This window comes from Isoptericola dokdonensis DS-3 (assembly GCF_001636295.1).
Classification (GTDB): domain Bacteria; phylum Actinomycetota; class Actinomycetes; order Actinomycetales; family Cellulomonadaceae; genus Isoptericola; species Isoptericola dokdonensis.
Genome location: NZ_CP014209.1, coordinates 228081 through 678023 on the forward strand (window position 1 = coordinate 228081; position 449943 = coordinate 678023).

Consider the following 449943-nt stretch of genomic DNA (forward strand, 5'->3'; position numbering starts at 1 on the left):
GAAGCCGTCGAGACGGGTCGAGACGACGGCGAACTCGTGGGTACGCGCGCCGTCGTCGTCGATGAAGGCGCGGAACCCGTCGAAGTACATGATGGGCGTGAGCGGCGCAGTCGCGCATCGACGCTTCGACCAGGCGCTGACGTTCCCCGCCGTGTCTCGGGCACGGACACGGAGACATATCTGGTCGCCGCCGTACACCATCGGCCTCATGCTCCGCGCGTCTGCCGAACGCCAGGTCCTGCCGACGGTCGCCCACGGTGACAAAGGCCCGAACTCTGCGGTCGTCCTCATCTGGACCTGGTACCCGGTGACCTGCCCGGCGTCGCGGGACGCTGCCCACGTGACCCGGGGATACCAGGCGTACAGGCCGGAGAAGTCGGTCGGCTTGGGATCGAGCCAGCGGTCGACGGCGACACGCGGCGCCGTGGGCGGCATGGTGTCCCGCGCCTGGGCCGGCGCCGCGACGACGCCGGACAGTGCGACCACGACCCCGAGCAGGGCAGCAGCGAGACGACGTCGGGCGGAGGTGACTGGCGTCGTCACAGTGACTCCCGGGGTGGCGGTGGGGGACGAAGCGGACGATACCGGCATCGGCTCCCCGCTGTCACCGGTGAGCTGCCGACGTGTCCGTCGCGCTACGACCGTGTGACCGTTCGGGGTCGGTGCGGCGGACGCGACGACAGCGGCGGGCGCGGTGAGTAGGGTCACGAGAGTGACCGACACACCGCTGATCAGCAGCCCTGAGCACTCCGTCGAGGGCTTCGTCCGGGAGTTCCTGCGCGAGCTCAACTTCACCCAGGGCACGGTCCTGGAACGCGCGAGCACGAACGACACCTACCTGGCCCTGGCCCGCACGGTGCGGCACTACCTGATGGCGCGCTGGATGGAGACGACGACGGCGCACTACCGCCGCCAGCCGAAGGCGGTCGCGTACCTGTCGGCGGAGTTCCTGCTGGGCCGGCAGCTCGACAACGCGCTGCTGGCGGCGGACCTGGAGGAGATCGCGGCGGAGGCGTTGGCGTCCCTCGGTCTCGACCTCGACGTGCTGCGCCAGGCGGAGGTGGAGCCAGGTCTGGGCAACGGCGGCCTGGGGCGCCTGGCGGCGTGCTTCATCGACTCGCTCGCCACGATGTCGGTGCCGGCGATCGGGTACGGCATCCGGTACGAGTACGGCATCTTCCGGCAGACGTTCGTCGACGGCCGGCAGTTCGAGGAGCCGGACCACTGGCTGGACAACGGTTCGCCGTGGGAGTTCGCGCACCCGGAGCACGAGGTGACCGTCTCGTTCGGCGGGCACACCGAGAAGTACACCGAGGGCGAGGGGGAGGACGCCGTCGAGCGCTCCCGCTGGGTGCCGGGCTGGCAGGTGCTGGGTGTGCCCTACAACTACATGGTGCCGGGCTACCGCAACGGTCGCGTGAACACGCTGCGCCTGTGGAGCGCGCGGGCGACGCATGCGTTCGACCTGAAGATCTTCAACTACGGCGACTACGCGGAGGCGGTCCGGGCGCAGACGTTCGCCGAGAACATCACCAAGGTGCTGTACCCGGAGGACTCGACGCCGCAGGGCAAGGAGCTGCGCCTGCAGCAGCAGTACTTCTTCGTGGCGTGCTCGCTGCGCGACTTCATCGACCAGCTCCTGCCCGAGGGCTTCGACCTGCACCGCCTGCACGAGCGGATCTGCTTCCAGCTCAACGACACCCACCCCGTCATCGCGGTGCCGGAGCTGATGCGCATCCTCGTGGACGATCACGGGTTCGCGTGGGACGAGGCGTGGGAGGTCACGCGCCGCTGCTTCGCGTACACGTGCCACACGCTGCTGCCGGAGGCGCTGGAGGTGTGGCCGGTCGAGCTGCTGGGGCGGCTCCTGCCGCGTCACCTGGAGATCATCTACCGCATCAACGACGAGTTCCTCGACGAGGTGCGCGAGACCTTCGGCGACGACGAGCTGCTGGTGCGCCGCATGTCGATCATCGCCGAGCACCCGTTCCGGGCCGTGCGGATGGCGCATCTCGCCACCGTCGCGGCGACCAAGGTCAACGGCGTCGCCGAGCTGCACTCGCAGCTCCTGCGCGACAAGGTGCTCGCCGACTTCGCGAACCTGTGGCCCGACAAGTTCACCAACGTCACCAACGGGGTGACGCCGCGCCGGTTCGTGCGGCTCGCCAACCCGGGCCTGTCCGCGCTCGTCACCGAGGCCATCGGCGACGGCTGGGTGACGGACCTCGACCGGCTGCGCGAGCTGGAGCCCTTCGCCGACGACCCGGAGTTCCGCCGCCGCTTCCGGGAGGTCAAGTCCGCGAACAAGCAGCGCCTCGTCGAGCTGCTGGAGCGCCGCGACGGCATCACGGTCCCCACGGACACGATGCTCGACGTCATGGTCAAGCGGCTGCACGAGTACAAGCGGCAGACGTTGAAGATCCTGCACGTGATCTCGCTCTACGACCGGATCGTGTCCGGGGAGCTCGACGTCGACCAGGTCGTGCCGCGCACCATCGTGTTCGGCGCGAAGGCCGCCCCCGGCTACGTCATGGCGAAGGAGATCATCGCGCTGATCAACCACGTGGGCACGGTGGTCAACGCCCACCCGGTGGCGTCGCGGGTACTGCACGTCGCGTTCCCGGCGAACTACGACGTCACCGTGGCGGAGACCCTCGTCCCGGCCGCCGACCTGTCGGAGCAGATCTCGCTGGCAGGCAAGGAGGCGTCGGGCACCGGCAACATGAAGTTCGCGCTCAACGGGGCCCTCACGATCGGCACGGACGACGGCGCGAACGTGGAGATCCGCCAGCTCGTCGGCGACGACCACTTCTTCCTGTTCGGCCTGACCGAGCCGGAGGCCGCCGCGATCGCGGAGACCGGCTACCGGCCGTCCGCGTACTACGAGGAGAACCCGACGTTGCGGCGCGCGCTGGACCTCGTCGCCAAGGGCGAGTTCTCCGGCGGCGACCGGTCGGTCTTCGAGCCGGTCGTGTCGAACCTGCTCGGCGAGGACCGCTTCATGGTGCTGGCGGACTTCCAGTCCTACCTGGACGCCCAGGACCGGGTGGAGGCGTACTACCGCGACCCGGAGGCGTGGAGCCGGTCCGCGGTGCTCAACGTCGCACGGTCCGGGTTCTTCTCGTCGGACCGTTCGATGCGCGACTACCTGGACCGCATCTGGCACGCGGAGCCGCTGGGGGACTGAGGGGCGCGGCTAGACTCGCCCCGACATGCGCGACGAACCTGCAGTGCGAGTCGTCACCGACTCGACGGCCTGCCTCCCCGACCCTGCCGACCTCGTCGAGGTCGGCGTCCTCGACGGCCTCGACGCGGGGCCGCTCGTGGTGCCCCTGCACGTCGTCACGTCCGACGGCGAGCGGTGCGAGGGCGTCGACATCACGCCGGAGGACGTCGCGGACCGCATCTCCCGCGGCGAGCGGCTGACGACGTCGCAGCCCGCCACCGAGGAGTTCACGCGGGCCTTCCGGGGCCTGGTGGCCGCCGGTGCACGATCGGTGGTCTCGGTGCACCTGTCCAGCGCGCTGTCGGGCACCGTGGACTCCGCGGCGCGCGCCGGTCAGCGCGCGATGCTGCCGGTGCGGGTCGTCGACTCCCGCAGCGCCGCGATGGCGCTCGGCTTCGCCGCGCTGGAGGCGTCCCGGTGCGCCGCCGCGGGCTGCGACGCCGACCACGTGGCGCGCCGCGCCCAGGAGGTCGCGGACTCGGCGGGCGCCTGGTTCCTCGTGGACTCCCTGGACCATCTGCGGCGTGGTGGGCGGCTCTCGGCCCCGGCGGCCGCGCTCGGTACGGCGCTCGGGGTGCGACCCATCCTCGGTCTGGTCGACGGGAGGGTCGACCTCGTGCAGCGGGTGCGCACCCGCAAGGCCGCCGTGGCACGCCTGGTCGACCTGGCGGTCGAACGGGCGGCTCAGGCGTCGCGTCCCGCGCTCGCCGTGCACCACCTGGGAGCGCCGGAACGTGCGCAGGAGGTCGCCGCCGAGCTGGCCGAGCGGGTCGGCGCGCGGCCCGTCGTGTCCCCGGTGAGCGCCGTGCTCGGCGCGCACGTGGGACCGGGGGCGCTCGCCGTCGTCGTGGTGGATCGCGGGGCGCACGTGCACGACCTGGAGCCCGGCGGCCCCTGGTGATGCCGGCCGCGGCCCGTCCACAGCGCTGAGCGGTCCACAGAAGGGCCCGGCGGCAGCGCGCACGGTGGCCGGTCTTCCCTAGCGTCGCGGGGGTGACCACCTCCTCGCCGCCGCCGGCGGACGACCCCGTCGCGACGCGGGTCGACGCCCTGCGCGCCGCCCTCGCCGGCGACGCCGCACCTGCGCCCGCCCACCCCGGTCCTCTCGCGGACCGCCGGACCCCGACCGCCGCCGAACCCGCAGCGGACGAGCTCGCCGAGCGACTGCGCCGCCGGCGCTCGGCCGCGCACGTCGCCGCCACGTACAGCGCCGCCCACGGTCATCCGCTCGGCGCGCACGACGCCGTCGGGCGGCGCTGGGCGCTCGACGCCCGCACCGCCGTCGCCGCGGCGTGCGCGCTGCTCCTCGTCGCCGTCGTCGCCGTGGGGCTCGCGCTGTGGTCGCAGGGATCGGGCGACCTCGTCGATCTCGCGGCGCACGACGAGGCCGTCTCCGTCCAGGTCGACGCCGGCGCTGCGGCCGTCGGTCCCGAGCCCGGCGCGGTCGCGTCCGCGACCCCCGGGGCGTCGCCGTTCGTCCCGCCGACCGACGTCGCGCCGGCACCGGCCGGGTCGCCGTCGCCCGCCGTCGACGCGCAGGGCCCCCAGGTGGTGGTGCACGTCGTCGGGAAGGTCGTCGCACCGGGCCTCGTCACCCTCCCAGCCGGTGCGCGCGTGGCCGACGCCCTCGACGCGGCGGGCGGCGCGACCAAGGGCGCCGACCTCACCCGGCTCAACCTCGCCCGCACGGTGGTCGACGGCGAGCAGGTGCACGTGCCCGCACCGGGCGAGACGCCCGCCCCTGTCGACGCCGGGGCAGGCTCGGCGCCGTCTGCCGGGGGGCCGGCGCCCGACCCGACCCCGGGTGCACCGGTGCCGCTCAACACCGCGGACCTCACCACGCTCGACACGCTCCCCGGTGTCGGCCCCGTCCTGGCCGAGCGGATCGTGGCCTGGCGGGACGCGAACGGCCCGTTCACCAGCGTCGACGAGCTCACCGAGGTCTCCGGCATCGGGCCGTCGGTGCTCGAGGGGCTGCGCGACCTCGTCGTGGTGTGACCGGCGACCTGCGCCTCGTCCCGGTGGCGCTCACCGTCTGGGTGGTCGCCTGGTGGCTGACCGGGTCGCGCCCGCTCGCCGGTGTCGTCCTGCTCCTGGCCGGCGGGGTGATGGCCGGGTGCGTGCTCGCGGTTCGTGGCGCCGGCCCCGTTCTCGCGCACCTCCTGCTGGCGTGCGCGGGGCTCGTCGCCCTCGCGGGGTCGTTCCAGGTGCAGGCCGACGCGCGCGGGGCGCTGCCCGGTCTCGCCGTCGAGGAGGCGCAGGCCACGCTGCACGGCACCGTCGTCTCGGCCGCCCGCCCGGCCCGGTTCGGTGACGGCTCCACGTGGGAGATCGGCGTCGACCACGTCACCGCCCGCGGCGCGACGACCACCGCCCGGGGTCACGTCGTCGTCACCGCTCCCGGCGACCCGCCGCGGGTCGGCGCGGCCGTGGTCGTCCGCGCCCGGCTCGCGCCACCCGGCCTCGGCGAAGGGACCGTCGCCGAGGCCACGGCCACCAAGGCGGTGGTCGAACGCGCCGCACCCCACCCGGCGCTGCGCGTCACCGACCGGATGCGCACGGCGCTCCTGGAGGTCACCGACCCGCTGACGCCGCAGGCCCGCGGTCTCGTGCCCGGCGTGGCGTTCGGGGACACCACCCGCGTGCCGGACGAGCTCGACGACGCGATGCGCGTCACCGGCCTGACCCACGCCACGGCGGTGTCGGGCAGCCACTTCACGATCGTGCTCGCCGTCGTCACCGCCCTGCTCGTCGTGGCCGGGGTGCCCCGGGGCTGGCGGGTCGTCGCCCTTGTCGTCGCCGCGGGCGGGTTCGTGCTGCTCGTCGGACCCGAGCCGTCGGTGCTGCGGGCGGTGTGGACGTGCGCCGCCGGGCTCCTGGGCCTCGCCCTCGGTCGCCCCGGCCAGGGCCTGCCGGCCCTGGCAGCCGCCTCGACCGTGCTGCTCGTCGTGGACCCGTGGCTCGCCCGCTCGTTCGGCTTCGCGCTGTCCTGCGCCGCGACCGCCGGCATCGTGCTGCTCGCCGGACCGCTCGCCCGCCGCCTCGCCCCCTGGTGCGGTCGGGCGCTCGCCTTCGCCGTCGCCGTGCCGTGGGCCGCGCAGGCCGCCTGCGGCCCGGTCCTGGTTCTGCTGGACCCCGCGGTCGCGCTCGTCGCGGTCCCCGCCAACGTGGTCGCCGCCCCCGCGCTCGTCCCAGCCACCGTTCTTGCCCTGGCCGCCACGCTGCTCGCGCCCTGGGCGCCCGGCGTCGCCGGGCCCCTCGCATGGCTCGCCGGACTGCCCACGGGCTGGCTCGCCGGGGTCGCGACCGTCGGCGCGGCGGTGCCCGGCCACCAGGTCCCGTGGTGGTCCGGGCCGGTCGGGGCGGTGGTCCTCGCCGTGGTCACGCTGCTCGTGCTGGTCCTCGTGCTGCGGTGGGAGCCGCCGGACGACCCGGCTCGGCCGGACGTCGTCGGGCTCCTGCGCAGGATCGCCCGAGCTCGCCGTCCGGCGCCGGGCGTCGCGGTCCCGGTGGCGGCCCGTGCGGTGCGGTCCGGGCGGTCGGCACGTGGCCGGGGAGGCCGGGGCGTGCCGGTCCTGGCCGGGGTGCTGGTGGCAGGCGGCGCACTGGTCGTCGCGGTGCTCGTCGTGGTCCCGCGGGTCGGCGGAGGTGCGGGCTCGCCGCCGGACTGGCAGGTCGTGGCGTGCGACGTCGGTCAGGGCGACGCGCTGGTGCTGCGCAGCGGCCCGGCGTCGGCGGTGCTCGTGGACGTCGGTCCGCCCGGCGACGCCGCGGCGCGCTGCCTGACGCGGCTCGGCGTCCGGCGTGTGGACCTGCTCGTGCTGAGCCACTTCCACACCGACCACGTCGGCGGGCTGGAGCAGGTGCTCGCCGCCGTCCCGGTCGAGCGCGCCCTGGTGTCCGCCCTCGCCGAACCTGAGGCTCCCGCCGCCCGCGCCCGTGCGGCGCTCACCGCCGCGGGGGTGGACGTGGCGGTGGGCGCGCCGGACCAGCAGGGGTCCGCGGGGGACGTGACCTGGCAGGTGCTCGGCGCCACGGGCGCCGGGGTGGGCGCCAACGACGCGAGCGTCGCGCTCGCCGTGCGCACGGCGTCCGGGCTCGACGTGGTCACCCTCGGTGATCTGGAGGAGCCCGGCCAGCGGGCGCTCGCCGAGCGGCTGCGCGGGCGCGGGTTCCCCACCGACCCGGTCGAGGTGGTGAAGATGGCCCACCACGGGTCGGCCTCCCAGGACACGGGGCTCGCGGCGCTGCTGTCGCCCGCCGTCGTGCTGGTCACCGTCGGGGAGAACGACTACGGCCACCCCACCGACTCCGCCCTCGACCTCTACGCGGGCACGGGAGCGCGGGTGGTCCGCACCGACGAGTGCGGCACCGCGGCGCTGGTCGTGCGGGAGGCCCGGCTGGCGGTGTCGTGCGGGGCGGGTCCGTGACGGTCGACGGCCCCGCCGGGCTCAGCCGACGAGCAGGCGGTGCAGCGTCGCGAACCGCTGGTCCCACGTCCAGGAGTCCCGGACCCAGCCGGGACCCGCCGCGGCGGCGCGTGCCCGCAGCTCCGGGTCGGCGAGCAGCGCCACCAGCCGGGCGGCCACGTCGGTGGGGTCGGTGCCGTCGACCACGTACCCCGTGACGCCGTCGTCCACGGCGTCGGGCGCGCCGCCGGAGTCCCCGACGATCACGGGAAGCCCGGCGGCCTGCGCCTCGAGGTACACGATGCCGAGCCCCTCCACCTCCAGCCCGCCGCGGCGGCTGCGCGACGGCATGGCGAAGACGTCGGCCGCGGCGTAGAAGGCGGGCATGGCGGCGTGCGGGTGCCCGCCGGCGAGGACGACGTGGTCGTCGACGCCGTGCTCGGTGACGAGCCGGCGCAGCCGGGCGGCGTCGGGGCCGTCGCCCACGATCAGGAGGCGGGCGTCGGGCACGGACGCCAGGACGGCGGGCAGCGCCCGGACCAGGACGTCCTGCCCCTTGCGCTCGACGAGCCGGGCGGCGCAGAGCACCACCGGGGCGTCGGGCGGGATGCCGTAGCGCGCCCGGACCGCCCGCCCGCCGGCCGGGTCGGTGTCGGCGAAGGTCTCGGGGTCGACGCCGGGGGACAGGCGGACGGCCCGTGCCGCGGCCTCGGGCCCGACGGCGCCGGCGAGTACGCCCACGGTGCGGTCCGACAGGTACGTCAGGTGGTCCACGGACCGTCCGATCCGGCGCAGCGCGGCGCGGGTGCCCGGCACCCGGGCCCACCACAGCTCGTGCCCGTGCGTGGTGGCGACCATCCGCCGCACGCCGGTGCGGCTGCGCAGGGCGGGTGCCATCAGCCCGAGCGGGGCGGCGGCGCCGAACCACACCGACTCGCAGCCGTGCTCGGTGACGAGCCGCACGACGTCGCGGGTCCGTGCCGGGGTGGGCAGCAGCATCCGCGTGCGGGCGCGCACCACCGGGTACGGCAGGCCGCGGTCGTGCTCGGCCTGACCCGGCGTGGACGAGGTGTAGACGACGACGTCGTCGGGGTCGAAGCGGGACGTCATCGCGTGGACGAACGTCTCGATGCCGCCCTGTCGGGGCGGGAAGTCGTTGGTGACGACGAGGGTCCGGGGCACCGCGCCAGGCTACCCGGCCGCCCGGGACCACCGACCGCCGCGGGTGCCAGGGCGCGGAGCAGGGCGGCGTCGGCGGCGGTGGTGCGGACCGGGGCGGAGGCAGGAGGGGGTGACGGCGCGCGGGCTGCCCGCTACCGTGGGAGGCGACCAGACCGTGGAAGCGCTCTCAACGAGGAGTCGGCGTGAAGACCAGACTGGACCTGTGGCGCGTGCTCGCCGCCACCGTGACGACGTCCGCCGTCGTCCTGGCCGGGGCGGCCGTCCCGGTGACCGCTCAGGCCGACGAGCCACCGAACCTCGTGGCGAACGGCGCCTTCGAGCCCGGCGTCCACGACCAGTGGTGGGGGATCACCGACGCGGACGTCACCGACGGCGAGCTCTGCCTCGACGTCCCCGCGGTGGAACGGTTCGGCAACTTCGTGGCGCTGGGGCTGACGGCGGGGGAGTCGTACCTGTTCGGCTTCACCGCCCACGGCGAGCCCGGCACGGACGGCCTCGAGGCTCGCGTGCAGTCGGACGGAGCCGCGGGGCCGGAGGTCTTCGACGTCCGCGAGACGTTCGCCGTCGAGCCGGAACCGCAGGACTACGAGTGGGGCTTCACCGCCTCCGGGGACGCGCAGCGCGTCCAGTTCGAGCTCGCCGGGGCCCAGCCCGCGGGCGGGCTGTGCCTCACCGACGTCCACGTCACCCCGCTGGCGCACCTGGCTCAGAACCCGACCTTCGACGGTCTGGAGCCGTGGTGGACCACGGCGAACCTCGCGCTCGCGGAGACCGGCGGCCGGATGTGCGGCACCGTGCCCGCGGGCGGGAACCAGTGGGACGTCATCCTCGGGCAGAGCGGGATCGCGCTGGAGCCGGGCAGCAGCTACACGGTCACCCTCACGGCGTCGGCCCCGCCGGGAACGACCGGGCGCATCCTGGTGCCGCGGCCCGGCGCCGACTGGCCACCCCTGTTCTCCGCGGACGTCGCCCTCGACGGCACGTTCACGCAGACCTTCGAGGTGGACGCCGCGGCGGACACCCAGCTCCAGCTCCAGGTCGGCGGCAACGCCGCGGAGCTCGAGCTGTGCCTGGACCTGTTCTCCCTGACCACCGGAGGGACGGTGCCGGAGTTCGAGCACGAGACCGGCCCCCGGGTGCGGGTCAACCAGGTCGGCTACCTGCCGGACGGCCCGAAGCGGGCGACCGTCGTCACGGACGCGACCGAGCCGCTGCCCTGGGAGCTGCACGACGCGACGGGCGCCGTCGTCGCGACCGGCACGACCGAGCCCGCCGGCACCGACGCCTCCGCCGGGCTCGACGTGCACACGGTCGACCTCGGTGACGTCGCCGCGACCGGCGAGGGCTTCCGGCTCGTCGCGGACGGCGAGGAGTCGTACCCGTTCGCGATCTCGGCCACGGTGTACGACACGCTGCGGACCGACGCGCTGGGCATCTACTACACGCAGCGCTCCGGCACCGAGATCGTCCCGGTCGTCGTCGACGGGGTGGAGGAGAAGGCGGAGCACGCACGCCCCGCCGGGCACGTCGACGCGCCGGGCGACGGCGTCAACCAGGGCGACGTCGACCTGCCGTGCCTGCCGCCCACGGGCGCCGTGGACGCGAACGGTGCGCCGCAGCTCGGCGCCGACGACCACTACGGCGTCGACGGCTGGGCGTGCCCGGACGGCTACGTGCGCGACGTCTCGGGCGGGTGGTACGACGCCGGCGACCACGGCAAGTACGTCGTCAACGCCGGCATCTCGGTCTACCAGCTGCTGTCCGCCTACGAGCGCAGCCTGCACGCCGGGACGGTCGAGTCCGGTGCTCTCGGTGACGGCACGCTCGTGATCCCCGAGCGGGGCAACGACGTGCCCGACGTGCTCGACGAGGTCCGGCACGAGCTCGAGTTCATGCTCGCCATGCAGGTGCCCCGCGGCACGACGATGACGATCGACGGGGAGTCGTTCGACGCCGGCGGGCTGGTGCACCACAAGGTCCACGACATCGCCTGGACCGGGCTGAACCTGCTGCCGTCCGAGGACCCGCAGCCGCGCTACCTGCACCGTCCGTCCACGGCGGCGACGCTCAACCTGGCCGCCGCCGCCGCGCAGGGCGCCCGGCTGTACGAGCCCTACGACGCCGGCTTCGCGGACGACCTGCGCCGGGCGGCGAAGCGCGCGTGGGTCGCCGCGGCGGCGCACCCCGAGATCTACGCACCGAACACCAACGTCATCGACCCCAACCCGGGCGGCGGGCCGTACGACGACACCGACGTCACGGACGAGCGGTACTGGGCGGCGGCGCAGCTCTACCTCACCACCGGCGGGCAGCGGTACGCCGACGCCGTCCTGGGCTCGCCGCTGCACGTCGGCGGCGCCCGCGAGGACGTGTGGAAGCCGACCGGCTTCGACTGGGGCTGGACGGCCCCGGCGGCGCGGCTCGACCTCGCCACGGTGCCGAGCACGCTGCCCGGCCGGGCCGACGTCGTCGCGTCGGTCGTGGCGGCCGCCGACGGCTACGTCGCGATCCAGCAGAGCCAGCCGTTCGGCCTGCCCTACGCCCCCGAGGGCGGGTACGCGTGGGGCTCCACCCATCAGGTGCTCAACAACGCCGTCGTGGTGGCCACCGCCTACGACCTCACGGGCGACCAGGCCTACCGGGACGCCGCGCTGGAGGCGGCCGACTACGTGCTGGGCCGCAACGCGATCAACAACTCCTACGTCAAGGGGTACGGCACGTACTTCTCGCAGAGGATGCACAACCGCTGGATGGCGTCCGCCGACCGCCTGCCCCCGCACCCCGACGGGATGCTGTCCGGCGGGCCGAACTCCGCGCTGGACGACCCGGTGTCCCGGGCCGCCCTCGAGGGGTGCGCCCCGCAGACCTGCTACATCGACCACGTCGACGCGTGGTCGACCAACGAGATGACCATCAACTGGAACTCGGCGCTGGCCTGGTACGCGTCGTGGGCGGACGACATGGCCTCGGTCGCCCCGGACGCGTGGGAGCCGCCGACGCCGACCTGCGAGGTCGGGTACACCGTCCACGGCACGTGGCCGGGCGGGTTCGTCAGCCAGCTCTGGGTGACGAACCTCGGTCCGGGCGCCCGTGACGGGTGGGAGCTCGGCTGGCGGTTCGACGGCGACCAGCGCGTCGTCGGGCTGTGGGGCGGGGAAGCCGTCCAGGACGGCGCCGCCGTCACGGTGACGAACGAGCCCTGGAACGCCCGGCTCGCCGACCCGGGCGCGCGGGGCGGCTCGACGGTGACGCTCGGGTTCGTCGGGGCCGCCCGCACCGGGACCGACCACGTGCCGGACGCGTTCACGCTCGACGGGATGTGGTGCGCCACGGCCTGAGCGGCTGCCGGGGCGGCCGACCGTGTCGGCCGCCTCTGGCAGGCTAGGGGCGTGCCCGCCTCCACCTCCCGCCGCCGCGGTGCGGCCCCGTCGAACGCCCGCTCGTGGGACGACCCGCAGCTCGCCCCCGTCGTGCTGGTGCGGGGGCCCGAGCCGCTGCTCGCCGAGCGGGCCGTCGACGGCGTGCTCGGGCTCGCCCGCGAGGCGCAGCCCGAGGTCGAGAAGGTCGAGCTGGAGGGCGCGACCTACGGCGCCGGCCAGCTCACCGTGGCCGCCAGCCCGTCGCTGTTCGGGGAGGCGAAGGTCGTCGTGGTGCGCGGGGCGGAGGCCTGCACCGACGACCTCGTCGCCGACGTCGTGGCGTACGTCGCGTCGCCCGACCCGGACAGCACGGTCGTGGTCGTGCACGGCGGCGGCAACCGCGGCAAGCGGATGCTGGACGCGATCACCGCGTCGGGCGCGCCCGAGCTGCGCTGCGAGGCGATCACCAAGGACGCCGACAAGGTCGCGTTCGTCAGCGGCGAGTTCCGGCAGGCCCGTCGCCGTGCGGACGCCGCCGCGGTGCGCGCCCTGGTGGACGCGCTCGGCAACGACCTGCGCGAGCTGGCCGCGGCGTGCGCCCAGCTCGTCGCGGACACGACCGGCACGATCGGCGAGGCGACGGTGGACCGCTACTACGGTGGCCGGGTCGAGGCGACGGGCTTCAAGGTCGCCGACGCCGCCGTCGCGGGGGACGCCGGAGCGGCGGTCGCGCTGCTGCGGCACGCGCTCGCCACCGGGGCCGACCCGGTGCCGGTGGTCGCGGCGCTCGCCCTGCGCCTGCGCACCCTCGCCCGCGTCGCGGCGATCCGTGGCGGCTCGACGACGGCCCGCGAGCTCGGCCTGCAGGACTGGCAGGTCCGCATCGCCAACAAGGACCTCGCCCGCTGGACCCCCGAGGGTCTCGCGACGGCGATCAGCGCGGTCGCGCGGGCCGACGCCGAGGTCAAGGGCGGCGGACGGGACCCGGTGTTCGCCGTCGAGCGCGCCGTCCTGACCATCGCCCGTTCCCGCCGCACCTGACCGCCGGCCGGCACGGCACCGGCGCGAGTCAGCGCTGGCCGCGCCGAGTCAGCGCTGGTCGCGCCGGGTCTGGTCGCGCCGAGTCGGCGCATGCGTCTGTGGGGACGCGAAGGCCCCCGCACCGTGGTGGGTGCGGGGGCCTTGATCGGTGGCCCGAGGGCCGACCGGAAGACTCAGAGAGCCTCGACCGACTTGGCGATGGCCGACTTGCGGTTCGCAGCCTGGTTGGCGTGGATGACGCCCTTCGAGACGGCCTTGTCGAGCTTGCGCGTCGCGGTCTTGAGGGCGGCCTGGGCGGCCTCCTTGTCGCCGGCGGCGACGGCCTCACGGACCTTGCGGACGTGCGTCTTCAGCTCGGACTTGACGGACTTGTTGCGCAGGCGCGCCTTCTCGTTCGTCTTGATGCGCTTGATCTGGGACTTGATGTTGGCCACTGGTCAACTTCCTTGATGTGTTCGCCTGCCGGCGAGCGGATAGGTCGTAGAGGGCGGCCACAGCTCCGGGACTGGGGTGGGGAACCCGTGGAGAGGAACCGTGGCTGTGCCCGCCGACCTGGGCGGACACGCGATCAACCAGACTACCAGCCGTGCGGGGCCCCGGGAACCCGTCGTGGGGTGTGGCACGCGTCGCACCTCGGGCTTCCGACGGGGGTCGACGCCGTGCCGCAGGTGCCCGCCGCCGTAGCATCGAGCGGTGACCACCGCACGCTACGCCGCCCTCCTCCTGCCGTCCGCCAACCGGGTGTACGCCGAGGCCTCGCACGAGCTGCTCGCCGCCGAGCTGGAGATCCTCGCCGACGCCGTCCGCCCGGGCCTGCTGCGCGACCTCGGGACAGACCGCCTCGGTGGCGTGCAGTACGTGACGTTCGTCGCGGACGACCTCGGCGACCGGGACGTGCGCCGGCTCGCGAACGCCTCGTCCCTGTACGCGCTGTTCCGGCTGGAGGACGGTGCGCTGCACCCGGTGCTCGCCCCCCGGCTGGACCGCCTCGACGACGACCTGGTGACCATCCAGAAGTACGCCGGCAAGACGAACGAGCAGTTCACCCGCCTCCTGCTCAACGTGACGGTCGCGGCCTCCGCGTCGGCGGGAGAGATGCTCGACCGCCCGCTGCGGGTGCTGGACCCGGTGTGCGGGCGCGGCTCCACCCTCAACCAGGCGCTGCTGTACGGCTGGCACGCGTCGGGGATCGACGTCGACACCCAGGACATGGAGGCGTACGCGACGTTCGTGCGCACGTACCTGCAGCGCAAGCGGCTCAAGCACACGGTGGCGTTCGGGCCGGTGCGCCGGGACCGCAAGGTGGTGGCCAAGCGCCTGGAGGCGACGATCGGCATGACGCGCGAGGAGTTCAAGGCGGGCGACGTGCGCGAGCTCGACGTCGTCGCGGCGGACACCCGTCGCGTCGGGGAGTTCTTCCGGCCGGGCTCGTTCGACGTGGTCGTCGGCGACCTGCCCTACGGGGTCCAGCACGGCAGCCGTGTCGCGAAGGGCGAGCTGCAGCGCGGCCCGCTGGAGCTGCTCACCTCGGCCGTGCCGGCGTGGAAGGCCATGCTGCGCCCGGGGGGTGCGATGGGCCTGGCCTGGAACACGCACGTCGCGCCGCGCGCGGAGGCGGTCGAGGTGCTCGCCGGGCACGGGCTGGAGGTCGTCGACGCCGACCCGTACCTGCGCCTGCGTCACCGCGTCGACCAGTCGATCGACCGCGACGTGCTGGTGGCCCGACGCCCCGCGAAGGGCGCGTCCGCCCGCTGAACCGACGCCGTCGTGCCGACGACGTGGTCGACCCGCTGGCCGGTGCGGCCCGGCGACGGACCTCAGTGCCCGTGCCGGTGCATCCCGCCGACGACGGCGTCGAACGTCGTCCGCGGCAGCACCGCGCCCTCGCGGCGAACCTTCGCCGCGTCGACGCGCACCACCCGGTCGAGGCGGACCTCGCTGGGGCGCCCCTGGGAGTCCCAGCGCCCGCTGCCGACGTCCATCCAGTGCCGGCCCCAGCGGGCCTCCTGGGCGGCGTCGCGGTCGTGGTCCTTGCTGGTGAGCTGCAGGGCGAGCAGCCAGGGGCCGTCGCGCCCGACGAGGAGCACCGGGCGGTCCTTGCCGCGGCTGAAGTCCTCCTCGAACGGCACCCAGGTCCACACGACCTCGCCGGGGTCGGGTGAGCCGTCGAGGTGCGGGGCGTACTCGGCCGCGACGACGCCGTCGTAGTCCCCCGGGTAGCCCTCGGCGGGCGCCCCCGGGCGGGGGGCGGACGGGCGGGGCGGCGCCCCGGCCCGCCGGGTCCGGGCGCCGCTCGGGCGCAGGGCGCCCACGAGGCGTCGCAGCAGGTCGGTCCAGGTCGAGGTGGCCACGGGCCCAGCCTTCCACGTCCGGGGCGGTGCCGGGGAACGTCCCGGCACGGGTCCACGACACGGGGACGAAACACGGTCGGAACGCGCCGGGGCCCTGGGGCGCCTACCGTGCGGTCATGGCGGACCTCTTCGACGACTACCCCCTCGGTGCGGCGTTCGACGAGCTGCTCGACCGCGACCGCTCCGTGCGGACCCGCTACCGGGGCGTCCACGACACGCTGACGTCCCTGTCGGCCCAGGAGGTGACCGCCCGCGCCGAGGCGCTGGCCCGCGCCTACGTGGCCCAGGGCATCACGTTCGACGTGGCGGGCGAGGAACGCCCGTTCCCGCTCGACGTCGTGCCGCGGGTGGTCTCCCCGGACGAGTGGGACGACATCGGCCGCGGGGTCGCGCAGCGCGTCCGGGCGCTGGAGGCGTTCCTCGCGGACGTGTACGGGCCGCAGGAGGCGGTGCGCGACGGCGTCGTGCCGCGCCGCCTGGTCCTGTCCAGCTCGGAGTTCCAGCGCGAGGCGCACGGGATCGTCCCGCCCAACGGGGTGCGCTGCCACGTGGCGGGCATCGACCTGGTGCGCGACGAGGCCGGGGAGTTCCGTGTCCTGGAGGACAACGTGCGGGTGCCGTCCGGGGTGAGCTACGTGCTCGCGAACCGGCAGTCGATGGTCCGCACGTTCCCCGAGCTGTTCTCCCGGCTGCGGGTGCGCAGCGTCATCGACTACCCGCGGCGTCTGCACGCGGCCCTGGCGGCGGCGGCCCCCGACGGCGTGCCCGACCCGACCGTCGTCGTGCTCACGCCCGGCGTCTTCAACTCCGCCTACTACGAGCACGCGCTGCTGGCCCGCCTCATGGGCGTCGAGCTCGTCGAGGGCCGCGACCTGTACTGCCAGGCGGGGCGCGTCTACATGCGCACCACCAGCGGGCCGCGCCGCGTGGACGTCATCTACCGCCGCGTGGACGACGTCTTCCTCGACCCGCTGCGGTTCCGGCCGGACTCGGTCCTCGGCGTGCCGGGCCTGGTCGACTGCGCCCGCCGCGGCACCGTGTCCCTCGCGAACGCCATCGGCAACGGGGTCGCCGACGACAAGCTCGTCTACACCTACATGCCCGACCTCATTCGGTACTACCTCGGGGAGGAGCCGGTGCTGAAGAACGTCGACACCTGGCGCCTGGAGGAGCCGGGGGCGCTCGCGGAGGTGATGGACCGCCTCGCCGAGCTCGTCGTCAAGCCGGTGGACGGCTCGGGCGGCAAGGGGATCGTGGTGGGTCCGGACGCGACGCCGGCCGAGCTCGACCGGCTCCGCTCGCGCCTGGTCGCGGACCCGCGCGGCTGGGTCGCGCAGCCCGTGGTCCAGCTCTCCACCGTCCCGACGTACACGGACGGCGCGTTCCGGCCTCGGCACGTGGACCTGCGTCCCTTCGCGGTGAACGACGGCCACGACGTGTGGGTGCTGCCCGGCGGGCTGACCCGGGTCGCGCTGGGCGAGGGGCAGCTCGTGGTGAACAGCTCCCAGGGCGGCGGGTCGAAGGACACCTGGGTGCTCACCGACCGGCGGGCGCCGTCGGCGGCGCACCCGGCGCAGGGTCCCGCCGGTGCCGCCTCGGCGGACTCGGGCGGGGAGGTCGCGGGGGTGCCCATCGCGACGAACCCCGCGGACCTGGCGGGCCGCGAGCAACAACAGCAGCAGCAACAGCAACAGCAGCAGCACGAGACCGAGGAGGTGCCCGCATGCTGAGCCGCATCGCCGAGTCGCTGTTCTGGATCGGACGGTACGTGGAGCGGGCGGACGACACCGCCCGGATCCTCGACGTCCACGTCCAGATGCTGTCGGAGGAGCCGTGGGCGGAGGAGTCGGCGGCCTGCCGCACCCTGCTCGCGATCATGGACCACCCGGCCACGCCGGAGGACGGCCCGGTGGGGCGGGAGACGCTGCTGCGGCTGCTCGCCCACGACCGGGCGAACCCGTCGGCCATCGCGGGCGCCCTGGTGGCGGCGCGGGAGAACGCGCGCCGGGCGCGCGAGATCGTCTCGACCGAGCTGTGGGAGACCCTCAACACGACGCGCAACGACGTGTCGAAGATCGGCCGGTCCCGCCGGCCGCACGAGTTCTTCGCGTGGGTGCGCGAGCGCGCCGCCGTCGTGGCGGGCCTCATGGAGTCCGCGACCCCGCACGACGCGACCTGGCACTTCATGGTGCTCGGCCAGTCGATCGAACGGGCCGACATGACGGCCCGGCTGCTGACGACGCAGGCCCGCCTGGGCTCGGCCGGGCCGGGCTGGACGAGCGTGCTGCGCTCGTGCGGCGCCCACGAGGCGTACCTGCGGGCGCACCGCGGACGCACCTCCGACGACGACGCGGCGGGCTTCCTCGTCCTGGACCGGCTGTTCCCGCGGTCCATCGTGTACGCGCTCGGCTCGGCGGACCGTGCGCTGCGGGCGCTGGAGCCGGTGGAGTCCCGCCGCGAGGTGAGCGACGAGGCGGTGCGCGAGCTCGGCGTCGTCCGCTCCCGCCTGGAGTTCGCCCGCCGGTCGGACACGATCGAGGACCTGCCGGCCGTCATGGAGCAGGTGCAGCAGGCGTGCTCGCGGGCGAGCGTCGCGGTGCGCGACCGGTACTTCCCGTCGACGGTGTCGACGGCCTGGGTGGGGGAGGCGCTGTGAGCCTGGTCAGGGTGGTGCACCGGACGGCGTTCACGTACGGGTCGCCGGTGACGGCGTCGTACAACGAGGCGCGGATGCGTCCCGTGCAGGACGACCGCCAGCAGGTGCGGTCGGCGCGGCTGACGGTGGCCCCGCACACGTGGACGGACACGTACCGCGACTACTGGGGCACGCCGGTGACGATCTTCGAGGTGCTGGAGCCGCACGAGCACCTGGAGATCGTCGCGGAGTCCACGGTCGAGGTGACCGGCTCGCCCGGCGCACCGCAGGACGCCCCGGACTGGGAGGCGCTGGGCGGCGGCCCCGTGCTGGACGCGTACCCGGCGTTCCTGGCGACCACGCCGACGACGGTCGTGCCCGACGACGTCGCGGCGCTCGCGCTCGACGTGGCGAGCGGTCTCGGGCCGGCCGAGGCGGCCGAGGCGATCTGCGGGGAGGTGCGCGACCGGCTGGACTACGTGCCGGGCGTGACCACGGTGCACAGCCCGGCGTCGGACGCGTGGACCTCCGGCCAGGGGGTGTGCCAGGACATGGCCCACCTGGCGATCGGGGCGCTGCGCTCGGTCGGCATCCCGGCCCGCTACGTCTCGGGCTACCTGCACCCGCGCGCCGACGCCGCGGTGGGGGAGACCGTGGTGGGGGAGTCGCACGCCTGGCTGGAGTGGTGGGTGGGCCGCTGGGTCGCCTACGACCCGACGAACCGCCGGTTCGCCGGGGGTGACCACGTGGTGGTCGGCCGCGGGCGGGAGTACGGGGACGTGCCGCCCCTCAAGGGTGTGTACGCGGGGCCGGGCGCCAGCGACCTGGAGGTCGCCGTCGAGATGACGCGGCTCGCCTGAGGGGCGCGCCCCTCACCGGCCCTCGAAGCGGGGGGCCCGGCGCTCCAGGAACGCCGAGACGGCCTCGCGATGGTCCGCGGTACGGCCGAGGGCGTCCTGCTCGACGGCCTCCGCGGCGAGCGTCTCCGCCAGGGTGCGGGTGGGGGCCGCGGCGACGAGCCGCTTGGAGGCGGCCTGGGCGAGCGGGGGACCGGCGGCGAGCCGTGCGGCCAGCGAGGCGGCACGGGCGGCGACGTCGTCCGCCGGGACGACGGTGCCGGCCACGCCCCACCCGACGGCGTCGGTGGCGGTGAAGGTGTCGCCGAGCAGCACCAGCTCCCGGGCCCGCGCCGCACCCACCGCCCAGGTGAGGGTCGCCGAGAGCCCCGAGTCGAAAGTGAGCCCGACGCCGCCGAACGCGCACCCGAGGACGGCGTCGTCGGCGAGCACCCGCAGGTCGCACGCGAGCGCGATCCCCAGCCCGGCGCCGACGCACGCCCCGTGCACGGCGGCGTGCGGAGCGGTCCCCCGGCCGAGGCATCGATCTGTACGACGGTCGCGTCGTCGATCTCGGCCGGTCCCACGTCGACACTCACTGGCCCGTAGCCGGCTTGGGGCAGCCGGGCGCGTTAGGGTCCGCCAGATGCTCCCCACAGCCGCGGCACGCGTTGTCGGCGTCGTAGGTAGGCCCGTCGTCGTCGGGCGCGATGACGAGGGTGAAGGTGTTGGCCAGCGGGTCCTCTTCGTCAGCGATGCCGTGCCAGGCCAGCACCGCGGCGTAGTCAACTCCGGTCAGGACGGCCAGCGCGTGCGCGTAGCCGATTCACCGGCCCGTCTCGACGACGAAGTGGTCGGCGGCGGCAGGGTGCCGGGTCGCCGCGAACGCATGCTCGTAGGCGGCCACCAGCGTGGTCACGTCGTCGAGATCCTTACGGGTCAGGCGCTCGCGGTTGAGGTGCTCGCCGAACGGGAAGCCGCGACCGGGGTGGTTCGCGGCCTCGAGCTCGTCCGCGGTGGGCGCGGCCTCGACGAGGAACATGGCCGGGCGGTCGTTGCGGTCGACTCCCTTGTGGGCGGCGACCGGGAGCCACCAGGCCTCGACGTAGCGGTCGCAAGCCTCGCCTGCCGGCTCAGGGGGTCGAGACTCGAGGGCAGTGGCGACCGCCTCGGCAGCGTCTATCTCGCTGTGCGCGATGACGTCGAAGACGACCGGGATCACGGAGTCGCGCATCGGGCTCAGGCCTCCTTGACGAGCATGTGGTGCGCGAGGCCGCATGCGGACCCGCCCGTCGTGGGACAGGAGTTCCTCGACTTGCTGGATGAAGGGGATGGGCACGCAGCGGCCCGCAGGTTGGTCTGGGTCCAGTCCTGCGGGATGAAGCAGGTCTGGTGGTGGGTCCATCCGCCCCCGTGCCAGCGCAGGATGCTGGTCTGGTGCATGCCGGTGTGGTCGGCGCGCTCGGCGTCGCCGAAGTCGGCGAGGTCCAGGCTGATCTCTCCGGCGCGCGGGTCGCGAGCGTAGATCGTCTCGGTGGTCGTGCTGAGCACGCGGCACCACCCTTCACGGCCGGGCAGGCGGAACTGGTCGTCCGGAGGCAGGTCGGCGAGGTGCGTGCGTTCGAGCGTGGAAGTGGTCATGGTGCTGTCCTCCGAAGGACGGGCAGGTGGTCAGGCTGCCGCTGTGGTTGGTGGTTTGACGCTACTGCTCGCCGCCGACGCCAGCGTGGCCCCTCGACTACCTCCACAGGACCACATGCCGCCCGTCCCTGCGTCTGCTTCCGGACGCGGGTCCCACTAGCAGCCATGGCCGGCGCCGGTGAGGATGGGACGCATGTACCCGTTCCTGATCCTCCAGATTCAGCAGCTTTCGGAGTGCAGCCGATGACCTCCGCGGGCGCCGACGCACCGACGCCCGAGGAGCTCGCGGCCCACATCTCGGTCCAGTTCGACAGGTGGGGCCGACGCGTGGTTGCGCCGGCCTCTTGCGAGATCACGCCAGGCAGCGATCTCGCTCGCGACGGATCGCGGAAACTGCCTGGTGGCCGCGTGCTGGGCAAAGTGGTCTGGCGAGCACTAGCCACCGCGGGCGAACACGCAGCGGCCGCGGGCCATCTCCTGCGCGCCTACGACAACGCCGTCTTCGCCAAGCCCAACCTGACATGGGCGCGAACCACTCTGGTCGGCGCGGCGAAGGCGCTCTATGTTCTGGACCCGGACGACGCTGACGAACGTCGGGTACGTGCACTACGCCTGTTGCGCGCCGAGAGTGCAGACGTACACCGGCTGATCAAGGTCTGGCAGGGCGAAGGAGCTCTCGATCAGGAACTGTCGAAGGCCGCGGACGAACTGCAGCAGGACAGCGAAGCGGCCCTGGTCTCAATGCAGCAGAAGCCGGGGAGCCAAATCTCCGAATCGGCCCTCCTTGAAGCGGTTGCCCACCACCTCGACGGAGGACCGGCAAACCCGCTGGCTCGCGTCCAAGAACTGTGGAACACGACCTCGGGTATCGCGCACGCACGCACCTGGGCATGGGACACCGGCCTGGAGGACAGCACAGGAGCCGAGCAGGTTGTACGCATCTGGATCCTGCCGATAGACCTGATGTACAGCGCTTGGGAGCTCTGGAACCAGAGGCGGGGCAAGGGCTAGGTGAGCAGCGGAACCGACCTGGTGCAGGGCATCCGCGAGCGCGGATCGGGTCCAGGAGCGGCAACTCACGAACCTGATCAGGCCGATGTGGCATTGAGTTGTCCCGCACCGAGATGGGACTATCGGCGGCATGAGGAACGAACCCACCAGCGGGTACGAGGATCCGGCGCTCAACTACAGGGTCACCTGGAAGGTCGTGGACAGCGGCGGTGTCGTGGAGGAGCGGATCTTCACGAGCCGCGATCAGGGGTGGGACTTCTACCAGGACATGAAGAGGTCGCCGAACGCGTATGGCCCGACCTGGGAGCACATTCCCGCTCAGTAAACAGGCACGAGTTTCATGGCCGCTTCCAGCTCGGGGTCCAGGTACGTGAGCCTCCTGCCGCTCGACCAGCGTCCAGCGTCTCGTTCCTACCGCGGGGTGCGATCCCGTCTGGGGGTGCTTTTCGTCAACCGCACGCCGACAACGACCGGCCCCCGTCTGCCTAGATGTACTCACGCATGCGGGGCAGCGCTACAGCCAGTTCCTCGAAAAGTGCGGGCCATCCGCGCCGCAGCCAGGTGAGGCGTCCCTCGGTGAGGCGGTTCCCGTCGAGCATGGCTGAGACCCGCATGAAGTGCTCCGGCGCCCCGAGCTCGCGCAGCTTGATGTAGACGGGGTTGACGGGCAGAGCGTGGCGGGAGATGTAGCCCCAGATCTCGGCCGTGCTCCAGTCCCACACCGGGCCGTAGGCGACGGTGCCGTCGATCCGGGCGATGCGGCCACCGTGGCGCGCCCGCGCGATTCGCCCTTCGCACAGGGGCGAGCAGTGGCACCGCTGGGCGCGCAGCGCGTTGGCGTAGGCCGCGGCTCGGCCGCGTGACTCCTCGGCCCGAACCCCCCACAGTTCGCCGGGCCCGTGGGCTCTTGTGCGCGATCGCCACCGGTTCGGTGATGAGCACCTGGTGCAGGTCGACCGCGGTCCGGCGTGAGGACGGCGCATGGTGGTCCCAGGCGCCGCTGGCGGAAATGGCCTCCAGTGTGGTCATCTGGGCCGGGATCGTGTGCAGGTTCAGGTCCCAGTCGTCCGCGAGCGCCGCGAGGTAGGTGTAGGTCTCGACGGAGGGGGACCACGAGCGCCTGGGCGGGCTGGAGCGGGTCGTTCTGGAGGAGGTCGGCGGTCTGGGTGCGGGTGAGTTCGTTCAGCGTGGCCGGCGTGCGGGTCACCAGGTGCGGTGCTGATCGCAGGTGTGGGGTGGAGTAGGTCCAGGTGCATCCCGCGCACAGTCCTGGCCCGTTGGGGTCGGCCCATTCGTCGAACGCGGTGAAGGTCTTGGACACGACCGTGCGGGTCGGGGTGAGGGTGTCCTCTGTCCCGCCCCCACCACCGGCCGGTGGCCCCGCCGGTGGTGGGGGCGCCGTCGCCGGTCCAGGCAGCGGTGAGCACGTTCACGGGTCCTCGCACAGGTCAGTGGTCTGCGTCTACACCTTCAGAAGGTGCGGCAGCGCACGGCCCTGTGACACGGCTCCTGAGACTTCCGGGCTCGGTCCAGCGGGTGCAGGGCTTGCTTGGCGGGCCGTGTGACTCCGAGGTGCGGAACATGATCCTGCTCGCCGCGATGGGCGTTTTCACCCCTTCTACGGTCCGGGGCAGGTTTGTCCGCTTCGTAGGCTTCCTGGGTGGCTCAGAACAGTTCCGCCGGTACCGGTTGCCTCACGCTGCTAGGAGTACTCACTGCCTGCGTGATCGCGTCCTACGTGGCGATCACCACCCCCGACTCGTTCGAGATACCCACCGTCGTGGGCATGACGTACGACGAGGCCGATGCAGCGATCGCGGCCGCCTACCCCCAGTACTGGGGCAACCCTTCCGAGGGAGCGATCCATGACATGTCCCCATTCGACCGCTCGGAGCACGACGGCGAGGACTGGGTGATCTACTCGCAGTTTCCCAACGCCGGAGAAATGCTCAGCGAACCGCAGGACTACGACAGCTTCGTCGACTACTACGTCCTGCCGCGGGCCGAGTTGGAGTGGTTCGAGGAGAACCCCACCATGCCTGTGGTCAAGAGGGGCCCCTACGCCAAGACGCTCAAGAAGACCTTCGGGCCCGTGCAAGGACTAACCGTGGCGTACTGGAAGAAGGGCAAGGCAGGCAGGGGGGGCACCGAGAAGTGGGCCTACGTCTTCCGCGATGGGACATTGGACTGGACTGCGGAGAGACCGGCCGGCGAGACGGCTTCCGAGCGCCAGGCACGCTTGACGACCAAGGGCAGCGCCAACGTCGAGCCGGACCTCGAAAAGACGATCGTGACGGGCCGCACGATCCCCGCGGCGGGCGAGCCACTCCGACCGGGTCAGTTGATCCTCATCGAGGCGGCCGTCATCCCTCCGAAGCCCGAACCCGAACCTGCCGATGACGCGTCCAGCAGCGGAGGAGGTACCGAGGGTGGCTCTGCGGGCGGCTCGGTGAGTGTCGGAGGCGGTGGCGGTGGCGGCGGTGGCGTGGACTTCGGCAAGCCTCGATTCTGCTCGCGCACGTGGTGGTGTTGAGACTGGTATTCCTCCACACCGCGAGCTTCATCAACGGGCTGCGACGCAGGGCCTGGCGGCAACCACCAAGGCCGGAGCCGACTACTCAGTAGACGCGACCGAGTCGCACATCCCGTTCTCGTCGGCTGCAGTCAGCACCTCGATCACGTACTCGGTCATCGCTACGGAGACCACGTCACCCGCGTCGGCCCCCTCGCTGTTACCCGCCAGCTCCCCCAGCAGGGCAGCGCAGTCACCGTCCAGCGCCGAGCCGACGATGAAGGCGTCGTACCCCTCGGGAAGATCATCCCCTTCGGGGATTTCCTCGAGGAAGGCAGCCTCCTGCTCTGTGCCCGGCGTCGCCTCCACCCACACGTTGTCGTCGTCCAGGGGCCGGGTCGACTCTGTGTCCTCGCCAGCGGGCTCAGAGCCCGCCGGGGATGCGGGCTCAGAGGGCTGCTCCGGCTCAGGGGACGCCGTCGTCGGCATGGAGCTAGAAGGCGGCGCCGCAGACACCGACACGTGGTCCGTCGTGGACGCTGGATCCTGCGCCTCTCCGACGTCGGAGCAGCCCGTCGACGCGACCAACACGAGTGCGGCGAGCACAGCCTTTCGTCTCATGATCTTTCCCCTTCTGGCCGGACCAGGTCGGCAGAAGTACAGCACGCGCAGGACCAGCCACCTAACTCAAGGGGAGGGTGAATCGCGCTGGGGTTCGTTCCTATGCGTTCCCTTGGCCAGCACTCGCTGGCCAAGGGAACGCATAGGAACGAACCCCAGCGCGATTCAGAGTGCGACAGCGCCCTCGTGTCGGACCCCACACCTTCACCACCTTCGACACCCATGCCTTCACCGGAGCCGGAGCCCTTCACCGTTGAGGGCACCTACACAGGCAAGGTCACCGTCACCGAGGACTGGTCGAACGAGGACACCGCCACCGAGGACTGGTCGAACGAGGACACCGCCACCAGACTCGGACAGACCTTCGAGGTCCGCGTCGAAGTCCCAGCGTCCTGCGTGCCGGTGCCCGAGGGCAGCTGTGAGGTCAAGTACTCCGACCTGTACGAACGCAGTGACTGGGAGCTCGACAGCAGTGAGTTCACCTGGGCGCAGGACGGCGACCGGTGGGTGCTGACCTCCCGCGGCAAGGTCACCGACGAATGCTTGGGTGGAGGGACAACTGAATCAAGCGACGACATCACTTTCACGTTCAAGCGCGATGAGCGAGCCGCGAAGTCCGTCCGAATCTCCTACGTCTGGAACACGACCGACAATCCAAGCAACCAGTGCGCCGCTGGCTTCCACACCGACGGCAGGCTCACGCGCAGGTAGCCTCTCGCGCTCCAGGAGGCCAGCGACCACGCAACTAGCGTGTGCACCATTGACCGGCCGACGACGACGCCCGCAGAGATCGCGCGGCTCCTCCCGGCAGGAGAAGCATCAGATCGCGCTTGGCTCCGGCGGTCAGGCCTGAAGCCCGTGGATGGGCGTTGGCTCGTCGAGGCATCCGTGGCAGCCCAGATAGTCGACCGCTTCACTGTCCGCACGGCGGCGGCACCGGTGAGCTGCGCCGCCCCGGGCTGCTCCAGGATCGGCGGCGGACGACTCGGCTTGTGCCGGATGCACATGAAGCGCTGGCGACGCCAAGACAGCCTCGAGGTTCGCGACGGCGCCGAGCACCAGCGAGCGAAGACGCACTGCCCACACGGTCACGAGTACACCGCGGCGAACACATATGTCTTCGCCGATGGCCGATGGCCGACGCCGCTGCCGCATGTGCAGGCTCGCTTCAGCGCGCACCGACTGACGGGCCCGAGCGAGATCTCGACGCGGCGGGTCAGCGTCGGCCATCGCGACCCAGAGTGGGCAGCCCTCCGCGGACGGTACGGACCGAGCGGTTCGGGGCTCGCTGGGTGTCGCGGTCGGCCGTGTCCGCGGCGATCAGGCCTCGCTGCTGGGTCCTCTGCGCCACCACAGCCATGACGCCGTCGGCGACATCAGGTTCGGCCGCTTGGCAGCCGACGCAGATCCGCCACCTAACACCGGCACCAAGCTTGCGGATCGCGGACGTGGTCCGATGCCGCACAGCCTGCGTCACCTCCTGCCCGCAGGCTGTCGGGCCCTGCTCGCCGGTGATGTGCAGCCACGCCCCACTCAAGACCCAGCGCACACCGCTGTCTGGCAACGTCATGCGATCCATCATGGCCGGGAAACCCACTGGCCGCCGTCCGCGAGCGCCTCGCGCTCAGGAGCCCAGGGTGATGCCACGTTCGGTGAAGAAGGGTCCGGGGTCGATTGCCTGACCGTCGCGCTGGACCTCGAAGTGGAGGTGGCAGCCGGTCGAGGTGCCTGCGTCGGCCGGGTCGATGCTGCGGTCGCCACCGACTGAGGCGATCTGCTGTCCGCCGGTGACGGTGTCGCCGACGCTGACCTGGAAGGTGCCGGACAGCACGTGCGCATCGCGGGTCACGATGCCCCCGCCGTGGTCGACCACCGGCTGAGGCATCGTCGTCAGGGTGCGCACGATCGCGTTGTAGTGCCGCTCCACGGTCCGCTGCCGGTCCCACGTGCCGTCGGCCAGCCCGGCGGCGTGCTCCCGCAGGTCCTGCCCGACGCAGAACGCCGGCCCGGACCCGGTCAGCACGACGGCGCGGACCTCCGGGTCGCGCGCCACGTCCTCCAGGGCGTCCAGGAGCGCCTCCTTGTGCGCCAGGTCGAGGGCGTTGCGGTGCTCGGGGCGGTCCAGGACGACGGTCGCGACGGCGCCGTCGCGGTCGACGCGGCAGAGTGCGGGCACGGTGTGACTCCCTCGGCATGGCTCGGCGTGGCGGCGCCGCCCAGTGAAGCAGGACGCATCCACGGTGTCGAGAGCTCGGTGTCGAGAGCGCCGCCACCGGGTGCGGACGCCGCGGAAGGAGGGCTCAGGGGACGATCGGCTCGGCGAGCGCCGCGTCCAGCGCGTCCGGGTCGCCCGTGACGGTGGCGCCGGCCTCCTCGGGGCTCAGCCGCCGCCACAGGAGCAGGTCCAGCTCGCGGGCGGGGGCGTGCACGGTCGTGGCGGGCACGCCCGGCTCCGTGTCGTCGTGGGCCCCGAGCATCCAGACCCGCCCGACGTCGGTCGCGTGCAGCGCGACGGTGCGGTCCAGCGGCGCCATGCGGTCGAGCCGCACCTGGCGGGGCTGGAACATCGTGACGACCTCGTCGACGCCGTCGGCCCAGACCTCGGCGTCGACGCCCACGGGGTCCTGGGCGCCGACGGCCACCCCGGAGCCGTGGCCGGCGGCGCGCAGGTCGTGCAGGTGCACCAGCGTCTCGTGGAGCTGCCGTCGCCACCAGAACGTCGCGGGCCCGCGCCCGGTCAGCGTCCAGGCGTCGGCGTCGGGCCCGAGGGCCACCAGCGTCCCGTGCAGCTCGGCGGCCTGCGCGGTGTAGAACGGCACGAGGTCGAACGGGCCGCGGCCGAGCGGCGTCTCCCGCTCGCGGCGGGCCTGACCGGCGGCCCAGTGATGGATGCGCCCGAGGTGCTCGACGAGGTTCCGGACCCGCCAGCGCCCGCACGCCGGGACCCGGGCAGCGGGGTCCGCGGTCCGCGTCCCCGCCGCGAACGCTTCCTGGAGGGCCGCCAGCAGGGCGAGGTGGTCGAGGTCCGGGCCGCCGTCGGTGCGCAGGCCGGTCGCCGGGTCGACGGCGGGGGCGGTGGTCATGGCCCCAACGTAGCCACGGTGCTCCCGGAGCGGCAGGGCGTCGTCGGCCACCGACCGTCGAGGTCCTGCCACCGGGGAGGGGCGCCCTGGCGGCATGGGAGAATGGCCGGGCCCACCCGCCATCCCCACCACGACGGAGCGAGACGCGTTGCCCATCCCCGGACCCGCGCTCAGCGCGCGCATCCAGCCGAACGCCACGGCACCCGAGCTGATCCGCAACTTCTGCATCATCGCGCACATCGACCACGGCAAGTCCACGCTGGCCGACCGCATGCTCCAGCTCACCGGTGTGGTGCAGGCCCGGGACGCCCGCGCGCAGTACCTCGACCGCATGGACATCGAGCGCGAGCGCGGCATCACGATCAAGTCGCAGGCCGTCCGCATGCCGTGGGCGGTCCAGGACGACGCGGCGGGTGACGGCAGCCTGACGCCGTACGCGCTCAACATGATCGACACCCCGGGCCACGTCGACTTCACCTACGAGGTCTCCCGCTCGCTCGCCGCGTGCGAGGGCGCCGTGCTGCTGGTCGACGCTGCGCAGGGCATCGAGGCCCAGACCCTCGCGAACCTGTACCTGGCGATGGAGGGCGACCTGGAGATCATCCCGGTCCTCAACAAGATCGACCTCCCGGCGGCGCAGCCGGAGAAGTACGCCGAGGAGCTGGCGAACCTCGTCGGTGGCGACCCCGCCGACGTGCTGCGCGTCTCCGGCAAGACGGGCGAGGGCGTCGAGGTGCTCATCGACCGCATCGTGCGTGACGTCCCGGCGCCCGTCGGTGACCCGGACGCGCCGGCCCGCGCGATGATCTTCGACTCCGTCTACGACACCTACCGCGGCGTCGTGACGTACGTGCGCGCCGTCGACGGCAACCTGAGCCCGCGCGAGCGGATCCAGATGATGTCGACGAAGGCGACCCACGAGCTCCTGGAGATCGGCGTGATCTCCCCGGAGCCGCACAAGACGAACGGCCTGGGCGTCGGCGAGGTGGGCTACCTCATCACGGGCGTGAAGGACGTGCGCCAGTCGAAGGTCGGCGACACCGTGACGTCGGCCCACAAGCCCGCGACCCAGGCGCTCGGCGGCTACGACGACCCGCGCCCGATGGTGTTCTCGGGCCTGTACCCGATCGACGGGTCGGACTACCCGGTGCTGCGGGACGCGCTCGACAAGCTCAAGCTCAACGACGCGGCGCTCAACTACGAGCCGGAGACGTCGGTGGCGCTCGGGTTCGGGTTCCGCGTCGGCTTCCTCGGGCTGCTGCACCTGGAGATCGTGCGCGAGCGCCTGGAGCGTGAGTTCGACCTCGACCTCATCTCCACCGCGCCGAACGTCGTCTACGACGTGACGCTGGAGGACGGCACGGACGTCAAGGTGACGAACCCGTCCGAGTTCCCGGGCGGCAAGATCAAGGAGGTCCGCGAGCCGGTCGTCAAGGCCACGATCCTCACCCCCAGCGAGTTCGTGGGCACCGTGATGGGTCTGTGCACGGACCGCCGCGGCACGATGCACGGCATGGACTACCTGTCGGAGGACCGGGTCGAGCTGCGGTACACGCTGCCGCTCGCGGAGATCGTGTTCGACTTCTTCGACCAGCTCAAGTCCCGCACGCGCGGGTACGCCTCGCTCGACTACGAGCCCCAGGGTGACCAGTCGGCCAACCTCGTCAAGGTCGACATCCTGCTGCAGGGCGACCAGGTGGACGCGTTCAGCGCCATCGTGCACAAGGACGCCGCGTACGACTACGGCGTGCGGATGACGGCCAAGCTCAAGGAGCTCATCCCGCGCCAGCAGTTCGAGGTGCCGATCCAGGCCGCCGTCGGCGCCCGCGTGATCGCCCGCGAGACGGTGCGCGCGATGCGCAAGGACGTCCTGGCCAAGTGCTACGGCGGCGACATCTCCCGCAAGCGCAAGCTGCTCGAGAAGCAGAAGGAGGGCAAGAAGCGCATGAAGAACATCGGGTCGGTCGAGGTGCCGAAGGAGGCGTTCATCAGCGCGCTGTCCTCCGACGAGTCCGGTGGCGCCGGCAAGGACAAGGACAAGAAGAAGTAGCGTGCCCGCACTGCCCGAGGGCGAGGCCGTCCCCGCCGACGGCTCGCTGCCCCCGTCCGTCGCCGGCCCCCGGCCGTTGAACCGCGCGCGCAGCAGCGGGTTCGGCGTGTACGTGCACGTCCCGTTCTGCACGGTGCGCTGCGGCTACTGCGACTTCAACACGTACACCGCGTCCGAGCTCGGCGGCGGGGCGTCGCAGGTGGAGTACGCCTCCACGGCGCTGCGCGAGGTCGGTCTCGCGCAGCGGGTCCTCGCGGACGCCGGGCTGGGCGACCGCCCCGTGTCGACGGTGTTCTTCGGCGGCGGCACCCCGACGATGCTGCCCGCCGCCGACCTCGCACGGATCCTGGTCGGGGTGCGCGACGCGTGGGGGCTCGCCCCCGGCGCCGAGGTCACCACGGAGGCCAACCCCGACTCGGTGACGCCGGAGTCGCTGGCCGTGCTCGCCGAGGCCGGGTTCACGCGGGTGTCGTTCGGCATGCAGTCGGCGGTGCCGCACGTGCTGGCCACCCTGGAGCGCACCCACGACCCGGCGCGCATCCCCGACGTCGTGCGCTGGGCGCGCGAGGCCGGCCTCGACGTCTCCCTCGACCTCATCTACGGCACGCCGGGGGAGTCGCTGGACGACTGGCGCGCCTCGGTCGAGACGGCGCTCGCCACGGGCGTGGACCATGTCTCGGCGTACGCGCTCGTCGTCGAGCCGGGCACGAAGATGTTCGCCCAGGTGCGCCGCGGGCAGGTCGCCCTGCCCGACGAGGACGACCAGGCCGCCAAGTACGAGCTCGCCGACGACCTGCTCACCGCCGCCGGGCTCGGCTGGTACGAGGTCTCGAACTGGGCGCGCGGGCCCGAGCACGCGTGCCGCCACAACCTCGCCTACTGGCGCGGCGACGACTGGTGGGGCATCGGGCCGGGCGCCCACTCCTACGTCGGCGCCGCCGACGGCGGGTCGCAGGACGGCGAGGCCGCCGTGGCCGGGGTGCGCTGGTGGAACGTCAAGCACCCGCGGCGCTACGCCGCGCTGCTGGAGGACGACCGGTCACCGGGTGCGGGGCGCGAGCTGCTGACGACGAGCGAGGCGCACCTCGAGCGCGTGATGCTCGGGGTGCGCCTCGCCGAGGGCCTCGACCTGGACGTCCTGGACGCCGCCGGCCGGCGTGCGGTGGCCGGTCAGGTCGCGCGCGGCCTGCTCGACGGCGCCGCGGCGATCCACGGCCGGGCCGTGCTCACGCGCCGCGGACGCCTGCTCGCCGACGCCGTCGTCCGCGACCTGACGGCCTGAGCCCGGCGCCCCCGTGGTGGGGGCACCGGGCCCGGGCCGTGGGTGCGGTCAGCGGATGAAGCGGATCGTCAGCGGGTAGCGGTACCACTCCTGCCGCGAGCACGCGACGGCCGCCAGGATGGCGAACACGATCGAGCACACCCAGACGGCGAAGAACGTGAAGAACCCGATCACGACGAACATCAGGACGAAGCTGACGACGTAGCCGATCGCCAGGGTGATCTGGAAGTTCAGCGCCTCCTTGCCCTGGTCGTCGAGGTAGCGGCTGCGCTCGCGGTACACGAGCCAGATGATCAGCGGCACCAGGAAGCTGAGGAACACCCCGCCGAGGTGCGCGAAGATCGCCCACGTGCGCTCCTCGGACGGGCTCACCGTCGCGGGGCCGTAGCCGTACGGGGGCTGGCCGCCGGGCTGCTGGCCGTACGGCGGCTGCGGCTGGCCGTAGCCCTGCGGGCCGGGCTGCGCGTACGGGTCCGGCTGGGCGCCGGGGGCCGGCTGGGTGTACGGGTCCGGCTGGGCGCCGGGGGCCGGCTGGGCGTACGGGTCCGGCTGCTCGCCGGCCGGCCGCGGGTCCTCGGGCTCCGGGGTGCCGGGAGTCTGCTGGGACATGGCTGCTCCTTCGTCGGGCGGACGGCGGTCAGTGGACCAGCCGCAGGGTGAACGGGTAGCGGTAGAGCTCGTGCCGGTTGACGGCGACGGCCGCGAGGATCGCCAGGACGAGCGCGGCGATCCACACGACGGCCAGCAGCACCGAGCCGACGGCGGCGAAGAGCCAGCCGATCAGCGGGATGTCGCCGAGGACGTTGCGCAGCACCAGGCCCACGGCGGACGCGACGAGGACGCCGATCTGGAAGTTCAGCGCCTCCTTCGCCTGGTCGGCCACGTAGGCGCTGCGGTCGCGCAGCGCGATCCAGATCACCAGGGGTGCGAGCACGCCGAGCAGCCCGACGCTGAGGGCGGCGACGATCAGCGGGCCGACGTGGGCGAAGATCGCCCACATGCGCTCGTCGGAGCGGGACAGCGGCCGGGGCGCGGGCGCCGGGGCCGGGGAGCTCTGCGTCATGTCCTCATCCTGACAGAGCAGGAGGTTGTCCGGAATGTCGGCCCGCAGGCCGGGCTCCGGTGGCGGACCTCGGCGCGCCGTCCGAGAGTGGTGACGCAGGCCCACGACCAGGAGGAACGATGAGCCAGAACACGCCGACCCCGCCGCCGGAGCCGACCGACCCGTCCGGTCAGGGGCAGCCGCCGCGACAGCCGGCGCCCTCCGAGCCTCCCGCGCAGCCGTACCGGGAGCCGAGCGGCGTCTACCAGCAGCCCGGCGAGCCGCACCAGCAGCAGCCGTCGTACGAGACCTACCAGCAGCCGGTGGGCGAGCGGCCGGTCGGCGACCAGCCGATCTACGCCGCCGCGGCGAGCTCGGCCGCCGACGTGGCGCGCAACGACACCAAGGGCTTCTTCGGCGCGCTCTTCGACTACTCGTTCATGACCTACGTGACGCCGAAGGTCGTCAAGATCGTCTACATCATCGCGACGGTCCTCATCGCGCTCGGCTGGCTGATCGCGCTGGTCGCCGCGTTCAACTACAGCGTCTGGTCCGGGATCCTGTTCCTGCTGTTCGGCTGGATCCTGGCGCTGGTCTACCTGGCGCTCGTGCGCATCACCCTGGAGTTCTACCAGGCGATCGTCTCGGTCTCGGAGAAGGTCAACCGCTACGCGCAGCGTGACGGGATGGTCTGACGCGCCTCAGGCCGTCACGAAGTCGATGAGCTCCTCGACCCGGCCCAGCAGGGCCGGGTCGAGGTCGCGGTAGTCGCGCACCGTCCCCAGGATCCGCTGCCAGGCCCGGCCGACGTCCTGGGTGGAGGCCGCGGGCCAGCCGAGCTCGCGCAGGATGCCGCGCTTCCACTCGGTGCCGCGCTCGATCGTCGGCCACGCCGTCAGGCCCACCCGGGCGGGCTTCACCGCCTGCCACACGTCGACGTAGGGGTGCCCGAGCACCAGCACGGTGCCGGACGCGACGGTGCGCAGGGCGTCGTCGGCGATCCGTCGCTCCTTCGACCCGGGCACCAGGTGGTCGACGAGCACGCCGACGCGGCGGTCGGGCGTCGGCGCGAACTCGGCGAGGGCCTCGGCCAGGTGGTCGACGCCGTCGAGCATCTCCACGACGACCCCCTCGACGCGCAGGTCGTCGCCCCACACCTTCTCGACGAGCTCAGCGTCGTGCTTGCCCTCCACCCAGATGCGCGAGCCGCGGGCCACGCGGGCGCGGGCGCCGTGCACGGCCACCGACCCGGAGGCGGTGCGCGTCGGTGCGGCGGGCGCTCGGGACGTCACGGGGGCGGTGAGCTCGACCGGCTTCCCCTCGACCCAGAACCCGGGGCCGAGCGGGAACGAGCGGGTACGGCCGCGCCGGTCCTCCAGCACCACCAGGTGCACGCCCCCGGACTTCTCGACCCGGACGACGGCGCCCACCCAGCCGGTCTGCACCTCCTCGACGACGAGGCCCTGCTCCGCAGCACGCGGCTGCGAGGTGGGGCGCGCCCGGTGGTGCGCCGACCCGGACGGGCCAGGGCCGGGCGCGGAGGACAGGACGTCGGAGCCGTAGCGGTCGTGCACGGCCGCGAGCCTACGGAGCGGACGGCGGCCCGTGCGCGACCGACACACCCTCCGACGACGGCGACCCGGCGGACCCCGTCGTGCGGGCGAGGACGGCGGCCTCGGTGCGGCTGGTCACGCCGAGCTTGCGCAGGATCGCCGAGACGTGCACCGACGCCGTCTTGCGGGAGATGAAGAGGCGCTCGGCCACCTGGCCGTTCGTCAGGCCCTGCGCGACGAGGTCGAGCACCTGGACCTCCCGTTCGGTGAGGCTCGCCAGGCCCTCGGCCGGTGCGGCGCTCGGCCGGGCCCGCCGGGCGAGGAGCCCGGCGTCGTCGAGCAGGGCGGTCGCCCGGGTCGTCACGAGCCCGGCCCCGATCTCCTCGCCCGCCTCGACGGCGGCGGTCAGCAGCCCCCGCGCGGCCGACCTGTCGTCGGCGTCGAGGTGCGCCTCACCGTCCCGCAGCAGGGCGTACGGGCGCAGGTGGGCCGGCGCACCGTCCACCACGTCGAGCGCCGCGACCGCCGACCACGGCGCGTCACCCAGCTCGGCGGCGAACACCGTCGCCCAGACGCCGCGGGTGGGCCACGACACGGCCGCGAGCGCCGCCCGGTACGGGGCGTCGTCGACCGGCCTGCCTTGGGCGCGGGCCTGCGCCACCGCGCGCGCGGCGACCACCAGCACCGTCAGGGCGTAGGCGCCGGTCAACCGGCCGGGGTCGAGCGCGGGGGAGACCAGGTCCAGGGCCTCGTCGACGTCGCCCCGCTCGAGGGCCAGCTCGGCCAGGGTCGCGCGCACCCGCGCCCGGACCTGCATCTCGATGCGGTCGTGCCGCAGCCACTGCGCCCGGTACCGGCGGCCCATCGACTGGGCCCGCTCGCCGTCGCCGCGCCACAGCGTGAGCCACGTCCACCGCTCGGTGAGGTAGACGGCGAACTGGCTGGGAGCCACGAGCGGCACGGACCGTTCGTACCAGGCGGCTGCCTCGTCCCAGCGACCGAGCCCGATGAGGGCCTCGGCCACGTTGCCCTCGAGCATCGCGAGGCTGCCCCAGCCCGCGCCGCGGGCCCGCGCGAGGTCCGCCCCCGCGGATGCGAGGGCCCGTGCCCGTTCGAACTCGCCGAGCTTGACGTGCTGGTCGGACATGTTGGTGTGGAAGCGGCTGATCGCGTCCCAGTCGTCGCCCGCCAGCCGCCGCGACGCGGCGAGGTCGTCGACGCCGGCGAGGTCTCCGGCGTCGACACGGGCCACCCCGCGGGTGTTGAGCAGCACCGCCTCCAGCGCGCGGTCGCCGGTACCCCGGGCGGCGTCCAGCCCGCGGTCGGCGGCGTCGACCGCGACGGCGTGGTCGCCGTCGAGCATCGCGGTGCGGGCCTTGAGCCGCAGCAGGGGCCCCAGCGTGCCGAGGTCGTCCGGCGGTGCGGTCGCGAGGGCCTCGTCGAGCAGGGCGCGGCCCGCGTCGTCGCCGGTGCGCAGCGTGTGCACGGCCACCTGCCCGAGGGTGCTGGCCCGCCCGGCGGGGTCGTCGGCGGGCCACTCGGCGAGGGCCTGGCGCGTCAGGGCGAGGGCGCGGTCCAGCAGGCTCGCGGAGTGCTGCGCCTCGGCCACCGCGAGGAGGAGGTCGTGGTGGGTCGTCCCGGTGAGCCGCTCGGCATCGGGCACGAGGTCCCACATCTCGAGGGCGCGCTCGCCGAGCGCGACCGCCGTCGACGACGCGGCGTCGTGCCCCGCGGCCGCCTGGGCGGCCACGGCGGCCGCCAGCGCGCGGTCGGGCAGGTGGGCGTGCCACCAGTGGTCGGCGATCTCGGCGAGCCGGGGCACGGTCGCGGGCAGCCCCGCCAGCGCCTCGGCGTACGCGGTGTGCAGCCGCCGCCGCTCGGACGGCAGCAGCTCCTCGGCGACCGCCTCCTGCAGCAGGGCGTGCCGGAACCGGTAGCCGTCGGCCTCGGCGACGAGCACGACGGCGTCCACGGCCTCCCGCACGGCGGGCTCCGCGGTGGCGAGCGCGTCCTCGCCGAGCACGGCGGCGAGCAGGTCCAGCGACGCGCGCTGACCTGCCGCGGCGACGGTGCGGCACAGCGCCTGCGCCTCGGGCGACAGCTGGGAGTAGCGCACCAGCAGGACGTCGCGCAAGGACAGCGGCAGGTCGTCGCCGAGGCAGCAGGCGAGCTCCTCCACGTAGAACGGGACCCCGCCGGAGCGCTCGACGAGCTCGGCCAGGGCGACCCCGTCCGCACCGCCCCGCGGGTCGACGGCCCGGGCCAGCGCCGCGACCTCGTCCGCGCCCAGCGGGCCGACCTCCAGCCGGGCGGCGAGCCGGGCCCGGTCGAGCTCCGCGAGCGTCGTGCGCAGCGGGTGCCGCCGTCCGACGTCGTCGCTGCGGAACGTCGCGACGACGGCCAGCGCCGAGGTGCGGGCCGCGCGCGCCAGCCGGACCAGGGTCGAGCGGGTCGCGTCGTCCGACCAGTGCAGGTCCTCCAGCACGACGACGACCGGCCGCCCGGAGGCCACCGTGGACAGCAGGTCGGCCAGCACCTCCGGGCCGCGACCGCTCGCGACGCCCGGCCGCTGGGCGACGAGCCCCGGCACGATCGCGCCGAGGGCGTCCGCCGCCGGGCCCGCGGCCGCCAGGACGTCGTCGGCGCCGAGGGCGTCGACGAGGTCCCGCACGACGCCCTCCAGGCCGGCGTAGGGGACGGGACCGGAACCGGAGTCGGCGCACTGCCCACGGGCGACCAGGACGTCGCCGTCGAGGCTCGCGAGGACCTCCGCGACGAGCCGCGTCTTGCCGATCCCGGCCTCGCCGGACACGACGACCGTGCCGCCGGCGCCGCCGCGGGCGTCGTCCACCACACGGCGCAGCGTGGCGAGCTCGGCGTCACGGCCGACGAGCGGTGCAGGGTCCGGTGCCATGCGGACATCGTGCCAGGCGGCGCCCGCCCCGGACCCACCGGGACGGGCGTCGTCGGCCGCCACGCGGCCCGGTGCGTCGGTGACGGTCACGCGGTGCGGTGCGTCGCGCCGGGACGCAGCGCGTCGAGCAGACGGGACCACCGGGCCCGCGCGCCCGCGAGCACCGGCACGGCCGGGCGGTCGGCGGCGAGGCGCTCGCGGGCGCGGCGCACCTGCTCGGCGCGGGCGACCAGCTCGGCCTCGCGCAGGCGGTGGTCGGTCAGGTGCTCCCAGTGGTCCATGTCAGGCTCCTCGGCCGGTGCGGCGGCGGGCCGGTCGGTCCGTCGAGATCCAGGTTCGCGCCGTGAGGTAGGCGACCGGATCGGGCAGGTCACCGGTTCTGCGGCGCGGGTCCGGGCCTCGGTGGCGCCTGAGGTACCTCAGGTCGCCGGGGCGTCCTCCGCGGCCGTGCTCGGGACGCGTAGGATGGCACTCAGCAACGGAGAGTGCTAAGACGGCACGGGGTGCGACGACGGGAGGGACGTCCGGTGAGCGAGGAACGCAGGCTCGAGGTGCTGCGCGCCATCGTCGAGGACTACGTCACGACGCGGGAGCCCGTGGGCTCGCGCATGCTCACCGAGCGGCACCGGCTCGGCGTCTCGCCCGCCACCATCCGCAACGACATGGCGGCGCTGGAGGAGGCGGGCTACATCGCCCAGCCCCACACGTCCGCCGGCCGGGTCCCCACGGACGCCGGCTACCGGTTGTTCGTCGACCGGCTCGCCGAGGTGCGGCCCCTCAACGTGCCGCAGAAGCGCGCCATCGAGACCTTCCTGTCCGAGGCGGTCGACCTCGACGACGTGCTGTCCCGGGCCGGGCGGCTCATCGCCCAGCTCACCGGCCAGGTCGCGGTCGTGCAGTACCCGTCGCTGCGGCGCTCGGGTCTGCGCCACCTGGAGCTCGTGCCGGTCGCCGTGGGCCGCATCCTCGTCGTCGTCATCACCGACACGGGGCGCGTCGAGCAGCGGTTCTGCGAGCTGCCCGTCGGCCCCGACGGGGCGGAGGTCGGCCCGGGTCTCGACGAGGCCGGGCTGGGCGAGCTGCGGGCGCGGTTCAACGCGGCGGCCGCGGGCAAGCGGCTCGCCGACCTGCCGGCCGCGTTCGACGCGCTCGTGCGGGCCACCGGGCCGGAGCTCGGCGGGGTCGCGCGCGCCGTCGCCGACCTCGTCGTCGACACCCTCGACACCGAGACCGAGGAGCGCGTCGTGCTCGCCGGCACCGCGAACCTCGCCCGCTCCGGGACGACCTTCGAGCTCGGGCTGCGGCCCGTGCTGGAGGCCCTGGAGGAGCAGGTGGTGCTGCTGGGCCTGCTCACCGAGATGACCGGCGACGGCGTCGAGGTCCGCATCGGGCACGAGAACCGCCTCGACGGGCTGGCCGAGGCCAGCGTCGTCGCCACCGGGTACGGCAGCGAGGGCGACACCATCGCCACGCTCGGCTCCATCGGCCCGACCCGGATGGACTACCCCGCCACGATGGCCTCGGTGCGGGCCGTGGCCCGCTATCTCTCCCGCGTCCTGCCGGGCTGACCCCGGCGTCCCCTGACCACACCTCGCACGTCACCGAAGAGAGACCTGTGACCGACTACTACGAGATCCTCGGCGTCGAGCGCGACGCCACGCCCGAGCAGATCAAGAAGGCCTACCGCCGGCTCGCCCGCGAGCTGCACCCGGACGTCGCGGGTGCCGAGGGCGAGGAGAAGTTCAAGGACGTCGCCCGGGCCTACGAGGTCCTGTCCCACCGCGAGAAGCGCGAGCAGTACGACATGGGCGTCGACCCGACGGCGCCCGGCGGCGGCGCGGGCGGCGGCTTCGGCCAGGGCTTCGGCTTCCAGGACATCTTCGAGACGTTCTTCGGCGGCGGCGGCCAGGCGGCCGGGCCGGTGCCGCGCGCCCGCCGCGGCCAGGACGCCCTCGTCCGCCTGGACATCGACCTGGTCGAGGCGACGTTCGGCGCCAAGCGCGAGCTCCAGGTCGACACCGCCGTCGTGTGCGGCACCTGCGGCGGCAAGGGCTGCCGGCCCGGCACCGACCTGCAGACCTGCGTGGCCTGCCACGGCCGCGGCAACGTCCAGCGGGTCGCGCGGTCGTTCCTCGGCCAGGTCATGACGACGGCGCCCTGCGACGTCTGCAAGGGCTTCGGCACGATCATCCCCGAGCCGTGCGCCGAGTGCTCCGGCGACGGGCGCGTGCGCTCGCGCCGCACCCTGACGGTCAACGTCCCCGCGGGCGTCGACACGGGCACCCGGATCAAGCTGACCTCGCAGGGCGAGGTCGGTCCCGGCGGCGGCCCCGCCGGCGACCTGTACGTCGAGATCCGCGAGAAGCCGCACGAGGTGTTCGTCCGGCGCGGCGACGACCTGCACTGCACGCTGCCCGTGCCGATGACGGCCGCCGCGCTCGGCACCGTGCTCGAGCTCGACACCCTCGACGGCGCCCAGGAGATCGACCTGCGGCCCGGCACCCAGCCCGGCCAGGTCGTCACGCTCAAGGGGCTCGGCGTCGGGCACCTGCACGGCAACGGCCGCGGCGACCTCAACGTGCACGTCGAGGTCCAGGTCCCGACGGCCCTCGACGACGAGCAGGTCGAGGTGCTGCGCAACCTCGCCCGCCTGCGCGGCGAGGAGCGGCCCGAGCCGCGGCTCGCCGCCGCCCACCCGGGCGTGTTCTCCCGGCTGCGGGACAAGTTCAGCGGCCGCTGACGTGAGCGCACCGGTGTTCCTCGCCGACGACGGCACCACCTCCGGTGTCGTCGTCGGCGACGTCTACACCCTCGGTGGCCCCGAGGGTCGGCACGCGAGCGTCGTCCAGCGGCGCGAGCCGGGCGAACGGGTCGACGTCGTCGACGGGGCCGGCACCCGCCTGTGCGGGATCGTCGCCGCGACCGGGCCGGGCGAGCTGCGGCTGCAGGTCGCCGAGGTCGTCGTCGAGCCCGCGCCCGACGTCGTGCTGACCCTCGTCCAGGCGCTCGCCAAGGGCGACCGCGACCACCAGGCGGTCGAGGCCGCCGTCGAGGTCGGGATCGACGCCGTCGTGCCGTGGCAGGCGGACCGATCGGTCGTCGTCTGGCGGGGGCCGCGGGCCGAGAAGGCGCGGTCGCGGTGGGACGCGCTCGTGCGCGCCGCCGTCAAGCAGTCCCGACGCGCCTGGCTGCCGCCCGTCGCCGAGCACCTCACGACGACCCGCCTCGCCGCGCGCACCGCCGACGTCGTCGCCGCGGGTGGCGCCGTCGTCGTCCTGCACGAGGAGGCCACGACGCCGCTCGCCGACGTGGTGCTGCCCGCCCCCGCGGCGCCCGGCGCCCCCGCACCCGAGCTGCTCGTGGTGGTGGGGCCCGAGGGCGGGATCTCCGCCACCGAGCTCGAAGCGCTCGTCGCGGCCGGGGCGGTGGCCGCCCGGCTCGGGCCGCACGTGCTGCGCACCTCCAGCGCCGGGCCCGTGGCCGCGGCGATCCTGTGCGACCGGCTCGGCCGGTGGCGGTAGCGTGGAGCGCATGAGCGACAACGGCAACTCCGACTGCCTGTTCTGCCGGATCGTCGCGGGCGACCTGCCCGCCGACGTGGTGGCGACCACCGACCGCGTCGTCGCGTTCCGGGACATCGACCCGCAGGCGCCCGTGCACGTCCTCGTGGTGCCGCGCGAGCACCACGGCGACGTCTCCGTGCTCGCCGCTGCCGACCCTGCCCTGCTGGCCGAGGTGGTCGAGGTCGCCGACACGGTCGCGCACGACCTCGCGGACGGCCAGTACCGGTTCATCTTCAACTCCGGCCCCCGCGCGGGCCAGAGCGTCTTCCACGTGCACGGCCACGTCCTGGCCGGCACCCAGCTGGGATGGAGCCCTGCCTGAGCATGTCGTCGTACCCCGCCGCCTCCGACCGGCCGCTGGGCCTGCGCCCCACGGAGCACCAGGCCGAGCATCGCGTCGTCGTCCCGACGCACGTCCCCATGGTGGCGCTGCTGGGCAGCCGTGACGCCGTGCTGCGCGCGGTCGAGGACGGGTTCCCCGGGGTGGACGTCCACGCCCGCGGCAACGAGATCGCCGTGCGCGGCCCGGCCGGCGACGTGGCCGTCGTCTCGCAGCTCCTCGACGAGCTCGTCCAGGTCGTCGAGTCCGGCACGGCGCTGACGCCCGAGGTGGTGTCCCGTTCCGTCGCGATGCTCACCGCCGCGACCGCCCAGCGCCCCGCCGAGGTGCTGACCCACCACATCCTGTCGAGCCGCGGGCGCACCATCCGGCCCAAGACGGTCGGGCAGAAGCACTACGTCGAGGCCATCGACGCGAACACCATCACGTTCGGCATCGGCCCCGCCGGCACGGGCAAGACCTACCTCGCGATGGCGAAGGCCGTGCAGGCGCTCCAGGCCAAGCGCGTCAACCGCATCGTGCTCACGCGTCCGGCGGTCGAGGCGGGGGAGAAGCTGGGCTTCCTGCCCGGCTCGCTGTCCGACAAGATCGACCCCTACCTGCGGCCCCTGTACGACGCGCTGCACGACATGCTCGACCCCGACGCCATCCCGCGGCTCATCGAGTCCGGCACGATCGAGGTCGCCCCGCTGGCGTACATGCGCGGCCGCACCCTCAACTCGTCCTTCATCATCCTCGACGAGGCGCAGAACACCTCCGCCGAGCAGATGAAGATGTTCCTCACCCGGCTCGGCTTCGGCTCGACCATGGTCATCACCGGCGACGCCACCCAGGTCGACCTGCCCGGCGGCACCGCCTCCGGCCTCCAGGTCGTCGAGGACATCCTCACCGGTGTCGACGACGTCGAGTTCTGCCGCCTGACCAGCACCGACGTCGTGCGCCACCGGCTGGTCAGCGACATCGTGGACGCGTACGCCCGCTGGGACTCCGCCCAGCCGGCCGACGACCGACGCCGGGGGACCCGGCACGACCGTGGAGGACACCGGTGAGCGTCGAGGTCAACAACGAGTCGGGGTACGAGGTCGACGAGGCCGAGTTCTCCGCCCTCGCCCGCCACGCGCTCGACGCGCTGCACGTCCACCCCGCCAGCGAGCTGTCGATCGTGTTCGTCGACACCGCGACGATGACGGACCTGCACGTGCGGTGGATGGACGAGCCCGGTCCCACGGACGTCATGTCGTTCCCCATGGACGAGCTGCGCCCCGGCCGCGAGGGCGACCGGACCCCGCCCGGCACGCTCGGCGACATCGTGCTCTGCCCCGAGGTGGCGGTCACCCAGGCCCAGGCCGCCGGGCACTCCACCGCCGAGGAGCTCCTGCTGCTCACGACGCACGGCATCCTGCACCTGCTCGGCTACGACCACGCCGACCCCGACGAGGAGCGCGAGATGTTCGCCCTCCAGCGGCGCCTGCTGCTCACCTTCCTGGCCGGGCGGTGACCCGTGCAGGCTCCTGACGCAGCGCTGTGGGCGCTGCTGGTGGTCGCGCTCGTCGTCTCCGCCCTGCTGAGCGCCGGCGAGGCCGCGGTGACCCGCGTGACCCGCATGTCCCTCGCCGTCGCCCTCGAGGACGGCCCCGACGGCACCCCCGTGCCCGACGCCCGCCGGCGGCGGATCCGGCAGGCGCAGGCGCTGGCCGCGGACCCGCGCGCAGCCGGGTCGTTCGCGCTCGTGCGCGTCCTGGCCGAGACCCTCGCCGTGGCGGCCGTCGCGCTGCTGCTCGCGCACTGGTTCGGCGGCTGGTGGGAGACGCTGCTCGCCGTCGCCGTGGTCGGCCTCGTCGCGGGCGTCCTGCTGGTCCGGCTGAGCCCGCGCACCTGGGCGTACCACCGGCCGACCCGCGCGCTCGTCGCGCTCGCCGGCCCGCTGACCGCCGTGCACCGGGCCGTCGCCTGGGTGCCGCGCCGCAACCTCGCCGACTCCGGCGCGCCCGAGGGTGACGAGCTGCGCGACATGGCCGACCGGGTCCGGGAGAACGAGGCCATCGAGGCCACCGAGCGCGAGCTGCTGCGCTCCGCCCTCGAGCTGGGCGGCACGCTCGCCCGCGAGGTCATGGTGCCCCGCACCGACATGGTCTCGACGTCCGCCACCACGCCCCTGCACAAGGCGATGCGGCTGTTCCTGCGCTCCGGGTTCTCCCGGGTGCCGGTCGTGGGCCGCACCGTCGACGACCTCGTCGGCGTCGCCTACCTCAAGGACGTCGCCCGGCGGCTCGACCACGACCCGTCGGCCGCCGACCTGCCCGTCGCGGAGATCACCCGCGAGGCCATGTTCGTGCCCGAGTCGAAGCCCGCCGACGACCTGCTCCGCGAGATGCAGACGCGCCGGTCCCACATCGCCGTCGTCGTCGACGAGTACGGCGGCGTCGCGGGCCTGGTGACGGTCGAGGACATCATCGAGGAGCTCGTCGGCGAGCTCACCGACGAGCACGACGTCGCGCCCGAGCCGGAGCCCGAGGACCTCGGCGACGGCGTGTGGCGGGTGCCCGCCCGCCTCCCCGTCGACGAGCTCGGCGAGCTGTTCGACCTGCGGCTCGACGACGACGACGTGGACACCGCGGGCGGACTGCTCGCCAAGGCGCTCGGCAAGGTGCCGCTCGCCGGCTCGACGGCCGACGTCGGGCCCCTGCGGCTGGAGGCGGAGCACGTCGAGGGCCGGCGCAAGCAGCTCGCGAGCCTGCTCGTCCACCGCACCGTACGCTCAGGAGCGGACGAGGACCTCGTGCCGCACGACCAGAAGGACGACGCATGACCCACGACGACACCCCGCACCGGTCCGGTTTCGCCTGCCTGGTGGGCCGGCCGAACGTCGGCAAGTCCACCCTGACCAACGCGCTGGTCGGGGACAAGGTGGCCATCATGTCCGCCCGCCCGCAGACCACCCGGCACACGATCCGCGGCATCGTGCACCGCGAGGACGCCCAGCTCGTCCTGGTGGACACCCCGGGCCTGCACCGCCCGCGCACCCTCCTGGGCGAGCGCCTCAACGCGCTCGTCGCGGACACCCTCAGCGAGGTCGACGTCGTCGCGTTCTGCCTGCCCGCCGACCAGAAGATCGGCCCCGGCGACAAGTACATCGCCACCCAGCTGGCACCCCTCATGGAGGGTCGCCGGGCGGTGCCCGTGGTCGCCGTCGTGACGAAGTCCGACCTCGTGGACCGGGGCACGCTGGCCGAGCACCTCATCGCCGTCGACCAGCTCGCGCAGTCGATGGACCGCGACTGGTCCGCCATCGTCCCGGTCTCCGCCAAGGGTGGCTTCCAGGTCGCCGAGCTGACGGACGTCCTGGTGGCGCACCTGCCCGAGGGGCCCGACATGTACCCCGACGGGGAGCTCACCGACGAGCCCGAGGAGACGATGATCGCCGAGCTCGTGCGCGAGGCCGCCCTCGAGGGCGTCCGTGACGAGCTCCCGCACTCCCTGGCCGTCGTCGTCGACGAGATCGTCGAGCGGGAGGGTACGGGCGACCCGGACAAGGGCCGTCCGCCGCTGCTCGACGTCCGCGTGCACCTGTTCGTGGAACGCGAGAGCCAGAAGGGCATCATCATCGGCAAGGGCGGCGCCCGGCTGCGCGAGGTCGGCTCGGTCGCCCGCGAGGGCATAGAGAAGCTGCTCGGCACGCGCATCTACCTCGACCTGCACGTCAAGGTCGCCAAGGACTGGCAGCGCGACCCCAAGCAGCTCCAGCGCCTGGGGTTCTGACCGGAGTAGCATCCGACGAGTGGTGCTCCGGACCTTCGCCACCAGCGTCGCCCTGCTGGTCGGCCTCGCCGTGGTGGGCTCCGTGGCCGGGCCCCAGTGGGATCCCCGCCCCGTGAGCGACCACCTCGTGCCCGCGACCGCCGACACGACCGTCCAGGTCAGCGCCGACGGGCGGGCCGTGCCCGACGTCGGCGCCGTGGGGGACCACGCGGTGCGCACCACCCGGGTCACGATCGCCCTCGACGGGGCCACCGTCGACGGGGTGCTGCGCCGTCCCCTCGACTCCGACGGCGACGTGCTGGCCGACCGTCCCGGCGTGGTGTTCGTCCACGGCGCCGGGACCGGCAGCTCGGCGGAGGCGTTCGTCGACACCGCCGACCTGCTCGCGAGCGCCGGGGTCGTGACGCTCGTCCCCGACAAGCGGCTGGACACGTACTCCACCCGCGAGCGGGACTACGAGCACATGGCGCTCGACTACCAGCGGTCGGTCGACCTGCTGCGCACCGTCGAGGGCGTCGACCCGGGACGGGTCGGGGTGTACGGCGAGTCCGAGGGCACGTGGATCGCGCCCGTCATGCAGGTGGACGACCCCGCGATCGCCTTCACCGTGCTCGTCTCGGCGCCGATCGTGCCGCCGCGGGAGCAGGCCGCGTACGCCGTCGACAGCTACCTGCGCAACACCCAGGTCCCCGACCAGCTCTTCCGGGCGATCCCGCGGGCGGTCGGCATGCAGTTCCCCGGCGGAGGGTTCGGCTACGCCGACTTCGACGTGCGGCCCTGGCTCGAGCGGCAGAGCGCCCCCGTGCTCGTCGTCTACGGCACCGCCGACCCGTCCATGCCCGTCGAGCAGGGCGCCCGGATCGTGCTGTCCGACACCGCCGTCAGCCCCGAGCCTGCCCCCGTGACCGTCCGCTACTACGGCGGTGCGAACCACGGCATCCGGCTCGCCCCCGCCGACCATCCCGGCAACGACCCCGAGCACCCGTCGCCCCTGCACCCCGACTTCCCGCGGGACCTGGCCGCCTGGGTCCAGGGGCTGCCCGCGACGGGCACCGCCGAGCCCACGGTCGCGGGGGCCACCCCGGACCAGCTCTACCTCGCCGCCCCGGTGCCCCGGCCCGGATGGTGGGGCAACGGTGACGTCGTCGTGGTGGCGGTGGTCGGCGGCGCGGCGCTCGTCCTCGGTGGGCTCACGCTGCTCGGCGCGGTCTCGGGGTGGCGCGCCCTCGGTCGGCGGCGGGACCGCCCGGCGCCGGCGCCGGCCGCCCCCGGGATCGCCGCACCGCTCGGCGTGCTCGGCCTGGCGTCCGTCGCCACGACCGTCGTGCTCGCCGTGTACCTCATGCTCGTGGCCCGCCTCGCCCTCGACTACGAGAAGAACGCGCTCGTCGTGCAGGGAGGCTGGGTCACCGTCCGGGTGCTCGGGCTCGTCGCCGTCGTGGCGGGTTCCGTGCTGCTCCTGCGGGCCGCGCGCGTGCGCGCCGAACGGCGCGCAGGCCGCGACTCGGCCGTGGCCCGCGGTGGCGTCGCTCACGTCGGTGTGTGGGCCGTCGGGCTCGGATCGGCGTCCCTGCTGGTCACCCTCGCGTACTGGGGCGTGTTCCAGCTCGGCATCTGAGCGCTCCTCGGAGCGGTGACCTGACGTCGCGTCCGTCATCGGGTAGAAACGTTCCCGGTCGGTCCCGGCCACGGTCGTCGACACCGAGGAGTCACCGCACATGTCCGAGGTTGCTGCCGCCGAGCGACGCTCACCCTTCGACGGGGTGCCCGCGAGCGAGGTCGTGCGCGACGTCGTCGCGGCCGTCGCCCTGCTCGTGGCGCTCCCGCTGCCGTGGGACGTGCTGCGCCGCGGCAGCGACCTGCTGTGGGTCGTCCTGGCCACCCTGCTCGCCCTCGTCGTCGTGGCCGCGCCCTACGCGCGCCGGGCGGGGGTGCTCACCGGCGGCTGGCTCCGCCTCGCCGAGCCGTCCACCCGGCGCTGGGGGCTCGCCCCGTACGCGCTCGTCACCGTGCTGTACCTCGTCCTCGACGTCGTCCGCAGCGAACCGGGCGCCGGTGCCGTCGGTCCGGGCCTGGCGCTCGGCCTCGCCGGTGTCACGCTCGCGGCCGCGTTCCCTGGGACGCGTCCCGTCGTGGTCGTCGCCGGGGTCGTCGCCGTGGGAGCCGTGCTCACCCCCGTGCTGGGCCTCGTCGACGGCGCGCCCTGGACCTCCACCCTGGGCTCGGTGCTCGGAGCCGCCTTCGTGCTCGGTGTGCTGTGGCTGACGGTGCGTCGCTTCGTGCGCGGCGACGACGCCTCCGGGACCGTGCTCGTGGGCCTCGGCCTGGTGGTCGCCCTCGAGCTCGCCGTGCTCGGCGGCGCCCTGGAGCACCGCTGGCTCGAGTCCGTGCACGGCAACCGGTTCGGGCTGTTCCTCCTGCCCGTGATCGCGGCCGCCGCGCTGCCCGAGATGCTCGAACGAGCGCGCCGGCACGACGGCGAGCCGCAGTCCGAGACGGCCGCCCGCTGGGTGCGGGTCGCCGTGCAGGCGCTCGAGATCATGATCGTCTCCGCCGGGTTCGTGGGGCTGGTCGCCCTCGTCCAGCTCGTCGGCGGGGCGTCGGCCGGCAACCTCGTCCAGCTCGTGCTGCGTCTCGTCGTCGGCGTCCTCGTCGCGCTGGTCGCGTTCCTCGCGCGGCGGGCGCTGCTGCGCGACCCGCGGGCGGGTCACGCCACGGCCGTGGGTGCCGCGTGCGTCGTGGTGGTGCTCGGAGTCGTCATCATCGTCGCGCGCGCCGGGGTCGGGACGGCGTCCCGCGTCGAGGAGCTGCTGCTGGCCCTCGGGCTGCCCGCCCTGGTGCTGGCGGCGCTGCTCGTCCCGCGGGCCGTGCGCGAGCTCGTCGCCGCCGGGTCCGCCGCGTCGGCGACCTCCGCCCCGCAGGGCTACCCGGTGCAGGGTGAGCCGGTGCCGGGCGAGCCCGCCGCGTGGCAGTCCGCCGCGACCGGCGCCACCGCCGTCGTCGAGCCGTCGGCCACCTCGCCCGACCGGACGACGTCCGGCGGGTACGGCGACGATCACGACGTGTCCGGCCGTGAGCACCGTGCGTCGGCCACCTCCGTGCCCGTCCAGGAAGTGTCCGCGCCGGGCCGCCAGGCTCCGGTCCAGCAGGCCCCGGTCCAGCAGGAGCAGGCGCAGCAGCCGGAGGCGGAGCACGCCTCCGCGGCGGCGCAGCCGTCCCGCTGGCGGGGGACGTGGGCGGCGGGCACCGACGCCACGCAGCAGCTCTCTCCCGTGACGGACGAGGCCGCCCGGACGCAGGTGCAGGGCATGGCCCCCGTGCGCGGCACGCAGCCCGTGGCCCGGCCCGACGCCACCCAGGTGCTGGCGCCCGTCGTCGACGAGCCCGGCGCCCGCTGGACCGCCGGGCACGCCCTGGACCCCGCCACCCCGTTGGAGGACCTGGCCGCCATCGTCCAGGAGGCCCCGCACCTGCGCCCGCACGTCGCGGCGAACCCGTCGACCTACCCGGCGCTGCTCGACTGGCTCGGCGCGCTGGGCGACCCCGCCGTCGACGCGGCCCTGCGCTCGCGCCGCTGACTCGCGCCGGACAGCGCTGACTCGCGCCCGACAGCGCTGACTCGCGCCCGACAGCGCTGACTCGCGCCGGGGAGTGCTGACTCGCGCCCGACAGCGCTGACTCGCGCCCGACAGCGCTGACTCGCGCCCGACAGCGCTGACTCGCGCCCGACAGCGCTGACTCGCGCCCGACAGCGCTGACTCGCGCCGGGGAGTGCTGACTCGCGCCCGACAGTGCTGACTCGCGCCCGACAGCGCTGACTCGCGAGTCAGCGCTGTCGCGCGCGAGTCAGCGCGGGCCCCGGACGGCACGGTGACCCGGCTCACCGACGGTGTACGGTGTGAGGGTGCAGCGCGTGGTGAGCCTCCTCCTTCCGTGCCGCGGCGGGGCCTGATCGAGGCCGGTTCCCTCGCCGCGGTGGATCTGGTGTGCCGGCCCTCGCCGACCTCCCTCGAAGGAACCCCCTGATGCAGAGCTCCCACGACACCCACGCCACCACCGGTATCGCCGCCCACAACCCGCAGCGGCCCTCCGGGATGCCCTACCACCGCTACGTGCCGTTCCACGAGCAGATCAAGGTCGACCTGCCGGACCGCACGTGGCCCGACCGCCGCATCGAGAAGGCGCCCCGCTGGTGCGCGGTCGACCTGCGCGACGGCAACCAGGCCCTCATCGAGCCGATGGACGCCGAGCGCAAGCTGCGGATGTTCGAGCTGCTCGTGCAGATGGGCTACAAGGAGATCGAGGTCGGCTTCCCGTCGGCGTCGCAGACGGACTTCGACTTCGTCCGCATGCTCATCGACTCCGGCCGCATCCCGGACGACGTCGTCATCCAGGTGCTGACGCAGTGCCGCGACCACCTCATCGAGCGCACCTACGACGCCATCCGGGGCGCCAAGCAGGCGATCGTGCACATCTACAACTCGACGTCGGTCCTCCAGCGGGAGGTCGTGTTCCGGTCCGACATGGACGGGATCGTCGACATCGCCCTGCAGGGCGCGCGGCTGTGCCGCAAGCTCGAGGAGACGGTCCCGGGGACGACGGTGTACTACGAGTACTCGCCGGAGTCGTACACGGGCACCGAGCTGGAGTTCGCGGCCCGCATCTGCAACGAGGTCCTCGACGTCCTGGAGCCGACGGCGGAGCGTCCCGTCATCGTCAACCTGCCGGCCACGGTGGAGATGGCGACGCCGAACGTGTACGCCGACTCGATCGAGTGGATGAGCCGGAACCTCAGGTACCGCGAGCACGTCGTGCTGTCCCTGCACCCCCACAACGACCGCGGCACCGCCGTGGCCGCCGCGGAGCTGGGCTACCAGGCGGGCGCGGACCGCATCGAGGGCTGCCTGTTCGGCAACGGCGAGCGCACCGGCAACGTGGACCTGGTGACGCTCGGCATGAACCTGTTCGGTCAGGGCATCGACCCGCAGATCGACTTCACGGCCGGCGGCGGCATCGACGCGATCCGGCGCACGGTGGAGTACTGCAACCAGATCCCGGTGCACGAGCGGCACCCGTACGCCGGCGACCTGGTGTTCACGGCGTTCTCCGGCTCCCACCAGGACGCCATCAAGAAGGGCTTCGAGCACATGGCCTCCCGGGCGGCGGCCGACGGCAAGCCCGTCGACGACCTCACCTGGGGCGTGCCGTACCTGCCGATCGACCCGAAGGACCTGGGCCGGTCGTACGAGGCCGTGATCCGCGTCAACAGCCAGTCCGGCAAGGGTGGGGTGGCCTACCTGCTCAAGACGGAGCACAGCCTGGACCTGCCGCGCCGGCTGCAGATCGAGTTCTCCGGCGTCGTGCAGCGGTACACCGACGCCGAGGGCAGCGAGGTCACCGGCGGGGACATCTGGCGGATGTTCACCGACGAGTACCTGCCGGTCGAGGACGGCGGCGGCACCGACGGCCTGGAGGCGTGGGGCCGGCTCAAGCTGCGCGAGATCCGCACCCGCGCGGTCGAGGACGGCGCGACGACGCTGGAGGTCGACGTCGTCGACCAGGGCGAGCGGCAGACGCTCGCCGGCTCGGGCAACGGCCCGCTGGCGGCGTTCGTCGCGGCGATCGCGACCGTCGGCGTCGACGTCAAGGTGCTGGACTACACGGAGCACGCGATGAGCGCGGGCGGCGACGCGACCGCCGCCGCGTACGTGGAGTGCGCGGTGGGCGACGACGTCCTGTGGGGCGTCGGCGTCGACCCGTCGATCACCACGGCGTCGCTCAAGGCGATCGTGTCCGCGGTGAACCGCGCCGAGCGCGCCTGACCACCGGCCACCTGACACCCGGCCCCTGCGGCCGAGCATGCGAGGAGCGCCCGTCAGCGAGACCGGACGGGCGCTCGTCGCATGCTCGGCCGCCCTCAGGGCATGCTCGACGACGACGACGGCAGCCGTCGCTGTCGGTCCGGGCTGAGAGAATGGCCGGGTGCCCCTGTACCGAGACGACGCGATCGTGCTGCGCACCCACAAGCTGGGCGAGGCGGACCGCATCATCACGCTCCTGACCCGGGAGCACGGCAAGGTCCGCGCGGTGGGACGGGGCGTGCGGCGCACGTCGTCACGGTTCGGCGCCCGGCTGGAGCCGTTCATGATGGTCGACGTGCAGCTCCACGCCGGGCGCAACCTGGACTCGGTGACGCAGGTCGAGACGGTGGGCGCGTTCGCCCGGCAGATCAGCGAGGACTACGGCCTGTACACGGCCGGCGCGGCGATGCTCGAGGCCGCGGACCGGCTCGTGGCGGCCGAGCGCGAGCCCGCGGTGCAGCAGTACTGGCTGCTCGTCGGCGCGCTGCGTGCGCTGTCCGAGCGGGCGCACGCGCCAGGCCTGGTGCTGGACTCTTACCTGCTGCGCGCGCTCGCCGTGGCGGGCTGGGCGGCGTCCTTCACCGACTGTGCCCGCTGCGGCGCACCGGGACCGCACCGGTCCTTCGCCGTCGCGCAGGGCGGCGCCGTCTGCTCCCGGTGCCGTCCGCCCGGCGCCGCCGCCCCTGCCGCCGAGACGTTCGAGCTCCTGGCCGCCCTGCTGGCGGGCGACTGGGACGTCGCCGACGCCGCGGAGCCGCGCCACCGCACCGAGGCGTCGGGCCTCGTGGCCGCCTATTCGCAGTTCTACCTGGAGCGCACGCTGCGCTCCCTGCGCATGATCGAGAGAGAGGCCTGATGCCCCGCGAGCCCCGGCAGTACGCCGAGCCCTACCCGCACCCGTCCGGTGCGACGCCCCCGGCGATCCCGCTGGAGTTCGTGCCCAACCACGTGGCGGTCGTCATGGACGGCAACGGCCGGTGGGCCAACGCCCGCGGGCTGTCGCGCATCGAGGGCCACAAGCAGGGCGAGAAGTCGCTGCTCGACGTCGTCGCGGGCGCCGTGCAGATCGGCGTCAAGCACGTGTCGGCGTACGCGTTCAGCACGGAGAACTGGAAGCGGTCGCCCGAGGAGGTGCGCTTCCTGATGAACTTCAACCGGGACGTCATCCGGCGCCGCCGCGACGAGATGTCCTCGTGGGGCGTACGCATCCGCTGGGCGGGGCGCCGGCCGAAGCTGTGGGGCTCGGTGATCAACGAGCTCCAGGTCGCGGAGGAGATGACGAAGGAGAACGATCGCTGCACGTTGACGATGTGCGTGAACTACGGCGGGCGCGCCGAGATCGCGGACGCCGCGGCCGCCATCGCCCGGGACGCCGTCGCGGGGAAGGTCAACCCGGCGCGCGTCAGCGAGAAGACGATCCAGAAGTACCTCGACGAGCCGGACCTGCCCGACGTCGACCTGTTCCTGCGGTCCTCCGGCGAGCAGCGCACCAGCAACTTCATGATCTGGCAGGCCGCGTACGCGGAGCTGGTGTTCCTGCCGGAGCCGTGGCCCGACGTCGACCGGCGGCACCTGTGGCGCGCGGTCGAGGAGTTCGCGCGCCGGGACCGGCGCTACGGCGGAGCGGTGGACGTGCCGACGGCTTGAGCCGTCCGAGGAGCGGGACCCGGCGCGCGATCGCGTTCACGCGCCCCAGGGGGCGCTCCACTTCGGGAAGGAGACGATCACGCGCCGGGTCCCGCCCCTCGGCCCGGTGAAGGCAGGGCCCGGCACACGACGGTGTGCCGGGCCCTGCTTCAAGGGGTCGCGAGGAGGCTCAGTCCTCGCCGTAGAGCGCGGCGAGCTGGTCGACGATGGCGGGGACGCCGTCGGTCCAGTCGTAGGACAGCGCGGTGGGCGGCGAGACGGACGAGACCGCGACGGGCTCGACGACCTTGACGATGTTGCCGGCGGCCACGGCGGGGATGGCCTGGAGCTCGGCCTTGGTGTCGAACGCCTCGGCCTCCTCCGGGGTGTAGATGTACGCCAGGAGGAAGTCGGCCTCGAGCTTGTCGAGCTCCTCGTAGGACAGCGTGTAGTAGAAGCCGCCGTCGGAGGTGTCGAGCTCCTCGACCGACGGGGCCGAGACGATGCCGAGGCCCTCGAGGATCGACACGCGCGGGTCGGCCGGGGTGTACACGTAGACGAGGCCCTCGGTGGGCGAGTCGACGATGGTCGCGTAGGTCTTGCCCTCGAACTCGGGGTGCTCGGCGGCGAGGTCGGCGAAGTAGGTGTCGATGTCGGCGAGGACCTGCTCACCGGCGGCGGAGCGGCCCAGAGCCTGCGCGGAGATCGAGACGATGTCGTCCCACGGCGTCGTCCAGGGCGTCTCCGGGTACGCGACGACGGGGGCGATGTCGCTGAGGACGTCGTACTGCTCCTGCGTGATGCCGGAGTAGGGGGCGAGGATGAGGTCGGGGTCGGCCTCGACGAACTCCTCGTAGGGGACCGAGGCGCCGCTCTCGGCGTCGGTGAAGATGGCCGGGGTCTCGGCGCCCAGCTCGGTGTAGCCCTCCTCGACCCAGGGGAGCAGGGTCTGCGGGCCGACGGTCCAGACCTGCTCGGCGACACCGACCGGGGCGACGCCGACGGCGAGCGCGGCCTCGGTGGAGCCCCAGCCCCAGGTGGCGACGCGCTGCGGCTCCGACTCGATCACGGTCTCGCCGTACGCGTGGGTGATGGTGATCGGGAACTCGTCGGTGGCGCCCTCGGCGGCGGGGGCCTCGGAGGCCGCGGTGTCCGCGGTCTCGGGCTCGCTCTCGGAGGCGCAGGCGGTCAGGGTCAGCGCGCCGACGGCGGCGAGCCCGACGGCGGCGGCAAGGGTGCGGCGGATGCGCAAGGGGACTCCTCGGTGTGCCCGCGCGGACGCGGGGTGGTTCACGATGAGGAAAGCCTAACCTCAGTTGCTGGCGCCGGGAACGGGCGTCTCACGCCCGTTCCCGGATCGTGACGTGATCTCAGTCACCCGACGGCTCGGTGGAGCCCGTCGGCGCGAGCGATCCGTCGGGGCGGTGGTGGCGGCCCACCGGCACGATCATCGGCGTTCCCGCGACCGGGTCCGGCACCACACGGGCGTCCAGCCCGAAGGCGTCCAGCACCGTCGCCTCGTCCAGCACGTCACCCGGCGCACCCTGCGCCACGACCTTCCCCGCGCTCATCACGACCAGGTGGTCGGCGTACCGCGCGGCGAGGTTCAGCTCGTGCAGCACCATGACCACGGTCGTGCCGCGCTCCCGGTTGAGGTCGTGCAGCAGGTCCAGCAGCTCGACCTGGTGCGTGACGTCGAGGTAGGTGGTGGGCTCGTCCAGCAGGACGACGTCCGTCTCCTGGGCGAGCACCATCGCGATCCACACCCGCTGGCGCTGCCCGCCGGACAGCTCGTCGACGGGGCGGTCGGCGAGGTCCGCGACGCCCGTCGCCTCCAGCGACCGCATCACCACCGCGTCGTCGTCGCTGCTGTGCCGGCCGAACCACCCCTGGTGCGGGTACCGGCCGCGGCCCACGAGCTCGGCCACGCGGACGCCGTCCGGCGCGACGGACGACTGGGGGAGCACGCCGACCAGCCGGGCGAGCTCCTTGCGGGCCATGCGGGTGACGTCCTGGTCGCCGAGCGTGACCCGGCCCGCGTCCAGCGGGTGCAGGCGAGCGAGCCCGCGCAGCAGCGTGGACTTGCCGCAGGCGTTCGGCCCGACGATCGCGGTGATCCGCCCGGCCGGCAGCTCGAGGTCGAGCCCGTCGATGACGCGGCGGCCGTCGTAGCCGATGCTGACGCCGTGCGCGGCCAGCGGGCCCGTGCGGGGCTCGCGGACCCGGGGCGCGGCGGGGTGCACGGTGTCGATCATGAGCGGGACCTCCGGTCGTGGGTGGCGAGCAGCCACAGCAGGTACGGGGCGCCGACGAGCCCGGTGACGATGCCCGTGGGCGCGCTGACGCCGAACAGCCCGTGCTGGGCCACCAGGTCGGACCCGAGCACCAGGGCGGCGCCCGTCGCCACGGCGACGGTGAGGGCGGGGCCGCCGTCGTCGAGCAGGCGCCGGGCGATGGCGGGCGCGACGAGCGCGACGAACGCGAGCGGCCCGACGACGGACGTCGCGACGGCGACGATCGCCACCGCCAGCGCCAGGGTCACGACGCGCGCCCGGTCGGCCCGCACGCCGAGGCCGGTCGCGTGGTCGTCGCCGAGGGCGAGCGGCGACTGCCAGCGGGCGACCAGCACGACGGCCAGGGCGAGGACGGCGAACCCGCCGCCGAGCACCCACAGCTCGGTGTCGCGGACGTCGGCGACGCTGCCGACGGTCCACACGAGGGCCGAGGCGGCGTCGCGCTGGTCGACCGACGCGAGCTCCCAGGCGAGGACCGACGACGCGAGGTAGGAGAACCCGACGCCGACCAGGACGAACCGGATGGCGTGCAGCCCGGACCGCCAGGCGAAGAACCAGATGAGCAGCGCGACGGTGGTCGCGCCGACGAACGCCCCGGCCGCGACGGCCAGGCCGGACAGGCCGAAGCCGAGCATCAGGGTGACGGCGCCGACCGACGCGCCGCCGGAGATGCCGAGGATGTCGGGGCTGGCCAGCAGGTTGCGCAGGGTGGACTGGAAGAGCCCGCCGGCGAGGGCGAACGCCGCCCCGGCGAGCAGCGCGGCGAGGATCCGCGGCAGGCGCAGGCGCTGGACGACGAACAGGTCGCCCTCGTCGCCGACGCCGAACAGCGCGGCGACGGCCTTGCCGGGCGACAGCGACGCGGGGCCGACCACGAGCGCGAGCGTGGCCAGGGCGAAGATCACCACGGCCAGCGTGGCCAGGACGACGACGAGCCGGCGGCGACGACGGGTCCGCAGGTCCCGGACGCCGTCGGCCCCGGAGCGGGTCGCGGGGGAGAGCGCGGCGGTCACAGGCCGGCCACCTTCCGGCCGCGGGCGACGGCGACGAGGACGGGGGCGCCGATCGCGGCGGCGACGATGCCGGCCTCGAGCTCGGCGTCGGGCAGCACGAGCCGGCCGATGACGTCGGAGCCGAGCAGCATGACGGGCCCGAGCAGGGCGCTCAGGGCGAGCACCCAGCGGTAGTCGGTGCCGACGAGCCGGCGGGCGGCGTGGGGCACGGCGAGCCCGACGAGCGCGATCGGCCCGGCGAGCGACGTGGCGGCGCCGGCGAGCAGGACGACGACCAGGCCGGAGGCCGCGCGGGTGAGGCCGACGTTCTGCCCGAGGCCGCGGGCGACGTCGTCGCCGAGGGCGAGCATGTTGAGGCGGTGGGCGAGCGCGGCCGCGATGACGACGCCGACCACCACGAAGGGCAGGACCACCAGCAGCGTGTCCAGGCCGCGGCCGGTGAGGGAGCCCACGGCCCAGAAGCGGTACAGGTTGAACGCGGCGGGGTCGCGCAGCAGCACCAGGGTGATGAGGGGCGTGATGAGCGCGGTGACGGTCGCGCCGACCAGCGCGAGCTTGACCGGCTGCCCGCCGCCGACGGCGAACACGAGCGCGGCGGTGGCGGCGGCGCCGAGGAACGCGAACCACACGAACTGCGACGGCTGGCTCAGCCCGAGCAGCCACACCGCGCACACGACGGCGAACGACGCGCCGGAGTTGAGGCCGAGCAGGCCGGGGTCGGCGATGGGGTTGCGGGTGACGCCCTGGATGACGGCGCCGCCGACGCCGAGCGCGAGCCCGGCGACGAGGCCGACGAGGGCGCGCGGGACGCGCTGGTCGAGCACGACGTCGTGGTCGACGTTCCCCGCGACGGGGGCCGTGAGCGCGTCCCAGACCACGGCGGGGGAGATGTCGCGGACGCCGAGGGCGAGGCTGGCGACCACGACGACGCCGAGCCCGAGCAGGCTCAGCGTGAGGGTGAGCAGCCGGCGGCGGGTCCTGCGGGCCACCTGGCCGCTCGCGTCGGTCGTCACGCGGGCCGCGGAGGGCGTTGCGTGAGGTGAGGCGAGCATTGCCTAAGTCTGGCACACGCCGTGGAGCGGTCCGTCCGCGCTCCGGGTGGCGGACGTCAGGCGGTCTCGACCTCGGCGGGGGTGCGGGCGCGACGGCGGCGCAGCCACCACCACCCGCCGGCGACGACGAGCGCGGCGGCGCCCAAGAGCGCCACGGGGTGCAGGAGGAACAGCCAGATCGCCGCGTACAGCGCGGCGGCGCCGACGGTCGTCCAGACGGCCGCCCACAGCAGGCAGCCGACGACGAGGGCGACGAGGTAGCGGCCGAACGGCATGCGCAGGTACCCCGCGCAGAGGTTCACCACCGTCTGCACGCCCACCGTGAGGAAGGACAGTGTCACGGCCGGCGGTCCCCACCGGTGGAGGCGGTCGATGACGACGACGGCGCGCGGGCTCGCCAGGAACGTCGCCAGCCGGGTGCCGCCGAGCCCGCGGGCGACACCCCGGCCCAGCCAGTAGGTGGCCTGGGCGCGGGCCATGACGATGCAGAACGCGACGAGGTAGACCGCCCAGAACGGGAACCCGTCGAGCGTGAACACGCCGTGCCGCTCGGCGTCGTCCGCCGCGGCGGCCAGGAGGGGAGCGCTCGTCACGACCCCATCATGCCAGGCAAGCCTGGCCTCACCTCACCGCGCCTGCTGCGCCGCCCGGCAGTCGGCGCAGGTGCCCCACAGCTCGACCGTGTGCTCGATGTCGGCGAAGCCGTGGCTCGCGGCGACGCTCGCCGCCCACGACTCCACGGTGGGCCCGTCGATCTCGACCGCGCGGCCGCAGGAGCGGCACACGAGGTGGTGGTGGTGCTCGGTGCGGGCGCACCGGCGGTACAGGGCCTCGCCGTCGTCGGCCCGCAGCACGTCCACGTCCCCGCCGTCGGCCAGGGCCTGGAGCGTGCGGTAGACGGTGGCGAGCCCGACGGCGTCGCCGCGGTTGCGCAGCTGCTCGTGGAGCTGCTGCGCGCTGCGGAACTCGTCGGATCCCTCGAGGACCTCGGCGACGGCGGCACGCTGCTTCGTCATGCGCAGCTGGGTCATCGGACGCAGTCTCCTTCGGTGGCCGGGTCGGCGGTGGCGACCTCGACGTCGTCGGGGATGTCCGGGTGCGGGTCGCCCGCGGGCCGACGACGGTCGAGCAGCGGGTGCAAGCCTGCCACGACCGCGTACACCGCGATGGCGAGGACCACGATGAGGGCGCCGGGGGAGACCGGGTACCAGTAGGTGATGCTCAGGCCGGTGACGCACACGGTGACGCCGATGATCGACGCGACCGTCATGGTGCGGCGGAACGAGTGCGTGAGGAGCTGGCCGATCGCGACGGGCACGATCATCAGCGCGGAGACGAGCAGCAGCCCGACCACGCGCATCGCGACGGTCACCGTCAGCGCGGCGAGGATCGCGACGGCCATGTTCAGCGCCCACACGGGCAGGCCGGACGAGATCGCGAACTCCTCGTCGTGGCTGACGGAGAACAGCGCGGCGCGCAGCCCGACCCCGACGAGCAGGATGAGGACCGACAGCACGACGGTGAGCACGAGGTCGGTGGTGGTCACGGTCGAGATGGACCCGAACAGGTACGCCATGAGGCTGCCGGACGAGCCGCCCGCGATGCCGATGATGAGCACGCCGCCCGCGATGCCGCCGTAGAACATGATCGCCAGCGCCAGGTCGCCCGAGGTGCGGCCGCGGCGGCGCACCACCTCGATGAGCACCGATCCGACGACGGACGCGACGATCGCCCCGGGGATGGCGAGGGCGTCGACGGGGACGAGCCCCATCGTCGAGCCGACCAGCCAGCCGAGGGCCACGCCCGTGAGCGCGACGTGCCCGATGCCGTCGCCCAGCAGGGCGAGGCGGCGCTGCACGAGGTAGGTGCCGACGACGGGGGCGCAGGCGCCGACCAGCAGTGCCGCCAGCAGGGCCCGCTGCATGAGCGGGTCGGTGAGCATGTAGCCGATCTCGCTCACGGCCGGGCCTCCTCGTCGGTGTCGAGCGGGCCGCCGAGGCCGACGCGCGTGCCGGAGCGCAGGGGCAGCTCCGAGGTGTGGGGGTGGACGTGGTCGTGCGTCGCGTCGTCGTGGGACGCGTGCGGACGGGGCGGGGCGCCGTCGTGCACCACCTTGCCGTGCCGCAGCACGACGGCGCGGGTGATGAGGTCCGCCAGCTCGCCGAGCTCGTGCAGGACCACCAGGACGGTGAGGCCGTCGCCGACGAGCCGCGTCATGGTGGCGGCGAACGCCTCCTGGCTGGGGCGGTCGACGCCGGCGACGGGCTCGTCGAGGACGAGCAGCTCGGGGCCGCGGACGAGCGCGCGGGCGATGAGGACGCGCTGCTGCTGGCCGCCGGAGAGCCTGCTGGTGGGTTCGTCGGCGCGCTCGGCGAGGCCGACCTGGTCGAGCGCGTCGGCGGCCAGGCCGCGCCACCCGCGCGGCAGGCGCAGGCGGCGGCCGTGCAGCAGCCCGGACGCGACGACCTCGCGCGCCGTCGACGGCACGCCCGCCGCGGCGGTCACCCGCTGCGGCACATAGCCCACCCGGCCCCAGGGCACGGCGTTGCCGACCCGGTGGCCGAGCAGGTCGACCGTGCCGGCGCTGGGGGGCAGCACCCCGACGACGGTGCGCACCAACGTGGACTTGCCGGAGCCGTTCGCGCCCAGCAGCGCGACGACCTCGCCGGCGTCGACCCGCAGGTCGATGCCGCGCAGCACGTGGCTGGCCCCGAGGTGCACGTGCACGCCGCGGACGTCCACGGCGGGGGAGCCGGTGCGGGTGTCGGCGGGGACCGTCATGCGTCGCAGCCCAGGCCGGTGACGAGCGAGTCGAGGTTGTCGTCCATGACGGCAACGTAGTCCGCCCCGGCGTCGGCGGCCTCCGTGGAGAGCCCCTCCAGCGGGTCGAGGACGGCGGTGGCCACGCCGAGGTCGGACGCGAGGGTCTCGGCGACCTTCGGGCTCGTGAGGGTCTCGGTGAAGATGGTCTGCACGTCGTTCGCCTCGACGACGTCGCCGATCTCGCGCAGGCGCGCCGGGGACGGCTCGGCCTCGGGGTCGATCGCCGCGATGCCGATCTGGACGAGGTCGTAGCGCTCGGCGAGGTAGCCGAAAGCGGTGTGGCTCGTCACGAGGGTCTGGCCGGCGCACGGCTCCAGCGCGGTCGCGTAGCGCGCGTCGAGGTCGTCGAGCGTCGCGGTGAGGGCCTCGGCGTTGGCCGCGTAGGTGGCGGCGTTGCCGGGGTCGACGGCGGACAGCTCGTCGGCCACCGCGTCCGCGACGGGCTCCAGCAGGGTCGGGTCGAGCCAGAAGTGCGGGTCGAGGGCGCCGTGGTCGTGGCCGTCCTCCTCGTCCGCGTGCTCGGCGTGCTCCTCGGCGGTCTCGCCCTCGTGCTCGTCGTCCATGTGCTCGACGGTGCCGGGGCTCGCCTCGAGCTCGACGACGTCGGCGGCATCCACGACGTGCTCAGGCTGTCGGGCGTCCACGGCCTCGTCGACGGCGGCCTGGAAGCCGGACTGGTAGACGACGAGGTCGGCGTCGCCGACGGCGCGCACCTGGGCGGGGGCGAGCTCCAGGTCGTGGGGCTCGGCGGACGGGGGCGTGAGGTTGTCGACGCTCACCAGGTCGCCGCCCACCTGCTCGGCCACGTACTGCAGGGGGTAGAAGGACGCCAGCACCTGCAGCGTGCCGTCGTCGGACCCGGTGCCCTCGCCGTCGGTGGAGCAGGCGGTGAGCGCGACCGCGGGCAGGGCGAGCGCGGCGGTGGCGGCGAGGGCGCGACGAAGGGTAGGCATGAGAACCATTCTCAGGCAGTTCGAGAATGAATGTCAAAGCCGCACGGGGCGACCCTCGTCACGCTACGCGGCGACCGCGGTCGTCGCAGCGCCGCCGTGGCCGGTCCGCGGGGCCGCGTCGTCCGTCGCGGCGGCCGGTAGGCTGGCTGGCGGTGCCCGTCGGGCGCCGAACCATCGTGAACAAGCCCCGCCGGAGCCACCGGCTGGGGCCGACACCCAGGAGTGATCCGTGGCTGCACCGTCCCCCTCCGCCCAGCTCGACGCCGTCGTCTCCCTCGCCAAGCGCCGGGGATTCGTCTTCCAGTCCGGCGAGATCTACGGCGGGACGCGCTCCGCGTGGGACTACGGCCCCCTCGGTGTCGAGCTCAAGGAGAACATCAAGAAGCAGTGGTGGAAGGCCATGACGCGACGTCCCGACGTCGTCGGCCTCGACTCGTCGGTCATCCTGCCGACGCCGGTGTGGAAGGCGTCCGGCCACCTCGGCGCGTTCACCGACCCGCTGACGGAGTGCCTGAGCTGCCACAAGCGGTTCCGCGAGGACCAGATGATCGAGGAGTTCGCCGAGCGCAAGGGCCGTGAGCCCGAGGGCGGACTCGCCGAGATCGCCTGCCCGAGCTGCGGCACCCGCGGCCAGTGGACCGAGCCCCGCGACTTCAACATGATGCTGTCGACCTACCTCGGCCCGGTCGAGGACGAGTCCGGCCGCCACTACCTGCGCCCCGAGACGGCGCAGGGCATCTTCGTGAACTTCGCGAACGTCGCCTCGGTCTCGCGGCAGAAGCCGCCCTTCGGCATCGCGCAGATCGGCAAGTCGTTCCGCAACGAGATCACGCCGGGCAACTTCATCTTCCGCACGCGCGAGTTCGAGCAGATGGAGATGGAGTTCTTCGTCGAGCCGGGCACGGACGCCGAGTGGCACCAGTACTGGATCGACACCCGCATGGCCTGGTACACGGGCCTCGGCATCGCCCCGGAGAACCTGCGCCTCTACGAGCACCCCGAGGACAAGCTCTCGCACTACTCCACCCGCACCGTCGACATCGAGTACCGCTTCGGGTTCACCGGCTCGGAGTGGGGCGAGCTCGAGGGCATCGCGAACCGCACCGACTTCGACCTGTCGACGCACGCGGAGCACTCCGGCAAGGACCTGATGTACCGCGACCCGGTGACGAACGAGAAGTACTTCCCGTACGTCATCGAGCCCGCCGCCGGCCTCACCCGCTCGCTCATGGCGTTCCTCGTCGAGGCCTACGCCGAGGACGAGGCGCCCAACACCAAGGGCGGCGTCGACAAGCGGACCGTGCTGCGCCTCGACAAGCGCCTCGCGCCCGTCAAGGCCGCGGTGCTGCCGCTGTCCAAGAGCGCCGAGCTGATGCCGACCGCCGAGAAGCTCGCCACCGAGCTGCGCGAGCACTGGAACGTCGACCACGACATCACCCAGGCCATCGGCAAGCGGTACCGCCGTCAGGACGAGATCGGCACGCCGTACTGCGTGACGGTGGACTTCGACACGCTCGAGGACCAGGCCGTGACCATCCGGGACCGCGACACCATGGCCCAGGAGCGCGTCGCGCTCGACCAGGTCGCCGGCTACCTCGGCCAGCGACTGCTGGGCTGCTGAGCCACCGCCCGGCACTGCCGGGCACACGAACGGGGGCCGTCCACCAGGACGGCCCCCGTTTCGTGCTGCCGACGCCACCGATGGCGTCGTGCGCGTCAGGTCAGTTCTTGGCCCGCCGCAGCAGCCCCAGCACGAGGCTGACGACCAGGACGATCACACCGATCCAGAGCAGGAACTGCCCGATCTCGGTCGCGACCCCCAGGATCACGAGCACGACGCCGATGATGATGAGAATGAGCCACAGAGGCACAAGGATCTCCTTCGTCCGTCCCGACAGGTCTTGCCGGGCTTGTCACGACACTTCCACGATGCGCCGGTGTGCGCATCTTGAACCTTTGGCGCCGGATGTCGCCGCTGGTCAGCCGACCTTGCGGTTCCCGCGGTTGACCAGCACCAGCACGACGCCGACCACCATCGCGATCACCCCGGCCCAGATGAAGATCTGACCGAGGCCGATCAGGCCGAGGATCAGCGAGACGAGCCCGGCGATGATGAGAACCAGCCACAGAGCCATGAGGTGTGTCCTTTCGTCGTGGTTTGCACACGTTGCCACCGTCCGCGGTCACCGGCATCCCGGGCGGCCGGATCGTGACGCGTCCCACGGGGACGGACGCGGCGCCGATGGGACAATGGACCGGTGAGTGCTGTGCTTCCCCCGCTGCAGATCGGCCCCCTGACGGTCGCCACGCCCGTCGTGCTGGCGCCGATGGCCGGCGTGACCAACCGTGCGTTCCGCACCCTGTGCCGCGAGGCCGGACGGTCCACCGGCTTCGACCCGGGCCTGTACGTCGCCGAGATGGTGACGTCCCGTGCGCTCGTGGAGCGCAACACCGAGGCGCTGCGCATCGTCACGTTCGGGCCCGACGAGACGCCGCGCTCGGCGCAGGTGTACGGCGTGGACCCGGCGACGGTGGGCGCCGCGGTGAAGATCATCGCCGGTGAGGACAGTGCCGACCACGTCGACCTCAACTTCGGCTGCCCGGTGCCCAAGGTGACCCGCAAGGGCGGCGGCGCCGCCCTGCCGTGGAAGAAGCAGCTCTTCACCGACATCGTGCGCGCCGCCGTCACCGCGGCCGAGCCGTACGGCGTCCCGGTGACCGTGAAGATGCGCAAGGGAATCGACGACGACCACCTCACCTACCTCGAGGCCGGCCGCACCGCCGAGTCCCTCGGCGCGGCCGCGGTCGCGCTGCACGCCCGCACCGCCGCGCAGCACTACTCCGGCACCGCCGACTGGACCGCGATCGCGCGGCTCAAGGAGGAGGTCCGCACCGTGCCGGTGCTCGGCAACGGCGACATCTGGGCGGCCGAGGACGCCGTGCGCATGGTCCGCGAGACCGGCGCCGACGGCGTCGTCGTGGGCCGCGGCTGCCAGGGACGCCCCTGGCTGTTCGCCGACCTCGCCGCCGCGTTCAACGGCTCCGACGTCCGCGTCCGCCCCGGCCTGCGCGACGTCGCCGACGCGATCTACCGGCACGGCGAGCTCATGATCGAGTACTACGACGGCGACGAGTTCAAGGGCGTGCGCGACCTGCGCAAGCACATGGCCTGGTACCTCAAGGGGTACGCCGTCGGCGGCGACGCCCGCCGGGCGCTCGCGATGGTGTCGTCGCTCGCCGAGCTGCGCGAGCACCTCGACGCCCTCGACCTCACCCTCGGCTACCCGGGCGACGACGCCGAGGGCCCGCGCGGGCGTGCGGGGTCCGCCAAGACCCCGCACCTGCCGTACGGCTGGCTGGACTCGCGCGACCTCGACGCCGAGTTCGAGGCGAAGCTGCGCGAGGCCGAGCTGTCCGTCTCCGGCGGCTGAGCCCGGCGGCGGGCCTCAGGTCAGCAGGGTCTCCCCGACGAACCCGCCCTCGGCGCAGCCCGGCGGCACCGCGAACACCGACGACCCGACCGGCGTCGTCCACTCGTTGAGCAGGTCGAGGTCCGCCAGGCGCTGCTGCAGGGGCGTGAACTGCCGGTCGACGTCGGCCTGGAACGACACGAAGATCAGCCCGGAGTCCGACACCTCGGCACCCGTGGGGGCGTCGTCGTAGCTGTACGCACGCCGGAAGATCCGCTGCGTCGGGTCGTCCCCGCGGGCGCGGCGCACGTGGGAGAACTCGGCGATGACGGGGAACCCGAGGGACGTCGTCGCCTCGAAGTCGGGTTCGTCGTGCTCCCGGCTGCCGGTCAGCGGCGCCCCGTTGCTCAGGTAGCGCCCCACCGACTGCTCGCGCCCGGACCGGTCGAGCTCGTCCCAGGTGTCCAGGTGCATGGCGATGCGGCGCAGCACCACGCTCGTGCCGCCGGCGAGCCACCCGTCGGTGCTCCACACGACCTGGTCGAAGTCGGTGGTGCCCGGCTCGGGGTTGACGGTGCCGTCGACCTGCCCGAACAGGTTGCGCATCGTGGTGCCGGGGCGTTCGGTGCCGTAGGCGCGCCGGAAACCCTGCTGCACCCACCGCACGGTGGTGAAGCTGCGGGTGTCCTTGAGCAGCATGCGGGTCGCGTGCGCGACGGTGAGCGGGTCGTCCGCGGCGACCTGGACCAGCAGGTCGCCGTCGCTGAGCTCCGGCAGCAGCCGGTCGATCGTGAACTCCGGCAGCGGTCTGAGCCAGCCCGGGGCGACGCCGCTCGCCCGGGCCACGAACCGGGGGCCGAACGCGAACGTCACGGTGAGCCGGGCGGGGGAGACGGCGAGCTCCGGCTCGGAGTCCGCCAGCGCGGGCTCGCCCCGGGTGAGGCGCGCGGCGTCGTCGGACACGATCCGCATCAGCCGGCGCAGCGCGTCCCGGTCGACGTCGTCGCGCAGGTCGAGGCCGAGGAACGTGGCGTGCGCCTGCGCGGGCGTCGCGATGCCCGCCTGGTGCACGCCGTGGAACGGGACCGTCCCGGTGCCGTGCGGGGGCGCGGGCGTCACGACGGGGTCGGGCTGCCGGAGGGCCTTGTCGGCGCCGATCGCCGCGGCGGCGCCGACGCCGGCGACAGCCCCTCCGAGGAGGAACTGCCGCCGGGTCGAACCCGCCCGGCCGGTGCGCGTGCTCCGGTCGGGGGACGCCATCAGGCGTCCTCGTCCACCGTGTGCTCGTGGTCGTGCTCGGTGCCGTCCATGTCCATGTCCATGTCCATGTCGGAGTCGTCGCCGGAGTAGCTCTCGTTGGCGCCCGAGTAGTCCTTGACCGGTGCGGTGATCTCCGCGGTGGAGTCGTCCGAGAACGTCAGCGTGACCGTGACCTCCTCGCCCGCCTCCAGCGGGTCGGTCAGGTCCATGAGCATGAGGTGGTTGCCGCCGGGCTCCAGGGACAGGGTCTCGCCAGGGCCGACGACGAACCCGCCGTCGATCTCCTGCATCGTCATCGCGCCGGTCCCGTCGTCGACGGTCTCGTGCAGCTCGACCATCCCGGCGGCCTCGCTGGTCGCGGAGACGATCGTGACGTCGTCGCCGCCGTCGTTGGTGATCTCGCCGAACGCGGCGGACATGCCCTCGTCGGCGGCCTTGACCCACGGGTCGGTGACGGTGACGGACTCCGCGGCGTTCGACCCGGAGGTCGCCGAACCGGCGGTGCCCGCGGCGGGCTCGTCCGCCGCGGCGCAGCCGGTGAGCGCGAGCGCGCTGAGGGACAGCAGGACGAGGGCGGTCGTGGTGCGGTGGTGACGGAGGAACATGTCAGTGCCTTTCGGGGGAGTCCGACGGCGCGGCGTCCGCGGCGTCCGCGGGCGTGACGTCGTCGCCGGCCACGGTGTCGCGGCGGCGGGAACGGGTGAGGAGGAACAGGACGGCGAGCGCGAGCAGCGCGCCGCCGGCGCCGACGAGCAGGACCCGCGTGGGTCCGTCGTCGGAGGAAGAGGCCGCAGCCTCGCCCTGAGCCGTGCTGCCCTGGGCCGGGCCGCCCTGCTCGGCGTCGACCGGCGCGGCGCCCTCGGCCGGCCCGGCGGCGTCCGGCGGCGTGCCGCGTTCCAGCGGGGTGCCGTCACCGACGACGAACCCGACCACGCCGGAGATCGGGTGGCCGTCCGCGGAGACGACGCGCCAGCGGACCTCGTAGCCGGCGTCCGGCATCTCCGCGTCGAGGGGGACCTGCACCTGGGTGCCGTCGAGGACGGGTTCGGCGGCGGCCCAGTCGTGGCCGTCCGCGTCGGCGACGATCACCGTCGCCCCGAGGTCGAGGAGGTCGTCGGAGTAGGTGAGCGTGATCTGGTCGGGGGCGGACTCCAGGACGGAGCCCGCCGCGGGGTCGCTGCTGATCAGCTGGTCGTGGGCGGACGCCGGGGCGGCCGTCGCGAGGAGCGCGACGACGCCGGTGACGATGCCGCCCGCGACCACGCGGGTGCGGGACATGGAAGGGCCTCTCCGGTGCCCGGGTGGGCACCAGCACGGGTGGGCTCGCGCACCGCATGCCGGGGGACGGCGTGCGGCGGCGCGCGGGTCGGCGACGCCGGACCCGCGAGGACTCAGACCGTGAGGACAGGGGGGCCGCGTCGCCGCAGCAGGGAGAGCTCGGGGCCGTGCCGGGCGGGCCGGTGGCCGGCGGCCACGACGGCGGGGCGCACGGGACGCGGGGCGCCGACGGGCACGAGGTCGCGTCGCGGCAGCAGCCAGGACACGACCAGCCCGGCGAGGTGGCGCAGGTGGTGCAGCAGCGCCTCGCCGTGGAAGAGCAGCGCGGCGGTCGCCGCCGCGGCGGCGGCGTGCCACACCCACATCGTGGTGTCGCCCTGGAGGGCGGCGACGTTGGCGTCCGTCGACGCGGGCACGGGTGGGAGCTGGGCGTGGTGGGCGTGCGCGCCGCCGGTGCGCACGGCGCCGGTGGGGGTGCCGAGGACGAACAGGGTGTGGAAGGCGACCTGGCCGGCCGCGACGGACACGACGGCGCGCCAGCGGGCGGGTCGCCCGCCGACGAGCGTGCCCACCCAGAGGGACACCACCCACGGCGCGAGGACGCCGAGCAGGCCCGGGACGGCGCCGCCGCCCGCGACGTGCGAGGCGAGCGCGACACCCGTGGCGACGGTCGCGGCGACGCCGCCGCGCAGCACGCGGGCGGATCGGGGGCGACCGGTCGGGGACGACATCGCGTCCGATCCTAGGTCACCCCGGGGGCGGCACCCGGCCGGGCGGGGCGGGCTCGGGCGGAGGTGAGACCGGCGGCACACCCGCCAGGGGTGCGCCGCCGATCGCGGGGGAGCGGACAGGTCAGGCGCGCAGCCAGACGGTCGTGTCGGCGGGCAGCGTCGTGTCGACCGGGCCGGAGGCGAGCAGCACCTCGTGGCCGGCCGGCAGCTCGACGGGCGTGCTGCCGAGGTTGGCCAGCACGACGACGTCGCGGTTGCGCAGCGCGACGACGTCGGCGGCGTCCGCGTGGTCGGCGAGCCACGTCAGGCCGCCGTGCCCGAGGCCCTCGGCGCGACGGGTGTCGAGCGCCGCCCGGTACAGCTCGAACGTCGACGTCGGGTCGCCGTACTGGACGTCCGCGGCGTAGCGGCCGTAGGAGTCGGGCTGCGGGAGCCAGGTGGCGCCGGTGGGCCCGAACCCGTAGCCGGGGGCGTCGGCCTGCCAGGGCAGCGGCACGCGGCAGCCGTCGCGGCCGGCCTCCGCGCCGTCGGTGCGGAAGTGGCCGGGGTCCTGGCGGACCTCGTTCGGCAGGGTGGTGTGCTCGGGCAGGCCGAGCTCCTCGCCCTGGTAGAGGTACGCGGAGCCGGGCAGCCCGAGCATGAGCAGCGACGCGGCGCGGGCACGCCGCAGGCCGAGCTCCTCGTCGGGCTGCGGGTCGGTCGCGAACACGCCGTTGGGGCGCACGCCCGCGTCGGGCAGGCCGAGGCGGGTCGCGTGGCGCACGACGTCGTGGTTGGACAGCACCCAGGTGGTGGGCGCGCCGACCTCGTCGTTGGCCCGGTACGACGCCGCGACGACCCGGCGCAGCGCGGCGGCGTCCCAGCCGGTGGTGAGGAACGAGAAGTTGAACGCCTGGTGCATCTCGTCGGGGCGCACGTAGCGGGCGAGGCGCGACAGCGGCTCGACCCACGCCTCGGCCACGAGGCAGCGGTCGCCCTCGTACGCGGCGAGCACCCGGTGCCAGTCGCGGTAGATCTCGTGGACGCCGTCCTGGTCGAACATCGGACCCTGGTTGCCGGCGCCGGTGGAGCCGTCCTCGGGCGCGCCCGGGTCGGTCGCCTGCGCGTCGTCGCCGTCGCTGGAGCCCTCGACCATGGCGACGTGGCCGTCCCAGTCGGGCAGGCCGTCGGCCTTGATCATGCCGTGGGCGACGTCGACGCGGAAGCCGTCGACGCCCCGGTCGAGCCAGAACCGCAGGACGTCCTCGAACTCGGAGCGCACCTCCGGCTGCGTCCAGTCGAGGTCCGGCTGGGAGGAGTCGAACAGGTGCAGGTACCACTGGGGGCTGGGCTCGTCGTAGGCGTCGCCCGCGGCCGTGCTGGACGCCGCGAGGCGCGTCCACGCCGGGCCGCCGAAGATCGACTGCCAGTTGTTCGGGGGCTCGTCGCCGGCGGGGCCGCGGCCGTCGCGGAAGACGTACCGGGCACGCTCGGGGGACCCGGGGGCCGCGGCGAGCGCCTCCTGGAACCAGGCGTGCTGGTCGGAGGTGTGGTTGGGCACGAGGTCGACGATGACGCGCATGCCGCGGTCGTGGGCGCCCGCGAGCATCGTGTCGAAGTCCGCGAGCGTGCCGAACAGCGGGTCGACGTCGCGGTAGTCGGCGACGTCGTAGCCGGCGTCCTTCTGCGGGGAGCGGTAGAACGGCGAGAGCCAGACGGCGTCGACGCCGAGGTTCTTCAGGTGGTCGAGCTTCGACGTGATGCCGGGGATGTCACCGATGCCGTCGCCGTCGCCGTCCGCGAAGGAGCGGGGGTAGACCTGGTAGATGACGGCGTCGCGCCACCACTCGCGGGCGGCGTCGGACCCGACGTGCACGGTCGCGCCGAGCGGCAGCGCGGTCGTCGGGGTGGTCGGCTCGGTGGTGGCCATGGTGGTCCTCACGGTCGGGACGGAAACGGGTCAGCGCTGCAAGCGTACTGAAACTTCTTGCAAACTGTGAGCGCCCTCGATCGGGGCTCGTTCCAGGCTGCGCGTGGCCGACCGACCGCGCAAGGGCTCAGCGGCGCACGGGTCCCGTGGAGCCGCGAACCACGAGCTCGGGGGAGAAGAGCAGCTCCGTGCGCGGAGCGCGGTCGCCCGAGATCTCCGTGAGCAGGGCGCTGACGGCGGCGTGCGCCATCGCCTCGACCGGCTGGCGCACGGTCGTCAGCGGGGGCTCGGTGAACGCGATGAGCGGGGCGTCGTCGTAGCCGACGACCGAGACGTCGCCGGGCACCGACAGGCCGCGGGCCCGGGCGGCGCGCACGGCCCCCAGCGCCATGATGTCCGACCCGCACACGACCGCCGTGTGCCCGCCGTCGAACAGCTCGCCGGCGGCGACCTGACCGCCCTCGAGCGTGTACAGGGTGCTGAGGACGTGCCGCTGTGCGGCCGCCTCGTCGGCGGCCAGGCCGTGCCGCACCAGGGCGGCGGTGAACGCGTGCACCTTGCGCCGGGCGGGCACGTACCGCTCCGGCCCGATGGCCAGGCCGATCCGCGTGTGCCCCAGCGTGACCAGGTGCTGGACCGACACGTCGACGGCCTCGGCGTCGTCCGGCGAGACGAACGGGGCGTCGATGCCCGGGGCGTGGCCGTTGACCAGGACGATCGGCACGCCCTGGCTGCGCAGCAGCTCGTAGCGGCCGTGCTTGGCGCGGGTGTCGGCGTGCAGGCCGGAGATGAAGATGATCCCGGCCACGGAGTGGTCGACGAGGGTCGAGACGTACTCGTCCTCCGTGGTGCCGCCGGGCGCCTGCGTGCACAGCAGCGGCGTGTAGCCGCGCTGCGCGAGGACGGACTCGACCGCCTGGGCGAACGCGGGGAAGACGGGGTTGGTGAGCTCCGGCACGACGAGCCCCACGAGCCCCGCCGACCGGCCGCGCAGCGACGAGGGCCGCTCGTAGCCGAGGACGTCGAGGGCGGCGAGGACGGACTGGCGCGTCGAGCTCGCCACGCCGGGCTTGCCGTTGAGCACGCGCGAGACCGTCGCGGTGGAGACGCCGGCCTGCTCGGCCAGGTCGCTCAGTCGGGTGCGCACGCGGTCGATGGTAGGGGACAACCAGGTCACCGGCCTGTGACTGTTCCCAGTCGAGACGCGTTTCGGCAGTCTGTTGCCGAAACGTTATTGCAAGATCTTGCAAGAACCGTCGACAGGGATCTAGATTCACGCTCAGCCGGGCCCCGGCGTCCACGCCACCGGGCCATCATCGACATGCTGGGAGAACCCCGATGCGACGGAGCATCCTGCTCGCCTCCGCCCTCGTCACGACCCTCGCGCTGAGCGCGTGCGGTTCGTCCGAGGAGCCCGCCGCGCCGGCCGAGGAGCCGACCGACGCCGCCACCACCGGGGCCGCGGGCTCCGGCGAGCCCCTCACCGTGTGGGTGGACGAGACCCGCCAGGCCGCCGTCGAGGCCGCCGCCGAGGACTTCACCGCCGAGACCGGCACCGAGGTCGAGCTCGTGCTGAAGAACTTCGAGGACATCCGCACCGACTTCATCGCCCAGGTCCCCACCGGCGAGGGCCCCGACATCACCGTCGGCGCGCACGACTGGCTCGGCGAGCTCATCACCAACGGCGTCGTCGCCCCGGTCGAGCTCGGCGACAAGGCCGCCGAGTTCGAGGAGGTCGCCGTCCAGGCGTTCACCGCCGACGGCCAGGTCTACGGCCTGCCCTACGCCATCGAGAACATCGCGCTCATCCGCAACACCGAGCTCGCCCCGACGCCGCCCGCCACCTGGGACGAGCTCCTGGAGATGAGCAAGGACGTCGACGTCAAGTACCCGGTCCTCGTGCAGACCGGCACCGAGGGCGACCCGTACACGTACTACCCGTTCCAGACCTCGTTCGGCGCCCCGGTGTTCGAGCAGAACGCCGACGGCTCCTACTCGCCCGAGCTCGCCATGGGCGGCGAGAACGGCGAGGCGTACGCGCAGTGGCTCGCCGAGCAGGGCGACAACGGCACCCTGAGCACCGACATCACCTACGACATCGCCGTCGAGGCCTTCGCCAAGGGGCAGTCGCCGTTCATCGTCGGCGGTCCGTGGATGATCGAGCAGTTCGCCGACCTCGACCTCGCGATCAACCCGGTCCCGACCGCGGGCGACCAGCCCGCCCAGCCGTTCGTCGGCGTCCAGGGCTTCTACGTCAGCGCCCAGAGCGACAACGCGCTCGTCGCGAACGACTTCCTCGTCAACTTCATGGCCACGACCGAGGCGCAGACCGCCCTCTTCGAGGCCGGCGGCCGCCCGCCGGCGCTGACCGCCGCCGCCGACGCCGCGTCGACCGACCCGATCGTCGCCGGCTTCCGCGCCGTCGGCGCCGAGGCCGTCCCGATGCCGTCCATCCCCGAGATGGGTTCCGTGTGGGCCTTCTGGGGCGTGACCGAGGCCAACATCCTCACCGGCAAGGTCGACCCGGCCGAGGGCTGGCAGAAGATGATCGCCGACATCGAAGGCGCCCTCGGCTCCTGACGTCCAGACCTCTCACGACGGGCCGTGGCACGCGCCACGGCCCGTCGTGCGACCCGGAAGGCCCCACGATGAGCGACCCGAACCCCGGCGCGCGCAGCGCCACCGTCGAACGCCCCGGCCCCGCCGACGCCGTCCCGCCCGGCGGCGAGCGCGGGACCGCGCGACGGCCCCGCCCCGACGAGTCCCACGCCCGCCGCTACGGCGCGGGGTTCCTCGTCAAGCTCGCCCTCATGGCCGTCGTCGACGCGTTCGGCGTCTACGTCGTGTGGTCGGCGTGGGTCGCCGAGTCCTGGGTGATCCTCGGCGCGATGGTCGCCATGCTCGCGGTGGCGAACTGGGTGTACTTCTCGCGGCGCACGGTTCCGCTGAAGTACGTCCTGCCCGGGCTGGTGTTCCTGTTCACCTTCCAGGTCTTCACGATCGCCTACACCGGGTGGGTCGCCTTCACGAACTACGGCGACGGGCACAACTCCACCAAGGACGACGCCGTGGCGGCGCTGCTCGTGCAGAACGAGCGACGCGTCGAGGGCTCGCCGTCCCTGCCGCTGACCGTCGTCGCGGACGGCGACGAGCTCGGTTTCGCCGTCGTGCAGCCCGACGGCACGACCGCCGTCGGTGGCGCCGACGACCCGCTCGCCCCGGTCGACGCCACGGTCGCCGACGGCCAGGTCACGACCGTCGACGGCTGGCAGGTGCTGGACCGCCAGCAGGTCCTGGAGCGCCAGGACGAGGTGACGAACCTGCGCGTGCCCGTCTCCGACGACGAGGCCGACGGCTCCGTGCGCACCACCGACGCCCGCACCGGCTACGTGTACACCTCGGCGCTCGTCTACGACGAGGCCGCCGACACGATGACCGACACCACCACCGGCACGGTCTACACGCCGAACGACTCCGGCCAGTTCGAGGCAGCCGACGGCTCCACCCTGGCCGTGGGCTGGCGCGTCTTCGTCGGGCTCGACAACTTCACGCTCGCGTTCTCCGACTCGCGGTACGCCGGACCGTTCCTCCAGGTCGTGCTGTGGACGTTCGTGTTCGCGATCGCGTCGGTCGGCACGACGTTCCTGCTGGGCATGTTCCTCGCGTCCGTGATGAACGTGCCGATCCGGGGCCGCCGCGTCTACCGGACCCTGCTGATCCTGCCGTACGCCATCCCGGGGTTCGTCGCGCCGCTGCTGTGGTCCGGCCTGCTCAACCGCAGCTTCGGGTTCGTCAACCAGGTGCTGCTCGGCGGGGCCGCGATCCCGTGGCTCACCGACCCCTGGCTGGCCAAGTTCTCGCTCATCGCCGTGAACCTGTGGCTCGGGTTCCCGTACATGTTCCTCATCTGCACCGGCGCCCTGCAGTCGCTGCCGAGCGACGTCATGGAGGCCGCGAAGATCGACGGCGCGAGCCGGTGGCGCACCTGGCGGTCGGTGACGCTGCCCCTGCTGCTCGTCTCCACGACGCCGCTGCTCATCTCCAGCTTCGCGTTCAACTTCAACAACTTCGCCCTGGTGTACATGCTCACCGGCGGCGGGCCCCGCTTCGAGGACGCCTCCGTGCCGCTCGGGCACACCGACATCCTCATCACGATGGTCTACTCGGTCGCCGGCCTGGACGGGAACGCCCCGAAGAACTTCGGCCTGGCCAGCGCCCTGTCCATCGTCATCTTCCTGATCATCGCGACGATCAGCGCGGTCGCCTTCCGGCGGACCCGCGCGCTCGAGGAGATCAACTGACATGACCGCCACCACGCTCCCCGCCGCCACCCGGCCGGCCGTCCCGGCCCGCCGCCGGTCCGCGCGCCGCTGGTTCGCCGAGGTCGGCTGGCGCCACGTCGTCGGCGTCGTGTTCGTCGTCTACGCCGTCTTCCCGATCGTCTACGTGCTGTCCGCCTCGCTCAGCGAGTCGGGCACCCTCACCGGCTCCAACCAGCTCTTCGACTCCGTCAGCACCGCGAACTACGCGGCGCTCGCCGACACCCGGTTCTGGGAGTGGATGGGCAACTCCGTCAAGGTGGCGGTGGTCACCGCGATCGGGACGGTGCTCATGGGCGCGGCCGCCGCGTACGCGTTCAGCCGGTTCCGCTTCACGGGCCGCCGCGTCGGCCTCACCACCCTGCTGGTGCTGCAGATGTTCCCGCAGATGCTCGCGTTCGTCGCGATCTTCCTGCTGCTCATCAGCCTCGGCCAGGTGGTCCCGGCACTCGGCCTGAACTCCCACGTGGCGCTGGTCTGCGTCTACCTGGGCGGCGCGCTCGGGGTGAACACGTTCCTCATGTACGGGTTCTTCAACACGATCCCGCGCGAGCTGGACGAGGCCGCGAAGATCGACGGCGCCACGCACGCGCAGACGTACTGGACGATCATCCTGCGGCTCGTGACGCCGATCCTGGCGGTCGTGGCGCTGCTGTCGATCATCTCGACCTTCGGCGAGTTCGTCATCGCGCGCGTGCTGCTCCAGTCGGAGGCGAACTGGACGCTCGCCGTCGGCCTGTACTCCTGGGTGTCCAGCCTGCTCGAGGCGAACTGGGGCCTGTTCGCGGCCGGCGCGGTGATCTCCACCGTCCCGGTGCTCGCCCTGTTCCTGTTCCTGCAGAAGTACATCGTGGGCGGCCTGACCGCGGGTTCGGTCAAGGGCTGAGAACTGGTGGGGCCCGCCTGTGGCGGGGCTCACACCGTGGCCCTAGCCTGGGCGCATGACCGAGACGCGCAGCTACACCCCTGACCTGGGGCGGCTCACCGACGCCGCCGACGACTCGTTCTCCGTGCGCCGCGCGTACGGCGAACCGTACGAGCACCAAGGCCAGCTCGTGATCCCCGTCGCCAAGGTGTGGGGCGGCATGGGGACGGGGTCCGGCGGCGCCGGTGCGACCGGTTCCGGCGCGGGCTCCGGCACGGGCACGGGCAGCGGCAAGGGCACCGGGCAGATCGGTGGCTGGTCGCGCTCGTTCCGGCTGGGCTCGCCGGCCGAGAACACCGAGGGCGGCCCCGAGGACCACGGCGACGCGTCCGGCGACGCCCAGGGCGAGATCCGGGGCGAGACCCACGGCGACGGCTCGGGCGAGGGCAACGGCGGTGGCGGCGGCTACGGTCTGCAGGTCAAGCCGCTCGGCGTCTACGTCATCTCCGCCGAGGGCACGAGCTGGCAGCCCGTGCTCGACCTCAACAAGGCGATCGTCGGCGCACAGGTCGTCGGCATCGCGTTCGCGCTCGCCCTCGGGTGGGCAGTCGGGCGCCGTCGTCGCTGACCTCCGGCGGCGGCGTGCCCGCCGACCGGAAGGACAGCATGACCTCGCACCTGCTCGACCAGCCGCACCACGACGGCTCCGCGCTCCACGTCCCGCCGGGCACTCCCGCCCTCGGTGACACCGTGCCCGTCCGCGTCCGGGTGCCCCGGGCGGCGGGCGTCACCGGCGTCTGGCTGCGCACGGTGCGCGACGGCGAGCCGCGTCTGGTGGCGGCCCGCCCGGACGGCGGCACGGACGAGGAGACCTCGTACGTCGCCGAGGTCGACGTGCACAACCCCGTCACGCCGTACCGGTTCCTCCTCGACGGACCGGGTGGCTACCGCTGGCTCGACGGGCGTGGCGTGCACGCGCGGGAGGTGCCCGACGCCGGGAGCTTCCGCCTCACCACGCACGCCCCGGCGCCCGCCTGGCTGGGCGACGGGCTGGTCTACCAGGTGTTCCCCGACCGGTTCGCCCGCTCGGGCGCCGCGATCTCCCGGCCCGCGCCGGACTGGGCCGTGCCCGCCTCCTGGGACGACGAGCCCGCGGGCGACGGCCCGCTCGCCGGCACCCAGCTCTTCGGCGGCGACCTCGACGGGATCGTCGAGCACCTCGACCACCTCGAGGCCCTCGGGGTCGGCACCCTGTACCTGACGCCCGTGTTCCCCGGACGCTCGAACCACCGCTACGACGCCTCCACCTTCGCCGCCGTCGACCCGCTGCTCGGCGGCGACGCCGCGTACGCGCGGCTGGCGGACGCCGTGCACGCGCGGGGCATGCGGCTGATGGGCGACATCACCACCAACCACACCGGTGCCGGGCACGAGTGGTTCACCCGGGCCCTGGCCGACCCCGCCGCGCCGGAGCGGGACCTGTTCGTGTGGGCCGAGCCCGGCGGCGCCGACGTCGCGACCACCCCGGCCGGCGAGGGGTACGCGTCCTGGCTGGGGTTCGGCTCGCTCCCCAAGCTGGACTGGGGCTCGGACGAGACCTGGCACCGCATGGTCACCGGGCCCGACGCCCCGATCGGTCGCTACCTGCGCGCGCCGTACCACCTGGACGGCTGGCGCGTCGACGTCGCGAACATGACCGGCCGGTGGGGGAGCGACGACCGCACCCACGACGTCGCCCGTGCCCTGCGTGCGGCGATCGGCCGCGAGAACCCCGAGGCCGCGCTCGTCGCCGAGCACTTCCACGACGCCACCGCCGACCTCCTGGCGGGCGGCTGGCACGCCAACATGAACTACACGGGCTTCACGCGGCCGGTGTGGTCGTGGCTCGCGCTCGACGGGTCCCCGGTCGCCGCGCACGGGCTGCCCGTCGCGGGGGTGCGCCGCCCCGGCGGCTCGATGGTCGCCGCCATGCGCGACTTCGACGCCGGCGTGCCCTGGTCGGTGACGGCCCGGCAGTGGAACATGCTCGGCTCGCACGACACCCCGCGGCTGCGCACCGTCGTCGGGCCCGACGCCGTCGAGCTCGCGGTCACGCTGCTGCTCACCTACCCGGGCACGCCCGTGGTGTTCGCGGGCGACGAGGTCGGCGCGACCGGCGACAACGGCGAGCACGCCCGCACCACCATGGCGTGGGACCAGGCCGCGCACGGCGGACCGCGCTGGGACGCCGCCACCCTGGAGGTGTACCGGCGGCTGGCGGCGGTGCGGCGCGGGTCGTCGGCGCTGCGCGACGGCGGGATGCGCTGGGCCGTCGTCGAGGACGACGCCGTGGTGTTCCTGCGCGAGTCGCCCGCCGAGCGGGTGCTGGTGGTCGTGGCGCGCGGGCCGTGGTCCGGGGTGACCCTGCCGGGCCGGCTGCTCGCGCCGGGTGCCGAGCCCGAGCCGCTGTACGGCGAGGTGCCGGTCTCGGCCGGGCCGCAGGGCCTGCGGGTCTCCGGCGACGGCCCCGGGGTCGCCGTCGTGCGCCTCGCCTGACGCTGCTGTCTGCCGGTCAGGCCTGACGGACCGTCGCGGTCGCGCACCGGCCGTGCAGGAGGCACCGTGGGCAGGGACGACCGGAAGGAGGCCACGGTGGAAGGCATCGAGGTGCTGGAGGACCTGTACGCGCGGATCGGACCGACGGTCCGCCGTGCCGTCGACGGGCTCTCCCCGGAGGCGCTCACGGCCCGGCTCGATCCCGAGGCGAACACCATCGGCTGGCTCGCCTGGCACGTCGGCCGGGGGCAGGACCTGCAGGTGTCCGCCGCGCTCGGCCGCGAGCAGGTCTGGACCGCCGGCCGGTGGGACGAGAAGTTCGACCTCCCGTTCGGCCCGCAGGACTCCGGGTTCGGCCACACGCCGGACGACGTCGCCCAGGTGCGGTCGTCGGCCGGGCTCCTGCTCGGCTACGTCCAGGACGTGCAGAACGAGACCCTCGACGTCCTGACCGGCCTGACCGACGCCGACCTGGACACCGTCGTCGACCGGTCCTGGGACCCGCCTGTGACGCTCGGGGCCCGGCTGGTCTCCGTCGCCGTCGACGCCCTCGAGCACGCCGCGCAGATCGCGTTCCTGCGCGGGGTGCTGGAGCGCACGGGTCGCGCGTAGCGACGCCGGCCCGCGGCGGTCCGTCGTGCGTCCCACCGCGCCGCCCCTGTGGGAGCATCGTCGTGTGGCCACCGAGCAGATCGCCGTCCTCTCCGACGTCCACGGCAACCTCGGCGCCCTCGACGCCGTCCTCGCGGACGTCGCGGCACGCGGCATCACGCGCGTGATCAACCTCGGCGACGACGCGGGCAAGGGTCCCCGGGGCAGCGCCGTCGTCGACCGGCTGCGCGAGGTGTGCGAGGTCGACGTGCGCGGCAACTGGGACGACTTCCTGCCGCAGATCGCCGACGACGGGCCGCCGGAGATGGTGTGGTGGCGCGACGAGCTGCGCGCCGACCAGCTCGCGTGGCTCCGGAGCAAGCCGCTGTGCCACGACCTCGTGCTCTCGGGGCGCCGCATCCGCCTGTTCCACGCGTCGGCCGCGAGCGTGCACCGCAAGGTGCACTTCCACCACACGCCCGAGGAGTTCGCTGCGATGTTCGCCGCGACCGACCTCACCGGACCTGGCCCGACGCCCGACCTGGTCGGGTACGGCGACGTCCACGACGCCTACGTGGAGACCCACCGCTCCCGCACCCTGTTCAACACGGGCAGCGTCGGCAACCCGCTCGACGAGCCGACGCCCGTCTACACGATCCTCGAGGGCGTCCCGGACGCGACCGACCCGGCGCCCTTCGGTCTCACGCACGTGCGCGTGCCCTACGACGTCGAGGCCGAGCTCGACGTCGCCCGCACGCTCGGCATGCCGAGGTACGAGGAGTGGGCGGGCGAGCTGCGCACCGGCGTGTACCGGTACTCCCCGGACGCGAACCAGGCCGAACCCGTCGGCTGACCTCTGCGACGGCACGTCGGACGCCGCGGCTAGGCTTCGCCCGTGCAGACGTTCTCGCAGGACGCGTTCGACCCCACCGTGGTCCCCGCCGGCCCGCGCCCGGCCCACGGCGAGCGGGGCACGCCGTCCTACGGCGACCACGACGTCGAGCGCTGGCACGTCGAGTCGCCCAAGTCGAAGGACCGCACCCCGTTCGAGCGGGACCGCGCCCGCGTCGTCCACTCGTCGGGCCTGCGGCGCCTCGGCGCCAAGACGCAGGTGCTCACACCCGGCAGCGACGACTTCGTGCGCACCCGCCTGACGCACTCCCTGGAGGTCGCGCAGGTCGGCCGCGAGATGGGGCGCGCGCTCGGCTGCGACCCCGACCTCGTCGACACCGCCTGCCTCACCCACGACATCGGCCACCCCCCGTTCGGCCACAACGGCGAACGGGCGCTCGCCGAGCTCGCCGCCGACGTCGGCGGCTTCGAGGGCAACGCGCAGACCCTGCGGCTCCTCACCCGGCTCGAACCGAAGATCGTCGCCGACGACGGCGCGCCCCGCGGCCTCAACCTCACGCGCGCCTCCCTCGACGCGAGCGTCAAGTACCCCTGGCGGCTCGGCGCGGGACCGGCTCGACCCGACGGCCGCCCCACGCACAAGTTCGGCGTCTACCCCGACGACGCCGCGGTGTTCGCCTGGCTGCGCGAGGGCGCCCCCGCCGGCGGCGTGCGCTGCATGGAGGCGCAGGTCATGGACCTCGCCGACGACATCAGCTACTCCGTGCACGACGTCGAGGACGCCGTCGTCGGCAGCCGCCTCGACCTGCGCGTGCTCGACGACGCCGACGAGCGTCGGCGTGTCGTCGAGCACGTGCGCGCCTGGTACGGCGACTGGCACGACCCCGACGCCCTCGACGCCGCCCTGTGCCGCCTGCGGGACACCGGCTACCTCGTCACCGAGTTCGACGGGTCCCGGCGGGCGCTCGCGGCCCTCAAGGACGCCACCAGCCAGCTCATCGGCCGGTTCAGCGGTGCGGCGCAGCGTGCGACCCGGGACCGCTACGGGGACGGCCCGCTGACGCGCTACGCGGCGCGCCTGGTCGTGCCGGACGAGACCGCCGACGAGATCCTCGCGCTCAAGGGCGTCGCGGTGGCGTACGTCATGGCGCCGCGCGAGGCGGAGCCGGTGTACACGGCGCAGCGGGAGATCGTCGCGGAGCTGGTCGAGGTGCTGACCGACCGCGCGCCCGTCGCGCTGGAGCCCCAGTTCGCGGCCGACTGGCGCGAGGCGGCGGACGACGCCGCCCGGCTGCGGGTCGTCGTCGACCAGGTGGCGTCCCTCACGGACGTGTCGGCGACACAGCTGCACGCACGCCTGGTGCGGGGCGAGGGCTGACGCCGGGGCCGCGCCGCGGGCCTAGACTGCGCACGTGGCTGGGCTGATCAAGCGGGAGGACGTGGAGGCGGTCCGTGAACGTGCCCGGATCGACGAGGTCGTCGGGGCGCACGTCACGCTGAAGCCCGCCGGGGTCGGTTCGCTCAAGGGGCTGTGCCCCTTCCACGACGAGCGCAGCCCGTCGTTCCACGTCCGCCCCGGGGTGGGCCGCTGGCACTGCTTCGGCTGCGGCGAGGGCGGCGACGTCATCTCGTTCGTGCAGAAGATCGACGGCATGGGCTTCACGGACGCCGTCGAGCACCTCGCCGCCCAGGCCGGCATCCAGCTCCGCTACGAGGACGCCCGCACGGGCGCGGCGGCGCAGCGCGGGCCGCGGGAGGAGCCGGGCCGCCGGCAGCGGCTCATGGAGGCGCACCGGGTCGCCGCCGAGTTCTACGCCGAGCAGCTGTTCGGGCCGGACGCCCAGGCGGCCCGCGCGTTCCTCGCCGAGCGCAGCTTCGAGCGCGCGGACGCCGAGACGTTCGGCGTCGGGTTCGCGCCCACCGGCTGGGACGCCCTCATGCGCCACCTGCAGGGGCGCGGGTTCACCCAGCCCGAGCTGATCGCGTCCGGGCTGGTGAGCCAGGGGCAGCGCGGCGTCTACGACCGCTTCCGCGGGCGCCTCGTGTGGCCGATCCGCGACGTGACAGGTGCCGTCATCGGGTTCGGTGCCCGGCGCCTCTTCGAGTCCGACCAGGGCCCGAAGTACCTCAACACCCCCGAGACCACCCTGTACAAGAAGGCGCAGGTGCTCTACGGGATCGACCTCGCCAAGCGCGCCATCGCGCAGTCGAAGCGGGTCGTCATCGTCGAGGGGTACACCGACGTCATGGCGGCGCACCTGTCGGGCGTCGACGTCGCCGTGGCCACGTGCGGCACGGCGTTCGGCGGCGACCACGCGAAGGTCGTCCGCCGCCTCCTGGGGGACACCACCGCCGGGGGCGGGCTCCAGCTCGCGTCCGGGGCGTCGCTCGGCGGCGAGGTCATCTTCACGTTCGACGGCGACGCCGCCGGGCAGAAGGCCGCCATCCGCGCGTTCGGCGAGGACCAGCGCTTCCACGCGCAGACGTTCGTCGCGGTCGAGCCGAGCGGCATGGACCCGTGCGACCTGCGCATGGCGCGCGGCCCCGAGGCCGTACGCGCGCTCGTGGACGGCCGGGTGCCGCTGTTCGAGTTCGTCATCCGCACCACCCTGCGCGAGTTCGACCTGGACACCGTCGAGGGGCGGGTCGGGGCGCTGCGCTCGGCGGCACCGCTCGTCGCGGGCATCCGGGACCGCTCGATGCAGCTCGGGTACAGCCGCAACCTCGCCCGGTGGATCGGCCTGGACCCCGAGGAGGTGCGGCGCGAGGTCGGGCGGTCGGCGAAGCGCGGCACCCCGGCGCGCCGCGTCGACGACCGGCCCGCCGCGCCCGACGCCGCGGCGCCGTCGTCCGGGCCCGTGCTCGCCGCGCCGGACCCGTCCGACCCGGTCGCGCGGATCGAGCGGCTCGCGCTCGTCGTCGTCCTGCAGTACCCGCAGCACGTCCCCGCCACGTTCGACGACCTCGACGCGGACGCCTTCGCCACGCCCGCGTGGCGTGCCGTGCACGCCGCCGTCCGGGCCGCCGGGGGAGTGACCGCCGGCGCCGGGCTCGGCGGGGGACGCTGGGTCGAGGCCGTGGTCACCGAGGCGGGGGACGCCGTCGCGCCGTTGGTCACCGAGCTGGCCGTCGCTCCCGTGCCCGAGGACCGCGAGTCCGCCATCGCGGCCTACGTCGTCGACGTGGTGCGCAAGGTCGCCGACCTCGGCCTCACCCGTCGCATCGCCGACGCCAAGAGCCGCGTGCAGCGTCTCGACCCGGCCGCGGACCCCGACGGCTACCAGGACGCGTTCACCCGGCTCCTGGCCATCGAGGCAGAACGGCGTCGCCTGCGCGAGAGCGTCTGACGGGGTTCGCCGGCCGGGCCGGTTCCGGTCGCGCACGGGGTCTTCCCTGGACACGATGGGGTCACGTCCCATCGAAGGAGTTGCGATGCCCACCGGCAAGAAGCTGCCCACCTACACGGTCCCGACCCTCACCACCGAGGACGGCGCGAAGGTCGCCGCCATCCTCCAGGACCGGCTCAACGCGCTCACCGATCTGCACCTCACGCTCAAGCACGTGCACTGGAACGTGGTCGGTGTCCACTTCATCGCCGTCCACGAGATGCTGGACCCGCAGGTCGACGCCGTGCGGCTCATGGCGGACGACGTCGCCGAGCGCATCGCCACCCTCGGCGGTGAGCCGATCGGCACGCCGGGTGCGCTGGTCGCGTCCCGCACCTGGGAGGACTACAGCCTCGGCCGCGCGACGACCATCGAGCACCTGGGTGCCCTCGACGAGGTCTACCAGGGGGTCATCACCGACCACCGGCAGGCCGCCGAGGCCACGGCCGAGCTCGACGACGTCACCAACGACCTGCTCATCGGCAACCTGCGCGAGCTGGAGCAGTTCCACTGGTTCGTCCGCGCCCACCTGGAGTCGTCGTCCGGCGAGCTCTCCACCGCCGGTGCCACGACGGAGGTCGACGCCGCCCGCGCGGCAGGGAAGTCCGACCAGGGCTGACCCTCTGCCGGCCGAACGACGAAGGCCCGGCGACTCTGTCGAGTCGCCGGGCCTTCATGCTGGGCTCCCGCGGTTGGACTTGAACCAACGACCGTCCGATTAACAGTCGGATGCTCTGCCAGCTGAGCTACGCGGGATCGTTTCGCTGCGCTTTGCGCCGCGAACCGGAGATAACAGTACCAGGTCTACCGGGGTAGTCCGCACGCCTCCCGGAGGCGTGCTTCGGTGGCGTCCACCACGTCGGTCACGGTGCGATCGGCCAGGTCCACGCCCTGCCCGGCGACCGCCTGGGAGAAGAGCGAGCCGTCCCGGTCGCGGCGCACGGCGACTTTCACGGTGCCCGTGGGGACGGTCACGGTGTCGGCCAGGACGACGGAGCGCAGGACCCGTTCGTGGACGACGGCGGGCAGGTTCGTGGCGGTCGCGTCCACGAGGGGCAGGCCGAGCGTCGGGGCGGCATCGACCCACTCGACGGCGATCGTCGAGCGGTGCGGGTCGAACGCCGCCTTGTCGACGTCGCACCACGGGCGGCGCAGGACGACGTCGGCCGCGGGCAGGGCGGTGACGACGACGAGATCGGCGGTGGTGGCCACGGCCCACCGTCCGTCGGCGAGCTCGGCTCCGGCGAGGACCTTCTCCGGGCCGGTGACGGGCACGGCGGCGCGGACGGCGCGGGGGGTGCGACGGGCGGGCATGGGGCCACCGTACCGGCGGTGCGGGGGCCGGGATGCGCAACGTGTTGCCCAGGGATAGCGTCGAGGGGTAGTCGACTCCAGGAGGCATCAGATGAGCATCGGTGACAAGGCCAAGCACGCCGCCGAGGAGGCCGCCGGCAAGGTGAAGGAGGCCACCGGCAAGGCGACCGACAACGAGCGCCTCGAGGCCGAGGGCCAGGCGGACCAGTCGAAGGCGAACATCAAGCAGGCGGGCGACGACGTCCGCGACGCGTTCAAGAAGTAGGGCGCGCAGCACCGACCCTGACGAGGGCGGCACCCGTGGGGTGCCGCCCTCGTCGTGCGCCCGGGCGTGCTGGTCGCGGGGCCGCACCGCCTGCCGGTGACGGCGGGCTCAGTGGCGGCGGTGGTCGACGAACGTCGGGCGCGGTGACCGGCGCGGTACCGCGCCCCACAGCCCGCCGACCTCCAGGAGCCGCACCACCCGGTAGCGGTGCGGGCGGTAGGGCGCGAGCGTGGCGACCATCTCGTCGTCGTCGAAGGGCCGTCCCGCGAGGACCAGCCCGACGACGCGCGCCAGGTGGAAGTCACCGACGGACAGCGCGTCGGCGTCGCCGAGGGCGCGCTGCCCGGTCTCGGCCGCCGTCCAGGCGCCCACCCCGCGCAGCGACCGCATGCGCTCGGCAGCCTCCTGCGGGGCGAGAGCCGCGAGCCGTTCCAGGCTCGACCCCACCTCGGCGCACCGTGTCACGGTGCGGGCCCGGCCCGGGTCGATACCGGCCCGGTGCCACTCCCACACCGGGATCGTGGCCCACCGCCGCGCCGACGGCACCACCGTCATCGGCACCGGCGTGGGGCCGGGCGCCGGCGTGCCGAACCGGTGCACCAGGTGCCGCCACCCGGCCTGCGCCTGCACCCCGATGACGCGCTGCTCGAGGACCGCGGGCACGAGCGCCTCCAGCACCCGCCCGCTGCGCGGCACGCGGACCGCCGGGTGGCGGCGGTGCAGGTCGGCGAGCAGCGGGAGGTCCGGGGTGAACCCTGCCGGGTCGTCCCGCGCTCCGCACAGGTCCGGCGCGAGGTCCGCGGCGGCCCGTGCGCCCTCGCCCCACGCGCGGCACGTCAGCGTCCCGTCGTCGCCGGGGGAGAGCAGCATCGTCGCGGGGCCGTCGTCCGTGAGCGTCGTCCGCCACACGCTGCGGCCGGTCACCTGGTGCGTCGGGTCGGCGCGGCCCCGACGCAGCGGCGCGAGGGTCGTCACGACGTCGGTCGGGTGGTCCGGCCGCCAGGTGCGCACAACGTCGGCGTCGTGCGGGACCGGTGGCTGCGCCATCCCACCAGGCTACGCAGGCTCGTCCTGCACCGGGCAGGATGGGAACCATGTCGGTCATCACGATCCAGCGCCTCGAGAACGGGGCGGTCGCCGTGGCGGTCGTCGTCGCCACGATCGCCGCCGACCAGCCGTGGTGGGCGCTGCTCGCGGCGTTCCTGCTCTTCGACCTCTCGGCGCTGGGCTACCTGCGCGGGCCGCGGGCCGGGGCGCTCGCCTACAACGCCGTGCACAGCTACACCGGCCCGGCGGTCGCCCTGGCGGCCTACGCCGCCCTGCTCCTGGCGGGCCACGACGTCGGCTGGCCGGCGCTGCTCGCCGCGTGCTGGGCGTTCCACGTCGCCGTCGACCGCGCGCTCGGGTACGGGCTCAAGCTGGAGGACTTCACGCACACCCACCTGGGGCGGATCGGGCGCGACCGGGGCGTCGCGGACGCCGGCGGCGCCATACCCGAGCGTTGACGGCTCGGACTGTGGCCGTGCGGGTGCGCCGCGCGTCGCCGTGGTGCCCCGTGCAGGACTTGAACCCGCGACCGAGAGATTATGAGTCTCCTGCTCTGACCAGCTGAGCTAACGGGGCGCGGCGGCGAGCCTACCGGAACGGCCGGCGTGCGCAGCGTCACGGCCGCGATGACCTGCCGGTCCGCAGGTCAGGGTCGCGTCGTGGAAGAATGCCGGGCATGGCGATGCGAGAGATCCGGGTGGTTCCCGACCCCGTCCTGCGGACGGCCTGCGACGAGATCACCACCATCGACGACAAGGTCAAGGGCCTGGTCGAGGACCTGCTGGAGACCGTCGACGCCGACGGCCGGGCCGGGCTCGCCGCCAACCAGATCGGTGTGAACCTGCGCGCGTTCTCCTGGAACGTCGACGACGAGATCGGCTACGTGCTGAACCCGCGGATCGTGGACCTGTCGGAAGAGACGCAGGACGGCGACGAGGGCTGCCTGTCGGTGCCGGGTCTGTTCTACCCGACGGTGCGTGCCTGGTACGCCCGGGTGGAGGGCATCGACCTCGACGGCAAGCCGGTGGTGGTCGAGGGCACGGACCTCCTGGCGCGGTGCCTGCAGCACGAGTGCGACCACCTGGACGGCAAGCTCTACCTCGACCGGTTGGAGCGCACCGTGCGCAAGAAGGCGATGCGGGAGCTGCGCGAGCGCCTCTGAGGAGCCTCAAATGTCCGAATCACTGTCGCGCGTGTCGGTGCCGTGGTGAAAGATGTGACGCAGGACGCAAGACGACACGCCGCTGCGACGTGCTGACCAGGAACTTCGTGGAGCTCGAGGACGTAGGGGAAGACGGACCTCGACACCCAGGGAGGACAACATGGCCGGTGCCATCACACGCGGTGTGCTCTTCGTGCACTCCGCTCCGCGCGCGCTGTGCCCCCACCTCGAGTGGGCGGCAGCAGGTGTGCTGGGCGGAGACGTCGCGCTGGACTGGACACCCCAACCGGCGGCGAGAGGGCTCTATCGTGCCGAGCACTCGTGGCAGGGTGCGCAGGGCACGGGGGCGCGCCTCGCCTCGGCGCTGCGCGGGTGGGACCACCTGCGCTACGAGGTGACCGAGGAGGCGAGCCACGGCGCCGACGGCGCCCGCTGGTCGCACACGCCGGACCTCGGCATCTTCCACGCCATGACGGACGTCCACGGGAACGTCGTCGTGCCCGAGGACCGCGTGCGCGCGGCCATGGAGCAGGCGCACGAGCCGCGCGCCCTGCGGGACGCGATGGACCTGGCGCTCGGCACGGCCTGGGACGACGAGCTGGAACCCTTCCGGTACGCCGGGGCGGGTGCGCCGGTGCGCTGGCTGCACCGCGTCGGGTAGCCCGCACCGTCCACCCTGGGGTACGACGACGGCGCCCCACCGGCCGCGAGAGATCGCGGGCGGTGGGGCGCCGTCGTGCGTGCGTCAGGCGTTGGTGACGACGAGGGCCACGTTGTGCCCGCCGAAACCGAACGAGTTGTTGATCGCCGCGATGTCGCCGTCGGGGAGCTGCGCGGGGGTGTCGCGCACGAGCGGCACCTGGAGCTCCGGGTCCGGCTGGGCGACGTTGATCGTCGGGGGAGCGAGCCGCTCGTGCACCGCCTTGACGGCGAACAGCGTCTCCAGGGCGCCGGCGCCGCCGAGCAGGTGGCCCGTCATCGACTTGGTCGCCGACAGCCGCACGTGGTCGGTCTCCGAGCCCAGGACGGTACGGATCGAGCGCGTCTCGGTGAGGTCGCCGACCTTCGTCGAGGTGGCGTGCGCGTTGATGTGGACCACGTCGCGGCCCTCGACGCCGGCGTCGGCGAGCGCGCGCCGCATCGCGGCGACCTGTCCCTTGCCGTCGGGGTCGGGGGACGTGATGTGGTAGGCGTCGGACGACAGCCCGACACCGGACAGCTTGGCGTACACGCGGGCGCCGCGGGCCGCGGCGTGCTCGGCGGACTCCAGCACCAGCACGGCGGCACCCTCACCGATGACGAAGCCGTCGCGGTCGACGTCGTACGGGCGCGACGCGCCGGCCGGGTCGTCGTTGCGCAGGGAGAGCGTGCGCGAGGCGCAGAACGCGGCGATCGGCATCGGGTGGATCGTCGCCTCGGTACCGCCGCACACGACGACGTCGGCGCGACCGTTGCGGATCATGTCGATGCCGTAGCCGATGGCCTCCGCGCCCGACGCGCAGGCGCTCACCAGGGAGTGCGCGCCGGCCTGGGCGCCGAACTCCAGCGAGACGTACGCGACCGGCGAGTTCGGCATGAGCATGGGGACGGTCATGGGCAGCACGCGGCGGGCGCCCCGCTCGCGCAGCACGTCCCAGCCGTCCAGGGTGGTCCAGATACCGCCGATGCCGGAGGACACGACGGCACCGAGCCGCTCGCCGTCGACCTCGGGGGCGCCGGCGTCCTGCCAGGCCTCCCGGGCGGCGATCATCGCGTACTGGGCCGACGGGTCCATCCGCTTGATCTCCGGGCGCGGGAGCACCTCCGACGGGTCGACCTTGATCGTCGCCGCGAAGGTCACGGGGATCTCGTACTTCTCCGACCAGTCGTTGTCCATCGTGCGCGCGCCGGACTGGCCGGCGAGCGCGGCCGCCCACGTCGAGGGGGCGTCCCCGGCGAGCGGGGTGGTGGCTCCGAGGCCGGTGACGACGACGTCGCGGGAGGCGGTCATGGTGGTGCTCCTGGTGACTGGGACGGACGGCGGGCGGCCCGGGACGGACCGGTGGGGCGGGGGCGGCCGGTGTCGCACCGGACCGCCCCCGCGCCGGGGGCCGGTCAGGCCTGGGCGCCCTCGATGAAGGAGACGGCGTCGCCGACGGTGGTGAGGTTCTTGACCTCGTCGTCCGGGATGCGGACGCCGAACTTGTCCTCGGCGTGGGTGACGATCGTCATCATCGACAGCGAGTCGATGTCGAGGTCGTCGGTGAAGGACTTCTCCGACGCGACGGCGTCGGTGGGCAGGCCGGTCTCCTCGGCGACGATCTCGGCGAGGCCCTCGAGGATCTCGGATGCGGTGTAAGCCATGGGGTTGCTCTCTCCTTGAACTGGGTGCCGGGCGTCCGGCACCGGGTCGTGGTGGCAGTGCGATTCTCGCGCACCACCGGGTTCGGACTCTACGGGGCCTTCGTCACGGCAGGACGACCACCTGGGCCGCGTAGACGAGACCGGCGCCGAAGCCGATCTGCAGGGCCAGGTCCCCGGACGACACCCGGCCCTCGGCGAGCAGCCGGTGCGCCGCGAGGGGGATGGACGCGGCCGACGTGTTGCCCGTCTCGGCGATGTCGCGGGCGACGACGACCGACTCGGGCAGGCGGAGCTGCTTGATCATCTGGTCGATGATGCGCATGTTCGCCTGGTGGGGGACGAACGCCTGGATGTCGTCGGGCTCGACGCCCGCCTCCGCCATCGCCTTCGCGGCGATCGGCGCCATCTGGAAGCTCGCCCACTTGAAGACCGTCTGGCCGTCCTGGCGCATGGTGGCGAACCCGGCGTCCGGGGAGTCGCGCAGGTCGGTCCACGGGTGCGTCTGGCGGATCGCCTGCGCGCGGGAACCGTCCGAGCCCCACACGGTGGGGCCGATGCCGGGGGTGTCCGACGGCCCGACGATCGCGGCGCCCGCGCCGTCCCCGAGGAGGAACGAGATGGTGCGGTCGGTCGGGTCGACGAAGTCGCTGAGCTTCTCCGCGCCGACGACGAGCACGTGCCGGGCCGCGCCCGACCGCACGAGGGCGTCCGCCTGGGCGATGCCGTAGGAGTACCCGGCGCACGCGGCGGAGACGTCGTAGGCGGCCGCGGGGGTGGCGCCCAGACGGTCGGCGAGCACGGCGGCGCCGGACGGCGTCTGGTGGAACCAGGTGATGGTCGACAGGATGACGGCGTCGACGTCGGCCCCGGTCAGCCCGGCGGCGTCCATCGCCCGGCGCGCCGCGGCCTCCGCGAGGTCGATGACGTCGACGTCCGCCGACGCGCGACGCCGGGTGACGATCCCGGTCCGCTGCCGGATCCACTCGTCGGACGAGTCGATCGGTCCGGCGACGTCGTCGTTCGTGACGGTCGCCGTGCCGCGCTCGGCCCCGAGCGCGAGGATCCGGGAGTGCCGGACCGGCTCGGCCTGGCGCAGCGCCTTGCGCGTGGTCACGCGGTGCCCTCGGCGGCGGTGGCGCCGGCGGCCACGGAGTGCCGGGCGATCAGGTCACGGGCGGCCTCGACGTCGTCGGGCGACTTCACGGCGACCAGCTCGACGCCCTTGAGGGAGCGCTTGGCGAGGCCCGCGAGCACGCCGCCGGGGGCGAGCTCGAGGATCGCGGTGACACCGAGGTCGGCCAGCGACGCCTGGCACAGGTCCCAGCGCACGGGTGCGGTGACCTGGGCGGTGAGGCGGGCGAGCACGTCGGTGGAGCGGCCGTGGCCGTGCGCGCCCTCGCCGAGCGTGGCGTAGGCGGCGCCGTCGGCGTTGCTCAGCAGCGGCAGCCGCGGGTCGGTGGCGAGCCAGGTGGTCGCGACCTTCTCGAACGCCGTGCGGGCGGCGTCCATGTAGGGCGTGTGGAACGCGCCGGCGACCTGCAGGGGGATGACGCGGGCGCGCGTCGGCGGCTGCTCGGCGAGGGCCGCGAGCGCCTCGGGCGATCCGGCCGCGACGACCTGGCCGCCGCCGTTGACGTTCGCGGGGAACAGGCCCGCCGCCTCGATCGCGGCGAGCACCTCGTCCGGGTCGCCCCCGACGACGGCGCTCATGCCGGACGGCGTCGCGGCGGCGGCGTCCGCCATGGCCCGCGCGCGGTGCGACACGAGGCCCACGGCCCCGGCGTCGTCCAGGGCCCCGGCGACGGCTGCCGCGGCGAGCTCGCCGACGGAGTGCCCGGCGGTGACGTCGACGACGTCGGTCGTCGCCCGCCCGTCGAGGATCGTGCGCAGTGCGAGCAGCGAGGCCGACACGATGAGCGGCTGGGCGACCGCGGTGTCGCGGATCGTCTCGGCGTCGGACGTGGTGCCGTGCTGGACGAGGTCCGTCCCGGCCGCGGCCGAGAAGGAGTCGAGCAGGTCGGAGGTGCCGGGCAGCTCGAGCCAAGGCGCGAGCATCCCGGGGGTCTGAGAGCCCTGTCCAGGGCAGACGACGGCGAGCACGAGTCCACGGTGCCACCTGGCTCCGACGCCGGACCGTCGCGACGCGCACCAACCTCGACCAGGCCGATTGTGGGAATCCTCAATCGGGGGGCCGTGCGGGGGCGCGTCGCGGCGGGAGCGTCAGCCGTCGGTGCCGAGCTGGCCCAGGGCGAGCGCCACCTGCAGCACGAACGACTCGCGGGCGTCGAGCGGGTCCCACCCGGTGATCTCGGAGACCTTGCGCAGCCGGTACCGCACGGTGTTGGGGTGCACGTACAGCCGACGCGCCGCCGCCTCCAGGGAGCGGCCGGTGCCCAGGTAGGCCGACAACGTCTCCAGCACGGACCCGGTGGCCTCCTGCAGCGGCCGGTAGGCCTGCGCGACGAGGGTGCGCCGGGCCGTGACGTCCCCGGTGAGCACCCGTTCGGGCAGCAGGTCGTCGGCGAGGACGGGCCGCGGGGCCTGCGGCCAGGCGGGTGCGGCGGCGAGCCCGGCGAGGGCCGACCGGGCCGACGCCGTCGCCTCGCCCATCGACGGCACCACGCCGCCGAACACCACGGGGCCGGGGCCGAACCGCCCGACCAGGGCGGTCGCCGCCGCGACGAGGTCGCCCTCGCCGCCCAGGACGAGGACCAGCCGGTCGCCGTGGATCCCCACCAGCGTGTCACCGGCGGCGCGGCGGGCGGCCCGGCGCAGCTCGGCGGTCGCGACGTCGTCCAGGCTGTCGGTCGTCTCGCCCACCACGACCAGCACCTGCCCCCGCCCGCTCCAGCCGAGCGCGGAGATGCGCGAGCGCAGGGCGTCGTCGGTGTCGCCGCGCACGATCGCGTCGACGACGAGCGCCTCCAGGCGCGCGTCCCACGCGCCGCGCACCTCGGCGGCCCGCGCGTAGACCTCGGCCGCGGAGAACGCGACCTCGCGGGAGTAGCGCAGCACCGACTCGCGCAGCTCGCGCTCGAATCCCGGCGCGGCGATCTGGTCGGAGTTCGACTCGACGACGTCGACCATGAGGCGCACGAGCTGCAGGGTGTGCTGCAGGGAGATGGAGCGGGTGAGCTCCGGCGGGGCGGCCGCGAACATCTCGCCGACGCCGTGGGGCGTCTGGGTCGGGTCGGCGAACCAGGTCGCGAACGAGGTGATGCCCGACTGGGCGACCAGCGCGACGTAGGACCGGTCCTCGGCGGGCAGCTGCCGGTACCAGTGGACCTCCTCGTCGAGGCGGCGCATCGCCGCGGCGGTGAGCAGGCCCAGCCCGTCGCGGACGCGACGGACGTTCTCGTCACGCGAGACGGTGGAGGAGGACATGGTCTGAGGATAGGGCCTGGGTTGTGGGGAACGCACAAAGCGGTGGGCGTGCGTCGCGGTCGGGCGGTTCGCCCGCCCGGGCGTCACCCGCAGGGGATAGGGTCGGGTGCATGGCCCTGATGCCCCGTCTGCGTCAGCTTCTGCGACGCCCGCGCTCCTCGTCCAGGATCGGCGTGCGGCGCCCGACGGGGAACCGACGCCGAGGAGATGCTGTGCACGAGGACGCGCTGCGGGCGATGCTGCACGACGACCCGAACGACCGTCGTGCGTTCGCCGCGCTCGCCGAGCTGGTCCGCCGCCGGGCGGCCGATCCCACCAGCCCCGACGACCCGCTCGCGGCGCTGCCCGAGGAGGAGCGCGTCGAGGCCGCCGACCTGGCCGTCTGGTCGCTCGCCGAGGAGCTGGCCGGCCACCCCCGGGCGTGGCGTCCCCTGCTGGAGCTCGGGCGGCTGTCCGTCGCCGACGACCCCGAGGGCGCGATGCGCCGCTTCACCACCGCGGCCGAGCGGGACCCGTCCGGGCAGGCCCTCGCCGAGGGGCTCGAGGTGCTGCGGGACGCCGGGCTGCCTGTCGAGGCGCTCGGGCTCGGCATCGGGCACTGGCGGGTGCGCGAGCACGACGTCGAGGTGGGCCGCCAGCTCGTCCTCGCCGCCGTCGAGGCCGACCGACTCGACGAGGCCCGACGGCACCTCGCCGCGCTCGAGTCGCACGGCGACGCCACCGCCGTCGCCGCGGTGCGGTCCGAGCTGGTGGCCGCCATCGACGCCGCCGAGGTGGCGGGCTCCACCGCCTGACCGCGGTCCCGCGCAGGACGCCGCGAGGCGGAGCGCCAGGGACGACGAGGCCCGGTCACCCCGCGGGGTGACCGGGCCTCGTGCTACCGGTGGCAGGTCGTCAGCTGTCGCCGCCGGCGACGCCGGACGTGCCGGCGTTGACGTCGGTCAGGCGGTACTTCTCGACGGCCTGCGCCACGACCTCGCGGGGCACCTCGCCACGGCGGGCGAGCTGCTGGAGCGTCTTGACGACCATCGACGGACCGTCGATGAGGAAGTACCGGCGAGCGGCGGCGCGGGTGTCGGAGAACCCGAAGCCGTCGGCGCCGAGCACCGCGTAGTCGCCGGGCACCCAGGCGCGGATCTGGTCCGGCACGAGGTGGTCGTAGTCGCTGGTGGCGACGAACGGACCCTGCGCGCCGGACAGCTTCTGCGTCACGTACGGCACGCGCGGCTCGGCGGCCGGGTCGACGAGGGCGTCCTTCTCGGCGGCGAGCGCGTCACGACGCAGCTCGTTCCAGGAGGTCACCGACCACACGTCGGCGGAGACGCCCCAGTCCTCGCGGAGCAGCTCCTGCGCCTCGAGGGCCCAGGGCAGGCCGACGCCCGAGGCGAGCAGCTGGGCCTTGGGGCCCTCGCCGTCGTCGGTCGCGACGCGGTGGATGCCGCGCAGGATGCCCTCGACGTCGACGTCCTCCGGCTCGGCCGGCTGGACCATCGGCTCGTTGTACACCGTGAGGTAGTACATGACGTCCTGCGGGCGGCCCTTGGCGTCGACGCCGTCCGTGCCCTCGCCGTACATGCGCTCGATGCCGTCACGCATGATGTGGCGGATCTCGTAGCCGTACGCCGGGTCGTACTGGACCATCGCCGTGTTGGTGCCGGCGATGAGCGGCGAGTGGCCGTCGGCGTGCTGCAGGCCCTCACCCGTGAGGGTGGTGCGACCCGCGGTGGCGCCGATGATGAAGCCGCGCGCCATCTGGTCGCCCGCGGCCCAGAACTGGTCGCCGGTGCGCTGGAAGCCGAACATCGAGTAGAAGATGTAGACCGGCACCATGTGCTCGCCGTGCGTCGCGTACGACGTGCCGACCGACTGGAACGCGGCCGCGGAACCGGCCTCGTTGATGCCGGTGTGCATGATTTGCCCGGACTCGGACTCCTTGTAGCTCAGCATGAGCTCGCGGTCCACGGCCAGGTAGTTCTGGCCGTTGGTGTTGAAGATCTTCGCGCTCGGGAAGATCGAGTCCAGACCGAACGTGCGGGCCTCGTCGGGGATGATCGGCACGATGCGCCGGCCGAACTCCTTGTCCTTGATGAGGTCCTTGAGCAGGCGCACGAACGCCATGGTCGTGGCGACCTGCTGGGTGCCCGACCCCTTCTTGAGCAGCTCGTACGTCTTGGCCGGCGGCAGCGTGAGCGCCTTCGGCGCGCTGCGGCGCTCCGGCACGAACCCGCCGAGGTGACGACGACGCTCCAGCATGTACTGGATCGTCTCGTCCTCCATGCCCGGGTGGAAGTACGGGGGCAGGTACGGGTCGGCGTCGATCTGCTCGTCCGTCAGCGGGATCCGCAGGTTGTCGCGCAGCGCCTTGAGGTCCTCGTTCTTGACCTTCTTCATCTGGTGCGTGGCGTTGCGGCCCGCGAAGCTCGAGCCGAGGGCGTAGCCCTTGACCGTCTGCGCCAGGATGACCGTCGGCTGGCCCGTGTGGGCGCGCGCGGCGGCGTACGCGGCGTAGATCTTGCGGTAGTCGTGACCGCCGCGCTTCATGTTCCAGATGTCGTCGTCGGTCATGTTCTGCACGAGCGCCTTGGTCCGGGGGTCCCGGCCGAAGAAGTGCTCGCGGATGAACGCGCCGGACTCCGCGCGGTAGGTCTGGTAGTCGCCGTCGGGCGTGGAGTTCATCAGGTTGACCAGGGCGCGGTCCTTGTCCGCGTTGAGCAGGGCGTCCCACTCGCGGCCCCAGACGACCTTGATGACGTTCCAGCCGGCGCCGCGGAACTGCGCCTCCAGCTCCTGCATGATCTTGCCGTTGCCGCGGACGGGGCCGTCGAGGCGCTGCAGGTTGCAGTTGACGACGAACGTCAGGTTGTCGAGGCCCTGGTGCGCGGCGTGCTGCAGCATGCCGCGCGACTCCGGCTCGTCCATCTCGCCGTCGCCGAGGAACGCCCAGACGTCCTGCTGGCTGGTGTCCTTGATGCCGCGGTTGTGCAGGTACTTGTTGGTCCACGCCTGGTAGATCGCCGACGCCGGGCCGAGACCCATCGAGACGGTCGGGAACTCCCAGAAGTCCTGCAGCAGGCGCGGGTGCGGGTAGGACGGCAGGCCGCCGGCCGTGTGGGACTTCTCCTGGCGGAAGCCGTCGAGGCGGTCGCTGGAGAGCCGGCCCTCGAGGAAGCCGCGGGCGTACTGGCCGGGGGAGGAGTGCCCCTGGAAGTAGACCTGGTCGCCGCCGCCCGGGTGGTCCTTGCCGCGGAAGAAGTGGTTGAGGCCGACCTCGGTCAGCGTCGCCACGGACGCGTAGGAGGAGATGTGCCCGCCGACCGACACCTCGGGGCGCTGGGCGCGCGTCACCATGACGGCGGCGTTCCAGCGGATCCACGAGCGGTAGCGGCGCTCCACGGCCTCGTCGCCGGGGAAGTACGGCTCCTCGTGCACACCGATGGTGTTCACGTAGGGCGTCGCCACCGACGTCGGGATCTGGACGTTGCGCTCACGGGCGCGGCGCATCAGGTTGAGCATGACGTACCGGGCACGGGGTCCGCCCTTGTCGTCGATGAGCCCGTCGAAGGACTCCACCCACTCCGAGGTCTCGGAAGGGTCGATGTCCGGCACAGCGCTGAGCAGACCGTCGATCAGCGGTCCCGTCTCGTTGGAAGCCACCAGCAACCTCTCTCTTCTGCGGGCTGCCGCCAGGTGTGGCGGCCGCTCGTGCAAGGCGTCCCCGTACGCGGAGGCCGCGTCGTCGGGGTCGCGACGGCGCGGTCCACCCACGGGTGGTCATCAGTCATTGTGTCGCGACTTTGCCCGGGGGAACACCAGCAGGGAGTCAAGAATCCGTGATCTACGTCATGCCTGCACCTCGTCGGCCCGGCGTGTCCGCCGTCCTCGCCGGACTGGGCGGGCATCTGCGGCTCGAGTGCACTACGTTGGCGCTCGAGGCGCGCCAGACGTCGTGCCCATCGTCGACGGAAGGAAAGAGCACACCCGTGGGACAGCAGGCGGACACCCAGGCGGCACGCTTCGGGTTCACCACCGGTCAGGTCGTGCAGGAGTTCGGGTGGGACGACGACGTCGACGAGCCCCTGCGCGCTGCGCTGGAGGCCGCGCTCGGCGGTGAGCTCGTCGACGAGGACTACGACGACGTCACGGACGCCGTCCTGGTCTGGTGGCGCGACGACGACGGCGACCTCACGGACATGCTCGTCGACGCACAGACGGCGCTCGAGGACGGCGGGAAGGTCTGGCTGCTCACGCGCAAGCCCGGCCGGGACGGCCACGTCGGCCACGACGAGATCCAGGAGGCGGCGACCACCGCGGGCCTGCACGCCACCAGCACCTTCGCCGCCGGCGACGACTGGTCAGCGACGCGGCTCGCGAACCGTGGGCGCTGAGCGGCTGACCCCGCCGGTCGCCGGCGACCCGGCACCCGACTTCACCCTCCCGGACACGCACGGGACACCCACCCAGCTCGCCGACCTGCGCGGCGAGCCCGTCCTGGTGGTGTTCTACCCGTTCGCGTTCTCCGGCATCTGCACCGGCGAGCTGTGCGAGCTGCGGGACAACATCGAGGACTTCGAGTCCGCGGGCGTCCGGCTCCTCGCCGTCTCGACCGACCCCGTGTTCGCCCTCAAGGCGTGGCAGGAGGTCGAGGGCTTCGGCTTCGTCCTCCTCAGCGACTTCTGGCCGCACGGGGCCGCCGCGCGCGCCTTCGGCGTCTTCGACGACAGATCCGGGCACGCGCTGCGCGGGTCGTTCCTCGTCGACGCCGACGGCATCGTCCGCTGGTCCGTCGTGCACCCGCGCGGGCAGCGCCGCGAGCTCGACGGGTATCTCCGGGCGCTCACCGAGATCTGAGCGGCGCCGCCCGCCGACGTCGTCGTCCGGCGGGCGGGCCCGCGGGCGAGCACCACCCGCGCGACCGGTATCCTTGCCTGCGCTGCCAGGGCCTGTAGCTCAGCTGGTTAGAGCGCCACGCTTACACCGTGGATGTCGGGGGTTCGAATCCCTCCGGGCCCACCACCAGGTTTCCCTCCGTTCTGCCCGTGCCTCCCCGTCGTCGGGGGCGGTCCGTCGTCAGATCGCCGAGATGCCGTCGCCGACCATCTTGGCGCCGAGGACCAGCAGCAGCACGGCCATGATCACCGCATTGTTCTGGACCATCCAGCCCTTGAGGTCGTCGAGCACCGCGCCGGCACGCTCACCGGCGGCGAGCTGGACGCCGACGGGCACCGCGACACCGATGCTGGCGACGAGCGCGAAGACGATCGATGCCACCACCTGCTCCGTCGTGTCGGACGACGCGCTCGCGATCGCCGCACCACCCGACACCACGAGCAGCAGGTTCTTCGGGTTCACGGCGCTGAGGAGGACAGCGAGCCCGAACGCCCGGACGGGGGTGAAGGCGTCGATCGCCTGCATCCACTGCGGCGTCTCCGGCTCCGCTCCCGCCCGGGGGCGGCCGCGCCACTGCTTGACCGCCAGCAGCACGAGCAGGACGCCGAGGACGATCTTCACCCACGCCGCCCACGCCGGCGGCCCGCCGTCGTCGGTCGACGCGGAGCCGACCAGCACCGCGACGAGGAGCGCCACGACCGTGATCGACAGGAACCAGCCGAGCAGGAAGGCGGTCGCGTTCACCGTGGCGCGCCGGCTCACCAGCATGAGGACGACCGCGACGATCGGCAACGGGCTGATCAGCACGCCGACGGCGACGGGCAGGGACTGGCCTATGGCTGAACCCATCGGGGCTCCTTCGTTCGGTGCGCTGGGAGCGGTCGGTCCGAACGTAGCCGCGACGGGTCCTGGCGGCGCGCCGGCACCGATGGTGACCGGTGCGGGGCGGGGGTAGAACGGGGGCATGGAGAGCGTGCGGGTGTACCTGCTCGACGACCACGAGCTGGTGCGCCGCGGCCTGCGGGGGCTCCTGGACGCCGAGGAGGACCTCGAGGTGGTGGGGGAGTCGGGCTCGGCGGTCGAGGCGGTGCAGGACATCCGTCGCACCCGGCCCGTCGTCGCTCTGCTCGACGTGCGGCTGCAGGACGGCTCGGGGATCGAGGTCTGCCGGGAGCTGCACTCGTCGATGCCGGAGCTGCGGGCGTTGATGCTCACCTCGTACGACGACGACGAGGCCCTGTTCGCCGCGATCATGGCGGGGGCGTCCGGGTACCTGCTGAAGCTGATCACGGGACCGGAGGTGGTCGTGGCGGTGCGGCGCGTCGCGTCGGGCCAGTCGATGATCGACCCGGCCCTGACGTCGCGCGTGCTCGAACGGCTCCGGGCGGGGCCCGCGGTGGAACCGGCGCTGGCGGGCCTGAGCGAGCAGGAGCACAGGGTCCTCATGCTGATCGCCGAGGGGCTGACGAACCGGCAGATCGGCTCGCAGATGTTCCTGTCGGAGAAGACGGTGAAGAACTACGTGTCGAACATCCTGACGAAGCTGGGCCTGGAGTCGAGGACGCAGGCGGCGGTCATGGCGACGCGGCTCCTCGGTGCGACGGACGACGGGTCCGGGTTCCGGCACGACGGGCGGGGCGGGCGCTAGCCCTCCCTCGGGGGCTCGGTCCCGCCGCCGGGCAGGGGGACCCGCCAGACGATCTCGCTGCCGTGCGGGTCGCGTGAGCTGATCGTGAGGGCCCCGCCGAGCTCGGCGGCGCGCTCGGCGAGGTTGAGCAGCCCGCTGCGCGCCGCTGCCGGGTCGAACCCGACGCCGTCGTCGGCGACCGTGCAGGTCAGCTCGTCCACGGTGGCGACGACCTCGACCTGGACGCCGGTGGCGGCGGCGTGCCGCGCGGCGTTCGAGAGGGCCTCGCGCAGCACGGCGACGACGTGGTGGTGCAGCGCCGGGTCGACGAGGATGTCGACGGGGCCGTCGATCCGCAGCGCCGGGGACCGGTCCAGCACATGGGTGTACTCCGCGACGAGCGCCTGGACCTTGGCCCGCAGGGAGTGCTGCTGCCGGTCGGACGGGCGGAGGTGGACGACCGCCCGGCGGACCTCGCGGATCGTGTCGTCGAGGTCCTTCGCCATCGTATGCAGGAGCTCCTGGACGTCCGGCGGTGCTCGCCGCTCCGCCGCGGTGAGCTGGAGGCCCAGGGCGAACAGCCGCTGGGTGACACCGTCGTGCAGGTCGCGCGCGATGCGGTTGCGCTCGGCGAGCACGGCGATCTCCTGCTGCATGGCCCGGGTGTGTCGCCGTTCGAGGAGGAGGGACGCCTGACCGGCGAAACTCGCGACGAGGTCGGAGTCCTCGGCGAGGTGCTCCGCGTAGGCCCGCCGCCGGAGCACGATGACGAGCGCGCCGCGGGTGAGCGTGTCGATCGACAGCCGGGTCATGACGGCGCCGCCCGCGCCCGGGAGGTCGGCCCACCGGGTCTCGCTGCTGGCCATCGCGAGCAGGACGGCGGGACGGAGGTCGGCCAGAGTGCGTTCGGGGTCGCGTCCGAGGTCGCCGACGGCCGTGCGGACCGTGAACGTCCCGGGGGCGTCCGGTCCGGGCGCGATCGCCATGGCGGTGAGCCCGCCGGACGCGCGCAGGCACTCCCGCAGGACGACGTCGAGGGCGTCGTCCGTGCTCGCCGCGCGCAGGACGGCCGTGGGGATGGCGGCCGTGGCCTCGAGCCAGAGTGCTCGTCGCTCGGCGGACAGCAGGAGGCGGGCGTGGTCGATGGCGAGGCCGGCGACGCCGGCCAGGGCCGTGACGGCGTCCTCGTCCGCGGCGGTGAACGCCCGCCCCGTCGTCTTGTCGGTGAGGTACAGGTTGCCGAAGACCCGGCCCCGCACCCGGACCGGGACGCCGAGGAACGTGGTCATCGGCGGGTGCCCGGGCGGGAAGCCCGCTGCCGAGGCATGGGTCGTGAGGTCCTCGAGGCGCAGCGCCTCCTGGTGGACGATCAGGTGGCCGAGCAGGCCGCGCCCGGTCGGCAGGTGCCCGATGCGCGCCCGGCCCTCGTCGTCGATGCCCTCGGTGACGAACTCGACGAGGTGCCGGCGGGAGCCGCCGATGACGCCGAGCGCGCCGTAGCGGGCCCCGGACAGGTCGCACGCGGCGCGCACGACGCCGACCAGCAGGTCGCGCAGGTCGACGTCGGACGTCAAACCGTGGACCGCGTGCAGGATGGCGTCCTGCACCTCGGCCGAGGTCCTCTCCACCCGGGGAGCGTAAGCCGGGGGGTGCTGCCCGGCACCTCCGGGCGGTGCCTCTCACACCAGGACGGGCCAGCGTCGCACCAGGGACGTCTGCTGCCACCAGGCGCCCAGACCGAACGTGCGTCCGGCGTCGCCCAGGGCGAGGGCGACGAGCACCAGCGCGTAGACGAGGTGATCGTCCATGAACGGGTTGTTCGCCGGCGGCAGCACCGCCGTCCACATGAGGACGAGCATCAGCGCGCCGGCCGCGGCGGCGATCCGCATCCCGATGCCGAGCAGCAGGGCCAGCCCGATGCCGAGCAGCCCGATCATGAAGACCCAGTCGAGCCAGACCTGGCCTGCCAGGCCCTGGTAGAAGTCGGCGAACGGCCCGGTGGTCGCGTTCCCGAGGAACCCGGCGGTGGGCTGGCCGCCCTCGAGCCATGCTCCCTCGGGCGGCGTTGCGTACCCGAGGCCGAAGAGCTTGTCGAGGAAGGCCCACAGGAAGACCCAGCCGAGGCTGATCCTGATGACCGCGCCGACGTAGCGCAGCGCGCGGCGGGCCCCGGGGGAGGTCCCGGTGGGGGTTCCGACGGCGGCCCCCGCGGGGGTGGTGGGTGCGGTCGGCGGAGCCTCGTGGCGGCTCTGGTAGGTGCTCATGGTGACGTTCCTCCTGGTGGTGGGCCGCCGACGGGTGCGGCGACGTCGGACGGGTCGAGGGCAGTTCCGGCGGCGATGGTCCGTGCCGCCTCGCGGCGCTCGAGAGACGTGTCGGTCGAGGAGCGAGGTGGCACGACCTCGACCGGGCAGTGCGTGTGCTGGAGGACGGTGCGGGTCACGCTGCCGAGGACGGCCGGGACCGGCCGGGAGCCCCGGGCCCCGTGCCCGTGGCGGCCCATGACCAGCAGGTCGGCGCCGGAGGAGCGCCGGACCAGCGTGTCGGCGACGTCGGCGTACTCCACCTGGCACTCGACCGGCACGCCGGGGTGCTCCCGTGCGGCCTCGGCGACGAGGCGGTCGATGATGCCGTGCGCCTGGGTGCCCCACTGCTCCTGGACGGACCACTCGTCGACGAGGTAGCTGTAGAACGGGTGCAGGCGCCAGCAGTGCACCACCTCGAGCCGGGCCGACCGTTGCTCGGCGGCGACGAACGCGCGGGCGAGGACGTCGGCGGAGCAGGGCGAACCGTCGACGGCGGCGACGACTCGGAGCGCGGCGTCCTGCGGGGTCCGGTCCGGGGGCACGCTCACCACGGGGCAGGTCGCACGGGCGACGACGCCGAAGGTGGTGCTGCCGGTGAACATCCGCCCGATGAGCGAGGTGGGGCGGTGCCCGAGCACGACGAGCCGGGCTCGTGCGCCGGCGGCGGCGAGCGCCTCGACCGCGGGGCCGAGCGCTTCCTGCAGCCGGACGGCGACCCTGCCGTCGGAGAGCTGTTCCACGACGTCGCGTGCTTCGGCGAGCAGCTGGCGCCCGACGTCGGCCAGCGGTTCGGCACTGATCAGGGGCAGCATCGGGCCGACCGGGACGGTCTCGTGGATCGCGTTCACCAGCAGCAGCGAGCAGCTCTCCCGCTCCGCCTGCCGCACGGCGTAGGCCAGCGCACGGGACGCCTCCGGCGACCCGTCGATCCCGACGACGATCGGACGCTCCGAGGTGGTGGCCATGAGGTCCTCCGGTCCTGGCACGATCGGGCCTACGTCGTGGCCCGGAGGTTCTCGGCCGCCTGCGCGATCGCCGCGCCCCACTCCCGGGCACGGTCCAGCTCGCCGGGCAGGAGCGGGCCCTCGACGTCCGCGACGTAGAACGACTCGGGGTGGCCCACGGCGTGGTGGCCGCTGCGGTGCAGGGCACGTGCGGCCGCGCGGGCGGCGGAGCCGGGCAGGTGCTGCACCGTCGTCACCCGGGTGTCGAACGTGGCGTAGAGCCGGCCGTCGGGGTCGGTCGGCAGGTGCGCGATCCAGTAGAGCCGGCCGTCGGGGTCGGTCGGCAGGTGCGCGATCCAGTCGCGGACGCCCGGGACGTCGTGGGGCGTGGCGCCGCGCCGTCCTTGCGCCTCTCGCCGCGTGCTCGCCCGGCTCATGCCGAACGCATGGGTGGGGCCGCCCACGACGACGAGGGACTCGTCGACCGGCGCCTCGGACGCCGGATCGGTGACCGGCACGACCCGCACGGGCATGTGCTGGGCGACGCCGTCGGCCACCGCCCTGGCGACGGACGCGGTGTTGCCGAAGCTCGACTCGTACACGACGAGAGCGGTCACGGTGATCACGGTCCTTCCTGGCCACGGAGAGGGGCGGGGTTGCTCCTCCCAGGACATCGCCTCGCGGGCGCTCGCCGACAGGGGCACGCGACCCGACGTGGAGGGTCCAAGGTCCCGGGCCCGCCGATCAGCTCCGGAGGACCTCGCCGAAGCGCTCGAGCACGAGCGGGGCGTGCTGCGGGACGCCGGTCAACGGCACGACCTCGACCGGGGCGGCGGCGTGGCCGAGCACCGCCCGTGCGGTGGCGCCGAGGCGGCTCGGGTGCCCGAGGCTGCGCCGACGCCGTGCGACGAGGACGACGTCCGCGCTCGCCGACGCGTCGACGAGCACCTGCGCCGGCCGACCGTGCACCACCGCGACCTCGACCGTCACGTCGGGGAAGCCGGCGCTCCAGTCGGCCACCGTCGACTCGAGCAGCCGCGTGGCGGCGACCACCCAGTCGCCGGTCCGCTCGGGGTCGAGGTCCGCGTAGGGGTCGCGAACCGTCCACGCGTGCAGGACCTGCAGGGTGGCGTGCCGGGCCGCCGCGAGGGGGAACGCGTACGACAGGACCTCTCCGGAGCGGGGCTCGACGCCGACGACGACGCGCCCGTGCTCCGTCGCCTGCCAGTCGCTCCCGACCGCGGCCACCGGCACGGGGGCCCGCGCCGCCACGGCGGCCGTGGTGGTGCCGACGTAGACACGGTCCGCACCGTGCCGGGTCTCGCGACCGAGCACCAGCAGGCTGCCCGTGGCGGCCGTGCCGGCGAGCTCCTCCACGCGCCGGCCCTGCCGCAGCACACCCTCGACCGTGAGGTCCGGCGCGAGGGTCCGGATCCGGGTTACCGCCTCGTCGGCGACCCTGCGGGCGACCTCGGTCAGGGCGTCCCCGCGGAAGTCCAGGTAGGGCATGGAGCCCCCGACGGGCAGGGCGGTGGGCGCGACGTGGACCACGCTCAGGCCCGTCCCGCGTCGTCGTGCCTCGAGGACCGCGTACCGGACGGCGCCGTCGCTGCGGTCGGTCCCGTCGACGGCGACGACGACGGGTGCCGGGCGTTCCACGGCCCTCACGACCCCGCTCCGGCGTGCGGGGGCGGCGAGGGTGCCTCCACGGCAGGGCCGGTGATGGCGACGACGACGCGGGTGCGCCAGGTCGCGGGGTCCGGGTCGGACTCCGGGCCGGCCTCGTAGAGCTCCCACGACTCGCCGAGCGGGCGCAGGTGGTGCTCGGCGATCCACGAGTCCACGCGGGCGCGGGTCGCCCCGAGGCCGTCGTACGGACCGGTGTGGATCACCTCGGCCACGCGCACCGCCGGGAGCCTCGCGGCGACCACCACCCCGGCTCGCGGCTCGCTCCCGGCCCCGTGGGGGACCGGCGGGAGGGTGACGTCGTCGTCGACGGGGAACCCGACCTCGACGTCGAGCTCGTCGCCCGTCCGGTCGCGGTAGCGCCCGAAGGGAGGGCCCGCCGGTCGGACGCCGAGCTGGTCCAGGAGCTCCGTGACCCGGGGCAGGAGCGTCGCGAACACGTCGCCGAGCTCGTCCGTGCGGGCGACCCGCCGCACGCCGACGGTGGCCTGTGCGGGATGGTCGATCAGCCTGATCTCGTGCTCGTCCACCGTGCTGTCCTCTCCGCGTGAGCGTCGCCCGCCGTGTCCGGACCTCTGCGTCGGCCCTCGTCCGGGGACGTGACCTCCACGCTGCCCGGGCGGCGACCGGGACGACAGGGCCGTTGGTCGCGTGCCGGCGGGACCTGTGCCCGATCAGCTCCGGTCCGGAAGGTCCTCGCCGTCGTGGACCACCAGCACGGTGCTCGCCGCTCGCCGCACCACCTCGCTGCTCACCGAGCCGAGGAGCATGCCACGGAAGGCGCCCATGCCGCGGGAGCCGACGACGACGAGGTCGTCCGGACCCGAACGGGCCAGCAGCGCCTGCGCCGGTTCGTCGTCGACGAGCTCGAGGCGGACCTCCAGCCCGGGGTTCTCCTCCCGCAGCGTCGCGGCGGTCCGCTGCGCGGCCCGGTGCGTGGGGTCGTCCGCGTCCGCCGTCTCGATCGCGGGGACGACGAAGGTCACGTTCGGAGCCCGCAGCGGTGGCCGGGCGTGCAGCACGACGAGCGGTGCGCTCCTCCAGGTAGCCTCCCGGGCGGCGGCGTCCGCCGCGGCGAGGGACGTGGGAGAGCCGTCCACCCCGACCACGACCGACCTGGCCGACGCCTGGCGGACCACCGCCACGGGGCAGAGGCTGTGGGCCGCGAGGTGGGCGGCCACCCGTCCGGTGCGCGTCCGTCCGGCCTGGCCCTGCGCGCCGACGACGAGCAGCTGCGCGTCCCTGCTCAGGGCGCGCAGCGTGGGGACCTCCTGCCCCTCGAGAGCGCGCGTCGTGACGACGATCCCGGGGCTCCGCGCGGTCGCCTGGTCGAGCGTCTCGTCGAGGTACTCGCTGACCTCGGTGCGCAGGGGGGTCTCCGCGACGACGAGGTACCAGCCCCACCCGGAGCGGTCCAGGGGAACCTGGTACGTGCGGGCGAGCACGGCCTCCGCCGCGCGGTGCTCCGCCTCGTCCAGCCCCCAGTGCAGCGTCTGCGTGCTGTGCGGCGAGCCGTCGAGCGCGATGACCACGGGACCGTCGTGACGCATGGCAACCTCCTGGCGGACCGAAGCTCCTCGGTGCTCCCAGCATGGGCAGGGGCCGCGCGTCCGGGACAGGGGCCTTCGTCCCGTCCTGCGGTGGAACAAGGTCGGTGGACCCGGAGCTAGACCACGGCCCTCAGCTGCGGGTAGACGGCTTCGAGGGGCGCCGCGAGGGCGGCCTTTGCCTGGACGGACGCCTCGTCGGCGAGGACCTCGTGCTCGCCGGCCTCGGTGGCGTCCAGCACCCGGGTGACGAGGACGGCGGGGTCGAGCTTCGGGTCGGTGGTGCCGGCCGCCATGGGTGTGTCGACCCAGCCGACGTGCACGCCGACGACCTGGACGCCGGCGGGCCGGAGCTCGAGCCGCAGGGAGTTGGTCGCCGACCACAGGGCGGCCTTGGTGGCCGAGTAGATCCCGGCGACGGCGTACCACGCGAGGGCGGAGTGCATGTCGATGATCGCCGTGCCGCCGCCCCGGGCGGACAGGATCGGGGCATAGGCGCGGGCGAGGAAGAGCGGCCCGAGGAAGTTCGTCTCGACGTTGGCGCGGATCTCCTCGTCGGTGTGCGTGAGGATTCCGGGGCCGGCCGCGGTCGCGCTGGCATTGTTGATCAGCACGGTCACGTCGGGTGCGGCCTCGACGGCTGCGCGGACGGAGGCCGGGTCGGTGACGTCCAGCGCGAGCGGCACGATGCGGTCGTCGTCCCAGGCGTGGGGCCTGCGGGCCGTGGCGTAGACCTTGGCGGCGCCGCGGGCGAGTGCTTCGTGGACGAAGTGGGTTCCGATGCCGCCGTTCGCGCCGGTGACGAGGACGACGGATCCGTGCAGGGAGGTCATGGGGTTCCTGTTCTTCGAGATCGGTGGGCGTCGGGCGAGGGGAGCCGGTGTGCGCGACCGGTAGCCTCGTGCAGGCGTGGGGGATCGGCGGCGTGCGAGCCCACGCTGTAGTGACTACACTCAGAACTGAGGCAGGTCAACGTTTATTCCAGGAGGAGACCGATGGCGGTGGCGTCCCAGCCCCTCGGGCGACGCGAGCGGAACAAGCAGGCCAAGCTCGAGCGCATCACCGCGGCGGCCGGCGAGCTGTTCGCCCAGCACGGCGTGGACGATGTCACGACGCAGCAGATCGCCGACGCGGCGGACATCGGCACCGGCACGCTGTTCCTGTACGCGAGGACCAAGGGCGAGCTGCTCCTGCTGGTGCAGAACGCCCACTACGCCGCCGCGCTCGAGCGGGGGCAGGCCGATGCCGCCGCCGCGACGACCGCACTGGACGGGGTGATGGCGCTGGTGGCGCCGATCGCGGAGTGCAACCGCGTCCAGGTGGACAACGGCCGCACCTACCTGCGGGAGATGGTCTTCGGTGACCCGGGAGAGCCCCATCACGCTGAGGCGCTGTCCATCGTCGCGCAGACCGAGGAGGCCGTCGCCGACGTCCTGACGACGCGCGCCCAGGTGCCCGCCGTGGAGGCGGCCACCCTGGCCCGGGTGGTCTCCGCCGTCCTGCTCCTGGAGCTCGGGGCGAGCGTGAACGCGGCCTCGAGCCTCCCGGACCTGCTGGCGAGCATCCGGACCCAGGTCGCCGCGATCCTTCCCCGCTGACAGTCGTCGCGTCCGCCCGGGCCTGCGGGAGCCGCCGGCTAGGGCGCGAGGAACTCGGCGACGACGGGGGCGAACTGCCGCCAGTGCTGGAAGAGGGCCCCGTGCCCGGAGTTCGGGTAGATGATCAGCTCCGAGCCTCTGATCCGCTGGTGCAGGTCGGTGGACAGGATCGAGGGGACCATACGGTCGTCGTCGCCGTTGGCGATCAGGGTGGGCTGGGTGACGACGGACAGGTCCGACGGCGCGGAGCGGCCGTAGCGCTGGATGGCCTTGAGCTGGGTCCGGAACGCCGAGGCGCTGATGGGCCGGTCCCGATCGACGGCGCGTTCCTGGAGGCGCGCGACGAACTCCTTGCCGGCCTTCCTGCCGGCCGCGTCCCGGTGGAAGAACAGGAACTCCTTCGGGTCCGAGCGGGCGACGACGGAGCGCAGGATGTCCCGGTAGGTCACGCCGACGACCTTGTCCATGTCCTTGCCGCCGCGGGGCCCCGTCCCGGTCAGGACGAGCCTGCGGACCAGGTCGGGGTGCGCGACGACCAGGTCCTGGGCGATCATCCCGCCCAGGGAGAACGACAGGACGTCGATCGTGTCGAACCCGAGAGCGGTGATGAAGGTGTAGGCGTCGTCCGCGGCCTCCTCGATGGTGCGGGGGACCTGGCCGGAGGACGCGCCGACGCCGCGCTGGTCGAACGTGATGACGTGGCGTGACGCCGCGACCGCGTCCACGAGGCGCGGGTCCCAGTTGTCCAAGGTCCCGGCCAGGTGCACGAAGAGCACGACCGGGGGCCCGCCCCGCGGACCGAGCTCACGGTAGGCGAACGTGGTGCCGCCCGCGGTGACGGTCTTCGTGGGTGCCTCGGCGTACGAGGTGACGACGGGTTCGTCGGTGGTGCTCATGATGACTCCTTCGGTGGCTCGTCGTGGTCCGTCGGTGGGGGGTCAGGGGCCGGTGACCACGACCTTGCCGCGCAGGCCGCCCGCCGCCAGGGCGTCGAGCGCCTGCGGGGTCTGCTCGAACGGGAAGGTCGTCGCCACCACCGGGCGCAGGGTGCCGTCGTCGACGAGCGCGGCGATCTGCCGCAGCTGTTCGCCGCTGGCGTGCATCCACAGGAACTCGTACGAGACCCCGAGCTTCTTCGCCTGCCGGCGGACCTTCCGGCTGAGCGCGGCGACCGCCACCCGCACGAGCGGGTTCAGGCCCTGGCTCTTCGCGAAGGCCGGGTCGGGAGGCCCCGCGATCCCGATCGCCTTCCCGCCGGTCCTGAGGATCCGCAGCGACCGGGCGAGGTTCTCCCCGCCGAGGGAGTCCAGGACCACGTCGTAGCCGGACAGCTCCTGCTCGAAGTCCTGGGTGCGGTGGTCGATGACGAGGTCCGCGCCGAGCTCCCGCACGAAGTCGGCGTTCTTCGCGGAGGCGGTGGTCGCGACGTGGGCGCCGAGGTGCTTGGCGAGCTGGATCGCGATCGACCCGACACCGCCCGAACCTGCATGGACGAGAACGTTCTGGCCCGGTCGGACGTCGCCGAAGTCCACCAGTGCCTGCCAGGCGGTCAGCGCGACCAGCGGCAGGGAGGCGGCCTCGACCAGGTCGATCGACTCCGGCGCGAGCGCGAGGTCGGACTCGTCGACGGCGATCCGCTCGGCGAACGTCCCGATCCGGTGGTCCCGGGGGCGGGCGAACACCCGGTCGCCGGGCGAGAAGTCCCGGACGTCCGCGCCGACGGCGACGACCGTCCCGGCGACGTCGTGACCCAGGACCAGCGGGGTGCGGTAGGGCAGGATCGACTTGAAGGCGCCCTCCCGGATCCGTTCGTCCAGCTGGTTCACGCCGGCCGCCGCGACGCGCACGACCACGTCGTGGTCGCCCGCGGCGGGTTCCGGCACCTCCGCCTCGTGGACGGGCTGCTTGTACTCGTCGACCAGGAAGGCTCGCACGGTCTCTGTCTCCTCGGGGTCTGTCGGGGTGGTGGTCTGCGGTGCAGGAAGCGGCGGGCTCGGCCCGGCGAGAACCGTGCGATCGACGAGGTCCGGCCCCCTCGCCCGCCGCCTCGGAGCGCGCCGTCCTTGAGCCGAGTCTACTCAAGTTTGAGGCGACTCAGTAAATATGTCAAGGGATGCCGAGCTGTTGTGATCCTCGCCGCGACCGCCGCTCTCGGTGTGCGTCGACGCCTGCCGGTGGCGAGGATGCGGAGCATGGCCGACTCGTCCTCCTCGCACCTCGTCCGGGGGCTCACCGCCGTGCAACGCGTGTGGGCGCGGCACCCGCGCTGGTCGATCGCGCTCAAGGGTTCGATCGCCGCGGCGCTGGCGTGGGTGGTCGGGGTGATCGCGCCCGAGCCGTTCTCGGAATACCCCTACTACGCGCCGCTGGGCGCGGTGATCGCCACGATGAGCACGGTCGCGCGGTCGGTGCGCGAGTCGGTGCAGGCGGTCGGTGCGCTGCTCCTCGGCGCGGTCATCGCGTGGACCGCCGACCTGGTCATCGAGCCCGGGGCGCCAGGGATCGCCCTGGTCGTGGGGGTCGCGCTGCTGTGCGCGGGCTGGCGCGGGTTCGGGGAGATGGGCTCGTGGGTGGTCAACTCCGCGCTGTTCGTCCTCATCCTCGGCAACGCCGACGCCCTGGAGTACGCCGGCGTGTACGGCGGGCTGATCACGGTGGGCGCGGCGATCGGGGTCGGCGTCAACCTGCTCTACCCGCCCCTGCCGCTGACGCCGTCGGAGTTCGCCCTCGACCACCTGCGGGACGTCCTGGTCGAACAGCTGGAGACGGTCGCGGACGGCCTGGAGAACGAGACGACGCTGGACGTCGAGGCGTGGGAGGCGCAGCGCCGCAACCTGGGCCCGACGATCGTGCGGGTCCGCGACGCCGTCGCCGCGGTCCGGGAGGAGACCCGCGCGAACCTCCGGGTGATGCGGCACCGCGGCCAGGCCCGGTCCCAGCTGCGACGGGCGGAGGCCCTGGAGTCGGTGTCGGACGTCGTCGACGTCGTCGTGCGACTCCTCGTGGAGTGGGAGGGGCGCTCGCAGGACGAGGTCGCCCTGGGGTCACGGCTGCGGCCCGCGTTCGCCCTGGCCCTGCGCCGTTTCGGTGCCGCGCTCCGGTCCGCCGGGCCGGACGGCGCCGACGCAGACGCAGCGGCGGCGCTGACGGAGGCGCTCGACGAGGCGAGCGAGGAGCTGCGTGAGGCGCGGCGGGGGACCGACCACGACTACCTGGTCGCCGGGGCGCTGCTGGTGACCCTGCGTCGCGGTGCGAGCACGCTCACCGGGCCCTGAGCCGGTCCGCCGCCGGTCGCCTCAGCGCGCGGTGGCGGCGTCGTCGGGGCTGCCGACGGTACCGGCGAGCTGCGCGAGCAGGGCGGAGGCGTCGAGCCGTCCCTGCCGCTGCGCCGCGTGCGCGTACCGGAGCACGCGCAGGGCCAGCTCCCGCACGGCCACGTTGGCGTGGTTCGAGTGCTGGCGCAGCAGCGCGAAGGCCTCGTCGTCGTCGAGGTCCAGCACGAGGGCGAGCACGGCCTTGGCCTGCTCGATGTCGCGACGGCTGCGCGCCGCGGCCTCGATCTCGACGTCGGCGCGGCGGGCGGCGTGGCGGGCGACCGGTCCCGTGAGGTCGGCGACGGTCCCGTGGACCTCCGGCCCGTGCTCCCCGCTGCGGGGCTCGCCGACCATGCACACGAGCCGCTCGGCGCCGCGGGCGTCGACGATCCGGTGCAGCGAGCCGAACGGCTCGAGGCCGGAGCCGGCGATGCCGCCGAGCTGGTCCCGCACCCGGTCACGGTCCTGCGGGTGCTTGTGGGCGAGCACGAGCTCGGTGGTGGGTACCACCTCGCCGGGCTCGAACCCGTGGATGCGGTAGGTCTCGTCGGACCACCACCAGCGCTGCGTCGCGACGTCGACCCGGTACGCGCCGGTCGCCGCGACGTCACCGCGCACGAGCGCGCGTCCGAGCAGAGAGATCTCCGGGGTTGTCGTCATCGGTCCTCCTCACCGATGCCGTGGCGGCCGCTTCTTGACCGTCTCCACGACAGGTGTCCCCTCCCGGGACGGCCGACGCGGGGTGTCGTCGTCCTGGAGACGAGCCGGACGCGGAGGTGCCGGCCGATCGGGGGCTGGTGACTGGGCTCCCGTCCGATCAGGATCGCACATCCCTGTGACGCCTTCATCACGGTGGCCGAGTGGACCGCCCCGGGCTACCGTCGGAGTGAGGTCAAGGCGCGGCTTCGCCCGACGTTCACCCCACCAGGAGGACACCGATGACCGACCAAGCGTTCCCGGCCCAGCAGCAGCAGCCCCCGGGCCTGACCGGAGCGATGGACCCCGTCCCCGACCACGGCGAGACGAGCTACCGCGGCAGCGGCCGGCTCGACGGCCTGGGCGCGCTGATCACGGGCGGGGACTCCGGGATCGGGCGGGCGGTGGCGATCGCGTTCGCCCGCGAGGGTGCTGACGTCGCGATCGGCTACCTGCCCGAGGAGCAGGAGGACGCCGAGGAGACCGCCCGCTGGGTCACGAAGACCGGCCGGACGGCGGTGCTGCTGCCCGGTGACCTGACGGAGGAGCGCACCGCCCGTGCCCTGCCCGAGCGTGCCGCCGAGGCGCTCGGCGGCCTCGACGTCCTGGTCAACAACGCCGGTTTCCAGATGGCGCGACGCGACGCGTTCGAGGACGTCACGACCGACGAGATCGACCGTGTCATGCGCACGAACCTGTACGCCCTGTTCTGGGTGACCCAGTCGGCGCTGCGCCACCTGGGGGAGGGGTCGAGCATCGTCAACAACTCCTCGATCCAGGCGTACCAGCCGTCGACGGCGCTGCTGGACTACGCCTCGACGAAGGCCGCGATCAACAACCTGACGGTCAACCTCGCGGCCGAGCTCGGTCCGCGTGGGATCCGCGTGAACGCGGTGGCGCCCGGGCCCATCTGGACGCCGCTGCAGCCGGCCACCCAGCCCGAGGAGAAGATCGAGAAGTTCGGGCAGGACACGCCTCTGGGGCGGGCGGGCCAGCCTGCCGAGGTCGCGCCCGCCTTCGTCTTCCTCGCCTCGCCGTCGGACGCCGGGTACGTGTCCGGCACCGTGCTGGGCGTGACCGGCGGCAAGCCCGTCTTCTGACGGACCCTCGACCTGCCGCCGACGGCGGGGTCCGGCCCGCGCTCAGCCGGCCAGGCCCCGCCGCGCCTGCTCCCGTGGCGCCAGGTCGTCGCGCAGGTGCCGGGCGTAGCCGCCGGGGGTGCGCCCGACCAGCCGCGCCGAGGTGAGCACCTCGCCCGCGGCGTCGGCCACGACGTGCGCGCCGACGCCGCGGGCGGCCTCGACCAGCGCGACGTCCTCGTGCTCCGGCAGGGCGGCGAACCCGCCGGCGGCGAGATAGAAGGACAGCCGGATGCCGAGGTTGGCGCCGTGCACGTGCCCGTTCGCGACCCCCGGGGCGTGGGAGGCGCGCCAGGCCGTGGCGCGATCGGGCGACAGGTCGTCCAGCCGGGGGCGCACCGTGCCCACGACCACGTCGGCGCCGGCCTCCGCCAACGTCACCTGGCGCGTCAGCCAGCCCACGGGGACCGTGGAGTCCGCGTCGGTGCAGGAGAGCCACGTCCGCGCGGCCGGCACGCCCCGCGGTGCCACGTCGGCGCCGGCCCGGCGCGCGGCGCCGACACCCACGCCCCCGGTGACGACCGTGCGGAAGCCCGCGGCGCGGGCGATCGACGCGCTGGCGTCCGTGCAGCCGTCGAGCACCACGACGACCTCGACAGCCAGGTCGCCGCGCAGTCCGCGCAGGTGACCCACGGCGCGGTGCAGCGCCCCCAGGCAGCCCGGCAGCAGGTCCTCCTCGTCGCGCACGGGCACCACGACCAGCACGGACCGCAGCCGGGCGCCGGTCACCGCAGGCCTTCCGCCGTGGCGACGGAGACGGCGGGACGCCGGGCCAGGACCTCCAGGAGGAAGTCCTCCTCGGCGTGCCGCACCTGGACCGCCAGGTCGGGGTGGGACCGCAGGACGTCGTGCACCCGGTCGCCGCCCGACGGGTACGCCGGGACCTCGTGGCGCCAGTGGCACGCGACCACGACGCCGTCGGGGGCCAGGGACCCGAGCACGCGCGACAGCGTCCGGTCGAGGTCCTCGGGACCGTAGTAGTACAGGACCTCCGACAGCACGACGAGGTCGAAGGTGCCGTCCGGCCACTGGTCGGGGGTGTCGAGGCGCAGGAGCTCGACGCCGTCGCCGAGCCGGTCCCGGGCCGCCGCGAGGGGCGCGTCCGCGATGTCGACGCCGGTGACCCGGTCGCAGCGGGCGGTGAGCTCCCGGGTGAGCACCCCGGTGGAGCAGCCCAGCTCCAGCGCGTGCCGGAAGCGCTCGCGGGGCAGGCTCGCGAGCAGCACGGCACGCTTGCGCTCCTCGTACCAGCGGGACTCGAAGCCCCACGGGTCGTCGCGGCCGGCGTAGAAGCGGTCGAAGTAGTCCCGCCCGAGCGACGTGCGGGCCCCGCTCGGCGCCGGGCCCGCGCCCGGCCCGTCGGCCGCCTCGACGAAGACCTCGACCGGACGGTCCGCCCGTCGGAGCATCTCGGGGCCCACGACGGCGACGTCCTCGACGTCGGGGAGCACCTGGCTCGCGTGGGTGCGCACGGCGGCCGACTTGGCGGCGGACTCCGCGGCGGTCAGGGGCAGCCCGCGCAGGTCCGCCCACGGCACGTCCGGGGCGTCCGGGTCGCCCCAGTGCCACCACCAGATCGGGTACTCCAGGAGCCTCGCCCCGTGCCGACGGGCCACCTGCGCCGCGACCTCGCCCGCGACCCGGTGGTCGCGGTGCCCGTCCCCGCGCCACGGCGCACAGACGACCACCCGTGGCCCGCCGGTCACGACGAGCAGCTCGTCGAGCGGACCGGCGAGGTCCTCGCGGTGCTCACGCAGCCCGCCGTCCGGCAGCCCGAGCAGGACGAGCCGCAGGTGGGGAGCGAGCACGGCGACGGCCTCGGCGACCTCACGGCGCCGCTCGGCGCGCAGCTGGTCCGCATCGCGTCCCGGGTGGGACGCCTCGCCGTCAGTCGCGACCAGCACGGTGACCGGCACGCCGCGCGCGGCGAGCCGGTGGACGAGGCCGCCCGCGCCGAGGGACTCGTCGTCGGGGTGCGCCGCCACGACGAACAGCGCGTCGACGTCGTCGACGTCCAGCGGTGCGGGCCGGTCCAGGATGCCGGCGGCGACCCAGGCGTCCTCCGGCGTTCCCGGCTCGCGGTGGTCGAACGTCACCACGGCAGCTCCCCGGCGGCGCGGAGGTCGCGGCCCAGGGCGGCCGCGTCCCGCTCCGCGTGGTGCTGGCGCACGTACACGCCGAGGTCGGCGACCCGGCGCGCGAACGGCTCGTCCGCCGTCAACGGGCCCGGGCCGAGGGCGTGCGCGCACCGCCGCTGCACCTCCTCGACGGCGTCCGCGACGACGGTCCGCACCCGGCGGGCCAGCACGGCGGACGGCGCGCCGTCGATCCCCGCGTCGACCGCGTCGGCCGCCGCGGCGAGAGACGTCCGCGCGGCGGTGAGGGCGACGTCGACCGCGCCGAGGTGGGCCAGCGCCAGCGGGTCCGGCTCCCGTCGGCCGAGCGCTTCCCACAGCGTGCGCGCCAGCCCGACGGCCCCGCCCCACCAGCAGGCCGCGACCCCGATGCCGCCCCAGGCGAAGCCCGGCCGGTGCAGGTACCACCCGGCGGGTCCGACCGGCACGGCCCGGGCGGCCTCGAACGTCACCGGTGCGCTGACCACCTGGGCCAGGCCGCGCGACACCCAGGGCCCGGTGGCGGGGCGGACACCGTCACCGCGCAGGTGCACGGCGAAGAGTCGGCGCTCGCGGTCACCGACCCAGGCGGTGACCAGCGCGTGGGAGAGCGAGCCCGCCAGCGAGCACCACGGCTTCGTGCCGGACAGGACCCAGCCGCCGTCGTGCTCGCGGGCCTCGAGCCGGGCACCTGGCCCCTCGGCGGCATAGACGCCCCAGGTGCTCCCCGACCCCGCCCGCACGGGGCCGAGATCGACCGGACCCGGCGCCTGGGCGAGCACGGCGAGGGCGTCCAGGTGCGGTTCCAGGATGCGCGCCACCCCGACGTCGGCCGCCGCGACCGACGCGAGCGCCGACCACAGGGCGGTCGTCGAACCCGTCCCGGGCTGGGGGAGCTCTGCCGACGCGTCCACCGTCCACGCCAGGACGGCGTCCACGTCGTCGGGGCGGGACACCGCGTCGGCGAGGCGGGCGGCGTCGACGCGGACGGGGTCGTCCGGGCGGAGCAGGGCGGGAGCCGGCGTCGCCGGCCCGGGGTCGCTCAAGGCAGAGACCTCCGCGGGTGCAGGAAGGGCCCACCTCTGGACCGGGCACCAGGATGCTCGGTCGCCCCCGGCCCGCGCAAGTGAGCGGGCCCCGGGCCCCGCCCGGATGCATGCCGTCGCGCTCCGTGCCGATGATGGAGCACGACCCCGGCGGGCGACCGCCACCACGGAGAGGAGCACAGACATGCCGCGACGAGACCCCGGCCCCAGCGTCAAGGACGACGAGCTGTACGAGAAGCTCCGCGACGAGGGCAACAGCAAGGAGAAGTCCGCGCGGATCGCCAACGCGGCCGCCGCCCGCGGGCGTGACGCCGTCGGGTCCCAGGGCGGGAAGTCCGGGTCCTACGACGACTGGACGGTCGCCGACCTGCGCAGGCGTGCCGCCGAGCTCGGCATCGAGGGCCGGTCCGGCATGCGCAAGGCGGGGCTGATCGACGCCCTGCGCTCGCACTGACGCCGGCGCCGCGCACCGGGTTCAGGGACCTGGGCGCCACTCGTGCGCGAGGACCGCCCACAGCTGCTGGTCGTAGCGGTCGCCCTGGAAGGACCACGCCTCGCGGCGGACGCCCTCGAGCGTCATCCCGAGCCGACGTGCGACGGCGGCGCTGCGCTCGTTGTCGGCGCGGCACTGCCACTCGGCCCGGTGCAGCCCACGGGTGACGAGGGCCCAGTCGAGCAGGACGGTGCACGCTCGCGTGACGAGGCCATGGCCCTGCGCGGCAGGCTCCGTCCAGCAGCCGACCTCGCAGGTGCCGGCGGCGGCGTCGAACGTCGTGAACAGGACACCGCCCACCAGGACGTCGTCGCGCCAGATGCCGAACAGGCCCCCGGCGTCGCGTGCGCGGCGGTCCGCGTACCGCGTGAGCGTGGCACGCGCCCCGTCGACGTCGTCGGTGACGAACGTCGGACCCACCCATGGTCGGATGTGCTCGCGGGCCCGGTCCATGTGGTCGGCGAGCTCGTCGGCGTGCCACACCTCGAGCGGGGCCAGGCGCGCGCCGTGGGACAGCGGTCGCGAGAACATCGGTCCTCCTCGTCGGTCGACCTGGAGCAGTGCGGACGGACGGCAGGGCTCAGGGCGCGGGGCTCGGGTCCCCGACGGCAGCGTCGCCCGACGGGGCCGGCGCAGGATCGCTCGGCGCGGCCTCGGTGGGCTCCGGTTCCGGCTCGGTCGTCTCGGTCTCGGTGGGTTCCGGCTCCGGTTCGGGTTCGGTGGTCTCGGTCTCGGTGGGTTCCGGCTCGGGTGTCGGGTCCGGGTCCTCGGTCTGCGTCGCGGTGGGTTCCGGTGCGGACGAGGGCTCCTGCGACGGCGTGGGCGTCGCGCTCGGCGTGGGGCTGGCCGACGGTGTGCGGGACGGGGTCGGGGTCGGCGTGGGCCGGGACTCCGGCTCGTCGGGCTGGACCGGGGCCGAGGTCGGGGTCGGTGACGACGACCGGCTCGGTGACGGGGACGGGCTGGACGAGACCGCGGGGGCGGGCGCCTCGGTGGCGTCGTCGCGCGGCCAGAGCGCGAAGGCGAGCCCGCCGACGACCAGCAGCCCGAGGACCACGAGCAGGGCGATGCCCCACGGCCGGGCGAAGAAGCCGCGCCGGTCCTCGTCCTCGGGCGCCCCCGGGTCCTCGCCCGGGTCCGCCCCGGCCTCGTCGGGGAGGTCCGCGACGACGGGGCCGAGCTGTCGTGTCCGTCCCATCTCGGCCTGGTCGTCCACCAGTGCTGCGGTCGCGGCGGCGGCCGCCGCGCCGACACCGACGACGGCGGTCCGGTCGGGGTCGTCGACCTGGTCCAGGGCCTGGGTGGCGTCTCCGGCCGTCTGCACGGCGGCCGGGAGCCAGCTCGCCCCGAGCAGCCCGGCCAGAGAGGACCCCATCGCGTCGGCCGAGGCGAAACGCCGGACCGGGTTCTTCGCCATCGCCCGGGCCACGAACCGGTCCACGGCGACCGGGACCGCGGCGCGACGCGCGGACGGTGCCGGGACGGGCGCCTCGACGTGCGCCCGCAGGACGTCGGCCGGCGTCGGGCGCACGTACGGCGCGTGGCCGGTCAAGGCGAAGTAGGCCAGTGCGCCGACCGAGTAGAGGTCGCTGCGCGCGTCCAGCGGCCTGCCCTGTGCCTGCTCGGGCGACATGTACGCCGCCGAGCCGTTCACCTGCTCGCCGTCGCCGTCGCCACCGGCCGGTGCGGTCAGCCCGAGGTCGAGCAGCCCGACCGACCACGTGCCGTCGTCGCGGCGGTCCACGACGACGTTGCGCGGCCCGACGTCGCGGTGCACCAGCCCGGCGGCGTGCACCGCGGTCAGCGCCTCCAGGAGGCCGGCCACCACGGCGAGCGCATCCGGCCACGGCAGCCCGTCACCGGCGGCGACCTCGGACAGCAGCGTGCCGGGCAGCCGCCGCGTGACGATCCACGGGACGGTGGCGCCCGCGACCTCGTCCTCTCCCGAGTCGAGGACCTTCGACACCCCCGGGTGGTCCAGCTGCTCGGACGCGGCGACCTCCCGTGCCAGGGACGCGCGCGCGTGGTCGTCGTCGATCAGGTGCGGGTGGAGGACCTTCACCAGCAGGGGAGGCTCGACCACCGGGGGCTCGTCGGTGGCCTCCGGGGCCTCGTCCGTCCCCGGGCGCTGGAGACGCGTGGTCTCGTAGACGGTGTAGGTGCCACCGGTGCCGACGATCTCGCCGAGCACGTACGTGCCGCCGAGCACCACGTGCCCGCCCGGCTCCTCGGCTCCGGCCGGCGTGAGGTCGCTCACCACCGCCGACCCCCCGCGTCGGGCGGAGTGGCTCCGGACGGTGTCGGGGGCGCGGCGAACTCGGTCATTTCAGTCATGGGTGATGACAGGATAGGTGGTGCGGGCACGAGCCGCAGCCCGGTCCGGGCGGCATGCACAGAGCCCTCACCGGACGTGACGACGACCCGTCCACCTCGTCGCTCGCGACCGCCCTCGTGTCCCTCGGACGCGGGCCGGCCCCGGCCCCGCGGGTGCGGGGCCGGGGCCGACGGGCGGGTGCCGCGGGTGCTGCGGGCTGGTCAGGCGCGACGACGGCGCAGGACCAGGACGCTCGCGCCGGCGGCGACGAGCAGCACGGCGCCCAGGGCGAGCCACGTCGTCGAGGAGCCGGTGGTGGCGAGCTCGGCGACCGTGGACGGCGCCGCGTCCGCGTCCGCGGCAGGCGTGTCCGACGTCACGGCGGCGACGACCTGGGACCGGGTGTCGTCGTCGGTGGCGGTGCCCTCGTCGGTCGTGACCGGGTCGAGGGTCTCGACGCCGTCGGTCACCTGCGGCCCGGCGCCGGCGGGGTAGGAGATCTCGACCGCGAGCTCGGGGTTGACCACGAGCGTCGCGGTGATGTCGCCGAGGGTCCACGCGAGACCGCCGTCGGTGCGCGTCCAGGTGCCGTCGGTGTACGCCCAGCCGGGGAACGCCGTCGGGGTGCCGTCCTCGGCGACCTCGGCGCCCGGCCAGAGCACGCTGCCCGCGAGGTGGCCGTCGACGAGCTCGCCCAGCTCGATCTCGTGGGTGTGCGTGCCGTCGGACATCACGAGGCGCGCCGTGTTGCCGGTGGAGGTGCCCGCGGGGTCGGTCAGGCGCACGTCGAACGTGATCCACGGGACGCCGTCGACGCTGGTCGTGCCGACGGTCGAACCGTCGAGCGAGGGCTGGACGTCGTCGCCGCCGTCCGTGTCGCCGCCGTCGGTGTCCTCCCCGCCGTCCGTGCCGTCGCCCGGCTCGGTCGTCGCCGGCTCGGTGACCACGATGTCGACGTTCGCGCCGCCCCAGTTGCCGGCGAGGTCGAACGCGCCGGCACGGACGGTGTAGGTGCCCGCCGGGAGGTCCGCCGGGATGCTCCACGAGCCGGTCCAGGAGGACTCGCCGAGCGCGGTGGTCGCCGACGTCGAGCCGATGGGGCCGTAGAACGCGCCGTCCTTGTACAGGTTGGCGGCGACGCGACGCAGCGCGGTGCCGTCGGTCGCGGTGAGGACGACGTCGCCGACCTCCGCGGCCGAGGTGGACGAACCGGCGGTGGGCGCCGTGATCTCGACGACGGGGCGGGCGTTGTCGAGCACGAACTCGACGGTCGTGGTGTTGCCCAGGGCGTCGCGCACGACGAGGACGTTGTCGCCCTCGACGGCGCCGAAGGTGCCGGGCTTGACGCCGTTGAGGTCGGACCAGACGTCGTTCGTGAGGTCCTTCTCGACGCCGTTGAGGGTGAGGCCGTCGACCTTCGAGGGGTCGTGCAGCTTGAAGCTCACCGAGCGGTAGTGGCCGTCGCCGCCCATGGTGTCGTCCTTGGTGGACACCTCGGGGCCGGTGGTGTCCACGACGAACTCCATCCCGGTGGTGTTGCCGAGGGCGTCGAACGCGACCAGCGTGTTGTCGCCCTCGACGGCACCGAAGACGCCCGGCGCGATCCCGTTGACGTCGGACCAGACGTTGTTCGTGAGGTCCTTGACGACGCCGTTGATCTCGACCTTGTCGACCTTGGACGAGTCCTGCAGCTTGACGCTCAGCGATCGGTAGCGGCCGTCGCCGCCCTGCGACTCCGGCTTGACCGTGATCTTCGGACCGTTCGTGTCGAGGACGAACTCCAGCGTGGTGGTGTTGCCCAGGGCGTCGCGCACGACGAGGACGTTGTCGCCCTCGACGGCGCCGAAGGTGCCGGGCTCGACGCCGTTGAGGTCGGACCAGACGTTGTTCGTGAGGTCCTTCTCGACGCCGTTGAGGGTGAGGCCGTCGACCTTCGAACCGTCGTGCAGCTTGAAGCTCACCGAGCGGTAGCGGCCGTCGGCGCCCTGCGACCCGGGCTTGACCGTGACCTCGGGACCGGTGGTGTCGAGCACCAGCTCCAGCGTGGCCGAGTTCCCGAGGGCGTCGAACGCGACGAGCGTGTTCGCGCCCTCGACCGCGCCGAAGGTGCCGGGCTCGATGCCGTTGACGTCGGACCACTCGTTGTTCGTGAGGTCCTTGGCGACGCCGTTGATCTCGACCCTGTCGACCTTGGCGCCGTCGTGCAGCTTGACGCTCGCCGAGCGGTAGCGGCCGTCGGCGCCGTCCGACCCGGGCTTGACCGTGATCGTCGGGCCGGTGGTGTCGAGGGTGAACGACAGCGTGCTGGTGTTGCCGAGGGCGTCGAACGCGACGAGCGTGTTCGCGCCCTCGACCGCGCCGAAGGTGCCGGGCTTGATGCCGTTGACGTCGGAGTAGGTGCTGTTCGTGAGGTCCTTGGCGACGCCGTTGATCTCGACCTTGTCGACCTTGGCGCCGTCGTGCAGCTTGACGCTCAGCGAGCGGTAGCGGCCGTCGGCGCCGTCCGACCCGGGCTTGACGGTGACCGTGGGGCCGGTGGTGTCGGCGGCGGGGGTGTCGGCCACCGCCGGCGCGGCGACGACCATGCCCAGCGCGACGAGGGCGGTGGAGAGGAGGGAGGCGAGCGGTGCGCGTGCTGACGGGGGAGTCATGCGGGAGTTGTCTCCGTGACTGGTGCTGGCGCGCCCCTCGGCTCAGGGACGCCGGACGGCGACCGATGAGAATTCATCGATCTCGCGCCACGGGGGTACCGCGGCGCGCTGACGCTATCCAGCCGTCCCCGGCGCCCTCAAGGATGAAAAGAGACCCCCGCGTGACCTCCCGCGGCACACAGTGGACAGCGTTGTCCGGGACCCGCGGAATCCCGCGGGTCCGACCTTGTGACCGTGTCGTGACATAGCGGACGATTTCACCCGCACCGCCTCCGGTCAGCGGACCTCGCGCAGCAGTCGGGCGAGGTCCTTGCGATGCCGGCGCAGGTCGAAGGTCCAGTCGGACTTGTACGCCTCCCGCGACCAGCCGCCCGGCGGGTGCGCGATCTCGGGCTCGTTCCAGAAGTAGTCGACCTGCACGTCCAGGGGCAGCGAGATGAGCACCTCGTTCCGCGCCGTGTAGGCCTCCTGGCCCAGCACGACCAGGTGCTCCAGGCGTTCGGCGAACAACGTGTTGAACAGCGCCGACCCCGCGAAGCCGGCCACCACCCGCGCCGCCGAGAAGATCTCCGCCTGCCGGCTCAGCGAGTGCTGCTCGGGATAGATCACGTGGAAGCCGGCGTCGGCGAAGTGCCGCTCGACCTCCGGCCGGTTGAGGCACCGGCGGTTCCCGAACGTGTCCGGCCGGGAGACGAAGACCTTGTCCCAGGTGGGACCCGGGTCGGCGGGCAGTCCCGCGCGGATCCGCCGCCACGTCTCGCGGATCTGCGGGTGCACGTAGTGGGGACGGGAGTTGTGGAACATCGGCGTCGCCGCGTACAGGGACTCGACGTACACCGGATGGTCGATCCAGGTGATGTCGTGCTCGGCGATCCCGAACGCCGTGAGGAGCATGCGCTCCAGGCGGGGGTCGCGCTCGTTCGCGTGGCGGATGCGGAAGATCGCCCGGAGGTCGGGGTCGTCGGCCTTCGCGGCGTCCCACCCCCACAACCTCGAGATCACCTCCGTCATGAGATGGCCGAAGTGGCCGGAGTTCTCCGCGTCGAGCAGGTAGTACGACCCGGGCAGCTCCTCCGTGGGCATCACGTGCTGCGGGATCCGCGCGAAGTCCTTGTTGACGTCCACCACGCGCGGGTTGACGAGATCGGCCGCGAGGTGGTGCCGGAACGAGTCCGGCAGGATCTCGTGGCGCGTGAACGCCAGGCTGTTGCTGACCAGCCCGACCTGCCCCCGGTAGCTGCGCAGGTGCAGCGGCGGCACCTCGACCGTCGTGGCGAGCCCGGCCAGCTCCCGCGACGCGCCGTGCGACACCAGCCGGGTGCCCGAGGCGAATGTCTGGGCGGGCAGGGTGCGCAGCCGGCGGACCACGAGGTCCCGGTCGCGGGTGCCGAGCATGCGGTCCGCCCACCGGTCGGACAGCTTGAGGTAGTGCCGGCCGCGCTTGACCAGGCGGATCTCGTCACGCGTCACGTCGACGGCGCTCACCGCCTCGGCGAGCTCCCGGTCCCGCTTCGACGCGTCGTCCGGCACTCCCCGGACGAGGGCGGCGGCCAGCCGACGCAGCCTGACCTCCAGGGGGTTCCCCGGTCGGTACGCCGTCAACGCCCAGCGCGGCACGACGTACGTGCCACCCGGGTGCAGGTGGAAGAACAGGTCCGCGAGCATCGCGTCGTGTCGCGACGCGGGCGCCGACCGCGCGTTGACGATCACGTCCACCGGCCCCCAGAGCTTGAGGTACCACTGGGCGTTCGACTCCTTGCCGAAGGGCAGGAACCGTTCGTGCAGACCGTCGAGCCCCCACTCGGCGTGCGGTTCGGGCGCGACGACGAACAGCTCCGACCCTCGGTACGGCTCCAGCAGCGCCCGCAGCATGGCGGGCGGCACGGCGTCGGCCAGCACCACGACACGCCGCACGCCCGCCGGTCGCTCCGTCGCGGGGACCCCCTCGGGGTCGGCGGTCGCGCGGATGACGCTCGGGGTGTCCCCGGCGTCGGGCGCGCTCGCGGTCGTGCCCGCGGCGTCGGTCTCCTGGGCCTCCGGCAGCCCGGCGCCCTCCTGCGTGTCCTGCTCGTCCTGCACTCGCGATCCCTCCGTCCGGTGGCACCCCGACGCCGCGTCGCCGTCCTGGTGACCCGGCGGCGGCCCTGCGGACGACCATAGGGCCACCGGGTCCCTCCTGCCGGGACGCGCAGGCGATGCCCGCATGTCGGACCCGGCGGCGATGATGGGCGGGTGCACGCCGTCCTGTCTCCCGGCCCCGGCGGTGAACCCGAGCTGACGCGGCCCGCCGCGGCCCTGACCGGCGTCGCCCCGGCCCGTTCCGTCTCCCTCGGGCCGGACCTCCCCGCCGCCGTCGCCGGCGTGGAGGCCGCCGAGCACCCCCGCTGGACCTGGGACGACACGAACACCTGGTACCCCGGGCTCCTGGTCGCCGGCGTCCGGGTGCGGCGGGCGCACGACCTGCGCCTGGCGCACCGCATCCTGCGCGCCTCCACGCTCAGCGCCGGCTCGGCGCTCGCGACCGCCCCGCCCGGGCCATGGGACGCCGCGCCCGTCCCGGTCGACCCGGGCGTGCCGCTGGGGACGCTGCGCCGTCCGCAGGCCGAGTCGCTCTTCGACGACGACCCGGTGCCCGGCGCCGTCCCGGTGCCAGCTGCGGCGGGGCTGCCCGACCCGGTGGCGGAGCTCGCCGCCCAGCAGACGGCCGTCGAGGGTGCCGCCGCGCCGGGGCGTCTGCGCCTGCTGCTGGCCGCCGAGTCCGCGGGCGCCCTGGTCGCGGCCGAGATGCGGCACGCCGGGCTGCCGTGGCGAGCGGACCTCCATGACCAGATCCTCACCGGCATCCTCGGACCGCGGCCGCCCGAGGGGGCCCGCCCCGCCCGGCTCGAGGAGCTCGTCGGGCAGGTCCGGGCGGCGCTCGACGCGCCGCCCACCCTCAACCCGGACTCCCACCCCGACCTGCTGCGCGCCATGGAGTACGCCGGGGTCGGCGCCCGCAGCCTGCGCAAGGGGGAGCTCGAACGGCTCGACCATCCCGTCGTCGCGCCGCTGCTGGAGTACAAGAACCTGTACCGGCTCTGGACGGCGAACGGCTGGCACTGGCTCGACCGCTGGGTCTCGAACGGCCGGTTCCGCACCGACTACGTGGTGGGCGGCGTCGTCACCGGGCGCTGGTCGTCGACCGGCGGCGGGGCGCTCCAGCTCCCCAAGGCGGTGCGGCGCGCCGCGCAGGCCGACCCGGGGTGGGTGCTCGTCGTCGCCGACGCCGCCCAGCTCGAACCGCGGGTCCTCACCGCGATGGCGCGCGACGAGGCGATGGCCGCCGCCGGGCAGGACGGCGACCTCTACGCCGGCATCGTCGCCAGCGGCGCCGTGGAGAGCCGCGAGCACGCGAAGGTCGGCATGCTCGGTGCGATGTACGGCGGGACGACGGGCGTCAGCGGCGTGGTGCTGCCGCGCCTGACCCGCGCGTTCCCGCGGGCGATGGGCCTCGTGGAGGACGCCGCGCTCACGGGGGAGCGCGGCGGCGTCGTCACGACGTGGCTCGGCCGCAGCTCGCCGCCGCCCGGCCGGGCGTGGGAGGCCGCGCAGTCGGGCGCGCTGGACGACGGTGCGGAACAGGACGCCGCGACGGCCGCCCGGTCGTCCGCCCGGTCCTGGGGCCGGTTCACGCGGAACTTCGTCGTGCAGGGCACCGCCGCGGAGTGGGCGCTGTGCTGGCTCGCGTCGATCCGCCGACGGTTGTGGGAGCTCGGCACGAGCCCGACGACGGGGCTCGGCCCGGCGCCCTTCGCCGACCGCCCGCACCTGGCGTTCTTCCTCCACGACGAGGTCGTGGTGCACGCCCCGGCGCACCTCGCCGACGACGTCGCCCGGGTCGTGCGGGAGGCCGCCGACGAGGCGGGGCGCCTGCTGTTCGGCGACTTCCCGGTCGTGTTCCCGCTGACGGTCGCCACGGTCGACTCGTACGCCGACGCCAAGTGACGTCATCGCCCCGGTGGGTAGGGTCGGGCGCATGAGCACCCCCACCCTGGCCGACGTCGTCGCCGTCCTGGAGGACCTGTACCCGCCGTCGACCGCCGAGGGCTGGGACGCCGTCGGGCTGGTCGCGGGCGACCCGCGTCGCGAGGTGCGCAAGGTGCTGCTCGCCGTCGACCCGGTCGCGGCCGTGGTGGACGAGGCGCTCGACTGGGGCGCCGACCTCGTCGTCACGCACCACCCGCTGTTCCTCAAGGGCGTGCACTCGGTGGCCGCGACCACCTTCAAGGGGTCGGTGGTGCACCGGCTGCTCACCGCGGGCTGCGGGCTGTACGTCGCGCACACCAACGCGGACTCCGCACCCCGCGGGGTCGCGGACGCGCTCGCGGACCTCGTGGGCCTGGTGGACCGCGCGCCGCTCGTGGCACGCGCCGACGACGTCGAGCGGGGCATCGGGCGCGTGGGCCGGCTGGAGGCGCCGACCACGCTGGGGGCGTTCGCCCGTCACGTCGCCGGTGTGCTCCCCGCCACGGCGCAGGGGGTGCGCGTCGCCGGTGACCTCGACGCGCCGGTGGCGACGGCGGCGGTCGTGGGTGGCTCCGGGGACTCGCTGTTCGACGCGGTGCGCGCCGCCGAAGTCGACGTGTACGTCACCGCCGACCTGCGGCACCACCCGGCGTCCGAGCTGCGCGAGCGCGCCGGGTTCGAGGCGGGCGACCCGGAGGAGGCCACGGCGGCGACGCCGTTCCTCGTGGACGTGGCCCACTTCGCCTCGGAGTGGCCGTGGCTCGCGTACGCGGCCGCGGATCTCACGAGCAGGCTGCCAGGCGGTACGGTGACCACCAGGGTGAGCACCCTGGTGACCGACCCGTGGACAGCCCGGATCGGCGCCGGTGACCGCTGAGCCCACCCGCCCGCACGTCGAGAGGACCCACCATGGCCACCGCCCCCGCTGAGGACCAGCGCCGACTCCTCGACGTGCAGGCGCTCGACACGCGGCTGCAGCAGCTCGCGCACCAGAAGCGCACCCACCCGACGCTCGCCACGATCGCCGAGCTGGAGTCGCGCCTGGCCGACCTGCACGGGTCGCTCGTGGACTCCCGCACCGCGGTGGCGGACCTCGAGCGCGAGGTGAGGAAGGCGGAGGCCGACGTCGAGCAGGTGCGGGCACGGGCGACCCGCGACCAGCAGCGCCTCGACGGCGGGTCGCTGTCGGCGAAGGACGCGCAGGCGGTCGTCAGCGAGCTCGAGTCGCTGGCACGGCGCCAGGGCGTGCTGGAGGACGCCGAGATCGAGGTCATGGAGCGGCTCGAGGCCCACCAGAAGTCCCTCGCGGAGGTCGAGTCCGCGCACGCCGAGCTCGTCGCCGCCAAGGACGCCGCCACCGCCGAGCGGGACGCCGCGTTCGCGGAGGTCAACGCTGCGGGCCGCCAGGTGCAGACCGAGCGCGCCGAGGCCGTCGCCGGCCTCGACACCGCGCTCGTGGCCCTCTACGACAAGCTCCGCAACCAGCTCGGTGGGCTCGGCGCCGCCGCGCTGCGCGGCAACCGCTGCGAGGGCTGCCGTCTCGAGCTCAACCCGGGCGACCTCGCCGCCGCGAAGAACGCCGGCCCGGAGCAGGTCGTGCGCTGCGAGGAGTGCGGGCGCATCCTCGTCCGCGGCGCCGACGACGCCTGATGCCCGCCCCCGCGTCGGGGGCGCTGGCCCGCTACGACGGCGCGGTCCCCGCGACCGTCGTCCTCGTGCGGCACGGCGTGACCCCGTTGACCGAGGCGGGCGCGCTGTCCGGCGGGGACGTCGTCGGGCCGCCGCTCACCACGCTCGGCCGTCGGCAGGCCGCGCAGGCCGCCGACGCCGTGTTCCGCGTCGGCAAGGACCGCTGGACGGACCTGCCGCGCGCCGACGCCGTCGTGTCCTCACCCATGACCCGCGCGCAGGAGACAGGCGCCGCGATCGGCCGCCGGATCGGCGCACACGTGCGCACCGACGACCGCCTCGCCGAGGTGCGGTTCGGCGCGTGGGAGGGCCTGACGCCCGTCGAGGTGGCGGAGCGGTGGCCCGGAGACCTGTCCCGCTGGGTGCGCGAGGGCACCTTCGCGCCGCCCGGCGGCGAGTCCTACGCCACCCTCGGCGAGCGGGTGCGGCCCGCCCTCGACGACGTCGCCGCCGCGCGCCCCACCGGCACCAGCGTGGTCGTGGCCCACGCCGCCGTCATCCGCGCCCTCGTCGGCGGGACCCTCGGTGCACCGCCGACGTCCTGGGGCCGCCTGCGCATCCCGCCGTGCTCCCTGTCGATCCTGCGGCTGTGGCCGGACGGCGAGCGTGAGGTCAGCGTCGTCGGGTTCCCGACCGACGCCTGACCCGCTCGGCAGGGCGGCGAGTCAGCGTCGCCGCGGGGCGTCTCGCCAGTTGAGCGCGAGGCCGTCCTCGACGGCCGACCACGGAGTCCATCCTTCGTCGTCGAGCAGTCGCCGGGCCATCCTCCGCGCCGAGAGCAGGTCGCCGAGCTCGTCGGGCGACATCGACCAGGTCGGCCGGATGCCACGGGTGAACTGGGACTTGCGGAGCCCTGCGTCCCGGAGGATCCGGAACGCCTCGGCAGGCCGCCGGGCGCGCACCGCGATCTCGGCACTCCAGCCCGAGGCGCGCGAGTCCTCCACCTCGAACACGAAGACCTGGTCCACGGCCGCATCGTCCCACGACATCCCGGCTCCGTGCGGCGGGCGAGGGCGACGACGTCAGGTCGGTGGGGGAGTGCGGTCAGGCGATGACGATCTCCAGCGTGCGGGGGCCGGTGCGGGTGGTGGCGTCGTGCAGGGTCGCCTCGACCATGCGGTAGCTGAGCCCGGTGCCCACTTCCGTGCCGATGACCTGGCCGTCGAGCTCCCGGGCGGCGGCCAGCAGGGTCTCGGCGGACGTCGGCGCCGCACCGGCCCGGCGCAGCAGGTGCCCGGTGAGGACGCCGCGGGTGTGCTTCGCGTTGTGCGAGACCACCGTGCGCTTCCCGTCGTGCTCGCGCACGACGCGCACGGCGACCCAGTCCGTGGCGTCGGGGCCCGTGGTGCGCGGCTTCCACGCGGCGGCGTACGCGGCCGAGCGGCAGTCGACGACGACGTCGCCCGCGGCCCGCGCGTCGAGGACGGCGGCGAGGTCGTCGCGCCAGGCCGTGCCGAGCTTGCCGATGCCCGGCAGGTCGACGCCCATCGACAGCCGGTAGGCGGGGATGCGGTCGCCCGGCGCGACGACGCCCCACAGGCCGGAGAACACCAGCACCGACGACGCAGCACGCGCCGCGGCGGTGCCGGTCAGGTCGCCCAGGCCCGCGGCCGCGTAGAGGACGCCGGTGTAGACGTCGGTGGCGGGCGCCGCCGCGGCGGTGCGCAGCGCCGTGTTGCGGGCGACCTCGTCGGCCAGCCCGGCACCCACCTTGAGGACGTCCGTCGCGTCGGGACGCGCGCTCACCTCGGCGAGGGCGTTCAGCACCTTCTCCCGCCGGGGCGTCAGCGACGGCGCCGTCAGCGCCGTGAGGTCCACCGGCGCCGCGCCGTCCGGAGCGGGGGTCTTGCCCTCGGAGGGCGGTAGGCAGATCAGCACCCGGCCACCCTAGGTGAGCAGCGGTGCTCCGGCGGGGCCGGTCCCGCGTGCGATCGCTCACGTGGGTCGCGCCGCGCCAGGCCGCCGGGCTCCCGGGACACGGCACGAGGCCGGGAGTAGGTTGCGGACGTGGTCCAGGTGAAGGTCTACGGCAACCGGTCGGTGTGGGGTCCGCGACGGACGGAGGTGTCCGACGCGCTGCACGGCGCGCTCGTGGGGGCGTGGCAGATCCCCGCCGACAAGCGGTTCCACCGCTTCTGCCTGCTCGACGACGGCGACCTCGTCGCGCCCCGCTCGGAGGCCTACCTCGTGGTCGAGATCGTCTGCTTCGCCGGCCGCAGCGTCGAGGCGAAGCGGGCGCTGGTCCGCGCGATGTTCGACGACGTCGCCCCCGCGCTGGGGCTGACGAGCGACGACCTGGAGCTCGTGGTGCTGGAGAGCCCGCGCGAGAACTGGGGGATCCGCGGCCTCGCGGGTGACGAGCTGGCTCTCGGGTACCGCGTCGACGTGTGAACGGCCGCCGCCCGACCGGCGTCCGCCGACCGGGCAGGGCTCACCAGCGGGTATCCTTGCCGGGCGGACGAGTCGGTCGGACGGTCGCGTCATCGCTTCGGCGGTGCCGAGGAACGTCCGGGCTCCGCAGGGCGAGGTGGTGGCTAACGGCCACCCGGGGTGACCCGCGGGACAGTGCCACAGAGAACAGACCGCCCGCACGCCTGGCGTGCGGGTAAGGGTGAAACGGTGGTGTAAGAGACCACCAGCGCGGCCGGTGACGGTCGTGGCTTGGTAAACCCCACCTGGAGCAAGGTCAGACAGACTGTGATCGAGGGCGGCCCGCCCGATTCTCTCCGGAGAAGCGCAGTCGGGTAGACCGCTGGAGCCCTGCGGCAACGCAGGGCCTAGATGGATGACCGTCACCCGTGCCGGGGCAACCGGGCACGGGGACAGAACCCGGCGTACAGACCGACTCGTCCGCATCACACGGACCGACCTGTAGTTTTACAGGGCGGTAGGGGAGCCAGCCCGCAAGAGTCTCTGCAAAGGGCTCCGTGCCTGCGGACGGACTCGTGGATCTTCACGCCACGTGGGCCCAGGCGCGGACCGCGGCGCGGATCGCCTCCGACTCGTTCGCCAGGCCTTCCTGCTTCGCGCGCTCCCTCAGTGCGGTCAGGGTCTGCTCGTCGAAGCGGACCGTGACGGGCTTGCCAGGGCCGTCGCCGGCGGCGGGGCGGCCACGGCGGCGCTTGCGCAGCGCGGGCAGGTCGTACCCGGCCTCGGCGAAAACGCGGCCCACGTGACCCCACGCCGCAGTGGCGCCGTCGTCCCGGTGCGCGGCAGGCGGTGCGAAGGCGCTGTCCACGGCGTGTCGGGTCCGGTCGTCGTCGTTCGGCCGTGGGTGGGATCCGGTGTCGCGCGTTTCGCGTGGAGCGTTCCGCGCAGGCCCGCAAGGTCGCCGCTGCACCCGCATGCCGCCAGCTCAGCGCGAAGCGTAGCGCTCGTCAGTCCCACGGCGTCAGGTCGTTGTGCACGTCGTCGATGCAGCCGGACTGCAGCAGCTCGTCGAGGTGCTCGTCGCTCCAGGGGCCGTAGGTCTTCCAGTTGCCTGGCACGCCCCGCAGGTCCATCACTCGCAGCGCGATCCCGCCTTCCTTCAAGGTCAGGTTCGACGCTGTGGAGTCGATGTCCGCGATGTGCTTGAAGTGGACTGCGACGGGTCGGGAACCTTCGCTCTCAAGCCCGGAAAGAAATGTGTAGCCGTGCGACCAGTGGATGATCCGCGTGATCGGCAGACCTCGGTCCAGGACTTCGACGCTGGTGACGACGACGTCATCCGGGTCCAGAGGCGGTGGAGGCTGCTTTCGGAAGAAGATTCGCACCGACCCCTCCGGTCTGACATGGCCGCTGCGGCACGACCCGTCCGGCGTTCTCTGTCGTCGCACTGCGGCCACGACTCAGAGCGAACCACGGTCGCGCCTAGGTCGACCACGCACCGCGAGGGGCGCCAGGGCGAGCGCGAGGTCAAGGTCCTCGTCGGCGCCCGGATCGAGGGTGACCGTGACGGCGCGACGGCGTCCCTCGGGCTGCCCACGGTGCACATCCTGCCGTAGCGTTCCGCACATGGCCGCGCTGGAGTTCCGCCCCGCGAACGAGGTGCCCTTCGACGACGTGCAGACGGTGCTGGGATCGTCCCAGGCGGGCCGGTGCCAGTGTCAGCGTCAGGTGCTGGGGGACCGGTCGTGGTGGGACATGCCGGTGGGGGAGCGGCGGATGCGGCTGGCGGAGCAGTCGTGCGCGGGCGACCCGGCGGCGCCGACGACGAGCGGACTGGTCGCCTACGACGACGGCGAGCCGGCGGGGTGGGTGGCGGTGGCGCCGCGCCCGACGTACCGCCGCTACTACGGTCGCAGCCCGGTGGTGTGGCGGGGGCGCCACGAGGACCGGGACGACGACGGCGTGTGGGTGGCGGCGTGCTTCGTGGTGCGGGCGGGGCACCGCGGCGGGGGGCTGATGTACGAGCTGGCGGCCGCGGCCGTGGATTTCGCCCGGTCCCGTGGTGCGACGGCGCTGGAGGGCTACCCGATCGTCGCGGCGGACGGCGGGGAGGTCGTGTGGGACGAGGCGAGCGTGGGGACCCCGCAGGTCTTCGCCGCGGCAGGACTGACGCAGGTGTCGGCGCCGACGTCGCGGCGCCGGGTCGTGCGCATCGACTTCGACGAGGTTTCGCCTCCGTGACGAGGGTGAAAATTCGGTCAAGAAAGTCCATACGACGGTTTACCCGAGGCTGTTCCGGGAGTACGGTGGCCGCATCGTGACGACGAGGTCACGGGTCAGGAGACGCCGGTGTCGCACCGCGGCACGCAGGGGGCGTGGACTGCGAGGACGAAGGTGGGATCGTGACACTCACCAGTGAGGTCAGGGCCGGCGGCATCCTGCTCGCGCAGGAGCCGACGGTGAGCAGGGTGACCCTGTGGGGCGAGATCGACAGCGCCCTGCGGAACCAGGCGTCGGCGGCGCTCGCCGGCGCTTTCCAGCGGGACCTGCCCGTGGTCGTGGACGTCGCGCGCGTGACGTTCATCGACTCGGCGGGGATCGCGTTCCTCGTGCAGCTCTGCCGCATCGGGCGTGACGAAGGACTCCAGGTGTCGGTCCACGGACCGTCGCCCCAGGTCCGCGACGTGCTGCGGACGCTGCACCTCGACGCGCTCGTCGCGGGCTGAACGCACGACGCCCCCGCCCGGCACGGGCGGGGGCGTCGTGACGTCCGGACGGATCAGTGCGGACGCGCCGCCAGGGACGCCGCCCCGACGATGCCCGCCTTGTTGCGCAGGGTGGCGGGGATGATCTCGGCGCGCAGGTCCAGCAGCGGCAGGAACTTCTCGTGGTGCTTGCTCACGCCGCCGCCGACGACGATCAGCTCGGGCGAGAGCAGCATCTCGACCGTCTCGAAGTACCGCTGCAGACGCTTCGCCCACTTCTCCCACGACAGGTCCTCGCGGCCGCGCGCCGACTCCGCCGCCTTCGACTCGGCGTCGTGCCCGTCGATCTCCAGGTGGCCGAGCTCCGTGTTCGGGACCAGCACGCCGTCCACCAGCAGGGCGGAACCGATGCCCGTGCCGAGGGTCACGACGAGCACGACGCCGTCGTGCCCGGCCGCGGCGCCGTACCGCTGCTCGCCCACCCCCGCGGCGTCGGCGTCGTTGACCGCCACGACGTCGCGGCCCGTCGTCTCGTGCAGCAGCGCGGGCAGGTCGACCCCCTGCCACGACTTGTGCAGGTTGGCGATGAACCGGATGACGCCGTGGTCGAGCGGTGCGGGGAACGCGACGCCGATCGGTGAGTCCGGCGGCAGGTCGAACCCCTCGACGAGCTCGCCGATGACCTCGGCCACGGCGTCGGGCGTCGACTTGTGCGGCGTGGGGATCCGGCGTCGGTCCGCGGTGAACTCGCCCGTGGCCAGGTCGACCGGCGCACCCTTGATGCCGGACCCGCCGATGTCGATGCCGAAGGCCACCTGATTGCTGCTCTGCTCAGCCATGACACCCATCCTGCGGCATGCTCGGGGCATGAGCGAGGAGAACAGCACGACCCAGTACTGGTTCAACACCAAGACCGGTCAGGTGGAGACCTCCGGCGAGAAGTCGTCGTGGACGCACCTCATGGGCCCGTACCCGACGCGCGAGGAGGCCGCCCAGGCCCTCGACACGGCGTCGCGCCGCACCGAGGACTGGGAGACCGAGGACGAGGAGTGGCGCCGGGGCTGACCGCCCCGGCGCGACGGTCACTGCGCGAAGGTGTGGTCCGCCGTCGGGAAGGCGCCGGAGCGGACGTCGGCCACGTACTCCTGCGCGGCCTCGCGCAGGAGGCGGCCGACCTCGGCGAACCGGCGCGCGAACCGCGGGGACCAGTCGGTCATCCCGGCCATGTCGGTCCACACCAGCACCTGCCCGTCGACCTCCGGCCCGGCACCGATCCCGATGGTCGGGACGGCGAGGAACTCGGTGATCCGTGCGGACACCTCGCGCGGCACCATCTCCAGCACGACGGCGCACGCCCCCGCCTCCTGGACGGCGAGCGCGTCCTGGCTGAGCTCCTCGGCGGCCTCGTCGCCACGGCCCTGCACCCGCGGGCCGCCGAGGGCGTTCTCCGACTGCGGGGTGTACCCGAGGTGTCCGACGACGGGGATGCCGGCGTCGGTGATGGCGCGGATCTGCGCCGCCGAACGGCGACCGCCCTCGAGCTTGACCGCGGACGCCCCGGTCTCCTTCATGACCCGCACGGCGGAGGCGAGCGCCTGCGCGGGGCCCTCCTCGTACGTGCCGAAGGGCAGGTCGACGACGACGAAGGACCGCGGGGCCGCGGACGCCACGGCCCGGCCGGCCCGCAGCATGTCGTCCAGCGTGACGGGGAGCGTGGTGGCGTGGCCGAGCATCGTGTTGCCGATGGAGTCGCCGACCAGCAGCGTGTCGACGCCGGCGGCGTCGAACAGGGCTGCCGTGACCGCGTCGTAGGCGGTGAGCATGGTGATCTTCTCGCCGCGCTCCTTGGCCTGGCGCAGGTGGTGCACCCGGACACGCTTCGCGCCGGGGGCGATGCCGCCCGCGACGGAGGGGTCCGGCGTGACGGACCTCACACCGGCGGTCGGCTCTGACGGGGGGGAGGGGTTGTGGCCCGAAGCTGCCATGGTCGCTAGCGTAGGCGACAGTCGTCGGGGGCCGTGTCCCCGGGCGGTTCGACGTCGCCGTCGTGGCGCGTCACCCACGATCCACACGTATCGGGCAGGATGGGCACATGGACAGGCAGCAGGAGTTCGTGCTCCGCACGGTCGAGGAGCGCGACATCCGCTTCATCCGACTCTGGTTCACCGACGTGCTCGGTGTGCTCAAGTCGGTCGCGGTGGCGCCCGCCGAGCTCGAGCAGGCGTTCGTCGAGGGCATCGGGTTCGACGGGAGCTCCATCGAGGGGCTGACCCGCGTCTACGAGGCGGACATGATCGCCAAGCCCGACCCGACGACCTTCCAGGTCCTGCCGTGGCGCGGGGAGCGGCACGGCACGGGCCGCATGTTCTGCGACATCCTCACCCCGGACGGCTCGCCGTCCCTGGCGGACTCCCGCAACGTGCTCAAGCGCACGCTCGCCAAGGCGAGCGACAAGGGGTTCACCTTCTACACGCACCCCGAGGTCGAGTTCTACCTGTTCAACCAGGTCTCGTCGCCGGACGCCCCGCTCGTCCCGGTCGACACCGGCGGCTACTTCGACCACCTGGCCCGCGGCAGCACGCACGACTTCCGCCGCGCGGCGATCACGATGCTGGAGTCGATGGGCATCTCGGTGGAGTTCTCGCACCACGAGGCGGGCCCCGGCCAGAACGAGATCGACCTGCGCTACGCCGACGCCCTCGCCACCGCCGACAACCTCATGACGTTCCGCACGGTCGTCAAGGAGGTCGCCCTCGAGCAGGGGGTGTTCGCGTCGTTCATGCCGAAGCCGCTGGCGAACCAGCCGGGGTCGGGCATGCACACGCACATGTCGCTCTTCGAGGGTGATCGCAACGCGTTCCACGAGCCGGGCGCCCAGTTCGAGCTGTCGAAGACGGCCCGCCAGTTCATCGCCGGCCTGCTGGTCCACGCGGGCGAGATCACCGCGGTGACGAACCAGCACGTCAACTCGTACAAGCGGCTGTGGGGCGGCGCCGAGGCGCCGAGCTACATCTGCTGGGGCCACAACAACCGCTCCGCGCTGGTGCGCGTGCCCATGTACAAGCCGGGCAAGGGCAACTCCTCGCGCGTCGAGTACCGCGCCCTGGACTCCGCCGCCAACCCGTACCTCGCGTTCGCGGTGCTGCTCGCCGCGGGCATGAAGGGCATCGAGGAGGGCTACGAGCTCCCCGAGGCCACCGAGGACGACGTCTGGGAGCTCACCGACGCCGAGCGTCGCGCGCTGGGCATCTCCCCGCTGCCGGAGTCGCTGGACGAGGCGATCGAGCTCATGGAGTCCTCCGAGCTGGTGGCCGAGACCCTCGGCGAGCACGTCTTCGACTACGTGCTGCGCAACAAGCGCAACGAGTGGGCGGCCTACCGCTCGCAGGTCACGCCCTACGAGCTGCAGACGTCGCTGCAGTTCCTGTGATCCGAACGGGGGCGGCGTCGCGGTGAGCTCGACCACCTCCGGTCGGGGTCGCCGCGAGACCCCGACCCGCAGGCTGCTGCGGGCAGGGTTCGCGGACCTCACCCGGTCCGCGGGTCTCTGGGAGGACCCTGCCCTGCGAGCGCTGGTCGGCGAGGACGACGACGTCCTCCTCGCCGAGCTCGCCGGCACCGCCGACCCGGACCTCGCGCTGCTGCAGATCGTGCGGCTGGCGGGCGTCGACGACGCCCAGGACCGACTCCAGGCCCTGCGCCGGGCGGACGCCGCCGGCGCCCGTGCCCGCCTGCTCGCCGTGCTCGGCGCCTCCAGCGCGCTCGGCGACGAGGTGATCCGGCGACCCGAGCTGCTCGACGTCCTCGCCGACGGCGACCGCGGCATCGGCGTCGACCCCACCACGGTGCGTGCCGAGCTCCTGCGCGCGGTGGGTGCCGACCCCGACGTGCGCCTGCCCGTCGCGGCCGACCCGCCCGCCGGCCCGGAGGCTGCGCCCGCCTGGCCGGACGCCGCGGCCCGCACGGGCACGGACGCCCTGCGCCGGGCCTACCGGTCGCGGCTGCTGCGCATTGCCGCGACCGACCTCACGGCGCCCGACCCCCTGGCCGTGCTCCCCGGCGTCGCGGCCGCGTTGGCCGACCTGGCCGCGGCGGCCCTGGACGCGGCGCTGGCGGTGGCCCGGTCGCATCTCGAGGGCCACGGTGCCGAGGTCCGCCTCGCCGTGCTGGGCATGGGCAAGACCGGCGGCCGCGAGCTCAACTACGTCTCCGACGTCGACGTCGTCTACGTGTGCGAGCCGGACGTCGCCGACGGGGAGCCCGTGGTGGACGAGCCCACCGCGATGCGGATCGGCACCCAGCTCGCCTCGCGCCTGCAGAAGGTGTGCGGGGGGACCTCGATGGAACCCGCGCTGTGGGAGGTCGACGCCGCGCTGCGCCCCGAGGGCAAGCAGGGGCCGCTCGTGCGGACGCTCGCCAGCCACGTCGCGTACTACGAGCGCTGGGCGGCGACCTGGGAGTTCCAGGCGCTGCTCAAGGCGAGGCCCGTCGCGGGCGACATCGCGCTGGGGGAGGCGTACCGGGAGGCGACCGCTCCCTTCGTGTGGTCGGCGGTCAACCGCGACCACTTCGTCGAGGACTCCCAGGCCATGCGCCGCCGGGTCGAGGACCACGTGCCGACCGCCGAGGCCGACCGGCAGATCAAGCTCGGCAAGGGCGGCCTGCGGGACGTCGAGTTCACCGTCCAGCTCCTGCAGCTCGTGCACGGCCGCACCGACGACGGCATCCACCAGGCCAACACCCTGGATGCGCTGGGCGCCCTCGCGCAGGAGGGCTTCGTCGGCCGCGAGCACGCCGTCCGCATGGGTGACTGCTACCGGTTCCTGCGCTCCCTGGAGCACCGTGTGCAGCTCTACCGGCTGCGCCGCACCCACCTTCTGCCCTCCGGCGAGGACGAGCTGCGCCGCCTGGCCCGCTCGCTCGGCATGGCGGCGGCCGGCGCCGACGGCCTCCTCAAGCGCTGGCGGGCCACGCGCCGCGAGGTGCGGTCCCTGCACGAGGCCGTCTTCTACCGGCCGCTGCTGCCCGCGTGGGCGCAGCTGTCGGACGACGAGATCTCGCTCGACGCGAGTGCCGCGCGCGCCCGGTTCGCCGCCATCGGCTACCGCGACCCCGACGGCGCGATGCGGCACGTCGTCGCGCTCACCGAGGGCACCTCCCGGCGGGCGGCGCTCCAGCGTCAGCTCCTGCCGGTCATGCTCGGCTGGTTCGCCGAGGGTGCGGACCCGGACGGCGGCCTGCTCGCGTTCCGCAAGCTCTCCGACGAGCTGGGCACCACCCCCTGGTACCTGCGCCTGCTGCGGGACTCGGGCAACGCGGCCTACCACCTGGCCCAGCTGCTCGCGTCGTCGCGCTACCTGTCGGACGCGCTCGCCCGGTCGCCGGAGTCCGTGCAGTGGCTGGCCGACACCTCGCGGCTGGAGCCGCGCGGCCCGGAGCGGCTCGCCGCCGAGGCCGACGCGATCCTCACCCGCGCCGACGAGGCCGGCCCGGCCGCCACCAGCCTGCGGGCGCTGCGCCGCCGCGAGCTCGCCCGCACCGGCGCGGGGGAGGCGCTCGGCGTCCTCGACCCGGTCACCGCCCAGGCGGCGATCTCCGACGCCGCGGACGTCGTGCTCGTCGGAGGGCTGCGCGTCGCCGAGCACGCGGCCCGCCGCGAGCTGGGCCTCGACCCCGACCCGGCGGCGGACCCGACGCGCATGCTGGTGATCGCGATGGGCCGTCTCGGCGGGCAGGAGATGGGCTACGGCTCCGACGCCGACGTCATGTTCGCCCACCAGCCCCGCCCCGGGGCCGACGGCCGGCTCGCCCAGGACTTCGCCGTCGCCGCCGCGCGCAGCATGCAGAAGCTGCTCTCCGCCGTCGGCCCGGAACCGAACCTCCCGGTCGACGCGGACCTGCGGCCCGAGGGGCGCCAGGGCGTCCTCGTGCGCACCCTCGACTCCTACGCCGAGTACTACGAGCGGTGGGCCAGCGTCTGGGAGCAGCAGGCGCTGCTGCGCGCCCGTCCCGTCGCGGGCGTCATCGGGGGCGGCGAGGACCTCGCCCGTCGCTTCGACGCGATGGTCGACCCGCTGCGCTACCCCGCCGGCGGCCTCCCGGAGGCCGACCTGCGCGAGGTGCGCCGTATCAAGGCGCGCGTGGAGTCCGAACGCCTCCCGCGCGGTGTCGACCCGACCCGGCACCTCAAGCTCGGTCGTGGCGGGGTGTCCGACGTCGAGTGGGCCGTGCAGCTCCTCCAGCTCCAGCACGCCCACGAGGTCGAGGGACTGCGCACCACCCGCACGGTCGCGGCGCTCGACGCCGCCGTGGACGCCGGGCTCGTCGACGACACCGACGCCACCTACCTGCGCACGGCGTGGCTGCTCGCGTCCCGGCTGCGCTCGGCGCTCGTGCTGTGGTCCGGCAAGACGGGCGGCCCGCGCGCCGACGTCCTGCCCGCCGACGCCCGCTCGCTGCCCGCGCTCGCGCGGCTGCTCGGGGACGTCGGCAGCGGCGTCGAGCTCGAGGACCTCTACCTGCGCACCTCGCGCCGCGCGCGCACCGTCGTCGAACGGCTCGTGTACGGCGAGGAGTAGGCCTCGACCAGGCCACGGACCGCGTCCCGACGGGCCGTCGGATGCGGCAGGATGAGCACATGCGAACCTGCGGATCCTGCTGCGTGCGGATGCCCCTCCACGATCCGGCCCGGACCGCGGCGGTGACCGCGTGAGCGCCGGTCTGCTCGGTCTCCTCGACGACGTCGCGGCGATCGCGAAGCTCGCGGCCGCGTCGCTGGACGACGTGGGCGCTGCGGCGGCCAAGGCGACCGCGAAGGCTGCGGGCGTCGTCGTCGACGACACCGCCGTCACCCCGCAGTACGTGCACGGCGTCGCGGCGAACCGCGAGATCCCGATCATCAAGAAGATCGCGGTCGGCTCGATCCGCAACAAGGTCTTCATCATCCTGCCGGTCGCGCTGATCCTCAGCCAGTGGGCGCCGTGGCTGCTCACGCCGATCCTCATGGTCGGCGGCACGTACCTCGCGTTCGAGGGCGCCGAGAAGATCTGGGGCCGCCTCCGCGGCCACACCGACCACCAGAAGCCCGCCGCGGTCGAGGGCCCCGACGCGGAGAAGAAGCTCGTCGCCGGGGCCGTGCGCACGGACCTCATCCTCTCGGCCGAGATCATGGTCATCGCCCTCAACGAGGTCGCCGAGGAGCCGTTCTTCTCCCGGCTGGCGATCCTCCTCGTCGTCGCGCTGGCCATCACCGTCATCGTCTACGGCGTCGTCGCGCTCATCGTGAAGATGGACGACGCCGGCCTCGCGCTCGCCGGACGGCCCTCCGCGACGAGCCAGCGGCTCGGACGCGCCCTCGTGGCCGGCATGCCGAAGGTCATGTCCGTCATCTCGGTGGTGGGCACCGTCGCCATGCTGTGGGTCGGCGGCCACATCCTGCTGGTCGGCGTCGACGAGCTGGGCTGGCACGGCCTGTACGACCTCGTCCACCACGGCGAGGAGGCGATCGCCGCCGCCGTGCCCGGCATCGGCGGGTTCCTCGCCTGGTGCTTCAACACGCTGTGCTCCGCGATCGTCGGCCTCGTCGTCGGTGCCGTCGTCGTGGCGATCATGCACGTCCTGCCGTTCGGCAAGGGCCACGGGGAGCACGAGAGCACCGGCCACGCCGGGCACGAGGACACGCACGACGGCACGGACGCGGGCCCCGTAGCGGCCCCGGACACCGACGTACCGCCGCGCGGCTAGCCTGCGCCCGGCGCAAGGCCGGCTCGGGCCCGAGGTGATGGTGGGCCCGCCACCTTCGGTACGGCGACGCGCGGCGAGGACGTCATGCGGCCGGACCGGGCAGCACGATCCAGCCCTCCCGCGACGCGAGGTCACGCAGCCCCTCGGGCGAGGGCTCGCAACGCCCCTGTCGGGCGTAGCCGGCGATGACGGCGCACAGCACGGCGTCGAGGGCGTCGTCCGAGTCCCGGCACGCCTGCGCGAAGTCCGCGAGGTCCAGGCGGGGGAACGTATCGGTCACCTTGTTCACCAGCTCGTCGCGCACGCGTCGGGCTTCCGGGTCCTGGCCCTTGTAGCCGCGGTGCGGCAGCTCCCAGATCTTCAGGGCGGCTGCGGGGTAGACCTCGATCACCGGTCCACGTCCCGACCGGTCGACGACGGTCCCGGACCGGGTGAGCATCGCCAGGATCACCGCGCAGCGCATCGCGACCGATCCGATCCGGTCGGCGGAGACGGTGAGCGGCCGCACGCCTGTCCGCTCCCAGACGTCCAGGTCGGTGGCCCGGTAGGTCAGCGGGCGTCGGTCCGGCGGGATCTGCAGGTCGTGGCCGCCGTCGCGGCGCGCGGCGACGAAGTCGACGAACGCGTCGGGCCAGCCGAGCGGGCAGTCGATCCCGGTCGTCCCGGCCGCGCGGACGACCTCGCACAGCGCGGCGTCGTCGTGGTGCCCGACGGCGCACTCCACCACGGTGGCGGCGTCGCCGTCCCAGGCGATCGTCGCCACCCCGGTCTTGCGCGGGTTCGCCGACAGGTCGATCCCTGCGGTGAGCGCGTCAACGGTGTCAGAGATGGCCACCACGGTAGGCAGAAGTCCCGCCACCCGCACCGCAGGCAGGCGCGACGAAGGCCCCGGAACCCGTGGAGGGTTCCGGGGCCTTCGCCGACCTCACGGTCGAGCGCTACGCCGGGGACGTCGCTGTCGAGCGCGACATCGAGGTGGAACTCAGATGTCGTAGAACAGCGCGGACTAGGCACGTTTCCGCAGTTCAACGACGTTGTCGGTGGCTGCCTGTGTACCGCTGGTGTATCGCGAGCGGCGGGCGAGTGCTTCGTCTACGACGTCGAGCGCCCTGTCGTTCGCGCCGCGAAGCGCATGCCCGTAGATGCGAAGCGTGAACTCCGCGGAAGCGTGTCCGAGGTTGGTTTCGCCGTAGGGCACGCACAGGACGTCGACGGCGCGGACGACGGGCGGTGTGTTCGCGCCGGTGGCGGGCGGCCGTTCCACGGTGACGGTCATGATCCTTCGCCTTTCTCGGGATGACGAGTCGGTGGTCCCCTGGTCCGGAGAGAGTTAGGCGACGTCGGTCGTCGCCGCGTTCACCAACTCGACCTACGCCGTCGATGTCCCCGGCCATCGTGGCGAACTCTTCGCGCACGGCGCGTTCGCCGGGCTCGTCGAGGCTGGACCCGCGCACTGGGCCCGCGTGCGCCTCACGGACTCGCACGTCAGCGGAGAACAGCGCCGACCCGTCGCCCGAGCAACATTCTTCACGGAGACCACAGCAGGGCTGTTCGGCACGTTCCGATTCTTCAACACGCCCGAAGGCCGCTCCGCATTCGAGAACACCAAGGAAGGAACGTACAGCGGCGTATCAATCGGATTCTTCGCGGACCAGTCCCGCACCATCACGGGCAGCATTCGGGAAGTCATCCACGCCGACCTCGCGCACGTGTCGCTCGTCGACGTCCCCGCGTACGACGGCGCCGTCATCATCGGCCTGAGCGAGAACGGCAACAACGTACCCCTCACGCCGACCCCGCGTATGGTGCTGCCCGTCCGTCGCACCGCCTCCGCCGCCGCACCGGGCAGCCGCCGACAGAGAGACGCCAAGCTCCGCGCGTTTCTCGACGCGCGACGCACTCCCTGGGCCAAGACCGGAACCTACGCCGAAGACGCCGAAGAGCGCTTCCGCGAATGGTGGGAAGCGCGGAAGCAGCGAGAGTTGGACGAGGCCATCGAAGCGATACGCGCACGAGCCGCCGAGGGGCCGTGGCCATACCGGCCGCGACGTTAGACGCGTCGGAAGGCGTGCTCATCCTCTCAAAACACGAAGTCACCCGGAATGTAGCGCTTGATGTCTATTGGCGGCAGGTCTGCCTGAAGAACGTACTGCGACACGAGAATGTGGAACATTAAAAGCGAGTGGTTGGTTGGGTAGCCACACAAGAACGAGTCTGGCGTCGGCAGGGTATTTATGTTGCCCGAGGGAACCTCGTTTAGGACGATCCCCTTATCGAGGATGCACGTGAGGTCGATTCGCAGATGCGTCGGCAAATTTGCATGTGCACTGTTGAGCGCATCGGCCACCGTCTCCATGCTCGGGCCTTCAAATGCAAATACAAAGTACATGACGGGCAGTCGTGGCCAGGTGGCTCCATAGGCGCTCACCTCGCGGACGATTACCGGATTCTCCTGAATGAAGTATGCGTCACGGTTCATCTGCTTAAGAACTCGCGCGCTCTCGGCGATCGATGGAATGTCAGCGGCCTTAAGGTGCATCTTGGACTCAACGGCCGCGATGACGCCTTCCACAGGGATAAGCCTCGCGCCGCTCTCTCGGTCTGAATAGAGAACCGGTGTCCGGTGAGCATCGTAGAGGATTACGTCCAATTGCTTGCTCTTGGCGCCGCGCGAGTCCATGACCTGTCCCCGGGCGACGCCGATGGAGTCCGGGTAGTACGACTTGAAGAACTCGCGTAACGCGGCCTCGGCCGACTCGCCCTTTGTGAGCGAGTGGCTGAACGCTGCTCTGCTTGCGCGGATGCTCGCAGTCAGGTCATCGGCAGCCGCTGCCATCGTCTCGGCAAGAGTCGTCATGTTAGGAGGGTAGTGGCACCCACCCACGAGTACGCTTCCCGCCATGGAGCTTCGCGAATGGCTGCCCCTTGTGATCTCCGGGGTGCTCGGCCTGGCAGGCATCATCGCCGGACTCTGGGGCACCCTGGCGACCCTGCGCGCCCAACGACAGCGCGACGATCGAGCAGCAATGGAACGAACCGAACAGGCGGATCGAGACGCCCAAGCCGCACGACTTGCGCACTTGCTCGACGAGCGCCGCAGCGCATACGCCGACCTCATCGCCGCGAGCATGGAGATGGCCGACCTCATTCACCAACGCATGAGGGTCGCACATCCGAGCGTCGACTACGAAGAGACCGACTACAGCCGCTCACCCGTCAAGCGCACACGCGACGGCATCGCGCTCGTGCAACTCCTTGCCCCGCCCGACGTCGGCGCTGAGGTGCGGAAGGCACTCGCTCCGCTCATGCTCGGTGATATCGATTCGCTCAACTACGCGCGCACAGGACAGGACAGCGGCGGGGTCTGGCGCTCGATCCACGACGCAGACGAGGCGGTGGGAGACATCATTAGAGTCCTCAACGCCGATCTGGTCCCATCACACGCAAAGTGACTTCTTCGCAGAACTCTCGATGAACCACGCGAGCCGTCGGAGAATTCGCGTCAACTTTTTGGTTGAGCGCGTCGACTGCTAGAGCCAACTGCTGCCCGTTTGTGTCCCAGGGCAACGGTCGACCCCTCCGAAAGATGCGAAATCCCGCGATCCGCGCCGATGTGATCGCGGGATTCTGAAAAATCTGGCCGACTCCTCTGCAGGGGTGCGCTGGCGTGTCAGCGGGCGCTGGGAGACTGGTTCCATGGAAAAGACCGTCTCGTCGGAGTTCATACGTCGCTGGTGGCGCGCCCTGCTGGAGAACGCCGCTGACCTTGTTGACGACGCAGACGCCTTGCGTGAGCGTGGTTCGTACGCGCGTGCTCCGTCGTTGACGATCCTCGCGCGCGAGGAGATCGCGAAGGCATCGTGGGTCTACGGGGCTTCCGAGGACGCGTGGACGGACACCAAACCAACGGTCACCCTGACTGGGGACCTCGCGGACGCGAGGAAGCTCCGTATGCACGGTCCGAAGATCGCGGAGTCGTTGCTTATGAGCATTGGTGCGCATGGTTCTGGGACGTCGCGCAGCCTGTCGATGTCGACGGCCTGCCGGTCGACCCGGAGGCAGTCATCGAGGCGCTGACATCTCTGTATTGCCATGTCTCTCCGCGAACGCGAGCGATGAACGACGAGAAGATGAGCGGTTTCTACGTCGATGCGGACTACGAGGCCGAGGACGTGCACGGTCCCGCCGACGCGGGCGACGACGGGTTGGTGGACCTCATCGTCGACACCGCGCGCATTGCGGAGATGCTCCTCGTCCGGGATCACTCACGCATGAAGTTTGCTGATCCTGCGGTGCCTTATGACGGAACGCACGGGTTGCAGGTCCGGTTCCTGGACTACTCGGGCGCGTTCGCCGATGAGGGCGACGACGAATAGGTGCGCCCGGGACGTGCCGTGAGCGTCCCCTGGCGCGTCGGGAGGGTCGGTCTGCTGTCGTGTCGCGGGGCGGCCGTTGGGACGCTCTGCGGCGCGGTCCGGACGTTCGTAGACGCTCGTCCACGCCGCGTCGGGCAGTGTGAGCGTGTGCGCGTCGTCCCGGGTTCAAGCCTCCGACGCGTTCGGCAGGATGCCCTCGCCGTCCTCACTGTGTACCCGTTGCGTACCGGGACGACAGAAACGGCCCCCCACCGCTGGCAAACGTTGAGAGACGTTCACGCAGGTGAGAGGCCGTTTCCGCGGCATCGTCCGAGGTCAGTTAGACCCCGGGCTTAGATGTCGTAGTAGAGCTCGAACTCGTGGGGGTGCGGACGCAGACGCACGGGGTCGATCTCGTTGGTGCGCTTGTAGTCGATCCAGGTGGTGATGAGGTCCTCGGTGAAGACGTCGCCCTGGGTCAGGTACTCGTGGTCGGCCTCGAGGGTGTCGAGGGTCTCGCCGAGCGAGCTGGGCACCTGGGCGATCTGCGCGTGCTCCTCGGGGGGCAGCTCGTACAGGTCCTTGTCGACCGGCGCCGGGGGCTCGATGCGGTTCTTGATGCCGTCGATGCCGGCGAGCAGCTGCGCGGAGAAGGCGAGGTACGGGTTCGCCGACGGATCGGGCACGCGGAACTCGACGCGCTTGGCCTTCGGGGAGGAACCGGTGACCGGGATGCGGATGCACGCGGAGCGGTTGCGGGCCGAGTAGACCAGGTTGACCGGGGCCTCGTAGCCGGGGACCAGGCGGTGGTAGGAGTTCACCGACGGGTTGGTGAACGCCAGCAGCGACGGGGCGTGCTTGAGCAGACCGCCGATGTACCAGCGGGCGATGTCCGAGAGGCCGCCGTAGCCCTTCTCGTCGTAGAACAGCGGCTCGCCGTTCAGCCACAGCGACTGGTGGGAGTGCATGCCCGAGCCGTTGTCACCGAAGATCGGCTTCGGCATGAACGTGACCGACTTGCCGGCGTTGAAGCCGACGTTCTTGATGACGTACTTGAACTTCATCAGGTCGTCGGCCGCGTGCAGCAGCGTGTTGAAGCGGTAGTTGATCTCCTGCTGGCCGGCGGTGCCCACCTCGTGGTGCGCGCGCTCGACGCTCAGGCCGACCTCGCCGAGGGTGGCGACCATGTCGTCGCGCAGGTCCGCGAAGCGGTCCGACGGGGAGGTGGGGAAGTAGCCGCCCTTGTAGCGCGTCTTGTACGCCTTGTTGCCGCCCTCCTCCTCACGACCGGTGTTCCACGCCGCCTCGACCGAGTCGATCGAGTAGAACGAGGAGTGGGAGTTGGTCTCGAAGCGCGCCTCGTCGAAGACGTAGAACTCCGCCTCGGGGGCGAAGAACGCGGTGTCCGCGATGCCGGTGGAGGCGAGGTAGGCCTCGGCCTTGGCGGCGATGTTGCGCGGGTCGCGGGAGTACGGCTCGTCCGTGAACGGGTCCACGATCGAGAAGTTGATGACGAGCGTCTTGCGCTTGCGGAACGGGTCGATGAAGGCGGTCTTGACGTCCGGGACCAGCTTCATGTCCGACTCGTGGATCGCCTGGAAGCCACGGATCGAGGAGCCGTCGAACATGAGGCCCTCCGTGAAGGAGTCCTCCGAGAACTGGTCGACGGGGATGTTGAAGTGCTGCATGACGCCCGGCAGGTCGATGAACCGGACGTCGATGAACTCCACCCCTTCGTTGCGGGTGAAGGCGATTGCCTCCTCGGCATTGGTGAACATGCATGCGCTCCTTGATGGGACGGGGCCACGTGGCTCGGCGACCATGACGCTAGGACCGTACCGTTACCCCCGCGTGGCCCGGAAGTTTCGTCCACGTTACGTAGCGCCCGATCGGGCCGCGTACCCTGGGGACATGGCCACGCGCAGAGATTTCGGGTCCTGGCTGAGCGGCCCGAACGTCCCGACAGGTGAGACGCGAGACCGTGACGGTCTCGGTCTGCCGGCCTCCGGGCCCGGGTCGCGGGCCGGCCTGGGACGTCGTGTCGTCGCCCTCTGCGTCGACTGGGCGGCCGCCAGCGCCATCAGCTACGCCTTCTTCGACTACGGCTCGCTGGCCACGCTGGGCGTCTTCGCCGCCATGAACTTCGTGCTCGTCGCGACGGTCGGCGCGACCCTCGGGCACGCGCTGCTGCGCCTGCAGGTCCGTCGCCTCGGCGTGAGGGGCCCGCACATCGTCGGGTTCGGTCGCGGAGCCCTGCGCGCCGCGCTGGTGTGCCTCGTCATCCCCGCCGTCGTGTGGGACGCCGACGGCCGCGGGCTCCACGACAAGGCGGCCGGGACCGTCATCGTGCGTCGATGACCGTCCCGGCCGCTCTGTCGTGATTCCCGCGGCCGTGCTGCGAGGACTCAGCGCCCGCGCATCCCCTTGCGGTCGGGGCGCGCCCTGAGCGGGTCGACGCCCTTCGGCACCGGCAGACGGACGCCGCCGAGGGCCTTGAGCCGCTTGCCGACCTCGCCGGCCTCGGCCCGGGTGAGCTGCTTCTTCATCTTCTGGACCTGCCGGGCGACCTTGGGCAGCGGCACCTGACCGGCCTCGCCGCCGACCTGGATGGTCGTGACGGGGACGTTCTGGATCACGCGCGTGGTGCGGCGCCGCTCGTCGTCGAGCATCCGCTGCACGCGGTGCGCCGGACCCTCGGAGACGAGGACGACGCCCGCGCGGCCGACGCCGCGGAACACGAGGTCCTGCTGGCGGTTCACCGCGACCGGCTCGTCGTCGAACGTCCAGCCGCCGCGGACCGTGCCGAGGGCGGCACGGACGGCGCCCGGCTGCCCCTCGATCTGGGTGTACGCGGCCCGCTCGGCGCGCCGGGTCAGGATGAACATCGCGGCGAGCAGCGCGAACGGCAGGCCGACGACGGCGGCGTAGATCGGGTGACCGGTGAGGAAGCCGATGAGCAGCGCGACCGCGAGCACGCCGCAGAACACCGCGAGCATCACCCAGGTGACGAGCGGGTCCTGCCGCTTCGTCATCTTGTAGGCGGACCACACCTGGTGGTACCAGCGCTGCTTCTTGGGCTTCTTCTGCTTCGGGGTGGACGCCGGCTCGCCGGCGTCGGACTTGGTGCGGGCCATGGTGCCTGATTCTACTGGGCGCGAGGAGCGACGAGGCTCGCCGCCTCCTGGCGCGAGGTGGTCGGTTCGGTGAGGTGCGCCAGGGCGGCCGGGACCGCCTCGCCGCGCTTGGTCATGGCCTGGCCCCACAGACGGCCGGCCCGGTACGACGACCGCACCAGCGGCCCCGCCATGACGCCGAGGAATCCGGTGGACTCCGCGAACTCGCTGAGCTCGACGAACTCCTCGGGGCGCACCCACCGCTCGACGGGGTGGTGGCGCAGGGAGGGGCGCAGGTACTGGGTGATGGTGATGAGGTCGCAGCCCGCGTCGTGCAGGTCCACGAGGGCCTGCTTGACCTCGTCGATGGTCTCGCCCATGCCGAGGATGAGGTTCGACTTGGTGACGAGCCCGGCCTCGCGGGCGCGGGTGAGCACGGCGAGGGAGCGGTCGTAGCGGAACGCGGGCCGGATCTGCTTGAAGATGCGCGGCACGGTCTCGACGTTGTGCGCCATGACCTCGGGCCGCGACTCGTTGACCTGGTCGAGCAGCTCGGGGATGGCGTTGAAGTCGGGGATGAGCAGCTCGACGCCGGTGCCCGGGTTGAGGGCGTGGATCTGGCGGACCGTCTCGGCGTAGAGCCAGGCGCCGCCGTCGGGCAGGTCGTCGCGGGCGACGCCGGTGACGGTCGAGTACTTCAGGCCCATCTGCTGGACGGACTCGGCGACGCGGCGGGGCTCGTCGGCGTCGAAGTCGGCGGGCTTGCCGGTGTCGATCTGGCAGAAGTCGCAGCGGCGGGTGCACTGGTCGCCACCGATGAGGAACGTCGCCTCCCGGTCCTCCCAGCACTCGAAGATGTTCGGACAGCCGGCCTCTTCGCACACGGTGTGCAGGGCTCCGCCCTTGACGAGGCTCTTCAGCTCCCGGTACTCGGGTCCCATGACCGCCCGGGTCTTGATCCACTCGGGCTTCTTCTCGATCGGGGTGGCGGCGTTGCGGGCCTCGACGCGCAGCATGCGCCTGCCCTCGGGTGCGATCGTCACGGCTCTCTCCGTCGTCGAGCGGGTGGTCGCCGGGCAGGTCGAGCGACCCGGCCGGACCCGGTCAGCCTACGTGAGCGGGCTCACCCTCGGGTCGGGGTTCCCGGTCGGTGGACGTGACGTCGGCAACACCGGGGGGTGTCGGTGGCCCGACGGTGGCCCGGTGCGCCGGGGGAGCGGTGCAGGGGGCCAGGGCCGCCCGCAGGTCGTCGACCAGGTCGTCGGCGACGTCCGCGGGCGTGACCGTGCGGCCGAGCTCCGCGCTGAGGGAGGTGACGTCGGCGTCGGTGATGCCGCAGGGGACGATGTGCCCGAACCGGCCGAGGTCGACGGCGCAGTTGAGGGCCAGGCCGTGCATGGTGACGCCCTTGGCGACACGGACGCCGACGGCGCACACCTTGCGCTCGAGCCGTGCTGCGCGCCCCGTGGCGGGGTCGCCGGGGTCGGCGGCGAGCCACACGCCGCTGCGGCCGTCGACCCGGGTCGTGGCGACCCCGAGGCGGGCGCAGGTCGCCATGACGGCCTCCTCCAGCGCACGGACGTACGCGACGACGTCGACGGGCTCCGCGAGGCGGACGATCGGGTACACGACCTGCTGGCCCGGTCCGTGCCAGGTGATCTTGCCGCCGCGGTCGACGTCGACGACGGGCGTGCCGTCGTCGGGCCGCTCGTCGCGGCGGGTGCGGCGCCCGGCGGTGTAGACGTCGGGGTGCTCGACGAGCAGGAGTGTGTCGTCGGCCGCGCCGGTGCGGACGGCCTCGTGCACCTCGCGCTGCAGCGCCCACGCCTCGTGGTAGTCGGTGAGCCCGGGCAGCCTGCGCACGTCCATCGCGTCAGCGTAGCGCCCGGTGCGGCCGGCGCCGTCGTGCGACCGGCCCGTCGTCGTGCTCGGGCGGCGTGCTCAGGCGTCGCGCCCGGACGTCGCGCCGTCGTCCTCGGGGCCGGGCTGCTCGCGGCCGGCCCGGACCATCGCGACGAGCAGCGTGCGCAGCTGCGCGGCCTGGGCGTCGTCCAGGCCGCGGGAGGTGAGGTCCTCGGCCGGCCGGTAGCGGCCGGCGGCGGCGGCGGCGCGGCGTCCGGCATCGGTGAGGTTGACGGCGCGGCGTCGCCGGTCACGCGGGTCGTCGTCGCGCGTCACGTAGGCAGACCGCTCCAGCCGCACGACGATCCGGCTCATGGTCTGCTCGGTGACGCCGTTGAGGTCGGCGAGCTCGCGCTGGGTGCGGGGCCCGGCGAGCAGGTGCAGGAGCACGGGGAACCCGGCGTGGTTCAGCTCCCACCCGGCGAGGTGGGCGTTCCACTCGCGCTCGATCCGGCGCGCGACGGTGAAGAGGAGCCTGCCCGTGGGCCACTGGGCAGGGTCCTCGCTCGTGGGCGCGGGCTCGGCGTCGCCGGGCCAGCGTGCGGGTTCGGTCACTTGCGTGGGTTCCTCCGTTCGTCCATGATACTCAGCATGCTGAGTAATAGGTGGACGGGTGTCGTCCGTGGTCTCGTCATTCTGGCAGCGATCGGGGTGTGGCTCGCGGTCGGCGCGTTCGGCGGCCAGGCGCAGGGCAACCTGAGCAGCGTCCAGACGAACGAGGCCTCCGCCTTCCTGCCCGAGAGCGCCGAGTCCACCCGGGCGGCCGAGCTCGCCGCCGAGTTCACCGACTCCGAGACCCTGCCCGCGCTCGTCGTCGTCGAGGGCGCCGACGGCGGCACCCTCACCGAGGACCAGCTCGCTGCCGTCGGCACCTACGCCGAGGCCGTCCCCGACGCCCCCCTCGAGGGCACCTCCGGGGACGAGCCCGCCACCGTCGGCGAGGTCAGCGTGGCCGACCCCGTCGTCGTCCCGTCCGAGGACGGCGAGGCCGCCCTCGTCGTCGTCTCCCTCGACGCCGACCTCGCCGGCGAGGACGTCGGCGCCGAGGAGTCCAGCGTCGCCGGGCTGTCCATCCAGGCCCTGCGCGACCTCGCCGCCGCCCCGGCCTCCGACGGCGGGCTCGCCGGCACCGACCTCGACGCCTGGGTCACCGGACCCGCCGGGTTCGTCGCCGACCTCACCAACGCGTTCGGCGCCATCGACACCGTCCTGCTCCTGGTCGCGCTCGGCGCCGTCCTCGTCATCCTCGGGCTCGTCTACCGCTCTCCCGCGCTGCCCGTCCTGGTGATCGTCAACGCCGTCCTGGCGCTCTGCCTCGCCGGGCTCGCCGTCTACCACCTCGCGGCGAGCGGCACCCTCACCCTCAACGGCCAGTCGCAGGGCATCCTGTCGATCCTCGTCGTCGGGGCGTCCGTCGACTACGCGCTGCTGATCGTCGCGCGCTACCGCGAGGAGCTGACGACCGTCGAGTCGCCCTGGACAGCCATGCGCCGTGCCGTCAAGGCGTCCTGGGAGCCGATCGCCGCCAGCGCCGGGACCGTCGTCGCCGGCCTGCTGTGCCTGCTGCTCTCCGACCTGTCGTCCAACCGCTCGCTCGGCCCCGTCGCCGCCATCGGCATCGTCGCGGCGTTCCTGGCCGCGTTCACCCTCCTGCCGGCCCTGCTGCTCATCGGCGGGCGCCGCGCCCGCTGGGTGTTCTGGCCCCGCGTGCCGCACGCCGCCACCGCCGACGTCTCCCAGGACGCCGTCGCGCCGTCGCCCACCGCCGACGCCGACGACAGCGTGGACGTCGCCGGGCACGGCGTCTGGTCCCGGGTCGCGTCCTTCGTCGGCCGCCACGACCGGGCGACGTGGATCGTCACCGCCGTGCTCCTCGCCGTCGCCGCGGCCTTCGTGCCCACGCTCGACGCCGACGGCACCGGCGACTCCGAGGTGTTCCTCACCCAGGTCGACTCCGTCGACGGCGAGGAGGTGCTCACCGCGCACTTCGAGGGCGTCTCCGCCCAGCCGGTGATCGTCGTCGCCCCGGCCGACGACCTCGACGCGGTCCTCGAGGCGGCCGAGACCACCGACGGCGTCTCCGCCGCCACGACCGTCACCGACCAGCCCGCCGCGGCCCCCGGCGCCCGGGCGCAGGGCGACCCCCTGGTGATCGACGACCAGGTCCGCGTCGACGTCACCACCGAGGCGCCGTCCGACAGCCAGGCCGCCGTGGAGACCGTCGAGGCGCTGCGCACCTCCGTGCACGACGTCTCGCCCGAGGCGCTCGTCGGCGGTGCGGCGGCCGAACGTCTGGACACCCAGCTCGCCGGGCAGCGGGACCTGCGGGTCATCGTGCCCGTCGTCCTCGCCGTCATCCTCGTCATCCTCGTGCTCCTGCTGCGGTCGGTGCTCGCCGCGGTGCTGCTCATGGCCGCCAACGTGCTGTCCTTCGGTGCCGCGCTGGGCGTCGCGGCCATCCTCTTCAACCACGTCTTCCAGTTCCCCGGTGCCGACCCGGCCGTCCCGCTCTACGCGTTCTGCTTCCTCGTGGCGCTCGGCGTCGACTACTCGATCTTCCTCATGACACGCGTCCGGGAGGAGTCGCTCGTCCACGGCACCCGGGCGGGCGTGCTCCGCGGCCTCGCGGTCACCGGGTCGGTCATCACGTCGGCCGGCGTCGTCCTGGCCGCCACGTTCGCCGCCCTGGGCGTCATCCCGCTGCTGTTCCTCGCCCAGCTCGCGTTCATCGTCGCCTTCGGGGTGCTCGTGGACACCCTCGTCGTGCGCAGCCTGCTCGTCCCGGCGCTGGTCCACGACATCGGGGACCGTGTGTGGTGGCCGTCGCGCCTCGCCCGCGGCGCCGCCCGGCACCGCGACACCGCCGCGTCCTGAGGGGCCGCCTGCCCCGCCGTCGGGCACCATGGAGCCCATGGCGCAGCAGACGGCGAACGAGACGACCTCCGAGCAGGACGGGCCGGCGGCGCCGGCCCGTCCGCCGAGGATCGCGATCATCGGGTACGGCGGCGCCGGGCGGGAGATCCACGCCCGGCTCGCCGCCGAGGCAGGCCTCCCCGTCACGGCCGTCGTCACCCGGGACCCCGGCCGGCGGGCGCAGGCCGCCGGGGACTGGCCGGGGGCCCGGCTGCTCCCCGACCTCGACGCGCTGCTCGCCGCGCGGACGACCTACGACCTCGTCGTCGTGGCCAGCCCGACGGCGCTGCACGCCGAGCAGGCCGCCGCGCTCGCCCGCGCCGGCGTGCCCTTCGTGCTCGACAAGCCCATCGGCGTCGACGCGCACGAGGCGCGGGCGGTCGTCGCGGAGGCGGCCGCGACCGGGACCCCGTTCACCGTCTTCCAGAACCGGCGCTGGGACCCGGAGCAGCTCACGCTGACCGCGCTGCTGGAGCGGGGGACCCTCGGTGACGTGCACACGTTCGAGCGCCGCTGGGAGCGGTGGCGCCCCGTGCCGCGCAAGCGGTGGAAGGAGAACGACCGGGCCGGTGGTGGGCTCCTGCTCGACCTCGGTCCGCACCTCGTGGACTCCGCGACCCGGCTCTTCGGGCCGGTGACCGACGTGTGGGCGCAGACCCGCGCGCTGACCACGCCCACCGAGGACGACGTGTTCCTCGTCCTCACCCATGCCGCCGGCGGCGGGGTGGCGGCCTCGCCCCACGCCGTCGTGTCACGGCTGTGGGCCGGATCGGTGGTCGGGGCGCCCGGCCCCCGCACCCGCGTGCTGGGGACCGGCGGCGCGTACCTCGTCACGACGTTCGAGCAGGACGCGTCCCCGCTGGAGGTCTTCGACGACGCCGCGCCGGCCGGCAGCCTCGGCTGGCTGACCCGGGGCCGCGACCGTGAGCCCGTGCCCGCCGCGCCCGGCGGGCACGCCGACTTCTACCGCGCGCTGGGCCCCTGGCTCGCGGGGGACGCCCCCGCGCCCGTCGACCCGGCCGACGCGGTCCGCACCGCCGAGGTGCTCGACGCCGCCCGGGTCTCGGCCCGCGACGGACGCCGCGTCGACCTCTGAGCCGAGCCGCCCCGCTGGGGCCGCCCCGGTCGTCCGGCGCCTGTGGACGACCGCTGCGGCCGGCCCGCCCGACGGTGTTCGATGTTCCCGTGCGCACCGACGTCGTCCTCACCGTCCCCGCCGACGCCGCCGCCCGCGAGGCGCTCCTCGACCGGCTGGCGCGGCTCGCCGCGACCGAGCACGACGGCCTCGACCCCGTCGGTGCCGCGCGGACCGGCCCGTCCGGGACGCTGCACGTCGCGCGTGGCGGCGGGGTGGCGACCGACATGGCCACCGTGCTGTCGGTGCGCGGCCGCTGCTCGGCCGCGGAGTCGTCCGGCGTCCTCGTGGCGCTCGCCGGGGCGCTGGCGGCCCTGCACGACGCCGGACTCGTCCACGGCCCGCTCGCGGCGGGTGACGTCGTCGTGGACCTCGGCGGCCGGCCCCGCCTGCGGCCCCGTCCTGAACCCCCGGCCGGCGCGTGGGAGGAGGCCGACGACGTGCACGCCCTGGCCGGACTGGTCGCGTCGCTCACCGTCGACGGCGACGGGGACGACGTGGTCGCGCTGCGCGCCGCGCTCGCCCCGGCGCTGGCGGCGGATCCGCGCGTGCGCCCGGAGGCGGGCACGCTCGCCGCCCGCGCGCACGACGCCGTGGCGTCCGAACCCGTGCACCTGCCCGAACCCGCCACCCTCGCCGCGGCCGCCCTCGGCCGGACTGCCGGACGGTCGACCCGGCAGGTCGCCGCTCCCGGACGGGTGCGGCACCGGCGCGCCCGTCGCGCCGGGCGGAATCCCGTCGTCGGCCGTACCGCCCGCCGCCGGGCCGGTCCCGCGGTGCGACGCCCCGTGGCACGTGGTCGGGTGCTGGTGGGAGCGGCCGGGGTGGCGCTCGTCGTCGGGCTGCTCGTCGCCGGAGGCCTGCACCTCGTCGGGCCCGCGGGCGCCCCGGCCACGGCGCAGGCCGGTTCGCCGCTGCCCGAGTCCGGGCTGCCGACGGACGACGCCTGGCTGCGCGACCCGGCGGACCCGGCGGGGGCCGCCGAGGCGCTCACCGCGCGCCGCGTCGCGCTGCTCGCCGGGGAGGGCAGCGTCACGGGACTCGCGGTGGCCGGCTCGCCCGCCGCGGCGGAAGCCGCAGAGCTCGTCGCCGGCACCGGTGGTGTCGAGGTCGTCGGCCCCGCGGTGACCGTGCACGACGCCCGGGTCGAGTCGGGCCCGCGCGGCGGAGCCGCCGTCGTGGCGGTGGACTACGTGGTCGAGGCGCACGTGCAGCGCGCCGCCGACGGCACCACCACGCAGGTGCCCGCCGGGTCGCCGCGTACCGCCGTCCTGCACCTGCGGTGGACCGACGCCGGGTGGCGGGTCAGCGACGTCGGCGGATGAGACGCCGCAGGGCGGGCACCCGGCCACCGACGGTCGACCGACCGTGGTGACGAGGTGCCCGCCCTGCGGGCGTGCCGGACCTGTCAGAGACCGAGCTCGGCCTCGAACGCGCCCTCCTCGATGCGGTTCTTCACCGCGGCGAGGAAGCGGGCGGCGTCGGCGCCGTCGACCAGACGGTGGTCGTACGACAGGAAGAGGTACGCCATCTGGCGGATCGCGATGGTCTCCTCGCCGTCCGGACCGGTGACCACGACGGGCTTCTTCGTGATCGTGCCGGTGCCGAGGATGGCGACCTGGCCCACCGGGACGATCGGGGTGTCGATGAGCGCCCCGCCCGAGCCGGTGTTCGTGATCGTGAAGGTGGCGCCGCTGAGGTCGTCCGGACCGACCTTGTTGTCCCGGGTGCGGGACGCGAGGTCGCCGATCTGGCGGGCGATGCCGGCCAGGTTGAGGTCACCGGCGTTCTTGATGACCGGCACGATCAGGCCACGCTCGGTGTCGACCGCGAGGCCGATGTTCTCCGAGGAGTGGTACGTGATCTCGCCCTTGGCGGTGTCGATCGAGGCGTTGACCTTCGGGAACGCCTTGAGCGCCTCGACGGCGGCCAGCGTGTAGAACGGCAGGAACGTGAGGTTCGCGCCCTCGCGCGCCTTGAAGTCCGCCTTGGCCCGAGTACGGAGCTTGGCGACCTTCGTGACGTCGACCTCGACCACCGTGGTGAGCTGGGCCTGGGTCTGCATCGCCTCGAGCATGCGCTCGGCGACGACCTTGCGCAGACGCGACATCTTCTCGGTCGTCCCGCGCAGCGGGGAGACCTCGGGGACCGACGGCTTCTTCGGGGCCGGGGCCGCCGGAGCGGCCGCGGCGGGAGCCGGAGCGGCCGCCTTCTCGGCCGCGGCGAGCACGTCCTCCTTGCGGACGCGGCCGCCGACGCCGGTGCCCTGGAGGGTCGAGACGTCGACGCCCTTCTCCGCGGCGAGCTTGCGCACGAGCGGGGTCAGGTACGAACCGCGACCGCCCTGGGCGGACGCGGCGGGCGCGGGCTCGGCCTTCTTCTCCGGTGCGGGGGCCGGGGAGGCGGGCTGCTCCTGCGGCTTCGGCGCCGCGGGAGCCGGCGAGGCGGGAGCCTCGGCGGGCTTCTCCTCGGCCTTCTCCTGCGGGGCGGGGGCCTCGGCGGGCTTCTCCTCGGCCTTGGCCGGGGCGGCGCCCGAGCCGACGACCGCCAGGACGGCGCCGACCTCGACGGTCTCGTCCTCGGCGGCACGGATCTCGAGGAGGGTGCCGGCCACGGGGGACGGGACCTCGGTGTCGACCTTGTCGGTCGAGACCTCCAGGAGCGGCTCGTCGACGGCGATCTCGTCACCGACCTCCTTGAGCCAGCGGGTGACGGTGCCCTCGGTGACCGACTCGCCGAGCGCCGGCAGGGTCACCTCGGTGCCCTCACCGCCACCGGACGGTGCGGGGGAGGCGGCGGGCTCCTCGGACTTCTGCTGGGCGGGCTCCTCGGCCGGCGCGGCAGGCTCCTCGGCGGGCGCGGAGGCCTCGGCCTCGGCGGAGCCCTGGGCGTCACCGGCGTCGTCGGACCCTGCGCCGGAGCCGTCACCGATGACGGCGAGGACGGCGCCGACCTCGACGGTCTCGTCCTCCTCGGCCAGGATCTGCTCGAGCACACCGGCGACGGGCGACGGGATCTCCGTGTCGACCTTGTCGGTGGAGACCTCGAGCAAGGGCTCGTCGACCTCGACGGTGTCACCGACGGACTTGAGCCAGCGGGTGACGGTGCCCTCGGTGACGGACTCGCCGAGTGCGGGCAGCTGCACGTTCTCAGACATGACCTGTGGGGTCTCCTTCGATCAGTGGGTCAGGCGACGTGCCGGACGGGGCCGGTCGGACGACCGGCCGTGTCCACGTGGGTTGCCGCTTTCCTGGGTCACTCCGAGTCATCTTGTCACTACCTGGTGCTGCACCCCAATCGAGGTCGCCCCTCCAGAATTGTGATGCTCGGTACACCCTGCCCGGTTCGGGGGACTTTCGGCACGCGCTTGCCCGTCGCCGTCAGAACGTCGGTGACCGCGCTCACCGCCGGGAGGCGGCGGTAGTCTCTCGACATGTCCCTGAGGTCAGCCCTGGACCGACTGCTCGGCCGCACCGCCCCGTCGTCGTCGGCGCCCGTCGCCACGGGTGGGGGAAGGAGCGCCGCCGTCGCCCACCTGCAGGAGTTCGTGTCCTCGCGCGTAGGTGTCGAGGCCTACGTGGAGCCCCCCAACGCGCAGACCCCGGCCACCGTGCTGCTGGTCGCCACCACGGGGGAGTGGACCCGCCGTCGCGTCCCGGACGAGCAGACCGGCTTCGAGGTGGCCCGCTCCCTCGGCATCCCCGTCTACAACGTCCGCTTCACCGGCTACCCGCAGCGCATGCGCGACTGGAACACCGCGCAGCGCGCCGAGCAGAAGAAGCGCGCCACCCGCCGCTGACCGGCCCGGCCGCGGTGCCGGCCGACGTCGACGGCTCCCTGCACGGACCGACAGCCGATGTGCGAGGCCCTGCAGCACGGCTCGACCCGACATCGTCGCGTCCGCAGGTGCAGGGCGAACGGACGACGACAGGGTGAGGCCCGGTCTGCGCCACGCGCGACGTGGTGCAGACCGGGCCTCACCCGGAACGGGACCGGCGAGGGTCAGACCCCCGCGCGGCTCTCGAGGAACCCGAGCATGGTGCGGACGCCGGTGCCGGTGCCGCCGGCGGGCGTGTAGCCGTGGGCGCCCTTCTCGTTGAACGCCGGGCCGGCGATGTCGAGGTGGGCCCACGGGGTCTCGCCGACGAACTCGCGCAGGAAGAGGCCGGCGGCGAGCATGCCGCCCCAGCGCTCACCGACGTTGGCGATGTCGGCGACCTTCGACTTGAGGCCCTCGGCGATCTCGCCGGGCAGCGGCATGGGCCAGAACTGCTCGCCGACGGTGTCGGCGGCGGCCTTGACCTCGTCGCGCACGTCGTCGGTGCCCATGACCGCCGAGACGCGGCGGCCGAGGGCGACCATCTGCGCGCCGGTGAGGGTGGCGATGTCGAGGACGACGTCGTGACCGTCCTCGACGGCGGAGACGAGGCCGTCGGCCATGACGAGGCGGCCCTCGGCGTCGGTGTTGAGGATCTCGACGGTCTTGCCGCCGCGGATGGCGACGACGTCGCCGGGGCGCTGCGCGTTGCCGCCGGGCATGTTCTCGGCGAGGCAGAGGTAACCGGTGACGGCGACGGGCAGGCCGAGGCGTGCGGCGGCGACGACGGTGTGCAGGACGGCGGCGGCGCCGGCCATGTCGGACTTCATGGTGTCCATGCCGGCGGCGGGCTTGATGGAGATGCCGCCGGTGTCGAAGGTGATGCCCTTGCCGACGAGCGCGACCTTGGTGGTGGCCTTGGCGGGGGTGTAGGCGACCTTGACGAGGCGGGGGCCGCGGGCGGAGCCCTGGCCGACGCCGGTGAGGCCGCCGTAGCCGCCGGCGGCGAGCTGCTTGTCGTCGAGGACGGTGACCTTGACGCCCTTGGCACCGGTCTCCTTGACGGCGGCCTTGGCGGCGTCGGCGAAGGAGGCGGGGTAGAGGTCGTTGGGGGCGGCGTTGACCAGGTCGCGGGTGCCGTGGACGGCGGCGGCGAGGATCTCGGCGCGCGCGACGGCGGCCTTGGCGGCGCTCGTGCGGGCGAAGCCGGTGGCGACCTGGAGGGTCGCGACGGGCGCCTGCTTGGCGGCGGCCTTCGCGTCCCGGTAGGTCGTGTAGGCGTACGCGCCGTACAGGGCGCCCTCGACGACGGCGCCGAGCTCGGTCTCGTCGACGGCGGGCAACGCGAGCACGGCGGAGGTGGATCCGGCGAGGGAGCGCACGGCCGCGCCGGCGGACTCGCGCAGGGCCTCGCGGTCGAACGTGCCGTCGGCGTCGCGCTCGCCGAGACCGACGAGCACGAGGACGTCGGCGGCGACGTCGGGGCCGGCGGGGAGGGTGCGGACCTCCTGGCGGGCGCCGGTGACGCCGAGCCGGGGGGCGAGGGTCTCGATCTGCTCCACCAGGGTGGCGGGGAGCTGGTCGGCGACGACGGCGACGCCGTCGGACGTGAGGCACGTCCCGACGACGAGGGCGTCGGCGGCGATGCGGGCGGGGTTCTTCGCGGTCAGGGTGAGGTCAGCCACGGTGCCCAGGCTAACGCGACCGGACGGGTCGGGTCGTCGCAGGGCACGGGTAGTCTGCGGACGTGGTCCTTCCCCTCTACGTGCTCGCCCTGGTGCTGTGCGCGGCACTGGCCGGCTGGGCGGCGTGGTTCGTCGTGCGTGACCGTGCGGTGGTGCTGCGCCAGCTGTTCGGTGCGGCCGCCGTCGAGGCCGTCCTGGTCGTGCAGGCGGTCGTGGCGGGCGTGCTGCAGGCGGGGGGTCACGAGGTCGACGGTCCGCTGTTCTGGGGCTACCTGCTGACCGCCGCCCTGCTGCTGCCGATCGCGGCGGCGTGGGCGTTCGCGGAGCGGACCCGCTGGTCGTCGGTGGTGCTGCTGGTCGCGTCCCTGACGGTCGCGTTCCTCCAGTGGCGGCTCTGGATCATCTGGGAGGGTGGCGCGTGACCGAGGGTGCGAGGTCGACGGGGCAGGGCTTCGGCCGGCTGCTCGTCACGGTGTACGGGGTGCTGGCCTTCGCGGCGCTGGGCCGGTCGGTGTACCAGGTGATCTTCCAGCTCGACGAGGCGCCGCTGGCCTACCTGCTGTCCGCGTTCGCCGCCGCCGTGTACGTGGTGGCCACGCTCGCGCTGGCGCTCGGCGCCCGTCCCGCGTGGCGGCGCACCGCATGGGTCGCCGTGGTGGTCGAGGCGGTGGGTGTGCTCGTCGTCGGGACGCTCTCGTTCTGGCACGCCGAGCTGTTCCCCGAGGCGACCGTGTGGTCGCACCTGGGCCAGGGCTACGGTTATGTGCCGCTCGTCCTGCCCTTCGTGGGGCTGTGGTGGCTCTGGCACACTCGGCCACGGCACCGTGCCCGACCCGACACGTCCCGATCCGCGGAGGACCGATGACCCCGTACTCCCTGTTGTTCGACGCCGTGTTCAAGGGCATGGACCCGGAACGGGCGCACGAGCTGGCGTTCCGCGCGATCGAGGTCGCCGGGAAGGTCCCGGTGGTGCGGGACGTCGTCCAGGGCGCGCTCGCCCCGTACCTGGGGCGCGGGGTCGGCGGTCCGGGCAGCGTGGAGGTCCTGGGCCGCACGGTCCCGGCGCCCTTCGGCCTGGCGGGCGGGTTCGACAAGAACGCCCGGGCGGTGCGCGGCCTGACGATGCTCGGCTTCGGGTTCGTCGAGGTCGGCACGGTGACGCCGCGGCCGCAGCCGGGCAACGAGGCGCCCCGCATGTGGCGCGAGCTGGACCTGCGTGGTGTGCGCAACCGCATGGGCTTCAACAACGACGGCGCCGCGGAGATGGCGGAGCGGCTGCGCGCCCTGCGCCGCACCGCTGCCGGCCGGGCCGCCGTCGTCGGGGTCAACATCGGCAAGAACAAGACGACGTCGGCCGCGGACGCGGCGGCCGACTACGCGGCGTGCGCGCGGCTGCTCGCGCCGCACGCGGACTACCTGGTGGTCAACGTGTCGTCGCCGAACACCCCCGGCCTGCGGGACCTGCAGACGACCGCCGAGCTGCGCCCGATCCTCGCCGCCGCCCGCGAGGCGGCCGACGCCGCGACCGCGGCGGCGGGGGTGCGCCGCACCCCGCTGCTGGTCAAGATCGCCCCCGACCTGGCGGACGCCGACGTGGACGCCGTGGCGGACCTCGCGCTCGACCTGGGTCTGGACGGTGTCGTCGCCGTGAACACGACCATCGGTCACGACCGGGGGCCCGGTGGGCTCTCGGGCCCGATGCTGCTGCCGCGCGGGCTGGAGGTCGTCGCGCGGCTGCGCGAGCGGCTCGGCCCGGACCCGGTCGTCATCGGTGTCGGGGGCGTGCGCGCGGCCGACGACGTGCGCGCCTACCTGCGGGCGGGGGCGGACCTCGTCCAGGGCTACACGTCGTTCGTCTACGAGGGCCCGATGTGGCCGTCGCGCATCAACCGTGCGCTGACCCGGTCGGCCGGGTCGATCAGCGCGGGGAGCATCGCGTGATCCGGCCTCGCTGGGAGTGGGCGCTGGAGGGCGAGGACGGTGCGCGGCTGGACGCCTCGCTGAGCCCGGTGTTCAGCACGCAGTTCGACGCCGAGCAGTGGCTGGGGGAGCACTGGCGCGGCCTCGCGGCGGCGGGGGCGGTGCAGGCCCGGCTGCTGAGCGAGGGGCAGCAGGTCACGCCGTCGGTGTCGTTCCGCACCCCCTGACGGCCTGCTCGCACCCGGCCGGGACCGTCAGCCGGTCACGCGCCGCCAGGCGCGCGCGAGCCGTTCGACGCCGTCGGTGAGCGCGGCCGGCGACCGGGTGTAGGTGAGGCGCACGTGGTCGGTGGCCGACCCGTCGGGCGTGAACCGGGGACCGGGGGACACCTGGACGCCCTCGGCGACGCCGGCGGCGGCGAGCTGCTGGGCGACGGGACGCCCGAGGTCCACCCACAGGCACAGCCCGCCCGCCGGGCGCGGGACGTCCCACGTCGGGAACGTGTCGCGGACCTGCTCGACGAGGAGGTCGCGCTGCGCCCGGACCGCGGCCCGCCGCCCGGGCAGGATCTGGTCCTCGCGGTCGAGGAGCTCGGCGACGGCGAGCTGCTCGAGCACGGGTGTGGCGATGTCGAGCACCTGGCGGGCGGCGCCGAGCCGGTGCACGAGCTGGCGGTCGGCACGGACCCAGCCGACGCGCAGCCCACCCCAGAACGACTTGGACGCCGACCCGACGCTGACGAGCCGCGGGTCCGTCCCCGGTCCGGCGAGCGGAGGCAGCTCGGCGTCGTCGTCGAGCCCGAGGTCGGTGAGGGTCTCGTCGCCGACGACGGTGACGTCGAGTCGGGCGGCGAGGTCGGCGACGGCGCGGCGCCGCTCGGGGTCGAGGGACGTGCCGGTGGGGTTGTGGTGGTCGGGCACGACGTAGACGTACCGGGCCCCGGTCGTGCGGACCGCCGACTCGAGCGCCTCGACGTCGCCGGGCGGGACGCCGACGACGCGTGCGCCCGCGCGGTGCAGGACCTCGATGCCGTGGAAGTAGGTCGGTGACTCCACGACGGCGGTGGTGCCGCGCCGGACGAGCGTGGACGCGAGCACGGCGAGTGCCTGCTGGGCGCCGGTGGTGACGAGCACCTGGTCGGCGTCGGTCGGCACGCCGCGTGCCGTGTACCGACGGGCGACGGCCTCGCGCAGCGGGTCGAGGCCGAGGTGGGCGTAGCCGCCGGTCGCGAGGTAGGCGGGCAGCGCCTCGAGCGCGCGGGCGTACGCGTCGTGCAGGGCGTCGACGGCGCCGGGCGTGGCCTGGGCGAGGTCGACGGCGTGCTCGTCGGCGAGGTCGGGGACGGGGGCGTCGCCGGCGGCGGGCCGGCCGGCGGCGGGTCGGCCACCGCGGGGGAGCACGGCGACGGTGCCCGAGCCGACGTGGCTCGCGGCGAAGCCGAGCTCGCGCAGGCGTGCGTAGGCGGCGGACGTGGTGGTGCGGGAGACCTTGAGCACGGCGGCGAGGTCGCGCTCGCTGGGCAGCCGGGTCAGGGCGGGCAGCGAACCTGCCAGGACGGCAGCCCGCAGCGCGTCGGCGAGGGCGACGTAGGCCGGGCCGCCGGCGCGCCAGGCGCCGAGCAGCCGGGCGGTCGCGGGGGCGGACAGGTGCCGGACGGCGCTCGTGCGGGCCGGGGTGGTGGTCGTCACCGGTCCACTCTCCCACGATTGGCTATGGATGACGATGCCAATGGGTCGGAGGATGGCGGCATGACGACGACCGACCTGCCCCCGACGACGTTCCCGGCCCTGCCCGTCCCCGCCCTGGGCGCCACGCGCCGCGGGGTCCAGCTCGTCCTCGGGCTGCTCGCCTTCACCGCGTCCATGGCGATGCTGCTCCACGCCGGGCAGGGCGCCATGCCCTGGGACGTGCTGCACCAGGGTCTGGCCCGCGCCACCGGGTGGTCGCTCGGTGTGGTCGTCGGCGTCGTCTCCGCACTCGTGCTGGCCGCCTGGGTCCCGCTGCGGCAGCGGCCTGGTATCGGCACCGTGGCGAACGTGGTCGTCATCTCCCTGACGATCGAGCCGCTCCTGCGCCTCCTGGAGACCCTCGTGCCGCGACCCGGCGCGGTCGGCGCCGTCGCGCTGGCGCTCGGGGCGATCGTGCTCAACGGCGTCGCCACCGCCGCGTACGTCGGCGTGCACCTCGGCCCCGGCCCCCGCGACGGGCTGCTCACCGGCCTCACCGCGCGCACCGGCTGGTCGGTGCGCGCCACCAAGACCGGTATCGAGGTCGCCGTGGTGGCCGCCGGCTGGCTGCTCGGCGGCACGCTCGGCTGGGCGACGGTGGCGTTCGCCCTCGGCGTCGGGCCGGTGGTCCAGGTCGCGACCCGGTGGCGGTTCCTCGTGCCGACCGGGTCGCTGACCGCGACCGCGGGGCCGACCCGTCGCGTCCGACGTCCCGCTGCCGCCCGTCCGGCGTCGTCGACCGCCCGCCCGGCGTCGTCGACGGCGGGACCGGCAGGTCCCGCGCCGGCAAGCGGGTCCGCCCCCGAGGACCGGGTCCCGCGCCGCGCCCGCGAGATCGCCCGGGCGCTGGACGTCGTGCGTGCCGAGCACGGAGCCCGCTGAGTCGACCGGGGACGACGACGGCCCGGCCGCCGCACAGGGCGGTGGCCGGGCCGTCGTGGACCGTGCGTCAGGCGACGCGGGTCTTCGGCATGCCCTCGAGGGTCTTGCCCGGGTCGCGCTCGACGACGTCACCCAGCACGTCGTCGATCGTCGCGAGGAGCTCGGCCGGGATGGTCACGCCGGACGCCTTGACGTTCTCCGCGACCTGCTCCGGGCGGGACGCGCCGACCAGGGCGGCGGCGACGTTGTCGTTCTGGAGCACCCACGCGACGGCGAGCTGCGCCATGGACAGGTCGAGCTCGTCGGCGACCGGCTTGAGCCGCTGCACCCGCTCGAGGACCTCGTCGCGCATGAAGCGCTCGATCATCTGGGCGCCACCCTTGGCGTCGGTGGCGCGCGAGCCCGCGGGCAGCTCCTTGCCCGGCACGTACTTGCCGGACAGCACGCCCTGCGCCATGGGGGACCAGACGATCTGGGACAGGCCCAGCTCGCGGGAGGTCGGGACGACCTCGTCCTCGATGACCCGCCACAGCATCGAGTACTGCGGCTGGGAGCTGATGAGCTGGAAGCCGAGGTCCTTGGCCAGCTCCGCACCCGCGCGGATCTGGTCGGCCGTCCACTCGCTGACGCCGATGTAGAGCGCCTTGCCCTGGCGGACGATGTCGGCGAACGCCTGCATCGTCTCCTCCAGCGGCGTCTCCACGTCGTAGCGGTGCGCCTGGTAGAGGTCGACGTAGTCGGTGCCGAGGCGCTGCAGCGACCCGTTGATCGACTCCATGACGTGCTTGCGGGACAGGCCCGTGTCGTTGGGGCCCTTCGGGCCGGTCGGCCAGTAGACCTTCGTGAAGATCTCCAGCGACTCGCGGCGCTGGCCCTTCAGCGCGTCGCCGAGGACCTGCTCCGCGGCGGTGTTGGCGTAGACGTCCGCCGTGTCGAACGTGGTGATGCCGGCGTCGAGGGCGGCGCGCACGCACTGCGCGGCGACGTCGTTCTCGACCTGGGACCCGTGGGTGAGCCAGTTGCCGTAGGTGATCTCCGAGATCTTGAGACCGCTGTTGCCGAGGTAACGGTAGTTGACCATGCCGTCACCCTATGACGGCCCGGGGCGTGCCTCCGCCCGGGCGGAGGACTCACTCGGGCCAGACGCCGTGCTTCTTGTGCATCGGCTTCGGCAGGCGCGAGCGGCGGATCTGGAACGCGCGCATGACGGCGTACATCATCGTGCCGCGCGGGACGTCGAAGGTCTTGGTGCCGTCCGCGCCGACCGTTCCGAACTTGTCGCGCAGGCGACGCTTGAGGCGCTGCCACATGATCGTCGCGTCGAGGATCGTCACGATGACGACGGCGTACAGCGCGACGAGCACCAGGGCGCTCAGCGTCGGGTTCTGCATGACGAGGATGTTCGCGAAGATGAAGACGAACGCGACGGGCAGGAAGAACTCCCCGAGGTTCCAGCGGGCGTCCACGTGGTCGCGCACGTACCGGCGTACCGGGCCCTTGTCGCGGGCGGGCAGGTGGCGCTCGTCGCCGGTCTGCATCGCGATGTACTCGCGGTTGCGCTCCTCGCGCATCTTCTCCCGCGAGGCCTTGCGGGCGGCCTTGCGGTCGTTCGGCACGAGGGGACGCTTGTTGCGCGCCTCGGCCTCGCTCCGCTTCGGGGTGGGGCGGCCCTTGGCCGCGGGCCGGCCCCCGGCCTCGATGTCGGCCGCGGCCGTCACGGGGTCGACGGCGTTGTCGGGCGTGCTGGAGGACGACGCCTCGGCGATGTCGCGCTTGCGGGAGAACACCCCACCAGGGTAGTCGAGCGCGCGGGCGCCCGGGAACGCCGGGTTAGCGTGGGGGCGTGAACCACACCGACCCGGACGTGTCCGCCCTGCGGGACCACGTCGACGCGCTGTTCCCCGCCGTCCAGGCCGACCTCGAGGCGCTCGTGCGCATCCCGAGCGTCTCGGCCGCGGCCTTCGACCAGGCGCACGTCGCGGCGAGCGCCGAGGCCGTCGCCGAGCTCCTGCGCGGAGCGGGCCTGCCCGAGGTCCAGGTCCTGCGCTCGCCGCGACCCGACGGCACGCCGGGCGCCCCCGCCGTCGTCGCCCGCCGCCCTGCCCCTGCCGGCGCCCCGACCGTGCTGCTGTACGCCCACCACGACGTCCAGCCGCCGGGCGACGCCGCCACGTGGGACACCGACCCGTTCGAGCCGACGCAGCGCGGCGAGCGGCTGTTCGGGCGCGGCGCGGCGGACGACAAGGCCGGCGTCATGGCGCACGTGGGCGCGCTGCGCACCCTGGCCGCGGCCGGAGACGAGCTCGGCGTGGGCGTCACCGTGTTCGTCGAGGGCGAGGAGGAGTCCGGCTCGCCGAGCTTCGCCCGCTTCCTGGCGGACCACCACGAGCTGCTCGCGGCGGACGTCATCGTCGTCGCGGACTCCACGAACTGGAAGGTCGGCGTCCCGGCGCTGACGACGTCGCTGCGCGGCCTGGTCGACGGTGTCGTCACGGTGGAGGCGCTCGGCCACGCCGTGCACTCCGGCATGTTCGGAGGCGCGCTGCTCGACGCGAACACGCTGCTCGCGCGGCTGGTCGCGACGCTGCACGACGAGGTCGGCAACGTCGCGATCGAGGGTCTGGTCACGGGGTCCGAGCCGGAGGTCGACTACGCCGAGGCCGACTTCCGCGCCGACTCGTCCGTCCTGGACGGCGTCCGCCTCGCGGGCGAGGGCACGATCGCGGGGCGGCTGTGGTCCAAGCCCGCGCTGGCCGTCATCGGGATCGACGCGACCAGCGTGGCGCACGCGTCCAACACGATCGCGCCGTCCGCTTCCGCGAAGCTGTCGCTGCGCATCCCGCCGGGCCAGGACCCGCAGGCGGCCGACGACGCGCTGGCCGCCCACCTCGAGGCGCACGCCCCGTTCGGCGCCCGGGTGACGTGGACCCCGCACGAGCACGGCAAGCCGTTCGGCGCGCCGGCCGACTCCGCGGCGATGCAGGCGGCGCGGGCCGCGTTCGCCGCCGCGTGGGGCACCGACCCGGTGGACATCGGGGTGGGCGGCTCGATCCCGTTCATCGCCGACCTGCTGGAGGCCTACCCGGACGCCGCCGTGCTCGTCACCGGTGTCGAGGACCCGGACTCGCGCGCCCACGGCGCGAACGAGTCCGTCCACCTGGGCGAGCTGCGCAAGGTCGTGCTGGCCGAGGCGCTGCTGCTGCGCGAGATCGCCCGCACCGGGGTCCGTCCCGCGTGAGCGACGCCCCGGATCCGGCCGACGGGTTCGCCGCAGCGGTCGCGGGGGCACACATGGTGCCGCTGCTGCCGTGCGCCGACGTCGACGAGATGGCGGAGTTCTGGACGGCGCTCGGGCTGGAGCGCACGTACCGCCAGCTCCGCCCGAACCCGTACGTCGCGCTGTCCGTCGGCGGGGTCGACCTGCACTACTACGGAATGCCCACGTGGGACCCGGAGGCGAGCCACTCCACGTGCGCGGTGGTCGTCGCCGACACCGGCCCCGTGCACGCGCGGTTCACCCAAGGGCTGCGCGCGCTCTACGGCTCCGTCCCGGTCAGCGGGACGCCGCGCATCACGCGGCCCCGTCGCCGGGCGAACAACGGCGCCCTGAGCGGGTTCAGCCTGGTCGACCCGGCCGGCAACTGGGTGCGGTTCAGCCGTGCCCCGGACGCCCCGGTCGTCGGCGGGCCGGGCGACAGCACGACGTGGACGTCCGACGGCGGTGGCTCGCTGGCCCGGGCGGTCGAGAACGCCGTCGTCGTGGCGGACTCCCACGGGGACGTCGCCCAGGCGCGCAAGGTCCTGGGTGGTGCGGTCCGGCGGGCGACGACCGGGACCGCCTCCGTGGACGAGGGGCCGGGGGTGCTGGCGACGGCGTTGGCCTACCTGGTCGAGCTGCACGTGCGGCTGGGCGACGACGCCGCGGCCCGGACGGCGCTCGACGACCTGCGGAGGCTCGCCGGGACGTCGGGCGCCGACGACGACGTCGTGGCGTCGGCGCTCGCCGAGGCGACGGAGGTCGTCGGCGAGGCCTGAGACGTGCGCGACCTGCGGACCGCCGGTCCGCAGGTCGCGCGGCGCTCAGGGTCCGGGGCGGACGGTCTGCTCGCGGTGCGCGACGTCGACGGCTCGCGCCCACGCGGCGACGTCGTCCGGCAGGGCGGGGCTCGGGGGTGCCTCGCCGTCGACGAGCGCCTCGACGACGGCGGCGGGTGCGACGCGCGAGTCGTCCTTGGCGAGGAACCGTCCGGCGACCCAGCCGCGGGCGCGGAACGAGTCCCCGACGGAGAACACCTGCTCGAGGTACACGACGCGCTCGTCCCAGCCGAGCAGGCGGGTCGAGAGGGTGACCTTCTCGAAGAGCTGCAGGGACCGCTTGTACGACATGGTCGACGCCGCGACCACGGGGTACCAGCCCTTGGCCTTGAGCCGGGGCAGGCCGCCGAGGTCGCCGAGCAGGTTCGACCGGGCCACGTCCATCATCTGCAGGTAGGACCCGTTGTTGACGTGGACGTACAGGTCGAGGTCGCCCGGGTGGACGCGCAGCACGGTCGTGGACGTGTCGAACGGCCCGAAGCCCGGCAGCGGCTTGCGGGGGAGCAGGGTCGCCTTGACGAGGTGCAGCATCCGGGTCATGACGTGACGTTATATCAGCGACGCCCGGTATCAGATAACTTCCGGCTCGGTCAGACCGGCGGGACGGGGTCGTACTGGAGCGCGCGCCGTACCGCCCGCGCCACCTCCGGGGACTCCAGCCGCGCCACCAGGTGCAGGGCCATGTCGATCCCGGCCGACACGCCCGCCGAGGTCACCACGTCGCCGTCGTCGACGAACCGGGCCTCGGTGTCCACCACGACGCTCGGGTCGATCCGCGCCAGGTCGTCGTAGTGGTCGTGGTGGGTCGTCGCCGGCCGCCCGGACAGCAGGCCCGCGGCGGCGAGCACCAGGGCGCCCGTGCAGACGCTCGCGACCACCGGCGTCTGCACCCGCACCTGCCGCAACCACTCCAGGTGGTCGGGGTCCGCCATGAGCGTGCGCGTGCCCCAGCCACCCGGGTACACCAGCAGGTGCAGCGGCCCCACGTCGTCCGCGGAGCGGGCCGGCACCAGCCGCATGCCCTTGGCGAGCCGCACCCCCTCGCCGTCCCGGGAGAACGTGCTGACGTGCGGCTTGACCTCGGAGTGCTCCTGCCACTCGGCGAGCACCTGGAACGGGCCCACGACGTCGAGCTCCTCGGCCTCGTCGAACACGAGGACGCCGATGTGGAGCCCGCCGTCGGTGCTCATCGTCCTGCTCCCGTCAGATCCCCGGCAGCGCCAGCATCTGGTCCAGGGCCACGCGGGCCCAGTGGGCGTCGTCGGCGTCCACGACGATCCGGTTCACCACACGACCCTCGACCAGCGACTCCATCGCCCACACCAGGTGCGGCAGGTCGATGCGGTTCATCGTCGAGCAGAAGCACACGGTCGAGTCGAGGTAGTGCACCTGCTTGTCCGGGTGGGCCCGCGCGACGCGGCGCACCAGGTTGAGCTCGGTGCCGATCGCCCACGACGAACCCGGCTCGGCCGCCTCCAGCGCCTTGATGATGTACTCCGTCGAGCCCACCATGTCGGCGGCGGTGACGACCTCGTGCTTGCACTCCGGGTGCACCAGCACGTTCACGCCGGGCACCTTCGCCCGGACGTCGTCGACGTTGCGCTGCGAGAACCGGCCGTGCACCGAGCAGTGGCCACGCCACAGGATCATGCGCGCGTCGCGCAGCTCCTGGGCGGTCAGCCCGCCGCCCGGCTTGCGGGGGTCGAACACGACGCAGTCGTCCAGGCTCATCCCGAGCTGGAGCACGGCGGTGTTGCGGCCGAGGTGCTGGTCCGGCATGAACAGCACCTTGCCCGTGCCGTCCACCCCGCCGACCTTGTCGAACGCCCAGCGCAGCGCCACCTGGGCGTTGGACGACGTGCAGACCGTGCCGCCGTGGCGGCCGGTGAACGCCTTGATCGCCGCCGTCGAGTTCATGTAGGTGACCGGGACGGTGTCGCCGGCGATCCCGGCGTCCTCCAGGACGGCCCACGCCTCCTCGACCTGGCCGATCTCCGCCATGTCCGCCATCGAGCAGCCCGCCGCCATGTCCGGCAGCACGACCTGCTGGGCGTCCGTGGTGAGGATGTCGGCCGACTCCGCCATGAAGTGCACGCCGCAGAAGATGACGAACTCCGCCTCGGGGCGGGCCGCGGCCCGCTGCGCCAGCTTGAACGAGTCGCCCGTGACGTCCGCGAAGTCGATGACCTCGTCGCGCTGGTAGTGGTGGCCGAGGACGAACGCCCGGTCGCCGAGCGCCGCGCGGGCGGCCCGCGCGCGCTCCACGAGGTCGGGGTCGGACGCCGCGGGCAGCGCGCCCGTGCACTCGACCCCGCGCTCCGAGGCGAGGTCGCGGCCCTGGCCGAGCAGCAGCAGCGGGGACGCGGCCGGCTCGACGAACGTCGAGGTCTCGTTCAGGAGAGTGCTCACGACGACATCTTCCCACGGTGTCCGCATGTGCCACGATCACGGGATGCACGTGCTGCTGGTGACCGCCGAGAGCGACGCCCCCCGACCGCCCGCGGGCGGGCGCACCGACGCCTCCGGGGCGCTCGCGGACGTGTGGCGGGACGCGGCGCCGCACTGCGTCGTCGAGCGGCTGGAGCTGCCGGCGTCCGCTGCTCCGGAGCGCACGGCCGCGCCCGTGCCCGGGGCCGCGGCGGAGCGCCCTGCCGTCCTCGTCCCGATGACGAAGCTCGGGCTGCGCAGCGTGGCGTCGGCGCCCGCCGCGCCGCACCTCGCCCGGCTCGCCGACCGCGTCGGAGCCGCGGACCTCGTCGTCGTGCACGTCGACGTCCTCGACACGGCCGCGCTCCACGCCGGGCCGGTGGCCGACTCCGCCGCAGCCGCTGCGGCGCACGCCGTGCCCGTCGTGGTCCTCACCGGCGCCGACCTGACCTCGCGACGCGCCGTCGCCGCCGCGGGCGTCGCGGGCGTCCACGACGTCGGCGCCCCGTGGGACGCCGGCCGTCTCGCCCGGGTCGCCCAGACCTGGTGCCCGCCACGTCGCCCGGTGTGACGTGGGTCGCCGACGCCGGGGAACCTGGGCGTAGGATCGGGAACAGCAGCACGCCTGAGCCTGTTGGAGGAAGCATGACCGACACGACCGAGATCGCCACGCACGGAGTCGACCTCTCCGAGATCGCCGCGGACAAGGTCCGCAGCCTCCTGGAGCAGGAAGGCCGCGACGACCTTCGCCTGCGCGTCGCCGTGCAGCCCGGCGGCTGCTCCGGCCTCATCTACCAGCTCTACTTCGACGAGCGCCTGCTCGACGGCGACGCCCTGCGCGACTACGACGGCGTCGAGGTCGTCGTGGACCGCATGAGCGTCCCCTACCTCGAGGGCGCGAAGATCGACTTCGCCGACACCATCGAGAAGCAGGGCTTCACGATCGACAACCCGAACGCCGGCGAGTCCTGCGCCTGCGGCGGTTCGTTCGCCTGACCCGGCCGGCCGGGCTACCCGGCCGCACCCGGTGGACGCCGCCGGATCCCCCTCACCCGGGGGATCCGGCGGCGTTCGTCGTCCCCGGGCCGGGACGCCCGCCGAGGAGCACCGTGAGTCGCCACCAGCGCTCGCCGTCCGTCGGCTCGACCAGCTCCTCGCCGGTCGACGCATGACCCCGCATGCGGGCCCAGGCCGGGACGTCGTGCCGGGCGGCGGGATCGGTCGCCAGGACCGACACCTCCGTCCCGGCGGGCAGCTCCCGCGCGACCGCGGCGAGCCGCACCACCGGCAGCGGGCAACGCAGCCCGCGGGCGTCGACCTCGGGCCCGCCGCTCACAGGTCCCCCGCCCCCAGCATGTCGCGGACCCGGCCGACCGCGTCCGGCAGGACCGCCAGGAAGCGGTCCACGTCGTCGGACGTCGTCGACCGGTCGAGGGCGATGCGCACGTTGCCGTGCGTCAGCACCCCCATCGCGGCCAGGACGTGCGAGGGCTCCAGCGTGGCCGCCGTGCAGGCCGAGCCCGAACCGACCGCGAAGCCTGCCTTGTCGAGCTCGCCCACCAGGGCCTCGCCGTCGACGTAGAGGAACGAGAACGTGACGACGTGGGGGAGCCGGTCGTCCGGGTCACCCACCACCTCGACGTCCGGGATCGTCGCGACCGACGCCCGGACGCGGTCGACCAGCGCCCGGCGTCGTGCGTCCTGCGCGACCCGGTCGGCCTCCACCGCCTGGAGCGCCACGGCGGCCGCGAACGCCAGGGGCACGCTCACCCCGCCCGGCGCCCACGGGTCGGGATCCTCGGGGCCGTCGGAGGCGGTGCGGGTGCGGTGGCGCACCGCGAGCACCCCCACGCCGGCCGGGCCGCCCCAGTCCGCCGGGTCCGCCGCGAGCAGGTCCCACGCCTGCGGGACGGGCAGATGGCCCACGCTCGCGCCGGCGTCGACGAGCAGCGGCACGTCCCGCTCCCGCGCCGCGGCGTGCACGACGTCGAGCGGCTGGACAGTGCCCACCTCACCGTTGGCGTGCTGGAGGGCCGCCAGGGCGACACCGGGGGCGCCGAGGGCCATGGCGAAGGCGTCGCCGTCGACCCGCCCGACGCCGTCGACCGGCACCAGCACCCTGCGGCCGTCGTGGCGGTCGGCCGCGTGCGCCGCGGCGTGCAGGGTCGCGGCGCGCTCCGTCGCGCCGACCACCACGTCGCGGCCGCGCCGTCGTCGTGCCCGGGCGACCTGCGCGACCGCCCCGTGCAGCGACGCCGTGTGCGACGGCGTGAACCGGACCTCGGGCGTGCGTGCGCCCAGCACGGCGGCCACGGCCTCCCGCGCGCCCTCCAGCAACGCAGCGGCGCGGCGGCCCTCGGCGTGCAGCCTTCGGGGGTCCGCCCAGCCGTCGGCGAGGGACTGCGCGAGCGCCTCGCGGGCGAGCGGGTGCCACGGGGCGCCGCCGCCGTTGTCGAGGTGCGTCCGGGGCGGGGGAGGGCTGGTGGGATGTGTCACACGGGCCTCGGTCTCGATGCTGTCGGGGAGCGGGAGCGTCCCGCCATCATGCCCCGGGGACGACCGATCCGGCGTGCCGATCTGACACCCGCCCGAGGCATGTCGTCAACGGGCTCGGATGGCGACAGAGGCGCTGGTCGCCGTCACGTAGGACTCGGGTGCTTCTGGCGTCGAACCCGTGAAGGTCGCGCTAGGCTGCTCCCATCGAGGACGAATGTCTACCCGTGCGCCCTGCTCCTGGGGCCGTCGGTCGGACGAGACGTGAAAGGCCCCCCTTGCACTCGAAGAGAACCCCCCGCAACCGGCGATCGCTGGCGCTGCGCGCGACGGCGCTCGCCGTCGTCGTCGCGGGTCTCGCCACCGGTTGCGCCAGCGACGCCGCCTCGCGCGGCTACCTCCCCGGCTACGAGGACGGCGAGGTGACCAACCAGACGGGACGCATCACCGACCTCTGGGTCGGCTCCTGGGTCGCCGCCCTCCTGGTCGGCATCGTCACCTGGGGCCTGATGCTCTGGTGCGTCGCGGCCTACCGCAAGCGTCGCGACGACCACCGCCTGCCCGTGCAGACGCGCTACCACATGCCGCTCGAGATCATGTACACGATCGTCCCGCTGCTGATGGTCCTCGTGCTGTTCTTCTACACGAACCGTGACATGACGGCGATCCTCGACACCGCCGAGGAGCCCGACGTCAGCATCCAGGTCATCGGTAAGCAGTGGAGCTGGGACTTCAACTACCTCGACGACGACGTGTACGAGACCGGCCAGCAGCTGCTGGAGCCGGGCTCCGAGACCGCCGAGGACGCCGTCGACGGCGCCGTGGGCACCTCCGACAAGCTCCCCACCCTCTACCTGCCGGTGGGGGAGCGGGTCGAGTTCACCGTCGACTCCCGCGACGTCATCCACTCGTTCTGGATCCCCGCGTTCCTGTTCAAGATGGACATGATCCCGGGCAAGACGAACACGTTCCAGGTCGTCCCCGAGCGGGAGGGCACCTACGCCGGCAAGTGCGCCGAGCTCTGCGGCGAGTTCCACTCCGGCATGCTCTTCAACGTCCAGGTCGTCGACCGCGCCACCTACGACGCGAAGATGGACGAGCTGCGCGACAAGGGCCAGACCGGCGAGCTCGGGCTCGACCTCAACCGCCAGCAGCACCCCGGTTCGGGTGCCGCGCACGACGAGACCGTGGAGGTCGAGGGCTGATGGCCGCCACCGAAACCGCGCACGGCGCGGACCTGATCCCGGGGCTGCGTCCGCAGCGCCAGACGCTGGGCCGCACGGTGATCAAGTGGATCACCTCCACCGACCACAAGACCATCGGGTACATGTACCTGATCACGTCGTTCTTCTGGTTCGCCGTGGGAGGCATCCTCGCCCTGCTGATCCGTGCCGAGCTGTTCGAGCCCGGCATCCAGATCGTGCAGAGCAAGGAGCAGTACAACCAGCTCTTCACGATGCACGGCACGATCATGCTGCTGCTGTTCGCGACGCCGCTGTTCGCGGGCTTCGCGAACGTGATCATGCCGCTGCAGATCGGTGCACCGGACGTCGCCTTCCCGCGACTCAACATGTTCGCGTACTGGCTCTTCCTCTTCGGTGGTCTCATCGCCGCAGCGGGCTTCTTCACCCCGCAGGGAGCCGCCTCGTTCGGCTGGTTCGCCTACGCGCCACTGTCGAACACGACCTTCAGTCCAGGGTTGGGTGGAGATCTCTGGGTGTTCGGCCTAGCCCTCGCCGGCTTCGGCACGATCCTCGGCGCGGTCAACTTCATCACCACCATCATCTGCATGCGCGCGCCCGGCATGACGATGTTCCGCATGCCGATCTTCACCTGGAACACGCTGGTCACCAGCCTCCTCGTGCTGATGGCGTTCCCGCCGCTGGCCTCCGCGCTGTTCGCCCTCGGTGCCGACCGCCGCTTCGGCGCGCAGGTCTTCAACCCGGACAACGGCGGCGCCGTCCTGTGGCAGCACCTGTTCTGGTTCTTCGGCCACCCCGAGGTCTACATCATCGCGCTGCCGTTCTTCGGCATCGTGTCGGAGATCTTCCCGGTCTTCAGCCGCAAGCCGATCTTCGGCTACAAGGGCCTCATCTACGCGACGATCGCCATCGCGGCCCTGTCCGTGACGGTGTGGGCCCACCACATGTACGTCACCGGCGCCGTCATGCTGCCGTTCTTCGCCTTCATGACGATGCTCATCGCGGTGCCGACCGGAGTGAAGTTCTTCAACTGGATCGGCACGATGTGGCGCGGCAAGCTCACGTTCGAGACGCCGATGCTCTGGTCGATCGGGTTCCTGGTCACGTTCCTCTTCGGTGGCCTCACCGGCATCATCCTGTCCAGCCCTGCGCTCGACTTCCACCTGTCCGACTCGTACTTCGTCGTGGCGCACTTCCACTACGTCGTGTTCGGCACCGTGGTCTTCGCGATGTTCGCCGGCTTCTACTTCTGGTGGCCCAAGTTCACGGGTCGCATGCTCAACGAGCGCCTCGGCAAGATCCACTTCTGGATCCTGTTCATCGGCTTCCACATGACGTTCCTGGTCCAGCACTGGCTCGGCGTCGAGGGCATGGCCCGCCGCTACGCCGACTACATGCCGGACGAGGGCTTCACCTGGGAGAACCAGCTCTCCACCGTCGGTGCGTTCATCCTCGCCGCGTCCACCCTGCCGTTCCTCTGGAACGTCTACACGACCTGGCGCAACGCGCCCAAGGTCGAGGTGGACGACCCGTGGGGCTACGGCCGCTCCCTCGAGTGGGCGACCTCCTGCCCGCCGCCGCGGCACAACTTCACGTCGCTGCCGCGCATCCGCAGCGAGTCCCCGGCGTTCGACCTGCACCACCCCGAGGTCGCCGCGATGGAGAACCACGACAACCGTCAGGGCCTTTCCGAGCAGATCTACGGTGGCCCGGACCGCAACGGTCACCGGGAGTACGTGGAGGAGCTGGCGGAGCAGCAGGACCACCCGGACAGGCAGCAGTCGACCACCACGGTGATCGACGCCGAGCGTCCCGAGGACGAGGAGACGAACAAGTGAAGATCGAGATCCGCCTCTTCGTCTGGCTCGCACCCTTCTTCGTCGTGGTCGGCGTCGTCTACGGCTTCCTCACGGACTTCGCGGAGCCCGTCGGCTACCTGGGCATCCCGCTCGTCGGCGCCCTCATGGCGATGATCGGTGCCTACCTGGTCGTCCAGGCCAAGCACACCGACGCTCGTCCCGAGGACGACGAGGAGGGCGAGATCGAGCAGGGCGCCGGCGACCAGGGCGTCTACGCCCCCTGGTCGTGGTGGCCCCTGGTGCTCGGCTCCGCCGCCGCCATCGCCTTCCTCGGACTGGCCGTCGGCTGGTGGGTCTTCTACATCAGCCTCATCGTCGGCGTGATCGGCCTCGTCGGCTGGGTCTTCGAGTTCAGCCGCGGGCAGCACGCCCACTGAGCTCTCTCGCCTCCAGGGCCCCGTCGCACTCTCCGGTGCGGCGGGGCCTTCGCCGTCCCGGGCACTGCGATCCCGGTGGTGGCGGCCGCGAGCCAGCGCAGGTTCCCGCGAGTCAGCGCGGGCTTTGCCGAGTCAGCGTGGATTGCCGCGAGTCAGCGCTCGTGGGCGCGAGTCAGCGCACACTCTCGGGTCCGGACGTCGGGGGATGCCGCGCGTCGTCGCGTTCACGCGCCCCAGGGGGCGCTCCACTCCGGGATTGACGACGACGCGCGGCATCCCCCGACGTCCTTCCACCTCACGTTCCGCGTCGGGAGCTTCGGGCGAGCGCTGACTCGCGCCGACGAGCGCTGACTCGCGTCCACGAGCGCTGACTCGCGTCCACGAGCGCTGACTCGCGTCCACGAGCGCTGACTCGCACCGGGAGCACGAAGGCCCGTCCTCCCGCGTACGGCGGGTGGACGGGCCTCCGGTGGTGTCAGGCGGAAGGCCGCTCGACGATCAGGCGGGGACGATCAGACCGGCGGTCTGGGTGCGCGCACGCTCGAGACGGGCGGCGACGTCCTGCCAGTTGGCGATGTTCCAGAACGCCTTGACGTAGTCGGCCTTGACGTTCAGGTAGTCCAGGTAGAACGCGTGCTCCCACATGTCCAGCATGAGGATCGGCGTGATGCCGACCGGCACGTTGGCCTGCTGGTCGAAGAGCTGGAAGATCGCGAGGCGCCCGCCGATCGAGTCCCAGCCGAGCACGGACCATCCCGAACCCTGGATGCCGGTGGCGACGGCCGTGAACTGCGCCTGGAAGGCGGCGAAGGAACCGAACTGGTCCTTGATCGCCTCGGCCAGCTCGCCCTCGGGCTCGCCGCCGCCCTCGGGGGAGAGGTTGTTCCAGAACACGGTGTGGTTGACGTGGCCGCCGAGGTTGAACGCGAGGTTCTTCTCGTGCAGGTTGACGGCGGCGAGGTCCCCCGACTCGCGTGCCTCCGCCAGCTTGTCCAGGGCCGTGTTGGCACCGGTGACGTAGGCGGCGTGGTGCTTGTCGTGGTGCAGCTCCATGATCTTGCCGCTGATGTGCGGCTCCAGGGCGCTGTAGTCGTAGGGCAGGTCGGGGAGCGTGTAGACAGCCATGCTCAGGTACCTTCCAGTTCAGGCCGCGCACGCGGACGGGCGCGGCGTCAGTTCGTCGAACCGTGGGTGGCGGGGTCGCTCCGCCGCCTCGGTCAGGGTAGACGAGGACCCGCGCGCCACGCCCTCCGAGAAGGAGGGTGCGGCTCGCGGGTCCTGGTCCGGCCCGTCAGGAGTCTCAGCGCTCCCGATCGACGTTCTCGGCCCCCGTGGTGACCTCCGCGGGGGAGTTCTCGTGGGCGATCTCGTCGTGCTCGCCGTGCGAGTGCGCGGCAGCCAGCTCGGCGGGAGTCACCGGCTCGACGCGGTCCTCGTAGAAGAACCGGGAGAGCCTCTGCCATGCCTTGTCGCTGCGGTACCCGCGGCGCTTCACACCACGGGCGTCCGTCGCGGGCTCGATCGCGAGCGGCTCGTAGGCGTCGTAGTTGACGCGCAGCCAGCGCTCCTGCTCGTCCAGCGGACGGTGGACCTCGATGTACTCGCCGTTGGCGAAGCGCACGATGCGGCCCGTCTCGTGCCCGTGCAGCACCAGCTCGCGGTCCTTGCGCTGCAGACCGAGGCAGATGCGCTTCGTGATCCAGAACCCGATGACGGGTCCGACGAAGAACATCACCCGGAAGACCCAGGTGATCTCGTTGATGGAGAGCCCGAAGTGGGTCGCGATGAGGTCGTTCGAGCCGGCCAGCGCCAGGATGATGAACGCGGTGAGGAACGCGACGCCGAGGCCGGTGCGGACGGGCACGTTGCGCGGTCGGTCCAGGACGTGGTGCTCGCGGCGGTCGCCGGTCACCTTGGCCTCGACGAACGGGTACGCGAGGAGGAACGTGAACAGCAGGCCGGGGATCACGACCGCGGGGATGAGCACGTTCAGCGACAGGGTGTAGCCGAAGAGCACCCACTCCGTGCCGTAGCCCGGCATGAGGCGCAGCGACCCCTCGAGGAACAGCATGTACCAGTCGGGCTGTGCGCCCGCGCCGACGGGCGACGGGTCGTAGGGGCCGTAGTTCCACACGTTGTTGATCGCCATCGTGGCGCCCATCAGGGCGAGGATGCCGAAGACGATGAAGAAGTTGCCGCCCATCTTGGCCACGTAGACCGGGAACAGCGGGTAGCCGACGACGTTCTTGTCGGTGCGCCCGCCACCCGGGTACTGCGTGTGCTTGTGCAGCACCATGAGGAACAGGTGCAGGCCGATCAGCGCGAGCAGCAGTGCCGGCACGAGCAGGATGTGGACGGTGAACAGGCGCGGGATGATGTGCTCGCCCGGGAACTCGCCGCCGAACACGAAGTACGACATGTACGAGCCGATGACCGGGATCGACTTGATGACGCCGTCCGTGATGCGCAGGCCGTTGCCCGACAGCACGTCGTCCGGCAGGGAGTAGCCGGAGAAGCCGGCGGCCAGGCCGAGGATCATCAGGACGACGCCCACGAGCCAGTTGATCTCGCGCGGCTTGCGGAACGCGCCGGTGAAGAACACGCGCATCATGTGCACGACGATCGAGGCCATGAAGATCAGGGCCGCCCAGTGGTGGATCTGCCGCATGAGCAGACCGCCGCGCACCTCGAACGAGAGGTCGAGGGTGGAGGCGAAGGCGACCGACATGAGCTGCCCCTGCATGGACTCCGGGCCCGCCCCGTGGTACTCGATGAGCGCCATGGAGGGATCGAAGAACATGGTGAGGAAGACGCCGGACAGCAGCAGGACGACGAAGGAGAACAGCGCCATCTCGCCGAGCATGAAGGACCAGTGGTCCGGGAAGACCTTGCGCGCGAACTCCTTGACGGCGACGCCGATGCTCGTGCGCTGGTCGAGGTAGTCGGCAGCCTTGCCGACGGGGGTGGTGGGCGCGTCCACGGACGCGCTGGTCTCGGTGCTCACTTCAGACGCTCCCAGAAGCTCGGTCCGACGGGCTCGGAGAAGTCGTCCTGCGCGATCAGGTACCCGCCGTCGTCGACGGCGATGGGCAGCTGCGGCAGGGCTCGGTTCGCCGGGCCGAAGACGACCTTGGCGCCGTCGGCCATGTCGAAGGTCGACTGGTGGCACGGGCACAGCAGGTGGTGCGTCTGCTGCTCGTAGAGAGCCACCGGGCACCCGACGTGGGTGCAGATCTTCGAGTAGGCGACGATGCCGTCGTAGGACCAGGTCTCGCCCGCGGGCGACTGGTCGGAACGGATGTCCGCCGGGTTGAGGCGCACCAGGAGGACGACGGCCTTCGCCTTCTCGGTGATCCACTCGTGCGAGGCCATGTACTCCTCGGTGGCCTCGGGGATGACGTGCGCGACGGAACCGACGGTGAGGTCGGACGCCTTGATCGGACGACCGGAGGGGTCGTACGCGAGGCGGGTGCCGCGCTTCCAGATGGTGTGCTTGAACTTCGCGACGTCCCAGTCGCCACCGACGCTGGAGATCAGCGGCACGGCGAACGTCAGGGGGAAGAGGGCGAGCGCGGACACGGCGGCGCCCTTGAGCACGCCGCGACGGCCGATGCCGGAGTCCTCGACGCCGTCGGTGAGGTGCTGGACGGCGACCTCGCGGACCTCGGTCGAGCTGCGCAGCTCGTGGCGCTCGTCGACGTGCTCGTGGTCGCTCATCAGGGACTTGGCCCAGTGGATGGCGGCGAAGCCGATGCCGAGCAGGGAGATCGCCATCGTGACGCCGAGCAGCACCGTGGAGAGGCGTGTGCCTTCCGTGGTGCCGTCGGGGCGCACCGCGAAGTACGCGACGAGGGACGCGATCGCGCCGACGCAGGACAGGGCGAAGAGCAGCACGATGATGCGCTCGTTGCGCTTGTTCGCCGCCGGGTCGGTGTCGGTCAGGCGGAGCTTGTGCTCGGGGACGCCGGGGTCCGCGAAGCGCTCGGTGCTGGTCGTCGTCGAGGACGCCGTGACGTCCTGGCCGACGGAGGGGTTCTGGTTCTCGCTCACGAGGACTTGGCTCCGATCCACACGGCAGCACCGATCATCAGGCCCAGGCCGACGACCCAGGCCCACAGGCCCTCGCTGACGGGGCCGAGGGAGCCGAGCGTGAGGCCGCCGGCAGATCCCTCGTGCTGCTCGAAGATGTAGGCGATGATGTCGCGCTTCTCTTCGGGGGTGATGTTGGCGTCGTTGAAGACCGGCATGGACTGGGGGCCGGTCAGCATGGCCTGGTAGATGTTGCGCTCCGAGACGTCGAGCAGCGGGGGCGCCCACTTGCCCTCGGAGAGCGCGCCACCGGCGCCGACGGCGTTGTGGCACATGGCGCAGTTCGTGCGGAACAGCAGCGCTCCGTTGGAGGAGTCGCCGGCGCTGGCGTCGACCTGCTCGTCCGTCGGGATGGCCGGTCCGGGGCCGAGTGAGGCGACGTAGGCCGCGAGCTGGGCGGTCTGCTCCTCGTTCATCTGGCGAGGCTTCTCGGCCGCCTGGGGGCCGTTGAGCTGCATCGGCATGCGGCCGGTGGACACCTGGAAGTCCACGGACGCCGCACCCACGCCCACGAGCGAGGGCGCCTCGGCGGTGCCTTCGGCGTTCGGGCCGTGGCACGTGGCGCAGTTGGCCTGGAAGAGCCGCTCGCCCTCCTCCACGTCGGTCGCTGTGCTGGCGGTGTCGGCGCTGGCCGGAGTCGGTGCCAGGGTGGCGTACACACCACCCATGAGCAGCAGCGCCAGCAGCATCAGCACGACCGGGGCGGCCCGGTGGTGCCGGCGGGCGGCGAGTGCCTTCACGAAAATGTCCTCGTCTCGCAGGTGGTTGGTGCAGGGGCTGTGCCGGCGACGTCGCCGGTCGGGGGGATCACTTCAGGACGTAGATGACCAGGAACAGGAAGATCCAGACGACGTCGACGAAGTGCCAGTAGTAGGAGACCACGAGCCCGGTGGTGACCTCGTGATGGGTGAACCGCTTGGCGCGGAAGGAGCGGCCGAGCAGGAACAGGAAGGCGATGAGGCCGCCGATGACGTGGAGGCCGTGGAAGCCGGTCGCCAGGTAGAAGACGGAGCCGTAGGCGCTGGACGAGATCGTCAGGCCGTGCTCGACGAGCTCCGCGTACTCGAAGATCTGGCCCGCGACGAAGACGGCGCCCATGAGGTAGGTGAGCGTCATCCACTCGTTCATGCCCCAGAGGCGCAGGTTCAGCAGCGAGCCCGTGCGCGTGGGCTGGAACCGCTCGGCGGCGAACACGCCGGCCTGGCAGGTCACCGAGGACAGCACGAGGATCGTGGTGTTGATCAGCGGGAACGTGAAGCTGACCATGTCGGCCTGGGCCGCCCACTCGTCCTCCGGCATCACGGAGCGGACCGTGAAGTACATGGCGAAGAGGCCCGCGAAGAACATGAGCTCGCTCGCGAGCCAGACGATCGTCCCGACCGAGACGGGGTTCGGTCGGTTGACTGTCACGTGCTGGTGGGCGTGGGGGGCAGCAGCCGTTGCGGTCGACACATCAGCCATTATGGCGGACGTGGGGCGGCTTCGAGGACTCGGAGGGGGCGGATCGTGGAGATCGGCCTCACGGAATCTGCAGAATCACGGCGTCGAGGGCCGTCTTCATGACGGAACTCGCCGGAGTGCCAGGAAAAGACCACGTCCCGGTGCTGACCGAGGTGACGGTGCTGTGCCACGATGCCATGAAACGACGGCGAAGGGATGCTCGATGACGACCGGCCCGCGAGTCCTGCTGTACAGCGACGACAGCACCGTGCGAGACCACGTGCGGCTCGCCGTCGGGCCACGTCTGGGGGTGGGGCAGCCCGACCTCGTGTGGACGGAGGTGGCCACCGCCGCAGCCGTCGTCGAGGCGGCGCACTCGCGCCGGTTCGACCTGCTCGTCCTGGACGGCGAGGCCGACAAGGCGGGCGGCATGGGCGTCTGCCGCCAGCTCAAGAACGAGGTCTACCAGTGCCCTCCCGTGCTGGTGCTGACGGCCCGGCCCGACGACGCGTGGCTCGCCTCGTGGTCGCTCGCCGACGCCGTCGTGCCGCGCCCGCTGGACCCGTTGGCCGTGCAGCGCGCGGTCGCCCAGACCCTGACGCAGCCCGTCTGACGCCGACCGGCGAGACCGGGGGGTGCCGGGCCCCCCGCGTGGGCTACCGTGCGACGCGGACCATCCGGTCCCGGCCGTGCTCGTCCCCGACCGGTCGACCCCGACCCGCCCAGTGAGGACCGTCGTGCCCGACATCGATCCCGCCTCGACCACCTGGCCCGGCCTGCTCACCGCGCTGGTGGCCGGGGACGACCTCTCCGCCGCACAGACGTCCTGGGCGATGGACCAGGTCATGGCGGGGGAGGTGCCGCCCGCCCGCCTGGCCGGCTTCCTCGTCGCGCTGCGCGCGAAGGGCGAGACGGCGGCCGAGCTGACGGGCCTCGCGGAGGCGATGCTCGCCCACGCGATCCGCATCGAGGTGCCCGGCCCGATCGTCGACCTCGTCGGGACGGGCGGCGACCGGCACCACACCGTGAACATCTCGACGATGGCGGCGGTCGTCGTGGCGGGCGCGGGCCTGCGCGTGGTCAAGCACGGCAACCGGGCGGCGTCGTCCTCCTCCGGCTCGGCCGACGTCCTGGAGGCCCTGGGCGTGCGGCTCGACCAGCCGGCGGCGCGCGTGGCGGAGATCGCGCAGGAGGCGGGCATCACGTTCTGCTTCGCGGGCATGTTCCACCCGTCGATGCGGCACGCCGCGACGGCCCGCGGCGAGCTGGGGATCGCGACCGCCTTCAACTTCCTGGGTCCGCTGACGAACCCTGCGCAGCCCGGCGCCACGGCCGTGGGGTGCGCCGACGCCAGGATGGCGCCGCTCATGGCGGGCGTGCTCGCCGCCCGCGGGACGCGGGCGCTGGTGTTCCGCGGCGACGACGGCCTCGACGAGCTGGCGGCGACCGGCGCCGCCACGGTCTGGGAGGTCCGTGACGGCGAGGTGGCCGAGCAGCGGCTCGTGGCGACGGAGCTGGGCCTGCGGCCGGTCACGCTCGACGAGCTGCGCGGCGCGGACGCGGCGTACAACGCCGCCGTGGCACGGGAGGTCCTGACGGGTGGCGGCGCGGCGGCCGTGCGGGAGACCGTGCTGCTGAACGCCGCTGCGGCGCTGGTGGCCGACGGCACCCTGCCGGGCACCGGAGAGGGTTCCCTCGCCGACCGGCTGACGGCCGGTCTCGGTCACGCGGCGCGCAGCGTCGACGACGGCGCGGCCTCGACCGTGCTGGAGCGCTGGGTCGCCGCCACGGGACGGTGACCCGTCCAGGGGCTGGTCAGTCCGACAGGCCGAGCGCGAACGCCTGCTCGAGGTCGACCTTCGAGTAGGCGCGGAACGCGATGAGGGTCTCGGTGCGCAGCACGCCGGGAACCTTGCTGATGCCGTCGGCGATGACGTCGGCGAGGGCGTCGTGCTCACGCACCCGGACCATCGCGACGAGGTCGGCCTTCCCGGTCACCGAGTAGACCTCGCTGACGCCGGCCAGGTCGGTGACCTGCGTGGCGACCTCGGGGATCCGGTCGGGCGCGGTGTCGATGAGAACGATCGCGGTCAGCATGGGTCCATGCTATCGACGTCGTCGGTCGCCAGCGCCACGGCGGCGGCGACGTCGTCGAGGTCCGCGTGCGACGCGGCCGCGCGCACGGGGCAGGTCCACGGGTCGCTGACGGCGACCAGACGGACGTCAGGGGTGTCGAGCCAGCGCAGGAGCAGGTCGGCCTCCTCCGGGTGGCTCGCCGGGGCTGGTGCCGCCGGGGCCTCGACGACCTCGGCCGTGGCGCGCAGCGCCTCCACCAGCGGCCACGGGTCCTCGCCCGGCCCACTGACCCCGGTCGCGGCGAGCCGGGCGTGCCGCACCACGACGACCTCCCACCCGCCGGTCGCGGTGGGCCGGGCCGCGACGAGCTCGCGGCAGCGGCTGAGCGGGTCGAGCCGCTGCGCCCGGTCGGCGCCTCGCACGAAGGCCCGCAGCCGTGCGGTGACCTGCCCGGCCTCCTCGTAGCGTTCCTGCGCGGCCAGACGGCCGACCCGGTCGGCCAGCGCCCGGACCACGGGCCCGGGATCGCCGGTGAGCACGTCGGCCGCGGCGGCGGACACGTCCGCGTACCCGACGTCGGGGCCGGTCGTGGCGGTGCAGGGGGCGGAGCAGCGGTCGAGGCCGGCGAGCGCGCAGGGGCTGCGCCGTTCCCTGGCGACGAGCGGCAGCCGCTGCGTGCACTGGCGCAGGGGCAGGGCGTCGTGCAGGGCCGCGACGGCGTCCTGGGCGGTGCGGCGGGACGTGAACGGGCCGATGTGGGGGACGTCGCCGACGACGTCCCCCACGACCGACAACCGGGGGTACGGCTCGTCGGTGAGCCGCACCCACGTCTGTCGCTCGGGGTGCTTGGAGCGCCGGTTGTACCGCGGTGCGTGCTCGGCGATGAGGCGGAGCTCGCGCACCTGCGCCTCGAGGGGGGTCGCGCACACGACCGGGGTGACGGCGTGCGCGATGCGCACCATCTCGGTGATGCGGCGGCGCTTCTCGGCCGCGGTGAAGTACGACCGCACGCGCTGGTGGATGTTCGTGGAGGTCCCGACGTACAGCACCTCGTCGTCGGGGCCGCGGAACAGGTAGACGCCGGGGGAGCGGGGCAGGCCGTCGGCGAGGGTCGCCTTGCGCCGGACGTCGGCGGGCACCGGGTCGGCCGCGGTGGCGAGGTCCTCGAGGTGGGTGACGCCGAGCGGCGCGAGGCGCTCCAGCAGCCCGTGGAGCACGTCGACCGTGGCGCGCGCGTCGGCCAGGGCGCGGTGCTCGGGCGACGTGCGGGCGTGGAACAGGGTCGCCAGGGTGCTCAGCTTGTGGTTGCGCGCCTCGTCCCGCGTGACGACCCGGCGGGCGAGCGGCAGGGTGTCGACGACGGTGAAGCCGGGCCACGGGTGGTCCAGGGCGGCGCAGGCGCTGCGCAGGAACCCGATGTCGAACGGCGCGTTGTGGGCGACGAGCACGGCGCCGTGCGCGAACTCGAGGAAGCTCGGCAGCACGAGCTCGATGCCGGGCGCGGTGGCGACCATCGCGGTGGTGATGCCGGTCAGCCGTGCGACGAACGCGGGGACGGGACGCCCCGGGTCGACGAGCGACTGGAACTCGCCCAGGACCTCGCCGCCACGGACCTTGACGGCGCCGATCTCGGTGATGCCGGAGTCGTCGGCGCGGCTTCCCGTGGTCTCCAGGTCGACGACGACGAAGGTGACGTCCCGCAGCGGCGTGCCCAGGTCGGCGAACGAGAGCTGGACCCCGGCGCCGACGTCCGGGAGGGTGCTGCTGGACATGGCCGGGACGGTAGCCGGGGCCACCGACACCGTCCCGGCCCGTCGGGTCAGTCCTTGCTGCGGGTGTCGCGGTAGAGCTCGTCGATCTCGGTGGCGAAGTCCGCGACGAAGACGTGGCGGCGCACGCTCTGCTTCGGCGTCAGGTAGCCGTTCTCGACGGTGAGGTCGCCCGGCAGGACGCTGAACTTGCGGATCGACTCCGCCTTGGAGACGGCCTCGTTGGCGCGGGTGACCGCGGAGTCGAGCGCGGCGAGCACGTCCGCGTCGTCCTTGGCCTGCGCGGGCGTCATCTCCGGCTTGCCGTGCATCTTCAGCCAGCCCGGCAGGCCCTCGGCGTCGAGGGTGATGAGCGCACCGATGAACGGGCGGTTGTCGCCGACGACGACGCACTGGCTGACCAGGGCGTGGGCGCGGATGCGGTCCTCGAGCATCGCCGGGGCGACGTTCTTGCCGCCGGCGGTCACGATGATCTCCTTCTTGCGGCCGGTGATCGCCAGGAAGCCGTCGTCGTCGATCGTGCCGAGGTCGCCGGTGCGGAACCAGCCGTCGTCGAACGACTCGGCCGTCGCCTCGGCGTTGTTGTGGTAGCCGCGGAAGACCTGGATGCCCTTCAGCTGGATCTCGCCGTCCGCGGCGAGGCGGGCGCTGCAGCCGGGCAGCTGGAGGCCGACGGAGCCGATGCGGTTCGCGCCGGGGCGGTTCACGCTCGTCGGGGCGGTGGACTCGGTGAGGCCGTAGCCCTCGAGCACGGTCAGACCGATGCCGCGGAAGAAGTGGCCGAGGCGCTCGCCCAGCGGGCCGCCGCCTGAGACTGCGTATCGCGCCTGGCCGCCGAGCGCGGCGAGGAGCTTGCCGTAGACGAGGCGACCGGCCACCGCGTGCTGCACGTTCAGCCAGAACGACGGACCGCCGGTGTCCTGCGCGCGCGACCATGCGATCGCCGTCGCGGTGGCCCAGTGGAAGATCTTCAGCTTGCCGCCGGCCGCCGCCTTCTGCTCGGCCGAGTTGTAGACCTTCTCGAAGACGCGCGGCACCGCGAGGATGTAGGTCGGGCGGAACGCGCCCAGACCCTCGGTCACCGTCTTGAGGTTGTCCCAGTGCCCGAGCACGGTGCCGCCCGAGATCGCGAGGACCTCGATGAACCGCGCGAAGACGTGGGCCAGCGGGAGGAACAGCAGCGTGCGGCCGCCCGCGGAGAACACCTCGGGGACGGCGACGACGGCGTTCGCGGCCAGGGACGCGAAGTTGCCGTGCGTGAGCTGGGCGCCCTTGGGGCGGCCGGTCGTGCCCGACGTGTAGATGATGGTGGCGACGTCGTCGAGGCCGGCGAGCGCGCGACGCCGCGCGATCTCGGCGTCGTCGACGTCGGCACCCGCGGCGACGAGCCGGTCGACGGCGCCGTCCTCGATGGACAGCACCTCGCCCAGCGTGGGCGCGGCGGGGCGGGCCTTCTCGACCAGCTCGGCGAGCTCTGAGGTCTCGGCGACCAGCAGGCGCACGCCGGCGTCCGTGACGATCCACTCCACCTGCTCGGCGGAGCTCGTCTCGTAGACCGGGACCGGCACGGCGCCGGCGGCCCACACCGCGAAGTCCAGCAGCGTCCACTCGTACCGGGTGCGGGACATGATGCCGACCGGGTCGCCGGGCTCGACGCCGAGCGCGACCAGGCCCTTGGCCACGGCGACGACCTCGGCGTCGAAGGCGCCCGCGGAGAGGGCCTCCCAGCGCCCGTCGACGACACGCTCGATCACCGTCCCGGCGGGGTCCTGGGCGACACGCGTCGCGAGGACGTCGTTGAGGTTCGACGTGGCGGGGAGTTCCACGAGGGGGGGAACGGTGATCTCGTCCATGCTGGCTCCAGTGGCAGGGTCCGTGGGTGGGCGTCACGATACCGGGTCGCAGGGGTGCCGCGGCACCCTCCCGGGCGTCGTGCGCCGGCCGGTCGGCGGGCGGACACGTTCGTGCAGGGCACCGCGAGGTCGGTAGGGTGTAGTGGGCGCGCGAGCCGCGCCCTTCCCCCGCGCCGGCCGGCCCTCGCCGCCCGACGCCCCGAGAGCGATCGTGAGGTTGAGGCATGCACGCCATCGGAGTCGACATCGGCGGCACGAAGATCGCCGTCGGCGTCGTGGACGAGTCCGGTCGCATCCTGGCCAAGGTCCGTCGTGAGACCACGGCGGACGACGTCGCGAGCATCGACCGGGCCATCGCCGACGCGTGCAACGAGCTCACCCAGGAGCACCAGGTGGGGGCCATCGGGCTCGCCGCCGCGGGCTTCGTCTCGCCGGACCGCACGTCCGTCCAGTTCGCGCCCAACATCGCCTGGCGCGAGTACCCGTTGGCCGAACGTGTCGCGAAGCTCGTCGAGGTCGACGTCCCCGTCGTCGTCGAGAACGACGCCAACGCGGCCGGCTGGGCCGAGTTCCGCTTCGGCGCGGGCCGGGCGGCCACCGACATGATCATGCTGACCGTGGGCACGGGGCTGGGCGGCGCCGTCGTCGTCGACCGTGAGCTGGTGCGCGGCAAGTGGGGCGTCGCGGCGGAGGTCGGCCACATGCGGGTCGTGCCGGGCGGCCACTACTGCGGGTGCGGGCACGAGGGGTGCTGGGAGCAGTACGCCTCGGGCAGCGCGCTGGTGCGCGACGCCCGCCAGGCTGCCATCGCGCAGCCGGCACGCGCCCGACACCTGCTCGAGCTCGCCGGCGGCGACGCCGAGTCGATCGCCGGGCCCCACGTCACCGAGGCGGCCCAGGCGGGCGACCCGCTCGCCCTCGAGCTCCTCGCGACGCTCGGCCGCTGGATCGGCGAGGGCGCCGCGTCGGTGGCGGCCCTGCTGGATCCCGAGCTGTTCGTCATCGGCGGCGGCGTCGGCGCCGCCGGGGACCTCCTGCTGCTTCCCGTGCGCAAGGCCTACCAGGCGCAGCTCTCCGCCCTGGGCCACCGCCCGGAGGCCCAGATCGAGCTCGCCGAGCACGGCAACGAGGCGGGCATCGTCGGCGCGGCGGACCTGGCCCGCCGCTGACCCCCGGCCGCGGCGTGCGACGTCACACGACGGCGCCGGGGTCGGTGTCGTCGGGGTCGCGACGGTGGGGCATCCGCCACACCAGCACCCCGACGCCCGCCAGGAACAGCAGCCCGGCGGTGGGCGTCAGCCACCCGGGCAGCACGAGTCCCGGCGCGAACGCGCCGACGACCACGCGGAGCACCACGAGCAGCGGGACGGCCACCACGACCGTCCACGCGAGCGTCGTCAGCGGCTCCCGGTCGGTGATCGGCCCGGGGTCCGGCGGGACGAAGTGCGACTCCTCGGCCTCGAGGGCCTCGGCCCCGGGGGTCGTGGGCCAGTCGCGCGGTCCGGCGGCCACGGTGGCGGGCGGGGCCGCGTCGGTGCTCGGGTCGGGTGCCGGCGGGTCCTCCGCCTCGGTGCCGGTGTCGGCGTCCGCGGCGGGCCCGGCGTCGCGCCGGGGGTCCTCCAGGTCGCCGAGACGTGCGACGATGTCGGACCAGCGGGCGTCGACGTCCGCGTCCGGCAGGTCGTCCGGGTCCGCGCCGCGGTCGATGGGGGCCATGGGACCACTCTATTGTCGTGGACGTCGCGAGGAGGACGGTTGTTCTACTGGGTCATGAGGCACGTGCTGGCCGGGCCGCTGCTGCGCCTGGTGTTCCGGCCGTGGACCAAGGGGCTGGAGAACGTGCCCGCCGAGGGCGGGGCGATCCTGGCCAGCAACCACCTGGCCGTCATCGACTCGTTCGTGCTGCCGATCGTGCTGGACCGCCAGGTGAAGTTCCTCGGCAAGTCCGACTACTTCACGGGCCGGGGCCTGCGCGGCCGCCTCGTCGCGGGGTTCATGCGCGGGGTGGGGACGATCCCCGTCGACCGGTCGGGCGGCAAGGCCAGCGAGGCCGCGCTCCACACGGGGCTGCGGGTCCTCGCCGAGGGCGACCTGTTCGGCATCTACCCGGAGGGCACGCGCAGCCCGGACGGGCGGCTCTACCGTGGCAAGACGGGGGTGGCGCGGCTCGCCCTGGAGTCGGGCGCCCCGGTGGTCCCGGTGGCGATGATCGGCACCGACGTCGCGCAGCCGCTCGGCCGGGCGATCCCGAAGCCGATGCCGATCGGCGTGGTCCTGGGCGAGCCGCTCGACTTCAGCCGCTACCGCGGCATGGAGAACGACCGGTTCGTGCTGCGTGCCGTCGCGGACGAGATCATCTACGCGATCCGCCGCCTCAGCGAGCAGGAGTACGTCGACGTGTACGCGGCGACCATGAAGGCGCGGATCGCGGCCGGGAACGCCGCGAAGGAGACGGCCGCCGGCACGGCCCCGGGTACCGCCGGCGCGCAGGACGCTCCGGACGCCCCGGGGGAGCAGGGCACCACGCCGTCCGCCTGATCCCCTCCCGGCACGGGCAGGCCGCGCCGTCGCGGACGGCGACCCGCCCGGTGGCCGCGCGGTGGACGGCGGCGCCGGCGCCCGCCCGGTGAACCTAGGATGGGAGGGCTGTTCGTCCCCCACCGAGAGGTAGTACCCGTCATGTCGGTTCGTCGTGTGGCACTCCTGACCGCCGGCGGCTTCGCGCCCTGCCTGTCCTCCGCCGTCGGCGGCCTCATCGAGCGGTACACGGAGCTCGACCCGTCGATCGAGATCATCGCGTACCAGTACGGCTACCACGGCCTGCTCACCGGCACGAAGATCGTCATCGACGCCGAGGGCCGCGCGCAGGCCGGCATCCTGCACCGCTTCGGTGGCTCGCCGATCGGCAACTCGCGCGTCAAGCTGACGAACGCCGCCGACTGCGTCAAGCGAGGTCTCGTGGCCGAGGGCCAGGACCCGCTGCACGTGGCCGCCGAGCAGCTCAAGGCCGACGGCGTCGACGTCCTGCACACCATCGGCGGCGACGACACCAACACCACCGCCGCCGACCTGGCCGCGTTCCTGCACGAGAACGGCTACGAGCTGACCGTCGTGGGCCTGCCCAAGACGATCGACAACGACGTCGTGCCGATCCGTCAGTCGCTGGGCGCCTGGACCGCGGCCGAGGAGGCCGCCGGGTTCGCGGCGAACGTCATCGGCGAGCACCGCTCGGGCCCGCGCATGCTCATCGTGCACGAGGTCATGGGCCGGCACTGCGGCTGGCTCACCGCCGCCGCGGCCAAGGAGTACCGCAAGTGGCTCGACGCGCAGGAGTGGGCGCCCGCCCTGGGCCTGACGCGCGAGCGCTGGGACGTGCACGCGGTGTTCCTGCCGGAGCTGGCGCTCGACATCGACGCCGAGGCGGAGCGCCTCAAGGCCGTCATGGACGACCAGGGCAACGTCAACATCTTCCTGTCGGAGGGTGCGGGCATGCACGAGATCGTCGCGCAGCTCGAGGCGGCGGGCGAGGAGGTCCAGCGCGACCCGTTCGGTCACGTCAAGCTCGACACGATCAACCCGGGCCAGTGGTTCGCGCAGCAGTTCGCGGAGAAGCTGGGCGCCGAGAAGGTCATGGTCCAGAAGTCCGGCTACTACTCGCGCGCCGCCGCCGCGAACGCCGAGGACCTGCGTCTCATCAAGTCGATGACGGATCTCGCGGTCGACTGCGCCCTGCGCGGCGAGCCGGGCGTCATCGGCCACGACGAGGAGGACGGCGACCGGCTCAAGGCGATCGCGTTCCCACGCATCGCCGGCGGCAAGGCGTTCGACGTGCACACCGAGTGGTTCGGCGAGCTCCTGGCCGGCATCGGTCAGCCGCTCGTCCCCGCCGCGCCGGTCGCGCACTGAGGGCCGGGCACCATGAGCAGCGCCGTCGACGCCGTCGCACCGGGCACGGACCCGGACGGGCTGGACCGGTTCCGCGACCTCGTCGCGCTCCAGCAGCCGACCTGGCCGGACGCGGACGCCCTCGCGGCGGTCGCCGCCCGGCTGTCGGTCGCGGCGCCGCTCGTGGTGCCCGCCGAGGCGGACACCCTCACCGAACGCCTCGCCGCGGCCGGCCGCGGCGAGGCGTTCCTCCTGCAGGGCGGTGACTGCGCCGAGACGTTCGCGGACGCGAACGCCACGCGCATCCGCAACAAGGTCCGCACGATCCTGCAGATGGCGGTCGTCCTCACGCACGGCGCGAGCACGCCCGTGGTGAAGATGGGCCGGTTGGCCGGGCAGTACGCGAAGCCCCGGTCGTCGGACCTCGAGACACGCGACGGCGTGACACTGCCGTGCTACCGGGGCGACATGGTCAACGGCCACGCGTTCACCCCGGAGTCGCGCATCCCCGACCCGCAGCGGCTGGAGCAGGCGTACCGGATCTCCGCGGCGACCGCCAACGTGGTGCGCGCGTTCACCCGGGGCGGGTACGCCGACCTGCGTCGCGTGCACGAGTGGAACCGCGGGTTCATGCAGAACCCGTCGTACGCGCGCTACGAGCGCACCGCCACGGAGATCGACCGGGCGATCCGGTTCATGGACGCGTGCGGCGCGGACTTCGACGCGCTGCGCACCGTCGAGTTCTTCCTCAGCCACGAGGCGCTGATCCTCGACTACGAGCGAGCGCTGACGCGCGTCGACCCGCGGACCGGCCGTCACTACGACACGAGCGCGCACTTCCTGTGGATCGGCGAGCGCACCCGGCACCTCGACGGCGCGCACGTCGAGTTCCTGTCGCGGGTGGCCAACCCGATCGGCGTCAAGCTCGGCCCGACGACGACCGCGGACGACGCGCTCGCCCTCGCGCATCGGCTGAACCCCGACAACACGCCCGGTCGGCTGACGTTCATCACCCGTATGGGCGCCTCGAAGGTGCGCGACGTCCTGCCCGAGGTGGTCGCGAAGGTCACGGCCGCGGGGGTGTCCGTCACGTGGGTGACGGACCCGATGCACGGCAACACGATCACGTCCGACAGCGGCTTCAAGACACGACGGTTCACCGACGTGCTCGACGAGGTCACCGGGTTCTTCGAGGTGCACCGCGACCTCGGCACGGTGCCGGGCGGCCTGCACATGGAGCTGACGGGCGACGACGTCACCGAGGTGCTCGGGGGCAGCGAGGAGATCTCGGACGAGGGGCTCGCGCTGCGCTACGAGACGCTGGTGGACCCGCGGCTGAACCACCAGCAGTCCCTGGAGACGGCCTTCCAGGTGGCCGAGATGCTCACGCGGCGGTGATCGTCACCAGACCGTGAGGGTCACGGTGCTCCCCTCGGGGGCCTTGCCGGTCTGGTCCTGGAACCGCACCGTGTCGAGCAGGCCGCCGAGGTAGCGGTTCACGTCAACCTCGAACCCCGCGTCCGCGAGGGCGTCGGAGGCCTCCTGCTCGGACATCCCGACGACGTCGGGCACCTTCACCTCGCGCGGCCCCGCGGACAGGGTGAGCGTGACGGTGTCGGTGCGCCGGGCGTCGCTGCCCTGCTCGGGGTCCTGCGCCAGGACGTGGCCCTCGGCGACCTCCGTGGAGTGCTCCGGGTCGGCGTGGTCGACGCGCAGCCCGGCGGCGGCGAGGTCCTGCTCGGCGTCCTGCGCCGACCGGCCGACCACCTGGGGCACCTGCACCGGCGCGGGACCCTGGGAGACGGTGAGGCGCACCTCGGTGTCGTGCGGCTCGCGCGCCCCCTCCTCGACGGACACCTCGAGCACCTCGCCCTCGGGCGCCTCGTCGTCGTACGCTCCGCCGGAGGGGCCGACCGTGAAACCGGCGTCCTCCAGGGCGGCCTCGGCGTCGCGCTGCGCGGACCCGACCAGACCGGTCGGGACGGTGAGCATCTCGACCCCCAGGGAGACCACGAGGGTGACGGCGCCGTCGCGACGCACGGGCTCGCCGGCACCGGGTTCGGTGCTCACGACGTCACCCTCGGCGACCTCGTCGTCGAACGCCTCCGTGGTGCGGCCTGCCAGGCCGGCGGCGTCGAGGGCCGCCTGCGCGTCCTCGGCCTCCGCGCCGACGAGGCCGGCGGGCACGTCGGTCCACGCCCCGGGCCCGTCGGCGAACCACCACCAGCCGCCGACGCCGCCTCCGGCGAGGAGCACCGCCACGCACAGCCAGGCGACCGCGGCGCGTCGGCGTCGGCGGGGACGGCGCACCGGGACGTCGTGGGGCATCGCCGTGGTCGGTGCGGTGACGACGTGCTCGGTGACGTGCCCGGTCGGGACCACGTCGGCGAAGAACGCCGCGGGGATCTCATCGACGTCGTCCGCGGAGCCGGCGCCGACCGCGGGTCCCGGCGGCGACGTGGTGGCGTCGTCGGCGGCGGCCTCGTCCACCGGTGAGAGCGCCGAGCCTGCGGTCGTCGTGCCCGGCACGACCGGGTCGGCGGTGCGGTCGAGGACGTCGTCGGGCAGACCGGTCCGCAGCGCGCGCAGCGCGGCCAGCGCCACCCCGGCGTGGGCGGGCCGGCGAGCCGGGTCGCGGGCGGTGAACGACGCGAGCAGGGCGTCGACCTCCGCCGGCAGCCACGGCACCCGCTCCGACGGTGGCGGCAGGTCCTCGTGGACGTGCCGGAAGGCGACCTGCACCGGCGTCTCGCCGGGGTAGGGGAGCGCTCCGGTGAGCATCTCGTGCAGCAGCACACCGACGGCGTAGACGTCGGTCGCCGGGGTGCACCCGCCCGAGGTGATCACCTCGGGCGCGAGATAGGCGACGGTCCCGAGGATCGTCCCGGTGGCGGTGGACGTCACCTCGGTGACGGCCCGCGCCAGCCCGAAGTCCGCGACCTTGACGCGGTCCTCGTCGTCGACGAGCACGTTCTCCGGCTTGACGTCGCGGTGCACGAGCCCGACCCGGTGGGCGGCGGCGAGCGCGGCCAGCACCTGCGCGGCGACGTCCAGCGCCCGGTCGGCGCGCAGCGGGCCCTCGCGCAGCTCGGCACGCAGGTTGTGGCCCGGGACGTACTCCATCGTCAGGTAGCTCGTGTCGCCGTCGACGCCCTGGTCGAACACCGCGACGACCCCGGGGTGCGACAGCCGCGCCGACGCCCTCGCCTCGCGCCGGAACCGGGAGACGAAGCTCGCGCCGTCCACGCCCTCGGCGAGGTGCGGGTGCATGATCTTCACCGCGACCTCGCGGCCGAGGCGGCGGTCCCGGGCCCGGTAGACCGTGGCCATGCCACCGCGGGCCACGCGCGCGACGATCTCGTACCGCCCGTCGACCAGGCGGCCGAGCTGAGGATCAGTCGTCGTGGTGGCCACGGGGCGAGTCTATTTCGCCGACCCGGCGCCGGCCCGCAGGCCGGGCCGACTAGGCTGGCGGGGTGAACGACACGAACGAGCCCACCCTGGACGACCTCGTCGGCGACTGGTCGACCCTGCCGGACGTCGCGGAGGCCCTGGACCTCGAGATCCGCCGCGTGCGCGGTCTCGTCGCCGACCGCCACCTCGTGGGTGTCAAGCGGGGCGAGCGCACCACGTTCCAGGTCCCGACCGCCTTCCTCGTCACCACCGACGAGGGCACCCGGGTGCTGGAGACGCTGCGCGGCACCGCGACCGTCCTGCAGGACGCCGGGTTCGACGACGCGGAGGCGCTGCGCTGGCTCTTCACCGAGCAGGAGTCGCTCGGCACCACCCCGATCGCCGCGATGCGCGCAGGGCGCCGCGCCGAGGTGCGCCGCCTCGCCCAGGCGCTCGCCTGAGCGTCGCGCACCGCGTCCCGCGGCGAGACACCCCGCGGGTCAGGAGCGGCGGTCCACCGCCGCGCGGGCCAGCGCCACCAGCACCGTGCGTCCCTCGGTGGTGAGCTCGGCCGCCGACAGGGCGTCGAGGGCCTCGGCGGTGAGCTCCTCGACGAGCCGCTCGACCCCGTCCAGGGCCCCCGAGCCGACGACGAGGGCGCGCAGCGCGGCGACGTCCTCGGCCGTGAGGTCGGGATCGCCGAGGCGTGCGGTGAGCTCTGCGCGGTCGGCGTCGCCGCTGCCGGCCAGCGTGCGGGCCACGAGCACGGTGTGCTTGCCCTCGCGCAGGTCGTCGCCCGCAGGCTTGCCGGTGACGGCGGGGTCGCCGAACACGCCCAGGACGTCGTCGCGGAGCTGGAACGCCTCGCCGAGCGGCAGGCCGACGGCGCCCATCGCCTTGACGGCGTCGTCACCGGCCCCGGCGAGGACCGCGCCCAGCACCAGCGGCCGCTCCACCGAGTAGCGGGCGGACTTGGCCCGCAGCACGGTGCGGGCCCGCGCCTCGTCCGTGGCGGGGTCGGTGCCCCAGGGCTCGGCCTGGACCAGCACGTCGAGGTACTGGCCGACGACGACCTCGCTCGTCATCGCGTCGAACAGCTCGCGGGCCCGGCGCGCGACCTCCGGCGGCAGGGCGTCCAGCGCGGCCGCCGACTCGCGGTGCGCGGCGACGAGGCACAGGTCGCCCAGCAGGATCGCCGCGGCGACCCCGAAGCGGCCGGCGTCGCCGGACCACCCGCGCTCGACGTGCCGGGCCTCGAAGACGCGGTGCGCGGTGGGCAGGCCCCGGCGCGTGTCGGAGGCGTCCATGACGTCGTCGTGCAGCAGCGCGGCCGCCTGGAACAGCTCCAGCGCCGCGCCCATGCGCACGACCGCGTCCCGCTGCGGGCCGGACGCCGCCCCGCCGTGCGCCCGGAACGACCAGTAGCAGAACGCGGCGCGCAGCCGCTTGCCGCCCGCCAGGAGCGCGCCGACCTGCTCGGTCAGGGCCGTGGTGCCGGGCCCCGTGGTGGCGACCTCGGCGGCGAGGCGGTCCAGGTGGGCGGCGAGGGCGGCGTCGACGTCGTGACGGAGGTTCTCCTGGTCGACCAGGGGAGCGGCAGGCATGCCGACAGCCTAGGTGCTGGGCACGAGGCGGAGCACGCCGCCACGTCCGTCCGGATCTTGACCGGTCAGCCCTCCGCCGGCGCCACCGTGCCCGAGACCGTGACGAGACGACGCTCCCCGTCGTCCAGGACCCCGACGTGCACGGACTCGACGACCGGGGTCTTCTTCCTCCCGGTGGTCCGGGTGAACACGGCCTGTGCGGCCAGCTCCGAGGTGCCCACCTCCTCGGCCCGGGCGAAGCCGGCGGTCTCGAGCCGCTGCGCGTACTGGCGGACGACCTTGCGGGCGCCGAGCGACGTGGCCAGGTTGAGCGAGACGTCGACGAGCCCGTCCCGGGGCGCGGCCGAGCTCGCCAGGACCGTGGCGTCCTCCGGGCCGGCGAGCAGGTCCACCGGGAAGCCGGGTGCGTAGTCGCCGACCGTGCTGGCGACGTCGAACGTCGGCAGGGCGGTCGGGCCGGCCGACGTGACCGGGGCGGGGGCGCCGGCCTGCGGCGGAGGAGCGGCAGGCTGGCAGCCGACGAGCGCCGGCGTCAGGACGACGAGCACGGCGGCCGCGAGCGCCGGCGAGCGAGGTCGGGACGGGGGCACGCGACCACCGTAGCGTCCCGCCGTCCACAGGTCCGCGCCCTGCACAGATGTGGCGGAGCCGGTGCCGACGAGGGTGTCGACCACGTTGGGATCGGCTCATGACTTCGCTCCCTGACACCGCGGAACCGCCCCTGACGCTGCGCTCGCCGCAGGACCTCCTCGCAGCCGTCCCGTACCAGCTCGGGTTCCGCCCGGCCGAGTCCGTCGTCCTGGCCTGCGTGGCCGGGCGCCGCCTCGTCCTGGTCGCCCGGGTCGGGCTGGACGACCTCGGCACGCCCTCCGCCCACGACGGCCTGGCCGGGCTGCGGCGCGCCGTGCGGCACGCCGACCCCGACTGGTGCGCCCTGATCGTGTACACCGACCACGATCCCGCCGACGTCGAGGACCGGGCCGAGCTGGTGCGCGACGTCCTCGACCCCGCCACCCGGGTCGAGGAGTGGCACGTGTCCTCGACGAGGTTCCGCGGGCTCGGGTGCACCGACGCGGGCTGCTGCCCGCGCGACGGGCACCCCGTCGAGGCCCTGGACTCCGGCGTCGTGGGCGCGGCGCAGGTCCTCGCCGGACGGACGGTCGCCGCGTCGGCGCGCGCCGCCTTCGAGATCCGCCCCGCCGACCGCGCCGTCCGCGACCTCGCGGCCCGGGCCGCCCGGCGCAGCGAGCATGCCGGCCGGACCGACGACACGCGCACGACGTGGCGACGCGAGGCGTTGGCGACCTGGCGTCAGGCGCTGCGGTGCGTCCCGCCCGCACCCGACGGGGACGGGGCGGACGCCGTCGGCCCCGCGCTGGCGGGCCGGGTCGCCGCGGCGCTCGCGGACCGGCAGGTGCGCGACGCGGCGCTGCTCACCCTGGTGCCGGGGCACGACGCGTCGGCCCGGTCGACCCTGGAGTGCGCCGACCCCGTCGGGGTGGAGGAGGCGACCGCCCGCGCCATGGCGGCCGTCACCGACCCCGCGGTCGCGGTCCGGCCCGACGCCGCGACGGCAGCCCGGGCCCGGGCGGTGCTGGAGCGGACGGTGGCGTGCGCGCCGCGGCGGCTCCAGGCGGCTCCGCTGACGCTCCTGGCGTTCCTGGCGTGGTGGGAGGGCGACGGCGCGCGGGCGTCCCACCGGGTCGCGGACGCGCTGGACCGTGACCCCGGATACCGGTTGGCCCGGCTGGTCGAGGGCGTCGTCGGGACGGGCCTGCCGCCGGGGTGGGTGCGCCGCCGCGGGGCCGCACCGGCGCAGCCCCCGGACCGGCAGGTCGGGTAGCGTGCCACCATGGCGATCGTCGTGGGACATCTCAGCACCGCCGAGGGCTCCGAAGCGCTGGGGGCCGCCGTCGCGGAGGCCCGTCGGCGCGGGACGGAGCTCGTCCTGGTCACGGGCTCGCCGGACGGCGCCTCATCGGAGCTCGACGCCCTGGCCGAGCGGCTGGCCGGCGCCGGTGTGGCCCACCGGGTCGTGCCCGGCACCGGTGACCTCGCGGACGATCTCGTCCGCACCGCGGCGGAGTCCGGTGCGGAGCTCATCGTCATCGGTCTGCGGCGTCGCAGCCCCGTCGGCAAGCTCATCCTGGGGTCGGGCGCGCAGCGGATCCTGCTCGACGCGCCGTGCCCCGTCCTGGCGGTCAAGCCCTGAGACGGTCGCGCCACGCCGATCACCACGGCGTCACCACGACGTGCCGCCGGTGCGGGCGTGCCCGGAATAGCGGGCAGAGGTGGGGCGTTGTGCCTGCTGTCCATCGCGCACCGCGACGACTGCGTCCGGGATCACGGCGTCGTCGCCGCCCCTCCTGAGGCTGCACCCCGGTGCCGCCGGTACAATATAGGTGTCCGCCCGAGCCGGAGAGTGACCGAGAGATCAGGTCCCCGGCCCCGACGGTGGTTCACCGTCCCCCCTCGATTGCCGAAAGGTCGGTTTGTGGCGTCCACTGCGCAGAACCCCCCGCTGCCCCGAGAGTTCGAACATGCGGCCCTCCAGGAGCTCCTGGCTCGCGGCGCCGCCGCAGGTCGCGTCGACGCCGAGAGTTTCCGCTCCGCCTGCGAGGCCGCGGCGGTCGGCGACCCGAAGCGCCTGAAGGCGGTGCTGCGGGCGTTCGCGACGGCCGGCGTGGAGATCGGGCTGCCGACGGCCACCAAGGTCGCCGCGGCGACGTCCGGCGGGGCCACCAAGACCCAGGCCCGGGCGAAGGCCCCCACCGCGAAGGCCGCCACCACGCGCGCCGCGGGCTCGACCGACGCGTCGGAGCCGGCGGAGGAGGGGGACGAGGCCGCCGCCGCGTCCGCCGCCCCGAAGAAGGCCGCGACACGCGCCCCGGCGAAGAAGGCCCCGGCCAAGAAGGCCGCCGGCACCACGACCCGTTCGAAGGCGGCCGCGAAGGCTGCGCCGGTGGCGGACGAGGAGCCGCAGGACGAGGACCTCGAGGTCGACGCGGACGACACCGGGTCGGACGAGCCCGACGGCGACCAGACGACCGGGGGCACCAAGACCTCGGCGCGCGTCGCCCGCGAGAAGCGCGAGGAGGACCGTGGCGGGTTCGTCGTGTCCGACTCGGACGACGACGACCAGCCCGCCCAGCAGGTCGTGACGGCCGGCGCCACCGCCGACCCCGTCAAGGACTACCTCAAGCAGATCGGCAAGGTCGCCCTGCTCAACGCCGAGCAGGAGGTCGACCTCGCCAAGCGCATCGAGGCCGGTCTGTTCGCCGAGGAGCGCCTCGCGCAGGACTACAAGGACTTCGACCGGTCCAAGGCCAGCGCGGACGAGCGTCGTGACTGGCGCGACCTGCAGTGGATCGCCCACGACGGCAAGCGGGCGAAGAACCACCTGCTCGAGGCGAACCTGCGACTCGTCGTGTCCCTGGCCAAGCGGTACACCGGCCGCGGCATGCTGTTCCTGGACCTCATCCAGGAGGGCAACCTCGGTCTGATCCGTGCGGTCGAGAAGTTCGACTACACCAAGGGCTACAAGTTCTCGACGTACGCCACCTGGTGGATCCGGCAGGCGATCACCCGCGCGATGGCCGACCAGGCCCGCACCATCCGCATCCCGGTGCACATGGTCGAGGTCATCAACAAGCTGGCCCGCGTGCAGCGCCAGATGCTCCAGGACCTGGGCCGCGAGCCCACCCCGGAGGAGCTCGCCAAGGAGCTGGACATGACGCCCGAGAAGGTCGTCGAGGTCCAGAAGTACGGCCGCGAGCCGATCTCGCTGCACACGCCGCTCGGTGAGGACGGCGACAGCGAGTTCGGTGACCTCATCGAGGACTCCGAGGCCGTCGTGCCGTCCGACGCGGTGTCGTTCACGCTGCTCCAGGAGCAGCTGCACCAGGTGCTGGACACCCTGTCCGAGCGTGAGGCCGGCGTGGTCTCGATGCGCTTCGGTCTGCAGGACGGCCAGCCCAAGACGCTCGACGAGATCGGCAAGGTCTACGGGGTGACGCGCGAGCGCATCCGGCAGATCGAGTCCAAGACGATGTCGAAGCTGCGCCACCCGTCGCGCTCGCAGGTCCTGCGCGACTACCTCGACTGACCCGCGCCTCGCGCGCGCAGGTCGCCACGAGAGCCCCGCACCGGAGGAACGGTGCGGGGCTCTCGTGCGTGCGGGTCGCGGGGGGCCTCGTCAGCCGACGCGGTCCGAGACGACGGCCCAGCGGGACGTCGGGTCGAGCACGCCGTGCGGGTCGAGCCGGCGACGCAGCGTGACGAGCCGGTCATAGGCGGCCGGGCCGAACGCCGTGCGGACCTGACGGGCGGAGGCGGCGTCCCGCGGCCCGGCGAAGTTCAGCAGGGATCCGCCCGTGCTCCACGGGGCCAGGGCGTCGACGACGCGCTGCAGGTGCTCGGCGGCGTCCGGCGGACCGGCGGGCCAGCCGAGAGCCCCCACGAACAGCGTGTACGCCGCGTCCCGGCCGGCCACGGCGCTCGGCACCGCGGGCGGGCGCGCGACCGCGCCGCCGAGCAGCCGGAGCTCGGCCAGGACGACGGGGGAGTCCGCGGGCGTCGCGGCGAGGAACGCGTCGACGGCCTCCGCCGGCAGCTCGCGCAGGGCGACGCCACGGTCGAGCAGCGGCATCGGGTCCTCGGGGTCCGCGTGCACGGCCCCCAGGGCGGAGTACGGCAGGTCGCCCACCGTGTCGAGGACGGGCGCCGCGGTCGTGCGCAGCGCGTCGACCAGCGGGTCGGGCGCGTCGAGGTCGCCGTGCCGGACGTAGCGGACCGCGACGACCGCCCGGCCGCGCAGCGGCGCCGGCAGGTCGGGCAGCGGCGGCAGGTTGAGCCGCACCACCGACGTGGACACGGCGTCGGGCAGGTCCGTGACGAGCTCGCGCCAGCGGTGCACCACGGCGGGGGCGTCGCCGACGTCGAACCACAGCGCCCCGGCCCGTACGACGGCGGCGGGGATCAGGTCGAAGGTCATCGCGGTGACGACGCCGTACGCGCCGCCGGCGCCGCGCAGCGCCCAGAACAGGTCGGTGTGCCGGGTCGGGGTGGCCGTCACGAGGTCCCCGGACGGGGTGACCACGTCGATCGACCGGACGTGGTCCGCGGCGAAGCCGAAGGTGCGGGCCGACGGGCCGAGCCCGCCGCCGAGCGTGTAACCGACGACGCCGACCTGCGGGGACGAGCCGCACAGCCCGCCGAGCCCGTGGGGCGCGGCGGCGTCGAGCACCGCCTGCCAGCGGACACCGGCTCCGACGGTGGCCGTACGGCTCAGCGGGTCGACCTCCAGCCGGGCGAGGCCCGAGGTGTCGAGCAGGACGTCGGCGGGGCCGGTGGCCGCGGCGCTGTGGCCGGTCGAGCGGACGCCCACGCCCAGTCCGTGCGCCACCGCGGCACGGACCGTCAGGGCGACGTCACCCGGGGTGGCGGCCCGGACGACGAACGCGGGACGGTGGTCGAGCGCGAGGTTGTAGCCGGGCAGGGCCTCCTCGTAGCCGTCGTCGTCGGGCCGCAGGACGGTGCCGCTGATCGTGCGGGCGAGCGCGGCGGCCGCGTCGGTGGCGGCGGCGAGATGCTCCGACGTGGGGACGTCGAGCGCGGTCGTGGGACCGGTGGTACGGGACATCGGTGCTCCCTCGGTTCGATGGTGCCGCCAGGAGGGAGGGCACGCCGGGCGCTCCGTGACATCGGTGCCGGCGGAGGTACCGCGACCTGCGGTGATGTGGCAGTGTGTCCGCGTGATCCTCGCCACGGTCAACGGTCGTCAGCGGTCGGCTGTTCCTCTGCTCGCCGCCCTCGTCGCGGGCGTCCTCGCACTGTCCCTCCTCGGGGCGCCGCCGGCGCAGGCGGCGACGTGGCGCCTCCAGGAGTCCGGCGGCGGGACGATCACGGCCTCGTCGTCGAAGACGCTGAAGGTCCGCTACCTCAAGGGCGGCAAGCCGGTGCGTGGCGCCAAGGTCACCCTGCAGCGCAAGAAGGGCTCGTCGTGGGTGAAGGTGCGCACCGTGCGCACCGGCAAGAAGGGCGGCGCCTCGGTCAAGGTCTCGCCGTCCGCCACGACCACCTACCGGTTCCGCACCGGCAAGGCGCGCAGCGGCACGGAGAAGATCCGGGTCGTCCCGGCCCGGTTCGCGATCACCGGGTCCGGGTCCGGGCACGGGGTCGGGCTGTCCCAGTGGGGGGCCTACCAGCAGTCACGCCAGGGCCGCACGGCCGCGCAGATCCTCGCGTACTACTACCCGGGCACGTCCGTGTCGGAGGCGAACGACCCGCGCACCACCCTGGACGTGCAGGTGCTCGGCCCTCCCGCGGACCGGCGGACCTCCACGGCCCTGGCCGTCGGGTCGGGGGCGTGGCGGCTGAAGGACGCGCAGGGCAAGGTCGTCGCGTCGGGCGGGTCGGCGCGGCAGGTCAGCGTCCGGACGACGTCGACCGGCGTGGCCGCCACGGTCACCGAGGGCGGCCGGAAGAAGGCCTCGGTGGGCTCGCGGTCGCGGCTGACCTTCGAGTGGACCGGCACCCGCCTCCACTCCCCGGCCGGGACGAGGGCCGTGGCACGGGTCTCCGGGGCGCAGGGCACCTACCGGCACGGCTCCCTGGAGGTGACGAAGCGTTCCGGGCGCGTGAACGTCGTCAACCGGGTCGTCATCAACACCGAGTACCTCTACGGGATCGACGAGATGCCGTCCGGGTGGGGGGCGAGCAGCAACCGCGGCGCCGCCGCGCTCCAGGCCCAGGCCGTCGTGGCCCGCAACTACGCGATCGTCGAGAAGGTCCGCGGCCTCAAGCCCGCGTGCGGCTGCCACGTCTACGACGACACCCGCTCGCAGCACTACGTCGGCTGGCGCAAGCAGGGCGGGAGCTGGGGCGGTGCCTGGGTGGCCGCCGTCGACGCGACCGTCCACGACGGCACCGTGACCGTGCTGCGGGACGCCGCCGGCGGGTTCGCCGAGACGCCGTACTTCGCGTCCACGGGTGCGGCGGGCGGCCGGCGGGGCACCGCGACGAACGCCGAGGCCTTCGGCACCAAGGCACTGCCGTACCTGCGGCACGTCCCGGACGGCTACGCGGCGAAGGCCCCCGGCAACCCGTACCTGCGCTGGACCGACTCGATCACCCAGGCGAAGGCCCGCTCGATCTTCGGGCTGTCGGCGGTGCGGTCGGTCGCGGTGACCTCCCGCTGGTCCGGCGGGCAGGTCCGGACGCTGACGGCGACCTCCGCCACCGGCAAGAAGGTCTCGCGCACGCGGTCGGCGGAGGGCTGGCGCACCACCCTCGGCCTGACCGGGGGCTGGGTGTCGTCGTTCGCGGGTCGCTCGCGCTGACGGTCGCGGTCCCGCGTCGCCGGGGTGCCACGGCCGTCGCGGGGTGCCGCCGCCCGGGCGGCCGCCGGCCCGGACGCACGCGAGCCCCGCACCTCGGGAGGTGCGGGGCTCGCGGGACGGCGGGCGGCGCGCAGGCCGCGCCGTGTCAGTCGGACTCGGGTCGGGCGGAGCCGTGCTGGCTGTGCAGCCGGTCGGTCTCGTCCTGGACGTGGAGGGCGACGCTCCGGTAGGCGTCGGCGTGGGCACGAGCGTGGTGGCCGCAGAAGAGGAGCTCTCCGACGGGAAGCACCACGCGGACGTAGGCCTGCGCCCCGCAGCGGTCGCAGCGGTCTGCGGCGGTCAGCGGCTCGGTCGTGGGTTCGGTCGTCGTGGTCACACCTCCATCAAACCATCCGGGCCCCGGATTGTTCCCCTCGACGGCCCCTGGTTCGCTCCGGGCGATCAGCCGCGCGCCCACCAGCGGAGCGCCTGCGCGGTGGTGTCGGCCGCCTCGACTACCCTCGAGCGCGTGACAGCCACGTCTGAGTCCGGGTACACCGCACGCCACCTGTCCGTCCTCGAGGGGCTCGAGGCGGTGCGCAAGCGCCCCGGCATGTACATCGGGTCGACCGACTCCCGTGGCCTCATGCACTGCCTGTGGGAGATCATCGACAACTCGGTCGACGAGGCCCTCGGCGGGCACGCGACGGACATCAGGGTGGTGCTGCACGCCGACTCCTCGGTGACCGTCGAGGACGACGGCCGCGGCATCCCCGTCGACGCCGAGCCCAAGACGGGCCTGTCGGGCGTCGAGGTCGTGTTCACCAAGCTGCACGCGGGCGGCAAGTTCGGCGGCGGCTCGTACACGGCGTCGGGCGGCCTGCACGGCGTCGGCGCGTCGGTCGTCAACGCCCTGTCGTCACGCCTCGACGTCGAGGTCGACCGGTCCGGCAAGACGTACCGGATGACGTTCCACCGGGGCGAGCCGGGCACGTTCGCCGACCCGGCGTCCGGGCCCACCCCGGACACGGGGTTCACCCCCTTCGTGGACCACAGCGAGCTGACGGTCGTCGGCAAGGTGGCCCGCGGCCGCACCGGCACGCGCGTGCGGTACTGGGCGGACCGGCAGATCTTCCCGAAGTCGGCCGTCTTCGCCTACGACGAGCTCGTCACCCGTGCCCGCCAGACGACGTTCCTCGTGCCGGGGCTGCGCATCACGGTGCGCGACGAGCGCGGGGTGCCCGGCACCCCGGGGGAGTCCGGTCCGCACGAGGAGGTCTTCCAGCACGACGGCGGCGCGGTCGATTTCGTGGAGTTCCTCGCCCCGGACACGCCGGTGACCTCGACCTGGCGGCTCCAGGGCTCGGGCCGATTCACCGAGACCGTGCCCGTGCTGGACGCCAAGGGCCACATGTCCCCGCAGGACGTCGAGCGGGAGTGCGAGGTCGACGTGGCGCTGCGCTGGGGCGCCGGCTACGAGACCGAGCTGCGCACCTTCGTCAACATCATCGCCACCCCCAAGGGAGGGTCGCACCGCACCGGGTTCGAGCAGGGGCTGCTCAAGATCGTCCGCAAGCAGGTGGAGGCCAACGCCCGCCGGCTCAAGGTGTCCGCGAAGGACTCCGCCGAACGGATCGAGAAGGACGACGTGCTGGCGGGGCTCACCGCCGTCGTCACGGTGCGCCTCGCCGAGCCGCAGTTCGAGGGCCAGACGAAGGAGGTGCTGGGCACCGCCCCGGTGCGCGCGATCGTGGCGCGGGTGGTGGAGTCCGAGCTCGGGGCCCTGCTGACCTCGACCAAGCGGGACGAGAAGGCCCAGTCGGCGCTGCTGCTGGAGAAGGTCGTCGCCGAGATGCGGGCGCGGGTCACCGCGCGCAAGCAGAAGGAGATCTCCCGCCGCAAGAACGCGCTGGAGTCGTCGTCGCTGCCGGCGAAGCTCGCGGACTGCCGCAGCGACGACGTGACCCGTTCCGAGCTGTTCATCGTCGAGGGCGACTCGGCGCTCGGCACCGCGAAGCTGGCGCGGTCCAGCGACTTCCAGGCGCTGCTGCCGATCCGCGGCAAGATCCTCAACGTCCAGAAGGCGTCGATCAGCGACATGCTGCGCAACGTGGAGTGCGCGGCGATCATCCAGGTGCTCGGCGCGGGCTCGGGCCGGTCGTTCGAGCTGGAGGCGGCCCGCTACGGCAAGGTCGTGCTGATGACGGACGCCGACGTCGACGGCGCGCACATCCGCACCCTGCTGCTCACGCTGTTCTACCGGTACATGCGACCCATGCTGGAGGAGGGTCGCGTGTATGCGGCCGTGCCGCCGCTGCACCGTATCGAGGTGCTGGGCTCGGGCCGGCGCAAGAACGAGTACGTCTACACGTACTCCGAGGCGGAGCTGAACGCGACGCTGAAGAAGCTCGACCGGGCCGGACGCCGCTACAAGGACGACATCCAGCGGTACAAGGGCCTGGGCGAGATGGACGCCGACCAGCTCGCGGAGACCACGATGGACCCGCGCCACCGCACCCTGCGTCGCGTGACGGTCGAGGGCGCGGAGGCCGCCGAGCGGGTCTTCGAGCTGCTCATGGGCTCCGACGTCGCGCCCCGCAAGGAGTTCATCGTCGCGGGCGCGGGTGCGCTGGACCGTTCCCAGATCGACGCCTGACGGGCACGCCGGGCGACCTGTCCGGATCGCGGCCACCGGCGCGCCGCACGCCGTGGTCCGGATAGGGTGGACGACCGTGACGATCTCCACGCGCCCGTACCCCGCCCGCCTCCTGGCCGCCGCCACCGCGGGCCTGCTCTCCGTCGGTCTCCTGGCCGGCTGCTCGTCCGACGACGCGGCGACCCCGGCGGCGAGCGGCTCGCCCGCAGTGAGCGCCGAGGCGACCGAGGCGGCGCAGGAGGTCACCGAGCTCTCCTACGCGGGCGAGACCGGCAGCACGGCGCTCGACCTGCTGCTCGTCCACGACCCCGACGCCGAGGTGTCCGGCGAGGGCGAGATGGCCTACGTGACCGGGATCAAGGGCCGCACGGCCGAGGACGGCCAGGAGTTCTGGGCGCTCTACGTCGACGGCGAGATGGCTCAGGTCGGCGCCGGCGCCCTCGAGACCGAGGACGGGCAGCAGATCCAGTGGAAGCTCGAGAAGATCGAGTCGTGAGCACCTCGACCACTCCCGACCTGACCCCGGCCGACCTGCGGGAGCGCTGGTGGCGCCCCGCCGTCGCCGTGCTCCTCGTCGTGGCCGCCGTCGTGTGGCGGATCGTCAAGGACGACCTCGGCGCCCCGCCGAACCTGGAGCTCTCCACAGCGGCCGCGTTCGCGGCAGCCGCCCTGCTGCGGCACCGCGCCGCGATGCTGGCCCCTCTGGTCGTCGTCATGGTCAGCGACGTCGTGCTGTCGAACTCGGCGATCCTCGTGTTCACGTGGACGGCCTGGGCCGTGATCGGCGTCGCCTCCTGGTGGACCCGCCGCGCCGCCGGGGGAGCGCGGTTCGTCGTCGCCCTCGGGTTCGGCGTCGGCAGCACGCTGTGGTTCTACCTCTGGACGAACCTCGGCGTCTGGCTGCAGGGCCGTGGCACGTTCTACCCGGCGGGTCTCGACGGCCTCGCCGCGAGCTACGTCGCAGGCCTGCCGTTCCTGCGGCCCATGCTGCTCGGCAACCTCGTCCTGCTGCCCGTCGCGGCCGGCGTCGTGGCGCTCGTCGAACGGCTGGAGCGCGCACACTCCCTCGGGACGGCGTCCGGCCGGGCCTGACACCTGGCGAGAAGCGGCGGCGTGCTCCGCACCGGGGCGCGCCGCCGCCGTCCGGTACCAGGAGTGTCAGCGCTGCGGGGTGAGCTCGCGGGCCCGGGCCTGCGCGACCACGCTCAGCTCCGCGGCCTTGAACGCGTGCTCCTGCGTCATCGCGGTCTCGGTGCGCTCCAGGCAGTCGAGGATCAGCCGCCCGAAGTAGGGGAACCCGACCTGGCCGTTCGCCCTGAGGTGGTGCTCGCCGTCGCCGTCGACGAGGAAGACGTGCCCGCCGCCTTCGCCCGTGGCGACGTCCACGTACTTGCGCAGCTCGACGTACCCGTCGGTGCCGAGGATGATCGTGCGGCCGTCACCCCACGTGCTCAGACCGTCCGGCGTGAACCAGTCGACCCGGCAGTAGCCGGTGGCGCCGTTGTCCATGACGATGCCGGCCTCGCCGAAGTCGTCCAGCCCCGGGTGCCGGGGGTGGTGGTAGTTCGCGATCGCGGAGTGGCTGACCTCGGCGTCCCGGGCCCCCGCGTAGTGCAGCATCTGGTCGAAGTTGTGGCTGCCGATGTCGCACAGGATCCCGCCGTACCGCTCCTTGTCGAAGAACCAGTCCGGGCGGCCGGTGCCCAGCCGGTGCGGGCCGAGCCCGATGACCTGCAGCACCCGCCCGATCGCACCGCGCTCCACGAGCTGCTCGGCCAGCACCGCGGCCTCCACGTGGATCCGCTCGGAGTAGTAGACCGCGTACTTGCGTCCCGTGCGGGCGGTCGCCTTCCGGGCCGCGGCGAGCTGGTCGAGGGTCGTCAGCGGCGCCTTGTCCGTGAAGTAGTCCTTGCCCGCCTCCATGACCCGCAGCCCGAGCGCGCACCGCTCGGAGGTCACCGCGGCCGCGGCCACCAGCCGGACCTCCGGGTCGTCGAGGATCTCCGCCTCGCTGCGCGCCACCCGCACGTCCGGGAACCTCCGGCGCATCGCCTCGACCTTCGCCGGGTCCGGGTCGTGCACCCACCGGAGCGTCCCGCCCGCGCCCGCGAGGCCCTCGCACATCCCGTACACGTGCCCGTGGTCGAGGTGCGTCGCCGCGAACACGAACTCGCCCGGCGCCACGACGGGCGCCGGCACCGGGTCCGGCGCGTACAGCGCGCCGCTCGCCCCGCTCACGAGCGCACCCCGACCGCGATCTCGCCCGGCAGGGAGTCCACTGACGCGGACTTGGCGAAGAAGTGCGGCGCCCGCCCCACCAGCGTCCCCCGCCGGTAGTACGGGTCGTCCGGAGCCAACGGCAGGTCCACCGTGCGGCGCTCGATCCCCGCCGCGTAGATCGCGGTGACGATCTCGACGGCACGGCGGCCGTCCGCACCGTCGACCGCGGGACGGCGGCGCTCGCGGACGGCGTCGAGCACGTCGTCGATCTGCCCGGCATGGCCGGTGTGAGCCAGCGGGACGTGCGCGGCGGCGACCGCCTCGATCGCGGCCTCCCGCTCGGCGTCGCGGTCGCGGGCGGGGAACCCGTTGGGGTCGGCGAGGTCGGCGGTGACCTTCCACGGCTGGGACACCCGTGCGTGGCGGCCCTGGACGACGATCGCCTGCTCCTCGCCGTGGTGCACGACCGAGGCGGTGACCTCGGCGAGCGCCCGGTCGTACTGCAGCACGGACACCGACAGGTCCTCGACCTCGGCGTTCTCGTGGGCCGCGTTGGTGAGCACCGACGTCACGGCCCGGGGTGCGCCGAGCAGCCAGAGCGTGAGGTCGAGGTGGTGGATCGCGTGGTTGAGCGTGCAGCCGCCGCCCTCGGACTCCCACGTGCCGCGCCACCACAGGTCGTAGTAGGCGGTGCCGCGCCACCACGACGAGCTCACCTGTGCGTGCGAGACGGGACCGGCCAGCCCCGAGTCGAGCACCTCCTTGAGGGTCGCGGTGTCGTCGCGGAACCGGTTCTGCGCGACGACGGACAGCACCCGGCCGTGCTCCTCGGCCGCGGCGATCATCGCGTCGCACTCCTGCAGCGACGGCGCCATCGGCTTCTCGACGAGGACGTCGACCCCGGCCTCCAGGGCGGTGATCGTCAGGCCGGCGTGCGTGGACGGGGGAGTGGCGACGCTGACGAGGTCGAGTCGCTCGGCGGCGAGCATCGCGCCGGCGTCGGTGTACACGCGGGCACCGTCGAGGCCGAGCTCGGCGCGCAGCGCCTCGGCGCGGCCGGGGGCGGGGTCGCAGAGGGCGACCACCTCGCACCGCTCGGCGAAGCGCCGGTACCCCTCGACGTGGGCACGGGCGATCCCGCCGGTGCCGATGATCCCGATGGCGAGCATGCGTGTGTCCTCCTGGACGTCGTCGTCGTGTGACATGATACGTATCATGCCGAATCCGCCGACGAGCCGCGACGTCGCCCGCCTCGCCGGCGTGTCCCAGGCCACCGTGTCGTACGCGCTCACCGGGCGCGGCACGATCTCGGCGGCGACCAGGGCGCGCGTGCTCCAGGTCGCCGAGTCCGTCGGCTACCGGCCCAACCTCGCCGCCCGCTCCATGCGCACCCGGCGCACCGGCCGTCTCGCCGTCGTCTCCGGACCGACGCTCGACCACCAGCTCCGTGTGCTGGCCGGGGCCGGTGAGGTCGCGACCGCCGCCGGGTACGCCGTGGAGACGCGCACCGTCGACGGCGACGTCGAGGAGCGCACCGCGCGCGTGCGCGAGCTCGCCGCCGCGGGCCAGCACGAGGGTGTCCTCACCCTCGTGCCCGTGCTGGCGGACGTGCTCACCGACCTCGGTGCGGCGGTCGCGGACCGCGCGGGGGAGTCGGTCGTGGTGGCCGAGGCGACCTTCGACGAGCACATGCGCTCCGCCGGCGACCTCGCCGACGCGGGACCCGTCGCGGTGTTCGTCGAGACGCTGCTCGCGGCCGGTCACCGCCGGTTCCTGCACGTCGCCGGCCCCGACCAGTACGTCTCCGCCCGTGCCCGCCGCGACGCCTACCTCGCCGCGATCGACCGGGCCGCGGCCGACCCCGCGACGGCCGACGTCGTCTCGCTCGGCGTCGTCGGTGGCACGTGGTCGCCCGAGGACGCCCGCCTCGCCGTGCAGGCCCTGCCCGACGACGCCCCGCCGCTGGCCGTCGTCGCCGCCAACGACCTGCTCGCCGCCGGGGTGCTGCGCGGGGCCGCCGAACGTGGCTGGTCCGCGCCCGGGGACGTCGTCGTCACCGGCTGGGACGCGGCCGCGATGGGCGCCTATCTCACGCCGTCGCTGACCACCGTCGACGTCGACTTCACCGAGGCTGGTCGGCGAGCGATGCGCCGGCTCGTGGCCGCCGTCCGGGGAGAGCCGGCGCCGCGGCAGGACGCGGCCGTGCAGCGCATCGTGTGGCGCGAGTCCACCGGGCCCCTGACCGTCGCCTGACCCTCGCGACCCTCAGGTGAGCGCGCGGGCCACCATCGCGAGGCCGAGCAGGCCGACGATCGCGTGGCCCACCAGCGTCGTCACCCGCCGCGTGCGGGGGGTGGCGCGACCTCGGACGGTCGCGCCGACGGCCACGAGCACGAGCTGCCAGGACATGGAGGCCACGCCCACCCCGGTGACGTACGCCGCCGCCGTGGCGGGCGACGCCGTGGGCGCGACGGCGACGGCGAGCGCCGCGAAGTAGACGAGCGTCGCGGGGTTGGCCGCGGTCAGCCCGACGAACAGCGCGAAGCGTCCCCACCCGGAGGAGAGCGGCGGTGCGTCGGCGTCGACCGTGCCGTCGCCGGAGCGGCCGTCGCCGGAGCGACCGGGGACGGGCGCGGTCCGCCGTGGCGCCGTCGCCCGGACCCACCCCACGACGGCGATGCCGACGAGAGCGCACCCGCCCACGACGGCGGGCCACGGGTCGTGGTCCGCGACCACCGACGCGGCCGCGGCACCGGCCGACAGGGCCACGGCGCAGTACGTGACGTCCACCGCGCCGACGGCCACCGCGGCGGGCCAGCCGCGAGCGAGGCCGCGGGTCATGCCCTCGGCGAGCAGCAGTGCCGCGACCGCGCCGAGCGGCAGGGCGACGCCCCACCCCGCGAGGAGCCCGCCGCCGAGTGCCGTGACGATGTCCATGGGGCGAAGCCTTCACCCGGGACACCGGGCCGGCGGAGAGATCCGCTGCCCGGCGCTCTAGGATCGCCGTGTGGACACGATCGACGACGAGATCCTCGGCATCCTGCAGGAGGAGGCGCGGATCTCCTTCAGCGACCTCGGACGCCGGGTGGGCCTCAGCGCCAACGCGGCGACCGCGCGTGTGCGCCGCCTGGAGCGTGACGGCGTCATCGTCGCCTACCGCGCGGTCCTCGCGGGCGACGAACCGTCCACGGGCCCACGGCCCGGGCTGGAGGGCTTCGTCGACGTCCGGCTGCGCGAGGAGACCGACTCCGACGCCTTCCTGGCCTGGGCACGCCGGGAGCCGCTCATCGAGGACGCGGCACACGTCACCGGGCCGTACGACTACCTCCTGCGGGTGCGTGTACGGGACACCGCGGAGCTCGACCGGCTCCTGCGGCGACTCAAGAGCGGCGCGGGCGTCGCCCAGACCCAGACCCGCCTCGCCCTGCGCTGAGTCCTGTCCGCTTCGTCGCGGCAGGGCGGCAGTGTCTAGCATGTCCGGCATGCCCGCTGCCCCGATTCCTGGCCTGTCGTTCACCGCGATCGACGTCGAGACCGCCAACCCGCAGCGGGCCTCGGTCTGCTCGATCGGTGTCGCCAAGGTGCGCGACGGCGTCGTCGTCGACACCCTCGAGACGCTCGTCCAGCCCCCGCCCGGCCACGAGGAGTTCGCCTACCGCAACGTCCAGGTCCACGGGATCACCGCGCGGGACGTCGTCGGCGCGCCGACCTGGGACGTCGTCCAGCCGAAGATCGCCGAGCTCGCGGGCGGCGACGTCCTGGTCGCGCACAACGCCTCGTTCGACCGGTCCGTCGTCACCCGGGCGAACGAAGCCCACGGGATCGTCACGCCGCGGACGCGGTGGCTGTGCACCCGCGATGCGGCCAAGGCGTTCCTCACGCTCGCCGCCTACCGCCTGCCCGTGGTGTCCGCGGCCCTGGGCATCCCCGCTCACGACCACCACGACGCCGGGGCCGACGCCCGCCAGTGCGCGCTGGTGCTGATCGAGCTCAGCCGTCGGCTCGGGCCGGACGGTCCGATGCAGGTCGGGCAGCACGTCCGGGTCTGGTAGCGCTCGGCGGCCGAAGCGCCCCGCCCTCTCCGGGCGGCGTCCCCCTCGTGCGGCGGGTGTCGTAGGCCCAGATCGCGATCTCGACGCGGTTGCGGGCGCCGAGCTTGGTCATCAGCGAGGCGACGTGCGACTTGACCGTGCTCAGGCCGACGAAGAGCTCGCCGGCGATCTCGGCGTTGGTCCGACCCCGCGCGACCAGCGCCAGCACCTCCTCCTCGCGCGCGGGGAGGTGATCGGTGGGCTGGACCGGGACCGCCGGTGCCTGCTCGGCGAAGGTCGCCAGCAGCCGGCGGGTGACTTCGGGAGCGATCAGGGCGTCCCCGCGGGCGGCCGCGTGGACGGCCTGCACGAGGAGCTCCGGCCCGGCGTCCTTGAGCAGGAAGCCGCGAGCGCCGGCGCGCAGGGCACCGAGGACGTACTCGTCGAGGTCGAAGGTGGTGATCACGACGACCGCCATCGGGTCCGGCACCTGCGGCCCGGCCAGGCGTCGTGTCACCTCGACGCCGTCGAGCCCGGGCATCCGGATGTCGACGAGGACGACGTCGGGACGCAGTCTGGTCGCCAGGTCGAGCGCGGCGAGCCCGTCCGCCGCCTCTCCCACGACCTCGAGGTCGGGTTGCGCGCCGAGGATCATCACCAGGCCGGTCCGGACCAGGTCCTGGTCGTCGGCGACCACCACGCGGATGCTCACGGCAGGACCTCCACCGGCAGCACGGCCTCGACGACCCAGCCGCCCCTGGGCCCCGGTCCCGCCGAGAACGATCCACCGAGGAGGCGGGCGCGTTCGGCCATGCCCAGCAGGCCGAACCCGGGCTCCGGGGCCGGGTCCGGCTCGGTCCGTCCGTCGTCGGCGACACGGAGCCTGACGGTGTCGCTCTCGCGGCGTACGTCGATCCCGACACGGGTCGCGCCCCGGGCGTGCCGGAGGGCGTTGGTCAGCGACTCCTGCGCGAGCCGGTAGAGCGCGGCGTCCACGGGTCCTGCCAGCCGGGCAGAGGAAAGGTCGAGCGAGACCTCGACGACGGGCGTCGCGTCGGCGCGCGCCAGAGCAGGCAGGTCCGCGACACCCCGCCGTGGTGAGTAGGTGACGGCGTCCCCTTCACGCAGCACGCGCACCATGGATCTCATCTCCGCCAGGGTCCGCGACGCCTCGGACTCGATCACTGCCAGGACGTCGGCAGCCTTCTCCGGCTGGGTGCCGGCGACCACGCCACCGGCCTGCGCCTGCACCGCGATGGCCGAGACGTGGTGGGCCACGGTGTCGTGCAGCTCGCGCGCCAGCGCCACCCGCTCCTGGTTGCGGATCTCGCGCTGCCGACGGTGCCAGAGGTCCGCGCGGTAGCGGAACACCACCGCGAGGGCGACGATCAACAGCACGAGGACGGTCCCCCCGAAGACGTCGGCCCAGCCCGTGGAGGAGGCGTACATCCCCAGCGTGACGACGACCGCCACGCACGCCGTCCCCAGGACGACCTCCCGTCCCGAGCCCCACCGCACCAGGGAGTAGAGCAGGATCAGGACGGCCAGCATGGCGTCGAGGCCGAGTTCCCCGGTGTGCGCGGTCAGCTGGAGGACCGACAGCAGCCCGGCGACGCCCCACCCGACCAGGGCGGCGACCAGGGGGTGGCTCCGCCGCCACAGCAGGGCGGGCAGCATCGCCACGGCGAGCACGGTCACCGCGGGTCGCCACGCCAGGTCCGGCCGGAGGACGCTCTCGGCCACAGCGGCGACCGCGAGCACCCCCACCAGCAGCCAGTCGAGGCGGCCGACGGGTGGCGCGTCAGCAGGCCGCGGCTCGTGCCACAGGGAGCGCCCGACGGTGTTCACCGCTCCAGCCTAGAGAGCGGCGCGCCGCGGCGTACCCGCCGAAAGGACGAGAAGCAGGTCGTTCCCTCGGCCGGGCGAGCTCCGGCCTCCGGGCCGATGCGCCCGCCGCCCGGGACCGGCGACCGTGGACGCACCGATCCGCACCAGAGCAACGGAGCACATGATGAGAACGCACCGACCCGCCACGCTGGAGGACCAGCCGGTCCCGGTCCGCGCCAAGCTCGCCGCCGCGTGGGCCAGCCTGATGTTCCTCTACGCCTACGTGGACATCCTCAACTTCTTCACGCCGGGCGTCGTCGAGGAGATCCTCGACGACAGGGTCTTCGAGTTCGACCTCTCCCAGACCTTCTCGACCAGTGCGCTCACCCTCATGACCGTCCCGATCCTCATGGTCGTGCTGTCCACGACGCTGCCCGCCCGGGCGAACCGCATCGCGAACCTCGTCGTGGCCCTGCTCTACGTCCCCGTCACGGCGTTCAACGTGGTGGGCGAGTCCTGGCTGTACTTCTACGGCCTCGGCGTCCTCGTGGAGCTGGTCCTTCTCGGACTCGTCGTGCGGTGGGCCTGGACCTGGCCGCGCACCGCACCGGCGGCGGCCAGCCCGGAGCATGCGACCGTTCGCACCCCGCAGGAGGCGTGAAACCACACCGCCCAGGAATCACACGGAAGAACTTCGCTTCTAGGTAGAGCCCTGGGGTCTGCATCAGCGAACTCTTGACGGGGAATGGCGGCAGACGTTGGCCGACTTCCAGTATTGAGGAACTGAGTGGCCCGGTCCGGCCGGATACGGCCAACACCGGGTCACTCCAGGATGCCAGCAGTGCCGCATGTACGAAGGTCAGATGTCGCCTGTCCGTGGTGCATTCCTTCTATCTTCGGGCCCTTCCGCTGAGGATTCTGCGCAGCCTCGCCGGGTCCGAAAGAAGGTCAACTATGTAGAGCCAGCCGAGGAGTCCTACGTCGTGGTGGACATCTCCGGTGTGAGCACCCAGCAGGGCAGCTCCGTCGTCGCTGTGCGCGTGACCTCCGGAGAAGCCGTGTGTTGAGTTGCGTAGCAAGTACATGTACTTAGCGGCCGCGGCTCTTGGCTGAAGTGCAGGTCTGCCCGGGCCGACCGGAATCGTTCCGTCCGCGTTATGAAGATAGAACCCGGCTGCAACGTCCTCGAGCGCTGCGACCGCTCGACGGGCTGCCGGCAGCAAAATCTCTGCTGCGGGTGCCGGAATGATCGCTTCGAGCCGCTCGAGGATCTTGCGAGCGTGATCTGGAGACAGCATCAACGAGGTGTTGTATCCAAGGAGGCCCTCGAGTGCGTCGATCGCGTTGAACATGGCCGCACGACGGCCGAACACGTCTCCATCCGCCATCTGACTAGAGCCGACGCGGCGAAAGACCTGTTCGACCGTAAGCGTCGTCTGGAACGCGAGGTCGACGTCGAACGCCGTACCCTTGTCGGCGAACGTAACAGGGTCGGTGACGACTCCGAACAGCTGGTTCAAGGCGCCGGCCCACCAGTGCACGGCAGCTTCGGGTGCGGACGGATCCACAAATTCGACGACGTCGACAGGCTCAGATCGCCCGGGGATATGGAGGGTATCGAGCAATCCGGACGGCGCCTGGCTGGCCCCAGAAACTGCTCTGCCGAACGAGCACAAGAGCGTCCCGTTGATGCGCAGAACCGGAAACGCCCATACGTGTGGTGTCAGCGCGGCCAGCAATGGCAACAGGTAGGCGTCGAGGATCATCACGCCGGTAGTGAGGCTGTTGCCGGCACCGAAGACCAGATTGCCGTCGGCGGAGTGTTTCTTGAGTTCGGAGGTGTCGCCACCACGAAGGCGAGCGTCGGCGAACACCCGAAGGAGGACGGCCTGGAGCTTTACCCGGTGAAGCAGGGTTGGTGACCGGCGAACAGCTAAGATGCTCGCCCCGGGAAAGGCGAGTTCGTTTGTGTCTTCCATGGTGGCCATGAGCAGCGCTCTGTGAATTTCTCTGGCCTGGTCAACAAGGTGCGTACCCGGGATGAACATCGCCGCACGCTTGGCCCATTCGACAACGTCAACTAGAGGGTTGCCCGTATTCGCCGCCGCCCACTGGGGGTGTTCCCTGACCCTGTCGTATATTCGGCCCTCGATCGATGGATCGTCGAAGGTGCTGAGCCAGGCAGCGCTTCCCATAGATCGGCCTGTCGCGGACAGGACGGGTCCGGACTCGACCAAGGCGGGAGTTCGGCGGTAGTAACTCTCCTCCGTCTGGACCTCGGCATCGCCGCTGTCGTTGCGATCCGACATGCGAAATCCGGCGTCGGCGAGAAACCCAGGGATGTTGCTACCCCAGATCCAGTCCGGCAGGTGCAGGCGGACACGGCTTGGCCGATCGCGCTCTGGTGATCGGCGTACGTTGTGCGACACATGCACATCTTCCGCGCGGTCCCAGGGAGAACTCGTCCGGCACGCCGAAGCCGTGGGACCAAGCTCGTGTTGCAGGCGCGGTGCAGGACGGGGGCCACCCGAGGCTCACACGGAGAAGTACTTCGCCTCGGGGTGGTGCAGCACGAACGCGTCGGTGGACTGCTCGGGATGGAGCTGGAGCTCGTCGGACAGGGTGACGCCGACGCGTTCGGGGCGCAGCAGCTCGACGACCTTGCGACGGTCCTCCATGTCGGGGCAGGCGGGGTAGCCGAGGGAGAACCGGGCGCCGCGGTAGTCGAGCTTGAACATGCCCTCGACGTCGGTGGGATCCTCGCCGGCGAAGCCGAGCTCGTCGCGCACGCGGGAGTGCCAGAACTCGGCGAGCGCCTCGGTGAGCTGGACGGACAGGCCGTGCAGCTCCATGTACTCGCGGTAGGCGTTGGCCTCGAACAGCTTGGCGGTGTACGCCGACACGGTGTCGCCGACGGTGGCGAGCTGGATGGGCAGCACGTCGTACCGGCCGGTCTCCTCCACGGACGAGCGGGGGCGGACGAAGTCGGCGAGGCACAGGTGCCGGTCGCGGCGCTGGCGCGGGAAGGTGAAGCGCAGACGCTCGGTGCCGGGCTGGCCGCCGGAGCCGCCGTCGGGCGCGGTGACGCCGGCCAGGCCGGGGCCGTGGTGCGCGACGACGAGGTCGTCGCCCTCGGACCAGACGGGGAAGTACCCGTAGATGACGGTGGGGTCCATGATCTGGTCGGTGCGGATCCGGTCCAGCCACGCGGCGAGGCGGGGGCGGCCCTCGGTCTCGACGAGCTCCTCGTACGACTGGCCGTCGTCGCCGCGTCCGGGCTTGAGGCCCCACTGGCCCATGAACGTGGCCCGCTCGTCGAGGTACGCGGCGTAGTCGGCGAGCTGGATGCCCTTGACGACGCGGGTGCCCCAGAACGGGGGAGTGGGCACCGGGTTGTCCGCGGCGACGTCGGACCGCGCGGGCAGGTCCTCGGCGGGCGTCTCGGTGACGGTGACGACGCCGTGGCGACGCTTGCGCAGCGCGGGCAGGCCGACGGACTCGGGATCGGCGCCGCGGGCGATGGCGACCAGCGGCTCCATGAGGCGCAGGCCCTCGAACGCGTCGCGGGCGTAGCGGACGGTGCCGGGGAACTCGGAGGCGAGGTCGTCCTCGACGAACGTGCGGGTCAGGGCGGCGCCGCCCAGCAGCACGGGCCAGCGCTGGTCGTACCCGCGCGAGGCGAGCTCGGCGAGGTTCTCCCGCATGACGACGGTCGACTTCACGAGCAGGCCGGACATGCCGATGACGTCGGCGTCGTGCTCCTCGGCGGCCTCGATCATCGCGGCCACCGGCTGCTTGATGCCGATGTTGACCACGGTGTAGCCGTTGTTGGTGAGGATGATGTCGACGAGGTTCTTGCCGATGTCGTGCACGTCGCCGCGCACGGTGGCGAGCACGATCGTGCCCTTGCTCTGCTCCTCGGCGCCCTCGGCCTTCTCCATGTGCGGTTCCAGCAGCGCCACGGCCGCCTTCATCACCTCGGCGGACTGCAGCACGAACGGCAGCTGCATCTGCCCCGAGCCGAACAGCTCGCCGACGACCTTCATCCCGCCCAGCAGGTGGGTGTTGACGATGTCGAGCGCCTTCATGCCGTCGCCGAGGGCGGTGTCGAGGTCGTCCTCCAGGCCCTTGCGGGCGCCGTCGACGATGCGTCGCTCGAGGCGCTCGCCCACGGGGAGCGCCGCGAGCTCCGCGGCGCGCTGGTCGCGCAGCGCCGCGGAGTCGACGCCGGAGAACGTCTCCAGCAGGTGCGACAGGGGGTCGTGGACGAGGTTGCCCTCGTCGTCGTACCGGCGGCGGTCCCACACGAGGTCCTCGGCCGCCTCCCACTGCTCGTCGGGGATGGCGGTGCGCGGCAGGATCTTCGCGGCGTGCACGATGGCGGAGTCGAGCCCCGCCTGGACGCACTCGTGCAGGAACACCGAGTTGAGGACGGTGCGGGCGGCCGGGTTGAGGCCGAACGACACGTTGGAGACGCCGAGCGTGGTGTGCACGCCGGGGTAGCGGCGCGTGATCTCGCGGATCGCCTCGATCGTCTCGATGGCGTCGCGGCGGGTCTCCTCCTGACCGGTCGCGATGGGGAACGTCAGGGCGTCGACGATGATGTCGTCCACCCGCATGCCCCAGTCGCCGGTGAGCTGGTCGATGAGCCGCGACGCGATCGCGACCTTCGTCTCCGTGGTGCGGGCCTGGCCCTCCTCGTCGATGGTCAGCGCCACCACGGCCGCGCCGTGCTCGCGGACCAACGGCATGATGCGCGCGTACCGGGAGCCCGGGCCGTCGCCGTCCTCGAAGTTCACGGAGTTGACGACGGCGCGCCCGCCCACGAGCTCGAGCCCGGCGCGCAGCACCTCCGGCTCGGTGGAGTCGATGACCAGCGGGAGGGTCGACGCCGACGCGAGCCGGGAGACGACCTCACGGACGTCCGCCACGCCGTCGCGACCCACGTAGTCGACGCAGACGTCGAGCAGGTGGGCGCCGTCGCGGGTCTGCGCGCGGGCGATGTCGACGACGTCGTCCCAGCGCTCCTCGATCATCGCCTCGCGGAACGCCTTGGAGCCGTTGGCGTTGGTGCGCTCGCCGATCGCCAGGTAGGAGGCGTCCTGCGACAGGTCCGTGTGCGAGTAGAGCGACGCGACGCCGTTCTCCCGCTCGGGGCGCCGCTCGGGCAGCGCGCGTCCGCGGACCGCCTCGACCACGCGGGCCAGGTGCTCCGGCGTCGTGCCGCAGCAGCCGCCGACCAGGCCCAGGCCGAACTCGCCGACGAACTGCTCGTGCGCCGCCGCGAGCTCCGCCGGGGTCAACGGGTAGACCGCGCCGTGCGGGCCGAGCTCCGGCAGGCCGGCGTTCGGCATGCAGGTCACGGGGATCTCGGCGTGCCGAGCCAGGTGGCGCAGGTGCTCGCTCATCTGGTCCGGGCCCGTCGCGCAGTTCAGGCCGATCGCGTCCACGCCGATCGCCTGCAGCGTCGTCAGTGCCGCCCCGATCTCCGAGCCCATGAGCATCGTGCCCGTGGTCTCCACCGTCACCGACACGATGACCGGCACGGACCGCCCCGCGCCGCCGTCGGCGACGGCACGCATCGCGTCGTGGCAGCCCGTGACGGCAGCCTTCGCCTGGAGCAGGTCCTGGCTGGTCTCGACGAGCAGCGCGTCCGCGCCGCCCTCCAGCAGGCCGATCGCCTGCTCGGCGAACGTGCGCCGCAGGTGGTCGTAGGTGGTGTGCCCGAGGCTCGGCAGCTTGGTGCCCGGCCCCATCGAGCCCAGCACCCAGCGCGGGTGGTCCGGCGTCGCGAACGCGTCGGCACGCTCGCGGGCCAGGGCGGCGCCCGCCCGGGCGAGCTCTCGGATGCGGTCGTCGATGCCGTAGTCCGACAGGTTCGACCAGTTCGCCCCGAACGTGTTCGTCTCGATCGCGTCGACGCCCACCTCGAGGTAGGCGTCGTGCACGGAGGCGATGATGTCCGGCCGGGTGACGTTGAGGACCTCGTTGCAGCCCTCGTGCCCCTCGAAGTCGTCCAGCGACGGGTCGGCCGCCTGGATCATCGTGCCCATCGCGCCGTCGGCGACGACGACGCGGGTGCGCAACGCCTCCCGCAGGGCGGTGGAACGGGCATCGGCAGCGGCGAGGTCGAGCGAGACGGTCACCACCACAGGGTAGTCGCGGACCCGCTATTTCCCGTGCGAGCGCCGACCGGTGAGACGTAGCCTCGCACCATGCCCAGCCTCGACACGTCCACGCCGCTCGCGCCGATCGTGCAGCGCGCCGACGCCCCCGCGTCCCTGCCGGAGATCACCGCCGGGGGGCTGACCTGGCGGCCGGCCACCCGGGCCGACGCCCCCGCGCTGCTCGAGCTGCGCAACACCATCGCCGAGGCCGACGCGGAGCCGTACCGCGAGGTGCTCGCGGAGATCACCGAGATGTTCGACGCGCCGTGGCGGCGCTTCGACACCGACTCCCTGCTCGGCCACGACGCCGATGGCGCGCTGGTCGCGTACGCGCAGGTCGAGTCGATGCCGGGCGACACGCGCACCGTGCGCGTCGTGCTGTTCGGCGGCGTCCACCCCGCCCGTCGCGGCGAGGGCATCGGGCGCGAGCTGTTCGCCTGGCAGGTCGCCCGTGGTCGTCAGGTGCTGGCCGCCTCCGGCAAGGACCTGCCCGCCCGGATCGCCGCCTACGCCGAGGACGACGGCCCCGCCGCGAAGGCCCGGATGTTCGACCACGCCGGCTTCACGCCACGCCGCTTCTACTCCGAGCTGCGCCGCGACCTGCGCGAGACCGCCGAGCCCCTGCCCGACATCCGCCTCGACGGGCTGCGGCTCGTGCCGTTCTCCGCCGAGCTCGACGAGGCGACCCGGCTCGCCCACAACGACGCGTTCCGCGACCACTGGGGCAGCGAGCCGCAGACGCCCGAGCAGTGGACGCACGGCCGCACCGGGTTCGCCCCGCAGTGGGGCGCGCTCGTCGTCGACCCGGCCCCGGACGTCGACGCCCTGCTCGCCGACCCCGACACCGACGCCGCCACCGCCGACGCGCTGCGCGCCGGGCAGCCGCTGGTCGTGGCGTACGCGCTCAACGAGCGCTACGACGAGGACTTCGCCGTGCGCGGCTATTCGTTCGGGTACACGGCGATCCTGGGGACGCGCCGCGCGTACCGCGGACGGCGGGGCGCCCCGGCGGCCCTCGTCGCGGGGATGCGGGCGATGCAGGGCGACGGCATGGAGTTCGCCTGCCTGGACGTCGACACGGAGAACCCCACCGGCGCGACCGGCCTCTACGCCGGCCTCGGGTTCACGAAGACCCACGGCTCGCGGATGCTGAGCATCGAGCTGTGACCGCTACGCTGCGCGCGTGACCGACGTCGTCCACGCCCGCCGGGCGCTCCCCGGCCGTCCCGCGCTCCTGGCCGCCGCGCTGTTCGGTGTGCTCGCCGCGGTCCATCTGGGCGCTCAGCTCGCGGGGCAGGACGTGCTCGCCGGGCGCACCCAGTGGTTCCTCATGCCGGCGCTCGCCGCCGTGCTGTGGTGCGCGACGACGGCCCCCCGCCCGCGCCTGGTCCGCCTCGTGCTCGTCGCGCTGGGGTTCTCGTGGGTGGGGGACACGCTGCCCGACCTGTTCGACGGCGATGCCGCGTTCCTCGCGATGGTCGGCGGGTTCCTCGTCGCGCAGGTCGTCTACGCGGTCGCGTTCAGGCCGTACCACCGCGCGTCGGTGCTGCACCGGCCGCCCGTGCTCGCGCTGTACGTCGTCGCGGCGGTCGCCCTGGTCGGGCTCTGCCTGCCCGGGGCGCCCGGCGTGCTGGCCGTCGCGGTCGTCGGGTACGCGCTGTGCCTGGGCACGATGGCGGTCCTCGCGACCGGGGTGCACCGCCTCGCCGCGATCGGCGGGGCGGTGTTCCTCGTGTCCGACGCGATGATCGCGCTGGGCGCGTTCACGGACTGGTTCGCCCCGCCCGCCGCCGGGTTCTGGGTGATGCTCACCTACCTCGCCGGGCAGACGTTGCTCGTGGCCGGGGTGCTCGCGGTCGCGGCCCCTGGCGGTCAGGACAGCCGGCGCAGCAGCCAGGCGTCCGGCTCGTCGAGCCCGTCGAACCCGGCCTTGCGGTAGAGGTCGTGGCCCTCGGGTGACGCCTTGAGCAGCACCCGCCGCAGGCCGAGCGCCTCCAGGTCCGCCATGAGCCCGTCGACCAGCAGCGTGCCCAGTCCCTGCCGGCGGTGCTCCGGGTGCACGACGACGTCGGCGATCCAGGCGAACGTCGCGCCGTCCGTCACGGCTCGGGCGTACGCGACCTGCGTGCCGCCGGCGTAGACCCCGTAGTTCCGCGAGCCGGCGACCGCGGCGTCCTGCACCGCGCGGGACCGGCCCAGCGCCCAGTACTGGGTCGACAGGATCTCGTGCACCCAGGCGGTGTTCAGCCGGGCCGGGTCCGCGGAGAACTCGTACGTCGTCACACCGGTGATCCAACCACCGGGCGGCGGCCGACGGCGGGCGTGCCCACGAGACCTGGACGTGTCGGTGGTCACACCTAGGGTCGAGGGATGAACCTCATCCTCGTTCCCGGTTTCTGGCTGGACGCGTCCGCCTGGGACGCCGTCACCCCGACCCTCGTCGCGGCCGGGCACACCGTGCACCCGCTCACCCTGCCGGGCCTGGCGTCGGTCGACGACGACCGTGCGGGCATCACCCTGGCCGACCACGTCGCCGCCGTGGTCGGGGCGGTCGACGCTCTGCCCGCCGACGCCGAGGTGGTGCTCGTCGGGCACTCGGCCGGCGGTGGCCTGGTCTACGCGGCGTCGGACGCCCGACCCGGCCGCATCACCCGCATGGTGTACGTCGACTCGGGTCCGCTCGGGGACGGGCAGGCGCTGGACGCCGACCTTCCCCCCGAGGTCGTCGACCACGTCCTGCCGGACTGGGGCGAGATCGAGGACGAGTCGCTCGTCGACCTCACCGACGAGCTGCGGGCCGAGTTCCGCGACCGTGCCGTGCCGCAGCCGGGAGGCACCGTCCGCGACGCGTACCGGCTGAGCGACGACCTGTCCCGCCGGGACGTCCCGACCACGGTGATCGCGTCCGAGATGCCCGCTGCCGTGCTCCGCGACCTCATGGACCAGGGGCACCCGTTCGTGGCGGAGCTGGCCAAGCACACCGACTACGAGATCGTCGACCTGCCCACCGGGCACTGGCCGATGTTCACGCGCCCGGAGGACCTGGGCGAGGCGATCGTCGCGGCGCTCGCCCGCTGACACGACGACGCCGGGGCCGCTGCGCCTCGCAGGGACCCCGGCGCCGTCGTCCCGCCCGGCCGGGTCAGCCGATCGCCGCCACCGGGCCCGGCAGGGGCACGCCGGAGCCGTCGCGGCGCAGGTTGTCCTCCGGCAGCTCGACCGGCTGGCCGCCGGACCCGACGGCCCGCGCCGGACCCTCGCCCACCCAGCCGAGGACGAGGGCGTCCTCGCCCTTGAGGAACCGGTGCGCGCGCACGCCGCCGGTGCCGCGCCCCTTGCCGGGGTACAGCTCGTACGGGGTGACCTTCACCGACCCACCGCCGGTCCCCGGCAGGGCGCCGGCGGCCCCGGCCAGGGTCACCACGGTGTGCAGGTCGCGCGTGGCGGCCCGCGCGACGCCGAAGAACACGACCTGCTGACCCGCGGCGAGCCGGATGCCCGCCATGCCCGCGGCGGCGCGACCCTGCGGGCGCACGGCCGAGGCGTCGAAGTGCAGCAGGCTCGCGTCGGAGGCGAGGAACACGAGCTCGTCGTCCTCGCCCGCCGGCGCCGCGCCCACCACGACGTCACCGTCCTTGAGGGCCACGACGTCCCACACCTCGCCGTTGCGCGGGGCGTCCCCGGCGGACACCCGCTTCACGACGCCCTGCCGGGTGCCGAGCGCGAGCGTCGGGGCGTCCTCGGCCAGCGACACCACGGCCACCGGCTCCTCGCCGGGTTCGAGCGACACCATCTCGCGCACCGGCACGCCGCCGGACAGGGACGGCGGGCCGTCCGTGGCGGGCAGCGCGGGCAGCTCCAGGACGGACAGCTTGTGCAGCCGTCCCGCCGAGGTGACCAGACCCACCTCGGCGCGGGTGGACGTGCCGACGTCGCCCAGCAGGGCGTCGTGCGCGTGCCGGCGACCCGACCGCTCGACCGGCGCGCCGGCGTCCTCCCCGGAGGTGCGCGCCAGCAGGCCCGTCGCGGACAGCAGGACGCGGGTGGGGGAGTCCTTGATCTCCAGGTCGATGGCGGGGGCGTTGCGGCCCCGCGCCGGGACCGACGCCTGGGACGAGGCCGTCCCGCCCGCCGAGTCCAGCAGCACGGTGCGCCGCGGCGTGCCGTACGTCGCCGCGACGTCGGCCATCTCGTCGGACACCACGCCGCGCAGGCGTGCCTCGTCCGCCAGGATCGCCTCCAACGCCGCGATCTCCGCCTCCAGCTCGGACTTCTCGGACTCCAGCTCGATGCGCGAGAACTTCGTCAGGCGGCGCAGCTGGAGGTCGAGGATGTACGTGGCCTGCGGCTCGGACAGGTCGAACACGGACCGCAGGCGCTCGCGGGCCGCCCCGGCGTCGTCGGACGTCCGGATGACCTGGATGACCTCGTCGATGTCGAGGATCGCGACGAGCAGACCCTCGACGAGGTGCAGGCGGTCCTTGCGCTTGCCCAGCCGGTACGTCGAGCGGCGCCGCACCACGTCGATGCGGTGATCCACCCACACGCGCAGCAGCTCGAGCAGGCCGAGCGTGCGCGGCTGGCCCTCGACGAGCGCGACGTTGTTGATGCCGAACGAGTCCTCGAGCGGCGTGGCGCGGTAGAGCTGCTCCAGCACCGCGTCCGGGTCGAAGCCCGTCTTGACCTCGACCACGACGCGCAGCCCGTGCGCCCGGTCCGTGAGGTCCTGGACGTTGACCACGCCCTGGATCTTCTTCGCCTTGACGCCGTCGGCGATCTTCTCGATGACCTTCTCCGGGCCGACCGTGTACGGCAGCTCGGTGACGACGATCCCCTTGCGGCGCGCGGTGACGTTCTCGATCCGCGCGGTGGCGCGGGTGCGGAACGAGCCGCGGCCGGTGCGGTAGGCGTCGCGGACGCCTTCGAGGCCGACGATCTTGCCCCCGCTGGGCAGGTCCGGCCCTGGCACGAACCGCATGACGTCCTCGAGGGTGGCGTCCGGGTGGTCCAGCAGGTGCCGGGCGGCGGCGACGACCTCGACCAGGTTGTGGGGCGGCATGTTCGTGGCCATGCCCACCGCGATGCCGGACGCCCCGTTGACGAGCAGGTTCGGGATGGCCGCGGGCAGCACCTCGGGCTGGGTGAGCTTGTTGTCGTAGTTCGGCACGAACTCCACGACGTCCTCGTCGAGCCCGGCCGTCATCGCGGTCGACGGCGCCGCGAGGCGTGCCTCGGTGTACCGGGGCGCGGCGGGGCCGTCGTCGAGCGAGCCGAAGTTGCCGTGCCCGTCCACCAGCGGCAGGCGCAGCGAGAAGCTCTGCGCGAGCCGGACCAGCGCGTCGTAGATCGCGGCGTCGCCGTGCGGGTGCAGCTTGCCCATCACCTCACCGACGACGCGGGAGGACTTCACGTACGGCCGCTCGGGGCGCAGCCCCATGTCGGCCATCATGTACAGGATCCGGCGCTGGACCGGCTTGAGGCCGTCCCGGGCGTCGGGGAGCGCACGCGAGTAGATGACGGAGTACGCGTACTCGAGGAACGACGTCTCCATCTCCTGCGCGACGTCGATGTCGACGATCTTCTCGTCGAACGGCTCGTCGCTGGTCGGTGCGGGCTTCGTGCGCGCCATGCGGTGCGGCTCCTGGTGCTCGGTCGTCGTGACGGGTCGCCCGGCGGCGCGAGCCGTACGGGCGTTCGAGGGCAGCGTAGCGCCACGGGCCGACGCGGCCGCGCAGGCCTGCCGAGCGGGCTCGGACGACCGGCGACCGGTCCGCCGGCGCGGCGGCGACGCCGTCGGGCAGCACGGCGCGCCGCTCCCGCACGGCCGGGCCGGCGCCTGCGGTCCGGGTGCGCGTCGGGCGCACCGGATAGCCTGCTGCGATGGACGCCGTCAGACCCGACTACCCGGTCGAGTGGGAGGCCGACGTCGTGCTGCGCGACGGCAGCACGATGCACGTGCGACCCATCCGCCCCGACGACGCCGACGCGCTCCAGCGCTTCCACACCGGGCAGTCGGAACGGTCCACCTACTTCCGGTTCTTCGCGCCCCTCCCGCGCCTGACCGAGCGCGAGCTGCGGCGGCTGGTCGACGTCGACCACACCGCCCGGGTCGCGCTGGTGGCGGTCCGGCCCGGTGCTGCCGACGACGGCACCGAGCGGGAGGACATCCTGGGCGTCGCGCGGTTCGACACCATCACCGACGGCGAGGCGGAGGTCGCGTTCAACATCGCGGACTCCCTGCAGGGCAAGGGGCTGGCGTCGGTGCTGCTGGAGCACGTGGCCGCGGCGGCACGCGAGCGGGGCCTGCGCCGCTTCACCGCCGAGGTGCTGCCGCAGAACTCCGCCATGCTGGGCGTCTTCCGGGACGCCGGCTACGAGATCTCCCAGCACCTCGACGACGGCGTCGTGTCCGTCGGCATCGACCTCGACCCCACCGAGCGGTCGCGCGCCGTGATGGCCGACCGGGAGCACCGCGCGGACGCGCGCTCCGTGGCGGGCCTGCTCGCCGCCCGTCGCGTCCTGCTCGTGGCGCCCGGCGACGTCGACACCCCGGAGGCGCTGCTGGCCCGTCGCGTCCTGGACGCCGCCGCGGACGACCCGGGCGACACCGCGCTCGTCGTCCTCGACCCGCCGGGTCCGGTGCCCCCCGGGGTGGCGCTCGCGGACGGCTGGGACGACGTCGGGGACGTCGACCTCGCGCTGCTCGCGGTACCCGCCGCCGACGCGCTGGCCGCGGTGCGCCGCATCGCCACCACGGGGGCCCGCGGGGTCGTCGTCCTCGCGGCCGGCTTCGCCGAGACGGGGGAGGAGGGCCGCGACCGGCTGCGCGAGCTGGTGCGCACCGCGCACGCGGCGGGCCTGCGCGTGGTCGGCCCGGCCTCCTACGGGATGCTCACCACGACGTCCGGCGCCGCGCTGCGGGCCTCGCTGGCGCTGCAGGCACCGCCCCGCGGCGTCGTCGGCCTCTTCTGCCAGTCCGCCGCCGCCGCGGTCACGCTGACCGCGACGCTCGAGCGCCGCGGGCTGGGCGTGTCCGCCCTCGTCTCGGCCGGTCACCGCGCCGACGTCTCCGGCAACGACCTCATGCAGTTCTGGCAGGACGACGACGCCACCGAGGTCGTGTGCCTGTACCTGGAGTCCATCGGCAACCCGCGCAAGTTCTCCCGCCTCGCCCGGCGGCTGTCGGCCGTCAAGCCGGTGGTCGTGGCGACGGCCGGCCGGTCGGGGCAGGTCGTGCCCCCCGGGCACGCGGTGCGCGCCACCCGGGCGCCGCGGCGCCTGCTCGACGAGCTGTTGCGCCAGTCGGGCGTCATCCAGGCGGACAACACCCACCAGCTCATGGACGTCGCGCAGGTGCTCGCCCACCAGCCGATGCCGGGCGGGAACCGGGTCGGCATCCTCGCGTCGTCCGCCGCGCTGGCGGCGCTGGTCGCCGAGGCGGCCGCGTCCGCGGGGCTCGTCGTGGCGGCGTCCAGCGACTACCTGCCCGCGCACGCTCGCGAGGAGGACGTCGCGCGGGCCGTGGACGCCCTGTACGCCCCCGGGGCGTGCGACGTCGTCGTGGCCGTCGACGTCCCCGTGGTCCAGCCCCGCACCGGAGCGATCGCGCGCGCCGTCGCGGAGGCGTCGGCGCGGACCGGACGCACCACCGTCGCGTCGATGCTGGGGCTGCACGGCATGCCGGACGAGCTGGCCGCCCCCGGTCCGGACGGCGGGCTCGTGCGCGTCCCGGCGTTCTCGACGCCGGAGGACGCCGTCGTCGCGCTCGGCAAGGTGGTCGAGCACGCGCGCTCCCGGGCGGAGGACCGCGGGCACTACGTCGCGCCCGACGGCATCGACACCCGCGGGGCGCGCCGGCTGGTCGAGGGGTGGCTGGCCGGTGGGCCCGCGCACGACCTGTCGGAGGACGACGCGGCGGCGCTGCTGGACTGCTACGGCATCCGGCTGTGGCGGGCGCGCCGGGTCCGGACGGCCGACGAGGCCGTCGCCGCCGCCGACGAGCTCGGCTGGCCCGTCGCCCTGAAGAGCGCCTCGGCGGCGCTGCGGCACCGCACCGACCTCGGCGGCGTGCTGCTGGACGTCGCCGACCCGGCCGACCTGCGCGCCGACATGGCGAGGATCTGCGCCGTCGCGCGCGACGTCCTCGGCGAGACCGACCCGACGTTCGAGGTGCAGGCCATGGCCCCCAAGGGCGTGGCCTGCGTCGTGCGGTCCGCGGAGGACCCCCTGTTCGGGCCCATGGTGTCGTTCGGCCTGGCGGGCGACGCCGTCGACCTGCTCGACGACGTCGCCCACGGGATCCCGCCGCTGACCGACGTCGACGTCGCCGCCATGGTCTCGACCGTGCGGGCCGCGCCGCGGCTCTACGGCTACGGCGGCGCCCCGCCCGTCGACGTCGACGCCCTGGAGGACGTGCTCGCCCGCGTCTCCGTCATGGCCGACGACCTGCCCGAGCTCGCCGCGTTCGAGCTGTACCCCGTCGTGGTGGGCGCCGCCGGGGCGTCGGTCCTGCACGCCTCGGGACGGTTGCGTCCCGCCGGACGGCGTGCCGACGCGCTCCGTCGGGCCCTGCCCGGGTGACGCGCGTCCACAGGTGGCGCACGCCATGGCCACGGACCGCCGGACAGTGGGAGAATGCCCGGGTGCCTCCCGCGACCACCCGCAAGAACCTGCGTGACGAGCTCGACGCCCACATCTACCGGGCCGGCTACTACCCGGACCTCGTGACCGACGTCGTCGACGTCGCCCTCGCCGACGAGACGGTCCTCGCGCACCTCGTGCAGTCGGAGACGACGTTCGACAGCCAGGTCCGCCGTCACCTCACCGTCCTCGCGCTGACCCCGACCCGGCTCGTCACCGCCCACGTGGACGACCACGAGGGCGACGCCGCGAACCCGTCGTCCGCGGCCGCCACCACCGAGGCCGTGCCGCTCGCCGAGATCCGGTCCGTGGCGCTCACCCACGTGGTCGCCGAGCCCGCCGAGCACCGCCCCGGCGACAGCGCCGCCGAGCTCACCCTCGCGATCGGCTGGGGCGCGGTCTCCCGCATCGACCTCGAGCCCGCGCAGTGCCCCGACCCGGCCTGCGACGCCGACCACGGCTTCACCGGGCAGATGACGCCCGACGACGTCGTGGTCCGGGTCAGCAGCGCCGCCGAGGGCCGGGACGCCGTGCAGCGCGCGATGGCGTTCGCCCGCGAGCTGTCCGCCGCCACCGGGACGGGCGGGCGCGCCGCCCGATGAACGCGATCGTCCTGCCGGACGACCTCACGGCGCCGTCCTACGGCACCGGCTCGCTGGCCGCCGTCCTGCCCGCCGTCGCCGGGAGCCTCGGCCTCGACGTCACCACGGCGACCGGGCTGGGATCCCGGGCCGCCCAGGCCGCCCTCGGGCTGCCCGCGGCGCGACGCGTCGTCGTCGCCCTCGTCGACGGTCTCGGCATGCACAACCTCGCCGAGCGCGGCGGCCACGCCCCGTTCCTGCGGGGGCTGCTCCGCGACGGCCGCACCCTGACCACCAGCGCGCCGTCCACCACGGCCGCCGCGCTGGCGACGTTCGGCACCGGCACCTCGCCCGGCCTGACGGGCCTGCTCGGCTACACCCAGCGCAACCCCGCCACCGGGGGCCTCGCCACCCTCGTGTCCTGGACGGAGCAGTCCGACCCCTACCGGCCGGGCCCCAAGATGTCCGGGCCGTTCGTGGACCCGCTCGACCTCCAGCGCGAGCCCACCGTCCTGGAGCAGGTCGGCGCCGCGCTGTCCGTGGTCGCGCCCGGTCGGGCGAAGTTCGCCGCGTCCGGCATGACGCGGGCCGCGCTGCGGGGCCCGCGGCACGTCGCCGCCGAGCGGGCCGCGGACGCCGTCGACGCCACCGTGCGCGCGCTGCGCGACGAGGGGCTGGTGTACCTGTACCTCGGCGACGTCGACAAGACCGGTCACCGCGACGGCCCCGAGTCCTGGCAGTGGGGGCACGCGCTGGAGGAGGTCGACGGCGAGCTGCGCCGCCTCGTCCGCACCGTGCCGCGCGGCACGCTCGTCGTCGTCACCGCGGACCACGGGATGGTGGCCGCCGACCACGCGCACCAGCACGACGTCGCCGTCCGCCCCGAGCTCGACCGGGACGTCGCGCTCCTGGGGGGCGAGCCGCGCTTCGGCCACGTCTACGCGACCCCCGGCGCCGACGTCGACGCGCTCGCCGCCCGGTGGGCCGAGGCCCTCGGCGACGACGCCCTCGTCGTCACCGGCGCCGCCGCCGTGGCGGCCGGCTGGTTCGGGCCCGTCGCCGACCGCGTCCGCGGAAGCATCGGCGACGTGATCGCCGTCGCCCGCGGTCGCGCCACCGTCGTCGACTCGCGGATCCACCCGGCTCCGGCCCGGCAGATGCCCGGCGTGCACGGGTCGCTCACCCCCACCGAGATGCACGTCCCGCTGCTCGTCGCGGCCTGAGGAGGACCATTCATGGCCGAGCTCGTCTTCTTCTCCGGGACCATGGACTCCGGCAAGTCCACCCTGGCCCTGCAGACCGACCACAACCACCGGGCGCGCGGCCGGCGCGGGATCATCTTCACCCGCGACGACCGGGCGGGTGCCGCCCGGCTGTCGTCGCGGCTCGGGCTGGAGGTGGACGCCCGCGAGGTCGGTGACGACACCGACTTCTGGACCGTCATCGAGGCGGAGCGTCGCCGCGGGCAGGTCGTGGACTACCTCGTGTGCGACGAGGCGCAGTTCTACTCCCCGGAGCAGGTGGAGCAGCTCGCCCGGCTCGTCGACGAGACCGAGATCGACGTGTTCGCGTTCGGGATCACCGCGGACTTCCGCACCCGTCTCTTCCCGGGGTCGGCGCGGCTCGTGGAGCTCGCCGACCGCATCGAGGTGCTCCAGGTGCAGTCCCTGTGCTGGTGCGGGGCCCGGGCCACGCACAACGCGCGCACCGTCGACGGCGTCATGGTGGTCGAGGGTGACCAGGTGGTCGTCGGGGACGTGGCCAGCGGGGCCGGGCAGGTCGCGTACGAGGTGCTGTGCCGCCGCCACCACATGCGGCGGATGACGGCGGACGCCGCCCGCCACCGGGCGCCGGTCACCGGAACCCTGCTCGACGTGCCCTGACCGGCCGGGCGCCGGTCAGGACGAGGGACGGGCCCCGCCGAAGACGATCTCGTCCCACGACGGCACCTGCGGGCGGCCCTTGCGCCCGCCGCGCCGTGCCGCCGGCTTGGCGCCCTGCGGCGGTGCGGGCGGGGCGGGCACCTCGCCGACCACCGTGCGGGGGGCTTCGACCGGTGGCCGCTCGGTCGCCGCGTCACGGGTGTCCGGGCCGTCGTCCGGGCCGGGGAACCGCTCGTCGTCCCGGTCACCGGTCGGGCGGCCGTCCGCCGACCCGCCGCCGGCGGGACCCGGCTCCGGCTCGGGCTCCGCGTCGGGCTCGCCCGCGTCGCCGGCGCCCACGGGCACCGGCTCCGGGCTGCCCGCACGACCTGCGTCGCGCCGGGCGCCGAGGTCGACGATCCGCGCCGGGGCGGGCTCGGCGGCCTCGGGTCCCGGGACGGCGGGGCCCGAGGCCGCGTCGTCCGGGCGGCCCGGGCGGCTGCGCGCCGGGCGCTGGCCGCGGCGGTCTGCCAGGTCGTCCAGGAGGCGGTCGGTGGCGTCGTCCGGCGCCACGGGCCGGCGCGCGGCCGGACGTCCGGCGGGCACGCCGAGGATCTCGGGGGAGAGCGGGTCGTCCGGCTGGCCCAGCCAGCGGGCCTCGTCGTCGACGGCCTGGACGCTCCGACCGCGCGGGTCGAAGGCCCACGTGGCGGTCCGTTCGCGGTCGCCCGCGACGAACCGCACCTCGACCTGCCACGGCGCCGTGCCGTCGCGCCGGGCGGTCCACGTCGCGTCGTCGTCCGCGACGCCGCGCGCCACGAGGCGGCGGTCCGCGAGCTCGCCGAGCGTCGTGGCCGACTCGGGGTCCACGCGGTGCCCGCGGACCTGACCGACCACGTGGTCCCGCTCGGTCAGGACCGGCCACTCGTAGCGGCGCACGTGCTCCAGCGGCAGACCCGACTCCGCGGACAGCTCCTCGGCGGTGGCGCCCGCCCGCAGCCGGGCCTGCACCTCACGGGGGCGCAGCGTCGCCTCGGACTGGGCGCGCAACGCCTCCGTGCGCGGCCGGTCGCGCCGGACCGCGGCCCGCAGGGCCTCCGTGATCGCCAGGGTGTGCTCGACGCCGCCGGGGCCGCGCAGGACCAGGCGTTCGGCGTCCTCGTGCAACGTCACGAGCTCCAGCTCGGCCATGGTTCCTCCTCAGCAGCCCGCCCGCGCGGCGGGCCCGCTCGTTCGAGGGTGCCACCGACCCCGCGCACCCGGACGCAGGCGCGTCGGTGTGCCGCGGAATCCCGCCGGGGCGCGTCCCGGGGCAGGATGACCCCATGGAGACCCTGGCCGTCGGCGTGACCGCGCTGGAGCTCGTCGCGGTGTTCGTCGCGGCCCTGTCCGGCGGCCTCGCCGCGGTGCGCAAGAAGTTCGACATGTTCGGCGTCCTCGTGCTCGCCTGGGTCTGCGGCCTCGGCGGGGGCATCCTGCGCGACGTCCTCATCGGGGACACCCCGCCCGTCGGCATCTCGAGCTGGACGCTGGTGGCCGCCGCCGTCGGCGCCGGCCTCGTCACGTGCGTGCTGCACCCCGGGCTGGCCCGCCTGCGCCGCAGCGTGATCGTGCTCGACGCCGCCGCCCTGGGCCTGTTCGTGGTGCAGGGCACCACCAAGTCCCTCGAGCTGGGGGCCGGACCGTTGCCGTCCGCCGTGGTCGGGGTGCTGACCGGGGTCGGTGGGGGCGTGCTGCGCGACATGCTGGTGGGGGAGGTGCCGATGATCTTCGCCGACCGCCAGCTCTACGCCAGCCCGGCGATCCTCGGTGCGGGGACGGTGGCCGCCCTGTGGTCGGCCGACCTGTGGTCGTGGTGGATGGGCATCGTCGTGGCGGTCCTCGTCCTCGGGTTCCGGCTCGTGTCGCTGTGGCGGGGCTGGCTCTTCCCGCACGTCGGCGTGGGATGGACGGGCCGGTGGGGGCGCGAGTCCGGCAGTATGGACACGTGAGCCACGCCGAGACCGTCCCGTCCGAGCCCGACGTCACCGCGCTGCGCGAGCTGGCCCGTCACCTGGCCCTGGAGGCGGGTGCGCTGGTGCGCGGCGGGCGACCCGACCGGGTCGAGGTCGCCGGCACCAAGTCGAGCGACGTCGACCCCGTGACCGCGATGGACCGCGCGTCGGAGGACCTGCTGCGGCGCCGGCTCGCCGTGCAGCGCCCCGAGGACGCCGTGCTCGGGGAGGAGGGCGGGGGCACCCCTGGCACGAGCGGGCTGACCTGGGTGCTCGACCCGATCGACGGCACCGTGAACTACCTGTACGGCGTCAGCTCGTGGGCCGTGTCCGTCGCCGTCGTCGCCGGGGAGCCCGACCCGGCCTCCTGGACGGTGCTCGCCGGGGCCGTCCACTCGGTCGTCGACGGCGTGACCTGGTCCGCCGGCCGCGGGCAGGGTGCCGACCGGGACGGCACGGCGATCCAGGTGCGCCGGGCCGCGTCCCTCGCCACCTGCCTCGTCGGCACCGGCTTCGGCTACGCGGCCGAGCGCCGCGAGCAGCAGGCGAGGGTCCTCGTCGAGGTGCTGCCCCGCGTGCGGGACGTCCGCCGCCTGGGGTCCGCCGCCATCGACCTGTGCCTCGTCGGCGACGGTTCGCTGGACCTGTACTACGAGCGCGGGCTCAACCCGTGGGACATGGCGGCGGGCGGCCTCGTGGCCGCGGAGGCCGGTGCCCGCGTGAGCGGGCTGCACGGCGCCCCCGCGACGGTCGACATGACCGTGGCGGGCACGCCGGAGCGGCAGGCGGAGCTCGTCGCGCTGCTGGAGTCGACCGGGGCGGACGCCGCCGTTCGTTGACCCCGGCACGCACGTGTCCGCACCGCGGAACGGGCGCCGTCGACACGCTCCGTGACCTAGTGTCTGCGCAGGTCAGACCATATGTGACCGGCACGACACCCCGTCGTGTCGCGAGCCCGGCGTCGATGGTGCAGAATCCGGTGGCCGAACGGGAACAAAACTCGTCCGCCGAGCATTATCAGCGCGTACCGATCCAGAGAACACGGAGCGTGACACCAGACATGGCCACCGACTACGACGCACCCCGCAAGAACGACGAGGACAACGAGCAGGACTCCATCCAGGAGCTCCAGGCCCGCCGTTCCGACAAGTCGTCGGGGGTCGTCGACGAGGACGAGACCGAAGCCGCGGAAGGCTTCGAGCTCCCCGGCGCCGACCTCTCCGGCGAAGAGCTGGCGGTCCGCGTCCTGCCCCGTCAGGCGGACGAGTTCACGTGCTCGAGCTGTTTCCTCGTGCACCACCGCAGCCAGCTGGCCTACGAGAAGCAGGGCCAGATGGTCTGCACCGAGTGCGCGGCCTGACCGCCTCGCACCCACCGACCCGACTCCCAGGCCGTCACGTCCCCGACGTGACGGCCTTCGTCGTCCCCGGAGGGGCTCCGGCGCCCGTCAGCGCCCGGCACCCGCGGCCGAGAGGGCCTCGGCCAGCTCGTCGGGACGCCGCGTGGACACCAGCCAGTAGGGGGCGGGGTCGAGCGGGTCGCGCAGCTCGACCCGCAGACCCGTCCGGGCCCACGTCCGCAGGCAGACGTAGGCGCGCGCGTCGAGGTCCGGCCCGAGCGCGAGCCGCATCTCCTCCGCGCTGAAGATCGGGGTCACCGTGCCCAGCAGCGCGACGGGGACCCGGGCCGGCCCGGCACGCAGGAGCCCGTCGTCGACCTCGACCAGCGGGGACGTGGCGATCAGGACGGCGACGGTCGCGGCGGCCACGAGCACACCGACCCCCGGCGCCATGAGCGGCTGCAGCGGGAGCACGACGACGGCGGCGATCACCCCGAGGCCGAGGGCGACCAACCAGGCTCCGGGACCGGGCAGGAGACGCTCGCGGAAGGCAGGGGCGGAGGGCTCGTGGGCGTGCCCCGGTCGGGCGGACACGTCGTTCATGGGCCCATCATCGCAGGCCCGGGAGGTCGGCTAGGCTGCCCGGGTGCCTCATGACCCGAGCCGCCCCGTGACCGACCCGAGCACGGTGGACGTGCTGGTGACCCTGCTCGACGACGGCGTCCCCGCACCGTCGTACGCCCACCCGGGCGACGCGGGCGCCGATCTCGTCACCACCGTCGACGTCGAGCTCGCCCCGGGCGAGCGGTCCCTCGTGCCGACGGGGATCGCGATCGCGCTGCCGGAGGGCTACGCGGCGTTCGTGCACCCCCGCTCCGGCCTCGCGGCCAAGCACGGCGTGACCGTCGTCAACGCGCCGGGCACGATCGACGCGGGCTACCGCGGCGAGGTGAAGGTGATCCTCGCCAACACCGACCCCCGCGAGACGGTGCGGCTGCAGCGGGGCGACCGCGTCGCCCAGCTCGTGGTGCAGAAGGTCGAGCACGCCCGGTTCCTCGTGGCCCGGAACCTGCCCGGCTCGCACCGCGGCGAGGGCGGGTTCGGTTCCAGCGGAGGGTTCGGTACCGCCTGACCTGCGGCGTCATCGACCGCCGGTCGTGGCGGTCTACGCTGGGAGGAGCACGGCGCAACGCCGTGCCGACCGACGAGACAAGGAGATCCCTGGTGGGTCTGTTCCGGCGCAAGGCGTCGACGCAAGCCGAGTCCGCGCTCGAGGGCGAGAGCACCCCGGCCGGCACCGAGACGGAGGCGTCGACCGGCACGACCGACGCCACGCAGCGCGGGCCGTTCGACTCCGCGCAGGTCTCGGTCATGGGTCCGCGGGTGGACCTGGGTGCGATCTGGCTGCCCGTGCTGCCCGGTCTCCAGCTGCGCATGGAGGTCGACAAGAAGTCGCAGAAGGTCACCGGCGTCGCCGCGTCGCTCCAGGGTTCCGTGCTGCAGGTGCAGGCGTTCGCCGCGCCGCGCACCGAGGGCATCTGGGACGAGGTGCGCGAGGAGATCGCCGCGTCCCTGACCAAGCAGGGCGGCACCGTCGACGACGTGCCCGGCGTCTTCGGGCGCGAGCTCATCGCGCGGGTCCCCGCCACCGCCGCCGACGGCTCGACCGGCGTCCGTCCGGCCCGGTTCGTCGGCGTCGACGGTCCGCGCTGGTTCCTGCGGGGCGTCCTGTCCGGCCGGGCCGCCGTCGACCCGGAGGCCGCCAAGCCCCTGGAGTCGGTGTTCGCGAACGTGGTGGTCGTCCGTGACGGCAACCCGCGCCCGCCGCGCGACCTGCTCTCCCTGACCCTGCCGGAGCAGGCCCGCAAGGACGGCGCCGCCCAGGCACCGGCCGGCCCGGGCGACACCGGCGACGAGGCCCCGGCGTTCGACCCGCTCAAGCGCGGGCCCGAGATCACCGAGATCCGCTGACGGCCATGTCCCTGCGCACCCTGGTCCGGGCCGCCCTGGCCTCCACCGACGACGTCGCCGCCGACGACGAGCGGCACGCCGCCGCGAAGGTCGTCGGCTGCACCCCCCTGTCCGACGCCGTGCCTCGCTGCCGCGTCGCGGTGTCGGGCGTGCTGCGCTCCGTCGTCCTGCGCCCCCGCGGCGGCGTCCCCACCGTCGAGGCCGAGCTGTTCGACGGCACCGGTTCGGTCGACCTGGTGTGGCTCGGCCGGCGCGAGCTCGCCGGGATCGAGCCCGGCCGCAGGCTGCGGGTCGAGGGCGTGGTGGCGGAGCGCGACGGTCGTCGCACCCTGTTCAACCCGCGCTACGAGCTGCGCGCGTGGGCCGGCGAGTGAGTGGGCTCCCGAGCGGTCCGGTGACCGGCCCCGACGACGCGACCGGTGCGCGCCGCGACGGTGCGTCGGGCCGCGGCATGCGGGCGCTCGCCGGTGACGAGTTCTCCTTCGCCTCCGCCGTCGGCGGCGTGCGGGGCGTCGTCGAGGCGGTCCTGCCCGGCATGGTGTTCGTCGTGGTGTTCGTCGTCACGCAGGACCTCACCTGGTCGCTCGTGTCGTCCTGCGCCGCCGCGCTCGTGGCGGTGCTCGTGCGGCTCGTCCAGCGCACCCCGGTCACGCAGGCGGCCGGCGGGATCCTCGGCATCGCCGTGGGCGTGTTCTGGGCGTGGCGCACGGGTGAGGCCGAGGACTTCTACGCCGTCGGGCTCTGGACGAACGCCGCCTACCTGCTCGCGTTCGTCGTGTCCATCGCGGTGCGCTGGCCGCTGGTGGGGCTCGTCGTGGAGGGGATCCGCGGCGGGTTCGCGGACCCCGAGAAGCGCGCCGCGGCCGGCGCGAACGACGCCGGGACGTCGGACGTCCCCGACGACGCGACGGCGGAGCAGCCGAGCCCCTGGGCCCCGCTGACCGCGTGGCGTCAGGACCCGGCGCTGGTGCGCCGCTACACGCTGGCGAGCTGGTTTTGGGTCGGGCTGTTCGCCGTCCGGCTCGCGGTGAAGGTTCCCCTCTACCTCGCCGGGGACGTCGGCTGGCTCGGTACCGCGCACCTCGTGCTCGGCGTGCCGCTGTGGGGACTCGTGCTGTGGCTCACCTGGGTCGTCGTGCGCGGTGCGCACCGGCCGGTGACCGCGCGGGCCTGAGGACCCGCAGGCCCGAGGCGGCACGGGCCTGACGGCACCACCTCGGGCCCGGCGTCTCAGCCCAGCTCCGGGCCCTCGACCACCAGCTGCGTCACGGCGTCGGTGTCCGCGTCGCGGCCGGTGACCAACATCAGCTCGTCGCCCGGCTCGAGGGCGTCGTCGCCCGTCGGCGCGAACGGCTGCGTCCCGCGCACCACGCACGCGAGCACGGTGTCGGCCGGCCAGCGCACGTCGCTGACCCGCAGCCCCACCAGCGGCGACTCCGGCGGCAGCGTGACCTCGAAGATGTCGGCGCCCGACTGGTGGAACGTGAAGATGCGGACCAGGTCGCCGACCGCCACGGCCTCCTCGACCATCGCCGTCATGATGCGCGGCGTCGAGACCGCCACGTCCACGCCCCACGACTCGTCGAACATCCACTCGTTGCGCGGGTTGTTCACGCGCGCGACGGTGCGGGGGACCGCGAACTCCGTCTTGGCGAGCAGCGAGAACACGAGGTTGACCTTGTCGTCGCCCGTGGCGCCCACCACGACGTCCGCCGACCCGACGTCCGCGCCCTCCAGCGACGTCGTCTCGCACGCGTCGGCCAGCAGCCAGTCCGCGTCCGGCACCTGGGACACGCGCATCGCCGTCGGGTTCTTGTCGACGAGGACGACCTCGTGGTCGTTGGCCAGCAGCTCGGCGGCGATCGAGCGCCCGACGGACCCGGCGCCCGCGATGACGACGCGCATCAGAACTGCTCCTCGTGCTCGGGACCGGGGGCGTGGGTGAGCAGCCGCTCGACCCGGGGGGCGTCGTCACGGTGCATGAGCACGTGCAGCACGTCGTTCTCCTGGAGCAGCGTGTCGGGGCCGACGATCGTGCCCTCGGCATAACGGGTCAGGAACGCCACGCGGGCACCCGTGGTCGCCTCGATGCGGCGCACCGACAACCCCAACCAGCCCGGGTGGTAGTCGACCTCGGCGAGGCGCACCGCGCCCGACGGGTCGCGGTACTCGTCCGTGGCGCCCAGCGGCAGCATGCGGCGCAGCACCTGGTCCGCCGTCCAGCGGACGGTCGCGACCGTCGGGATGCCGAGCCGCTGGAACACCTCCGCCCGGTGCGGGTCGTAGATGCGGGCCACGACGTGCTCCACGCCGAACGTCTCGCGGGCCACCCGCGCGGCCAGGACGTTGGAGTTGTCGCCGTCGGACACGGCCGCGAAGCCGTACGTGTCCTCGATGCCGGCCTGCTTGAGGGTGTCCCGGTCGAATCCGACACCCGTCACGCGGTGCCCGCTGAAACCGGCGGGCAGCCGTCGGAACGCGTCCGGGTTCTGGTCGATCACCGCGACGGAATGACCGTTCGACTCGATCGTCTGGGCGAGCGTGGAACCCACGCGGCCGCAGCCCATGATCACGAAGTGCACAGCGGAAACGCTATACCCAGGGGTCGGTGGCCGCCGACCCCTGCGTCCTCCCGCCCACCGACCCGCGCCGAACCCCCCGCGCGGGCATAGCATGTGTCGCTGTGTCGGACATCGCGGATGCAGCCAAACGCCTGCTCGTCGGTCGACCGCTGCGCAGCGACTCCTCCCGGGGGGTGGTCCTGCCCAAGCGGGCGGCCCTGCCCGTCTTCGCCTCGGACGCGCTGTCGTCGATGGCGTACGCCCCGGACGAGATCCTGCTCATGCTCGCCCTCGCCGGTGTGGCCGCCACGGCGTTCGCGCCGTGGGTGGGTCTGGCGGTCGTCGTCGTGCTGCTCGTCGTGGTCGCGTCGTACCGGCAGATCGTGCGCGCCTACCCCTCGGGCGGCGGCGACTACGAGGTCGCGACCACCAACCTCGGCCCGACCGCGGGCACCGGCGTCGCCTCCGCCCTGCTGCTCGACTACGTCCTCACCGTCGCCGTGTCGCTGTCGGCGGGCGCCCAGTACCTCGCGGTCGTGGTCCCGCAGGTGCGCGGTTACGAGCCGTGGGTGGCCGTGGTGCTCATCGTCGCCCTCACGGTGGTCAACCTGCGCGGCGTCCGGGAGGCCGCCTGGGTGTTCGTCGTCGTCATCTACTGCTTCATGGCGGCCGTCGGCGTGCTCGCCGTCGCCGGGGCGGTCCAGCACCTGACCGGATCGCTGGCGCAGGCGCCGAGCGCCGCCCTCGACATCGTGCCCGCCGCGGGCCTCGAGCAGGGCCTCGTCGGGGTCGCCGGGGCGTTCCTCGTGGCCCGTGCGTTCGCGTCCGGCGCGGTCGCGCTGACGGGCGTCGAGTCCGTCACGACCGCCGTCCCGTCGTTCCGCCGCCCCCGCCGCCGCAACGCCGCCGTCACCCTCGCGCTGCTCGGCGCGATCTCCGCGGTCATGCTCCTGACGATCCTGTTCCTCGCGGGCGCCACCGGCATCAAGTTCGTCGAGGACCCCGCCACCCAGCTCACCCGCGACGGCGTCCCCGTCGGCGACGGCTACCAGCAGCACCCGGTGCTCGCCCAGCTCGCCGAGACCGTGTTCGGCGGGGCCGGGATCATCGCGTTCGTCATCACCGGCGTCACCGCGCTCGTGCTGCTGCTCGCCGCCAACACCGCGTTCCACGGCTTCCCCGTGCTCGGGTCCCGGCTCGCCAAGGACGGCTACCTGCCCCGCCAGCTCCACACCCGCGGCGACCGCATGGCGTTCTCCAACGGCATCGTCACCCTCGCCGTCGCCGCCGCCGTCCTCGTCCTCGCGTTCGGCGCCGAGGTCACCGCCCTCATCCAGCTCTACATCGTCGGCGTGTTCGTCTCCTTCACGCTGTCCCAGCTCGGCATGCTGCGGCACTGGAGCCGCGGCCTGCGCAAGGAGCCCGACCCGAAGGCCCGGCGGCAGATGCGCTGGTCCCGCGTCGTCAACGGTATCGGCTTCGCGCTCACCGCCGCCGTGCTGCTCATCGTCCTCGTCACGAAGTTCACGCACGGCGCCTGGATCACGCTGGTCGCGATGGGACTGCTGTTCCTCGTCATGCGCGGCATCCACCGCCACTACGACCGCGTGCGCGCCGAGCTCGCCCTCGACGACGTCGCCGGCGCCCGCGCCCTGCCCAGCCGCGTGCACGCCGTCGTCCTGGTGTCCCGCGTGCACAAGCCCACCCTGCGGGCCCTGGCCTACGCGCGGGCCTCGCGCCCCTCCACCCTGGAGGCCGTCACCGTCGGCGTCGACCCCGACGAGATCCGTGACCTGCGCGAACGGTGGGAGGCGCTGGACCTGCCCGTCCCGCTGCGCGTCCTGGACTCGCCCTACCGGGAGATCACCCGGCCCGTGCTCCAGTACGTGCGCTCCCTGCGCCGCGAGTCGCCGCGCGACCTCGTGGTGGTGTACATCCCCGAGTACGTCGTGGGGCGCTGGTGGGAGCACCTGCTGCACAACCAGTCCGCCCTGCGTCTCAAGGGCCGGCTGCTCTTCACGCCCGGCGTCGTGGTCGCCTCCGTGCCGTGGCAGCTGTCCTCGGCGGGCGTCGCCGCGCCCGAGGCCGACCGCCCCGGCGAGAACGCGCCCCGCGGCGGGTGACAATGGGGGCGTGCCCCGTCCCCGTCGCTCCGCGCCCCGCCCCCGTCCCGTCGACCCGAACGTCGGCAGCGAGCTCGAGCTCGTCGTCGGCCCCGTCGCCCACGGCGGGCACTGCGTCGCCCGCCACGACGGCCGTGTCGTCTTCGTCCGCCACACCCTGCCCGGCGAGCGCGTCCGCGCCCGCGTGACCGAGGGCGGGTCGCGCTACTGGCGTGCCGACGCCGTCGAGGTGCTCGAGGCGTCCCCCGACCGTGTCGAGGCCGCCTGGCCGCAGGCCGGCCCGGGGGGTGCCGGCGGCGGCGAGCTCTCCCACGTCGCCCTGCCAGCCCAGCGCCGCTGGAAGGCGGACGTCCTCACCGAGCAGCTCGCCCGCCTCGCCCGCCTCGACCTGCCGGTCACGGTCGAGGCCGTCGACGGCGACGACGCACGCGGGGGACTGGCCTACCGCACCCGCGTCGACCTCGTCGCCGACGACGCAGGCCGGGCCGGCATGCGCGCCTTCCGCTCCCACGACGTCGTCCCCCTGGACGGCATGCCGCTCGCCACCGAGGACGTCGCGGCGCTCGCGGCCGCCGAGGACGTGTGGACCCGCAAGTGGCGCCCCGGCCAGCGGATCGAGCTCGTCGCGCCCGCCGCGGGCGGACGTCCGCTGATGCTGGTCGACGGCGTGCCGTGGCACCGCGGGCGCCCGGACGACCGCCCGACCGCCCGGCGCGCGGTCGCCGAGGAGGTGACGCTCGGCGGGGACGTGCACCGGTACCGGGTCGCGGCCGACGGGTTCTGGCAGGTCCACCGCGGCGCTCCGGCGCTGCTCGCCGGGGCCGTGCTGGCGGGCGTCGGGGACGTCACCGGCGCGACCGTGCTCGACCTCTACTCCGGCGCCGGCCTGTACACCGTGCCGCTCGCCCACGCGGTGGGGGCGTCCGGGCGGGTCGTCGGCGTGGAGGGCGACACCCGCGCCGTCCAGGACGCACGCCGCAACGTCCACGACCTGGCGCAGGTCGAGCTCCACCTCGGCGCCGTGGACCGGGTGCTCGCCGACGCCGACGCCGTCGCTGCGGCCGACGTGGTCGTGCTCGACCCGCCCCGCGCCGGTGCGGGGCGGACCGTCGTCGACGCCGTCGCGGCCCGCGCGCCGCAGCGCGTCGTCTACGTCGCCTGCGACCCGGCGGCCCTCGCCCGGGACATCGGCCTGTTCGGCGAGCACGGTTACGCGCTGTCCTCGTTGCGCGCGCTCGACCTGTTCCCGCACACCCACCACGTCGAGGCCGTGGCCGTCCTGGAGCGCTGACGCCCGCCCGGCCCTGCGCTACTGTCGCCGCATGGACGGCGCGCGAGGTGGTGCGGGGCAGGACGGGACCCGGCGCTGGCTGCCGCGTCGGTTGGTCGTCGTGGCGCTCGTGCTGCTGGTGGGCCTGGTCGTGGCGCTGCTCGTGCGCGACCGCGCGGGCGCCGACGCGCCGGTCCCGGTCGTCACCACCTACCAGGGCCTGCCCGCGGGTGTCGATGCCGGGACGGAGGGGCCGACGGGGACCGATCCGGGCTGGATCGTCGGCGACGACGGGCGCCTGGCCGTGTGGGCCGCGGGCAGCTCGACGTGCCCGTGGCTGCCGGTGGGGCTCACGGCCGACGGCGACGCGGTCACCGTGACGCTCGCGGTCGAGGACGCCACGGCCTGCACCATGGACCTGGTGTTCACCACGTCGCTCGTGGCGCTGCCGGACGGCGTCGACCCGGACGCCGCCACGGTGGAGATCGTGCTCGACCGGTAGCCGGGCGCTCAGCGGGCGACGCGGCCCGCCGTCGACGCGAAGCCGAGCCACGTGTGGCGGTTGCGCCACCAGCACCAGCCGATCTTCGCGGCCCCGCGTCGCTCGGTCCCGTCACGCCCCGTGCCGCCGGAGATCCACAGCGCGGGGGTGCGTGCGTCGAACGTCCCGTCCGCGCGGCGCAGTCGGGACCCGATGGTCATGAAGCACCGGTTCGGCTCCAGCACGCCGGGCGCCTGGAGCACCCAGTGGACGCCTTCGGCGAGCGTGAGCGGCGTCCGTGCGCGGGCGGCGATCGCGGCGGCGGCCTCCTCGGGGGAGGCGTCGGCCAGGTCGTCCCCCCGGTCCGGGGCGCGCACGGCCCAGACGTCGACGTCGGGCACGTCCAGGCCGTCGACCGGCGCGAACTCGTCGACGTCGGTCATGTCCTCGACGACGAAGCCCGGCCGCTCCACGATCCCGCCGCGCGTGCGGACGCTGCGCCGCAGGTGCGCCGCGAGCAGCGACGGCGGCAGGTGCCGGGGATGCACCACGAGCAGCGAGCCGGTGGGAGCGGCGGCGGCGAGGTCGCGCGCGGCGCGGCGGACGGCGTCGGCGTCGAGGGTCCCGCCGGCGGGCAGGAGCCCGAGGCCGACGAGGTGCTCCGCCTGCTCGGCCAGCGGGGGGAGCACGGGGGTCGCGGCGGTGTCGGCGGGCGGATCGGTGGGCAGCGGTGTCTCGGCCATGAGTTCCTCTCGTCGCGGACGGCTCGGGGTCAACGTGCGTCCGGCCGGCGTTGTTCCCCCGGTGGGTGACGGTGAGGCGCGCCTAAGTATCTTGACGTCAAGATATATAGGCTATGCTGGGGATCAGCCCCCGCGACGCCCGCGTCCGCTGGGGTGGAGCCCCCGGACGTCACGGCGTCGGAACCGCTGCGCTCACGCGCGGACGCGGTGCCCGCGCCGGCCAGCCCCGCAGAAGGAGCAGCAGTGAGCAGCGTGGACACATTCGGATCCAAGGGAACTCTGGAGGTCGGGGAGAACTCGTACGAGATCTTCCGGCTGTCGGCGGTGGACGGCCTCGAGCGGCTGCCCTACTCGCTCAAGATCCTCGCCGAGAACCTGCTCCGCACCGAGGACGGTGCGAACATCACCGCGGACCACGTCCGCGCCGTCGCCGCCTGGGACCCGGACGCCCAGCCGAGCACCGAGATCCAGTTCACGCCGGCGCGCGTGATCATGCAGGACTTCACCGGTGTGCCCTGCGTCGTCGACCTGGCCACCATGCGTGAGGCCGTCGCCGAGCTCGGTGGCGACCCCACCCGCATCAACCCGCTCGCGCCCGCCGAGATGGTCATCGACCACTCCGTGCAGATCGACGTCGCCGGTCGTGCCGACGCGTTCGAGCGCAACGTCGAGTTCGAGTACGAGCGCAACCACGAGCGCTACCAGTTCCTGCGCTGGGGCCAGACGGCGTTCGACGACTTCAAGGTCGTCCCCCCGGGCACCGGCATCGTGCACCAGGTCAACATCGAGTACCTGGCGCGCACCGTCATGACCCGTGAGGTGGGCGGCGTCCTGCGTGCCTACCCCGACACCTGCGTCGGTACCGACTCGCACACCACGATGGTCAACGGCCTGGGCGTGCTCGGCTGGGGCGTCGGCGGCATCGAGGCGGAGGCCGCGATGCTCGGCCAGCCGGTCTCCATGCTCATCCCGCGCGTCGTCGGCTTCAAGCTCAACGGCTCGATCCCGGCGGGCGTCACCGCGACCGACGTCGTCCTGACGATCACGCAGATGCTGCGCCAGCACGGCGTCGTCGGCAAGTTCGTCGAGTTCTACGGCTCCGGCGTGGGCCAGGTCCCGCTGGCGAACCGCGCGACCATCGGCAACATGTCGCCGGAGTTCGGCTCCACCGCGGCGATCTTCCCGATCGACGCCGTGACGGTGGAGTACCTGCGCCTCACCGGCCGCTCCGAGGAGCAGCTCGCGCTCGTCGAGGCGTACGCCAAGGAGCAGGGCCTGTGGCTCGACCCGGAGTCGTCCGACTACGTCGAGCCGGTGTTCTCCGAGTACCTCGAGCTGGACCTCGCGACGGTCGTGCCGTCCATCGCCGGCCCGAAGCGTCCGCAGGACCGCATCGAGCTGTCGCACGCCAAGTCGGCCTTCGCCCGCGACCTGCCGAACTACGCCTCCGACGTCATCGACACCGTCGACGAGGCCGAGAAGGAGTCCTTCCCGGCGTCCGACTCGCCGTCGACCCACGCGCAGGTGCGCCGCACGGTGCCGGTGACCGACTCCGAGGGCAAGGAGTTCGAGCTCTTCCACGGTGCCGTCGCGATCGCCTCGATCACGTCGTGCACGAACACCTCGAACCCGTCGGTCATGCTCGCCGCCGCGCTGCTCGCCAAGAACGCGGTCGAGAAGGGCCTCACGTCCAAGCCGTGGGTCAAGACGTCGATGGCGCCGGGCTCGCAGGTCGTCACGAACTACTACGAGAAGGCCGGGATGTGGCCGTACCTGGAGAAGCTCGGCTTCCACCTGGTCGGTTACGGCTGCGCGACCTGCATCGGCAACTCCGGCCCGCTCGACGAGAAGATCTCCGAGGCCGTGCAGCACGAGGACCTCGCCGTCGTCTCGGTGCTCTCCGGCAACCGGAACTTCGAGGGCCGCATCAACCCGGACGTCAAGATGAACTACCTGGCGTCCCCGCCGCTGGTCATCGCGTACGCCCTGGCCGGCACGATGGAGTTCGACTTCGACCACGACCCGCTGGGCCGTGACGACGAGGGCCACCCGATCTTCCTGCGCGACATCTGGCCGACGCCGGACGAGGTGCAGGCCACCATCGAGGCGTCCATCGACCGCAAGATGTTCGAGGACGACTACGCCGACGTGTTCGCCGGCGACGACCGCTGGCGTGCGCTGGAGACCCCCGAGGGCAACACCTTCGAGTGGGACGCCGAGTCGACGTACGTGCGCAAGCCCCCGTACTTCGAGGGCATGGCCGCCGAGCCGTCCCCGGTCGGCGACATCGCGGGTGCCCGCGTGCTCGCCAAGCTGGGCGACTCCGTCACCACCGACCACATCTCGCCCGCGGGCGCGATCAAGGTCGACAGCCCGGCCGGCAAGTACCTGGCCGAGCACGGTGTGGCGCGTCGCGACTTCAACTCCTACGGCTCGCGCCGCGGCAACCACGAGGTCATGATCCGCGGCACGTTCGCGAACATCCGCCTGAAGAACCAGCTGCTGGACGGCGTCGAGGGTGGCTACACCTTCAACTTCGTCACCGGCGAGCAGGACACCATCTACGACGCCGCGCAGGACTACGCCGCGCAGGGCACGCCGCTGGTGATCCTCGGCGGCAAGGAGTACGGCTCCGGCTCGTCGCGCGACTGGGCGGCCAAGGGCACCGCGCTCCTGGGCGTCAAGGCCGTCATCACCGAGTCGTTCGAGCGGATCCACCGCTCCAACCTCATCGGCATGGGCGTGCTCCCGCTGCAGTTCCCGGCCGGCGAGAGCGTCGAGTCCCTGGGCCTGGACGGCACGGAGACGTTCGACATCGCGGGCATCACCGCGCTGAACGAGGGCACCACGCCCGCCACGGTCGCGGTGAAGGCCACGAAGTCCGACGGCGCGGTCGTCGAGTTCGACGCCGTGGTGCGCATCGACACCCCGGGCGAGGCGGACTACTACCGCAACGGCGGCATCCTGCAGTACGTGCTGCGCTCGCTCGTCGCCTGACCGGCCGCGGGGCCTGAAGCGCCCGGCACGACGCACGACGCCCCCGTCGCACCAGCAGGTGCGGCGGGGGCGTCGTCGTGTCCCGGGGTGCGCCGCGGGTTCGCGAGCTCAGGCGTGGACGCCGGTGACGTGCTCGACGACGGCGCGGGCGACGGCGGCGTCGTCGAGCACACGGTTGTGCCCGAGCCCCCGGGTGAGCACGAGGCGGCTCCCGGGGTGGGCGGCGTGCAGGTCGACGGCCTCGCCGGGGCCGTGCACCGTGTCCTCGGTGTCATGGACGAACACGGCGGGCACCCCGGCGGGGTGCGCGCGGAGGTCGAAGCGGTCCCGCACGTCGTCCTGGCCGGGGAAGAGGGTGCGCGCGAGGTGCGCGCAGAGGGGTTCGTGCAGCCGGTCGGGGACGCCGGCGAGCCGCCGGAACGTGGCGACGACCGAGTCGAAGCCGGTGGGCGAGGCCAGCGCGACGAGGTGACGTGCGGGGAAGCCCTCGTGCAGGGCGATGCCGGCGGTGAACGCGCCGAGGGAGTGACCGACGACGGCGTCGACGGGTCCGTGCCGCCCGGTGACCGCGTGCATCGCGGCCATGTGCTCCACGACGGTGAGGTGGTGGCCGCCGGAGTCGCCGTGGCCGGGGGCGTCGTAGGCGACGACGCGGACGCCGGCGGCGCGCAGGTGCCCGACGAGGGTCCCGAAGCGGGAGGCGCGGGTCCGCCACCCGTGCACGAGCAGCACCGTCGCCCGGACGGGGCCGGGGGGTTCCCAGGTGTACGTCGCGACCTGGTCGTGGCCCACCTGGACGGTGCCGCGGACCGCCTCGGCGTGGACGGCGGCGTCGATGCTGCGGACCCGTGCGGGTGGTCCGACGGTGCCGAACGCTCGCGCTCCGAGCCGGACGGCGAGCGGGGGTGCGACGGCGGACAGGATGCGCAGTGTGGTGCGTGCCGGTGCGGGGACCACGGGTGCTCCTGGGTCTGGGCGGCCTGACGGCATGGGTCGATCATCTGACTGATCGATCGTATAGTTAGTTCGTGACCGACGCCAGACCCTCCCCGACGGCCCCGCTCGACGACCCGGACCGCGACCGGGTCGTGCCGACCGACGGCCGCCGACTGCGCGGCGAGCGCACCCGGTCGGCGGTCCTCGACGAGGCCGTCCAGGCCGCGTCCGTCCACGGCCTGGAGGGACTGACCTTCGCGCCCCTCGCGGCCCGGGTCGGGGTGAACAAGAGCGCGATCGCGGCGCTCTTCGCGAACAAGGAGGGGCTCCAGCTCGCCACGGTGGCCCGGGCGCGGGAGCTCTTCGCGCACGCCGTCGTCGCGCCCGCGCGTCAGGCCGAGCCGGGGCTGGCGCGCGTGGGAGAGCTCGTCCGGCGCTGGACCGACTACTCCCGCTCGCGGACGTTCGTCGGCGGCTGCTTCTTCCGGGCGGCCGAGACCGAGCTCGACGCCCGCCCGGGGCCGGTGCGAGACGCCGTCGTCGCCGTGCGCCGGGAGTGGGAGGGCTACCTCGGCCACCACGTCGCGCTCGCTGCGGCCGCCGGAGACCTCGACGACGACGGCGACCCCGCCCAGGTCGTCTTCGAGCTGGACGCGGTGCTCGCGGCCGCGGACGGCCGCTCGGTGCTGCTCGGCGACCCGACCGCCTACGAGCGCGCCCTGCGGGCGGTCCGCGCCCAGCTCGTCGCGCGGGGTGCGGACCCCGCGCGACTGGGCTGAGTCAGGCGAAGCCGAACAGCGGCCCGAAACCGGCCACGACGACGGCCGCCCAGACGGCGTACACCGGCAGGTAGGTCGTCTGCCAGCGCTCCAGGGCGTGGAAGCCGGTGCGGTGCCGGCAGAACCCCAGCAGCAGCCAGCCGGTCCGCACGAGGTGCACGAGCAGCAGCAGGTTGAGGCCGAGCGCGGCGACCTTGTTCGGGCTCGCGCCGAACTCGGCGATGCGGGTGGCCATGGCGGTCAGGGCGAGCACGTCGACGGCCAGCGCCGCCCCCACGAGCGCGAGCTGGAGGTGGTCGAAGAACCCGGGGCGGGCCAGGGGGTCGCGCGCCGAGACGGAGTACAGCAGCAGGGCCAGCACGAGGACCAGGACGGCGTCGAGCAGGATGAGCAGCTCGCGGTCCACCGTGGTCAGCCCGCCCGCGGTGAGCAGCACGACGAAGGACACCACCAGCATGACCGTGGTGAGCGGGGTGAACACCTTGGTGAGCACCGGGGCGATGTTCTCCACCACCTCCTGCTTGGCCTCGACCAGCCAGGCCGCCACGAGCAGCGCCCCGGGCACGCAGTACGGGAAGATCCAGCCCTCCAGGGCGGGCTCGATGTCGACGCCGACGATGCCGAGCAGCCCCGCGGTGAGCCCGAGGAGCACGCCACCGCCGAGGGCCAGCAGGGCGAGGTAGACGGCGAGCTCGCCGGTGAACCGCACGAAGTCCATCCGGCGGTCGTGCGAGCGCCAGCGGCCCCCGGCGTACGCGACGCCGACGGCGGTCCACCCCAGGACGGGCGCGTGCAGGGCGGCGAGGACCAGGGTCGAGCCGCCGTCGTCGAACGGGTAGAGGTTGACGAGCGCGCACGTGACGGCCAGCGTCCCGGCGAGCGCGGCGAGGACGGCCGCCGACGGCCGACGCTTCCATGCGAAGTAGCCGACGAGGAAGGGCAGCACGAGGAAGGCGGCGTTGCTGACGAACGTCTCCTCGGCGAGGGTCTCGGCGGCGATCTTCACGGCGGTCCCGGCGCCGACGGCGAGCGCGAGGACGATCCCGAGCTCGCGCCGGCGGCCTCCGCGGGCGGGGTCGTCGTCGTCCGCGCCGGGGACCAGGACGAGCTGCTTCCAGAGTCGCTCGGAGTGCGCACGGGCGAACTCCCGGGACACGGCGTCGAGGCTGCCCATGCGCTTGACCGCGACGAGGAACGCCTCGTCGTCGTCCAGCCCGGCGGCCTGGAGGTCCCCGATGCGCTCGCGCAGGTGGTCGGTCATCTCGTCGACGTCGGCCGGGGCGATGGCGCGGTGCCGGCTGACGTAGTCGCGCCAGCGGCCGATCTGCGCCTCGAGGGCCGTGCTCCCGGCCATCAGGCGATCCCGCCGGCGACGGCCGGTCCGCCGGTGACGCCGTCCCGGGCGTCAGCCAGCGACTCCCACGCGCGGGTGAGGGCGGCGTGCACGACCTCCCACTGCGCCTGGCGTTCGACGAGGGCGTCGCGACCGGCGGAGGTGAGGGCGTAGTGCTTGCGGCGGCGTCCGGTCTCGGAGCGACCCCAGCTGGACTCGACCAGGCCGTTGCGCTCGAGGCGGTGCAGCAGGGGGTAGAGCATGCCGTCGGTCCACTCCATGCGGCCGCCGGACAGCTCCGCGACGCGCTTGGCGATCGCGTACCCGTAGGACTCGGACTCGGCGAGGATGCCGAGGACGAGCGGTGTCGCCGAGGCGGCGACGAGGTCCTTGTCGATGTGCATCGTGCTCCTATCCCTCGTGCTGCAAGGTATTTAACCCTCGCAGTCCTAGGGATGGCAAGCGCCGCCGGTGACCGGCGACGCCGAGGTAGTACCGCGCGCAGGGGTGTCAGCCCGCAGCGCCGCCCTCCCGGGCACGGAGGCCGTACGTCCCGGCGGTCAACGCCGCGTAGGCGTCCGCCACGACCTTCTCCAGCACCACCAGGTCCACCTGGGCCAGGTTCGTCAGGTAGAGACACCCCGTCCCCGTCCGGTGCGGACCCAGCCGGGCCAGGTCGTCGGCGTGCGCGCCGGTCCCGTCCATGAGGTAGACGACGCTGTTCGCCCTCCGGGGCGCGAAGGCGGCCGCCGGCGCCTCGCCCGAGCGCCCGGAGGCGTACTCGTAGCGGTAGCGGCCGAACCCCACGATCGTCCCGTGCAGCTCCGGGGGCAGGCCGGTCACCCGGCGCATCAGCGCGAGCAGCGTCTGCGCGTCACGCCGCCGCGTCGGGCCCTCGACGGCGTCGAGGAACGCGCGGACGTCGTCGGGGACGTCGTGGGCGGTGGGGTCCGTGGGGTCGGTCACGCCCCCAGTGTCGGGCCTCAGGCGTCGGCGAGCACCCGCTCCAGCGACTCCGCACCCAGGTCCAGGATCCACGCGTGCTCCGGACCGGACGTCAGCATCGACGACGCCATCGACAGCGCCCACCCGCGGGCACGCGCCCACACCGGGTCGTCGACGGGGTACCGCGCGGCCAGGCGCTGGCGGAGCACCGCCCGGGCCGGGGCGTCGAGCACGAGCCACCCGGCGGCGAGGTCCGTCGCCGGGTCCCCGGCGGTGAGGTCGCCGAGGTCGACGACGGCGGCCAGCGCGTCGTCGTCGGCCACGACCAGGTTGCCGGGGTGCAGGTCCCCGTGCACCCACAGCGGCGGTCCGTCCCATGCGGGCGCGGCGACGGCGCGCTCCCACGCCGCCAGTGCCCGCGCCTCGTCCGGGACGACCCCGGACGCGAGCCGGGCGCGCACCGCCTCGTCGCGCGTGCGCAGGGGGACGCCACGGACCGGGTTGACGGGGAACCCGGACGGCGCCGGGCGGTGCAGGGCGAGCAGGAACTCCGCGAGCGGGCCGGCGAGGGCGCCGCGGCGTCCCACGGGGACGTCCGACGCCCGCGTACCCGGCACCCACGGCACCACCGACCACGACCACGGGTACGCGAGCGCAGAGCTCGGGCGCCCCACCCGGACGGGCACCGGCACCGTGACGGGCAGCGTCGGGGCCAGCTCCGGCAGCCACCGCTGCTCGTGCTCGACGAGCCGGGCCGCGGCGGCCCGGCGGGGCACCCGCACCGCCAGGTCCTGCCCGAGGCGGGCCATGACGTTGTCCCAGCCCTGCGCGACGACCCGCACCGGCAGCCCCGCGAGGTCGGGGTGCTGCTCGGTCAGCAGCGCGCGCACCAGGGTCTCGTCGACGTCGATCTCCGCGGCCGCCATCAGGGCTCCACCTCGAGCTCCTGGCCGCGGTCCCAGTCCTCGGTCCAGCCGAGGTGGTCGAACATCGCGTCGAGGACACCGGCGGTGAAGCCCCACACGACGTGGCGGGTGCCGTCGTCGTCGACGACGAACCCCGGGCCGCGCCACTCCTGGCCGCCGCGGCGCAGGACGGTCGTGACGCGGTGCGCGGGGTCCAGGAGGTCCGCGACGGGGGCGCGGAAGACGTGCGCCGACTCGGCCGGGTCCACCACGCCGACGGGGGACTGCCGGGTCCACCAGCCGAGCACCGGCGTGACGACGTGGTTGCTCACGGGCATGGGCAGGGCGGTCAGCGTGCCGAGGACCTCGACGCCGCTCGCGTCGACGCCGGTCTCCTCGGTGGCCTCGCGCAGCGCGCAGGTCACGGCGTCCTCGCCGGGCTCGGCCCGGCCTCCCGGGAAGGCCACCTGGCCCGCGTGGGAGCGCAGGGTCGCTGCGCGGGCCAGCAGCAGCACGTCGAGGTCGGCCGAGACGGCCTCGGCCTGGGCCTCGTGGTCGGACGGCAGCCCGTCGAGCACGCCGAACAGGACCAGCACGGACGCCGGGCGGACGGCGTCGGGGTCGACGACCCCGCGGGCGTGCCGCCACGGGTCGGTGAAGGATCCGGTGGTGGCCAGCCGGGCGAGCTGGTCGCGGGCGGAGGTCTCGTGGCTCACCCGGGCAGGCTAACGCCCACCAGGGCGTCCGCCCCGTCGGGCATGCGCCGACGGCCCGTCACGACGGGCGGACGGGCCACGGCCGCATGCTCGGCGGGAGGGCGGGTCACCAGGAGGTGGCGAGCGGCATGCCCTCGGCGTACCCGGCGGCGGACTGGATGCCGACGGTGGCGCGCTCGGCGAACTCCGCGAGAGTGCGGGCGCCGGCGTACGTGCAGCTGGAGCGCAGGCCGGAGGTGATCTCGTCGAGGAGGTCCTCGACGCCGGGGCGGCGCGGGTCGAGGTACATCTTGCCCGTCGAGATGCCCTCCTCGTACAGGGCCTTGCGGGCGCGGTCGAACGCGCTGCCCGCGCCGGCGGTGCGGGCGGCCACGGCGCGGGCCGACGCCATGCCGAACGAGTCCTTGTAGAGGCGGCCCGAGCCGTCCTCGTGCAGGTCGCCGGGCGACTCGTACGTCCCGGCGAACCAGGAGCCGATCATCACCTGCGACGCGCCGGCAGCCAGCGCGAGAGCGACGTCGCGGGGGTGCCGCACGCCGCCGTCGGCCCACACGTGCTTGCCGAGCTCGCGCGCCGCGGCGGCGCACTCCAGCACGGCGGAGAACTGGGGGCGCCCGACGGCGGTCTGCATGCGGGTGGTGCACATGGCGCCCGGGCCGACGCCGACCTTGAGGATGTCGGCGCCCGCGGCGACGAGGTCGCGCACGCCGTCGGCCGTGACGACGTTGCCGGCGACGATCGGCACGTGGGAGTGGTCGGACCGCACGGCCGCGATCGCCCGCAGGGCGGCCAGCATCTTGTCCTGGTGGCCGTGCGCGGTGTCGACCACGAGGACGTCGACGCCGGCGGCGAGCACCTCGGCCGTCTTCGCGGCGACGTCGCCGTTGATGCCGACGGCGGCGCCGACGAGCAGGCGGCCCGACGCGTCCAGGGCGGGGGAGTAGACGGTCGAGCGGACGGCGCCCTTGCGCGTCAGGACGCCCACGAGCCGACCGTCGCGCACGACGGGCGCGAGCTGCACCTTCGCGGCGTGCAGCCGCTCGAAGGCGGCGGGCAGGCCGTCGGCCTCCACCTGGGCGGCGTCCAGCGTCTCCAGCTCGGTGGACATGACGCTGCCGACCTGGGCGAACCGGTCCACGGACGCGCAGTCGTCCGCCGTGACGACGCCGACGGGGCGGCCGTCGTCGACGACCACGGCAGCGCCGTGCGACCGCTTGCCGAGCAGCGAGAGCACGTCGGCGACCGTGTCGTGACCGGTCACCACGACCGCCGTCTCGACGACGGGGTCCTTGGACTTGACGTCCGCCACGACGTCGGCGACGACGTCGACGGGGATGTCCTGCGGCAGGATCGCGACGCCGCCGCGCCGGGCGACCGTCTCGGACATGCGGCGGCCCGCGACGGCCGTCATGTTCGCCACGACGATCGGGATGGTGGTGCCCGTGCCGTCGTCGGTCGAGAGGTCGACGTCGAACCGGCTGGTCACGTCGGAACGGGACGGGACCATGAAGACGTCGCCGTAGGTGAGGTCGGAGGTGGGCTGCTGGCCGGGGAGGAAACGCACCCCTGGAATCTACCGCGCCGACGCGTCCGACCCGCGACGGGCGCCTACAGTGGGCGGATGACGACGGGGACGGCATGAGCCTGCTGAACCGCATCGCCGGGCCCGAGGACGTGCGCCCGCTGACGACGGCCCAGACGTCGCGCCTGGCCGCGGAGATCCGCACGTTCCTCGTGGAGAACGTCTCGCGCACCGGCGGGCACCTCGGCCCCAACCTCGGCGTCGTCGAGCTGACGATCGCCCTGCACCGCGTGTTCGACTCCCCGCGGGACACGATCGTGTTCGACACCGGCCACCAGGCGTACGTGCACAAGCTCCTCACCGGCCGCCAGGACTTCAGCGGCCTGCGCACCCGCGACGGGCTGTCCGGGTACCCGAGCCGGTCCGAGTCGGAGCACGACGTCGTCGAGAACTCGCACGCGTCCACCGCCTTGTCCTGGGCCGACGGCATCGCCCGGGCGAACGACCTCCAGGGACGGCGCGACCGGCACGTCGTCGCGGTCGTCGGCGACGGCGCCCTCACCGGCGGCATGGCGTGGGAGGCGATCAACAACATCGCCGCCGACCCGACCCGTCGGCTCGTCGTCGTCGTCAACGACAACGGCCGCTCCTACTCGCCCACGGTGGGCGGTCTCGCGAACCACCTCGACACGCTGCGCGTCACCCGCGGCTACGAGGCCTTCCTCGACTGGGGCAAGCGCACCCTGCAGCAGCGCACCGGCCCGCCCGGCCGGTTCGCCTACGGCTGGCTGCACGGCCTGAAGAAGGGCATCAAGGACGTCGTCGCGCCGCAGGGGATGTTCGAGGACCTCGGCCTGAAGTACGTCGGTCCCGTCGACGGGCACGACGTCGCCGCGGTCGAGGCGGCGCTGCGCCGGGCCCGGGACTTCGGCGGACCCGTCATCGTGCACGCCATGACCGAGAAGGGCCGCGGGTACACGCCCGCCGAGGAGGACGTCGCCGACCGCTTCCACGCCGTCGGGGCCATCCACCCCGAGACGGGCCTGCCGGTCGCGCCGTCCCGCTTCGGATGGACCCAGGTGTTCGCCGAGGAGATGGTGGCGATCGGTCGCCGACGCCGCGACGTCGTGGCGCTCACCGCCGCCATGCTCCACCCCGTGGGGCTCGCCCCCTTCGCGCACGAGTTCCCCGACCGCACCGTGGACGTCGGCATCGCCGAGCAGCACGCCGCCACGTCCGCGGCAGGGATGGCGTTCGCCGGGCTGCACCCCGTCGTCGCGGTCTACTCGACGTTCCTCAACCGCGCGTTCGACCAGGTGCTCATGGACGTCGCCCTGCACCGGGCCGGCGTGACCTTCGTCCTGGACCGGGCCGGCGTCACCGGCGACGACGGCCCCAGCCACCACGGCATGTGGGACATGGCGGTGCTGCGCGTCGTGCCCGGGCTGCGGCTCGCCGCGCCCCGCGACGAGCCCACGCTGCGTGCCGCACTGCGGGCCGCCATCGACGTCGACGACGCCCCGACCGTCGTGCGGTACCCCAAGGGGGCCCTGCCCGACGAGATGCCCGCCCTGGAGGACCTCGACGGCGTGCACGTCCTGGCCCGGCACGCCGCGGGCGCCGGCGCATCGTCGGCGGGCCGGGTGCTCGTCGTCGGCGTCGGGGCCATGGCACCGGTGGCGCTCGCGGCGGGGGAGTCGTTGGCGGCGCACGGCCTGGACGTCGAGGTGGTCGCCCCGACGTGGGTCCTGCCCGTCCCGGAGCCTCTGGTCAAGCTGTGCGGGGAGCGCGACCTCGTGCTGACCGTCGAGGACGGCGTCGTGGACGGCGGGGTCGGCGCGCTGCTGGCCCAGCGCGCCGCCGAGCAGGGGGTGCGCACGCCGTTCGTGCACCGCGGCCTCCCGGCGGCGTTCATCGCGCACGCCACCCGCGCCCAGGTGCTCGTCGCGCAGCGGCTGCGCGCCGAGGACGCGGTGCGCGAGGCGCTCGCGGCGTTGTCGCAGGACTGACCTCACCGCTCGCGGCGTGACGCACGAGACACCTCCGCCGTCCTGCTGATCACAGCGCTTGTGAAAGTCTTCACGTAGTGTGGTCTGACCAGACGTCGAAGGAGCGCCATGAGCATCCAGGCAGAGCAGGCCACGACCGGCACCACCCCGTCCGCGTGGGAGGGGTTCGCCCCCGGCCCGTGGTGCGACGGCATCGACGTGCGGGACTTCATCCAGCGCAACTACACCCCGTACACCGGTGATGCCGCGTTCCTCGCCGGCCCGACCGCACGCACGACCGCGCTGTGGTCCCGGCTGACGGAGATGTTCCCCGCCGAGCGTGCGAGGGGCGTCCACGACGTGTCGTGGGACGTACCCGCCGGCATCACCGCCCACGCACCCGGGTACATCGACATCGAGAACGAGATCGTCGTCGGCCTCCAGACGGACGCCCCGCTCAAGCGCGCGATCATGCCCAACGGCGGCTGGCGGATGGTCGAGAACGCCCTGAACACCTACGGGTACCCGGTCGACGTGAACCTCAAGAAGGTCTTCACCACCTTCCGCACGACGCACAACCAGGCCGTCTTCGACCTCTACCCGCCGAACGTGCGCGCGGCCCGCTCGTCGCACGTCGTCACCGGACTGCCCGACGCCTACGGCCGCGGCCGCATCATCGGCGACTACCGGCGCGTCGCCCTCTACGGCGTCGACGCGCTGATCGAGGCGAAGAAGCGCGACAAGCTCACCCTGGACGCCGAGCCGTTCAGCGAGCGGATCGCCCGTGAGCGCGAGGAGCACGCCGAGCAGATCCGCGCGCTCGGCGAGCTCCAGGAGATGGCGGCGTCCTACGGCGTCGACGTGTCGAGGCCGGCACGCACCGGGGTCGAGGCCGTGCAGTGGCTGTACCTCGGGTTCCTCGCCGCCGTGAAGGAGCAGAACGGCGCGGCGATGTCGCTGGGTCGCACCTCGACGTTCCTCGACGTCTACCTCGAGCGCGACCTCGCCGCGGGCCGGATCACGGAGGCCGAGGCGCAGGAGGTCATGGACGACTTCGTCATCAAGCTGCGCATCGTGCGGTTCCTGCGCACGCCCGAGTACGACGCGCTGTTCTCGGGCGACCCGACCTGGGTCACCGAGACCATCGGCGGCACGGGCCTCGACGGACGGACCCTCGTCACCAAGAACTCGTTCCGCATGCTGCAGACGCTTCACAACCTGGGACCTGCACCGGAACCGAACATGACGGTGTTCTGGAGTGCCGACCTCCCGCAGGGCTTCAAGGAGTTCTGCGCCCAGGTCTCGATCGACACCTCGGCCGTGCAGTACGAGTCCGACGACGAGATCCGCGCGGCCTGGGGCGACGACGCCGCGATCGCCTGCTGCGTGTCGCCGATGGCGGTCGGCAAGCAGATGCAGTTCTTCGGCGCGCGCGTGAACCTCGCCAAGGCGCTGCTGTACGCGATCAACGGCGGTCGCGACGAGATCAGCGGGGAGCAGGTCGCCCCGGCGTTCCCGCCGGTGCCGGCCGGGCAGCCGCTCGACCACGACGACGTCCGTGCCCGCTTCGAGCGGACGATGGACTGGCTCGCCGAGACCTACGTCGAGGCGCTGAACTGCATCCACTGGTCGCACGACAAGTACGCGTACGAGCGCCTCGAGATGGCGCTGCACGACCGGGACGTGCTGCGCACGATGGCCTGCGGCATCGCGGGGCTGTCGGTCGCCGCGGACTCGCTGTCGGCGATCCGGTACGCGACCGTGACGCCCGTGCTCGACGACCGCGGCGTCGTCGTGGACTACGAGATCGACGGCGACTTCCCCGCCTACGGCAACGACGACGACCGCGCCGACGACATCGCGGTCGAGCTGGTCGAGTCGTTCATGGCGAAGGTGCGCCGGCACCCCACGTACCGGGACGCGGTGCCCACCCAGTCGGTGCTGACGATCACGTCGAACGTCGTGTACGGCAGGTCCACCGGGAACACCCCGGACGGCCGCCGCGCGGGCGAGCCGTTCGCCCCGGGCGCCAACCCGATGAACGGTCGTGACACGCACGGCATGCTCGCCTCGGCGCTGTCCGTGGCCAAGCTGCCGTACGACCAGGCACAGGACGGCATCTCGCTCACCAGCACCGTCGTGCCCTCCGGGCTCGGGCGGACGCGGGCCGAGCAGGTGACCAACCTGGCGGGACTGCTGGACGCGTCGTTCGGCGCGGGCGGCTACCACCTGAACGTCAACGTGCTGGACCGCGAGACCCTGCTCGACGCCATGGAGCACCCCGAGGACTACCCGCAGCTGACCATCCGGGTGTCGGGGTACGCCGTCAACTTCGTCCGGCTCACGCGCGAGCAGCAGCAGGACGTCCTGAACCGGACCTTCCACGGAGGGATCTGAGATGACCGCCGGCCCGGCGCTGCTGGATCCCCCCTCCGCCCGCCGCCGGGCCGGTGCCGGGCTGCAGGGCCTGGACACGACCGAGGTCGAGCGGTCCGACCGCCTCGCGCTGATGCGGTCGGGCGAGCTGGGCTCGGTGCACTCCTGGGAGCTCGTGACGGCCGTCGACGGCCCCGGGACCCGGATGACCGTGTTCCTGGCGGGGTGCCCGCTGCGGTGCCTCTACTGCCACAACCCGGACACGCTCGCGATGAAGGACGGCGGGGCGGTGCTCGCCGACGACCTGCTGGCCCGGGTCGCCCGCTACCGCGGGGTGTTCGCCGCCACCGACGGCGGGCTCACGCTGTCCGGCGGCGAGGTGCTCATGCAGCCCGCCTTCGCGGCACGGGTCCTGCGTGGCGCGCAGGAGCTCGGGGTGCACACGTGCCTCGACACCTCGGGGTTCCTCGGCGCGAACGCGACCGACGCCATGCTCGACGACACCGACCTGGTGCTGCTCGACGTCAAGGCGGGCGACGAGGAGACCTACCGGCGGGTCACCGGGCGGTCGCTCGCCCCGACCCTCGCCTTCGGGCGCCGGCTCGCCGAGCGCGGCGTCGGTGTCTGGGTGCGCTTCGTCCTCGTCCCCGGCCTCACCGACGACCCGGCGAACGTGGCCCGGGTGGCCGACCACGTCGCCGCGATCGACGCCGTCCGGCCCGGGACCGTGCAGCGGGTCGAGGTGCTCCCGTTCCACCAGATGGCCCGCGACAAGTGGGCCGAGCTCGGCCGCACCTACGAGCTCGCCGGCACCGAGCCTCCGTCACCGGAGGCCACCGAGGCGGTGCGCGAGGTGTTCCGCACCCGCGGGCTCACCACCTGCTGAGCACGCACCGGCCCGCCGGCGTCAGGAGTGCGTCACCTCGACGGCGCGCTCCACGACCCGGTGCAGGTCGCCCGACTCGGCGAACCAGGCCCGCTGCTGGGCGGCGCCGCCGCCGGTGGACCACAGCCGCCCGAGCAGATCGGTGACGGCCTCCAGATCGCCGGCGTCCACCAGCGCGTCGCGCACGTGCGCCACGAGCTGCCCGACGACGTCGTGCGCGCCCGCGGGACGCCACGTCAGCGGGGAGACGAGCTCCCCGGCCAGGCCCGAGCGCCCGGCGCGCCACGCGGCCGTGCGCAGCAGCTCGGGGTGCGACGGCGGCGGGGGCGCGCCCTCGGCCGCCGCCCGCGCGGACGTCTCGACCAGGCCCCGGGCCAGCGCCGCCAGGAGCGTCGCCGTGTCGGGGTCGAGGCAGACGTCCGCCACCCGGATCTCGACGGTGGGGTAGCGGGGCGACAGCCGGGCGTCGAAGTAGACCATGTTCTGGTCGAGGATCGTGCCCGTCTCCACCAGCGCGTCGACCGCCGCGTGGTACTCCGCCGGGGTGCCGAACGGCCGCGTGGGCCCCGACGTGGGCCAGCGCGCCCACACCTGGGAACGGAAGCTCGCGTAGCTGGTGTCCTCGCCCTGCCAGAACGGCGAGTTCGTGCTCAGGGCCGTCAGGACGGACAGCCACGGGCCCACCCGGTCCAGCACCGCCACGCCCTCGTCGTCGTCGGCGACCGCGACGTGCACGTGGCACCCGCTGGTGAGCTGCTCGCGCGCCGTGATCCCGAAGAACTCCCGCGCCTGCAGGTACCGCAGCCGCGAGACGGTCGTGCCCGTGAACCGGATCGGCGACGTCGCGAGCGCGACGGCTCGCGCCCCGACCCGGTCGGCGGCGACCTGTGCCCGCGCCCGCCCGTCGCGGATCTCCTGCGCGAGCCCGGCCAGGTCGGACCGCGGGTGCGTCGCCGTCTCCAGCTGCTCCTCCATGAACTCCGGTTCGAGCGCGCCCGTCCCCGTCTCACGGCCGACGTTCCCGCTGGCCTCGAGGGCCTCGGCGGCCTTGGCCACCGGGGAACCGTCCTCACCGACGAGGAGGAACTCCTCCTCGACACCCATCGTGCGCTGCTCCGTCATGCCCGCATCATGGTGCGAACCGGGGCGAAGCGCGCGACGAGAACGCGACGACCGGAGCGCTGTGGGACTTCCCACAGGTGTCGCCCCGGTCCACACCGCACCGTCGCCCGGCTGTCATGTCGACGTCACGTGCGGTTCAGGGAGATCTGTTTCCACTCGACCATGGAGGGTTCCCGGATCCGGACGGCCGTCGTCGTCGTCGTGCTGCCGGCCGCCGCGCTGCTCGCGGCGGCCGTCGTGCTGCGCCGTCAGGCCGCCGTCGCCCGGCTGCGCATCGGCAAGGCGCTCGGGGAGGTCGCGCCCGACGCGGACCGCGTGTGGCGCCGCAAGCTCGGCGGCGAGCCGGTCGACCTGCTCGTGGTGGGCGACTCGATCGCCGCCGGGCTGGGGGCCGAGCACCGGCGCGACACCCTGGGCGGACGGGTCGCCCGCGGCGTGGCGAAACAGCTCGGCCGCCCGGTGCGGCTGCGTGTCGGCGCCGTCGTCGGCGCGGAGACGTCGATGCTCGCCGCCCAGCTCGACGCCCTGCCGGACGGCTACCGGCCGGACGTCACGGTGGTCGTGGTGGGCGGCAACGACGTCACCCACCGCGTGCCCGTCGCGACGTCGACGCGGCACCTGGTCGCCACGATCGACCGGCTGCACGGGCTCGGCAGCGCCGTCGTCGTGGGCACCTGCCCGGACCTGGGTGCGCTGCGCCCCGTGCCGCAGCCGCTGCGGGCGCTCGGCGCCCGGGCGTCCCGCCAGCTCGCCGCGGCGCAGTCGGACGGCGCCCGCCGTGCCGGCGCGCACGCCGTGTCGCTCGCGGACGTCGTCGGGACGTTCTTCGTCGACCACCCCGAGGAGGCCTTCAGCCTCGACCGGTTCCACCCCAGCGCGCTCGGCTACCGGCGCACCGCGAAGGCGCTGGTGCCCTCGGTGCTCGTCGCCCTGGGGGAGCGCGACGTGATCCCCCCGGGCCACCGGCTGCCCGCCGTCGGACGTCCCGACCCGCAGCGACCGGCGGGGGTAGCCTGCCCGGGTGATCTGGCTGCTCGACCTCGACAACACGCTCGTCTCCCGCGACGACGCCTTCGCCGCCTGGGCCGCCGCCGCGGTCGCGGCGGCGGGCGGCTCCGACGCCGACCTCGCCGCGATCGTCGCGGCCGACGGCGGCGGGTTCGCCCCCAAGCGGGACGTCGCCCGGGTGATCGTGGACCGGCTGGGCGGGGACGCCGACCTCGACGCCGTCGTCGAGGAGTTCCGTGCGGGCATCCGCGACCACGTGCGGGTCTACGACGGGGTGCTCGACACCCTCGACGTGCTGCGCGGCGCGGGCCACCAGGTCGCCGTCGTCACCAACGGGGTCTCGCACCAGCAGCGCGGCAAGATCGAGCGCTGCGGGCTGGGCGACCACGTCGACACGGTCGTCGTGTCCGGCGAGGAGGGCGTCGAGAAGCCCGACCCGCGGCTGATCGAGATCGCCCTGGAGCGCCTCGGCGCCGCCGACGTCGACCGGCGTCGTGTCTGGATGATCGGCGACGCCGCCCACACGGACGTCGCCGTCGGGCGCGCGGCCCGCACCCGCACCGGCTGGGTCTCCCACGGCCGCTCCTGGACCGGTGGCGCCCGACCCGACGTGCACGCCCCGACGGCGCGCGAGGTGATCGCGCTCGCCGCCGAGGGGCACTGGCGGGTGCCCGTTCAGCCGTAGGGCCGCCGTCGAGAAGTTGTCACCGACACGTCACGACGGTGAAACAGTGCGGTGGCTACGATCGCCGCACGCTCATGGAAGCAACACCCGCCGGGTGGGGAAAGCCTGAAGCGACCACGTCAGAGGTCGCCGCACGGTGACCCCGATCGAAGGAGTGACCCATGAGCTTCCGCGTTCCTCGTGTCGACATCTCGGCCTACGTCGCGGACGGTACGGCCGCGCAGCGCGCAGCCGTGGCCGCGCAGATCGACCAGGCGTGCCGGGAGGTCGGCTTCGTCCAGGTCGTCGGCCACGGGGTACCCGACGAGATCACGGCCGCCTTCGTCCGGGCGATGGACGCGTTCTTCGCGCTCGACCTGACGACGAAGAAGACGTGCCGCACCCCGCCCTCGGTGAACCGGGGGTACGCGCCGCCGAAGTCGGAGTCGCTGAGCCTGTCCCTCGGGGTCGAGTCCGCGAACCGGATGAACGACTTCTTCGAGGCGTTCAACGTCGGGGCGACCGCCGCCGACTACCCGGACAGCCCGGGCCTGCCCCAGGACGACTACGCCGAGAACGTCTGGCCCGACGTCGAGGGGTTCGAGCGGGCGGTGAGCACCTACTTCGCCCAGGCGGGCCGGGTCGCGAGAACCCTCACGGGGATCTTCGGTGACGCCCTGGGCCTCGACCCCGACTTCTTCGGGTCCCGCACGGGGCACTCGCTGGACGTGCTGCGCATGAACAACTACGCGCTGCCGCCGGGGACGGACGTCACGCTCGACGGGGACCTCACCGGCATGGGCGAGCACACCGACTTCGGGATCGTCACTGTGCTCTGGGCCGACCAGGTGCGAGGCCTGCAGGTGCTGGGCTCCGACGGGGGATGGCACGACGTCGAGCCCGACGAGGGCGCCTTCCTCGTCAACCTCGGCGACGTCATGGCGCGCCTGACCAACGAACGGTGGATGTCCACCCTGCACCGGGTGAAGCCACCGGTCCTCGACGGCACCATCGAGCGTCGCCGCAGCGCCGCGTACTTCCACGACGGTGACGTCGACGCGGTCATCGAGGTGCTGCCCTCGTGCGTCGACGCCGACCACCCGGCGCTCTACACCCCGGTCACGGTGGGTGAGCACATCGCGGCCAAGCTGCAGGGCTCGCGGGCCGGGGTGAGCAACGTCGCGGCACGTCGGGAGTCCGAGAGCGTGCTGTCCAGCCGGCGCTGACGTCCTACGGTTGCGCCCCGCGCCGGTCGTCCCGATAGTCGGAGGGTGCCGACGCTGAGGGAGGTCGCCGCCGAGCTCTACGCCCTGGGGCCGGGCGAGCTGGTCGCCGCCCGCGACGTGCGGGCGCGCGAGCTGCGGTCGCACGACGAGGACCTCGTCCGCCGGGTCAAGGCGCTGCGCAAGCCGTCGACGGCGGCGTGGGTGGTCAACCTGCTCGCGCGCAGCGACCCCGGACAGGTGGAGCAGGTCGTCGAGCTGGGGGCGGCGTTCCGCGCCGCGCAGTCCGACCTCGACGGGCCGCGGCTGCGCGAGCTCACCACGCAGCGGCGTCGTCTCACGGCCGCCGTCACGGCCCGGGCGTGCGAGCTCGCGGCAGACCAGGGCGTCAGCGTGTCCGGTGCGGTCACGGCCCAGGTCACCTCCACGATCACGGCCGCGATGATCGACGACGACGCCGGGCGCGCCGTGCGCAGCGGGCTGCTGGTCACGGCGCTCCAGGCGACCGGGATCGGTCGGGCCGACGTCGCCGGATCCGTGGCCGTGCCGGACGAGCTGGGCATCGCCGACGTCAAGGACGACCGCCCACGCCATCTGCACGCGGTCCCGGACCCGCCGTCGTCGCGGCGGTCCGCGCGGTCCCGGGGAAGAACGCGTGACGACACGGCGGGCGAGGCTGCGGCGCGGGCCCTCGCCGAGGCCCGTCGGGCGTTGGTCGACGCCGAGGAGGACGTGACCGCCGCCGAGGCGGCGAGCTCAGCCGCCGGCGCCGAGGCGGACCGGCTCGACGCGGTCACGCGCCGGCTCGACGAGGAGCGGACGGCCCTGCGGCGACGACTCGCCGTGCTCGAGGGCGAGGCGGAGAGCGCCGACGGCGAGCGGCGCGCCGCCGAACGGGTCCGTCGGCGGGCCGAGCGCACCCTCGCCGACGCCGTCCGGCGCCGCGACGAGGCGGCCGACCTGGTCCGCGACCGCGAGCAGGGGTAGCGACGGCCCGCGCCGTCGCCGACGCACCGGTGGCCCGGTCCCGAGGTCGGGACCGGGCCACCGGCGGTTCGGCGCTCCGGGAGGGTCGTGTCAGGTGACCGTGAGGAGGTCCCGGAGCGACCGGTCGATCAGGCCGCGGGGACGTTCGCGACGCCGTCGGGCAGGATGCGCCGGCCGAGCAGGCGCTCGGAGTACCCCGTGCGGTCCAGGTACGGCGTGATGCCGCCGGTGTGGAAGCCCCACCCGGCGCCGAGGATCATGCACAGGTCGATCTGCGACGGGTCGGCCACGACCCGCTCGGTGAGCATGTGCCCGATCTCGACGGTGAGGGCGCCGAGGACGGAGTCCAGGACGCCGGCCTCGTCGAGCACCGGGGTACCGGCGCGGCCGGTGGAACCGGCGGGCAGCGCCTCGCCGAACACCGACTGGATCGCCGGGTCGACAGGCTTGTGCATCCCGGGCGCCGGGGCGTCGAGCACCACGCGGGTGCCGTCGGCGACGAGCTTCTCCAGGCCGGGGGAGCGGGGGAACCGGTCGCCCAGGTCCTCGCGCAGCGAGGTGAGCACGTGCAGGCCGACGGCGGGGCCGACGAGGTCGAACAGCTCGAACGTCGGCATCGGGAAGCCGAGCGGCGCGAGCGCGCGGTCGGCCACCTCGACCGACGTGCCGTTCTCGACGGCCTCGACGACCTTGCCCATGACGAGCACGAGCAGCCGGTTGACGACGAACCCGGGCCGGTCGGCGACCAGCACCGCCGTCTTGCGCAGCTTCTTCGTGATGGCGAACGCGGTGGCCAGCGCCTCGTCGGAGGTCTTCTCCGCCTTGACGACCTCGACCAGCGGCATCTGCGCGACGGGGTTGAAGAAGTGGATGCCGACGACCCGCTCGGGGTGGCGCAGGTCGGAGGCCATCTCGGTGATCGACAGCGCCGAGGTGTTCGTCGCGAGGATCGTGTCCGGCGAGACGACGTCCTCGAGCTCGGCGAACACCTTCTTCTTCAGGCCCATGACCTCGGTGACGGCCTCGACGACGACGTCGCACGAGGCGAACTCGCCGATCTCGGTCGTGCCCGTGACGGACGCGACGATGCGGGCGGCCACCTCGGGCGTCATGCGGCCGCGACCGACCAGCTTCTCGGTGGTCGCGCGGACGAACCCGAGACCCTTCTCGACGCGCTCGGCGTCGAGGTCCCGCATGACGACGGGCACGCCGAGCCGCTGCGAGACCAGCAGCGCGATCTGCGCGGCCATGAGGCCCGCGCCGACGATCCCGACCCGGGTGATCGGACGGGCGAGGTCGGAGGCGGGTGCGCCCTTCGGCTTCTTGCCGCCCGAGGTGAGGCCGAACGCGTAGACGGACGCCCGCATCTCGTCGGACATGATGAGGTCCGCCAGGGCCTCGTCCTCGGCGGCGAAGGCCTCGGCGCGGGTCGCGGTGCGCGCGCCGGCCAGGAGGTCGAGCGCCCGGTACGGCGCCGGGCGCGAGCCCGCCACGAGGTGGTCGAGCTGCTTGCGGGCGCCCGCGACGACGGCGTCCCACACGGGCTCCGGGTCGAGGTCGCGGCGCGCGGGGACGACGTCGCCGCGCAGGACGCTCGCCGCCCACGAGATCGAGCGCTCGAGGAAGTCGGCGGCCTCGAAGAGCTCGTCGACGAGGCCGATCTTCAGCGCCTCGGCGGGCTTGTACGGCTTGTTGGCGGCCGGCCGGGTGAGGATCACCTCGACGGCCTTCTCGATGCCGACCAGGCGCGGCACGAGGTAGGCGCCGCCCCAGCCGGGGACGAGGCCGAGCCCGGTCTCCGGCAGGCCGAGGGCCGCGGCGTCGGACGCGACGGTGCGGTAGTCGCAGTTGAGCGCGACCTCGAGGCCGCCGCCGAGCGCGAGGCCGTTGACGAACGCGAACGTGGGCACGCCCATGGTGTGCAGCAGCTCGTAGGCGGCGTGGCCGGCGCGGCCCAGCTCCAGGGCCTGCTCGTGGGAGGTCACGGCGCTGACGCCGAGCAGGTCGGCGCCCGCGGCGAGGAAGTACGGCTTGCCGGTGACCGCGACAGCGGCGATCTCGCCGGCCGCGGCGCGGCGCTGCAGCGTGGTCAGCGCCGTGGTGAGCTCGGCCAGGCCCTCGGGGCCCAGGGTGCTTGGCTTGGTGTGGTCGAGCCCGTTGTCCAGCGTGACCAGGGCGAGCACGCCCTGCCCGCCCGGCAGCTCGACGTCCGCGACGAGGGAGTGCGTGACCCGCTCGGCCCGCACGGCGGGGGTGTCGGTGGTGGTGGTCATCGTGCTCAGCCCTCCGTGGTCGGGACGTGGCCCGAGTAGTCGGCGTGGTGCGGGTTCTCCCAGATCACGGTGCCGCCCTGGCCCAGGCCCACGCACATCGTCGTGAGGCCGTAGCGGACCTCGGGGTGCTGGGCGAACTGGCGCGCGAGCTGCGTCATGAGGCGCACGCCCGAGCTGGCCAGGGGGTGCCCGACGGCGATCGCGCCGCCGTACGGGTTGACCCGCGGGTCGTCGTCGGCGATGCCGTAGTGGTCGAGGAAGCTGAGCACCTGGACGGCGAACGCCTCGTTGATCTCGAACAGGCCGATGTCGTCGATGCTCAGCCCGGCCTGGGCGAGCGCCTTGTCGGTGGCGGGCACGGGACCGTAGCCCATGATCTCCGCCGGGACGCCGGCGAAGGCGGACGACACGAGGCGCATCGCGACCGGCAGGCCGAGCTCGTCCGCGGTGTCGCCCGCGGCGAGCAGCGCGACGGTGGCGCCGTCGGTGAGCGGGGAGGCGTTGCCCGCGGTGACCCGGCCGCCGGGACGGAACGGGGTCTTGAGGTCCGCGATGCCCTCGACCGTGGTGCCGGGTCGCGGCAGCTCGTCGGTCTGGGCCAGCGTCCAGCCGGTGCCCTCGCGGCGGGTCGCCACGGGCACGATCTCCGGACCGATGTCGCCGTTGGCCAGCGCCTTGGCGTACTTGGCCTGGGTGTTGACCGCGTATGCGTCCGCGCGCTCCTTGGTCAGGTGCGGGAACCGGTCGTGCAGGTTCTCGGCGGTGACGCCCATGTTGAGGGCGTCCGGCGCGACGAGCTTCTCGGCGACGAACCGCGGGTTGGGGTCCGCGTCCAGGCCCATCGGGTGGCGGCCCATGTGCTCGACGCCGCCCGCGAGGACGACGTCCGCCGAGCCGACCGCGATGGTGGCGGCGGTGTTGGTGACGGCCGTCATGGCGCCGGCGCACATGCGGTCGATGGCGTAGCCCGGGACGGACGTGGGCAGGCCCGCGAGGATCGCGGTGGTGCGGCCGAGGGTGAGGCCCTGGTCGCCCTGCTGCGTCGTCGCGGCGACGGCGACCTCGTCCACGCGCTCCGGCGGCAGCTCGGGGTGGCGGCGCAGCAGCTCGCGCATCGCCTTGACGACGAGGTCGTCGGCGCGGGTCCCGGCGAGCAGGCCGTCGGGCCTGGCCTTGCCGAAGGGGGTGCGCACGCCCTCGACGAAGACGACGTCGCGCAGCGCGCGTCGTGCCGGGTCGCGGGTGGTGGTGCCGGCCTGGTGGGCCACGGTCATGGCAGCTCCGTCCGTTGCGATGGTCTCTGCGACGGTGCGCGGGAGCATCGTCGCTCAGGGGCGGAGATCAGGTCCGCTCCCGGTACACGCTACCGCGAGTACCGGGAACAGCATAGGCCATCTGATACCGGGTATCAGCCGCCGTCGTCAGGCGTCGGCGAAGGCGTCCGCGAGCGGACCGGCGAGCAGGCCGACCTGCCACGGTCGCGCCTGCCGCTCGAGGAGGAAGTCGCCGACGGCGGCCGCGGTCGCGGGCTCCGGGGGAGCCCAGCACAGGCGCCGCAGGGCGTCCGGCTGCAGCAGGTTCTCCGCCGGGACGGACAGCTCCTCGGTCAGCCGCGTCACGACGTCGCGGGCCAGGTCGAGGCGGCGTGCTGCGACGGGGTCTCGGTCCGCCCAGGCGCGCGGCGGCGGGGGGCCGTCGCTGCGCGGGCCCCGCAGGCTCGGCAGGGCCGACTCCGGCAGGGCGAGCGCCTCGTCGATCGCGCGCTGCCAGGCGGGGGCCCGGCGTCGCGCACCCTTGGAGGCGAACTCCGGCAGCGCGACGAGCTGCGGCACCGTGCGCGGCAGCGCGTTCGCCGCCGCGATGATCGCCCGGTCCGCCAGAACGCGGCCGGGCGAGACGTCCCGGCGCCGGGCCGCGTCGTCGCGCGCCTCCCACAGAGAGCGGACCACGGCCAGCCGGCGCCGGTCGCGCACCGTGTGGGTGCCCGACGTCCGGCGCCACGGGTCCACCTGCGGCGCGGGCGGCGGCAGGGTGCGCACGTGCTCGAACTCCTGCGCGGCCCACTCCGTCTTGCCCGCCTCGTCGAGCCGGGCGGCGAGCACGTCGCGCACCTCGACCAGCACCTCGACGTCCAGCGCCGCGTAGCGGAGCCAGTCCTCGGGCAGCGGGCGTGTCGACCAGTCGACGGCCGAGTGCTCCTTGGCCAGGCCCAGGCCCAGGGTGTCCGCCACGACCGCCGCCAGGCCGACGCGTGGCATCCCCAGCAGCCGGGCGGCGAGCTCGGTGTCGAACACGCGGGCGGGACGCAGACCGTGCTCGCCGAACCCGGGCAGGTCCTGCGACGCGGCGTGCAGCACCCACTCGACGTCGCCGACGGCCGCGGCCAGGCCGGACAGGTCCGGCAGCCCCACGGGGTCGATGAGGGCCGTCCCGGCGTCCGCGCGGCGCACCTGCACCAGGTAGGTGGCCTGGCCGTAGCGGTAGCCGGACGCCCGCTCGGCGTCGGCGGCGACCGGTCCCGACCCGGCCGCGAACGCGTCGACCACCCGGGCGAGCCCGGCGGGGGTGGACACCACCGGTCCGACGCCGTCGGCCGGTTCGGTGAGGGGGACGACGTCGGGGTCGACCGAGGGCACGCCGGAGCTCATGGCCCCACGGTACGTCGTCGGACGTCCAGGGCGGTCACGCCGTCGGGCAGCGGGGGCAGGCCCCCGGCGGTCGACATGAGGTCCGCCCACACCTCCAGGTGCGCGCCGAGATCGGTGTCCGTGGGGGTCCAGGAGGCCCGGATCTCGAGATCGACGGCGTCCGGGGTGGCGCCGAGCGCGCCGTAGGAGCTCGACAGCACCCGGGTCACGGTCCCGCCGGCCGCCACCGCGCCGACCCCGGCCGCCTCCAGGTTCTCCGTCACCCACGTCCACGCGACGTCGCCGAGCAGGTCCTCCGCGGCGAGCTCCGCCTCGAGCTGCGTCCGCACCAGGGTGACCACGCGGAAGTCGCCGCGCCACGCGTCCTGGCCGGCGGGGTCGTGCAGGACGACGAACCGGCCCGTGGCGACCTCCTCGTCCTCCGCGACGACCTCGCCCTCGACGGCCAGGCTGAACGGCGCCACCCGGGTCGGCCCCGGGATCTCGACGAGGCGGACCTCCGGGCGGGTCCGGCGGCCCCGGAGCGACGCCAGGGCGGCGGCGAAGCGTTCCGGTACCTCGGGCGGGTGGGCGCTCACGCAGGTCACGGTACGCCTGCCCGCCGACGACGCCGTGGCGCCGTGCCGGTCGGCCGTCTCCTGTCACGTCCCTCCGGGTGGCGCCGGGAGGGAAGCGCTGTCCGGATGACGGCACCCTCGCGGAGCCCCTCCGCGGTCCGACTAGGCTGGTCGAGGCCCACCGGGTCGCCGCCCCCGGGCGGCCCCGGGACGTTCTCGTCAAGGAAGCAGGAAGCGATGACAGCACGAGCCCAGATCGGTGTCACCGGACTCGCGGTGATGGGGCGCAACCTCGCGCGCAACTTCGCGCGTCACGGCTACACGGTGGCGGTGCACAACCGCAGCTTCGCCAAGACGCAGTCCCTGATGGACGAGGCGGGCGGCGAGGGCGACCTCGTCCCCTCGGAGTCGATGGCCGACTTCGTCGCCTCGCTCGAGCGCCCCCGCAAGGTCGTCGTCATGGTCAAGGCCGGCGCCGCGACCGACGCCGTCATCGACGAGCTCGTGCCGCTGCTGGAGGAGGGCGACATCGTCGTCGACGCCGGCAACGCGCACTTCCCGGACACCATCCGCCGCGAGGAGGCGCTGCGCGCCCAGGGCCTGCACTTCGTCGGCACCGGCGTGTCCGGCGGCGAGGAGGGTGCCCTGCTCGGCCCGTCGATCATGCCCGGCGGCACCCGCGAGTCCTACGAGTCCCTCGGCCCGATCCTCGAGGCGATCTCCGCCAAGGTCGACGGCACCCCGTGCTGCACCTACGTCGGCCCGAACGGCGCCGGCCACTTCGTGAAGATGGTGCACAACGGCATCGAGTACGCCGACATGCAGCTCATCGCCGAGGCCTACGACCTGCTCAAGCAGGGCCTGGGGGCGTCCGCCGCCGAGATCGGCCAGATCTTCGCCGAGTGGAACACGGGCGACCTCGAGTCGTTCCTCATCGAGATCACCGCCGACGTCCTGCAGCACGTCGACGCCGAGACCGGCGCCGCGTTCGTCGACATCGTGCTCGACCAGGCCGAGCAGAAGGGCACCGGTCGCTGGACCGTGCAGAACGGCCTCGACCTGGGCGTGCCGATCACCGGCATCGCCGAGGCGACGTTCGCCCGCGCCCTGTCGGGCTCCGTGCCGCAGCGCGAGGCCGGGCGCGCCGCCCTGCCGGCGCACGCCACCGCCCTCGAGGTCACCGACCGCGACTCCTTCGTCGAGGACGTCCGTCGCGCCCTCTACGCCTCCAAGGTCGTCGCCTACTCCCAGGGCTTCGACCAGATCGCCGCCGCCTCGGCCGAGAACGGCTGGGACATCGACCGCGGCGCCATGGCCCGCATCTGGCGCGGCGGCTGCATCATCCGAGCCCGGTTCCTCAACCGGATCACCGAGGCGTACGAGCGCGACCCGCAGCTCTCCCTGCTGCTCGCCGACCCGTACTTCACCGACGCCGTCGGCGAGGGCCTGGCGGCCTGGCGTCGTGTCGTCGCGCAGGCCGCGACCGCGGGCATCCCGGCCCCGGCGTTCTCGTCGTCGCTGTCCTACTACGACGGCGTGCGGGCCGAGCGGCTGCCGGCCGCGCTGATCCAGGCGCAGCGCGACTTCTTCGGCGCGCACACCTACCGGCGCACCGACCGCGACGGCACGTTCCACACCCAGTGGTCGGGCGACCGCACCGAGCAGGAGGCGTGACGCACCCGTGACCACCCCCCAGTCGGGACCCGGGGCCGGCGGCCCCGGGTTCCACCCCGTGATCGTCGGGTCGGACATCGGCGTCTACGCGCTGACCCGGTCCTTCCACGAGGCCTACGGCCTGCGCACGACCGTCGTCGCGTTCGCCGAGCCGGGTCCGATCGCGCACTCCCAGCTCATCGACACGGTGCTGTCCGGCACCGGTGCTGCCGAGATCGTGGCGACCCTCGAGAAGGTCGCGGCGGACCGCCGTGCCGCCGGGCACGCCGAGCCGCTGCTGCTGCAGTCCAACATGGACTGGGTGGTGCGGATCCTCGCGCACCACCGCGGCGCCCTGGAGGCCGCGGGCTACGTGCTGCCCTACGCCGACGTCGACCTCATCGACCGCATCTGCGACAAGGCCGAGTTCTCGGCCGTGTGCGCCGAGCTCGGCATCCCCACGCCGGCGACCGTGATCCAGGACTTCGCCGACGCGCAGGCCGAGGGCTGGCGCCCCCAGCCCGTCGCGTTCGACTACCCGGTCATCGCCAAGCCCGCCTCCAGCGCGGACTACCACGACGTGCAGTTCGCCGGGAAGAAGAAGATCTACGAGATCGCCTCCCGCGACGAGCTGGACAGCCTGTGGGGCTCCCTGCGCCGCGCCGGCTTCACCGGCCGGTTCCTCGTCCAGGAGATGATCCCGGGCGACGACACCCAGATGCGGTCGGTGACCACGTACTCGGACACCTCGGGCCGTGTCACCCTGCGCTGCTCGGCGCGCGTGCTCCTGGAGGAGCGCACTCCGGCGGCGCGCGGCAACCCGTCGGCGATGATCGTCGAGCCGATCGCGGAGATCCTCGACGCCGCGCAGCGGATCTGCGAGCACACCGGCTGGCGCGGCTTCGCGAACTTCGACGTCAAGCTCGACCCGCGTGACGGCGTCTTCAAGTTCTTCGAGCAGAACCCCCGCATCGGGCGCAACAACTACTACCTCACCGCGGGCGGGCAGAACCCGACCGAGGTGCTGGTGGACGACGTGATCCACGGGGTCCGCCGCGAGCCCGTCACCGCCTCGCGCGAGGTCCTGTACTGCGTGGTCCCGCACCGCCTCCTGCGCCGCTACGTGCTCGACGAGGGCCTGCGTGCCCGCGTCGTGGGGCTCATGCGCACCGGTCGCACGGTGCACCCGCTGCGCTACTCCGCCGATGCCGCGCCGCGGCGCCGCCTGTACGTGCTGACGGCCCTGGTCAACCACGTGCGCAAGTACCGCCGCTACTACCCGACGAGCGCCCTCGAGGCGAACCACGCCGCCGCGCAGCGGGCCACCGCCCGTCGCACGGCCGGGAAGGGGAGCCTGTGACCCGCCGCCTGCAGCCGGTCGTCCTCGGCGGCGACATCGGCGCGTACTCGCTGGCCCGGGCCTTCCACGAGGCGTACGGCGTCAAGCCGGTCGTCGTGTCCGGCATGTCGACCGGGCTCGTGCGGCACTCGCGGATCCTGCACCACGTCGCCGAGCCGGCGATCGACGACCCGGCCGCCATCGTGGCGCGGCTGCGCACCATCGCCGACGAGCACCCGGACGCCGACCTCATCGCCGTCGGCTCCGCGGACTGGCTCGTGCGCACGCTCGTGCAGAACCGCCACCTCCTGGAGGACCGGTACACGATCCCCTACGTCGGTGAGGAGCTGCTGCTGCAGCTCACCGACAAGGAGGGGTTCGGCGACCTGTGCGCCGAGCTCGGCATCGCACACCCCACCACGGTGATCCACAAGATCGGGGGCCACGACGCCTCGGACACGGCCGGCGAGCCCGACACCTCCGGCCTGACGTTCCCCGTCATCGCGAAGGCGGCCAGCACGGCCGCCTACCACGACGTCGAGTTCGCCGGGAAGAAGAAGGTGTTCCTCGTGGACACCCGCGCCGAGCTCGTCGAGCTGCTGGAGCGGGTGCGCGTCGCCGGGTACGTCGGGGCGTTCGTCGTCCAGGACTACATCCCGGGCGACGACTCCGGCATGCGGATCCTCACCTGCTACTCCGACGCGTCCGGCAAGGTGCGGTTCTCCGCGTTCGGGCACGTGCTCCTCGAGGAGCACACCCCCGGCGCGCTCGGGAACCCGGCGGGCATCATCACGCAGCAGCAGACCGAGGTCGTCGAGCAGGCCACCCGCCTGCTCGAGCACGTCGGCTGGACGGGGTTCGCGAACTTCGACCTCAAGTACGACCCGCGCGACGGCCGGTACGTGTTCTTCGAGCTCAACCCGCGCCTGGGCCGCTCGAACTTCTACATCACCGCCGCCGGCGCCAACGCGGTGACGTTCTACGTGCACGAGCACCTGCGCGGTCTCGACCCCGACCCGCGCGCCGTGCTCGGGTCCGACGTCACGCTGTCGCCGACCGGCGAGCTGGAGGACCGGCACCTGTACACGGTGCTGCCCGGCGCCCTGCTGCGCCGGTACGTGGCCGACCCGCAGGTCCGGGCCGAGGCCCGCCGGCTCGCGCGGTCCGGCCGCTCGACGAACCCGCTGTGGTACCGGGCCGAGACCGACCCGCGCCGCATCGCGTACCTCGTGGTCGCCCAGCTCAACCAGTGGCGCAAGTACTCCCGCCACTACCCCCTGGCCGAGTCCCGGCGACTCGCCTGGAAGGGCACGGCGTGAGCGAGCAGCTCCCCGACCCGACGCCGCCGGTCGGAGTGATCGGCGGCGTCGGGCCGCTCGCCACGGCGTACTTCCTGCAGCGCGTCGTGCAGCTCACCGACGCGGCCCGCGACCAGGAGCACGTCGACCTCGTCGTGCTCAACCACGCCACCATCCCGGACCGCACCGACTTCGTGCTCGGCCGGTCGGCCGCCGACCCCGGCCCCGTGCTCGCCCGCGACGCGGCCCGCCTGGAGGCGTTCGGGGTCAGCTTCCTCGTCATGCCGTGCAACACGGCGCACTACTTCACCCAGCAGGTGCTCGACGCGATCACCGTGCCGTTCGTGTCGATCGTGGACGTCACCGTGGCCGCCGCCCGGGAGCGGGCGCCCGGCGCCACCGCCGTCGGGCTGCTCGCCACCGCCGGCACCGTCGCGTCCGGCGTCTACCGTGACGCGTTCGCCGTCCACGGCATCGACGTCATCACCCCGGACGACGCCGACCAGGCGCTCGTCAACGAGGTCATCTACGACCAGGTCAAGGCCGGGCTGCCGGCCGACCCCGCGACCCTGCGCGCGGTGGCCGGGCGCCTCGTCGAGCGCGGCGCCGGCGTCGTCGTGCTGGGCTGCACCGAGCTGTCCGTCGCCGCGGTCGACCACGACCTGCTCGCCGAGCCGCCGTTCCTCGACTCCATGGACGAGCTCGTCCGCGCCACGATCTCGCGGGCCGGGCACCGGGTGCGCTGAGCGCCCCGACCGGTCCCGGCCGGCCGAGCCCGCGGGGGCCTCCGCCTCAGCCGAGCTCGGAGGTGCCCGCGTACAGGTGCAGCACCGGGACGTGCAGCTCCTCGCGGGCGCGCGACGCCCAGTCGGTGTGGAAGGTGTCCTCGACGGCGTGCGGGTAGGTCACCACCACGACCTCGTCGCCGCCTGCGGCGACGGCGGCCGAAAGCGCCGGCAGCGGGTCGTCCTGCGTGACCTCGCCGGTCGCGGTCGCACCGGTGGCGCGCAGCGCCTCGACCGACTCGACGACCTGCTCGCCCGCGCTGCGGGTCGCGGCCTCGGGGCTGGGCTCTCGCCCGACGAGCTCGGACCAGGCCTCGCGCAGCTCCAGCATGCCCAGGTGGTCCAGCACCGAGGACACGACGTTGTGCTCCGTGTCGGCCGGGACGAGCACGCGGTACGTGACCTCGGTGTCGGGGTGCAACGACGTGATGTGGGTCACGTCGGCGGTGGTCAGGGCGTCCTCGGTGAGGACCACGACGGTCAGCGCGGTGTCGGACATGGCGCCAACCTACGGCACGGTCACGGCCCGTGCGAGGGGTGTCACGAGCCCTGGCGGTCGATCTCCCACCGCGCCACCAGGGTGCCGCCGTCCGAGGCCAGCAGGTGCCCCAGCGTCGCGTCGTGCAGCCGTGCCGCCGGGGCGTGCCCGTGACCGACGGGCGCGACGATGCGGCCCGGACCGACCCCGGCGAGCTGCGGCGTCGTCGTGACGCAGAGCTCGTCGACCAGGTCGGCCGCCAGCAGGGAACCGAGCAGGTGCGGCCCGCCCTCGCTCAGCACGTGGCGCAGCCCGGCCGCCGCGAGCACGTCCAGGCCCGCCGCGAGGTCGACGTGAGCCACGTCGCCGGGCACCACGACGGCCCGGTCGCCGACGGCCGCGCGGGCGCTCGCGGCGCCCGCCTCGCCGGTCACGACCCAGGGGGTCCGGTCGCCGTCGAGCAGCGCCGGCGGCACCAGCCCGCGCCGGGTCACCAGCGCCAGCTCGAGCGGGGCCGACGACAGGTGCGCCAGGTCGCGGGGACGGTTGAGCTGTCCGTAGGACTCGGCGCGGGCCGTGCCCGCCCCGACGAGCACGACGTCGGCCAGCGCGCGCAGCACGCGGAACACCCGCCAGTCGGCGGCGTCGTTGATCGACCCGCTCACGCCGTCGTCGCCCCAGGCGCCGCCGTCCACGGTCGAGACCATGTTGACCCGCAGGTGGCGTGCCGGGGTCGGCCGGTAGAGCTCGGCGAGCCGGGCCTCGCCCGGTTCGGGCGGGACGTCGGACACCTCGGGGCGCAGCAGGTGCAGGGGCGGCAGGTCGCGCGTGGTGGAACTCACAGCCGTCAGGCTACGCGGCCCACGTAGGCTGGATCTTCGTGACAGCCGTGCAGTCCCCGGACTCGACCACCGTGACCGCCTCGCTCGTCGCGGTGCGTCCCACCGTCTCGACGGACCGGCTGCTCGCCGACCTCGTCCCGCCGCCGCACTTCGAGCGCGCACGGTTCGCGACGTACCGCGCGAACCCCGACCACCCCAGCCAGGCTGCCACGCTCGCGCGGCTGCAGGAGGTCGCCGCCGAGATCGCGGCCCCCGCGCCGTCCGGGCTGAAGGCGCTGCTCGGCCGCCGCCGCGCCGCCCCGGCCGTCTACATGGACGGCGGGTTCGGCGTCGGCAAGACGCACCTGCTCACCTCCCTCACCCATGCCGTCACCGAGGCGCTCGGGGAGGGCACGGCCGCCTACGGGACGTTCGTGGAGTACACCAACCTCGTGGGCGCGCTCGGGTTCCTGCCCACGGTCGAGGCGCTCGCGACCCGGCGCCTGGTCTGCATCGACGAGTTCGAGCTCGACGACCCCGGCGACACCGTGCTCATGTCCCGCCTCCTGCGCGAGCTCGCCGACCGCGGCGTCGCGCTCGCCGCGACCTCCAACACGCTGCCCGACGCGCTGGGGGAGGGCCGGTTCGCCGCCGAGGACTTCCTGCGCGAGATCCAGGCGCTCGCGGCGCGCTTCGAGGTGCTGCGCGTCGACGGCGACGACTACCGGCACCGCGCCGTCGTCACGGACGCCGATCCGCTGCCCCTCGCGACCGTCCGGTCGGTCGTCGCGGCGACGCCGGGTGCGGTGCTCGACGACCTCGGCGACCTGCTCGCCCACCTCGCGACCGTGCACCCGAGCCGGTACGGCGCGCTGCTCGACGGGGTGCGCCTCGTCGGCCTGACGGGCTTCGGGCCGGTGACCCGCCAGGAGGTCGCGCTGCGGCTCGTCGTGCTCGTCGACCGGCTGTACGACCGGGACGTCCCCGTCCTGCTCGCCGGGGTCGACGGCGCCGACCAGCGCGCCCTGTTCACCCCGGAGATGCTGGCCGGCGGGTACCGCAAGAAGTACTACCGCGCGCTGTCGCGGCTGGGGGCGCTGGCCCAGGAGGGGCGGGCGCTCGCCGGCGTCTGAGCCGTCACAGCTCGTCCGCGGGCTCCTCGTGCAGGACGACGGCGCCCCGTCCCGGCACCCGGAGCCCGCCGTCCGCCACGGCCGTGGCGTCGTGCCACGCGGCCACCACGCCCCACGTCGAGGACGTCGTCGGCAGCCGCCGGGCGAGGTCGACGGTGCGGGGCTCCCGGGCGAGCACGAGGACCAGCGCCGTGCGTCCCCGGCGCACGACGACGACGTCGTCCTCCGCCGTGGCGTCGAGGTCGTCCTGGACGTCGTGGAGTGCTGCCGCGCGCAGCGTGAGCAGCGTCCGGGTCCAGTCCCGCAGCCGCCGCGACGACGTCTCGGGGCAGCCCAGGGGGACGTGCTCGGTGTCGAGGACGACGGGCGTGCCCGCCAGGAGACTGGTCGCCAGCATGATGGCGCGGTCGTCGCCGTCGGGGTCGGGATCCCTCGACCCGACATCGGCCAGGGCCCACGGCAGTGCGCGGGCGGCGGCCGGGAGCCGGGTCAGCTCGCTCACCAGCACCGGTCCCGAGCGCTGGGTCGCGCGGTAGGCGCGACGCAGGCTGGGCGGGGCGTCCCGGGGCGGTGCGCCGACGTTCGCGGTGTCGGTCGAGAGCTGCTTGATCAGGCCGGACGGGTCGGTGAGCCGTCCCTCGAGGAGCTCGCGCACGAGGCCCGCCAGCCGGTCGCTCATGCCACGCCCGTCGGTGAGGAGGGCGCGGTGGCGACCCGTGCTCGCGCCGATCGCCTGGACCGCCTCGGCGAGCTCGCCGAGGAACGGCGCCGCGGACCGGTCGACGAGCACGTCGAGGTCGAGCAGCAGCCCGTCGACGTGGAACGACGTGAGCCAGCGTCGGGCGTCGGCGACGAGGAAGTCGCGGGGGCCGCGCGAACCGGACCCGTCGAGGTTGATCCGGGGCGTGTCGCTGCGGGCGGCGGTACCCGGCCGGGGCCCGATCCGGGAGCCCGCGGCGTAGGGGCCGAAGGCGTGCAGGCCGAGCGCGTCGGCGACGGCCCAACGGTGGGGGAGGTCCATGACGACGGCCAGGCCGGCCCGGTGCGCGGCGTCGACGAAGCGGGCGAGGGCCGCGGGGCCTCCGTACGGCCCGTGCACGGCGAACAGGCGCACGCCCGCGGCGGGACCGCGGACCGGGTCGAACTGGGCGACGGGGGCGAGCTCGACCGCCTCGACGCCGAGCGCGGCGGCCTGGGGGAGCAGCGCGGCGGCGGAGTCGAGGTCGCCCTCGGGGGTGGCCCGGGTGATGTCGAGGTGCAGCAGGACGCCGCGGGTGAGGTGGGCGCCGGTCCAGGCGGCGTCCGTCCAGGGGAAGTCCTCGTCGAGCACGCGGCCGGGTCCGTGGACACCGTGCGGCAGGGACGTGCTGCACGGGTCGGGCACGGGTGGGCCGCCGTCGACGGAGAACGCGTAGTCCGTCCCGACGGCGAGCTCGTCGTCGCCGCGCCAGTAGCCGGGCTCGTGGGCGCCCACGAGCCGCAGGGGTTCACGCAGGGCGGGCCCTGCGGGCTGGGGGAGCACCACCTCGACGGTGTGCGCTCGGGGGGCCCAGACCATCGGCCGCCGACCGGGCCACGAGTCCCGTGGACGTGACGCAGGAGCTCGGGTCCCGGCGGCGAAGCCGGCCTCACGGGCTGGATCGGCGTCGGTCACGAGGCACACCATAGCCCTGTCGTCGCCCCGGGCGCCTCGGGTGACCGCCCGCTGGGAGACCGGTTTCGGCCCGTGCGTGTCGGGCTCGTGTCGGAACCATGTCGGGACCGTACCGAGGTCAAAAATACTGTGCCAAGCGGAGGCGAGCGGCGTCGCTCCCTGGTAGATGTGGCCTCATGATGACCGACAGCCAGGACACCGGCCCCACCCGGGCACGGTCACTCCTCGACGAGTCGATCGCCTCGCAGGCGCGGATCGCGCCTCGACGCCGGTCGGCGACAGACCCGCACGGAGACCCGCGACCCGGGGGAGACGCCACCAAGGCCCCCACCTCGCTCTCGCAGAGCGAGCGGCGCCCCATCGAAGGATCGTCGAGCGGTCACTCCTGGGACGACCCCGACGAGCTCTGAGCCCTGTGGGGGTACGCGTCAGCGCGGCAGGCGGTCCGCGCCGACGGTGATGAGGCGCGGCATGCCGGCGGGCGCCACCTCGCTGAGCGCCAGGTAGCGCGCCTCCGCGCGGTGCAGCCGGATGTGCTCGTCGAGCGACCACTGCGGGCCGTTCGTCAGCACCATGCCGCACGAGCAGTCGATCTCGACCCTGCCGTCGTCGAGGTGGCGCACCTGCCCCACGGTGACGTGGGCGGCCCGGGCCCGTGCCTTCGCCTCGTGCATCGCCGCGGACACGGCGGTCGGGCTGTCAGGGGTCGTCGTCATCAGGGGCGAGCCTACCGGGCGCGCCGGCCGTGGCGCCGATGGCCGTGCAGGCCCGGCCCGGGCACGACGAAGGCCCCGGAGGAGTCCTCCGGGGCCTTGCGTGTGGTGGGCGATACTGGGATCGAACCAGTGACCTCTTCCGTGTCAGGGAAGCGCGCTACCGCTGCGCCAATCGCCCGTGGAGCGGATGACGAGACTCGAACTCGCGACATCCACCTTGGCAAGGTGGTGCTCTACCAACTGAGCTACATCCGCACGACCGGGTTTTCGGGCTGTTGCCCTGCGTTCCGGCGCCTGGTGAACAGTACTTGACCCCGGGCCCGGAGGTCCAATCGCGCCCGGTGTGACCTGCGCCGCTACCGTCCGGTCACGAGGCGGCGGCCTCGTGCTGCTCCTCGTGGTCGTGCTCGTGGTCGTGCGGCAGGCCTGCCTCGTGGGCGGCGCGGTGGGCGGCCTCCCGCGCGGCGATGCGTTCCTGCACCTCGGGGCGTCGCAGCGGCGGCACCGTCGGCGGCGGGGTCCGGCGTGCCGGCAGCTCGGCGAGGAGCGCGGTGACGATCTCGGTGATCTGCGCGGCCGCGGCCTCGCAGGGCTCGCGGGTGGCCGGGGCGGCGTCGTAGGCGACGCCCGTGACCTTCTTGACGAACTGGGCGGCGGCGGCCTCGATCTCCTCGCCGGTGGCCGGCGGTTCGAGGCCTCGCAGGGTGGTGATGTTGCGGCACATGCCACAGACGCTACGCCGCACGCGGTCGCGGCGCAGGCTGTCGGGGCCGCGCTCGGGCCGGGTGGCTCGTGGCACGCGAAAGGCCCCGGACGTCGTGTCCGGGGCCTTGCTGGTGGGCGATACTGGGATCGAACCAGTGACCTCTTCCGTGTCAGGGAAGCGCGCTACCGCTGCGCCAATCGCCCGAGGTGGGTACGGGATTCGAACCCGTGTATACGGCTTTGCAGGCCGCTGCCTCGCCTCTCGGCCAACCCACCACCTTGAGACGTGCTCGCCGGGCCTCGTCTCCGAGACGGCCGGGGAACGGGCCTCCGAGCGGATGACGAGACTCGAACTCGCGACATCCACCTTGGCAAGGTGGTGCTCTACCAACTGAGCTACATCCGCGCGACCGGCGTTTCGGGGCTGCCCCCTGCGTTCCGGCGCGAACAGAACATTAGTGGACCGATCGTGAATCCGTCCAATCGCCCCGCGGTGCGGCGCTGGCATAGCGTTGCGCCGTGCTTCCCCCGACCTCCTGGGCCTCCTTCGGCGGCCGCGTGGCCTCCGACGTCGTGGAGTGCGTGGACCTCACGGCGCACCCGGAGCGTCTCGCGGAGCCCGGACCGTGGTTCGTCGTCGTCGACTTCGAGGCCTACGGGCGCGGCGGGCGGGCTCGCGCCTGGCGTTTCGCGCGGGTGTCCGCCGCGGTGCCGGCCTCCCGGCCGGTGGCCTGGAGCGGACCGCACCCGCGCAGCTGGCGCAGCTCGCTGGACCGCCCGGCGTACGAGGCGGCCGTGGAGACGGTCCGCGCCCACGTGCGCGAGGGCACCGTGTACCAGGTGAACGTCTGCCGGGTGCTTGAGGCGCCGCTGGCCGGCACCGACGGCGGCGAGCCGGACGCCCGGGCCCTCGCGGCCCGGCTCGCCACGGGCAACCCCGCCCCCTACGCCGCGGCCGTGCACGTGCCGGCGGCCAGCGGCGTCGACCCCGTGTGGGTCGTGTCCGCCTCGCCCGAGCTCTACCTGTCCCTCGACGCCGGTGCGCTCGGCTCGGGGCCGATCAAGGGCACCGCCCCGACCGCCGACGGGCTCACCGCGAAGGACCGCGCGGAGAACGTCATGATCACCGACCTGGTGCGCAACGACCTCCAGCAGGTGTGCGAGCCCGGCACGGTGACGGTCACCGACCTGCTGGGCGTCGAGGAGCACCCCGGCCTCGTCCACCTCGTCTCCCGGGTGCACGGACGGCTCGCCGCCGACGTCGCCGCCACGCCCGACCGGTGGGCCCGGGTGCTGGCCGCGACGTTCCCTCCCGGGTCCGTCTCCGGCGCGCCCAAGTCTACGGCGCTGCGCCTCATCGACGACCTCGAGACCGCGCCCCGCGGCCCCTACTGCGGGGCGGTCGGGTGGGTCGACGGCGACCGTGCCGAGCTCGCCGTCGGCATCCGCACCTTCTGGTGGGACGACGGCGTCCTGCGGTTCGGCACGGGCGCCGGCATCACCTGGGGCTCCGACGCCGCGGCCGAGTGGCGCGAGACCGAGCTCAAGGCCGCTCGGCTCGTCGGGCTGGCCTCCGGCCCCGCCGACGACGCGCGTCCCTGACGCCGGGGCTACCGTGGTCGGGACGACCCTCGACGACGGAGGCCGACATGACAGCACTGTGGCTGACCCTGCGGTACCGCGACCCGGCCGCCGCCCTGAGGTGGCTGCTCGCCCTCGGCTTCACCGAGCGCGCCGTGCACCGCTCGCCGGACGACCCCGGCGCCGTCGTGCACGCCGAGCTCGACTGGCCCGGCGGCGGCGGGCTCATGCTCGGCCTCGCCCACGAGAGCCCCGAGTGGCCGCAGCAGCCCGGCACGGGTGGCGCCTACCTCGTCGTCGACGACGTCGACGCCGCGTTCGCGACGGCCGTCGCCGCGGGTGGTCGTCCCGTCGCGTCGCCGCGGGACGTCGACTACGGCGGACGGACAGCCGCGGTGGCGGACGCCGAGGGCAACCTGTGGAGCCTCGGCACCTACCGGCCCTGACACCCGGCGGGCCGACCGATGAGTCCGCCCGGAGGTGACGGTCGGTACCGGCATGAGCATCGTGACCTGTGACATCGCCGTGTCCCTCGACGGCTTCGCGGCCGGGCCGCACCCCACGCGCGAGCTCCCCTTCGGGGACGTCGTCGGCACCGGCGAGGTGCTGCACTCCTGGATGTTCGACCACCACGCCGACGACCACCGCCAGGAGATCGCGGCGATCCTCGACGCCGGCGCCTACGTCATGGGTCGCGGCATGTTCTCGCCCGACACCGGGCCGTGGGACCTCGACTGGACCGGATGGTGGGGCGACGAGCCCCCGTACCGGGCACCCGTCCTCGTGCTCACCCACCACGAGCGCGCGCCCCTGACGCTGGGGGAGACCACCTTCCACTTCGTCACCGGCGGCCTCGAGGACGCCATGGCGCGGGCGCGGCACGCCGCGGGGGACCGGCCCGTGTCCGTCGCCGGTGGCGCCGGGCTGGTCAACCAGTGCCTGCGCGCCGGTGTCATCGACGAGCTGCGGCTGCACGTCGTGCCCGCCGTCCTCGACGTCCCCGGCGCGACGCGCCTCTTCGACGGCGTCGGACGCCACGACCTCGAGGCCGTCGGGGCGCGCTGGACACCCGAGGTGACCCACCTCACCTACCGGCGTCGGGCAGACTGAGGTCCATGACTCTCGTGATCTGGGCCGAAGGCCGACTGGTCGGGTCCGACGAGGCCGCGCTGAGCGCGGTCGACCACGGCATCACCGTGGGGGACGGCGTGTTCGAGACCTGCACCGTGCTCGACGGCCGGGTGTTCGCCCTGACCCGGCACCTCGCGCGCCTCGCACGCTCCGCCCGCGGGCTCGGCCTCGAGGCCCCCGACGAGCAGAAGGTCCGCGACGGCGTCGCCGCGGTCCTGGCCGCCGCCACCCACGAGGCCGGCCCCTTCGACGGGCGGCTGCGGATCACCGTCACCGCCGGGGTCGGGCCGCTCGGCTCCGGGCGGGTGCCCGGCGCGCAGACGGTCGTGGTCGCCGCCCAGGACGGCGCGATGGCGCCCGAGTCGCACTCGGCCCGCTCACCCTGGCCCCGCAACGAACGGTCCCCGATCGCCGGGCTCAAGACGACGTCGTACGCGGAGAACGTGGTGGCGCTCGCGGACGCGAAGGCCAAGGGCGCCGACGAGTCGATCCTGCCCAACACCGTCGGGGCGCTCTGCGAGGGCACGGGCTCGAACGTGTTCGTCGAAGGGGGCGGCGAGCTGCTGACGCCGCCCCTGGAGTCCGGCTGCCTGGCCGGCATCACCCGCGCCCTGGTGCTCGAGTGGGGCGCCGAGGCGGGCCTGCCCGTGCGCGAAGCGGCCCTCGACGAGCTGCCCTTCAGCGTCCTCGACGACGTCACCGCCGGCCGGGCGCAGCTCGCCCTGACCTCCTCGGGGCGCAACGTGCAACCCGTGACGTGGCTCGACGGCGCACCCGTCGCCGCGGGGGAGATCACCCTGGCCGTGCGGGAGGTGTTCGAGAAGAACTGTCGCGAGCGCCTCGACCCCTGACCCGGCGGGGGTGACGTCGCTCGGCGGGCTGTGGGGCGCGTCGCAGTCGTCCGGTTTGGACCCGGACGGGATCCGTGACTAGTATCGACCTCGCACCGGGCGATTGGCGCAGTGGTAGCGCGCTTCGTTCACACCGAAGAGGTCACTGGTTCGAACCCAGTATCGCCCACAGAGAAAGGCCCCCTGACCAGCAGAAATGCTGGGTAAGGGGGCCTTTCGCTTTGCCGGGTGGAGTACTTCCCCAAGGGCACCGACCTGTCCCGCTGGAGCGACAGCGAGGTCCAGGCCGTGGCCGCCGCGCTCAACCGCGACCCCGAACGATCCTCGGCTGGAAGACGCCCGCCGAGGCCTTCGAGGAATACGTACGATCGACCCAGACAACCGGTGTTGCCACGACCTGTTGAACTCGCCCCCCCCGCTGACCAGGAGTGATGCTCGACCGTATGACACCGCCCCCTCCTCCAGGGTCAGGTGGCACAAGAATCCAGTTGTCCGCCTCCGCGGAACGCGGGACACACCACCTCCACTGAACCCGGGGCGCAACAACGGTCGGCGACGCCTACGACACCAGCGTGATGGATACGATCAACGGCCTCTACAAGGCCGAGTGCATCCGCACCACCGTGTTCCAGCCCAGCCCCTACAAGACGATCGCGGACGTCGAGTTCGCGACCGCCGGCTGGGTCGACTGGTACAACAACCGCCGCCTCCACTCGAGCCTGCGCCACCTCCCCGCCCATCGAGTTCGAGCAGGCCCACTGCGCTGCTCTCAAGCGAGAGCCGCAACCCGTATGAGAGCGGCGTCAAACCTGGGGCGCTTGAGTCTCGCGCGATGGGCTCCTGGACATCGACGCAGTTCATGAGCATGTTCTGCCCTCGAGACCGAGTTGTCACGCATGTCACGACCTGTCACTATCTGCTCGATCCCACACCGGGGTTGCTGACAGACGACACTGGGAGAACTGTGTTCCGCAAGGTGGCTGCAACGGTTTCAACGACCCTCGTCCTTCTGCTCGCCGGCGCTGGCGCCGCTCAGGCGGAGGGAAGCTTCAACTCCTACATCAGCGGTTGGTTCACCGGAATCACGTCTCGCACGTGGTCGGACAACAACACTGACTCAGCCGCGACGACCATCCGGTTCTCCGGCTGCACCTGGCAGCAGGAGCCCGTTCCTGGGTCGGTGTCGAGCGCAACCGTCATGCTTGTCCGAGTGCGCGACCTGGCGCCGGATTCCGACGTCTCCGCCAAGACTCTGGCCTGCACGGCAAGCTCAGGCTCCACCGGCAACTGGGGCGACGTCAGCAAGTCGGACTACAAGTTCCGCCTGACCAAGATCAACGGTTCGACGACGACCAACTACCAGCTCGCAGTGAAGACTGTGGCAGTCAAGTACTGATCGGCGTCTCATGATCCAGTTCGACAGGGTGACCTACCGGTACGGGCGGGCCGACCGTAGCGTCCTCGATCACTTCACGTGGGACGTCTCGCGCGGCAGGACGGTACTGCTGGGTCCGAATGGTGCCGGCAAGTCCACCCTGCTCGGCCTCGGTGCTGGGGCGTTCGCGCCCCAGCACGGGTCCGTGCACGTGCCCGGGGTCGACCGGTCGCAACGCTCGCGAGCGCGGCGGCGAACGTGGGCGGGCGTGGTCGGTTGGATGCCGCAGGACGTCCGCGCGGTGCGAGGGCTTACAGCGCGTGAGCAGGTTGCCTACGCAGGTTGGTTGCGCGGTCTGACGCGGTCGGACGCATGGGAGCGCGCAGCTGCCGCTCTCGAAGCCGTGGACCTCGTCGCCGAGACCGATCGTCAGACCTCCGCGCTGTCGGGTGGGCAGTTGCGTCGTGTCGGCATTGCCGAGGCGCTCGTCCCGGGACCGTCGGTCCTGCTGCTCGACGAGCCGACCGTCGGGCTCGATCCTGGGCAGCGGGCACGGGTACGTGACTTGCTGGTGGACCTTCCCGGCGTTCAGACACTCGTGGTCTCCACCCATCAGGTGGATGACTTGTCCGAGATCTTCGACCATGTCGCGGTCCTCCAACGAGGCGCGCTCCGATTCACCGGCGACGTACCGACCTTCCTCGAGCACGGCGACCCTGGAGCGGACGTGGCTCGCCGGGCGGAGACGGCATTTCGGACCCTGGTGCCGGAGAGCGCAGCATGAGGGCACGGTCGCGGCTCTGGTTCTCGGGTGCGGCGTGGATGGCGCCCGTCGCCGTCGGTCTCGGTGTCTTGCTCCTGTCGGCGAACGAGCTGTCGGGCGCCCCGAGCGCGGTGACCGCTGGTGTGCACGGCGCATGGCCCGTCATCGTCGTCGCACCTGTCGTGGCCACGGGTGCCGCGATCACCGGCGGGACCCTGCGTCGTGCTCAATGGCACGTGCGGCCGACGAGCCGCTCTACCGCCAGCCTCCTCGCCGAGACGTTGTGGCCCCACGTGGGTGCGGGGGTGCTCGCCCTCGTCGTCACGACCGTGATCGCGCTCGTCGACCTCCCGTACGGGGACTTTCCCGACCTGCGCCCGTTGGCGGCCGCAAGCGTCGTCGTCGTCGCTTTCGCCGTCCTCGGCTTTGCGCTCGGCCAGCGAGTGTGGATGCCCCTGGCGTTGGTTGCCGCGAGCGGTGGAACCTTCTACCTGCTCGCGTTCCGGGTCACGGTGGAACCTCTGTGGCTGCGCCACCTCGGCGGGGTCGACGAGTGCTGTCAGGTGTACGAGACGCTGAGCAACCGTGTTCCCGCTGCGTCGATCCTCGCGGCCTGCGCACTCCTGGTGCTGGGAGCAGTTGTCGTCGCCTTCCGCCCCCAACGCACCGGATCGGTGCTCGCAGGAGCCGGGACGGCAACAGTCCTGCTTGCCATGGGGGTTGTCCTGGTCAGCGGCATGGGCTCGTCCCCGGCGACGCTTCGTACGGGCGAGATGACTTGTCGCCAGGGCGTCGTCGAGTACTGCGTCTGGCCAGAGCAAGGCACGCGCCTCGCGCAGATGATGCGCGTCGGTGACACGGTGCTCGGTTCGGTGAGCTCCACGACCGGCGCCCCGCTACCGACGGCCTTGACCGCGTCCAGGGACCTACGAGCCGGGGAGAACACCTTCGAGGTCCCCGACAGTGACGACGACCTGGATGTGGCGAGAGAGATCGGTTCTGCCGCCGCGCCCGCACTCACGAACCAGTGCGCACTTCGACTCGATCACGTGTCCGCAGGCGAGGACCGGTCGGTGCTGAAGCCAGAGGACGCAAGCCGGATGCTCGACGCACTCTGGATCGCCAATGCGTGGTGGCAGGTCGGATCTCTGAGCGCTATGGGCTGGGACGAGACCGATGCCCTGAGCGAGGTCCTGGGTGAGGACCCCGAGCCGCTGGCAGGGCTACTCGGACTCCGCCCGCCAGCGCAGGCGGATTGGATCTCCGACGTCGGCAGAGCAGCGGCATCGTGCGACATTTCCGGGGCGCCTACGGTCCCCCGCGAGGGCGGCGATCGATGAGGTGGTATCTCGCTTCCCGCCGCCTTCGTAGTCTGCTGCTGGTCGTGGTGCTGTTCGCGCTGATCTCCGCCCTCGCGGGTGGTCTTGTGCTGACGCTTCCTGGAATCGTTCCGGGGCCACCACTCTCTCTTCCCGCTGCGCTCCTGCTCCCGAGCTTGTGCAGCTCTGCGGTCGTGGCTGTGTTCTCGGCCGACAGGATCTCGACAGAGGTGTTGTCCTCGAGGCCCCTTCGGCTACTTGATCACGGCAGCGTCCTGGCCCTTGTGTTGGTGGCCTCAGGCACTCTGGCTGCCGCAGCAGTCATCGGGCATGCGCCCCAGCTCTTCGGTGCCGCGCGTAACGTTGTCGCGTTCGCCGGCGTCGCCCTCTTCCTGAGGCCCGTTGCCGGTGACCGGTACGTCGTCGTGGTCCCCGCCCTGGCGACGCTCGCCATCGCTGCGCTCGGTGCCCCGGTCCGCAACGAGGGCTGGTTCTGGTTCTTGCGCGAAGCGTCGGCATCCTCGTGGGCAGGCGCGGCCACGCTGCTACTCGTCGGGACACTTGTCAGCCTCGCTGCAACTCGTCGGACACCTACTCGGAGGAGTTGATTCTCTCGCGGGGGAGAGGGGGAAGAGGGGGACCCCTCGCAAGCGCCCTGGTCAGTCGTTCCGATCGTGCCGATACCGGCGCTGCGCCCGCAGTTCGACGCGTTGTCCCTCACCGTGTTCCTCGTCGACCAGATGGGTGGTGTCGACTATCGGGGCGCGTGGAGCGCCCGCGGGTGACGTTGAATGTGGAGGGCTCCCTGAACAGCAGAAGTGCTGGTCAGGGAGCCTTTCGCATCGCCGGGTAGAGCACTGCTGGTCCATCTGCTGGTCTCTGTCCTTGGCCGGCAGCGGGCGGGGGCGTCCATCGTCGGACCGCCTCGGACGATCGACCCACGTCGAGGACGAAGCCATGCGACCACTCGGGTCGTCCTGGCCGACTGAGAACCGGTGTCACCCATTCGTGCAGCGGTCCCAGGGCTGCGATGCCCTGGCCCTGCGGGACGGACCCCTGAGAGGCGGGCGGCTCAGGGCCCGTCGTCGAGCCGGAGATGGCGGCGCACCGCTGCCGCGGCGTCGCGCAGCTGGTCGAGCTGCTCGGGGGTGAGCGCGTCGACGAAGACCTCCTTGATCGCGCGAAGGTGCGGCAGGGTGCTGGCGTGGAAGGCGCGGTGGCCGGAGTCGGTGAGCACGACCCGCGAGCCCCGGGCGTCCTCTGCGCACGGTTCGCGACGGACCAGGCCGCGCCGCTCCATGCGGCCGAGGTGACCGGACAGACGGCTGCGTTCCCACTCGATGTGTGCGGCGAGAGCGGAGGACCGCATGGCTCGGCCGTCCGCCTCGCTCAGTGCGAGGAGCACCCTGTAGTCCCCGCCGGAGAGTCCCGACTCCTCGTGCAGCCGGGCCTCGATGCGGGCGCGGACGATCTCGGAGGTCTCGATGTACGCCCGCCAGGCCGCGAGCTCGTCGTGCGTGGGGACCGGCCGGCGACGCCGTGGATTATCCATGGACCCTCCTCGGTTGTTGACGTGTGAATCATATGCGCCCCGGCGCGACCTCACCGAGAAGGAGCGGCAGACCATGGACGTCTCGCAGATCGAGTTCGGCATCGACAGCTTCGGCGACCGGCCGCGGGACGACCGGGGCGAGATCGTCTCGCACGCCGAGGCGATCCGTGCGGCGGTGGCCGAGGCGGTGCTCGCCGACCAGGTCGGCATCGACGTGGTCGCTCTCGGTGAGCACCACCGGCCGGAGTATGCGATCTCCAGCCCGGAGACGGTGCTGGCCGGCATCGCGACGGCGACGAAGCGCATCCGGCTCGCCTCGGGGGTGACGGTGCTGTCCTCGGACGACCCGGTGCGCGTGTTCCAGCGGTTCGCCACCGTGGACGCGCTGTCCCACGGTCGCGCCGAGGTCATCCTCGGCCGCGGATCGTTCACCGAGTCCTTCCCGCTGTTCGGGTACGACCTGAAGGACTACGACGTCCTGTTCGAGGAGAAGATCAATCTCTTCCACCATCTGCTGAGCGAGCAGCCGGTCACCTGGGAGGGCACGACCCGCGCGCCGCTGGACCAGGCCGACGTGTTCCCGAAGACCGAGTCGGGCCGGCTCCAGACGTGGGTGGGGGTCGGCGGGACACCCCAGTCGGTGCTCCGCACCGCCACCTACGGTTTCCGGCTCATGCTCGCGATCATCGGTGGGGCCCCGGACCGCTTCGCGCCCTACGTGGACCTGTACCGGCGAGCCCATGAGCAGCTCGGCACGACCCCTCAGCCGGTCGGGATGCACTCGCCGGGCTTCGTCGCAGCGACGGACGAGGAGGCCAAGGAGCTGTTCTACCCCGGCTACCGGGAGATCCGCGACCGGATCGGTGCGCTGCGCGGATGGGCGCCGCTCCGCAGGGCGGAGTTCGACGCCGAGGTGGACGGCGGGTCGCTGTACGTGGGCTCGGTCGAGACGGTCGCGGCGAAGATCGCCCGCGCGGTGCGGGTGCTCGGCGCGGGCCGGTTCGACATGATCTACTCCGCAGCCGGCACCGTGTCCGCCACCGCGCGGCTGCGTTCGGTCGAGCTCTACGGCACCCAGGTCATCCCCCGGGTGCGCGAGATCCTGGCCGAGACCCCGAAGATCGCGGCAGGAGCGGCACGATGAGCCCCGCCACCACGACGGTCGGGATCCTGGGTGCCGGGAAAGTAGGAACCGTCCTGGCCCGGCTGGCCGTGGCTGCGGGCTTCCAGGTCCTCATCTCCGGCTCCGGCGACCCCGAGAAGATCGCTCTCACCACGGAGGTCCTCACGCCGGGCGCCCGGCCGGTCCGGTCCGCCGAGGCGGCGGCGGCCGCGGACGTCGTCGTGCTCGCCCTGCCGCTCAGCAAGCACCGCGACATCCCGGTCCGGGAGCTGGAAGGCAAGCTGGTCGTCGACGCGATGAACCACTGGTGGGAGATCGACGGCCCCCGGGACGCGGTCGTGCCGCCCGGACTCTCCTCCAGCGAGCTGGTCCAGCAGTTCCTGACGGGTGCGCGGGTGGTCAAGGCGTTCAACCACATGGGCTACCACGACCTGGAGGACGGGGCCCGACCCGTGGGGCCGGGGCGCAAGGGGATCGCCGTCGCCGGAGACTCGCCGGCGGACGTCGTCGCGGTGTCGGAGCTGGTCGACTCCCTCGGGTTCGACGTGCTCGCCATCGGCGACCTCGCGTCGGGGGTCCGGCTCGAACCAGGCAACCCTGCCTTCGGGGCGAACGTCGACGTGGAGGACCTCCGCGCCCTCACCAGCGGCCCGGTGCCCGTCGCGCCGAGCGACGTCGTGCAGGCCGCCACGGCGCGGCATAGCGTGACGTCGGACCGTGCGCGGGATCGCGCGGACGCGGAGGCGAGCACATGAGGTCGATGATCCCCGACTACCTGGACGGGGCGCTGTCCGACGTCGGGGCGGACGACTCCGGTGCGACGGCGGCCTACATCCCTGAGCTCGCGGCGGCAGACCCCGACCGGCTCGGCGCCGTCTTCGCGACGATCGACGGCCGTGTCTACGGCGCGGGCGACATCGACGTGGAGTTCACGATCCAGTCGATCTCGAAGCCGTTCGCCTACGCGTTGGCGTTGTCCGACCGTGGGTTCGAGCCCGTCCTCGCCAAGGTCGGGGTCGAGCCTTCCGGCGAGGCGTTCAACGAGATCTCCCTGGAGGACGGGACCGGGCGCCCGCTCAACCCGATGATCAACGCCGGCGCCATGACGACCCACGCCCTCACCGGCCCGGAGGGGGCCGACCCCGCCCGCCGCGTGGAGCGCGTGATCGACGGCCTCTCGGCCTTCGCGGGCCGCCGACTGCGGGTCGACGAGGCGACGTGCACCTCCGAGATGCAGCATGCGCACCGCAACCTGGCGATCGCGCACATGCTGCGCAGCCACGAGATCTTCACGGAGGACCCCCGTGGCGTGGTGGAGGGCTACCTGCGCCAGTGCTCGGTGCTCGTCACGGCGCGGGACCTGGCCATGATGGCTGCCACGTTGGCCAACCGTGGTGTCAACCCGCTCTCGGGTCGGCGCGTGGTCGGCGAGCGGGTGGTCCGGCAGGTGCTGAGCGTCATGGCCACCTGCGGGATGTACGACGCCGCGGGAGACTGGGCGACGCAGGTCGGCATCCCCGCCAAGAGCGGCGTCGCCGGTGGGATCATCGGCGCTCTGCCGGGACAGATCGGCATCGCGACCTTCTCTCCCCGCCTCGACATGCACGGCAACAGCGTCCGCGGCGTCTCGCTCTTCGAGCGGTTCTCCTCCGACATGGGACTGCACGTGATGGAGGTGCCGCCCGCCGCGCGCACCGTCGTGCGGTCCCACAGCGTCCGCGGCAGTGCGCAGGACGCTGTCCGGGTCCTCCGGCTGCAGGGCGGGATCCGGTTCGCCGGGGCGGAACGGTTCGTCCGGGAGGTCATGGACAGCCCGCCGACCGAACCACGAGTCGTCGTCGACGTCTCCGCGGTGTACTCCATCGACGACGTCTCGCGCCGGATGCTCCTCGAGCTCGTGCGCCGGCTCACCCTGGACGGTCGCGACGTCTACCTTGTCGACCCGGAGGTGATCGTCCCCGACCCGGACCCGGGCGAGGGCGGTCGGTTGACGGTCGTGGGCACGGTGGAGGAGGTCGCGGTCAGGGTGGACGGGCGCGGCGTCCCGTCCGCGAGACCGGAGGTCGACGCATGAGCGCCGAGCCGCGGAGCGGGGCCGGGTGCCGGGCCACCGGCTCGCCGGAACGGTTGACCGTGGCGTGACGACAGGGAATCTGCTGGGAGCAGCGGTCGCCCCTCCGGCGGCCCAGAACCGAAAGGGACCAGGATCATGGGCTACATCACCGTAGGGAACGAGAACAGCACGCCGGTCGAGCTGTACTACGAGGACCAGGGCAGCGGGCAGCCGGTCGTGCTCATCCACGGCTACCCGCTCGACGGGCACAGCTGGGAGCGTCAGACCAGGGAGCTGCTGGACGAGGGCTACCGGGTGATCACGTACGACCGGCGCGGTTTCGGCCAGTCGTCGAAGGTGCACCACGGCTACGACTACGACACCTTCGCCGCCGACCTGCACGTGCTGCTGGAGACCCTGGACCTGCGCGACGTCGTGCTCGTGGGCTTCTCGATGGGTACCGGTGAGCTCGCCCGCTACGTCGCCCGGTACGGTCACGAGCGCGTCGCCAAGCTGGCGTTCCTCGCCTCGCTCGAGCCGTTCCTCGTCCAGCGTGACGACAACCCCGAGGGCGTGCCGCAAGAGGTCTTCGACGGCATCGCCGCGGCTGCCCGGGGCGACCGGTACGCCTGGTACACCGAGTTCTTCACGAACTTCTACAACCTCGACGAGACGCTCGGCTCGCTCATCAGCCCGGAGGCCGTTCAGGCCAGCTGGAATGTCGCCGTCCGCAGCGCACCGGTCGCCGCCTACGCCGTCGTCCCGGCCTGGATCGAGGACTTCCGTACCGACGTCGACGCCGTGCGCGCTGCTGGCAAGCCGACGATGATCCTGCACGGCACCAAGGACAACATCCTGCCGATCGACGCCACCGCCCGTCGTTTCCGCCAGGCGCTCCCCGACGCTACCTACGTCGAGATCGAGGACGCGCCCCACGGGTTGCTGTGGACGCACGGCGACCAGGTCAACGACGCCCTGAAGTCCTTCCTGGGAGTCACAGCGTGAGCAGGACCTTGGTGGCACGGCGCTCGTCCATCGCCTGATATCCCTCGGCCGCACGCTCGAGCGGGAGCTCGAGGTCGAAGACGATCCCCGGATCGATCTGGTCGGTCATGATCAGGTCGATCAGCTCGGGGAGGAACCGGCGCACGGGCGCGGGGCCGCCGAGCAGGCTCACGGTCGCGAAGAACAGGTCGAGGCCGTCCAGCTCCACGCCGTGGGAGACTCCGACGTAGCCGACGTGTCCGCCAGGTCGGGTGGCGTGGATGGCCTGCATCATCGACTCGCGCGTGCCGACGGCCTCGACGGTCGAGTGCGCGCCGTACCCGCCGGTGAGCTCCTTGATCCTCGCGACGCCCTCCTCACCGCGCTCCTCGACGATGTCGGTCGCGCCGAGCTTCTTCGCGAGCGCCTGGCGGTCGGCATGGCGGGACATGGCGATGATCCGCTCCGCGCCCAGGCGCTTCGCCGCGAGGATCGCCAGGAGTCCGACGGCGCCGTCGCCGACCACGGCGACGGTCTTGCCCGGGCCGGCCTCCGCGGCGACGGCGGCGAACCAGCCCGTGCCGAGCACGTCGGACGCTGCCAGCAGGCTCTTCGTCTGCGCGGGCGTGGGCTCGCCCTGCACCTTGACGAGGGTGCCGTCGGCGAGCGGGATCCGCGCGTAGTCGGACTGGGTGCCGACCGAACCCATCATGACCTGGTGGATGCAGCGGGACTGGAAGCCCGCCTGGCAGATCTCGCAGGTGTTGTCGGAGGCGACGAAGGAGCCGACGACGAAGTCGCCGACCCGGATGTCGTGAACATCGTCGCCGGTCTCCTCGACGACCCCGATGTACTCGTGGCCCATCGGGGTCGGTCCGTCGACGTCCTCGATGCCGCGATAGGGCCACAGGTCCGATCCGCAGATGCAGGCGGCGGTGACGCGGATGATCGCGTCGGTGGGCTCTTCGACGGTGGGCTTGTCGATCTGGTCGACCCGGACGTCTCGGGGTGCGTGCATGACGACGGCGCGCATGTGTTCTCCTCAGGGCTTGGTCGAGCTGCTTCTCCTCTACGACACCACGTGGCGCGTCGGGATGGGAGTTACTGGGAGGGACCCCCAGCCGCCGCGCCTGTCGAAAGAGGTACCGCGAGGGACTCCCGCGACCCGGGTCGTCGGCCTACGGTGAAACGCATGGAGAACAGGGCAGAGGTGCGCGAGTTCTTGACCTCGCGCCGCGCGAAGCTCGACCCGAAGGACGTCGGACTACCTGCGGGCACGAACCGCCGGGTGGCCGGCCTGCGACGGAGCGAGGTCGCCACTCTCGCCGGCGTGAGCGTGGAGTACTACACCAAGCTGGAGCGCGGCACGATCAGCGGCGCTTCCCCGGAGGTCCTTCACGCGATCGCCATGGCGCTGCGGATGGACGACGCCGAGCGGGCACACCTGTTCGACCTGGCCCAGGCGGCGAGCCCCGTGGCTCGGCCGCCGCGCAGGCGCAGCCCGAAGCGCTGGACGCCCCACGCGAGCCTGCAGTGGACGCTGGATGCGGTCACGGTCGGCCCCGCCTTCGTACGCAACGGCCGCATGGACCTGCTGGCGGCGAACGCGCTGGGCCGAGCGTTCTACCAGGACGCCTACGACATGCCCGGCCAGCCGTCCAACATCGCCCGGTTCACCTTCCTGGACCGGCGCGCGTTCGACTTCTATCCGGACTGGGACTCCTTCGCCGAGATCACGGTGTCGATCCTGCGGACCGAGGCAGGTCGTGACCCGCACAACAAGGCGCTGCACGACCTGGTCGGGGAGCTGTCCACGCGGAACGACGAGTTCCGCCGCCTCTGGGGAACGCACGACGTGCGTCACCACGGCACCGGCTTCAAGACTTTTCACCACTCGGTCGTCGGCGAGATGACGCTGGCCTACGAGGGCATGGAACTGGAGTCCGAGCCGGGTCTGACCTTGACGATCTACGCCGCCGAGCCCGGGTCGCCGTCGGCCGAACGGATGCAGCTGCTCGCGTCCTGGGCGGCCAGCGAGGAGCGCGACGCCGCCGCGCCGGCCGGCGACGAGCAGCACACGGAGACCGGCGGCCGACCGTCCGACTGAGGAGGCTGCAGTGAAGATCACCCTGCGCATCGGCGACGACTTCCACGCTCAGGAGTAGCCGGCGCGCCTGCGGCAGCGGAGCAGTAGGTCTCCGTCGTGATCCCGGACCGAGGGTCCGGTGGTCCGTCTCGTCACGCCTCGACGGTGTCCGGCTCGCCGGTCGGAGCGTCAACCACGGACTCGCGTGCCGCGCGCCGGTCCCTGACGACCAGGGCGCTCAGCGGCAGAAAGTACAGCGCCGCGATCGCCGCTCCCACGACGACCGGTCCGGTCGCGCCGAGGGCCGACTCGAGGGCGATCCCGCCGATCCAGGACCCGACCGCGGTGCCGACGTTGAACGCCGAGGTGCTCAGCGCGGAGGCGAGCGTGGGCGCTTCGTCGGCGTATCCGACGGCTTTGCCGATGAGGATCGGGTTGGTCGACATGCCGAACAAGCCCAGCAGGAACACCAGGAGGACGGTGGCGGTCGGCGAGTGCGAGAAGAGAGCCAGGCCGACCAGAACCAGGAAGGTCGCGGCGGCGGCGGTGAAGAGCACGCCGTAGGGGCGGTGCGTACCGAGGGCGCCGCCGAGGTTGGAGCCGATCAGCGCGCCGACGCCGTAGGCGAGCAGCACCAGCGGGACGGCGGACGGGGCCATGCCGGTGTTCTCTGTGAGCAGCGGAGAGATGAAGCTGTATGCGGCGAGCGAGGAGCCGCAGACGATGGCCGCGCCGCCGAGGACGAGCCAGATCCGCAGGTCACGAAGGCCGGCGATCTCGGCCTTGACCGAGGGCACCGGGGCGTTGCCGGACTCGATGGGCACCTGCTTGAGGATGGGCACGACGGCGACCAGCGCGAGAGCTGCCAGCGCCCAGAACGGGCCGCGCCAGCCGACGGACTGACCGGCGAACGCGCCGAGCGGGACGCCGATGACGTTGGCGAGCATCCCCCCGCCCAGGACGATGCCGAGCGCGCGGGAGCTGCGCCGTGGTCCAACTGCCTTGGCGGCGACGACGGCAGCCACGGCCCAGAACGCACCGGTGGCCAAGGCCGTCACGAAGCGCATGCCGAGGACCAGCGGGAAGCTCGAGGCCAGCGCGACGACGAGGTGACCGATCGCGAACACCACCAGCGACAGCGAGAGCGCGAGGCGGCGCTGCAGCTTGAGCGTCGCGATCGCCATCAGGGGGGTCCCGACGATCATCCCGACAGCGAAGACGGTGATCATCAGGCCCGCGTCGGCGACGCTGACGCCGAGGTCGGTCGCGATCTCGGGGAGGATGCCGGCGACGATGAACTCGGCGGTGCCCATCAGGAACACCCCGGCCGCGAGGACATAGATCAGCAGCGGCAGCCGGGAGGTCTCGGTGGCGGAAGGAGTGGATGCTTCGGACATGACGGGGCAGGGTCCTTCGGACGGGAGCGGAGTGCGGGGCAGGGGCCGCGTGGCCGGATGAGCCGGGACGGGGGCCGTGCCGCTGGCCACGATCCATGCGACCACGCCTCGCGCTCGCGTGGGAGGCCCGCCCGATGGAGGTACTCGCAGGGACTCCCGCGCCGCTCGACGGCTGCCTACCGTGGAGGAGGTGGACGGCGCTGTGGGCGGGCATGCTCGTTGGACCGACCCGTCGCCCACCGCCCTCGAGAACCGACGGAAGGACGCATGGTGAGCACGATCGCGATCATCGGAGCGGGCCCCGGACTCGGGCGGGCCACCGCGCTGCGCTTCGGCCGCGAGGGGTTTGCCGTCGCGCTGATCTCCCGCACCCAGGCCAACGTGGACCAGCTCGCCACCGAGCTCGAGGAGGTGGGCGTCACGGCCCGCGGCTACGCGGCGGACGCCCGCGACCCGCACGCGCTGCGCGCGGCCCTCGACGCCGCGGCCGCCGACCTCGGCCCGATCGAGGTCCTGCAGTACAGCCCGGTGCCGGCGCGGGACTTCATGAAGCCGGTGCTGGAGACCACCGCCGAGGATCTCGTCGGCCCGGTCGAGCAGTCGGTGTACGGGCCGGTGACCGCGGTCCAGCACGTCCTGCCCGGGCTGCGCGAGCTCGGCCGCGGCACCATCCTCTTCATCAACGGCGGCAGCGCCGTGACCCCGAACGGGAACGTGACGGGCACCTCGGTGGCGTTCGCCGCAGAGAGCGCCTATGGGCAGATGCTGCACGACGCACTCGCGCCCGAAGGGATCCACGTGGCGCAGCTGATCATCCCGCGCGGCATCGGTGGCGGAGAGCCCGACCACGAACCGGGCGCCCTCGCTGACCGCATCTTCTCGCTGCACCGCGACCGCGGGGTGTTCCGTACCTTCGTCGGCGAAGAGGACGCGTGAGGACGTCCTTCCACGTCATCGAGGCCGGCGGAAACTACGGATGGCCCGAGGTCGAGGGCATCGCCGGGGACGACCGCTTCACCGACCCGGTACAGCAGTGGGCGCCGGCCGACGCCAGCCCCAGCGGGATGGCGATCGCCGACGGGTCGATCTGGATCGCGAACCTGCGGGGCGAACGACTCCGCGAGATCCCGCTGAACGACCTGGCCGCGTCGACCGAGCACCTGCTCGGTGCGCACGGTCGCCTGCGCGATGCCGTGCTCGCCCCGGACGGGGCGCTGTGGGTGCTGACCAACAACACGGACGGCAGCGGCGATCCGCGTCCCGACGACGACCGCGTCCTGCGCGTCGGCCTCGACTGAGAAGGAGAACGGCCTTGGCTCTCGTCCTTGTCACGGGCGCGTCGACCGGGCTCGGTCTCGCGACCGCTCTCGAGCTCGCGGACCACGGGCACGATGTCGTCCTGCACGCCCGCAGACGCGACCGGCTGGACGGCGTCGGCGCAGCAGCGGATCGGGTGCGGGGCGTCGTGCTCGGTGACCTCGCCGAGCACGAGGAGGTGTCGGACGTGGCGGACCAGGCGAACTCGTTCGGACGCTTCGACGCCGTCGTTCACAACGCCGGCACGATGGACGGCCCCGACGTGTTCGCCGTCAACGTCCTGGCCCCGTACCAGCTCACGGCTTCCATGCCGCTCCCCGCCAGGGCGATCTTCCTCTCCAGCTCCATGCACCTCTCCGGCAGACCAGACGTCCACCTGGTCGACGGTCGTGGCGGGACGTACTCCGACAGCAAGCTCCTGGTCACCACCTTCGCGTTGGCCCTCGCGGCCCGGCATCCGGAGATGCTCTCGCACGCAGCCGACCCGGGCTGGGTGCCCACCCGGATGGGTGGTGCCTCCGCGCCGGACGATCTCGCCGAGGGCCACCGCACCCAGGCATGGCTCGCGACCGCACCCGAGACGGAGCTCAGCCCCCGCACCGGTGGGTACTGGCACCACCGCGCGGCGATACGCCCGCACCCGGCGGCCCTCGACGACGCGTTCCAGCAGGAGCTTCTCGACGCGCTCGCCGCGCGCACGGGCCGTGCTCTGCCTGCCCCGATCTCGGAAGCGCGAGGAGCGACCTCGCAGACGTCAGAGCCCACGCGTCGCCGAGGCGCGTGAGGCTGCGCTCACGGAAGGACATCCACCGTGATCTCGCCCTCGAGGCGCTCCAGATCGTCGAGCGGAGCGTCGTAGCGGCCCAGGTGCAGGGTGAGGTCGGAGTATCCGATCCCCTCGGCGTCGTAGTAGAAGCCGAGATTGCCCCACGGCACGAAGTAGATGAGGTCGCCGTCCTCCGGATCTGATCCTGGCGAGCCGTCATGCTCCAGGTCGCGCGGCAGGTAGGCGATCTTCTCCCGGCCGTTGAGCTCCTCGAGGTCCAAGGTCAGCGGCAGCATGTTCAGGAAGTCGCGCGTGGCCGGGCTGTCCTCGCCGATCGTGACGTCGACCGTTTCGTCGTCGCCGGAGAACCGGACGACGGTGCCCACGACCTCGTCGCCGGTGCCGTCGCTGCTGGCATCCGAGCTGGCGCTCCCGCTGCTCGGCGGCGAGGGAGCGGTGGCGGGTGCGGAGGCTGGTGGGCTGTCGTCCTGTCTGACCTCGTCGGCAGGTCCGCACCCGGCGAGGGTGAGCGTCAACGCTGCGGCTGTCGCCGCGGCTGCGCCTGGGGGTGTGAGTCTCATCGTGTTCGGTCCTGTCGTCCGAGATGGGCTTTGGCCGTCTGGTCGTCCATCTCACGCCAGTTCGGCGCGACCGGGGAGACTCTCTCGATACAGACCTTCTCAGGGACCCCATGGGCGGAGCTGGTCAAGGAGCCGACCGCGATGGTCGCCCTCATCCGCGATCACGAGGGCAAGGTGCAGGGGTCGACGCGCCGTCCTGGCAGTCGTGCTGGCACGCGCCTGCCGACCAGCTAGCCAGGGACGACCTCGATGTAGCTGCGCGCGAACGAGGAGTAGAAGTCGAGCTTCGACATCGGCTCCAGGTGTTCGACGGATTCTGCGAGGTCTTCTGGCGTCGCGCCGTCATGCCCGGTGAGCACGAGCCAAGGGGCGTCCGCGACAGCACACTCGACCCACCGCTGCTGTGTGATGTTCGAGATCTTCTCGTGGCACCGCCCGACGCTGAAGTCGCTGTCCGGAAGATCATCGTCGATCGAAGCAGTGGAAGCGACATGGATCTCGCCGCCGTCCGCGAGCTCGTAGACCGCTATCGACGAGCCGTCGGGCCCCGTGGACAGGTAGGCCTGGGTGTAGTCACCCGAGAGTTCGTAGGGGCGCGCGAGGACAGCGGCACGTTCCGCGTAGTCGTCGAGGACGCCGGTGGCGACCACGACGGCTGCCACCAGCGCTGGTATGCCGAGCACCACTGCGGAACCGATCGCGGCCACGCGCCGGGTCGCGGGGATCGCGAGGGCTGCGACCGCCGTGGCGAGCAGGCCGCTGATCGCCATCGACAACGCCCAGTGTGCACCCGGCGATCCTTCCGAACCCAGAAGGACGAGGGGCGGAACCGAACCGACAAGCACGGCGAAGAGTCCCAGGAAAGGCTCCCCGCCTGCCCGACGGATGGCCAGCGTGCAGGCGATGACGAGGCCGACCAGTACGCCCCCCATGACGAGTGCACCGATCGGGAGGCCACCGCTCCAGGTCAGGATCAGGGTGTAGAAGCCGGCCGGCAGCACGACCAGGCCCACCAGGAGGCCGACCCCTGTCGCCGTCACCCACCCCGTCCTGGTCGTGGACGGGCCGCCGCGAGACGTCGAGGTGCTGCTCATCGGGCCACCGGGACGTCGTCCGAGGGTGCGCCCACGGGGTCGACGCCGCGGGCAGCTCCCGATCGCCCGGGCTCGGATGACGCAGAGCGGTGAATGGCGGCCTCCAAGGTCGAGGTGTCCAGAGTGCCAGATCGGCCGGACATCCATCACGGATCATCACCACCGTCACCCGACGAGCGACTGACCGCCACCGATCGGTGCAGCAGTCCCGCGTCAGGTGCTGACATCCGTCGTGCGTCCGTGTGGTGGGATGGCCGCATGGCGATCCTGCACCGGGCGACCCTCGCCCCGACCAAGACGGAGCTCATCGCGGCCTGGCTGCCTCACGCCCCCTGGTTCGACGGCGAGGTGGGGTCGGTCGAACCGGTCGGCGCGTACCGCTTCGACGACCCGGCGGGCGAGGTCGGGATCGAGTCCCACCTCGTCGTGGTCGCCGGGCGCACTCTCCACGTGCCGCTCACGTACCGGGCCGCCCCGCTGGCGGACGCCGAGGAGTGGTTGGTCGGCAGGACCGAGCACTCGGTGCTCGGTACCCGGTGGGTGTACGACGCCGTGGGCGACCCGGTGTACGTCGCCGAGCTGCTGCGTGTCATCCGTGACGCCGACGGCCAGGTGGAGCTCCTGGTCGAGACGCCGGACGGGCCGGAGCGACGTGAACCCACCATGGACGTGCGCGGCACCGGCGGGGCGGTGCCCGCCGACGCGCGGGTCGTCGTCGTGCGCGAGCCCGGACAGGCCGCAGGGGACCTGGACGGACCCGCGCTGACCGGCACGTGGGCGGGGCAGCCCGCCCCCGCGATGCTCGCCCACCTCGCCTGACCTCCCCCACGACGCGCGAGCCGGCGTGGCGCCCGAAGGACGGGCTGCTCAGCGCTCCGGGACGGCGGCGACGGCCTCGATCTCGACGAGCACGCCGGGCCGGGACATCGGTACCGACACGACGGTGACGGCCGTGCGCTGCCGCCACACGTCCGCCGACGCGGCGTAGGCGTCGTCCGGGTCGACCCCGGCGGTGAGGAAGATCGTCAGCTTCGCGACGTGCTCGGCGTCGGTGCCGGCCTCCGCCAGCACGGCCAGCACGTTGCGCAGCGCCTGCTCCGTCTGCGGCCCGAGGCCCTTGAGCAGGGTGCCGTGCTCGTCGATCCCGTTCTGGCCGCCCACGTACAGGGTGCGGCCCGCAGGCAGGATCATGCCCTGGGCGAAGGCGGGGCTGCGGGGGACCTGCGGCGGGTCGACGGGTTCGGGGCGGGTGCTCATGGCGGGCTCCTTGCGCTCGGACGGGTGGTCAGCATCCCGCGCGCCTCCGACAGACCGGACCGTCCGGCGCCGACCGCGACGCCCTCCGCGGGCCCGCAGCGGACGCCCGGCGCTCTCGACCAGGTCAGGCAGGGGTCCGGTCGCCCAGCCAGGGGGCGAGCACGTCGTGCGCCCCGAGCCAGGCGAGGCCACCGTCGGCGACCTCCTGCGGGGTGGTCACGACCGCGTCGAACGCGGTGACGATCCGGCGGCGCAACCGGTCGGCGTCGGCGGGATCGCCCGCACCGACGACGCACAGTCGCGTCGTCGGCTCCGCGCCGGCGGCGACCTGGTCCCATGTGCCGAGATCGGCGAGGCAGGTCTGTCCGCCGGCGCCGTCCCACAGACACGCGGAGTCCGGACGGTTCGCCACGCGGAACACGCCGCGGGCCCGGACGGGCCCGGTGCCGAGGTCCTCCACGCGGTCGAGCAGCCGTTCGGGGTGGAGCGGCCGGGCGGCGGTCAGCACGAGCGTCCAGCTGCGGTCGGCCGCCCGGACTTCCGGGCGCGCCGTCATGGCACCGGGGGCCGACAGCGGGTGCGCGCGACGCTCCGCAGCGACGGCGTCGTGCCTGCCGGCCGCCAGATCGGCCGCGCGCAGCCCGTGCAGCCCGTCGAGGCGACGGGTGCCGGGGCCGCGGAGGCGGTCGACCAGGCCGGACCCGGTGGCGCAGGTGCCGGTCGTGACGACGAGGTCGACCTGCTCGAGCTGGGCCGCCAGCGCCTCCCCGACGGACCGTTCGTCGTCCTCGGCGAGTTCGAGCCCGCGCTCCCCGCAGAGCTCTGCGCCGAGCAGGTCGTCCTCGAGGGTGTCGAGGTCGGCGACGGCGAAGGTCGTGGCCAGCCGGCAGCGGGCCAGCGTCCCGCCGGGGGAGGTCTCCACCTCCAGCGCGCGGGTGACGGGCAGGGGCTCCGCGGTCGTGGGCAGGGCCAGGACGACGGCGGTCCAGCGGCCGTCGGCGGCGAGGCGGCGCAGCGTGGGCACAGCGTCCTCGCGGACGCAGCAGGACAGGCAGGTGTGCTCCAGGGCGACCCGTTCGTCCTCGAGGACGCCGTCGGCGTCCATGACGACGCGGCGCAGGGTCCCGTCGTCGGTCGCGAGGTCCAGGCGGACGGTGACCGTCCCGGGTGCGTCGAGCGAGAGCCCCGAGACGGCCGCCTGCTGCAGCACCGGGTCGACGGACACCAGCAGGCTGAGGGCCACGGGCTCGTCGTCGGGTGAGTGGTCGTGGGGGAATGCGGACAAGGCCCCTCCTTGTTGTTGAGAACGCTTCTCACGTGTGCGACACTCTAGCCTGCTGAGAAGCGTTCTCAACAACTCGAACGGAAGGGGGACGCCATGTCCGCCCGCTGCCAGGTCCTCGGGACGGTCCCGGGGTTCGGCCACTCCATCTCGCACTCCCACGTGCGGACCAAGCGCCGGTGGGACCCGAACATCCAGAAGAAGCGCTACTGGGTGCCCTCGCTGGGACGCCACGTCACGCTGCGCGTCAGCGCCAAGGGCATCAGGACGATCGACCGCCAGGGCATCGACGTCGTGGTGGCCCGGATCCGCGCCCGAGGGGAGAAGGTCTGATGGCCCGCCACGAGCTGCGCCCCGTCGTCAAGCTGCGCTCGACCGCCGGCACGGGATTCACCTACGTGACCCGCAAGAACCGGCGCAACGACCCCGACCGGATGGTGCTCAAGAAGTACGACCCGGTCCTGCGCCAGCACGTCGACTTCCGCGAGGAGCGCTGATGGCCAAGAAGTCCAAGATCGCGGCCAACGAGCGTCGCGCCGAGGTCGTGGCCCGCTACGCCGCACGGCGCGCCGCGCTCAAGGAGGTCGTCGCGTCACCTGCGTCCACGCCCGAGGAGCGCGCCGCGGCCGTCATGGCGCTGCAGCGTCAGCCGCGGGACGCGAGCCGGGTCCGCCTGCGCAACCGCGACGTCGTCGACGGCAGGCCGCGGGCGTACTTCCGCGCGTTCGGTCTGTCCCGCATCCGGTTGCGCGAGATGGCCCACCGGGGCGAGCTGCCCGGTGTGACCAAGTCCAGCTGGTGAGGAGAAGCCATGAAGAAGGACATCCACCCGACCTCCGGCCCCGGCGAGCAGGTCGATCAGCGCTACGGGAAGATGGTCACTCGATGAAGGTCCGGTCGTCGCTCCGCTCGCTCAAGCTCGCCCCCGGCTCGAAGGTGGTGCGCAGACGCGGCAAGACCTACGTCATCAACAAGCAGAACCCGCGGTACAAGGCCCGCCAGGGCTGACGACCGGGCACGACGCGGCGCCGGGTGGATCGTCCACCCGGCGCCGCGTCGTCCCGTCAGGAACCGGCTCAGGCCCCGGCGACACCCTCGTACCGCCGGGCGAGGTTGCGGACCCCGGCGAACCGGAACGGCGCGGAGGTGGCGACGGGGACGTCGTGGTCCTCGCTGCCGCGGGCGCCCGCGGCAGCGTGCAGCGCACGGTACGTGGCGAGGTCGACGGGCTTGCGCTCGTCGAGCACCCGGAGGTTGTCCTCGGCGCGCAGGTGGTCGCGGTAGCCGTCGCGCACCACGCCGGTGACGAGCTCGCCGACGGCGCCCGACCCGTAGGAGAACAGGCCGATGCGCTCACCGGTGAGGTCGGTGGGGTCGTCGAGCAGCGAGGCGAGCGCGGCCCACAGGGACGCGGTGTAGGAGTTGCCGAGCCGCCGGTTGTACCGGGTGGTGGGCTCCAGCAGCGCCTCGTCCAGGGCGGCGCCGGTGTGCTGGGCGAGCTTGCGGTGCGCCTTGGTGGCCATCCGCGTGAACGGCTGGTGGTAGCAGAACCGCGCGAACTCCTCGATCCCGTGGCCGCCCTGGGCGCGGTAGTCGTCCCAGGCGCCGGTGAGGGCGTCGAGGTACGCGGAGACCGACAGGCGGCCGTCGACCACCGCGGAGGCGTGGTCGTTGGGGCGCCAGAAGTCGTCGACGTCGGCGGTGTGCACGCCCGAGACGGGGTCGATCGCCAGCAGCGCCGGGTCGGCCTCGACGAGCATGGCGACGGCGCCGGCACCCTGGGTGGGCTCGGCGGCCGTGTCGACGTCGTAGCGGGCGACGTCCGCAGCGACGACGAGCACCTGCTGGCGCGGGTCGCGCGCGACGATGCCGAGCGCCGCCTGGAGGCCCGCGGTCCCGGCGTAGCAGGCCTGCTTCAGCTCCACGGTGCGCACGGACGACGGCAGGCCGAGGAGGCGGTGGACCCACACGCCCACGGACTTCGACTGGTCGACGCCGGACTCGGTGGCGACCAGCAGGGTGCGGATCCGGTCCGTGCCGTGCCGCTGCACGAGGGGCAGGGCCGCGGAGGCGGCGAGGGTGACGACGTCCTCGTCGGGCGCCAGGACGCTCATCTCGTCCTGGCCGAGCCCGACGCGGTACTTCGCGGGGTCGGTGCCGTTCGCCTGCGCGAGCTGCGCGAGGTCGAGGACGTGGTGGCCGGTGGCCAGGGACAGGTCGCTGATGCCGATCATCGTCGCCTCGTGGGTCGGGCCGGGTGCGGGAGTGGTGGTCATGCGACGCTACCGGCGTCCTGGCGGCGCCGCTCGAGCCGCAGGTGCGCGGCCATGAGCTCGCCGGGGTTGGTCTGCGCGGCCATGAGCGACAGCTCGCCGCACAGCACGCTCGCCGCGACGAGGGCGGCGAGCCGGCGCGCGTTGGCTCCGGGCTCACGGTCCTCACGGCAGCCGAGGCGCACCATGGCGTCCTCGACGACGGGCAGGTCCTTGCCGTTGCCGACGGTCCCCACGATGAGGTTCGGCAGCGTGCAGGAGAAGTACAGGTCCTCGCCGCGGGCCTCGGCGTAGGTGATGCCCTGGGAACCCTCGACGATGTTGGCGGCGTCCTGGCCGGTCGCGAGGTAGAACGCGAGCAGCATGTTCGCGTAGTGCGCGTTCGCGGAGCGCAGGGAGCCCGCGGCGATGCCGCCGACGAGGTTCTTGCGGGTGTTGAGCTCGACGACGCGCGCGGCGGTGGTGCGCAGCTGCTTGGCGACGAGGTCGGCGGGGATCAGGATCTCCGCGACGACGTTCTTGCCGCGGCCCAGCAGCCCGTTGACGGCGCTGACCTTCTTGTCGGTGCAGAAGTTGCCCGACACCGAGCCGTACGACAGGCGCGGGTCCGCGGCGAGCAGGTGGTCGAGGATCAGGTCGGCGGCCTGGGTCACCATGTTGTGCCCGGAGGCGTCGCCGGTGGTGAACTCCAGGCGCAGGTACAGCAGGTTGCCGACGATCTCGTCGCGCACCTCGATGAGCTTCGCGAACCGGCTCTGGGTGGACACGAGCCCCTGGAGCTCGCCGATCCGCCCCTGGATGTCGAGGGACGCGGCGTACGCGGTGGCGGCGTCGGGGGCCACCAGCAGGATGGAGCGCGCCATGCGCTCGTCCACGACGGTGACGGTGATGCCGTCCTCCACGAGGCGCGACACCCGGGCACCGCGGCCGACGGACGGCCACAGCGGCGTCTCGTACGTGGCGAGGGGAACCTCGACCTCCCCGGAGACGGCGTTGCCGCGCACGCGGATCGGCCCGACCCAGCGGGTGGGGATCGGGGTGGCGGTGTCAGGCATGCGGTGCTCCATCGTGACGGGCCGTGAGGTCGGGACTGAGGTCGGGTGCGGGCCGGGCCGCCGTGCGCCGCGTGAGGGCGCCGACGTCGATCCCGCGCAGGGCGGCGAACTCCCGCACGGTACCTCGCACGAGGACGTCGGTGGTCATCAGCTCGGCCGGGGTGCGCGCCCCGAGGAGCCCGTGCAGGGCCGCGAGGTGCGAGCGCCACACCTCGATCTCCTCGACGAGCCGGGCGGCGGCGCGGTCGGTCGCGGCGGCGTCGCGCGGGGGCTCGCCGTCGTCGAGCACGACCCGCAGGAAGCGGCCGGCCACTCCGGCGGCGCGGGCGCCGAGCGCGAGGGCGCGCACGACGTCCAGCGGCGTGCGGACGCCCCCGGAGGCGAGCAGGTGCGGTGCGCCGGCGGGGGCGTCGAGCAGGCACGCCACGGCGGACTGGCCCCAGCCGCGCAGGTAGGCGAGGTCGCGGGTGGGGCGGCGGTCGTTCTCGATGCCCACGAAGTCGGTGCCGCCGCGACCGCCGACGTCGGCGACGGTGACCCCGAGGCCGGCGAGGCGTGCCAGGGTGCGGCCGCTGAGCCCGGCCCCGACCTCCTTGACGACGACCGGCACCGGGGAGGCGGCGCAGATCGCGGCGACGTTGCCCGCCCAGGTCTCGAAACGTCGGCTGCCCTCGGGCATGACGGTCTCCTGGGCGGCGTTGAGGTGCACCTGCAGCGCGTCGGCCCGCAGCATCTCCACGGCGCGGACGGCGTCGTCGGGGGTGCGGTCGGCGCCGAGGTTCGCCATGACGAAGCCGTCCGGGTTCTCGTCCCGCACCACCGTGAAGGTGGCGCGTGCCGCGGCGTCGTCGAGCCCGGCGCTGACCGACCCGGTCGCGACCGGGATGCCCGTGGCCCGTGCGGCGATGCCGATCGCCCGGTTGACGCGGCCGGTGGCGACGCTGCCGCCGGTCATGCCGTTGACGTACAGCGGCAGCGGCCAGCGCCACGGGCCGACGGCCGCGGTGAGGTCGACGTGGGCCGGGTCGACGCCGTCGAGCGCGTGGTGCAGCAGCTCGACCTCGTCGAAGTCGTTGCGCGGTCCGGCACCGGCGGCCAGGGCGGCCTGCTGGCCAGCCGCGAGGCGGACGTGCTCGTCCTTGCGCCCGGCCCGGGCCGGGTCGGGGGACGGACCGGCGGGACCGGCCGGCACGGTGGGCTCAGTCATCGACACCGCCGGCGTCGGGGTGCACGGAGATCGCCAGGTGACGGATGTCGTGCGCCTCCCAGCCCTGCATGATGCGTCCCACGTCCGCGGTGTCCGGGGCGAGCACGATGCCGCAGTCGCCGCCGCCCGCGCCGGACGACTTCCCGGCCGCGCCGGCCGCCTCGGCGACGTCGGCGAGGGTGCTCAGCCCGTCGGTCTCGATGGCGAGACCGGTGGCGTCCCCGAGGCGGCGGATGACCCCGCGCGCGGAGCGCAGGGCCGCGGCGGCGGCCTCGTCGTCGCCCGCGTCCAGGGCGGCGGTCAGGGCGTCGACGCAGTCGCGGGACTCCGCCAGGAACACGTCCTGGTCGTAGGCGCCGGCCCGGTGACGGCGCTGCACCTGGTCCACCAGGCGCTCCGTGGAGGCGGGGCTGCCGGTCCAGCCGACGAGCAGGCGCAGCGACGCGGGCGGGGTCAGCCGGCGCAGGTCCAGACCGGCCCAGGCCTCGTCGTCCACGAGCAGGTCGCCCACGGCGACGCCGTCGTCGAGCCGCGCCCGCAGCCGCGCGCGGTCCGGCGCCGAGTAGCGGATCCAGCCGCCGAACGTGCTCGCCGCCAGGTCACCGCCCGACGCCGTCGGGGCGACGCGCACGGTCGCGAGCAGCGCGAGCTGGAACGCCTGCCGGCGCGTCAGCCCGAGCCCGTAGAACTCGTCCAGCGCCCGCACCGTCGCGACGGTGACGGCGGCCGACGACCCGAGACCGAACTTGCGCCCCGACGCGTCGTCGAGCTGGCTGTCGATCCGCAGGTCGAAGAACCGCGGCGCGACACCGCGCTCGGCGCGCAGCCGCTCCACGAGCGTGATGACGGACATCACGTAGTCGTACGGGTGGTGCTCGACGTCGATCGCGACCCCGTCGCCGTCGCGCCGCCACACCAGCGGCAGCCGTCCGTACTCGGGCGAGTGCACCGTCCCGGCCTCGACGCTCTCGCGCAGGTGCACGGTCAGGTAGCGGTCCACGGCGACGAGCACGGCGGGCTGACCCGGCTCGACGACGGCGTACTCGCCGGCGACGAACAGCTTGCCGGGCGCGGAGACGCTGATCACGAGGCGGCTCCGGCGCGTCCGTCCGTGACCTCGACGCCCGGTCCGGACCCCGCGACCGTGACCTCGCCCGCGAGGCCCGAGCCCCGCAGGGCGTCGGCGACGGCGTCGCGGTCCTGCGGGCGGCACAGCGCGACCACGTTCGGTCCGGCGTCCGCCGTGGCGTACGCCTCGACGCCCTCGGAGCGCAGCGCCGCGACCCGGTCGAACAGAGCCACGCTCGCGGGGGCCAGGTAGCGCACCGGCGGGTCGCACGCCTGGATCGACGCGTGCATCCGCAGCGCGGACAGCTCGGTCAGCTCGCCCATGCGCGTGTAGTCCCCGCGCTCGGCGGCGGCGACCATCTCGTCGAGGGTGGCTCGCGTGGAGGTCACCCAGCCGTCGTAGTAGGGCGACGTCGCCGCCGTGCGGTTCATCGCCTCCCGGCTGGAGACGGCCTTGGGCCCGCCGTCGACCGTCGCGACGACCATCGCCAGCTCCGGGCTCGCCACCGGCTCGGCGTAGGAGGACTCGTCGTCGCCCGCGTGCCACACCGACACCCCGGGCAGGATCGACCGCGCGGCCGAGCCGGATCCGCGCCGGGCCAGGCGGCTGAGCGACGGCGCGTCGAGCGGCAGGCCGTAGGCGGCGCTCGCGGCCGCCGCGAGGGCGGCGAACCCCGACGCCGACGACGCCAGCCCGGCGCCGGTCGGCCCCGCGTTGACGGACGTGACCCGGGCCCGGGCGGTGGACCCAGCACGCTCGCGCACCAGGTCGAGGAACGCGACGACCCGGGCGGCGGGCGTCCCGGTGGCGACGCCGCCGTTCAGCTCGAAGGCGTCCTCGGGGCCGTCGACGAGCTCGACGGTCGTCGTGGTGGGGAACACGTCCAGCGTCAGCGACAGGCTGCCGGTGGCGGGGAGGTTGAGCGCCGCGTCCTGCTTGCCCCAGTACTTGACCAGGGCGATGTTCGGGTAGGCGCGGGCGGTTGCGGCGGTCATGCGGTGGGCGTGCTCCCGGTCGGGCTGGTGGGCTGGTCGGCGGTGGTCGGGCTGAGCGGCGAGGTCCACACGCCGGTGGCCCCGGCGGCGGCGTAGGCGTCTGCGACGGCTGCGGCGGTCGCCGCGTCGGCGCACAGGGCGACGGCGCAGCCGCCGCGCCCCCCGCCCGTGAGCTTGGCGCCGAGCGCCCCGGCGGCGCGGGCCGCCGCGGTGAGCCGGTCGAGCTCGGGGCTGGACACGGTCAGGGCGGCCAGGTGGGCGTGCGCCTCGTCCATGGCGGCCCCGACGGCGCCGAGGTCGCCCGCGGCGAGGGCGTCGCGGCCGACGGCGACCAGCGCGCCGAGGCGGTCGAGCGCGCGTCCCGCCGCGGGGTCGGCGTCACGCAGCGCGCGCACCCCGGCGACGGCCGCGCGGGTGCCCCCGGCGACGCCGGTGTCGGCGACGACGAGGACGCCGTCGGCGCCCACGGGCAGCAGGCGGGCCTCGCCGCGGTGGAACCAGAGCGGGCCGTCCGCGACGACGCTGCGGGCGTCGAGACCGCTGGGCGCGCCGTGCGCGACCCGCTCGGAGGTCTGGACGAGCTCGTGCAGGTCGTCAGCCTCGAGGGTGACGCCGAGGGCGTCAGCGACCGCGCGCACGACGGCGGCGGCGACGGCGGCGCTGGACCCGAGGCCCCGCTCGTGCGGGACGTCGCTGGTGACGTGCAGCGCGGCGGTGGCCTCCAGGTCGGCGGCGTCGTCGGGGCGCAGGGCGGTCAGGGTGGTGCGCAGCGCGGTGAGCGTGGGGGCGAGCCGGTCGGGCGCGGCGGCGAGGGGCCCGGTGTACAGCGACGTGGTGAGGGTCGCGGCGGGGGCGTCGAGACGCACGTCGGCGCGGGCTGCCAGGCGGGGGAGCGGGACGGCGATCGCCGGCGACCCGTGGACCACGGCGTGCTCGCCGAGCAGGATCGTCTTGCCGTGCGCGACGCCGCTGCCGGACGTGGTGCCCGCGGTCCGGCCGGACCGGTCCGCGCTGAGCTGCTGGGCGCTCACCGTCCCCCTCTCCTCGTCGTCGTCGCTTGGCGCGCACGGTCGCCGGGTGCGTCCGGGCCGGTGGGCGCGGCGCGTCGGCGCCTGTCCCGGCATGCGCTCGGACGACGTTACTCGACGCCGGGGCCGTCGAACGACATCCGGGGCGTTCCGTACATCGATCGATGCGAACTCTTCACGTGCCGACCTCCCGTGGGGGACGGAGCAGGGCGCCGCCGGAGGTCCGGCGACGCCCTGCGCACGGCGGTGGCCGCCGGTCACCGCTCCTGTCGTGCCATGTCGCGGGCCGCGCGCAGGCCGAACACCGAGGCCGGGCCGATGGTGGACCCGGGCCCCGGGTACGTGCGGCCCATGACGGAGGCCGACGCGTTGCCCGCGGCGTAGAGGCCGGCGATGACGCTGCCGTCCTCGCGCAGCGCCCGGCTCTCGGTGTCGGTGAGGACGCCGCCCTTGGTGCCGAGGTCGCCGACGACGACCTTGTAGGCGACGAACGGCCCCTTCTCCAGCGGGCCCAGGCACGGGTTGGGGCGAACCGTCGGGTCGCCGTAGTAACGGTCGTAGGCCGAGTCGCCGCGGCCGAAGTCCTGGTCGCGGCCGCTGCGCGCGAAGCCGTTGAACCGGTCGACGGTGGCGCGGAAGGTGTCCTGCTCGAAGCCGAGTCGCTCGGCGAGACCGGCGAGCGAGTCGGCCTCCACGGTGATGCCCTGGGCCTTCATGGCCTTGTTGGTGCGGGGGTCCAGCGCGAAGGCGCGCAGGTAGCGACGGGCGAAGCGGCGCTCGACGACGAACCAGTAGTCGCCGCCGGCGTCGTGCTCGAGCATGTGGTGGCCGAGGTCGACGTACGACTCGGCCTCGTTGGCGAACCGGCGGCCCTCGGAGTCGACGATGATCGAGTACGGCAGCGACCGTTCGCCGACGAGGAAGGTCGCCTGCGCGCCCGCGACCGGCTGGATCGACGCTCCCCACCAGGCGTCGTCCATGAGCTCCAGGTCGGCGCCGACCTCCTCGGCGAGCTCGTGCCCCTGGCCGAGGTTGCCGGGGTTGCCGGCGGGGTTGCCCTCGATGCCGTGGTACTTCAGCCGCCACGGCGCGTTGTGGTCGAAGCCGCCGGTGGCGATCATGACCCCGCGGCGGGCGTGCACGGCCACGGTGGCGCCCTCGTGCTCGACCTCGACCCCCACGACACGGCGGCCCTCGGTGAGCAGCCGCCGGGCGGGGCTCTCCAGCCAGAGCGTGGCCCCGTTCGCGACGAACACCGCGTGGCCGAGCGCGCCGGTGAGCGCACCGCCGATGCCGATCTTCTTCTGCCCGCTCAGCAGGCCGCCGAGGGTGCGGAAGACGAACCGGGCGCCGCGCACGAACCCGTCGGCCGTCGACCAGGCGCGCTGGAGCTGCCAGACGTCGTCGGTCATGGCGGGCAGCGGCATGAGGATGCGCTGGGTGGCTGCGAGCCGGCCGAGGCGTCGTGCGTTGAACGGCCTGACCTCGACGGCCCGTCCGATCTTGCCGCCGGCGAGCTCGGGGTAGTAGTCGGGGTAGTCACGGCCCCTGGCGAAGGTGATGCCGTACTTCTCGGCGGTGGTCACGTAGTCGGAGACCCCGTCGACGAACGCCTCCTTGCGGGCCGTCGAGGTGCAGCGGCCGACGTCGCCCACGCATCGCTCGAGGTATTCGAGGGCCTCCTCGCGCGAGTCGCCGACCTGCTCGCGCCGCATGAGCGGGTTGTCCGGCAGCCAGAGCCCGCCCCCGGACATGGCCGAGCTGCCGCCCCACTTGACGGTGCTCTCCACGACGAGGACGCTGAGGCCCTCGTCGATCGCGCCGAGCGCCGTCGTCAGGCCGGCGGCGCCGGACCCGACGACGACGACGTCGTAGGTGTGGTCGGGACGCTCCATGGTTCGCTCCTCCTTCGGTACCGGACAGCGATGTCCGGTGGGACGAACCTACACGCCCCGGTGCGGGCCCGGACAGGGGTGTCCGGATGATTTTCGATGCAGATGCATCCAACGGGCCGGTCCGTGGCGAACAACCCCGTGACACCACAGCCCCACCGCACGGTGGGCCGACCCAGGAGGTAACGATGCGCAACCACCGACGTGCGACGACGCTCGGCGTGGCGGTGCTGGCAGCCGCGGCGCTCGCGGCACCCGCCGCGGCCGCTGCTGACGACCCCGCCATGCTCTCCGTCCTGCACGGCGTGCCGGACACCACCGTGGACGTCTGGGTCGACGGGGAGCTCACCCTCGACGACTTCGAGCCCGGCGACCTGGCCGGACCGCTCGAGCTGCCCGCGGGCAGCTACTCGGTCGCCATCACCGCGGCCGACGCGGAGGACGACTCCGAGCCGGTCATCGGGCCCGTCGACCTGCCCCTCGAGGGCGGCATGAACTACACGGCCGCCGCGCACCTCGACGCCGGTGGCGACCCCACCGCGACCCTCTTCACCAACGACACCTCGGCGATCGCCGCCGGTGAGGGTCGGCTGACCGTCCGACACGTCGCCGCCGCACCCGCCGTCGACGTGCTCGCCGGTGACGACCCCGTCATCGAGGGCCTGGAGAACCCCGACGAGGCCGTCCTCGACCTGCCGGCCGGTACCGTGCCCGCGGCGGTCGCGGCGGCCGGGACCACCGACCCCGTGATCGGGCCCGCCGACGTGGACGTGGCCGAGGGTGTGAACACCATCGTCTACGCCTGGGGCTCGCTGGACGGCGACTCCCTGGCGCTCGCCACCCAGACCGTCGAGGGCATGCACTCCAGCCCGGACGGTGTCGACGCCGGCACGACCGGCGAGGCGGCCGCGACGAGCATGCCCGTCGTGTGGCTGGTCGTCGGTTCCCTGGCACTCCTCGTGGTCGTCATCGGGATCGGTGGGCTGCGCACCGCGGTGGCCGCACGCCGCGACGACGCGTGACGACGCACCGCACCGCCGCGGCGGACCGGGCCCGGGGCCCGGTCCGCCGCGGTACCCCGCGCCTCTGGGCGGTCCTCGTCGGCACGGGGCTGGTCGGCGTCGCGGTCGCGGTCGTGGGTGGTGTCGTCGCCGTGGGCGGCGGCGCCGAGGCCGGCGTCTCGATGCAGGTCCCGCGCGCCGCGCCGGTCCCGGCGGCCACGACGGCCGAGCCCGTGCCCGACGAGGACGCCCCGCGCGCCGGACGCACCGACGTGCGGGACGACGACCGGGACGCGGACGGCGGGGACCCCGTCCCCGTGCGCGCCGCCTCCCTGCCGCCCGTGGTGGCCGCCACCCCGCCGGTGCGGGTCGTCGTCGGAGGTCTCGTCGACGTCCGGGTCCGGCCGGTGGGGGTCGACCCCGACGGTTCGATGGAGCTGCCCTCCTCGGGCGACGTGGCCGGCTGGTACCGGTTCGGTGCCGCCCCCGGGGACCCCGAGGGCACCGTGGTGATCGCCTCGCACGTGGACACCTCCGACGGCGTGGGGGAGTTCGCGGCGCTCGGCTCGGCCGAGGCCGGACAGGCGGTGACGGTCCGCGGCGCCAACGGGGAGCGGCACCGGTACCGGGTGACGGACGTGCGGCGCTACGACAAGAGCGACGTCCCCCTGGACGAGCTCTTCGACCGGACCGCCGACCCCCGGCTCGTGCTCGTCACCTGCGGGGGACGGTGGGACGCACAGGCCGGCAGCTACGAGGACAACCTGGTCGTCAGGGCGGTGCCCGATGCTGCAGGCCGTGCGGACCGCTAGGTTGTCCCCAGGGTCGCGCCGCAGCGGCCCGCCGGACGACGACGGAGGTGCCGTGACCAGACGGGCCGAGGGCACCGCGCCCCCGACCGGTACCGAGGACGACGCCGTCGCCACGGCGTTCGCCACGGGGACGGAGGACGGACTGGCAGCCGCCTACCGCCGGTGGTCGCCGCTGGTCCACACCGTCGCCCTGCGTTCGCTGGGTGAGCACGCCGACGCCGAGGACGTCACGCAGCAGGTCTTCGTCGCCGCCTGGCGGGCACGGCACACCTACGACCCGGCACGGTCGCGGCTGTCGACGTGGCTGCTGGGGATCACCCGGCACAAGGTCGCCGACGTGCACGCCGCGCGCGAGCGGCAGCGGCGTCTGCGGGTGGCCGCCGAGACGGTGGCGCCGAACCCGGTCGGCGGGTACGACCCGGTCTCGGCGCCGGTCCTGGACCGAGCCGTCGTGGCGGACGAGCTGGAACGCCTCGGCGACCCGGCGGGGAGCATCCTGCGGCTCGCGTTCTACCGCGACCTGACCCACGCGCAGATCGCCGAGGAGCTGGCGCTGCCGCTGGGTACGGTGAAGAGTCATGTCCGCAGGAGCCTGACCAGGCTGCGCGCACGGTTGGAGGTGGATGGTGCAGCACGTTGACCCGGAGGTCCTGGCGCTGTGGGCGCTCGGCGAGCCGGACGTCGCCACACCCGTCGACCGCGCCCACCTCGACACCTGCGCCGTGTGCCGGTCCGAGCGGGACGCCCTGGCCGCCACGGTGGAGACCGCCCGGGCGGCCGAGCCGCTCGTCGCACCACCGCCCGTCGTGTGGGAGCGGGTGCGCGAGCAGGTCGCGACCGAGATCGCCGCGCCCGGGCCGGTGCCCGCCCCCGGCGCCTCGGATGACGCCGCCCGGTCGGACGGCGTGGTCGACCTGGCCGCACGCCGACGGCAGCGGCGTCCCCTGGCGTGGGCGAGCGCCGCCGCCGGGGTCGCGCTCCTGGCTGGCGTGGCCGGCGGCGTGGTCTGGGAGCGGGGACGCGAGACTGCGCCCGCCCCCGCGCCGACGCCGCTCGCCGTGGCGACCGCCGCCCTGGAGGCGCTGCCGGACTGGCCGGGCTCGACCGGGTCCGCCGTCGTCGAGCAGGACGGCGACGGCGCCCGCGAGGTGGTGGTGCGGGTCACCGACGCCGAGCCGACCGGCGACGGCTATCGCGAGGTGTGGCTGCTGGCGGCCGACCTCAGCGGCATGGTGAGCCTCGGCGTGCTCGAGGGCGACGAGGGGACGTTCCCCGTGCCGGACGGCCTGGACCTCACGACGTACTCGGTCGTGGACGTCTCGTCCGAACCCTTCGACGGGGACCCGGTGCACTCGGGCGACTCCATCGTGCGGGGCGCGCTGGACCCGGCCTGAGGCGCGGGCGGGGACGTCGTGCGGTCAGGAGCGCGAGTTCTCCTGGCGCGCGCGGCGCGGCAAGGGCGACGTGCTCGCCGAGGCGGTCGAGACGTCGACGGCGTGGGTGCGGGACAACGGGTCACCGAGCGGGTCGCCGCCCAGGGCACGGGCGACGTGCAGCAGGGGACGGCTGGACTCGAACTCGCGGGCGAGGGTGTCGAAGATCGGGGTCTCGAGAGAGCGCACGGTCACATCCTGCGATCGCCGTCCCGGCGTGTCGGCCCCGACACGGCAGCCTTCACAACGGCCTCACACGACGCCCCCGACACGTGCCCGGCCGGTCGTCGGCGGCCGGTTCAGAACTGCTTGGGGAAGGTCAGGACGACCACCGCGGCGACCACGAAGACCACGGCCGCCGCGCCGAGCAGGCCGAGCCGGGCGGCCCGGTGCGCGAGCTTCGTCGCCGTCCCGGCGAAGAGCAGCACGATGGCGAACACGATCGACATGAGCACGTACCGGTCGGAGTTCGCGTTGGCCTCGATCGCCCGGGCGGACTGCGCCTCCGCCTCGCTCAGGAGGGCTTCCGCGGTCTCGGCGTCGGCGAGGCCGTAGTCGGCCATCTGGAACGGTGTCGTGCCGACGCCGTCGGTCTCTGAGTCGAAGGGCGCGGTCGCGAGCCACGCGTCGAAGGCGGGGACGAACTCGGGCCGGAACCGGTCGGCCAGGAACGCCGGCTGCGACCCGGCGACCGGCTCCCACCCGCCGTCGGCCGTGAGCCCGGAGTCGTAGCCCGATCGCTCCGCCGAGGCGACGGCGTCGATCCACGACGCGAACGCCGTGACGTCGATCGTCTGCTGCAGGCCCGCCTCGGTCGCCGCGCGGCTCGACTCCGTCCGGGCGGCGTTCGCCGCGCTGAAGCTGATGGCCTGGATCCCCGACCACTTGGCCGACTGGAACGCCGACCACGCGGTGACGACGGTCGCCAGGGCCAGCAGGACCGTGGCCAGCAACTCGACGGTGCGGCTGATGTCGGTCGCCCCGGACCCGCCCGAACCCTTGGTGCCCATGTGTCCTCCTGTTGCGACCCCACGACCATGACCCCATGATCGTCGCGGGTGACCTGCGAGTTCGCCCGGGCGACGCGCCGACGCCGCCTCGAACCGCATCTCGTCCACGGACCGTCCGACGGAGAGGCAGGACATGAACGTCAGCGCACCCGTCGAGCTCCTCATCGTGGAGTTCGGCGACAGCGAGTTCACCGGCGAGATCGTCGCCGAGCTGGGCCGCCTGCAGGAAACGGGCACCATCAACGTCATCGACGCCCTCGCGGTCCGCAAGGACGCCGAGGGCGACATCGAGTGGTTCGAGGCGGTGGACGCCGGCGCCGAGCTGGGCGACCTCGTCGGCGAGCCGAGCGGCCTGCTCGGTGAGGAGGACGTCGAGGCGATCGCGGACGACCTGGAGCCCGGCACCGCCGTGGGCATGCTCGTCTTCGAGCACACCTGGGCGACGGGCCTCACCGACGCCATCCGGAACAAGGGCGGGCGCGTCGTGGAGATGACGACCGTGCCGCCGGCCGCCCTCGCCGAGCTGGCGGCCCTCATCGAGGAGGAGGACTGACATGGTGCGACGCATGGGACGACCCGGCCTGATCGGGACGGTGGCGCGTACCGCCGTCATCACCGGCACGGCGAACGCGGTGAGCCGCGGCATGAACAACCGCGCGTCCTCCCGCGCCGACCAGCGCGCGTCGGCGGACGCCTACGAGGCGCAGCAGGCGCAGTACGCCCAGCAGCAGCAGATGGAGCAGATGCTGGCCCAGCAGCAGGCCCAGCTCGCCGCCCAGCAGCAGGCTCAGCTCGCCCAGCAGGCCGCGCCGGCAGGGGGCGGGGGCGACACCATGGCCCAGCTCCAGCAGCTGGGGGAGATGCGCAGCGCCGGGCTCCTCACCGACGCCGAGTTCGCGGCCGCCAAGGCGAAGATCCTCGGCTGAGCCGGCTCGACCACGGGCTCTCGCGTCCCCGGGACGCGGGAGCCCGTCGCGTCGTCGCAGGTGTGGACGGCACCGCGCGCCTATGCTCGGTCGACCGGTGCAGCCGCACCCCGGAAGAAAGAGGTCGCGCCCGTGTCGGTGGACACCGTGACGATGCTGGCAGTCATCGCCGGGGCGGGTCTGCTCGCGCCGTTCGTCGTCGACCGGGTCGAACGGTGGATCCGGGTCCCGTCGGTCGTGGTGGAGATCCTCCTCGGCATCCTGGTCGGCCCGGTCGTGCTGGGGTTGGTCCGCCCGAACGAGGTGATCGAGGCGTTCAGCGACCTCGGTCTGGCGTTCCTCATGTTCCTCGCCGGGTACGAGATCGAGTTCTCCCGCATCCGGGGCGGCCCCCTGCGCAGCGCCACGTGGAGCTGGGGCGTCTCCCTCGTCCTGGGCCTCGCCGTCGGCGTCTGGGTCGGCGGTCCCGACGCCGGGCTCGTCATCGGTCTCGCCCTGACGACCACCGCGCTCGGCGTGATCCTCCCGATCGTGCGCGACGGCGGGCAGACCGGCACCCCGTTCGGCGACCGCGTGCTCGCGGTCGGGACGGTGGGGGAGTTCGGTCCGATCCTCGCCATCGCGTTCGTGCTGTCCGGGCAGCGGCCGGGCGAGACGCTCTTCGTGCTGCTGCTCTTCGCCGCGCTGGCCATCACCGGGGCGTGGGTCGCCCGCCAGCCGCGGCACCCGCGCCTCGGCCGCCTCGTCACCGCCACGCTCGGTACGAGCTCCCAGGTGGCCGTCCGGCTGTGCGTGTTCGTGGTCATCGGCATGTTCGCCCTCGCCTCGGTCCTCGGGCTGGACCCGGTGCTGGGAGCCTTCACGGCGGGCATCCTCGTCCACCTGTTCCTGTCGTCGTCCGACCCGCTCGAGACCCACGTCGTGGAGTCGCGGCTGGAGGGCATCGGATTCGGCTTCCTCATCCCGGTGTTCTTCGTCATGAGCGGTGTCACCCTCGACGTCGAGTCGATGCTCGCCGACCCGCGGGTGCTCCTCACCGTGCCGCTGTTCACGGTGCTGTTCCTGCTGGTGCGCGGCGTCCCGACGTTCTTCGCCCACCGGCGCGACCTCGGCAAGCGGGACGCCGCCGCGCTGGCCACCCTGTCCGCCACGGGCCTGCCGCTCGTCGTGGTCGTCACCGCGGTGGGGGTCGACTCGGGCCTGCTGCCGGAGGCCAACGCGGCGGCGCTGGTCGCCGCCGGGATGCTGTCCGTCCTGGTCTTCCCCATCAGCGCGGCCAAGCTGCAGCGCATGCCCAGCCGGGGTGGCCGGGCCGCCCCGGCCGACGACCCGTACCCGACGCAGCGCGACGACGCGCTCTGAGGCGAGAGCGAGCGACCCGTGACCGACGAACCGCAGGCCGGCCCCACCCCGCAGGCAGAGCCCGTCCCGGGTGGCACGCTCTCCGACGAGCAGCGGGTCGCGCGTGAGCGCGGTTACGTCCGCCTCCTGCTCCTGGCGGCGGGTGTCGGCATCCCCGTCTCGCTGGTGGCCTTCGGGTTCCTCGCCCTGCTGCACTGGTCGGAGCACGCCGTCTGGGAGCACCTGCCGGAGACGTTCGGCTTCGCGGTCGCCCCGTGGTGGTGGGCGCTGCCGTGGCTGCTGCTCGGCGGCGTCCTCGTCGGGGTGGCGATCCGATGGCTGCCGGGGCACGGCGGTCACGTCCCGATCGACGGTCTCGGCATCGAGCCGGTCCCGGCACGACTGGTGCCCGGCATCCTGCTCGCCGCGCTCGGCGGCCTGCCCCTCGGTGCCGTGCTCGGGCCGGAGGCGCCGCTGCTCGCCCTCGGCTCCGCGTTCGCGCTGATCTTCGTGCGTCCGATCGCCCGTCTCGACGACCCGACCGCCACCGCGCTCATCACCGCCGCGGGAGCGTCGGCCGCGCTCGCCGCGATCTTCGGCAGCCCGCTGGTGGCCGCCGTGTTCGTGCTGGAGGCCGCCGGGATCGCGGGACCACGGCTCGCCCGCGTCGTCCTGCCGTGCCTGCTGTCCTCCGGCGTGGGCGCCCTGGTCTTCACCGGGATGGGGCAGTGGACCGGGTTCGGGATCTCCTCCCTGGCGCTGCCCGACGTCGACGCGCCCGCGCGGCTCGACCTCGCCGACGTGCTGTGGACGATCCCGCTCGCGCTCGTCATCGCCGTCGGCGTCCGGTTCGTCTTCGGCCTGGGGGAGTGGACCAAGGCTCGCGCGACGCGGCGTCCCGTCGCCGCCGCGGTCGGCGCGGCCCTGGTCGTCGGGCTGAGCGCGGGTGCCTACGCGCTCCTCACCGGCCGCTCTCCCGAGGAGGTGGCCCTCTCCGGACAGGGCCTGATCGGCCCTCTGGCCGCCGATCCCGCGGCGTGGTCGGTGCCCGTCCTGGTCGCCCTGATCGTCTTCAAGGCGCTGGGCTACGGGGTGTCGCTGGGCGCACTGCGCGGTGGCGCGATCTTCCCGGCGCTGACGCTCGGAGCCGCCGCCGGGCTCCTCTTCTCCGGGCTCCCCGGTTTCGGCGCGATCCCGGCCCTCAGCGCCGGCATGGCGGCCGGGACGGCGGCCGTGCTGCCGTTCCCGGTCGCCTCCGCGGTCCTCGTGGTGATGCTGCTCGGACCGTCCGCACCCCAGATGACCCCCGTGGTGCTGATCGCCGTCGTGGTCGCGTTCGTCGCCGAGCAGTACGTCCTGCGACCCCGGCGTGAGGCCCGGTCGGCGGCGTCCGCCGCGTCGGCAGGTTCCGCGACCTGAGCCGGCGTCGGTCTACTCGCCCACCACGCCGTCGACCGCCTCGCGCAGCAGGTCCGCGTGCCCGTTGTGCCGGGCGTACTCCTCGATCATGTGGGTGAGGATCCAGCGCAGCGAGAACCGTCCGCCGTGGTGGCGGCTCTCCCGCACGCTGAGCTGGTCGAGACCGCCGTCGGCGAGCGCCGCGTCGAGCCGCGCGTCGGAAGCCGTCACGGCGGTGTCGAACAGGGCGCGCAGGTCCTCGGGGGAGTCGTCGGCGGCGCTGTGCCACTCCCAGTCGCCGTCCGCGGCCCAGTCGACGTCGTCGAACGGTGCGAGCGGGTCCGCCCCCGCCAGGACGACCGTGAACCAGTTGGACTCGACGTACGCCAGGTGCTTGAGGAGACCGCCGAGGGTCATGGTCGACGGCGGGAGGGCCGTGTCGAGCCCGGCGGCGTCGAGGCCGGAGGTCTTCCGGCGCAGGGTGTCGCGGTGGTAGTCGAGGAAGGTCCGCAGGGTCGTGAGCTCGTCGCCCCGCAGGGGCGGCTCGGTGCGTTCCGGTGCCGGCGCGGGTCCGTCGGGGGCATCGAGCGCGTGGTCCCCGGCGTCGAGGACGGTGCGGAGCCTGCCGGCGGTGTCGTGCGGGTCGTCCGCCCCGGTGTCGAGCACGTGCGCGTCGAGGCCGTCGAGGTCGTCGAAGATCGCGTGGATCGACCGCAGCGCGGCCTCGTCGCGGAGCTCGGGCGCCGCACGTCCCGTTCCCCGGGCGAGGGTGACCTCGAGCGCCGGGCGCAGGACGACGTACCGCAGGTCCCAGCCACCACGGGCGGCGGCACGACGGAACGGCGGCAGGAAGGCCGCGCCGACGACCCCGTCGACGACGACGTCGTACCCGCCGCGGGCGTAGGTGGCCGCGGCCGCCACCACGGCGTCGATCACGACCGTGTTCTGGTGCGCGGACCCGTCGAGGTAAGGCGGGACGTAGCCGGTCGCGACCGCGGCGTAGAAGGTGTCGGTCGTGAGGTTCACCGTGGGGCGGGCGGCGTCGGCGGCGAGGAGCGCGGCGACGGTGGTCTTGCCGGCTCCGGAGGGGCCGGACAGCACGGTGACGCGCGGGGCGGGGGAGGTCATGGGGCGAGCGTAGTGACGGACCGGGCCCCAGGTCCCGGCGCTTTCGGGCGGCCCCAGCTCTCAGCGTCAGTCCGCGGCCACGGCGACGGCGCGGGCGAGGACGGCGTCGAGCATCGCGGGGGTGAGCCGCCCGGTGAAGGTGTTCTGCTGCGACACGTGGTAGCAGCCGAGCAGGGTGAGGGCGGGGCGACCGTCGGGGTGCGGGACGGTGACCTCGGCGCCGTGCCCGAACGGGGGGCGGGGCCGGGGCACCGACCAGCCCTGTGCGCGCAGCGCGCCGAGGGTCGCCTGCCAGCCGAACGCCCCGAGCACCACGGCGACGCGGACGGTCGGGGCGAGCAGCGCGAGCTCGCGGTCGAGGTAGGGCGCGCACCGATGCCGCTCGGTAGGGGTGGGGCGGTTGTCCGGCGGGGCGCAGTGGACGGGCGCGGTGACCCGGACGTCGGTCAGCTCCAGCCCGTCGTCGGCGCGGACGGAGGTCGCCTGGTTCGCGAGCCCGGCGCGGTGCAGGGCCGCGAACAGGACGTCGCCGCTGCGGTCGCCGGTGAACATGCGGCCCGTCCGGTTCGCGCCGTGCGCGGCGGGGGCGAGGCCGACGACGACGATCCGGGCCTGGGGGTCGCCGAACCCCGGGACGGGCCGCGCCCAGTAGGTGTCGTCGCGGTAGGCGGCACGCTTCTCGGCCGCGACGCGCTCGCGCCACGCGACCAGGCGGGGGCAGGCCCGGCACGCGACGAGGTGCTCGGTGAGGGCGGGCAGCGTCGCGGCGTCGCGCGCCTGGTCGGGGTACGTGGGCGTGCTCGCGGCGGGGTCGGGGCCGTGGGCGCCGGCGGGGTGGTCGTGCACCGTCCCATGGTCGCCGAGGACCCGTCGGCACGCAGACGTCGGCCCCGCTCCCGAGGCGGGGGAGCGGGGCCGACGGGTCCGGGTCAGACGGGCTGGGGGACCGCCGGGCGGGTGGTGCCGGTGACCGCGGCGGGGGCCGGGGCGGCGCCGAGCCCGCGCAGCGCCCAGCCGACGAGGCCGAACAGGACGCCGAGGCCGATGACGAGCGCGCTGACGCCGTAGGCGACCACCGAGGTGAACAGCGAGGCGCGCAGGAACGACGCGTTCATCGCGGTGGCGCGCAGCGGGTCGTCCTGCTCGAGCTCGGCGTAGGTCTTGCCACCGGTCGCCTCGAGGGCGTGGCGGTCGATGACCTGCGCCTGGGCGTAGGCCGAGAAGGGGCCGTCGACGGTGTCGCCGGCGAGGAGGTCGGCGTCCTGGGAGACGGTGATGTTCTGCGCCTCGAGCTGCGAGCTCACCGTGACCCAGGTGGTGGCACCGGCGACGATCATGACGACGCCGGCGACGATGCCGATCAGTCCGACGACGCGGGCGGTGCGTCGGCCGGTCCCTGTGCTGGCGGTGCGGGCGGTGCTGGTCATGGTCTGTTCCCCTCCGAAGGTCCGGTCGCCGGTGGGTGGCCGGGGTGCTGGGCACCGGGTCCGGTGCCTGGTTCTATGGTAAGACCACACCGCCTGACCTGCGCGAAGGCGGTATGTGAAGTCCTTCACACGGCTCCTCCGTGCTCGCCCCGACGTCGGCGCGACCCGTCGCTTCGTCGGGGCGGGTACCGGGTCGGTACCATCGAGGGGCCCGCCGCCAGGTGGGCCCCTCGACGCCGCCCGCGGCGCCGAACCCTTCCGCAGACCACAAGGAGCACCACCGTGTCCGACGTCGCACCTCCGCCGCCGCCCGAAGACCTGACCTCGGTGACCGTGGAGACCACGACGACGGGCACGGAGCTGTTCGCCGACCGCAAGGACGTCGTCGTCGTGCGCGTCGCCGGCGAGCTGCTCGACCTGTCCCGTGAGCTCGAGGCCGGCACCGTCGTCGAGCCGGTGACGATCGACTCCCCGGACGGCCTCGCCGTGCTGCGCCACAGCGCCGCGCACGTGCTCGCCCAGGCGGTGCAGCAGGTGAACCCGGACGCGAAGCTCGGCATCGGCCCGCCCGTCACCGACGGCTTCTACTACGACTTCGACGTCGACACGCCCTTCACCCCCGAGGACCTCAAGGCCCTCGACAAGGCGATGTCGCGCATCATCCGGGAAGGCCAGACCTTCCGCCGTCGCGTCGTCACCGAGGACGAGGCCCGGGCCGAGCTCGCCGGCGAGCCGTACAAGCTGGAGCTCATCGGCCTCAAGGGCGGCAGCTCCGACGACGACGGCTCGTCCGTCGAGGTCGGCGGCGGCGAGCTCACCATCTACGACAACGTCCGCGGCGCCGGCCGCGAGTCCGAGACCGTGGTCTGGAAGGACCTCTGCCGCGGACCGCACCTGCCCTCGACGCGGCTGATCGGCCAGGGCGTGCAGCTCATGCGCTCGGCCGCCGCGTACTGGCGCGGCTCCGAGAAGAACCCGCAGCTCCAGCGTGTCTACGGCACCGCGTGGCCGAGCAAGGACGAGCTCAAGGCGTACCTCGAGCGGCTCGCCGAGGCCGAGCGTCGCGACCACCGCCGCCTGGGCAGCGAGATGGACCTGTTCAGCTTCCCGGACGAGATCGGGTCCGGGCTTGCCGTGTTCCACCCCAAGGGTGCGATGGTCCGCATGGAGATGGAGGAGTACTCCCGCAAGCGGCACGTCGCCGCCGGGTACTCGTTCGTCAACTCGCCGCACATCACCAAGGGCAAGCTCTTCGAGACCTCGGGCCACCTCGACTGGTACGCGGACGGCATGTACCCGCCGATGCACCTCGACGCCGAGCTCGACGACGACGGCCACGTGCGCAAGCCGGGCCAGGACTACTACCTCAAGCCCATGAACTGCCCGATGCACAACCTGATCTTCGACGCACGGGGGCGCTCGTACCGCGAGCTGCCGCTGCGGCTGTTCGAGTTCGGCACCGTGTACCGCTACGAGAAGTCGGGTGTCGTGCACGGGCTCACGCGCGCCCGGGGCTTCACCCAGGACGACGCGCACATCTACTGCACCCGTGAGCAGATGCGCGACGAGCTCACCTCGCTGCTGACGTTCGTCCTGGACCTGCTGCGCGACTACGGCCTCGACGACTTCTACCTGGAGCTGTCCACCCGCGACCCCGAGAAGTCCGTCGGCGACGACGCGACGTGGGACGAGGCCACCCGCACCCTCGAGGAGGTCGCCACCGCCTCCGGGCTCGACCTCGTCCCCGACCCGGGCGGCGCCGCGTTCTACGGGCCGAAGATCTCTGTCCAGGCGCGGGACGCCATCGGCCGCACGTGGCAGATGTCGACCATCCAGCTCGACTTCAACCTCCCCGAGAAGTTCGATCTCGAGTACACGGCGTCCGACGGCTCCCGGCAGCGTCCGGTGATGATCCACCGCGCCCTGTTCGGCTCGATCGAGCGGTTCTTCGCGGTGCTCCTCGAGCACTACGCGGGGGCGTTCCCCGCGTGGCTCGCCCCGGTCCAGGTGCTCGCCGTGCCGGTCGCCGAGGTCTTCGACGACTACCTGGCCGACGTGGTCGCGCAGCTCCGCGAACGCGGCATCCGCGCCGAGCTCGACCGGTCCGACGACCGGTTCGCCAAGAAGATCCGCAACGCCTCCAAGGAGAAGGTGCCGTTCGTGCTCATCGCCGGCGGCGAGGACGCCGAGGCCGGGGCGGTGTCGTTCCGGTTCCGCGACGGCACGCAGGAGAACGGCGTGCCCGTGGCCGACGCGATCGAGCGCATCGTCCGGGCCGTCGCCGAGCGCGAGCAGGTCTGAGCGTGACGGGTACGCCGGAACAGGTGCCGGCTGCGGAGTTCGGCCCGCCCGAGGACGACATCGCGCGGCTGTGGACCCCGCACCGGATGGTCTACATCGGCGGGCAGGACAAGCCCGCCGACGACACCCCCGCGCAGTGCCCGTTCTGCCGCATCCCCGCGGGCGACGACGAGTCGGGACTCGTCGTCGCCCGCGGGCGGGCGTGCTACGCCCTGCTCAACCTGTACCCGTACAACGGCGGGCACCTCATGGTGCTGCCGTACCGGCACGTGTCGGACTACCCCGACCTCACCGACGCCGAGACGAGCGAGCTGGCGGCCATGACGCAGACCGCGATGCGGGTGCTGCGGGCCGTGTACGCGCCCGCCGGCTTCAACCTCGGGATGAACCAGGGCGAGGCGGCGGGCGCGGGGATCGCCGCGCACCTGCACCAGCACGTCGTGCCGCGCTGGACGGGGGACGCGAACTTCCTGCCGGTGGTGGGCCGCACCAAGGCCCTGCCCGAGCTGCTGGCCGACACGCGGGCACGGCTCGCCGCGGCCTGGCCCGACGCCTGAGCGGCGCAGGGCGCTAGCCTGACCACGCCGGCTGCGCGCCGGCCGCGCGACCACGACCGAGGAGCACCCCCATGTTCGGCCGCCTGCGGGCCACCATGCAGCGCCTGTTCACCCCGCCGGCGACCGTGCTGATCCGGTGGGGCGTCTCGCCCGACGCCGTGACGATCACCGGCACGGTCCTGGTCACGGTGATCGCGCTGACCCTGCTGCCCACCGGTCACCTCGCGCTCGGCGCCGTGCTCATCGGCCTGTTCGCGCTCACCGACTCCCTCGACGGTGTCATGGCCCGCCTCAGCGGCCGGACCGGACCGTGGGGCGCCTTCCTCGACTCCACGCTCGACCGCGTGTCCGACGGGGCGGTCTTCGCCGGCATCACCCTGTGGTTCGTGCTGCACCCCGACGAGCCGTGGGCCCTCGCCGGCGCGACGGCGGCGATCGCGTGCCTCGTCCTCGGCTCCGTCGTGCCGTACGCCCGTGCCCGGGCCGAGTCCGTCGGTGCCACCGCCGCCGTCGGCATCGCGGAGCGCACCGACCGGCTCGTCGTCGCGCTCCTGCCCACCGCGCTCGTGCCGGCCGGCCTGCCCGTCCCGGTCCTCGTCGTCGTCCTGGGCCTGCTCGCCGTCGCCAGCCTCGTCACCGTCGCCCAGCGCGTCGCGACGGTCCGCCGCCAGCTCGTCACCTCGGAGGCCTGATGGACGTCGCCGCCCTGTACTCGTTCGCCTGGCGGTACGCCGGTCGCTTCCCCGAGCCCGTGCTGCGGGCCGCCTGCCGCGTCGCCGCGGACGTCACGTGGCTGCGCCGCACCGACGGGGTCCGGCGGATGGAGGCCAACTACGCGCGCGTCCGCCCCGAGCTCACGCCGCGGGAGGTCCGGCGGCTGTCCCGCGAGGGCATGCGGCGCTACCTGCGCTACTTCCGCGAGGCGTTCACGCTGCAACGGCTCACCCCCGCCCAGATCGACGCCCGTGTCCGGGTCGAGGGGGAGGAGCACGCCCGCGCCGCGCTCGCCGACGGCCGCTCCGCCGTCCTCGCGCTCGGCCACACCGGCAACTGGGACCTCGCGGGCGCCTGGGCGACCCCGCACCTGGCGCCCGTCCTCACCGTCGCCGAACGGCTCCGGCCGCCCGAGCTCTACGAGGAGTTCGTCGCGTTCCGGCGCTCCCTCGGCATCGACGTCCTCGGTCTCGGCGACGACGGCGTCTTCCGCGCGCTCGTGCGCGGCGCACAGGGCGGCGGGCGCCTCCTGCCGCTCCTCGCCGACCGCGACCTCACCGCCGCCGGGATCGAGGTGGACCTGTGCGGGCGCCGTGCCCGCGTCGCCGCCGGACCGGCCGCGCTCGCCGTCGCCGGGGACGTCGACCTCGTGCCCACGGGCATCTACCACGAGCGCCTGCGCGGGGAGCGGCGACGGCGTGCCGGCAGCGCGTGGGGGATCGTCCTGCGCTTCCACGCGCCCGTGCCGCGGGCCGAGGGGAACCGTCGCGAGCAGATGGCCACCATGACCCAGGCCTGGGTCGACACCCTCGGCGCGTTCCTCGTCGAGCGCACCGCCGACTGGCACATGCTGCAGAGGGTGTTCGTCGAGGACCTCGACCCGGGCCGCTACGCCGCCACCCGCGCCGGGGCGGGGGAGGCCTGATGCGACCGATGCGCGTGGGCATCGTCTGCCCCTACTCCTTCGACGCCCCCGGTGGCGTGCAGTTCCACGTGCGGGACCTCGCCGAGGCGCTGGGCGACCGCGGCCACCACGTGTCCGTGCTCGCCCCCGCCGACGAGGACACCGAGGTGCCCGCCGTCGTCACCCCCACCGGGCGCGCCGTGCCCGTGCGCTACAACGGGTCCGTGGCCCGGCTGTCCTTCGGCCCCCGCAAGGCCGCGCAGGTGCGCCGCTGGATCGACGACGGCCGCTTCGACGTCCTGCACCTGCACGAACCCATGACCCCGTCGCTGTCCATGCTGGCCCTGTGGGTCGCCGAGGGTCCGGTCGTGGCGACCTTCCACACCTCCCAGGTGCGCTCCCGCGCGCTGCAGGTCGCCCACCCGCTGCTGCGGCAGTCGCTCGAGAAGATCTCCGCCCGCATCGCCGTGTCCGAGGACGCCCGCCGCACCCTCGTCGACCACCTCGGCGGTGACGCCGTCGTCGTGCCCAACGGCGTCTGGGTCGACCAGTTCGCCGCCGCCCCGACCGACCCCCGCTGGCAGGGGACGGCCGACGCGCCCACCGTGGCGTTCCTCGGCCGCCTCGACGAGCCCCGCAAGGGCCTGCAGGTCCTCGCCGCTGCCGCCCCGCGCATCCTGCGCGAGCGTCCCGGCACCCGGTTCCTCGTCGCCGGTCGCGGTGACGCCGGCCGTGCCGACGCCGTCTCCGCCCTCGGCGAGCACGCCGCGTCGTTCGAGTGGCTCGGCGGGGTCAGCGACGCCGACAAGGCCGCGCTGCTGCGCTCCGCCGACCTCTACGTCGCCCCCCAGACCGGCGGCGAGAGCTTCGGCATCGTCCTGGTGGAGGCGATGAGCGCCGGCACCGGCGTCGTCGCCAGCGACCTCGGCGCCTTCCGCCGCGTGCTCGACGACGGCGCCGCCGGACGCCTCTTCCGCACCGGTGAGCCCGACGACCTCGCCGTCGCGGTCCTCGCGGCGCTCGCCGCCCCGGTGGACACCGCCGAACGGCGCGGGCGCGCGCACCGGTTCGTCCGCCACTTCGACTGGTCGACGGTCACCGACCAGGTGCAGGCCGTCTACGAGATGGCCGTCGCCGCGGGCGAGGCGCTCGGTGACGGCACCGTGCGCCAGGACCTCCTGGCGACCCGCACCCCCTGGCTGCTCGGCCGCCGCCCGAAGGCGCCCACCGGGGGTGTGTCGTGAGCTGGTCGGAGATCACGCTGCTCGCGCTCGTCGTCGTCGGGCTCGCCCTGTGGTCCGGGTGGCTCGGGGCCTCTCGTCTCGACCGGCTGCACCGCAAGGTCGTCGCGTCCCGGCACGCCCTCCTGGCCCAGCTCGACCGGCGGGCCCGCGCCGCGGTCGACCTGGCGGCGTCCGGCCTGCTGGACCCGGCGAGCGCGGTGCTCGTCGCCGATGCCGCCTTCGCCGTCGTCGACGAGGGGGAGCGGCCCGCCGAGCCGTCGACCGCCGAGTCGTTCTCGCTGTCCGGTCTCACGCCGACCCGGGAGCGGGCCGAGTCCGCCCTGTCGGTGACCCTGCGGTCCGTGCTGGACGACGAGTCGCTCGACGCGGTGCGGTCGTCCGACCCGGGTGGGCTGCTCGTCGGCGACCTCGCGTCCGCGGCCTACCGCGCCCAGCTGGCGCGCCGCTTCCACAACGAGGCCGTCGCGCAGGCGCAACGGGCGCGCCGGCCCCGCGTCGTGCGGCTGCTGCGCCTGGCCGGGCGCGCGCCGCTGCCGCGCACCGTCGAGCTCGACGACCAGCTCCCCGCCGGGATCGACCACCCCTGAGGGTCCGCCGTCCGGGGACCGGAGGGCGCGCCCGCGCCGCGGCGCCGCGACCGTAGGATGGGAGCGGGCGTGGAACACGCCCGCACGGCCGCGGCGCAGCCGCCCGGCGGTGCGACGACGAGCGCTGTGAGGTTGCGTTGAGCGAGACCACCGGTACCCCCGTCCCTGCCACGGGTGTCGGCGAGGTGGGCACTGCCCGCGTGAAGCGGGGCATGGCCGAGATGCTCAAGGGCGGCGTCATCATGGACGTCGTCACCCCGGAGCAGGCGAAGATCGCCGAGGACGCCGGCGCCGTGGCCGTCATGGCCCTCGAGCGGGTCCCCGCCGACATCCGCGCCCAGGGCGGTGTCGCGCGCATGAGCGACCCCGACATGATCGACGGCATCGTCGAGGCCGTGTCGATCCCCGTCATGGCCAAGGCCCGCATCGGCCACTTCGTGGAGGCGCAGGTCCTGCAGTCCCTCGGCGTGGACTACGTCGACGAGTCCGAGGTGCTCACGCCCGCCGACTACGCCCACCACATCGACAAGTGGCAGTTCACCGTGCCGTTCGTGTGCGGCGCCACCAACCTCGGTGAGGCCCTGCGCCGCATCACCGAGGGTGCGGCCATGATCCGCTCCAAGGGCGAGGCCGGCACCGGCGACGTCTCCAACGCCACGACGCACATGCGCCAGATCCGTGCGCAGATCCGCCGCCTCGCCTCCCTGCCGCACGACGAGCTGTTCGTCGCGGCCAAGGAGCTCCAGGCCCCGTACGAGCTCGTCGCCGAGGTCGCCCGCACGGGCAAGCTGCCCGTCGTGCTGTTCACCGCGGGCGGCATCGCCACCCCGGCCGACGCCGCGATGATGATGCAGCTCGGTGCCGAGGGCGTGTTCGTCGGCTCCGGCATCTTCAAGTCGGGCGACCCGGTCGCCCGCGCCAAGGCCATCGTGCAGGCCACCACCTTCCACGACGACCCCGACGTCCTCGCCAAGGTCTCCCGCGGCCTCGGCGAGGCGATGGTCGGCATCAACGTCGAGGCCGAGCCCGAGCCCGTCCGGCTCGCCGAGCGCGGCTGGTAGTCGGCCGTCCGATCGACGTGGACGCCGGGGAGCGACGACCGCTCCCCGGCGTCGTCGCGGGATCGACAGCGGATCGGGTCGACCGTGGAGGGTGACGAGAGCGTGCTGCTCCCCGGGCCGTCGGCGCCGGGGGCCGACCTGCCGGTGCGGGCGGCCCTGCCCGCCACCGTCGACGCGGTGCGCTCCGGTGGCGCCGCGGTGCTGGTCGCGCCGCCCGGGTCGGGGAAGACCTCGCTGCTGCCGCTCGCCCTGGCCGACGCGCTCGGGGGGACGATCGTCGTCGCCGAGCCACGTCGGCTGGCGACGCGCGCGGCGGCCACCCGGCTCGCGACGCTGGTCGGCGAGCCGCTCGGGCAGCGGATCGGCTACGCGATGCGCGGCGAGCGCAGCGGCGGGCGGGGCCTCCGCGTCGAGGTGGTGACGACGGGGCTCCTCGTCCGGCGGCTGCAGCGGGACCCGGAGCTGCCGGGCGTGTCCGCGATCGTGATCGACGAGTGCCACGAACGCCACCTCGACGCCGATCTGCTCCTCGCGCTCGCCGTCGACGTCCGGGCGAACCTCCGGGACGACCTGGCGATCGTCGCGACCTCGGCCACGGCGGACACGGCGAGGCTGAGCCGTGCCCTGGGCACGGACGTCCCGGCACCCGTGATCACCGCGACCGCGGCGCTGTTCGACGTGGCGGTCGAGTGGGCACCACCACCGGTGCCCGCGCCGCTGCTCCCCGGGGGGCGGGTCGACCCGCGGATGCTGGACCACGTCGCGGCCGTCGTCCGGCGTGCCCTGGCCGAGACCGACGGCGACGTCCTCGTGTTCGTGCCGGGGGAGGCCGAGATCCACGGCGTGGCACGGCGGCTGGCCGGCCATGACGTGCTGCCGTTGTTCGGTCGTCAGTCGCGGGCCGAGCAGGACCGCGCGCTCACGCCGACCGCCACCCGGCGGATCGTGGTCACCACGTCGGTCGCGGAGAGCTCGCTGACCGTGCCCGGGGTCAGGGTCGTGGTCGACGCGGGTCTCTCCCGGGAGCCGCGGACCGACCAGTCCCGCGGCCTCGGGGCGCTGGTCACCTGCCGGGTCTCGAGATCGTCCGCCGACCAGCGTGCGGGCCGCGCCGGGCGCGAGGGGCCCGGCCGGGTCTATCGGTGCTGGTCCGCCACGGACCACGCGCGGCTCGACGAGCACCCGGCGCCGGAGATCGCGATCGGCGACCTGGCAGCCTTCGCCCTCGAGCTCGCGGCGTGGGGTGCGCCCGCCGGCGACGGCCTGACCCTGCTCGACGCGCCGCCGGTGACGGCGATGACCGCGGCCGTCGAGCTGCTGCGGCGTGTCGGTGCCGTCGACGACGACGGCCGGATCACCCGCCGCGGCCGCCAGATGGCGGCGATCGGGGTGCATCCCCGGTGGGCCCGTGCGCTGCTGGACGGGGCGCCACGGGTCGGCGCCGACCGGGCGCGCGAGATCGTCGCGATGCTCTCGGCCGACGTCGCCCGCGGCACGGGCGACGACCTGCCGGCCCGGTGGCGGGCCCTGCGCCGTGGTGAGGACAGCAGGGCGACGGCCCGCTGGCGGGAGGAGACGAAGCGCCTCGGTCGCGGCGCGTCGAGCAGCGCCCCGGCGGACGGGCCCGCCGACCCCGGGGCGCGCCAGGTGCCGGACGACCTCGCGGTGGGGATCGTGGTGGGTCTGGCCTACCCGGAACGGGTCGCGCGGGTCCGGCGGGCCGACGCGACCACCTACCAGATGGCCGGGGGCACGGGTGCGGCGCTGGACCAGCAGTCACCGTTGCGGAGCTCGACCTGGCTGGCGGTCGCGGTGGCCGACCGGGCACCCGGTCAGGCCGACGCCCGGATCCGCTCCGCGGCGCCGATCGACGAGCGGACCGCGCGGGACGTCGCCGGAGACCTCGTGGCGACCACCGACCGGATCCGTTGGGAGGACGGCGGGATCGTGACGCGGCGCGTCGAGGCGCTCGGCGCGATCGTGCTCGACGACGTCCCGCTCGCACGGCCCGACCCGCTGCTCGTCCAGGAGGCCGTCCGTGACGGGATCCGGCGCGGCGGGCTGTCGGTGCTGCCGTGGTCGCCGGCCGCGACCGCGTTGCGGGAGCGGCTCGCGTTCTGCCACGCCCACCTCGGCGCGCCCTGGCCCCCGGTCGACGACGACGCACTGCTGGCCCGCCTCGACGGCTGGCTGGACGCCGACCTCGCTGCGGTGCGCGGCGCGCGCGACCTCGCCCGCATCGACGTGGCGTCGGCGCTGCGCCGACTGCTGCCCTGGCCCGCGGCGACCCGGTTCGGCGAGTTCGCGCCGGAGCGGCTCCGGGTCCCGTCGGGCTCGGAGGTGCGGCTCGCGTACGACGGCGCGGAGCCGCCGGTGCTCGCCGTCAAGCTGCAGGAGGTGTTCGGCTGGACCACGGTCCCGACCGTCGCGGACGGGCGTGTCCCGGTCGTCCTGCACCTGTTGTCGCCCGCCCGGCGCCCGGTCGCGGTCACGAGCGACCTCGCGTCCTTCTGGAGGCAAGGCTACTCCCAGGTCCGTGCCGACCTGCGGGCCCGCTACCCCCGCCATCCGTGGCCGGACGACCCGCTCGCCGCGGTCCCGACCGGGCGGGCCAAGCCCCGACGGTGAACCGGGCCGGTCCTGGTCCATCCCGCGCGGGGACCGCGACCGGTGGGGCACCTATGCTGAACGGCATGCCGATCCGGACGAACGTGTGCCCCTCGCGCGAGCCTGGCCGCCCGACGACGGAGCCCGCGCGGTGACCTCGTCGGAGCCGATGGCCGCGGCGTCGACCTCGTCGTCGCTCGGGCCCGACTGGGTGCTCGGGGAGGACGGCCTGCGCCACCGGCGCGCCGCACGCGTCCTCGTGCTGGACACCGCCGGACGCGTGCTGCTCGTGCGCGGCCACGACGCCGACCAGCCGGAACGCTCCTGGTGGTTCACCGTCGGTGGCGGCATCGACGCCGGCGAGACCGACGTCGAGGCGGCGCTGCGCGAGGTGCGCGAGGAGGCGGGTCTCGACCTGGCCCCGGAGGACCTCGAGGGTCCGGTGCTGACCCGGGCCGGGATCTTCCGGTTCCTGGCCGAGACCTGCCGGCAGGACGAGGTGTTCTTCGTCGCGCGGGTCTCGGGCGAGCACGAGCCCACGCGGGACGGCTGGACGGACGTGGAGCGCGACGTGCTGGACGAGATGCGCTGGCTGACCGCCGCCGAGCTGCGCGCCCAGCCGCTCGAGGTCTTCCCGCCCAGCCTGCCCGACGTCGTCGAGCGGCTGACGGCGGGCTGGGACGGCACGGTGGTGCACCTGGGCGTCGAGAACGACGACGACGTCGACCTGGACGGTGCCGTCACCTGACGGGCCGCCGCCCGACCGGCCGCCTGGGCGTGCGTACACTGCCGCGGTGACCACGACCATCGGAGTCCTCGCCCTCCAGGGCGACGTGCGCGAGCACGTCCACGCCCTCGAGGCGGCGGGCGCGCGGGCCGTGCCCGTGCGGCGCACCCGCGAGCTGGAGGCCGTCGACGGCCTCGTCCTGCCGGGCGGGGAGTCGACCACCATCGACAAGCTGCTGCGGATCTTCGAGCTGCGCGACCCCGTCCGGGACGCCATCGGCGCCGGGCTGCCCGTCTACGGCTCCTGCGCCGGCATGATCCTGCTGGCCGACCGCATCGAGGGCGGCATCGAGGACCAGCAGACCCTCGGCGGCCTCGACGTCACCGTGCGCCGCAACGCGTTCGGCCGGCAGGTCGACTCCTTCGAGGTCGACCTCGCCCTGGACGGCGTCGACGACGGCCCCGTGCGGTCCGTGTTCATCCGCGCCCCCTGGGTCGAGCAGGCCGGCCCCGACGTGCAGGTCCTGGCCCGGATCCCGGACCGCACCGTCGCCGGTGCGGGAGTCGGCGAGGCCGCCGGTAAGATCGTGGCGGTACGGTCCGGACGGTTGCTCGCCACCGCGTTCCACCCGGAGGTCACCGGGGACTGGCGCGTGCACGCCCTGTTCGTCCGCCTTGTCACCGAAGCGCGAAGGAGTCAGTCAGGTCATGTCCGGTCACTCTAAGTGGGCCACGACCAAGCACAAGAAGGCCGCGATCGACGCCAAGCGTGGCAAGCTCTTCGCGAAGCTGATCAAGAACATCGAGGTCGCAGCGCGCACCGGCGGCGGAGACCTCGCCGGCAACCCGACGCTGTTCGACGCGGTCCAGAAGGCGAAGAAGTCGTCGGTCCCCAACGACAACATCGACCGTGCGGTCAAGCGCGGCTCCGGCGAGGGCGCCGACGCCGTCGACTACCAGACGATCATGTACGAGGGCTACGGCACCAACGGCATCGCCGTCCTGGTCGAGTGCCTCACCGACAACAAGAACCGTGCCGCCTCCGAGGTGCGTCTCGCGTTCTCCCGCAACGGCGGCAACCTCGCCGACCCCGGCTCCGTGTCGTACCTGTTCTCCCGCAAGGGCCTCGTCGTCGTGCCCAAGGCCGACGGCGTCACCGAGGACGACGTCATGCTCGCCGCCCTCGAGGCCGGCGCGGAGGAGGTCACCGACGCCGGTGAGGTCATCGAGGTCCTCAGCGACGCGTCCGATCTGGTCGCCGTGCGCTCCGCCATCGTCGACGCCGGTCTCGAGTACGACTCCGCCGACTCGATCTGGCACCCCTCCATGCAGGTCGAGGTCGACGTCGACGGCGCCCGCAAGATCCTGCGCCTCATCGACGCGCTCGAGGACAGCGACGACGTCCAGAACGTCTACGCGAACTTCGACGCCCCCGACGAGGTCCTGGCGGCGCTCGACGCCGACGAGGACTGAGGACCGGGACGACCCTCGGTCGTCCGCCGGGATCGAGGCTCGCCCCGCAGGGGCGAGCCTCGGGGCGTCTGTGGGTGCTGCGTGAGACAGTGACGCGGTGCGAGTGCTGGGAGTGGACCCGGGCCTGACCCGGTGCGGCGTGGGGGTGGTCGACTCCCGTCCGGGACGCCGGGCGGTGCTGGTCGGCGTGGGCGTTCTGCGCACGGCGCCGGAGACGAGCACGGACCTGCGGCTGCTGGAGATCTCCCGGGGGCTGGACACCTGGCTGGACGAGCACGTGCCCGACGTGGTCGCGGTGGAGCGCGTGTTCGCGCAGAACAACCGCGGCACGGTGATGGGGACGGCGCAGGTGGCGGGGCTGGCGATGGTGGCGGCGGCGCGACGCGGCGTCCCGGTGGCGCTGCACACGCCCAGCGAGGTGAAGGCCGCCGTGACGGGCTCGGGCCGGGCGGACAAGGCGCAGGTGCAGAAGATGGTCGCGTCGATCCTCGGCCTGTCGGTCGCCCCGGAGCCCGCGGACGCGGCGGACGCCCTGGCGCTGGCGGTGACGCACCTGTGGCGGCCGGCGGGCGCCCTGCAGGGCGGGGACCGCCACGAGACGACGCCCGCACAGCGCGCCTGGGCGGCTGCCGAGCAGCAGGCCAAGGCGCGGTATCGTACGGGCGTTCGAGGAAGGGAGCAGGTGCGGTGATCGCTTCGTTGTCCGGCACGGTCGCGGCGGTGTCGCTGGGCAGTGCCGTGCTCGACGTCGGTGGTGTGGGCTATCTGGTGCACTCCACCCCGGCGACCCTGGCCGGCCTGCGGCCGGGGGAGCAGGCGCGCGTGCACACCACGATGGTGGTGCGCGAGGACTCGATGACGCTGTACGGGTTCGCCGACGCCGACGAGCGCGAGGTGTTCGAGACGGCGCAGTCGGTCTCGGGCGTGGGCCCACGGATCGCGCTGGCGATGCTGGCCGTCCTCACCCCGGACGCGCTGCGGCGCGCGATCGACGCGGAGGACACGGCCACCCTGCGCCGCGTGCCCGGCATCGGCGTGAAGAGCGCCCAGCGGATCGTGCTGGAGCTGTCGGGCAAGCTCGGCGCGGCCGGGGACGGCGGCGCCGCGGCACCCGCCCTGCCGGCGGACCGTCGGGACCAGGTGGTCGAGGCGCTGGTCGGCCTCGGGTGGACGCCGAAGGTCGCCCAGGACGCCGTGGAGAAGGTGCTGGCGGAGGCCGGGACGGAGTCCGTCCCGGAGTCGGAGGTCCCGGCGACGCTGCGGGCCGCGCTGCGCAGGCTGGGTCCGCGTGGCTGAGGGCGCGCTGGACCCGCAGGACCTCGGCGGCCGTCTCGTCGGGGGCGGCGCCGACGACGTCGAGCGGGCGGCCGAGGCGGCGCTGCGGCCCAAGCGGCTCGACGAGTTCGTGGGCCAGAAGGTGGTGCGCGACCAGCTCTCGCTCGTGCTCCAGGCGTCGCTCGCGCGGGACGCCGCCCCGGACCATGTGCTGCTGTCGGGGCCGCCCGGCCTCGGCAAGACGACCCTGGCGATGATCATCGCCGCCGAGCTCGGCACCTCGCTGCGCGTGACCAGCGGACCGGCGATCCAGCACGCGGGCGACCTCGCGGCCGTCCTGTCCTCGCTGGAGGAGGGGGAGGTCCTGTTCATCGACGAGATCCACCGTCTCGCCCGCCCGGCCGAGGAGCTGCTCTACGTCGCGATGGAGGACTTCCGCGTCGACGTCATCGTCGGCAAGGGCGCGGGGGCGAGCGCGATCCCCCTGGCGCTGCCGCCCTTCACGGTCGTCGGGGCGACCACCCGCTCCGGTCTGCTGCCGGCCCCGCTGCGGGACCGCTTCGGCTTCACCGGGCACCTCGACTTCTACTCGGCGCCCGAGCTGGAGCGCGTGATCCTGCGGTCCGCCGGTCTGCTGGGCGTGGAGGTCCAGCACGACGCCGCCCACGAGATCGCCGGCCGCTCGCGGGGGACGCCGCGCATCGCCAACCGGCTGCTGCGCCGGGTGCGGGACTGGGCGCAGGTCCGCGGGGACGGCACCCTGGACCTGCGCGCGGCGAGAGCCGCGCTCGAGGTCTACGAGGTGGACCCGATCGGCCTGGACCGCCTCGACCGCGCCGTCCTGAGCGCGCTGTGCCGGCGCTTCGGCGGCGGCCCCGTGGGCCTGTCGACGCTGGCGATGACGGTCGGGGAGGAGCCCGACACGGTCGAGACCGTCGCGGAGCCGTACCTGGTGCGCGAGGGCCTCGTGGCGCGCACCCCGCGCGGCCGGGTGGCGACGACGACGGCGTGGCAGCACCTCGGCCTGGAGCCGCCGGCGGGCACCTGGGCGGCCGGCCTGCCCGACGAGGGAACCGGGTCCCGGTCGCGGACGTTGTTCGACGAGGTCTGACGCCGCACCCGGGCGCCTAGACTGATACGCACATCCGAACGACTGAAGGACTGACGCTCCGTGGACCCCTCGATCATCATCCTCTTCGCCGTGCTCGCCGGCCTCATGCTGTTCATGAGCTCGCGGACGCGCAAGCAGCAGAAGCAGCAGGCCGAGTTCCGGTCGTCGCTGGCACCGGGCCACGAGGTCATGACCGGTTCCGGCCTGATCGGCACCGTCGTCGACGTCGACGAGGCGGCCGACATCGTCACGATCGAGTCGACCCCGGGCACGCAGACCCGGTGGCTCCGTGCCGCGATCGCCAAGAAGATCGACCCGCCCGTCGTCGAGGACGAGGCGGAGGTGGCGGAGGACACAGCGGATGCGGGTAGCATCACGTCCGCACACGGTGACGTCGAGGTTCCCGACGACCTCTCCGGCCTGGACACCGCCCAGCGGGAGTACCGGGACGGCAAGCGTCGGGACGAGGGCGACACCGAGGGCAAGTGACCTCTGCGTCGGCCGGGCACCGTCCGGCCGACGCCATCACGCGACCGCCACCCGGCGGCACGCACACGGGAAGAGAACCAAGTGGCCAACTCCAGCACGCGGCGGTCGCGTCCGGTACGCACGCTCGTGGTCTTCGCGATCCTGACGATGGTGCTGCCGTTCGCGGCGCTCGCCCTCGGGGTCTACCTGGACCCGAAGAGCGACGACAACCCGGACGGCGCGAGCTTCGCGCCCGGGCTCGCGCTCGACCTCCAGGGCGGGACGCAGATCATCCTGACCCCGCAGTCCACGGACGGGTCGGAGATCACCGCCGAGGCGATCGACGAGTCGATCAACGTGATCCGCCAGCGCATCGACTCCTCGGGCGTCTCCGAGGCCGAGATCGTCAACCAGGGTGGCGAGAACATCGTCGTCTCCATCCCTGGCGAGGTGGACCAGGCGACGATCGACCTCGTGTCGCAGCCCGCGCAGATGCGGTTCCGTCCGGTGCTCACGTACGGCGCCGGGCTGCCGACGGAGCAGGCGGCCACCCAGACCGAGGGCGACGCCGCCACGGAGGACGAGGCCGCTGCCGAGGGCGACGCGGCCACCGACGAGGAGTCCGCCGCGACGGACGAGCCCGCGGCCGGCGAGGGTGAGGCCGCCGAGGGCGAGCAGCCCGCGTCGACCGACGACGTCGACGCACGGATCGCCGAGGAGGCGGCCGGCGTCGAGCCGACCGACCCGTCGGACCTGGCGCAGATCACCCCGGCCGTGCAGGAGAAGTTCGACGCGCTGGACTGCACCGACCCGGCGAACCTCGTCGGCGGCGGCGGTGACGACCCGGGCACGGTGCTCGTCGCGTGCGCCAACGACGGCACGATGATGAAGTACATCCTCGGTCCGATGGAGGTCGACGGCGTCCACCTGGCGAGCGCGAGCTCCGGCCTGGTGCCGGGCCCGAACGGCTCGGTCACCAACGAGTGGGGCGTCTTCATCGAGTTCGACGACGAGGGCACCGCGGAGTTCCGTGAGACCACCGAGCGTCTGCAGAGCCTCGAGTCGCCGCGCAACCAGTTCGCGATGGTCCTCGACGGTCTCGTCGTCTCGGCCCCGTCGCTCGACCCGGGCGTCATCATCACCGACGGTCGCGCGACCATCTCGGGCAGCTTCACGCGCGACACGGCCGCCACCCTGGCGAACCAGCTGAGCTTCGGATCGCTGCCGATCGCCTACGAGGTGCAGAGCCAGGAGACGATCTCGGCGACGCTGGGCTCCGAGCAGCTCCGCAACGGTCTGATCGCGGGCCTCATCGGCCTGGCGCTGGTCGTGGTGTACTCGCTGTTCCAGTACCGCATGCTGGGGCTGGTCACCGTCGGGTCGCTGCTCATCGCCGGTGTGATCACCTACCTGGCGATCGCGATCCTGTCGTGGCAGATGGGCTACCGGCTCTCGCTCGCCGGTGTCGCCGGCCTCATCGTGGCCATCGGCTTCACGGCGGACTCCTTCATCGTGTACTTCGAGCGCATCCGGGACGAGATGCGTGACGGACGCTCGATGACCATGGCGGTCGAGCGCGGCTGGAAGCGTGCCAAGCGCACCGTCCTCGCCGCGAAGTCCGTCACCCTCATCTCCGCCGTGGTGCTGTACTTCCTGGCCGTCGGCGGTGTGCAGGGCTTCGCGTTCACGCTCGGCCTGACGACCATCATCGACATCGCCGTGGTGTTCTGGTTCACCCACCCGACGCTGCAGATGCTGACCAAGGTCCCGTTCTTCCGCGACGGGCACTCGTGGTCCGGGCTCTCGCCCGAGCGCCTGCGCACCACCAGCGGCCCGCGCTACGTGGGCGCCGGGCGCGTCGAGGCGCCGGCGGTCGCCGGCGCGGACGTGACCGCCCCCGAGCCGGTGCTGGCCGGCGCCTCGGTCGCCCGGCCCGCCGACGGCGGCCAGCGGATGACGATCGCGGAGCGGCGGGCCGCGGAGCGGCGTGCCGCGGCGGCGGAGCAGGACGACCAGGCAGGTACGAAGGACGCCGGGTCCGGCGAGAACGAGGAGAGCCGCTGATGGCCGGCAGCATGACCTTCGCCCAGTGGGGCAACGACCTCTACACGGGTCGCAGGTCCTACCCGATCGTGGCCCGTCGTGGCCTCTGGTTCTCGATCGTGGGCGCGCTGGCGCTCGCCTCGGTCGTCATCCTGCTGACCAAGGGCCTCACCCTCGGCATCGACTTCCGCGGCGGCACCCAGTTCACCCTGAACTCCGTGTCGACGACGGAGCAGTCGGTGGGTGTCGACGCCGTGCACGACGTCCTGCCCGAGGAGGAGCCGCGCGTCGCCATCATCGGTGACAGCTCGGTCCGCGTGCAGACCGTCGAGCTGGACGCGGCGGAGACCACCGAGGTCACCGACGCGCTCGCCGCCGCGTACGACGTCGACGCGTCGTCGATCGACGTCTCGTTCGTCGGGCCGATCTGGGGGCAGGCGGTCTCCGAGCGGGCACTGTGGGGCGTGATCGTCTTCGTCGTGCTGGCCGCCGCGTTCATGGCGATCTACTTCCGTGCCTGGCGCATGGCGGCGGCGGGCATCCTCGCGATGCTCTGCGACCTGCTCATCTCGGCGGGCGTGTACGCGCTCATCGGCTGGGAGGTCACGCCGTCGACGATCATCGGCTTCCTGACGATCCTCGGCTTCTCCCTCTACGACAAGATGGTCGTCTTCGACAAGGTCCGTGAGAACACCACCGGCGTGCTGGAGCAGTCGCGCAGCACGTACGCCGAGCGGGCGAACCTCGCGGTCAACCAGACTCTCGTGCGGTCGATCAACACCTCGGTGGTGGCGCTGCTGCCGGTCGCGGGCATCCTGTTCGTCGGGGCGTTCTGGCTGGGTGCCGGCACGCTGCGCGACCTGTCGCTGTCGCTGTTCGTCGGCATCGCCGTCGGTGCGGCGTCGTCGATCTTCCTCGCCACACCGCTCGACGTGACCCTGCGCGAGAAGGAGCCGAAGATCGCCGAGCACACGGCGTCGGTGCTCGCGGCCCGCGCCGAGCTGACCTCCGAGGGCGGCCACGACGCCGAGCTCGCGGCAGCCGCCGCCGGTCGTGCGCAGCTCATCCCGGGGCACCACCAGGGCACCACGTCGCAGCCTCGGCGCCGTCGGGGTCGCTGACCCGTGACGGACGACATCTCCGTGGTCGCGCTGGCCGGGCTCGGCCCGGCCCGCGCGGCCGAGATCCGGTCGCTCATCCGTGACGTCCCGGACTACCCGCACCCGCCGGTCGTGTTCCGTGACATCACGCCGCTGCTGGCCGACGGCCCCGCGCTGACCGACGTGGTGGACGCGTTCGCCGGTCTGGTGGATGCCGACGGGGGCGTGGACGTCGTGGCGGGGATGGAGGCGCGCGGGTTCCTGCTCGGCGCACCCCTGGCGACACGCCTGGGCGTCGGGTTCGTGCCGCTGCGCAAGGCGGGCAAGCTGCCGCCGCCCGTCGTCCGCGAGGACTACGCCCTGGAGTACGGGACGGCGTCGATCGAGCTGCGCCACGGCACGCTGGCCCCGGGCTCGCGCGTGCTGCTGGTCGACGACGTGCTCGCCACGGGCGGCACGGCGCAGGCGGCGGCCAGCCTGGTGGAGCGCTGTGGCGGGCACGTCGTCGCGCTCGCGTTCCTGCTGGAGCTGGCCGGCCTCGGAGGCCGGGACCGCCTCGCGGGGCGGACGGTGGAGACCCTGCTGCGGGTGGAGTCGTAGACTTGCCCTCCCGGACGTCGTCCGATCGACGCTGGTCGAAGGAGGTGCTCGTGAGCGACGACACGCAGGTGAGGAGCTCGTCCGACGGTTCCCGCACCTCAGGGGGCGGTGCAGGGCGGGGCGTGCGCAACCGCCTGGTGCGCCTCGGTGTGCGCGGCGCACCGCTGAACACGCCCGCGCTGGAGCCGCTCCTGCAGGCCGTCCGCACCAACCACCCCAAGAGCGACCTCGGGATGCTGGAGCGCGCCTACGCGACCGCCGAGAAGGCGCACCGCGGTCAGCAGCGCAAGTCCGGGGACCCGTACATCACGCATCCCGTCGCGGTGGCGACGATCCTCGCCGAGCTCGGTTTCGACGGCGCGACGCTGGCGGCCGCCCTGCTGCACGACACCGTCGAGGACACCTCGTACTCGCTGGACGACCTCACCCGCGACTTCGGGTCCGAGATCGCCATGCTGGTCGACGGCGTGACGAAGCTCGACAAGGTGAAGTACGGCGACGCCGCGCAGGCCGAGACGGTGCGCAAGATGGTCGTGGCGATGGCCAAGGACATCCGCGTCCTGGTCATCAAGCTCGCCGACCGCCTGCACAACGCCCGCACGTGGAAGTACGTGTCCGGGTCGTCGGCGTCCCGCAAGGCGCGCGAGACGCTCGAGATCTACGCCCCGCTGGCGCACCGGCTCGGCATGAACACCATCAAGTGGGAGCTGGAGGACCTGTCCTTCCAGACCCTCTACCCGAAGGTCTACGACGAGATCGTGCACCTCGTCGCCGAGCGGGCGCCCGCCCGCGAGGAGTACCTCGGCGTGGTGCGGGAGCAGATCGCCGCCGACCTGCGCGGCGCGAAGATCAAGGCCACCGTGACGGGCCGGCCCAAGCACTACTACTCGATCTACCAGAAGATGATCGTGCGCGGGCACGACTTCGCGGAGATCTACGACCTCGTCGGCACGCGCGTCCTGGTGGACACCGTGCGCGACTGCTATGCGGCGCTCGGTGCGCTGCACGCGCGATGGAACCCGGTGCCGGGCCGGTTCAAGGACTACATCGCGATGCCGAAGTTCAACATGTACCAGTCGCTGCACACGACGGTCGTGGGTCCGGGCGGCAAGCCGGTCGAGATCCAGATCCGCACGCACGACATGCACCGGCGGGCCGAGTACGGCGTCGCCGCGCACTGGAAGTACAAGGAGACGGCGCGCGCCGGGGGCAAGACGGGCGGGGACCCGCGCGCCAACGACATGACCTGGCTGCGCCAGCTCGTCGACTGGCAGCGCGAGACCGCGGACCCGGGTGAGTTCCTGGACTCGCTGCGCTACGAGATCGGCGCGGCGGAGGTCTACGTCTTCACGCCCAAGGGCGAGGTCATGGCGCTGCCGGCCGGTGCGACGCCGGTGGACTTCGCGTACTCGGTGCACACCGAGGTGGGCCACCGCACCATGGGTGCCCGGGTGAACGGCAGACTGGTCCCGCTGGACTCGTCGCTGCAGAACGGCGACGTCGTCGAGGTGCTGACCTCCAAGGCGGACTCGGCGGGCCCGTCGCAGGACTGGTTGGCGTTCGTCAAGTCCGGCCGGGCGCGCAACAAGATCCGTCAGTGGTTCACCAAGGAGCGGCGCGACGAGGCGATCGACCGGGGCAAGGAGGCGATCACCCGGGCGATGCGCAAGCAGAACCTGCCGATCCAGCGTCTCCTCAGCCACGAGGCCCTCCTCGGGGTGGCCAACGACCTGCGCTACGACGACGTCACGGCCCTGTACGCGGCGGTGGGCGAGAACAACACCTCCGCCCAGCACGTCGTCGAGACGCTGGTGAAGTCGCTCGGCGGCGCGGACGGCACGGCCGAGGACACGGCGGAGGTGGCGCTGCCGGGCAGCACGACCCGTCGCAGCCGCACGACGGGCGACCCGGGCATCGTCGTCAAGGGCGTCGACGACATCTGGGTGAAGCTGGCCAAGTGCTGCACGCCGGTGCCGGGCGACGACATCGTCGGGTTCGTGACCCGGGGTGCCGGGGTGAGCGTGCACCGTGCCGACTGCGCGAACGTCGTGCCGCTGCGCTCCCAGCCGGAACGCATCGTCGAGGTGACCTGGAGCGCGGGCTCGAACACGATGTTCCTCGTGCAGATCCAGGTGGAGGCGCTCGACCGGTCGCGGCTGCTGTCCGACGTGACCAGGGTGCTGTCCGACCATCACGTCAACATCCTGTCGGCCACGGTGTCGACCTCGACGGATCGCATCGCCCTGTCCCGGTTCGTCTTCGAGATGGCGGAGCCCGCGCACCTGCAGCAGGTGCTGGCCGCCGTGCGCAAGATCGACGGGGTGTTCGACGTGTACCGGCTCACCGGCACGAAGGCCTCCGAGGTCGCCCAGCACGTCGAGGCCTGAGCCCGACCGCGCGGACGTCGGGGGCAGGCCGTAGGTTCGCAGGCATGGACCTGCCGATCGCCCCGCCGCTGCGTCCGATGCTGGCCCGATCCGTGCCGGACGTCCCGGACCAGCCCGACGACGGCCCGGGCTGGGTGTACGAGCCGAAGTGGGACGGGTTCCGCGCGGTCGTGTTCCGCGAGGGGGACGAGGTCCGCCTCGACTCGCGCAACGCCCGGCCGATGCAGCGCTACTTCCCCGAGGTGGTCGACGCCGTCCGCGGCGCCCTGCCGGCACGGTGCGTGGTCGACGGCGAGATCGTCGTGGCCCGGCCGGGCGACGCCGCCGACGAACCCGCCCGGCTCGACTTCGACACCTTGAGCCAACGCATCCACCCGGCGGAGACGCGGGTGCGTCGCCTGGCCGCCGAGGTCCCCGCGAGCCTCGTGGTGTTCGACGTGCTCGCCCTCGACGACGACGACCTCACGGCGCGTCCGCTCGCCGAACGGCTCGCCGTGCTGGACTCGCTCGGCCTCACCGGCCCGCAGGTGCACGCGACGCCGCGCACGCAGGACGCCGCGGTGGCGCGCCGGTGGTTCGAGGCGTTCGAGGGGGCCGGGCTCGACGGTGTGGTCGCCAAGCGCCTCGACGGTCCGTACGAGCCGAACAAGCGGAGCATGCTGAAGATCAAGCACGCCCGCACCGCCGACGTCGTGCTGGCCGGGTACCGGCTGCACAAGACCTCGACCCCGGAGCGGCCGCTCGTCGGCTCCCTGCTGCTGGGGCTCCACCGGGACGGGGACCTGCAGTTCGTGGGGGTGGCCTCGGCGTTCTCGGCGGCGCGCCGGGCGGAGCTGTACGACGAGCTGGCCGACCTCGTCGTCGAGCCCGGGTCGGCCGCTGCGTCCGAGCACCCGTGGGCGGGCTGGCAGGACCCCGCCGGGGCCGGGGCCGCCGCCGGGGCGGGGGAGCGACGCCCGGGCGCGCAGTCCCGGTGGAGCGCGGGCAAGGACCTGTCGTTCACCCCGCTGCGTGTCGAGCAGGTGCTGGAGGTCGGCTACGACCACATGGAGGGTGCCCGGTTCCGGCACACCGCCCAGCTCAAGCGCCGGCGACCGGACCGCGACCCCGCGTCGTGCACCTACGACCAGCTCGAGGAGCCGGTCGGGTACGACCTCGGTGAGCTGCTGCCGGGCGCACCGGGCACGACCTGACCGGGTCGCGTGCTCAGTCCGCCGTGCTGCGGTCCTTGGCCCGGCTGGGCTGCACGCGCCTCGGCTCGCCCGGCATCTTGGGGTACTCCGGCGGATAGGGCAGGTCTCCGAGCCCGTGCTCCTCCTCGTCCCGGCGGGCGAGCTCGAGCGCGGCGTCGAGCGAGCAGTCGTGCGCGGGGTCGCGGTCGGCCCGCAGCGCGGCGAACAGGTCGCCGCGGGCGGCGAAGCGTTCCGGCACGGTGGCCAGGGTGAAGTCGTCGGGGTGGACGTGCGCGACCTCGTCCCACTCCAGCGGCGTCGAGACGGTGGCCCGGCGGTTGGGACGCAGCGAGTACGCGGACGCGATGGTGCGGTCGCGGGCCATCTGGTTGTAGTCGACGAAGATCCGCTCCCCACGCTCCTCCTTCCACCACCGGGTCGTGACCTGGTCCGGCATGCGGCGCTCGAGCTCGCGGCCGACGGCGATGGTCGCGCGGCGGGCCTGGACGAACGTCCACCGGGGGGCGAGCGGCACGAACACGTGCAGCCCTCGACCGCCGGACGTCTTGGGGTACCCCGTCAGGCCGAGCTCCTCGAGCAGCCCCCGCAGCGCGAGCGCGGCGGTGACGGCGTCGTCGAAGTCGGTGCCGGGCTGCGGGTCCAGGTCGATGCGGAGCTGGTCGACGGCCTCCACGTCGTCGCGCCGCACCGGCCACGGGTGGAACGTCAGGGTGCCCATCTGCGCGGCCCAGGCGACGACGGCGAGCTCGGACGGGGCGACCTCGTCGGCGGTGCGGCCGGAGGGGAACGCGATCCGGGCCGTGGTCACGTAGTCCGGGGCGCCCTTCGGTACCCGCTTCTGGTAGAAGGCGTCGCCGTGGGAGTCCGTGCGGGTGGCCATGACCGCGCCCTCGAAGACCCCCTTGGGCCACCGTTCCAGGGTGGTGGGGCGGTCGAGCAGGGCCCCGAGGATGCCGTCGCCGACGGCCAGGAAGTACTTCACGACGTCGAGCTTGGTGAACCCCAGGTCGGGGAAGACGACACGGTCCGGGCTGGACACCCGGACGGAGCGGTCGCCGGCCTCGACCTCGACCGCGGTGCTGGACGCCATGGCCACACGCTACGCCGACGTGGCGCGGGACGCTCCGGCACGGTCGTCCCCGAGGGACGCGGGCGGGCGGGCCCGGGCCGCGTCGAGCGTCGCGACGGCCGCCCGGCGCACGGCGACCCCGACGCGAGGGCGCAGCAGGACGGCCCGGCGGACCGTGACGAGGTCGACGCCGGCCCGTGCCAGGGCGACGAGCAGGTCGTGGGCGTCGTCGTCGTGCAGCGCCAGCTCGGCGGCGGTGCGGGCCGGTGTGGTGACGGGCACGCCGCCGAGCAGGCGCACGTCGGGGGCGAGCAGCGGCGCCTGCCAGAGGCGGGCCCCGGGCGGCCTGGCCGGGCGCCGCCCGCCGGGGCGGCACGCGAGGTCGAGGGTGTCGGGCGCGCCCACGCCGGTGTGGACCCACGCCGCCGTCCGGCCGGTGACGACCGCGCCGGTCGGGACGGCGCCGAGCAGGGTCCGTGCCCGCAGGGCGGGATCGACCCGTGTGGTGGCAGAGCAGGCGACGTCGCCCCGCAGCACCGTCAGGACGCCGTCGCGGACGAGCGCCTGCCAGGCGGCGCGACCTCCGACGTCGCCGGGTCGTCGCAGCACGGGCGACGCATCCTCACGGAGCAGCAGCTCGGCCAGCCCTCGGGCCGGGGCGGGGTCGCCCCACGGTGCGGGTGGGGCGACGGGCGGGCGGACTGTCGTCACGGGGCTACCTCCGGTGCGGGGACCGGTGCGACGGTAGCCGCCGCGGCCCGGGCATGTGCCGGGCCACGGCGGCGGGTGTGGACGGACGGCGCCGTCCACACGTCGTCAGCCGCGCGAGTCCTCGGCGGCCTTGACGACCTGCTCGAGCCAGGCGCGGCGGGCCGCGACGGCGGACTCGAGCTCGGCGACCTTGCGCTGGTCACCGGAGGTGCGCGCACGCTCCAGGTCGGCCTCGAGGCCCGCGATGGCGTCCTCGAGCTGGGCGGCGGCACCCTCGGCGCGGGCCCGCGTCTCCGGGTTCGTGCGCTTCCAACGGGCGTCGTCGGCGTCGCGGACGGCGCTCTCGACGGCACGCAGGCGGGCCTCGACGCGCTGCACGTCGCCGCGCGGCACCTTGCCCGCCGCCTCCCAGCGGTCCTGCAGGTCGCGCAGGCGCTCCTTGGCCGCCGCGAGGTCCTGCACGGGCAGCAGGGCCTCCGCCTCGACGAGCAGGGCCTCCTTCACCACGAGGTTCTCGCCGTACTCCGCGTCGATCGCGGCGTTCGCCTCGTCCCGGGCGCCGAAGAACGCGTCCTGCGCGGCCCGGAAGCGGGCCCACAGCGCGTCGTCGTCCTTGCGGTTCGCCCGCCCGGCCGCCTTCCACTGCGCCATGAGGTCGCGGTACTGGCCGGCGGTCGCGCCCCAGTCGGTCGAGCTCTGGATGGCCTCGGCCTCCGCCACGATCCGCTCCTTGACGGCCTTGGCCGACGAGTTGCGCTGCTCGAGGTCCGCGAAGTAGTGCCGGCGCTCCCGGTCGAACGCGGTGCGCGCGTGGCTGAACCGCTTCCAGAGCGACTCCTCGGTGGGGCGGTCGATGCGCGGCCCGTTGCGCTGCGCCTCCTTCCACCGGTCGAGGAGGGTGCGCAGCTGCTCGCCGGCGGGACGCCACTGCATCTTCGCCGGGTCGGTCGCGGCGATCTGCTCGGCGGCCTCCACGATCTCGGTGCGTGCCTGCACCGCGACCTCCTTGGCCGCCGCCCGCTCCGCCTCCAGGGCGGCACGGCGCTCGGCCGCGCGCTCCCGCAGACCCTCGACGCGGGTGCGCAGACCGTCGAGGTCGCCCACGGCGGCGGGCTCGGCCGTCTCGTCGGCGAGCTTGGCGAGGGTCTGGTCGATCTCGCGCACGGACAGGTCGGCGCTGTCGAGCCGCGCCTCGAACAGCGCGACCTTCGCCACCAGGTCGAGGTAGCGACGCGTGTACAGCGCCATCGCCTCCTCGGCGGGGACGTCCGGGTACTGCCCGACGACGCGCTCGCCCGCGGCCTCGCGGACGTGCACCGTGCCGTCGTCCTCCACCCGACCGAACGCCGCGGCGGCCGCGGACTCCTCGGCGTCGTGGACGACGGGGGCCGGGGCGGGCGGCGTCGCGACGGCCTGCGGGGCGTCCGCCGGCTTCGGGCGCCGGATCGCGGAGGGCTTCGGCGCTCCCGGGCGGGGCCGGGGCTTCACCGGCGCCTCCGCCGGGGTGGGGGCGGCCGGCTCGGCAGGTGCCGCGGGGGACGATGCCTCCGTGGTCGGGGCGTCGCCCGGCTGCTCCGTGGCGGTCGTGGGCTCCGTGGCGGGCGCGGGCTCACCGGCCTCCGCGGCGGGCGCGGGCTCCGTGTCGGGTGCGGGCTCGGCGTCGGGCTCGACGGCCTCGGCCTCGGTCTGCGTGACGTCCGCGGTGGGGTCGGTCAGGGGCTCGACCGCAGGGGCCGGCTCCTCGACAGGGGTCGGAGCCGCGACCGATGTCTGCTCCGCGGCGACGTCGTCCTCGGGGCCGGTCGCGCCGGGGGTGCTCTCGCTCACTGGGTCTCCACTCCTTCGATGATGACGGGGCTGACCGGGGATCCGTCACCGGAACCGTCGGTCGTGCCCGCGTCAGCGACTGCCTGGATCGTGTCCAGGCCGGACGTCACGGTGCCGAACACCGTGTACCCGCCGGCTGCGTCGGACGGGATGGTCGAGTCCTCGTACACGAGGAAGAACTGGGAACCCATGGACTCGGCGTTGCCGCCCTGGCGGGCCATCGCGAGGGTCCCCGCGGGGTAGACGTCGTCCGACGGGGCGTTCTCGACGGGACCGAACGAGTAGCCGGGGTCGCCCGTGCCGGTCGCCGTCGGGTCGCCGCACTGCAGGACGTAGATGCCCTGCGTGGTGAGCCGGTGGCACTGGGTGCCGTCGAAGTAGCCCTGCTGCGCGAGGGACACGAAGCTGGCGACGGCCTGCGGCGCGGCGGCGCCGTCGAGCTCCAGCCCGATGGTCTCGGTGGCCCCGTCCACGCACAGCTCGACGTCGGTGGTCCAGGTGCGGTCCTCCGCCACGGACGGGTCGGGGGCCGCGTCGCCGCCGGACCGTGCCTGCGTCGCGCCCTCGGGGCATCCCCCCGCCGCGCTCGTGGCAGCCGACGTCGCACCGGCCTGCGGCTCGTCGTCCGAGGTCAGGCCGATGACGACGGCACCGCCGGCGACCAGGGCGAAGATCGCGAGGATCGCGACGACCGCGGCGACGCGACGGTTGCGTTCCTGCTTCGCGCGTCGCCGCTCGTCCCACTTGTCCTGCCGCTTGCGGGCGTACTCGCGCTCACGCTTGCTGGGCGCCACCGTCGGTCGTCCTCCCCGGATACGTCACGCGCACGTTCGTGCGCTTGCGACAGTCTAGGGCTCGGATCACAGGTCAACCGCCCGAACGGCGCCACGACGCGGACGCCGTCCCCGATCGCGGGGCCGCAGCCGCTACCGTGACCGACATGGACGTTCGTGTCGTGGTCGCCCCGGTGTTCGGCACCAACTGCTGCGTCGTCGTCGCCGACGAGGTCCGTGCCGACGGCCGCCGCGACTGCGTGGTGGTCGACCCCGGCGCGGGGACGGCGGGCCAGGTCGACCGGATGGTGAGCGACCACGGCCTCACGCCGCGCGCCGTGCTCGCCACCCACGGGCACGTCGACCACACGTGGGACGCCGCCGAGCTGTGCGACCGCTACGACGTCCCGCTGCGCCTGCACGTCGGCGACGCCTACCGGGTGTCCGACCCGTTCGGCACGATCGGCCTCGGCGCCGCGCACCAGGGCGCCGCGGCCAGCGTGAGCGAGGCGCTGGTCGAGGCGCTCGCCGCGTACGGCGCCACGCCCCGCGACTTCCGCGTGCCCGTCCGTGTCGAACCCTTCGAGGACGACGTCACCGACGTCGTCGCCGGGGACGTGCGGCTGCGGGCCGTCCACGCCCCGGGGCACACCGAGGGCTCGTCCCTGTACGTGCTCGACGGCGACGCCGCCGGTGACGTCACCGGCGTCGTCCTCACCGGCGACGTCCTCTTCGCCGGCGGCGTCGGACGCACCGACCTGCCCGGCGCCGACGTCGAGGCCATGCTCACCACCCTGCGCGATGTCGTGCCTGCCCTCCCGAGCGGGCACGTCGTCATCCCGGGCCACGGCCCCACCAGCACCGTCGCCCGCGAGCTCGCGACCAACCCGTTCCTGCCACGCTGAGGCGCGGACGCGTCCGCGGGCGCCGCCGACATCTGCGAAGATCTCACCCATGGCTCGCGTGACCCCACTCTCCGGATTCCCCGAATGGCTGCCCGACGGGCGCGTCGTCGAGCAGCACGTCCTCGACGTGCTGCGCCGCACCTTCGAGCTCCACGGGTTCGCGGGCATCGAGACCCGCGCCGTCGAGCCGCTGGACCAGCTCCTGCGCAAGGGCGAGACCTCCAAGGAGGTCTACGTGCTGCGCCGCCTCCAGGAGGAGCCGGCCGCCGGGGGCGACCCCGCCGCCGACCGGGGCGAGAAGCAGCTCGGCCTGCACTTCGACCTCACCGTGCCCTTCGCGCGCTACGTGCTGGAGAACGCCGGCCGCCTCGCCTTCCCGTTCAAGCGCTACCAGATCCAGAAGGTGTGGCGCGGCGAGCGCCCCCAGGACGGCCGGTTCCGCGAGTTCGCCCAGGCCGACATCGACGTCGTCGGCGCGGGCGAGCTGCCGTACCACTTCGAGGTCGAGCTGCCGCTCGTCATGGCCGAGGCGCTCGGTGCGCTGCGGGAGATCGGCGTCCCCGAGGTCCGCATCCTCGTCAACAACCGCAAGGTCGCCGAGGGCTTCTACCGCGGTCTCGGTCTCGACGACGTCGAGGGGGTGCTGCGCCAGGTCGACAAGCTCGACAAGATCGGCGCCGACGCCGTGGCCGCGCTCCTCGTGGCCGAGCAGGGCGCCACGCCCGAGCAGGCGCGCGCCTGCCTCGAGCTCGCGGCGATCTCCGGCTCCGACACCGGCGTCATCGACCGCGTGCGGGCGCTCGCGGCCTCGTACGACGCCGGCACCGAGCTGCTGGAGACGGGCCTGGGAGAGCTCGGCGCGCTGGTCGAGGCGGCGGCCCGCCGCGCGCCGGGTGTCGTCGTCGCGGACCTCAAGATCGCCCGCGGCCTGGACTACTACACGGGGTCGGTCTACGAGACCGTCCTGGTGGGTCACGAGCAGCTCGGCTCCATCTGCTCCGGCGGCCGCTACGACACCCTCGCCTCGGACGGGAAGAACACCTACCCGGGCGTGGGGCTGTCCATCGGCGTCTCCCGCCTCGTCTCGCGGCTGCTGTCCGCCGGACTGGTCACGGCGACGCGCGCCGTGCCGACGGCAGTCCTCGTGGCGGTCCTCGACGAGGAGTCGCGCGACCGCTCCGACGCCGTGGCCGCCGCCCTGCGTGCGCGGGGCGTCCCCGCCGACGTCGCGCCGACGGCCGCGAAGTTCGGCAAGCAGATCCGCTACGCCGACCGCCGCGGCATCCCGTTCGTCTGGTTCCTCGGCACGCCGGCCGAGGACGGGACGGCAGGACCCGACCAGGTCAAGGACATCCGTTCCGGCGAGCAGGTCGACGCCGACGCCGCCACGTGGTTGCCGTCCGCTGACGACCTGTGGCCGCGCGTCGTGCCCGCCGTCGCACCCTGAGCACGGCCTGACGGAGGGTTCGCGGGGACCGTCACGCCTCGATCAGGGCGACGGTGTTGCCCGCCGGGTCCTGGAACCAGCCGATGGTGGGTCCCTGGGCGGGGTCGTCGCTGTGCACGACCCCGTCGGCGTCGTGCGGGGTGCCGGGGTAGCGCACCAGCGCGACGCCTCGCCCCGCGAGCTCGCGTGCCGCGTCCCCGGCGTCGGCGACGACGAGGTTGAGCACCGTGTGGGTGGCGGGGGAGTGGGCCGTGCCCTTCGGGTAGACGAACACGGGCGAGCCGCCCGTGACGTCGAGCTCCAGCCCCATGGACGTGCGACGCGCCTCCAGGCCGAGCGTGTCCCGGTAGAACGCCTCCGCCGCGTCGAGGTCGTCGACGCTGAAGCTGCTGAACGCCTGCTGCACGGTCACCACGATGGTCTCCTTCGTCCTGACCGGCGCTGGTGGCCGGTCCTTCGCAGGATGGACCGCTCGCGCGTCCGGGACTCAGCGGTGCTCTGCCGCCCCGCTTCCGGGCCGCAGGATCGGGGAACCCCCCGTCCCGCACCGGTGGCCACCCTGAAGATGCCCCTGATCTTCACGGTGACCTGCACCGACGGCGTCGTCGAACCGCTACGGTCAGGGCCATGAGCGTCTACGTCGTCCTGTCCCGCAGCAGCACCGTCCTGTCCCGGACGATCCGGATCGCGACGGGCGACGAGTACACCCACGCGGCGCTCGCCCTCGACGCGGACCTGGACCTCATGTTCAGCTTCGGCCGCCGACGGGCGCGCAACCCGTTCGCGGGCTGCTTCAAGCGGGAACGGCTCGACGACGAGGTGTACCGGTCCATGGACGCCCTGCCGGGCCTGGTCCTGGAGGTGCCCGCCACCCCCGCACAGCGTGAGGCCGTCGGGATCGAGGTCGGCCGGTTCCTGCTCGACGGCCACACGTACTCCTACAACACGCCCGGCCTCCTGCGCGGGCTGGTCGGTCGCGGCACCGAGGACGGCAACCGGTACTTCTGCTCCGAGTTCGTCTACCACGTCCTGCGGCACGCCGGCCTGTGCGACCTCGGCGTCCCGCGGTGGGAGGTCCGCCCGCAGACCCTGCGGGACGTCCCCGGCACCGTGCTGTTCGAGGGAGATCTCAAGCAGTACGCGACGTCGCGGACCGGCGGAGGAGCGGCGTCCGGGTCGGCAACCGCCGCGTTGACAGTCGATAGAACAGGTGTTCGAATAGCGGCATGAGATGGGACGGGCAGACGCTCAGCGCCGACGACGGCGCCCTGCCCGGCCTCGAGCGCGCGGGCCTCGCCCGCCTCGGGCTCGTCCGCAGCGTCACCACCCCGGACTTCGCCGGGGTCACGTTCCACGAGGTGCACGCCAAGAGTGCGTTGTCCAAGGTGCCCGAGGCGTCGCGCATGCCGTTCCGCTGGACGGTCAACCCCTACCGCGGATGCAGCCATGCCTGCGCCTACTGCGTCTCGGCCGGCACCCTGGTGCTGATGGCCGACGGGCGCCAGAAGCCCATCGGCGAGCTCGTCGTCGGTGACGAGATCGTCGGCACACGAGTCGTCGGCCGATACCGCCGCTACGTCGCGACGACCGTCGAAGCAACGTGGCGTACACGGAAGCCGGCGCACCGGGTGAGGCTGCAGGACGGTACGGAGATCGTCGCCAGCGACGACCATCGGTTCCTCGTCGCAGGGCGTGGCTGGAAGCACGTCCGACCCGCGCCCCGGGGTTCTTCCCAGCGCGCCTATCTGACCATGAACGACTCGCTGATGGGATTCGGGTCGAGCGGGCTCCCTGAGATTGCCTTCGACACCGACGGGCCCGACTACCGACGTGGGTACCTCGCCGAGCCGCCGAGGGGGAACGGCGTCGCCACTGTCAGGGTCACCGGGGGACTCCCCGTGCGACAGCGGTTCTTCCGGCTCGCACGACCGGCCATCACCCGAAAGCTCGCGGTCGTCGGGACCGCGGTGAAGTCAGCGACGAACCTGGGCATCGAATCGATCGAAGACCTACGGCGGACCGAGGAGATGGTGGACATCACCACCGGCACCGGCGACTTCGTCGCGAACGGGGTGATCGCCCACAACTGTTTCGCGCGCCCGACGCACCAGTACCTCGACCTGGACGCCGGGGCCGACTTCGACAACCAGGTCGTGGTCAAGACGAACGTCGACCAGGTGCTGCGCGCGGAGCTCGCCCGCCCGTCCTGGCGGCGGGATCCGGTGGCGCTCGGCACCAACACCGACCCCTACCAGCGGGCCGAGGGACGGTACCGGCTCATGCCGGGCATCATCGAGGCGCTCGCGGATTCGGGCACACCGTTCTCGATCCTCACCAAGGGGACGCTGCTGCGCCGGGACCTGCCGCTGCTGGTGGAGGCGGCCCGACGGGTCGAGATCGGCCTCGGGGTGTCGCTGGCCTTCGCCGACGAGGAGCTCCAGCAGGCGGTCGAACCGGGCACGCCGACGCCGCGGGCGCGCCTGGCGCTGGTGCGCGCCGTCCGGGAGGCGGGGCTGCCGTGCGGCGTCATGGTCGCCCCCGTGCTGCCGTGGCTCACGGACTCGCGCGACCACCTCCGCCGCCTCCTCGACGAGATCGCCGACGCCGGGGCGACAGGTGTCACCGTGGTACCGCTCAACCTCAAGCCAGGGACCCGGGAGTGGTACCTGCGGTGGCTCGCCCGCGACCACCCGCACCTGGTCGACGGGTACGGGCGGGTCTTCGCACGGGGCGCGTACCCGCTGACCGGGTACCGGGACTGGCTCTGGGAGCGGGTGCAGCCGCTGCTCGAGGAGCGCGGATTCGGCGGCTCGGGGCACCGCGTCCGGTCCGGTGCGACGGGGCGCTACGCCGACGACCTGCGTCCCCACGACGACGGCGACTACCCGGCCGGGTCGATCGTCGAGCCGGCCGGGGGAGTGGTGGCCGGTGCTCCCCGTCGGAGCACCCGGCCCGACGAAGCCGGGCAGGTCCTCTTCTGAGCGGCCTGTGCTGTCCGGTCAGCGCAGGAACGAGAACCACAGGACGAGCACGCACAGCACGAGCATGCCCGTGGCGTTGACGAAGAAGTTCCGCCCGAAGTCCCGTGCCCGCACGTGGAAGCTCAGCGCGACGACGAAGTAGAGCAACAGCGCGGCGGACGTCACCCCGCCGAGGTAGGGGACCCACAGTCCCGCGACCAGTCCGGCGGCCGCGGCGGCCTTGACCCACTTCGCCACCCACCACCAGCGCTCCGGGAAGCCGACGTCCCGGAAGCACTCCGCGACGAACCGGACCGGGCCGATGCAGAGCACGGCGTCACCAGCGGTGATCACGGCCAGCACGACCACCGGCCACCAGGGCTCGGGCAGCGGGCTCATACCTCGGAGGCTACCGAGGAACACCGCACCGGTGCGGGGCTGTGACCAGCCTCACGGGCATGCCTCAGTCGACGGGCCGCACCCGCAGGATCTCCGTGCGGGCGACCGCCCGTTCGCGGACGTCGAGACGTCCCGCCCGGGCGGGGTCGGCGATGTACGCGGCCAGTGCGTCCTCGTCGGGCATCTCGATGATCTGCACCTCGGTGGGCTGCACGCCGCCGTGGGCCGCGTCGTCGGTGTGCGCCACGTTGGTGACACGCTGCAGGACGCGCCCGCCGTGCGCCGGCACCAGCGTCAGCACGTCCGACTCGTACGCGCCGAGCGTCTCGCCCTCGCCCTCGGCCGCCCAGAGCAGCACGCACAGGGTGATCGCCATCGTCCACCTCCATCGCCGGGACGGCGCCGTGCCGGCCCTTCGGCTGATCTTCGCCCGTCGGCGGTCAGGAGTCGGCGAGCCGCGCCGGGAAGCCGCCGGTCGCGACCGGACCCCACCGCTCGATCGTCAGGCGGACCAGCGACTTGCCCTGGTCGACCATGGCCTGGCGGTACTCGTCCCAGTCGGGGTGCTCCTGCCCGGCCGCCACCCGGTAGTACTCCACCAGAGGCTCGACCGAGTCGGGGACGTCGAGGACCTCGGCGGTGCCGTCGACCTGTACCCAGGCGTCGTTGAAGTCCTCGCCGAGCGCCAGCAGGGACGCCGCCGGACGGCGGCGCAGGTTCACGGCCTTCGCCCGGTCCGGGTAGGTGGAGACGACGACGCGGCCCGCGCCGTCGACGCCGTACGTCACCGGGCTGAGCTGCGGGGAGCCGTCACCGCGCGTGGTGACGAGGATGCCGTGGCGCCGGGAGCGCAGGAACTCCAGGAGGGCGTCGTGGTCGACCCGGGTGTTCGTCGCGATACGTCGTGCCATGAGTCTCACGGTACGTCGTCAGCGACGCTCTCGGCCTCCGGATCCGGTGCGCTCATCAGCCACTCGGTGGCGAACAGGACACGGTCGGTGAGTCCGAGGATCGCGTCGCGGATCTCGGTGTGCGGGGTGGAGAACGCGAGCCGGGCGACGGCCTGCCCGCCCGGCGCGGCGGCCCAGTAGTCCACGAGGAGCATCGGGAGGTCCGCGCCGCCGGCCTCGGCGCCGCCGGCCTCGGCGCCGCCGCGCCCGGTGCGGACGTGGCGCAGGAACGGGCCGGACAGCGTCAGCGTGCGGGTCAGGGCGTCGTCGGGGCCGAGGCGTGGGCGCAGCCGGTCGTCGATGCGGTCCAGGTGGGTCCGGTCGCCGGTCTGCGGGCCCAGGTCGTGCCAGTAGAGGGTGAGGTGGAGCGCGAGGGCGGCGTCCTTGCCGGGCAGCGTCAGGTAGGCCATGACCTGCCCGCCTGCCGCGGCGGCCTGCTCGGCGACCACGGTGAGGCGTTCACGCAGGTCCCGGCGCAGGCCCGCGCCACGGTCGCCGAGGGAGGCGCCCTGCCGGGTGACCAGGGCGCGGATCTGCTGGTCGCGCACCACCGGGTCGGTGAGCTCGACCAGGGTCCAGTGGTCGGGCAGGTTCAGCTCGATGCCGATGCCGCGCGACCCGCCGGGGGAGTCGACGCTCGCCATCGCGTGCAGGCCCTCGATGCTGATGCCGGCCCCGGAGTCGTCGCGGAGCCGGGTCGGGTCGGTCGAGTCGTCGGCGACCTCGAGCGCGGCGAGCACGTCGGCGACGTCGAGCTCCATCGGGTCGGGTCCCGCCGGGTCGACCACCACGCGCGCCAGGACCGCGCCGTGCCGACGCAGGAACGGCGCCAGCGAGTCCCGCCGGCGCAGGCTGTACGCGCGACCGGGGTCGTCACCGAGATGCGCCTCGAGGGCCTGCGGTGAGGTGAACAGGTGCAGCTCGTACGGCTTCGCGGACCCGGGTGCGGCGTCGAACACCCGCACCTGCGGGGTGCCGTCCTCGCGTTCCAGGTGCGGCACGACCACGGTTCCACCGCTGCGCAGGTGCTGCACGACGGCCGTCCGGGACTCTGGAGACGTCATCGGCCGGCCTCACCAGGAAGCGGGCAACCGGACACCGTGCAGCCAGCACGATGCGTGGTCGAGAGGAGTTCGTTCACCGGTCCTGCCCTCGAATGGGATCGGATGAGTCAGATCTTCTCGCCGGTGCCGCAGTCTCGGCGAGGTCTTGGCACGCGGCCCTTCGCGCTCTAGAGCGCTGGGCCGCTCGCCTGGTCGACGATCGTCTGCCAGTCGACGTCGCCGGAGACCGGCGCCGTGACCGGCAGCAGCGCGGCGAGCCGGGCCAGCAGTGCGCGATCCCCGACCACGAGGCAGCCTGCGGACGGGTGCACCCTCAAGGGCACGACGGCGGCGGTCCCGGCGCGCGTCGCAAGTCCGAGGTAGGACGCGACGGCAGCTCTTTGCGCAGGGGCGATGTCGACGTCGCCAGGTGCCTCGACGGCGAGGAGCGCTCTGTTGACGAGTGCGGTCGACGCCGCGTACCAGGCGCGGACAGATGCCTCGGGAGGCAGGAGGGCCAGCGCGGAACCCTTCCCGGCCGAGCTACGCACACCGCCGTAGAAGTCGACGAGGCCCTCCGCCGTCGGATCGAGCGCCACCCACTCCGAGCGGACCGCCAGCCCGCGGGGCGTGGTGCCGGTCGCCTGGGCGACCTGCTCGCGCGCGAGCTCGGGGAACCGCTCGGCGAACCCTCGGACGGAGTTCGTGTCGCCGCGTCCGAACCAGGTGCCCAGCCCGTACCAGGAGAAGCCTGCCCAGGACCTCGCGAGAACGTTCAGCAGGAGCGTCTCGTCCTCGGTCGGGAGCAGGAGCGCCGGACTGTCCTGGAGCTCGACGTCGAGACCGGAGGACTCCCAGACCGCGGAGCCAGGAACGATGGTCACCACACTCGCTCGCTTCCGTAGAAGAGGTGTTCGCCCGCAGGGCCGTGGTAGTGAGGCAGGGCGTAGGTGTTGTTGTCGGCGAAGTAGTGGCCGTTGGCATGGTGGTGCACCGTGACCAGGCTCCCGTCGTCCGCGATGGCGTCGAGCTCCTCCCACGGCTCGCTGCGAGGACCATTGAGATTCGGGTTCCGACCGTACATGGTGCGAGTCTCCACCAGGGCATGGTCGGTGACGCCGTGGGCGTCGAGCGCAGCTGCGCGGGCCTCTGGCTGGGTGTCGAAGTAGCGGTCAGCCTTCTTCGAGACGAGCTCGGTCGCTTCCGCCCGGCTCGTGCCGGCAGCACCTCCCAGCCCGTGGCCGCCGGCGTTGTGGACGAGGACGGGGTGGTGGCCGGCGAGGACGTAGTAGGTGTGGTGGTTCTCGACGTGGATGTTGTGGACGGCTGTCGGGTGGTCGGTGTGCTCGACGTCGATGCGGTCGAGGGTGACCGTTCCTTGCGGGGTGGTGAGGATGTCGCCGGGTTGCAGGTCGCGGGCGAGGATCCAGCCCATGTTCGCGACCATGAAGGGGTGTTCGTCGGTGGTGGTGACCGGGTGGCCGTCGATGGTGAGGTGGTAGAGCGTCGAGGTGGTGCGGGCGAAGGTCTGGGTGACGAGGTGCAGGGCGTCGTGGCCGGTGGTCTGGTCGTGGGCCCAGACCTTGTCGCCCGCGCGGAGGGTCTCGATGGGGCGGTCGCCGTGGGGGGTGCGGATGAGGGTGCCGGCGGTGAAGCAGGTGCCGAACCCGACCTTGCACCAGGCCTGCTTCGCGCCCTGGGAGACGCCTTGCTTGAGGGCGGCCTTGGACAGGCCGGTGGCGGCCTTGGCGGCTCCGCCGAGCCCGATGACGGACAGCGCGGCCCCGGCGATGGCGATGCCGGCCTCGGTCCAGGAGCGTTCCCCGGTGGCGGCCAGGGTGATGTTCGCGACCATGGACACGATCGCGGCGACGGCGGCCACGACGAGCAGCACCCCGGCAAGGGCGGTGCCGACGATGGGGATGAACGCGACCACGATCGCCAGGACCCCGGCGATGGTGGAGACCATGTCGGCGACGTCGGCGATGGCGGCCACGACCTTGGCGCCCCAGTCGTCCCACCAGCCGTCGTTGAGGTCGTCGGTGCCGGTGATGTCCTCGATGCGGTCGGCGGCGGTACGGGCGGCGCGGTCCCGGTCGCTCACGGCGGTCTCGATGCAGGTGCGGGCTCCGGCGACCTGCCCGGCGGCGGCGGCGGCGTCGGCGGCGGCGGCGCGGGCCTGGCGGGTGTGGTCGGCGCGTTCGACGGGGTCGGTGGCGGCGCCGGCGAGGTCTTGCCAGTGGTCGGCCGTGCGGTGCGACGCGGCGGCGACGTCGGCGGCCTGGCGGGCCTGTTCCAGAGCGGTCAGGGTCTCGGCCTGCACGCGTTCGAGGTCGCGGGCGTAGTCGACCAGCGCGTCCCCGGCGGCTTGGTAGCGGGCGTGGGCGCGGCGGATCTGGGCGATCGTGTCGTCCTTGGTCTCCATCAGGGCGTCCAACGCGTGGGAGACGGTCCCGGCGACGTCGAGGCGACCCAGGGCGGTCGCGGCGTCGTCGATCGCCCCGGCGACGTCCTGGTAGTCGCGCCCCCCGGCCAGGACGAGGACGGGGTCGCCGGGGGTGGGGTCGACGTCCAGCCCGACGGGGGACCAGTCGGCGGGCCTCACACCGCACCGCCCGGACCGGCCGCCGCAGCCGGTGCCGTGGAGCCGTCGCCCTGGATGCCACGGGCGAGATCGGCGTCGACGTCGGTGAACGCCTGGGCGACCTGGGTCGAGGAGTCCGCCAGGAGGCGCAGGTTCTGGGTCATCTTCGTCCGGGTGTCGTCCCAGGAGGAGGTGAAGTCCCGCACCACCCCGGCCAGGCCCTCGTGCCCGACGGCGTCGGCGATCCGGTCGGAGCGCACACCGGCGTTCTCGAACTCGTCCGCGACGACGCCCAGACGTTCGCCCAGGGTCCGGACCGCGTCGAGGTCCATCTTGAGGTCCACCACGACCTACCACCTCCGACCTGGGAGATTATCGACGCGGGCCCCCCGGCGCCATGGGGAGGGCTCCCCGTCCCACGGGTCGGACGACGCCGTCCGGGCGGAACGCCGAGCCGGAGGGAGACCGGGCCCACGGAGCGCCGCGGGGCGCAGACCGGTGCCCCACCGCTCACCAGGGGAGTCGCGCCTCCCGGACGACGGGCGCCGCGGTCCGGTAGTCCCCGAGCCGGGCCCAGGTGAGCCGCACCCGGACCACGGCGATCGCCGGGTCGAGCAGCGAGCCCGCGAACTGCGGGAACGCCGTGCGGTACGCGTCCGCGCAGCGTCCCCGTTCGGCGCCGTGCACCACCTCCGCGAGCCCCTCGGCCTGGAGCGTCACGCCGTCGGGACCGCCGACGACCACCGCTGCCCGGGCGTCCCGGCGCACGTTCGTCACGGTCCGGGACGTGGCCCGCGCGTCCAGCACGAGCTCGCCCCGGTCGGTCGTCGCCAGCGAGAGGTACGCGGCCTGGGGCTCGCCCTGCGGGCCCAGGGTCGTCAGGACGCCGTCGCCGTGCGCACGGACGAACCCCATGAGGTCGTCGAGCCCGAGCCGGTCGGCGGGTCGCTGCGTCACGCCGGCAACCCTAGGGCACCCGGACGAGAGCAGGCCCACCCCGTCCGCGGGACGCATGCCCACGGCCAGCGACTAAACTCGTCCCGTCGCACGCGCGACCCCTGCCGCGGACCGTCACCGATCGGCGGCCGCCCCACCTTCCGTCACGAAAGGACCCCTCCGTGCTCCGCACCCACACGGCCGGCTCACTGCGGGCCGAGCACATCGGCCAGACCGTCACCCTCACCGGGTGGGTCGATCGCCGCCGGGATCACGGGGGAGTGGCCTTCATCGACCTGCGTGACGCCTCGGGCATCGCCCAGGTCGTCATCCGCGACGAGTCGGTGGCGCACCCGCTGCGCGCCGAGTTCGTCCTGCAGGTCACCGGCACGGTGTCGGCACGCCCCGAGGGCAACGCGAACGCGAACCTCGCCACCGGCGAGATCGAGCTCATCGCGAGCGACGTCGTCGTGCTCAACGAGTCCGCACCCCTGCCGTTCCAGGTCTCCACCGCGCTCGCCGAGACCGAGGTCGTCGGCGAGGAGGCGCGCCTCGCGCACCGCTACCTCGACATCCGCCGCCCGGTGACGTCCAACGCGCTGCGACTGCGCTCGAAGGTCAACGCGGCCGCGCGCGAGGTGCTCGGGCAGCACGACTTCGTCGAGGTCGAGACCCCGACGCTGACCCGCTCCACCCCGGAGGGCGCCCGCGACTTCCTCGTCCCGGCGCGTCTCGCCCCCGGGTCCTGGTACGCGCTGCCGCAGAGCCCGCAGCTGTTCAAGCAGCTCCTCATGGTGGGCGGCCTGGAGCGCTACTACCAGATCGCCCGCTGCTACCGCGACGAGGACTTCCGCGCCGACCGGCAGCCCGAGTTCACCCAGCTCGACGTCGAGATGAGCTTCGTCGACCAGGACGACGTCATCGCCCTGGCCGAGCAGATCCTCGTCGCGCTGTGGAAGCTGGTCGACGTCGAGATCCCCACCCCGATCGCGCGCATGACGTTCGCGGAGGCGATGCGCCTGTACGGCTCGGACAAGCCGGACCTGCGCTTCGGCAACCCCCTGGTCGAGCTGACCGACTACTTCGCCGAGACGCCGTTCCGCGTGTTCCAGGCCGAGTACGTGGGCGCCGTGGTCATGCCCGGCGGCGCCGACCAGCCGCGCCGGCAGTTCGACGCGTGGCAGGAGTGGGCCAAGCAGCGCGGCGCCCGGGGCCTGGCCTACGTGACGTTCGCCGCCGACGGCACGCTGGGCGGGCCGGTCGCGAAGAACCTGTCCGACGACGAGCGCGAGGGCCTCGCCGCCGCCACCGGTGCGCAGCCGGGCGACGCGGTGTTCTTCGCCGCCGGCAAGACGTCGGACTCCCGCGCCCTGCTGGGTGCGGCGCGCGTCGAGATCGCGCACCGCACCGGGCAGGTCGACGACGACGCGTGGGCGTTCGTGTGGGTCGTCGACGCTCCGCTGTTCAAGCCGACCGGAGACGCTGCCGACGAGGGTGACGTGGCGCTCGGCAACTCCGCCTGGACCGCCGTGCACCACGCGTTCACCTCGCCCAAGCCGGAGTGGGTCGACACGTTCGAGTCGGACCCGGGCAACGCGCTGGCCTACGCCTACGACATCGTCTGCAACGGCAACGAGATCGGTGGCGGCTCGATCCGTATCCACCGCCGGGACGTCCAGGAGCGCGTCTTCGACGTCATGGGCATCGGGCCGGCCGAGGCGCAGGAGAAGTTCGGCTTCCTGCTCGACGCGTTCAAGTTCGGCGCCCCGCCGCACGGCGGCATCGCGTTCGGCTGGGACCGCATCGTCGCCCTGCTGACGAAGTCGCCGTCCATCCGCGACGTCATCGCGTTCCCCAAGTCCGGTGGCGGCTACGACCCGCTCACCGACGCGCCCGCCCCGATCACCCCGGAGCAGCGCAAGGAGGCCGGCGTCGACGCCGTCGCGGACAAGAAGTCGTCCGACGAGGCCGCCGTCGCGGACACGGAGGCCTGACGGCCCTCGACGCCGCACGGCTCGCCCCGGTGACCGCACGGTCGCCGGGGCGAGCCTGTCCCCGCGCCGGGTCGACCAACGGCTCGGCCTCACGTTCGTCCAGTCGTTCGAGAGCCGGCGAGCGATCCGCTGACGTTCGCCGGGCTCAGCGGGGGGACGGAGCGTCCGTCCACGCCAGGTAGCCGTCCGGGCGCACGAGCAGCGCGCTGCGGCGGTCGTCCGCACGGTGCACGACGATGCGGTGCCCGACGTCGGTCTCGCCGGCGACGGCCGCGGGTGGGTCGGCAGCCGGGTCACCGACCGCGTCCGGACGGGGCAGCACCAGGACGAACCGGCCGGCGCGCAGCGCCTCGGCCAGCCGTGCCCCCGCCGGCCCGACCACGAGCGGCAGGTCGGGGACCCGGCGTCCGACCCACCGATGGCCGCCCGACGGAGCGGGGTAGCGGATGCCGATCCCGGACACCATGAGCGCCGCGCGGCGTCGTGCGGGAGCGCCGTGCGCCAGGACCGTGCCCGCGGCCGACCGTGCGAGCCGCCCCCGGCGCCCCCGGGCGACGGCGAGCCGCAGGATGCCACCGGACGCGCGCACGACCCCCGCACCCACGCGGTGACGCTCCGTGGAGTACTCGTCGAGCACGGCGTCGTCGCCGCCGCGCAGCGCACCCACCAGGCGCCACGACAGGTTCGCGGCGTCCTGGAGGCCGGTGTTCATACCCATCCCGCCGGCCGGGCTGTGCGCGTGCGCGGCGTCCCCCGCGAGCAGCACCCGACCGACGCGGTAGGTGGGTGCCTGACGCTCGTCGGCGGCGAACCGGCCGCCGTACCGCAGCTCGCACATCCCGAGGTCGTCGCCGAGGGTCCCGCGGGCCACCTCGCGGACCTCGTCCAGCGTCACCGGCTCGTCCAGGTCGCGCTCCCCGCGCCACCCGATGAACCGGTACCAGCCGTCGCCGAACGGGGCGAGGAACCCGAGGTCGCCGTCGCGGGACGCGACGGTCAGGACGTCGGGCGGACGGCGGGAGAGCCGGACGTCGGCGAGGATCATCGCGCGGATCACCGTGCGGCCCGGGAACGGCACCCCCAGCGCCTGCCGCACGGTCGACCGGACGCCGTCCGTCCCGACCGCCCACGGGGCCCGCCGCCGGTCCGCGCCGTCCGGGGTCGCGACGTCCAGGGTCACGCCGTCGGCGTCCTGCAGCATGCTGGTGACGCGGTGGTCGTGGCGGAACCGCACCCCGGCGTCGAGCGCCCGCCGTCGCAGCAGCCGCTCCACCTCGTACTGGGGCGTGACGAGCACGAACGGGAACCGGCCGGGCAGGTCGGCCAGCGGGACCTCGGCCCCGGCGAACACCCGCACGGCGCCGACCCGGGTCCCGGTGCGGAGCAGGTCGTCGGACAGGCCGCGCGCGTCCAGCAGCTCCAGGGTGCGGGCGTGCACCGCGAACGCGCGGGTGAGGTTGCTCTGCGTGCCCGGACGCTTCTCCAGCACGGTCACCCGCAACCCCGCCGTCGCGAGGTCGCCCGCGAGGAACAGACCGGTGGGTCCGGCGCCGACGACCAGCACGTCGTCGGCGGGGCTCAGGTGCCCGGCGCTGCTCACGACCCCGACCGTACGCCCGGGCGGACGGCGCCCGCCAGCGCGGACGTCAGGCGGGGCTCGGCCAGAGCACGGGGACCAGGACCACCGTGGCGACCACCGCGACGAGCGTGAAGACCCAGCCGAAGCGGGCGTAGTCGGTGAACCGGTAGCCGCCCGGGCCGTACACCATCATGTTCGTCTGGTAGCCGATGGGGGAGAGGAACGACGCGGACGCGGCGACGGCGACGGCGATGGCCGCTCCGCGCGGGTCCAGCCCGGCGGCGCCCGCGGTGGTGACGGCGACCGGCAGCATGAGCAGCGCGGCCGCGTTGTTGGTGATGAGCTCGGTGAGCAGCACGGTGGCCAGCACGAGCCCGAGCAGCACGCCGTAGACGCCGAACCCGCCGAAGGCGTCCACCAGCCCGCCGGCCATCAGCTCGGCCAGCCCCGACGCCTGCATCGCCGCGGCCAGCCCGAAGGCCGACGCGATGACCACGATGACCTCGACGTCGATGGCGCGGCGCGCCTCGAGCGGCGTGAGCACCTTGGTCGCGACGAGGGCGATCGCCGCGACCAGGGAACCGCTGAGGATGGGCACGAGCCCGGTGGCCGCGAGGACGACGACGCCGAGGAGCAGCGCGACCGGCAGCCAGGCGCGCGGGGCGGCGGTGGGGGCCTTGCCGTCGAGCTCGGCGACCAGCAGGAAGTCGGCGCGGTCGCGCCAGCGGGCCTTGAAGTCGGGGTCGCTGACCAGGATCAGCGTGTCGCCCAGCCGGATCCGCTCGGTGCCGAGGGTGCCCTCGACGAGGCGGCCGGACCGGTGGATGCCGAGCACGGCGGCCTGGTACATGGCCCGGAAGCCCACGTCCTTGAGGGTGCTGCCGATCAAGGGGGAGCGAGAACCGACGACGGCCTCGAAGTAGCGGACCGAGGACTGGCCCAGGTCCATGACGTGGTGCATCTCCGCCGAGCGCAGGCCGCGTGTCTCCTGCAGGTCCACGACCTTCTCGATCGGGCCGACGAAGTGCAGGCGGTTGCCGCCGCGCAGCACCGTCTCCGGGCGGACGGGGGCGATGACGGTGTCGCCGCGGTCGACGGACACGAGGAACAGGCCCGACAGGTCGCGCAGCTTCGCCTCCTCGACGGTCCGACCGTCGACCGGCCCGCCCGGCTCGACGATCATCTCGACGGAGAACCGCCGGCCCTCCTCCTCGATCTCGGTGCGCACCGAGCGGCGCCCGGGCAGCAGCACCGGCGCGAGCAGCACCATCAGGACCAGGCCGACCAGAGCGATGGGCAGGCCCAGCTTGCCGATCTCGAAGAAGCCCATCTCCGGCAGGCCGAGCGCCGTCATCTGCCCCGAGACGACGAGGTTCGTGGACGTGCCGATGACCGTGAGCAGCCCACCGAGGATGGCCGCGTAGGAGACCGGGATGAGGAACTTCGACACCGACAGGCCGCGCCGGCGTGCCCAGGTCGTCACCTCGGGCACGAGCATCGCGACGATGGGGGTGTTGTTGAGGAACGCCGACGCGCCCATCGTCGGCGCGAGCGTGCGCAGCAGCGGGAGGCGGTACGTGCCCTTGTCGCCCATCGTGTTCTGCGTCACGGCGGACAGCGCGCCTGTCTTCTCGATCCCCGCCGCCAGCACGTAGAGCGCCGCGACGGTGATGGGCGCGGAGTTGGAGAACCCGGAGAACGCCTCCTCGGGCGTGACGACGCCGGTGACCATGACGACGACGGCGCCGCCGAACACCGTGACGGCCGGTGACACCCGGCCCCGCACGAGGACGGCCAGCACGGCCACGATCACGGCGAGCGTGATCCAGGCGTCGATGGTCATGCAGGGTGCTCCTGTCATTCCGAGCGGGGAGGGTGGGTTTGGCCTGGCGGGCAGGCGGTGCTGCGACGGGAACGGTAGCAGCCGACGGGCCGTCGGCTCCTCCCGCCGGGGCCGGGCGGCGCCCGCGTCGGACGCGCGAACTAGGCTCGCCGCATGGACCTGTTCGACACCGCGACCACCGGCACGCACGGCACGCCGGTCACGACGCGGGCCGGGGCCGGCGCACCGCTGGCCGTGCGGATGCGACCCCGCACCCTGGACGAGGTCACCGGGCAGGGCCACCTGCTGGTGCCGGGCTCCCCGCTGCGTCGCCTCGTCGAGCCCGCCGACGACGCCGCCCGCCGCGCCGCGCCGGGCTCGGTGATCCTGTGGGGCCCGCCCGGCGTCGGCAAGACGACGCTCGCCTACCTCGTGGCCACCAGCGCCGGCCGCCGGTTCGTCGAGCTGTCCGCGGTCACCGCGGGCGTCAAGGACGTCCGCCAGGTCGTCGAGGACGCCCGGCGCCGCCTGGCCACCGGCGGCGAGGAGACGGTGCTGTTCATCGACGAGGTGCACCGGTTCTCCAAGACCCAGCAGGACGCCCTGCTGCCCAGCGTCGAGAACCGCTGGGTGACCCTGGTGGCCGCCACCACGGAGAACCCGTCGTTCTCCGTCAACTCCCCGCTGCTGTCCCGGTCGCTGCTGCTCACCCTGCGCCCGCTGACCGGCGAGGACGTGCGCACCCTCGTGGAGCGCGCCGTGGCGGACGAACGCGGCCTGGCCGGGTCCGTCGCCCTCGACGACGACGCGCTCGACCAGCTCGTGCGGATGGCCGGGGGAGACGCCCGCAAGGCGCTCACCGTGCTGGAGGCCGCCGCCGGGGCGGCGCTCGGCGACGCGCGCGAGTCCACCGACCCCGGCCCCGCCACCGTGGACCTCGCCACCGTCGAGCGTGCCGTCGACGTCGCTGCCGTCCGCTACGACCGCGACGGCGACCAGCACTACGACGTCGTCTCCGCGTTCATCAAGTCGATCCGCGGCTCCGACGTCGACGCGGCGCTGCACTACCTCGCCCGCATGGTCGCCGCGGGGGAGGACCCCCGGTTCATCGCCCGGCGCCTGGTCATCTCCGCGGCGGAGGACGTCGGCATGGCCGACCCGTCGGCGCTGCAGACCGCCGTCGCCGCCGCGCAGGCCGTCCAGCTCATCGGCATGCCGGAAGGGCGCATCGTGCTCGCCGAGGCGGTCGTGCACCTCGCCACCGCCCCCAAGTCGAACCGCGCCTACGCCGGGATCGGCGCCGCCCTCGAGGACGTCGCCGCGGGGCGCATCGGCACCGTGCCGGGGCACCTGCGCGACGCCCACTACCCGGGCGCCAAGCAGCTCGGCCACGGCAAGGGCTACGTGTACTCCCACGACGAGCCGCACGGCGTCGCGGCCCAGCAGTACCTCCCGGACGAGCTCGTGGGGCGCCGCTACTACGAGCCGAGCGACCGCGGGTACGAGCGCCAGGTCGCCGACCGGCTCGAGCGCATCCGCGAGATTCTCGACCGCTGACCGGGTGGGCGAGACCTCCGTCACGGCTCGAGGAACCACCCCGGCAGGCTGCTAAGATGTTCAGGTTGCCCTCGTGGCGACCGCCTGGGACCTCGGCCCTGCGAACCCCGTCCGGCACCTGTCGGACCAGGTTCCGTCGGCTGGTCCCGCACCCGACCTTCCTCGGATCGACTCGGGTGTGACCTCCACCATCACGACAGGACAGGAAGACACGCATGACCGCTGTCACCAAGTCGCGCCGCCAGGTGCGCCTCAGCCGCAAGCTCGGCATCCCCCTGACCCCGAAGGCCGTGCGCCACTTCGAGAAGCGCCCGTACCCCCCGGGTGAGCACGGCCGCGCCCGCAAGCGCACCGAGTCGGACTACGCCGTCCGCCTCCGCGAGAAGCAGCGTCTGCGCGCCCAGTACATGCTGCGCGAGAAGCAGCTGCTCAAGGTCTACGAGAACGCCCGCAAGCACCCGGGCCTGACCGGTGAGGTCATGGTCGAGGACCTCGAGACCCGCCTCGACGCGCTCGTGCTGCGCGCCGGCTTCGGTCGCACCATCCTGCAGGCCCGCCAGCACGTGACCCACCGTCACATCCTGGTGGACGGCAAGATCGTCGACCGTCCGTCCTTCCGCGTGAAGCCGGGCCAGACCATCCAGGTCAAGCCGAAGTCGCAGACCACCACGCCGTTCCAGGTCGCCGCCGCCGGCGCGCACCGCGACGTCCTGCCGGAGCTCCCGGGCTACCTGGACGTCTCGCTGGAGAAGCTCTCGGCCACGCTGACCCGTGCGCCGAAGCGCGCCGAGGTCCCCGTGACCTGCGACGTCCAGCTGGTCGTCGAGTTCTACGCCCGCTGATCGCGCCACCGCGCACAGCAGGCACGACGCCCCGTCCCCGCTCCGGGGACGGGGCGTCCGTCGTTGGATAGGGTGGCGACGCACCCGAGGCGAGGAGATCTCAATGTCCGTTGGCGACGTGGCCGGCCTGGTGGCCGCCTTCGCGTTCGTCCTGCTCGTCGGCTTCCTGGCCGTCCCTCTCATCAAGCTGGGACGCGCCCTCGACGAGACCTCCCGGTCCATCCGGGAGCTCACCGAGCACTCCGTGCCGATCCTCGACGAGGCAGCCACCACCGTCGCCTCGACGAACGAGCAGCTCGTCAAGGTCGACACCATCACGACGTCCGCCGCGCAGGTCAGCGAGAACGTGTCCGCGCTCGCGGGCCTGTACGCCTCGACGCTGGGGCGCCCGCTGGTCAAGGTCGCGTCCTTCTCCTACGGCGTCCGCGAGGGCTTCGCCCGGGCCTGGCGCTCGTCGTCGAAGGACGCGCGGTGATCCGCCGCCTGTTCTGGGTCGGCGTCGGCGTGACGGTCACGGTCGTGGTGGTCGTCAAGGGCCGCCAGATGGTGGCGCGGTACGCCCCGCAGGCCGTCGTCGACCGCGCGGAGGACCTGGGCCGCGACGTGTCGCGCCGGTCGGGCACGTTCCTGGCGACGTTCCGCCGGGAGTTCGCCACCGCGCGGGACGCGCGCGAGGCCGAGCTGGTCGCCGCGCTGCTGGCCGAGGGCCAGACCCACCCCGACGACGTGCGCGCCGCCCGTGACGTGCACCCGCGCCACGCCGCCGGCCAACCGCCCGTCGACCCGGAGGCCGCCACCCGCGCCGACGAGGACGAGCTCGGCTACTCGTTCTGACCCCGGTCCGGACCATCCGCGCCGACGCGCGACAATGGTTCCAGGATCCCTCTCACCTCTCCCGAAGGACATCATGCGCACCGCCGACATCCGCCAGCGTTGGCTCGACTACTTCGCCTCGAAGGACCACCACGTGGTCCCGAGCGTCTCCCTGGTCTCCCCGGACCCGTCGATCCTGTTCACGATCGCCGGCATGGTGCCCTTCATCCCGTACATCCTCGGGACCGAGCCGGCCCCGTGGCCGCGCGTGGCGAGCGTGCAGAAGTGCATCCGCACGAACGACATCGAGAACGTGGGCCGCACGACGCGCCACGGCACGTTCTTCCAGATGAACGGCAACTTCTCGTTCGGCGACTACTTCAAGGCCGGTGCCATCGACTTCGCCTGGGATCTGCTCACCAGCTCCCAGGACGAGGGTGGCTACGGCCTGGACGGCGACCGGCTGTGGGTCACCCTCTGGAACGAGGACCACGAGGCGTACGAGGCGCTGACGAAGACGATCGGCCTCGACCCGAAGCACATCGTGCGCCTGCCGCGCGAGGAGAATTTCTGGGACACCGGCCAGCCGGGCCCGGCGGGCCCCTGCGCGGAGTGGCACTACGACCGCGGTCCCGCCTACGGTCCGGAGGCCGAGGGCGGAGACGTCGACCCGGGCGGTGACCGCTACCTGGAGATCTGGAACCTCGTCTTCGACCAGTTCGTGCGCGGCGAGGGCCAGGGCAAGAACTACCCCCTGCTGGGCGAGCTCGACCAGAAGGCCATCGACACCGGGGCCGGCCTGGAGCGGATCGCCTACCTGCTGCAGGGCAAGGAGAACCTCTACGAGATCGACGAGGTCTACCCCGTCATCTCGACCGTCGAGGACCTCACGGGCCGCCGCTACGGCGCCGACCCGGAGGACGACGTGCGCATGCGCGTCATCGCGGACCACGTGCGCTCGGCCCTCATGGTGATCGGCGACGGCGTGCGCCCGGCGAACGAGGGCCGCGGCTACGTGCTGCGCCGGCTCATCCGCCGCGCGGTGCGCGCGGTGCGCCTGCTCGGCGTTGAGGACGAGGCCCTGCCCCTCCTGCTCCCGGTCTCGAAGGACGCGATGAAGGCGTCCTACCCGGAGCTCGAGGCGAGCTTCGACACCATCAGCCAGGTCGCGTACGGCGAGGAGGAGGCGTTCCGCCGGACCCTCACCGCCGGCACGACGATCCTCGACACCGCCGTGCAGCGGGTCAAGTCCTCCGCCGACGGCGGCACCCCGGTGCTCGGCGGCGCCGAGGCGTTCCAGCTCCACGACACCTACGGGTTCCCCATCGACCTCACCCTCGAGATGGCGGCCGAGCAGGGCGTCCAGGTCGACGAGAAGGCGTTCCGCGACCTCATGGCGGAGCAGAAGCGCCGCGCCCGTGCGGACGCGCTGGCCAAGAAGACGGGCCACGCCGACCTGCGCGCGTACGAGCACCTGCACAAGGATCTGACGACGCCCGTCGAGTTCCTCGGGTACACCGACACCCAGGCCGCGGTGAACGTCGTGGGCCTGCTCGTCGACGGCACCCCGACCCCGGCCGTCTCCGCCCCGGCGGACGTCGAGGTCGTGCTGGACCGCACCCCGTTCTACGCGGAGGCGGGCGGTCAGCTCGCCGACCAGGGCACGATCGTGCTCGACGGCGGCGCCACCATCGAGGTGGACGACGTGCAGCGGCCGATCGCCGGCCTGACCGTCCACCGTGGTCGCCTCACCGACGGCACGGTCGCCGTCGGCGACCCGGGCACGGCCGCGATCGACACGAGCCGTCGAGTGGCGATCAGCCGTGCGCACTCGGCGACGCACATGATCCACAAGGCGCTGCACGAGCTCGTCGGTGACGACCGCACCCAGGCCGGGTCGGAGAACGCCCCCAGCCGCATCCGGTTCGACTTCCGCTCCCCGGCGGCGGTGCCCGCGTCGGCGCTGAGCGAGATCGAGGAGCGCGTCAACACCCGCCTGACGGAGAACCTCGAGGTCACCGACGCGACGATGAACATCGCCAAGGCCCGCGAGCTCGGCGCCATGGCGCTGTTCGGCGAGAAGTACGGCGAGAACGTGCGCGTCGTGTCCATCGGCGGTGACTGGTCGCGCGAGCTCTGCGGCGGCACGCACGTGCGAGCCACCGGCGAGCTGGGCCGCGTCGCGCTGCTCGGCGAGTCGTCCATCGGCTCGGGCGTGCGTCGCGTCGACGCGCTCGTCGGCGACGGGGCCTACGGCTTCCACGCCAAGGAGCACGCCCTGGTCGGCCAGCTCACCGGCCTGCTCAACGTCCGTGCGGACGAGCTCGCGGACCGTGTCGGCTCGCTGCTGTCCCGCGTGAAGGAGACCGAGAAGGAGCTGGCGTCGCTCCGTCAGGCCCGACTGCTGGCCGCCGCGTCGTCGCTCGTCGCGGACGCGCCGAGGGTCGGTGCCGTCCGTGTCGTCGCGCACGACGCCGGCGAGGTCGCCTCCGCCGACGACCTGCGCACCCTCGTGCTCGACGTGCGCGGCCGTCTCGGCGAGTCCGACCCGGCCGTCGTCGCGGTCGCGGGCGCGGCGAACGGGCGCCCGCTGATCGTCGTGGCGACGAACGCCGCGGCCCGGGACGCGGGCCTGCGGGCAGGCGACTTCGTCAAGGCCGCCGCGACCACGCTCGGCGGCGGTGGCGGCGGCAAGCCGGACCTCGCCCAGGGCGGCGGCACCGACGTCGCGGCCGTCCCGGCAGCGCTCGAGGGTGTGACGGCACAGGTCGAGGCGGCCGCGGGTGCCTGACCTGGCGCGTGGGGCCCGGATCGGGGTCGACGTCGGCAAGGCCCGCATCGGGCTGGCCGGCTCCGACCCCGACGGGCTCGTCGCCACGCCCGTGGAGACGGTGCCGCGCGTGCTGGACGTGCCGCGCGGCGCCGACGGCGCGCCGTCCGTGACCGCTGACGTCGCACGGATCGCCGCCGAGGTGACCGACCGCTTCGCCGCCGCCGTGTACGTGGGCCTGCCGCGGCACCTGTCGGGCAGCGAGGGTGCGGCGACCGCCGACGCCCGCGAGTTCGCGGGCCGGCTGGCGCGCGTGGTGGCGCCCGTGCCGGTGCACCTCGTGGACGAGCGGATGACGACCGTGTCGGCCCACGCGAACCTTCGCGCCGCCGGAAAGCGGACATCCCAGCACAGGTCTGTCATCGACCAGGCCGCAGCCGTTATCATTCTGCAACACGCACTCGACGTGGAGCGGGCCTCGGGCCACCGGGCCGGCGAGCTCGTCGAGACGCACTGACCCGGCCGACCACCGACGACCCGAAGGACACCCAGGCGTGACGGACCTCTTCGAGCCCTCCACGATCCAGCGACAGGCCCCGCCGCCGTCGCGGGGTCGGTCTGCGGCGAGCAAGCGTGCCGCCCGCAAGCGCAAGCGTCGTCGGCAGCAGCGTACGGCGTTCATCCTCGTCCTGCTCCTCGGGCTCCTCGGCGTCGGGGGATACCTCGTGCTCGACCGGGTCGGGAGCTCGCTGGCCGGGTTCGAGTGGCCGTGGTCGGCGCAGGCGGAGGACTACGCGGGGCCGGGCGTCGACCCCGTGCAGGTCGAGATCCCCGAGGGGGCGACCGGCGCGGTGATGGGCGACGTGCTGGCGGACGCCGACGTCGTCGCGAGCGTCGCCGCCTTCAACGAGGCCTTCGAGGCCACGCCCGGGGCCTCCGGCATCCAGCCGGGCACCTACGAGCTCCTCACGCAGATGAGCGCGGCCGACGCCGTCCAGCAGCTCGTCGCGAACGAGAAGATCCAGACGAACGTCACCATCCCCGAGGGCTACACCGTCGAGCAGATCGCCGACCGGATCGCCTCGGTGACCGAGTTCTCGCGCGAGGAGATCGACGCCGCGCTCGACGACCCGCAGGCCATCGGCCTGCCCAAGGTGGCGGACGGCAACCCCGAGGGCTGGCTGTTCCCGAAGACCTACTCCGTCCAGCCCGGCGACTCGGTGGCCGACCTGCTGTCCACGATGGTCGGTCAGACCAAGACCGAGCTCGAGTCGCTCGGGGTCGCCAAGGACGACTGGGAGGACACGATCATCAAGGCCTCGCTCATCGAGCGGGAGGCGAAGTTCGCCCCGGATCGCCCCAAGATGGCGCGTGCGATCGAGAACCGGCTGGATCGCGACATGATCCTCCAGATCGACGCCGCGGTGGCCTACGGGCTGGGCAAGCCGGGCACGGAGCTGACCCAGGCGGACCTCAGCGACCCCGAGAACCCGTACAACCTGTACGAGCACGTCGGGCTGCCCCCGGGCCCGATCTCGAACCCGGGAGCGTCGTCGATCGAGGCCGTGATGAATCCTGCCGACGGCGACTGGATCTTCTGGGTCGCTGTGAACCTGGACACGGGCGAGACGAAGTTCTCGGAGACCAACGCGCAGCACGAGGAGTACCGGAACGAGCTCCGCGCCTGGATGGAGGAGAACGGCTCCTGATGTCCGCTCCCCGTCGCGCGGCGGTGCTCGGGCACCCGGTCGCGCACTCGCTGTCGCCTGTCCTGCACACGGCCGCCTACGAGGCTCTGGGCCTGGACGGCTGGCGGTACACGGCGATCGACGCCACCGGTGAGGGCCTGCCGGCGTTCGTGCGCGGCCTCGACCTCGGCTGGGCAGGTCTCAGCATCACGATGCCGCTCAAGCAGCTGGTCATGGACCTCGTGGACCACGTGGACCCGCTGGCACGTGCCGTCGGTGCCGTCAACACGGTCCTGGTCGGCACCGCGCAGTGCGGGGTGACGCTGACGGGCACCAACACGGACGTCTACGGCCTGGTCACGGCGGTCCGGGAGGGCTTCGCCGCGCGGCACGGCAGCCGGGACGTCCCGGTGGCCGACGCCGTCGTGCTCGGCGGGGGAGCGACGGCGGCCTCGACCCTGGCCGCGCTCGGCGAGCTCGGCTGCACCAGCCCGCTGGTGCTCGTGCGCAGCCTCGCCCGCACCACGGCCCTTCAGGAGGCTGCCGCCCGCATGGGGGTCACGCCCCGGTTCGAGGTGCTGGACCTCGCCGCCACGCCCGCGATGGTGACCGGCGCCGACGTCGTCGTGTCGACGATGCCCGCCTACGCCGCGGACCCGGTCGCCGAGGCCCTGCGTGCCCGGGGTGCGCAGGCCCGCGGGGTGCTGCTCGACGTCGTGTACGACCCGCGCCCGACGGCCCTGTCCCGGGCGTACGAGGGGCTCGGCGGCACCGTCGTCGGAGGGGAACGCATGCTGCTGCACCAGGCGGTCGAGCAGGTGCGGCTCATGACGGGCCGCCCGGGCCCGGAGGCCGCGATGGACGCCGCGCTGCAGGGCGTGCTCGCCGCCGAGGCCGCCTGACCGGTCCGGCGCAGCCGTCGTCCGGCATCCGGCCACCGGCCGGGCCGGGACCGCAGGCGTGAAAGAATCACGACCATGCTGCGCTGGTTGACGTCCGGAGAGTCGCACGGTCAGGCCCTCGTGGGCGTCATGGAAGGGCTGCCCGCGGGCGTCGAGCTGGTGACGGCCGACATCCAGGACGCCCTCGCCCGCCGCCGTCTCGGCTACGGCCGGGGCGCGCGCATGAAGTTCGAGAAGGACGAGGTGCGGGTCCTGGGCGGGCTGCGCCACGGCGTCACGCAGGGCGGGCCGCTCGCCATCGAGGTCGGCAACACCGAGTGGCCGAAGTGGACGGACGTCATGTCGGCCGACCCGGTGGCCCGCGACGCGCTGCTCGTCGACGCCGGCACGGGTGACGAGCGCGAGATCGCGCGCAACCGTCCCCTCACCCGCCCGCGGCCCGGCCACGCCGACCTGGTGGGCATGCGCAAGTACGGGTTCGACGACGCCCGCCCCGTCCTGGAGCGCGCGAGCGCCCGCGAGACCGCCACCCGGGTGGCGCTCGGCACGGCGGCCGCGAAGTTCCTCGAGCAGGCCGCCGGCATCCGGCTGGTCAGCCACGTGACGGCGATCGGCCCGGTCGAGGTGCCCGAGGACGCCGACCTCCCGACCCCCGAGGACCTGTCCGCGCTCGACGGCGACCCGGTGCGCTGCTTCCACGGGCCCTCCAGCGACGCGATGGTCGCCGAGATCGACGCCTGCCACAAGGACGGCGACACCCTCGGCGGCGTCGTCGAGGTGCTCGCCTACGACGTGCCGACGGGGCTCGGCACCTACGTGCACGGCGACCGGCGGCTGGACGCCCGCCTGGCCGGTGCTCTCATGGGCATCCAGGCGATCAAGGGCGTCGCGGTGGGGGACGGCTTCCGCACCGCCCGTCGTCGCGGTTCCGCCGCGCACGACGAGATCGAGCGCGACACCGAGGGCCGCATCCGCCGCCGCACCAACCGCGCGGGCGGCATCGAGGGGGGCATGTCCAACGGTGAGGTGCTGCGGGTGTCCGCCGCGATGAAGCCGATCTCCACGGTGCCGCGGGCGCTGGCGACGGTCGACGTCGCCACGGGCGAGGCCGTGACGGCCCACCACCAGCGCTCCGACGTGTGCGCGGTGCCCCCGGCCGCCGTCGTCGCCGAGGCGATGGTCGCGCTCGAGCTCGCGCAGGCGGTGCTGGAGAAGTTCGGCGGCGACTCGGTGGCCGAGGTGCGCCGCAACGTGGAGTCGTACCTGGCCGCGATCCCCGAGCTGCAGCGATGACCGCCCCGCGGGTCGTCCTGACGGGCCCGCCCGGCAGCGGCAAGACCACGGTCGGGCGCGTGCTCGCCGAGCATCTGGGCGGCGGCTTCCGGGACACGGACGCCGACGTCGAGGCCGCGGCGGGCAAGGCCGTGGCCGACATCTTCGTCGACGACGGCGAGCCGGCGTTCCGTGCGCTGGAGCGTGCCGCGGTCGCGGCGGCGCTCGTCGAGCACGACGGCGTCCTCGCGCTCGGCGGCGGGGCCGTCATGGACCCGGCCACGCAGGAGGCCCTGGCCGCGTACGCGGCGGCCGGCGGCGTCGTGGTGTTCCTCGACGTCTCCCTCGCGCACGCCGCACCGCGGGTCGGGTTCAACCAGGCCCGCCCGCTGCTGGTCGGCAACCCGCGGGCCCGCTGGGCGGAGCTCATGCAGGCCCGCCGTCCCACCTACGAGAGGCTCGCCACGGTGCGGGTGACGTCCGACGGCGTCACCGCCGACGACGTGGCCGCCGCCGTCCTGAAGGAGATCCCCGCATGACCGTCCGCGTCACCGTGACCGGCGAGCAGCCCTACGACGTCGTCATCGGGCGGCACCTGCTGGGCGAGCTGCCCGGGCTGCTCGGGCGCGACGTGCGCCGCGTGCTCGTCATGCACCCGGCGTCGCTCGCCACGACCGGCGAGGCGGTCCGGGAGGACCTCGTCGCGCAGGGCTACGAGGCGTTCGCCGTGGAGCTGCCCGACGCGGAGGAGCAGAAGACGGCCCAGGTGGCGGCGTTCTGCTGGCAGGTCCTCGGTCAGGCCGACTTCACGCGCTCCGACGCGATCGTCTCGGTCGGCGGCGGGGCGACGACCGACCTGGCCGGGTTCGTCGCGGCGACGTGGCTGCGCGGCATCAAGGTCGTGCACGTGCCGACGACGCTGCTCGCGATGGTCGACGCGGCGGTCGGCGGCAAGACGGGCATCAACACCGCCGAGGGCAAGAACCTCGTCGGCGCGTTCCACCCGCCCGCCGGGGTGCTGTGCGACCTCGCGGCGCTGGAGTCCCTGGACCGGTGGGACCTCGTGGCGGGCATGGCCGAGGTGATCAAGACCGGCTTCATCGCCGACGAGCGCATCCTGGAGCTCGTCACCGAGCACGCGGACGCCCTGCGCGGGTGGGCGGGCGCTGCCGCGGCCGACGAGACCTGGGCGGTGCTGGCCGAGCTGATCGAGCGGTCGGTGCGGGTCAAGGCGCGCGTCGTGGGGGAGGACCTCACCGAGCAGGGCCTGCGCGAGATCCTCAACTACGGGCACACGCTCGGGCACGCGATCGAGCTGGTCGAGCGCTACCAGCTCCGGCACGGCTCGGCGGTCGCCGTGGGCATGGTGTTCGCCGCCGAGCTGGGTCGCCTGGCCGGCAAGCTGGACGACGCCGTCGTGGACCGGCACCGCGACATCCTCACCGCCGTCGGCCTGCCCACCACCTATCGCGGCGACCGCTGGGACCAGCTGATGGCCGCCATGCGGCGCGACAAGAAGGCGCGCGGCGACCTGCTGCGGTTCGTCGTCCTCGACGACGTCGCGAAGCCGGTGCGCCTGGAGGGTCCGGACCCGACGCTGCTCGCCGCGGCCTACGCCGAGATCTCCAAGGAGCCGCCGACGGGCCGCCCCGGCGTCACCGTGCAGCTCGGCGTCTGAGCCTCACCACTGCCCGCGGGCCTGCAGCACGTCGCGCAGCAGGTCCGCGCGGTCGGTGACGATCCCGTCGACGCCGAGGTCGAGCAGGCGGTGCATCTCGGCGACCTTGTTGATCGTCCAGACGTGCACGGGACGTCCCGCGCGGTGCGCCGCCGCCACCGTGCGTGCGTCGACGACGGTCACCCCCTGGGCGACCGGCACCTGGAGCGCGTCCACCCGGCGCAGGGCGGCCCGCACGAGCGGGTCGACCCGCGCCCGGGCACCGGCGAGGAAGCCCAGCACCTCGACGCGGCCCGCGCTCGTCGCGACGGGCCGGGTCAGCCGCCGCAGCGTCGCCCGACGCCGCCCGACGTCGAACGAGGTGACGCACACGCGGTCGTGGGCGGCCGTGCGCTCGATCGCCTCGGCCACGGGTGCCACTCCCGAGTCGCCCTTGACGTCGACGTTGAACCGCAGGTCGGGCCACGCGCCGAGCAGGTCGTCGAGCCGTGGCACCGGTTCGGTGCCGCCGATGCGGGCCTGCCGCACCGTCGCCCACGGCAGGTCCGCGACCAGGCCCGTGCCGTCCGTCGTCCGGTCGAGCGACTCGTCGTGCAGGGCCACCGCGACGCCGTCGGACGTGCCGTGCGCGTCGGTCTCCACGTACCGGTAGCCGAGGTCCACGGCCGCGGCGAACGCCGCCGCCGAGTTCTCCAGGTTCGACCGGCCGTGCGAGAAGCCGCGGTGCGCGAGCGCCACCGGACCGTCGGCCCGGAAGTACGGGTGCACCGGCCGTGCGGGCGCCGTCACCGCACGCCCCGCAGGCTGCGGTCCAGGAAGCCCGTCACCCCGGCCAGGTACTGCGCGCGTGGCCCCTCGGCGGACAGCATCAGGTCGTGCACGCCGCCGTCGACCACGAGCTGGGTGACGTCCGCCCCCAGCCGCGGGGCGAGGTGCCCGATCCGCACCGTGTCCAGCACCGTGTCCTGGGCGTCCAGCAACGGGTTGTCGACGCTGTCCGGGCCCGACGCCGCCGCGCGCCCCACCAGGACCGGGCACGCGATGCGCAGGCCCCGCGCCACCCGCAGCTGGCCCTGGCGCACCGTGCGCAGCCACGCCGCACGGGCCGGCTGCCCCTCGGGACGCTTGAGCCGCGTGTCGAAGTCCCAGCGGCCCCCGTTGTCGACGTGCTGGTACGTCGCGTACACCGACGGGTGCGTGCTCACCACCGCCAGGGGACGGGTGCGGCCCAGCACCTCCAGCAGACCCGTGCGCACCGCGCGCGCCAGCCAGGAACCGTCCAGGTCCAGGAAGGGCGAGTCCAGCACCAGGGCGTCCGGCCCCGCCACGCCGCGTGCGTGCGCCCACGTCGCCGCGGTCAGCCCGCCCGTGGAGTGGGCGTGCACCGCCAGCGGCAGCCCCGGGTACGCCTCCCGGACCGCCGCCACCGCCGCGTCGAGGTCCGCCCAGAACTCCGGCAGCAGCGCCGTCCAGTGCGCCGGCAGCCCCTCGTCGTCGCGCAGCAGCGACCGTCCCGCGCGGCGCAGGTCCACCGCCCAGCACGCGAACCCGGCGTCCGCGAGCGCGTCCACCAGGTGCGTCTGGAAGAAGTAGTCGTTGTAGCCGTGCAGGTGCAGCACCACGCCCCGCACGTCGTCCGGCTCCCGCTCCGGGCGGACCAGCGTCGCCGGGCCCAGCGGTGCGGCCAGGTACCCCGGCAGCAGCGCGTCGGCGGCCCACGCCGGCGGGGCGGACGTCCGGCCAGGTCGTGCGGGTGCGCTCACCCGGTCACGGTACGACGACCGGCCGACCACGGCCCGCGCTCGACGCGCCCGGACCGGCACGGCATCCTGGGCGGATGACTCCCGTGGCCGCCGGACCGCTGCGCCGCCGCGCCGGCCGGCTCGTGTTCGAGCAGGTCTCCGGCGGGGCCGAGGGCCGCGCCCGCCGCGAACGCATCCACGCCACCCCGGGGCCGCGCTGGTTCCCCCCCGACTCCGCCGTCGCCCGCGTCCACGGGGACGCCGCGATGTTCGTCGGCGGCCTGCGCGCCCTGCTGCTGCAGTCCCTGCACCCCCTGGCCGTCGCCGCGATCGCCGACCACTCCGACTACCGCGACGACCCCTGGGGCCGCCTCGGACGCACCAGCACCTTCCTCGCCGAGACGACGTTCGCCACCGCCGACGACGCCCAGCGGGCCGTCGACGTGGTGCGCGCCGTGCACGCCCGCGTCCGGGGGACCGCCCCCGACGGGACGCCGTACACCGCCGACGACCCCGTCCTGCTCGACTGGGTGCACGTCGCCGAGGTCGACAGCTTCCTGCTCACCCACCAGCGGCACGGCGCCCGCCCCCTCGACGGACCCGGCTGCGACGCCTACCTCGCCCAGACCGCCACCGTCGCCGCCCGGCTCGGCGTCCTCGACCCGCCGCGGGACCGCGCCGCCCTGGGCGCCGCGCTCGACCGTCATCGCCCGGCCCTGGCCCGCACGGCCGCCTCGGACGACATCGCGCACTTCCTGCTCGCCGAACCGCCCCTGCCTTGGCCCGTGCGCGGCTTCTACGCGCTCCTCGCCGTCGCCGCCTGGGCCTCGTTGCCCGCCACGGCCCGGGCGATGATCCCGCTGCCCGGGCACCTGCGCGCCGTCGTCCCCCTCGCGCGACCCGGCGGCCAGGCCGCCACCAGAGCCGTCCGCTGGGCGCTCGCGGGCGACCCGCCCCCGGCCGGCCCCGCGACGCACCCCACGTCGTGACACCTCGGGGCTACCCGCCGTCCACCCCCGTGCGGCAGACTCGGCCGACATGAGCGACGCCACGCCGACGAAGCCGTCCGGCCCCGCCACCCATCCCGTCGACGCGCTCACGGTGGCCGAACGCCGGCGTCGCGTCTGGTCGTGGGCGCTGTGGGACTGGGCCACTCAGCCGTTCAACACCATCATCCTCACCTTCGTCTTCACGGCGCTCTACCTCACCACCGACGAGTTCCTCGACCCCGCCGTCGCGGCCCTGCCCGAGTCCGACCCCGTCCACGAGCGGGCCCTGGCCGGCCTGACCAGCGGGCTCGGCCTCTGGATCACCGTCGGCGGCGTCCTCGTCGCCCTCCTCGCGCCCGTCCTCGGCCGTCGCGCCGACGTCGCCGGCCGCCGCAAGGCCTGGGTCGCGGGCGGCACCCTGCTGCTCGTCGCCGCCATGTTCGGCCTCGGGTTCGTGCGCGCCGACCCCGGGTACTTCGTGCTCGGCGCCGCCCTCGTCTCCCTCGGCAGCGTCGCCTCCGAGATCGCCGGCGTGAACTACAACGCCATGCTCACCCAGGTGTCCTCCCCGCGAACCTTCGGCCGCGTCTCCGGCCTCGGCTGGGGCATGGGGTACATCGGCGGCATCGTCGCCCTCCTGCTCGTCGTCGCCGTGACCACCTTCGACTTCTTCGGCATGGACACCGACGACGGCATGGGCTTCCGCCTGATCGCCGTCGGCTGCGCCGTCTGGGCCCTCGCCTTCGCCTGGCCACTCTTCCGCTGGGTGCCCGAGGCGCCGCCCGCCCCCGACCGCGCCCGCGTCGGCTTCTTCGCCGGCTACGTCCAGCTCGTGCGCGACGTCGTCCAGCTCTACCGCACCTCGCGCACCACGTTCTGGTTCCTCGCCGCCAGCGCCGTCTACCGCGACGGCCTCGCCGGCGTCTTCACCTTCGGCGCCATCGTCGCCGCCGTGTCCTACCGGTTCACCGACAACGAGGTGCTGATCTTCGGCGCGCTCGCCAACCTGCTCGCCGGCGTCAGCACCATCGTCGCCGGCCGCCTCGACGACCGCCTCGGCGCCCGCTCCGTCATCCTGTGGTCCCTCGCCGCGCTCGTCGTGTGCATCCTCGCCGTCGTCGTCCTGCTCCCCGCCGGCAAGCCCGTGTTCTGGGTCGCCGGCCTCGCCCTGACCCTGTTCGTCGGACCCGCCCAGTCCGCCTCCCGCTCCTTCCTCGTGCGCGTCACCCCACCCGGCCACGAGTCCGAGATCTTCGGCCTCTACGCCACCACCGGCCGCGCCGTGTCCTTCCTCACCCCCGCCCTGTGGACCGCGATCATCGCGGTCACCGGAGCCACCATCTGGGGAGCGCTCGGCATCGCCGTCGTCCTCGTCACCGGACTGGTGCTCATGCTGGTCGTCACCGACCCCACCGAGCGGTGACGTCCACCACGAACCCGGTGGCGGAGGGGCGGAACGCGCGGCCGTGTGCTGATACTGGCGGGTGACCGAGCTCGTCCTGCTCGTGGTGGTGGTCCTCACCGCGCTCGCCTTCGACTTCACCAACGGCTTCCACGACACGGCCAACGCCATGGCGACCTCCATCGCCACCCGGGCGCTGAAGCCCCGCACCGCCGTGGCGCTCGCGGCCGTGCTCAACCTCGTGGGGGCGTTCCTGTCCGTGCAGGTGGCGCTCACCGTGACGAACGACGTGCTGCGGATCCAGGGCGACGACGGGGCCCCCGTGCCCGGGCTGATGGGCGCGCCCATCCTGGAGATCCTGCTGGCGGGGCTCGTCGGCGCGATCCTGTGGAACCTCGCCACCTGGTACCTCGGCCTGCCGTCGAGCTCGTCGCACGCCATGTTCGGCGGCCTCATCGGGGCCGCCCTGGTCGCGATCGGCGTCGAGGGCGTGCAGTGGGACGGCGTGCTGGAGGACGTCGTCATCCCCGCGCTCGTCGCCCCGTTCGTCGCGATGCTCGTCGCCGCGCTCGGGATCTGGTGCGTCCTGCGCCTCACCGCCCGCGTCCCCGCGGACGCCCAGGGCCGCGGGTTCCGCTGGGGCCAGATCGGCACCGCCTCCCTCGTCGCGCTGTCCCACGGCACCAACGACGCCCAGAAGACGATGGGGCTCATCACCCTGGCCCTCATCGGCTACGGCTCCTGGACCGACCTCGACGCCGTGCCGACGTGGGTCAAGATCTCCTGCGCCCTGGCGATCGCCACCGGCACCTACATCGGCGGCTGGCGCGTCATCCGCACCATGGGCAAGGGCCTCGTCGAGCTCTCCCCGCCTCAGGGCATGGCGGCGGAGGCGTCGTCCGCGGCGATCGTCCTCACCTCGAGCTCGCTCGGGATGGCCCTGTCCACGACCCACGTCGCCACCGGTTCCATCCTCGGCACCGGGCTCGGCAGCCGCGGTGTCGTGCGCTGGGCGCTCGCCCGTCGCATGGCCGCCGCCTGGATCATCACCCTGCCCGCCGCGGCCGCCGTCGGCGCCCTGTGCTGGCTGCTGCTCACCGCCGTCGGGGGAGTGGCCGGCCCGCTCGTCCTCGTCGCGCTCCTGCTCGCCCTGTCCAGCCTGCTCTGGCTGCGTGCCCAGCGGGAGAAGGTCGACCTCACGAACGTCACCGAGGACTGGGACGGCGAGCTCGCCCCGGCGTCCGCGCGCCTGGGCGAGGAGTGAGGGGCATGGACCTGCTGCTCGAGACCCTCGACGCCGTCTGGCGCGTCACCCTCGGCGGTCTCGTCGTCGGGGTCGGCGCACCCGTGCTCTTCGCCGCCGGGATGGCCGCCCTCGGGCTCGGCCGGGAGGTCTCGGACGACGGCGCCTCCTGGACCACACCGCCCACCGTGCCGGGGCGGCTGCTCGCGGGCCTGTGCTTCGCGCTGGTCGCGGCGCTCGTCGTGGGCGGTGTCGCCCTCATCGCCGTCGGTGACTGAGCGTCCCGGACGGCCACGCCGGGCACGTGGCGCCGCACGGCACCACGATGGTGCGATGGGAGACGTCACCGACTACGTCGCATCGCTCACCGGCGCCGACCACGACCTGGTCGCGGGCGTCTACGCCCGCGCCCGGGAGCTCGTGCCCGACGTGACGGAGGGCCGCAGCTACGGCATGCCCGCCCTGCGGTACCGCGGCCGGCCGCTGCTCAGCGCGATGTCCACCGCCCGGCACGTCGGCCTCTACCCGTTCAGCCCGGGCGCCCTGGAGCGGTCGGCCGACGTGCTGGCGGGTCTGCGCACGACGAAGGGCTCGGTCGCGCTGGACCGCTCCGCCCCGCTGCCCGTCGACGTGGTCGACCGCCTCGTGATCGAGCGCCGGGACGAGATCGACGCCGCCGAGGGGTGAGGCGGTCCGCCCGGGGACGTCTCCGCACCGGCCGGCGCCGGGGTGGCTAGGCTCCCTGCCATGGCTGAAGCACCCCACGTCCTCGTCCTCAACGGCCCCAACCTGGGGCGGCTCGGCGTCCGCGAGCCGGAGATCTACGGTCACGCATCGATGGCGGACCTCGCCCGGGAGGCCGCCGGCTGGGGCGACGAGCTCGGCCTGACGGTCGACGTGCGCCAGACGGACGACGAGTCGCAGCTCGTGGGCTGGCTGCACGAGGCCGTGGACGCCCGCGCGCACGTCGTGCTCAACCCCGCAGCCTTCACCCACTACAGCTACGCGCTGCGGGACGCCGCCGCGCAGGTCACGACCTCCGGCCTGCTGCTCGTCGAGGTGCACCTGTCGAACCCCGCGGCACGGGAGTCGTTCCGGCACTACTCGGTGGTGGCGGGCATCGCGACGGGCACGGTGGCGGGGTTCGGCTTCGACTCGTACCGCCTGGCCCTCCACGCGCTGGCGCACAAGCTCTCGGCCTAGACGGGACGCTGTCCAGCGCTGAACCTTGATCAGCAGGGATCAAGGGCATAACCTTGAGGCATGATCGTGGTGACGGCGGACCAGCAGTCCAGCACCCGCCGCGGTGACCTCGTCCCGCAGGTGCTGGCGCTCCTCGACGGCCTGACCCGGCCGGGCGGGGAGCCCCGCGCCGGGCTGGTGCTGCCGTTCGAGCGCACCGTGGGGGACGAGGTCCAGGGTCTGCTGAGCGGGGACGACGCCGGCGCCCGGCTGGGCGTCGAGGTCGTCGCGGCGCTGCTGCGCCACGGCGGCTGGTCCGTCGGCCTCGGGACGGGCGACGTGCGCGAGCCGCTGCCGCCGCACTCCCGGGAGGCGTCCGGCCCGGCCTTCGTGCGCGCCCGCACCGCGGTCGAGGACGCGCGCCGCCGGGGGAGCGCCGTGCCGGTGTCCGTCGCCGGCGCCGACGGCGAGCCCGGCGCGACCGTCGCCGCGGACACCCAGGCGCTGCTCCGCCTCCTCGGGGCGGTGGCGGCGCGTCGGTCGGCCGCCGGGTGGGAGGCGGTCGATAGCCTCGGGGACGCCGCCGACCGGGCGGCACCCCAGCGGGCGGTCGCCCGCGCGCTGGGCATCAGCGAGCAGGCCGTGAGCCAGCGGCTGCGGACGGCGTTGTGGCCCGAGGAGCAGGCCGCCCGACCGCTGGCCCAGCGCCTGCTGCGGGCCTGCGACGCCGCCGCGACGGCCGCCGACCGGGCCCCGGGCGGACAGGAGTGACCGATGGGTGAGGTCTGGGCGGCGGTCGGCGTCTGCCTCGCGGCGCTGGCGGTCAGCGTCGGTGCGGGGGCGCTGACGGTGCCCCTGGTGCTGCGCCACGCGGAGTCCGGGACGAGCGCCCGCGCCGAGGCGCTGGCCGTGCTCGGCAACGGCACGTGGATCGGCCTGCTGGAGCGGTTCGCCATCACGGGCACGATCCTGGCCGGGTACCCCGAGGGGGTGGCCGTCGTGGTGGCGGTCAAGGCGCTGGGGCGCCTGCCCGAGCTGCGCGAGCACCCGGTGGCGGGGGAGCGGTTCGTCGTCGGTTCCCTCGCCTCGCTGGTCTGGTCCGCGGCCGCGGGGCTCGGCGGGCACGCCCTGCTCGGCGCCCTGTAGACTGTCGCGGGCCGTTCGCGGCGTTCCGGCCGACCCGAGAGGTCGGCCCGCACCGGACGAGCCCCCATCCGACACCGAGACCTGCCGAGGACTGACTACCACGTGGCAACCTCCAACGACATCAAGAACGGCACCGTGCTGCGCATCGACGGCCAGCTCTGGAGCATCCTCGAGTTCCAGCACGTGAAGCCGGGCAAGGGTGGCGCGTTCGTCCGCACGAAGATGAAGAACGTGCTGTCGGGCAAGGTCGTGGACAAGACCTTCAACGCCGGCGCCAAGATCGAGACCGCCAGCGTCGACCGTCGCGACTTCCAGTACCTGTACATGGACGGCGACGACTACGTCTTCATGGACACCGACACGTACGACCAGATCAACGTCTCGGCCGCCACGGTCGGCGACGCCAGCAACTACATGCTCGAGGGCATGAGCGTCATGGTCGCGCAGAACGACGGCACCCCGCTGTACGTCGAGCTCCCCGCGTCGGTCGTGCTGGAGATCACGTACACCGAGCCGGGCCTGCAGGGCGACCGCTCCACCGGCGGCACGAAGCCCGCCACGCTGGAGACCGGCGCGCAGATCCAGGTCCCGCTGTTCCTCGAGCAGGGCACCAAGGTCAAGGTCGACACCCGTGACGGGTCGTACCTGGGCCGTGTGAACGACTGACGTGGGCGCACGCACCAAGGCCCGCAAGCGCGCGGCCGACATCCTGTTCGAGGCGGAGCAGCGGGAGATCGACCCGCTGGTCCTCCTGCAGGACCGCGTGATCGAGCCGCACTCCGAGGCGGCCGTCCCGCAGTACACCGTGGAGCTCGTCGAGGGCGTCCTCGCCCACCGCGAGCGCATCGACGAGCTGCTGGAGACCTACTCGCGCGAGTGGACGCTCGCGCGCATGCCCGCGGTCGACCGTGCGCTGCTGCGCGTGGGCGCCTTCGAGCTCCTCTACAACGACGACGTCCCGGACGTCGTCGCGGTCGACGAGGCCGTCGACCTGGCCCGCGAGCTGTCCACGGACGACTCGCCGGGCTTCGTCAACGGTCTCCTCGGCCGGCTGCTCGACGTCAAGCCGACCCTGCTGGACTGACCGAGGTCGCCCTCGGCGCACTGTGACGCAGCCGACGCCCGCATCGCGGTCGTCGGCTGCGTCGTCCCCGCGCCACGGGTTAAGGTGACGGGGACCGACACCCTTTAATCCCGTCCCGTGAGGCGGCAAGGAGTCCTGTTGAACCCTGGCGAAGCCCTGCCCTCAGCGCAGGAGGACGGCACGACCGTCCTCGGCGCGAGCGATGTCGCTCGTGCACTCACCCGGATCGCCCACGAGATCGTCGAACGTGCCAAGGGCACCGACGACGTCGTCCTGCTGGGCATCCCCACCCGGGGCGTCACCCTGGCCCGCCGTCTCGCGACGCGCCTGGCGCAGATCGACCCCACCTTCGACGCCGCCGCCCGCACGGGCGAGCTCGACGTCACCATGTACCGCGACGACCTGCACCGCCAGCCCACCCGCTCGGTCGGCGTGACGCGCCTGCCGGACGTCGGGATCGAGGGTCGCACTGTGGTCCTGGTCGACGACGTCCTGTACTCGGGCCGCACGATCCGTGCCGCGCTCGACGCGCTGGGCGACCTCGGCCGGCCGCGCGCGGTGCGCCTCGCCTGCCTGGTGGACCGCGGTCACCGCGAGCTGCCGATCCGCCCGGACTTCGTCGGCAAGAACCTGCCGACGGCCACCAGCGAGCGGGTCCGGGTGCGCCTGGCGGAGGTCGACGACGGCGACGACGCCGTGGTGATCGCCGGGCGCGCCGACGACCAGGGGGCGACCCGATGAAGCACCTGCTGTCCACCGCCGACCTGTCGAAGGACGAGGCGGTGCTGCTGCTGGACACCGCGGCGCAGATGGCCGCCACGCAGTCCCGGGAGATCAAGAAGCTGCCGACGCTGCGCGGCCGCACCGTGGTCAACCTGTTCTTCGAGGACTCCACGCGCACCCGCATCTCCTTCGAGGCGGCCGCGAAGCGGCTCTCGGCGGACGTCATCAACTTCTCCGCCAAGGGCTCCAGCGTCTCCAAGGGGGAGTCGCTCAAGGACACCGCGCTGACCCTGCACGCGATGGGCGCCGACGCGGTGGTCGTGCGGCACTGGGCCTCGGGCGCGCCGTACCAGCTGGCGCACGCCGGATGGCTCGACGCCGCGGTGCTCAACGCGGGCGACGGCACGCACATGCACCCCACGCAGGCGCTGCTCGACGCGTTCACGATCCGCCGTCACCTGGTGGGTCTGCGGGGCGGCGCCGGGGAGGGTGTCGGCGCGGACCTCGCCGGCCTGAAGGTCGCGATCGTCGGCGACGTCCTGCACTCCCGGGTCGCGCGCGCCAACGTGGCGCTGCTGCACACCCTCGGCGCGGAGGTGACGCTCGTCGCGCCGCCCACGCTCGTGCCCGTCGGGGTCGAGGCGTGGCCGTGCCGGGTGTCGTACTCGCTGGACGAGACGCTCGACGCGGTCCGTCCCGACGCCGTCATGATGCTGCGCGTGCAGCGTGAGCGGATGTCCGGCGGGGCGGGGGCCTTCTTCCCCAGCCCGCACGAGTACACCCGCTACTACGGCCTCGACGCCCGCCGCCTGGCGCGGCTGGCCGACCACACGATCGTCATGCACCCCGGCCCCATGAACCGCGGCCTGGAGATCTCCGCCGAGGCGGCCGACTCCGACCGCGCCGTGATCGTGGAGCAGGTCGCCAACGGCGTCGCCGTGCGGATGGCCGCCCTCTACCTGCTGATGGCCGGGGACACCTCGGCGGAAGGGAACCACCCGTGAGCACCACCTACGTCCTGCGCGAGGTCCGCCCGCTCGGCGGCGACCCCGTCGACGTCGTCCTGCGCGACGGCGTCGTCGCGCAGATCACCGCCCCCGGCACCGCGGACGCCGGCGGCGCGGTCGTCGTCGAGGGCGCCGGTCACGTCCTGCTGCCCGGCCTCGTCGACCTGCACACCCACCTGCGCGAGCCCGGCCGGGAGGACGCCGAGACCGTCGCCTCCGGCACGCGCGCCGCCGCCGCCGGGGGGTTCACCGCCGTGCACGCCATGGCCAACACCTCGCCCGTCGCGGACACCGCCGGCGTGGTCGAGCAGGTGTGGCGGCTCGGCCAGGAGTCCGGCTGGGTCGACGTCCACCCGATCGGCGCCGTCACCGTCGGCCTCGACGGCGAGCGCCTCGCCGAGCTGGGTGCCATGGCCGACTCCGCGGCCCGCGTGCGCGTCTTCTCCGACGACGGGAAGTGCGTCCACGACCCGATCCTCATGCGCCGCGCCCTGGAGTACGTGAAGTCCTTCGACGGCGTCGTCGCCCAGCACGCCCAGGAGCCCCGCCTCACCGAGGGCGCCCAGATGAACGAGGGCGTCGTGTCCGCCGAGATCGGGCTCACGGGCTGGCCGGCCGTCGCCGAGGAGGCGATCATCGCCCGCGACGTGCTGCTCGCCGAGCACGTCGGCTCCCGCCTGCACGTGTGCCACCTGTCGACCGCCGGGTCGGTCGAGATCGTGCGCTGGGCCAAGTCCCGGGGCATCGACGTCACCGCCGAGGTCACCCCGCACCACCTGATCCTCACCGACGAGCTCGCCCGCACCTACGACGCCACCTACAAGGTGAACCCGCCGCTGCGCACCGCGGCGGACGTCGAGGCGGTCCGCGCCGGCCTGGCGGACGGCACCATCGACATCGTCGCGACCGACCACGCCCCGCACACCCGCGAGGACAAGGACTGCGAGTGGGGCGCGGCCGCGTTCGGGATGACCGGCCTGGAGACCGCCCTGTCGGTCGTGCAGGCCACGATGGTCGACACCGGCCGGCTCACCTGGGCGGACGTCGCCCGCGTGCTGTCCGCCAACCCCGCCCGGATCGGCCGCGTCGACGACCGCCACGGCCGCCCGATCGAGGTCGGCGAGCCCGCCAACCTCACCCTGGTCGACCCTTCCGCGACCCGCACGGTCGTCGGCGCCGAGCAGGTCACCGCCAGCGCCAACACCCCCTTCGCCGGGCGCGAGCTGCCCGGACGCGTCGTCGCGACGTTCCTGCGCGGCCGCGCCACCGTGCTCGACGGCACCCCGGTCGAGGCGGTGACCGCGTGAACCTCCCCCTGCCCGTCGCCGTCGGGATCTGGATCGTCCTCGGCGTCGTCCTGCTCGCGCTCGTCCTGACCGGCCGCCGCCGGCTGGCGACCCGCAGCCGGGCCACCGTCCCCGCACCCCCCACGGCACCCCTCGAGGACGGCGCGCTCGGCGAGACGCTGCTCGGCCCGCTGGAGTGCGTCTACGTGTCCAGCACGCTGCACGGCGACTGGCTCGCCCGCGTCGGCGCGCACGGCCTCGGCGACCGCGCCCGCGCCGAGGTCAGCGTCCACACCGGCGGCGTCGTCGTCGACCGGGACGGCAGCAGCCCGCTGTACCTGCCCGCCGACGCCCTGCGCGGCGTCGGCACCGCCCCCGGCATGGCCGGCAAGTTCGTCGGCCGCGACGGCCTGGCCGTCATCACCTGGCAGGTGCCGGACCCGGCGGGCACCGCCACCCGCACCGACCCGGCCGTCGAGACCCTCCTCGACACCGGTCTGCGCCTGCGCCACCGCGCCGACACCGACCGCGTCCTGGACGCCGTCCGCCCCCTCCTCCCGTCCACGCCGACCGCGAAGGATCCGCAGTGAGCACCACCACCAGCACCGACCCGGCGGTCCTCGTCCTCGAGGACGGCACCGTCGCCCGCGGCCACGCCTACGGCGCCCGCGGCGTCACCCTCGGCGAGATCGTCTTCAACACCGGCATGACCGGCTACCAGGAGACCCTCACCGACCCCTCCTACCACCGGCAGATCGTCGTCATGACGGCCCCCCACGTCGGCAACACCGGCATCAACGCCGACGACCCCGAGTCCGGCCGCATCTGGGTCGCCGGGTACGTCCTGCGCGACCCCGCGCGCCGCATGTCGAGCTGGCGCGCCACCGGCACCCTCGAGGACGACCTCGCCACGCAGGACGTCGTCGGCATCTCCGGCGTCGACACCCGCCACCTGACCCGGCACCTGCGCGAGCTCGGCGTCATGCGCGCCGGGATCTTCTCCGGCGAGGCCCTCGTCGAGAACGGCGTGGAGCGCGACGTCGCCGACCTCGTCGCCGAGGTCAAGGGCGCCCCCGCCATGGCCGGCGCCGACCTCGCCCGCGAGGTCAGCACCGCCGAGCCGTACACCGTCGAGCCCGCCGGCGAGTTCGCCGGCACCACGCCCGTCGCCACCGTCGTGGCCGTCGACCTCGGCATCAAGGCCATGACGCCCGCCCGGCTCGCCGAGCGCGGCGTGCGCGTCCACGTCGTCCCGCAGTCCGCGACCATCGACGACGTCACCGCCCTGCTGCCCACCGACGCCCCGGCCGGCGTGTTCTTCTCCAACGGCCCCGGCGACCCGTCCGCCGCCACCGCCGAGGTCGACCTCCTGCGCGCCGTCCTCGACCGCCGCATCCCGTTCTTCGGGATCTGCTTCGGCAACCAGCTGCTCGGCCGCGCCCTCGGCTACGGCACCTACAAGCTCGGGTACGGCCACCGCGGCATCAACCAGCCCGTCATGGACCGCACCACCGGCAAGGTCGAGGTCACGGCGCACAACCACGGCTTCGCCGTCGACGCGCCCGTGGACGCCGTCAGCACCGCGCCCCACGACGCCGACCGCACCGACGCCGGCTACGGCCGCGTCATCGTCTCCCACGTCGGGCTGAACGACCGCGTCGTCGAGGGCCTCACCGCCCTCGACATCCCCGCGTTCTCCGTCCAGTACCACCCCGAGGCCGCCGCCGGACCCCACGACAGCGCCTACCTGTTCGACCGCTTCGTCGAGCTCATGACCACCCGCCGGCCCGTCACCGTGCCGGACGCCGCCCTCGCCGCCCTCGGCGAGCAGGCCGCCGCCCCCGCCGGCTCGAAGGAGAACTGATGCCCCGCCGTTCCGACCTCTCCTCCGTCCTGGTCATCGGGTCCGGCCCGATCGTCATCGGCCAGGCGTGCGAGTTCGACTACTCCGGCACCCAGGCGTGCCGCGTCCTCAAGGAGGAGGGCCTGCGCGTCGTCCTCGTGAACTCCAACCCGGCCACGATCATGACCGACCCGGAGTTCGCCGACGCCACCTACGTCGAACCCATCACCACCGAGGTCCTCACCACCATCATCGCCAAGGAGCGCCCCGACGCCCTCCTGCCGACCCTCGGCGGGCAGACGGCCCTCAACGCCGCCATCGCCCTGGACGAGGCCGGCGTGCTGGCCGAGTACGGCGTCGAGCTCATCGGCGCGAACATCCCCGCCATCCAGAAGGGCGAGGACCGTCAGCAGTTCAAGGACGTCGTCGCCAAGTGCGGCGGCGAGTCCGCCCGCTCCGTCATCGTCCACACGATCGACGAGGCGCTCGCGGCCGTCGACGAGCTCGGCTACCCGATGGTCGTGCGGCCGTCGTTCACGATGGGCGGCCTGGGCTCCGGGTTCGCGTACGACGAGACGGACCTGCGCCGCATCGTCGGCCAGGGCCTGCACTACTCGCCGACCACCGAGGTGCTCCTGGAGGAGTCGATCCTCGGCTGGAAGGAGTACGAGCTCGAGCTGATGCGCGACCGCAACGATAACGTCGTGGTGGTCTGCTCGATCGAGAACGTCGACCCGGTGGGCGTGCACACCGGCGACTCGGTGACGGTCGCCCCGGCGATGACGCTGACGGACCGCGAGTACCAGAAGCTGCGCGACATCGGCATCGCGGTGATCCGCGAGGTGGGCGTCGACACCGGCGGCTGCAACATCCAGTTCGCCGTGGACCCGGACACGGGCCGCATCATCGTCATCGAGATGAACCCGCGCGTGTCGCGCTCGTCGGCGCTGGCGTCGAAGGCCACGGGCTTCCCGATCGCGAAGATCGCCGCGAAGCTGGCCGTCGGCTACACGCTCGACGAGATCCCGAACGACATCACCCAGGTCACCCCGGCGAGCTTCGAGCCGACCCTCGACTACGTCGTGGTCAAGGTCCCGCGCTTCGCGTTCGAGAAGTTCCCGGCCGCGGACGGCACCCTGACCACGACGATGAAGTCCGTCGGCGAGGCCATGGCGCTGGGCCGCAACTTCACCGAGGCGCTCGGCAAGGCGCTGCGCAGCATCGACAAGTCCGGCGTGACGTTCCACTGGGACGGCGACGCGCCGTCGGGCGCGGAGCTCGAGGACCTGCTGGCCGAGATCGTGCGCCCCACGGAGTACCGGATGGTGGGGGTGCAGCAGGCGCTGCGCGCCGTCGCAGCCGGGCACGCCTCCCTGGAGCAGGTGTTCGACGCGACGAAGATCGACCCGTGGTTCCTCGACCAGATCCTGCTGATGAACGAGGTCGCCGACGAGGTCCGCGCCGCCGAGACGCTGAGCGCCGACCTGCTGCGCCTCGCCAAGCGGCACGGCCTGTCCGACGTCCAGGTCGCCGCCCTGCGCGGCATGGGCGCGGGCGGCGAGGCCGCGGTGCGCGAGGCGCGCCACGCGCTCGGCGTGCGCCCGGTGTTCAAGACGGTGGACACGTGCGCGGCGGAGTTCGCGGCCCGCACGCCGTACCACTACTCGTCCTACGACACCGAGTCCGAGGTGGCCCCGCGCGAGCGCGAGGCCGTCATCATCCTCGGCTCGGGCCCGAACCGCATCGGTCAGGGCATCGAGTTCGACTACTCGTGCGTGCACGCGGCGCTCACCCTCAAGGACCGCTACGAGACGGTCATGGTGAACTGCAACCCGGAGACGGTCTCGACGGACTACGACACGTCCGACCGCCTCTACTTCGAGCCGCTCACCTTCGAGGACGTCCTGGAGGTCTACGCCGCCGAGCTCGCGGCGGGCCCCGTCAAGGGCATCATCGTCACCCTCGGCGGGCAGACGCCGCTGGCGCTGGCGCAGCGCCTGGCGGACGCCGGGCTGCCGATCCTGGGCACCTCGCCCGAGGCGATCGACGCCGCGGAGGACCGCGGGGTGTTCGGCCAGGTCCTGGCCGACGCCGGGCTGCCGGCGCCCGCGTTCGGCACGGCCCGCTCGCTGGGTCAGGCCACGGAGATCGCCGAGCGCATCGGCTACCCCGTGCTCGTGCGCCCGTCGTACGTGCTGGGCGGTCGCGGCATGGAGATCGTCTACTCCTCCGAGCAGCTCACCGGGTACGTCGAGCGGGCGCTCGAGGCCGCCGAGGCGGCCGCGGTGTCCACGCGCGCCCCGGGCACGCTGCCGGCGCCGCTGCTCATCGACCGGTTCCTCGACGACGCGATGGAGATCGACGTCGACGCGCTGTTCGACGGCACCGAGCTGTTCCTCGGCGGCGTGATGGAGCACATCGAGGAGGCCGGCATCCACTCCGGCGACTCGGCGTGCGTGCTGCCGCCGGTGTCCCTGTCGGAGGCGGAGATCGAGCGGATCCGCCGCTCGACGGAGGCCATCGCGCGGGGCGTGGGGGTGCGCGGCCTGCTCAACGTGCAGTACGCGCTCGTCTCCGACGTGCTGTACGTCCTGGAGGCCAACCCGCGCGCGTCGCGCACCGTGCCGTTCGTGTCCAAGGCGACCGGGACGTCGCTGGCGAAGGCGGCGGCGCGGGTCATGGTCGGCGACTCGATCGCCGACCTGCGCGCCGACGGCGTGCTGCCCGCGCAGGGCGACGGCGGCACGCTCGACCTGGGCGCCCCGCTGGCGGTCAAGGAGGCCGTGCTGCCCTTCAAGCGGTTCCGCACCGCCGAGGGCCTGGTCGTGGACACGGTGCTCGGCCCGGAGATGCGCTCCACGGGCGAGGTCATGGGCTTCGACAAGGACTTCCCGCACGCGTTCGCCAAGTCGCAGGCGGCCGCGTACGGCGGCCTGCCGACGTCCGGCACCGTGTTCGTGTCGGTGGCCGACCGGGACAAGCGTTCCATCGTGTTCCCGGTCAAGCGCCTGGCCGACCTCGGCTTCGAGGTGCTGGCGACGTCCGGCACCGCGCAGGTGCTCGCCCGCAACGGGATCGCCGCCACGCCGGTGCGCAAGTACTCGCAGGGTCCGGGCGCCGACGGCGAGCCGACCATCGTGGACCTCATCACGGCGGGCGAGGTGGACCTGGTGGTCAACTCCCCGTCCGGTCAGGGCGCCCGCGCCGACGGCTACGAGATCCGCGCGGCCACGACCGCGGCCGACAAGCCGATGGTCACGACCGTCGACCAGCTCGCGGCGGCCGTGCAGGGCATCGAGGCGGTCCTCGGCGGGCCGTTCGAGGTCGGCAGCCTCCAGGAGCACACGGCGGCGACCCTGGCGCGCCGCGCGGCGGTGGCCTCGTGACGACGGCGCCGGGCGCCCTCGTCCCGTTCGGGGCGCGCCTGGCGGCGGCGATGGACGACCACGGCCCGCTGTGCGTCGGGATCGACCCGCACGCGTCGCTGCTCGCGGCGTGGGGGCTCGACGACTCGGTGGCCGGGCTGCGGGAGTTCTCGCTGCGCGTCGTCGAGGCGCTCGGCGGGCGCGTGGCGGCGCTCAAGCCGCAGGCGGCGTTCTTCGAGCGGCACGGCGCGGCGGGCCTGGCCGTGCTGGAGGAGGTCCTCGCCGCGGCGCGGGCCGCGGCCACCCTCACCGTGGTGGACGCCAAGCGGGGCGACATCGGCTCCACGATGGCGGGCTACGCCGACGCGTTCCTCGCCGACGGCTCCCCGCTGGCGGGCGACGCGGTGACCGTGTCGCCCTACCTCGGCTTCGGGTCGCTCGGCCCGGCGCTGGAGCGGGCGACCGCCACCGGGCGCGGCGTGTTCGTGCTGTGCCTGACGTCGAACCCGGAGGGCCGCGAGGTCCAGCACGCCGTCGGCCCGGACGGCGTGAGCGTCGCCGCGTCGGTGGCGGCGCAGGCCGCCGCGCTGAACGCGGGGGCCGCGCCGATGGGTTCGGTGGGCCTGGTCGTGGGGGCCACCGTGGGTGACGCGGCGCGCGCCACCGGCACCGACCTGACGGCGGTCAACGGTCCGCTGCTCGCCCCGGGCGTCGGCGCCCAGGGGGCGGGGGAGGCCGAGCTGTCCGCGGTGTTCGGCGCGGCGCGCGGCCAGGTGCTCGCGTCCTCCTCGCGCGGCGTGCTCGGGGCCGGTCCCGGCGCCGACGACCTGCGCCGGGCTGCCGCCGCGGCGGCCGCCGAGGTGCGGGCCGCGCTGCGTCCCGGGGCCTGACCCGACGGCTCCGACCGGGCGCGGTGTGCCCGGTCGGGGCCGGTTGGGGGTGAAATGTCACGCCCGGTCGGCGGCCAACTGTGCGCCGGAGCCCTCCAGCGATTGCCGCTTCCGCAGGTCGTGGCTACTTTCGAGTGAGCAGTGCAACTGTCGGTCCGACGAAGCAGGTGACTTGCGTGGCCCTTCCTCCCCTCACCCCGGAACAGCGTGCGGCTGCCCTCGAGAAGGCTGCCGAGGCGCGCCGGGTGCGCGCCGAGATCAAGAACCGTCTGAAGTACTCCCAGGGCTCGCTCAAGGAGGTGATCGAGGAGGGCAGGACGGACGACGTCGTGGGCAAGCTCAAGGTCGTCTCCCTGCTCGAGTCGCTCCCCGGAGTCGGTAAGGTGAAGGCCCGGGCGATCATGGAAGAGATCGGGATCGCCGAGACCCGCCGCGTCCGCGGCCTGGGACCGCACCAGGCGTCGGCGCTCATCGAGAGGTTTGGCTGAGATTTCCGCATCATCCGCCGGCGTTCCGGCTCACCACGACCGTCCGGGCGCCGCGCGGCTGACCGTCCTCGCCGGGCCGACCGCCGTCGGCAAGGGGACCGTGTCCGCGGACATCCGCGCGCGGTACCCGCAGGTGTGGCTGTCGGTGTCGGCGACGACGCGACCGGCCCGACCCGGCGAGGTGCACGGCGTGCACTACCTGTTCGTCACGCCCGAGGAGTTCGACCGCATGGTCGCGGACGGCGAGATGCTCGAGTGGGCGGTCGTGCACGGCCGGCACCGGTACGGCACGCCCCGCGGCCCGGTGGTGGAGCACCTGGCCGCGGGGTGCCCGACCCTGCTGGAGATCGACCTGCAGGGCGCGCGCCAGGTGCGCGAGGCGGTGCGCCGCAGCGGCCTGGACGCCCAGTTCGTGTTCCTGGCCCCGCCGAGCTTCGACGAGCTCGTGCGTCGACTCGTGGGTCGGGGCACGGAGGACGCGGAGGAGCGGGAGCGGCGGCTGGAGACGGCCCGCGTCGAGATGGCCGCGGAGGCGGAGTTCGACGTGACGATCGTCAACGACGACGTGACGCACGCCACGGACACCCTGGCGGGACTGCTGGGTGCCGCGCCCGGCCGGGCCGGCGAGACGGGCGCCACGTCGCCGACCTCGCAGGTCGCCGGCTGAGGCCGGGTAGACTGACCGTTCGCAACCCTTGACTTCCCGGTGGCCGGGCGCGACCCGCGGCCACCGGTCACGACGTCTGCTTGGAGGCAGTGATGGCCGGAACCACCCCGCAGCCCATCGGGATCACCGACCCGCCGATCGACGACCTGCTGGAGCGCAGCGAGTCGAAGTACGGCCTCGTGCTGTACGCGGCCAAGCGTGCCCGCCAGATCAACGCGTACTACGCGCAGCTCAACGAGGGCCTGCTGGAGAACGTGGGCCCGCTGGTCGAGGCCCGCAACCAGGAGAAGCCGCTGTCGATCGCGATGCGCGAGATCAACGCGGGCCTGCTCACGGCGCAGCCCGCCGCCGAGCCCGTGGACGTCCCGTTCGCGATCGGTGCGGACCAGGTCGCCGGCGAGGAGCCGTCGGCCTCCGCGCACGTCGTCGGCGACGAGATCGTCTGACGCACCCCGCCGCCGCATGAGGATCCTGCTGGGAGTCAGCGGCGGCATCGCCGCGTACAAGGCCGTGCTGCTGCTGCGGCTGCTGCGCGAGCAGGGGCACGCCGTGCGGGTGGTGCCGACGGTGTCGGCGCTGCGGTTCGTGGGCGCGCCGACGTTCGAGGCGCTGTCCGGCGAACCGGTCACCACCGAGGTGTTCGAGGACGTCGACCGGGTGCAGCACGTGGCGCTCGGCCAGGGCGCCGACCTGGTGGTCGTGGCGCCCGCGACGGCGGACCTGCTGGCCCGCGCGGCCGCGGGGCGCGCCGACGACCTGCTCACCACGACGCTGCTGACGGTGTCCTGCCCCGTCGTGATGGCCCCGGCGATGCACACCGAGATGTGGGAGCACCCGGCCACCCGGGCGAACGTGGCGACGCTGCGCGCGCGCGGGGTGGTGGTGGTCGAGCCGGCGAGCGGGCGCCTGACGGGCGCGGACACCGGACCCGGACGGCTGCCCGAGCCGGAGGAGATCGCGCGGGTCGCGCTCGACGTCGTCGAGGCTCGCCCCGCCGCGGACCTCGCGGGCCGGCACGTCGTGGTCTCGGCGGGCGGAACGCGCGAGCCGATCGACCCGGTGCGGTTCATCGGGAACCGGTCCAGCGGGCGCCAGGGCGTGGCCCTGGCGGTCGCGGCGCTGGCCCGCGGCGCCCGGGTGACGCTGGTCGCGGCGAACCTGGCGGGCGACCTGCTGGCGCCGGTGCGCGCCCGCGGCGCCGAGGTCGTCGAGGTCTCCACGACGGCCGAGCTGCGCTCCGCGGTGCGGGGCGCGGCCACCACGGCGGACGTGGTGGTGATGGCGGCCGCGGTCGCGGACTTCCGTCCCGTGGCGCCGCCGGCGGCGAAGATCAAGAAGGTCGCGGGGCGGTCGCCGGCCCCGATCGAGCTGGTCGAGAACCCGGACGTGCTGGCGGAGCTCGCCGCCGAGCGGCTGCGCGTCGGTCAGGTCGTGGTCGGGTTCGCCGCGGAGACGGGCGACGACGACGGCACCGTGCTGGAGCACGGGCGTGCCAAGGCCCGCCGCAAGGGAGCCGACCTGCTGGTGGTCAACGCCGTCGGGCACGCGGTGGGGTTCGGCACGGACGACAACGAGGTGACGGTCGTCGACGGCGCGGGGGCCACGGTGGCCACGGCGGCCGGGTCCAAGCGGGTCGTCGCGGACGCCGTCTGGGACGCCGTGACCAGCATCTCGTCCACCTGATGAGACGATCTCGGATGCTGGGCACTTTTCGGGGCGATGTGCTCCCGTCCGGGGGGTTCGCCCCGTAGTCTGGTCCGCATGACCGATGCCCTGCGCCTGTTCACCTCCGAGTCCGTCACCGAGGGACACCCGGACAAGGTGTGCGACCAGATCTCGGACGCGATCCTGGACGCGCTCCTCGCGCAGGACCCGGGATCGCGTGTCGCGGTGGAGACGATGGTGACGACCGGCCTGGTGCACGTCGCCGGCGAGGTCACCACGTCGGCCTACGTGGAGATCCCGCAGATCGTGCGCGAGGTCGTGCGCGGCATCGGCTACACGTCCTCCACCATCGGTTTCGACGGCGACTCGTGCGGCGTGTCGGTGTCGATCGGTGCGCAGTCGCCCGACATCGCCCAGGGCGTGGACGAGGCGCTGGAGCGGCGCACGAACGCCGGCGACGTCGACCCGCTGGACCTCCAGGGCGCCGGCGACCAGGGGCTGATGTTCGGGTACGCCACGGACGAGACGCCGTCCCTGATGCCGCTGCCGATCTTCCTCGCCCACCGGCTCGCGGAGCGCCTCGCGGAGGTGCGGCGCACCGGCGCGGTGCTGGGGCTGCGCCCCGACGGCAAGACGCAGGTCACCGTCGGCTACGACGGGGACCGCCCGGTGCGCCTCGACACCGTCGTGCTCTCCACCCAGCACGACGCGGACGTCGAGCAGGACAAGCTGCTGGCGAACGTCACCGACCACGTCATCGACCCGGTCGTGGCGCAGGTCGCCGAGCAGTGCGGGCTCGACGTCGCGGACGCCCGGGTGATCGTCAACCCGACCGGCAAGTTCGTCGTGGGTGGCCCGCAGGGCGACGCCGGCCTGACGGGCCGCAAGATCATCGTCGACACCTACGGCGGGATGGCCCGCCACGGCGGCGGCGCGTTCTCCGGCAAGGACCCCTCGAAGGTCGACCGCTCGGCGGCGTACGCGATGCGCTGGGTGGCGAAGAACGTGGTGGCGGCGGGGCTGGCGCGCCGCTGCGAGGTGCAGGTCGCCTACGCGATCGGCAAGGCGCACCCGGTGGGCCTGTACGTGGAGACGTTCGGCACCGCGCAGGTGGACCCGGCGCGCATCGAGGCGGCCATCCGCGAGGTGTTCGACCTGCGCCCGGCGGCGATCGTCCGCGACCTGGACCTGCTGCGTCCGGTGTACGCCGCCACGGCCGCGTACGGGCACTTCGGCCGGGACGTGGAGGGTTTCACCTGGGAGCGCACGGACCGGGTCGAGGCGCTGCGCGCCGCCGTGTGACGCGGTGCGACCGACGTCGGCGGTCCGTGGTTGCATAGCCCCGTGACCTCCCGTGACGAGCCCGAGCAGCCTGCGCTGCTCGGGCTCGACGACGTCCCGGGCCCGCGGCGCCGTCGCCCGGCGGGCCCGGCCCCGGTGGCGGACGTCGACCCGGTGGCCCGCGTGGTGCTGGACCTGCAGCCCGCCCACCTGGACCGCGAGTACGACTACCTGGTGCCCGCGGCGATGGCCCACGACGCGGTGCCCGGCGTGCGCGTCCGGGCGCGGTTCGGCCCGCAGGAGGTCGGCGGGTTCGTCGTGGCGCGCCTCGCGGAGTCCGACCACGACGGCCGGCTGCAGCCGCTGCGCCGGGTGGTGTCCCCCGACCCGGTGCTGACGCCCGCCGTGCTGGAGCTGGCCCGCCGGGTGGCCGAGCGGTACGCCGGCACCCTGACGGACGTGCTGCGCCTGGCGGTGCCGCCCCGGCACGCCCGCGTCGAGGGCGAGGTGCTCGCCGCGCTCACCGCGGTCCGCGAGGCGGGCGCCGATGGCGATGCCGATGCCGCCGCCGATGCCGCCGCCCCACCGTCGGCGGCGCCGGCGTCTCCGACGGGTGACGGCTTCGACGCCGTCTGGGCGCCGTACCGGGGCGGGGAGCCCTTCTGCCGCCGGGTGCTGGCCGGCGAGGCCCCACGGGCCGTGTGGACCCCCCTGCCGGGCCTGCACGCCGCGCCCGGCCAGGACGTGGCCCGCGTGCCGCACTGGGCGGCCTGCGTCGCGCAGGCGGCACGTGCCGCCGTGGCAGGTGGTCGGCGCGCCCTCGTCGTGGTGCCGGACGCGCGCGACGTCGCGCTCGTCGCCGAGGCCGTCGAGGCGGCAGGGGTGTCCGCGGTGGTCCGCCTCCAGGCCGACGACGGTCCGGCGCCGCGCTACCGGGCGTTCCTGCGGGCCCGGCACGGGCTCGCGGACGTCGTGGTGGGCACCCGGGCGGCCGTGTGGGCCCCCGTGCCCGCGCTGGGGCTGGTGGTGCTCTGGGGCGACGGCGAGCAGACCCTCGCCGAGCCGCACGCCCCCTACCCGCACGTGCGCGACGTGCTGGCGCTGCGCAGCGAGCTCGAGGGCGCCGCGCTGCTGCTCGCCTCCCCGGGCCGCACCGTGCAGGCCCAGGCCCTCGTCGCCCGCGGCTGGGCGCACGAGATCGCCGCGCCCCGCGACGTCCTGCGTGCCCGCTCGCCCCGGGTGCGCGCCCTGACCTCGGTCGAGCTGGCCCGCGAGGGCGCGGGCGCCGCCGCGCGGCTGCCCTCCGCGGCGTGGCGCACCGCCAAGGAGGCCCTCGCCCACGGCCCGGTGCTCGTGCAGGTGCCGCGCGCCGGGTACGTCCCGACCGTGGCGTGCGCCCGCTGCCGCACCGCCGCCCGCTGCACCGCCTGCCACGGCCCCCTGGGCATGGCCCGCCAGGGCACCGCCCCGCAGTGCACGTGGTGCGGGCGCCTCGCCGGCGGCTGGCGCTGCCCCGAGTGCGGCGACGGCCGGGTGCGCGCCGTGCGCGTCGGGTCCGAACGCACCGCCGAGGAGCTGGGCCGTGCCTTCACCGGGGTGCCCGTCAAGGTGTCCGCCTCGACCGCCCCCGGCGGCATCCTCGACCGGGTCCCCGCCCGCCCCGCCATCGTCGTCGCCACCCCCGGCGCCGAACCCGTCGCCGACGACGGCTACGTCGCCGCCCTCCTGCTGGACGCGGCCGTGTCGACCACCGGGACCGCCCTGGCCACCGCCACCGACGCCGCGCACCGCTGGCTCGCCGCCACCGCGCTCGTGCGCCCCGACGGGCAGGTCCTCCTCGTGGGGGACGCCGCCCCCGCCCCCACGGCCGCGCTCGTGCGCGCCGACCCCGCCGGGCTCGCCGAGCGCGAGCTCGCCGAACGACGCGAGCTCGACCTGCCGCCCGCGGTCCGCGTCGCCGCCGTCACCGGCGACCCCGACGCCGTGCACGCCGTCGTCGGACGCCTCGACCTGCCCCCCGACGCGCTGCTCGGCCCCGTCCCCGTGCCCGACGACGGCGCCCGCCTCGACGAGCAGGTCCGCGTCGTCGCCCGCGTGCCCCTCACCGACGGCCTCGACCTCGCGCGCCGCCTGCGCGCCTCCCTCGCCGTCCGCTCCGCCCGCCGCGAGGGCGGGCGCGTCCGCGTCCAGCTCGACCCCCCGGAGATGCTCTGATGCCCGCCACCGCCGCCGTCCCCGTGCCCGCCGTCGACACCGTCGTGCTCGACCTCGGCAACGTCCTGCTCCGCTGGGACCCCGACGCCGCCTTCACCGGCGTCGACCCGGACGAGCTCGCCGCCTGGAAGACCGAGGTCGACTTCCCGGCCTTCAACCACGCCCAGGACGCCGGACGCACCTGGGCCGACGCCGTCGCCCACCTCGAGGCCACCGCACCCCACCTCGCACCCCTGGCCGCCCGGTACGTGCGCGACTACGCCGCCACCCTCGCCGGCGGACCCGTGCCCGGCAGCGCCGACCTCGTCGCCGAGCTCCGCGCCGCCGGGGTGCCCGTCTACGGGCTCACCAACTGGGCGGCCGACACCTACCACCACGCCGAGACCGCCGCCCCCGCCGTCGGGCTCCTGTGCGACGTCCTCGTCTCCGGCCGCGAAGGCCTCGCCAAGCCCGACCCCGCGATCTTCCGCCGCGCCGCCACCCGCTTCGACCTCGACCCCGCCCGCACCGTCTTCGTCGACGACGTCGCCGCCAACGTCGCCGGCGCCCGCACCGCCGGGTACCACGGCGTCGTCTTCACCGGCACCCCCGCCCTGCGCACGGCGCTCGCGGACCTCGGCCTGCCCGTCGCGCGGCCCTGACCTCCGCCCGGCGCGGGGGCAGAGCGGCCGACCGGCCTAGACTTGCCCGGTGCGTCTGCTCTTCGCCGGAACCCCCGAACCCGCCGTGCCCGCCCTGCGGGCCCTCCTCGCCTCCGACCACGAGGTCGTCGCCGTCCTGACCCGGGCGGACGCCCCCGCCGGGCGCGGCCGCCGCCTCGTGCCCAGCCCCGTGCGCGTCGCCGCCGAGGAGGCCGGGATCCCGGTGATCACCGACACCCCCCGCGGCGACGAGTTCCTCGCCCGCCTGCGCGCCCTCGACGTCGACGCCGCCCCCGTGGTCGCCTACGGGCACCTGCTGCGCCCCGAGGTGCTGGCCGTGCCCCGCGCCGGCTGGGTCAACCTGCACTTCTCCGTGCTGCCCGCCTGGCGCGGCGCCGCCCCCGTGCAGCACGCCGTCCTCGCCGGCGACGAGGTCACCGGAGCCACCACCTTCCTGCTCGACGAGGGCATGGACACCGGCCCCGTGCTCGGCACCACCACCGAGACCATCCGCCCCCGCGACACCACCGGCGACCTCCTCGGCCGCCTCGCCGACTCCGGCGCACAGCTGCTCGTGGCGACCCTCGACGCCCTCGCCGCCGGCGAGCTCGCCCCCACCCCGCAGAGCCCCGACGGCGTCTCGCACGCCCCGAAGATCGACCGCGACGACGCCCGCGTGCGCTGGGACGACCCGGCGCTCGCCGTCGACCGCCGCGTCCGCGCCGTCACCCCCGCCCCCGGGGCGTGGACCACCCTGCCCGACGGCGCCCGCCTCGGCCTCGGCCCCCTCACCCCCCGCCCCGACGTCACCGACCTCGCCCCCGGCGCCCTGCGCGCCGGCAAGCAGGAGGTCCTCGTCGGCACCGCCACCCACGCCGTCGCCCTCGGCGACGTGCAGCCCGTCGGCAAGAAGCCCATGCCCGCCCCCGACTGGGCCCGCGGATCCGGGCGCACCGTCGTCGAGACCGGCCGACTGGGGGAGACCCGATGAGCACCGACCGCCCCGACCGGCACGGCGACGACCGGCGCGACGCCCGCGGCCGTCAGCGCGGCGCCGCCCGCTCCCGCGGCCAGGCCGGCCGCACCACCCAGGCACCCGCCGACCGCCGCCGCCGCACCGACCCCGCCCGCACCGCCGCCTTCGACGTCCTGCGCGACGTCGACGCCTCCGACGCCTACGCCAACCTCGTCCTGCCGCCCCTGCTGCGCGAACGCGGACTGAGCGGCCGCGACGCCGCCTTCGCCACCGAGCTCTGCTACGGCACCCTGCGCCTGCGCGGCCGCTACGACGCCATCCTCGCCGCCTGCGTCGACCGCCCCCTCGACCGGCTCGACCCCGACGTCCTCGACGTCCTGCGCCTCGGCGCCCACCAGCTCCTCGGCATGCGCGTCCCCGCCCACGCCGCCGTCTCCGAGACCGTCGGGCTCGCCCGCGACCGCGTCGGCGCCGGACCCGCCCAGATGGTCAACGCCGTCCTGCGCAAGGTCGGCCGCACCCCCCTGCCCGAGTGGCTCGACCGCGTCCGCGACGACGCCCCCGACGAGATCACCGCCCTCGCCCGCACCGGCTCCCACCCCGTGTGGATCACCCGCGCCCTGCGCGAGGCCCTGCACGGCAACGGCCGCGACGCCGGGGAGACCGCCGACCTCCTCGAGGCCGACAACACCGCCCCCCGCGTCACCCTCGTCACCCGCCCCGGCCTCGTCGACGCCGACGAGCTCGCCGCCGGCACCGACGCCCGCCTCCAGGCCGGCCGCTGGGCGCCCACCGCCCACGTCCTCGCCCCCGGCAGCGACCCCGCCACCCTGCCCGCCGTCGCCGACGGCCGCGCCGGCGTCCAGGACGAGGGCTCCCAGCTCGTCACCCTCGCCCTCGCCGCCACCCCCCTGGACGGCCCCGACGCCCGCTGGCTCGACCTCTGCGCCGGACCCGGCGGCAAGGCCGCCCTCCTCGCGGCGCTCGCGGCCGGCCGCGGGGCCACCCTCGTCGCCAACGAGATCGCCCCCCACCGCGCACGCCTCGTCGAACGCGGCCTGCGCGCCCTGCCCGCCGGTGCCGTCGAAGCCGTCCGCACCGGCGACGGCCGCGACCTCGGCACCGAGGAGCCCGGCGCCTACGACCGCGTCCTCGTCGACGCGCCCTGCACCGGCCTCGGCGCCCTGCGCCGCCGCCCCGAGTCCCGCTGGCGCCGCACGCCGGCCGATCTCGGGGCGCTCACCGGCCTGCAGGCCGAGCTCCTGCGCTCCGCGCTCGACGCCGTGCGGCCCGGGGGAGTGGTGGCGTACGTGACGTGCTCCCCGCACCTCGCCGAGACCCGCCTCGTCGTCGACACCGTCCTGCGCCGCCGCGACGACGTCGAACGCCTCGACGCCCGCGCCGTCGTCCGCGACGTCCTCGTCCCCGGCGCCGACCTCGACCTCGGCGCCGACGGCGGGGGAGCGGCAGGCCTCGACGTCCAGCTCTGGCCGCACGTCCACGGCACCGACGCCATGCACCTCACCCTGCTGCGCCGGGCCGGATGAAACCTCGGCGTAGCACACCCGGCTCGGCAAACTCCCTTGTCGGCGCTGAGATGTCAGGTTAGGCTGACATTGCGATTGTCTGGAAAATCTGACAGGAGGCGGAATGGCTGTCAGCAGACGGTGGACGCGCGCACAGAGTTCTCGGGACATCGGCCGCTTCGTCAAGCAGGCTCGACGGCGCCAGGGCATGAGCCAGGGCGCGCTCGCGGCCGACCTCGGTCTGACGCGACAGTATGTCTCGGAGATGGAGTCAGGGGCGGGCAACCTCTACATCACGCGGCTCTTCGAGATCCTCGACGAGCTGGGTATCGAAGTGCGCCTCGTGGAACAGGAAGCCGATGGTCGCGACGGCGATTGACGCCTGGCTGTACGGGGAGCGGGTAGCCACCTTCTCGGCCGGGCGCAGCCAGCGAGGCGTACCCCGCGTCGCTCTCGAGTGGGATCCGTCCGCCACCGCCCGGTGGGGATATGGATCGAGAATCCTTTCCCATCTCCTGCCGATCGACGACGACGCACCGGTGTCCCCGGCGCGTGCCACGGCATGGCTCGACGGGCTGATGCCCGAGGGGCGCGTCCGGGAGAACATGGCTCTGGAAGCCGGCGTCGACCCCGAGGACGCAGTGGCGTTCTTCGGCGTCTACGGGGGAGACACCGTCGGAGCGCTGGCATTCGTGGCGCCGGGCACCGTGCCCCCCGTGTCGACCGGAACGAGGGTCCGCCTGGACGACGGGGGTGTCGCGGCCCTCCTCAGGGAAGGCCTGGCACGGGCGGGGGGGCACGGCCGCAGTCGGCACCTCACCAGTTCGCTGCCCGGCATGGAGCCGAAGATCGGTCTCGTCCGCCGAGACGGCGCCTGGTGGCGGGCAGGGCGGACCGACCCGACGACCCACATCCTCAAGGTCGCCCGCGCGGCGGACTCGCCCACCGCCGACCTGGTCGACACCGAGGCTGCGGCGCTCGACCTCGCACGGCGCGTCGGCCTCACCACCATCGATGCCGAGGTCGTCACCTTCGACGGAGTCCGGGCCATCGTCGTCTCGCGCTACGACCGGGTGGCGGACCCGGAAGCGCCCGGCGGACTTCGTCGCATCCACCAGGAGGACGCCGCGCAGGCGCTCGGCATCAACACCCGCGACCCCGAGCGCAAGTTTCAGCACGGCCGCGCGATCCCGTCGCTGGCCGCGATCGCCCAGGTGCTGCGGGACGACGGCGCCCGGCCGGACCCCCTGCTCGCGCTCACCACTCTCAACCTCGCCGTCGGCAACACCGACGCCCACGCCAAGAACGTCTCCCTGCTGCGCCGCGCCGACGGCACCGTCGCCCTCGCACCCGCCTACGACGTCTCCATGCACCTGCACCACGGGCACGCCTCCCGGGTGTTCGCCATGGACGTCGCCGGCGAGCGGGACATGGACGCCCTCACCGGGGCCCACCTCGTCACCGAGGGCACCGCCTGGGGACTGCCCCGTCGGCGCTCGCAGCGCGTCGTCACCCAGACCCTCGACGCGCTGCGCACCGCCCTGGGCGAGATCGACCGCGACGCCCACCCCGGGGTGCCGGTCGCGGCATGGAGCACCGTGGAGCGTCGCACGGACGCTCTGCGGGCGTCTCTCGACTGACACGAGCGTCCGCAGAGCGCCTTCGAGACCACCCGGACGTCCGGGACGGGGCCCCGGAGCGCTCGCGGACGTGTCCACGGGGCCTGCGGACCCCTCGGGGGGCCTCACCCGGCGGTGGGTGCGCCGCTCAGTGCAGCGTGCGCTGCATGAGCACGGTGCTCACCCAGCGGCCGTGCTTGAAGCCGACGTCGTGCAGCGTCCCGGCCGGGGCGAACCCGAGGCGTCGGTGCAGGGGGATCGACCCGGCGGCGGCGGGGTCGTCGGCCACGACGGCCACGACCTGACGGACCCCGGCGAGGCCGAGGGCGTCCAGCAGGGCCGCGAGCAGGCGTGTGCCGACGCCCCGGCCCTGGGCCCGCGGGTCGAGGTAGATGGTGCTCTCCACGGTGTGCCGGTAGGCGGCCTTGGGCCGCCACGGCCCGGCGTACGCGTACCCGACGACCGCTCCGTCGAGCTCGGCCACCAGGAACGGCAGCCCGCGGGAGACGAGGTCGGCGAGCCGGTCGGCCCACTGCGTGGCCGTCGGCGGCTCCTCGTCGAAGGTGACGGCGGTGGTGCGCACGTAGGGGGCGAAGATCGCGGCGACCGCCTCGAGGTCGGCGGCGGTGGCCGGCCGGACGAGCGGTCGGGCGGGCCCGGTCGCGTCGGCCCCGTCCGCCGCGGGGGAGGGGGGAGTGGTCACCGGGGGAGCCTAGCGGCCGTGCGCCCTAGGCTGGGCGCATGCCAGCGCTGATCAACCCGAGCATCCTGTCGGCCGACTTCGCGAACCTCGAGCGCGACCTCCGCTCGATCGCGACCGCGGACTACGCGCACGTCGACGTCATGGACAACCACTTCGTGCCGAACCTGACGCTCGGCCTGCCGGTCTTCGAGCGGCTCGTGCAGGTGTCGCCGGTGCCGGTGGACGGGCATCTGATGATCGCGGACCCGGACCGCTGGGCGCCCGCGTACGCGGAGGCCGGTGCGGCGTCGGTGACGTTCCACGCGGAGGCCGCCCAGGCGCCCGTGCGGCTCGCTCGCGAGCTGCGCCGGCTCGGGGCTCGGGCGGGCCTCGCGCTGCGGCCGGCGACGCCGGTGGAGCCGTTCCTCGACCTCCTGGGCGAGGTCGACATGATCCTCGTGATGACGGTGGAGCCGGGGTTCGGCGGCCAGTCGTTCATCGAGGGGACCCTGCCGAAGATCCGGCGGGTGCGGCAGGCGGTGAGCGCGGCGGGTCTGGACGTGCACGTCCAGGTCGACGGGGGAGTGTCGCGGGAGACGATCGAGCGGGCCGCGGAGGCGGGGGCGAACGTCTTCGTGGCGGGGTCGGCCGTCTTCGGCGCCGACGACGTCCCGGCGGAGATCGCGGTGCTGCGGGAGATGGCGTCGGCGCACCGCCACTGAGCGGTCGAGCACGGGCGGACGGGCCTCGGTCGTCGTCCGCTCGTCCTGGATAAATAGTGTGCCAAGCGCCTCGAAGAACCTGTGACGTGCGTCCCGTACCCCGGAACGGCCCGGAGCGCGGGGGGTCGGCACGTCTAGGCTGGTGGCGTGAAGACCTTCGACTCCCTGTTCGCCGAGCTCTCCGACAAGGCCCGGACCCGACCCGCCGGGTCGGGGACCGTCGCCGAGCTGGACGCCGGCGTCCATGCGATCGGCAAGAAGATCGTCGAGGAGGCCGCCGAGGTGTGGATGGCCGCCGAGCACGAGACCGACGAGGCCGCCGCCGAGGAGATCTCCCAGCTCCTGTACCACCTGCAGGTGCTGATGCTGGCCAAGGGACTCACCCTGGAGGACGTGTACGCGCATCTGTGAGCGTCCGGCACCGCTGCCGCGACGCGCACGGCCTGCCCGTCCCGCCCGATCACGAAGAGGTACCCGAGATGCTGCGCATCGCCGTCCCGAACAAGGGATCCCTGTCCACCCCCGCCACCGACATGCTCCGCGAGGCGGGATACCGCCAGCGCCGCGACACCCGTGAGCTGGTCCTCACCGACGCGGACAACGACGTCGAGTTCTTCTTCCTGCGTCCCCGCGACGTCGCCGTGTACGTCGGGTCCGGCACCGTCGACGTCGGCATCACCGGCCGCGACCTGCTCCTCGACTCCGCGGCCGACGCGGACGAGCACCTCGCGCTCGGCTTCGCCAGGTCGACCTTCCGGTTCGCCGCGCCCGCCGGGACGATCGACGACGTCGCCCAGATCGCCGGGCGACGGGTGGCGTCGTCGTACACGACGCTCGTCGCCACGCACCTGGCCGAGCGGGGCGTCGAGGCGGCCGCGATCGTGCACCTCGACGGCGCCGTGGAGAGCTCGGTCCAGCTCGGCGTGGCCGACGTGATCGCCGACGTCGTGGAGACCGGCACCACGCTGCGCGCGGCAGGGCTGGAGGTCTTCGGCGACCCGATCCTGCGGTCCGAGGCCGTCCTCATCCGGCGGCGCGGGGCCGAGGTGCCCGCCGGCCTGGAGGTCCTCACGCGCCGCCTGCAGGGAGTCATCACCGCACGCGAGTACGTGCTCATCGACTACGACATCCCCGTCGACCTCGTCGACGCCGCCGTGGCGGTGACCCCGGGCTTCGAGTCGCCGACCGTCTCGCCCCTGCACAACGGCCAGTCCGCGGCGGTGCGGTCGATGGTGCGCCGGTCCGAGACGAACCAGGTGATGGACGCCCTGTACGAGGTGGGGGCGCGCGGCATCCTCGTGACGTCGATCCTCGCGTCGCGGCTCTGACCGTGCCTGCCGCCGGCGACGACCGGTTCCGCGTCTTCCGCCCGCGGTGGACGCGGGTGGCGGCCGCCGTGACCGGGACGGTCGCCGTCGGCGGCAGCCTCGCCATCGCGCTGCTCGGCCCCGGCGGGGTGCTCCTCGACGCGGGCACCCGCGTCGCCTTCCTCGTGTTCGCCGGTGGGGCGCTGTGGCTGCTGTGGCGGCTCGGCGGGGTGCACGCCCGCCCGGACGCGGGTGGTCTGGCCGTGCGCAACATCGTGCGCACCCGCCGTGTCGAGTGGCCCGAGATCGTCGAGGTCCGGCTCGAGCGCGACGACTCGTGGGTGGTGCTCGACCTGGCCGACGGCGGCACCCTCGCGGTCATGGCGGTCCAGCGCGCCGACGGCGAGCACGGCATGGCCGAGGCGCGGCGGCTCCGGAAGCTCGTGCGCGAGCTCGGCGAGGCGCCCGACCCGACCTGATCCGACCAGGGCCCGCGACCGCCGGAGCACGACGAAGGGGCGGCCCCCGCAGAAGCTCTGCGGGGGCCGCCCCTTCGTGTCGCGCCGGGACCGGTCCGGTTCTGGCGTCGGCGCTCAGTACTGGCGGGCGGGACGACGCTCCGTGTGCGGCGCCCGACGCTCCGGGGCGCCCTTGTCCAGCGAGATGCGCAGCTGGCGGCCCGCGACGTTCGCGCGACCCAGGCGGTTCATCTGGCCGTCGTCGAGCGGCGTGGTGATGTCGACCAGGGAGAAGTTCCCGAAGATGTCGATCTTGCCGATGTCGGCGCCGCGCAGACCGCCCTCGTTCGTCAGCGCGCCCACGATGCCGCGCGGCTGCGCGCCGTGCGTGTGGCCCACCGAGATGCGGTAGCGGGTGCCCTCGGCGGGGCGACGGATGCCGCGGCCGCGGTCGTCACGGCCGTGCTCGGAGCGGGGGTGCCGGCCGGTACGGTCGCCGTCGCGGTCCACGCGCTCGGCGCGGTGGGTCTCGCGCGTGCGGCCACCCTTGACCTCGGCGCGCTCCTTCTCGTGCGCCTCCTGGGCCGCGGTGTGCGCGGGGCCGTCGTCGCCGACCGCGAGCGCCAGGAGCGCGGCCGCCACCTGTGCGGCGTCGGGTGCGGTGCCGTCCTCGCGGGGCGCGAGGTGCTCGGCGAGGAGCTCGGTGTACAGGTCGAGGCGTCCTGCCTCGAGTCGCGCGGGCACGGTGCCGAGGATGGTGCGTGCCCGGTGTGCGGACACGTCGCGGGGGGAGGGCACCTCGACCTCGGTGAGCTTGGCGCGGATGGTGCGTTCGATGTGCTTGAGCTTGCCGCGCTCCTGGGGGGTGACGAACGACATGGCGCGGCCGGTGCGACCGGCGCGGCCGGTGCGGCCGATGCGGTGCACGTAGGCCTCGGCCTCGCGGGGGATGTCGAAGTTCACGACGAGCCCGATGCGGTCGACGTCGAGGCCGCGGGCGGCGACGTCGGTGGCGACGAGGACGTCGAGCGAGCCGTTGCGGAGCCGCTCGACGATCTTCTCGCGCTCCTTCTGGGCGACGTCGCCGGAGATGGTGGCGGCGGAGACGCCGCGCTCGACGAGGGCGACGCCGACCTCTTCGGCCGCGGCGCGGGTCCGCGTGAAGACGATGGTGGCGTCGGCCTCGGAGGTGGCCAGGACGCGGACCAGGGAGCCGACCTTGTGCCGGAACGGCACGACCGCGTAGGTCTGCTCGACGGAGGTGACGGTGCTGGACTGCCGGGAGACGGCGACCTGCACGGGGTTGGTGAGGTGGGTGTCGGCGACGGAGCGGATGGCGGGCGGCATGGTCGCGGAGAACAGGGCGACCTGGCGCTCGGCGGGGGCCTGGCCGAAGATCTTCTCGACGTCTTCGGCGAAGCCCATGCGGAGCATCTCGTCGGCCTCGTCGAGGACGAGGAACTTGACGGTGTCGAGGTGCAGCGAGCCGCGCTCGAGGTGGTCCATGACGCGGCCGGGGGTGCCGACGACGACGTGGACGCCGTCGCGGAGGGCGCGCTGCTGGGGCACGTAGGGCGCGCCGCCGTAGACGGGCAGGACGTGCACGCCGGGCAGGTGGGTGGCGAAGCTCTCGACGGCGTCGGCGACCTGCATGGCGAGCTCGCGGGTCGGGGCCAGGACGAGCGCCTGGACGTGACCGCGGGAGACGTCGGCGGCGGGGTCGACGGCGGCGAGCAGCGGGATGCCGAAGGCTGCGGTCTTGCCGGTGCCGGTCTGGGCGACGCCGGTGATGTCGCGTCCGGCCAGCAGGGCGGGGATCGCCTCGGCCTGGATGGGGGAGGGGGTGGTGAAGCCGAGGTCGTCGACCGCTGCCTGCAGCGCTGCGGGCAGGGCGAGGTCGGCGAAGGTGGGCTGGGCCTCGGTGGGCAGGGTGGTGTCGTTGCTCATCGTGTGGTGACCGTTTCGTCGGTGGTGGGGGAGTCCTGCGTCGCCGACGGCGAGGCGGTCGCTGGGTCCCGTACACACACAACGGCCCGGCTGCTGTGGCCGGGGAACTGGGAACACGCGGGATGACGACGAACTCCGAGGGGATCACCTCATCGTACGCGTTGTCGGGGCCGGGTGGCAGGGGCGGGTGCGGTGAGTTTGCCCACTGACGCACGAGGGGGGCCGGTCCTGCGTAGGATGTCGGCGCAGGCTCGGGGTCGATGCAGGTGGTGAGGGTGCAAGCAGCAGGGCAGGCGGGATCGGCGGTGTGGACCGTTCCGAACGCCGTGAGCATGGTGCGGCTGGCGCTCGTGCCGGTCTTCGCCGTGCTCATCGTGTCCGGTCAGGACGTGTGGGCGCTGGTGGTGCTGGCGGTGTCCGGGGTGAGCGACTGGCTGGACGGGTTCCTGGCGCGCCGGTGGGACCAGGTGACGAAGCTCGGTCAGATGCTGGACCCGGTGGCGGACCGCCTGTTCATCCTGGTGACGCTGGTGGGTCTGGCGTGGCGTGAGCTGGTGCCGTGGTGGGTGGTGGTGGCGGTGCTGGCCCGGGACCTGATGCTGACGTCGCTGGTGCCGGTGCTGGCTCGTCGTGGGTACGGGCCGTTGCCGGTGTCGTTCGTGGGCAAGGCGGCGACGTTCGCGCTGCTGTACGCGTTCCCGCTGCTGCTGCTGGCGGGTTCTCCGGGTGTCGTGGGTGACGTGGCGGTGGTGCTGGGGTGGGCGTTCACGTGGTGGGGCATCGGCCTGTACTGGTGGGCCGGTCTGCAGTACGTGGCGCGGACGCGCGACCTGGTGCGTGCGGAGGCGGGCTCGTGACGGCGCCGGTGCGTCGTCGGCCCGACGAGTCGATGACGCTGCTGGTCGAGGTGATGGAGAAGCCGCTCGACCCGGGGTATGCGGAGGCGGCGCGGCGGCGTGCTGCCGGGGAGGCGCCGCGGCGCGGGTCCGGCACGGTCCTGCTGCTGCTCGTGGCGGTGCTGCTGGGGCTGCTGACGGCGGCCGCCGCGGTGGAGCTGCGAGCGCCGTCGGGTGCGGTGGAGGCCCGGGAGCTGCTGGAGCAGGAGATCATGGACCGGCAGGCGGAGGTGGAGGCGGCGCGGGCGGCGACGGCGGAGCTGTCGCAGGAGATCGCGGCGTTGCAGCAGCAGGTCCTCCAGGCCCAGGACCAGGACCTGTTGGACACGTTGCGGCTGGACGGAGTGGTGACCGGTTCGGTGCCGGTGTCGGGGCCGGGCCTGGTGGTGACGGTGTCGGACGGGGACCGGTTGGACGAGGACGGGTCGACGGCGAGCTCGCGGGTGCAGGCGGTGGACCTGCAGACGGTGGTCAACGCGTTGTGGGCGTCGGGTGCGGAGGCGATCAGCGTGGGTGGGCAGCGGTTGACGTCGTTGTCGGCGATCCGGCACGCGGGTGAGGCGATCCTGGTGGACCTGGTGCCGCTGCCGGGGCCGGGCTACGTGGTGGAGGCGGTGGGTGACCCCGACGAGCTGCAGGCTGCGTACGCTCGGACGGGTGCTCCGGCGTACACGCAGCTGTTGTCGTCGCAGTGGGGGATCAGCACCGGGGTGGACGTGGCGGAGGAGCTGTCGTTGTCCAGCGTCGGTCAGCAGTCGTTGAGGTATGCCGAGCCGGTGTCGCGGGACGCCGGCGAGTCCCAGGAGGAGAGTCCATGATCGCCGTCGTCGGCCTCGTGATCGGCGTGGTGGCCGGTCTGGTGCTGCAGCCGACCGTCCCTGTCGCGTTGCAGCCGTACCTGCCCATCGCGGTGGTCGCGGCGCTGGACGCGCTGTTCGGCGGGCTGCGGGCCAGGTTGGACGGATTGTTCGACGACAAGGTGTTCGTCGTGTCGTTCCTGTCGAACGTGCTGGTGGCGGCGTTCATCGTGTTCCTGGGTGACCAGCTCGGGGTGGGTGCGCAGCTGTCGACCGCGGTGGTCGTGGTGCTGGGCATCCGGATCTTCTCCAACGCTGCCGCGATCCGCCGGCACCTGTTCAAGGCGTGAGCGTGCGCGGGGACGGGCAGGGGACGCCGGACGAGCCGCAGGTCCCGGTCGAGCAGGACGTCTCGGTGGACGAGGGTGCTCCGGTCGAGGCGCAGGTCCCGGCCGGGCCGGAGGTTCCCGTGGGTCCGGAGGCGGTGCCCGCGAGCGGCGACGTGCCGGAGTCCGCGGACGTCGTCCGTGGACCCGAGGTCCCGGTGGCAGCGGAGCCGGACGTGCCGGCGGAGCCCGCCGGTGGCAGGGAGCCGGTCGTGTCGTTCGACGAGCTGGTGGCGCCGGGTGCGGAGACGCCCGACCGTGCCCCCGAGGGGGGTGCTGCGGACAGGGCGTCGGCGTCGTCGGCGGACGACGACGCGCACGTTCCGGGGCGGGAGGCCGTCGCGGACGTGGACGAGGGCGACGTGGAGGAGGCGCCGGCGGCGCGGGAGCCTCGGGCGACCGGGTGGGCGGCGGTGGGCCGTGCCCTGAGCCTGAAGCCGACCCGGTCCCAGGGTCTGGCGGCGCTGCTGTGCGGTCTGCTCGGGTTCGCGCTGGTGGTGCAGGTGCAGCAGTCGGCGCAGGACCCGTTGTCGTCGGCGCGCCAGGACGACCTGGTGCGGCTGCTGGACGAGGTGACGCAGCGTTCGGAGCGGCTGGCCGACGAGGTGGACGACCTGACGCGCACGCGCGACGAGCTCGCGTCGGGGACGGGGCAGGCGCAGGCGGCGCTGGACCTCGCCGAGGAGCGGGCGGCGTCGGAGGGCATCCTGTCCGGGCGGCTGCCCGCGGTCGGTCCCGGGATCGAGATCGTCGTGCGGGACGGCCAGGGTGTCCTGGACGCCCCGAAGCTCTTCAACGTCCTGGAGGAGCTGCGCAACGCCGGCGCGGAGGTGGTCGAGCTCAACGGGGTGCGGCTGGTGACGTCGACCTGGTTCCTGGACGGGGACGACGGCATCGTGGTGGACGGGGTGACGTTGGAGGCGCCGTACCGGTGGACGGTGATCGGTGACCCCGCGACCCTGAACCCCGCGCTGGAGATCCCGGGCGGTGCGTTGGCGACGCTGCGCACGGCGGGGGCGGAGGCGCGGACGGTGGAGCACGACGAGGTCGAGGTGACGGCGGTGCGGGAGCCGGCGGAGCCGCAGTACGCGACGCCGTCCGAGCCGGGCGAATGACCGCCCGGCGCCCTGTCCCGGCTTCCCGACGGGTACCGGGACGGGGTAGGTTGAAGCGACGACGGCGCACGTCGGACGGCACGACCCAGCAGGAGGACTGATGACGGACCCCCGCGCACTTCCGCCGCACGAGGCGGGCGTCGACACGACGGCCCATCTCGGCCGGATCGGGGCGCCCGCCGAGGAGCAGAACCCGCGCATCCCGCTCACCGCGGAGGAGGCGGCTGCCGTGGCGGCGCTGCCGCGCCATTCGGCGCTCCTGGTGGTGCAGTACGGCTCGGGTGCGATCGGTGAGAGGTTCCTGCTGGACTCGGACCGGTCGGTCGCGGGGCGCAGCGAGCACGCCGAGGTGTTCCTCGACGACGTGACGGTGTCGCGCAAGCACGCGGAGTTCGCCCGGGAGGGCGACCGGTTCGTGGTGCGGGACATCGGGTCGCTGAACGGCACCTACCTCAACCGGCAGCGGATCGACGCGGCGATGCTGTCGACGGGCGACGAGGTGCAGATCGGCAAGTTCCGGATGTCGTTCCACGCCAGCCCGCAGGCGCCGCGGGGTCCCCAGGCGCCGGCCTCGTGACGTCGGCGTCCGGGGCGTGGCACGCCCCGGAGCCCGACGACGCCCCCGAGCCGTGGCCGCCGCGCATCTCGCGGCACGCCTCGATGCGGATCTCGGACGTGCTGTCCCAGCTGCGGGGCGACTTCCCGGCCGTGTCGCACTCCAAGCTGCGGTTCCTCGAGGAGCAGGGGCTCATCACCCCGGTGCGGACCCCCTCCGGGTACCGGCAGTACAGCCCCGCGGACGTCGAGCGGCTGCGGTTCGTGCTGGCGGAGCAGCGGGACTCCTACCTGCCGTTGAAGGTCATCAAGGAGCATCTCGCCGCGATGGACGCCGGCGAACCCGCCCCCGGTCCGGTGCCGCGCGTCGCCGCCCAGCCGGGTGCCCCCGTCGCGGGCGGGCGACGCCGCTGGACGGTCGCGCTGGTCGCGGACGCCACCGGTACCCCGCCGGAGCTCGTCCAGGGGCTCGTCGACGACGGCGTGCTGCGCGAGACGTCCGGGGTGCTCGACCCGTCCGCGCCGGACGTCGTGCGTCTCGCGGTCCGTCTCGCCGAGCACGGCATCGAGGCACGCCACCTGCGCCCGCTGCGGTCGTCCGCCGAGCGGCACGTGGGTCTCGTCGACCAGGTCGTGGCGCCCTACCGCAGCCAGCAGCACGAGCAGGGACGCGCGCAGGCGCAGGAGATCGCCGAGGAGATCGGGGACCTCCTGGCCCGGCTGCACACCACGTGGGTGCGCCAGGGCACCACCGACCTCACCTGAGGTGACGACGCCGCCGGGGCACCCGGCGGGCCGCGGCACATCGTCGTACCGTGGATCGGGTGGAGAGCGACGGGGGGCCGGAGGCCCCGATGGTCCCGGTGGAGGTGCTCGGCGTCCGGCAGCAGCAGGACCAGGAGATCGTGGTCATCCTGCTCGACGCGGCGGCCGAGCTCGCCGTGCCCATCGTCATCGGCGCCCGCGAGGCGTCCGCCATCGCGATGGCGCAGGCCGGGGTCACCACGCCACGCCCCATGACGCACGACCTGCTGCGCGACCTCCTCGGGGCCGTCCACGTCGACCTGGACCGGGTGGAGATCGTGGCGCTGGACGGGGGCATCTTCTTCGCCGAGCTCGTCCTGTCGACGGGGGTGCGGCTCGACTCGCGCGCCTCCGACGCGATCGCGCTGGCCGTCCGCACCGGCAGCCCCGTGCTGTGCTCGGCCGAGGTGGTCGCGTCCGCCGGCGTGGAGGTCGTCGACCTCGCCCAGCAGCGCGAGGTCGAACGGTTCCGCGACTTCCTCGACCACGTCACGGCCGAGGACTTCACCACCGGCGGGGGACCGGTCGAGCCCAGCCCCGACGACACGCCACCTTGACCCTCAGGTACAACGTCAAGGTCTGCCGGTACCGTGGGGTCGAACCCTCCACCACAGGTTCAGGGTCCGGCACCGACGGTCACGCTTCGGCAACACCGTCCGACACGCCGGAGCCGCCGGACGCGACATCGTTGACGGTCCCACGGCGCCGTCCTAGCGTGGAAGCGACATCTCGGGAGGAACAGTGGACAGCTCAAGCGGCGCCAGCGCACAGGTCGGCGTACCGGCGGTCGGCGCGCAGGGCCTGCTGTTCGGGGAGGACCTCACCGAACAGGACCCCGGCACCGGGTACCGGGGGACCACGGCCTGCCGGGTCGCCGGCATCACGTACCGGCAGCTCGACTACTGGGCCCGCACCGGGCTCGTCGAGCCCTCGATCCGGCCCGCCACGGGCTCCGGCACCCACCGCCTCTACGGCTTCCGCGACGTCCTCGTGCTGAAGATCGTCAAGCGGCTCCTCGACACCGGGGTGTCCTTGCAGCAGATCCGCACAGCCGTCACGCACCTGCGGGAGCGCGGCGTCGACGACCTCGCCCAGATCACCCTCATGAGCGACGGCGCGTCCGTGTACGAGTGCACGTCGCCCGACGAGGTCGTCGACCTCGTCCAGGGCGGTCAAGGAGTCTTCGGCATCGCCGTCGGGCGCGTGTGGCGCGAGATCGAGGGCACCCTGTCCCAGATGCCCACCGAGACCCTCGACGACACCGACGACGACCTCTTCCACCCGGACGACGAGCTCGCCGCCCGCCGGCGGGCCCGCGACGCCGGCTGACCGGCGCCGCCCGGTCTCACAGCAGCGGCTCGAGCGGCTCCAGGATCTTCTCCGCGACCTTGTTCAGCGGAGAGCGGCCCGCCCACTCCTCGTACGTCATCTCCCGCGAGTTCGACTCGTCCATCCGGAAGACGTCCTCCAGCGTCGTGGCGACCCCGTCGTCGACGATCTCCAGGTTGATCTCGTAGTTGCCCGTCAGGCTGAGGCGGTCGATGTTCGCCGTGCCCACCGTCGACCAGCGACCGTCGATCGTCGCCGTCTTCGCGTGCACCATCGCCCCCTGGTACAGCATGATCCGCACCCCGCCGCGCAGGAGCCGCGTGTACCGGCCCCGCGCCAGCCAGTCCGCGAGCGCATGGTTGGACCGCTCCGGCACGAGCACGCGCACGTCGACGCCGCGGGCGGCAGCGGCCAGGAGGGCGTCGAGGATGTCGCGGTCCGGGATGAAGTAGGCCTGGGTGATGTAGATGTGGTGGGTGGCCCGGTCGATCGCGTCGAGGTAGATGCCGCGGATCGGGAACACCAGGTCGCTGGGCGCGTTGCGGGCGGCGCGCAGCGCGGGCTGCCAGTGCTCGGCGCCGCGGTCCTGCAGCACGGGGTGCTTGGCGCCGCGCCACCGGTTCCAGAAGTCGACGAACGCGTTGCGCAGCTCCCAGGCGGCCGGTCCGCGCAGCCGCAGGTGCGTGTCGCGCCACTTCGTCGCGTACAGCTCGCCGATGTTGTAGCCGCCGACGAACGCGACCTCGTCGTCGACGACGAGGATCTTGCGGTGGTCGCGGCCCGAGTGTCGCAGGTTGAGGGTCAGCAGGCCGGCGCGCAGCGCGGGGAAGCGCAGCACGTGCACCTGCGGGGGGAAGACGAAGAACGACGGCGGCACCACGAGGTTCGCGAAGCCGTCGAAGATGACGTACACCTGCACGCCGCGGCGGGCCGCGTCGGACACCGCCTCCTTGAAGCGTTCGCCGGTCGGGTCGCCCTTCCAGATGTACGTCTCGAGGAACACGGTGTGCCGGGCCTGGGCGATGGCGTCCAGCATCGCCTCGTACAGGTCGGCGCCGTACGTGTAGACGGTGGCCGTGGTGTCGTCGATCGTGGTGTCCGTCGGGGGCGCCGTCGGGAAGCGGGCGTCGAGCGGGTAGCGCTGGCCGCGCACCTTGTCGATCGCCATGACCGTCGCTCCGGCGGTCAGGGGTATCGCTGCGGCGAGCAGCGCGGTGCGTGACACGATCTTGCGCACGCGCTGCCAGTCGATGTCGACGTGGACCGGGACGAAGGACGAGCGAGGGGCGTCGGGCACAGGGTCACCGTAGCGACCCGGGCGGCGTCGTGCCCGGTGGGGGCGCCTCCGGGGGTGGTGAGGTTGGTCCCAGCGACGCGGCGAGGGGGTGCGTGCGGATCGCGGCGGCGAGCTCGCCGTCGATCCGGTCGAGGTACACCCCGGTGGTCGCGATGGACCGGTGGCCGAGCAGCTCGGCCACCACCTTGACGTCCCAGCCGTCGGCGACGAGCAGGGTGGCGGTGGTGTGCCGCAGGGCGTGCGGGGTCGCCGGTCGGCGGTACGGCTCCGGCATGCGCGCGACGGCACGGTTCAGCAGGTCGCGGACGGCCTGCGCCTCCAGGCGCCGGCCCCGCCAGGACAGCAGCAGCGCCCGCCGGGCGTCGTCGTCGTCCGGCCGGCGCGCTGCCAGGCGCGGACGCAGCGTGGCCAGGTACTCCTCGAGCAGGGCCGCCAGGGGCGGGCTGAGCGCGACGGTGCGGGACGTGCCGCCCTTGCCGACGATCCGCCACACCGTGCCCTCCGGTTCGCGGACCAGGTCGGTGACGTCGGCGCGCACGAGCTCGGAGACGCGTGGCCCGAGGACGACCAGCAGCGCGACGACCAGGCGGTCCCGCAGGCCCAGCGCGTGGTCGGCGCGAGTCCGGGCCGCCGCCCCGTGGGGCGGCGGCTCGACGCTGGACAGGAGCGACTGTGCGGCCGACGCCGACAGGGCCGTGCGCTCGGTGCGGAGCCGGTCGCGGACCTTCGCAGGGGGAGCGGCCCACTGCATCGGGTCGGCCTGCACCCAGCACTGGCGGGCCGCATGACCGAAGAAGCGCGTCGCGGACTGCCGGAACCGGTTGACCGTCGCGGTCGAGCGGCCCGGGCCGCGCTTGCGGCGCGGGTCGTTGTAGCGGCCGTCGACGCCCGCCTGGTAGCGCACGAGGGCGTCGTCGACGTCGTCGCCGGTCACGTCGTCCAGCACGCGGTCCGCGCCGAGCAGCCCGACGAGCTCGGTGACGTCCCGCGCGTACGACCGTTCGGTCGCGGGGGACAGGACCCCGCGGACCGTCTCGACCCGCACCGACGCGAGGTAGCGGTCAGCAGCCTGCGCGACCGACAGCAGCTCGAGGCGCGGTGGTGCTACCACGGGTGAGGCTTCCTCTCGACGGTTGACCTGCGGTGATGCGGTGATGCTAGGTCGCGCCACCGACATCGCACGTCCGGACGCGCCCGTCTTGTCCGGCACCGGGCCGGGCTGCTTCGATGCGTGCATGCGTCCTGCCCGTGCCGCCGTCGCCGCCGTGATCGTCGCGCTCGGGTCGTCCGGGTGCGCCGCGCCCGCCGAGCCCACCTGGGCCGAGGAGCTGGCGGCCCGGTCCAGGTCGACGGCGGGCGCCTTCAGTCCGATGGCGGCCTCCGTCAGTGACGCGATGCCGCGGGTCGTGCACCCCGGTGCGCGCCCGGGCGAGGAGACGTCGTCCGTCAGTGAGGTGCTGGTGGTCGGTGACTTCGTCGACCGGGAGCCCGCGGGGGCGACGGCGCACCCGCACGATCCCGACGCCTTCGACGTCTACTCCGGAGGTGCCGTGCTCCGGCTGCGCGTCGACGAGGTCGTCGACGCAGACCCGGCGGGGCCCCGTCCGGGCGAGCACGTGCGCGTCCTGCTCCCGGCGGTCGGCGGCAACGGCCTCACGGATCAGGACGTCGCCGCTCGGCTGGTGGACCTCGACCGGGTGGTGGTGTTCCTCGCGCCGGCGCGCCTGACCGAGCGGGACGGGTACGCCATCGCCCTCGACGGCATGCTCCTGGGGGAGGTGGACCCGTCGGGGGGCGTGACCTGGCCAGTGCTCGAGGCCGTGGGGGAGCAGTACCGGGAGCGGGTGACGGCAGAGCCGGGAGGGCTCGACCTCGGCGACGGGTGGGGGCCCGCTTCCGTCAGCGTCGACGTCAGCTCGCTGACGGAGCTGCGGTCTCTGGCCGGCCCTCGAGCAGCTGCTCCAGCCGGGTGAGCGGTCCCTGCCGTACTGGTCGACACACGGCCCGAAACGACTGTGTTGCGCTATACACAATGGTTTGAGCGTTGTGTCCTTTTCAGCGTACGCCTGCAGTTGCGGTGTGCGCCAGGGCAACGCTGCTGTCGGTGCTGCCGCCGCGAGCGCGGGAATCGTCGACAGGACAGGTCCGGCGGCGCGGTCAGGACTCCGGGGCGGCTCGACCCGCGGGAGGGGAGTGTGGCGCGGCGCGCCGGGTGGCTCGCCGTGCGCCGCCCCGGAGTCCGTGGGCATGACGTCGAGACCCGGCTCGGGCCGAACGTGGGACGGGACGAAAGCGCGCGCAGCGACGGCTCGTGCCTGAGGCGCGTCTCGGGCGCGATCCGTCGCACGAGTCGGCCGACGGCGACTGCTGCCGGCTCGCCTCGCCGGCTCCGAGCCGGCCGCCGCCGATACCGGGCGCAGGGTCGCAGTCGTCGCGTCTGCGAACGAGGTGGTCTGTGGCGAGCTTCCGCGCCGGCTCGGTGGGGAGTGGTCGGCGGCCCCGTTCGTCCTCAAAGTGACATAATGCGCATTATCGGTGTGCGGCCGTTCCTGTAGACAGGGGCCGGAATCTCCGTCCGGACGTCGATCCGTTGATCCGTCGATCGGTTCGCCGACGCATCGCCGTAGGCACCGACTTGCCGCCTGTCGCGCTGACTCGCGCCGACCTGCGCTGACTCGCCGAGCTGCGAGTCGGGACTCCGCAGGCGACCGACATTCGGCCGAGTCGATGCGCCCAGCCCGTCGTCGGCCTGTGGTGACCCAGCAGCCGAAACGTCTCGGCTCGCGGTCGGCAGCGCCCCATTCGCAACAAAGGGTTGCACTCCCCTGCGACCGGGTCTACCGTGTTGTGCAACCTGTTGTTGCGTGAAGGGTGGAGCCATGGAGATGGGAACGATCGAACGACAGCTCTACGTCGAGGCGGCGCCCGAGGTGGTGTTCGCCGTCGTCAGCGAGCCGGAGCACGTCAAGCGCTGGTGGCCCGACGAGGCGGACTACCCGCTCGAGCCGGGCGGCCCGGGCCGGATCGGGTTCGCCGAGGACGGCGGGGCGACGCACTGGGAGACCTTCACCGTCGTGGAGGTCGATCCCCCGCACCGCTTCACCTTCCGCTGGTCGTACCCGCAGGGCGTACCGGCCCGGCGCGGCAACTCGTTCCTCGTGGAGTTCGTGCTCGCGCCGGAGGGCAAGGGCACACGGCTGACGATGACCGAGACCGGCTTCCGGGAGCAGGGCTGGACCGAGGCACAGGTCGTCGCGGCGTACGAGGACCACGTGGCCGGCTGGGACCACTTCCTGCCGCTCCTCCCCCGCTACGCCGAGTCGCTGGAGGTGCCCGCATGACGACGCCGGTCGACGACGTGCTGTGGTCGGCGGTGGGCGACCCGACCAGGCGCCGGATGCTGGACGTGCTGGTGGGTCAGGGCGCGAGCACGGCGACGAGCCTGGCGGGCGTGCTGCCGGTGACGCGGCAGGCGGTCGCCAAGCACCTGCTGGTGCTGGAGCGAGCCGGCCTGGTGCACGCGGTCACGGTGGGTCGGCAGAAGCAGTTCCGAGTCGACGAGGCGCAGCTGCGCCGGGCCGTGGCGCAGCTCGCGGACGTCGGGGCGGCGTGGGACGCGCGCCTGGCACGCGTCAAGCAGCTCGCCGAGACGATCCAGTTGGCGGCGACGAAGGACGTGCCGGACGGGAACGGGGGGCACCGCTCCCCCGCACGGCTGCCCGGGAACGACAGCACGGACGAACCGGAGGAGGGCTGAGCGATGGTCGACATCCTGCACCGCATCGGGGTGAAGGGGTCCGCGAGCGCCGAGGTGTTCGCGGCGTTGACGACGACGGAGGGTCTGGCGGGCTGGTGGACGCGGGACGTGTCGGGTGGCTCGGGCGTCGGGGAGGTGGTGGCGTTCCGGTTCCCGCCGGTGGGTGGTTTCGACATGCGGGTGCTGGAGTCGGAGCCGGGTCGGCGGGTCGTGTGGGAGGTGGTGGACGGTCCGCCGGAGTGGGTGGGCACGCGGGTGTCGTGGGACGTGCGGGAGTCGGACGGGTGGACGGTGGTGCTGTTCGCGCACTCGGGGTGGGCGGAGCCGGTGGAGTTCATGCATCACTGCTCGACGAAGTGGGCGACGTTCCTCATGAGCCTGAAGGGGTTCGTGGAGTCGGGTACGGGGGCTCCGGCTCCGGGGGACGTGGTGGTGAGCGACTGGCACTGAGGTGGTGGGGCGACGACGGGCCCGGCACCGTGAGGGTGCCGGGCCCGTGGCGTGCATGGGCGGGGTCGGTCAGGCGCCGACGTACTCGGCGAGGTGCTGTCCGGTGAGGGTGGTGCGGTCGGCGACGAGCTGGGCGGGGGTGCCTTCGAAGACGACGGTGCCGCCGTCGTGGCCGGCGCCGGGTCCGATGTCGAGGAGATGGTCGGCGTGGGCCATGACGGCCTGGTGGTGCTCGATGACGATGACGGTCTTGCCGTCGTCGACGAGGCGGTCGAGGAGGGCGAGGAGGTTCTCGACGTCGGCGAGGTGGAGGCCGGTGGTGGGTTCGTCGAGGAGGAAGACGCCGCCGCGGTCGCCCATGTGCATGGCGAGCTTGAGGCGTTGGCGTTCGCCGCCGGAGAGGGTGTTGAGGGGCTGGCCGAGGCGGATGTAGCCGAGGCCGACGTCGCGGAGGTGCCCGAGGATGGTGCGGACGCTGGTGATCTTGGCCTCGCCGGTGGAGAAGTAGTCGTGGGCCTGCGCGACGGACAGGTCGAGGACCTCGGCGATGTTCTTGCCGGCGAGGGTGTAGTCGAGGACGGCGGCCTGGAACCGCTTGCCGCCGCAGTCCTCGCAGGGGGTCTCGACGGTCTCCATGAAGCCGAGCTCGGTGTAGATGCGGCCGTTGCCCTTGCAGGTGGGGCAGGCGCCCTCGGAGTTGGCGCTGAAGAGGGCGGGCTTGACGCCGTTGGCCTTGGCGAAGGCCTTGCGGACGGGTTCGAGCAGGCCGGTGTAGGTGGCGGGGTTGGAGCGGCGGGAGCCCTTGATGGCGCTCTGGTCGACGACGACGACGTCGTCGCGGTGGGCGAGGTTGCCGTGGACGAGTGAGCTCTTGCCGGAGCCGGCGACGCCGGTGACGACGGTGAGGATGCCGGTGGGGATGTCGACGTCGACGTTCTTGAGGTTGTTCTGGGTGGCGCCGCGGATCTGGAGGGTGCCGGTGGGTTCGCGGACGGTGTCCTTGACGCCGACGCGCAGGTCGAGGTGCTTGCCGGTGAGGGTGCCGCTGGCGCGCAGTCCGGCGACGTCGCCCTCGTAGCAGATGGTGCCGCCGTCGGTGCCGGCGCCGGGGCCGAGGTCGACGACGTGGTCGGCGATGGCGATGGCTTCGGGCTTGTGCTCGACGACGAGGACGGTGTTGCCCTTGTCGCGCAGGTCGACGAGGAGGTTGTTCATGCGGGCGATGTCGTGGGGGTGCAGGCCGATGGTGGGCTCGTCGAAGACGTAGGTGACGTCGGTGAGGGCGGAGCCGAGGTGGCGGATCATCTTGACGCGTTGTGCCTCTCCCCCGGACAGGGTGCCGGAGGGCCGGTCGAGGGACAGGTAGCCGAGGCCGATCTCGGTGAAGGAGTCGAACAGGTGCAGCAGGTTGGTGACGAGGGGTGCGACGGCGGGGTCGTCGATGCTGCGGGCCCAGTCGGCGGCGTCGGTGATCTGGAGGCGGCAGACCTCGGCGATGTTCTTGCCGGCGATCTTGGCGGAGCGGGCGGAGTCGTTGAGGCGGGTGCCGTCGCAGGCGGGGCAGGGGGCGAAGACGGCGGCGGCCTCGACGAAGCGGCGCACGTGGGGCTGGAGGGACTCGGGGTCCTTGGAGAACACGGACTCGCGCAGCTTCGGGATGAGGCCCTGGTAGGTCATGTTCATGCCGAGGGCCTTGACCTTGCCCTTCTCGCGGTAGAGCAGGTCGTGGCGTTCGGTGTCGGTGTAGTCCTGGACGGGCTTGTCGCCGTCGACGAACCCGGACTCGGAGTAGGCCTTGACCATCCAGCCGTCGGCCTTGTAGCCGGGCACGAGGATGGCGCCGTCGTTGAGGGAGAGGGTCTCGTCGACGATGACGGACAGGTCGAGGTCGGAGACGGTGCCGCGGCCCTCGCACTCGGGGCACATGCCGCCGAGGTAGACCTGTTCGCGCACGACCTTCTTCTCGGTGCCTCCCCCGGCCTTCTCGGTGCTCATGACGCCGGAGGCCTTGGCGGTGGGGACGTTGAAGGAGAAGGCGGGGGGCGGGCCGACGTAGGGGTCGCCGATGCGGCTGTACAGGTGGCGCAGCATCGCGTTGGCGTCGGTGACGGTGCCGACGGTGGAGCGGACGTTGGCGCCGAGGCGTTCCTGGTCGACGAGGATGGCGGTGGTGATGCCGGACAGGGAGTCGACGTCGGGGCGGGGCAGGGACGGCATGAAGCCCTGCAGGAACGTGGGGTAGGTCTCGTCGATGAGGCGGCGGGACTCGGCGGCGATGGTGGCGAACACCAGCGAGCTCTTGCCGGACCCGGACACGCCGGTGAAGACGGTCAGGCGGCGCTTGGGCAGGTCGACGGTGACGTCGCGCAGGTTGTTCTCGCGGGCGCCGGCGACGCGGATGGTGTCGTGGGTGTCGGCGACGTGCGGGTCGCGCTGGTCGGCGGGTGCGGCCATGGGTGGGGGCTCCTTCGTCGGAGGGGTCGTCGACCGGTCGGGTCCAGGCTAGTCGCGGTGTCAGGCCACCTGGTCGATGCGGACCATGTTGCCGGCGGGGTCGCGGAACGCGCAGTCGCGCACGCCCCACGGCTGGTCGGTGGGCTCGGACACGACCTCGGCGTCGGCGGCCTGCAGGCGGGCGAAGGCGCCGTCGAGGTCCTTCGTGGCGAGGATGATCGACTGGTAGACGCCCTTGGCCATGAGCTCGACGACGGTGCGGCGCTCGTCGTCGGTGACGCCGGGGTCGGCGACGGGCGGGGTCAGGACGAGGCGGACGTCGGGCTGGGTGGGTGCGACGAAAGTGAGCCAGCGCATGGCGCCCTGGCCGACGTCCTGGGTGAGCTCGAAGCCCAGCAGGTCGCGGTAGAAGCGCAGGGACGCCTCGGGGTCGGTGTGCGGCAGGAACGTGGTGTGCAGGGTGATGTCCATGCCGTCCACGCTAGGTCTGCGCGGGCGGCGGTGCTTCTCGATTCCTGATCGGTCGGGTGACCTGCTTGGTGACGCAGGACGGCAGCTCGTGCGCGGCGGCGGTGGCCGCGCGGCGCCGGTACTCGCTGGGCGACATCCCGACGAGCTCGGAGAAGCGGGTGGAGAACGTGCCCAGCGAGCTCGACCCGACGGCGAAGCAGACCTCGGTGACGGACAGGTCGCCGCGGCGCAGCAGCGCCATCGCGCGTTCGACGCGGCGCGTCATGAGGTAGCTGTACGGCGACTCGCCGTAGGTGGCACGGAACTGGCGGCTCAGGTGCCCGGCCGACATCCCGGCGTCGGCCGCGAGCGCCTCGACGTCGAGGGGTTGGGCGTGGTCGCGGTCGATGCGGTCGCGGACGCGGCGCAGGACGGCGAGGTCGCGCAGCCGTTGGTCGGCGGCGGTCCGGGTCATGGGTCGATGCTGCCATGTCGTGCCGGGGTGGGGCGGGTGCGGGCGTGCCGACGGCCGGACCTGCGGGGTGCGGGTCCGGCCGTCGGTGCGCTCCCGGTGGGCCGAGCGGGTGGGAGCGCGGTGCACGCGGGTGGCGTGCGGGTCGGTGTCAGGCCTGCATGTCCATGACGACGCGGCCGTCGATGGCGCCGTGGAGCATCTCGTCGAAGATGTCGTTGATGTCGGCGAGGGGGCGGACGGTGTAGGTGGGTTCGATGAGCCCGCGGGCGAAGAAGTCGAGGGCTTCGGTCATGTCCTTGCGGGTGCCGACGATGGAGCCGCGGACGGTGAGCCCGAACAGGACGGTGGAGAAGATGTCGAGGCCGAACTCCTCGGGGGGCAGGCCGACGAGGGAGACGGTGCCGCCGCGGCGTAGTCCGCCGACGGCCTGGGGGAAGGCCTTGCCGTTGACGGCGGTGACGAGGCCGCCGTGGGCTCCGCCGCCGGTGACCTCGTGGATGCGGGCGACGACGTCGTCGGTGGTGCGGGCGTTGACGGTGGCCTCGGCGCCGTGCCGGCGGGCGAGGGCGAGCTTGTCGTCGGAGACGTCGACGGCGACGACGCGCATGCCCATGGCGTGGGCGTACTGGACGGCGATGTGGCCGAGGCCGCCGATGCCTGAGATGAGGACCCACTGGCCGGGCTTGACCTCGGACTCCTTGAGGCCCTTGTAGACGGTGACGCCGGCGCACAGGATGGGTGCGGCGGCGGCGAGGTCGACGCCGGCGGGCACGATGGGGGCGTAGGTGGCGTCGACGAGCATGTATTGGCCGAAGGAGCCGTCGACGGAGTAGCCGCCGTTGAGCTGGTTCGGGCAGAGGGTCTCGCGGCCGGTCTCGCAGTACTCGCACTCGCCGCAGGCGCTCCACAGCCAGGCGTTGCCGACGGTGTCGCCGACGTGCAGGCGGGTGACGTCGTCGGCGACGGCCACGACCTCGCCGACGCCTTCGTGGCCGGGGATGAAGGGCGGGGTGGGCTTGACGGGCCAGTCGCCGTGGGCGGCGTGCAGGTCGGTGTGGCAGACGCCGGAGTAGAGCACCTTGACGAGTGCCTGGCCGGGGCCGGGGGTGGGGAGCTCGGCGTCGGTGACGTCGAGGGGGGCGCGGAACTCGCGGACGACGGCGGCCTTCATGGTCATGGTGACCTCCTGGGTCGGACCTGGCTGTTCTTCGGTGTGGGGTCCGGTCGTCGGGAGGCGGGCCCCGGGTTGTCGATGCCTCCACTCTAGGCCTTGTGGTCAGACCACACCGTGCCGAGGTGTTGTGATCCTGCTCCCACGTGGTGGTGCTCCCCCGGTTCCGCGGCCCGCGTGTGTCAGGCGGACTCGACGAGCACGACCGAGACGTCCGCCGTGCTGAGGGTCAGGGTGTCGCCGTCGAGCTCGAGCGTCGGCTCGGCGCCCAGCACGCCCGCGAACCAGTCGTCCTGCGCCATCAGGTCATCGGAGCACGCCATCCGGGTCGAGGCGATCTGACCGGTCAGGCGCAGCACCCCGTCGTCCCACGTCGCCGGCGCCGACATGCTGTTGCAGCCCGGCTGCGCACCCACCGTGCCGTCGGAGAAGACCAGCACCAGACGGCTGCCCTCGACCAGCTCGTGGCCCGTGCTCGACGCCGCCACGAACGTCCGTCCCTCCAGGTCCGGCGGCGAGGAGCACGCCGCGAGCGCCAGCGTGGCGGCCAGGAGCAGGGCGAGGGCGGCGAGGAGGCGGCGGGTCACCCGGTCAGGCTAGGCGCTGGTGCTGGGTGCGCGCTGGAGGCGTGGTGCCCGGGCGGGCCGCTACGGTACGGGCGTGACCTCGGAGCTGTCCGGCCTGGACGACGCGCAGCGTGGCCTGGTGGCGCGCTGGTTCGGCGAGGTCGAGGTGGTGGCGGACCTGTCGTGGGGGCTGACGTCGACGCGGGTGCTGCGGCTGCGCCGCGCGGACGGCCCGGACGTCGCCCTCAAGGCGTCCGGGCCGGCCGATCATCACCTGGTCCGGGAGATCGCCGCGCACGAGGAGGTCCTCGCGCCCCTGGTCGCGGGCGGACGGTGGCCGCGGCTGCTGCACGCCGACCGCGAGCGCCGGGTGCTGGCCACGGCGTGGCTCGACGGGGAGCTCGTGGAGGGCACGCGCGCGGAGCGCATCCCGGACACGTACCGGCAGGCGGGGCGGGCGCTGGCGGACCTGCACGCGCTGGGCTCGCGGGTGGACGGCGACTTCGAGGCCGCGGCGGACGCCCGCGCCCTGGCGTGGCTGGACGGGCCGCACCGCCTCGCGCCGGACGTCGTGGAGCAGCTACGTCGGGTGATCCGCGCGCACGAGCACCCCCCGGTGCGGGTGGTGCCCACGCACGGCGACTTCCAGCCCCGCAACTGGCTGGTCGACGCCTCCGTGGTGCGGGTCATCGACCTGGGCCGGGCCGAATGGCGTCCCGGCATGACCGACCTGGCGCGCCTCGCCCGTCAGCAGCTCGCTGCGCCCGGCGCGCTGCGGGACGCGTTCGTCGACGGGTACGGGGCGCCCTGGCCGGACGGGGCGGCGTGGCGGCGGGTGCTGGTGCGCGAGGCCGTCGGCACCGCGGCGTGGGCGTACCTCGTCGGGGACGCCGAGTTCGAGGCGCAGGGGCATCGCATGGTCGCGCAGGCGCTCGCGGCGGACCAGCCGGACCGGTGAGGGAGCGCCATCCCCGGCGACGACCACCCGATGGACGGGCAATCCCGGCGAAACATGACTCGCCGATGATGAGGGCGTGAACGTCTCTCTCGACTCCCCCCTGCGCGACGACGTGCAGCTCCTGCTCGACGAGCATCTCGCCGAGATGCGGGCCACCTCTCCCCCGGAGTCCGTGCATGCCCTGGAGGCGGCGGCGCTCGCAGTGCCGGAGGTCCGGTTCGTCACGGCCCGCGACGACGACGGCACCCTGCTCGGGTGCGGGGCGCTGCGCGAGATCGAGGCCGGCCCGGGCGGGCACGGGGAGCTGAAGTCGATGCGTACCGCTCGCGCGGCTCGGGGGCGGGGCGTGGCGTCGGCGGTGCTGGACAGGATCCTGGACCTCGCCCTGGAGCGCGGGTACGCGCGGGTCAGCCTCGAGACGGGCGCCGAGCCGTTCTTCGTGCCCGCCCGCACCCTGTATGCGCGGCGGGGGTTCGTCGAGTGCGGACCCTTCGCCCACTACCGCCCCGACCCGAACAGCGTGTTCATGACCCTGACCCTGGCCGCCGCTCCTCTGTGACCCGCCCGGCGCTCGTCGAGCCGTCGCGGCCGAAGCGGGCCAGCAGGTGCCAGGCCTGCTTGAGCGTGCGGGCGTCGACGACGCCACGCGCCCGCCAAGGCCCCATCCGGGCGGGCGTCAGGGTCCCCTGCCCGGCGATCCGGGCGGCGAGGCGTACCGGCCCCGGCCCTCGGTAGGCCGGATCGAGGGCCGCGACCGACGCCCGGTACCCGGCATGCCACTGCACCGCCACTCCGGTAGCGGACGCGACGTCCGCGAGCGCCGTGCCGCGGTAGGACGGGTCGAGCACGATCGCCTCGACGTCCTCGGCGAGTCAGACGCCGCCGTGCACGTGCGCCTCGACGTACCGGTCGAGGGGGTCGGCGGGCAGGTCGCAGCGGTGTCGTAGGCCCGCCCGAAGAGGCGGCTCTCCCACGTCCAGCGGTCGCCGCCGCGGTGGGCGGTGAGGCCGCCGTTGCTCGTCCCGGTCTCGAACTGGCTGCGGTAGACGCCGTCGGTGGCGATGGCGTCGAGCACGGTCCGGTGGTGCGCGGCCGGGGCGTCGGGGTGGAAGTGCAGCACGACGCGTGCGTGGGGTGGCAGCGGCGGGCCCGCGGCGTGCGCGCGCACGTGCTCGACCGCTGTCCGCCAAGGTGCGGGCCCGGACGTCATAGTGCCGGGGTGCCGGTCTGGGACGGAGTGGCGGCGAGCAGCGGCCACCAGTGCCGCTCGCTCAGCGCCGACCCGGGTCCGGCGGGCAGCCAGGTGCCGGAGACCTGTGGTGCGCCGTCCGCCTGCCAGACGGTGAAGTGGCAGTCCGGGGTCGGCCACGGGAAGCAGGGCGTGGGGGCGGCCACGACGTTGCGGACGTAGCCGACCAGCTGGGGCTCGGTGGCCAGGGCCAGGACGTCGCGAGCGAGCGCGGTGACGGTGGCGTGGCCGTCGCCCGCGTCGGCCACGGTGCGGGTGGGCAGGTCGAGACGGCCCGTGCCGTCGTCGCGGGGCACGCAGAACACCTCGTCGCCGTGTCTCAGCAGCAGGCGCACCAGGCCCGTGGGTGCGGGCGCCGTGCCGCCCGGGTCGAGGACGACGTCTGCGCGCCCACCGGGCGGGAGCCAGGGGGCGTCGGGACGGCTGGTCAGGACAGCGGCGCGCACCGGTCCACCGTAGCGGGGCCGCCGTGCGTGGGGTGTCTTCGTGCTGGTCAGCGCGTCATAGGTCGCCGGTAGGGTCCGCCTCATGGCGTACACCGAGAAGCGCAGCTCGCGGGACGGGTCGACGACGCACGTGGGGCGGTTCCGGGTGGACGGGCGACTGCGCAGCACGCGGGCGTTCCGGTCGCGGCGGGACGCGCTGGCCGAGGCGCGCCGGGCCGAGGAGGCCGGCAAGCGCGGCGAGTGGGTCGACCCGCGCTCGGGGACGGTCACGGTGGCCGACTGGTTCACGGCGTGGCAGCAGGGCCGGGTGGACCGGGCGCCGCGCACCCTGGAGGCGGAGCGGGAACGGTTCGGCTCCCTGGTGGCCCCGACGTTCGGCGAGGTCCCGCTGCGGCAGGTCGCGCACGACGACGTGGCCCGGTGGGCGGCCACCATGACGGCGCCTCGCTCGGGGCAGGTGGCCTCGGCCGCCCGGCGACGCGACGCGGTGCGGCTGCTGGTGGCGCTGCTGGACGGGGCGGTGGACGCGCGCCGTCTGACGGCGAACCCGGCGCGCACCCCGTCGGGCCGGGTGCCGTCGCTGCCCCGCGCGCCGAAGACCAAGCCGCACCGGTACCTGTCCCACGAGCAGCTGCGCCGGGTCGCGGACGCCACGAGCGCGCCGAGTGCTCGCACCCTGGTGCTGCTGGCCGGTCTGACCGGTCTGCGCTGGGGCGAGGTGTCGGCGCTGCGCGCCGGGGACGTGGACCTGCTGCGCCGCCGCGTCACGGTGGAGCGCGCGTACACGCGTCTCGACGACGGCACCCTGCTGCTCGGGGACACCAAGACGCACGCCCGCCGGGAGGTGCCGCTGCCCGGTGTGCTGGCCGCCGACGTCGAGGCGCTGCTTCCCGCGGCGGGCGGTGGCCTGCTCTTCACGGGGCGCGGCAGTGCGCCGCTGCGCCGCGAGAGCTTCGACCGGCACACGTTCCGGCCGGCCGTCGCCGCCGCCGGGGGTGCCGTCGCGACCCTGCAGGAGCTGCTCGGTGTGCCGGTGAGCGGACTGTTCGACGCCGGCACCCTGTTCGCGGTCCGCGCGGTGCAGCGGCGGGCGGCCCTGGTCGCCGACGGCGTGGTGGGACCGGTGACCTGGGCGGTCCTGACCGAGGCCGACCGACAACGCCGCGACCACCTGGACCGTGGTGCCCGCATCTCCCGCACCCGCCGCCTCGAGCAGGCCGCCCGCGTGACCCTGTCCGTCGGGGCGGAGGACTTCGCCACCCTGACCCTGCACGACCTGCGGCACACCGCCGCCTCCCTGGCCATCGCCGGCGGCGCGAACGTCAAGGCCGTCCAGCGGCTCCTCGGGCACGAGTCCCCCGTGCTCACCCTGCGCACCTACGCCGGCCTGTTCGAGGACGACCTCGACCGGCTCGGCGAGGCGATGTCCGCGCAGTTCGCGGCGTACGACACGACCAGCGGCGCTCACCACACGCTCTCGGAGCCCGTCGAAGCCTTCGCGCACGTCGCTCAGCTGCGCCCGGCAGCAGCACTCTGACCTGGACAAACACCGTGCGCGTCGCGCCGCCACCGGCTTATTGCGCACCCGCTTTGGAAAAGCGGGTGTCGGCAGACAAAGGTGAGGAATCGTCGTAATGTCGCGCTACTCCTCCGACTACTCCGCATCGGATGGTCGCGGCGAGGTCCGTGAGGCCGCGCGACGTTGTCCCAGACGCCTCCTGCGCGCCGCCGGCCGACGACGCCCGGCCTTGCTCCGCACGCCCCGCACGCCCTGATCGCGGCTCGCGCACGCGCGTACCCGCCAAGACCCGAGGTGACCATGCCCGTCGAACCGACCATCGAGCGCCCGACCGGGGCCGCTCGACCCGCCGACACGCTCCACGAGGACGGTTCGGGCACCCCGGACGCACCGGCCCCCGCACCGGTCGCCACCCTCCCCCGCCCCGCGGACGACGCCCGCCGGTCCGCCGCCGGTGACCCCGCACCGGCGGGCGACACCGTGGACGGCCCCGACCGGCCGGCGGCCGGACCGCGCGAGCGGGTCTTCGCCGCCGCCGACGCCCTGACCGCCGAGGGCGGCGCCGTGACGGTCGCGACGGTGCGCGACCGCGCGGGCTGCTCCAACGCCCTGGCGACGGAGCACCTGCGGGCGTGGCGGGCCGACCGCGCGGCCGCGCAGGCCGCCGAGGACAGCACGCCCGACCTGCCGCCCGCCGTCGCGCAGCTCGTCGAGCGGGCGGTGGCGGCGCTGTGGCGGGAGGCGGTGTCCGGCGCGCGCACGCTGCACGACGCCGACCTCGCCCGAGCACGCGCCGCCGCCGACGCCACCCGCGCCGACACCGAGCTGCTCGCGGCCGACCTCGACGCGCTGCGCGAAGAGGCCCGCGCCGCCCGGTCGCAGGCGGACCTCGCCCGCGCCCACGCCGCGGACCGCGAGGACCGGCTCGCCGCCGAGGCCACCGCGCGCCGCACCGCCGAGGGCGCCGCCGTGCGGTCCGCCGCGACGGTCGACGAGCTGCGCGCCGCCCTGGCTGCCCGCACCGCCGAGGTCGAGGACCTGCGCCGACGTCTCGCCGTCGCCGACGAGGCCCGGTCGGCCGCCGAGCGCGACCACGCCCGCGCCGACGAGCAGGTCGGGGCCGAGCGCCGCACGAACGACGACCTGCGCGAACGCCTGGACGAGGCCCGCGAGGAGATCGCCCGGGCGCGCCAGGACCGCGCCGTCGCCGACGGGGACGCCGCGGCCGCCCGGACGGACGCCGCCCGCCTCGACGGGGAGGTCGCCGCCCTGCGTGACGCGCTGCGCGACGCCCGCGAGCAGGCCCTGGAGGCCGAGCGGGACCGCGCCGTGCAGGCCGCGGCCCGCGCCCAGGCCGAGGGCGAGGCCGCCGGGCTGCGCTCGGTGCTGTCCGCGCGGGAGGGCCGCCCTTCCTGATCTTCGCCGGTCCCGGCGGCGCGGGCCGTCAGCCCCAGGAGCCCCGCGCGTGCTGGAACACGAGGTTGGTCTCCGTCAGCGCGACCCCGGGGTTCGCCGACAGGTGCGTGATGACGAACTCGTTGAGACCGTCGGTGTCCGGGGCGGCCACGTGCACGAAGAAGTCGTGCGCACCACCGAGAAGGAAGACGTCGAGCACGCCCGGCAGCGCGACGAGCTCGCGCGCGAACTGCGGCAGGTGCGCCCGGGCGGTGCCCTGCATCCGCACCGCGATGATCGCCTGCAGGGGACGGCCCGCACGGGCCGGGTCCACGTCGACGTGGAAGCCGCGGATCACGCCCGCCTCCCGCAGCCGTCGCACCCGCGCCAGGCAGGTCGACGGCGCCACCCCGACCCGCTCGGCCAGCGCGTTGTTCGCCAGCCGGGCGTCGTCCGCGAGCGCCGCGAGGATGCGGTGGTCGACCTCGTCGAGGCGCACCGTGTCCTCGCCCCGGCGCTCCAGGCCGGAGTGCCCGCCGAGGCGGGCCCGCAGATCGTGCGCCGCGACGCCGACGACGGGGGGTCGCTTCGAAGATTCGGGCACCATGACGGCAATCTACCGAAGGATCGACCGATCCGGGCGGCCAGACCGCAGGAGTGCCGCAGACTGGGGGTGAGCACGGTCACACCCCGACCGGCGCCCGCACGCTCGCACACTGAGCCCGACCCGAAGGCGGAGCCATGGACGTCGCCGTCCCCACCGAAGTGAAGAACCACGAGGGCCGGGTGGCGATCACCCCGGCCGGCGTGCACGAGCTGACCGCGCGCGGGCATCGCGTGCATGTCCAGTCCGGGGCCGGTCTGGGCGCGGGCATCACCGACGACGACTTCGCGGGGGCGGGTGCCCGGATCACCCCGGACGCCGCGGCGACGTGGGACGCCGGGGAGCTGGTGCTCAAGGTCAAGGAGCCGGTCGCCGCGGAGTACGGGCACCTGCGCCCCGGGCAGACGCTGTTCACCTACCTGCACCTGGCGGCGGACAAGGCGCTCACCGAGGAGCTGCTGGCCCGGCGGGTGACGGCGATCGCCTACGAGACGGTCCAGACGGCGTCGGGGGCGCTGCCGCTGCTCGCGCCGATGTCGGAGGTGGCGGGGCGGCTGGCCACCCAGGTGGGTGCGGCCGCCCTCCAGAGCGCCGCCGGTGGTCGCGGGGTGCTGCTCGGCGGGGTGCCGGGGGTGGCCGCGGGGCACGTGGTGGTGATCGGCGCCGGCACGTCGGGGATGAACGCCGCCCGGGTCGCGGTGGGCATGGGTGCGCGCGTCACCCTGCTCGACAAGAACGTGGACGTGCTGCGTGCCGCCGACCGTGAGCTGGCGGGGCGGGTGCAGACCCTGGCGTCGAACCGGCTGACGGTCACCGAGGCGGTCCTGGAGGCGGACCTGGTCGTCGGTGCCGTGCTCGTGCCGGGCGCGAAGGCTCCGGTGCTGGTGAGCAACGACGTCGTGGCCGCGATGCGTCCGGGGTCGGTGCTCGTCGACGTGGCGATCGACCAGGGTGGGTGCTTCGAGGACTCCCGGCCCACCACGCACGACCGCCCCACCTACCGGGTGCACGACGCGGTGTTCTACTGCGTGGCGAACATGCCCGGCGCGGTGGCGCGCACGTCCACGTACGCGCTGACCAACGTCACCCTGCCGTACGTGGTGGCGCTCGCGGACACGGGGTGGCGGGATGCCCTGCGCGCGGACGCGGCGCTCGCGGCGGGCCTGAACACGTACGACGGCGAGGTGGTGCACCCGGCGGTGGCGGGTGCGCTGTCGCGGGGGCACGCGGCGCTGGACGCGGTGCTCTGAGGCGTCGGGCGGTGGGTCCTCAGCGGTGGGTGCCGCCGAGGGCGCGGCCGATGGCGCGCACCAGGCCGGAGGTGTCGACGGCGCCGCGCCGGTAGGCGGCCACGACGCTCCCGACGGCGGTGGCGACGCCGCCGTGGCCGAGGTCGGCGCGCCACACGGGCCGGTCGAAGACGGCGGTGCGGACCGCGGGGCCGCGCACGAGGCGGCCGGCGAGCCGGGGGGCGTCGGCGGTCCGCAGCGTGGAGGTGCGGTAGCGGGCGCCCGGGTCCCAGCGGGGGGCGGGGTGCGCGGCGTCGGACATGGGCACATCCTCGCGGGGTGCGCGGCGGCACGCAAGACCTGCGGGGACCGCACCACCGGTGGCGTCCCCGCAGGTCGGGCGGCGGGCGGCCTCAGGCGTCGGGGAAGCCCTGCGGGTTGGCCTGCTGCCAGCGCCAGGTGTCGGCGCACATGTCGTCGATCGTCTTGACGGCCTGCCAGCCGAGCTCGGTCTGCGCGCGGGTCGGGTCGGCCCAGAACGCGGGCAGGTCGCCGGCGCGGCGGGGCCCGACCTCGTAGGGCAGCTCGCGGCCGACGGCACGCTCGAACGCCTGGAGCATGGCGAGCACGGACGTGCCGGTGCCGGTGCCGAGGTTGAACGCCCGCACGGGGGTGACCATGTCGTCGAGGTGCTCGAGCGCGGCGACGTGCCCGGCGGCCAGGTCCTCCACGTGCAGGTAGTCGCGCTCGCAGGTGCCGTCGGCGGTGGGGTAGTCGTCGCCGAAGACGGTGAGCTTGTCGCGGCGCCCGACGGCGACCTGCGCGATGAACGGCATGAGGTTGTTGGGGATGCCCTGGGGGTCCTCGCCGATCTGCCCCGACGGGTGCGCCCCGACGGGGTTGAAGTAGCGCAGCAGCGCGACCCGCAGCGCGGGGTCGGCGGCGGCGACGTCGGCCATGATGCGCTCGATCATCACCTTCGTCTGCCCGTAGGGGGACGAGGAGGACAGCCGGTCGTAGTCCTCGGTGTACGGCACGGGGGCGTGCTCGCCGTACACGGTCGCGGACGACGAGAACACGAGGCGGTGCACGCCGTGGTGGCGCATCGCCTCCAGCAGCGACAGCGTGGAGTCGAGGTTGTTGCGGTAGTACTCCAGGGGCTTGGCCACCGACTCCCCCACGGCCTTGAGGCCGGCGAAGTGGACGACGGCGTCGATCTGCTCGTGCGCGAACAGCCGCTCCGTCTTGGCGGCGTCGGTCAGGTCGATGGCGTGCACGGGCACGTGCACCCCGGACAGCGCCTCGAGGCGCCCCACCACGGTGGGCTTGGAGTTGGAGAAGTCGTCGACGACGACGACGTCGTGCCCCGCTGCGACGAGCGAGAGCACGGTGTGGGACCCGATGTAACCGGCACCGCCGGAGACCAGTACGCGCATGACGTCAGCCTATCGACGTCGCGGGCGTGCGTCGGTGCCGGTCACGGGGACCAGGTGCTCCCCGCTCAGCTCCCGCCGAGCAGGTCGGTGAAGTCGGGGGTCGCCGCGAACGGGTCGGCCGGGCCGGTGCGCCGCGAGCGCCCGAGCGTGACGGCGAGCTCGCGCCCGGCACGGTCGATGCGCCGGGTGAGCGCCCCGGTGGTCTCGGGGTCGCCGGCCCAGTCGTCGGTGGCGGCGAACACGCTGGTGGTGACGACGTCGGCGTGCAGGTAGGTCAGCAGGGGCCGCAGCGAGTACTCCAGCGCCAGGGAGTGGCGCGGGGTACCGCCGGTGGCCCCGAGCAGGACGGGCATGCCGGTGAGCACCTCGGGGTCGAGGATGTCGAGGAACGACTTGAACAGCCCCGAGTAGGTGGTGGTGAACAGCGGCGTGACCAGCACGAGGCCGTCGGCGTGCGCGACGGTGTCCAGGGCGGTGGCGAGGTCGCCGGACGGGAAGCCGGTGAGCATGGCGTCGACGATCGCGTGGGCGTGCTCGCGCAGCTCGACGACCTCCACGGCCACGGTGTACCCCTCGAGCTCGAGGGCGTCGCGGGTGGCCGCGGTGAGGCGGTCGGCCAGCAGGCGGGTCGACGACGGCTGGGACAGCCCGGCCGCCACGACCACCAGCGTGCGGGTGGCGTTCATCGGACACCTTCCTCGGCGCGGCGGCCGGTGACGTCGTCGGTGCCGTCACCGACGTGGGTGGCGGCGGACCTGCCGGCGGCGAGCGCGGCGGCTGCGCGCTCGGCGTGCGTGGGCGGGTTCAGCGGCACGTCGTCGGCGGGGCGCTTGGCCTCGACGATCTTGCGCAGCTCCGGCACGACCTCGCCGGCGAGGAGGTCGATCTGCTCCAGGACGGTCTTGAGCGGCAGGCCGGCGTGGTCGACGAGGAACAGCTGGCGCTGGTAGTAGCCGACGTCGTCGACGAACGACGCGTACCGGTCGATGACCTGCTGCGGGGAGCCGACGGTCAGGGGCGTCTGCGCGGAGAAGTCCTCCAGCGACGGGCCGTGGCCGTAGACGGGTGCGACGTCGAAGTAGGGGCGGAACTGCCGCACCGCCTCCTGGGAGCTCTTGTGCAGGAAGACCTGCCCGCCGAGGCCGACGATCGCCTGGTCGGCGCGCCCGTGGCCGTAGTGCTCGAAGCGCTGCCGGTAGAAGCGGACCATCTGCCGGGTGTGGTGCATGGGCCAGAAGATGTTGTTGTGCAGGAAACCGTCGCCGTAGAAGGCGGCCTGCTCGGCGATCTCCGGGGAGCGGATGGAGCCGTGCCACACGAACGGCGGCACACCGTCCAGGGGGCGGGGGGTGGAGGTGAAGCCCTGCAGGGGGGTGCGGAACTTGCCCTCCCAGTCCACGACGTCCTCGGTCCACAGCCGGCGCAGCAGCGCGTAGTTCTCGATCGCGAGCGGGATGCCGTTGCGGATGTCCTGGCCGAACCAGGGGTAGACGGGTCCGGTGTTGCCGCGGCCCATCATGAGGTCCATGCGCCCGTCGGAGATGACCTGGAGCATCGCGTACTCCTCGGCGAGGCGCACCGGGTCGTTCGTGGTGATCAGGGTCGTCGCCGTGGACAGGGTGATGTTCTTCGTCACCCCGGCGAGGTAGCCGAGCATGGTCGTCGGGCTGGACGCGACGAACGGGGGGTTGTGGTGCTCCCCGGTGGCGAAGACGTCCAGACCGGCCTCGTCCGCGTGGCGGGCGATGGTCAGCATCGCCCGGACACGTTCGGTGTCGTCGGGCGTGCGCCCCGTCGTCGGGTCGGTCGTGACGTCGGAGACGGAGAAGATGCCGAACTGCACGGCGGGCTCCCTTCCTGAAGGTCCATGCGTTTGCATGTACCCGCCCCAACCGCGGCGGTCCCTCCATTGTTCCCGACCTCGCGGGCGTCGCAGCCCGGCCCGGGCCGCACCCCGGGTGACCTCACCCACAGCCGGGCCGTCCAGGGGCTCCCCGACTTGCGTCGGCGCGGCCGCCCGGCGACCCTGGGACCGACCACGGCCCGCCGCCACCCGGCAGGCCGGTACGCTTCACCGGACCTTCACGCCCGGGCGGAACAACCGCCCCCGACGGCGCGTTGGCACCCAAGGCCCCATCCCCTCGACCCAGTGGAGGACGACATGCCCGACCGCTCCCTGCGTGGCATGAGCATCGGCAGCAAGAGCATGGAGTCCGACGAGGGCGTGGACTTCGCCCCGCGGTTCCAGGCCCACTACGACTGCCCCAACGGCCACACCATCATCCTGCCGTTCTCCACCGAGGCCGAGGTGCCCCCGCTGTGGGAGTGCCAGTGCGGCGGCGAGGCGCTCCTGCGCGACGCCGAGCGTCCCGAGGCCAAGCCCACCAAGCCGCAGCGCACCCACTGGGACATGCTGCTCGAGCGCCGCACCGTCTCCGAGCTCGAGGAGCTCCTCGACGAGCGTCTCGAGCTGCTGCGCGCCGGCAAGCTCCGCCGCTCCGCCTGAGCCGGACCGCAGGCTCGGGCGGCATCAGCACCGCCTGAGCCGGACCGTCCGGACCACGAAGGGCGCCGCTCCCCCACGGGAGCGGCGCCCTTCGTCGTGCCCGGACGAACCGTGCGTCAGGCGCGGGTGGCCACGCCGCGGCGCTCGCGGCCGCGCAGCTGCGCCCACCGGTGCGCGGCGCCCCAGCGGGTGACCTTCGTCAGGGCCTCGACGACGATGCCGCGGGACATCTTGGAGACCCCTGCGGTGCGCTCGACGAACGTGATCGGCACCTCGGCGACGGTGCCGCCGCCGCGCAGCACCCGCCACGTCATGTCGACCTGGAAGCAGTAGCCGTGCGACTCCACGGTCGGCAGGTCGAGGGCGCGCAGGGTGGCGGCGCGGAACGCCCGGTACCCGCCGGTGGCGTCCTTGACGCCGATCCCCAGGGCGAGGCGCACGTAGGTGTTGCCGCCGCGGGACAGCAGCAGGCGGTGCCGCGGCCAGTTGACGACCTCTCCCCCGGGCACCCACCGCGACCCGATGACGAGCCCGGGCGCGTCGGGGGCGGCGGACCGCTCCAGCAGGCGTACCAGCTCCTCGGGCCGGTGGGAGCCGTCGGCGTCCATCTCGCACAGCACGTCGTAGCCGCGCTCCAGACCCCACGCGAAGCCCGCGACGTACGCGGCGCCGAGGCCACCCTTGCCCTGGCGGTGCAGGACGTGGACCTGCGGGTCGGTCGCCGCGGCCTCGTCGGCCCACGCGCCGGTGCCGTCCGGGGAGGCGTCGTCGACGACGAGCACGTCGACGTCCGGCACGGCGGCGCGCAGCCGCCCCAACGTCACCGGCAGCGACTCCCGCTCGTCGTACGTCGGGATGATCACCAGGGTCCTCACGCGTCCTCCTCGAGGCGTCGACCGGCCAGTCCAGAGGCGAACCCTGCCACGACCAGCGCGACCGCCGCCACCCCCGCGACCCAGCCGGGCCAGTACCCGGCCCGCACGGCCGGGGTGAGGGTGGTGCGCAGCGGCAGGTCGGCGACGATCTGCTCGGCGGTGAACAGCTCGGTGTCGGCCACGAGGGTGCCGTCGGGCGCCACGACCCCCGACACGCCCACCGTGGAGACCTGCACGGCCGCGCGCCCCGTCGTCATCGCCTGCATGCGCGTCATCTGCAGCTGCTGGGTGGACTCCGCGGAGTACCCGAACGACGCGTTGTTGGTCGGCACCACGAGAACCTGGGCGCCGCGCTGCACGGCGTCGCGCACGATCTCGTCGTACGCGACCTCGAAGCAGATGACGGTCGCCATCGGCACCGTGCCGCCCTCGGCGCGCGGCAGGTCGATCACCGCCGGCTCGGTGCCGGGCAGCATGTCGTTGGTGACCCGGTCGACCTCGGCGGAGAAGACCCGCACGAAGGAGCGCAGCGGGATGTACTCCCCGAACGGCGCCGGGTGCTGCTTCGCGTACCGGGCGGTGACGCCCTGCCCGGCCTGCCACAGCAGGGACACGTTGTAGCGACCCCCGGTGGGGGGATACTCCTGGGCGCCCACGAGGATCGGCGCCCCCACGGCCTCGGCCGCGCCGTCGAGGGCGGCGGCGACCTCGGGCACCTCCTGCGGGTCCAGGTCGGAGCCGTTCTCCGGCCACAGCACGACGTCGAGACCGGCGTCGCGCCGCGCGAGCGCGGAGGTGCCCTCGAGGTGGTTGTTCAGCACCTCGGCACGGTTCGCGAACGACCCCAGGCCCGGCTCGCCGACGTTGCCCTGCACCGCCCCGACGCGCAGCACCGGGCCGGGCACCTCGTGCGTGGCGGTGTCCGCGTCCACGGTGAGGGTGGCCAGGTCGGCGGTGGCGACCGGCGGGGCGGGATCGGCGCCCGCGGGCAGCGGCAGCAGCACCGGGAACAGCGCCGCCACCGCGGCGACGGCCACCAGCGAGCCCGCGGTGACACCGCGGTCGGCGCCCGAACCCGCCGCGCCCGCCGCGCCGGTGCGGGACCGGTCGGCCACCAGCGTCGCGACGTGCACGACGGCGAGCGCGAGCGTGACACCGACGAACGCGACGAGGAACGTCACCAGCGTCGTGCCGCCCAGCCACGCCGCCCGCCCCGTGGGGGCGTCGACCATCGCCCAGGCGAGCCGGCCCCACGGGAACCCGCCGAACGGGATCTCCGAGCGCCACTGCTCGACCGCGACGAACACCACCGCGAACGCCGCGGCGTGCGCCACCGAGCGCCCGACCCGGCGGCCTGCGGACGCGCCCGGCCGGGCCCGGCGCAGCAGCGGCAGCCGCCGCGCCCACGTCCACAGCGTGCCGAGCGCCGCCAGGAACGCCGCCTCCATGACCGACAGCGCCACCCACGGCACCGTGTCGGTGGCGATGTTCGCCCACCAGATGTGCGGCAGCCAGAACGTGAGTCCCGCGACCAGCCCGACCAGCAGGTTCCAGCCGGCGGCCCGCGGACCCTGCCGGCGCAGCGCCGCCCACAGCAGACCGACCCCGACGAACGCCGCCGGCCACCAGCCGACGTCCGGGAACGCGGCCCACAGGCTCGCGCCGGCCGCGACGGCCAGCAGCAGGCTCACCGGGCGGGACGGCCCCGCCGGCGGGACCGGTGCCGCCGGGTCGGACGGGTCGGGGCGGACGGGGGTGGCGCTCGCGGCGGCGTCGGCGGCGGTCACGTCAGCCGAGCTCGTCGAAGATGACGACGCCGTCGCGCACCGTGCGCAGGCACTGCGGGGCGGGTGCGTCGTCGGCGAGGTCCGGCAGGAGGGGCTGCCCGGCGGCGGCCTCCGGGTTCCACCGGGACAGCCGGCCCGGCGCGGCCTGCACGGTGAGGTGCTCGGCGCGCCACACGGCCAGGTGCGCGGGTGCGCCGACGCGCAGCTCGCCCGCGCCGGTGTGGTCGAGCCCGGCCAGGCGCCACCCGCCGCGCGAGTGGGCGCGGAACGCGGCGCGGGCGCTGATGCGCTGGCTGGGGTCGGCGTGCCCGACGGCGGCCCGCACGGCCTGCCACGGGTCCAGCGGGACGCTCGGCGAACCCGAGCCGAACGCGAGGGGAACCCCGGCGCCGGCGAGGTCGGCGAAGGGCGACAGGTTCGCGGCGCGCGGCCCGCCGAGCCGGGTGGCGTACATGCCGTCCGGTCCGCCCCACGTGGAGTCGAAGGCCGGCTGGATGGACAGCGCGATGCCGTGCAGCAGGAGGGTGGCCAGCGCGGCGGCGTCGACGAACAGGGCGTGCTCGACGCGGTGGTGCCCGGCCCGCAGGGGTCCGGCACCGCTGGTGGTCGCCGCGACGTCCAGCGCCCGGACCACCTCGTCCATCGCCCGGTCCCCGAGGACGCGGAACCCGCCCTGGACGCCGGCGGCCTGGCAGGCCAGCAGGTGCGCGGCGAGCCGGTCGGCGTCCAGGAGCAGGGTGCCGGTGACGTCGGTCGCGCCCGGTCCGTGCGGGAGGTCGGCGTACGGGGCGCGCAGCGCGGCGGTGCGCTCGGCGAGGGTGCCGTCGACGGCGAGATCGCCGCCGATGCCGACCAGGAACGGCAGCTCGGCGAGCAGGGCGCGGGCGTCGTCCGCGGTGGCGCACAGCTCGGCCCGGTACGCCGCGACGTGCGGCAGCCGCGGGTCGGCGGCGAGCTCCACGAGGGCGGCGAGCCCGGCACGGGTGTCGTGCGCGGGCGCCGACATCTCGTGCAGGGACACCACGCCGCGGGCGGCGGCGTGCCGCAGGGCCGCGATGGTGGCCCGCTCGCGCAGACCGGGGTCCAGGGCGGTCAGGTGGGCGCGCAGCCGTGCGTGGGTGGCCCGTTCGACGACGCCGTCCCCGGTGGGGCCGCCCGCCCAGGCCGGGTCGCGGTCCAGGCCGCAGCGCGCCGCCAGCGACGACGACACCTGCGCGGTGTCGTCGGTCGTGGCGAGCAGCGTGGGCCGGCCCTCGGTGGCGGCGTCGAGGTCCGCGAGCGCGGGCAGCAGCGCCGGGTCGGCGGCTGCGACCAGCAGGATCCGCCCGCCGGCGGGGTCGACGCCCGCCAGGTCGTGCGCGGCGTCCGCGACGAGGGCGAGCAGCGCCGCCGGGTCGGTGGCGGCGCGCGCGTCGACGGACTCCAGGGCCAGGCCCGTGGCGAGGGTGTGCACGTGCGCGTCCACGAACCCGGGGGTGACGAGCGCGCCGTCGAGGTCGACCACCTCGTCGGCGCGGGCGGCGAGCCCCGCGGCGGTGTCCTCCGCACCCAGCCAGGTGACCACGCCGTCGTCGACGAGGATCGCCTCGGCGAACGGGTCCGCGGAGGAGTGGACGACACCGTTGCGGTAGAGCGTGGAGGTCACGGCCGAAGCCTAGAGCACCTCGCGCCCGGTCCCGGCGCCGCCGGGACACCTCACCCGGCACCTCGCGGGCACGTCACACCACCGAGTGCGCCACCACGCCACGCAGCACCGCGTCCTGCGCCGCCCGCGCCGCGGCCCGCACCGCCGGGCGCGGGGCCGCCGCGGACAGCTGGTCCAGGACGTCAACGACCTGCTTGCACCAGCGCACGAAGTCGCCCGCGGCGACGTCGGTGCCGCGCAGCACCGTCTCCAGGCTGCGGCCCGACGCCCACCGGTGCACCGGGGCCACCAGCCCCGCGTCGAGCGGTCCGGTCACCTCCAGGTCGTGCGCCGACTCCAGGTCCTGCAGCTTCGACCACACGGTGGCGGTGGCGTCCACGGCCCGGGCCAGGCGGCCGTCCGGCCCGCCCGGCACGTGCGCCGCACCCTCCTCACGCCGCGAGGTGTACACCACCGCGGACACCGCGGCAGCCAGCTCGGCCGGGTTGAGCGTGTCCCACACGCCCTGGCGCAGGCACTCGGCGAGCAGCAGGTCGTCCTCCGCGTACAACCGGCCGAGCCGACGCCCCGCGTCGGTGACCTCCACGACGCCGTCGCGCGAGGTCAGGTAGCCGAGCTCGCCCAGCACGTCGCACGTCCGGTCGAAGACGCGCGCGATCGACCCCGTGCGGCCGTGGATGCGCTGGACCAGCTTGTCGTGCTCACGGGCCAGGGTGTCGGCGCGCTGCGCCCACCGGGCGTGGTCCTCCCGGTCCGGGCAGCCGTGGCACGGGTGCGCCCGCAGCGCCGCCCGCAGCCGCGCCAGCTCCCGGTCCGTCGCCGCGTCCGACGCGTGCCGCGCACCACCACGCTCCTCGTCGCCCGCTGCCGGGCTCGCACCCAGCGCGTTGCGCATCGAGGACGCCAGGTCGCGTCGCGCGTCCGGGCGGCGCGGGTTGAACGCCTTCGGGATCCGCACCCGCGCCACCGCCCGCACCCCGTCCGGCACGTCCGCGAGCGTGAGCTTCTTGACCTGCCGCTCCTGGGTGAGCACCGTGGGGCGCGGACCGTCGAACCCGCCCTCGTGCGTGCCCGGGTCCAGCACCACCACGTAGCCGCGGCGCCGACCCGACGGCACCTCCACCACGTCACCACGCCGCAGCGACGACATCGACGCCACAGCGTCCGCCCGCCGCGCGCCCCGCACCTGCCGCGACAGCTCCTTCTCCCGGTCCGCGATCCGGCGACGCAGCCCCGCGTACTGCGCGAAGTCGCCCTTGTCGCACGCCATCGCCCCGCGGTACCCCTCCAGGGCCTCGGCGTGCGCCTGCGCCTGCTTCGCCAGACCCACCACACCACGGTCCGCCTGGAACTGCGCGAACGACGTCTCCAGCACCTCCCGCGCCCGCTCCGCGCCCACCTGACCGACCAGGTTCACCGCCATGTTGTACGTCGGGCGGAAGCTGGACCGCAGCGGGTACAACCGGCGCGACGCCAGACCGGCCAGCGCCACCGGGTCCAGACCCTCGTGGTCCACGACCACCGCGTGCCCCTCCACGTCGATGCCGCGCCGCCCCGCCCGGCCCGTCAGCTGCGTGTACTCCCCCGGCGTCACCGCCTGGTGGGCGCTGCCGTCCCACTTGACCAGCTTCTCCAGCACCACCGACCGCGCCGGCATGTTGATGCCCAGCGCCAGGGTCTCGGTGGCGAACACCACCTTCACCAGGCCGCGGGCGAACAGCTCCTCCACCGTCTCCTTGAACACCGGCAGCAGACCCGCGTGGTGCGCCGCGATCCCCCGGGACAGGGCGTGCTGCCACTGCCAGAACCCGAGCACGTCCAGGTCCTCCGGCGGCACCGTGATCGTGCGCTCCTCCACCACGCGCCGGATCTCCGCCTCCTCCTCGGCGTCCGTGAGCCGCAGCCCCGCGCGCAGGCACTGCTCCACCGCCCCCTCGCAACCCGCCCGCGAGAAGATGAAGTAGATCGCCGGCAGCAGCGCGCCGTCGTCCAACGCCTCCACCACCGAGTGCCGGCGCGGCGTGCGCCGCTGAGGCACCGCACCGCCCTCGGAACGCCCGCCGCGCCCCCGGTGGCCCCGGTCGCCCTTGCCGCGCCGCGGACCCCCCGACCGGGCGTGCGTGCGGAACAACCGCGCCAGGTCCGGGTCGATCGGCGGGTTCGGACCCGGGTCGGTGGGGTCCACGTGCCCCGCGTACAGGTCGAACAGCCGCGGCGCCCCCCGCTGCTCCGGCGACGCCGTCACCACGTGCTGCCACAACGGCACCGGGCGGCGCTCGCTGACGACCACGACGGTGTCGCCGCGCACGGTGGCGAGCCAGTCGCCGAACTCCTCCGCGTTGGACACGGTCGCGGACAGCGACACGAGCTGGACGTGGTCGGGCAGGTGGATGATCACCTCTTCCCAGACGGGTCCGCGGAACCGGTCGGCGAGGTAGTGCACCTCGTCCATGACGACGAACGCCAGCCCCTCCAGCGCGGTCGAGCCGGAGTACAGCATGTTGCGCAGCACCTCGGTGGTCATGACGACCACGGGTGCGTCGGAGTTGATGGCGGTGTCGCCGGTCAGCAGGCCGACGTTCTCGGGGCCGTACCGGCGCACGAGGTCGTGGTACTTCTGGTTGCTCAGCGCCTTGATGGGCGTGGTGTAGAACGCCTTGCCGCCGCCGGTCAGGGCCAGGTGCACCGCGAACTCCCCGACGACCGTCTTGCCGGCGCCGGTGGGGGCGGCGACCAGCACCCCGCGGCCGGCCTCCAGCGCCGCGCACGCGTCCGCCTGGAAGTCGTCGAGCTCGAAGTCGAGCAGGGTGCGGAACCGGCCGAGCTCGCCGGCGTCGGCCTGGGCCCGGGTGGTGCGGGCCTTCGCGGCGGCGTAGCGCTCGGCGGGAGTGGGTTCGGCCATGGCGTCAGCCTACGGCGCGAACCTCGTCGGACCGGGTCACGGCCCGCCGGGTGCGGCGAGCAGGGCGACGGCGCCCGGCACGGCCCGCGCGGTGACGGGCAGCGGTCCGAGCGCCTCCCCGTCGCCGTGCGCCAGGGGCAGCTCCGAGGGCTGCCGTGCGCCGCGGGGCCGGTCGGCAGAGGGCACGTCCGCCGGGGCGATGGTGACGGCACCGGCCCGCACGACGTGCACGTCGCGGCGGCGGGTGTGCCGCCCGGAGAACATCGACGGGAAGATCGTCGCGGCCGCGGCCCGGGTGAGCACGGTGGCGACGACGACGTCGAGCAGCCCGTCGTCGCTGCGGGCGTCGGGTGCGACGCGGATGCCCCCGCCGATGCGGTGGATGTTCGCCGCGGTGACCAGCGCGGCGCGTCCGCGCCACCGGTGCACGACGTCGTCGGCGCTCGCGGCGGGCTCGAGGGGGAGTCCGCCGTCGTCGACCACCCCGGTGAACGTCAGGTCGTAGCCCCAGGCGCGGAACGTGGCGATCTCCGCCAGGGCGGACAGCACGTACCGGGCGGGCAGGCGGGCGGGCAGCGCGTTGGCGCGGCCGTTGACAGCGGCGTCCAGCCCGGCGGACACCGCGCCGGCGACCCAGCGTGCCCCGGGGGCGCCGGTGACGGCGATCGCGTCGACGGGCCGGGTGCGGCCGGTGGCCAGGGCGGTGAGCAGCAGGTCGGCCGCCGCACCGGGGCGACGCACCGGCAGGTCGTGCGCGGCGGCGAAGTCGTTCCCGGTCCCGGCCGCGACGACGCCCAGCGGGACGCCCGCGCCGGCGACGGCCTGGACGCCGACGTGCACCATGCCGTCCCCGCCGACCACGACGAGGGCGTCGACGGCGCCGTCGCGCACGGCCGTGGTGGTGCGGGCGGTGGCGTCGGCGGCGTCGGTACCGGTGAGGTCGACGACGTCGTGCCCGGCGGCGCGCAGCCGCCCGACCACCAGCAGCCCGGCGTCGCGGGCGCGGCCACCCGCAGCAGTGGGGTTGACAGCCACCCCGACCCGCCGCACGGCGCCGCGGTCGCTCACCGGGCGGGCCCGGCGCAGGCCGGGACCCTCACTCGGCGGGCACGACGCGGCGGCGTGCGGTGCGCCGGTCGTGCAGGAAGCAGATGCCTGTCGCGGCGAAGTACAGGACGCAGATCGGGGTCGCGAGGCCGAACATCGTCATGACGTCCAGGGTGGGGGTGACCATCGCGGCGAACACGAACGACACGAGGATCGCCCACCGCCAGCCCGCGAGCCACGTGCGGGCGGAGACGACACCCATGAGGTTGAGCACGACCATGAACACCGGCACGAGGAACGCGATGCCGCAGGCCAGGACGAGCCGCATGACGAACCCGAGGTACAGCTGGGCGCCGATGAGGTTCGCGTTGCCCTCGGGCACGAACGAGTTGAGGACCAGCACCACGGACGGCAGCACCAGCCACGCCATGACGACACCGCCGAGGAACATCGGCACGGCCGCGGCGAGGAACCCGAACACGTACTTGCGCTCGTCGCGGGTCAGGCCCGGGTTGACGAACGCGAACACCTGGTAGAGCCACCACGGGCTCGAGACGATCACGCCGAGGAACAGGGCGACCTTGAAGTGGATGTCGATCGCCGTGGCGACGCCGTCGAAGTTCAGCCCGATGAGCGCGCCGCGCTCCTCGGACGCCCGAGCGAGCGGCTCGACGAGGGCGTCCAGGAGCGGGTCGTAGACGATCCAGCCGAGGATCGCGCCGGCCAGCAGCCCGAGGGCGATGCGCACGACCCTCTTGCGGACCTCGACGAGGTGCTCGCGCAGCGGCATGCGCCCCTCGGGATCCCGGGGGGTGCGGGACATGGTGCGCCTCTCAGCTGGTCGCGGACCCGGTGCTGCTCGGCCGGGTCGTCCCCTCGTCCGACGCGGCCGACGGGTCCTGGGCGGGCGCCGCGGGCTGCGCCGGGGTCGACGTCGAGGTCGGGGCCGGCGGCTGCGCGGGGGCGTCCGGGGCGTCCTTGTCGTCGTCGCGGAGGTCCTTGACCTCCTTCTTGAAGATCTTCAGGGAGGATCCGACGCTCTTCGCGACATCAGGCAGGCGCTTCGCGCCGAACAGCACGATGACCAGCACGATCAGCGCGACGAGGACGGCAGGGCTCTCGAAGATTCTCACGGCCTTCAGCTCCAGGCAGGGTCACCGCGCCCGAACGGGCGCTTCCGGCCAGTGTAGGCCGGGTGCCGTGGCCCGCGGAACACCACCGCGGCGCCGTCGGCGGACGTCACCGGACGTTCATGCGCCGTTCCGTCGCGCCGCCGTGCGCCGCTCCAACCAGGTGCTCTCCCGCCACGACCGCCACACCGGCTCCTGCCGCACCCGGCGAGCGGCCGTCCGCTCCCGCCGGGCGCCGCGCAGGTCGTGCAGGCGCCGGCGCAGCACCGCCCGGTCGTCGAACATGGTCGGGCCGGCCGGTGCGCGCTCGGCCTCCGCCCGGGCGACCGCGTCGCTGACGCGCTCGGCGCCGTCCCCGAAGACCTGCGCCGACCGACCGCCCTCGCGCAGCAGCCGCAGCCCCGCGCGCACCACCGTCCAGGCCACCCAGCCCAGGAACAGCAGCGCGGCGACCACCAGCAGCGTCCAGATCCATCCCCACACGGGCGTCAGCCTACGACTCGCCGTACGCGGCCAGCGCGTCGACCGCCGCCGCCGCGACGTCGCGGGCCACGTCCGCCGGCTCCACCGAGAGCACGTGCGGCGCGTTCGTCAGCAGCAGCCGCTGCAGCCACGCCGGGTTCGTCACCCGCAGCCGCACCTCGAACGACCCGTCGGGCAGGTCCCGCACCGACTCCACCGGCACCTCCTCGGCGATCCAGCGAGCCGTGGACGCCAGGCGCAGCGTCGCCACCCGCGGCGACCGGCTCGCCTCGGAGGCGACCTGCGCGAACACGTCCACCACCGCGCCCTCCGGCCGGGTCGAGACCGCCTCCGCGAGCACGTCGGCACCCAGCACCCGGTCCAGCCGGAACGTGCGCCGACCCGCCGCGCGGTGGCACCACCCCACCAGGTAGGTCGCGTCCGACTGCGTCACCAGCCGCCACGGGTCCACGTCCCGGCGCGAGGTGACGTCGGCGGCGTCCACGTACCGCAGCCGCAGCCGCCGCCCCGTCGCCAACGCCCGCGTCACCGCGCCCAGCACCGCCGGGTCGCCGTCACCGCCGAGCCGCACGTCCAGCGCCGCCGCCGCCTCCCCCGTCGCCGCCGTCAGCTTCTCCAGCGCCGAGGCCACCACCGCGGCCCGGCCCGGGTCCGCCATCACCGCCGGCGTCGTGCTCATCGCCCGCAGCGCCGCCACCAGCGCGACCGCCTCCCGCGTGCCCAGCCGCAGCGGCCGTGTCAGGCCACGCCCCTGCGTGAGGCTCACCAGACCGGCCTCCAGGGAGTACGCGTCGAAGTCGATGAGGTCGTCCGGCATGTACCCCGGCGTCCCCGACACCCACAACGCGTCGATGTCCTGCCGGATCCGCTCGGGGGTCACCGCGAACCGCTCCGCCAGTTCCTCCACGCGCACCGGTCCCGCACCGTCCAGGAACGCCACGATCCCCAGCAGCCGCACCAGCCGGTCGTCCGCCCGCTCAGCCATCCGAACCGTCCTCCAACCCGTCCCGCGCACCGGGGCCCGGAACCGACGACAACCCCGCCGCCGCCCGCAACCGGCGCAGCACCTCGTCCCGCAGGCCCGCCGGGCCGAGCACCACCACCGCGTCCCCGTACCCCGCCACCTCGTCCGCCATCGCGCCCGACGACCGGAACGGCACCCGCACCACGTCCCGGCCCGCGTCCGCCGCGGCCTGCTCGTCGACGCCGTCCCCGCCGTCCGCCCGCACGTCGCCCGCCACCGGCACCGCCCGCGCCCGCAACGCCGACGCCCGCTCCGGCAGCACCCCCAGCACCGCCACCCGCTCCGCACCCAGCCCCGAACCCAGCGCCGCGTCCACGTCCACCCCGTCCGGCACCACGAACGCCCCCGGCTCCCCCTCCAGCCGCACCCGGCCGTCCACCCGCGACAACCGGAACACCCGCACCGCACCCCGGTCCAGGTCATGACCCACCACGTACCAGCCGCCCCCACGCGCCGCGATCCGCCACGGCTCCACCCGCCGCGACCGCACCTGCCCCGTCGAGGCCGCCCGGTACCGGAACGTCACCCGCCGCCGCTGCGAGATCGCCTCCAGCAACGGCCCGTACGCGTCACCCGCCGCCCGCACCCGCGGCGCCAGCCCCGCCACCGCGTCGTCCACCGCCGCACCGCCACCCGCCGCCGCCAGCTTCGTCAGCGCCCGCGACATGTCCGTCCGCAACGTCTTGTCCGACCACAGCTGCGCCGCCAACGCCACCACACCCAGCTCCGCCGCCGTCAGGTCCACCGGACCCAACGCGTACGCCTCCGCGTCGATGCGGTAACCCACCTCGTCGCTGTGCCCGCCACCCTCCACGGTCACCACCGGCACACCCAGCGCCCGCAACGAGTCCTTGTCCCGCTCGAACATCCGCTCGAACGCCTCCGTCGACGCCGCCTGGTCGTACCCGTGGACGCTCGAGCGCACCTGCTGCTTCGTCATCGCCACCGACGTGTTCAACAACGCGATGACAAGATTCAACAACCGCTCGTCCGGACGCGTCGGCGCCCCCAGGTCCTCAACCATCGGCTCCACCGTAGTGCCCGGTACGCTTCCACGGGTGACGACAGGGCCGACGACCGACCGCAGCACCGCCGACCACCTCACCTGGCGCACCGGGACCGTCCGCGCCCGCGGACGCACCTGGACCGGAGCCCGCGAGCTCACCGTCACCCTCGACCAGGCGCTCGCCGACCGCGCCCCCGGCGACGACGTCCGCGCGCTCGCCTACACACGCCTCGTCGGCGACCCCGCCGTCGGCGACCGTCTCACCCTCAACGTCTCCGCCCTCGCGCGCGGCCTCGGCACCGGCGGGTACGCGCTCGTCGTGGCACCCACCGACCCCGACACCCTGCCCGCCGACCCGCCCCCCGGCCCCGGTCACCTCGTCAAGGCCCGCTACACCCCCCTGCAGGCCCTCGTCCTCGGCGTCGACGAGCAGGAGTCCGACCACCACGCCGCCCTGCGCGACGCCGACGACCTGGCCGGGCTGCCCGTCGTCGTCGCCGACCTGCACTCCGCCCTGCCCGCCGTCGTGGCCGGCGCGCGCCACGCCGCCGCACTCGCCGGCCGGCCCGCCCCCCGCGTCACCTACGTCATGACCGACGGCGGCGCCCTGCCCGCCGCGTTCTCCCGCACCGTCGCCGCCCTGCGCGACGCCGGCTGGCTCGACGCCACCATCACCGTCGGCCAGGCCTTCGGCGGCGACCACGAGGCCGTCACCGTGCACACCGGGCTCCTCGCCGCCCGCCACGTCACCGACGCCGACCTCGCCGTCGTCGCCCAAGGACCCGGCAACCTCGGCACCGGCACCCGCTGGGGCTTCTCCGGCGTCGCCGCCGGAGAAGCCGTCAACGCCGCCGCCACCCTCGGCGGCCACGCCGTCGCGTCGCTGCGCGTGTCCGGCGCCGACCCCCGCGACCGCCACCTCGGCA

General features: G+C 73.8%; 441 protein-coding genes, 9 tRNA genes, 1 other RNA gene and 7 pseudogenes (2 of these 458 running past the window's edge). 258 read left to right on the plus strand and 200 right to left on the minus strand.

Annotation, left to right across the window (positions count from 1 at the left end; all coding sequences use genetic code 11):
* Positions 1–486: the 5' portion of a hypothetical protein gene (locus I598_RS17535; RefSeq protein ID WP_157557117.1), read on the minus strand. The gene continues 255 nt to the left of window position 1, outside the view; the window shows 486 of its 741 coding nt (coding positions 1–486); it begins with the start codon at positions 484–486; the stop codon falls past the left edge of the window.
* Between the two features lie 226 nt (positions 487–712).
* On the opposite strand from I598_RS17535, the gene I598_RS01020 reads away from it, so the two are divergent.
* The 4 genes from I598_RS01020 (at position 713) to I598_RS01035 (ending at position 7656) form a co-directional block, all read left to right on the plus strand.
* Positions 713–3187 (plus strand): glycogen/starch/alpha-glucan phosphorylase, encoded by a 2475-nt coding sequence (locus tag I598_RS01020; RefSeq protein ID WP_068200506.1) that lies wholly within the window; start codon positions 713–715, stop codon positions 3185–3187.
* A 25-nt stretch (positions 3188–3212) separates the two neighbouring features.
* On the plus strand, positions 3213–4127 hold the full coding sequence (locus I598_RS01025) for a DegV family protein (protein ID WP_068200508.1): 915 nt from the start codon (positions 3213–3215) through the stop codon (positions 4125–4127).
* 92 nt (positions 4128–4219) lie between these two features.
* Positions 4220–5224: a ComEA family DNA-binding protein gene (locus tag I598_RS17975; protein ID WP_232314224.1), complete on the plus strand. Its 1005-nt coding sequence runs from the start codon at positions 4220–4222 to the stop codon at positions 5222–5224.
* Positions 5221–7656 (plus strand): ComEC/Rec2 family competence protein, encoded by a 2436-nt coding sequence (locus I598_RS01035; RefSeq protein ID WP_068200510.1) that lies wholly within the window; start codon positions 5221–5223, stop codon positions 7654–7656. The genes I598_RS17975 and I598_RS01035 overlap by 4 nt, the downstream gene beginning before the upstream one ends.
* A 21-nt stretch (positions 7657–7677) precedes the next feature.
* Here I598_RS01035 and I598_RS01040 read toward each other — a convergent pair whose 3' ends face one another.
* Entirely contained in the window at positions 7678–8817 is a 1140-nt protein-coding gene (locus I598_RS01040; RefSeq protein WP_068200512.1) for a glycosyltransferase family 4 protein, read from the minus strand.
* A gap of 182 nt (positions 8818–8999) precedes the next feature.
* Between I598_RS01040 and I598_RS01045 the strand changes: the two genes are divergently transcribed.
* Positions 9000–12155 carry a glycoside hydrolase family 9 protein gene (locus tag I598_RS01045; protein WP_083972747.1) on the plus strand — a complete coding sequence of 1052 codons (3156 nt, stop codon included), beginning with the start codon at positions 9000–9002 and terminating at the stop codon, positions 12153–12155.
* 51 nt (positions 12156–12206) lie between these two features.
* Positions 12207–13217 carry a DNA polymerase III subunit delta gene (holA, locus tag I598_RS01050; RefSeq protein WP_068200515.1) on the plus strand — a complete coding sequence of 337 codons (1011 nt, stop codon included), beginning with the start codon at positions 12207–12209 and terminating at the stop codon, positions 13215–13217.
* A 173-nt stretch (positions 13218–13390) separates the two neighbouring features.
* On the opposite strand, the gene rpsT is transcribed toward holA, so the two are convergent.
* Positions 13391–13651 carry a 30S ribosomal protein S20 gene (gene rpsT, locus I598_RS01055; protein WP_068200516.1) on the minus strand — a complete coding sequence of 87 codons (261 nt, stop codon included), beginning with the start codon at positions 13649–13651 and terminating at the stop codon, positions 13391–13393.
* A 259-nt stretch (positions 13652–13910) separates the two neighbouring features.
* On the opposite strand from rpsT, the gene I598_RS01060 reads away from it, so the two are divergent.
* The gene (locus I598_RS01060) at positions 13911–14972 is read left to right on the plus strand and encodes a TRM11 family SAM-dependent methyltransferase (RefSeq protein ID WP_068200518.1); all 1062 of its coding nucleotides are present in this window, start codon (positions 13911–13913) and stop codon (positions 14970–14972) included.
* A 62-nt stretch (positions 14973–15034) separates the two neighbouring features.
* On the opposite strand, the gene I598_RS01065 is transcribed toward I598_RS01060, so the two are convergent.
* Positions 15035–15568, minus strand: coding sequence for a type II toxin-antitoxin system PemK/MazF family toxin (locus I598_RS01065; RefSeq protein ID WP_157557119.1), 534 nt, complete (start codon positions 15566–15568; stop codon positions 15035–15037).
* Positions 15569–15684: 116 nt separating this feature from the next.
* On the opposite strand from I598_RS01065, the gene I598_RS01070 reads away from it, so the two are divergent.
* The 3 genes from I598_RS01070 to I598_RS01080 are packed head-to-tail and all read left to right on the plus strand — an operon-like array spanning position 15685 to position 19063.
* Positions 15685–17298, plus strand: a complete 1614-nt coding sequence (locus I598_RS01070; RefSeq protein ID WP_068200520.1) for a circularly permuted type 2 ATP-grasp protein — start codon at positions 15685–15687, stop codon at positions 17296–17298.
* Complete coding sequence (locus I598_RS01075) at positions 17292–18224, plus strand: alpha-E domain-containing protein (RefSeq protein ID WP_068200522.1); 933 nt, start codon at positions 17292–17294, stop codon at positions 18222–18224. Before I598_RS01070 ends, I598_RS01075 begins: the two co-directional genes overlap by 7 nt.
* Positions 18221–19063 carry a transglutaminase family protein gene (locus I598_RS01080; RefSeq protein ID WP_068200525.1) on the plus strand — a complete coding sequence of 281 codons (843 nt, stop codon included), beginning with the start codon at positions 18221–18223 and terminating at the stop codon, positions 19061–19063. Before I598_RS01075 ends, I598_RS01080 begins: the two co-directional genes overlap by 4 nt.
* Positions 19064–19075: 12 nt before the next feature.
* Here I598_RS01080 and I598_RS01085 read toward each other — a convergent pair whose 3' ends face one another.
* From I598_RS01085 to I598_RS01100, 4 genes are all read right to left on the minus strand, one after another.
* The gene (locus I598_RS01085) at positions 19076–19549 is read right to left on the minus strand and encodes an enoyl-CoA hydratase/isomerase family protein (RefSeq protein ID WP_068200527.1); all 474 of its coding nucleotides are present in this window, start codon (positions 19547–19549) and stop codon (positions 19076–19078) included.
* 85 nt (positions 19550–19634) lie between these two features.
* On the minus strand, positions 19635–19814 hold the full coding sequence (locus I598_RS17795; RefSeq protein WP_068200529.1) for a hypothetical protein: 180 nt from the start codon (positions 19812–19814) through the stop codon (positions 19635–19637).
* 51 nt (positions 19815–19865) lie between these two features.
* On the minus strand, positions 19866–20273 hold the full coding sequence (locus tag I598_RS01095; protein ID WP_068200531.1) for a hypothetical protein: 408 nt from the start codon (positions 20271–20273) through the stop codon (positions 19866–19868).
* A gap of 5 nt (positions 20274–20278) precedes the next feature.
* Entirely contained in the window at positions 20279–20680 is a 402-nt protein-coding gene (locus I598_RS01100; RefSeq protein WP_068200535.1) for a hypothetical protein, read from the minus strand.
* A gap of 234 nt (positions 20681–20914) precedes the next feature.
* On the opposite strand from I598_RS01100, the gene I598_RS01105 reads away from it, so the two are divergent.
* Both I598_RS01105 and I598_RS01110 read left to right on the plus strand, forming a co-directional pair.
* On the plus strand, positions 20915–21691 hold the full coding sequence (locus I598_RS01105; RefSeq protein WP_068200537.1) for a hypothetical protein: 777 nt from the start codon (positions 20915–20917) through the stop codon (positions 21689–21691).
* 130 nt (positions 21692–21821) lie between these two features.
* Complete coding sequence (locus I598_RS01110) at positions 21822–22016, plus strand: hypothetical protein (RefSeq protein WP_068200539.1); 195 nt, start codon at positions 21822–21824, stop codon at positions 22014–22016.
* Positions 22017–22176: 160 nt separating this feature from the next.
* On the opposite strand, the gene I598_RS17540 is transcribed toward I598_RS01110, so the two are convergent.
* Positions 22177–22674, minus strand: coding sequence for a phosphoadenosine phosphosulfate reductase domain-containing protein (locus I598_RS17540; protein ID WP_157557121.1), 498 nt, complete (start codon positions 22672–22674; stop codon positions 22177–22179).
* A 740-nt stretch (positions 22675–23414) separates the two neighbouring features.
* Between I598_RS17540 and I598_RS01120 the strand changes: the two genes are divergently transcribed.
* On the plus strand, positions 23415–24224 hold the full coding sequence (locus tag I598_RS01120; RefSeq protein WP_068200542.1) for a hypothetical protein: 810 nt from the start codon (positions 23415–23417) through the stop codon (positions 24222–24224).
* 81 nt (positions 24225–24305) lie between these two features.
* Here the strand turns inward: I598_RS01120 and I598_RS01125 are convergent, their stop codons facing one another.
* Complete coding sequence (locus tag I598_RS01125) at positions 24306–24824, minus strand: hypothetical protein (RefSeq protein WP_157557122.1); 519 nt, start codon at positions 24822–24824, stop codon at positions 24306–24308.
* A gap of 222 nt (positions 24825–25046) precedes the next feature.
* On the opposite strand from I598_RS01125, the gene I598_RS01130 reads away from it, so the two are divergent.
* Entirely contained in the window at positions 25047–25535 is a 489-nt protein-coding gene (locus tag I598_RS01130; RefSeq protein WP_068200546.1) for a hypothetical protein, read from the plus strand.
* A gap of 913 nt (positions 25536–26448) precedes the next feature.
* Here the strand turns inward: I598_RS01130 and I598_RS01140 are convergent.
* Together I598_RS01140 and I598_RS01145 are read right to left on the minus strand one after the other, a co-directional pair.
* Positions 26449–27000, minus strand: a complete 552-nt coding sequence (locus I598_RS01140; RefSeq protein ID WP_068200550.1) for an enoyl-CoA hydratase-related protein — start codon at positions 26998–27000, stop codon at positions 26449–26451.
* 124 nt (positions 27001–27124) lie between these two features.
* Positions 27125–27907 (minus strand): maleylpyruvate isomerase N-terminal domain-containing protein, encoded by a 783-nt coding sequence (locus I598_RS01145; protein ID WP_083973482.1) that lies wholly within the window; start codon positions 27905–27907, stop codon positions 27125–27127.
* 148 nt (positions 27908–28055) lie between these two features.
* Here I598_RS01145 and lepA point away from each other — a divergent pair, with 148 nt between their 5' ends.
* Together lepA and hemW are read left to right on the plus strand one after the other, a co-directional pair.
* On the plus strand, positions 28056–29957 hold the full coding sequence (lepA, locus tag I598_RS01150) for a translation elongation factor 4 (protein WP_068200552.1): 1902 nt from the start codon (positions 28056–28058) through the stop codon (positions 29955–29957).
* Between the two features lies 1 nt (position 29958).
* Positions 29959–31239: a radical SAM family heme chaperone HemW gene (gene hemW, locus I598_RS01155; RefSeq protein WP_068200554.1), complete on the plus strand. Its 1281-nt coding sequence runs from the start codon at positions 29959–29961 to the stop codon at positions 31237–31239.
* Positions 31240–31287: 48 nt separating this feature from the next.
* Here the strand turns inward: hemW and I598_RS01160 are convergent, their stop codons facing one another.
* Positions 31288–31848, minus strand: a complete 561-nt coding sequence (locus tag I598_RS01160) for a DUF4870 domain-containing protein (protein ID WP_068200556.1) — start codon at positions 31846–31848, stop codon at positions 31288–31290.
* Positions 31849–31876: 28 nt separating this feature from the next.
* Positions 31877–32302 carry a DUF4870 domain-containing protein gene (locus tag I598_RS01165; protein WP_068200559.1) on the minus strand — a complete coding sequence of 142 codons (426 nt, stop codon included), beginning with the start codon at positions 32300–32302 and terminating at the stop codon, positions 31877–31879.
* 119 nt (positions 32303–32421) lie between these two features.
* Between I598_RS01165 and I598_RS17320 the strand changes: the two genes are divergently transcribed.
* Positions 32422–32976, plus strand: coding sequence for a DUF4282 domain-containing protein (locus I598_RS17320; protein ID WP_083972749.1), 555 nt, complete (start codon positions 32422–32424; stop codon positions 32974–32976).
* Positions 32977–32982: 6 nt separating this feature from the next.
* On the opposite strand, the gene I598_RS01175 is transcribed toward I598_RS17320, so the two are convergent.
* From I598_RS01175 to I598_RS01185, 3 genes are all read right to left on the minus strand, one after another.
* Positions 32983–33855, minus strand: coding sequence for a DUF3097 domain-containing protein (locus tag I598_RS01175; RefSeq protein ID WP_068204704.1), 873 nt, complete (start codon positions 33853–33855; stop codon positions 32983–32985).
* A 10-nt stretch (positions 33856–33865) separates the two neighbouring features.
* Positions 33866–36748, minus strand: coding sequence for a helix-turn-helix transcriptional regulator (locus tag I598_RS01180; RefSeq protein WP_157557124.1), 2883 nt, complete (start codon positions 36746–36748; stop codon positions 33866–33868).
* Positions 36749–36834: 86 nt separating this feature from the next.
* Positions 36835–37029, minus strand: a complete 195-nt coding sequence (locus tag I598_RS01185; protein ID WP_068200563.1) for a hypothetical protein — start codon at positions 37027–37029, stop codon at positions 36835–36837.
* A gap of 246 nt (positions 37030–37275) precedes the next feature.
* On the opposite strand from I598_RS01185, the gene hrcA reads away from it, so the two are divergent.
* The 13 genes from hrcA (at position 37276) to I598_RS01250 (ending at position 51918) form a co-directional block, all read left to right on the plus strand.
* Positions 37276–38316, plus strand: a complete 1041-nt coding sequence (hrcA, locus tag I598_RS01190) for a heat-inducible transcriptional repressor HrcA (RefSeq protein ID WP_068200564.1) — start codon at positions 37276–37278, stop codon at positions 38314–38316.
* A 47-nt stretch (positions 38317–38363) separates the two neighbouring features.
* Positions 38364–39488: a molecular chaperone DnaJ gene (gene dnaJ / locus I598_RS01195; protein WP_068200565.1), complete on the plus strand. Its 1125-nt coding sequence runs from the start codon at positions 38364–38366 to the stop codon at positions 39486–39488.
* A 1-nt stretch (position 39489) separates the two neighbouring features.
* Positions 39490–40269 carry a 16S rRNA (uracil(1498)-N(3))-methyltransferase gene (locus tag I598_RS01200; protein WP_068200567.1) on the plus strand — a complete coding sequence of 260 codons (780 nt, stop codon included), beginning with the start codon at positions 39490–39492 and terminating at the stop codon, positions 40267–40269.
* Positions 40270–40279: 10 nt separating this feature from the next.
* Entirely contained in the window at positions 40280–40633 is a 354-nt protein-coding gene (locus I598_RS01205) for an HIT domain-containing protein (protein ID WP_068200569.1), read from the plus strand.
* A gap of 2 nt (positions 40634–40635) precedes the next feature.
* Entirely contained in the window at positions 40636–41700 is a 1065-nt protein-coding gene (locus I598_RS01210; RefSeq protein ID WP_068200572.1) for a PhoH family protein, read from the plus strand.
* The gene (gene ybeY / locus I598_RS01215; RefSeq protein WP_068200574.1) at positions 41697–42149 is read left to right on the plus strand and encodes an rRNA maturation RNase YbeY; all 453 of its coding nucleotides are present in this window, start codon (positions 41697–41699) and stop codon (positions 42147–42149) included. Before I598_RS01210 ends, ybeY begins: the two co-directional genes overlap by 4 nt.
* Before the next feature lie 3 nt (positions 42150–42152).
* Entirely contained in the window at positions 42153–43460 is a 1308-nt protein-coding gene (locus I598_RS01220) for a hemolysin family protein (protein WP_068200576.1), read from the plus strand.
* Positions 43457–44410 carry a GTPase Era gene (era, locus tag I598_RS01225; protein ID WP_068200578.1) on the plus strand — a complete coding sequence of 318 codons (954 nt, stop codon included), beginning with the start codon at positions 43457–43459 and terminating at the stop codon, positions 44408–44410. The genes I598_RS01220 and era overlap by 4 nt, the downstream gene beginning before the upstream one ends.
* Before the next feature lie 19 nt (positions 44411–44429).
* Positions 44430–46028 (plus strand): alpha/beta hydrolase family protein, encoded by a 1599-nt coding sequence (locus tag I598_RS01230; protein WP_068200581.1) that lies wholly within the window; start codon positions 44430–44432, stop codon positions 46026–46028.
* Between the two features lie 100 nt (positions 46029–46128).
* Positions 46129–47988: a DUF7937 domain-containing protein gene (locus I598_RS01235; protein ID WP_068200584.1), complete on the plus strand. Its 1860-nt coding sequence runs from the start codon at positions 46129–46131 to the stop codon at positions 47986–47988.
* A 447-nt stretch (positions 47989–48435) separates the two neighbouring features.
* The gene (leuA, locus tag I598_RS01240) at positions 48436–50232 is read left to right on the plus strand and encodes a 2-isopropylmalate synthase (RefSeq protein WP_068200586.1); all 1797 of its coding nucleotides are present in this window, start codon (positions 48436–48438) and stop codon (positions 50230–50232) included.
* A 160-nt stretch (positions 50233–50392) separates the two neighbouring features.
* Positions 50393–51127, plus strand: a complete 735-nt coding sequence (gene recO, locus I598_RS01245; RefSeq protein WP_068200588.1) for a DNA repair protein RecO — start codon at positions 50393–50395, stop codon at positions 51125–51127.
* Entirely contained in the window at positions 51127–51918 is a 792-nt protein-coding gene (locus I598_RS01250) for an isoprenyl transferase (RefSeq protein ID WP_068200590.1), read from the plus strand. Before recO ends, I598_RS01250 begins: the two co-directional genes overlap by 1 nt.
* A 169-nt stretch (positions 51919–52087) precedes the next feature.
* On the opposite strand, the gene I598_RS01255 is transcribed toward I598_RS01250, so the two are convergent.
* The 9 genes from I598_RS01255 to I598_RS01295 all read right to left on the minus strand — a co-directional run bounded on the left by I598_RS01255 (position 52088) and on the right by I598_RS01295 (position 60032).
* Positions 52088–53149 (minus strand): iron-siderophore ABC transporter substrate-binding protein, encoded by a 1062-nt coding sequence (locus tag I598_RS01255; RefSeq protein ID WP_068200592.1) that lies wholly within the window; start codon positions 53147–53149, stop codon positions 52088–52090.
* 118 nt (positions 53150–53267) lie between these two features.
* Positions 53268–54152, minus strand: a complete 885-nt coding sequence (locus tag I598_RS01260; RefSeq protein ID WP_068200594.1) for an ABC transporter ATP-binding protein — start codon at positions 54150–54152, stop codon at positions 53268–53270.
* A complete protein-coding gene (locus I598_RS01265) occupies positions 54149–55204 on the minus strand; it encodes a FecCD family ABC transporter permease (RefSeq protein WP_083972751.1) in 1056 nt (351 codons plus the stop codon). The genes I598_RS01260 and I598_RS01265 overlap by 4 nt, the downstream gene beginning before the upstream one ends.
* Positions 55201–56256 carry a FecCD family ABC transporter permease gene (locus I598_RS01270; protein WP_068200595.1) on the minus strand — a complete coding sequence of 352 codons (1056 nt, stop codon included), beginning with the start codon at positions 56254–56256 and terminating at the stop codon, positions 55201–55203. Before I598_RS01270 ends, I598_RS01265 begins: the two co-directional genes overlap by 4 nt.
* A 56-nt stretch (positions 56257–56312) precedes the next feature.
* On the minus strand, positions 56313–56849 hold the full coding sequence (locus I598_RS01275; protein WP_083972752.1) for a DedA family protein: 537 nt from the start codon (positions 56847–56849) through the stop codon (positions 56313–56315).
* Positions 56850–56882: 33 nt separating this feature from the next.
* A complete protein-coding gene (locus tag I598_RS01280; RefSeq protein WP_068200597.1) occupies positions 56883–57287 on the minus strand; it encodes a Fur family transcriptional regulator in 405 nt (134 codons plus the stop codon).
* A complete protein-coding gene (locus tag I598_RS01285; RefSeq protein WP_068204712.1) occupies positions 57284–58198 on the minus strand; it encodes a metal ABC transporter permease in 915 nt (304 codons plus the stop codon). The genes I598_RS01280 and I598_RS01285 overlap by 4 nt, the downstream gene beginning before the upstream one ends.
* A 14-nt stretch (positions 58199–58212) precedes the next feature.
* Positions 58213–59037 (minus strand): metal ABC transporter ATP-binding protein, encoded by an 825-nt coding sequence (locus I598_RS01290; protein WP_068200599.1) that lies wholly within the window; start codon positions 59035–59037, stop codon positions 58213–58215.
* A complete protein-coding gene (locus I598_RS01295) occupies positions 59034–60032 on the minus strand; it encodes a metal ABC transporter solute-binding protein, Zn/Mn family (protein ID WP_068200601.1) in 999 nt (332 codons plus the stop codon). The genes I598_RS01290 and I598_RS01295 overlap by 4 nt, the downstream gene beginning before the upstream one ends.
* Positions 60033–60261: 229 nt before the next feature.
* On the opposite strand from I598_RS01295, the gene I598_RS01300 reads away from it, so the two are divergent.
* Positions 60262–61653 carry a glycine--tRNA ligase gene (locus tag I598_RS01300; RefSeq protein ID WP_068200602.1) on the plus strand — a complete coding sequence of 464 codons (1392 nt, stop codon included), beginning with the start codon at positions 60262–60264 and terminating at the stop codon, positions 61651–61653.
* Between the two features lie 100 nt (positions 61654–61753).
* Here the strand turns inward: I598_RS01300 and I598_RS17800 are convergent, their stop codons facing one another.
* Together I598_RS17800 and I598_RS17805 are read right to left on the minus strand one after the other, a co-directional pair.
* Positions 61754–61903 carry a hypothetical protein gene (locus tag I598_RS17800; RefSeq protein WP_198155722.1) on the minus strand — a complete coding sequence of 50 codons (150 nt, stop codon included), beginning with the start codon at positions 61901–61903 and terminating at the stop codon, positions 61754–61756.
* Between the two features lie 108 nt (positions 61904–62011).
* Positions 62012–62167 carry a hypothetical protein gene (locus tag I598_RS17805; RefSeq protein WP_198155723.1) on the minus strand — a complete coding sequence of 52 codons (156 nt, stop codon included), beginning with the start codon at positions 62165–62167 and terminating at the stop codon, positions 62012–62014.
* A gap of 192 nt (positions 62168–62359) precedes the next feature.
* On the opposite strand from I598_RS17805, the gene dusB reads away from it, so the two are divergent.
* A complete protein-coding gene (gene dusB, locus I598_RS01305) occupies positions 62360–63463 on the plus strand; it encodes a tRNA dihydrouridine synthase DusB (RefSeq protein WP_418268509.1) in 1104 nt (367 codons plus the stop codon).
* A 15-nt stretch (positions 63464–63478) separates the two neighbouring features.
* On the opposite strand, the gene I598_RS01310 is transcribed toward dusB, so the two are convergent.
* From I598_RS01310 to I598_RS01335, 6 genes are all read right to left on the minus strand, one after another.
* Entirely contained in the window at positions 63479–64702 is a 1224-nt protein-coding gene (locus I598_RS01310; RefSeq protein WP_068200606.1) for a Dyp-type peroxidase, read from the minus strand.
* Complete coding sequence (locus I598_RS01315) at positions 64702–65307, minus strand: copper chaperone PCu(A)C (protein WP_068200609.1); 606 nt, start codon at positions 65305–65307, stop codon at positions 64702–64704. Before I598_RS01315 ends, I598_RS01310 begins: the two co-directional genes overlap by 1 nt.
* Before the next feature lies 1 nt (position 65308).
* Positions 65309–65980: a copper resistance CopC family protein gene (locus tag I598_RS01320; protein WP_068200610.1), complete on the minus strand. Its 672-nt coding sequence runs from the start codon at positions 65978–65980 to the stop codon at positions 65309–65311.
* 113 nt (positions 65981–66093) lie between these two features.
* Entirely contained in the window at positions 66094–66711 is a 618-nt protein-coding gene (locus tag I598_RS01325) for a hypothetical protein (protein WP_157557126.1), read from the minus strand.
* Between the two features lie 121 nt (positions 66712–66832).
* Entirely contained in the window at positions 66833–68620 is a 1788-nt protein-coding gene (locus I598_RS01330) for a glycoside hydrolase family 13 protein (RefSeq protein WP_083972753.1), read from the minus strand.
* 127 nt (positions 68621–68747) lie between these two features.
* Positions 68748–69767 (minus strand): LacI family DNA-binding transcriptional regulator, encoded by a 1020-nt coding sequence (locus I598_RS01335; RefSeq protein WP_232314226.1) that lies wholly within the window; start codon positions 69765–69767, stop codon positions 68748–68750.
* A gap of 191 nt (positions 69768–69958) precedes the next feature.
* On the opposite strand from I598_RS01335, the gene I598_RS01340 reads away from it, so the two are divergent.
* From I598_RS01340 to I598_RS01385, 10 genes are all read left to right on the plus strand, one after another.
* On the plus strand, positions 69959–71200 hold the full coding sequence (locus I598_RS01340; RefSeq protein ID WP_068200616.1) for a sugar ABC transporter substrate-binding protein: 1242 nt from the start codon (positions 69959–69961) through the stop codon (positions 71198–71200).
* Positions 71201–71268: 68 nt separating this feature from the next.
* Complete coding sequence (locus tag I598_RS01345; RefSeq protein ID WP_068200618.1) at positions 71269–72921, plus strand: ABC transporter permease subunit; 1653 nt, start codon at positions 71269–71271, stop codon at positions 72919–72921.
* 1 nt (position 72922) lies between these two features.
* Positions 72923–73825 (plus strand): sugar ABC transporter permease, encoded by a 903-nt coding sequence (locus I598_RS01350; RefSeq protein WP_068200620.1) that lies wholly within the window; start codon positions 72923–72925, stop codon positions 73823–73825.
* Between the two features lie 55 nt (positions 73826–73880).
* Positions 73881–74432 (plus strand): hypothetical protein, encoded by a 552-nt coding sequence (locus I598_RS01355; protein ID WP_068200622.1) that lies wholly within the window; start codon positions 73881–73883, stop codon positions 74430–74432.
* Between the two features lie 38 nt (positions 74433–74470).
* The gene (locus tag I598_RS01360) at positions 74471–76339 is read left to right on the plus strand and encodes a glycoside hydrolase family 13 protein (protein WP_068204722.1); all 1869 of its coding nucleotides are present in this window, start codon (positions 74471–74473) and stop codon (positions 76337–76339) included.
* A gap of 96 nt (positions 76340–76435) precedes the next feature.
* The gene (locus I598_RS01365) at positions 76436–76951 is read left to right on the plus strand and encodes a mycothiol transferase (protein WP_068204725.1); all 516 of its coding nucleotides are present in this window, start codon (positions 76436–76438) and stop codon (positions 76949–76951) included.
* Between the two features lie 64 nt (positions 76952–77015).
* A complete protein-coding gene (locus I598_RS01370) occupies positions 77016–77783 on the plus strand; it encodes a metallophosphoesterase family protein (protein WP_068200624.1) in 768 nt (255 codons plus the stop codon).
* A 78-nt stretch (positions 77784–77861) separates the two neighbouring features.
* Positions 77862–79160 (plus strand): deoxyguanosinetriphosphate triphosphohydrolase, encoded by a 1299-nt coding sequence (locus I598_RS01375; protein WP_068204728.1) that lies wholly within the window; start codon positions 77862–77864, stop codon positions 79158–79160.
* 34 nt (positions 79161–79194) lie between these two features.
* A complete protein-coding gene (gene dnaG / locus I598_RS01380; protein ID WP_068200626.1) occupies positions 79195–81129 on the plus strand; it encodes a DNA primase in 1935 nt (644 codons plus the stop codon).
* A gap of 85 nt (positions 81130–81214) precedes the next feature.
* On the plus strand, positions 81215–81787 hold the full coding sequence (locus I598_RS01385) for a Dps family protein (protein ID WP_068200628.1): 573 nt from the start codon (positions 81215–81217) through the stop codon (positions 81785–81787).
* A 64-nt stretch (positions 81788–81851) separates the two neighbouring features.
* On the opposite strand, the gene I598_RS01390 is transcribed toward I598_RS01385, so the two are convergent.
* Together I598_RS01390 and I598_RS01395 are read right to left on the minus strand one after the other, a co-directional pair.
* Positions 81852–81924 (minus strand) — tRNA-Asn (locus tag I598_RS01390).
* A gap of 48 nt (positions 81925–81972) precedes the next feature.
* Positions 81973–82482: a hypothetical protein gene (locus I598_RS01395; protein WP_068200630.1), complete on the minus strand. Its 510-nt coding sequence runs from the start codon at positions 82480–82482 to the stop codon at positions 81973–81975.
* Between the two features lie 91 nt (positions 82483–82573).
* On the opposite strand from I598_RS01395, the gene I598_RS01400 reads away from it, so the two are divergent.
* On the plus strand, positions 82574–82747 hold the full coding sequence (locus I598_RS01400; protein ID WP_068200633.1) for a CsbD family protein: 174 nt from the start codon (positions 82574–82576) through the stop codon (positions 82745–82747).
* 108 nt (positions 82748–82855) lie between these two features.
* Here the strand turns inward: I598_RS01400 and I598_RS01405 are convergent, their stop codons facing one another.
* Positions 82856–83794, minus strand: coding sequence for a DNA-3-methyladenine glycosylase family protein (locus I598_RS01405; RefSeq protein ID WP_068200634.1), 939 nt, complete (start codon positions 83792–83794; stop codon positions 82856–82858).
* A gap of 47 nt (positions 83795–83841) precedes the next feature.
* On the opposite strand from I598_RS01405, the gene I598_RS01410 reads away from it, so the two are divergent.
* Entirely contained in the window at positions 83842–84252 is a 411-nt protein-coding gene (locus tag I598_RS01410; RefSeq protein ID WP_198155724.1) for a DUF4260 family protein, read from the plus strand.
* Between the two features lie 41 nt (positions 84253–84293).
* Here I598_RS01410 and I598_RS01415 read toward each other — a convergent pair.
* Positions 84294–84370: transfer RNA gene (locus tag I598_RS01415), tRNA-Ile, on the minus strand.
* Positions 84371–84470: 100 nt separating this feature from the next.
* Here I598_RS01415 and def point away from each other — a divergent pair.
* Together def and I598_RS01425 are read left to right on the plus strand one after the other, a co-directional pair.
* Positions 84471–84956 (plus strand): peptide deformylase, encoded by a 486-nt coding sequence (def, locus tag I598_RS01420; RefSeq protein ID WP_068200638.1) that lies wholly within the window; start codon positions 84471–84473, stop codon positions 84954–84956.
* A gap of 160 nt (positions 84957–85116) precedes the next feature.
* Positions 85117–85617 (plus strand): DUF3145 domain-containing protein, encoded by a 501-nt coding sequence (locus I598_RS01425; protein WP_068200641.1) that lies wholly within the window; start codon positions 85117–85119, stop codon positions 85615–85617.
* A gap of 84 nt (positions 85618–85701) precedes the next feature.
* Here the strand turns inward: I598_RS01425 and I598_RS01430 are convergent, their stop codons facing one another.
* The 5 genes from I598_RS01430 to I598_RS01450 form a co-directional block, all read right to left on the minus strand.
* A complete protein-coding gene (locus I598_RS01430) occupies positions 85702–86946 on the minus strand; it encodes a beta-ketoacyl-[acyl-carrier-protein] synthase family protein (protein ID WP_068200642.1) in 1245 nt (414 codons plus the stop codon).
* A 104-nt stretch (positions 86947–87050) separates the two neighbouring features.
* Positions 87051–87299 carry an acyl carrier protein gene (locus I598_RS01435; protein ID WP_068200644.1) on the minus strand — a complete coding sequence of 83 codons (249 nt, stop codon included), beginning with the start codon at positions 87297–87299 and terminating at the stop codon, positions 87051–87053.
* A gap of 103 nt (positions 87300–87402) precedes the next feature.
* Positions 87403–88413, minus strand: coding sequence for a beta-ketoacyl-ACP synthase III (locus tag I598_RS01440; protein WP_068200646.1), 1011 nt, complete (start codon positions 88411–88413; stop codon positions 87403–87405).
* Complete coding sequence (locus tag I598_RS01445) at positions 88410–89399, minus strand: ACP S-malonyltransferase (RefSeq protein ID WP_068200648.1); 990 nt, start codon at positions 89397–89399, stop codon at positions 88410–88412. Before I598_RS01445 ends, I598_RS01440 begins: the two co-directional genes overlap by 4 nt.
* 120 nt (positions 89400–89519) lie before the next feature.
* Positions 89520–90683 (minus strand): PucR family transcriptional regulator, encoded by a 1164-nt coding sequence (locus I598_RS01450; RefSeq protein ID WP_068200650.1) that lies wholly within the window; start codon positions 90681–90683, stop codon positions 89520–89522.
* A 212-nt stretch (positions 90684–90895) separates the two neighbouring features.
* Here I598_RS01450 and I598_RS01455 point away from each other — a divergent pair, with 212 nt between their 5' ends.
* The gene (locus I598_RS01455) at positions 90896–91477 is read left to right on the plus strand and encodes a hypothetical protein (protein ID WP_335583270.1); all 582 of its coding nucleotides are present in this window, start codon (positions 90896–90898) and stop codon (positions 91475–91477) included.
* 100 nt (positions 91478–91577) lie between these two features.
* Here the strand turns inward: I598_RS01455 and aceE are convergent, their stop codons facing one another.
* Positions 91578–94337, minus strand: coding sequence for a pyruvate dehydrogenase (acetyl-transferring), homodimeric type (gene aceE / locus I598_RS01460; protein WP_418268505.1), 2760 nt, complete (start codon positions 94335–94337; stop codon positions 91578–91580).
* 326 nt (positions 94338–94663) lie between these two features.
* Between aceE and I598_RS01465 the strand changes: the two genes are divergently transcribed.
* The 3 genes from I598_RS01465 (at position 94664) to I598_RS01475 (ending at position 95696) form a co-directional block, all read left to right on the plus strand.
* Positions 94664–95068, plus strand: a complete 405-nt coding sequence (locus I598_RS01465; protein WP_068200654.1) for a DUF3052 domain-containing protein — start codon at positions 94664–94666, stop codon at positions 95066–95068.
* On the plus strand, positions 95058–95531 hold the full coding sequence (locus tag I598_RS01470) for a peroxiredoxin (RefSeq protein ID WP_232314227.1): 474 nt from the start codon (positions 95058–95060) through the stop codon (positions 95529–95531). Before I598_RS01465 ends, I598_RS01470 begins: the two co-directional genes overlap by 11 nt.
* Positions 95532–95619: 88 nt before the next feature.
* A tRNA-Val gene (locus I598_RS01475) sits at positions 95620–95696 on the plus strand.
* A 54-nt stretch (positions 95697–95750) separates the two neighbouring features.
* Here I598_RS01475 and I598_RS01480 read toward each other — a convergent pair.
* Entirely contained in the window at positions 95751–96419 is a 669-nt protein-coding gene (locus I598_RS01480) for a GAP family protein (RefSeq protein ID WP_068200656.1), read from the minus strand.
* Positions 96420–96534: 115 nt separating this feature from the next.
* Here I598_RS01480 and I598_RS01485 point away from each other — a divergent pair, with 115 nt between their 5' ends.
* Positions 96535–97218 (plus strand): LuxR C-terminal-related transcriptional regulator, encoded by a 684-nt coding sequence (locus tag I598_RS01485; protein ID WP_068200658.1) that lies wholly within the window; start codon positions 96535–96537, stop codon positions 97216–97218.
* Here I598_RS01485 and I598_RS18275 read toward each other — a convergent pair.
* The 8 genes from I598_RS18275 to I598_RS01525 all read right to left on the minus strand — a co-directional run bounded on the left by I598_RS18275 (position 97215) and on the right by I598_RS01525 (position 104513).
* Complete coding sequence (locus I598_RS18275; RefSeq protein WP_068200659.1) at positions 97215–98825, minus strand: GAF domain-containing sensor histidine kinase; 1611 nt, start codon at positions 98823–98825, stop codon at positions 97215–97217. The genes I598_RS01485 and I598_RS18275 overlap by 4 nt on opposite strands.
* A gap of 51 nt (positions 98826–98876) precedes the next feature.
* On the minus strand, positions 98877–99461 hold the full coding sequence (locus I598_RS01495; RefSeq protein WP_068200662.1) for a DoxX family membrane protein: 585 nt from the start codon (positions 99459–99461) through the stop codon (positions 98877–98879).
* Positions 99458–100468, minus strand: a complete 1011-nt coding sequence (locus I598_RS01500; protein ID WP_068200664.1) for a universal stress protein — start codon at positions 100466–100468, stop codon at positions 99458–99460. The genes I598_RS01495 and I598_RS01500 overlap by 4 nt, the downstream gene beginning before the upstream one ends.
* A gap of 29 nt (positions 100469–100497) precedes the next feature.
* Positions 100498–101073 carry a flavodoxin family protein gene (locus tag I598_RS01505; RefSeq protein ID WP_198155725.1) on the minus strand — a complete coding sequence of 192 codons (576 nt, stop codon included), beginning with the start codon at positions 101071–101073 and terminating at the stop codon, positions 100498–100500.
* Between the two features lie 118 nt (positions 101074–101191).
* Positions 101192–102115, minus strand: coding sequence for a universal stress protein (locus tag I598_RS01510; protein ID WP_198155726.1), 924 nt, complete (start codon positions 102113–102115; stop codon positions 101192–101194).
* The gene (locus I598_RS01515) at positions 102112–102663 is read right to left on the minus strand and encodes a GyrI-like domain-containing protein (protein WP_068200667.1); all 552 of its coding nucleotides are present in this window, start codon (positions 102661–102663) and stop codon (positions 102112–102114) included. The genes I598_RS01510 and I598_RS01515 overlap by 4 nt, the downstream gene beginning before the upstream one ends.
* Positions 102664–102807: 144 nt before the next feature.
* The gene (locus I598_RS01520) at positions 102808–103683 is read right to left on the minus strand and encodes a universal stress protein (RefSeq protein WP_068200670.1); all 876 of its coding nucleotides are present in this window, start codon (positions 103681–103683) and stop codon (positions 102808–102810) included.
* A 116-nt stretch (positions 103684–103799) separates the two neighbouring features.
* Positions 103800–104513, minus strand: a complete 714-nt coding sequence (locus I598_RS01525) for an SDR family oxidoreductase (protein ID WP_068200671.1) — start codon at positions 104511–104513, stop codon at positions 103800–103802.
* Positions 104514–104675: 162 nt separating this feature from the next.
* Here I598_RS01525 and I598_RS01530 point away from each other — a divergent pair, with 162 nt between their 5' ends.
* Entirely contained in the window at positions 104676–105278 is a 603-nt protein-coding gene (locus I598_RS01530; RefSeq protein ID WP_068200672.1) for a TetR/AcrR family transcriptional regulator, read from the plus strand.
* A gap of 38 nt (positions 105279–105316) precedes the next feature.
* On the opposite strand, the gene I598_RS01535 is transcribed toward I598_RS01530, so the two are convergent.
* Both I598_RS01535 and I598_RS01540 read right to left on the minus strand, forming a co-directional pair.
* On the minus strand, positions 105317–106174 hold the full coding sequence (locus tag I598_RS01535; protein WP_068200674.1) for an alpha/beta fold hydrolase: 858 nt from the start codon (positions 106172–106174) through the stop codon (positions 105317–105319).
* A gap of 42 nt (positions 106175–106216) precedes the next feature.
* Positions 106217–107212, minus strand: a complete 996-nt coding sequence (locus I598_RS01540) for an NADP-dependent oxidoreductase (protein ID WP_068200676.1) — start codon at positions 107210–107212, stop codon at positions 106217–106219.
* Positions 107213–107470: 258 nt separating this feature from the next.
* Between I598_RS01540 and I598_RS01545 the strand changes: the two genes are divergently transcribed.
* Complete coding sequence (locus I598_RS01545; protein WP_068200678.1) at positions 107471–108553, plus strand: FUSC family protein; 1083 nt, start codon at positions 107471–107473, stop codon at positions 108551–108553.
* Positions 108554–108574: 21 nt separating this feature from the next.
* Here the strand turns inward: I598_RS01545 and I598_RS01550 are convergent, their stop codons facing one another.
* On the minus strand, positions 108575–109252 hold the full coding sequence (locus I598_RS01550) for a PAS and ANTAR domain-containing protein (protein ID WP_068200679.1): 678 nt from the start codon (positions 109250–109252) through the stop codon (positions 108575–108577).
* Between the two features lie 278 nt (positions 109253–109530).
* On the opposite strand from I598_RS01550, the gene I598_RS01555 reads away from it, so the two are divergent.
* The gene (locus I598_RS01555; protein WP_068200681.1) at positions 109531–110388 is read left to right on the plus strand and encodes an SDR family oxidoreductase; all 858 of its coding nucleotides are present in this window, start codon (positions 109531–109533) and stop codon (positions 110386–110388) included.
* 42 nt (positions 110389–110430) lie between these two features.
* Here I598_RS01555 and I598_RS01560 read toward each other — a convergent pair whose 3' ends face one another.
* The 3 genes from I598_RS01560 to I598_RS01570 are packed head-to-tail and all read right to left on the minus strand — an operon-like array spanning position 110431 to position 113587.
* Positions 110431–111156: a glycosyltransferase gene (locus I598_RS01560; RefSeq protein WP_068200682.1), complete on the minus strand. Its 726-nt coding sequence runs from the start codon at positions 111154–111156 to the stop codon at positions 110431–110433.
* Positions 111153–112526, minus strand: a complete 1374-nt coding sequence (locus I598_RS01565; RefSeq protein ID WP_083972757.1) for a PIG-L family deacetylase — start codon at positions 112524–112526, stop codon at positions 111153–111155. Before I598_RS01565 ends, I598_RS01560 begins: the two co-directional genes overlap by 4 nt.
* On the minus strand, positions 112520–113587 hold the full coding sequence (locus I598_RS01570) for an acyl-CoA dehydrogenase family protein (RefSeq protein ID WP_068200685.1): 1068 nt from the start codon (positions 113585–113587) through the stop codon (positions 112520–112522). The genes I598_RS01565 and I598_RS01570 overlap by 7 nt, the downstream gene beginning before the upstream one ends.
* Positions 113588–113771: 184 nt before the next feature.
* Here I598_RS01570 and I598_RS01575 point away from each other — a divergent pair, with 184 nt between their 5' ends.
* Positions 113772–114041: a DUF7218 family protein gene (locus I598_RS01575; protein WP_068200687.1), complete on the plus strand. Its 270-nt coding sequence runs from the start codon at positions 113772–113774 to the stop codon at positions 114039–114041.
* A gap of 21 nt (positions 114042–114062) precedes the next feature.
* On the opposite strand, the gene I598_RS01580 is transcribed toward I598_RS01575, so the two are convergent.
* The 4 genes from I598_RS01580 to I598_RS01595 all read right to left on the minus strand — a co-directional run bounded on the left by I598_RS01580 (position 114063) and on the right by I598_RS01595 (position 121124).
* The gene (locus I598_RS01580) at positions 114063–114611 is read right to left on the minus strand and encodes a GNAT family N-acetyltransferase (RefSeq protein ID WP_068200689.1); all 549 of its coding nucleotides are present in this window, start codon (positions 114609–114611) and stop codon (positions 114063–114065) included.
* Positions 114612–114660: 49 nt separating this feature from the next.
* On the minus strand, positions 114661–116337 hold the full coding sequence (locus I598_RS01585) for a serine/threonine-protein kinase (RefSeq protein ID WP_198155727.1): 1677 nt from the start codon (positions 116335–116337) through the stop codon (positions 114661–114663).
* 278 nt (positions 116338–116615) lie between these two features.
* Entirely contained in the window at positions 116616–119045 is a 2430-nt protein-coding gene (locus I598_RS01590; RefSeq protein WP_068200692.1) for an Ig-like domain-containing protein, read from the minus strand.
* 276 nt (positions 119046–119321) lie between these two features.
* Entirely contained in the window at positions 119322–121124 is a 1803-nt protein-coding gene (locus tag I598_RS01595) for a glycosyltransferase family 61 protein (RefSeq protein ID WP_157557130.1), read from the minus strand.
* A gap of 153 nt (positions 121125–121277) precedes the next feature.
* Between I598_RS01595 and I598_RS01600 the strand changes: the two genes are divergently transcribed.
* Genes I598_RS01600 through I598_RS01615 form a run of 4 tightly spaced genes read left to right on the plus strand, consistent with a single transcriptional unit; the run spans position 121278 to position 125383 of the window.
* A complete protein-coding gene (locus I598_RS01600) occupies positions 121278–123029 on the plus strand; it encodes a bifunctional 3'-5' exonuclease/DNA polymerase (RefSeq protein ID WP_083972758.1) in 1752 nt (583 codons plus the stop codon).
* A gap of 31 nt (positions 123030–123060) precedes the next feature.
* Entirely contained in the window at positions 123061–123927 is an 867-nt protein-coding gene (locus I598_RS01605) for a Nif3-like dinuclear metal center hexameric protein (RefSeq protein WP_068200696.1), read from the plus strand.
* Between the two features lie 32 nt (positions 123928–123959).
* Complete coding sequence (locus I598_RS01610) at positions 123960–124700, plus strand: zinc ribbon domain-containing protein (RefSeq protein WP_068200698.1); 741 nt, start codon at positions 123960–123962, stop codon at positions 124698–124700.
* The gene (locus tag I598_RS01615) at positions 124700–125383 is read left to right on the plus strand and encodes a histidine phosphatase family protein (RefSeq protein WP_068200699.1); all 684 of its coding nucleotides are present in this window, start codon (positions 124700–124702) and stop codon (positions 125381–125383) included. The genes I598_RS01610 and I598_RS01615 overlap by 1 nt, the downstream gene beginning before the upstream one ends.
* Before the next feature lie 21 nt (positions 125384–125404).
* Here I598_RS01615 and I598_RS01620 read toward each other — a convergent pair whose 3' ends face one another.
* Positions 125405–125707 carry a hypothetical protein gene (locus I598_RS01620; protein WP_157557132.1) on the minus strand — a complete coding sequence of 101 codons (303 nt, stop codon included), beginning with the start codon at positions 125705–125707 and terminating at the stop codon, positions 125405–125407.
* Between the two features lie 76 nt (positions 125708–125783).
* Complete coding sequence (locus I598_RS01625) at positions 125784–126617, minus strand: YaaA family protein (RefSeq protein WP_068200703.1); 834 nt, start codon at positions 126615–126617, stop codon at positions 125784–125786.
* 129 nt (positions 126618–126746) lie between these two features.
* Here I598_RS01625 and I598_RS01630 point away from each other — a divergent pair, with 129 nt between their 5' ends.
* Together I598_RS01630 and rnpB are read left to right on the plus strand one after the other, a co-directional pair.
* The gene (locus tag I598_RS01630; protein ID WP_068200706.1) at positions 126747–127130 is read left to right on the plus strand and encodes a tautomerase family protein; all 384 of its coding nucleotides are present in this window, start codon (positions 126747–126749) and stop codon (positions 127128–127130) included.
* Between the two features lie 68 nt (positions 127131–127198).
* An RNA gene (gene rnpB, locus I598_RS01635) (RNase P RNA component class A) lies at positions 127199–127592 on the plus strand.
* 100 nt (positions 127593–127692) lie between these two features.
* Here rnpB and I598_RS17325 read toward each other — a convergent pair.
* A complete protein-coding gene (locus I598_RS17325) occupies positions 127693–127977 on the minus strand; it encodes a ribbon-helix-helix domain-containing protein (RefSeq protein ID WP_232314228.1) in 285 nt (94 codons plus the stop codon).
* Between the two features lie 139 nt (positions 127978–128116).
* Positions 128117–128494 carry a hypothetical protein gene (locus I598_RS17545; protein WP_157557134.1) on the minus strand — a complete coding sequence of 126 codons (378 nt, stop codon included), beginning with the start codon at positions 128492–128494 and terminating at the stop codon, positions 128117–128119.
* A 241-nt stretch (positions 128495–128735) separates the two neighbouring features.
* On the opposite strand from I598_RS17545, the gene I598_RS01650 reads away from it, so the two are divergent.
* Entirely contained in the window at positions 128736–129350 is a 615-nt protein-coding gene (locus I598_RS01650) for a GNAT family N-acetyltransferase (protein WP_068200710.1), read from the plus strand.
* 161 nt (positions 129351–129511) lie between these two features.
* Positions 129512–129835, plus strand: a complete 324-nt coding sequence (locus tag I598_RS01655) for an STAS domain-containing protein (RefSeq protein WP_068204746.1) — start codon at positions 129512–129514, stop codon at positions 129833–129835.
* Positions 129836–129888: 53 nt separating this feature from the next.
* On the opposite strand, the gene ppgK is transcribed toward I598_RS01655, so the two are convergent.
* Positions 129889–130653 carry a polyphosphate--glucose phosphotransferase gene (gene ppgK / locus I598_RS01660; RefSeq protein WP_068200713.1) on the minus strand — a complete coding sequence of 255 codons (765 nt, stop codon included), beginning with the start codon at positions 130651–130653 and terminating at the stop codon, positions 129889–129891.
* A gap of 28 nt (positions 130654–130681) precedes the next feature.
* On the opposite strand from ppgK, the gene I598_RS01665 reads away from it, so the two are divergent.
* Positions 130682–130879: a hypothetical protein gene (locus I598_RS01665; RefSeq protein ID WP_068200714.1), complete on the plus strand. Its 198-nt coding sequence runs from the start codon at positions 130682–130684 to the stop codon at positions 130877–130879.
* A gap of 17 nt (positions 130880–130896) precedes the next feature.
* On the opposite strand, the gene panB is transcribed toward I598_RS01665, so the two are convergent.
* Positions 130897–131799, minus strand: coding sequence for a 3-methyl-2-oxobutanoate hydroxymethyltransferase (panB, locus tag I598_RS01670; RefSeq protein WP_083972760.1), 903 nt, complete (start codon positions 131797–131799; stop codon positions 130897–130899).
* A 107-nt stretch (positions 131800–131906) separates the two neighbouring features.
* Between panB and glnA (I598_RS01675) the strand changes: the two genes are divergently transcribed.
* From glnA (I598_RS01675) to I598_RS01685, 3 genes are all read left to right on the plus strand, one after another.
* Positions 131907–133244: a type I glutamate--ammonia ligase gene (gene glnA / locus I598_RS01675; protein ID WP_068200716.1), complete on the plus strand. Its 1338-nt coding sequence runs from the start codon at positions 131907–131909 to the stop codon at positions 133242–133244.
* A 22-nt stretch (positions 133245–133266) separates the two neighbouring features.
* Positions 133267–136392 (plus strand): bifunctional [glutamine synthetase] adenylyltransferase/[glutamine synthetase]-adenylyl-L-tyrosine phosphorylase, encoded by a 3126-nt coding sequence (locus tag I598_RS01680; RefSeq protein ID WP_068200718.1) that lies wholly within the window; start codon positions 133267–133269, stop codon positions 136390–136392.
* Between the two features lie 130 nt (positions 136393–136522).
* Positions 136523–137557, plus strand: coding sequence for a DUF808 domain-containing protein (locus I598_RS01685; protein WP_083972761.1), 1035 nt, complete (start codon positions 136523–136525; stop codon positions 137555–137557).
* An 82-nt stretch (positions 137558–137639) separates the two neighbouring features.
* On the opposite strand, the gene I598_RS01690 is transcribed toward I598_RS01685, so the two are convergent.
* Together I598_RS01690 and I598_RS01695 are read right to left on the minus strand one after the other, a co-directional pair.
* Complete coding sequence (locus I598_RS01690; protein ID WP_198155728.1) at positions 137640–138392, minus strand: DUF429 domain-containing protein; 753 nt, start codon at positions 138390–138392, stop codon at positions 137640–137642.
* 171 nt (positions 138393–138563) lie between these two features.
* On the minus strand, positions 138564–138833 hold the full coding sequence (locus I598_RS01695) for a hypothetical protein (RefSeq protein WP_068200720.1): 270 nt from the start codon (positions 138831–138833) through the stop codon (positions 138564–138566).
* Positions 138834–139020: 187 nt separating this feature from the next.
* On the opposite strand from I598_RS01695, the gene I598_RS01700 reads away from it, so the two are divergent.
* Complete coding sequence (locus tag I598_RS01700; protein ID WP_068200722.1) at positions 139021–139611, plus strand: HK97 family phage prohead protease; 591 nt, start codon at positions 139021–139023, stop codon at positions 139609–139611.
* Positions 139612–139637: 26 nt separating this feature from the next.
* On the opposite strand, the gene I598_RS01705 is transcribed toward I598_RS01700, so the two are convergent.
* Positions 139638–140414: a DUF6602 domain-containing protein gene (locus I598_RS01705; RefSeq protein ID WP_068200724.1), complete on the minus strand. Its 777-nt coding sequence runs from the start codon at positions 140412–140414 to the stop codon at positions 139638–139640.
* Positions 140415–140457: 43 nt separating this feature from the next.
* Between I598_RS01705 and I598_RS01710 the strand changes: the two genes are divergently transcribed.
* The 3 genes from I598_RS01710 (at position 140458) to I598_RS01720 (ending at position 141933) form a co-directional block, all read left to right on the plus strand.
* Entirely contained in the window at positions 140458–141009 is a 552-nt protein-coding gene (locus I598_RS01710; RefSeq protein ID WP_068200727.1) for a hypothetical protein, read from the plus strand.
* A 244-nt stretch (positions 141010–141253) separates the two neighbouring features.
* Positions 141254–141634 (plus strand): AbiV family abortive infection protein, encoded by a 381-nt coding sequence (locus I598_RS01715; protein WP_068200729.1) that lies wholly within the window; start codon positions 141254–141256, stop codon positions 141632–141634.
* Positions 141635–141672: 38 nt separating this feature from the next.
* Positions 141673–141933 (plus strand): hypothetical protein, encoded by a 261-nt coding sequence (locus tag I598_RS01720; RefSeq protein ID WP_068200732.1) that lies wholly within the window; start codon positions 141673–141675, stop codon positions 141931–141933.
* A gap of 332 nt (positions 141934–142265) precedes the next feature.
* Here I598_RS01720 and glnA (I598_RS01725) read toward each other — a convergent pair whose 3' ends face one another.
* Entirely contained in the window at positions 142266–143690 is a 1425-nt protein-coding gene (gene glnA / locus I598_RS01725; RefSeq protein WP_068200734.1) for a type I glutamate--ammonia ligase, read from the minus strand.
* A 133-nt stretch (positions 143691–143823) separates the two neighbouring features.
* On the opposite strand from glnA (I598_RS01725), the gene I598_RS01730 reads away from it, so the two are divergent.
* Complete coding sequence (locus I598_RS01730; protein WP_198155729.1) at positions 143824–144270, plus strand: RDD family protein; 447 nt, start codon at positions 143824–143826, stop codon at positions 144268–144270.
* A gap of 47 nt (positions 144271–144317) precedes the next feature.
* Here I598_RS01730 and I598_RS01735 read toward each other — a convergent pair whose 3' ends face one another.
* The 4 genes from I598_RS01735 to I598_RS01750 form a co-directional block, all read right to left on the minus strand.
* A complete protein-coding gene (locus I598_RS01735) occupies positions 144318–145046 on the minus strand; it encodes a DUF4191 domain-containing protein (RefSeq protein WP_068200736.1) in 729 nt (242 codons plus the stop codon).
* An 11-nt stretch (positions 145047–145057) separates the two neighbouring features.
* The gene (gene lipA / locus I598_RS01740; protein ID WP_068200738.1) at positions 145058–146068 is read right to left on the minus strand and encodes a lipoyl synthase; all 1011 of its coding nucleotides are present in this window, start codon (positions 146066–146068) and stop codon (positions 145058–145060) included.
* A 61-nt stretch (positions 146069–146129) separates the two neighbouring features.
* Positions 146130–146894 (minus strand): lipoyl(octanoyl) transferase LipB, encoded by a 765-nt coding sequence (lipB, locus tag I598_RS01745; RefSeq protein WP_083972762.1) that lies wholly within the window; start codon positions 146892–146894, stop codon positions 146130–146132.
* A gap of 72 nt (positions 146895–146966) precedes the next feature.
* Positions 146967–147482: a MarR family winged helix-turn-helix transcriptional regulator gene (locus I598_RS01750; RefSeq protein ID WP_068200740.1), complete on the minus strand. Its 516-nt coding sequence runs from the start codon at positions 147480–147482 to the stop codon at positions 146967–146969.
* Between the two features lie 24 nt (positions 147483–147506).
* Between I598_RS01750 and I598_RS01755 the strand changes: the two genes are divergently transcribed.
* The 3 genes from I598_RS01755 (at position 147507) to I598_RS01765 (ending at position 152300) form a co-directional block, all read left to right on the plus strand.
* Positions 147507–149801 (plus strand): MMPL family transporter, encoded by a 2295-nt coding sequence (locus I598_RS01755; RefSeq protein ID WP_068200742.1) that lies wholly within the window; start codon positions 147507–147509, stop codon positions 149799–149801.
* 37 nt (positions 149802–149838) lie between these two features.
* Positions 149839–150936 (plus strand): Gfo/Idh/MocA family protein, encoded by a 1098-nt coding sequence (locus I598_RS01760; protein ID WP_083972763.1) that lies wholly within the window; start codon positions 149839–149841, stop codon positions 150934–150936.
* An 89-nt stretch (positions 150937–151025) separates the two neighbouring features.
* Entirely contained in the window at positions 151026–152300 is a 1275-nt protein-coding gene (locus tag I598_RS01765) for a hypothetical protein (protein WP_068200743.1), read from the plus strand.
* Between the two features lie 83 nt (positions 152301–152383).
* Here the strand turns inward: I598_RS01765 and sucB are convergent, their stop codons facing one another.
* Positions 152384–154132 carry a 2-oxoglutarate dehydrogenase, E2 component, dihydrolipoamide succinyltransferase gene (gene sucB, locus I598_RS01770; protein WP_068200745.1) on the minus strand — a complete coding sequence of 583 codons (1749 nt, stop codon included), beginning with the start codon at positions 154130–154132 and terminating at the stop codon, positions 152384–152386.
* A gap of 276 nt (positions 154133–154408) precedes the next feature.
* Between sucB and I598_RS01775 the strand changes: the two genes are divergently transcribed.
* Positions 154409–154774, plus strand: a complete 366-nt coding sequence (locus I598_RS01775; RefSeq protein ID WP_068200747.1) for an oxidoreductase — start codon at positions 154409–154411, stop codon at positions 154772–154774.
* 203 nt (positions 154775–154977) lie between these two features.
* On the opposite strand, the gene I598_RS01780 is transcribed toward I598_RS01775, so the two are convergent.
* Positions 154978–156477 carry a leucyl aminopeptidase gene (locus I598_RS01780; RefSeq protein ID WP_068200749.1) on the minus strand — a complete coding sequence of 500 codons (1500 nt, stop codon included), beginning with the start codon at positions 156475–156477 and terminating at the stop codon, positions 154978–154980.
* A 62-nt stretch (positions 156478–156539) separates the two neighbouring features.
* Between I598_RS01780 and I598_RS01785 the strand changes: the two genes are divergently transcribed.
* Genes I598_RS01785 through I598_RS01800 form a run of 4 tightly spaced genes read left to right on the plus strand, consistent with a single transcriptional unit; the run spans position 156540 to position 158624 of the window.
* Positions 156540–156899 (plus strand): hypothetical protein, encoded by a 360-nt coding sequence (locus I598_RS01785; RefSeq protein WP_068200751.1) that lies wholly within the window; start codon positions 156540–156542, stop codon positions 156897–156899.
* Positions 156896–157342, plus strand: coding sequence for a hypothetical protein (locus tag I598_RS01790; protein ID WP_068200753.1), 447 nt, complete (start codon positions 156896–156898; stop codon positions 157340–157342). Before I598_RS01785 ends, I598_RS01790 begins: the two co-directional genes overlap by 4 nt.
* Positions 157339–158418, plus strand: coding sequence for a quinone-dependent dihydroorotate dehydrogenase (locus tag I598_RS01795; RefSeq protein WP_068200755.1), 1080 nt, complete (start codon positions 157339–157341; stop codon positions 158416–158418). Before I598_RS01790 ends, I598_RS01795 begins: the two co-directional genes overlap by 4 nt.
* Positions 158415–158624, plus strand: coding sequence for a hypothetical protein (locus I598_RS01800; RefSeq protein WP_068200756.1), 210 nt, complete (start codon positions 158415–158417; stop codon positions 158622–158624). The genes I598_RS01795 and I598_RS01800 overlap by 4 nt, the downstream gene beginning before the upstream one ends.
* Before the next feature lie 27 nt (positions 158625–158651).
* On the opposite strand, the gene yczR is transcribed toward I598_RS01800, so the two are convergent.
* Positions 158652–160085, minus strand: a complete 1434-nt coding sequence (gene yczR, locus I598_RS01805; protein WP_068200758.1) for a MocR-like transcription factor YczR — start codon at positions 160083–160085, stop codon at positions 158652–158654.
* A 60-nt stretch (positions 160086–160145) separates the two neighbouring features.
* Between yczR and yczE the strand changes: the two genes are divergently transcribed.
* The gene (gene yczE, locus I598_RS18345; protein ID WP_335583271.1) at positions 160146–161006 is read left to right on the plus strand and encodes a membrane protein YczE; all 861 of its coding nucleotides are present in this window, start codon (positions 160146–160148) and stop codon (positions 161004–161006) included.
* 67 nt (positions 161007–161073) lie between these two features.
* Here the strand turns inward: yczE and I598_RS01815 are convergent, their stop codons facing one another.
* A complete protein-coding gene (locus tag I598_RS01815) occupies positions 161074–162087 on the minus strand; it encodes an aldo/keto reductase family protein (RefSeq protein ID WP_068200760.1) in 1014 nt (337 codons plus the stop codon).
* Between the two features lie 49 nt (positions 162088–162136).
* Positions 162137–162793 (minus strand): DUF3043 domain-containing protein, encoded by a 657-nt coding sequence (locus I598_RS01820; RefSeq protein WP_068200762.1) that lies wholly within the window; start codon positions 162791–162793, stop codon positions 162137–162139.
* Between the two features lie 56 nt (positions 162794–162849).
* On the opposite strand from I598_RS01820, the gene I598_RS01825 reads away from it, so the two are divergent.
* The gene (locus tag I598_RS01825; protein WP_068200764.1) at positions 162850–164244 is read left to right on the plus strand and encodes a dipeptidase; all 1395 of its coding nucleotides are present in this window, start codon (positions 162850–162852) and stop codon (positions 164242–164244) included.
* Entirely contained in the window at positions 164241–165041 is an 801-nt protein-coding gene (locus I598_RS01830; RefSeq protein WP_198155730.1) for a VOC family protein, read from the plus strand. The genes I598_RS01825 and I598_RS01830 overlap by 4 nt, the downstream gene beginning before the upstream one ends.
* Before the next feature lie 45 nt (positions 165042–165086).
* On the opposite strand, the gene I598_RS01835 is transcribed toward I598_RS01830, so the two are convergent.
* The 3 genes from I598_RS01835 to nadA are packed head-to-tail and all read right to left on the minus strand — an operon-like array spanning position 165087 to position 167537.
* Positions 165087–165641 (minus strand): acyl-CoA thioesterase, encoded by a 555-nt coding sequence (locus I598_RS01835; RefSeq protein ID WP_068200768.1) that lies wholly within the window; start codon positions 165639–165641, stop codon positions 165087–165089.
* 50 nt (positions 165642–165691) lie between these two features.
* Positions 165692–166291 carry a DJ-1/PfpI family protein gene (locus tag I598_RS01840; protein ID WP_068200770.1) on the minus strand — a complete coding sequence of 200 codons (600 nt, stop codon included), beginning with the start codon at positions 166289–166291 and terminating at the stop codon, positions 165692–165694.
* Between the two features lie 13 nt (positions 166292–166304).
* Positions 166305–167537: a quinolinate synthase NadA gene (gene nadA / locus I598_RS01845; RefSeq protein WP_068200772.1), complete on the minus strand. Its 1233-nt coding sequence runs from the start codon at positions 167535–167537 to the stop codon at positions 166305–166307.
* Positions 167538–167553: 16 nt separating this feature from the next.
* Here nadA and I598_RS01850 point away from each other — a divergent pair, with 16 nt between their 5' ends.
* Both I598_RS01850 and I598_RS01855 read left to right on the plus strand, forming a co-directional pair.
* A complete protein-coding gene (locus I598_RS01850) occupies positions 167554–168099 on the plus strand; it encodes a hypothetical protein (protein WP_068200774.1) in 546 nt (181 codons plus the stop codon).
* A gap of 74 nt (positions 168100–168173) precedes the next feature.
* The gene (locus I598_RS01855; protein WP_068200776.1) at positions 168174–168524 is read left to right on the plus strand and encodes a HesB/IscA family protein; all 351 of its coding nucleotides are present in this window, start codon (positions 168174–168176) and stop codon (positions 168522–168524) included.
* Between the two features lie 52 nt (positions 168525–168576).
* Here I598_RS01855 and I598_RS01860 read toward each other — a convergent pair whose 3' ends face one another.
* Together I598_RS01860 and I598_RS01865 are read right to left on the minus strand one after the other, a co-directional pair.
* On the minus strand, positions 168577–168864 hold the full coding sequence (locus tag I598_RS01860) for a sulfurtransferase TusA family protein (RefSeq protein WP_068200779.1): 288 nt from the start codon (positions 168862–168864) through the stop codon (positions 168577–168579).
* Positions 168861–170024 carry a cysteine desulfurase family protein gene (locus I598_RS01865; RefSeq protein ID WP_068200780.1) on the minus strand — a complete coding sequence of 388 codons (1164 nt, stop codon included), beginning with the start codon at positions 170022–170024 and terminating at the stop codon, positions 168861–168863. Before I598_RS01865 ends, I598_RS01860 begins: the two co-directional genes overlap by 4 nt.
* A gap of 275 nt (positions 170025–170299) precedes the next feature.
* On the opposite strand from I598_RS01865, the gene ctaC reads away from it, so the two are divergent.
* From ctaC to I598_RS01880, 3 genes are read left to right on the plus strand one after another with little or no spacing between them, the layout of a single operon-like run.
* On the plus strand, positions 170300–171226 hold the full coding sequence (ctaC, locus tag I598_RS01870; RefSeq protein WP_068200782.1) for an aa3-type cytochrome oxidase subunit II: 927 nt from the start codon (positions 170300–170302) through the stop codon (positions 171224–171226).
* Positions 171226–173061, plus strand: a complete 1836-nt coding sequence (gene ctaD, locus I598_RS01875) for an aa3-type cytochrome oxidase subunit I (RefSeq protein WP_068200784.1) — start codon at positions 171226–171228, stop codon at positions 173059–173061. Before ctaC ends, ctaD begins: the two co-directional genes overlap by 1 nt.
* A complete protein-coding gene (locus I598_RS01880; protein ID WP_068200786.1) occupies positions 173058–173459 on the plus strand; it encodes a cytochrome c oxidase subunit 4 in 402 nt (133 codons plus the stop codon). The genes ctaD and I598_RS01880 overlap by 4 nt, the downstream gene beginning before the upstream one ends.
* A gap of 498 nt (positions 173460–173957) precedes the next feature.
* Here the strand turns inward: I598_RS01880 and I598_RS01885 are convergent, their stop codons facing one another.
* From I598_RS01885 to ctaE, 5 genes are all read right to left on the minus strand, one after another.
* Positions 173958–174584: a superoxide dismutase gene (locus I598_RS01885; protein WP_068200787.1), complete on the minus strand. Its 627-nt coding sequence runs from the start codon at positions 174582–174584 to the stop codon at positions 173958–173960.
* A 175-nt stretch (positions 174585–174759) separates the two neighbouring features.
* The gene (gene qcrB / locus I598_RS01890) at positions 174760–176463 is read right to left on the minus strand and encodes a cytochrome bc1 complex cytochrome b subunit (RefSeq protein WP_068200789.1); all 1704 of its coding nucleotides are present in this window, start codon (positions 176461–176463) and stop codon (positions 174760–174762) included.
* On the minus strand, positions 176460–177509 hold the full coding sequence (qcrA, locus tag I598_RS01895) for a cytochrome bc1 complex Rieske iron-sulfur subunit (RefSeq protein WP_068200791.1): 1050 nt from the start codon (positions 177507–177509) through the stop codon (positions 176460–176462). The genes qcrB and qcrA overlap by 4 nt, the downstream gene beginning before the upstream one ends.
* Positions 177506–178288, minus strand: a complete 783-nt coding sequence (gene qcrC / locus I598_RS01900; RefSeq protein ID WP_068200793.1) for a cytochrome bc1 complex diheme cytochrome c subunit — start codon at positions 178286–178288, stop codon at positions 177506–177508. Before qcrC ends, qcrA begins: the two co-directional genes overlap by 4 nt.
* A 67-nt stretch (positions 178289–178355) precedes the next feature.
* Positions 178356–179009, minus strand: a complete 654-nt coding sequence (ctaE, locus tag I598_RS01905) for an aa3-type cytochrome oxidase subunit III (protein ID WP_068200795.1) — start codon at positions 179007–179009, stop codon at positions 178356–178358.
* A gap of 202 nt (positions 179010–179211) precedes the next feature.
* Between ctaE and I598_RS01910 the strand changes: the two genes are divergently transcribed.
* Together I598_RS01910 and trpD are read left to right on the plus strand one after the other, a co-directional pair.
* A complete protein-coding gene (locus I598_RS01910; RefSeq protein ID WP_068200798.1) occupies positions 179212–179601 on the plus strand; it encodes a response regulator in 390 nt (129 codons plus the stop codon).
* Positions 179602–179734: 133 nt separating this feature from the next.
* A complete protein-coding gene (trpD, locus tag I598_RS01915) occupies positions 179735–180787 on the plus strand; it encodes an anthranilate phosphoribosyltransferase (RefSeq protein WP_068204762.1) in 1053 nt (350 codons plus the stop codon).
* Positions 180788–180803: 16 nt separating this feature from the next.
* Here trpD and I598_RS01920 read toward each other — a convergent pair whose 3' ends face one another.
* Genes I598_RS01920 through I598_RS01930 form a run of 3 tightly spaced genes read right to left on the minus strand, consistent with a single transcriptional unit; the run spans position 180804 to position 184686 of the window.
* A complete protein-coding gene (locus tag I598_RS01920; protein ID WP_068200800.1) occupies positions 180804–181085 on the minus strand; it encodes an Lrp/AsnC family transcriptional regulator in 282 nt (93 codons plus the stop codon).
* The gene (locus tag I598_RS01925; RefSeq protein WP_068200801.1) at positions 181079–182836 is read right to left on the minus strand and encodes a DEDD exonuclease domain-containing protein; all 1758 of its coding nucleotides are present in this window, start codon (positions 182834–182836) and stop codon (positions 181079–181081) included. Before I598_RS01925 ends, I598_RS01920 begins: the two co-directional genes overlap by 7 nt.
* Positions 182837–182883: 47 nt before the next feature.
* Positions 182884–184686, minus strand: coding sequence for an AMP-dependent synthetase/ligase (locus I598_RS01930; protein WP_068200803.1), 1803 nt, complete (start codon positions 184684–184686; stop codon positions 182884–182886).
* A gap of 224 nt (positions 184687–184910) precedes the next feature.
* Here I598_RS01930 and I598_RS01935 point away from each other — a divergent pair, with 224 nt between their 5' ends.
* Positions 184911–185855 (plus strand): ROK family glucokinase, encoded by a 945-nt coding sequence (locus I598_RS01935; protein ID WP_068200805.1) that lies wholly within the window; start codon positions 184911–184913, stop codon positions 185853–185855.
* Positions 185856–185877: 22 nt separating this feature from the next.
* On the opposite strand, the gene I598_RS01940 is transcribed toward I598_RS01935, so the two are convergent.
* The gene (locus I598_RS01940; protein ID WP_068200807.1) at positions 185878–186402 is read right to left on the minus strand and encodes a hypothetical protein; all 525 of its coding nucleotides are present in this window, start codon (positions 186400–186402) and stop codon (positions 185878–185880) included.
* Between the two features lie 54 nt (positions 186403–186456).
* Between I598_RS01940 and I598_RS01945 the strand changes: the two genes are divergently transcribed.
* From I598_RS01945 to I598_RS01955, 3 genes are all read left to right on the plus strand, one after another.
* Positions 186457–187224, plus strand: a complete 768-nt coding sequence (locus I598_RS01945; protein WP_068204764.1) for a lysophospholipid acyltransferase family protein — start codon at positions 186457–186459, stop codon at positions 187222–187224.
* Between the two features lie 141 nt (positions 187225–187365).
* A complete protein-coding gene (locus tag I598_RS01950; protein WP_068200809.1) occupies positions 187366–188592 on the plus strand; it encodes a pyrophosphate--fructose-6-phosphate 1-phosphotransferase in 1227 nt (408 codons plus the stop codon).
* 12 nt (positions 188593–188604) lie between these two features.
* Positions 188605–189969, plus strand: a complete 1365-nt coding sequence (locus tag I598_RS01955) for a class II 3-deoxy-7-phosphoheptulonate synthase (protein ID WP_068200810.1) — start codon at positions 188605–188607, stop codon at positions 189967–189969.
* A 3-nt stretch (positions 189970–189972) separates the two neighbouring features.
* On the opposite strand, the gene pknB is transcribed toward I598_RS01955, so the two are convergent.
* Entirely contained in the window at positions 189973–191985 is a 2013-nt protein-coding gene (gene pknB, locus I598_RS01960; RefSeq protein ID WP_068200812.1) for a Stk1 family PASTA domain-containing Ser/Thr kinase, read from the minus strand.
* A gap of 62 nt (positions 191986–192047) precedes the next feature.
* On the opposite strand from pknB, the gene I598_RS01965 reads away from it, so the two are divergent.
* Positions 192048–192425: an Rv2175c family DNA-binding protein gene (locus I598_RS01965; RefSeq protein ID WP_068200813.1), complete on the plus strand. Its 378-nt coding sequence runs from the start codon at positions 192048–192050 to the stop codon at positions 192423–192425.
* A 39-nt stretch (positions 192426–192464) separates the two neighbouring features.
* Here I598_RS01965 and I598_RS01970 read toward each other — a convergent pair whose 3' ends face one another.
* Positions 192465–193568: a polyprenyl synthetase family protein gene (locus tag I598_RS01970; protein ID WP_068200815.1), complete on the minus strand. Its 1104-nt coding sequence runs from the start codon at positions 193566–193568 to the stop codon at positions 192465–192467.
* Between the two features lie 65 nt (positions 193569–193633).
* Positions 193634–194158, minus strand: a complete 525-nt coding sequence (locus tag I598_RS01975; protein ID WP_157557136.1) for a hypothetical protein — start codon at positions 194156–194158, stop codon at positions 193634–193636.
* A gap of 98 nt (positions 194159–194256) precedes the next feature.
* On the opposite strand from I598_RS01975, the gene I598_RS01980 reads away from it, so the two are divergent.
* The 3 genes from I598_RS01980 (at position 194257) to I598_RS01990 (ending at position 197673) form a co-directional block, all read left to right on the plus strand.
* Positions 194257–195411, plus strand: coding sequence for a DUF4192 domain-containing protein (locus I598_RS01980; RefSeq protein ID WP_068200819.1), 1155 nt, complete (start codon positions 194257–194259; stop codon positions 195409–195411).
* A 9-nt stretch (positions 195412–195420) separates the two neighbouring features.
* Positions 195421–195780 (plus strand): universal stress protein, encoded by a 360-nt coding sequence (locus tag I598_RS01985; RefSeq protein ID WP_068200821.1) that lies wholly within the window; start codon positions 195421–195423, stop codon positions 195778–195780.
* 282 nt (positions 195781–196062) lie between these two features.
* Positions 196063–197673, plus strand: coding sequence for an RNA polymerase sigma factor (locus tag I598_RS01990; RefSeq protein WP_068200823.1), 1611 nt, complete (start codon positions 196063–196065; stop codon positions 197671–197673).
* Positions 197674–197763: 90 nt separating this feature from the next.
* Here I598_RS01990 and I598_RS01995 read toward each other — a convergent pair whose 3' ends face one another.
* Positions 197764–199209: an FAD-binding oxidoreductase gene (locus I598_RS01995; RefSeq protein WP_068200825.1), complete on the minus strand. Its 1446-nt coding sequence runs from the start codon at positions 199207–199209 to the stop codon at positions 197764–197766.
* A 112-nt stretch (positions 199210–199321) separates the two neighbouring features.
* Between I598_RS01995 and I598_RS02000 the strand changes: the two genes are divergently transcribed.
* Positions 199322–200908 carry a SpoIID/LytB domain-containing protein gene (locus tag I598_RS02000; protein ID WP_068200827.1) on the plus strand — a complete coding sequence of 529 codons (1587 nt, stop codon included), beginning with the start codon at positions 199322–199324 and terminating at the stop codon, positions 200906–200908.
* Positions 200909–201053: 145 nt separating this feature from the next.
* Here I598_RS02000 and I598_RS02005 read toward each other — a convergent pair whose 3' ends face one another.
* Complete coding sequence (locus I598_RS02005; protein ID WP_068200829.1) at positions 201054–201284, minus strand: DUF7455 domain-containing protein; 231 nt, start codon at positions 201282–201284, stop codon at positions 201054–201056.
* 132 nt (positions 201285–201416) lie between these two features.
* On the opposite strand from I598_RS02005, the gene I598_RS02010 reads away from it, so the two are divergent.
* The 3 genes from I598_RS02010 (at position 201417) to I598_RS02020 (ending at position 204635) form a co-directional block, all read left to right on the plus strand.
* Complete coding sequence (locus tag I598_RS02010; RefSeq protein ID WP_068200831.1) at positions 201417–203543, plus strand: DNA gyrase/topoisomerase IV subunit B; 2127 nt, start codon at positions 201417–201419, stop codon at positions 203541–203543.
* Positions 203544–203619: 76 nt separating this feature from the next.
* Positions 203620–204039, plus strand: coding sequence for a DUF4430 domain-containing protein (locus I598_RS02015; RefSeq protein ID WP_068200833.1), 420 nt, complete (start codon positions 203620–203622; stop codon positions 204037–204039).
* Positions 204036–204635 carry a DUF6580 family putative transport protein gene (locus I598_RS02020; RefSeq protein WP_068200835.1) on the plus strand — a complete coding sequence of 200 codons (600 nt, stop codon included), beginning with the start codon at positions 204036–204038 and terminating at the stop codon, positions 204633–204635. The genes I598_RS02015 and I598_RS02020 overlap by 4 nt, the downstream gene beginning before the upstream one ends.
* 66 nt (positions 204636–204701) lie before the next feature.
* Here the strand turns inward: I598_RS02020 and I598_RS02025 are convergent, their stop codons facing one another.
* Positions 204702–205781, minus strand: a complete 1080-nt coding sequence (locus I598_RS02025; protein ID WP_068200837.1) for a Gfo/Idh/MocA family protein — start codon at positions 205779–205781, stop codon at positions 204702–204704.
* The gene (locus tag I598_RS02030; protein ID WP_232314229.1) at positions 205778–206968 is read right to left on the minus strand and encodes a Gfo/Idh/MocA family protein; all 1191 of its coding nucleotides are present in this window, start codon (positions 206966–206968) and stop codon (positions 205778–205780) included. The genes I598_RS02025 and I598_RS02030 overlap by 4 nt, the downstream gene beginning before the upstream one ends.
* A 10-nt stretch (positions 206969–206978) precedes the next feature.
* Between I598_RS02030 and I598_RS02035 the strand changes: the two genes are divergently transcribed.
* The gene (locus I598_RS02035; RefSeq protein ID WP_232314230.1) at positions 206979–208016 is read left to right on the plus strand and encodes a LacI family DNA-binding transcriptional regulator; all 1038 of its coding nucleotides are present in this window, start codon (positions 206979–206981) and stop codon (positions 208014–208016) included.
* A 12-nt stretch (positions 208017–208028) separates the two neighbouring features.
* Here the strand turns inward: I598_RS02035 and I598_RS02040 are convergent, their stop codons facing one another.
* On the minus strand, positions 208029–208700 hold the full coding sequence (locus I598_RS02040; RefSeq protein ID WP_068200841.1) for a LysE family transporter: 672 nt from the start codon (positions 208698–208700) through the stop codon (positions 208029–208031).
* 70 nt (positions 208701–208770) lie between these two features.
* Here I598_RS02040 and I598_RS02045 point away from each other — a divergent pair, with 70 nt between their 5' ends.
* Both I598_RS02045 and I598_RS02050 read left to right on the plus strand, forming a co-directional pair.
* Entirely contained in the window at positions 208771–209196 is a 426-nt protein-coding gene (locus I598_RS02045; protein ID WP_068200843.1) for an Lrp/AsnC family transcriptional regulator, read from the plus strand.
* A gap of 49 nt (positions 209197–209245) precedes the next feature.
* The gene (locus I598_RS02050) at positions 209246–209815 is read left to right on the plus strand and encodes a 3'-5' exonuclease (protein ID WP_068200846.1); all 570 of its coding nucleotides are present in this window, start codon (positions 209246–209248) and stop codon (positions 209813–209815) included.
* Here I598_RS02050 and I598_RS02055 read toward each other — a convergent pair.
* Together I598_RS02055 and I598_RS02060 are read right to left on the minus strand one after the other, a co-directional pair.
* A complete protein-coding gene (locus I598_RS02055; RefSeq protein WP_198155731.1) occupies positions 209754–210506 on the minus strand; it encodes a response regulator in 753 nt (250 codons plus the stop codon). The two genes, I598_RS02050 and I598_RS02055, sit on opposite strands and share 62 nt — an antisense overlap.
* Positions 210503–211642, minus strand: a complete 1140-nt coding sequence (locus I598_RS02060; protein WP_068200848.1) for a sensor histidine kinase — start codon at positions 211640–211642, stop codon at positions 210503–210505. The genes I598_RS02055 and I598_RS02060 overlap by 4 nt, the downstream gene beginning before the upstream one ends.
* Positions 211643–211805: 163 nt before the next feature.
* Between I598_RS02060 and I598_RS02065 the strand changes: the two genes are divergently transcribed.
* Complete coding sequence (locus I598_RS02065; RefSeq protein WP_068204768.1) at positions 211806–212282, plus strand: DUF6326 family protein; 477 nt, start codon at positions 211806–211808, stop codon at positions 212280–212282.
* A 229-nt stretch (positions 212283–212511) separates the two neighbouring features.
* On the opposite strand, the gene I598_RS02070 is transcribed toward I598_RS02065, so the two are convergent.
* Positions 212512–214050 (minus strand): hypothetical protein, encoded by a 1539-nt coding sequence (locus I598_RS02070; protein ID WP_198155732.1) that lies wholly within the window; start codon positions 214048–214050, stop codon positions 212512–212514.
* 105 nt (positions 214051–214155) lie between these two features.
* Positions 214156–217767, minus strand: coding sequence for a methionine synthase (metH, locus tag I598_RS02075; protein WP_068204770.1), 3612 nt, complete (start codon positions 217765–217767; stop codon positions 214156–214158).
* Between the two features lie 69 nt (positions 217768–217836).
* Here metH and I598_RS02080 point away from each other — a divergent pair, with 69 nt between their 5' ends.
* Both I598_RS02080 and I598_RS02085 read left to right on the plus strand, forming a co-directional pair.
* Positions 217837–218955, plus strand: coding sequence for a GNAT family N-acetyltransferase (locus tag I598_RS02080; protein ID WP_068200852.1), 1119 nt, complete (start codon positions 217837–217839; stop codon positions 218953–218955).
* 16 nt (positions 218956–218971) lie between these two features.
* The gene (locus I598_RS02085; protein WP_068200854.1) at positions 218972–219727 is read left to right on the plus strand and encodes a lysoplasmalogenase; all 756 of its coding nucleotides are present in this window, start codon (positions 218972–218974) and stop codon (positions 219725–219727) included.
* On the opposite strand, the gene I598_RS02090 is transcribed toward I598_RS02085, so the two are convergent.
* Positions 219661–220071 carry a GNAT family N-acetyltransferase gene (locus tag I598_RS02090; protein WP_198155733.1) on the minus strand — a complete coding sequence of 137 codons (411 nt, stop codon included), beginning with the start codon at positions 220069–220071 and terminating at the stop codon, positions 219661–219663. The two genes, I598_RS02085 and I598_RS02090, sit on opposite strands and share 67 nt — an antisense overlap.
* A gap of 87 nt (positions 220072–220158) precedes the next feature.
* On the opposite strand from I598_RS02090, the gene I598_RS02095 reads away from it, so the two are divergent.
* Complete coding sequence (locus I598_RS02095) at positions 220159–220866, plus strand: alpha/beta fold hydrolase (RefSeq protein WP_068200856.1); 708 nt, start codon at positions 220159–220161, stop codon at positions 220864–220866.
* Between the two features lie 64 nt (positions 220867–220930).
* Here I598_RS02095 and I598_RS02100 read toward each other — a convergent pair whose 3' ends face one another.
* Entirely contained in the window at positions 220931–223417 is a 2487-nt protein-coding gene (locus I598_RS02100; protein WP_068200858.1) for a DNA gyrase/topoisomerase IV subunit A, read from the minus strand.
* A 251-nt stretch (positions 223418–223668) separates the two neighbouring features.
* Here I598_RS02100 and I598_RS02105 point away from each other — a divergent pair, with 251 nt between their 5' ends.
* The 4 genes from I598_RS02105 to I598_RS02120 all read left to right on the plus strand — a co-directional run bounded on the left by I598_RS02105 (position 223669) and on the right by I598_RS02120 (position 228892).
* On the plus strand, positions 223669–226368 hold the full coding sequence (locus tag I598_RS02105; RefSeq protein WP_068200860.1) for a GNAT family N-acetyltransferase: 2700 nt from the start codon (positions 223669–223671) through the stop codon (positions 226366–226368).
* 62 nt (positions 226369–226430) lie between these two features.
* Positions 226431–227030 (plus strand): DUF5998 family protein, encoded by a 600-nt coding sequence (locus I598_RS02110; protein ID WP_068200862.1) that lies wholly within the window; start codon positions 226431–226433, stop codon positions 227028–227030.
* Positions 227027–228232, plus strand: coding sequence for an alkaline phosphatase family protein (locus tag I598_RS02115; protein WP_068200863.1), 1206 nt, complete (start codon positions 227027–227029; stop codon positions 228230–228232). Before I598_RS02110 ends, I598_RS02115 begins: the two co-directional genes overlap by 4 nt.
* Positions 228233–228244: 12 nt before the next feature.
* Positions 228245–228892 carry a thymidine kinase gene (locus I598_RS02120; RefSeq protein WP_068200865.1) on the plus strand — a complete coding sequence of 216 codons (648 nt, stop codon included), beginning with the start codon at positions 228245–228247 and terminating at the stop codon, positions 228890–228892.
* A 15-nt stretch (positions 228893–228907) separates the two neighbouring features.
* Here I598_RS02120 and sepH read toward each other — a convergent pair whose 3' ends face one another.
* Positions 228908–230062: a septation protein SepH gene (gene sepH, locus I598_RS02125; protein WP_068200867.1), complete on the minus strand. Its 1155-nt coding sequence runs from the start codon at positions 230060–230062 to the stop codon at positions 228908–228910.
* Between the two features lie 134 nt (positions 230063–230196).
* Here sepH and I598_RS02130 point away from each other — a divergent pair, with 134 nt between their 5' ends.
* From I598_RS02130 to I598_RS02140, 3 genes are all read left to right on the plus strand, one after another.
* Positions 230197–230862 carry a trimeric intracellular cation channel family protein gene (locus tag I598_RS02130; protein ID WP_068200870.1) on the plus strand — a complete coding sequence of 222 codons (666 nt, stop codon included), beginning with the start codon at positions 230197–230199 and terminating at the stop codon, positions 230860–230862.
* Positions 230859–231704: an inositol monophosphatase family protein gene (locus I598_RS02135; protein ID WP_068200872.1), complete on the plus strand. Its 846-nt coding sequence runs from the start codon at positions 230859–230861 to the stop codon at positions 231702–231704. The genes I598_RS02130 and I598_RS02135 overlap by 4 nt, the downstream gene beginning before the upstream one ends.
* 221 nt (positions 231705–231925) lie before the next feature.
* Entirely contained in the window at positions 231926–232225 is a 300-nt protein-coding gene (locus I598_RS02140) for a DUF4193 domain-containing protein (RefSeq protein WP_068200873.1), read from the plus strand.
* Between the two features lie 87 nt (positions 232226–232312).
* Here the strand turns inward: I598_RS02140 and I598_RS02145 are convergent, their stop codons facing one another.
* Positions 232313–232807 (minus strand): DUF3093 domain-containing protein, encoded by a 495-nt coding sequence (locus I598_RS02145; protein ID WP_068200875.1) that lies wholly within the window; start codon positions 232805–232807, stop codon positions 232313–232315.
* 43 nt (positions 232808–232850) lie between these two features.
* On the opposite strand from I598_RS02145, the gene dut reads away from it, so the two are divergent.
* The 4 genes from dut (at position 232851) to I598_RS02165 (ending at position 235349) form a co-directional block, all read left to right on the plus strand.
* On the plus strand, positions 232851–233336 hold the full coding sequence (gene dut, locus I598_RS02150) for a dUTP diphosphatase (protein WP_083972772.1): 486 nt from the start codon (positions 232851–232853) through the stop codon (positions 233334–233336).
* Between the two features lie 92 nt (positions 233337–233428).
* Positions 233429–234175, plus strand: a complete 747-nt coding sequence (locus I598_RS02155) for a DUF3710 domain-containing protein (protein ID WP_068200879.1) — start codon at positions 233429–233431, stop codon at positions 234173–234175.
* Between the two features lie 5 nt (positions 234176–234180).
* On the plus strand, positions 234181–234549 hold the full coding sequence (locus I598_RS02160; RefSeq protein ID WP_068200881.1) for an OB-fold nucleic acid binding domain-containing protein: 369 nt from the start codon (positions 234181–234183) through the stop codon (positions 234547–234549).
* Positions 234550–234626: 77 nt separating this feature from the next.
* Positions 234627–235349 (plus strand): DUF3159 domain-containing protein, encoded by a 723-nt coding sequence (locus I598_RS02165; protein ID WP_068204773.1) that lies wholly within the window; start codon positions 234627–234629, stop codon positions 235347–235349.
* Positions 235350–235405: 56 nt separating this feature from the next.
* Here I598_RS02165 and I598_RS02170 read toward each other — a convergent pair whose 3' ends face one another.
* Positions 235406–236080, minus strand: coding sequence for a potassium channel family protein (locus tag I598_RS02170; protein ID WP_068200883.1), 675 nt, complete (start codon positions 236078–236080; stop codon positions 235406–235408).
* Positions 236080–236742, minus strand: a complete 663-nt coding sequence (locus tag I598_RS02175) for a potassium channel family protein (RefSeq protein ID WP_083973490.1) — start codon at positions 236740–236742, stop codon at positions 236080–236082. The genes I598_RS02170 and I598_RS02175 overlap by 1 nt, the downstream gene beginning before the upstream one ends.
* Positions 236743–236858: 116 nt before the next feature.
* Here I598_RS02175 and I598_RS02180 point away from each other — a divergent pair, with 116 nt between their 5' ends.
* The 3 genes from I598_RS02180 to I598_RS02190 are packed head-to-tail and all read left to right on the plus strand — an operon-like array spanning position 236859 to position 240631.
* Positions 236859–238859: an APC family permease gene (locus tag I598_RS02180; RefSeq protein ID WP_068200886.1), complete on the plus strand. Its 2001-nt coding sequence runs from the start codon at positions 236859–236861 to the stop codon at positions 238857–238859.
* A gap of 10 nt (positions 238860–238869) precedes the next feature.
* Complete coding sequence (locus I598_RS02185; RefSeq protein WP_068200888.1) at positions 238870–240150, plus strand: class I SAM-dependent RNA methyltransferase; 1281 nt, start codon at positions 238870–238872, stop codon at positions 240148–240150.
* Between the two features lie 31 nt (positions 240151–240181).
* Positions 240182–240631 (plus strand): hypothetical protein, encoded by a 450-nt coding sequence (locus I598_RS02190; RefSeq protein WP_157557139.1) that lies wholly within the window; start codon positions 240182–240184, stop codon positions 240629–240631.
* 8 nt (positions 240632–240639) lie between these two features.
* Here I598_RS02190 and I598_RS02195 read toward each other — a convergent pair whose 3' ends face one another.
* Positions 240640–241353 carry a DUF5701 family protein gene (locus I598_RS02195; RefSeq protein WP_068200894.1) on the minus strand — a complete coding sequence of 238 codons (714 nt, stop codon included), beginning with the start codon at positions 241351–241353 and terminating at the stop codon, positions 240640–240642.
* A 243-nt stretch (positions 241354–241596) separates the two neighbouring features.
* Here I598_RS02195 and acnA point away from each other — a divergent pair, with 243 nt between their 5' ends.
* Positions 241597–244350, plus strand: a complete 2754-nt coding sequence (gene acnA / locus I598_RS02200; RefSeq protein ID WP_068200896.1) for an aconitate hydratase AcnA — start codon at positions 241597–241599, stop codon at positions 244348–244350.
* A gap of 108 nt (positions 244351–244458) precedes the next feature.
* Here acnA and I598_RS02205 read toward each other — a convergent pair whose 3' ends face one another.
* Positions 244459–245307, minus strand: a complete 849-nt coding sequence (locus tag I598_RS02205; RefSeq protein WP_068200897.1) for an alpha/beta hydrolase — start codon at positions 245305–245307, stop codon at positions 244459–244461.
* 71 nt (positions 245308–245378) lie between these two features.
* On the opposite strand from I598_RS02205, the gene I598_RS02210 reads away from it, so the two are divergent.
* A complete protein-coding gene (locus I598_RS02210) occupies positions 245379–246065 on the plus strand; it encodes a TetR/AcrR family transcriptional regulator (protein ID WP_232314232.1) in 687 nt (228 codons plus the stop codon).
* A 1-nt stretch (position 246066) separates the two neighbouring features.
* Here the strand turns inward: I598_RS02210 and I598_RS02215 are convergent, their stop codons facing one another.
* The 6 genes from I598_RS02215 to guaB1 form a co-directional block, all read right to left on the minus strand.
* The gene (locus I598_RS02215; RefSeq protein ID WP_068200899.1) at positions 246067–247419 is read right to left on the minus strand and encodes a permease prefix domain 1-containing protein; all 1353 of its coding nucleotides are present in this window, start codon (positions 247417–247419) and stop codon (positions 246067–246069) included.
* Positions 247419–247802 carry a PadR family transcriptional regulator gene (locus I598_RS02220; RefSeq protein WP_068200901.1) on the minus strand — a complete coding sequence of 128 codons (384 nt, stop codon included), beginning with the start codon at positions 247800–247802 and terminating at the stop codon, positions 247419–247421. Before I598_RS02220 ends, I598_RS02215 begins: the two co-directional genes overlap by 1 nt.
* Positions 247803–247908: 106 nt before the next feature.
* Positions 247909–248364, minus strand: coding sequence for a DUF1801 domain-containing protein (locus tag I598_RS02225; RefSeq protein ID WP_068200904.1), 456 nt, complete (start codon positions 248362–248364; stop codon positions 247909–247911).
* 17 nt (positions 248365–248381) lie between these two features.
* A complete protein-coding gene (locus tag I598_RS02230) occupies positions 248382–249269 on the minus strand; it encodes an aminoglycoside phosphotransferase family protein (RefSeq protein WP_198155734.1) in 888 nt (295 codons plus the stop codon).
* Positions 249269–249964, minus strand: coding sequence for an NUDIX hydrolase (locus tag I598_RS02235; protein ID WP_068200906.1), 696 nt, complete (start codon positions 249962–249964; stop codon positions 249269–249271). The genes I598_RS02230 and I598_RS02235 overlap by 1 nt, the downstream gene beginning before the upstream one ends.
* Positions 249965–250070: 106 nt before the next feature.
* Entirely contained in the window at positions 250071–251528 is a 1458-nt protein-coding gene (gene guaB1 / locus I598_RS02240) for a GMP reductase (protein WP_068200908.1), read from the minus strand.
* A 74-nt stretch (positions 251529–251602) separates the two neighbouring features.
* On the opposite strand from guaB1, the gene dxs reads away from it, so the two are divergent.
* The 3 genes from dxs (at position 251603) to pflA (ending at position 256736) form a co-directional block, all read left to right on the plus strand.
* Positions 251603–253495 (plus strand): 1-deoxy-D-xylulose-5-phosphate synthase, encoded by a 1893-nt coding sequence (gene dxs, locus I598_RS02245; protein WP_068200910.1) that lies wholly within the window; start codon positions 251603–251605, stop codon positions 253493–253495.
* 108 nt (positions 253496–253603) lie between these two features.
* Entirely contained in the window at positions 253604–255871 is a 2268-nt protein-coding gene (gene pflB / locus I598_RS02250; protein WP_068200912.1) for a formate C-acetyltransferase, read from the plus strand.
* Between the two features lies 1 nt (position 255872).
* Positions 255873–256736, plus strand: a complete 864-nt coding sequence (gene pflA, locus I598_RS02255; protein ID WP_068200914.1) for a pyruvate formate-lyase-activating protein — start codon at positions 255873–255875, stop codon at positions 256734–256736.
* Positions 256737–256757: 21 nt separating this feature from the next.
* Here the strand turns inward: pflA and I598_RS02260 are convergent, their stop codons facing one another.
* The gene (locus I598_RS02260; protein WP_068200916.1) at positions 256758–257858 is read right to left on the minus strand and encodes a carboxylate-amine ligase; all 1101 of its coding nucleotides are present in this window, start codon (positions 257856–257858) and stop codon (positions 256758–256760) included.
* Between the two features lie 162 nt (positions 257859–258020).
* Here I598_RS02260 and I598_RS17330 point away from each other — a divergent pair.
* The 4 genes and pseudogenes from I598_RS17330 to I598_RS02280 form a co-directional block, all read left to right on the plus strand.
* Positions 258021–258707 (plus strand): annotated as a pseudogene (locus I598_RS17330) (SGNH/GDSL hydrolase family protein); the annotation flags it as partial.
* Positions 258708–258879: 172 nt separating this feature from the next.
* Positions 258880–259551 carry an HAD family hydrolase gene (locus I598_RS02270; RefSeq protein WP_068200920.1) on the plus strand — a complete coding sequence of 224 codons (672 nt, stop codon included), beginning with the start codon at positions 258880–258882 and terminating at the stop codon, positions 259549–259551.
* Positions 259552–259712: 161 nt separating this feature from the next.
* Positions 259713–260756, plus strand: coding sequence for an isopenicillin N synthase family dioxygenase (locus tag I598_RS02275; protein WP_068200921.1), 1044 nt, complete (start codon positions 259713–259715; stop codon positions 260754–260756).
* A 45-nt stretch (positions 260757–260801) separates the two neighbouring features.
* Positions 260802–261740, plus strand: coding sequence for a hypothetical protein (locus I598_RS02280; protein ID WP_068200923.1), 939 nt, complete (start codon positions 260802–260804; stop codon positions 261738–261740).
* Between the two features lie 128 nt (positions 261741–261868).
* Here I598_RS02280 and I598_RS02285 read toward each other — a convergent pair whose 3' ends face one another.
* The 4 genes from I598_RS02285 to I598_RS02300 all read right to left on the minus strand — a co-directional run bounded on the left by I598_RS02285 (position 261869) and on the right by I598_RS02300 (position 267239).
* Positions 261869–264013: a 3-hydroxyacyl-CoA dehydrogenase NAD-binding domain-containing protein gene (locus I598_RS02285; RefSeq protein WP_068200925.1), complete on the minus strand. Its 2145-nt coding sequence runs from the start codon at positions 264011–264013 to the stop codon at positions 261869–261871.
* 5 nt (positions 264014–264018) lie between these two features.
* Positions 264019–265287, minus strand: coding sequence for a thiolase family protein (locus tag I598_RS02290; protein ID WP_068200926.1), 1269 nt, complete (start codon positions 265285–265287; stop codon positions 264019–264021).
* A gap of 147 nt (positions 265288–265434) precedes the next feature.
* Positions 265435–266661: an HRDC domain-containing protein gene (locus I598_RS02295; protein WP_068200927.1), complete on the minus strand. Its 1227-nt coding sequence runs from the start codon at positions 266659–266661 to the stop codon at positions 265435–265437.
* A complete protein-coding gene (locus I598_RS02300; protein WP_068200929.1) occupies positions 266658–267239 on the minus strand; it encodes a DUF3000 domain-containing protein in 582 nt (193 codons plus the stop codon). Before I598_RS02300 ends, I598_RS02295 begins: the two co-directional genes overlap by 4 nt.
* Before the next feature lie 216 nt (positions 267240–267455).
* Here I598_RS02300 and gndA point away from each other — a divergent pair, with 216 nt between their 5' ends.
* The 4 genes from gndA to cuyB are packed head-to-tail and all read left to right on the plus strand — an operon-like array spanning position 267456 to position 272254.
* A complete protein-coding gene (gene gndA, locus I598_RS02305) occupies positions 267456–268892 on the plus strand; it encodes an NADP-dependent phosphogluconate dehydrogenase (RefSeq protein ID WP_068200931.1) in 1437 nt (478 codons plus the stop codon).
* A 7-nt stretch (positions 268893–268899) separates the two neighbouring features.
* Entirely contained in the window at positions 268900–270231 is a 1332-nt protein-coding gene (locus tag I598_RS02310; RefSeq protein WP_068200934.1) for a carboxylate--amine ligase, read from the plus strand.
* Entirely contained in the window at positions 270228–271529 is a 1302-nt protein-coding gene (locus I598_RS02315; protein WP_068200936.1) for a carboxylate--amine ligase, read from the plus strand. The genes I598_RS02310 and I598_RS02315 overlap by 4 nt, the downstream gene beginning before the upstream one ends.
* Positions 271526–272254 (plus strand): cysteate racemase, encoded by a 729-nt coding sequence (gene cuyB / locus I598_RS02320; protein WP_068200940.1) that lies wholly within the window; start codon positions 271526–271528, stop codon positions 272252–272254. The genes I598_RS02315 and cuyB overlap by 4 nt, the downstream gene beginning before the upstream one ends.
* Before the next feature lie 46 nt (positions 272255–272300).
* On the opposite strand, the gene I598_RS02325 is transcribed toward cuyB, so the two are convergent.
* Both I598_RS02325 and I598_RS02330 read right to left on the minus strand, forming a co-directional pair.
* On the minus strand, positions 272301–272792 hold the full coding sequence (locus I598_RS02325) for a hypothetical protein (protein ID WP_068200942.1): 492 nt from the start codon (positions 272790–272792) through the stop codon (positions 272301–272303).
* Positions 272793–272833: 41 nt separating this feature from the next.
* Entirely contained in the window at positions 272834–273613 is a 780-nt protein-coding gene (locus tag I598_RS02330) for a dihydrofolate reductase family protein (RefSeq protein ID WP_232314233.1), read from the minus strand.
* 38 nt (positions 273614–273651) lie between these two features.
* Between I598_RS02330 and zapE the strand changes: the two genes are divergently transcribed.
* A complete protein-coding gene (gene zapE / locus I598_RS02335; RefSeq protein ID WP_068200944.1) occupies positions 273652–274725 on the plus strand; it encodes a cell division protein ZapE in 1074 nt (357 codons plus the stop codon).
* A 4-nt stretch (positions 274726–274729) separates the two neighbouring features.
* Here zapE and I598_RS02340 read toward each other — a convergent pair whose 3' ends face one another.
* The gene (locus I598_RS02340) at positions 274730–276247 is read right to left on the minus strand and encodes an alpha-amylase family protein (protein ID WP_157557140.1); all 1518 of its coding nucleotides are present in this window, start codon (positions 276245–276247) and stop codon (positions 274730–274732) included.
* Positions 276248–276555: 308 nt separating this feature from the next.
* On the opposite strand from I598_RS02340, the gene I598_RS02345 reads away from it, so the two are divergent.
* A complete protein-coding gene (locus I598_RS02345; protein ID WP_068200947.1) occupies positions 276556–276789 on the plus strand; it encodes a hypothetical protein in 234 nt (77 codons plus the stop codon).
* Between the two features lie 18 nt (positions 276790–276807).
* Here I598_RS02345 and I598_RS02350 read toward each other — a convergent pair whose 3' ends face one another.
* The 7 genes from I598_RS02350 to I598_RS02380 form a co-directional block, all read right to left on the minus strand.
* Positions 276808–277095: a hypothetical protein gene (locus tag I598_RS02350; protein WP_068200949.1), complete on the minus strand. Its 288-nt coding sequence runs from the start codon at positions 277093–277095 to the stop codon at positions 276808–276810.
* 103 nt (positions 277096–277198) lie between these two features.
* Positions 277199–277273: transfer RNA gene (locus I598_RS02355), tRNA-Val, on the minus strand.
* A 1-nt stretch (position 277274) separates the two neighbouring features.
* Positions 277275–277350 (minus strand) — tRNA-Gly (locus I598_RS02360).
* A gap of 112 nt (positions 277351–277462) precedes the next feature.
* Complete coding sequence (locus tag I598_RS02365; RefSeq protein WP_068200950.1) at positions 277463–277819, minus strand: DUF2277 domain-containing protein; 357 nt, start codon at positions 277817–277819, stop codon at positions 277463–277465.
* 110 nt (positions 277820–277929) lie between these two features.
* Positions 277930–278004, minus strand: a tRNA-Val gene (locus I598_RS02370).
* Position 278005: 1 nt separating this feature from the next.
* Positions 278006–278076: transfer RNA gene (locus tag I598_RS02375), tRNA-Cys, on the minus strand.
* Between the two features lie 57 nt (positions 278077–278133).
* A tRNA-Gly gene (locus I598_RS02380) sits at positions 278134–278206 on the minus strand.
* A gap of 113 nt (positions 278207–278319) precedes the next feature.
* Between I598_RS02380 and I598_RS02385 the strand changes: the two genes are divergently transcribed.
* From I598_RS02385 to I598_RS02425, 11 genes and pseudogenes are all read left to right on the plus strand, one after another.
* Entirely contained in the window at positions 278320–279402 is a 1083-nt protein-coding gene (locus I598_RS02385; protein ID WP_068200952.1) for a chorismate-binding protein, read from the plus strand.
* A gap of 47 nt (positions 279403–279449) precedes the next feature.
* Positions 279450–279827 carry a VOC family protein gene (locus I598_RS02390; RefSeq protein ID WP_068200953.1) on the plus strand — a complete coding sequence of 126 codons (378 nt, stop codon included), beginning with the start codon at positions 279450–279452 and terminating at the stop codon, positions 279825–279827.
* A 52-nt stretch (positions 279828–279879) separates the two neighbouring features.
* Positions 279880–280491, plus strand: a complete 612-nt coding sequence (locus tag I598_RS02395; RefSeq protein WP_068200955.1) for a dihydrofolate reductase family protein — start codon at positions 279880–279882, stop codon at positions 280489–280491.
* A gap of 5 nt (positions 280492–280496) precedes the next feature.
* Positions 280497–281363 (plus strand): aminotransferase class IV, encoded by an 867-nt coding sequence (locus tag I598_RS02400; protein WP_068200956.1) that lies wholly within the window; start codon positions 280497–280499, stop codon positions 281361–281363.
* Positions 281364–281460: 97 nt separating this feature from the next.
* Positions 281461–281532, plus strand: a tRNA-Val gene (locus I598_RS02405).
* 62 nt (positions 281533–281594) lie between these two features.
* Positions 281595–281767, plus strand: a pseudogene (locus I598_RS17990) (IS30 family transposase); the annotation flags it as partial.
* A gap of 141 nt (positions 281768–281908) precedes the next feature.
* Positions 281909–282158 (plus strand): annotated as a pseudogene (locus tag I598_RS17335) (integrase core domain-containing protein); the annotation flags it as partial.
* A gap of 169 nt (positions 282159–282327) precedes the next feature.
* Positions 282328–282759, plus strand: a complete 432-nt coding sequence (locus I598_RS02410; RefSeq protein WP_068200958.1) for a hypothetical protein — start codon at positions 282328–282330, stop codon at positions 282757–282759.
* A 10-nt stretch (positions 282760–282769) separates the two neighbouring features.
* The gene (locus I598_RS02415) at positions 282770–283522 is read left to right on the plus strand and encodes an ATP-binding cassette domain-containing protein (protein WP_068200961.1); all 753 of its coding nucleotides are present in this window, start codon (positions 282770–282772) and stop codon (positions 283520–283522) included.
* A gap of 38 nt (positions 283523–283560) precedes the next feature.
* A complete protein-coding gene (locus I598_RS02420) occupies positions 283561–284841 on the plus strand; it encodes a DUF7224 domain-containing protein (RefSeq protein WP_198155736.1) in 1281 nt (426 codons plus the stop codon).
* A 44-nt stretch (positions 284842–284885) separates the two neighbouring features.
* Positions 284886–285428 carry a hypothetical protein gene (locus tag I598_RS02425; protein ID WP_157557141.1) on the plus strand — a complete coding sequence of 181 codons (543 nt, stop codon included), beginning with the start codon at positions 284886–284888 and terminating at the stop codon, positions 285426–285428.
* Between the two features lie 464 nt (positions 285429–285892).
* Here I598_RS02425 and I598_RS02430 read toward each other — a convergent pair whose 3' ends face one another.
* Positions 285893–286372, minus strand: coding sequence for a MarR family winged helix-turn-helix transcriptional regulator (locus I598_RS02430; protein WP_068200969.1), 480 nt, complete (start codon positions 286370–286372; stop codon positions 285893–285895).
* A gap of 73 nt (positions 286373–286445) precedes the next feature.
* Here I598_RS02430 and I598_RS02435 point away from each other — a divergent pair, with 73 nt between their 5' ends.
* The 4 genes from I598_RS02435 to I598_RS02450 all read left to right on the plus strand — a co-directional run bounded on the left by I598_RS02435 (position 286446) and on the right by I598_RS02450 (position 290553).
* Complete coding sequence (locus I598_RS02435) at positions 286446–287516, plus strand: LLM class flavin-dependent oxidoreductase (RefSeq protein WP_068200971.1); 1071 nt, start codon at positions 286446–286448, stop codon at positions 287514–287516.
* Positions 287513–288250, plus strand: a complete 738-nt coding sequence (locus I598_RS02440) for an NADPH-dependent F420 reductase (RefSeq protein ID WP_083972777.1) — start codon at positions 287513–287515, stop codon at positions 288248–288250. The genes I598_RS02435 and I598_RS02440 overlap by 4 nt, the downstream gene beginning before the upstream one ends.
* A complete protein-coding gene (locus I598_RS02445; RefSeq protein WP_068200972.1) occupies positions 288247–289569 on the plus strand; it encodes a glutaminase in 1323 nt (440 codons plus the stop codon). Before I598_RS02440 ends, I598_RS02445 begins: the two co-directional genes overlap by 4 nt.
* A gap of 135 nt (positions 289570–289704) precedes the next feature.
* Positions 289705–290553, plus strand: a complete 849-nt coding sequence (locus tag I598_RS02450) for an alpha/beta fold hydrolase (RefSeq protein ID WP_068200974.1) — start codon at positions 289705–289707, stop codon at positions 290551–290553.
* Here I598_RS02450 and I598_RS02455 read toward each other — a convergent pair.
* Positions 290543–291565 carry a zinc-dependent alcohol dehydrogenase family protein gene (locus I598_RS02455; protein ID WP_068200976.1) on the minus strand — a complete coding sequence of 341 codons (1023 nt, stop codon included), beginning with the start codon at positions 291563–291565 and terminating at the stop codon, positions 290543–290545. The two genes, I598_RS02450 and I598_RS02455, sit on opposite strands and share 11 nt — an antisense overlap.
* Before the next feature lie 159 nt (positions 291566–291724).
* On the opposite strand from I598_RS02455, the gene I598_RS02460 reads away from it, so the two are divergent.
* Positions 291725–292639, plus strand: a complete 915-nt coding sequence (locus I598_RS02460) for a helix-turn-helix transcriptional regulator (RefSeq protein ID WP_068200978.1) — start codon at positions 291725–291727, stop codon at positions 292637–292639.
* Between the two features lie 131 nt (positions 292640–292770).
* On the opposite strand, the gene I598_RS02465 is transcribed toward I598_RS02460, so the two are convergent.
* Positions 292771–294120 (minus strand): MFS transporter, encoded by a 1350-nt coding sequence (locus I598_RS02465; RefSeq protein WP_232314234.1) that lies wholly within the window; start codon positions 294118–294120, stop codon positions 292771–292773.
* Positions 294121–294282: 162 nt separating this feature from the next.
* On the opposite strand from I598_RS02465, the gene I598_RS02470 reads away from it, so the two are divergent.
* From I598_RS02470 to I598_RS02480, 3 genes and pseudogenes are all read left to right on the plus strand, one after another.
* Positions 294283–294951 (plus strand): SDR family NAD(P)-dependent oxidoreductase, encoded by a 669-nt coding sequence (locus tag I598_RS02470; RefSeq protein ID WP_335583272.1) that lies wholly within the window; start codon positions 294283–294285, stop codon positions 294949–294951.
* An 11-nt stretch (positions 294952–294962) separates the two neighbouring features.
* A pseudogene (locus I598_RS02475) lies at positions 294963–295313 on the plus strand (PQQ-dependent sugar dehydrogenase); the annotation flags it as partial.
* Positions 295314–295327: 14 nt separating this feature from the next.
* Positions 295328–296116, plus strand: coding sequence for an SDR family NAD(P)-dependent oxidoreductase (locus I598_RS02480; RefSeq protein WP_068200982.1), 789 nt, complete (start codon positions 295328–295330; stop codon positions 296114–296116).
* An 8-nt stretch (positions 296117–296124) separates the two neighbouring features.
* Here I598_RS02480 and I598_RS02485 read toward each other — a convergent pair whose 3' ends face one another.
* Positions 296125–296679 (minus strand): cyclophilin-like fold protein, encoded by a 555-nt coding sequence (locus tag I598_RS02485; protein WP_068200983.1) that lies wholly within the window; start codon positions 296677–296679, stop codon positions 296125–296127.
* Between the two features lie 230 nt (positions 296680–296909).
* Complete coding sequence (locus I598_RS02495; RefSeq protein WP_068200986.1) at positions 296910–297773, minus strand: hypothetical protein; 864 nt, start codon at positions 297771–297773, stop codon at positions 296910–296912.
* Positions 297774–298031: 258 nt separating this feature from the next.
* Here I598_RS02495 and I598_RS02500 point away from each other — a divergent pair, with 258 nt between their 5' ends.
* Positions 298032–298592, plus strand: coding sequence for a CG0192-related protein (locus I598_RS02500; protein ID WP_068200988.1), 561 nt, complete (start codon positions 298032–298034; stop codon positions 298590–298592).
* A 48-nt stretch (positions 298593–298640) separates the two neighbouring features.
* Here the strand turns inward: I598_RS02500 and I598_RS02505 are convergent, their stop codons facing one another.
* On the minus strand, positions 298641–299030 hold the full coding sequence (locus I598_RS02505) for a RidA family protein (protein ID WP_068200991.1): 390 nt from the start codon (positions 299028–299030) through the stop codon (positions 298641–298643).
* A gap of 124 nt (positions 299031–299154) precedes the next feature.
* Positions 299155–300315, minus strand: coding sequence for a GTP-binding protein (locus I598_RS02510; protein WP_232314235.1), 1161 nt, complete (start codon positions 300313–300315; stop codon positions 299155–299157).
* Between the two features lie 93 nt (positions 300316–300408).
* Here I598_RS02510 and rpmB point away from each other — a divergent pair, with 93 nt between their 5' ends.
* The 4 genes from rpmB (at position 300409) to ykgO (ending at position 301320) form a co-directional block, all read left to right on the plus strand.
* Complete coding sequence (gene rpmB / locus I598_RS02515; protein WP_068200995.1) at positions 300409–300645, plus strand: 50S ribosomal protein L28; 237 nt, start codon at positions 300409–300411, stop codon at positions 300643–300645.
* Positions 300645–300809 carry a 50S ribosomal protein L33 gene (gene rpmG / locus I598_RS02520; protein ID WP_068200997.1) on the plus strand — a complete coding sequence of 55 codons (165 nt, stop codon included), beginning with the start codon at positions 300645–300647 and terminating at the stop codon, positions 300807–300809. The genes rpmB and rpmG overlap by 1 nt, the downstream gene beginning before the upstream one ends.
* Positions 300809–301114: a 30S ribosomal protein S14 gene (rpsN, locus tag I598_RS02525; protein WP_068200999.1), complete on the plus strand. Its 306-nt coding sequence runs from the start codon at positions 300809–300811 to the stop codon at positions 301112–301114. The genes rpmG and rpsN overlap by 1 nt, the downstream gene beginning before the upstream one ends.
* An 83-nt stretch (positions 301115–301197) precedes the next feature.
* Positions 301198–301320: a type B 50S ribosomal protein L36 gene (gene ykgO / locus I598_RS02530; protein ID WP_068201001.1), complete on the plus strand. Its 123-nt coding sequence runs from the start codon at positions 301198–301200 to the stop codon at positions 301318–301320.
* Between the two features lie 68 nt (positions 301321–301388).
* On the opposite strand, the gene I598_RS02535 is transcribed toward ykgO, so the two are convergent.
* From I598_RS02535 to I598_RS02565, 7 genes are all read right to left on the minus strand, one after another.
* Positions 301389–302588 carry a hydroxymethylglutaryl-CoA synthase gene (locus I598_RS02535; protein ID WP_083972781.1) on the minus strand — a complete coding sequence of 400 codons (1200 nt, stop codon included), beginning with the start codon at positions 302586–302588 and terminating at the stop codon, positions 301389–301391.
* On the minus strand, positions 302585–303640 hold the full coding sequence (locus tag I598_RS02540) for a hydroxymethylglutaryl-CoA reductase (RefSeq protein WP_068204785.1): 1056 nt from the start codon (positions 303638–303640) through the stop codon (positions 302585–302587). Before I598_RS02540 ends, I598_RS02535 begins: the two co-directional genes overlap by 4 nt.
* Positions 303633–304847, minus strand: a complete 1215-nt coding sequence (gene fni, locus I598_RS02545) for a type 2 isopentenyl-diphosphate Delta-isomerase (RefSeq protein ID WP_068201003.1) — start codon at positions 304845–304847, stop codon at positions 303633–303635. Before fni ends, I598_RS02540 begins: the two co-directional genes overlap by 8 nt.
* Positions 304840–305934, minus strand: a complete 1095-nt coding sequence (locus I598_RS02550; protein WP_068201005.1) for a phosphomevalonate kinase — start codon at positions 305932–305934, stop codon at positions 304840–304842. Before I598_RS02550 ends, fni begins: the two co-directional genes overlap by 8 nt.
* The gene (gene mvaD, locus I598_RS02555; RefSeq protein WP_068201007.1) at positions 305931–306911 is read right to left on the minus strand and encodes a diphosphomevalonate decarboxylase; all 981 of its coding nucleotides are present in this window, start codon (positions 306909–306911) and stop codon (positions 305931–305933) included. Before mvaD ends, I598_RS02550 begins: the two co-directional genes overlap by 4 nt.
* Positions 306908–307942 carry a mevalonate kinase gene (gene mvk / locus I598_RS02560; protein ID WP_198155737.1) on the minus strand — a complete coding sequence of 345 codons (1035 nt, stop codon included), beginning with the start codon at positions 307940–307942 and terminating at the stop codon, positions 306908–306910. Before mvk ends, mvaD begins: the two co-directional genes overlap by 4 nt.
* Before the next feature lie 254 nt (positions 307943–308196).
* Positions 308197–309834 carry an FAD-dependent oxidoreductase gene (locus I598_RS02565; RefSeq protein ID WP_068201009.1) on the minus strand — a complete coding sequence of 546 codons (1638 nt, stop codon included), beginning with the start codon at positions 309832–309834 and terminating at the stop codon, positions 308197–308199.
* Positions 309835–310019: 185 nt separating this feature from the next.
* On the opposite strand from I598_RS02565, the gene I598_RS02570 reads away from it, so the two are divergent.
* From I598_RS02570 to I598_RS02585, 4 genes are read left to right on the plus strand one after another with little or no spacing between them, the layout of a single operon-like run.
* A complete protein-coding gene (locus tag I598_RS02570) occupies positions 310020–310853 on the plus strand; it encodes a DUF4397 domain-containing protein (RefSeq protein WP_068201011.1) in 834 nt (277 codons plus the stop codon).
* Entirely contained in the window at positions 310850–311644 is a 795-nt protein-coding gene (locus I598_RS02575) for a class F sortase (RefSeq protein ID WP_068201012.1), read from the plus strand. Before I598_RS02570 ends, I598_RS02575 begins: the two co-directional genes overlap by 4 nt.
* A 52-nt stretch (positions 311645–311696) precedes the next feature.
* Positions 311697–312284, plus strand: coding sequence for an RNA polymerase sigma factor (locus tag I598_RS02580; RefSeq protein WP_068201014.1), 588 nt, complete (start codon positions 311697–311699; stop codon positions 312282–312284).
* Entirely contained in the window at positions 312268–313038 is a 771-nt protein-coding gene (locus I598_RS02585; protein ID WP_083972787.1) for an anti-sigma factor, read from the plus strand. Before I598_RS02580 ends, I598_RS02585 begins: the two co-directional genes overlap by 17 nt.
* Before the next feature lie 24 nt (positions 313039–313062).
* On the opposite strand, the gene I598_RS02590 is transcribed toward I598_RS02585, so the two are convergent.
* Complete coding sequence (locus tag I598_RS02590) at positions 313063–313266, minus strand: hypothetical protein (RefSeq protein ID WP_157557142.1); 204 nt, start codon at positions 313264–313266, stop codon at positions 313063–313065.
* A gap of 110 nt (positions 313267–313376) precedes the next feature.
* The gene (locus I598_RS02595) at positions 313377–314087 is read right to left on the minus strand and encodes a hypothetical protein (RefSeq protein ID WP_068201018.1); all 711 of its coding nucleotides are present in this window, start codon (positions 314085–314087) and stop codon (positions 313377–313379) included.
* 133 nt (positions 314088–314220) lie between these two features.
* On the opposite strand from I598_RS02595, the gene I598_RS02600 reads away from it, so the two are divergent.
* From I598_RS02600 to I598_RS02615, 4 genes are all read left to right on the plus strand, one after another.
* Positions 314221–314640, plus strand: coding sequence for a DUF6325 family protein (locus I598_RS02600; RefSeq protein ID WP_068201020.1), 420 nt, complete (start codon positions 314221–314223; stop codon positions 314638–314640).
* A 1-nt stretch (position 314641) separates the two neighbouring features.
* Positions 314642–315013, plus strand: coding sequence for an SHOCT domain-containing protein (locus I598_RS02605; protein WP_068201022.1), 372 nt, complete (start codon positions 314642–314644; stop codon positions 315011–315013).
* A 132-nt stretch (positions 315014–315145) separates the two neighbouring features.
* Positions 315146–316375 carry a cation:proton antiporter gene (locus I598_RS02610; RefSeq protein ID WP_198155738.1) on the plus strand — a complete coding sequence of 410 codons (1230 nt, stop codon included), beginning with the start codon at positions 315146–315148 and terminating at the stop codon, positions 316373–316375.
* A gap of 18 nt (positions 316376–316393) precedes the next feature.
* Positions 316394–317773, plus strand: coding sequence for a chloride channel protein (locus I598_RS02615; protein ID WP_083972789.1), 1380 nt, complete (start codon positions 316394–316396; stop codon positions 317771–317773).
* Between the two features lie 12 nt (positions 317774–317785).
* Here the strand turns inward: I598_RS02615 and I598_RS18350 are convergent, their stop codons facing one another.
* The 3 genes from I598_RS18350 to I598_RS02630 form a co-directional block, all read right to left on the minus strand.
* Positions 317786–318880, minus strand: a complete 1095-nt coding sequence (locus I598_RS18350) for a DinB family protein (RefSeq protein ID WP_157557143.1) — start codon at positions 318878–318880, stop codon at positions 317786–317788.
* Positions 318881–318946: 66 nt separating this feature from the next.
* Positions 318947–319726 carry a uracil-DNA glycosylase gene (locus tag I598_RS02625; RefSeq protein ID WP_068201023.1) on the minus strand — a complete coding sequence of 260 codons (780 nt, stop codon included), beginning with the start codon at positions 319724–319726 and terminating at the stop codon, positions 318947–318949.
* A gap of 83 nt (positions 319727–319809) precedes the next feature.
* Positions 319810–320307, minus strand: coding sequence for an aromatic ring-opening dioxygenase LigA (locus I598_RS02630; RefSeq protein ID WP_068201025.1), 498 nt, complete (start codon positions 320305–320307; stop codon positions 319810–319812).
* Positions 320308–320589: 282 nt separating this feature from the next.
* On the opposite strand from I598_RS02630, the gene thrS reads away from it, so the two are divergent.
* From thrS to I598_RS02730, 20 genes are all read left to right on the plus strand, one after another.
* Positions 320590–322608 carry a threonine--tRNA ligase gene (gene thrS / locus I598_RS02635; RefSeq protein WP_083972791.1) on the plus strand — a complete coding sequence of 673 codons (2019 nt, stop codon included), beginning with the start codon at positions 320590–320592 and terminating at the stop codon, positions 322606–322608.
* 2 nt (positions 322609–322610) lie between these two features.
* On the plus strand, positions 322611–323165 hold the full coding sequence (locus I598_RS02640; protein WP_418268506.1) for an HIT family protein: 555 nt from the start codon (positions 322611–322613) through the stop codon (positions 323163–323165).
* A gap of 71 nt (positions 323166–323236) precedes the next feature.
* Positions 323237–323857: a phosphatidylinositol phosphate synthase gene (pgsA, locus tag I598_RS02645; RefSeq protein ID WP_068201028.1), complete on the plus strand. Its 621-nt coding sequence runs from the start codon at positions 323237–323239 to the stop codon at positions 323855–323857.
* Positions 323857–324804 (plus strand): phosphatidylinositol mannoside acyltransferase, encoded by a 948-nt coding sequence (locus tag I598_RS02650; protein WP_068201030.1) that lies wholly within the window; start codon positions 323857–323859, stop codon positions 324802–324804. The genes pgsA and I598_RS02650 overlap by 1 nt, the downstream gene beginning before the upstream one ends.
* Positions 324805–324812: 8 nt before the next feature.
* Positions 324813–326027 (plus strand): glycosyltransferase family 4 protein, encoded by a 1215-nt coding sequence (locus I598_RS02655; protein WP_083973498.1) that lies wholly within the window; start codon positions 324813–324815, stop codon positions 326025–326027.
* Positions 326024–326614, plus strand: coding sequence for a hypothetical protein (locus I598_RS02660; protein ID WP_068201035.1), 591 nt, complete (start codon positions 326024–326026; stop codon positions 326612–326614). The genes I598_RS02655 and I598_RS02660 overlap by 4 nt, the downstream gene beginning before the upstream one ends.
* A gap of 212 nt (positions 326615–326826) precedes the next feature.
* Entirely contained in the window at positions 326827–327675 is an 849-nt protein-coding gene (gene pdxS / locus I598_RS02665) for a pyridoxal 5'-phosphate synthase lyase subunit PdxS (RefSeq protein WP_232314236.1), read from the plus strand.
* An 84-nt stretch (positions 327676–327759) separates the two neighbouring features.
* Complete coding sequence (gene hrpB, locus I598_RS02670) at positions 327760–330303, plus strand: ATP-dependent helicase HrpB (protein WP_232314237.1); 2544 nt, start codon at positions 327760–327762, stop codon at positions 330301–330303.
* A gap of 130 nt (positions 330304–330433) precedes the next feature.
* Positions 330434–331030, plus strand: coding sequence for an NUDIX hydrolase (locus I598_RS02675; RefSeq protein WP_335583273.1), 597 nt, complete (start codon positions 330434–330436; stop codon positions 331028–331030).
* 46 nt (positions 331031–331076) lie between these two features.
* Positions 331077–331733, plus strand: coding sequence for a pyridoxal 5'-phosphate synthase glutaminase subunit PdxT (gene pdxT, locus I598_RS02680; protein ID WP_068201040.1), 657 nt, complete (start codon positions 331077–331079; stop codon positions 331731–331733).
* The gene (locus tag I598_RS02685; RefSeq protein WP_068201042.1) at positions 331717–332481 is read left to right on the plus strand and encodes a YebC/PmpR family DNA-binding transcriptional regulator; all 765 of its coding nucleotides are present in this window, start codon (positions 331717–331719) and stop codon (positions 332479–332481) included. The genes pdxT and I598_RS02685 overlap by 17 nt, the downstream gene beginning before the upstream one ends.
* Before the next feature lie 97 nt (positions 332482–332578).
* Positions 332579–333172, plus strand: a complete 594-nt coding sequence (gene ruvC / locus I598_RS02690) for a crossover junction endodeoxyribonuclease RuvC (RefSeq protein WP_068201044.1) — start codon at positions 332579–332581, stop codon at positions 333170–333172.
* A complete protein-coding gene (gene ruvA / locus I598_RS02695) occupies positions 333169–333777 on the plus strand; it encodes a Holliday junction branch migration protein RuvA (protein ID WP_068201046.1) in 609 nt (202 codons plus the stop codon). The genes ruvC and ruvA overlap by 4 nt, the downstream gene beginning before the upstream one ends.
* Positions 333770–334867: a Holliday junction branch migration DNA helicase RuvB gene (gene ruvB, locus I598_RS02700; RefSeq protein ID WP_068201049.1), complete on the plus strand. Its 1098-nt coding sequence runs from the start codon at positions 333770–333772 to the stop codon at positions 334865–334867. The genes ruvA and ruvB overlap by 8 nt, the downstream gene beginning before the upstream one ends.
* Before the next feature lie 60 nt (positions 334868–334927).
* Positions 334928–335356, plus strand: coding sequence for a preprotein translocase subunit YajC (gene yajC / locus I598_RS02705; protein WP_232314238.1), 429 nt, complete (start codon positions 334928–334930; stop codon positions 335354–335356).
* 81 nt (positions 335357–335437) lie between these two features.
* Positions 335438–337399: a protein translocase subunit SecD gene (gene secD, locus I598_RS02710; RefSeq protein WP_232314239.1), complete on the plus strand. Its 1962-nt coding sequence runs from the start codon at positions 335438–335440 to the stop codon at positions 337397–337399.
* Positions 337399–338499 carry a protein translocase subunit SecF gene (gene secF, locus I598_RS02715; RefSeq protein WP_068201053.1) on the plus strand — a complete coding sequence of 367 codons (1101 nt, stop codon included), beginning with the start codon at positions 337399–337401 and terminating at the stop codon, positions 338497–338499. The genes secD and secF overlap by 1 nt, the downstream gene beginning before the upstream one ends.
* A 3-nt stretch (positions 338500–338502) precedes the next feature.
* Positions 338503–339078 (plus strand): adenine phosphoribosyltransferase, encoded by a 576-nt coding sequence (locus I598_RS02720; protein WP_068201055.1) that lies wholly within the window; start codon positions 338503–338505, stop codon positions 339076–339078.
* A 68-nt stretch (positions 339079–339146) separates the two neighbouring features.
* Positions 339147–341465 carry a RelA/SpoT family protein gene (locus tag I598_RS02725; protein ID WP_068204808.1) on the plus strand — a complete coding sequence of 773 codons (2319 nt, stop codon included), beginning with the start codon at positions 339147–339149 and terminating at the stop codon, positions 341463–341465.
* Positions 341466–341509: 44 nt separating this feature from the next.
* Positions 341510–342658 (plus strand): ATP-dependent DNA ligase, encoded by a 1149-nt coding sequence (locus tag I598_RS02730; protein ID WP_068201058.1) that lies wholly within the window; start codon positions 341510–341512, stop codon positions 342656–342658.
* Between the two features lie 13 nt (positions 342659–342671).
* Here the strand turns inward: I598_RS02730 and ligD are convergent, their stop codons facing one another.
* The 4 genes from ligD to I598_RS02750 all read right to left on the minus strand — a co-directional run bounded on the left by ligD (position 342672) and on the right by I598_RS02750 (position 347059).
* Positions 342672–343748, minus strand: a complete 1077-nt coding sequence (gene ligD, locus I598_RS02735) for a non-homologous end-joining DNA ligase (protein ID WP_068201060.1) — start codon at positions 343746–343748, stop codon at positions 342672–342674.
* Between the two features lie 9 nt (positions 343749–343757).
* Positions 343758–344438, minus strand: coding sequence for a hypothetical protein (locus tag I598_RS02740; protein ID WP_068201062.1), 681 nt, complete (start codon positions 344436–344438; stop codon positions 343758–343760).
* 105 nt (positions 344439–344543) lie between these two features.
* Positions 344544–346265 carry a DUF349 domain-containing protein gene (locus I598_RS02745; RefSeq protein WP_068201063.1) on the minus strand — a complete coding sequence of 574 codons (1722 nt, stop codon included), beginning with the start codon at positions 346263–346265 and terminating at the stop codon, positions 344544–344546.
* The gene (locus I598_RS02750) at positions 346262–347059 is read right to left on the minus strand and encodes a peptidylprolyl isomerase (protein ID WP_068201065.1); all 798 of its coding nucleotides are present in this window, start codon (positions 347057–347059) and stop codon (positions 346262–346264) included. The genes I598_RS02745 and I598_RS02750 overlap by 4 nt, the downstream gene beginning before the upstream one ends.
* Positions 347060–347205: 146 nt before the next feature.
* On the opposite strand from I598_RS02750, the gene I598_RS02755 reads away from it, so the two are divergent.
* Together I598_RS02755 and hisS are read left to right on the plus strand one after the other, a co-directional pair.
* On the plus strand, positions 347206–347943 hold the full coding sequence (locus I598_RS02755; protein WP_068201066.1) for an MBL fold metallo-hydrolase: 738 nt from the start codon (positions 347206–347208) through the stop codon (positions 347941–347943).
* Between the two features lie 49 nt (positions 347944–347992).
* On the plus strand, positions 347993–349390 hold the full coding sequence (gene hisS, locus I598_RS02760) for a histidine--tRNA ligase (protein ID WP_068201068.1): 1398 nt from the start codon (positions 347993–347995) through the stop codon (positions 349388–349390).
* A 31-nt stretch (positions 349391–349421) separates the two neighbouring features.
* Here hisS and I598_RS02765 read toward each other — a convergent pair whose 3' ends face one another.
* The gene (locus tag I598_RS02765) at positions 349422–349805 is read right to left on the minus strand and encodes a VOC family protein (RefSeq protein ID WP_068201071.1); all 384 of its coding nucleotides are present in this window, start codon (positions 349803–349805) and stop codon (positions 349422–349424) included.
* 212 nt (positions 349806–350017) lie between these two features.
* Between I598_RS02765 and I598_RS02770 the strand changes: the two genes are divergently transcribed.
* Both I598_RS02770 and I598_RS02775 read left to right on the plus strand, forming a co-directional pair.
* The gene (locus I598_RS02770; protein WP_068201073.1) at positions 350018–350620 is read left to right on the plus strand and encodes a hypothetical protein; all 603 of its coding nucleotides are present in this window, start codon (positions 350018–350020) and stop codon (positions 350618–350620) included.
* Positions 350617–352371, plus strand: a complete 1755-nt coding sequence (locus I598_RS02775) for an Rv2578c family radical SAM protein (RefSeq protein WP_068201075.1) — start codon at positions 350617–350619, stop codon at positions 352369–352371. The genes I598_RS02770 and I598_RS02775 overlap by 4 nt, the downstream gene beginning before the upstream one ends.
* 18 nt (positions 352372–352389) lie before the next feature.
* Here the strand turns inward: I598_RS02775 and I598_RS02780 are convergent, their stop codons facing one another.
* The 8 genes from I598_RS02780 to I598_RS02815 all read right to left on the minus strand — a co-directional run bounded on the left by I598_RS02780 (position 352390) and on the right by I598_RS02815 (position 358283).
* Positions 352390–352749, minus strand: coding sequence for a DoxX family protein (locus I598_RS02780; RefSeq protein ID WP_068201077.1), 360 nt, complete (start codon positions 352747–352749; stop codon positions 352390–352392).
* A gap of 64 nt (positions 352750–352813) precedes the next feature.
* Positions 352814–353125: a DUF1330 domain-containing protein gene (locus tag I598_RS02785; RefSeq protein WP_068201079.1), complete on the minus strand. Its 312-nt coding sequence runs from the start codon at positions 353123–353125 to the stop codon at positions 352814–352816.
* Between the two features lie 64 nt (positions 353126–353189).
* Positions 353190–353660 carry a PPOX class F420-dependent oxidoreductase gene (locus I598_RS02790; RefSeq protein WP_068201081.1) on the minus strand — a complete coding sequence of 157 codons (471 nt, stop codon included), beginning with the start codon at positions 353658–353660 and terminating at the stop codon, positions 353190–353192.
* A 5-nt stretch (positions 353661–353665) separates the two neighbouring features.
* Positions 353666–354763 (minus strand): hypothetical protein, encoded by a 1098-nt coding sequence (locus I598_RS02795; protein WP_157557145.1) that lies wholly within the window; start codon positions 354761–354763, stop codon positions 353666–353668.
* A 167-nt stretch (positions 354764–354930) separates the two neighbouring features.
* Positions 354931–355626, minus strand: coding sequence for a hypothetical protein (locus I598_RS02800; RefSeq protein WP_157557146.1), 696 nt, complete (start codon positions 355624–355626; stop codon positions 354931–354933).
* A complete protein-coding gene (locus I598_RS02805; RefSeq protein WP_068201087.1) occupies positions 355623–357347 on the minus strand; it encodes a polymorphic toxin-type HINT domain-containing protein in 1725 nt (574 codons plus the stop codon). Before I598_RS02805 ends, I598_RS02800 begins: the two co-directional genes overlap by 4 nt.
* Positions 357344–357673: a hypothetical protein gene (locus I598_RS02810; protein WP_083972794.1), complete on the minus strand. Its 330-nt coding sequence runs from the start codon at positions 357671–357673 to the stop codon at positions 357344–357346. The genes I598_RS02805 and I598_RS02810 overlap by 4 nt, the downstream gene beginning before the upstream one ends.
* A gap of 163 nt (positions 357674–357836) precedes the next feature.
* Complete coding sequence (locus I598_RS02815; RefSeq protein ID WP_198155739.1) at positions 357837–358283, minus strand: pyridoxamine 5'-phosphate oxidase family protein; 447 nt, start codon at positions 358281–358283, stop codon at positions 357837–357839.
* Between the two features lie 161 nt (positions 358284–358444).
* Between I598_RS02815 and aspS the strand changes: the two genes are divergently transcribed.
* A complete protein-coding gene (aspS, locus tag I598_RS02820) occupies positions 358445–360256 on the plus strand; it encodes an aspartate--tRNA ligase (RefSeq protein WP_068201089.1) in 1812 nt (603 codons plus the stop codon).
* Between the two features lie 145 nt (positions 360257–360401).
* Here aspS and I598_RS02825 read toward each other — a convergent pair whose 3' ends face one another.
* Positions 360402–361856, minus strand: coding sequence for an FAD-dependent oxidoreductase (locus I598_RS02825; protein ID WP_068201092.1), 1455 nt, complete (start codon positions 361854–361856; stop codon positions 360402–360404).
* A gap of 46 nt (positions 361857–361902) precedes the next feature.
* Positions 361903–363678, minus strand: coding sequence for an SLC13 family permease (locus I598_RS02830; protein ID WP_068201094.1), 1776 nt, complete (start codon positions 363676–363678; stop codon positions 361903–361905).
* A 153-nt stretch (positions 363679–363831) separates the two neighbouring features.
* On the opposite strand from I598_RS02830, the gene I598_RS02835 reads away from it, so the two are divergent.
* The 11 genes from I598_RS02835 (at position 363832) to aroB (ending at position 375179) form a co-directional block, all read left to right on the plus strand.
* On the plus strand, positions 363832–365214 hold the full coding sequence (locus I598_RS02835) for a replication-associated recombination protein A (RefSeq protein ID WP_068201096.1): 1383 nt from the start codon (positions 363832–363834) through the stop codon (positions 365212–365214).
* A 215-nt stretch (positions 365215–365429) separates the two neighbouring features.
* Complete coding sequence (rpsD, locus tag I598_RS02840) at positions 365430–366056, plus strand: 30S ribosomal protein S4 (RefSeq protein WP_068201099.1); 627 nt, start codon at positions 365430–365432, stop codon at positions 366054–366056.
* A gap of 103 nt (positions 366057–366159) precedes the next feature.
* Positions 366160–366531 (plus strand): DUF948 domain-containing protein, encoded by a 372-nt coding sequence (locus tag I598_RS02845; RefSeq protein ID WP_068201102.1) that lies wholly within the window; start codon positions 366160–366162, stop codon positions 366529–366531.
* Positions 366528–366890: a hypothetical protein gene (locus tag I598_RS02850; protein WP_083972799.1), complete on the plus strand. Its 363-nt coding sequence runs from the start codon at positions 366528–366530 to the stop codon at positions 366888–366890. Before I598_RS02845 ends, I598_RS02850 begins: the two co-directional genes overlap by 4 nt.
* 73 nt (positions 366891–366963) lie before the next feature.
* Positions 366964–369660, plus strand: a complete 2697-nt coding sequence (alaS, locus tag I598_RS02855; protein ID WP_068201103.1) for an alanine--tRNA ligase — start codon at positions 366964–366966, stop codon at positions 369658–369660.
* Positions 369653–370156, plus strand: a complete 504-nt coding sequence (gene ruvX / locus I598_RS02860) for a Holliday junction resolvase RuvX (RefSeq protein WP_068201105.1) — start codon at positions 369653–369655, stop codon at positions 370154–370156. Before alaS ends, ruvX begins: the two co-directional genes overlap by 8 nt.
* 37 nt (positions 370157–370193) lie before the next feature.
* Positions 370194–371348, plus strand: a complete 1155-nt coding sequence (mltG, locus tag I598_RS02865) for an endolytic transglycosylase MltG (protein ID WP_068201107.1) — start codon at positions 370194–370196, stop codon at positions 371346–371348.
* Positions 371348–372229, plus strand: a complete 882-nt coding sequence (locus I598_RS02870; RefSeq protein ID WP_068201109.1) for a shikimate dehydrogenase — start codon at positions 371348–371350, stop codon at positions 372227–372229. Before mltG ends, I598_RS02870 begins: the two co-directional genes overlap by 1 nt.
* A gap of 75 nt (positions 372230–372304) precedes the next feature.
* The gene (gene aroC / locus I598_RS02875; protein WP_068201110.1) at positions 372305–373522 is read left to right on the plus strand and encodes a chorismate synthase; all 1218 of its coding nucleotides are present in this window, start codon (positions 372305–372307) and stop codon (positions 373520–373522) included.
* Positions 373519–374040 (plus strand): shikimate kinase, encoded by a 522-nt coding sequence (locus tag I598_RS02880; protein WP_068201112.1) that lies wholly within the window; start codon positions 373519–373521, stop codon positions 374038–374040. The genes aroC and I598_RS02880 overlap by 4 nt, the downstream gene beginning before the upstream one ends.
* Positions 374037–375179: a 3-dehydroquinate synthase gene (gene aroB / locus I598_RS02885; RefSeq protein WP_068201114.1), complete on the plus strand. Its 1143-nt coding sequence runs from the start codon at positions 374037–374039 to the stop codon at positions 375177–375179. Before I598_RS02880 ends, aroB begins: the two co-directional genes overlap by 4 nt.
* Before the next feature lie 3 nt (positions 375180–375182).
* Here aroB and I598_RS02890 read toward each other — a convergent pair whose 3' ends face one another.
* Both I598_RS02890 and I598_RS02895 read right to left on the minus strand, forming a co-directional pair.
* Positions 375183–375968 carry a glycerophosphodiester phosphodiesterase family protein gene (locus I598_RS02890; RefSeq protein WP_083972801.1) on the minus strand — a complete coding sequence of 262 codons (786 nt, stop codon included), beginning with the start codon at positions 375966–375968 and terminating at the stop codon, positions 375183–375185.
* Positions 375965–376942, minus strand: coding sequence for an alpha/beta fold hydrolase (locus I598_RS02895; protein WP_068204817.1), 978 nt, complete (start codon positions 376940–376942; stop codon positions 375965–375967). Before I598_RS02895 ends, I598_RS02890 begins: the two co-directional genes overlap by 4 nt.
* Before the next feature lie 74 nt (positions 376943–377016).
* Between I598_RS02895 and I598_RS02900 the strand changes: the two genes are divergently transcribed.
* The 29 genes and pseudogenes from I598_RS02900 (at position 377017) to I598_RS18000 (ending at position 404179) form a co-directional block, all read left to right on the plus strand.
* Positions 377017–377910, plus strand: coding sequence for an oxygenase MpaB family protein (locus tag I598_RS02900; protein WP_068201116.1), 894 nt, complete (start codon positions 377017–377019; stop codon positions 377908–377910).
* A 49-nt stretch (positions 377911–377959) separates the two neighbouring features.
* Positions 377960–379333, plus strand: a complete 1374-nt coding sequence (locus tag I598_RS02905) for an MFS transporter (RefSeq protein ID WP_068201118.1) — start codon at positions 377960–377962, stop codon at positions 379331–379333.
* 61 nt (positions 379334–379394) lie between these two features.
* Positions 379395–380576, plus strand: coding sequence for an inorganic phosphate transporter (locus I598_RS02910; RefSeq protein ID WP_068201120.1), 1182 nt, complete (start codon positions 379395–379397; stop codon positions 380574–380576).
* Between the two features lie 5 nt (positions 380577–380581).
* On the plus strand, positions 380582–380833 hold the full coding sequence (locus tag I598_RS02915) for a hypothetical protein (protein ID WP_068201122.1): 252 nt from the start codon (positions 380582–380584) through the stop codon (positions 380831–380833).
* A 55-nt stretch (positions 380834–380888) separates the two neighbouring features.
* A complete protein-coding gene (locus I598_RS02920) occupies positions 380889–381242 on the plus strand; it encodes an iron chaperone (protein ID WP_068201124.1) in 354 nt (117 codons plus the stop codon).
* A gap of 60 nt (positions 381243–381302) precedes the next feature.
* Positions 381303–381758, plus strand: coding sequence for a type II 3-dehydroquinate dehydratase (locus I598_RS02925; protein ID WP_068201126.1), 456 nt, complete (start codon positions 381303–381305; stop codon positions 381756–381758).
* A 60-nt stretch (positions 381759–381818) separates the two neighbouring features.
* Entirely contained in the window at positions 381819–382508 is a 690-nt protein-coding gene (locus tag I598_RS02930) for a hypothetical protein (RefSeq protein ID WP_068201128.1), read from the plus strand.
* Positions 382509–382511: 3 nt separating this feature from the next.
* Positions 382512–382883, plus strand: coding sequence for a hypothetical protein (locus I598_RS02935; RefSeq protein ID WP_068201130.1), 372 nt, complete (start codon positions 382512–382514; stop codon positions 382881–382883).
* A gap of 102 nt (positions 382884–382985) precedes the next feature.
* On the plus strand, positions 382986–383549 hold the full coding sequence (gene efp, locus I598_RS02940) for an elongation factor P (protein WP_068201132.1): 564 nt from the start codon (positions 382986–382988) through the stop codon (positions 383547–383549).
* Position 383550: 1 nt separating this feature from the next.
* On the plus strand, positions 383551–383967 hold the full coding sequence (gene nusB / locus I598_RS02945; protein WP_068201133.1) for a transcription antitermination factor NusB: 417 nt from the start codon (positions 383551–383553) through the stop codon (positions 383965–383967).
* Positions 383968–384105: 138 nt separating this feature from the next.
* Complete coding sequence (pyrR, locus tag I598_RS02950; RefSeq protein WP_068201136.1) at positions 384106–384708, plus strand: bifunctional pyr operon transcriptional regulator/uracil phosphoribosyltransferase PyrR; 603 nt, start codon at positions 384106–384108, stop codon at positions 384706–384708.
* Positions 384705–385694, plus strand: a complete 990-nt coding sequence (locus I598_RS02955; protein ID WP_068201138.1) for an aspartate carbamoyltransferase catalytic subunit — start codon at positions 384705–384707, stop codon at positions 385692–385694. Before pyrR ends, I598_RS02955 begins: the two co-directional genes overlap by 4 nt.
* Positions 385691–387004 (plus strand): dihydroorotase, encoded by a 1314-nt coding sequence (locus I598_RS02960; protein ID WP_068201140.1) that lies wholly within the window; start codon positions 385691–385693, stop codon positions 387002–387004. The genes I598_RS02955 and I598_RS02960 overlap by 4 nt, the downstream gene beginning before the upstream one ends.
* Positions 387001–387573, plus strand: coding sequence for a PH-like domain-containing protein (locus tag I598_RS02965; protein WP_083972803.1), 573 nt, complete (start codon positions 387001–387003; stop codon positions 387571–387573). The genes I598_RS02960 and I598_RS02965 overlap by 4 nt, the downstream gene beginning before the upstream one ends.
* A complete protein-coding gene (carA, locus tag I598_RS02970) occupies positions 387570–388847 on the plus strand; it encodes a glutamine-hydrolyzing carbamoyl-phosphate synthase small subunit (RefSeq protein WP_068201142.1) in 1278 nt (425 codons plus the stop codon). Before I598_RS02965 ends, carA begins: the two co-directional genes overlap by 4 nt.
* A complete protein-coding gene (carB, locus tag I598_RS02975; protein WP_068201144.1) occupies positions 388847–392212 on the plus strand; it encodes a carbamoyl-phosphate synthase large subunit in 3366 nt (1121 codons plus the stop codon). Before carA ends, carB begins: the two co-directional genes overlap by 1 nt.
* A 50-nt stretch (positions 392213–392262) precedes the next feature.
* Complete coding sequence (gene pyrF, locus I598_RS02980) at positions 392263–393081, plus strand: orotidine-5'-phosphate decarboxylase (RefSeq protein ID WP_157557301.1); 819 nt, start codon at positions 392263–392265, stop codon at positions 393079–393081.
* Between the two features lie 176 nt (positions 393082–393257).
* Positions 393258–393569: an integration host factor, actinobacterial type gene (gene mihF, locus I598_RS02985; protein WP_068204820.1), complete on the plus strand. Its 312-nt coding sequence runs from the start codon at positions 393258–393260 to the stop codon at positions 393567–393569.
* Positions 393562–394236: a guanylate kinase gene (gene gmk, locus I598_RS02990; protein WP_068201148.1), complete on the plus strand. Its 675-nt coding sequence runs from the start codon at positions 393562–393564 to the stop codon at positions 394234–394236. The genes mihF and gmk overlap by 8 nt, the downstream gene beginning before the upstream one ends.
* A gap of 92 nt (positions 394237–394328) precedes the next feature.
* Positions 394329–394592, plus strand: a pseudogene (gene rpoZ / locus I598_RS02995) (DNA-directed RNA polymerase subunit omega); the annotation flags it as partial.
* A 106-nt stretch (positions 394593–394698) separates the two neighbouring features.
* On the plus strand, positions 394699–395919 hold the full coding sequence (coaBC, locus tag I598_RS03000; RefSeq protein WP_068201150.1) for a bifunctional phosphopantothenoylcysteine decarboxylase/phosphopantothenate--cysteine ligase CoaBC: 1221 nt from the start codon (positions 394699–394701) through the stop codon (positions 395917–395919).
* Between the two features lie 78 nt (positions 395920–395997).
* The gene (metK, locus tag I598_RS03005; RefSeq protein ID WP_068201152.1) at positions 395998–397203 is read left to right on the plus strand and encodes a methionine adenosyltransferase; all 1206 of its coding nucleotides are present in this window, start codon (positions 395998–396000) and stop codon (positions 397201–397203) included.
* Positions 397204–397245: 42 nt separating this feature from the next.
* Entirely contained in the window at positions 397246–399396 is a 2151-nt protein-coding gene (locus tag I598_RS03010; RefSeq protein ID WP_068201153.1) for a primosomal protein N' family DNA-binding protein, read from the plus strand.
* Positions 399396–400037, plus strand: a complete 642-nt coding sequence (locus I598_RS03015; protein ID WP_068201156.1) for an HAD family hydrolase — start codon at positions 399396–399398, stop codon at positions 400035–400037. Before I598_RS03010 ends, I598_RS03015 begins: the two co-directional genes overlap by 1 nt.
* A 49-nt stretch (positions 400038–400086) precedes the next feature.
* Positions 400087–401028, plus strand: a complete 942-nt coding sequence (fmt, locus tag I598_RS03020) for a methionyl-tRNA formyltransferase (protein ID WP_068201158.1) — start codon at positions 400087–400089, stop codon at positions 401026–401028.
* On the plus strand, positions 401025–402560 hold the full coding sequence (locus I598_RS03025; protein ID WP_068201159.1) for an RsmB/NOP family class I SAM-dependent RNA methyltransferase: 1536 nt from the start codon (positions 401025–401027) through the stop codon (positions 402558–402560). Before fmt ends, I598_RS03025 begins: the two co-directional genes overlap by 4 nt.
* Before the next feature lie 103 nt (positions 402561–402663).
* Positions 402664–402918: a helix-turn-helix domain-containing protein gene (locus tag I598_RS03030; RefSeq protein ID WP_068201161.1), complete on the plus strand. Its 255-nt coding sequence runs from the start codon at positions 402664–402666 to the stop codon at positions 402916–402918.
* A pseudogene (locus tag I598_RS18365) lies at positions 402899–403171 on the plus strand (HipA N-terminal domain-containing protein); the annotation flags it as partial. The gene I598_RS03030 and the pseudogene I598_RS18365, both read left to right, overlap by 20 nt.
* Before the next feature lie 204 nt (positions 403172–403375).
* Positions 403376–404179 (plus strand): HipA domain-containing protein, encoded by an 804-nt coding sequence (locus tag I598_RS18000; protein WP_232314240.1) that lies wholly within the window; start codon positions 403376–403378, stop codon positions 404177–404179.
* 127 nt (positions 404180–404306) lie between these two features.
* Here the strand turns inward: I598_RS18000 and I598_RS03040 are convergent, their stop codons facing one another.
* Positions 404307–404861 carry a GNAT family N-acetyltransferase gene (locus I598_RS03040; RefSeq protein WP_068201165.1) on the minus strand — a complete coding sequence of 185 codons (555 nt, stop codon included), beginning with the start codon at positions 404859–404861 and terminating at the stop codon, positions 404307–404309.
* Between the two features lie 38 nt (positions 404862–404899).
* On the opposite strand from I598_RS03040, the gene rpe reads away from it, so the two are divergent.
* The 4 genes from rpe to I598_RS03060 all read left to right on the plus strand — a co-directional run bounded on the left by rpe (position 404900) and on the right by I598_RS03060 (position 407348).
* Entirely contained in the window at positions 404900–405562 is a 663-nt protein-coding gene (gene rpe, locus I598_RS03045; protein WP_068201167.1) for a ribulose-phosphate 3-epimerase, read from the plus strand.
* Between the two features lie 147 nt (positions 405563–405709).
* Positions 405710–405973 carry a phosphoribosyl-ATP diphosphatase gene (locus I598_RS03050; RefSeq protein WP_068201168.1) on the plus strand — a complete coding sequence of 88 codons (264 nt, stop codon included), beginning with the start codon at positions 405710–405712 and terminating at the stop codon, positions 405971–405973.
* 68 nt (positions 405974–406041) lie between these two features.
* Positions 406042–406890: an ATP phosphoribosyltransferase gene (gene hisG, locus I598_RS03055; protein WP_068204822.1), complete on the plus strand. Its 849-nt coding sequence runs from the start codon at positions 406042–406044 to the stop codon at positions 406888–406890.
* 2 nt (positions 406891–406892) lie between these two features.
* A complete protein-coding gene (locus tag I598_RS03060) occupies positions 406893–407348 on the plus strand; it encodes a PH domain-containing protein (protein WP_068201170.1) in 456 nt (151 codons plus the stop codon).
* A 114-nt stretch (positions 407349–407462) separates the two neighbouring features.
* Here the strand turns inward: I598_RS03060 and I598_RS03065 are convergent, their stop codons facing one another.
* On the minus strand, positions 407463–409274 hold the full coding sequence (locus I598_RS03065; RefSeq protein ID WP_068201172.1) for a DEAD/DEAH box helicase: 1812 nt from the start codon (positions 409272–409274) through the stop codon (positions 407463–407465).
* A gap of 332 nt (positions 409275–409606) precedes the next feature.
* Here I598_RS03065 and I598_RS03070 point away from each other — a divergent pair, with 332 nt between their 5' ends.
* The 8 genes from I598_RS03070 (at position 409607) to I598_RS03105 (ending at position 415156) form a co-directional block, all read left to right on the plus strand.
* Positions 409607–410131 carry a CDP-alcohol phosphatidyltransferase family protein gene (locus I598_RS03070; RefSeq protein ID WP_232314305.1) on the plus strand — a complete coding sequence of 175 codons (525 nt, stop codon included), beginning with the start codon at positions 409607–409609 and terminating at the stop codon, positions 410129–410131.
* Entirely contained in the window at positions 410128–410988 is an 861-nt protein-coding gene (locus I598_RS03075; protein WP_261340454.1) for a DUF881 domain-containing protein, read from the plus strand. The genes I598_RS03070 and I598_RS03075 overlap by 4 nt, the downstream gene beginning before the upstream one ends.
* Entirely contained in the window at positions 410985–411317 is a 333-nt protein-coding gene (locus I598_RS03080; protein ID WP_068201179.1) for a small basic family protein, read from the plus strand. Before I598_RS03075 ends, I598_RS03080 begins: the two co-directional genes overlap by 4 nt.
* Positions 411314–412468 (plus strand): DUF881 domain-containing protein, encoded by a 1155-nt coding sequence (locus tag I598_RS03085; RefSeq protein WP_232314241.1) that lies wholly within the window; start codon positions 411314–411316, stop codon positions 412466–412468. The genes I598_RS03080 and I598_RS03085 overlap by 4 nt, the downstream gene beginning before the upstream one ends.
* Before the next feature lie 100 nt (positions 412469–412568).
* Positions 412569–413045 (plus strand): FHA domain-containing protein, encoded by a 477-nt coding sequence (locus tag I598_RS03090; protein ID WP_068201181.1) that lies wholly within the window; start codon positions 412569–412571, stop codon positions 413043–413045.
* Complete coding sequence (gene ftsR, locus I598_RS03095) at positions 413042–413788, plus strand: transcriptional regulator FtsR (RefSeq protein ID WP_232314242.1); 747 nt, start codon at positions 413042–413044, stop codon at positions 413786–413788. The genes I598_RS03090 and ftsR overlap by 4 nt, the downstream gene beginning before the upstream one ends.
* Positions 413789–413877: 89 nt before the next feature.
* Positions 413878–414384: a bifunctional nuclease family protein gene (locus I598_RS03100; RefSeq protein ID WP_068204828.1), complete on the plus strand. Its 507-nt coding sequence runs from the start codon at positions 413878–413880 to the stop codon at positions 414382–414384.
* A 184-nt stretch (positions 414385–414568) separates the two neighbouring features.
* Positions 414569–415156 carry a MerR family transcriptional regulator gene (locus tag I598_RS03105; RefSeq protein WP_068201183.1) on the plus strand — a complete coding sequence of 196 codons (588 nt, stop codon included), beginning with the start codon at positions 414569–414571 and terminating at the stop codon, positions 415154–415156.
* A gap of 16 nt (positions 415157–415172) precedes the next feature.
* Here I598_RS03105 and I598_RS03110 read toward each other — a convergent pair whose 3' ends face one another.
* Together I598_RS03110 and I598_RS03115 are read right to left on the minus strand one after the other, a co-directional pair.
* Positions 415173–416453 (minus strand): phospholipase D-like domain-containing protein, encoded by a 1281-nt coding sequence (locus I598_RS03110; protein WP_068201184.1) that lies wholly within the window; start codon positions 416451–416453, stop codon positions 415173–415175.
* Positions 416454–416457: 4 nt separating this feature from the next.
* Positions 416458–417564 (minus strand): tyrosine-type recombinase/integrase, encoded by a 1107-nt coding sequence (locus tag I598_RS03115; RefSeq protein WP_068204830.1) that lies wholly within the window; start codon positions 417562–417564, stop codon positions 416458–416460.
* A 124-nt stretch (positions 417565–417688) separates the two neighbouring features.
* Between I598_RS03115 and I598_RS03120 the strand changes: the two genes are divergently transcribed.
* The 4 genes from I598_RS03120 (at position 417689) to I598_RS03135 (ending at position 420660) form a co-directional block, all read left to right on the plus strand.
* Positions 417689–418426, plus strand: a complete 738-nt coding sequence (locus I598_RS03120; protein ID WP_068201187.1) for a hypothetical protein — start codon at positions 417689–417691, stop codon at positions 418424–418426.
* Between the two features lie 906 nt (positions 418427–419332).
* Positions 419333–419794, plus strand: coding sequence for an SRPBCC domain-containing protein (locus tag I598_RS03125; RefSeq protein ID WP_068201189.1), 462 nt, complete (start codon positions 419333–419335; stop codon positions 419792–419794).
* Positions 419791–420210, plus strand: coding sequence for an ArsR/SmtB family transcription factor (locus tag I598_RS03130; protein ID WP_083972811.1), 420 nt, complete (start codon positions 419791–419793; stop codon positions 420208–420210). Before I598_RS03125 ends, I598_RS03130 begins: the two co-directional genes overlap by 4 nt.
* Before the next feature lie 3 nt (positions 420211–420213).
* Complete coding sequence (locus tag I598_RS03135) at positions 420214–420660, plus strand: SRPBCC family protein (protein WP_068201191.1); 447 nt, start codon at positions 420214–420216, stop codon at positions 420658–420660.
* Positions 420661–420729: 69 nt separating this feature from the next.
* Here the strand turns inward: I598_RS03135 and I598_RS03140 are convergent, their stop codons facing one another.
* From I598_RS03140 to I598_RS03160, 5 genes are all read right to left on the minus strand, one after another.
* Positions 420730–423114 (minus strand): ATP-binding cassette domain-containing protein, encoded by a 2385-nt coding sequence (locus I598_RS03140; protein ID WP_068201192.1) that lies wholly within the window; start codon positions 423112–423114, stop codon positions 420730–420732.
* 60 nt (positions 423115–423174) lie between these two features.
* Complete coding sequence (locus tag I598_RS03145) at positions 423175–423585, minus strand: VOC family protein (RefSeq protein ID WP_068204833.1); 411 nt, start codon at positions 423583–423585, stop codon at positions 423175–423177.
* Positions 423586–423595: 10 nt separating this feature from the next.
* Positions 423596–424039, minus strand: a complete 444-nt coding sequence (locus tag I598_RS03150) for a helix-turn-helix transcriptional regulator (protein ID WP_068201195.1) — start codon at positions 424037–424039, stop codon at positions 423596–423598.
* Positions 424040–424187: 148 nt separating this feature from the next.
* Positions 424188–425216, minus strand: a complete 1029-nt coding sequence (gene adhP, locus I598_RS03155; protein WP_068201197.1) for an alcohol dehydrogenase AdhP — start codon at positions 425214–425216, stop codon at positions 424188–424190.
* 176 nt (positions 425217–425392) lie between these two features.
* On the minus strand, positions 425393–425797 hold the full coding sequence (locus I598_RS03160) for an META domain-containing protein (protein ID WP_068201199.1): 405 nt from the start codon (positions 425795–425797) through the stop codon (positions 425393–425395).
* Positions 425798–425870: 73 nt separating this feature from the next.
* On the opposite strand from I598_RS03160, the gene I598_RS03165 reads away from it, so the two are divergent.
* Positions 425871–426734 carry a phosphotransferase gene (locus I598_RS03165; RefSeq protein WP_083972813.1) on the plus strand — a complete coding sequence of 288 codons (864 nt, stop codon included), beginning with the start codon at positions 425871–425873 and terminating at the stop codon, positions 426732–426734.
* Between the two features lie 76 nt (positions 426735–426810).
* Positions 426811–427293, plus strand: a complete 483-nt coding sequence (locus tag I598_RS03170) for a GNAT family N-acetyltransferase (RefSeq protein ID WP_068201201.1) — start codon at positions 426811–426813, stop codon at positions 427291–427293.
* Here the strand turns inward: I598_RS03170 and I598_RS18005 are convergent.
* From I598_RS18005 to I598_RS03175, 3 genes and pseudogenes are all read right to left on the minus strand, one after another.
* Positions 427259–427582: a DUF3626 domain-containing protein gene (locus I598_RS18005; protein ID WP_232314243.1), complete on the minus strand. Its 324-nt coding sequence runs from the start codon at positions 427580–427582 to the stop codon at positions 427259–427261. The genes I598_RS03170 and I598_RS18005 overlap by 35 nt on opposite strands.
* Positions 427583–427656: 74 nt before the next feature.
* Positions 427657–427944 (minus strand): annotated as a pseudogene (locus I598_RS18010) (DUF3626 domain-containing protein); the annotation flags it as partial.
* A complete protein-coding gene (locus I598_RS03175) occupies positions 427941–428429 on the minus strand; it encodes a hypothetical protein (RefSeq protein WP_068201202.1) in 489 nt (162 codons plus the stop codon). The pseudogene I598_RS18010 and the gene I598_RS03175, both read right to left, overlap by 4 nt.
* A gap of 82 nt (positions 428430–428511) precedes the next feature.
* Here I598_RS03175 and I598_RS03180 point away from each other — a divergent pair, with 82 nt between their 5' ends.
* Positions 428512–429966, plus strand: a complete 1455-nt coding sequence (locus tag I598_RS03180) for a tyrosine-type recombinase/integrase (RefSeq protein ID WP_068201204.1) — start codon at positions 428512–428514, stop codon at positions 429964–429966.
* A 282-nt stretch (positions 429967–430248) separates the two neighbouring features.
* Complete coding sequence (locus tag I598_RS03185) at positions 430249–431364, plus strand: DNA-binding protein (protein ID WP_068201206.1); 1116 nt, start codon at positions 430249–430251, stop codon at positions 431362–431364.
* 28 nt (positions 431365–431392) lie between these two features.
* Here I598_RS03185 and I598_RS03190 read toward each other — a convergent pair whose 3' ends face one another.
* Entirely contained in the window at positions 431393–431950 is a 558-nt protein-coding gene (locus I598_RS03190; protein ID WP_198155741.1) for an Lrp/AsnC family transcriptional regulator, read from the minus strand.
* Positions 431951–432084: 134 nt separating this feature from the next.
* Between I598_RS03190 and ald the strand changes: the two genes are divergently transcribed.
* Positions 432085–433197: an alanine dehydrogenase gene (gene ald / locus I598_RS03195; protein ID WP_068201208.1), complete on the plus strand. Its 1113-nt coding sequence runs from the start codon at positions 432085–432087 to the stop codon at positions 433195–433197.
* 19 nt (positions 433198–433216) lie between these two features.
* Here the strand turns inward: ald and I598_RS03200 are convergent, their stop codons facing one another.
* The 4 genes from I598_RS03200 to I598_RS03215 form a co-directional block, all read right to left on the minus strand.
* On the minus strand, positions 433217–433498 hold the full coding sequence (locus tag I598_RS03200) for a hypothetical protein (protein ID WP_068201209.1): 282 nt from the start codon (positions 433496–433498) through the stop codon (positions 433217–433219).
* Between the two features lie 91 nt (positions 433499–433589).
* Complete coding sequence (galE, locus tag I598_RS03205; RefSeq protein WP_068201211.1) at positions 433590–434612, minus strand: UDP-glucose 4-epimerase GalE; 1023 nt, start codon at positions 434610–434612, stop codon at positions 433590–433592.
* Positions 434613–434677: 65 nt separating this feature from the next.
* Positions 434678–435298, minus strand: coding sequence for an FMN reductase (locus I598_RS03210; RefSeq protein ID WP_068201213.1), 621 nt, complete (start codon positions 435296–435298; stop codon positions 434678–434680).
* On the minus strand, positions 435295–436455 hold the full coding sequence (locus tag I598_RS03215; protein WP_068201215.1) for an LLM class flavin-dependent oxidoreductase: 1161 nt from the start codon (positions 436453–436455) through the stop codon (positions 435295–435297). Before I598_RS03215 ends, I598_RS03210 begins: the two co-directional genes overlap by 4 nt.
* A 318-nt stretch (positions 436456–436773) precedes the next feature.
* Here I598_RS03215 and I598_RS03220 point away from each other — a divergent pair, with 318 nt between their 5' ends.
* Entirely contained in the window at positions 436774–437118 is a 345-nt protein-coding gene (locus I598_RS03220; protein WP_068204838.1) for an RNA polymerase-binding protein RbpA, read from the plus strand.
* A gap of 116 nt (positions 437119–437234) precedes the next feature.
* On the opposite strand, the gene I598_RS03225 is transcribed toward I598_RS03220, so the two are convergent.
* The 10 genes from I598_RS03225 to I598_RS03270 all read right to left on the minus strand — a co-directional run bounded on the left by I598_RS03225 (position 437235) and on the right by I598_RS03270 (position 449035).
* Positions 437235–437993, minus strand: a complete 759-nt coding sequence (locus tag I598_RS03225) for a polyprenol monophosphomannose synthase (RefSeq protein ID WP_068201217.1) — start codon at positions 437991–437993, stop codon at positions 437235–437237.
* Complete coding sequence (gene lnt, locus I598_RS03230) at positions 437990–439780, minus strand: apolipoprotein N-acyltransferase (protein ID WP_083972815.1); 1791 nt, start codon at positions 439778–439780, stop codon at positions 437990–437992. The genes I598_RS03225 and lnt overlap by 4 nt, the downstream gene beginning before the upstream one ends.
* Before the next feature lies 1 nt (position 439781).
* On the minus strand, positions 439782–441425 hold the full coding sequence (locus I598_RS03235) for an amidohydrolase (RefSeq protein ID WP_068201220.1): 1644 nt from the start codon (positions 441423–441425) through the stop codon (positions 439782–439784).
* A 73-nt stretch (positions 441426–441498) separates the two neighbouring features.
* Positions 441499–444327 carry a DEAD/DEAH box helicase gene (locus I598_RS03240; protein WP_068201222.1) on the minus strand — a complete coding sequence of 943 codons (2829 nt, stop codon included), beginning with the start codon at positions 444325–444327 and terminating at the stop codon, positions 441499–441501.
* A 36-nt stretch (positions 444328–444363) separates the two neighbouring features.
* Complete coding sequence (locus tag I598_RS03245; protein WP_232314244.1) at positions 444364–445362, minus strand: diacylglycerol/lipid kinase family protein; 999 nt, start codon at positions 445360–445362, stop codon at positions 444364–444366.
* Between the two features lie 61 nt (positions 445363–445423).
* Positions 445424–446197, minus strand: coding sequence for a twin-arginine translocase subunit TatC (gene tatC / locus I598_RS03250; RefSeq protein WP_232314245.1), 774 nt, complete (start codon positions 446195–446197; stop codon positions 445424–445426).
* Between the two features lie 10 nt (positions 446198–446207).
* Positions 446208–446507, minus strand: coding sequence for a Sec-independent protein translocase subunit TatA (gene tatA / locus I598_RS03255; protein ID WP_232314246.1), 300 nt, complete (start codon positions 446505–446507; stop codon positions 446208–446210).
* Positions 446508–446624: 117 nt separating this feature from the next.
* Positions 446625–446987 (minus strand): hypothetical protein, encoded by a 363-nt coding sequence (locus I598_RS03260; protein WP_068201226.1) that lies wholly within the window; start codon positions 446985–446987, stop codon positions 446625–446627.
* A gap of 10 nt (positions 446988–446997) precedes the next feature.
* Positions 446998–447972, minus strand: coding sequence for a helix-turn-helix transcriptional regulator (locus I598_RS03265; protein WP_068201228.1), 975 nt, complete (start codon positions 447970–447972; stop codon positions 446998–447000).
* A complete protein-coding gene (locus I598_RS03270; protein ID WP_068204846.1) occupies positions 447965–449035 on the minus strand; it encodes a helix-turn-helix transcriptional regulator in 1071 nt (356 codons plus the stop codon). Before I598_RS03270 ends, I598_RS03265 begins: the two co-directional genes overlap by 8 nt.
* Positions 449036–449069: 34 nt before the next feature.
* On the opposite strand from I598_RS03270, the gene I598_RS03275 reads away from it, so the two are divergent.
* A protein-coding gene (locus I598_RS03275) for a DUF3866 family protein (RefSeq protein WP_068201230.1) crosses the window boundary here: on the plus strand, positions 449070–449943 show its 5' portion. Its footprint extends 311 nt past the window's final position; the window shows 874 of its 1185 coding nt (coding positions 1–874); its start codon is at positions 449070–449072; its stop codon lies beyond the right edge, outside the window.

What these genes read in the sequence shown, in the direction of transcription:
- sucB (WP_068200745.1), bottom strand. Translation starts at nt 154,132, where the DNA reads ATGTCTGAGAACGTGCAGCTGCCCGCACTCGGCGAGTCCGTCACCGAG.
- I598_RS02415 (WP_068200961.1), top strand. Translation starts at nt 282,770, where the DNA reads ATGATCCAGTTCGACAGGGTGACCTACCGGTACGGGCGGGCCGACCGT.
- I598_RS02770 (WP_068201073.1), top strand. Translation starts at nt 350,018, where the DNA reads ATGAGCGTCTACGTCGTCCTGTCCCGCAGCAGCACCGTCCTGTCCCGG.
- I598_RS02215 (WP_068200899.1), bottom strand. Translation starts at nt 247,419, where the DNA reads ATGGCCGGGAGCACGGCCCTCGAGGCGCAGATCGGCCGCTGGCGCGAC.
- I598_RS02495 (WP_068200986.1), bottom strand. Translation starts at nt 297,773, where the DNA reads ATGAGCAGCACCTCGACGTCTCGCGGCGGCCCGTCCACGACCAGGACG.
- I598_RS01970 (WP_068200815.1), bottom strand. Translation starts at nt 193,568, where the DNA reads ATGCCTGCCGCTCCCCTGGTCGACCAGGAGAACCTCCGTCACGACGTC.
- I598_RS17805 (WP_198155723.1), bottom strand. Translation starts at nt 62,167, where the DNA reads ATGGCTCTGTGGCTGGTTCTCATCATCGCCGGGCTCGTCTCGCTGATC.
- I598_RS01310 (WP_068200606.1), bottom strand. Translation starts at nt 64,702, where the DNA reads ATGGCGTCCCCCGACCGGAGCACGCGCACCGGCCGGGCGGGTTCGACC.
- I598_RS02755 (WP_068201066.1), top strand. Translation starts at nt 347,206, where the DNA reads ATGGACGTTCGTGTCGTGGTCGCCCCGGTGTTCGGCACCAACTGCTGC.
- I598_RS01520 (WP_068200670.1), bottom strand. Translation starts at nt 103,683, where the DNA reads ATGCGTCACGACGGTCCCGTGGTCATCGCGCTCGACGGCTCGCCGCAC.
- I598_RS01410 (WP_198155724.1), top strand. Translation starts at nt 83,842, where the DNA reads ATGTCGGTCATCACGATCCAGCGCCTCGAGAACGGGGCGGTCGCCGTG.
- ald (WP_068201208.1), top strand. Translation starts at nt 432,085, where the DNA reads ATGGACGTCGCCGTCCCCACCGAAGTGAAGAACCACGAGGGCCGGGTG.
- rpe (WP_068201167.1), top strand. Translation starts at nt 404,900, where the DNA reads ATGCCAGCGCTGATCAACCCGAGCATCCTGTCGGCCGACTTCGCGAAC.
- I598_RS02035 (WP_232314230.1), top strand. Translation starts at nt 206,979, where the DNA reads ATGCCGAATCCGCCGACGAGCCGCGACGTCGCCCGCCTCGCCGGCGTG.
- I598_RS02400 (WP_068200956.1), top strand. Translation starts at nt 280,497, where the DNA reads ATGACTCTCGTGATCTGGGCCGAAGGCCGACTGGTCGGGTCCGACGAG.
- leuA (WP_068200586.1), top strand. Translation starts at nt 48,436, where the DNA reads ATGCAGAGCTCCCACGACACCCACGCCACCACCGGTATCGCCGCCCAC.
- I598_RS01350 (WP_068200620.1), top strand. Translation starts at nt 72,923, where the DNA reads ATGACCGCCACCACGCTCCCCGCCGCCACCCGGCCGGCCGTCCCGGCC.
- I598_RS01235 (WP_068200584.1), top strand. Translation starts at nt 46,129, where the DNA reads ATGTCCGAGGTTGCTGCCGCCGAGCGACGCTCACCCTTCGACGGGGTG.
- I598_RS02105 (WP_068200860.1), top strand. Translation starts at nt 223,669, where the DNA reads ATGGACGCCGTCAGACCCGACTACCCGGTCGAGTGGGAGGCCGACGTC.
- gndA (WP_068200931.1), top strand. Translation starts at nt 267,456, where the DNA reads ATGACAGCACGAGCCCAGATCGGTGTCACCGGACTCGCGGTGATGGGG.
- I598_RS02830 (WP_068201094.1), bottom strand. Translation starts at nt 363,678, where the DNA reads ATGACCATCGACGCCTGGATCACGCTCGCCGTGATCGTGGCCGTGCTG.
- I598_RS02095 (WP_068200856.1), top strand. Translation starts at nt 220,159, where the DNA reads ATGAACCTCATCCTCGTTCCCGGTTTCTGGCTGGACGCGTCCGCCTGG.
- I598_RS02650 (WP_068201030.1), top strand. Translation starts at nt 323,857, where the DNA reads ATGGACGTCGCCGCCCTGTACTCGTTCGCCTGGCGGTACGCCGGTCGC.
- I598_RS01615 (WP_068200699.1), top strand. Translation starts at nt 124,700, where the DNA reads ATGCCCGCCCCCGCGTCGGGGGCGCTGGCCCGCTACGACGGCGCGGTC.
- I598_RS02935 (WP_068201130.1), top strand. Translation starts at nt 382,512, where the DNA reads ATGGGTGAGGTCTGGGCGGCGGTCGGCGTCTGCCTCGCGGCGCTGGCG.
- I598_RS02900 (WP_068201116.1), top strand. Translation starts at nt 377,017, where the DNA reads ATGACTCCCGTGGCCGCCGGACCGCTGCGCCGCCGCGCCGGCCGGCTC.
- I598_RS02505 (WP_068200991.1), bottom strand. Translation starts at nt 299,030, where the DNA reads ATGAGCACCCGCCCCGAACCCGTCGACCCGCCGCAGGTCCCCCGCAGC.
- secF (WP_068201053.1), top strand. Translation starts at nt 337,399, where the DNA reads ATGGCCGGCAGCATGACCTTCGCCCAGTGGGGCAACGACCTCTACACG.
- I598_RS01695 (WP_068200720.1), bottom strand. Translation starts at nt 138,833, where the DNA reads ATGACCGTCACCGTGGAACGGCCGCCCGCCACCGGCGCGAACACACCG.
- I598_RS02065 (WP_068204768.1), top strand. Translation starts at nt 211,806, where the DNA reads ATGAGAACGCACCGACCCGCCACGCTGGAGGACCAGCCGGTCCCGGTC.
- sepH (WP_068200867.1), bottom strand. Translation starts at nt 230,062, where the DNA reads ATGGCCGAGCTGGAGCTCGTGACGTTGCACGAGGACGCCGAACGCCTG.
- I598_RS01705 (WP_068200724.1), bottom strand. Translation starts at nt 140,414, where the DNA reads ATGACGACTCTTGCCGAGACGATGGCAGCGGCTGCCGATGACCTGACT.
- I598_RS02540 (WP_068204785.1), bottom strand. Translation starts at nt 303,640, where the DNA reads ATGCCTGACACCGCCACCCCGATCCCCACCCGCTGGGTCGGGCCGATC.
- I598_RS02730 (WP_068201058.1), top strand. Translation starts at nt 341,510, where the DNA reads ATGGACCTGCCGATCGCCCCGCCGCTGCGTCCGATGCTGGCCCGATCC.
- pgsA (WP_068201028.1), top strand. Translation starts at nt 323,237, where the DNA reads ATGTTCGGCCGCCTGCGGGCCACCATGCAGCGCCTGTTCACCCCGCCG.
- I598_RS03150 (WP_068201195.1), bottom strand. Translation starts at nt 424,039, where the DNA reads ATGACCCGGACCGCCGCCGACCAACGGCTGCGCGACCTCGCCGTCCTG.
- I598_RS02905 (WP_068201118.1), top strand. Translation starts at nt 377,960, where the DNA reads ATGAGCGACGCCACGCCGACGAAGCCGTCCGGCCCCGCCACCCATCCC.
- I598_RS03270 (WP_068204846.1), bottom strand. Translation starts at nt 449,035, where the DNA reads ATGGTTGAGGACCTGGGGGCGCCGACGCGTCCGGACGAGCGGTTGTTG.
- I598_RS02130 (WP_068200870.1), top strand. Translation starts at nt 230,197, where the DNA reads ATGGAGACCCTGGCCGTCGGCGTGACCGCGCTGGAGCTCGTCGCGGTG.
- I598_RS01775 (WP_068200747.1), top strand. Translation starts at nt 154,409, where the DNA reads ATGTCCCTGAGGTCAGCCCTGGACCGACTGCTCGGCCGCACCGCCCCG.
- I598_RS01795 (WP_068200755.1), top strand. Translation starts at nt 157,339, where the DNA reads ATGACCCCGTACTCCCTGTTGTTCGACGCCGTGTTCAAGGGCATGGAC.
- I598_RS01935 (WP_068200805.1), top strand. Translation starts at nt 184,911, where the DNA reads ATGCACGCCATCGGAGTCGACATCGGCGGCACGAAGATCGCCGTCGGC.
- I598_RS01940 (WP_068200807.1), bottom strand. Translation starts at nt 186,402, where the DNA reads ATGGCCCCCATCGACCGCGGCGCGGACCCGGACGACCTGCCGGACGCG.
- rpmB (WP_068200995.1), top strand. Translation starts at nt 300,409, where the DNA reads ATGTCCGCCCGCTGCCAGGTCCTCGGGACGGTCCCGGGGTTCGGCCAC.
- I598_RS01545 (WP_068200678.1), top strand. Translation starts at nt 107,471, where the DNA reads ATGGCCGACTCGTCCTCCTCGCACCTCGTCCGGGGGCTCACCGCCGTG.
- I598_RS02275 (WP_068200921.1), top strand. Translation starts at nt 259,713, where the DNA reads ATGAGCTTCCGCGTTCCTCGTGTCGACATCTCGGCCTACGTCGCGGAC.
- I598_RS17540 (WP_157557121.1), bottom strand. Translation starts at nt 22,674, where the DNA reads ATGCGCCGTCCTCACGCCGGACCGCGGTCGACCTGCACCAGGTGCTCA.
- I598_RS02780 (WP_068201077.1), bottom strand. Translation starts at nt 352,749, where the DNA reads ATGAGCCCGCTGCCCGAGCCCTGGTGGCCGGTGGTCGTGCTGGCCGTG.
- coaBC (WP_068201150.1), top strand. Translation starts at nt 394,699, where the DNA reads ATGAGGATCCTGCTGGGAGTCAGCGGCGGCATCGCCGCGTACAAGGCC.
- I598_RS02350 (WP_068200949.1), bottom strand. Translation starts at nt 277,095, where the DNA reads ATGACGACGACCCCTGACAGCCCGACCGCCGTGTCCGCGGCGATGCAC.
- I598_RS01760 (WP_083972763.1), top strand. Translation starts at nt 149,839, where the DNA reads ATGGCGCAGCAGACGGCGAACGAGACGACCTCCGAGCAGGACGGGCCG.
- I598_RS03135 (WP_068201191.1), top strand. Translation starts at nt 420,214, where the DNA reads ATGGTCGACATCCTGCACCGCATCGGGGTGAAGGGGTCCGCGAGCGCC.
- ctaD (WP_068200784.1), top strand. Translation starts at nt 171,226, where the DNA reads ATGGCCGCCACCGAAACCGCGCACGGCGCGGACCTGATCCCGGGGCTG.
- hisG (WP_068204822.1), top strand. Translation starts at nt 406,042, where the DNA reads ATGCTGCGCATCGCCGTCCCGAACAAGGGATCCCTGTCCACCCCCGCC.
- I598_RS01395 (WP_068200630.1), bottom strand. Translation starts at nt 82,482, where the DNA reads ATGCCCGCCCGTCGCACCCCCCGCGCCGTCCGCGCCGCCGTGCCCGTC.
- tatC (WP_232314245.1), bottom strand. Translation starts at nt 446,197, where the DNA reads ATGTCCCGCACCCCCCGGGATCCCGAGGGGCGCATGCCGCTGCGCGAG.
- ppgK (WP_068200713.1), bottom strand. Translation starts at nt 130,653, where the DNA reads ATGGCTGAGCAGAGCAGCAATCAGGTGGCCTTCGGCATCGACATCGGC.
- dxs (WP_068200910.1), top strand. Translation starts at nt 251,603, where the DNA reads ATGAGCCTGCTGAACCGCATCGCCGGGCCCGAGGACGTGCGCCCGCTG.
- I598_RS01185 (WP_068200563.1), bottom strand. Translation starts at nt 37,029, where the DNA reads ATGGACCACTGGGAGCACCTGACCGACCACCGCCTGCGCGAGGCCGAG.
- I598_RS02870 (WP_068201109.1), top strand. Translation starts at nt 371,348, where the DNA reads ATGTCCGCTCCCCGTCGCGCGGCGGTGCTCGGGCACCCGGTCGCGCAC.
- I598_RS01550 (WP_068200679.1), bottom strand. Translation starts at nt 109,252, where the DNA reads ATGACGACAACCCCGGAGATCTCTCTGCTCGGACGCGCGCTCGTGCGC.
- I598_RS02170 (WP_068200883.1), bottom strand. Translation starts at nt 236,080, where the DNA reads ATGCGCGTCGTCATCGCGGGCGCCGGGTCCGTCGGGCGCTCGATCGCC.
- I598_RS01535 (WP_068200674.1), bottom strand. Translation starts at nt 106,174, where the DNA reads ATGAGCACCACCGACGAACCCGTCGTCACCTCGTACGCCGAGGCACCC.
- I598_RS03080 (WP_068201179.1), top strand. Translation starts at nt 410,985, where the DNA reads ATGATCGCCGTCGTCGGCCTCGTGATCGGCGTGGTGGCCGGTCTGGTG.
- I598_RS02430 (WP_068200969.1), bottom strand. Translation starts at nt 286,372, where the DNA reads ATGGATAATCCACGGCGTCGCCGGCCGGTCCCCACGCACGACGAGCTC.
- I598_RS02500 (WP_068200988.1), top strand. Translation starts at nt 298,032, where the DNA reads ATGGCGATCCTGCACCGGGCGACCCTCGCCCCGACCAAGACGGAGCTC.
- I598_RS02120 (WP_068200865.1), top strand. Translation starts at nt 228,245, where the DNA reads ATGGCCGAGCTCGTCTTCTTCTCCGGGACCATGGACTCCGGCAAGTCC.
- I598_RS18000 (WP_232314240.1), top strand. Translation starts at nt 403,376, where the DNA reads ATGGAGCCGAAGATCGGTCTCGTCCGCCGAGACGGCGCCTGGTGGCGG.
- I598_RS03130 (WP_083972811.1), top strand. Translation starts at nt 419,791, where the DNA reads ATGACGACGCCGGTCGACGACGTGCTGTGGTCGGCGGTGGGCGACCCG.
- I598_RS01730 (WP_198155729.1), top strand. Translation starts at nt 143,824, where the DNA reads ATGGCCACGCGCAGAGATTTCGGGTCCTGGCTGAGCGGCCCGAACGTC.
- I598_RS02930 (WP_068201128.1), top strand. Translation starts at nt 381,819, where the DNA reads ATGATCGTGGTGACGGCGGACCAGCAGTCCAGCACCCGCCGCGGTGAC.
- pyrF (WP_157557301.1), top strand. Translation starts at nt 392,263, where the DNA reads ATGGACGACCACGGCCCGCTGTGCGTCGGGATCGACCCGCACGCGTCG.
- I598_RS01925 (WP_068200801.1), bottom strand. Translation starts at nt 182,836, where the DNA reads ATGTCCAGCAGCACCCTCCCGGACGTCGGCGCCGGGGTCCAGCTCTCG.
- I598_RS03030 (WP_068201161.1), top strand. Translation starts at nt 402,664, where the DNA reads ATGGCTGTCAGCAGACGGTGGACGCGCGCACAGAGTTCTCGGGACATC.
- I598_RS01580 (WP_068200689.1), bottom strand. Translation starts at nt 114,611, where the DNA reads ATGTTCTCGCGACCGCTGTCCCACGGCGCGCGCCTGGCCCCGCTCGAG.
- I598_RS03240 (WP_068201222.1), bottom strand. Translation starts at nt 444,327, where the DNA reads ATGGCCGAACCCACTCCCGCCGAGCGCTACGCCGCCGCGAAGGCCCGC.
- I598_RS02325 (WP_068200942.1), bottom strand. Translation starts at nt 272,792, where the DNA reads ATGTCCGACACCGCGCTGACCGTCGTGGTCCTCACCGAGGACGCCCTG.
- alaS (WP_068201103.1), top strand. Translation starts at nt 366,964, where the DNA reads ATGCGCACCGCCGACATCCGCCAGCGTTGGCTCGACTACTTCGCCTCG.
- I598_RS03070 (WP_232314305.1), top strand. Translation starts at nt 409,607, where the DNA reads ATGGTGCGGCTGGCGCTCGTGCCGGTCTTCGCCGTGCTCATCGTGTCC.
- lipB (WP_083972762.1), bottom strand. Translation starts at nt 146,894, where the DNA reads ATGGACGTGCGCAGGCTGCCCGGGCTCACCGACTACCACGAGGCGTGG.
- I598_RS01425 (WP_068200641.1), top strand. Translation starts at nt 85,117, where the DNA reads ATGGCCGGTGCCATCACACGCGGTGTGCTCTTCGTGCACTCCGCTCCG.
- I598_RS01360 (WP_068204722.1), top strand. Translation starts at nt 74,471, where the DNA reads ATGACCTCGCACCTGCTCGACCAGCCGCACCACGACGGCTCCGCGCTC.
- def (WP_068200638.1), top strand. Translation starts at nt 84,471, where the DNA reads ATGGCGATGCGAGAGATCCGGGTGGTTCCCGACCCCGTCCTGCGGACG.
- I598_RS02165 (WP_068204773.1), top strand. Translation starts at nt 234,627, where the DNA reads ATGCGGGCGCTCGCCGGTGACGAGTTCTCCTTCGCCTCCGCCGTCGGC.
- I598_RS01405 (WP_068200634.1), bottom strand. Translation starts at nt 83,794, where the DNA reads ATGGCGCAGCCACCGGTCCCGCACGACGCCGACGTTGTGCGCACCTGG.
- metK (WP_068201152.1), top strand. Translation starts at nt 395,998, where the DNA reads ATGACCGATGCCCTGCGCCTGTTCACCTCCGAGTCCGTCACCGAGGGA.
- I598_RS01715 (WP_068200729.1), top strand. Translation starts at nt 141,254, where the DNA reads ATGGAAAAGACCGTCTCGTCGGAGTTCATACGTCGCTGGTGGCGCGCC.
- fni (WP_068201003.1), bottom strand. Translation starts at nt 304,847, where the DNA reads ATGACTGAGCCCACCGTGCCGGCCGGTCCCGCCGGTCCGTCCCCCGAC.
- I598_RS01955 (WP_068200810.1), top strand. Translation starts at nt 188,605, where the DNA reads ATGAGCAGCGCCGTCGACGCCGTCGCACCGGGCACGGACCCGGACGGG.
- I598_RS02775 (WP_068201075.1), top strand. Translation starts at nt 350,617, where the DNA reads ATGAGATGGGACGGGCAGACGCTCAGCGCCGACGACGGCGCCCTGCCC.
- I598_RS01720 (WP_068200732.1), top strand. Translation starts at nt 141,673, where the DNA reads ATGAACGACGAGAAGATGAGCGGTTTCTACGTCGATGCGGACTACGAG.
- ligD (WP_068201060.1), bottom strand. Translation starts at nt 343,748, where the DNA reads ATGGCGTCCAGCACCGCGGTCGAGGTCGAGGCCGGCGACCGCTCCGTC.
- I598_RS01605 (WP_068200696.1), top strand. Translation starts at nt 123,061, where the DNA reads ATGAGCACCCCCACCCTGGCCGACGTCGTCGCCGTCCTGGAGGACCTG.
- I598_RS01910 (WP_068200798.1), top strand. Translation starts at nt 179,212, where the DNA reads ATGACGACCGGCCCGCGAGTCCTGCTGTACAGCGACGACAGCACCGTG.
- I598_RS02585 (WP_083972787.1), top strand. Translation starts at nt 312,268, where the DNA reads ATGGTGCAGCACGTTGACCCGGAGGTCCTGGCGCTGTGGGCGCTCGGC.
- I598_RS02220 (WP_068200901.1), bottom strand. Translation starts at nt 247,802, where the DNA reads ATGCACATCGACAAGGACCTCGTCGCCGCCTCGGCGACACCGCTCGTC.
- I598_RS01995 (WP_068200825.1), bottom strand. Translation starts at nt 199,209, where the DNA reads ATGTCCCGTACCACCGGTCCCACGACCGCGCTCGACGTCCCCACGTCG.
- I598_RS03210 (WP_068201213.1), bottom strand. Translation starts at nt 435,298, where the DNA reads ATGAACGCCACCCGCACGCTGGTGGTCGTGGCGGCCGGGCTGTCCCAG.
- I598_RS01495 (WP_068200662.1), bottom strand. Translation starts at nt 99,461, where the DNA reads ATGAGCACCTACCAGAGCCGCCACGAGGCTCCGCCGACCGCACCCACC.
- aroC (WP_068201110.1), top strand. Translation starts at nt 372,305, where the DNA reads ATGCTGCGCTGGTTGACGTCCGGAGAGTCGCACGGTCAGGCCCTCGTG.
- I598_RS01250 (WP_068200590.1), top strand. Translation starts at nt 51,127, where the DNA reads ATGCCCCGCGAGCCCCGGCAGTACGCCGAGCCCTACCCGCACCCGTCC.
- I598_RS01145 (WP_083973482.1), bottom strand. Translation starts at nt 27,907, where the DNA reads ATGACCACCGCCCCCGCCGTCGACCCGGCGACCGGCCTGCGCACCGAC.
- I598_RS01530 (WP_068200672.1), top strand. Translation starts at nt 104,676, where the DNA reads ATGGCGGTGGCGTCCCAGCCCCTCGGGCGACGCGAGCGGAACAAGCAG.
- I598_RS02445 (WP_068200972.1), top strand. Translation starts at nt 288,247, where the DNA reads ATGAGGTCGATGATCCCCGACTACCTGGACGGGGCGCTGTCCGACGTC.
- I598_RS02365 (WP_068200950.1), bottom strand. Translation starts at nt 277,819, where the DNA reads ATGTGCCGCAACATCACCACCCTGCGAGGCCTCGAACCGCCGGCCACC.
- I598_RS02285 (WP_068200925.1), bottom strand. Translation starts at nt 264,013, where the DNA reads ATGACCACCACCACCGACACCCCCGCCGTGCGGGCCGAGCGGGTCACG.
- I598_RS01710 (WP_068200727.1), top strand. Translation starts at nt 140,458, where the DNA reads ATGGAGCTTCGCGAATGGCTGCCCCTTGTGATCTCCGGGGTGCTCGGC.
- I598_RS02440 (WP_083972777.1), top strand. Translation starts at nt 287,513, where the DNA reads ATGAGCCCCGCCACCACGACGGTCGGGATCCTGGGTGCCGGGAAAGTA.
- I598_RS01930 (WP_068200803.1), bottom strand. Translation starts at nt 184,686, where the DNA reads ATGGACGAGATCACCGTTCCCCCCCTCGTGGAACTCCCCGCCACGTCG.
- I598_RS01735 (WP_068200736.1), bottom strand. Translation starts at nt 145,046, where the DNA reads ATGGCCCGCACCAAGTCCGACGCCGGCGAGCCGGCGTCCACCCCGAAG.
- I598_RS01650 (WP_068200710.1), top strand. Translation starts at nt 128,736, where the DNA reads ATGGCCGCGCTGGAGTTCCGCCCCGCGAACGAGGTGCCCTTCGACGAC.
- I598_RS01325 (WP_157557126.1), bottom strand. Translation starts at nt 66,711, where the DNA reads ATGTCGTCCCCGACCGGTCGCCCCCGATCCGCCCGCGTGCTGCGCGGC.
- I598_RS01665 (WP_068200714.1), top strand. Translation starts at nt 130,682, where the DNA reads ATGAGCGAGGAGAACAGCACGACCCAGTACTGGTTCAACACCAAGACC.
- I598_RS02785 (WP_068201079.1), bottom strand. Translation starts at nt 353,125, where the DNA reads ATGGCGATCACCCTGTGCGTGCTGCTCTGGGCGGCCGAGGGCGAGGGC.
- I598_RS01180 (WP_157557124.1), bottom strand. Translation starts at nt 36,748, where the DNA reads ATGGCACCGGACCCTGCACCGCTCGTCGGCCGTGACGCCGAGCTCGCC.
- panB (WP_083972760.1), bottom strand. Translation starts at nt 131,799, where the DNA reads ATGGCAGCTTCGGGCCACAACCCCTCCCCCCCGTCAGAGCCGACCGCC.
- I598_RS18350 (WP_157557143.1), bottom strand. Translation starts at nt 318,880, where the DNA reads ATGACCTCCCCCGCCCCGCGCGTCACCGTGCTGTCCGGCCCCTCCGGA.
- I598_RS02290 (WP_068200926.1), bottom strand. Translation starts at nt 265,287, where the DNA reads ATGACCGTGGCCCACCAGGCCGGCACCACCACCCGCGACCCGGCACGA.
- I598_RS01835 (WP_068200768.1), bottom strand. Translation starts at nt 165,641, where the DNA reads ATGACCCGGATGCTGCACCTCGTCAAGGCGACCCTGCTCCCCCGCAAG.
- I598_RS02160 (WP_068200881.1), top strand. Translation starts at nt 234,181, where the DNA reads ATGTCCCTGCGCACCCTGGTCCGGGCCGCCCTGGCCTCCACCGACGAC.
- I598_RS03140 (WP_068201192.1), bottom strand. Translation starts at nt 423,114, where the DNA reads ATGGCCGCACCCGCCGACCAGCGCGACCCGCACGTCGCCGACACCCAC.
- I598_RS02470 (WP_335583272.1), top strand. Translation starts at nt 294,283, where the DNA reads ATGGTGAGCACGATCGCGATCATCGGAGCGGGCCCCGGACTCGGGCGG.
- I598_RS02570 (WP_068201011.1), top strand. Translation starts at nt 310,020, where the DNA reads ATGCGCAACCACCGACGTGCGACGACGCTCGGCGTGGCGGTGCTGGCA.
- I598_RS02595 (WP_068201018.1), bottom strand. Translation starts at nt 314,087, where the DNA reads ATGGGCACCAAGGGTTCGGGCGGGTCCGGGGCGACCGACATCAGCCGC.
- I598_RS01070 (WP_068200520.1), top strand. Translation starts at nt 15,685, where the DNA reads ATGGCGGACCTCTTCGACGACTACCCCCTCGGTGCGGCGTTCGACGAG.
- I598_RS01280 (WP_068200597.1), bottom strand. Translation starts at nt 57,287, where the DNA reads ATGACCCAGCTGCGCATGACGAAGCAGCGTGCCGCCGTCGCCGAGGTC.
- I598_RS03025 (WP_068201159.1), top strand. Translation starts at nt 401,025, where the DNA reads ATGAGCACCGACCGCCCCGACCGGCACGGCGACGACCGGCGCGACGCC.
- dusB (WP_418268509.1), top strand. Translation starts at nt 62,360, where the DNA reads ATGGCCGGCGTGACCAACCGTGCGTTCCGCACCCTGTGCCGCGAGGCC.
- I598_RS01260 (WP_068200594.1), bottom strand. Translation starts at nt 54,152, where the DNA reads ATGATCGACACCGTGCACCCCGCCGCGCCCCGGGTCCGCGAGCCCCGC.
- yczE (WP_335583271.1), top strand. Translation starts at nt 160,146, where the DNA reads ATGACGACGACCGACCTGCCCCCGACGACGTTCCCGGCCCTGCCCGTC.
- I598_RS01110 (WP_068200539.1), top strand. Translation starts at nt 21,822, where the DNA reads ATGAGGAACGAACCCACCAGCGGGTACGAGGATCCGGCGCTCAACTAC.
- I598_RS01330 (WP_083972753.1), bottom strand. Translation starts at nt 68,620, where the DNA reads ATGGCCACCACCGAGCCGACCACCCCGACGACCGCGCTGCCGCTCGGC.
- I598_RS02030 (WP_232314229.1), bottom strand. Translation starts at nt 206,968, where the DNA reads ATGTCACACGACGACGACGTCCAGGAGGACACACGCATGCTCGCCATC.
- I598_RS02460 (WP_068200978.1), top strand. Translation starts at nt 291,725, where the DNA reads ATGGAGAACAGGGCAGAGGTGCGCGAGTTCTTGACCTCGCGCCGCGCG.
- I598_RS01290 (WP_068200599.1), bottom strand. Translation starts at nt 59,037, where the DNA reads ATGACGGTCCCCGCCGACACCCGCACCGGCTCCCCCGCCGTGGACGTC.
- glnA (WP_068200716.1), top strand. Translation starts at nt 131,907, where the DNA reads ATGGACAGGCAGCAGGAGTTCGTGCTCCGCACGGTCGAGGAGCGCGAC.
- I598_RS02115 (WP_068200863.1), top strand. Translation starts at nt 227,027, where the DNA reads ATGAACGCGATCGTCCTGCCGGACGACCTCACGGCGCCGTCCTACGGC.
- I598_RS03120 (WP_068201187.1), top strand. Translation starts at nt 417,689, where the DNA reads ATGCGTCCTGCCCGTGCCGCCGTCGCCGCCGTGATCGTCGCGCTCGGG.
- I598_RS02080 (WP_068200852.1), top strand. Translation starts at nt 217,837, where the DNA reads ATGCCCAGCCTCGACACGTCCACGCCGCTCGCGCCGATCGTGCAGCGC.
- I598_RS01855 (WP_068200776.1), top strand. Translation starts at nt 168,174, where the DNA reads ATGACCGACACGACCGAGATCGCCACGCACGGAGTCGACCTCTCCGAG.
- galE (WP_068201211.1), bottom strand. Translation starts at nt 434,612, where the DNA reads ATGCGCGTACTGGTCTCCGGCGGTGCCGGTTACATCGGGTCCCACACC.
- I598_RS01850 (WP_068200774.1), top strand. Translation starts at nt 167,554, where the DNA reads ATGCACGTGCTGCTGGTGACCGCCGAGAGCGACGCCCCCCGACCGCCC.
- I598_RS02435 (WP_068200971.1), top strand. Translation starts at nt 286,446, where the DNA reads ATGGACGTCTCGCAGATCGAGTTCGGCATCGACAGCTTCGGCGACCGG.
- I598_RS02230 (WP_198155734.1), bottom strand. Translation starts at nt 249,269, where the DNA reads ATGGCGGCCGCGGAGATCGACGTCGACGAGACCCTGGTGCGCGCGCTG.
- I598_RS02685 (WP_068201042.1), top strand. Translation starts at nt 331,717, where the DNA reads ATGTCCGGTCACTCTAAGTGGGCCACGACCAAGCACAAGAAGGCCGCG.
- I598_RS02420 (WP_198155736.1), top strand. Translation starts at nt 283,561, where the DNA reads ATGGCGCCCGTCGCCGTCGGTCTCGGTGTCTTGCTCCTGTCGGCGAAC.
- rpsD (WP_068201099.1), top strand. Translation starts at nt 365,430, where the DNA reads ATGACCGCTGTCACCAAGTCGCGCCGCCAGGTGCGCCTCAGCCGCAAG.
- rpmG (WP_068200997.1), top strand. Translation starts at nt 300,645, where the DNA reads ATGGCCCGCCACGAGCTGCGCCCCGTCGTCAAGCTGCGCTCGACCGCC.
- I598_RS02295 (WP_068200927.1), bottom strand. Translation starts at nt 266,661, where the DNA reads ATGAGCTCCGGCGTGCCCTCGGTCGACCCCGACGTCGTCCCCCTCACC.
- I598_RS03090 (WP_068201181.1), top strand. Translation starts at nt 412,569, where the DNA reads ATGACGGACCCCCGCGCACTTCCGCCGCACGAGGCGGGCGTCGACACG.
- I598_RS01430 (WP_068200642.1), bottom strand. Translation starts at nt 86,946, where the DNA reads ATGACCGCCTCCCGCGACGTCGTCGTCACCGGCCTCGGAGCCACCACC.
- I598_RS02565 (WP_068201009.1), bottom strand. Translation starts at nt 309,834, where the DNA reads ATGGAGCGTCCCGACCACACCTACGACGTCGTCGTCGTCGGGTCCGGC.
- I598_RS02835 (WP_068201096.1), top strand. Translation starts at nt 363,832, where the DNA reads ATGGACCTGTTCGACACCGCGACCACCGGCACGCACGGCACGCCGGTC.
- I598_RS01385 (WP_068200628.1), top strand. Translation starts at nt 81,215, where the DNA reads ATGCCCACCGGCAAGAAGCTGCCCACCTACACGGTCCCGACCCTCACC.
- I598_RS03145 (WP_068204833.1), bottom strand. Translation starts at nt 423,585, where the DNA reads ATGGACATCACCCTGCACACCACGTTCCTGCCGCACACCGACCCCGAG.
- I598_RS02395 (WP_068200955.1), top strand. Translation starts at nt 279,880, where the DNA reads ATGAGCATCGTGACCTGTGACATCGCCGTGTCCCTCGACGGCTTCGCG.
- I598_RS01025 (WP_068200508.1), top strand. Translation starts at nt 3,213, where the DNA reads ATGCGCGACGAACCTGCAGTGCGAGTCGTCACCGACTCGACGGCCTGC.
- I598_RS01480 (WP_068200656.1), bottom strand. Translation starts at nt 96,419, where the DNA reads ATGGGTTCAGCCATAGGCCAGTCCCTGCCCGTCGCCGTCGGCGTGCTG.
- I598_RS01485 (WP_068200658.1), top strand. Translation starts at nt 96,535, where the DNA reads ATGGAGAGCGTGCGGGTGTACCTGCTCGACGACCACGAGCTGGTGCGC.
- I598_RS02145 (WP_068200875.1), bottom strand. Translation starts at nt 232,807, where the DNA reads ATGAACGACGTGTCCGCCCGACCGGGGCACGCCCACGAGCCCTCCGCC.
- I598_RS01840 (WP_068200770.1), bottom strand. Translation starts at nt 166,291, where the DNA reads ATGAGCACCGACGGCGGGCTCCACATCGGCGTCCTCGTGTTCGACGAG.
- I598_RS01210 (WP_068200572.1), top strand. Translation starts at nt 40,636, where the DNA reads ATGTCGTCGTACCCCGCCGCCTCCGACCGGCCGCTGGGCCTGCGCCCC.
- I598_RS01345 (WP_068200618.1), top strand. Translation starts at nt 71,269, where the DNA reads ATGAGCGACCCGAACCCCGGCGCGCGCAGCGCCACCGTCGAACGCCCC.
- I598_RS02955 (WP_068201138.1), top strand. Translation starts at nt 384,705, where the DNA reads ATGAAGCACCTGCTGTCCACCGCCGACCTGTCGAAGGACGAGGCGGTG.
- pflA (WP_068200914.1), top strand. Translation starts at nt 255,873, where the DNA reads ATGACCGCCGGCCCGGCGCTGCTGGATCCCCCCTCCGCCCGCCGCCGG.
- hisS (WP_068201068.1), top strand. Translation starts at nt 347,993, where the DNA reads ATGGCTCGCGTGACCCCACTCTCCGGATTCCCCGAATGGCTGCCCGAC.
- I598_RS01400 (WP_068200633.1), top strand. Translation starts at nt 82,574, where the DNA reads ATGAGCATCGGTGACAAGGCCAAGCACGCCGCCGAGGAGGCCGCCGGC.
- I598_RS01295 (WP_068200601.1), bottom strand. Translation starts at nt 60,032, where the DNA reads ATGCCTACCCTTCGTCGCGCCCTCGCCGCCACCGCCGCGCTCGCCCTG.
- I598_RS02260 (WP_068200916.1), bottom strand. Translation starts at nt 257,858, where the DNA reads ATGACGGAGCAGCGCACGATGGGTGTCGAGGAGGAGTTCCTCCTCGTC.
- I598_RS03125 (WP_068201189.1), top strand. Translation starts at nt 419,333, where the DNA reads ATGGAGATGGGAACGATCGAACGACAGCTCTACGTCGAGGCGGCGCCC.
- I598_RS02195 (WP_068200894.1), bottom strand. Translation starts at nt 241,353, where the DNA reads ATGGCCGAGACACCGCTGCCCACCGATCCGCCCGCCGACACCGCCGCG.
- I598_RS01500 (WP_068200664.1), bottom strand. Translation starts at nt 100,468, where the DNA reads ATGGCCACCACCTCGGAGCGTCCGATCGTCGTCGGGATCGACGGGTCG.
- I598_RS01525 (WP_068200671.1), bottom strand. Translation starts at nt 104,513, where the DNA reads ATGACCTCCCTGCACGGATCCGTCGTCCTCGTCACCGGCGCGAACGGC.
- I598_RS02630 (WP_068201025.1), bottom strand. Translation starts at nt 320,307, where the DNA reads ATGACCAGCACCGCCCGCACCGCCAGCACAGGGACCGGCCGACGCACC.
- I598_RS01205 (WP_068200569.1), top strand. Translation starts at nt 40,280, where the DNA reads ATGAGCGACAACGGCAACTCCGACTGCCTGTTCTGCCGGATCGTCGCG.
- I598_RS02050 (WP_068200846.1), top strand. Translation starts at nt 209,246, where the DNA reads ATGCCCGCTGCCCCGATTCCTGGCCTGTCGTTCACCGCGATCGACGTC.
- I598_RS01355 (WP_068200622.1), top strand. Translation starts at nt 73,881, where the DNA reads ATGACCGAGACGCGCAGCTACACCCCTGACCTGGGGCGGCTCACCGAC.
- I598_RS03265 (WP_068201228.1), bottom strand. Translation starts at nt 447,972, where the DNA reads ATGGCTGAGCGGGCGGACGACCGGCTGGTGCGGCTGCTGGGGATCGTG.
- I598_RS02845 (WP_068201102.1), top strand. Translation starts at nt 366,160, where the DNA reads ATGTCCGTTGGCGACGTGGCCGGCCTGGTGGCCGCCTTCGCGTTCGTC.
- I598_RS01285 (WP_068204712.1), bottom strand. Translation starts at nt 58,198, where the DNA reads ATGCTCACCGACCCGCTCATGCAGCGGGCCCTGCTGGCGGCACTGCTG.
- I598_RS03200 (WP_068201209.1), bottom strand. Translation starts at nt 433,498, where the DNA reads ATGTCCGACGCCGCGCACCCCGCCCCCCGCTGGGACCCGGGCGCCCGC.
- I598_RS02915 (WP_068201122.1), top strand. Translation starts at nt 380,582, where the DNA reads ATGGACCTGCTGCTCGAGACCCTCGACGCCGTCTGGCGCGTCACCCTC.
- adhP (WP_068201197.1), bottom strand. Translation starts at nt 425,216, where the DNA reads ATGACCATGAAGGCCGCCGTCGTCCGCGAGTTCCGCGCCCCCCTCGAC.
- pflB (WP_068200912.1), top strand. Translation starts at nt 253,604, where the DNA reads ATGAGCATCCAGGCAGAGCAGGCCACGACCGGCACCACCCCGTCCGCG.
- rpsN (WP_068200999.1), top strand. Translation starts at nt 300,809, where the DNA reads ATGGCCAAGAAGTCCAAGATCGCGGCCAACGAGCGTCGCGCCGAGGTC.
- I598_RS03190 (WP_198155741.1), bottom strand. Translation starts at nt 431,950, where the DNA reads ATGGTGCCCGAATCTTCGAAGCGACCCCCCGTCGTCGGCGTCGCGGCG.
- I598_RS02485 (WP_068200983.1), bottom strand. Translation starts at nt 296,679, where the DNA reads ATGAGACTCACACCCCCAGGCGCAGCCGCGGCGACAGCCGCAGCGTTG.
- I598_RS01130 (WP_068200546.1), top strand. Translation starts at nt 25,047, where the DNA reads ATGCCTTCACCGGAGCCGGAGCCCTTCACCGTTGAGGGCACCTACACA.
- I598_RS02040 (WP_068200841.1), bottom strand. Translation starts at nt 208,700, where the DNA reads ATGGACATCGTCACGGCACTCGGCGGCGGGCTCCTCGCGGGGTGGGGC.
- carB (WP_068201144.1), top strand. Translation starts at nt 388,847, where the DNA reads ATGCCCCGCCGTTCCGACCTCTCCTCCGTCCTGGTCATCGGGTCCGGC.
- era (WP_068200578.1), top strand. Translation starts at nt 43,457, where the DNA reads ATGACCCACGACGACACCCCGCACCGGTCCGGTTTCGCCTGCCTGGTG.
- glnA (WP_068200734.1), bottom strand. Translation starts at nt 143,690, where the DNA reads ATGTTCACCAATGCCGAGGAGGCAATCGCCTTCACCCGCAACGAAGGG.
- I598_RS01340 (WP_068200616.1), top strand. Translation starts at nt 69,959, where the DNA reads ATGCGACGGAGCATCCTGCTCGCCTCCGCCCTCGTCACGACCCTCGCG.
- I598_RS03015 (WP_068201156.1), top strand. Translation starts at nt 399,396, where the DNA reads ATGCCCGCCACCGCCGCCGTCCCCGTGCCCGCCGTCGACACCGTCGTG.
- I598_RS02600 (WP_068201020.1), top strand. Translation starts at nt 314,221, where the DNA reads ATGAACGTCAGCGCACCCGTCGAGCTCCTCATCGTGGAGTTCGGCGAC.
- ykgO (WP_068201001.1), top strand. Translation starts at nt 301,198, where the DNA reads ATGAAGGTCCGGTCGTCGCTCCGCTCGCTCAAGCTCGCCCCCGGCTCG.
- I598_RS01920 (WP_068200800.1), bottom strand. Translation starts at nt 181,085, where the DNA reads ATGCTGACCGCGATCGTTCTCATCGACACCGCGCCCGACCGGATCCCC.
- I598_RS01165 (WP_068200559.1), bottom strand. Translation starts at nt 32,302, where the DNA reads ATGACGCAGAGCTCCCCGGCCCCGGCGCCCGCGCCCCGGCCGCTGTCC.
- I598_RS02390 (WP_068200953.1), top strand. Translation starts at nt 279,450, where the DNA reads ATGACAGCACTGTGGCTGACCCTGCGGTACCGCGACCCGGCCGCCGCC.
- I598_RS03185 (WP_068201206.1), top strand. Translation starts at nt 430,249, where the DNA reads ATGCCCGTCGAACCGACCATCGAGCGCCCGACCGGGGCCGCTCGACCC.
- I598_RS02175 (WP_083973490.1), bottom strand. Translation starts at nt 236,742, where the DNA reads ATGGGCTGCGGCCGCGTGGGTTCCACGCTCGCCCAGACGATCGAGTCG.
- I598_RS02140 (WP_068200873.1), top strand. Translation starts at nt 231,926, where the DNA reads ATGGCCACCGACTACGACGCACCCCGCAAGAACGACGAGGACAACGAG.
- pdxS (WP_232314236.1), top strand. Translation starts at nt 326,827, where the DNA reads ATGGCCGAGATGCTCAAGGGCGGCGTCATCATGGACGTCGTCACCCCG.
- nadA (WP_068200772.1), bottom strand. Translation starts at nt 167,537, where the DNA reads ATGCGGACACCGTGGGAAGATGTCGTCGTGAGCACTCTCCTGAACGAG.
- mvaD (WP_068201007.1), bottom strand. Translation starts at nt 306,911, where the DNA reads ATGACCGCCGCAACCGCCCGCGCCTACCCGAACATCGCCCTGGTCAAG.
- I598_RS02790 (WP_068201081.1), bottom strand. Translation starts at nt 353,660, where the DNA reads ATGGCACGACGTATCGCGACGAACACCCGGGTCGACCACGACGCCCTC.
- I598_RS03220 (WP_068204838.1), top strand. Translation starts at nt 436,774, where the DNA reads ATGCCCGACCGCTCCCTGCGTGGCATGAGCATCGGCAGCAAGAGCATG.
- I598_RS02535 (WP_083972781.1), bottom strand. Translation starts at nt 302,588, where the DNA reads ATGACCACCACTCCCGCACCCGGCCCGACCCACGAGGCGACGATGATC.
- I598_RS01815 (WP_068200760.1), bottom strand. Translation starts at nt 162,087, where the DNA reads ATGGTCAACTACCGTTACCTCGGCAACAGCGGTCTCAAGATCTCGGAG.
- I598_RS02190 (WP_157557139.1), top strand. Translation starts at nt 240,182, where the DNA reads ATGGACGGCGCGCGAGGTGGTGCGGGGCAGGACGGGACCCGGCGCTGG.
- I598_RS01555 (WP_068200681.1), top strand. Translation starts at nt 109,531, where the DNA reads ATGACCGACCAAGCGTTCCCGGCCCAGCAGCAGCAGCCCCCGGGCCTG.
- I598_RS02920 (WP_068201124.1), top strand. Translation starts at nt 380,889, where the DNA reads ATGGGAGACGTCACCGACTACGTCGCATCGCTCACCGGCGCCGACCAC.
- I598_RS02655 (WP_083973498.1), top strand. Translation starts at nt 324,813, where the DNA reads ATGCGCGTGGGCATCGTCTGCCCCTACTCCTTCGACGCCCCCGGTGGC.
- I598_RS03100 (WP_068204828.1), top strand. Translation starts at nt 413,878, where the DNA reads ATGGTCCCGGTGGAGGTGCTCGGCGTCCGGCAGCAGCAGGACCAGGAG.
- I598_RS02455 (WP_068200976.1), bottom strand. Translation starts at nt 291,565, where the DNA reads ATGCGCGCCGTCGTCATGCACGCACCCCGAGACGTCCGGGTCGACCAG.
- I598_RS01885 (WP_068200787.1), bottom strand. Translation starts at nt 174,584, where the DNA reads ATGGCTGTCTACACGCTCCCCGACCTGCCCTACGACTACAGCGCCCTG.
- I598_RS17320 (WP_083972749.1), top strand. Translation starts at nt 32,422, where the DNA reads ATGAGCCAGAACACGCCGACCCCGCCGCCGGAGCCGACCGACCCGTCC.
- I598_RS01125 (WP_157557122.1), bottom strand. Translation starts at nt 24,824, where the DNA reads ATGAGACGAAAGGCTGTGCTCGCCGCACTCGTGTTGGTCGCGTCGACG.
- I598_RS01435 (WP_068200644.1), bottom strand. Translation starts at nt 87,299, where the DNA reads ATGGCTTACACCGCATCCGAGATCCTCGAGGGCCTCGCCGAGATCGTC.
- I598_RS01095 (WP_068200531.1), bottom strand. Translation starts at nt 20,273, where the DNA reads ATGCGCGACTCCGTGATCCCGGTCGTCTTCGACGTCATCGCGCACAGC.
- I598_RS01980 (WP_068200819.1), top strand. Translation starts at nt 194,257, where the DNA reads ATGACTTCGCTCCCTGACACCGCGGAACCGCCCCTGACGCTGCGCTCG.
- I598_RS02100 (WP_068200858.1), bottom strand. Translation starts at nt 223,417, where the DNA reads ATGGCGCGCACGAAGCCCGCACCGACCAGCGACGAGCCGTTCGACGAG.
- I598_RS01450 (WP_068200650.1), bottom strand. Translation starts at nt 90,683, where the DNA reads ATGTCCTCCTCCACCGTCTCGCGTGACGAGAACGTCCGTCGCGTCCGC.
- I598_RS01575 (WP_068200687.1), top strand. Translation starts at nt 113,772, where the DNA reads ATGCCGCGACGAGACCCCGGCCCCAGCGTCAAGGACGACGAGCTGTAC.
- I598_RS03065 (WP_068201172.1), bottom strand. Translation starts at nt 409,274, where the DNA reads ATGAGCAACGACACCACCCTGCCCACCGAGGCCCAGCCCACCTTCGCC.
- ctaE (WP_068200795.1), bottom strand. Translation starts at nt 179,009, where the DNA reads ATGGCTGATGTGTCGACCGCAACGGCTGCTGCCCCCCACGCCCACCAG.
- I598_RS03180 (WP_068201204.1), top strand. Translation starts at nt 428,512, where the DNA reads ATGGCGTACACCGAGAAGCGCAGCTCGCGGGACGGGTCGACGACGCAC.
- aroB (WP_068201114.1), top strand. Translation starts at nt 374,037, where the DNA reads ATGACCGTCCGCGTCACCGTGACCGGCGAGCAGCCCTACGACGTCGTC.
- I598_RS02880 (WP_068201112.1), top strand. Translation starts at nt 373,519, where the DNA reads ATGACCGCCCCGCGGGTCGTCCTGACGGGCCCGCCCGGCAGCGGCAAG.
- I598_RS01610 (WP_068200698.1), top strand. Translation starts at nt 123,960, where the DNA reads ATGGCCACCGCCCCCGCTGAGGACCAGCGCCGACTCCTCGACGTGCAG.
- I598_RS02605 (WP_068201022.1), top strand. Translation starts at nt 314,642, where the DNA reads ATGGTGCGACGCATGGGACGACCCGGCCTGATCGGGACGGTGGCGCGT.
- I598_RS02925 (WP_068201126.1), top strand. Translation starts at nt 381,303, where the DNA reads ATGGCTGAAGCACCCCACGTCCTCGTCCTCAACGGCCCCAACCTGGGG.
- I598_RS01590 (WP_068200692.1), bottom strand. Translation starts at nt 119,045, where the DNA reads ATGACTCCCCCGTCAGCACGCGCACCGCTCGCCTCCCTCCTCTCCACC.
- I598_RS01160 (WP_068200556.1), bottom strand. Translation starts at nt 31,848, where the DNA reads ATGTCCCAGCAGACTCCCGGCACCCCGGAGCCCGAGGACCCGCGGCCG.
- I598_RS01950 (WP_068200809.1), top strand. Translation starts at nt 187,366, where the DNA reads ATGTCGGTTCGTCGTGTGGCACTCCTGACCGCCGGCGGCTTCGCGCCC.
- I598_RS02450 (WP_068200974.1), top strand. Translation starts at nt 289,705, where the DNA reads ATGGGCTACATCACCGTAGGGAACGAGAACAGCACGCCGGTCGAGCTG.
- I598_RS01075 (WP_068200522.1), top strand. Translation starts at nt 17,292, where the DNA reads ATGCTGAGCCGCATCGCCGAGTCGCTGTTCTGGATCGGACGGTACGTG.
- I598_RS01100 (WP_068200535.1), bottom strand. Translation starts at nt 20,680, where the DNA reads ATGACCACTTCCACGCTCGAACGCACGCACCTCGCCGACCTGCCTCCG.
- I598_RS02345 (WP_068200947.1), top strand. Translation starts at nt 276,556, where the DNA reads ATGATGACCGACAGCCAGGACACCGGCCCCACCCGGGCACGGTCACTC.
- I598_RS01755 (WP_068200742.1), top strand. Translation starts at nt 147,507, where the DNA reads ATGATACTCAGCATGCTGAGTAATAGGTGGACGGGTGTCGTCCGTGGT.
- I598_RS01320 (WP_068200610.1), bottom strand. Translation starts at nt 65,980, where the DNA reads ATGTCCCGCACCCGCGTGGTCGCGGGCGGCATCGTCACCGGCGTCGTC.
- I598_RS01985 (WP_068200821.1), top strand. Translation starts at nt 195,421, where the DNA reads ATGGCGATCGTCGTGGGACATCTCAGCACCGCCGAGGGCTCCGAAGCG.
- I598_RS02795 (WP_157557145.1), bottom strand. Translation starts at nt 354,763, where the DNA reads ATGACGTCTCCAGAGTCCCGGACGGCCGTCGTGCAGCACCTGCGCAGC.
- I598_RS01315 (WP_068200609.1), bottom strand. Translation starts at nt 65,307, where the DNA reads ATGTTCCTCCGTCACCACCGCACCACGACCGCCCTCGTCCTGCTGTCC.
- I598_RS01270 (WP_068200595.1), bottom strand. Translation starts at nt 56,256, where the DNA reads ATGCTCGCCTCACCTCACGCAACGCCCTCCGCGGCCCGCGTGACGACC.
- I598_RS01945 (WP_068204764.1), top strand. Translation starts at nt 186,457, where the DNA reads ATGAGGCACGTGCTGGCCGGGCCGCTGCTGCGCCTGGTGTTCCGGCCG.